Source organism: Arthrobacter sp. TmtSoilC51 (genome assembly GCF_055388015.1).
The window spans coordinates 1140169-1601541 of sequence record NZ_AP035877.1 but is presented as its reverse complement, the minus strand read 5'-3'; the positions used below and the strand labels follow the sequence as shown (position 1 = coordinate 1601541).

At 62.1% G+C, this 461373-nt stretch carries 385 protein-coding genes, 2 tRNA genes, 4 pseudogenes and 1 riboswitch (1 of these 392 only partly in view); of the genes and pseudogenes, 177 read left to right on the top strand and 214 right to left on the bottom strand.

Annotation, left to right across the window (positions count from 1 at the left end):
* Positions 1-170, top strand: the 3' end of a protein-coding gene (locus ACZ5G6_RS07340) for an acetyl/propionyl/methylcrotonyl-CoA carboxylase subunit alpha (RefSeq protein WP_223936414.1). 1702 nt of this gene lie to the left of the window's left edge; 170 of the gene's 1872 nt are visible here — the last part of the coding sequence; the start codon falls outside the window, past its left edge; its stop codon occupies positions 168-170.
* A 78-nt stretch (positions 171-248) separates the two neighbouring features.
* Here the strand turns inward: ACZ5G6_RS07340 and ACZ5G6_RS07335 are convergent, their stop codons facing one another.
* Positions 249-1658, bottom strand: coding sequence for an MFS transporter (locus ACZ5G6_RS07335; protein ID WP_223936413.1), 1410 nt, complete (start codon positions 1656-1658; stop codon positions 249-251).
* Between the two features lie 294 nt (positions 1659-1952).
* Between ACZ5G6_RS07335 and ACZ5G6_RS07330 the strand changes: the two genes are divergently transcribed.
* From ACZ5G6_RS07330 to ACZ5G6_RS07315, 4 genes are all read left to right on the top strand, one after another.
* A complete protein-coding gene (locus ACZ5G6_RS07330; RefSeq protein ID WP_498690467.1) occupies positions 1953-3365 on the top strand; it encodes an MFS transporter in 1413 nt (470 codons plus the stop codon).
* Positions 3366-5591 (top strand): molybdopterin oxidoreductase family protein, encoded by a 2226-nt coding sequence (locus ACZ5G6_RS07325; protein ID WP_498690465.1) that lies wholly within the window; start codon positions 3366-3368, stop codon positions 5589-5591.
* Positions 5588-7150: an FAD-dependent oxidoreductase gene (locus tag ACZ5G6_RS07320; protein WP_498690463.1), complete on the top strand. Its 1563-nt coding sequence runs from the start codon at positions 5588-5590 to the stop codon at positions 7148-7150. Before ACZ5G6_RS07325 ends, ACZ5G6_RS07320 begins: the two co-directional genes overlap by 4 nt.
* Before the next feature lie 101 nt (positions 7151-7251).
* Positions 7252-7983, top strand: a complete 732-nt coding sequence (locus tag ACZ5G6_RS07315; RefSeq protein ID WP_498690461.1) for an MBL fold metallo-hydrolase — start codon at positions 7252-7254, stop codon at positions 7981-7983.
* A gap of 21 nt (positions 7984-8004) precedes the next feature.
* Here ACZ5G6_RS07315 and ACZ5G6_RS07310 read toward each other — a convergent pair whose 3' ends face one another.
* On the bottom strand, positions 8005-9414 hold the full coding sequence (locus ACZ5G6_RS07310; protein ID WP_223936408.1) for an NAD(P)H-quinone dehydrogenase: 1410 nt from the start codon (positions 9412-9414) through the stop codon (positions 8005-8007).
* A 129-nt stretch (positions 9415-9543) separates the two neighbouring features.
* Here ACZ5G6_RS07310 and ACZ5G6_RS07305 point away from each other — a divergent pair, with 129 nt between their 5' ends.
* The gene (locus tag ACZ5G6_RS07305; RefSeq protein ID WP_498691793.1) at positions 9544-10344 is read left to right on the top strand and encodes a purine-nucleoside phosphorylase; all 801 of its coding nucleotides are present in this window, start codon (positions 9544-9546) and stop codon (positions 10342-10344) included.
* Between the two features lie 7 nt (positions 10345-10351).
* Here the strand turns inward: ACZ5G6_RS07305 and ACZ5G6_RS07300 are convergent, their stop codons facing one another.
* Both ACZ5G6_RS07300 and ACZ5G6_RS07295 read right to left on the bottom strand, forming a co-directional pair.
* Positions 10352-11647 (bottom strand): Ig-like domain-containing protein, encoded by a 1296-nt coding sequence (locus ACZ5G6_RS07300; protein WP_223936406.1) that lies wholly within the window; start codon positions 11645-11647, stop codon positions 10352-10354.
* Positions 11644-12315, bottom strand: a complete 672-nt coding sequence (locus ACZ5G6_RS07295; RefSeq protein ID WP_223936405.1) for a hypothetical protein — start codon at positions 12313-12315, stop codon at positions 11644-11646. The genes ACZ5G6_RS07300 and ACZ5G6_RS07295 overlap by 4 nt, the downstream gene beginning before the upstream one ends.
* A 536-nt stretch (positions 12316-12851) precedes the next feature.
* Between ACZ5G6_RS07295 and ACZ5G6_RS07290 the strand changes: the two genes are divergently transcribed.
* The 3 genes from ACZ5G6_RS07290 to ACZ5G6_RS07280 all read left to right on the top strand — a co-directional run bounded on the left by ACZ5G6_RS07290 (position 12852) and on the right by ACZ5G6_RS07280 (position 18036).
* A complete protein-coding gene (locus ACZ5G6_RS07290) occupies positions 12852-14453 on the top strand; it encodes a glycoside hydrolase family 68 protein (protein ID WP_498690456.1) in 1602 nt (533 codons plus the stop codon).
* A 93-nt stretch (positions 14454-14546) separates the two neighbouring features.
* Entirely contained in the window at positions 14547-16190 is a 1644-nt protein-coding gene (locus ACZ5G6_RS07285; RefSeq protein WP_498690454.1) for a glycoside hydrolase family 32 protein, read from the top strand.
* A 100-nt stretch (positions 16191-16290) separates the two neighbouring features.
* Positions 16291-18036, top strand: a complete 1746-nt coding sequence (locus tag ACZ5G6_RS07280) for a phospho-sugar mutase (RefSeq protein WP_498690452.1) — start codon at positions 16291-16293, stop codon at positions 18034-18036.
* A 10-nt stretch (positions 18037-18046) separates the two neighbouring features.
* On the opposite strand, the gene nirD is transcribed toward ACZ5G6_RS07280, so the two are convergent.
* Entirely contained in the window at positions 18047-18415 is a 369-nt protein-coding gene (nirD, locus tag ACZ5G6_RS07275; RefSeq protein WP_223936401.1) for a nitrite reductase small subunit NirD, read from the bottom strand.
* A 282-nt stretch (positions 18416-18697) separates the two neighbouring features.
* On the opposite strand from nirD, the gene nirB reads away from it, so the two are divergent.
* From nirB to ACZ5G6_RS07260, 3 genes are read left to right on the top strand one after another with little or no spacing between them, the layout of a single operon-like run.
* The gene (nirB, locus tag ACZ5G6_RS07270) at positions 18698-21328 is read left to right on the top strand and encodes a nitrite reductase large subunit NirB (RefSeq protein WP_498690450.1); all 2631 of its coding nucleotides are present in this window, start codon (positions 18698-18700) and stop codon (positions 21326-21328) included.
* 8 nt (positions 21329-21336) lie between these two features.
* Positions 21337-22371 carry a uroporphyrinogen-III C-methyltransferase gene (cobA, locus tag ACZ5G6_RS07265; RefSeq protein WP_498690448.1) on the top strand — a complete coding sequence of 345 codons (1035 nt, stop codon included), beginning with the start codon at positions 21337-21339 and terminating at the stop codon, positions 22369-22371.
* Positions 22372-22381: 10 nt separating this feature from the next.
* The gene (locus tag ACZ5G6_RS07260) at positions 22382-23539 is read left to right on the top strand and encodes a uroporphyrinogen-III synthase (RefSeq protein WP_223936398.1); all 1158 of its coding nucleotides are present in this window, start codon (positions 22382-22384) and stop codon (positions 23537-23539) included.
* 64 nt (positions 23540-23603) lie between these two features.
* Here the strand turns inward: ACZ5G6_RS07260 and ACZ5G6_RS07255 are convergent, their stop codons facing one another.
* Together ACZ5G6_RS07255 and ACZ5G6_RS07250 are read right to left on the bottom strand one after the other, a co-directional pair.
* Positions 23604-25580 (bottom strand): APC family permease, encoded by a 1977-nt coding sequence (locus ACZ5G6_RS07255; protein ID WP_498690446.1) that lies wholly within the window; start codon positions 25578-25580, stop codon positions 23604-23606.
* A gap of 118 nt (positions 25581-25698) precedes the next feature.
* Complete coding sequence (locus ACZ5G6_RS07250) at positions 25699-27147, bottom strand: sugar porter family MFS transporter (RefSeq protein WP_498690445.1); 1449 nt, start codon at positions 27145-27147, stop codon at positions 25699-25701.
* Between the two features lie 133 nt (positions 27148-27280).
* Here ACZ5G6_RS07250 and ACZ5G6_RS07245 point away from each other — a divergent pair, with 133 nt between their 5' ends.
* Entirely contained in the window at positions 27281-28297 is a 1017-nt protein-coding gene (locus tag ACZ5G6_RS07245) for a LacI family DNA-binding transcriptional regulator (protein WP_498690443.1), read from the top strand.
* Positions 28298-28420: 123 nt separating this feature from the next.
* Here ACZ5G6_RS07245 and ACZ5G6_RS07240 read toward each other — a convergent pair whose 3' ends face one another.
* A complete protein-coding gene (locus ACZ5G6_RS07240) occupies positions 28421-29017 on the bottom strand; it encodes a dihydrofolate reductase family protein (RefSeq protein WP_498690439.1) in 597 nt (198 codons plus the stop codon).
* A gap of 108 nt (positions 29018-29125) precedes the next feature.
* Between ACZ5G6_RS07240 and ACZ5G6_RS07235 the strand changes: the two genes are divergently transcribed.
* The 11 genes from ACZ5G6_RS07235 (at position 29126) to ACZ5G6_RS07185 (ending at position 40887) form a co-directional block, all read left to right on the top strand.
* Positions 29126-29551, top strand: coding sequence for a hypothetical protein (locus ACZ5G6_RS07235; protein ID WP_498690437.1), 426 nt, complete (start codon positions 29126-29128; stop codon positions 29549-29551).
* Between the two features lie 181 nt (positions 29552-29732).
* The gene (locus tag ACZ5G6_RS07230; protein ID WP_498690435.1) at positions 29733-32360 is read left to right on the top strand and encodes a GMC oxidoreductase; all 2628 of its coding nucleotides are present in this window, start codon (positions 29733-29735) and stop codon (positions 32358-32360) included.
* A 104-nt stretch (positions 32361-32464) separates the two neighbouring features.
* The gene (locus ACZ5G6_RS07225; RefSeq protein ID WP_498690434.1) at positions 32465-34384 is read left to right on the top strand and encodes a hypothetical protein; all 1920 of its coding nucleotides are present in this window, start codon (positions 32465-32467) and stop codon (positions 34382-34384) included.
* Positions 34381-35436 carry an alpha/beta hydrolase family protein gene (locus ACZ5G6_RS07220; protein WP_223936390.1) on the top strand — a complete coding sequence of 352 codons (1056 nt, stop codon included), beginning with the start codon at positions 34381-34383 and terminating at the stop codon, positions 35434-35436. Before ACZ5G6_RS07225 ends, ACZ5G6_RS07220 begins: the two co-directional genes overlap by 4 nt.
* Positions 35433-36416 (top strand): acetoacetate decarboxylase family protein, encoded by a 984-nt coding sequence (locus ACZ5G6_RS07215; protein WP_498690431.1) that lies wholly within the window; start codon positions 35433-35435, stop codon positions 36414-36416. Before ACZ5G6_RS07220 ends, ACZ5G6_RS07215 begins: the two co-directional genes overlap by 4 nt.
* The gene (locus tag ACZ5G6_RS07210) at positions 36413-36895 is read left to right on the top strand and encodes a hypothetical protein (protein WP_498690430.1); all 483 of its coding nucleotides are present in this window, start codon (positions 36413-36415) and stop codon (positions 36893-36895) included. The genes ACZ5G6_RS07215 and ACZ5G6_RS07210 overlap by 4 nt, the downstream gene beginning before the upstream one ends.
* On the top strand, positions 36892-37401 hold the full coding sequence (locus tag ACZ5G6_RS07205; protein ID WP_498690428.1) for a hypothetical protein: 510 nt from the start codon (positions 36892-36894) through the stop codon (positions 37399-37401). Before ACZ5G6_RS07210 ends, ACZ5G6_RS07205 begins: the two co-directional genes overlap by 4 nt.
* A complete protein-coding gene (locus tag ACZ5G6_RS07200; protein WP_498690426.1) occupies positions 37398-38759 on the top strand; it encodes a patatin-like phospholipase family protein in 1362 nt (453 codons plus the stop codon). Before ACZ5G6_RS07205 ends, ACZ5G6_RS07200 begins: the two co-directional genes overlap by 4 nt.
* Before the next feature lie 142 nt (positions 38760-38901).
* Complete coding sequence (locus tag ACZ5G6_RS07195; protein WP_498690425.1) at positions 38902-39786, top strand: FAD-dependent oxidoreductase; 885 nt, start codon at positions 38902-38904, stop codon at positions 39784-39786.
* Positions 39787-39914: 128 nt separating this feature from the next.
* Positions 39915-40607 carry a deoxyribose-phosphate aldolase gene (gene deoC / locus ACZ5G6_RS07190; RefSeq protein ID WP_223936384.1) on the top strand — a complete coding sequence of 231 codons (693 nt, stop codon included), beginning with the start codon at positions 39915-39917 and terminating at the stop codon, positions 40605-40607.
* A gap of 52 nt (positions 40608-40659) precedes the next feature.
* The gene (locus ACZ5G6_RS07185) at positions 40660-40887 is read left to right on the top strand and encodes a hypothetical protein (RefSeq protein WP_223936383.1); all 228 of its coding nucleotides are present in this window, start codon (positions 40660-40662) and stop codon (positions 40885-40887) included.
* Positions 40888-40947: 60 nt separating this feature from the next.
* On the opposite strand, the gene ACZ5G6_RS07180 is transcribed toward ACZ5G6_RS07185, so the two are convergent.
* The 7 genes from ACZ5G6_RS07180 to mfd all read right to left on the bottom strand — a co-directional run bounded on the left by ACZ5G6_RS07180 (position 40948) and on the right by mfd (position 52703).
* Positions 40948-41751, bottom strand: a complete 804-nt coding sequence (locus ACZ5G6_RS07180; protein ID WP_223936382.1) for a PIG-L deacetylase family protein — start codon at positions 41749-41751, stop codon at positions 40948-40950.
* Positions 41741-42883, bottom strand: a complete 1143-nt coding sequence (locus ACZ5G6_RS07175; RefSeq protein ID WP_498690421.1) for a glycosyltransferase family 4 protein — start codon at positions 42881-42883, stop codon at positions 41741-41743. The genes ACZ5G6_RS07180 and ACZ5G6_RS07175 overlap by 11 nt, the downstream gene beginning before the upstream one ends.
* A 5-nt stretch (positions 42884-42888) precedes the next feature.
* On the bottom strand, positions 42889-45948 hold the full coding sequence (locus tag ACZ5G6_RS07170; RefSeq protein WP_498690419.1) for an oligosaccharide flippase family protein: 3060 nt from the start codon (positions 45946-45948) through the stop codon (positions 42889-42891).
* Positions 45938-47368: a glycosyltransferase family 4 protein gene (locus ACZ5G6_RS07165; protein ID WP_223936380.1), complete on the bottom strand. Its 1431-nt coding sequence runs from the start codon at positions 47366-47368 to the stop codon at positions 45938-45940. Before ACZ5G6_RS07165 ends, ACZ5G6_RS07170 begins: the two co-directional genes overlap by 11 nt.
* Positions 47365-48156, bottom strand: coding sequence for a glycosyltransferase (locus tag ACZ5G6_RS07160; protein WP_223936379.1), 792 nt, complete (start codon positions 48154-48156; stop codon positions 47365-47367). The genes ACZ5G6_RS07165 and ACZ5G6_RS07160 overlap by 4 nt, the downstream gene beginning before the upstream one ends.
* 100 nt (positions 48157-48256) lie before the next feature.
* Positions 48257-49066, bottom strand: coding sequence for a metal-dependent hydrolase (locus ACZ5G6_RS07155; RefSeq protein WP_223936378.1), 810 nt, complete (start codon positions 49064-49066; stop codon positions 48257-48259).
* Positions 49067-49070: 4 nt separating this feature from the next.
* On the bottom strand, positions 49071-52703 hold the full coding sequence (gene mfd, locus ACZ5G6_RS07150; RefSeq protein WP_223936377.1) for a transcription-repair coupling factor: 3633 nt from the start codon (positions 52701-52703) through the stop codon (positions 49071-49073).
* On the opposite strand from mfd, the gene ACZ5G6_RS07145 reads away from it, so the two are divergent.
* From ACZ5G6_RS07145 to nhaA, 4 genes are all read left to right on the top strand, one after another.
* The gene (locus ACZ5G6_RS07145) at positions 52702-54333 is read left to right on the top strand and encodes an SDR family oxidoreductase (RefSeq protein WP_498690415.1); all 1632 of its coding nucleotides are present in this window, start codon (positions 52702-52704) and stop codon (positions 54331-54333) included. The two genes, mfd and ACZ5G6_RS07145, sit on opposite strands and share 2 nt — an antisense overlap.
* A 50-nt stretch (positions 54334-54383) precedes the next feature.
* Positions 54384-54881: a DUF2505 domain-containing protein gene (locus ACZ5G6_RS07140; RefSeq protein WP_223936375.1), complete on the top strand. Its 498-nt coding sequence runs from the start codon at positions 54384-54386 to the stop codon at positions 54879-54881.
* A 1-nt stretch (position 54882) separates the two neighbouring features.
* Positions 54883-55104 (top strand): SCO4848 family membrane protein, encoded by a 222-nt coding sequence (locus tag ACZ5G6_RS07135; protein WP_223936374.1) that lies wholly within the window; start codon positions 54883-54885, stop codon positions 55102-55104.
* A 176-nt stretch (positions 55105-55280) separates the two neighbouring features.
* Entirely contained in the window at positions 55281-56564 is a 1284-nt protein-coding gene (gene nhaA / locus ACZ5G6_RS07130) for a Na+/H+ antiporter NhaA (protein WP_498691790.1), read from the top strand.
* 21 nt (positions 56565-56585) lie between these two features.
* Here the strand turns inward: nhaA and sufU are convergent, their stop codons facing one another.
* The 10 genes from sufU to ACZ5G6_RS07080 all read right to left on the bottom strand — a co-directional run bounded on the left by sufU (position 56586) and on the right by ACZ5G6_RS07080 (position 71307).
* A complete protein-coding gene (gene sufU / locus ACZ5G6_RS07125; RefSeq protein ID WP_223936373.1) occupies positions 56586-57038 on the bottom strand; it encodes a Fe-S cluster assembly sulfur transfer protein SufU in 453 nt (150 codons plus the stop codon).
* 60 nt (positions 57039-57098) lie between these two features.
* Positions 57099-58424, bottom strand: a complete 1326-nt coding sequence (locus ACZ5G6_RS07120) for a cysteine desulfurase (protein WP_498690413.1) — start codon at positions 58422-58424, stop codon at positions 57099-57101.
* A gap of 79 nt (positions 58425-58503) precedes the next feature.
* Positions 58504-60942: an ATP-binding protein gene (locus ACZ5G6_RS07115; protein ID WP_498690411.1), complete on the bottom strand. Its 2439-nt coding sequence runs from the start codon at positions 60940-60942 to the stop codon at positions 58504-58506.
* Between the two features lie 470 nt (positions 60943-61412).
* Positions 61413-64073, bottom strand: a complete 2661-nt coding sequence (locus ACZ5G6_RS07110) for an AAA family ATPase (protein WP_498690409.1) — start codon at positions 64071-64073, stop codon at positions 61413-61415.
* A gap of 38 nt (positions 64074-64111) precedes the next feature.
* Positions 64112-66853 carry a helix-turn-helix transcriptional regulator gene (locus tag ACZ5G6_RS07105; RefSeq protein ID WP_498690407.1) on the bottom strand — a complete coding sequence of 914 codons (2742 nt, stop codon included), beginning with the start codon at positions 66851-66853 and terminating at the stop codon, positions 64112-64114.
* A gap of 141 nt (positions 66854-66994) precedes the next feature.
* Positions 66995-67579 carry an aminoacyl-tRNA hydrolase gene (gene pth, locus ACZ5G6_RS07100; protein WP_498690405.1) on the bottom strand — a complete coding sequence of 195 codons (585 nt, stop codon included), beginning with the start codon at positions 67577-67579 and terminating at the stop codon, positions 66995-66997.
* A gap of 170 nt (positions 67580-67749) precedes the next feature.
* Positions 67750-68325, bottom strand: coding sequence for a 50S ribosomal protein L25/general stress protein Ctc (locus ACZ5G6_RS07095; protein WP_498690404.1), 576 nt, complete (start codon positions 68323-68325; stop codon positions 67750-67752).
* A 303-nt stretch (positions 68326-68628) separates the two neighbouring features.
* Positions 68629-69609 (bottom strand): ribose-phosphate diphosphokinase, encoded by a 981-nt coding sequence (locus ACZ5G6_RS07090; protein ID WP_223936366.1) that lies wholly within the window; start codon positions 69607-69609, stop codon positions 68629-68631.
* Between the two features lie 2 nt (positions 69610-69611).
* The gene (gene glmU / locus ACZ5G6_RS07085) at positions 69612-71111 is read right to left on the bottom strand and encodes a bifunctional UDP-N-acetylglucosamine diphosphorylase/glucosamine-1-phosphate N-acetyltransferase GlmU (RefSeq protein ID WP_223936365.1); all 1500 of its coding nucleotides are present in this window, start codon (positions 71109-71111) and stop codon (positions 69612-69614) included.
* Positions 71112-71235: 124 nt separating this feature from the next.
* A tRNA-Gln gene (locus ACZ5G6_RS07080) sits at positions 71236-71307 on the bottom strand.
* Between the two features lie 263 nt (positions 71308-71570).
* Here ACZ5G6_RS07080 and ACZ5G6_RS07075 point away from each other — a divergent pair.
* On the top strand, positions 71571-72170 hold the full coding sequence (locus tag ACZ5G6_RS07075; RefSeq protein ID WP_223937511.1) for a TetR/AcrR family transcriptional regulator: 600 nt from the start codon (positions 71571-71573) through the stop codon (positions 72168-72170).
* A 199-nt stretch (positions 72171-72369) separates the two neighbouring features.
* Here the strand turns inward: ACZ5G6_RS07075 and ACZ5G6_RS07070 are convergent, their stop codons facing one another.
* The 6 genes from ACZ5G6_RS07070 to ACZ5G6_RS07045 all read right to left on the bottom strand — a co-directional run bounded on the left by ACZ5G6_RS07070 (position 72370) and on the right by ACZ5G6_RS07045 (position 79067).
* Positions 72370-72651 carry a hypothetical protein gene (locus ACZ5G6_RS07070; protein ID WP_498690402.1) on the bottom strand — a complete coding sequence of 94 codons (282 nt, stop codon included), beginning with the start codon at positions 72649-72651 and terminating at the stop codon, positions 72370-72372.
* A 313-nt stretch (positions 72652-72964) separates the two neighbouring features.
* Positions 72965-74797, bottom strand: coding sequence for an ABC-F family ATP-binding cassette domain-containing protein (locus ACZ5G6_RS07065; protein ID WP_498690399.1), 1833 nt, complete (start codon positions 74795-74797; stop codon positions 72965-72967).
* 35 nt (positions 74798-74832) lie between these two features.
* The gene (locus ACZ5G6_RS07060) at positions 74833-75825 is read right to left on the bottom strand and encodes a 4-(cytidine 5'-diphospho)-2-C-methyl-D-erythritol kinase (RefSeq protein ID WP_223936363.1); all 993 of its coding nucleotides are present in this window, start codon (positions 75823-75825) and stop codon (positions 74833-74835) included.
* Positions 75822-76703 (bottom strand): 16S rRNA (adenine(1518)-N(6)/adenine(1519)-N(6))-dimethyltransferase RsmA, encoded by an 882-nt coding sequence (gene rsmA / locus ACZ5G6_RS07055; RefSeq protein WP_498690397.1) that lies wholly within the window; start codon positions 76701-76703, stop codon positions 75822-75824. Before rsmA ends, ACZ5G6_RS07060 begins: the two co-directional genes overlap by 4 nt.
* A 26-nt stretch (positions 76704-76729) precedes the next feature.
* Positions 76730-77875 carry a resuscitation-promoting factor gene (locus ACZ5G6_RS07050; protein WP_223936361.1) on the bottom strand — a complete coding sequence of 382 codons (1146 nt, stop codon included), beginning with the start codon at positions 77873-77875 and terminating at the stop codon, positions 76730-76732.
* A 295-nt stretch (positions 77876-78170) separates the two neighbouring features.
* Positions 78171-79067 (bottom strand): TatD family hydrolase, encoded by an 897-nt coding sequence (locus tag ACZ5G6_RS07045; protein ID WP_223936360.1) that lies wholly within the window; start codon positions 79065-79067, stop codon positions 78171-78173.
* Between the two features lie 159 nt (positions 79068-79226).
* Here ACZ5G6_RS07045 and ACZ5G6_RS07040 point away from each other — a divergent pair, with 159 nt between their 5' ends.
* The 3 genes from ACZ5G6_RS07040 to ACZ5G6_RS07030 are packed head-to-tail and all read left to right on the top strand — an operon-like array spanning position 79227 to position 84433.
* Entirely contained in the window at positions 79227-80318 is a 1092-nt protein-coding gene (locus tag ACZ5G6_RS07040) for an AAA family ATPase (protein WP_498690391.1), read from the top strand.
* 12 nt (positions 80319-80330) lie between these two features.
* Positions 80331-81899, top strand: a complete 1569-nt coding sequence (locus ACZ5G6_RS07035) for a DUF58 domain-containing protein (protein ID WP_498690388.1) — start codon at positions 80331-80333, stop codon at positions 81897-81899.
* Positions 81896-84433, top strand: a complete 2538-nt coding sequence (locus tag ACZ5G6_RS07030) for a transglutaminase TgpA family protein (RefSeq protein WP_498690386.1) — start codon at positions 81896-81898, stop codon at positions 84431-84433. The genes ACZ5G6_RS07035 and ACZ5G6_RS07030 overlap by 4 nt, the downstream gene beginning before the upstream one ends.
* A 127-nt stretch (positions 84434-84560) precedes the next feature.
* On the opposite strand, the gene ACZ5G6_RS07025 is transcribed toward ACZ5G6_RS07030, so the two are convergent.
* A complete protein-coding gene (locus tag ACZ5G6_RS07025) occupies positions 84561-86042 on the bottom strand; it encodes an NAD-dependent succinate-semialdehyde dehydrogenase (protein ID WP_223936356.1) in 1482 nt (493 codons plus the stop codon).
* A 160-nt stretch (positions 86043-86202) separates the two neighbouring features.
* The gene (gene rsmI / locus ACZ5G6_RS07020) at positions 86203-87033 is read right to left on the bottom strand and encodes a 16S rRNA (cytidine(1402)-2'-O)-methyltransferase (protein WP_498691788.1); all 831 of its coding nucleotides are present in this window, start codon (positions 87031-87033) and stop codon (positions 86203-86205) included.
* Positions 87034-87196: 163 nt separating this feature from the next.
* On the opposite strand from rsmI, the gene ACZ5G6_RS07015 reads away from it, so the two are divergent.
* Together ACZ5G6_RS07015 and ACZ5G6_RS07010 are read left to right on the top strand one after the other, a co-directional pair.
* Entirely contained in the window at positions 87197-89056 is a 1860-nt protein-coding gene (locus ACZ5G6_RS07015; protein ID WP_498690384.1) for a dolichyl-phosphate-mannose--protein mannosyltransferase, read from the top strand.
* Positions 89057-89066: 10 nt separating this feature from the next.
* On the top strand, positions 89067-90899 hold the full coding sequence (locus tag ACZ5G6_RS07010) for an AMP-dependent synthetase/ligase (RefSeq protein ID WP_498690381.1): 1833 nt from the start codon (positions 89067-89069) through the stop codon (positions 90897-90899).
* A gap of 91 nt (positions 90900-90990) precedes the next feature.
* Here the strand turns inward: ACZ5G6_RS07010 and ACZ5G6_RS07005 are convergent, their stop codons facing one another.
* The gene (locus ACZ5G6_RS07005) at positions 90991-92106 is read right to left on the bottom strand and encodes a TIGR01906 family membrane protein (RefSeq protein WP_498690379.1); all 1116 of its coding nucleotides are present in this window, start codon (positions 92104-92106) and stop codon (positions 90991-90993) included.
* A 154-nt stretch (positions 92107-92260) separates the two neighbouring features.
* Positions 92261-93256 carry a stage II sporulation protein M gene (locus ACZ5G6_RS07000; protein ID WP_223936352.1) on the bottom strand — a complete coding sequence of 332 codons (996 nt, stop codon included), beginning with the start codon at positions 93254-93256 and terminating at the stop codon, positions 92261-92263.
* Positions 93257-93355: 99 nt separating this feature from the next.
* On the opposite strand from ACZ5G6_RS07000, the gene ACZ5G6_RS06995 reads away from it, so the two are divergent.
* Positions 93356-94159, top strand: a complete 804-nt coding sequence (locus ACZ5G6_RS06995; RefSeq protein WP_223936351.1) for an RDD family protein — start codon at positions 93356-93358, stop codon at positions 94157-94159.
* Between the two features lie 32 nt (positions 94160-94191).
* On the opposite strand, the gene ACZ5G6_RS06990 is transcribed toward ACZ5G6_RS06995, so the two are convergent.
* The 5 genes from ACZ5G6_RS06990 to ACZ5G6_RS06970 form a co-directional block, all read right to left on the bottom strand.
* Complete coding sequence (locus tag ACZ5G6_RS06990; RefSeq protein ID WP_223936350.1) at positions 94192-95016, bottom strand: pentapeptide repeat-containing protein; 825 nt, start codon at positions 95014-95016, stop codon at positions 94192-94194.
* 226 nt (positions 95017-95242) lie between these two features.
* Complete coding sequence (locus ACZ5G6_RS06985) at positions 95243-96463, bottom strand: L,D-transpeptidase (protein ID WP_223936349.1); 1221 nt, start codon at positions 96461-96463, stop codon at positions 95243-95245.
* A gap of 132 nt (positions 96464-96595) precedes the next feature.
* Positions 96596-98074, bottom strand: a complete 1479-nt coding sequence (gene ahcY / locus ACZ5G6_RS06980; protein ID WP_223936348.1) for an adenosylhomocysteinase — start codon at positions 98072-98074, stop codon at positions 96596-96598.
* 46 nt (positions 98075-98120) lie between these two features.
* Complete coding sequence (locus ACZ5G6_RS06975) at positions 98121-98339, bottom strand: Trm112 family protein (RefSeq protein ID WP_498690373.1); 219 nt, start codon at positions 98337-98339, stop codon at positions 98121-98123.
* A gap of 133 nt (positions 98340-98472) precedes the next feature.
* Positions 98473-98850: a DUF3499 domain-containing protein gene (locus ACZ5G6_RS06970; RefSeq protein WP_223936346.1), complete on the bottom strand. Its 378-nt coding sequence runs from the start codon at positions 98848-98850 to the stop codon at positions 98473-98475.
* A gap of 142 nt (positions 98851-98992) precedes the next feature.
* Between ACZ5G6_RS06970 and ACZ5G6_RS06965 the strand changes: the two genes are divergently transcribed.
* Positions 98993-99511: a metallopeptidase family protein gene (locus ACZ5G6_RS06965; RefSeq protein WP_223936345.1), complete on the top strand. Its 519-nt coding sequence runs from the start codon at positions 98993-98995 to the stop codon at positions 99509-99511.
* Positions 99512-99571: 60 nt separating this feature from the next.
* Here the strand turns inward: ACZ5G6_RS06965 and ACZ5G6_RS06960 are convergent, their stop codons facing one another.
* The 3 genes from ACZ5G6_RS06960 to ACZ5G6_RS06950 are packed head-to-tail and all read right to left on the bottom strand — an operon-like array spanning position 99572 to position 105136.
* Positions 99572-101209, bottom strand: a complete 1638-nt coding sequence (locus tag ACZ5G6_RS06960) for a DUF5719 family protein (RefSeq protein ID WP_498690371.1) — start codon at positions 101207-101209, stop codon at positions 99572-99574.
* Positions 101202-104561, bottom strand: a complete 3360-nt coding sequence (locus ACZ5G6_RS06955) for a glycosyltransferase (protein ID WP_498690370.1) — start codon at positions 104559-104561, stop codon at positions 101202-101204. The genes ACZ5G6_RS06960 and ACZ5G6_RS06955 overlap by 8 nt, the downstream gene beginning before the upstream one ends.
* Before the next feature lie 29 nt (positions 104562-104590).
* Positions 104591-105136 (bottom strand): WhiB family transcriptional regulator, encoded by a 546-nt coding sequence (locus ACZ5G6_RS06950; RefSeq protein ID WP_263422347.1) that lies wholly within the window; start codon positions 105134-105136, stop codon positions 104591-104593.
* Between the two features lie 366 nt (positions 105137-105502).
* Here ACZ5G6_RS06950 and ACZ5G6_RS06945 point away from each other — a divergent pair, with 366 nt between their 5' ends.
* Positions 105503-106198 (top strand): TIGR03089 family protein, encoded by a 696-nt coding sequence (locus ACZ5G6_RS06945; RefSeq protein ID WP_223936342.1) that lies wholly within the window; start codon positions 105503-105505, stop codon positions 106196-106198.
* Here the strand turns inward: ACZ5G6_RS06945 and ACZ5G6_RS06940 are convergent.
* Positions 106185-106757 carry a GtrA family protein gene (locus ACZ5G6_RS06940; RefSeq protein WP_223936341.1) on the bottom strand — a complete coding sequence of 191 codons (573 nt, stop codon included), beginning with the start codon at positions 106755-106757 and terminating at the stop codon, positions 106185-106187. The genes ACZ5G6_RS06945 and ACZ5G6_RS06940 overlap by 14 nt on opposite strands.
* A 213-nt stretch (positions 106758-106970) precedes the next feature.
* Between ACZ5G6_RS06940 and ACZ5G6_RS06935 the strand changes: the two genes are divergently transcribed.
* From ACZ5G6_RS06935 to ACZ5G6_RS06915, 5 genes are read left to right on the top strand one after another with little or no spacing between them, the layout of a single operon-like run.
* The gene (locus ACZ5G6_RS06935) at positions 106971-108158 is read left to right on the top strand and encodes a 5-(carboxyamino)imidazole ribonucleotide synthase (RefSeq protein WP_223936340.1); all 1188 of its coding nucleotides are present in this window, start codon (positions 106971-106973) and stop codon (positions 108156-108158) included.
* Positions 108155-108718: a 5-(carboxyamino)imidazole ribonucleotide mutase gene (gene purE, locus ACZ5G6_RS06930; RefSeq protein ID WP_223936339.1), complete on the top strand. Its 564-nt coding sequence runs from the start codon at positions 108155-108157 to the stop codon at positions 108716-108718. Before ACZ5G6_RS06935 ends, purE begins: the two co-directional genes overlap by 4 nt.
* Positions 108719-108729: 11 nt before the next feature.
* Positions 108730-110400: an LCP family protein gene (locus tag ACZ5G6_RS06925; protein WP_498690366.1), complete on the top strand. Its 1671-nt coding sequence runs from the start codon at positions 108730-108732 to the stop codon at positions 110398-110400.
* A 53-nt stretch (positions 110401-110453) separates the two neighbouring features.
* The gene (gene manA / locus ACZ5G6_RS06920; RefSeq protein WP_498690364.1) at positions 110454-111704 is read left to right on the top strand and encodes a mannose-6-phosphate isomerase, class I; all 1251 of its coding nucleotides are present in this window, start codon (positions 110454-110456) and stop codon (positions 111702-111704) included.
* A 3-nt stretch (positions 111705-111707) separates the two neighbouring features.
* Entirely contained in the window at positions 111708-112643 is a 936-nt protein-coding gene (locus ACZ5G6_RS06915; protein WP_223936336.1) for a lipid II:glycine glycyltransferase FemX, read from the top strand.
* A 311-nt stretch (positions 112644-112954) separates the two neighbouring features.
* On the opposite strand, the gene glpX is transcribed toward ACZ5G6_RS06915, so the two are convergent.
* Positions 112955-113977, bottom strand: a complete 1023-nt coding sequence (gene glpX, locus ACZ5G6_RS06910; protein WP_223937509.1) for a class II fructose-bisphosphatase — start codon at positions 113975-113977, stop codon at positions 112955-112957.
* Positions 113978-114177: 200 nt separating this feature from the next.
* On the opposite strand from glpX, the gene ACZ5G6_RS06905 reads away from it, so the two are divergent.
* The 3 genes from ACZ5G6_RS06905 to ACZ5G6_RS06895 all read left to right on the top strand — a co-directional run bounded on the left by ACZ5G6_RS06905 (position 114178) and on the right by ACZ5G6_RS06895 (position 117080).
* Positions 114178-114861: a DUF4245 domain-containing protein gene (locus ACZ5G6_RS06905; RefSeq protein ID WP_498690363.1), complete on the top strand. Its 684-nt coding sequence runs from the start codon at positions 114178-114180 to the stop codon at positions 114859-114861.
* A gap of 89 nt (positions 114862-114950) precedes the next feature.
* The gene (locus ACZ5G6_RS06900; RefSeq protein WP_223936334.1) at positions 114951-115565 is read left to right on the top strand and encodes a carbonic anhydrase; all 615 of its coding nucleotides are present in this window, start codon (positions 114951-114953) and stop codon (positions 115563-115565) included.
* An 87-nt stretch (positions 115566-115652) separates the two neighbouring features.
* Entirely contained in the window at positions 115653-117080 is a 1428-nt protein-coding gene (locus ACZ5G6_RS06895; RefSeq protein WP_223936333.1) for a class II fumarate hydratase, read from the top strand.
* 42 nt (positions 117081-117122) lie between these two features.
* On the opposite strand, the gene ACZ5G6_RS06890 is transcribed toward ACZ5G6_RS06895, so the two are convergent.
* Both ACZ5G6_RS06890 and ACZ5G6_RS06885 read right to left on the bottom strand, forming a co-directional pair.
* On the bottom strand, positions 117123-117599 hold the full coding sequence (locus ACZ5G6_RS06890; protein ID WP_498690360.1) for an NUDIX hydrolase: 477 nt from the start codon (positions 117597-117599) through the stop codon (positions 117123-117125).
* A gap of 144 nt (positions 117600-117743) precedes the next feature.
* On the bottom strand, positions 117744-118295 hold the full coding sequence (locus tag ACZ5G6_RS06885; protein ID WP_223936331.1) for a prepilin peptidase: 552 nt from the start codon (positions 118293-118295) through the stop codon (positions 117744-117746).
* 61 nt (positions 118296-118356) lie between these two features.
* Here ACZ5G6_RS06885 and ACZ5G6_RS06880 point away from each other — a divergent pair, with 61 nt between their 5' ends.
* Together ACZ5G6_RS06880 and ACZ5G6_RS06875 are read left to right on the top strand one after the other, a co-directional pair.
* The gene (locus ACZ5G6_RS06880) at positions 118357-119163 is read left to right on the top strand and encodes a hypothetical protein (protein ID WP_498690358.1); all 807 of its coding nucleotides are present in this window, start codon (positions 118357-118359) and stop codon (positions 119161-119163) included.
* Between the two features lie 83 nt (positions 119164-119246).
* Positions 119247-119891 carry a GNAT family N-acetyltransferase gene (locus ACZ5G6_RS06875; RefSeq protein ID WP_498690356.1) on the top strand — a complete coding sequence of 215 codons (645 nt, stop codon included), beginning with the start codon at positions 119247-119249 and terminating at the stop codon, positions 119889-119891.
* 171 nt (positions 119892-120062) lie between these two features.
* Here ACZ5G6_RS06875 and phoH2 read toward each other — a convergent pair whose 3' ends face one another.
* Positions 120063-121457: an RNA 5'-3' helicase PhoH2 gene (gene phoH2 / locus ACZ5G6_RS06870; RefSeq protein WP_223936329.1), complete on the bottom strand. Its 1395-nt coding sequence runs from the start codon at positions 121455-121457 to the stop codon at positions 120063-120065.
* A gap of 237 nt (positions 121458-121694) precedes the next feature.
* Complete coding sequence (locus tag ACZ5G6_RS06865) at positions 121695-122501, bottom strand: isoprenyl transferase (protein ID WP_223936328.1); 807 nt, start codon at positions 122499-122501, stop codon at positions 121695-121697.
* A gap of 107 nt (positions 122502-122608) precedes the next feature.
* Here ACZ5G6_RS06865 and trhA point away from each other — a divergent pair, with 107 nt between their 5' ends.
* Positions 122609-123250 (top strand): PAQR family membrane homeostasis protein TrhA, encoded by a 642-nt coding sequence (gene trhA / locus ACZ5G6_RS06860; protein ID WP_498690354.1) that lies wholly within the window; start codon positions 122609-122611, stop codon positions 123248-123250.
* A 45-nt stretch (positions 123251-123295) separates the two neighbouring features.
* Here trhA and ACZ5G6_RS06855 read toward each other — a convergent pair whose 3' ends face one another.
* From ACZ5G6_RS06855 to mca, 3 genes are all read right to left on the bottom strand, one after another.
* Positions 123296-125452, bottom strand: a complete 2157-nt coding sequence (locus ACZ5G6_RS06855; protein ID WP_498690351.1) for a thioredoxin domain-containing protein — start codon at positions 125450-125452, stop codon at positions 123296-123298.
* The gene (locus ACZ5G6_RS06850; RefSeq protein ID WP_223936325.1) at positions 125430-125714 is read right to left on the bottom strand and encodes a hypothetical protein; all 285 of its coding nucleotides are present in this window, start codon (positions 125712-125714) and stop codon (positions 125430-125432) included. Before ACZ5G6_RS06850 ends, ACZ5G6_RS06855 begins: the two co-directional genes overlap by 23 nt.
* Positions 125715-125822: 108 nt before the next feature.
* Complete coding sequence (mca, locus tag ACZ5G6_RS06845; protein ID WP_498690349.1) at positions 125823-126728, bottom strand: mycothiol conjugate amidase Mca; 906 nt, start codon at positions 126726-126728, stop codon at positions 125823-125825.
* A gap of 77 nt (positions 126729-126805) precedes the next feature.
* Here mca and ACZ5G6_RS06840 point away from each other — a divergent pair, with 77 nt between their 5' ends.
* Entirely contained in the window at positions 126806-127264 is a 459-nt protein-coding gene (locus ACZ5G6_RS06840; protein ID WP_223936323.1) for a DUF4307 domain-containing protein, read from the top strand.
* 151 nt (positions 127265-127415) lie between these two features.
* Complete coding sequence (gene greA, locus ACZ5G6_RS06835; protein WP_223936322.1) at positions 127416-127910, top strand: transcription elongation factor GreA; 495 nt, start codon at positions 127416-127418, stop codon at positions 127908-127910.
* Between the two features lie 135 nt (positions 127911-128045).
* Here greA and ACZ5G6_RS06830 read toward each other — a convergent pair whose 3' ends face one another.
* Genes ACZ5G6_RS06830 through ACZ5G6_RS06815 form a run of 4 tightly spaced genes read right to left on the bottom strand, consistent with a single transcriptional unit; the run spans position 128046 to position 132225 of the window.
* Entirely contained in the window at positions 128046-128660 is a 615-nt protein-coding gene (locus tag ACZ5G6_RS06830) for a rhomboid family intramembrane serine protease (RefSeq protein WP_498690347.1), read from the bottom strand.
* A gap of 14 nt (positions 128661-128674) precedes the next feature.
* Positions 128675-129913 (bottom strand): threonine ammonia-lyase, encoded by a 1239-nt coding sequence (ilvA, locus tag ACZ5G6_RS06825; protein ID WP_223936320.1) that lies wholly within the window; start codon positions 129911-129913, stop codon positions 128675-128677.
* 3 nt (positions 129914-129916) lie between these two features.
* The gene (locus ACZ5G6_RS06820; RefSeq protein ID WP_498690345.1) at positions 129917-131197 is read right to left on the bottom strand and encodes an AI-2E family transporter; all 1281 of its coding nucleotides are present in this window, start codon (positions 131195-131197) and stop codon (positions 129917-129919) included.
* A 59-nt stretch (positions 131198-131256) separates the two neighbouring features.
* Positions 131257-132225, bottom strand: coding sequence for an aldose 1-epimerase family protein (locus tag ACZ5G6_RS06815; RefSeq protein WP_498690343.1), 969 nt, complete (start codon positions 132223-132225; stop codon positions 131257-131259).
* A gap of 80 nt (positions 132226-132305) precedes the next feature.
* Here ACZ5G6_RS06815 and galT point away from each other — a divergent pair, with 80 nt between their 5' ends.
* From galT to ACZ5G6_RS06800, 3 genes are read left to right on the top strand one after another with little or no spacing between them, the layout of a single operon-like run.
* A complete protein-coding gene (galT, locus tag ACZ5G6_RS06810) occupies positions 132306-133466 on the top strand; it encodes a galactose-1-phosphate uridylyltransferase (protein WP_223936317.1) in 1161 nt (386 codons plus the stop codon).
* Positions 133463-134623, top strand: a complete 1161-nt coding sequence (galK, locus tag ACZ5G6_RS06805) for a galactokinase (protein ID WP_498690341.1) — start codon at positions 133463-133465, stop codon at positions 134621-134623. Before galT ends, galK begins: the two co-directional genes overlap by 4 nt.
* A 55-nt stretch (positions 134624-134678) precedes the next feature.
* Positions 134679-135917 (top strand): acetyl-CoA C-acetyltransferase, encoded by a 1239-nt coding sequence (locus tag ACZ5G6_RS06800; RefSeq protein ID WP_498690339.1) that lies wholly within the window; start codon positions 134679-134681, stop codon positions 135915-135917.
* Positions 135918-136016: 99 nt separating this feature from the next.
* Here the strand turns inward: ACZ5G6_RS06800 and ACZ5G6_RS06795 are convergent, their stop codons facing one another.
* Positions 136017-136940 carry a Bax inhibitor-1/YccA family protein gene (locus ACZ5G6_RS06795; protein WP_223936314.1) on the bottom strand — a complete coding sequence of 308 codons (924 nt, stop codon included), beginning with the start codon at positions 136938-136940 and terminating at the stop codon, positions 136017-136019.
* Positions 136941-137219: 279 nt separating this feature from the next.
* On the opposite strand from ACZ5G6_RS06795, the gene ACZ5G6_RS06790 reads away from it, so the two are divergent.
* The 4 genes from ACZ5G6_RS06790 to ACZ5G6_RS06775 all read left to right on the top strand — a co-directional run bounded on the left by ACZ5G6_RS06790 (position 137220) and on the right by ACZ5G6_RS06775 (position 141432).
* Positions 137220-138617 (top strand): branched-chain amino acid ABC transporter permease, encoded by a 1398-nt coding sequence (locus ACZ5G6_RS06790; RefSeq protein WP_498690337.1) that lies wholly within the window; start codon positions 137220-137222, stop codon positions 138615-138617.
* Between the two features lie 9 nt (positions 138618-138626).
* Positions 138627-139595, top strand: a complete 969-nt coding sequence (locus tag ACZ5G6_RS06785; RefSeq protein ID WP_223936312.1) for a branched-chain amino acid ABC transporter permease — start codon at positions 138627-138629, stop codon at positions 139593-139595.
* A gap of 119 nt (positions 139596-139714) precedes the next feature.
* Complete coding sequence (locus tag ACZ5G6_RS06780) at positions 139715-140665, top strand: ABC transporter ATP-binding protein (RefSeq protein ID WP_223937507.1); 951 nt, start codon at positions 139715-139717, stop codon at positions 140663-140665.
* Positions 140662-141432: an ABC transporter ATP-binding protein gene (locus ACZ5G6_RS06775; RefSeq protein WP_498690335.1), complete on the top strand. Its 771-nt coding sequence runs from the start codon at positions 140662-140664 to the stop codon at positions 141430-141432. The genes ACZ5G6_RS06780 and ACZ5G6_RS06775 overlap by 4 nt, the downstream gene beginning before the upstream one ends.
* Before the next feature lie 226 nt (positions 141433-141658).
* Here ACZ5G6_RS06775 and ACZ5G6_RS06770 read toward each other — a convergent pair whose 3' ends face one another.
* From ACZ5G6_RS06770 to ACZ5G6_RS06655, 24 genes are all read right to left on the bottom strand, one after another.
* Entirely contained in the window at positions 141659-143014 is a 1356-nt protein-coding gene (locus tag ACZ5G6_RS06770; RefSeq protein WP_498690332.1) for an ABC transporter substrate-binding protein, read from the bottom strand.
* A 239-nt stretch (positions 143015-143253) separates the two neighbouring features.
* Positions 143254-143327 (bottom strand) — tRNA-Leu (locus tag ACZ5G6_RS06765).
* 21 nt (positions 143328-143348) lie between these two features.
* Positions 143349-144269: an N-acetyltransferase gene (locus tag ACZ5G6_RS06760; RefSeq protein ID WP_498690329.1), complete on the bottom strand. Its 921-nt coding sequence runs from the start codon at positions 144267-144269 to the stop codon at positions 143349-143351.
* A gap of 64 nt (positions 144270-144333) precedes the next feature.
* The gene (locus ACZ5G6_RS06755) at positions 144334-145791 is read right to left on the bottom strand and encodes an NAD(P)/FAD-dependent oxidoreductase (protein WP_498690327.1); all 1458 of its coding nucleotides are present in this window, start codon (positions 145789-145791) and stop codon (positions 144334-144336) included.
* 38 nt (positions 145792-145829) lie between these two features.
* Positions 145830-147203: a S8 family serine peptidase gene (locus tag ACZ5G6_RS06750; protein WP_498690324.1), complete on the bottom strand. Its 1374-nt coding sequence runs from the start codon at positions 147201-147203 to the stop codon at positions 145830-145832.
* On the bottom strand, positions 147200-148156 hold the full coding sequence (locus ACZ5G6_RS06745) for a Ppx/GppA phosphatase family protein (RefSeq protein ID WP_498690322.1): 957 nt from the start codon (positions 148154-148156) through the stop codon (positions 147200-147202). The genes ACZ5G6_RS06750 and ACZ5G6_RS06745 overlap by 4 nt, the downstream gene beginning before the upstream one ends.
* Positions 148153-148836 (bottom strand): DUF501 domain-containing protein, encoded by a 684-nt coding sequence (locus ACZ5G6_RS06740; protein WP_498691786.1) that lies wholly within the window; start codon positions 148834-148836, stop codon positions 148153-148155. The genes ACZ5G6_RS06745 and ACZ5G6_RS06740 overlap by 4 nt, the downstream gene beginning before the upstream one ends.
* Before the next feature lie 68 nt (positions 148837-148904).
* Positions 148905-149714: an FtsB family cell division protein gene (locus tag ACZ5G6_RS06735; RefSeq protein WP_498690319.1), complete on the bottom strand. Its 810-nt coding sequence runs from the start codon at positions 149712-149714 to the stop codon at positions 148905-148907.
* A gap of 180 nt (positions 149715-149894) precedes the next feature.
* Complete coding sequence (gene eno / locus ACZ5G6_RS06730; protein ID WP_223936303.1) at positions 149895-151175, bottom strand: phosphopyruvate hydratase; 1281 nt, start codon at positions 151173-151175, stop codon at positions 149895-149897.
* A gap of 116 nt (positions 151176-151291) precedes the next feature.
* Positions 151292-151990 (bottom strand): MazG nucleotide pyrophosphohydrolase domain-containing protein, encoded by a 699-nt coding sequence (locus ACZ5G6_RS06725; protein WP_498690315.1) that lies wholly within the window; start codon positions 151988-151990, stop codon positions 151292-151294.
* Positions 151968-153110: an adenosine deaminase gene (locus tag ACZ5G6_RS06720; protein ID WP_223936301.1), complete on the bottom strand. Its 1143-nt coding sequence runs from the start codon at positions 153108-153110 to the stop codon at positions 151968-151970. Before ACZ5G6_RS06720 ends, ACZ5G6_RS06725 begins: the two co-directional genes overlap by 23 nt.
* A gap of 82 nt (positions 153111-153192) precedes the next feature.
* Positions 153193-153894 carry a DedA family protein gene (locus tag ACZ5G6_RS06715; protein ID WP_223937506.1) on the bottom strand — a complete coding sequence of 234 codons (702 nt, stop codon included), beginning with the start codon at positions 153892-153894 and terminating at the stop codon, positions 153193-153195.
* A 193-nt stretch (positions 153895-154087) separates the two neighbouring features.
* The gene (locus tag ACZ5G6_RS06710) at positions 154088-154756 is read right to left on the bottom strand and encodes a DedA family protein (RefSeq protein WP_223936300.1); all 669 of its coding nucleotides are present in this window, start codon (positions 154754-154756) and stop codon (positions 154088-154090) included.
* A gap of 11 nt (positions 154757-154767) precedes the next feature.
* Positions 154768-156078, bottom strand: a complete 1311-nt coding sequence (locus ACZ5G6_RS06705; RefSeq protein WP_223936299.1) for a thymidine phosphorylase — start codon at positions 156076-156078, stop codon at positions 154768-154770.
* The gene (locus ACZ5G6_RS06700; protein ID WP_498690313.1) at positions 156075-156488 is read right to left on the bottom strand and encodes a cytidine deaminase; all 414 of its coding nucleotides are present in this window, start codon (positions 156486-156488) and stop codon (positions 156075-156077) included. Before ACZ5G6_RS06700 ends, ACZ5G6_RS06705 begins: the two co-directional genes overlap by 4 nt.
* A gap of 2 nt (positions 156489-156490) precedes the next feature.
* Positions 156491-157780, bottom strand: a complete 1290-nt coding sequence (locus ACZ5G6_RS06695; RefSeq protein WP_498690311.1) for an ABC transporter permease subunit — start codon at positions 157778-157780, stop codon at positions 156491-156493.
* Complete coding sequence (locus ACZ5G6_RS06690) at positions 157777-159120, bottom strand: ABC transporter permease (RefSeq protein ID WP_498690309.1); 1344 nt, start codon at positions 159118-159120, stop codon at positions 157777-157779. The genes ACZ5G6_RS06695 and ACZ5G6_RS06690 overlap by 4 nt, the downstream gene beginning before the upstream one ends.
* Entirely contained in the window at positions 159110-160630 is a 1521-nt protein-coding gene (locus ACZ5G6_RS06685; protein ID WP_498690307.1) for an ABC transporter ATP-binding protein, read from the bottom strand. The genes ACZ5G6_RS06690 and ACZ5G6_RS06685 overlap by 11 nt, the downstream gene beginning before the upstream one ends.
* Positions 160631-160814: 184 nt before the next feature.
* The gene (locus ACZ5G6_RS06680) at positions 160815-161921 is read right to left on the bottom strand and encodes a BMP family lipoprotein (protein WP_498690305.1); all 1107 of its coding nucleotides are present in this window, start codon (positions 161919-161921) and stop codon (positions 160815-160817) included.
* 248 nt (positions 161922-162169) lie between these two features.
* On the bottom strand, positions 162170-163195 hold the full coding sequence (locus ACZ5G6_RS06675; RefSeq protein ID WP_498690303.1) for an NADP-dependent oxidoreductase: 1026 nt from the start codon (positions 163193-163195) through the stop codon (positions 162170-162172).
* Positions 163192-163623 carry an organic hydroperoxide resistance protein gene (locus ACZ5G6_RS06670; protein WP_223936293.1) on the bottom strand — a complete coding sequence of 144 codons (432 nt, stop codon included), beginning with the start codon at positions 163621-163623 and terminating at the stop codon, positions 163192-163194. The genes ACZ5G6_RS06675 and ACZ5G6_RS06670 overlap by 4 nt, the downstream gene beginning before the upstream one ends.
* A 52-nt stretch (positions 163624-163675) precedes the next feature.
* Positions 163676-164110, bottom strand: coding sequence for a MarR family winged helix-turn-helix transcriptional regulator (locus ACZ5G6_RS06665; RefSeq protein ID WP_223936292.1), 435 nt, complete (start codon positions 164108-164110; stop codon positions 163676-163678).
* A gap of 122 nt (positions 164111-164232) precedes the next feature.
* Positions 164233-165438, bottom strand: a complete 1206-nt coding sequence (locus tag ACZ5G6_RS06660; protein ID WP_223936291.1) for an amidohydrolase — start codon at positions 165436-165438, stop codon at positions 164233-164235.
* A gap of 109 nt (positions 165439-165547) precedes the next feature.
* Complete coding sequence (locus tag ACZ5G6_RS06655; protein ID WP_498690301.1) at positions 165548-166681, bottom strand: mannose-1-phosphate guanylyltransferase; 1134 nt, start codon at positions 166679-166681, stop codon at positions 165548-165550.
* A 320-nt stretch (positions 166682-167001) separates the two neighbouring features.
* On the opposite strand from ACZ5G6_RS06655, the gene sdhC reads away from it, so the two are divergent.
* The 5 genes from sdhC (at position 167002) to ACZ5G6_RS06630 (ending at position 171392) form a co-directional block, all read left to right on the top strand.
* Positions 167002-167337, top strand: a complete 336-nt coding sequence (gene sdhC, locus ACZ5G6_RS06650) for a succinate dehydrogenase, cytochrome b556 subunit (protein WP_231343329.1) — start codon at positions 167002-167004, stop codon at positions 167335-167337.
* 3 nt (positions 167338-167340) lie between these two features.
* On the top strand, positions 167341-167802 hold the full coding sequence (locus tag ACZ5G6_RS06645; protein ID WP_223936289.1) for a succinate dehydrogenase hydrophobic membrane anchor subunit: 462 nt from the start codon (positions 167341-167343) through the stop codon (positions 167800-167802).
* Between the two features lie 106 nt (positions 167803-167908).
* Complete coding sequence (sdhA, locus tag ACZ5G6_RS06640) at positions 167909-169708, top strand: succinate dehydrogenase flavoprotein subunit (protein ID WP_223936288.1); 1800 nt, start codon at positions 167909-167911, stop codon at positions 169706-169708.
* Positions 169708-170490 carry a succinate dehydrogenase iron-sulfur subunit gene (locus ACZ5G6_RS06635; protein ID WP_142939921.1) on the top strand — a complete coding sequence of 261 codons (783 nt, stop codon included), beginning with the start codon at positions 169708-169710 and terminating at the stop codon, positions 170488-170490. Before sdhA ends, ACZ5G6_RS06635 begins: the two co-directional genes overlap by 1 nt.
* Before the next feature lie 128 nt (positions 170491-170618).
* A complete protein-coding gene (locus ACZ5G6_RS06630) occupies positions 170619-171392 on the top strand; it encodes an alpha/beta hydrolase family protein (protein ID WP_223936287.1) in 774 nt (257 codons plus the stop codon).
* Between the two features lie 73 nt (positions 171393-171465).
* Here the strand turns inward: ACZ5G6_RS06630 and ACZ5G6_RS06625 are convergent, their stop codons facing one another.
* Entirely contained in the window at positions 171466-172767 is a 1302-nt protein-coding gene (locus ACZ5G6_RS06625) for an ABC transporter substrate-binding protein (protein ID WP_223936286.1), read from the bottom strand.
* 119 nt (positions 172768-172886) lie between these two features.
* On the opposite strand from ACZ5G6_RS06625, the gene ACZ5G6_RS06620 reads away from it, so the two are divergent.
* Positions 172887-175103 carry a hypothetical protein gene (locus ACZ5G6_RS06620; protein WP_498690298.1) on the top strand — a complete coding sequence of 739 codons (2217 nt, stop codon included), beginning with the start codon at positions 172887-172889 and terminating at the stop codon, positions 175101-175103.
* A 23-nt stretch (positions 175104-175126) separates the two neighbouring features.
* Here ACZ5G6_RS06620 and ACZ5G6_RS06615 read toward each other — a convergent pair whose 3' ends face one another.
* A complete protein-coding gene (locus ACZ5G6_RS06615) occupies positions 175127-175279 on the bottom strand; it encodes a hypothetical protein (protein WP_223936285.1) in 153 nt (50 codons plus the stop codon).
* Positions 175280-175438: 159 nt separating this feature from the next.
* Here ACZ5G6_RS06615 and ACZ5G6_RS06610 point away from each other — a divergent pair, with 159 nt between their 5' ends.
* Both ACZ5G6_RS06610 and ACZ5G6_RS06605 read left to right on the top strand, forming a co-directional pair.
* On the top strand, positions 175439-175705 hold the full coding sequence (locus tag ACZ5G6_RS06610; RefSeq protein ID WP_498690296.1) for a hypothetical protein: 267 nt from the start codon (positions 175439-175441) through the stop codon (positions 175703-175705).
* A 103-nt stretch (positions 175706-175808) separates the two neighbouring features.
* Positions 175809-176680 (top strand): annotated as a pseudogene (locus tag ACZ5G6_RS06605) (cation diffusion facilitator family transporter).
* A 3-nt stretch (positions 176681-176683) separates the two neighbouring features.
* Here the strand turns inward: ACZ5G6_RS06605 and ACZ5G6_RS06600 are convergent.
* The 13 genes from ACZ5G6_RS06600 to glyA all read right to left on the bottom strand — a co-directional run bounded on the left by ACZ5G6_RS06600 (position 176684) and on the right by glyA (position 188581).
* Positions 176684-177769, bottom strand: a complete 1086-nt coding sequence (locus ACZ5G6_RS06600; RefSeq protein ID WP_498690294.1) for a YihY/virulence factor BrkB family protein — start codon at positions 177767-177769, stop codon at positions 176684-176686.
* The gene (locus ACZ5G6_RS06595; protein WP_223936283.1) at positions 177696-178373 is read right to left on the bottom strand and encodes a 2'-5' RNA ligase family protein; all 678 of its coding nucleotides are present in this window, start codon (positions 178371-178373) and stop codon (positions 177696-177698) included. Before ACZ5G6_RS06595 ends, ACZ5G6_RS06600 begins: the two co-directional genes overlap by 74 nt.
* Positions 178374-178377: 4 nt before the next feature.
* Entirely contained in the window at positions 178378-179502 is a 1125-nt protein-coding gene (gene trpS / locus ACZ5G6_RS06590) for a tryptophan--tRNA ligase (RefSeq protein WP_223936282.1), read from the bottom strand.
* 21 nt (positions 179503-179523) lie between these two features.
* Positions 179524-180357, bottom strand: coding sequence for an exodeoxyribonuclease III (locus tag ACZ5G6_RS06585; RefSeq protein WP_498690290.1), 834 nt, complete (start codon positions 180355-180357; stop codon positions 179524-179526).
* Between the two features lie 10 nt (positions 180358-180367).
* Positions 180368-180934 carry a hypothetical protein gene (locus ACZ5G6_RS06580; RefSeq protein ID WP_498690288.1) on the bottom strand — a complete coding sequence of 189 codons (567 nt, stop codon included), beginning with the start codon at positions 180932-180934 and terminating at the stop codon, positions 180368-180370.
* 66 nt (positions 180935-181000) lie between these two features.
* The gene (locus ACZ5G6_RS06575) at positions 181001-181834 is read right to left on the bottom strand and encodes an ABC transporter permease (RefSeq protein ID WP_223936279.1); all 834 of its coding nucleotides are present in this window, start codon (positions 181832-181834) and stop codon (positions 181001-181003) included.
* Positions 181831-182670 carry an ABC transporter permease gene (locus tag ACZ5G6_RS06570; protein ID WP_498691781.1) on the bottom strand — a complete coding sequence of 280 codons (840 nt, stop codon included), beginning with the start codon at positions 182668-182670 and terminating at the stop codon, positions 181831-181833. Before ACZ5G6_RS06570 ends, ACZ5G6_RS06575 begins: the two co-directional genes overlap by 4 nt.
* Before the next feature lie 57 nt (positions 182671-182727).
* Positions 182728-183657 (bottom strand): ABC transporter ATP-binding protein, encoded by a 930-nt coding sequence (locus ACZ5G6_RS06565; protein WP_498690285.1) that lies wholly within the window; start codon positions 183655-183657, stop codon positions 182728-182730.
* A 149-nt stretch (positions 183658-183806) separates the two neighbouring features.
* Complete coding sequence (locus tag ACZ5G6_RS06560) at positions 183807-184127, bottom strand: SHOCT domain-containing protein (RefSeq protein WP_223936277.1); 321 nt, start codon at positions 184125-184127, stop codon at positions 183807-183809.
* A gap of 150 nt (positions 184128-184277) precedes the next feature.
* The gene (locus ACZ5G6_RS06555; protein ID WP_498690281.1) at positions 184278-184943 is read right to left on the bottom strand and encodes a response regulator; all 666 of its coding nucleotides are present in this window, start codon (positions 184941-184943) and stop codon (positions 184278-184280) included.
* Entirely contained in the window at positions 184940-186151 is a 1212-nt protein-coding gene (locus ACZ5G6_RS06550; RefSeq protein ID WP_223936275.1) for a sensor histidine kinase, read from the bottom strand. The genes ACZ5G6_RS06555 and ACZ5G6_RS06550 overlap by 4 nt, the downstream gene beginning before the upstream one ends.
* Positions 186152-186257: 106 nt before the next feature.
* Positions 186258-187151 (bottom strand): bifunctional methylenetetrahydrofolate dehydrogenase/methenyltetrahydrofolate cyclohydrolase, encoded by an 894-nt coding sequence (locus tag ACZ5G6_RS06545; RefSeq protein ID WP_223936274.1) that lies wholly within the window; start codon positions 187149-187151, stop codon positions 186258-186260.
* A 137-nt stretch (positions 187152-187288) separates the two neighbouring features.
* Positions 187289-188581 (bottom strand): serine hydroxymethyltransferase, encoded by a 1293-nt coding sequence (gene glyA / locus ACZ5G6_RS06540; protein WP_498690280.1) that lies wholly within the window; start codon positions 188579-188581, stop codon positions 187289-187291.
* A gap of 115 nt (positions 188582-188696) precedes the next feature.
* Positions 188697-188782, bottom strand: a riboswitch (ZMP/ZTP riboswitch).
* A gap of 35 nt (positions 188783-188817) precedes the next feature.
* Between glyA and purU the strand changes: the two genes are divergently transcribed.
* The 3 genes from purU to ACZ5G6_RS06525 all read left to right on the top strand — a co-directional run bounded on the left by purU (position 188818) and on the right by ACZ5G6_RS06525 (position 190961).
* On the top strand, positions 188818-189678 hold the full coding sequence (purU, locus tag ACZ5G6_RS06535) for a formyltetrahydrofolate deformylase (RefSeq protein WP_223936272.1): 861 nt from the start codon (positions 188818-188820) through the stop codon (positions 189676-189678).
* Positions 189679-189699: 21 nt separating this feature from the next.
* Positions 189700-190365, top strand: coding sequence for a class I SAM-dependent methyltransferase (locus tag ACZ5G6_RS06530; protein ID WP_223936271.1), 666 nt, complete (start codon positions 189700-189702; stop codon positions 190363-190365).
* Positions 190366-190439: 74 nt separating this feature from the next.
* Complete coding sequence (locus tag ACZ5G6_RS06525; RefSeq protein ID WP_223936270.1) at positions 190440-190961, top strand: gamma carbonic anhydrase family protein; 522 nt, start codon at positions 190440-190442, stop codon at positions 190959-190961.
* Positions 190962-191016: 55 nt separating this feature from the next.
* On the opposite strand, the gene ACZ5G6_RS06520 is transcribed toward ACZ5G6_RS06525, so the two are convergent.
* Positions 191017-192717, bottom strand: a complete 1701-nt coding sequence (locus ACZ5G6_RS06520) for a flavin monoamine oxidase family protein (RefSeq protein ID WP_498690274.1) — start codon at positions 192715-192717, stop codon at positions 191017-191019.
* Positions 192717-194201 (bottom strand): amino acid permease, encoded by a 1485-nt coding sequence (locus tag ACZ5G6_RS06515; RefSeq protein WP_498691780.1) that lies wholly within the window; start codon positions 194199-194201, stop codon positions 192717-192719. The genes ACZ5G6_RS06520 and ACZ5G6_RS06515 overlap by 1 nt, the downstream gene beginning before the upstream one ends.
* 140 nt (positions 194202-194341) lie before the next feature.
* On the opposite strand from ACZ5G6_RS06515, the gene alr reads away from it, so the two are divergent.
* The 3 genes from alr (at position 194342) to ACZ5G6_RS06500 (ending at position 198263) form a co-directional block, all read left to right on the top strand.
* Positions 194342-195580 (top strand): alanine racemase, encoded by a 1239-nt coding sequence (gene alr / locus ACZ5G6_RS06510; RefSeq protein ID WP_498690272.1) that lies wholly within the window; start codon positions 194342-194344, stop codon positions 195578-195580.
* Positions 195570-197195 carry a PucR family transcriptional regulator gene (locus ACZ5G6_RS06505; protein ID WP_498690271.1) on the top strand — a complete coding sequence of 542 codons (1626 nt, stop codon included), beginning with the start codon at positions 195570-195572 and terminating at the stop codon, positions 197193-197195. The genes alr and ACZ5G6_RS06505 overlap by 11 nt, the downstream gene beginning before the upstream one ends.
* 93 nt (positions 197196-197288) lie before the next feature.
* The gene (locus ACZ5G6_RS06500; RefSeq protein WP_223936064.1) at positions 197289-198263 is read left to right on the top strand and encodes an IS481 family transposase; all 975 of its coding nucleotides are present in this window, start codon (positions 197289-197291) and stop codon (positions 198261-198263) included.
* Between the two features lie 6 nt (positions 198264-198269).
* Here the strand turns inward: ACZ5G6_RS06500 and ACZ5G6_RS06495 are convergent, their stop codons facing one another.
* Positions 198270-199073, bottom strand: coding sequence for a carbon-nitrogen hydrolase family protein (locus ACZ5G6_RS06495; protein WP_498690269.1), 804 nt, complete (start codon positions 199071-199073; stop codon positions 198270-198272).
* Between the two features lie 320 nt (positions 199074-199393).
* Here ACZ5G6_RS06495 and ACZ5G6_RS06490 point away from each other — a divergent pair, with 320 nt between their 5' ends.
* The 4 genes from ACZ5G6_RS06490 (at position 199394) to ACZ5G6_RS06475 (ending at position 204733) form a co-directional block, all read left to right on the top strand.
* Positions 199394-200584, top strand: coding sequence for an ROK family transcriptional regulator (locus tag ACZ5G6_RS06490; RefSeq protein WP_223936265.1), 1191 nt, complete (start codon positions 199394-199396; stop codon positions 200582-200584).
* A 129-nt stretch (positions 200585-200713) separates the two neighbouring features.
* A complete protein-coding gene (mmsA, locus tag ACZ5G6_RS06485; protein ID WP_223936264.1) occupies positions 200714-202270 on the top strand; it encodes a multiple monosaccharide ABC transporter ATP-binding protein in 1557 nt (518 codons plus the stop codon).
* Positions 202271-202314: 44 nt separating this feature from the next.
* Positions 202315-203583 carry a multiple monosaccharide ABC transporter permease gene (mmsB, locus tag ACZ5G6_RS06480; RefSeq protein WP_223936263.1) on the top strand — a complete coding sequence of 423 codons (1269 nt, stop codon included), beginning with the start codon at positions 202315-202317 and terminating at the stop codon, positions 203581-203583.
* A 52-nt stretch (positions 203584-203635) separates the two neighbouring features.
* Positions 203636-204733 (top strand): substrate-binding domain-containing protein, encoded by a 1098-nt coding sequence (locus tag ACZ5G6_RS06475; RefSeq protein WP_223936262.1) that lies wholly within the window; start codon positions 203636-203638, stop codon positions 204731-204733.
* Positions 204734-204859: 126 nt separating this feature from the next.
* Here the strand turns inward: ACZ5G6_RS06475 and ACZ5G6_RS06470 are convergent, their stop codons facing one another.
* On the bottom strand, positions 204860-206344 hold the full coding sequence (locus ACZ5G6_RS06470) for a pectate lyase family protein (RefSeq protein WP_498690266.1): 1485 nt from the start codon (positions 206342-206344) through the stop codon (positions 204860-204862).
* Positions 206345-206653: 309 nt separating this feature from the next.
* Here ACZ5G6_RS06470 and ACZ5G6_RS06465 point away from each other — a divergent pair, with 309 nt between their 5' ends.
* On the top strand, positions 206654-208111 hold the full coding sequence (locus tag ACZ5G6_RS06465; RefSeq protein WP_223936260.1) for an ABC transporter permease: 1458 nt from the start codon (positions 206654-206656) through the stop codon (positions 208109-208111).
* A 2-nt stretch (positions 208112-208113) separates the two neighbouring features.
* Complete coding sequence (locus ACZ5G6_RS06460) at positions 208114-208806, top strand: ABC transporter ATP-binding protein (protein WP_223936259.1); 693 nt, start codon at positions 208114-208116, stop codon at positions 208804-208806.
* On the opposite strand, the gene ACZ5G6_RS06455 is transcribed toward ACZ5G6_RS06460, so the two are convergent.
* Genes ACZ5G6_RS06455 through ACZ5G6_RS06445 form a run of 3 tightly spaced genes read right to left on the bottom strand, consistent with a single transcriptional unit; the run spans position 208784 to position 211808 of the window.
* On the bottom strand, positions 208784-209965 hold the full coding sequence (locus ACZ5G6_RS06455; protein ID WP_498690265.1) for an ABC transporter permease: 1182 nt from the start codon (positions 209963-209965) through the stop codon (positions 208784-208786). The genes ACZ5G6_RS06460 and ACZ5G6_RS06455 overlap by 23 nt on opposite strands.
* On the bottom strand, positions 209962-210708 hold the full coding sequence (locus ACZ5G6_RS06450) for an ABC transporter ATP-binding protein (RefSeq protein ID WP_498690262.1): 747 nt from the start codon (positions 210706-210708) through the stop codon (positions 209962-209964). The genes ACZ5G6_RS06455 and ACZ5G6_RS06450 overlap by 4 nt, the downstream gene beginning before the upstream one ends.
* A gap of 5 nt (positions 210709-210713) precedes the next feature.
* The gene (locus ACZ5G6_RS06445; RefSeq protein ID WP_498690260.1) at positions 210714-211808 is read right to left on the bottom strand and encodes an efflux RND transporter periplasmic adaptor subunit; all 1095 of its coding nucleotides are present in this window, start codon (positions 211806-211808) and stop codon (positions 210714-210716) included.
* 139 nt (positions 211809-211947) lie between these two features.
* Between ACZ5G6_RS06445 and ACZ5G6_RS06440 the strand changes: the two genes are divergently transcribed.
* The gene (locus ACZ5G6_RS06440) at positions 211948-213018 is read left to right on the top strand and encodes a Gfo/Idh/MocA family protein (protein WP_498690257.1); all 1071 of its coding nucleotides are present in this window, start codon (positions 211948-211950) and stop codon (positions 213016-213018) included.
* 48 nt (positions 213019-213066) lie between these two features.
* On the opposite strand, the gene ACZ5G6_RS06435 is transcribed toward ACZ5G6_RS06440, so the two are convergent.
* Positions 213067-213507, bottom strand: a complete 441-nt coding sequence (locus ACZ5G6_RS06435) for a DoxX family protein (RefSeq protein ID WP_498690255.1) — start codon at positions 213505-213507, stop codon at positions 213067-213069.
* A 156-nt stretch (positions 213508-213663) separates the two neighbouring features.
* Here ACZ5G6_RS06435 and ACZ5G6_RS06430 point away from each other — a divergent pair, with 156 nt between their 5' ends.
* Positions 213664-214770, top strand: a complete 1107-nt coding sequence (locus tag ACZ5G6_RS06430) for an FAD-dependent oxidoreductase (RefSeq protein WP_498690253.1) — start codon at positions 213664-213666, stop codon at positions 214768-214770.
* A 70-nt stretch (positions 214771-214840) separates the two neighbouring features.
* Here the strand turns inward: ACZ5G6_RS06430 and ACZ5G6_RS06425 are convergent, their stop codons facing one another.
* Positions 214841-217060, bottom strand: a complete 2220-nt coding sequence (locus ACZ5G6_RS06425; protein ID WP_498690250.1) for an NADP-dependent isocitrate dehydrogenase — start codon at positions 217058-217060, stop codon at positions 214841-214843.
* Between the two features lie 372 nt (positions 217061-217432).
* Between ACZ5G6_RS06425 and ACZ5G6_RS06420 the strand changes: the two genes are divergently transcribed.
* Complete coding sequence (locus ACZ5G6_RS06420; protein ID WP_498691779.1) at positions 217433-218329, top strand: trypsin-like serine peptidase; 897 nt, start codon at positions 217433-217435, stop codon at positions 218327-218329.
* A gap of 115 nt (positions 218330-218444) precedes the next feature.
* Here ACZ5G6_RS06420 and purH read toward each other — a convergent pair whose 3' ends face one another.
* A complete protein-coding gene (purH, locus tag ACZ5G6_RS06415; RefSeq protein WP_223936250.1) occupies positions 218445-220115 on the bottom strand; it encodes a bifunctional phosphoribosylaminoimidazolecarboxamide formyltransferase/IMP cyclohydrolase in 1671 nt (556 codons plus the stop codon).
* A gap of 177 nt (positions 220116-220292) precedes the next feature.
* Here purH and ACZ5G6_RS06410 point away from each other — a divergent pair, with 177 nt between their 5' ends.
* From ACZ5G6_RS06410 to ACZ5G6_RS06400, 3 genes are read left to right on the top strand one after another with little or no spacing between them, the layout of a single operon-like run.
* Positions 220293-221240 (top strand): N-acetylglucosamine kinase, encoded by a 948-nt coding sequence (locus tag ACZ5G6_RS06410; RefSeq protein WP_498690247.1) that lies wholly within the window; start codon positions 220293-220295, stop codon positions 221238-221240.
* On the top strand, positions 221215-222174 hold the full coding sequence (gene murQ, locus ACZ5G6_RS06405; RefSeq protein ID WP_498690244.1) for an N-acetylmuramic acid 6-phosphate etherase: 960 nt from the start codon (positions 221215-221217) through the stop codon (positions 222172-222174). Before ACZ5G6_RS06410 ends, murQ begins: the two co-directional genes overlap by 26 nt.
* 50 nt (positions 222175-222224) lie before the next feature.
* On the top strand, positions 222225-223577 hold the full coding sequence (locus ACZ5G6_RS06400; protein WP_498690242.1) for an MFS transporter: 1353 nt from the start codon (positions 222225-222227) through the stop codon (positions 223575-223577).
* A 70-nt stretch (positions 223578-223647) separates the two neighbouring features.
* Here ACZ5G6_RS06400 and ACZ5G6_RS06395 read toward each other — a convergent pair whose 3' ends face one another.
* Positions 223648-224283 carry a hypothetical protein gene (locus ACZ5G6_RS06395; protein WP_498690240.1) on the bottom strand — a complete coding sequence of 212 codons (636 nt, stop codon included), beginning with the start codon at positions 224281-224283 and terminating at the stop codon, positions 223648-223650.
* Between the two features lie 726 nt (positions 224284-225009).
* On the opposite strand from ACZ5G6_RS06395, the gene ACZ5G6_RS06390 reads away from it, so the two are divergent.
* Complete coding sequence (locus tag ACZ5G6_RS06390; protein ID WP_498685838.1) at positions 225010-226116, top strand: IS110 family RNA-guided transposase; 1107 nt, start codon at positions 225010-225012, stop codon at positions 226114-226116.
* Between the two features lie 303 nt (positions 226117-226419).
* Here ACZ5G6_RS06390 and purN read toward each other — a convergent pair whose 3' ends face one another.
* Positions 226420-226992, bottom strand: coding sequence for a phosphoribosylglycinamide formyltransferase (gene purN, locus ACZ5G6_RS06385; protein ID WP_223936245.1), 573 nt, complete (start codon positions 226990-226992; stop codon positions 226420-226422).
* Positions 226993-227003: 11 nt separating this feature from the next.
* Here purN and ACZ5G6_RS06380 point away from each other — a divergent pair, with 11 nt between their 5' ends.
* Positions 227004-227453 carry a hypothetical protein gene (locus ACZ5G6_RS06380; protein ID WP_223936244.1) on the top strand — a complete coding sequence of 150 codons (450 nt, stop codon included), beginning with the start codon at positions 227004-227006 and terminating at the stop codon, positions 227451-227453.
* A gap of 46 nt (positions 227454-227499) precedes the next feature.
* On the opposite strand, the gene ACZ5G6_RS06375 is transcribed toward ACZ5G6_RS06380, so the two are convergent.
* Positions 227500-228831 carry a cell division protein PerM gene (locus tag ACZ5G6_RS06375; protein ID WP_498690236.1) on the bottom strand — a complete coding sequence of 444 codons (1332 nt, stop codon included), beginning with the start codon at positions 228829-228831 and terminating at the stop codon, positions 227500-227502.
* A 130-nt stretch (positions 228832-228961) separates the two neighbouring features.
* Between ACZ5G6_RS06375 and ACZ5G6_RS06370 the strand changes: the two genes are divergently transcribed.
* From ACZ5G6_RS06370 to ACZ5G6_RS06360, 3 genes are all read left to right on the top strand, one after another.
* Complete coding sequence (locus ACZ5G6_RS06370) at positions 228962-229432, top strand: DUF4383 domain-containing protein (protein WP_223936242.1); 471 nt, start codon at positions 228962-228964, stop codon at positions 229430-229432.
* 314 nt (positions 229433-229746) lie between these two features.
* Positions 229747-231234 (top strand): flotillin family protein, encoded by a 1488-nt coding sequence (locus ACZ5G6_RS06365; RefSeq protein WP_498690234.1) that lies wholly within the window; start codon positions 229747-229749, stop codon positions 231232-231234.
* A 37-nt stretch (positions 231235-231271) separates the two neighbouring features.
* The gene (locus ACZ5G6_RS06360; RefSeq protein ID WP_498690232.1) at positions 231272-231466 is read left to right on the top strand and encodes an NfeD C-terminal domain-containing protein; all 195 of its coding nucleotides are present in this window, start codon (positions 231272-231274) and stop codon (positions 231464-231466) included.
* A gap of 46 nt (positions 231467-231512) precedes the next feature.
* Here the strand turns inward: ACZ5G6_RS06360 and ACZ5G6_RS06355 are convergent, their stop codons facing one another.
* The 3 genes from ACZ5G6_RS06355 to ACZ5G6_RS06345 form a co-directional block, all read right to left on the bottom strand.
* Positions 231513-231890, bottom strand: coding sequence for a hypothetical protein (locus ACZ5G6_RS06355; protein ID WP_498690230.1), 378 nt, complete (start codon positions 231888-231890; stop codon positions 231513-231515).
* A complete protein-coding gene (locus ACZ5G6_RS06350; RefSeq protein ID WP_498690228.1) occupies positions 231887-232330 on the bottom strand; it encodes a J domain-containing protein in 444 nt (147 codons plus the stop codon). Before ACZ5G6_RS06350 ends, ACZ5G6_RS06355 begins: the two co-directional genes overlap by 4 nt.
* A 230-nt stretch (positions 232331-232560) precedes the next feature.
* Positions 232561-232983, bottom strand: coding sequence for an Hsp20/alpha crystallin family protein (locus ACZ5G6_RS06345; protein ID WP_223936237.1), 423 nt, complete (start codon positions 232981-232983; stop codon positions 232561-232563).
* A 142-nt stretch (positions 232984-233125) separates the two neighbouring features.
* Between ACZ5G6_RS06345 and ACZ5G6_RS06340 the strand changes: the two genes are divergently transcribed.
* Positions 233126-233593: a MerR family transcriptional regulator gene (locus tag ACZ5G6_RS06340; RefSeq protein ID WP_223936236.1), complete on the top strand. Its 468-nt coding sequence runs from the start codon at positions 233126-233128 to the stop codon at positions 233591-233593.
* 48 nt (positions 233594-233641) lie between these two features.
* On the opposite strand, the gene ACZ5G6_RS06335 is transcribed toward ACZ5G6_RS06340, so the two are convergent.
* Positions 233642-234013 carry a hypothetical protein gene (locus tag ACZ5G6_RS06335; RefSeq protein ID WP_498690224.1) on the bottom strand — a complete coding sequence of 124 codons (372 nt, stop codon included), beginning with the start codon at positions 234011-234013 and terminating at the stop codon, positions 233642-233644.
* Between the two features lie 146 nt (positions 234014-234159).
* Between ACZ5G6_RS06335 and ACZ5G6_RS06330 the strand changes: the two are divergent.
* Positions 234160-234437, top strand: a pseudogene (locus ACZ5G6_RS06330) (IS110 family transposase); the annotation flags it as partial.
* Between the two features lie 249 nt (positions 234438-234686).
* Here ACZ5G6_RS06330 and ACZ5G6_RS06325 read toward each other — a convergent pair.
* The 7 genes and pseudogenes from ACZ5G6_RS06325 to ACZ5G6_RS06295 all read right to left on the bottom strand — a co-directional run bounded on the left by ACZ5G6_RS06325 (position 234687) and on the right by ACZ5G6_RS06295 (position 249113).
* Positions 234687-235088 carry a hypothetical protein gene (locus ACZ5G6_RS06325; protein WP_498690223.1) on the bottom strand — a complete coding sequence of 134 codons (402 nt, stop codon included), beginning with the start codon at positions 235086-235088 and terminating at the stop codon, positions 234687-234689.
* Positions 235089-235458: 370 nt separating this feature from the next.
* Positions 235459-235779, bottom strand: a pseudogene (locus ACZ5G6_RS06320) (helix-turn-helix domain-containing protein); the annotation flags it as partial.
* 53 nt (positions 235780-235832) lie between these two features.
* Positions 235833-236156: a hypothetical protein gene (locus ACZ5G6_RS06315; RefSeq protein WP_498690220.1), complete on the bottom strand. Its 324-nt coding sequence runs from the start codon at positions 236154-236156 to the stop codon at positions 235833-235835.
* Between the two features lie 573 nt (positions 236157-236729).
* Positions 236730-237011, bottom strand: a complete 282-nt coding sequence (locus tag ACZ5G6_RS06310) for a hypothetical protein (protein ID WP_223936234.1) — start codon at positions 237009-237011, stop codon at positions 236730-236732.
* Complete coding sequence (locus ACZ5G6_RS06305; RefSeq protein ID WP_498690218.1) at positions 237008-243640, bottom strand: toxin C-terminal domain-containing protein; 6633 nt, start codon at positions 243638-243640, stop codon at positions 237008-237010. Before ACZ5G6_RS06305 ends, ACZ5G6_RS06310 begins: the two co-directional genes overlap by 4 nt.
* Positions 243637-246477 carry a hypothetical protein gene (locus ACZ5G6_RS06300; RefSeq protein ID WP_498690217.1) on the bottom strand — a complete coding sequence of 947 codons (2841 nt, stop codon included), beginning with the start codon at positions 246475-246477 and terminating at the stop codon, positions 243637-243639. The genes ACZ5G6_RS06305 and ACZ5G6_RS06300 overlap by 4 nt, the downstream gene beginning before the upstream one ends.
* Positions 246478-247220: 743 nt before the next feature.
* The gene (locus tag ACZ5G6_RS06295) at positions 247221-249113 is read right to left on the bottom strand and encodes an FG-GAP-like repeat-containing protein (protein WP_498690215.1); all 1893 of its coding nucleotides are present in this window, start codon (positions 249111-249113) and stop codon (positions 247221-247223) included.
* A gap of 158 nt (positions 249114-249271) precedes the next feature.
* On the opposite strand from ACZ5G6_RS06295, the gene ACZ5G6_RS06290 reads away from it, so the two are divergent.
* Together ACZ5G6_RS06290 and ACZ5G6_RS06285 are read left to right on the top strand one after the other, a co-directional pair.
* Positions 249272-250438: a glycosyltransferase family 4 protein gene (locus ACZ5G6_RS06290; protein WP_498690213.1), complete on the top strand. Its 1167-nt coding sequence runs from the start codon at positions 249272-249274 to the stop codon at positions 250436-250438.
* Positions 250435-251784 (top strand): UDP-glucose dehydrogenase family protein, encoded by a 1350-nt coding sequence (locus ACZ5G6_RS06285; RefSeq protein ID WP_498690211.1) that lies wholly within the window; start codon positions 250435-250437, stop codon positions 251782-251784. The genes ACZ5G6_RS06290 and ACZ5G6_RS06285 overlap by 4 nt, the downstream gene beginning before the upstream one ends.
* On the opposite strand, the gene ACZ5G6_RS06280 is transcribed toward ACZ5G6_RS06285, so the two are convergent.
* Positions 251781-252770 (bottom strand): IS481 family transposase, encoded by a 990-nt coding sequence (locus tag ACZ5G6_RS06280; protein ID WP_498686341.1) that lies wholly within the window; start codon positions 252768-252770, stop codon positions 251781-251783. The two genes, ACZ5G6_RS06285 and ACZ5G6_RS06280, sit on opposite strands and share 4 nt — an antisense overlap.
* A 217-nt stretch (positions 252771-252987) precedes the next feature.
* On the opposite strand from ACZ5G6_RS06280, the gene ACZ5G6_RS06275 reads away from it, so the two are divergent.
* From ACZ5G6_RS06275 to ACZ5G6_RS06260, 4 genes are all read left to right on the top strand, one after another.
* Positions 252988-253875: an SGNH/GDSL hydrolase family protein gene (locus tag ACZ5G6_RS06275; RefSeq protein ID WP_498690210.1), complete on the top strand. Its 888-nt coding sequence runs from the start codon at positions 252988-252990 to the stop codon at positions 253873-253875.
* Positions 253876-254330: 455 nt separating this feature from the next.
* Positions 254331-254636 (top strand): Rv3202a family protein, encoded by a 306-nt coding sequence (locus tag ACZ5G6_RS06270; RefSeq protein ID WP_223936225.1) that lies wholly within the window; start codon positions 254331-254333, stop codon positions 254634-254636.
* Positions 254637-254912: 276 nt separating this feature from the next.
* The gene (locus ACZ5G6_RS06265; protein ID WP_498690208.1) at positions 254913-255476 is read left to right on the top strand and encodes a hypothetical protein; all 564 of its coding nucleotides are present in this window, start codon (positions 254913-254915) and stop codon (positions 255474-255476) included.
* 38 nt (positions 255477-255514) lie between these two features.
* Positions 255515-255673, top strand: a complete 159-nt coding sequence (locus ACZ5G6_RS06260) for a hypothetical protein (RefSeq protein WP_498690207.1) — start codon at positions 255515-255517, stop codon at positions 255671-255673.
* 222 nt (positions 255674-255895) lie between these two features.
* Here ACZ5G6_RS06260 and ACZ5G6_RS06255 read toward each other — a convergent pair whose 3' ends face one another.
* The 4 genes from ACZ5G6_RS06255 to ACZ5G6_RS06240 form a co-directional block, all read right to left on the bottom strand.
* Positions 255896-257161, bottom strand: a complete 1266-nt coding sequence (locus ACZ5G6_RS06255; RefSeq protein ID WP_498690205.1) for an APC family permease — start codon at positions 257159-257161, stop codon at positions 255896-255898.
* A gap of 84 nt (positions 257162-257245) precedes the next feature.
* Entirely contained in the window at positions 257246-259804 is a 2559-nt protein-coding gene (locus ACZ5G6_RS06250; protein ID WP_498690204.1) for a helix-turn-helix transcriptional regulator, read from the bottom strand.
* Positions 259805-260217: 413 nt separating this feature from the next.
* Positions 260218-260421: a transcription antiterminator/RNA stability regulator CspE gene (gene cspE, locus ACZ5G6_RS06245; RefSeq protein ID WP_011773907.1), complete on the bottom strand. Its 204-nt coding sequence runs from the start codon at positions 260419-260421 to the stop codon at positions 260218-260220.
* 240 nt (positions 260422-260661) lie between these two features.
* On the bottom strand, positions 260662-261294 hold the full coding sequence (locus ACZ5G6_RS06240) for an MBL fold metallo-hydrolase (protein WP_498690202.1): 633 nt from the start codon (positions 261292-261294) through the stop codon (positions 260662-260664).
* A 211-nt stretch (positions 261295-261505) separates the two neighbouring features.
* Here ACZ5G6_RS06240 and ACZ5G6_RS06235 point away from each other — a divergent pair, with 211 nt between their 5' ends.
* From ACZ5G6_RS06235 to ACZ5G6_RS06220, 4 genes are all read left to right on the top strand, one after another.
* Complete coding sequence (locus ACZ5G6_RS06235; RefSeq protein WP_498690201.1) at positions 261506-261871, top strand: TfoX/Sxy family protein; 366 nt, start codon at positions 261506-261508, stop codon at positions 261869-261871.
* Positions 261872-261928: 57 nt separating this feature from the next.
* A complete protein-coding gene (locus tag ACZ5G6_RS06230) occupies positions 261929-262801 on the top strand; it encodes an SDR family NAD(P)-dependent oxidoreductase (protein WP_498690199.1) in 873 nt (290 codons plus the stop codon).
* A 277-nt stretch (positions 262802-263078) separates the two neighbouring features.
* On the top strand, positions 263079-263702 hold the full coding sequence (locus tag ACZ5G6_RS06225) for a cysteine peptidase family C39 domain-containing protein (protein WP_498690198.1): 624 nt from the start codon (positions 263079-263081) through the stop codon (positions 263700-263702).
* A gap of 54 nt (positions 263703-263756) precedes the next feature.
* Positions 263757-265001: a flavin-containing monooxygenase gene (locus tag ACZ5G6_RS06220; protein ID WP_498690195.1), complete on the top strand. Its 1245-nt coding sequence runs from the start codon at positions 263757-263759 to the stop codon at positions 264999-265001.
* Between the two features lie 19 nt (positions 265002-265020).
* On the opposite strand, the gene ACZ5G6_RS06215 is transcribed toward ACZ5G6_RS06220, so the two are convergent.
* Positions 265021-265377: a trypco2 family protein gene (locus ACZ5G6_RS06215; protein ID WP_498690193.1), complete on the bottom strand. Its 357-nt coding sequence runs from the start codon at positions 265375-265377 to the stop codon at positions 265021-265023.
* Between the two features lie 210 nt (positions 265378-265587).
* On the opposite strand from ACZ5G6_RS06215, the gene ACZ5G6_RS06210 reads away from it, so the two are divergent.
* Genes ACZ5G6_RS06210 through ACZ5G6_RS06200 form a run of 3 tightly spaced genes read left to right on the top strand, consistent with a single transcriptional unit; the run spans position 265588 to position 270512 of the window.
* Positions 265588-266208 (top strand): D-Ala-D-Ala carboxypeptidase family metallohydrolase, encoded by a 621-nt coding sequence (locus ACZ5G6_RS06210; protein ID WP_498690191.1) that lies wholly within the window; start codon positions 265588-265590, stop codon positions 266206-266208.
* A 27-nt stretch (positions 266209-266235) separates the two neighbouring features.
* Positions 266236-266784, top strand: coding sequence for a trypsin-like peptidase domain-containing protein (locus tag ACZ5G6_RS06205; RefSeq protein ID WP_498690189.1), 549 nt, complete (start codon positions 266236-266238; stop codon positions 266782-266784).
* A 47-nt stretch (positions 266785-266831) separates the two neighbouring features.
* Entirely contained in the window at positions 266832-270512 is a 3681-nt protein-coding gene (locus ACZ5G6_RS06200) for a beta-propeller domain-containing protein (protein ID WP_498690187.1), read from the top strand.
* Here ACZ5G6_RS06200 and ACZ5G6_RS06195 read toward each other — a convergent pair.
* On the bottom strand, positions 270413-271345 hold the full coding sequence (locus ACZ5G6_RS06195; RefSeq protein WP_498691777.1) for a GrpB family protein: 933 nt from the start codon (positions 271343-271345) through the stop codon (positions 270413-270415). The two genes, ACZ5G6_RS06200 and ACZ5G6_RS06195, sit on opposite strands and share 100 nt — an antisense overlap.
* Here ACZ5G6_RS06195 and ACZ5G6_RS06190 point away from each other — a divergent pair.
* From ACZ5G6_RS06190 to ACZ5G6_RS06150, 9 genes are all read left to right on the top strand, one after another.
* Positions 271256-271465, top strand: coding sequence for a hypothetical protein (locus ACZ5G6_RS06190; protein ID WP_498692023.1), 210 nt, complete (start codon positions 271256-271258; stop codon positions 271463-271465). The two genes, ACZ5G6_RS06195 and ACZ5G6_RS06190, sit on opposite strands and share 90 nt — an antisense overlap.
* 124 nt (positions 271466-271589) lie before the next feature.
* On the top strand, positions 271590-272342 hold the full coding sequence (locus tag ACZ5G6_RS06185) for an alpha/beta fold hydrolase (protein WP_498690184.1): 753 nt from the start codon (positions 271590-271592) through the stop codon (positions 272340-272342).
* Between the two features lie 139 nt (positions 272343-272481).
* Positions 272482-273999 (top strand): purine-cytosine permease family protein, encoded by a 1518-nt coding sequence (locus ACZ5G6_RS06180; protein ID WP_498690182.1) that lies wholly within the window; start codon positions 272482-272484, stop codon positions 273997-273999.
* Positions 273992-274603, top strand: coding sequence for a TetR/AcrR family transcriptional regulator (locus ACZ5G6_RS06175; RefSeq protein WP_498690180.1), 612 nt, complete (start codon positions 273992-273994; stop codon positions 274601-274603). Before ACZ5G6_RS06180 ends, ACZ5G6_RS06175 begins: the two co-directional genes overlap by 8 nt.
* A gap of 99 nt (positions 274604-274702) precedes the next feature.
* Complete coding sequence (locus ACZ5G6_RS06170) at positions 274703-275692, top strand: nitrilase-related carbon-nitrogen hydrolase (RefSeq protein WP_498690178.1); 990 nt, start codon at positions 274703-274705, stop codon at positions 275690-275692.
* A 44-nt stretch (positions 275693-275736) separates the two neighbouring features.
* Positions 275737-276708 (top strand): agmatine deiminase family protein, encoded by a 972-nt coding sequence (locus tag ACZ5G6_RS06165; RefSeq protein ID WP_498690175.1) that lies wholly within the window; start codon positions 275737-275739, stop codon positions 276706-276708.
* Positions 276709-277173: 465 nt separating this feature from the next.
* Positions 277174-278853 carry a TnsB C-terminal domain-containing protein gene (locus tag ACZ5G6_RS06160; protein WP_498690173.1) on the top strand — a complete coding sequence of 560 codons (1680 nt, stop codon included), beginning with the start codon at positions 277174-277176 and terminating at the stop codon, positions 278851-278853.
* Positions 278847-279767 (top strand): TniB family NTP-binding protein, encoded by a 921-nt coding sequence (locus ACZ5G6_RS06155; RefSeq protein WP_498690171.1) that lies wholly within the window; start codon positions 278847-278849, stop codon positions 279765-279767. Before ACZ5G6_RS06160 ends, ACZ5G6_RS06155 begins: the two co-directional genes overlap by 7 nt.
* A 50-nt stretch (positions 279768-279817) precedes the next feature.
* Positions 279818-280849: a TniQ family protein gene (locus tag ACZ5G6_RS06150; protein ID WP_498690169.1), complete on the top strand. Its 1032-nt coding sequence runs from the start codon at positions 279818-279820 to the stop codon at positions 280847-280849.
* A gap of 11 nt (positions 280850-280860) precedes the next feature.
* Here ACZ5G6_RS06150 and ACZ5G6_RS06145 read toward each other — a convergent pair whose 3' ends face one another.
* Entirely contained in the window at positions 280861-280986 is a 126-nt protein-coding gene (locus ACZ5G6_RS06145; protein ID WP_223936201.1) for a recombinase family protein, read from the bottom strand.
* 213 nt (positions 280987-281199) lie between these two features.
* Here ACZ5G6_RS06145 and ACZ5G6_RS06140 point away from each other — a divergent pair, with 213 nt between their 5' ends.
* Positions 281200-283002: an IS30 family transposase gene (locus ACZ5G6_RS06140; RefSeq protein WP_498690166.1), complete on the top strand. Its 1803-nt coding sequence runs from the start codon at positions 281200-281202 to the stop codon at positions 283000-283002.
* 848 nt (positions 283003-283850) lie between these two features.
* Here ACZ5G6_RS06140 and ACZ5G6_RS06135 read toward each other — a convergent pair.
* From ACZ5G6_RS06135 to ACZ5G6_RS06120, 4 genes are all read right to left on the bottom strand, one after another.
* Positions 283851-284123, bottom strand: a complete 273-nt coding sequence (locus tag ACZ5G6_RS06135; RefSeq protein WP_223936199.1) for a hypothetical protein — start codon at positions 284121-284123, stop codon at positions 283851-283853.
* A 1157-nt stretch (positions 284124-285280) separates the two neighbouring features.
* Positions 285281-285604, bottom strand: coding sequence for a hypothetical protein (locus tag ACZ5G6_RS06130; RefSeq protein WP_498690164.1), 324 nt, complete (start codon positions 285602-285604; stop codon positions 285281-285283).
* Between the two features lie 90 nt (positions 285605-285694).
* Positions 285695-291745: an RHS repeat protein gene (locus tag ACZ5G6_RS06125; RefSeq protein ID WP_498690162.1), complete on the bottom strand. Its 6051-nt coding sequence runs from the start codon at positions 291743-291745 to the stop codon at positions 285695-285697.
* The gene (locus ACZ5G6_RS06120; protein WP_498690160.1) at positions 291742-294660 is read right to left on the bottom strand and encodes a LamG-like jellyroll fold domain-containing protein; all 2919 of its coding nucleotides are present in this window, start codon (positions 294658-294660) and stop codon (positions 291742-291744) included. Before ACZ5G6_RS06120 ends, ACZ5G6_RS06125 begins: the two co-directional genes overlap by 4 nt.
* A 442-nt stretch (positions 294661-295102) precedes the next feature.
* Here ACZ5G6_RS06120 and ACZ5G6_RS06115 point away from each other — a divergent pair, with 442 nt between their 5' ends.
* Complete coding sequence (locus tag ACZ5G6_RS06115) at positions 295103-295483, top strand: hypothetical protein (protein ID WP_498690158.1); 381 nt, start codon at positions 295103-295105, stop codon at positions 295481-295483.
* 304 nt (positions 295484-295787) lie between these two features.
* Positions 295788-296279 (top strand): hypothetical protein, encoded by a 492-nt coding sequence (locus ACZ5G6_RS06110; protein ID WP_498690155.1) that lies wholly within the window; start codon positions 295788-295790, stop codon positions 296277-296279.
* A gap of 108 nt (positions 296280-296387) precedes the next feature.
* On the opposite strand, the gene ACZ5G6_RS06105 is transcribed toward ACZ5G6_RS06110, so the two are convergent.
* On the bottom strand, positions 296388-296678 hold the full coding sequence (locus ACZ5G6_RS06105; RefSeq protein WP_498690153.1) for a DUF4190 domain-containing protein: 291 nt from the start codon (positions 296676-296678) through the stop codon (positions 296388-296390).
* 424 nt (positions 296679-297102) lie between these two features.
* On the opposite strand from ACZ5G6_RS06105, the gene ACZ5G6_RS06100 reads away from it, so the two are divergent.
* Positions 297103-297660, top strand: a complete 558-nt coding sequence (locus ACZ5G6_RS06100) for a hypothetical protein (protein ID WP_498690152.1) — start codon at positions 297103-297105, stop codon at positions 297658-297660.
* A 99-nt stretch (positions 297661-297759) separates the two neighbouring features.
* Here ACZ5G6_RS06100 and ACZ5G6_RS06095 read toward each other — a convergent pair whose 3' ends face one another.
* Complete coding sequence (locus ACZ5G6_RS06095; protein WP_498690150.1) at positions 297760-298176, bottom strand: hypothetical protein; 417 nt, start codon at positions 298174-298176, stop codon at positions 297760-297762.
* Positions 298177-298342: 166 nt separating this feature from the next.
* Between ACZ5G6_RS06095 and ACZ5G6_RS06090 the strand changes: the two genes are divergently transcribed.
* The 4 genes from ACZ5G6_RS06090 (at position 298343) to ACZ5G6_RS06075 (ending at position 301317) form a co-directional block, all read left to right on the top strand.
* On the top strand, positions 298343-298801 hold the full coding sequence (locus ACZ5G6_RS06090) for a DUF4262 domain-containing protein (protein ID WP_498690147.1): 459 nt from the start codon (positions 298343-298345) through the stop codon (positions 298799-298801).
* Positions 298802-298967: 166 nt separating this feature from the next.
* Positions 298968-299414 carry a hypothetical protein gene (locus ACZ5G6_RS06085; RefSeq protein ID WP_498690143.1) on the top strand — a complete coding sequence of 149 codons (447 nt, stop codon included), beginning with the start codon at positions 298968-298970 and terminating at the stop codon, positions 299412-299414.
* A gap of 238 nt (positions 299415-299652) precedes the next feature.
* On the top strand, positions 299653-299964 hold the full coding sequence (locus tag ACZ5G6_RS06080; protein WP_223936195.1) for a hypothetical protein: 312 nt from the start codon (positions 299653-299655) through the stop codon (positions 299962-299964).
* Positions 299965-300786: 822 nt separating this feature from the next.
* Positions 300787-301317: an SRPBCC family protein gene (locus ACZ5G6_RS06075; RefSeq protein WP_498690140.1), complete on the top strand. Its 531-nt coding sequence runs from the start codon at positions 300787-300789 to the stop codon at positions 301315-301317.
* 348 nt (positions 301318-301665) lie between these two features.
* On the opposite strand, the gene ACZ5G6_RS06070 is transcribed toward ACZ5G6_RS06075, so the two are convergent.
* From ACZ5G6_RS06070 to ACZ5G6_RS06055, 4 genes are all read right to left on the bottom strand, one after another.
* Positions 301666-301998: a transposase gene (locus ACZ5G6_RS06070; protein WP_498690139.1), complete on the bottom strand. Its 333-nt coding sequence runs from the start codon at positions 301996-301998 to the stop codon at positions 301666-301668.
* Positions 301999-302328: 330 nt separating this feature from the next.
* Positions 302329-303741, bottom strand: coding sequence for an MFS transporter (locus tag ACZ5G6_RS06065; protein ID WP_498690137.1), 1413 nt, complete (start codon positions 303739-303741; stop codon positions 302329-302331).
* 519 nt (positions 303742-304260) lie between these two features.
* The gene (locus ACZ5G6_RS06060) at positions 304261-304869 is read right to left on the bottom strand and encodes a dihydrofolate reductase family protein (protein ID WP_498690134.1); all 609 of its coding nucleotides are present in this window, start codon (positions 304867-304869) and stop codon (positions 304261-304263) included.
* Between the two features lie 159 nt (positions 304870-305028).
* Positions 305029-306420, bottom strand: coding sequence for an APC family permease (locus ACZ5G6_RS06055; protein WP_498690131.1), 1392 nt, complete (start codon positions 306418-306420; stop codon positions 305029-305031).
* A gap of 383 nt (positions 306421-306803) precedes the next feature.
* On the opposite strand from ACZ5G6_RS06055, the gene ACZ5G6_RS06050 reads away from it, so the two are divergent.
* Together ACZ5G6_RS06050 and ACZ5G6_RS06045 are read left to right on the top strand one after the other, a co-directional pair.
* A complete protein-coding gene (locus ACZ5G6_RS06050) occupies positions 306804-307205 on the top strand; it encodes a (deoxy)nucleoside triphosphate pyrophosphohydrolase (protein WP_498690130.1) in 402 nt (133 codons plus the stop codon).
* Between the two features lie 178 nt (positions 307206-307383).
* Positions 307384-310179: a DUF3427 domain-containing protein gene (locus ACZ5G6_RS06045; RefSeq protein ID WP_498690128.1), complete on the top strand. Its 2796-nt coding sequence runs from the start codon at positions 307384-307386 to the stop codon at positions 310177-310179.
* Between the two features lie 861 nt (positions 310180-311040).
* On the opposite strand, the pseudogene ACZ5G6_RS06040 reads toward ACZ5G6_RS06045, so the two are convergent.
* Both ACZ5G6_RS06040 and ACZ5G6_RS06035 read right to left on the bottom strand, forming a co-directional pair.
* Positions 311041-311906: pseudogene (locus ACZ5G6_RS06040) on the bottom strand (DUF8548 family protein).
* Positions 311907-312235: 329 nt separating this feature from the next.
* Positions 312236-313168, bottom strand: a complete 933-nt coding sequence (locus ACZ5G6_RS06035) for a TM2 domain-containing protein (protein ID WP_498690126.1) — start codon at positions 313166-313168, stop codon at positions 312236-312238.
* 633 nt (positions 313169-313801) lie between these two features.
* Here ACZ5G6_RS06035 and ACZ5G6_RS06030 point away from each other — a divergent pair.
* The gene (locus ACZ5G6_RS06030; RefSeq protein ID WP_498690125.1) at positions 313802-314200 is read left to right on the top strand and encodes a hypothetical protein; all 399 of its coding nucleotides are present in this window, start codon (positions 313802-313804) and stop codon (positions 314198-314200) included.
* A 123-nt stretch (positions 314201-314323) separates the two neighbouring features.
* On the opposite strand, the gene ACZ5G6_RS06025 is transcribed toward ACZ5G6_RS06030, so the two are convergent.
* Both ACZ5G6_RS06025 and ACZ5G6_RS06020 read right to left on the bottom strand, forming a co-directional pair.
* Positions 314324-317218, bottom strand: a complete 2895-nt coding sequence (locus tag ACZ5G6_RS06025) for an NPCBM/NEW2 domain-containing protein (RefSeq protein WP_498690123.1) — start codon at positions 317216-317218, stop codon at positions 314324-314326.
* Positions 317219-317318: 100 nt separating this feature from the next.
* On the bottom strand, positions 317319-318668 hold the full coding sequence (locus tag ACZ5G6_RS06020) for a hypothetical protein (protein ID WP_498690121.1): 1350 nt from the start codon (positions 318666-318668) through the stop codon (positions 317319-317321).
* Between the two features lie 246 nt (positions 318669-318914).
* On the opposite strand from ACZ5G6_RS06020, the gene ACZ5G6_RS06015 reads away from it, so the two are divergent.
* Positions 318915-319769, top strand: coding sequence for an FG-GAP repeat domain-containing protein (locus ACZ5G6_RS06015; protein ID WP_498690119.1), 855 nt, complete (start codon positions 318915-318917; stop codon positions 319767-319769).
* Positions 319770-319818: 49 nt separating this feature from the next.
* On the opposite strand, the gene ACZ5G6_RS06010 is transcribed toward ACZ5G6_RS06015, so the two are convergent.
* Positions 319819-320520, bottom strand: coding sequence for a TetR/AcrR family transcriptional regulator (locus ACZ5G6_RS06010; RefSeq protein ID WP_498690116.1), 702 nt, complete (start codon positions 320518-320520; stop codon positions 319819-319821).
* Between the two features lie 117 nt (positions 320521-320637).
* On the opposite strand from ACZ5G6_RS06010, the gene ACZ5G6_RS06005 reads away from it, so the two are divergent.
* From ACZ5G6_RS06005 to ACZ5G6_RS05970, 8 genes are all read left to right on the top strand, one after another.
* Positions 320638-321357, top strand: coding sequence for a DUF2306 domain-containing protein (locus tag ACZ5G6_RS06005; RefSeq protein ID WP_498690113.1), 720 nt, complete (start codon positions 320638-320640; stop codon positions 321355-321357).
* A gap of 77 nt (positions 321358-321434) precedes the next feature.
* Positions 321435-321749, top strand: a complete 315-nt coding sequence (locus tag ACZ5G6_RS06000; protein WP_498690111.1) for an ArsR/SmtB family transcription factor — start codon at positions 321435-321437, stop codon at positions 321747-321749.
* Positions 321746-322153 (top strand): SRPBCC family protein, encoded by a 408-nt coding sequence (locus ACZ5G6_RS05995; RefSeq protein ID WP_498690109.1) that lies wholly within the window; start codon positions 321746-321748, stop codon positions 322151-322153. Before ACZ5G6_RS06000 ends, ACZ5G6_RS05995 begins: the two co-directional genes overlap by 4 nt.
* A gap of 511 nt (positions 322154-322664) precedes the next feature.
* Entirely contained in the window at positions 322665-322907 is a 243-nt protein-coding gene (locus tag ACZ5G6_RS05990) for a hypothetical protein (protein ID WP_498690107.1), read from the top strand.
* Positions 322908-322969: 62 nt separating this feature from the next.
* Positions 322970-323716, top strand: coding sequence for a CPBP family intramembrane glutamic endopeptidase (locus ACZ5G6_RS05985; protein ID WP_498690106.1), 747 nt, complete (start codon positions 322970-322972; stop codon positions 323714-323716).
* Positions 323713-324633: an ABC transporter ATP-binding protein gene (locus ACZ5G6_RS05980; protein WP_498690102.1), complete on the top strand. Its 921-nt coding sequence runs from the start codon at positions 323713-323715 to the stop codon at positions 324631-324633. Before ACZ5G6_RS05985 ends, ACZ5G6_RS05980 begins: the two co-directional genes overlap by 4 nt.
* Positions 324630-325376 carry a hypothetical protein gene (locus ACZ5G6_RS05975; protein ID WP_223936171.1) on the top strand — a complete coding sequence of 249 codons (747 nt, stop codon included), beginning with the start codon at positions 324630-324632 and terminating at the stop codon, positions 325374-325376. Before ACZ5G6_RS05980 ends, ACZ5G6_RS05975 begins: the two co-directional genes overlap by 4 nt.
* A 28-nt stretch (positions 325377-325404) precedes the next feature.
* A complete protein-coding gene (locus tag ACZ5G6_RS05970; RefSeq protein WP_223936170.1) occupies positions 325405-325770 on the top strand; it encodes a hypothetical protein in 366 nt (121 codons plus the stop codon).
* 27 nt (positions 325771-325797) lie between these two features.
* Here ACZ5G6_RS05970 and ACZ5G6_RS05965 read toward each other — a convergent pair whose 3' ends face one another.
* From ACZ5G6_RS05965 to ACZ5G6_RS05950, 4 genes are all read right to left on the bottom strand, one after another.
* Positions 325798-326070, bottom strand: a complete 273-nt coding sequence (locus ACZ5G6_RS05965) for a hypothetical protein (RefSeq protein ID WP_223936169.1) — start codon at positions 326068-326070, stop codon at positions 325798-325800.
* Between the two features lie 144 nt (positions 326071-326214).
* Positions 326215-326823, bottom strand: coding sequence for a TetR/AcrR family transcriptional regulator (locus ACZ5G6_RS05960; RefSeq protein WP_498690100.1), 609 nt, complete (start codon positions 326821-326823; stop codon positions 326215-326217).
* 12 nt (positions 326824-326835) lie between these two features.
* The gene (locus ACZ5G6_RS05955; RefSeq protein WP_498690098.1) at positions 326836-327681 is read right to left on the bottom strand and encodes an alpha/beta fold hydrolase; all 846 of its coding nucleotides are present in this window, start codon (positions 327679-327681) and stop codon (positions 326836-326838) included.
* Positions 327682-327722: 41 nt separating this feature from the next.
* Entirely contained in the window at positions 327723-328715 is a 993-nt protein-coding gene (locus ACZ5G6_RS05950; protein ID WP_498690094.1) for an NADP-dependent oxidoreductase, read from the bottom strand.
* 259 nt (positions 328716-328974) lie between these two features.
* On the opposite strand from ACZ5G6_RS05950, the gene helR reads away from it, so the two are divergent.
* Positions 328975-331173 (top strand): RNA polymerase recycling motor ATPase HelR, encoded by a 2199-nt coding sequence (gene helR / locus ACZ5G6_RS05945; protein ID WP_498690092.1) that lies wholly within the window; start codon positions 328975-328977, stop codon positions 331171-331173.
* Positions 331174-331354: 181 nt separating this feature from the next.
* On the opposite strand, the gene ACZ5G6_RS05940 is transcribed toward helR, so the two are convergent.
* The 3 genes from ACZ5G6_RS05940 to ACZ5G6_RS05930 form a co-directional block, all read right to left on the bottom strand.
* The gene (locus ACZ5G6_RS05940) at positions 331355-331582 is read right to left on the bottom strand and encodes a hypothetical protein (RefSeq protein ID WP_498690091.1); all 228 of its coding nucleotides are present in this window, start codon (positions 331580-331582) and stop codon (positions 331355-331357) included.
* A gap of 97 nt (positions 331583-331679) precedes the next feature.
* Positions 331680-333053 (bottom strand): MFS transporter, encoded by a 1374-nt coding sequence (locus tag ACZ5G6_RS05935; RefSeq protein ID WP_498690089.1) that lies wholly within the window; start codon positions 333051-333053, stop codon positions 331680-331682.
* 121 nt (positions 333054-333174) lie between these two features.
* On the bottom strand, positions 333175-333912 hold the full coding sequence (locus ACZ5G6_RS05930) for an ANTAR domain-containing response regulator (protein WP_498690086.1): 738 nt from the start codon (positions 333910-333912) through the stop codon (positions 333175-333177).
* 269 nt (positions 333913-334181) lie between these two features.
* On the opposite strand from ACZ5G6_RS05930, the gene ACZ5G6_RS05925 reads away from it, so the two are divergent.
* Entirely contained in the window at positions 334182-334610 is a 429-nt protein-coding gene (locus ACZ5G6_RS05925; protein WP_498690084.1) for a hypothetical protein, read from the top strand.
* A gap of 15 nt (positions 334611-334625) precedes the next feature.
* Here ACZ5G6_RS05925 and ACZ5G6_RS05920 read toward each other — a convergent pair whose 3' ends face one another.
* Genes ACZ5G6_RS05920 through ACZ5G6_RS05905 form a run of 4 tightly spaced genes read right to left on the bottom strand, consistent with a single transcriptional unit; the run spans position 334626 to position 338515 of the window.
* Positions 334626-335648 carry a LacI family DNA-binding transcriptional regulator gene (locus ACZ5G6_RS05920; RefSeq protein WP_223936159.1) on the bottom strand — a complete coding sequence of 341 codons (1023 nt, stop codon included), beginning with the start codon at positions 335646-335648 and terminating at the stop codon, positions 334626-334628.
* Between the two features lie 25 nt (positions 335649-335673).
* Positions 335674-336420, bottom strand: coding sequence for a cupin domain-containing protein (locus tag ACZ5G6_RS05915; RefSeq protein ID WP_498690080.1), 747 nt, complete (start codon positions 336418-336420; stop codon positions 335674-335676).
* Positions 336420-337382: a DUF6807 domain-containing protein gene (locus ACZ5G6_RS05910; protein ID WP_498690078.1), complete on the bottom strand. Its 963-nt coding sequence runs from the start codon at positions 337380-337382 to the stop codon at positions 336420-336422. Before ACZ5G6_RS05910 ends, ACZ5G6_RS05915 begins: the two co-directional genes overlap by 1 nt.
* A gap of 26 nt (positions 337383-337408) precedes the next feature.
* Positions 337409-338515 (bottom strand): Gfo/Idh/MocA family protein, encoded by a 1107-nt coding sequence (locus tag ACZ5G6_RS05905; protein WP_498690076.1) that lies wholly within the window; start codon positions 338513-338515, stop codon positions 337409-337411.
* Positions 338516-338713: 198 nt separating this feature from the next.
* On the opposite strand from ACZ5G6_RS05905, the gene ACZ5G6_RS05900 reads away from it, so the two are divergent.
* On the top strand, positions 338714-341059 hold the full coding sequence (locus tag ACZ5G6_RS05900; protein ID WP_498690074.1) for a beta-xylosidase/alpha-l-arabinosidase: 2346 nt from the start codon (positions 338714-338716) through the stop codon (positions 341057-341059).
* Positions 341060-341090: 31 nt separating this feature from the next.
* Here the strand turns inward: ACZ5G6_RS05900 and ACZ5G6_RS05895 are convergent, their stop codons facing one another.
* Entirely contained in the window at positions 341091-341780 is a 690-nt protein-coding gene (locus ACZ5G6_RS05895) for a hypothetical protein (RefSeq protein ID WP_498691776.1), read from the bottom strand.
* A 169-nt stretch (positions 341781-341949) separates the two neighbouring features.
* Between ACZ5G6_RS05895 and ACZ5G6_RS05890 the strand changes: the two genes are divergently transcribed.
* The 3 genes from ACZ5G6_RS05890 to ACZ5G6_RS05880 are packed head-to-tail and all read left to right on the top strand — an operon-like array spanning position 341950 to position 343670.
* A complete protein-coding gene (locus ACZ5G6_RS05890; RefSeq protein WP_223937495.1) occupies positions 341950-342711 on the top strand; it encodes an SDR family oxidoreductase in 762 nt (253 codons plus the stop codon).
* A gap of 36 nt (positions 342712-342747) precedes the next feature.
* Positions 342748-343179, top strand: a complete 432-nt coding sequence (locus ACZ5G6_RS05885) for a VOC family protein (protein WP_223936154.1) — start codon at positions 342748-342750, stop codon at positions 343177-343179.
* Complete coding sequence (locus tag ACZ5G6_RS05880; RefSeq protein WP_498690071.1) at positions 343176-343670, top strand: DinB family protein; 495 nt, start codon at positions 343176-343178, stop codon at positions 343668-343670. Before ACZ5G6_RS05885 ends, ACZ5G6_RS05880 begins: the two co-directional genes overlap by 4 nt.
* A gap of 53 nt (positions 343671-343723) precedes the next feature.
* On the opposite strand, the gene ACZ5G6_RS05875 is transcribed toward ACZ5G6_RS05880, so the two are convergent.
* Entirely contained in the window at positions 343724-344932 is a 1209-nt protein-coding gene (locus tag ACZ5G6_RS05875) for an IS110 family RNA-guided transposase (protein WP_223932928.1), read from the bottom strand.
* A 264-nt stretch (positions 344933-345196) separates the two neighbouring features.
* Here ACZ5G6_RS05875 and ACZ5G6_RS05870 point away from each other — a divergent pair, with 264 nt between their 5' ends.
* Positions 345197-347335, top strand: a complete 2139-nt coding sequence (locus ACZ5G6_RS05870; RefSeq protein WP_498690068.1) for a DUF222 domain-containing protein — start codon at positions 345197-345199, stop codon at positions 347333-347335.
* A gap of 82 nt (positions 347336-347417) precedes the next feature.
* Here ACZ5G6_RS05870 and ACZ5G6_RS05865 read toward each other — a convergent pair whose 3' ends face one another.
* The 5 genes from ACZ5G6_RS05865 to ACZ5G6_RS05845 all read right to left on the bottom strand — a co-directional run bounded on the left by ACZ5G6_RS05865 (position 347418) and on the right by ACZ5G6_RS05845 (position 353849).
* A complete protein-coding gene (locus ACZ5G6_RS05865; RefSeq protein WP_223936151.1) occupies positions 347418-348146 on the bottom strand; it encodes a DUF624 domain-containing protein in 729 nt (242 codons plus the stop codon).
* Between the two features lie 5 nt (positions 348147-348151).
* The gene (locus ACZ5G6_RS05860) at positions 348152-349801 is read right to left on the bottom strand and encodes an ABC transporter substrate-binding protein (protein WP_346347159.1); all 1650 of its coding nucleotides are present in this window, start codon (positions 349799-349801) and stop codon (positions 348152-348154) included.
* 6 nt (positions 349802-349807) lie between these two features.
* The gene (locus tag ACZ5G6_RS05855) at positions 349808-350677 is read right to left on the bottom strand and encodes a carbohydrate ABC transporter permease (protein WP_223937494.1); all 870 of its coding nucleotides are present in this window, start codon (positions 350675-350677) and stop codon (positions 349808-349810) included.
* A 68-nt stretch (positions 350678-350745) separates the two neighbouring features.
* The gene (locus ACZ5G6_RS05850) at positions 350746-351726 is read right to left on the bottom strand and encodes an ABC transporter permease (RefSeq protein ID WP_223936149.1); all 981 of its coding nucleotides are present in this window, start codon (positions 351724-351726) and stop codon (positions 350746-350748) included.
* The gene (locus tag ACZ5G6_RS05845) at positions 351717-353849 is read right to left on the bottom strand and encodes a beta-galactosidase (RefSeq protein WP_498690062.1); all 2133 of its coding nucleotides are present in this window, start codon (positions 353847-353849) and stop codon (positions 351717-351719) included. Before ACZ5G6_RS05845 ends, ACZ5G6_RS05850 begins: the two co-directional genes overlap by 10 nt.
* A gap of 388 nt (positions 353850-354237) precedes the next feature.
* Here ACZ5G6_RS05845 and ACZ5G6_RS05840 point away from each other — a divergent pair, with 388 nt between their 5' ends.
* Positions 354238-354990, top strand: coding sequence for an ArsR/SmtB family transcription factor (locus tag ACZ5G6_RS05840; protein ID WP_498690060.1), 753 nt, complete (start codon positions 354238-354240; stop codon positions 354988-354990).
* Positions 354991-355074: 84 nt separating this feature from the next.
* Here the strand turns inward: ACZ5G6_RS05840 and ACZ5G6_RS05835 are convergent, their stop codons facing one another.
* Positions 355075-356073, bottom strand: a complete 999-nt coding sequence (locus tag ACZ5G6_RS05835; protein WP_223936147.1) for a nucleoside hydrolase — start codon at positions 356071-356073, stop codon at positions 355075-355077.
* A gap of 79 nt (positions 356074-356152) precedes the next feature.
* The gene (locus ACZ5G6_RS05830) at positions 356153-357583 is read right to left on the bottom strand and encodes an MFS transporter (protein WP_498690058.1); all 1431 of its coding nucleotides are present in this window, start codon (positions 357581-357583) and stop codon (positions 356153-356155) included.
* Positions 357584-357717: 134 nt separating this feature from the next.
* Here ACZ5G6_RS05830 and ACZ5G6_RS05825 point away from each other — a divergent pair, with 134 nt between their 5' ends.
* Together ACZ5G6_RS05825 and ACZ5G6_RS05820 are read left to right on the top strand one after the other, a co-directional pair.
* The gene (locus ACZ5G6_RS05825; RefSeq protein WP_223936146.1) at positions 357718-358491 is read left to right on the top strand and encodes a GntR family transcriptional regulator; all 774 of its coding nucleotides are present in this window, start codon (positions 357718-357720) and stop codon (positions 358489-358491) included.
* A gap of 22 nt (positions 358492-358513) precedes the next feature.
* Positions 358514-359407 carry a PfkB family carbohydrate kinase gene (locus ACZ5G6_RS05820; protein ID WP_223936145.1) on the top strand — a complete coding sequence of 298 codons (894 nt, stop codon included), beginning with the start codon at positions 358514-358516 and terminating at the stop codon, positions 359405-359407.
* 5 nt (positions 359408-359412) lie between these two features.
* Here the strand turns inward: ACZ5G6_RS05820 and ACZ5G6_RS05815 are convergent, their stop codons facing one another.
* The 3 genes from ACZ5G6_RS05815 to ACZ5G6_RS05805 form a co-directional block, all read right to left on the bottom strand.
* Positions 359413-359727, bottom strand: coding sequence for an acylphosphatase (locus tag ACZ5G6_RS05815; protein ID WP_223936144.1), 315 nt, complete (start codon positions 359725-359727; stop codon positions 359413-359415).
* A gap of 108 nt (positions 359728-359835) precedes the next feature.
* Positions 359836-360702: a pullulanase X25 domain-containing protein gene (locus ACZ5G6_RS05810; RefSeq protein WP_223936143.1), complete on the bottom strand. Its 867-nt coding sequence runs from the start codon at positions 360700-360702 to the stop codon at positions 359836-359838.
* Positions 360703-360858: 156 nt separating this feature from the next.
* Positions 360859-361887 (bottom strand): adenosine deaminase, encoded by a 1029-nt coding sequence (locus tag ACZ5G6_RS05805; protein WP_223936142.1) that lies wholly within the window; start codon positions 361885-361887, stop codon positions 360859-360861.
* Positions 361888-361969: 82 nt separating this feature from the next.
* On the opposite strand from ACZ5G6_RS05805, the gene ACZ5G6_RS05800 reads away from it, so the two are divergent.
* Both ACZ5G6_RS05800 and ACZ5G6_RS05795 read left to right on the top strand, forming a co-directional pair.
* A complete protein-coding gene (locus ACZ5G6_RS05800) occupies positions 361970-362887 on the top strand; it encodes an MSMEG_6728 family protein (protein ID WP_223936141.1) in 918 nt (305 codons plus the stop codon).
* A 27-nt stretch (positions 362888-362914) separates the two neighbouring features.
* A complete protein-coding gene (locus tag ACZ5G6_RS05795) occupies positions 362915-363319 on the top strand; it encodes a DUF1622 domain-containing protein (protein WP_223936140.1) in 405 nt (134 codons plus the stop codon).
* 12 nt (positions 363320-363331) lie between these two features.
* On the opposite strand, the gene ACZ5G6_RS05790 is transcribed toward ACZ5G6_RS05795, so the two are convergent.
* Positions 363332-365764, bottom strand: a complete 2433-nt coding sequence (locus ACZ5G6_RS05790) for a Tex family protein (RefSeq protein WP_498690055.1) — start codon at positions 365762-365764, stop codon at positions 363332-363334.
* A gap of 90 nt (positions 365765-365854) precedes the next feature.
* On the opposite strand from ACZ5G6_RS05790, the gene ACZ5G6_RS05785 reads away from it, so the two are divergent.
* Positions 365855-366151, top strand: coding sequence for a hypothetical protein (locus ACZ5G6_RS05785; protein ID WP_498690054.1), 297 nt, complete (start codon positions 365855-365857; stop codon positions 366149-366151).
* A gap of 60 nt (positions 366152-366211) precedes the next feature.
* Here the strand turns inward: ACZ5G6_RS05785 and ACZ5G6_RS05780 are convergent, their stop codons facing one another.
* On the bottom strand, positions 366212-366646 hold the full coding sequence (locus ACZ5G6_RS05780) for a CBS domain-containing protein (RefSeq protein WP_223936137.1): 435 nt from the start codon (positions 366644-366646) through the stop codon (positions 366212-366214).
* A gap of 325 nt (positions 366647-366971) precedes the next feature.
* On the opposite strand from ACZ5G6_RS05780, the gene ACZ5G6_RS05775 reads away from it, so the two are divergent.
* Entirely contained in the window at positions 366972-369212 is a 2241-nt protein-coding gene (locus ACZ5G6_RS05775) for a hypothetical protein (protein ID WP_498690052.1), read from the top strand.
* A 106-nt stretch (positions 369213-369318) separates the two neighbouring features.
* Here ACZ5G6_RS05775 and ACZ5G6_RS05770 read toward each other — a convergent pair whose 3' ends face one another.
* Positions 369319-369774: a nucleoside deaminase gene (locus ACZ5G6_RS05770; protein WP_223936135.1), complete on the bottom strand. Its 456-nt coding sequence runs from the start codon at positions 369772-369774 to the stop codon at positions 369319-369321.
* A 90-nt stretch (positions 369775-369864) separates the two neighbouring features.
* On the opposite strand from ACZ5G6_RS05770, the gene ACZ5G6_RS05765 reads away from it, so the two are divergent.
* Complete coding sequence (locus tag ACZ5G6_RS05765) at positions 369865-373434, top strand: TM0106 family RecB-like putative nuclease (RefSeq protein WP_498690048.1); 3570 nt, start codon at positions 369865-369867, stop codon at positions 373432-373434.
* 73 nt (positions 373435-373507) lie between these two features.
* Here ACZ5G6_RS05765 and ACZ5G6_RS05760 read toward each other — a convergent pair whose 3' ends face one another.
* The 12 genes from ACZ5G6_RS05760 to ACZ5G6_RS05705 form a co-directional block, all read right to left on the bottom strand.
* A complete protein-coding gene (locus ACZ5G6_RS05760) occupies positions 373508-374254 on the bottom strand; it encodes a triose-phosphate isomerase family protein (RefSeq protein WP_498691773.1) in 747 nt (248 codons plus the stop codon).
* A 68-nt stretch (positions 374255-374322) separates the two neighbouring features.
* The gene (locus tag ACZ5G6_RS05755) at positions 374323-375672 is read right to left on the bottom strand and encodes an MFS transporter (RefSeq protein WP_498690046.1); all 1350 of its coding nucleotides are present in this window, start codon (positions 375670-375672) and stop codon (positions 374323-374325) included.
* Positions 375673-375847: 175 nt separating this feature from the next.
* The gene (locus ACZ5G6_RS05750) at positions 375848-376612 is read right to left on the bottom strand and encodes an SDR family NAD(P)-dependent oxidoreductase (RefSeq protein WP_223936131.1); all 765 of its coding nucleotides are present in this window, start codon (positions 376610-376612) and stop codon (positions 375848-375850) included.
* Positions 376613-376634: 22 nt separating this feature from the next.
* Positions 376635-377624: a 3-hydroxyacyl-CoA dehydrogenase family protein gene (locus ACZ5G6_RS05745; protein WP_498690043.1), complete on the bottom strand. Its 990-nt coding sequence runs from the start codon at positions 377622-377624 to the stop codon at positions 376635-376637.
* 2 nt (positions 377625-377626) lie between these two features.
* The gene (locus ACZ5G6_RS05740; protein WP_498690041.1) at positions 377627-378109 is read right to left on the bottom strand and encodes a ribose-5-phosphate isomerase; all 483 of its coding nucleotides are present in this window, start codon (positions 378107-378109) and stop codon (positions 377627-377629) included.
* A 2-nt stretch (positions 378110-378111) separates the two neighbouring features.
* Positions 378112-379860 carry a dihydroxyacetone kinase subunit DhaL gene (dhaL, locus tag ACZ5G6_RS05735; protein ID WP_498690040.1) on the bottom strand — a complete coding sequence of 583 codons (1749 nt, stop codon included), beginning with the start codon at positions 379858-379860 and terminating at the stop codon, positions 378112-378114.
* A gap of 3 nt (positions 379861-379863) precedes the next feature.
* Positions 379864-380865: a sugar phosphate isomerase/epimerase family protein gene (locus ACZ5G6_RS05730; protein WP_498690037.1), complete on the bottom strand. Its 1002-nt coding sequence runs from the start codon at positions 380863-380865 to the stop codon at positions 379864-379866.
* A gap of 181 nt (positions 380866-381046) precedes the next feature.
* Entirely contained in the window at positions 381047-381745 is a 699-nt protein-coding gene (locus ACZ5G6_RS05725) for a GntR family transcriptional regulator (protein WP_223936126.1), read from the bottom strand.
* A gap of 82 nt (positions 381746-381827) precedes the next feature.
* Entirely contained in the window at positions 381828-382898 is a 1071-nt protein-coding gene (locus tag ACZ5G6_RS05720; protein WP_498690034.1) for an alkene reductase, read from the bottom strand.
* Positions 382899-382985: 87 nt separating this feature from the next.
* A complete protein-coding gene (locus ACZ5G6_RS05715; protein ID WP_498690032.1) occupies positions 382986-383618 on the bottom strand; it encodes an SIS domain-containing protein in 633 nt (210 codons plus the stop codon).
* 24 nt (positions 383619-383642) lie between these two features.
* Positions 383643-384170 carry a hypothetical protein gene (locus tag ACZ5G6_RS05710; protein ID WP_498690030.1) on the bottom strand — a complete coding sequence of 176 codons (528 nt, stop codon included), beginning with the start codon at positions 384168-384170 and terminating at the stop codon, positions 383643-383645.
* A 241-nt stretch (positions 384171-384411) separates the two neighbouring features.
* Positions 384412-384615 (bottom strand): hypothetical protein, encoded by a 204-nt coding sequence (locus tag ACZ5G6_RS05705; protein WP_498690028.1) that lies wholly within the window; start codon positions 384613-384615, stop codon positions 384412-384414.
* 131 nt (positions 384616-384746) lie between these two features.
* On the opposite strand from ACZ5G6_RS05705, the gene ACZ5G6_RS05700 reads away from it, so the two are divergent.
* Complete coding sequence (locus ACZ5G6_RS05700) at positions 384747-385922, top strand: zinc-dependent alcohol dehydrogenase (RefSeq protein WP_498690026.1); 1176 nt, start codon at positions 384747-384749, stop codon at positions 385920-385922.
* Positions 385923-385948: 26 nt separating this feature from the next.
* Here the strand turns inward: ACZ5G6_RS05700 and ACZ5G6_RS05695 are convergent, their stop codons facing one another.
* Positions 385949-386971, bottom strand: coding sequence for an SDR family oxidoreductase (locus ACZ5G6_RS05695; RefSeq protein ID WP_498690024.1), 1023 nt, complete (start codon positions 386969-386971; stop codon positions 385949-385951).
* A gap of 116 nt (positions 386972-387087) precedes the next feature.
* The gene (locus ACZ5G6_RS05690) at positions 387088-388764 is read right to left on the bottom strand and encodes a purine-cytosine permease family protein (protein ID WP_223936120.1); all 1677 of its coding nucleotides are present in this window, start codon (positions 388762-388764) and stop codon (positions 387088-387090) included.
* Between the two features lie 208 nt (positions 388765-388972).
* Between ACZ5G6_RS05690 and bioB the strand changes: the two genes are divergently transcribed.
* From bioB to ACZ5G6_RS05600, 18 genes are all read left to right on the top strand, one after another.
* Positions 388973-389998, top strand: coding sequence for a biotin synthase BioB (bioB, locus tag ACZ5G6_RS05685; RefSeq protein WP_498690021.1), 1026 nt, complete (start codon positions 388973-388975; stop codon positions 389996-389998).
* Positions 389995-390222 (top strand): biotin synthase auxiliary protein BsaP, encoded by a 228-nt coding sequence (gene bsaP / locus ACZ5G6_RS05680; RefSeq protein ID WP_498690020.1) that lies wholly within the window; start codon positions 389995-389997, stop codon positions 390220-390222. The genes bioB and bsaP overlap by 4 nt, the downstream gene beginning before the upstream one ends.
* On the top strand, positions 390219-391547 hold the full coding sequence (gene bioA, locus ACZ5G6_RS05675) for an adenosylmethionine--8-amino-7-oxononanoate transaminase (RefSeq protein ID WP_498690018.1): 1329 nt from the start codon (positions 390219-390221) through the stop codon (positions 391545-391547). Before bsaP ends, bioA begins: the two co-directional genes overlap by 4 nt.
* Positions 391548-391555: 8 nt before the next feature.
* Positions 391556-392740 (top strand): 8-amino-7-oxononanoate synthase, encoded by a 1185-nt coding sequence (locus ACZ5G6_RS05670; protein WP_498691770.1) that lies wholly within the window; start codon positions 391556-391558, stop codon positions 392738-392740.
* Positions 392737-393420, top strand: a complete 684-nt coding sequence (bioD, locus tag ACZ5G6_RS05665) for a dethiobiotin synthase (protein WP_498690015.1) — start codon at positions 392737-392739, stop codon at positions 393418-393420. The genes ACZ5G6_RS05670 and bioD overlap by 4 nt, the downstream gene beginning before the upstream one ends.
* A complete protein-coding gene (locus ACZ5G6_RS05660) occupies positions 393417-394547 on the top strand; it encodes a cytochrome P450 family protein (protein WP_498690013.1) in 1131 nt (376 codons plus the stop codon). Before bioD ends, ACZ5G6_RS05660 begins: the two co-directional genes overlap by 4 nt.
* Positions 394548-394557: 10 nt before the next feature.
* The gene (locus ACZ5G6_RS05655; RefSeq protein ID WP_498690012.1) at positions 394558-395031 is read left to right on the top strand and encodes a very short patch repair endonuclease; all 474 of its coding nucleotides are present in this window, start codon (positions 394558-394560) and stop codon (positions 395029-395031) included.
* A gap of 333 nt (positions 395032-395364) precedes the next feature.
* Entirely contained in the window at positions 395365-395745 is a 381-nt protein-coding gene (locus ACZ5G6_RS05650; RefSeq protein WP_223936113.1) for an Hpt domain-containing protein, read from the top strand.
* Between the two features lie 89 nt (positions 395746-395834).
* A complete protein-coding gene (locus ACZ5G6_RS05645) occupies positions 395835-396434 on the top strand; it encodes a helix-turn-helix domain-containing protein (protein WP_223936112.1) in 600 nt (199 codons plus the stop codon).
* A gap of 163 nt (positions 396435-396597) precedes the next feature.
* On the top strand, positions 396598-397929 hold the full coding sequence (locus ACZ5G6_RS05640) for an MFS transporter (protein ID WP_223936111.1): 1332 nt from the start codon (positions 396598-396600) through the stop codon (positions 397927-397929).
* Positions 397930-397939: 10 nt separating this feature from the next.
* Positions 397940-399304: an FAD-dependent oxidoreductase gene (locus ACZ5G6_RS05635; protein ID WP_498690005.1), complete on the top strand. Its 1365-nt coding sequence runs from the start codon at positions 397940-397942 to the stop codon at positions 399302-399304.
* Positions 399301-400569 carry a CaiB/BaiF CoA transferase family protein gene (locus tag ACZ5G6_RS05630; protein ID WP_498690003.1) on the top strand — a complete coding sequence of 423 codons (1269 nt, stop codon included), beginning with the start codon at positions 399301-399303 and terminating at the stop codon, positions 400567-400569. The genes ACZ5G6_RS05635 and ACZ5G6_RS05630 overlap by 4 nt, the downstream gene beginning before the upstream one ends.
* Positions 400566-401387 carry an enoyl-CoA hydratase-related protein gene (locus ACZ5G6_RS05625; protein ID WP_498690001.1) on the top strand — a complete coding sequence of 274 codons (822 nt, stop codon included), beginning with the start codon at positions 400566-400568 and terminating at the stop codon, positions 401385-401387. The genes ACZ5G6_RS05630 and ACZ5G6_RS05625 overlap by 4 nt, the downstream gene beginning before the upstream one ends.
* A gap of 38 nt (positions 401388-401425) precedes the next feature.
* Positions 401426-402352 carry a dihydrodipicolinate synthase family protein gene (locus tag ACZ5G6_RS05620; RefSeq protein ID WP_498689999.1) on the top strand — a complete coding sequence of 309 codons (927 nt, stop codon included), beginning with the start codon at positions 401426-401428 and terminating at the stop codon, positions 402350-402352.
* Positions 402352-403203, top strand: coding sequence for an SDR family oxidoreductase (locus ACZ5G6_RS05615; protein WP_223936106.1), 852 nt, complete (start codon positions 402352-402354; stop codon positions 403201-403203). The genes ACZ5G6_RS05620 and ACZ5G6_RS05615 overlap by 1 nt, the downstream gene beginning before the upstream one ends.
* Before the next feature lie 33 nt (positions 403204-403236).
* Positions 403237-404715: an aldehyde dehydrogenase family protein gene (locus ACZ5G6_RS05610; protein WP_498689996.1), complete on the top strand. Its 1479-nt coding sequence runs from the start codon at positions 403237-403239 to the stop codon at positions 404713-404715.
* A 6-nt stretch (positions 404716-404721) separates the two neighbouring features.
* Positions 404722-405021, top strand: a complete 300-nt coding sequence (fdxA, locus tag ACZ5G6_RS05605) for a ferredoxin (protein ID WP_223936104.1) — start codon at positions 404722-404724, stop codon at positions 405019-405021.
* Positions 405022-405286: 265 nt separating this feature from the next.
* Positions 405287-405889: a TMEM175 family protein gene (locus ACZ5G6_RS05600; RefSeq protein WP_223936103.1), complete on the top strand. Its 603-nt coding sequence runs from the start codon at positions 405287-405289 to the stop codon at positions 405887-405889.
* A gap of 155 nt (positions 405890-406044) precedes the next feature.
* Here ACZ5G6_RS05600 and ACZ5G6_RS05595 read toward each other — a convergent pair whose 3' ends face one another.
* The 7 genes from ACZ5G6_RS05595 to ACZ5G6_RS05565 all read right to left on the bottom strand — a co-directional run bounded on the left by ACZ5G6_RS05595 (position 406045) and on the right by ACZ5G6_RS05565 (position 412366).
* On the bottom strand, positions 406045-406536 hold the full coding sequence (locus ACZ5G6_RS05595) for a PaaI family thioesterase (RefSeq protein WP_223936102.1): 492 nt from the start codon (positions 406534-406536) through the stop codon (positions 406045-406047).
* A 20-nt stretch (positions 406537-406556) separates the two neighbouring features.
* The gene (locus ACZ5G6_RS05590) at positions 406557-407438 is read right to left on the bottom strand and encodes a sulfurtransferase (RefSeq protein WP_498689993.1); all 882 of its coding nucleotides are present in this window, start codon (positions 407436-407438) and stop codon (positions 406557-406559) included.
* An 81-nt stretch (positions 407439-407519) separates the two neighbouring features.
* The gene (locus ACZ5G6_RS05585) at positions 407520-408137 is read right to left on the bottom strand and encodes a CGNR zinc finger domain-containing protein (RefSeq protein ID WP_223936100.1); all 618 of its coding nucleotides are present in this window, start codon (positions 408135-408137) and stop codon (positions 407520-407522) included.
* A gap of 58 nt (positions 408138-408195) precedes the next feature.
* Complete coding sequence (locus ACZ5G6_RS05580; protein ID WP_498689990.1) at positions 408196-408984, bottom strand: enoyl-CoA hydratase/isomerase family protein; 789 nt, start codon at positions 408982-408984, stop codon at positions 408196-408198.
* Positions 408985-409038: 54 nt separating this feature from the next.
* On the bottom strand, positions 409039-410256 hold the full coding sequence (locus tag ACZ5G6_RS05575) for an alpha/beta fold hydrolase (protein WP_498689989.1): 1218 nt from the start codon (positions 410254-410256) through the stop codon (positions 409039-409041).
* Positions 410257-410979: a flavin reductase family protein gene (locus ACZ5G6_RS05570; RefSeq protein WP_498689986.1), complete on the bottom strand. Its 723-nt coding sequence runs from the start codon at positions 410977-410979 to the stop codon at positions 410257-410259.
* A 217-nt stretch (positions 410980-411196) separates the two neighbouring features.
* Positions 411197-412366 carry a thiolase family protein gene (locus ACZ5G6_RS05565; protein WP_498689983.1) on the bottom strand — a complete coding sequence of 390 codons (1170 nt, stop codon included), beginning with the start codon at positions 412364-412366 and terminating at the stop codon, positions 411197-411199.
* A 33-nt stretch (positions 412367-412399) separates the two neighbouring features.
* Between ACZ5G6_RS05565 and ACZ5G6_RS05560 the strand changes: the two genes are divergently transcribed.
* Genes ACZ5G6_RS05560 through ACZ5G6_RS05550 form a run of 3 tightly spaced genes read left to right on the top strand, consistent with a single transcriptional unit; the run spans position 412400 to position 415402 of the window.
* On the top strand, positions 412400-413491 hold the full coding sequence (locus ACZ5G6_RS05560; RefSeq protein ID WP_498691769.1) for an alpha/beta hydrolase: 1092 nt from the start codon (positions 412400-412402) through the stop codon (positions 413489-413491).
* A gap of 34 nt (positions 413492-413525) precedes the next feature.
* A complete protein-coding gene (locus ACZ5G6_RS05555) occupies positions 413526-414377 on the top strand; it encodes an MBL fold metallo-hydrolase (RefSeq protein ID WP_498689982.1) in 852 nt (283 codons plus the stop codon).
* On the top strand, positions 414374-415402 hold the full coding sequence (locus tag ACZ5G6_RS05550; protein ID WP_498689980.1) for an SLAC1 family transporter: 1029 nt from the start codon (positions 414374-414376) through the stop codon (positions 415400-415402). The genes ACZ5G6_RS05555 and ACZ5G6_RS05550 overlap by 4 nt, the downstream gene beginning before the upstream one ends.
* 400 nt (positions 415403-415802) lie before the next feature.
* Here ACZ5G6_RS05550 and ACZ5G6_RS05545 read toward each other — a convergent pair whose 3' ends face one another.
* The 3 genes from ACZ5G6_RS05545 to ACZ5G6_RS05535 form a co-directional block, all read right to left on the bottom strand.
* Positions 415803-417188 carry an MFS transporter gene (locus ACZ5G6_RS05545; protein ID WP_498689978.1) on the bottom strand — a complete coding sequence of 462 codons (1386 nt, stop codon included), beginning with the start codon at positions 417186-417188 and terminating at the stop codon, positions 415803-415805.
* A gap of 233 nt (positions 417189-417421) precedes the next feature.
* The gene (locus ACZ5G6_RS05540) at positions 417422-418240 is read right to left on the bottom strand and encodes an alpha/beta hydrolase (protein WP_498691768.1); all 819 of its coding nucleotides are present in this window, start codon (positions 418238-418240) and stop codon (positions 417422-417424) included.
* Between the two features lie 384 nt (positions 418241-418624).
* Positions 418625-419368, bottom strand: coding sequence for a response regulator transcription factor (locus ACZ5G6_RS05535; RefSeq protein WP_223936092.1), 744 nt, complete (start codon positions 419366-419368; stop codon positions 418625-418627).
* Positions 419369-419468: 100 nt separating this feature from the next.
* On the opposite strand from ACZ5G6_RS05535, the gene ACZ5G6_RS05530 reads away from it, so the two are divergent.
* Positions 419469-421139, top strand: a complete 1671-nt coding sequence (locus tag ACZ5G6_RS05530; RefSeq protein WP_498689976.1) for a sensor histidine kinase — start codon at positions 419469-419471, stop codon at positions 421137-421139.
* Between the two features lie 3 nt (positions 421140-421142).
* Here the strand turns inward: ACZ5G6_RS05530 and ACZ5G6_RS05525 are convergent, their stop codons facing one another.
* From ACZ5G6_RS05525 to ACZ5G6_RS05515, 3 genes are all read right to left on the bottom strand, one after another.
* Positions 421143-421397 carry a PLDc N-terminal domain-containing protein gene (locus ACZ5G6_RS05525; RefSeq protein WP_223936090.1) on the bottom strand — a complete coding sequence of 85 codons (255 nt, stop codon included), beginning with the start codon at positions 421395-421397 and terminating at the stop codon, positions 421143-421145.
* Positions 421398-421439: 42 nt separating this feature from the next.
* Positions 421440-422648 (bottom strand): 5-methylcytosine restriction system specificity protein McrC, encoded by a 1209-nt coding sequence (locus tag ACZ5G6_RS05520; protein WP_498689973.1) that lies wholly within the window; start codon positions 422646-422648, stop codon positions 421440-421442.
* A 118-nt stretch (positions 422649-422766) separates the two neighbouring features.
* Positions 422767-425001, bottom strand: a complete 2235-nt coding sequence (locus ACZ5G6_RS05515) for an McrB family protein (protein ID WP_223936088.1) — start codon at positions 424999-425001, stop codon at positions 422767-422769.
* A gap of 212 nt (positions 425002-425213) precedes the next feature.
* Here ACZ5G6_RS05515 and ACZ5G6_RS05510 point away from each other — a divergent pair, with 212 nt between their 5' ends.
* Entirely contained in the window at positions 425214-426866 is a 1653-nt protein-coding gene (locus tag ACZ5G6_RS05510) for a M23 family metallopeptidase (RefSeq protein ID WP_498689971.1), read from the top strand.
* Between the two features lie 179 nt (positions 426867-427045).
* Here ACZ5G6_RS05510 and ACZ5G6_RS05505 read toward each other — a convergent pair whose 3' ends face one another.
* From ACZ5G6_RS05505 to ACZ5G6_RS05470, 8 genes are all read right to left on the bottom strand, one after another.
* Positions 427046-429013 (bottom strand): DUF5107 domain-containing protein, encoded by a 1968-nt coding sequence (locus ACZ5G6_RS05505; protein WP_498689968.1) that lies wholly within the window; start codon positions 429011-429013, stop codon positions 427046-427048.
* Position 429014: 1 nt separating this feature from the next.
* Complete coding sequence (locus ACZ5G6_RS05500) at positions 429015-432125, bottom strand: glycoside hydrolase domain-containing protein (RefSeq protein WP_498689966.1); 3111 nt, start codon at positions 432123-432125, stop codon at positions 429015-429017.
* 147 nt (positions 432126-432272) lie between these two features.
* Positions 432273-433820: a glycoside hydrolase family 32 protein gene (locus ACZ5G6_RS05495; RefSeq protein WP_498689964.1), complete on the bottom strand. Its 1548-nt coding sequence runs from the start codon at positions 433818-433820 to the stop codon at positions 432273-432275.
* A complete protein-coding gene (locus tag ACZ5G6_RS05490; protein WP_498689962.1) occupies positions 433817-434869 on the bottom strand; it encodes a LacI family DNA-binding transcriptional regulator in 1053 nt (350 codons plus the stop codon). The genes ACZ5G6_RS05495 and ACZ5G6_RS05490 overlap by 4 nt, the downstream gene beginning before the upstream one ends.
* 15 nt (positions 434870-434884) lie before the next feature.
* A complete protein-coding gene (locus tag ACZ5G6_RS05485; RefSeq protein WP_498689959.1) occupies positions 434885-436270 on the bottom strand; it encodes a right-handed parallel beta-helix repeat-containing protein in 1386 nt (461 codons plus the stop codon).
* A 44-nt stretch (positions 436271-436314) separates the two neighbouring features.
* Positions 436315-437268: a carbohydrate ABC transporter permease gene (locus ACZ5G6_RS05480; RefSeq protein WP_223936081.1), complete on the bottom strand. Its 954-nt coding sequence runs from the start codon at positions 437266-437268 to the stop codon at positions 436315-436317.
* Entirely contained in the window at positions 437268-438155 is an 888-nt protein-coding gene (locus ACZ5G6_RS05475; protein WP_498689957.1) for a carbohydrate ABC transporter permease, read from the bottom strand. Before ACZ5G6_RS05475 ends, ACZ5G6_RS05480 begins: the two co-directional genes overlap by 1 nt.
* A gap of 69 nt (positions 438156-438224) precedes the next feature.
* Positions 438225-439505, bottom strand: coding sequence for an ABC transporter substrate-binding protein (locus ACZ5G6_RS05470; protein WP_223936079.1), 1281 nt, complete (start codon positions 439503-439505; stop codon positions 438225-438227).
* 386 nt (positions 439506-439891) lie between these two features.
* Between ACZ5G6_RS05470 and ACZ5G6_RS05465 the strand changes: the two genes are divergently transcribed.
* The 3 genes from ACZ5G6_RS05465 to ACZ5G6_RS05455 all read left to right on the top strand — a co-directional run bounded on the left by ACZ5G6_RS05465 (position 439892) and on the right by ACZ5G6_RS05455 (position 444139).
* Entirely contained in the window at positions 439892-440074 is a 183-nt protein-coding gene (locus ACZ5G6_RS05465) for a hypothetical protein (protein ID WP_498689954.1), read from the top strand.
* A gap of 176 nt (positions 440075-440250) precedes the next feature.
* A complete protein-coding gene (locus ACZ5G6_RS05460) occupies positions 440251-441456 on the top strand; it encodes a NosD domain-containing protein (RefSeq protein WP_498689953.1) in 1206 nt (401 codons plus the stop codon).
* Between the two features lie 118 nt (positions 441457-441574).
* On the top strand, positions 441575-444139 hold the full coding sequence (locus ACZ5G6_RS05455) for a GH32 C-terminal domain-containing protein (protein ID WP_498689952.1): 2565 nt from the start codon (positions 441575-441577) through the stop codon (positions 444137-444139).
* A 15-nt stretch (positions 444140-444154) separates the two neighbouring features.
* On the opposite strand, the gene ACZ5G6_RS05450 is transcribed toward ACZ5G6_RS05455, so the two are convergent.
* The 7 genes from ACZ5G6_RS05450 to ACZ5G6_RS05420 all read right to left on the bottom strand — a co-directional run bounded on the left by ACZ5G6_RS05450 (position 444155) and on the right by ACZ5G6_RS05420 (position 452998).
* Complete coding sequence (locus ACZ5G6_RS05450) at positions 444155-444922, bottom strand: copper homeostasis protein CutC (RefSeq protein ID WP_498689950.1); 768 nt, start codon at positions 444920-444922, stop codon at positions 444155-444157.
* Between the two features lie 9 nt (positions 444923-444931).
* Positions 444932-445348 carry an acyl-CoA thioesterase gene (locus ACZ5G6_RS05445; RefSeq protein ID WP_223937488.1) on the bottom strand — a complete coding sequence of 139 codons (417 nt, stop codon included), beginning with the start codon at positions 445346-445348 and terminating at the stop codon, positions 444932-444934.
* Between the two features lie 74 nt (positions 445349-445422).
* Positions 445423-447501 carry an ABC transporter ATP-binding protein gene (locus tag ACZ5G6_RS05440; protein ID WP_498689948.1) on the bottom strand — a complete coding sequence of 693 codons (2079 nt, stop codon included), beginning with the start codon at positions 447499-447501 and terminating at the stop codon, positions 445423-445425.
* Positions 447498-449231, bottom strand: a complete 1734-nt coding sequence (locus ACZ5G6_RS05435) for an ABC transporter ATP-binding protein (RefSeq protein WP_498689947.1) — start codon at positions 449229-449231, stop codon at positions 447498-447500. The genes ACZ5G6_RS05440 and ACZ5G6_RS05435 overlap by 4 nt, the downstream gene beginning before the upstream one ends.
* Before the next feature lie 231 nt (positions 449232-449462).
* Entirely contained in the window at positions 449463-451520 is a 2058-nt protein-coding gene (locus ACZ5G6_RS05430; protein WP_223936073.1) for an MFS transporter, read from the bottom strand.
* Between the two features lie 9 nt (positions 451521-451529).
* Entirely contained in the window at positions 451530-452012 is a 483-nt protein-coding gene (locus ACZ5G6_RS05425; protein WP_223936072.1) for a MarR family winged helix-turn-helix transcriptional regulator, read from the bottom strand.
* Between the two features lie 86 nt (positions 452013-452098).
* Positions 452099-452998: a LysR family transcriptional regulator gene (locus ACZ5G6_RS05420; protein ID WP_223936071.1), complete on the bottom strand. Its 900-nt coding sequence runs from the start codon at positions 452996-452998 to the stop codon at positions 452099-452101.
* Between the two features lie 93 nt (positions 452999-453091).
* Here ACZ5G6_RS05420 and ACZ5G6_RS05415 point away from each other — a divergent pair, with 93 nt between their 5' ends.
* Positions 453092-454120, top strand: a complete 1029-nt coding sequence (locus tag ACZ5G6_RS05415) for an MBL fold metallo-hydrolase (protein ID WP_223936070.1) — start codon at positions 453092-453094, stop codon at positions 454118-454120.
* A gap of 35 nt (positions 454121-454155) precedes the next feature.
* Complete coding sequence (locus ACZ5G6_RS05410) at positions 454156-455490, top strand: MFS transporter (RefSeq protein WP_498689941.1); 1335 nt, start codon at positions 454156-454158, stop codon at positions 455488-455490.
* Positions 455491-455550: 60 nt separating this feature from the next.
* On the opposite strand, the gene ACZ5G6_RS05405 is transcribed toward ACZ5G6_RS05410, so the two are convergent.
* A complete protein-coding gene (locus tag ACZ5G6_RS05405; protein ID WP_223936068.1) occupies positions 455551-457254 on the bottom strand; it encodes a thiamine pyrophosphate-binding protein in 1704 nt (567 codons plus the stop codon).
* On the bottom strand, positions 457251-458321 hold the full coding sequence (gene speB / locus ACZ5G6_RS05400; RefSeq protein WP_223936067.1) for an agmatinase: 1071 nt from the start codon (positions 458319-458321) through the stop codon (positions 457251-457253). The genes ACZ5G6_RS05405 and speB overlap by 4 nt, the downstream gene beginning before the upstream one ends.
* 260 nt (positions 458322-458581) lie before the next feature.
* Here speB and ACZ5G6_RS05395 point away from each other — a divergent pair, with 260 nt between their 5' ends.
* Positions 458582-460555 (top strand): APC family permease, encoded by a 1974-nt coding sequence (locus tag ACZ5G6_RS05395; RefSeq protein WP_223936066.1) that lies wholly within the window; start codon positions 458582-458584, stop codon positions 460553-460555.
* A 15-nt stretch (positions 460556-460570) separates the two neighbouring features.
* On the opposite strand, the gene ACZ5G6_RS05390 is transcribed toward ACZ5G6_RS05395, so the two are convergent.
* Complete coding sequence (locus ACZ5G6_RS05390; protein WP_018777077.1) at positions 460571-461146, bottom strand: helix-turn-helix domain-containing protein; 576 nt, start codon at positions 461144-461146, stop codon at positions 460571-460573.
* Positions 461147-461373: the final 227 nt, after the last annotated feature.

Sequence of the window (461373 nt, the reverse complement as noted above, 5' to 3'; positions counted from 1 at the left end):
CAGCTGCCGATGGCGACGTCGTGGCCGAAGGCGATCTGATCGTTGTCCTGGAAGCCATGAAGATGGAGCAGCCATTGACGGCCCACAAGTCCGGCACGGTCCGTGGCCTCGCAGCCACCTCCGGTGAGACGGTCGCGGCCGGCGCTGTCATCGCTACGATCGAGGACTAAGCCCCAAAGCACCTCTTAACGACGTCGGCCCCGCACCAACCAAACGGTGCGGGGCCGACGTCGTAAATTCACACAAGGTCAGGCGACGTTGTTCTCGTAGTCCATGTCCTTGGTTTCGCGGGTGAGCCAGAGCGCCACAAAAGTGACCACCGCGGCGATGGCCATGTACACGCCAACCAGCCAGGTGCTGCCGTTAGCAGCCGACCAGAGGGCGATGGCGACGAAGGATGCCGGGGCGGCTCCGATCATGGACGACAGGTTGTAGGCCACAGCAGAACCGGTGTAGCGGACGTTGGCCGGGAACAGCTCGGGCAGGATGGCTGCCATGGGGCCGAAGGTCAGGCCCATGAGGGTGAAGCCCACAATGAGGCCAACCATTGCCGCTGCCTGGCCGGGACCGAACATAGTGAACCACAGCGCACCGAACACGAAGATGCCGGCAGTGACGCCCAGCAGGAACTTGCGGCGGCCCCACTTCTCAGCCAGAGGTCCGGAAACCACGGTGAAGATACCGAAGAACACCACGCCGATGATCAGCATCCAGAGGAAGTCGGACCGGGTAATGCCCAGGCCGGGGATAAATGCGGCAACCTGGTCCGCCGTCATGGGCTTACCGGCCTTTTCAGCTGCCGCCTGGGCGCCGGCCAGGGTGGGCTTGGTGCCGTAGGACAGGGTGAACGTGGTCATGATGTAGAAGAGCACGTAGGTGGCGAACATGATGAAAGTGCCGGCCAGGACCGGGCGCCAGTGGCTCTTGAGGGTTGCGGCGAGGGGCAGCTTCTGGACTTTTTCCTGTTCGATCACCTTGGTGAAGGAGACGCTCTCCACCAGCTTCAAGCGGACGTAGAGGCCGACGATGACCAACACAGCGCTGAGGATGAACGGAACGCGCCAACCCCATGCCAGGAATTCTTCGGCACTCAGGGCCACATTCATCCAGATGAAGATCACGTTGGCAATGATGAAGCCAATCGGGGCACCCAACTGCGGGAACGTTCCGTAGATGGCACGCTTGCCCTCTGGCGCATTTTCGGTGGCCAGCAAAGCTGCGCCGGACCATTCCCCACCCAGGGCCAGGCCTTGGAAGAAGCGCAGGACAACCAGCATGATCGGGGCCAGGACCGCCCATCCCTGCATTGAAGCCGTAGGCAGGAGACCGATCAGGAACGTTGCGATTCCCATGGTCAACAACGAGGCGACCAAGGTTCCCTTGCGGCCGATCTTGTCACCAAAGTGGCCAAAGACGACGGCGCCGATGGGACGCGCGAAGAAGGCAACACCGAAGATGGCGAACGCACTGAGCAGCGCATTGATGTCTGTGGCATCGGGGAAGAACAGCTTGGGGAAGACGAGCACTGACGCGGTGGCATAGGCGTAGAAGTCGTAGAACTCGATCGTCGTGCCGATCAGGCTCGCGAAGATCACTTTCCCCCGCGAATTCACCGGCTTGGTGGACTCGCCTTCCTTGGACGTGGCAGTCGAAGACATGTAGTAGCAGCTTTCGTTCACACCGGCCGATGGCCCTGGGAGCCTGCCCGGCGAAGGATTATTCGAGAGTTCAATAATAGTTCCCGCAGTCCATTGACTGGACAACTAAGTCCACAATGCGGACCAATCGAAAAGTCTCATTCTGTGGTCCGGGCCACACTACCTCACCATTGCCTCACGCGCTGGTGACCCCGCCGATAGGGAAATGTCACAGCACGTTTACAAAGGGCGACGGTCCGCGAAACGCGTGAAACCTACCTTGGAAGAACAACGTCCCCACAAAGGAGGCACTCCGTGACTGTTGACCGCACTGCAGAAGAACTGGCCCCCACCCAGTCCACTGCTACCGCCGTTCCCACCCTTGAACACCGCCCCGGCCGCTGGATCGCCAACTGGGATGCCGAGGACAAGGGCCAGTGGGAAGCCGAAGGCCGGTCCATCGCCAAGCGAAACCTGTACTGGTCGATCTTCGCCGAATTCCTCGGATTTGTCGTATGGCAGCTCTGGTCGATCGTTGTCGTCCAGCTCCCCGCAGCAGGTTTCAAGTTCGATACCAACCAGATCTTCTGGCTCATCTCCATCCCCAGCCTTGTAGGCGCCACGCTCCGCATCCCCTACACCTTCATGGTGCCGAAGTTCGGTGGCCGCAACTGGACCATCGTTTCGGCACTGCTCCTTCTGATTCCCGCCAGCGGCCTGGCGATCTGTGTTTCCAACCCGGAGACGCCTTTCGGTGTCATGCTCCTGGTGGCAGCCCTGGCCGGCTTCGGTGGAGGCAACTTCGCCAGCTCGATGGCCAACATCACCTTCTTCTACCCGGCCCGCGAAAAGGGCTGGGCACTGGGGCTGAACGCCGCGGGCGGAAACCTCGGTGCCGCCGTCGCGCAGCTTGTGGTTCCCATCGCCATCACCCTGCTTGCAGCTGGAACCGTCAACCTGCCCATGGCCGGCATCATCTGGATCCCGCTGATCCTGATCGCCGCTTTCGGTGCCTGGAAGTACATGAACAACCTCACCAGCGCCAAGGGTGATGTGGCCGGATCCGTCGCGGCCCTCAAAGAACCCCACCTGTGGATCATGGCATTCCTTTACATCGGTACGTTCGGTTCGTTCATCGGCTTCGCCGGCGTCTTCCCGAAGCTGATCAAGGACTACTTCCCCGATTTCTCCTCCATCCACGTCGGTGCAGTGGCCTTGTCCCTGGCATTCCTCGGCCCGCTGGTCGGTTCCCTGGCCCGTCCCTACGGCGGACGCATGGCAGACCGCATGGGCGGTGCCCGGATGACCATTACGTCGTTCGCTTCGATGGCCGTGATCACGTTGACCATGATCTGGACCCTCCCGCTGAAGAACTTCTGGCTCTTCCTGAGCCTGTTCCTGCTGCTCTTCGTAGCCAGCGGATTCGGTAACGGTGCAACCTACCGCATGATCCCAGTGATCTTCGCGACCTCCAGCCGGGCAGCCCGAGCAGGCGCCCCCAGCGCCACCACGGCTCGGCTGGCGTCCTCCTCACTGGGACTGATCTCGGCGATCGGTGCCTACGGCGGATTCGTGATCCCCCAGGTGCTCAACGCATCGAACACAGCAAGCGGCTCCTACACCCCGGCGTTCTATGGATTCGTTGGAGCCTACGTCCTGATGCTCACCGTCTGCTGGGTCTGCTACATCCGCCCCGCCCAGAAGCGCAACACGATCGGACACATCTAGATGCCCAACGGCGCCGATACCCACTGCCCGTACTGCGCGCTCCAGTGCGCCATGACGCTGACCCCGGCTGCACAGCCGGGGTCGGCGCCCGCGCCTGCCGCAGAACCGGCCAGCCCCGCTTTGCCCCTGGAAGCTGCCGTACCCCTTGAAGTTTCCGGGCGCGACTTTCCCACAAACCGGGGCGGGCTGTGCCGCAAAGGCTGGACATCGGCGTCGTTGTTGCGTCACAACGGCCGCGTCACCGAACCGATGCTCAAAGGATCCGACGGCGTCCACCAGCCGATCTCCTGGGACCAGGCGCTCCTGCTGATCACCGCTGCCGTGAAGGACACACAGAAACAGTACGGAAACGACGCCGTCGGAGTTTTCGGTGGTGGCGGCCTCACCAACGAGAAGGCGTACATGCTGGGCAAGTTCGCCCGGCTGGCACTGCGCACCTCACGCATCGATTACAACGGCCGGTTCTGCATGTCTTCGGCTGCCGCCGCCGGCAACCGCGCCTTCGGCGTCGACCGCGGCCTCCCCTTCCCCGTCACGGACCTGGACTCCGCGTCCGTGATCCTCATGCTCGGCTCCAACGTCGCCGAGACCATGCCTCCGTTTGTCCAGCACCTCCAGGGCGCACGCGACGCCGGCGGGCTGATCGTGGTGGACCCCCGCCGTTCGGCTACTGCAGCCTTTACGGGCGACGGCGGCGGTATCCACCTCCAGCCGACGCCCGGCACAGATTTGGCCCTCCTTTTGGGCATCAGCCACGTTGTTGTCCACGAAGGCCTGGCAGACACCGGCTTTATCGAGGCAAACACCAAGGGCTATGCTTCCGTCGTCCGCAGCCTCAACGCCTTCTGGCCCGAGCGCGTCCAGTCCATCACCGGCGTCCCGGCCACCCTTATCCGCGAAACCGCCCGCCGGCTGGCACAGGGTGCCCGCAATGGCGGCAGCTACATCCTCAGCGGCCGCGGCGTGGAACAGCACGTGGATGGTACGGACACAGCCACCGCGGCCATCAACCTCAGCCTCCTCCTGGGCTTGCCCGGCTCGGCGCGCAGCGGCTACGGCACTCTCACGGGCCAGGGCAACGGCCAGGGCGGCCGCGAGCACGGCCAGAAGGCCGATCAGCTCCCGGGCTACCGCAAGATCACCGACCCCGCTGCACGCGCCCACGTCGCCAAAGTTTGGGGCGTCGACGAGTCGCTGATCCCCGGAGCCGGCCTTCCCGCCGTCGAACTCCTCAAGTCCCTGGGAAAGCCCGACGGCGTCCGTTGCCTCTTCGTGCACGGCGCCAACGTGGTGGTTTCGGCGCCGGACACGAACGCGGTTACACAGGGACTGCGCAGCCTTGATTTCCTGGTGGTCTGCGACTTCTTCATGTCCGAGACCGCGGCCGAAGCCGACCTCGTCCTACCCGTGACGCAGTGGGCGGAGGAAGAAGGGACGCTGACCAACCTCGAGGGCCGCGTCATCCGCCGCCGCCGGGCACTCACCCCTCCCCCGGGTGTTCGCAACGAACTGTGGCTCATGGCCCGGCTCGCCGAGATGCTGGAAGCACCCTCCACGTTCAGTGATGACCCCGAGACAGTGTTCGAAGAGCTCAGGCTTGCCTCTGCAGGCGGCCTGGCTGACTACTCGGGCATCGACTACGCCATGCTGGACCGCGGCGAGGCAGCCTACTGGCCCTACCCGGTGGGCAGCACCGGGACGCCGCGACTCTTTGCCGACGGATTTGCCCATGCCGATGGCCGGGCCGTGATGGTCCCGGTGACGCCCTCCAAGCGGGCCGTTCGTTCGTTCGCGGACGATTCGCTGGCGCTGGCAACCGGCAGGCTTCTGGAGCACTACCAGTCCGGCGCCCAGACGCGCCGCGTGAGCGAGCTGCTGGCTTCCCAGCCGCAGGCCAAGCTCCTGATCCACCCTGGCACGGCAGCGGCACGTGGCATTGCCGACGGCGATTACGCAACCGTGACCAACCAGCGCGGCGAGGTCCTCTGCCGGGCGGAACTGAGCAATTCGGTCCGCCCGGACACCGTCTTCCTGCCGTTCCATTTCCCGGGCCAGGAAAACGCCAACCGTCTCACCGAGGCGGTCACCGATCCCATTTCCGGCATGCCGGAATTCAAGACCAGCCGGGTATGGGTCCGGCGGGCAGCCTCCACGGAGGTTTCAGCGGCCCCGACCGCTGTCCCTGCCGGCACGGGGCTGCCCTTGCACGCCAAGGAGGCATCATGAGCGAGCGCATTGTTGTTGTTGGATTCGGCCCGGTTGCTGCACGGCTGGTGGATGAGCTGCTTCCTGCCGTCCGGAGCGGGCTCGTACAGATGCTCGTTGTCGGACAGGAAGCTGAGGCCGCTTACAACCGCGTGATGGTTGCCGAACTCGGCGTCGGGCGGACCACTCCTGAAGCTTTGGCCATGGCTGACGCCGCTGAACTGGAGGCCGACGGCGTTGACGTCCGGTTGGGTGTCAAGGTCAAGAGGATCGACCGCGCACGCCAACACGTGGTTCTCTCCGATGGCACCAATGAACACTACGACCGCCTGGTGTTTGCCACCGGCTCCCGCCCGGTCATTCCCAACCTCACCGGGTTGAACCCGGATCCCAATGGCCCGGTGCTACCGGCAGGCGTCACTGCCCTGCGCGATCTTCGCGATGCAGCAGTGCTCCGTGAAGCCGTAGCTGGCGGCAAGCGCGTGGTGGTCCTGGGCGGTGGCGTGCTTGGCTTGGAAACTGCCCTCGCCGCCGCGGAGGAAGGCGCCCAGGCAACGGTGGTCCACAACGGACCCTTCCCTTTGGGCAGGAGCATTGACCGTGGCAGCGGATCGGTCCTCACCAGCAGCCTCCGTTCCGGCGGCGTACGGATGGCCGGCAACGCGAGGTCCACAGGTGTGGAAACCGCTGGACCCGGAGGAAGTTTCTCCGCTCTGCTGCTGGAAGACGGCTCGGCGATCGACGGCGACCTGCTGGTCCTCTCCTGCGGCGTCCGCCCCCGGATCGAGCTGGCTGAAGGCTGTGGCCTTCCCACCGGCGCTGGGATCCTGGTGGACCACCATCTCCGGACCTACCACGAGCCCCACATGTTCGCGATCGGCGACTGTGCCGAGGTGCGTTGCCCTGACGCTGCCTGCCTCGATTGCCGGACAGCCACTGGCCCCTCCGGATTGGTAGGCCCCGGCTGGCGACAGGCCGAATGGCTGGCTGAATATTTGGTGGTCCTGGCACGGGACGGCCAGGAAGCCGCGGATGCGCTTGAAGGCCTGCCCACAGAAAAGCCGGGCGTTGTAGTCCTGAAAGCACGGGGCATCAACCTGGCCGTTGCCGGCGATAACCAAGCCGATCCGTGGGACGAAGAGCTGCTCGAGGCCGGGGCCGCTTCTGGTCGGGCGCGCCGACAGATCTCCCAGTGGGCCGATCCTGAGCACGGCCGCTACGTCAAGATGACAACTCGCGGCGGTGTGCTGGAGGGCCTGGTAGCCGTGGGCATGCCCCGTACCGCTGCAGAGCTCGTAGTCCTTTTCGAACGGGCCTCCGAACTTCCCGCAGACCGCTCACTCTTGCTCCGCTTGGACGGCCCGGACCAGTTGGATTCCGGCGCTACCAGCAACGATCCCCAGCGCACCGTGTGCCGTTGTGCTGGCGTCAGCGCGGCAAGCATTGAGGATTCCGTGCTGGAAGGCTGCAGCACTGTTGGGGAGGTCTCCAAGGCCACCCGTGCAGGCACAGGGTGCGGCGGATGCCACGAGGACATCAAGGGGCTCATCGAAAAACATTTCCAAGCGGCTGCCGCCTGAGGCCGCGTGAGCACCCAATTCGCGGGACAGCTGCGAAATCGTCCGGTCCTGATCGGCGGTCTCGCAGCTTTCCGGCGAACTCGCTGGTTTAGAATTCCCGAGTGAAGGTATCCGAACCCGCGACCGGCGTCCATTTTGTTGAGGGGCCCGCGTCCAACTGGGTCATTGTCCGGGATGGCACGGGCTTCCTACTGATCGACGGCGGATACCCCGCCGACCGTGACCTGGTCCTCGGATCGGTCAAGGGGCTCGGTCTGGATCCCGCCGATGCCAAAGCCATGCTCATCACCCATGGCCACGTGGACCACACGGGCTCCGCAGCGTATTTCTCGCGAACGTTTGGCACGCCCATCCTCTGTGCTCCGGAGGAATTGGCACACGTTCAGGGCAAGGAAAAGCATCAGGTCACGTTCGGCCAGGTCATTGTCCGGGCTTGGCGTCCCCGCGTTTTCCGCTGGCTGCTCCACGTCATCAAAGCGAAAGCGCTCCAAGCCGAGCCTGCAACGGGTGCCGAGGCATGGGACGAGGACAGGCTCCGGAGCCTGCCCGGCCAGCCGGAAGCTATCCTCTTGCCCGGGCATACCCCAGGCAACGCTGCTTTACTGCTCCCCGGGGCGCAGGCCATCGCCGTAGGCGACTCGTTCGTCAGCGGCCATCCGATCAGCACAAAGTCCGGGCCCCAGATGCTGCACCGGATGTACCACTCGGATCCGGAGACCGCCCTCGCAGCGGCACGCTCACTGAACACCGTCCAAGCCAACGTGATCCTGCCGGGTCACGGTGCCGCGTTGCTCATGCCCTTGCCCGAAGCCATTGCGGCCCTCCAAACGTAGGAAGCGCCGCAGGAGCAAGAACTACATGTGCACGTGCAAGCGCCGCGCTGCCTCCGAGATGGACCCGGTCAGTGACGGGTACACCGTGAAAGCACTCGCGACGTCGTCAACGTGCAGCTTCTGCGTCACCGCCACGGAGATCGGGAAGATGAGCTCGGAAGCGTTGGGGCCAACCACCACGCCACCGATCACAGTGCCGGAGCCCTTGCGGGCGATGATCTTGACGAAGCCATCCTTGGTGTTACGCATCTTGGCGCGGGCGTTGCTGAGCAGCGAGAGCATCACGACGTCGCCCTGGTACTTCCCGGAGGCCAGGTCTGCCTCGGACACGCCCACGGACGCGATTTCCGGGGAGGTGAAGATGTTGGACGCCACCTGGTTGAGCTTGAGCGGCTTCACGCCGTCGCCCATGAAGTGCGCAATCGCGATGCGGCCCTGCATGGCAGCTACGGATGCGAGAGCGAAGACACCCGTGCAGTCGCCGGCTGCGTAAATGTTGGGAGCAGTGGTGCGGGAAACACCGTCCACTTTGATATGTCCGGACTCCGTCAGCGTCACGCCGGCTTCCTCAAGCCCAATTCCTGCGGTGTTGGGGATGGAACCAACACATACCAGGCAGTGTGAGCCCGTGACTACCGATCCATCACCCAGGGTGACCTTCACGCCGTCGTCGGTCCGCTCAACTGCGTTTGCGCGGGACCGGGACAAGACCCGAACGCCGCGGCGCTCGAACACGCCTTCCAGCAACTTGGCAGCGTCCGTGTCCTCGCCGGGCAGGACCTGGTCACGGCTGGAAATCAGGGTGACCTTGGAGCCGAGGCCGTTGTACGCGGAGGCGAACTCGGCGCCGGTGACACCGGAGCCCACCACGATCAGTTCCTCGGGCAATTCGTCGAGGTTGTAGATCTGGGCCCAGTTGAGGATGCGTTCGCCGTCGGGCTTGGCTGTAGGGAGCTCGCGCGGGTGTGCGCCCACCGCGAGGAGGATGGCATCTGCGTCGATGGTCCGGACGCCTTCAAGGGTCAGGACCTCGATGGTGTTGTTATCCAGCAACTTGCCGGAACCGATCACGATCTCCACGCCGAGGCGCTCCAGCCCCGCACGGATGTCGTGGGACTGTCCACGGGCGAGATCCAGGACGCGATCGTTGATGTGCTTGAGGTCAGCGCGCGGTTTGGACCCTCCACCGTCGCCGTCGAACTTGACGCCCAACTCGTCCGCCTCACCTACGCGGGTCATGAGGTCGGCGGTGGCAATAAGGGTTTTGGAAGGCACGACGTCGGTCAGCACGGCGGAGCCGCCAAGGCCCGCACGCTCGATGATGGTGACTTTTGCGCCGAGGGAAGCGGCCACCATGGCGGCTTCATATCCTCCGGGACCACCTCCCAGAATCGCGATACGGGGGGAACTGAAGTCAACTTGGGTGGTCACAATTCTCAATTCTCGCTCATTGCACGGCAGGCTGCCAGTCAGCCAAGCCTCACCCGCCGGCGTCGAACCGGTCCCTACCGAATTGCTGCACACGCAGGGTAGCTTGTACCAGTGAGTAACACTGAGCTGATGAACACAGACCCCTTCGAAGCTGCCCGGGCAGCCGCGGACCTCATTGCCGTCGAAACTGGCGTTGAGTCCCACGACGTAGCCTTGGTGCTCGGTTCCGGATGGGCCGAGGCTGCCGATCTCATTGGCGAAACCACCGCCACCCTGAATGCCTCGGAAGTTCCTGGTTTCCATCAACCCTCCGTTGTGGGCCATGTTGGAACCATCCGTTCGGTCCTGACCAAGGAAGGCAAGCGCGCTTTGGTCCTTGGAGCCAGGACGCACTACTACGAAGGCAAGGGTGTCCGGTCCGTAGTCCATGGCGTGCGCACTGCCGCAGCCGCGGGCTGCAAGACGCTGGTCCTCACCAATGGCTGCGGTGGCCTCAACGAGGACTGGACTCCCGGCACGCCTGTACTCATCAGCGACCACATCAATCTGACCGCCACGTCCCCGCTTGAGGGCGCCACTTTCGTGGACCTCACGGACCTCTACTCTTCACGCGTCCGGCAGCTGGCCCGCGAGGTGGATCCCTCACTGCAGGAGGGCGTCTACGCCCAGTTCAGTGGTCCTCACTACGAGACGCCTGCCGAGGTCCAGTACGCCAAGCGCATCGGCGCGGACCTCGTGGGAATGTCCACGGCTTTGGAAGCCATCGCCGGACGCCATGCAGGCATGGAGGTCTTCGGCATCTCGCTGGTCACCAACCTTGCCGCGGGCATCAGCCCGGTTCCGCTAAGCCACGCCGAGGTCCTCGAAGCCGGCCAAGCGGCTGGCAAACGTATTTCGACGTTGCTTGCGGAGATCATCGCGAAGCTCTAAAGGCTTGTTAGCCCTTTACCGGCCCTTGGGTGGGAATCGTTGGACCAACGCTGACCACTACCCCGTTGCTGGACACGCCGTCCACTGTGGCTGTGATGGTTGCCTGGCCTTGCACGGGGCCTCCCCGTACCAAGCCATTGCTGACGGAGGCGATGATCGGGCGGCTTGACGCCCAGGTAATGACGGGCTTCCCGGATTTGCCGTCGCTGTACGTGACAGTGGCGGTCAGTTGGACGGTGGCGCCCGGTTCGACTGCGTGCGGGCCAGCAGGACCCACGACGACGGCAATCACCGCATGCTCCACCGTCACCTTCGATTGAGCTTTCCATTCCTTCCCATCAGCGTCCACGTGCTTGGCTTCGATCAGCACTTGCCCCAGGCCCCGCGCGGTCAGGAGCCCGGAGGCCGAGACTGTTGCGACCTTCGGGTTGCTGGTGGACCAGGTCACGTTGGATTCGGGTTTGGTGGACCCATCCGTGTACGAGGCAATTGCAGCCAATTGGTGGGACTGCCCTTGCTTGATGGTCAGTTCGGCGGGCTCGATGGCCAAACCGGAGAGCTTTGCCGGTGGTGGCGTGGTGACAGTGATGCGCGCAGTGGCCTGGAACCCGTCCTGGGAGGCCGAGATGGTGGCTGTGCCCGGCGCTACAGCAGTGACCAGGCCATCACCGTCCACGCTCGCTATGTCAGGATTGCGGGACTCCCAAACAGCAGTGACGTTTAGCTTCCCGAGTGAACCATCGCTGTATGTTCCCTCGGCGACGAGCGGCACTTTGCCTCCAGGGCTGGCCTCGGCATCGCCTGGAGTGATGCGCAGGGCCGTCAGCGAGGCCGTTCCCGGCGTGGTGACCTTGAGCTCGAAGCGTCCGGAGACGCCGTCGACCGTTGCTGTCAGGCCGGCGACGCCGGGCGCGACCGCCGTCGCCTGGCCATCAGCGGTGATTCCGGCCACAGCAAGGTTGTCCGAGGCCCACTCGACGCCGTCCTGCAGCGGACTCCGTGAGCCGTCGCTGTAGGTTGCTTCGGCCGACAGCTGAAGGACGGCCTCGGGGAGGAGCGAGCTGGTGGGTGCGCTCACAGCGATGGACTCCAGCACTACGGGTGGCCTGTCAAGGAGCATGCGGACCGCCACCAACCCGGCTGTCACGAGCACCGCGGCAGCGATCACCACCACCCAGGTCCGGACCAGCCTTCGCCGAACAGTGGACATTCCTTCATTCAGGGCACGCTCCAGGTCGGCGGGATGGGTCCTGGCATGGAGCGCGGCCTCCGACAACAACCGCTCCCGCACGGCGTCCCTCACGGCCGGCCTTCTTCCAACGCCAGGCGGTTGGTTTTCTCTTCGGCGGCCGCCAATGATTTGCCCACTTCCAGGGCCGGACGATCAGTCATCCCGGCAATCTCGCCAACGGTCAGATTTGCGAAGACATGAAGTACGACGGCGACCCTCTCGTCGTACGGCAACCGCGCCAGCGGACTCTGGCTGGCCTTTCGCTTCTTCTTCTGGCCATCACGGCTCTGGAGCCAGTGTTCGTGTTTCTTCAGGAGTTCGACGAAGACGCACAGTGTGTAGACACGCAACTGGGGCGTCACCGGCCCCTTCCAGGCGTTGGTGCACTGGGACCACGCCGCCTCCAGCAGGCGGCGAGCAGTTTCCGGGTTGTCGCAGAGCAAGTGGGCACAATACTCCATGTCCCCCCTTTGCCGTTCGAAGACACTGCGAAGTTCGTCTTCGCGGTCTTTGAGGGCGGGCGCGAGTTTGATGCTGGGCGATGCACCGAGTTCGATTTCCCTGATCGCAGGCATGAGGACGGCAACGGCCAAGGTCAACAGGCCTGCGCCAATGGGGAGGGCGGACAAAAGATCCGGAACCAGCCAGCCCGCCACGATCGCTGCCAAGGCGAGGATCGCGAGGACCAGCCGCACGGGAGTCAGGGAGGACCGCCAACGCCGCTTTGGTAACTCACACATGCTGCACCAGCTCACAACAGGCGGGATCCGGTAAACCCTGGTGGCTCCGGAGTCGCTACCACATTTTACGTCCATCGATTGGACATTTGAAGGCTCGGCCAGCGGCCTTCACTACCCGCCAGTAGGCCTCATCGGCCCCTGGCGCTTGAACCATTTCAAAAGTAAACACACAGCAAATTCTCAGAATAAATCTGCTTTTTCACGAAACATTTGATTCTGCTTCGAACTCGTGGCACGCGCGCGCATTGGGAATGTAAGCGCTTGCATACACATGTCTGACAACCCGTTTTGGCATCCGAAACGCGCTTTGATTTGTCCCGCGAAGCCCGTCTAGCGTGGGAGTCGTTCCGGTAAGTCGACGTGCCGGAGCCACCGCAGCGAGAACCCCACAAGGGACCGCTGCACCTCGAAACGATGGCGTCCTTCGAAGACGCCTTCAAGCGGATCGAGCGGACGCCGTAGTAGCGAGCCCCTTAACGGGGATCAGGGCATGCGCCCCACTCCACGAAGTCCAACACTCCGCGAGAAGAGCAAGCATGAACACGCACTCAACCCTTCAACGGCCGCGCCGCCGGCTGCGACAGGCAGCCGCCCTCGCAGCCGCAGCCAGCGTGGCCGGCAGCATCCTGCTGGTGACGCCGGCTGCGCAGGCCAACCTGCCGGCCGACCCGCCGTCGAGCACCATGCCGGCACCCACGCCCGGCTTCCCACTGCCCAGCGTCCACACGCAAGAGGCCTACGACCCAGCGGCCGACTTCACGTCCAAGTGGACCCGGGCAGACGCCAAGCAGATCATGGCACAGAGCAACACCAACGTTGCTCCCGGCCAGAACTCCATGAGCCCCGACGTCACCATGCCGGAAATCCCCAAGGACTTCCCCGCCATGAACGACGACGTCTGGGTGTGGGACACGTGGTCCCTGACAGACGAGAACGCGAACCAGATCAGCTACAAGGGCTGGGACGTCATCTTCTCCCTGGTTGCGGACCGCCACGCCGGCTACGGCTTCGACCAGCGCCACTGGAACGCCCGGATCGGGTACTTCTTCCGCAAGACCAACGCTGATCCGGCCAAGGACAAGTGGAACTACGGCGGACACCTGTTCCTGGACAACACGTCCATCGGCAACACGGAATGGTCCGGCTCCACGCGCCTCATGCAGGGCAACAAGATCAACGTCTTCTACACGGCCACCACGTTCTACGACGTCGCTGAGCGCAACGCAGGCGGCGGCGGCATCGCTCCGGACGCTGTCATTGCCAAGGCACTGGGCAACATCCACGCCAACCAGGACGGCGTGACCTTCGACGGCTTCCAGCACACCAAGCTGCTGGAACCGGACGGAAAGATGTACCAGAACAAGGCCCAGAACCCGGGCTTCGCTTTCCGTGACCCGTACACCTTCGCGGACCCGGCGCACCCGGGCAAGACCTTCATGGTCTTCGAGGGCAACACCGGTGGCACGCGCGGCGACTACAAGTGCAAGCAGGAAGACCTCGGCTACCGTCCGGGCGATCCTCACGCCGAGACCGTGAACCAGGTCAACACCACCACGGGCGCCTGGTACCAGACCGCAAATGTTGGACTGGCAGTGGCCGACAACAAGGACCTCACCAAGTGGAGCTTCCTGCCCCCGATCCTGTCCGCCAACTGCGTCAACGACCAGACTGAGCGTCCGCAGATCTACATCCAGAACGAAAACGGCAAGAACAAGTACTACCTGTTCACCATCAGCCACCAGTTCACCTACGCGGATGGCATGCGCGGCCCCGACGGCGTCTACGGCTTTGTGGGCAACGGCGTTCGCTCCGACTTCCAGCCGGTGAACAACAGCGGCCTGGCCCTGGGCTCCCCCACGGACCTGAACATGCCGGCCAACGCGCCGGAGGGTCCGGACCCGCGCCAGAACGGTCGTCAGTTCCAGGCTTACTCGCACTACGTACAGCCTGGCGGCCTCGTCCAGTCGTTCATCGACAACGTGGACGGCGTCCGCGGCGGCTCCCTGTCCCCCACCGTGAAGATGAACTTCCAGGGTGGCGTGACGCAGGTTGACCGCAGCTTCGGCAAGTACGGCCTCGGCCCGTTCGGCTACCTGCCCACCAACCTCCGCGTGGGCGGCGAAGGCCTCTACAAGTAGGCCGCAACACCCCCGGCCATAAGGCCACGGCGGGGGTGCGGGCTCCACAAGGGCCTGCACCCCCGCCACTCCCCAACCCCAGGATCTCTCCCCATGACTTACCCCAATCCCCGCCTTTCCCGCCGTCACCTGCTTGCGGCGAGCGCCGCCGTCGTCGTCGCCTTTTCCGCCGCAGCTTGCACTCCTGCACCGGAAAGCCCGACGCGGCCCCTCGCCCCGGGCGGGCACCGGCCGTCCGCTTCCGATCCGTGGCGACCCGCAGCGCACCTGACTGCTGAAAAGAACTGGCTCAACGATCCCAACGGCCTCGTGTACCACGACGGGACCTACCACGCTTTCTACCAGTACAACCCTCGCGGAAACTCGTGGGGCAACATGTCCTGGGGCCACTCCACCAGCAAGGACTTGGTGCACTGGGAACAGCAGCCTGTTGCCATGGAGGCGAGCCCGCAGGAGGAAATCTTCTCGGGTTCGATCGTGATGGACAAGAACAACGCGTCCGGGCTGGGGTCCGCAGAGTACCCGCCCATGGTGGCCCTCTATACCAGCGCATATGGGAAGAACGGCGCCCTCCCCCAAGGTGCCCAGGCACAGTCCGTGGCTTTCAGCCTGGATAAGGGAAGCACCTGGCAGAAGTACAAGGGCAACCCGGTCCTGAACCTGGCGCCCACCAACAACAACTTCCGCGACCCCAAGATCACCTGGTACGAGCCTGGCCGGTACTGGGTGATGACTACCGTGGTAGCGGACGCCCAGGTTGTGAAGATGTTCAAATCCACGGACCTTCTCCATTGGGACTACCTCAGTGATTTCTCGGGGGTCGGCGCCCAGGGCGGGCTCTGGGAGGTGCCAGAACTCGTCCAGATGGATGTAGAGGACTCCACCGCGAAGAAGTGGGTCATGCTGCTGAGCATCAACCCAGGTGGCATCGCCGGAGGCTCAGGCATGCAGTACTTCGTGGGCGAATTCGACGGCACCCGCTTCACGGCCGAAAACGCCGCACGCGCCGATGCCCCGCTCACCGAATCCCAGTGGCTGGACCATGGCGCCGACTACTACGCGGCAAACTCCATCTCGGGAGCACCCGGCGGCAAGCCCGTGCTCCTTGGCTGGATGGGCAATTGGGACTACGCCCAAGACGTTCCCACCACGCCGTGGCGCGGGTCCATGGCCATCCCCCGCGAACTCACATTGGTCCGGGGCCAGAAGCGGCTTGAGTTGCGATCAGCCATTGCCGCCGTGGCAAAGGAGACGCTCGAAGGCTCCGCTGGTGAGATGAAGAGCAAAAACCTCACCATCGGTCCTGATCTGCAGGATCCTAACAGGGATCTTGGCAGTGACTTCGCCGGCCGTACACAGCTGATCGAGCTGGAAATGGACCTTACCTCGGCGCGGGAGGCAGGCGTCCTCCTCCGTCAATCCGCCGATGGCAAGGCTGGACTGCGCATTTCCTATAACAAGGAAAAGCGCACTGTAAGGGTGGACCGTTCCAAGGCAGGGACCAGCAATTTCTCCGAGAAATTCAGCCCTTACCACGAGGTTGCGCTGCCCTCCTCCGGCCGCGATAGCCGGGTCCGCCTGCACATCCTCCTGGATTCCTCGTCGGTGGAGGTCTTCGCCCAGGATGGGGCGGCCGTTATTTCGGACATCTTCTTCCCGGATTGGGACAACACGGGATCTTCGGTGTTCAGCATGGACGGGGACACGGACTTCACCGTCCGCTCCCACTCCCTTTAAGGCAACGAGGGGTCAGATACGGCCCATTGCGACCAGATTTATGGGCCATATCTGACCCCGCGTTGCCTTTGATGTGGGCAATGAGGATAGTTTTGTCCCTATGACATCAAGCGATGCCGACTTTAACCAGCTGATCACCGACGCCCGCGATTGGGCTTCCCACGACCCCGACCCGGCGACGTCGGCTGCCCTTCTTGAGCTCACCGACCTCGCCAGCAGCGGTGATGCGGGAGCAGTCCAGGAACTGGGCGACAGCTTCAACGGCACCCTGCAGTTTGGCACCGCCGGCCTTCGTGCGGCTCTCGGCCCGGGTCCCAACCGGATGAACCGGGTGGTGGTGCGCCGGGCAGCGGCGGGCTTGGCGGACTTCCTGAATGAAACCGTGGCCGCAGTTGCGCCGGGTACCCGGCCACGCGCCGTCGTGGGTTTTGACGCCCGGTACAACTCGGACATTTTCGCGGAAGAGACGGCTGCGATCTTCACCGCCGCCGGGATCGAAACCTTCCTGATGCCCGCCGCACTCCCGACGCCGTTGCTCGCCTATGCGGTCAGGGCTCTGGATTGCGATGGCGGCGTCATGGTCACTGCCAGCCATAATCCGCCGCAGGACAACGGCTACAAGGTTTATCTTGGGCGGCACGCCGTGAACGAGAGTGGCAGGGGTTCGCAGATCGTGGCCCCGTACGATGCGCAGATTGCGGCGAAGATCGAGTCCGTGGGCGCGTTGGAGTCGATCACGCTTGCAGAAGACGGCTGGACTGTACTGCCCACCTCCATCGCCACTGACTACCAAGCCGCCATGGCAGGCCTGGTGGATGCAGAGCACTTCCCCGCCCGGGACCTGAAGATCGTCCTGACACCCATGCACGGCGTGGGCGGTGAGACTGCGGTGGCTGTCCTGAACGCAGCCGGTTTCGCGGACGTCACGCTTGTGGCGGAACAGGCCGAGCCGGACCCGGATTTCCCCACGGTCGCGTTCCCCAACCCGGAAGAGCCCGGCGCACTGGACCTGGCGTTGGAGGCTGCCGGCAGCTTGGGTGCGGACATTGTTTTGGCGAACGACCCCGACGCCGATCGGGCGGCCGTCGCTGCTTTGGACCCCGCTACGGGGGCGTGGCGGATGCTGCGTGGCGACGAAGTGGGTGCGCTGCTGGGCGCTCATATCGTTGCCCGCATGGCCGCAGGCGCAGGCGAAGAACCCAGGGCAGGCGTCTTCGCCAACTCGATCGTTTCCTCACGGCTGTTGTCCCGGATCGCGGCTACTGCGGGGTATGCACACGAGGAAACTCTCACGGGCTTCAAGTGGATTTCGCGGGTACCGGGCCTCACCTACGGGTACGAGGAAGCCTTGGGTTATTGCGTGGCGCCGGACCTGGTCCGGGACAAGGACGGCATCTCAGCGGCAGTGCTGATCGCGGAATTGGCGGCAACCGCAAAGGCCGGGGGCAAGACGATCTTCGACACCCTGGATGAGCTCTACCTGGTGCACGGGCTTCATGCGAGTGACCAGTTGAGCATCCGGGTGGCTGATCTGGGGCTCCTGGATGCCATGATGAACCGCTTGCGGGTCAACCCGCCTGAAGCGTTTGGAGGGTCCGCCGTCGAGGTTTTCACTGACCTCGCCGAGGGCAGCGAAGCGTTGCCGCCTACGGACGGGCTTTTGTATCTCACACGGGACCAGAGCCGCGTGATCATCCGGCCCAGCGGCACGGAACCAAAGCTCAAATGCTACGTGGAGGTCATCCAGGCCGTGGAGTCCGCGGCGGAGCTTCCCGCTGCACGCCAAGCAGCGCGGACATCCCTGGACGAAGTCCTCGGGGATGTCCGCGAGGCATTGGGCTTATAGAGGCAGGCTCTTAGAGTTCAACCTCGATGAAGCCATCCACAAGGCGGGTGGCAAAGGTTGCGAGCTTGAGGTCAGGGTCGGTGAAGCACTCACCGGTTTCGAGGTCGTAGACCTCTTTGTGCAGCGGCGACGCGATGGTCGGCCGGCTCCCGCGGGATCCGATGATGCCGCGGGCCATGACGTTGGCCAATGTCGCCGGGTCCTGCTGTGCGACTGCGAAGACTTCGCCGGGTGCGATGCGGAACAGCGCTACCTGCCGGCCATCGATGAGTGCCGCTTCGCCCCAGGCCACTTCGAGTTCGTCCACCGGGCACACACGGTGCCATTCGCCAACGGCGGCAGTAGTCAGTTCGTCGGCACGGTCCAGAATTACGGTCATTTCAGCCCCTCTCACTGTGTCCGGGCGCTGGCAATTTCCACCTGCACTCCCCCGGACCGGGCCACGCTTGCGGCCACTCTTCAAAGCTAGGGCGCGGGTGTTTCATCGGGGGTCCGCATTTGTGTCCGGTGCGTAAAAGAGACCTCACACATGGCGAAATGCGTTCGTGATGCAGAAGTTAAGATCACGAAACAAAAGGGAAACTGAAGCGAAACTGCCCGTCCGTAGGCTGAAAGCACAAGTTGCGGAGATCCGTCTGCAACATCTGCGAAAGGCCCACCAGTGACCGGACACACTTCAAGTACAGAGAACCCGCGCCGCATCGTTGTCGTCGGAGGCGGCCCTGCGGCCCACCGTTTCGCCGACGCCATGTACAACCGCGGTCTTGAAGGCTGGCAGGTTACGGTGCTGACCGAAGAGGCGCACCTTCCCTACGACCGCGTTGCGTTGAGCAAGGCCCTGACGGAAACCGACGTAGACCTCACCCTGGGCGATGCTGCCATGTGGGAGCACGAGGCTCTGACGCTGAAGACCGGCGAGCGCGCAGTCAAGATCGACTCCGTTGCCAAGAGTGTCCTCACTGCCGCCGGCAACAAGTACGAATACGACCACCTGGTGGTTGCCTCGGGTTCGGATGCAGCCCGGCTCCCGATCCCTGGTTCCGAGCACACCCACGTGTACCGCACGCTCGAGGACGTTTGGGCCATTAACAAGGCCATTGCAGAGCTTCGCGAAAAACTGGGCCGCAAGGTTAACGCTGTCACCATCGGTGGTGGCCTGCTGGGCCTTGAATCCGCCGCAGGCACCGAGCAGCTGGGTGCCACGCCGATCGTCATCAACGGTGCACCGTGGCTCATGAACACTCAGCTGGATGAAGGCGCCGGCCAGGCACTTGGCCGCCTGATCGAGGCGAAGGGCTTCGAGGTCCACGGCGGCGTCTTCCCGTCCGAAGTACTGACGGACGACGACGGCCAGGTCACCGGAGTCCTGATGGCAGACGGCCGCACCATTGATGCGGACCTCGTGATCGTCGCTATCGGTGTGAAGCCACGCGACGACCTCTTCCGCGCAGCTGAGGGCGAAGAGCAGCTGTTCAGCCTGGGCCAGCGCGGCGGCGTGGTGATCAACGATTTCTGTGCCACCGAGGTGGACGGTATCTGGGCCATCGGTGAAGTGGCCAACTTCGAAGGCATGTGCCTGGGCCTCGTTGCACCGGCAAACACCATGGCCGAGATTGTGGCCGACCGCCTGCACGGCGGCGAAGCAACCTTCCCCGGTTTCGATACCGCCACCAAGCTGAAGTTGTCCGGCGTGGATGTGGCGAGCTTCGGTGATGCCTTCGCGCGAACCGAGCACTCCCTCGAAATCGTCTATGCCGACCCCGCCCGCGGCGTTTACCAGAAGATCGTCACCACTGACGATGCAAAGACCCTCCTGGGCGGCATCTTCGTCGGCGATGCTTCCCCGTACATGAGCCTGCGCCCGCTCCTGGGCCGCGAACTGCCCGCCGAGCCCGGCGCCTTCCTGAGCGCTGCCGGTGGAGGCGAGGCTCCGGAAACCGAGCTGCCGGACGATGCAATCCTGTGCTCTTGCAACAACGTATCCGCCGGAACCATTCGCGATACCATCAACGGTTGCGGCGCCTGCGATGGCAACGCTCCAGTGCAGGAGCTCGGCGAGCTCAAGGGTTGCACCCGTGCAGGTACCCAGTGTGGTTCCTGCGTCCCCATGCTGAAGAAGCTCCTTGAAGGCGAACTGAAGAAGTCCGGCATTGAGGTTTCCAAGGCCCTGTGCGAGCACATCAGCCTGTCCCGCCAGGAACTGTTCGACGCTATCCGCGTCCTGGAACTTACCTCCTTCGAGGAGATCATGGCCAAGTACGGCACGGGTGCCGGTTGCGATATCTGCAAGCCGACCATCGCCTCCATCTTGGCCAGCCAGCACTCCGCCTACGTCCTGGATGCCGGCCGAGGGTCCCTGCAGGACACGAATGACCGCGCCCTCGCGAACATGCAGAAGGACGGCACCTACTCGGTAGTTCCGCGCATCGCCGGTGGCGAAATCACCCCCAAGGGTCTCGGCGTCATCGCAGCAGTCGCCGAAAAGTACAACCTGTACACCAAGATCACCGGTGGCCAGCGCATCGATATGTTCGGTGCCCGCCTCGAGCAGCTCCCGGACATCTGGAAGGAACTGGTTGACGCCGGCTTCGAGTCCGGCCAGGCCTACGGCAAGAGCCTGCGCACCGTGAAGTCCTGTGTTGGATCCACGTGGTGCCGTTTCGGTGTCCAGGATTCCGTGGCCATGGCCATTGCCCTGGAACTGCGCTATCGCGGCCTGCGCAGCCCGCACAAGCTGAAGATGGGTGTTTCCGGTTGTGCCCGCGAATGCGCCGAGGCCCGCGGCAAGGACGTCGGCGTCATTGCCACGGCTGATGGCTGGAACCTGTACGTCGGCGGCAACGGTGGAGCTACGCCGGCACACGCCCAGCTGCTCGCCAAGGACTTGGATGACGAAACACTGCTGAAGTACATCGACCGCTACCTCATGTACTACATCCGCACCGCCGACCGCCTGCAGCGCACCGCGCGTTGGCAGGAAGAACTCGACGGCGGCATCAAGCACGTTGAGGAGGTAGTGGTCCACGACTCACTTGGCATTGCCGAGGAGCTTGAAGCGGCCATGGCCAAGCACATCGATACCTACGAGGACGAGTGGGCTGAGACCCTGAAGGACCCGGAGCGCCTCCGCCGTTTCCGTTCCTTCGTCAACGCCCCCAACCAGAAGGACGAGTCCATCTCCTTCGTTCCGGAGCGCGGCCAGATCCGCCCCGCCACGAACGAAGAAAAGGGCGGCGTACTCATCGCCTCCACCATCCCGGTCCGCAGCGCAGCCGTCGGCGCAGAGAATTAGGGGTCCCCATGCAGCTCACCATTGATCTCACAGGCCGCGACGTCCTCGTCACCGGATCCGAAAAAGCCGCGCGCCAAGCGGTGCGCCGCTACCAGGGTGCGGGTGCCAACGTGTTCCGTCTCAGCACACCTGTTGGCGCACCTGGCGACGGACCGCTCCCTGAGCGTCCGTTCCTGGTAGCAGTCGTCGACGACGGCGACGCCGGCTGGGAGCCATTGGTGGAGCGTTGCAGCGGTGCCGGGATCCCGGTTGCCTTTGAGCCTGCGCCCGGCGCTGAAGGCCAGGTAACCCTGGTGGGCGGAGGCCCCGGCGCCTTGGATCTCCTCACGGTTGGTGCCGTGGACGCCCTGCGGGATGCCGACGTCGTGTTTTACGATCGCCTTGCTCCTTACCAGGAGCTCGCAGACCTGACGTCCGGCGAGTTGGTGGACGTTGGAAAGCAGCCCGGGCACCACAAGGTCACGCAGCGGGACATCGAGAAACTGATGGTCGAAGCTGCACTTTTGGGCAAGAACGTGGTCCGGCTCAAGGGCGGCGATCCGTACGTCTTTGGCCGCGGCGGCGAAGAAGTGGCCGCCTGTGTTGCCGCTGGCGTTCCCGTCCGCGTGATCTCCGGCGTCACGAGTGCTATCTCCGTTCCTGCCGCAGCGGGAATTCCGGTAACGCACCGCGAGGTCAGCCACATGTTCACGGTGGTTTCCGGACACGCGCCCCTGACCGAGAAGGAACACACGCACCTTGCAGGACTCGGCGGCACGATCGTGGTTCTCATGGGCATCGGAACCCTCCCGCAGCTTGCCGCCGGCCTGCGCCGCGCTGGCATGCAGGCCGACATGCCGATGGCCGTGGTGGAGCGCGGCTACCGCCCGGGCCAGCGCACCACCATCGCCGATCTGGGTACGATCGAAACGGCAGCCACCGGTTGCAGCAACCCGGCCGTGCTGGTCATAGGCGAGGTGGTCCGGGTGGCTGAAGCCAACCGTAATCATGCCGAAGCATCCGCTGAACTGAGCCGACTCGCGGCTTCGCTCCTTGAAGCCTGAAAGTAAATCAATGACTGTTGCACGTGCCCTTGAAATCCAAGACGTCACAACCGCCACGGACGTTTCAGAAGCTACCGACGCGCCACTGGACGGGTTTCGCATCGGCGTTACTTCGCACCGCCGTTCCAGGGACCTCATCGAGGCCTTGGAACGCCGCGGTGCGAGCGTGCTCCATGCCCCCGCCCTGAAGATCGCCCCCGTGCAGGAGGACATGGTCCTCATCGAGGACACCCGCACCATTATCGCCGCCAAGCCTGATATCTGCATCGCCACAACGGCCTACGGCATGCGCCGCTGGTGCGAGGCCGCGGACTCGTTCGGTATTGGCGAGCAACTCCTCGAAACGCTCTCGGCCTGCCGCATGTTCGTTCGGGGGCCCAAGGCCCGCGGTGCCGTCCGGGCGGCCGGCCTTGCCGACGTCGGAATCAGCAGTGACGAAACCACGGCGACACTCGTGGACATGCTTCTGGCGGAAGGCGTCCGCGGCAAGACCGTGGCCGTGCAGCTGCACGGCTACACCGATGTTCGCCAGCTGGAGCGCCTCCGCATGTCCGGCGCCACCGTGCTGACCGTGACGCCGTACCGCTGGGTTAAGCCCGACGGCGAGGACAAACTGCCGCGCCTGATCGAGGCTGTGTGCAACGGCAATCTTGACGTCCTGACCTTCACCAGCGCCCCCGCAGTGGACGCAATGTGGAGCACCGCGCACGAGATGGGCCTGTACCGTCAGCTCATCGAGGCGCTGAAGGGTCCTGTGACGGTTGCCGCCGTTGGGCCGGTCACCGCACAGCCACTGGTCGACGCCGGGCTGACGCCACTCATTCCCGACCGGTACCGCATGGGCGCACTGATCCGCCTGGTGACGGAGCACCTGTCTTTGAATCACGTGCGCCGCCTGGAAACCAAGAGCGCCACCATTGAACTCCGTGGGCGCTGCCTGCGGATCAATGGCGAAGTGATTGATCTTGCGCCAGCCCCGCTCCTGCTGCTCCGGGCCCTGCTCGGCGCCGGTGGTGCCGTGCTGTCCCGTGAAGCGCTCTCGGATCTCCTGGACCTCCGTGGTTCCGTGCACGCCTTGGACATGACCGTCAGCCGCCTCCGCTCTTCGCTTCCGGACGGCAAGCTCGTGGAAACCGTCGTGAAGCGCGGGTACCGGCTGCGGGCCTAGGTTTTCCGGAATCGGCTGCCCTGCGGGCTACGCAGCCTTGCTGAGCAGCACAGGAAGTCCTTGATTAACCGACGTGGACCCAGGGCCGCCTGGTGACGTCCGGTTCTGCCTGGCGCAGCACTTCACGTGTGACAGGGGCGATCTCGCCTTCACCGAGGAAGAGGAAACGGAGAAGGTTGAGCAGCGGATTGCCTTCGGTCCAACGGAAATAGATGTGTGGCATCAGCCCCGTGATGTCCCGGATGTGAAGGAGGACGGACGCGATCGTGTTCGGCACAGCTGGAGCGTGAACCTCCAGGATCCTGTAACCGTGCCGGACAACGCCCCTGACTTCCAGGGCAGTTTCGAAGTCCGAGGAATCATCCACCACCACTTCCAGGAACAGCGCCTGGTAATCATCCGGCAAGTGGCTCACTGCCATGGCGGAGTCGAGCTTTGCCCGGTAAGCCTTGGCTGTTTGCCGGAGTGGTTCGTGGGAGATGATACCAATGGGTCCGTCCTCTGCGGCTGTGACGAACTCGATGGCCTGCTGGTCGAAACTGACGTGCGTTGCATGCAGTTCGAAGGACCGCATCACGCGCGAGAGCAGCGAGATGACAATGATGCCAAGAATGAAGAATCCCGCGATCCTGATGCCTTCGGGCCGTTCAATGATATTGGCGACTGTGGTGTAGATGAATACGAATGCGATGATCCCGAAGGCGGCCGTGCGTTTTGCCTGTTTCCGCCTATTTGCCGAAAGCGTCACTGCTACGGCAGCGGACGTCATCAGCACCAGCACGCCGGTTGCGTACGCCCCGCCCTGCGCGTCAACGTTGGCATCAAACAGCAACGTGACCAGGAATGCGATGACGGCAAATACCAGCACCAAAGGACGCACGGCCTTGGCCCATTCAGGGGCCATGCCGAACCGGGGCAGGTAGCGGGGAACGAGGTTCAGCAATCCTGCCATGGCCGAGGCACCCGCGAACCACAGGATGGCGATAGTACTTAGGTCGTAGACGGTGCCGAAGGAGGGCCCAAGGTGTTCATGGGCCAGGAGGGCGAGGGCCCGGCCGTTGGCCGCGCCGCCGGGCTGGAATTCCTTCTCGGGGATGAGCACCACGGTGGTGAAACTGCTGGTGATAAGGAACGAACTCATGATCACGGCCGCTGTGGTCAGCAATCGTCGGGCACCCTCTATCCGCCCGGCCGGATGCGCCTCGGTATCCGATTCGTGGCCCTTGATTTGGGGCATCACAGCCACGCCGGTTTCGAAGCCGGACAAACCCAGCGCGAGCTTTGGGAACACCAACAGCGCGATCCCGACAGCCACGAACGGGTTGCCGTGGGATGTTGTCAGCGCTGTCCACCAATCCGCGACCGCAGACGGGTGCGTCAATACCTCGAACATTGTGGTTGCCACCACCACAACATTCAAGGCGAGATAAATCGCAACCAGGACCACGGCAACGCCGATTGCTTCCTTGAATCCCCGCAGGAAAACTGCAGCAAGCAATGCAAGCAGAATGAGTGTGATGGTGACGTTCTGGCCGTGGAACCAGCCAGGCACAAATGGGTTCTCAACGAGGTGGGCGGTGGCGTCAGCGGCTGAGAGCGTCATGGTGATCATGAAGTCCGTGGCGGCAAACCCGAGCAGGACCAGAACGAAGAGCTTGCCACCCCAACGGGGCAACATGCGCTCCAGCATGGCGATCGATCCCTCGCCCCGGTGGCTTTCCGCAGCCACGCGCCGGTACACAGGTAATGCTCCCAACAACGTAACGGCGACCAGGATGAGTGTGGCCAGAGGTGAAATCACGCCGGCAGCCAAGGCCGCGATGGCGGGCTGATACCCCAAGGTGGAGAAGTAATCTACGCCTGTCAGGCACATAACCCGCCACCACGAATGCGTCTTCTCTTGCGCCGAGCGCAGGCCGCCGGGCCCTTGGTGGGACCCTTTGGAGTCCTGGAGACCGAACAGCAGCCAAGTCCTGAACCGGACCCGGACAGACGGGCGGGGCGTGGAGGGATCTGCCGGTGGCCGGCTCATGCTGGTCATAAGCACCTCCCGTGAACCGTTTCGTGATATGGCGACGCTAACACCAGCAACACCGGGCATCGGGGGACACCGGAGAATCTTGACGGAATCCTAACGCCCCGTCGGCCTGTGCAGATGACTAGCTTTTGTGCACCAGGTAGATGGCGCCAGTTGTCACGTCCTCTTCCAGGGCCTCCAGCGTACGTCCACGGGTTTCCGGGACCTGGGTGTAGATGAACACCAGAGCGAGGATGCCCACAACACCAAACAGGAAGAACGTTCCCGTGATCCCCATCCCGGCCACAAGTGTGGGGAAGAAGAGACCCAGAAGCGCGTTTGCGATCCAAAGGCAGAAGACGGACAGGCCAATGGCGAAGCCGCGGACGTGCAGCGGGAAGATCTCGGACAGCATCACCCACACCGCAATGTTCAGGAACGTCTGCATCGATCCCACGAACGCAACCACCAGGACGAGGATCACGAACGGCCTGGCCGCGTTGCCCACCGGAAGGACGATCGACGCGATGCCGATGAGGAAGTGGCAGACCGTGGTCAAGGTGAAGCCGAGGAGCAGTGTTGTGCGGCGGTTGACGCGCTGCATCAACGTCAAAGCTATGACACCACCGACGACGGCGATCACACCGGGCGCGATGTTGGCGATCAGCGCGGCATTGGAGTCGAATCCGGCCTCAACGAGTACGGATTGGCCGTAGTACATGATCGAGTTGATGCCCGTCAGCTGTTGGGCGACGCCCAGCCCAATGCCTACAAGAATGATGCGCAGGATCCACTTGTCCTTCAGTGCGCCCCATGATGTAGCCCTCGATGCCCTTTCTTCGTCCGCGAGGTGCTTCACGTCCGCCATTTCTGCTTCGGCCCGCTCGTCGGAGCGAATGGTCTTGAGCACAGCCAAGGCTTCCGGGTTCCTGCCCTTCGAGATAAGCCAGCGCGGAGACTCCGGCATCCGCAGCATGCCAAAGAACAGCGCGATGGCAGGCAGTGCGGCAACAGCGAGCATAATGCGCCAGACCCCGCCGACCTCGCCCCAGACGTTGCCGATGATGGCGTTGACAACGAACGCAGCCAGCTGGCCGATGACGATCATGAGTTCGTTGCGCCCAGCCAGGGAACCGCGGATTTCGTAAGGCGCCAACTCGGCAAGGAAGACGGGAACCACGGTGGACGCACCACCTACGGCGAGGCCAAGGATGACGCGCCCCATGACCATTACCTCGAAGCTTGGCGCTGAAACACAGGCCAGCGTACCTACGAGGAACAGCACGGCCAGGAGGATGATCGTCTTCCTACGGCCCCAGCTATCTGAGAGGCGGCCACCGCCGACTGCTCCGGCAGCTGCGCCAAACAACAGCGAACTGGTGACGATCCCTTCCGTCAGCGGTGTCAGTGCGAGGTCGGCTGTCATTGGCCTCAGCGCGCCGTTGATGACACCAGTGTCATAGCCGAAGAGCAGGCCCCCGAACGTAGCCACCAGGGCAACAAGACCCAGCCGCTTACGGTGCGGGCCATTTGTTAGCGGAGGGAGGGTGGCATTGCCGGTTCCTTTGCTCTGCGTTTGCGTAGCAGACATCTGGACTCCTTTGTCAGTGTGTTGCGGGCCATACTCGCCCGCGCTGAATACAGACTAACGCGCGAAAGGTCTAAATGTAAGGTCAAACTAACAAATGACGAATTTGTCTCTCTTGCCCGTGGGAGGATGGACTATGGCTCTTGACCCTCAGCCCCGCCCTGCCACGCAAAGCGACGTCGCGCGTGCGGTGGGCGTCTCCCGGACCCTGGTGTCTTTCGCTTTCCGCGGCGCGCCCGGCGTCAGCCATGAGACCAAGGAGGCCATCTTCGAGGCAGCCAAGCGTCTCGGGTACCGGCCCAACGCCGTAGCCGCCGATCTGGCACGCAAGCACCGCTCCGCCGTCGGGCTTTATCTGCTTGATATCCGCAACGAAATCTACGCCGATGTCCTCAGCGGCGTCCGGACCGCACTCCCCCAAGACAGCAACCGGCTGATCTTGAGCGTTTCGCGGTCCGTGGACGGCGTGGACTCCGGTGCGCTGGAATCGCTGATTGAGGCCCGTGTTGGGATTATCATCGCCGCGACGCTGCTGGACTCGGACGAACACGTGCAAGAGATGGCCCGGATCGTCCCGCTGGTCAGTGTGACCCGGCCGGTACCCGGTGTGGACAGTGTGTACTCGGATGATTCCGCGGGGGCGCGGGCGGCAACCAGGCACCTTCTCAGCCTGGGGCATACGCGCATCGCCCATCTGTCCGGGCCGGTGTACGACGGCCACGTCGTCCGCCGCCAGAGTTACGAACAGACAATGCACGACGCCGGACTCTCACCACAGACGGTCGCGGCAGAAGACTTCACACAGGATGCGGGACAGCGGGCGGCCGCACAGATGCTGAACCAGTCCGATCGGCCGACTGCGATCTTCACCCATAACGACCAGTTGGCGTTGGGGGCCCGCGAAGCCGCTTATGCCCGCGGGCTCTCGGTTCCCGAAGATTTATCGCTGGTGGGCTATGACAATTCCAGGACCGCCCGCCTGCACGGCATTGACCTCACGTCCGTGGATTTGCACGCTGTTGAATTGGGGCGGATTGCCGGCGCAGTCGCCCTGGACCGGCTCAATAATCCCGACGCCCCCATCGCCGACGAACGCCTCACGCCGCAATTGGTGGTGCGCAACTCGACGGCGCCACCGCCGATATGCCGGTAAGACATGACGGCTTCCGGAAAATCCTCGCCGAAGCCGGCTTCCCCTCGAGCGACGACGCCGACATTACCATCCTGCGCCTGCATGCGATCGAGCCGCCGCTGTGAGCCAGGAGGACCCCGGCCTTTAACGGGGCAGGCGGTACCGCACATGGGTGACGAGCCTGGTGCCGGCCACTTCCGTCGGTTCAAGCTTGAGATTGCCGACGCCCTCCAACAACCGCTCGCCACCACCTAGAACCATGGGCGAAATGTGGAGCCGCAACTCGTCCATCAACCCCGCGTTGAGGTACTGCCGGGCTGTCTCGGCTCCGCCAGCGATGGCCACGTCTTTGCTTCCTGCGGCCTCCCGTGCCTGGGCAAGCGCAGATTCGATCCCATCGGTCACGAAATGGAACGTGGTGCCGCCCTGCATCTCCAGCGGCTCATGCTGATGGTGTGTCAGGACGAAAACCGGTGCGTGATACGGCGGTTCCTCACCCCACCATCCCCGCCATTCCTTATCCCACATGTCTGGCCCGGGCCCTGCGAACATGTTCCGCCCCATGATGAAGGCACCGGCTGCAAGGATTTCTTCAACCTGGGCCGCGTTGGCTTCGGCCTCTTCAAACATCCACCGGTGCAGGAGTTCTCCGCCGTCCCCCAATGGCTCCGACAGCCGCTGGTTGGGACCGGCCACGAAGCCGTCCAAGGAGATGGTCAGATCACATGTCACTCGGCTCATGCGCCCATCATGCCACCCTGCAACCCTATGCGGCGTTGCTTCAGCGTGCAGCACTCGCCAAATGCCCAGCCGCGGCGGAAACTGGGGCTACACATCTCAGGAGGAGCAATGACATCCGAACTGATGGAGCGGCTCAACATTCTGGTCGGCGAGTGGGAGACCGTGGCTCCTGCCATGGACGCGGTGGGCCGGACAACCTTCGAATGGCTGCAAGGTGGTGGTTTCCTCATCCAGCGGTCCACTGTGGACAGGCCGGAATTCCCTAATGCTCTTTGCACTATCGGCGCTACAGGATCAGACGGCGCACTTCAGCAGCACTACTTCGATTCCCGAGGCGTGGCCCGCATCCTCGACATGACCCTGGAAGATAACGTGTGGACCCTTTTCCGCGATGGACCCGATTGGCCGCAACGCTACATCGGCCGGATCAGCGAGGACGGTAACACCATCACTGGCCGTTGGGAGCGGGGAACTTACCTCGGCGCCCCGCTTCAGCACGACTTCGACCTCAACTTCACGCGCGTCCTCCCATGACATCCGGCGAGCCAGGCCGGATAACGGAATAACTCCACCTCATGGACAGATCCCCGGCCCGGTGGGAACATAAGGGCGATAGTCCGGAGGCACCGCCCGGTCATGCCGGGGCCGCCTTCAGGTCAGCTTTCCTCTGAGAGGAACGGCCATGGGTCGTCTGGGGACCGGGAACAGCGGGGATGTGGGTTTCGAACCCGCACCCGATCCGGCACGCCACAGCGCACACAACATCGAAAAAGTTGACGCCGTGGTGGTCGGTTCCGGATTCGGTGGTTCGGTGGCTGCACTCCGCCTTGCCGAGGCCGGACAATCCGTGGTGCTCATGGAACGTGGCAAGCCCTACCCGCCAGGCAGCTTTGCGCGTTCGCCGGCGGAGATGGGCCGGAATTTCTGGGACCCGGACCGCGGCCTGTATGGGCTTTTTGATGCCTGGACATTCCGGGGCACGGAGGGCCTGGTGTCCAGCGGCCTGGGCGGCGGTTCGCTGATCTACGCCAACGTCCTCCTGCGCAAGGACGAAAAGTGGTTCGTCAACGAGTCCCCCATCCCTGGCGGCGGTTACGAGAATTGGCCCTTCACGCGGGCCGACCTTGATCCGTACTACAAAGCCGCAGAAGACATGCTTCAACCGGTCCGTTATCCGTACAACGACACACCCAAAACCATGGCCATGGAGAAGACCGCCGCAACCCTCGGCCTACCCATCAGCCGACCCCCCATTGCCGTCACTTTTTCCACGGAGCCCACCAAGGAACCCCAAACCAACAGGCCACTCCCCCTCCCGGAGTACGGCAGCATCCACGGACCAAACACCGTCCGGACCACGTGCACGCTCAGCGGTGAGTGCGATATCGGCTGCAACGCCGGTGCCAAGAATACGCTGGACCACAACTACATTTCGGCGGCCGCTCATCAGGGCGCGGATATCCGCACGTTCCACGACGTCCGTGGGATCAGGCCACTTGGAAGGGGAGGATACGAGGTCCGCTACGTGGTGCACGATCCCGAGCGCCAAGGTGAGCTCCTCAAGGAGCGCATCATCCACTGCCGCCGGCTCATCCTTGGCGCAGGCACGTTCGGCACCAACTTCCTGCTTCTGCGCAACCGCAGTTCACTACCCGCCCTCAGCGACGCCTTGGGCACCCGTTTCAGCGGCAACGGCGACCTCCTGACATTCATCATGGGCGCCAAGACTCCCGCCACCAACGGATCGCCACCCGGAGTGCGAACACTCACCGGCAGCCGCGGTCCAGTCATCACCACCGCGATCCGGATTCCCGATTCAAACGACGACGACGGCGACGGTCGCGGCTACTACGTGGAGGACGCCGGGTATCCGGCCTTCATGAACTGGCTCATGGAGACCGCCCAACTCAGCACCGCCGTCAAACGGACAGCCAAGGTTGCCCGTCAACTGCTGAAGGACAGGCTGTTCGACGCCGGGCGCTCCAACGTTTCTGCCGACCTCGCCGCCGCACTGGGTGATGGGCGCCTGTCCTCCAGTTCGGTGCCGCTGCTCGGGATGGGACGGGATATCCCCGACGGCGTCATGACCCTTCGCGACGGAAGGCTCGCCATCGCGTGGACCATGGCGACCTCCAAGGACTACTTCGGACGCGTCCGCGGAACGATGTCCGAGATCGCCAAGGACCTCGACGGGGACTTCATCGACAATCCCCTGTGGTGGGCCAAGCGCGTCATCACGGTCCACCCTATTGGCGGCGCGCCGTCCGGCCGGCATCCGGGCGAGGCGGTGTGTGACTCATACGGCGAGGTATTCGGATATCCCGGCCTGTTCGTGGTGGACGGCGCAGCGATGCCGGGTCCTGTGGGCGCCAACCCGTCGCTGACCATTTCCGCCTTCGCCGAACGCACCTGCGCGCACATCCTTGAGAGCACCCACAGTGCCGCACACAGGGGAATTAGCCCCGCTGATGCTGCTGGTGCCGGCGACCTGACTGATGCCGGCACCCATCCGTCAGTTCCCCGCGAGTTGGCGCCCGACGCTACCAAAGGCAAGGGCGCGCAGGAGGAGCGGCCCGCGAGCGGCGTCGCTGATGTCCCGGCTGAGGGATCCAGGAGCCGTGGTTTGGGGTTGCCGCAACCCCGAGACCAGCAACAGGCGGCAAAAGACACGCGGACGTCTGTGCGGTTCACCGAGCAGATGCACGGCTGGTTCAGTCCCGGATTCAGCGATCCGGAGAAGGGGCGAAGCCTGGGCAGGGACCGGGGCCGGAAGATCATGTTCGAGCTAACGATTACCGCCGAGGACATGGATAGGTTCGTGGAGGACCCGAGCCACCCGGCGAAGGCGGAGGGGTATGTCCTGGCAGATTACTTCGGTGGCCGGATGCCGGTGGAACGAGGCTGGTTCAACCTTTTTGTGGAGGACGTTTCCGATGATGGCAGGCCAGCCAGGCGCATGCTGTACCGATTGTGGCTACGGGACCCGGGCGGGACACCGTTCACGTTTACCGGGTACAAGCTGATTCATAACGAGGCAGGACTGGACGTCTGGCAAGACACCACCACGCTTTACGCGACGATCCTGCGGGGCCACGTTCCGCCGTCGGAAACGCCTGGCGTAGATGAGCAAGGCGGGGAGGACGTCTTCGGTGCTGGCATTCTGTACATCCGCCCGCTCGACTTCGCCAAGCAACTGACCACGTTCCGTGCCGAGGGCCCGGCCCAGGCTGCGGGTTTGGCGTCCTTCATGAAACTGTTCGCCGGTGAGTTGTGGCAGGTGTACGGACGGGCCCTCAAACGGATTCCGTTCCCGCTACGGAGCCCACTGCGGCCACGCAGATGAAGAGCTGGGAGCTTGCGAGGCACCGTGTTGCTCTGGGCTTCACCCCCCAGGCTGCGGTTCGTTGGCTCTCGCCGATGTCGCTGGCAAGGACGGCATTGAAAGTCATGGCAGCGACTGTGTTCGCGGACTTCGGTGACAAAAGGGAACTCGAGGGCAGTTTTCCGGCTGATCCTTTACGCCTGGACAAACTCCCCGTCCCCGGCCAACCGGCCCAGCCGCCGGTCACAAGCCGCGGGCTCCCGTCGCCCGGGGAGCTCGCGGCATCACGCCCTACAAGCGCCGGCGGGCCTCCAGGCCCTACCGAGTTGTGGCTCGATTTCACCGCAGACCTGGGAGACGGATTCGACGCAACCTACTCCGTCGCTTTGCTGCTCGCACAGGACAAACTAACGGTTGACGGCCACGAACTCCCCCGCGGCAGGGTCCTGGTCCTCGGCGGCGATGAAGTCTACCCCGTCGCTTCGCCGGCTGCCTACCAGAATCGGATGGCAGGGCCCTACCGGATGGCGCTACCCACCAAGCACAATCCCACACCCATCATGCTCGCGCTCCCAGGCAACCACGACTGGTACGACGGCCTGACCTCGTTCATCCGGATGTTCACGCGGCAACGGAGCATCGGGGGCTGGCGGACCATCCAGACCCGCAGCTACTTCGCGGTCAGGCTCACAGGTCAATCGCCCACGGAGGTTTCCGGCGAACGGCAGGATGGCACCCCCGGTTGGTGGATCCTGGGCCTGGACAGCCAGTTGGGGCAGTACATCGATGAACCTCAATTGGACTACTTCTATAGGAACGTCACGCTGCAGCTCCAACCCGGAGACGCCATCATCCTGTGCGTCGCCGCCCCTTTTTGGGTCGACGCGGATCAGCCAGGGCCCAATGAGTTCCGTCAGGTGAACTTCTTCGAGCAGGACTACCTGCGCCGCCGGTTCAATCCCGAGACGGGCTTGTTCGAGGCCACAGGCGCAAACGTGCGGCTGTGGCTCACCGGCGATCTCCACCACTATTCCCGCTACGAGGAACGATCATTCCCTGACGGAAAGAACGCCGACATACAGGGCACACAAAACCTCCCACCGGATCCAGCGAGAACGCAGATGATCACCTGCGGCCTGGGCGGTGCGTATCTCTCAGATGCACATTGGCTCCCCGAACACCTCATCCTTCCCGGCCACGCGGATGCACAGGGCTTGTCCTCCAGCATCACCGAGCCCGAAAACTCCCACCGTGGCCAGGATCAAGCACCACCCACAACACGCCACTTCACGCGAATGCCCACCCTCTACCCGGACCAGGCCGACTCCCACTTGCTCGGTCCACGGCTCGCGAACCCCTTCTCGCAGTATTGGCTCCCCATCCGCAACCCTGGCTTCGGCTTGTCCCTGGGCATCGTCCACGTGGTCGCCGCAGTGACGCTCTGGACAGTCTTCAGCGCGTTCCGTGGGGAGTCTTTTGTGGACAGCCTGCGTAGCCTGACCCGTGGGAACACCCTGCTCCTCGTCGTTGTCCTCATCCTTGTGGTGCCGATCGTGCTTGCACTCGTATCGCTCCTGGCACGACTGCTCGGGCTGTCCAAGGCAGGCATCGTGGTCTTCACCCGGGGCACCCTTTACCAACTGTCCGCACTCGCGGTGAGTTCCGCCGTCGTGATCCTGCTTCCCTGGCCAAACGGGTGGCCGGACGTCGTGATCCTGCTCTTGGCGCTGGCGCTGGTGTACCTGGGTGGCTGGGCGCTTGGCAGTGAGGCCTTCGCGCTGTTCATCCTGGCGACGCCCAGCGGGGAGGTGTCCACATGGAAAATGTCCGGCCAATCCATCGAAGACCATAAGGGATTCCTGCGCCTCCACCTCGCCGATGACGGCAACCTGACTGTCTACCCGCTGGTGGTGGACACAGTCTGCCGCGATTGGCAGCTGGCGCAGAACGACGACGGCGCGCGGCTGGTTCCGGAATCCGGCCTGCCAACCGTACGGCTGCTTGAAGAACCCATCACCATCACGCGGAAAGGAACCGCACCATGATCATCACCCGTGCCGAGCACCGGACCGACGTCATCCCGTTCCGTGCCCGGGACAACACCCCTTTGAGCCTGGTCCATGTGACGTCGCCGGTGGAGGTGACCAAAGGGCCGGTCATGCTGGTCCACGGTTCCGGAGTCCGGGCAGAGCTGTTCCGGCCTCCTGTCCGGACCACCATAGTGGACGTCCTGCTGGAGGACGGATGGGACGTGTGGATGCTGAACTGGCGGGCATCCATCGACCTCGATCCCCTCTCCTGGACGCTCGCCGACGCCGCCGTGTACGACCATCCTGCCGCCGTCGAGCATGTCCTCAACGCCACCGGCGCGGAAACGATGAAAGCCGTCATCCACTGCCAGGGATCAACGTCGTTCACCATGTCCGCGGTGGCCGGGCTGCTGCCCCAGGTGGACACGATCGTCTCAAACGCCGTATCCCTGCATCCCGTGGTGCCGGCGTTCTCCCGGCTCAAGATCGACTACCTGACGCCTGTGGTCAAGGTCTTCACTCCCTACTTGTCCCCGGCGTGGGGCTATAAATCGCAGGGCTACTTCACAAGGGCCATCCGGGGCCTGGTCAAAGCCACGCACCGCGAGTGCGACAACATCGTCTGCAAGATGGTCAGCTTCACCTACGGCAGTGGCCGCCCGGCCCTTTGGGCGCACGAAAACCTCGACGACGCCACTCACCAATGGCTCAGCGGTGAGTTCGCCGAGGTTCCCGTGACGTTCTTCGAGGAGATGGGCCGCAGCATCAAAGCCGGCCACATGGTGGCTGCCGGAAACCATCCGGAACTACCGGAGAACTTTGTGGCCGAGGCTCCCCAAACAGATGCACGGTTCGCGTTCATTGCCGGGATGGACAACCTCTGTTTCCTTCCCGAAAGCCAACAACGCACATTCGAATTCTTCCAAAAGCACCGGCCTGGGAAGGACTCCCTCCACCTCATCCCCGGCTATGGGCATCTGGACGTCTTCTTCGGCGATCATGCATGGCAGGACACCTTCCCGGTCATTGTCCAGGAGCTCAACGGAACCAAGGAGCCGAATTCATGAAAACACTCACCGAACTGGTAACCCCACTACTCAAGCTCATGCCGTCCCCGGTTCCCCGACGCCAGGAACGGCTCCGCGGCCAGCACGCACTCGCCGATGGCATCAAGTACGTCATGCCAGTCAATTCCGATGACTCCCCCGTGCTCATGGCGGCCTTCCCCATCAACAAGAAAGCCGCGGCCGCCGCACTCCCCGGCACAGAAATGCGGCCCTTCAGCCTGGGCGGCAAAGGGCTGCTTGTGGTCACAGTGGTCAATTACAAGTCCACAGACATTGGCAAGTACATCGAATACTCGCTGGCCATAGCCATCACCCACGGCAGCAGGCCCGCCCCGCCCATCCTCCCCCTGATCTTCCAGAAAACCTTCAAACTGGGCCAGTTCGTTGTGGACCTGCCCGTTAGTTCAGAGGTTTCGGTCAAGGGTGGCAAGGGAATCTGGGGCATGCCCAAGCATCAGGCCAACCTGGACTTCGTGGTCACCGATTCCACGGTGTCAGCACAGTACGACAAGGACGGCCGGCTGGGTTGCTACATCGAAATAGAACGGCCCGAGCCCCTCGGCCTGCCCCTGAAGCTCGCAGCCTCAAACTACTGCGTCTTCCGGAACATGCTCTGGAAATCCGATATCTACTTCGAAGCCATCGGGGACATCGCCCTCGGAGCACAGGCCAAGGCGCGCCTCATCCTCGGTGACGCGCCCGGCGTCGAGCCTTTGAAGAACCTGCAGATGGAAAGCAAACCAGTCTTCACCGCCTGGCTGCCGCAAGCCCACGGTGTCCTTGACGATCACTACGAAGCCTGGTTCCTCACGGCACCTACGGAATCCGATGCAGCAGCCCTTCGGGGAGGCGACATGCTGGACAGCGTCGTGAACCTGGGCCAGGGCCAGGAATGGCTGGCCCCACCGGACCGGAGCCGGATTGCCGCGACGGAAGGCTCCGGCGCCGTACCCCGCGCTACTCCGGGAAGCATCCAATGAACTGGCTACTCCTCATCAACGCGCTCTACTTCCTGTTCGGTGCAACCATGTACGTGGGCACCATGTGGGTCCTGAAGTTCTTCCTGTACCCCACCTGGCGCTCGCTGGCCCGCGACAACGTGGACATGCACTTCGGCATCCCTACCCGCGCAGCCACCAAGTTCTTCACCATCGTGGTGCCCATCATGTTCATCTCCGGCGGCATCCTGGTGTGGTCAGAGTGGGGCACCGTCCGCGTCATTCCAGCCATCATCTGCTTGGTGGGCATCATCGTCCTGACCTGGGTTGGCCAAGGCATCATCATTCCCATCAACAAGCGCATCCGGGGCGGCGACTTCGCGGACGACTCTGAACTGCGCTCCCTGCTGAAGCGCTGGATGATGCTCAACGACATCCGTTTCTACGTCTCCACGCTGACCTGGGCAGCCATGGTGTGGCTGCTGGTGGATCGCGGCCGCCTGCTGGAGTCGTTCGCATGACCGCCCATCAGCCAGCACAGCCGGCTCCCCACCACCAGCCCAACAACCAGGCCCACCACCAGGCCCGCCGCCCCGGCGTGCTGGCCTGGGCCGCCGCCGATCCCCTCCGCGCCATCCTGGCAGCAATCGCCATCATCACAGTCCTGACCGGGGCCGTGCAGGTTCCCTTTGGCGGCACGGTCCTGCAACTGATCGGCGCCGACCCCACACCCGGAATGCGCCAACTCTTCGGAACCGTAGGCATGTTCATGGTGGTGGTGGGCGGACTGCTCCTCCACACCCTGCTCAACGCCATGCCCTCTCCCGAGGTGGTGCTGTGGTCCGGACTGCAGAAAGCAGGGGCGTTCGGCGCCGTCGGAATCGGGGTACTGAACGGCGTCTTCTCACCCGTAGCGCTCCTGGTGGCCTTCTTTGACCTCGCGACGGCGGTACTCCTGTTCGTCTATTGGCGACGGATCAGTGGGGGTATGGCCGGAGGGGGTATGGCCGGAGGAAACGCGCTGTGAAGCGTTCTTTGGTGCTCGCAGGTGGCGGAATGCGCGTGGCCTGGCAGGCCGGCGTCATGAGGGCGCTCGCCGAGGAAGGACTCGAGTTCCAGCATGTTGACGGCAGCTCCGGCGGGATCCTGACGGCAGGGATGCTGCTGTCCGGGGTTTCGCCGGCAGAAATGTGTACCCGGTGGTCCGGCGTGGACGTCAAGGACTTCGGCTCGGCGCTGCCCGTCGGCGACTACCTCAAAGGCCCATGGTCGCTGCCAGCTATAGGCGACGCCGACGGCATCCTGAACAAGGTTTTTCCCACCCTGGGCATCAACGATGCGACCATCCGCGGCCGCGCCGCGGAACCGGGCGCCGTCGAGGGTTCCTTCAACGTGGTGGAGTTCACCGGGAAGCAATGCCACGCAATCGATGCCACCGCGATTGATGCGGAGCTCATGGCCGCGGGAATGTCACTGCCCATCTTCCTGACACCTCTGCGCCGGGATGGGAAGATCTGGACGGATGCCGTCTGGATGCGTGACGCCAACGTAGCCGAAGCCCTACGTCGGGGAGCGGAGGAAGTGTGGCTGATTTGGTGCATCGGCAACTCGCCATATTGGGGCGACGGTCCCCTGGAGCAGTACGTCCACATGATCGAAATGAGTGCCATGGGAGCCCTCCTTGCAGATTTTGAGGCTGCGAGGGCCGCTGGACGCGAGTTTGTGCTGCATGTGGTGCGCCCCGAGCATCCGCTTCCGCTGGACCCCGAGTTCTACCTGGGCAGGATCGACGCCGATACCCTGATCGGCATGGGATATCGGGATGCCCGCGCGTACCTGGACACTATGACGCCAGCCGGCGTACCGAAAGACGCCAGCTGCACCGCCATGACCGAACCAGCGGCGGGCGTCCGTTTCAACGACACCCTGCGCAGCGAACTGGAGGGCTCACCCCTGACGTTCAAGGGCACTGTCATTCTGCCCACGGCAGGGTCCGGGGCGCCGCCGCAGTTCACGGGATTCCTGGAGCACCCGCTCTTCGGTGGCCGCATCTTCCTCTCCGGCGGCCACGTAGAGACGCAAGGCCACGACGTCACGTACCGTGCACGCATCAGGCTCGACGGCCGGTGGCAGGACGTGGCCTTGACGCGCACCTTGCGGGACGATCCCGGTCCGGACGTGTGGACGGACTCGCGCAGGGCAGTATTGAAAGTGAATGGCTTGCGTATGGGTAGCCTGACAGCCGAGCTAACCATGAGCCTGGCCGACGCCGCAGGACTTTTGGCATCGGTGGAGCCAGTTGGTGCCCACGGCTTCGTTGACCGGGCAGAGGCCGTGGCCGGCTTCGCCGCCAACGGATTAAGAGAGTTGCTGGGACGATACTGAACCCCACTGTGATCCACGTTATTACCGGCTGGTAAACAGCGCACTACGGATCTACAAAAGATGGCAACAACAAGGAAACACCCGCGAAAAACCGGGCCCCTACGCTGAAGATCAACAGGTCACGCCAGCGAAAGGGCCAAACATGTCCTCCACTCCCGTTCACATTGTCATTGCAGGCGCAGGTCCGGCGGCCCAGGCTTTGGTGCGGCGGCTGGCCGGTGCCGCCTCCGGCTCCCGCAAGGAAGTACAGCGCAGGTTCGATGGCACCATCACTGTGCTCAGCAATCGCGACGAATGCCCCGACGCCCTCCTGGAACTGGCAGAACTCCCGCAGGTCTCGGTCCGGTTCGGGCAGGCCGCCAGCTTCATTGACGCCCAGGCAAAGATCGTCACCACCGTGGACGGCATGGAGTTCTCCTACGACCAACTCGTGATCGCGACGGGTTCAGCGCCAACCTTCCCGCCAGTCTCCGGTGCCGAAGCCAGCCTCAGCTACTCCACTATCGACGACGCCGCGAACATCGGCGAAGCGGTCAAGGACGTGGCCCGGATCGTCGGTCGACGCCCGCTGGGAATCCTCGTTGGCAATGGTCCCGCGGCCGGGCAGGCAGAGGCCGTGCTCCGGGCCCGCGGAGTCCGTCCCGTCCGCACCACCCTCCGCCCTGCCGCCGTCGTTTCTTCCAACGTCGATACCCTTGTGCCCGATTCCGCCCTGCCTGCCACCGGGATCCTTTTCGAAGACGGCAGCAGCATGAACGGCGACCTCGTGGTCCTCGCCGAAGAACGTACGGCGCGTACCGAGCTCGCCGAAAGCGCCGGTCTCCAGATAGCTTCCGACGGCGGCATCGCAGTAGGTCGCGACCTCGCTACCTCCGTCCCGGGCATCTGGGCGATCGGCGACGCCGCTTCCTGCGACGGCCTTCGCCTGGGCCTTCTCCTCTCCGCCGAGTCCTCCGCGATGTTGTGCGCGTCGGGGATGCTGTTGGGGGCACGGGGCAGCAGCCAGCAGGCCGCGATGGCAGCCTGACCGCTGCCCCACTTTGCCTATGTGGACAACCCCGACCGGCAATCGGACCATGTGGCAAGATGGTCCTTTGACGGGCAGTGACAACCCTGCGGCCATCGGGCCGGCCACGCCCGGCACGGAAGGATCCCATGAGCAACGAAGCCGTCGCGCCCGCAAGCATCGCCTCGTACATCGACCACACGCTGTTGAAGCCCGAGGCCAGCGAGGCTGAGGTTTTGAAGGTGTGCGCCGAGGCGGTGGAGTACAAATTCAAGTCCGTCTGCGTCAATCCGATCTGGGTCAAGACTGTAACCAAGGCCCTTAAAGGCTCGGGAGTACTGACCTGCTCGGTTATCGGTTTCCCCCTCGGCGCCACGCCCAGCGACGTCAAAGCGTTCGAAGCCCGAGGCGCCGTTTTGGACGGCGCGGATGAGATCGACATGGTGATCAACATGGCGGCCGCCCGCGCGAACGACAAAGGTGCCCTGGTGGATGACATCACCGCCGTCGCCGAAGCTGTCCACGCCGGCGAGGCCATCCTGAAGGTCATCATCGAGACGTCCATGTTGACCGATGAACAGAAGGTCATTGCCTGCGAAGCCGCCGTGGAAGCAGGGGCTGACTTCGTCAAGACCTCCACAGGATTCAATGGCGGCGGAGCAACAGTTGAGGATGTTGCCTTGATGCGCAAGACCGTAGGGCCCGATGTTGGGGTCAAAGCGTCCGGCGGAGTGCGGTCCCTGACCGACGCACAGGCTATGATTGCTGCTGGTGCAACACGTATCGGAGCGAGTTCCGGAATAGCCATTGTCAAAGGTGAACAGGGTTCATCGGATTACTGAGGCATCCGCGACCGCCACAGATTTTGAGCCCTGCGGGGCCGAGGAGGAATGAATGTCCAAGAACGCAACAAGCGCGCCCATTGAAAAAGAGAACAACCTCGGCGTAAGCATTGTCCTGTTCCTGATTGTGATCGTGCTGTTCCTGGGCGCCATCTACTCCCTGTCCTTCCTCAGCCTGGACAACCCGTGGCCCATGGCCGTGTGCTTGGGCCTGTTCGCCCTCGCATTCTGGATTCCGCAAACCATCCTTGGCCGCTCGGACTCAGCTGGCGAAAGCTAAACTTTCACGCAATATGGGATGGCCCGGGCATGCGCCCGGGCCATCGCTGTTGTGAAGGGCTTAACTGTTCAGCCAAGGATGAGGGACAAAGTAGGTTTCCGCCTTGATGGGAATGTCACCGCTGGGGAACAACCCGTCCGCCTGCGTGGAATACTGCCTGATCCGGGTGTGCTTGGATGACAAGCCTTCCTCCCAAATCCAAGGCTGGTACCCCAGCCGCGCCAACTCTGCCGCGTCCGGCTGCGACACCAAATCGTAGGGAAAGTCCGAGTATAGGACCAGGTTTTCGGAGTGGCCCTCCCCAGCCTTGCGAGTGATGAGGTGGTCAACGTGGCTTCCCACCCCTACAGGACAAAAGAGCAACTCCGGCTTGGTCGCAGCCATGAGCTCGGCGACGTCGTCCTGGAGTTGCCGGATGAGCGTTTTGTCTCCCCGCGCAATCCGTCCCAGCGCAATGTCGAACCTATACGTCGAGTAGCGGTGGGTAAGCTCCGGTAGAAGCTTGTTGCCAGCGCCTCTGGCCAGCCGAGGCAACACTCGACGGCGGAACAAGGCATCCACTGCACCGAGATGAACCGGCCGTACCCCCATGGCTTCCAGGACAGCCATGTCCTCTGCCTTACGGGCCTCGAACAGCTGCACGCCATCCTCCAGCATGCACTGGCGCAGGAAAGAGCGGGCGGCCCTGGTGTGAGGCGCAGGGGAAGCTTCCGTGAACACAGTCGCCACTATGATCTCCCGTTCCTGCGCCTGCGCCTCAATAAGCGCGCCACAGGACAAAACGGCGTCATCGAGGTGCGCAGACAGGAACAGCCAGGGGCGTCCCCCTGCCAAGGATCGTTCGATTCTTGACTCAATTGCCATGCGGAGACCTTCCTGGTGGATGGGGTCCGCTTGGAGCGGCTTCAGCAACAGCATCGCGGAAGGACTCAGCCTGCATTTCAGCGAGCCGGTCCCAGTTGAAACCGGAAGCAAACGCCCTGCCTTGGGACCCCATCTCCATCAGCCCGACCTCCGGATATCTTCGAGCGATTTCCGCAGCAAAGGCGTCGACGTCGAACGGCGGAACCAACCAGCCTGCAGAGTCGGGGACAATCTCCCTCAAGCAAGGGATATCGAAGGCAATGACCGGAGTTCCAACAGCCAGTGCCTCGATGGCCACGAGTCCAAAGGTCTCCTGCCTGGATGGAAGCACCACGAGCCGCGCCTCACTCATAGCCTGGAATTTCTGCTCCCCTGAGAGCCACCCCAGGAGTCGTACGCGGTTAGACAGGCCCCTCTCTTCAATGACCGAGCGAAGCTTTGCTTCGTCAGGGCCAGAACCTGCAATCAGGAGCTGCCCATCGACGCGTCCGGCACATTCTTCCCAGGCTGCCAACAGCAGATCGAGACCTTTGCCGCCGAATTCCAGGCGCCCTATGCACAGGACGTCCTGACCTGGTTTGGGTTCGGGTTTCCACGCTGCGGGATCCACGCCGTTACCGATCACGTCCACACGAACGTCCGGGTTCATAGCCTTCAGGCGGTCTGCGATTCCCTGCGAGACTGCAATCATCCTCCGGTAGCGCCGGACAGCCCACCGTTCCACCCAATGCAACGGCAGCCCGTATTGGCGTGCCTTCTCGCGCGCATGCAACCACTGGACCAGGCCAACCGTGGGGCGCGTGGTCCAGAGCGGTGCAGCCATGCTGGAGAAGGGCGCGAAAAAGTCCTCCACCACCAAATCAGCGGCAGCTCGGCGCCGGTGCACTTCAAGAGGCAGCAGAAACACATAGCCCAAAAGCCGGGTCAGCCTGTTCCCGCCGCGGCCTATTCCTATTGGCACGTAGTGAACGCCGTCCTGCGTGCGTTCAGACCACCCGGGGTACCTGGTGGTCAGTACCGTCATCCGGAAGCCTTTGGCAGCCAGTCGACGGTCGATCTCGTGTGTCCTCACGGCTCCCCCACCGGCGCCGGGCATGCCGGGGTCTTCGAACCCAAGATGTAAAACCCTCATGATCTCTACCGTTCTGTCCCATGGTCTTTGGACGGGAACCCGATGTTTGCCGATGCCGCAGCATCCAGGTCAGCTTCATGCACGAACCAGAGCGTCGTATCACCATTGGTAGGCCCCTCGGAAGTGAAAACAGGAGTGGCGTGATCCTTCAGCCAGGCGAGCATAGTGGGGTTCGCATAGCCGTATCCCTGGCTGGTGGGCAGCGACTGGGTAAGGATGTAACCAGCTCCGTGCTCTTTCATCAAGGGAGCCGAAGGCCAGATACCGAACCTGGCATCGTCCATGAATATCAGCTCCGCAGTGCTGTTGGTGACGCTCACCCGAGCATCTGCCGGCAAGTTTGCTTTGACCCACTGCCTTGCGCCGGCAAAGCCATTGTCCACGGTGAGTGCAGTGCGCATCCCGAGAATTACCGTCAAGGCAACGAAGCACATGCTGAACACGGCAAGGACGCTGCGGCCCTTGGGATATCTCTCTTGGAGCTCCACCACCGCCAGCACGGAACACAGTGCGCCAGCCACCATGACGCCGTACCCGTATTGCTCTTCGAACGTGCCGAACACAGCGCTGTAAGCGCCCGCGGCACCCAAAGCCAGCCCTGCCAGTCCAATAAACCGCCGGCCAGCATGAAGGCTGAAGCACAGCAGGAGTCCCGCCACGGGACACAGCGCCAGGAGGACATAACTAGTGCCGAAGTGACCGCTCTGCTCGATCAAACGGGACAGGATGCTCGGCGAGCCTTCTGCCGTGAAGCCCGTGCTCTTCTCAACCCCGGACATCCGCACCAGCCCGTTGCTTTTGGCCCACACCCAGCCCGGCATTTGTTCCCGCACAGCCACTACGGCAAGGTAAGCAGCATAGGGAATGACGGTCGCGGCCACCACAAGCGTTGCCTTGCGCCAGGGCAGGGTTTCCTTCCACAACACAGCAACAAGGACCGGGGCGATGGTGCAGATGATGAAGAAGTCCTTGCACAGAACGCCATACCCCAACAGCAATCCGGCCACCGTCCACCGCAGGAAAGCTGCACGCTTCCTCGCGGGTTCCGGCATTCCTACCAGGACCAAAAACCCTGCGAGCACAGCCGCCATTGCCGAGGTCTCGAGGAAGGCATGGCTGTTGTTGCGCAGAATGAAGGGCTCGAACGCAAGAAGCACAGCACAGAACCACGCGGGGGCAGTACCAGCAAGCCTCCTGACAAGGAGAAACCCCAGCCCCACGGTCAGTGCCCCCAACGTGGCATTCAGCCATCGCAACTGCAGCAGGACGTCCACAATTTCGCCTGAGACGTCAAACAGCTTGATCACGGCGGCTTCGAGGATGAAGTAGCCGGGCGGGTGGAGGAAGAATGGCCCGTCCGGGAGCGTGGGAAATTGACCGGCACTGACGGACTCACCCAAGCGCACGTAGAGCAACTCATCTACCCAGAGCTCAAAGCCCCGTTCCAAACCGAGGGCGCGAACGCAGAAGGCTCCCGCAACCACAGCCAGGAACATCATCAAGGTGCCCGGGAGTCCCTGCATACGCCACGCGCCGATGACGTCCATGAGGCTGGTTTTTTGCTTGGACCGTCGGCCGGTGCTCCTCGCGCTTTCACCAGCCAGCCGCCGTCGGGGAATCCCGGCAACGCTCCTGCCCGGCAATAAGCCGCGCTGATGAGCCAGCACGGCAAGGCCCGCACCGGATGCTAAAAGCAACCACACCAACGGCTGCATCTGGCTGGCCACACCCAGCACCGCAATCAGTCCGGCCGGGTAGGCCAACCACCGCCAGGCCACAGTTCCCGGTCGGGCCGTGGCGGCAAGGACTGGATGAGCGATGTAGGCCAGTACCAAGGATGCCAGCACGGAGCCTGCAGCTGAACCCACAGCCATGCCGGCAACAGCGTTCACATGCCAGCCGGCCCATAGACCGCCCACCACCAGAAGGCAAGCGATGGCAAGGCCCATCTGGCATCGCCGGTAGGCCCTCACCGCGAGAAGGACTGTTGACAGTACCATCAGCACGGCGTAGCCAAGGCCTGCCACCGCCAGCCACGGCAACAGCTCCAGGGAGCCGTGATACTTTTCCGGCACAATCAGCCCGGCCAGCATGTGAGGTGCGGTAGCGATGATGACGAAGGCCACCAACGCCAACTGCCCAAAGGACGTGAAGGCGGCTCCAAGGATCCGGCGTACGTCCGCGCCTGACGTGCGCAGCAAGGGAAAAACCACCAAGGCAGTACCGGCCGCCACGTACACCGGCCCCTTGGCAATCGATGCCAATGCCTGGAACCCTGCTGCCGCGGACGATCCTTCGTCCAGGAACCCAACCACCACAACATCGATGCCAACCAGTATGGAAACCACGCACAGCACCGACGCGATCTCGATTGTCTCCGCCCACCGCCATTTATCCAGCAGGACCCGCGGACGCCAGTGCAGGTCCCGATAGAAGGAAAGCGGGACGGCGAGGGGAGCTACCGAGCCCACAGCAAACCCAAGGACTGCTCCTCCCGCACCCCACGCCAGGACAATCACCAACGCGCTGAACCCGAGCCTGAGGACAACTTCGCCGATGTTTGTCAGGGCAACCCACGTGAAACGCAGCTCGCCCTGCAACCATCCCGAGGGTGCCGTCACGATGAAGATGGCAAAGGAACCCAACGCTACGGCTCCTGCCAGCGCCGGTGTGGCAAAGGCCAATGTCACCATTCCCGTCGCTGCGGCTGCGACTGCCCCGGCTATACATGACACAAAAACCGAGAAGGCCATGCCATCCTTGCGTTCCTCGGAACCTTCAGGACTAACAGCGACTACGTGGGACAAAGGAAGCGGAACCAGTGCTGAAGCGACAATCCCTACGATTCCCATCAGCATCGCGGCCGACGCGAAGTGCGTGTAGTCCGTAGTGGGCAGCATGTTGGCCATGAGCAAACTGCAGGCGTAACTGACCACGCCCACCACCCCGGCCGACATGGCCAGGAAAACGCTGTTTTCCCCTACTTTGCCTCCCCGTCCGGATGTCCGTTCCGGGGAACGCTCCCGCCCCCGGGCAGTCGGCGCCGGATGCGCCCTAGAAGCCATCAACGGCGTGGGCGGGCATAGAGACCCTTCCGGGTCCGGCGAGCAGGTCGCTCCGCCCCGCTGGCTGCAAGTCTGCTGCGTCCACCCCAATCTGCTTCAAGACAGCGAAGGCTTCGAACTCGTCCCGGCCTTTCATCAGTACTGAGACCTGTCCGTCGTCCGCCCACACTTCATCCGTTGGACGCAGGATGACCCGAAGGTCGGCCCCGGGCGGTAATTCGAAACGCACCAGTGTGGACATATCGGAGCGCGGACTGCCGCTACCAAGGGTCTCCAGACGCTGTGACTCTTCAAGGACCACACCAGCCAGAAGGTCCGAACTCCGGTCCCAGGTGAAGCATCGTGCCCACTCCTGGCATCGTGCAGAGAACTCCTGCGATGCCTGATGTGAGGCCAATTTCTCCAGGGCGGCTACTATGGCGCGCCCAAATTCCTTAGGGGTATCCACAAGCCATCCTGTACTGCCGTCCACTACGGAGTCCCGGATGCCTGGAACACGCAGTGCAAGGCATGGAACGCCCCAGGCGGCCGCCTCGATCACTGAACATCCCCAGCCCTCTGACGCCGACGTGGAAGTGGTCATCCATGCCCGGTTCAAGAGGCTGTTGCGGACCTCGTTGGGCTGGTAACCGTGGAAAGTCACGATATGGCTGAGCCCCATGTCCATGGCGAGTTGCTGTAGCCGGGCTCTTTCGGGCCCGTCGCCAACGATTTCCACCCGCAGATCGGGAATACGGCTGGCGACAACAGCAATCTGGCCCAGCAACAAATCAAGTCGTTTGTGCGGCACCAAACGGCTGACCACGGTAATGGTGGGCTCGGGAGCCCTGGGGCCGACCTGTTCCGGAACGTCGATAGTACCGTTGGGTACGACGTGAATTGGTCCGGAGAACCCAAGCTTGCGGAGTTCCAACCGCGTGGACGGTGAGACGGCAACAATGGCCCGCTGGCCATAGACGGCTTTTGCGCCTCTGCTTTCAAGGAAACGGCCAAGGGCAGCCAACGGCGGAGAGAACCGGCTGCGGAATTGCTCTTGGTGAACGTGATGGATCAATTGAATGATGGGTGTCCCGCCTGGCACGAAGAGTGGCGAGAAGAAGGGGATTCCGTTCTGGCAATCCACCACGGCATCAAAATGACGGCCTCTGCGCACGAGCTTGAGCGCTGCATGGGCGTAGATGGCCAGGGGACCACCAGCGCGCAGTATCCGGATATCGTCGATGACGTCCTCCGCGGGCTGGTTCATTTCACGCCCGGTAAACCACGTGACTTTGGCCCCGGCCGCTACCCACCTGCGGGAGATCTCGTGCATATACTGCTCGGCGCCCCCGGCTTGGGAATGCCCGACGTCGCGCCAGTTCAGGATAAGTACGTGCTTCCCAGCAAGGTGTGCTGAGGACAATGGGAAAGCACTGGTCATAGGATCGATTTCTCTAGTTGAAGTACGGACGCAAAACTGGCGATTCCGTCTTGGAAGGGCCGGAACGTTGACGCTTCTCCGTCTGTCCAGGCGACAGGCAATTCGATGATTCTGGCCCCTTGGTGTTGCAACCTCAGAAGAAGCTCCACATCGAAGGCAAACCCCGTAGCGCGGCATTGGACCATAGCGGCGGTGAGCGAGTCCCGTTCGAAAAATTTGAAGCCGCACTGGGTATCGAAGATGCCCTTCACCTTGGACTTGGTCAGTGTGCGGAAAGCTTTACCGCCTATGCGCCTTCCCAGTTGTTGCGGCCGGACAAGGGTGGAACCTGGCGCGTGGCGCGAGGCAATAACTGCTGCAGCACCCTCTTCGAGGTGGGACATGGCAGCAGTCAGCGTTTCCAAGGGGGTGGCCAGATCGGCATCGAAGAACCCGGTGAAACGTGACGTACCGCTCAGGAGGCCCCGGCGAACAGCTGCCCCTTTGCCACGACGGGAACATCCGATCACGGAAATCGGGACGCTGCTTCCTGCCTCGCCCGAAATACGACGTACTACAGCACCGGTTTCGTCAACGCTGCCGTTATCTACCACCACAATCCGGGAAGACCAGGGCTGGCTTGCCAGGAAATCGATGGCCTGCAACAGGGTATTGGGAATCCTTCCGGCCTCGTTATAGGCCGGAATAATGACTTCAAGATCAACCAGGGAACGCCGCAGTGAATCCGCGTGTCGCCGGGCCTGAAAGCCTCCCCTGCCGCCGTTGTTCATACTGCGTGAGTGGAGCACGGCTATCTAAACCTCCGTATACGTGAAAACGTCAAAGTTCGTTTTCTCGTAAAGGAAGTGGGTACAAGTCCTCAGTCATGACGCGAACTTGGCGTCCGGATCACCGGGCTTGGATCACGCCGCCCAACGCCGCCAGGACTCCTGGCCAGTGCTCCTGGGCCAGGGCCCATGCCGCAGCCCCCATGCCCACCATGGCGTAACCGCTGACGGGTATCAGGACCAGCCACTCCCGCCGCGAGCCGGCCCTGCCCAACAGGGGAATCGAGAAAGCGCCGTTGGCCCTCCAGATGCCGCTGATCAGCGATTTGCGCAAGAATTTAGGTGGTTTGATCACGATGGGCCACAACAGCGGAACCCCGCCCACGGTAATCATGTCTCCCACGATGTGAACGGCGACGCCCGCCAGCATTGACAGCGGGAGCCACCCCCACTGATCGGGTGCGAACCAGGTCACGAGTCCAGCCATCACCACGGCGAAGAGCCAGTTGGTGATCCAGCCGGATTTGGGAAACAGATTCAAAGCCTTGGCCGCCAGGTTGATCATGAACATGCACAGCAAACCAGCGCCCACCGAGAGCTTTCCTACCGGCGTAACCATCTGGAATTGAGCTGCCATGGCAGCCAGCACCACAAAGGCAGAGGCTCCCAGAAGTGAGTGTGTCCCTTGCCGGTGCCCTCCGCTGGCTTTCTCAATGCCCACCGCAATGACGTTGGAAAGCGGTGGAAGCGAATTCGCTATGGTGCTGTGCCGGTGGTCCCAGTCGCACACCAAGGCGGTACCCGCCGTCGCCATGGCTCCGATCAGGATGCCGGTGGAATCCAGCGGATACCAGCCCAACGCGTAGGGGCCGGTCGAGGCAATAGCGATCCACGCCGCGGCTCCCGACGCGGCGTGGTGTCCTCCCATCATTCGGTTAGCCTGCCTTTACCGCAACATCCGCGAAAATCGCGGAGATCACGCCGTTGGCCCATTCGAGGATCTCGGCGTCCTGGAGATCACGGCCGCCGATCCTGGCTGTTTTGGGCTTGGGGATCAGGACAGCATCCAGGGCAGGCTTGACCTGGGAACCCGGGTACATGCGGTTCAGGCGCATGGTCTTGGACTCGGGCAATTGCGCTGGCGAGAAGCGGATGAAGTTGCCTTGGAGCGCGACGTCGGACAGGCCGGCTTCGCGGGCCCCCACCCGGAAGCGGGCCACGGCGATGAGGTTCTGCGCCGGCAAGGGCGGCTCACCGTAACGGTCCACGAGTTCAGCGAGGACCTCGTCAATGGCTTCATTGGTCACCGCGGCGGCCAGCTTCCGGTAGGCCTCCAGGCGCAGCCTCTCACCGGGCACGTAATCATGCGGCAGATGGGCGTTGACGGGCAGTTCGATCTTCATCTCGGCGGCCTTCTCCTCGGCCTCCCCGCGGTACTCGGCAACAGCTTCACCAACGAGCCGGATGTAAAGGTCGAAGCCCACGCCCTGGATGTGGCCGGACTGCTCCCCACCCAGCAGGTTGCCCGCACCGCGGATTTCGAGATCCTTCATGGCCAGCTGCATGCCGGCGCCGAGTTCGTTGTGCGCCGCCACAGCCTTGAGCCGTTCCAGCGCCACCTCGCCCAACGGCTTCTCGGACGGGTACAGGAAGTAGGCGTAGGCGCGTTCACGGCCACGACCAACACGGCCACGGAGCTGGTGGAGCTGCGAAAGTCCATACTTGTCGGCACCATCCACAATCAGTGTGTTGGCGTTGGAGATGTCCAGCCCGGTCTCGATGATGGTGGTGCAGACCAGCACGTCGAACCGTTTCTCCCAGAAGTCCACAATGATCTTCTCAAGGCGGCTCTCGGACATCTGGCCGTGCGCCACTTCCACCCTTGCCTCGGGCACCAGCTCGCGGATCTGCGCGGCGATACGTTCGATCGAGGACACGCGGTTGTGCACGAAGAAAACCTGCCCTTCGCGCATGAGCTCACGGCGGATGGCTGCCGACGTCTGCTTGTTCGTGTACGGACCCACGTAGGTCAATACCGGATGGCGTTCCTCCGGCGGGGTTGCCAAGGTGGATGTCTCCCGGATGCCCGTCAAGGACATTTCCAAAGTACGGGGAATCGGTGTGGCACTCATGGCCAGGACGTCCACGTTGGTTCGCATCTTTTTCAGCGCTTCCTTGTGTTCCACACCAAAGCGCTGCTCTTCATCCACGATCACCAATCCCAGGTCCTTGAACTCAAAGTCCTTGGACAGCAACCGGTGCGTACCAATCACAACATCCACCGCGCCGCTCTTGACGCCTTCGGCTGTTTCCTTGGCTTCCTTGCCGCTTTGGAACCGCGAAAGGGGTTTTACCCGCAGCGGGAATCCGGAGAAGCGCTCGGTGAAAGTCTCGTAGTGCTGCTGGGCCAACAGTGTGGTGGGCACCAGGACCGCCACCTGCTTGCCGTCCTGGACGGCTTTGAAAGCAGCGCGAACCGCAATCTCGGTCTTGCCATAGCCGACGTCGCCGGAAACCAGGCGGTCCATGGGGATTTCCCGCTCCATGTCCGCTTTGACCTCGTTGATGGTGGTCAGCTGGTCCGGGGTTTCCACATAGGGGAAGGCTTCCTCGAGTTCGCGCTGCCACGGAGTGTCCGGAGCGAAGGCGTGTCCGCGGGATGCCATCCGGGCGGAGTAGAGCCGGATCAGCTCTCCAGCGATCTCCTTGACGGCCTTGCGTGCCTTGGACTTGGTACTCGCCCAGTCAGCGCCGCCCATCTTGCTAAGCGCTGGTGTGTCCCCGCCGACGTAGCGGGTGACCTGGTCCAGTTGGTCCGTAGGAACAAACAGGCGGTCCCCGGGAGCACCGCGCTTGGAAGCTGCATACTCCAGCACCAGGTACTCACGCAGCCCGGCATCGGACGACGACGTACCTGTCACCTTGCGCTGGATGAGCTCCACGAACCGGCCGATTCCATGCTGCTCATGCACCACAAAGTCACCTGCGTGCAATTGCAGGGGGTCCACGGCATTCCGCCGTTTGGATGGCATTCGCCGCATATCCTTGGTGGAACTTGCGGTGGCGCGGCCCAGCAGGTCCGCTTCGGTCAAAAGGCCCAGTTTGAGGCCGTCCAGGACAAAACCACGTCCGACGGCGGCAGTGGTCACCTCGATGATGCCCGGCTGCGGATCCTTATCCAGCGAGTCCACGCGTGCACAGGGGATGTCGGCATCGTGGAACAGTTCAACCAGGCGCTGGGCTGGTCCCGGACCGTCCGTAACAACTACCAAACGCCACTGCTCGCGGACGCGTGAGCCAATGAACTCCAGCATTTCGGCGACCTCGCCCTGGTAACCGCGCGGTTCGCGGGCATGCAGGTTCAGGACGTCGATGTCCAGCACCAGGTCCTCGTCCGTTGCGAGCGAGGTGATGGACCACCAGGACACGCCGTGTTCCAGGGCGGCAGATCGGGTGTCGGTCAGCGAACGGAAACTCGCGGCGTGCAAGTCAGTGGATGCCTGGGAGGACAGGTCAAGGGGCGCGGAACCGCCGTCGGACGCGGTGGACCAAGCAGCTTCCAGAAACTCTTCGTTGGTAGCAGCGAGGTCGTGCGCGCGGGTGCGCACCTTTTCCGGTTCGATGACCACGCCCAGGGAGCCGGCCGGAAGCTGGTCCACGAACGGCACCATGGCATCCACCAGCACCGGGGCCAAGGACTCCATGCCTTCAACGGCGATGCCCCCGGCGATCTTCTCCAGCATGTCTGCCGCAGCCGGCATATCGGCTTTGAGTTTGGCAGCACGCGACATGACGGAGGGCGTGATCAGGATTTCGCGGCAAGGCGGCGCGTGCAGTTCCGTGGGGTGGTGGATCCCGGGCGCGGACAGCGAGCGCTGGTCGGCCACGGCGAACCAGCGCATCTGGTCAACTTCATCGCCGAAGAACTCCACACGGATGGGGTGGTCCTCGGTGGGTGGGAAAACGTCCAGGATGCCGCCGCGGACTGCGAATTCGCCGCGGTGCGTCACCATGTCAACCCGTGCATAGGCGGCGTCGGAGAGTGCCCGGACTACATCTGTGAAGGAGCGTTCCTGTCCTACCTGCAGCGTGACGGGAACCAGGTCCCCCAAGCCGGCAACAATGGGCTGGACCACGGCGCGAACCGGGGCAACCACCACACGCAACGGTGCCGCCGTCGAGGTTTCAGGGTGGGTCAGGCGGCGCAGGACGGAGAGCCGCCGTCCCACGGTGTCCGAGCGCGGCGAGAGCCGCTCATGCGGGAGGGTTTCCCAACTGGGGAAGGTGGCCACAGACTCCGCGGGCAGGTACGAGGCGAGGGCCGCCGTCAGGTCCTCGGCCTCACGCCCGGTGGCGGTGACCGCGAGGACAACAGGGGAACTGCCGGCCTCTGAACTTTGTGTGGCCAGGGCATCGGCCATTTCTGCCAGCAACACTGCCCGCATCCCTGTAGGGGCACTGATCTGGTAGTCCGTACTCCGGGCCGAAAAGGGCCGCTGAGCCTCAGTTCGGACGCGCGCAAAAGTCTTGTCCTCCGCCAGTGCACGGCGCAGACCGTTGAGGCTCATGGCTGAAACTCCTAGGGTGGGTCCAAGGGCAGGCAACACAAATGCCCGGAAATTCGAACGAATGCCGGGTCATTCCAGCCTACCCCTCCCTCCAGCCGTAGGAGTTCCTTTGCAGTCATCCCCAGGCCAGCCTTCCAAGACCGTCCTCGTCACGGGCGCCACCGGCTACATCGGAGGCCGCTTGGTCCCCCGGCTACTTGAGGCTGGCCACCGGGTGAAGGTGGTGGTCCGCTCGCCACAGAAGATCGCGGACGTTCCGTGGCACCGCGACGTCGAGATCATTAAGGACTCCCTTTCTGACGCTGGAAGCCTGGAACAGGCGCTCAGGGACGTGGATGTGCTGTATTACCTGGTCCATTCCATGGCTTCCGGCAGTGGTTTCGAGGCCAAGGAAGAATCCATGGCGCGGCTCGTGGCAGATGCAGCCACGCGTGCCAACGTCAACAGGATCGTCTACCTCGGCGGCCTGCACCCGGAGAACACGGAGCTCTCCACGCACATGCGTTCCCGCGAGTCGGTGGGACGGGTCTTCCTCGAATCGCCGGTGGACTCCATCGTGTTCCAGGCCGGCGTGGTGATCGGTTCCGGTTCGGCGTCGTTCGAGATGATCCGTCATTTGGCCGATACCCTGCCCGTCATGCCGGCACCCAGCTGGGTTAATAACCGCATCGAAGCCATCGCTGTCCGGGACGTGCTGCACTACCTGGTGGCTGCTGCGACGCTGCCGGATCGCCTCAACCGGACATTCGACATCGGTTCACGTGACGTCCTGAAGTACAAGGACATGATGAACGAGTACGCCGCGGAGCGGGGGCTGCCCCGCCGTTTGGTGATCGCCCTTCCGGTTCCGGCACCCAAGCTCGCGGGCCTGTGGGTCGCGCTGGTCACGCCTATTCCGCTGTCCATGTCCTTGCCGCTGGTGCAGTCACTGCAGCACGACGCAGTGTCGCGGGAGCACGACGTCGACGATTACATTCCACAGCCCGACGGCGGCCTGACGCCGTACCGTCGTGCCGTCGCCTTGGCGCTGGGCAAGGAGAGGGACGGCCAGGTGGAGACCACGTGGGCAAACGCAGGCGTCGACGCCGATCCTCTCCCCAGCGATCCCGACTGGGCGGGTTACAAGGTATTCCTGGACGAGCGGACCTTCCATAGCGACGCGATGCCTGAGCATGTCTGGACGGTCATTGAGGGCATTGGGGGCAAGAACGGCTGGTATTCGCTTCCGCTGGCGTGGCGGGTCCGTGGTTGGCTGGACAAGCTCACCGGCGGCGCGGGCCTGTTGAGGGGGCGCAGGCATCCAAAGAAGCTGGCCAGCGGCGAAGTGGTGGACTGGTGGCGGGTGGAAGCCATAGACCGCGGGCATTTGCTGCGGCTGCGGGCCGAGATGCGGGCTCCCGGGCGCGCCTGGCTTGAGTTGTCAGTGGAGCCCGACGGCGGCGGGAGCCTTTACAAGCAGCGCGCCATTTTCTTTCCACGCGGCTTGGCGGGCAGGCTTTACTGGCTGGGTGTCTACCCGTTCCATGGGATTATTTTCCCGTCGATGGCGCGGAACATTTCCGCGGCGGCAATGACCCTTCAGGAGCAGGAACAGAAGAAGGGTTCTGGCGTGGCCACGGACACCCCGTAGGATGTTGGGAGCTAAAAGAGCTTCACCACCAACATATCCACGGAGGACCCATGGCCCTGAGTGCATCCACCACCCTGCCGCACAGCGTTGACCGCGTTGCGGCCGTATTTGTCGACGAAGACTTCCTGCGTCACACGAGCGAACTGGTGGGCGGCTCCCTGGAATCGTTCACGATCGACGGCGACACTGCCGGCGCTTTCAGCACCACGACGGTTCGTACGCTGCCCACCACCCGTTTGCCGGATATCGCCCGCAAGTTCGTCGGCGAGAGCCTGACCGTCACGCAGACCGAGCAGTGGGAGGCACCGGCAGCCGACGGCTCCCGCGCCAGCAAGATTGCCCTTAAGGTCTCCGGCGCTCCGCTTGATGTCACTGCAGTCCAGCGCCTCGTAGCCGAAGGCGGGAACACCCGGATCGAACTTGAGGGCAATGTTTCCTCGTCGGTTCCATTCCTTGGCGGCAAGATCGCCGATGCTGCAGAGCCGATGGTTGGCAAGGCCCTGAACATCCAGTCGCAGCAGGCGCAGGCCTGGCTCGAAAGCCACTAGCGTGCAGCTCCCTGCCATCCTGGGCTGGGTCCTGATCGTTGCCGGCGTCTGGTCCCTGGTTGTGTGGCCGCAGTTCCTCAAGCGCGTCATGAAGGACCCCCGGGCCCGCGACGCCGCTGGCAAGGCCACCAGGTTCCTCACGGTGCACGTCGTCCTGGTCTCCATTTCCATGGTGCTGGGACTCGCGACGGCGGCGATCGGAATTGCAGGCCTCGTTTCCTAGGTTTGTCTCCCAACTGAGTCGCAGCAGTGCGCGTTTTGAGAGCTCATAACGCGCACTGCTGCGACTCACTTGGGTAGAATGGGCTTTGGTGTGCCGGGAAGTCTGGTCGGCGGTGTCTTTGCGATGTCCGTCTTTCGACCACTCGACCCACAGGAGCTTCCGTGGCCAAACAACCCATGACCACCACTGTTTTCAGCCGCTCCAGCTACCCCGAGTATCGCCGCATCCTCTCGATCCTCCGCACAGAGACCGTGGGCGGCGCCCTCCTTCTGGCCGCCACGGTCATCGCACTGATCTGGGCCAACTCCCCCGCCGCCGATGCTTACTTCGCCCTGCGCGACGTCAAGATCGGCTACGAGCCCTGGCATCTGCAGTTGAGCCTTGGCCATTGGGCCTCCGACGGCCTGCTGGCTGTGTTCTTCTTCCTCGCAGGCCTTGAACTCAAGCGCGAATTCGTCGCCGGAGAACTTCGTAAACCTGCGCGCGCCGTCGTCCCCGTAGCTGCAGCCGTTGGTGGAGTTGTTATCCCCGCCCTGATCTACGTCCTTTTCAACCTCGGCTCCGCCTCGGAGACACTCAAAGGCTGGGCCATCCCCACGGCAACGGACATCGCCTTTGCCTTGGCAGTACTCGCCGTGATCAACACGCACCTTCCGGCGGCACTCCGGACTTTCCTGCTGACTCTCGCCGTGGTGGATGACCTCATCGCCATCGGCATCATTGCTTTCTTCTACTCCTCCGGAATCCAGCCCCTTATGCTCCTGGCCGCCTTGGTTCCGCTGGCGCTCTTCACCTTCCTGGTCCAGAAGCGAATCCGTAACTGGTATCTTCTGCTCCCGTTGGCCCTTGCCACCTGGGGTTTCGTCCATGCCTCGGGAATCCACGCCACCGTTGCGGGGGTCCTCCTGGGCTTCGCCGTCCCAGTGTTCGCCAGCGGCAAGAAGGGCGAACCGGCCGAGGGCCTGGCCGAGCACTTCGAACACCGCTTGCGTCCCTTCTCCGCCGGGTTCGCGGTGCCCGTCTTCGCTTTCTTCTCAGCGGGAGTGGCACTGGGCGGCGTGGAGGGTATGGGGGCCGCGCTCAGCGATCCGGTTGCCGTGGGAATTGTCGCGGCTTTGGTGCTGGGCAAGGCCGTGGGCGTCTTTGGCACCACGTTCCTGGTCACCAAAACCACCCGTGCAAGCCTGGATTCCAGCATTGCGTGGATCGATCTCTTTGGACTGGCGCTGCTGGCCGGGATCGGATTCACCGTCTCGCTGTTGATCGGCGAGCTAAGCTTCGGCACCGGATCTGCGCACAACGACCACGCCAAGGTGGCTATCCTCGCAGGTTCCCTGATCGCGGCGCTGCTGGCCGCCGTCGTGCTCCGGGCCCGGAACCGGCGGTACCGCCTGGTTCAGGCAGAAGAGCAAAGGGACGACGACGGCGACGGCGTACCTGACGTCTTTGACCGCGCCTAGCGCGGGGCTGCTCTGAGAAGGCTAAGCCGTTGCCTGGTTCAGCGCGTCCTCGGCGGCGACCCACGAAATCATGGCGCATTTGACCCGGGCGGCGTAGCGCGCCACGCCTTCGAATGCCGCGGCGTCCCCCAGAATCTCCGGATCTGCTTGCACCTTTCCACGCGAGCGGAGCACCTCACGGAAGTTGTCGATCACCGCGTGAAGTTCTTCAACCGACATTCCCTCGCCCAGGTCAGTCAGCACGGAGGCCGAGGCCATGGAGATGGAACAGCCTGCGCCATCCCAGCTGATCTGCTTGACCGTTCCATCGGCAACTGCCAGGCGAAGGGTGACCTCGTCCCCGCAGACCGGGTTGAGCTGGTGCGATTGTCCGGTTGACGTGCCCGTGGGTGCTTCCGTGTCCGCGAGCCCGCTGCCGTGGCGCTGCTTGGAGTGGTCCAGGATGATCTGCTGGTACAGCTGGTCAAGACTCATGGTGCTGGTTACCGTTCGTGGAAGTTTGTGGGAGCCGCTGCGGTGTAGCAGCAGCAGGGGTCAGGCCTGGAAATAGGCCCGAACGCCAGACACGGCGTCAAGGAATGCATCGACGTCGTCCGTGGTGTTGTAAAGGTACGTACTTGCGCGCGTAGTAGCGGTCAGCCCCAAACGGCGGTGCAGCGGCTGGGCGCAATGGTGGCCAACACGAACGGCGATGCCGCGATCGTCAAGGAACTGCCCGACGTCGTGGGCGTGGACACCGGCGACGTCGAAGGCGGCCAGTCCGATCCGTTCCGCGCCGGAGGCAGGACCCACGACGCGGATACCGTCGATGCCCTCAAGGCCCTTGACCAGGCGCTGGCCAAGCGTGGTTTCCCAGGCATGGATGCGGTCGATCCCCGTTTCGGACAGATAGTTGATGGCGGTGGCCAAAGCAACCGCCTGGGAGATGCGCTGGGTTCCGGCTTCGAAGCGTTGCGGAGCCGGCAAGTATTCGGCCCGTTCCATAGTGACCGTAGTGATCATGGAGCCGCCTGTGAGGAACGGCGGCAGGACGTCCAGGAGTTCCTGCTTGCCGTACAGGACGCCGACGCCAGTGGGGGCCAGCATCTTGTGGCCCGAGAACACCGCGAAGTCCACGTCCAGGTCCTTGACGTCAATGGGCATGTGAGGCACCGACTGGCAGGCATCAAGGACCACCAAGGCACCCACGCGCCGGGCCAGGGCCACAAGTTCGGGTACCGGATTGATGGTGCCCAGGACGTTGGAGGCATGGGTGAAAGCCAGCAGGCGGGTCCGCTCCCCCACAATGTCTGCCGCGGCATCGAGCCGGAGCGAGCCGTCGTCCGTAATGGGAATGTACTTGAGCGTGGCGCCGGTCCGGAAAGCGAGCTCCTGCCATGGGATCAGGTTGGCGTGGTGCTCCATCTCCGTGACCACGATTTCGTCGCCCGGACCAATGGCCAGCTCCTTCAACGCTGAGCTGCCACGGCCCTGCGCAGCCCACAAAGCGGCGTTGGACAGTGCATAGCTGATGAGGTTGAGACCCTCTGTGGCGTTGGAGGTCCACACGGTTTCCTCGTACTGCGCGCCAATGAAGTCCGCGACAGTCTGGCGTGCGTCCTCAAAGACCTCAGTCGCGCTCACCGCGAGTTGGTGGGCGCCACGGTGCACGGCGGCGTTGCGTTGTTCGTAGAACTCCTGCTCGGCCTCGATCACGCTCAAGGGGTTCTGCGAGGTCGCGCCGGAATCTAGATAGATCAGCGGCTTGCCGTTGACCAGTTGGTCCAGGACGGGGAAGTCGTTCCGGATCCGCAACACCTCCGCGTTGTCCATGGCGGGCACGGACTGCTGCAGTGAGGCGGGAGTTGATACGACTGTCAAGGGGCGCTCCTTGGAAATCCTTCAGGGACACTCAATTATCCCACGGTGCGACGTCCCTGGAGATGTGCCGTACAGCACGTCAGTGGCCTGCAGTACCGGGCAGCCATCCCAGCGGCGGAGCAACGTCGCTATCGAAGGCGCTGTGCAACCGCTCCATGAGGGTCGACGCGCGGCGGCTCGCCGCGCTCCGGGTCCGTTCTTCGTAGCCGCTGGCCGCACGGGCGTAACAGAGGGCAGCCTGCGCGAATTGCCGCTCTCCGGAGAGGCTCTTGCCAGCGGACTCAAGCGACTTGGGGTCGTTACCCAGCAAAGCGGATGCGAAGGTTCCCATCGCCGCCGCGCCAGCCCCCTGCATCGAGGCGGCAAGCTCGCCAAGGCGGCGCTGCACCACGAGGTCGTCGACGGCGGAAGTGCTTGCGTTGAGCGTCATGAGTGCCAATGCCTCAGCCTCCATCAAAGGACTTTGCCTGTCATGGAACACCTCAGCCACCGAAAACAAGTGGCCAGGCTTGCCCGAAACCCTGTCCTGCGCCGCCGCCACGAACAGGGCGCTTAGCTGGGGCAAAAGGCCCTCGTCCGTGAGGCCTGCGTGGGCTGCTTGACTCTGCTCCACTCTGGCCATGGCCTGCTCCAAATCACCACACTGCGCCTCTGAGTACGCCAGCAGCGCCGATGCCAGCCGCAGAACCGGCGCCAGGCCGGCGTCGTGCAGTTCAGCTACTACAGGTTCCAGCGTTCGCAACGCAGCCCGCGGGAGCCCCTGGCTGAGCTGCGCATACCCCCGCGCTACATCCAGGCACCAAGCCAGGTGCGCCGGCACTGCGTAGGCCCAGGGGCAATCCAGGAGCGAGTCCACCTGGCTCCACGACAGATTGTGCCGCAGGCAGACCACGTGGCGGAGCAGGACGCCCGGCCGGAACATCTCCAGTGCAGGATCTGAGTTGATGGCGGCCATGGCAGCGCCAGACTTCCCCAGCGCTTTGGGCGCATCTCCGGAAAGAAGGAGTTGTTCGGCTTGGTGGACATTCCACATGACCCGCGCCGCTGGATCCGACGGTTCCTCCGGCTCGTCAGCTCCGCCGTCGGGCCTTACCGGCATGGCGGTCGCCGCACCCAGAAGGCTCAGGGCCATCAAGCGGCGTGCAGCGTCGGCCTGCACCTCGGGCTGTGATCCTGGGCCAACCAGCTCCCGCAGCTCCGGTGTGGCCTCTTTGAGCTTGCCCCCGGCAATGAGCGCCCTGGCACGGAGCATCCTGGCTTGATCCCGGTGGCCGGGACCCTTGACGCCCACCGAAGCCCTGATGGCCAGCTCAGCGGTCGACGGCCTGTCGGCGGCCGGAGCGGCGGCAAGGATGAGTTCGTCCGAGAGGCTGAGCCCGCAATCGAGGGTCCACGTCATCCACCGCAGCATAGCGGGGGCCGAATCCGGGGTGAGTCCGGGCTCCTCCACGCCGAGCCGCAGCGCCGTGCTCCGCACGTGGGGAACGGATAGCCGGATGCCCTCGCCCCAGAGCCACGAACTCGTCCGGACAAGCGGCGGACGGCCCGGAAGCACCCTGATGTGGTGAGAGGCGAGAAGGTGTTCCACGGCCTTTTGGCCGAAACTGTGTTCCACAACGTCCAGTGCCAGAGGCTCGGCGAGCGCGATGACCTCCAACGCCTTAAGTTCCTCGGCAGCGTGGTGTGAGACGTCGGCCCGGACGTGGTCAACCACCCCAGGCCATTGGCAGTGCGCCCGAACATCGATGGTCCAGTAACCGTCGCGCTCTACCAGGAGGTGGGCGTTGCGTGCATCCTGGATTGCAAGGCAAAGGAGTCCCACGTTGAACCCGCACATCGCCGCCAGAAGGCTGCTGGCACGCCGTTGGACCTTTCCGCCCAGTACGTCCTCGCACAAAGCCTGAGCCTCACTGAACGTGAAGGGAGCCAGGAAGTACTGCTCTAGGAAGCCGTCTTCCCACAACTGGTACAGGTCTGGCGGAAGGGGGCGGCGACTGTCGGCCGTAGCTACCAGGGTGGCGCCGAATCCCGGCATCAGCTGGAGCAAGACCGCCAGGGACGCAGGGTCGACGTAGTGGATGTCATCCACGAGGAGGACCAGTGGGGGCCGCTTTGGTTCAGGGTGCCGCTTGCTTCGACGCCGTGCCAGTGGTGGTGTGTACAGGTATTCCGCGGGACCGAGGCTCCGTGTCAGCGCCCGGAGGACGTGAAGTCCCGGGAGCGCAGTTTGTTCGCCGGCAGGCTCCACTGCCGCGCTCAACGCACCATAGACGGTTGTTTGGAGTTCCGGTTTTCCGACGAATGTCCGGACGTCCAGAGAGTCCGGGAGCCCTGCTTTGACGGAGAGCAACAGGTGGCTCTTTCCCGATCCCCTGTCTCCGATCACGACTATGCCGTTGGTGGAAGGAGAGGGTACTGCCGAAAGGATCAGATCCAGGATCTGCTTCCGGTCCGGGAATGTTGATGGTCTCAGCCCGACTGTGACAGTCTCTTCGTCCAGCCAGGGGTCCGGCAACATGCGCACTCCAATAGCAGCAGTCCCTTGGTCCGGGAGGGTTTCGGCTTCCGCGATTTTGCGGGATCCCTGGCCTAGAAGCCGGCGACGGCTGGGGGGAGAGTCTCGGTCTCAGAAGACTCTGTCGCCGCCGGCTTCGTACAGGGCCGGACCGCCTCTCGGCGGCCGGAGCACCGGCTCAAAGAGACCACCGATGCGGTATTTCGATTTGGAATTCCGGGGATGCTTGGGGCTTACCGTCCTTCCAAGATCAGTTAACCGCGTGGCAGAAATCAGAACACCAGTAATCGGTACTCGATTAGTAGGGCGGTTTTTGGGCCCCGATACTCTGTTGTACTCAGTCCCCTGATGGGGCACTACTTGGTCCCGGACGGGATGGGACGCGGGTTACTCCATTGATTGGTGGTAATCGGTGCGCTACCGCACACAAGTGGTGCTTGGGGGCCTCGAGGGCTACTCAAACGGCTCTGCCGTCAATTGCGGACAGCAGCTCCGAGATCTTCGCGCCGGCGGATGCCCAGCTTCGCATAACTGCGATACAAGTGGCCCTCCACAGTTCGGACGGAGACCATAAGTTTCTCGGCGATCTGCCGGTCAGTGAGTCCGGAAACGGCCAGCGCCACAATATCCTGCTCCCGCCGGGTCAAGGGCACGGAACGGTCCACTTCGGTATGGGGATCGTGAAGCTGCGCGTCGCCCAGACTGGCCTCGCTGACGTCCCGCAACACGGCCGCCTGCCGTGCCTCCGGCCGTTTACCCTCGGCATCGAAGGCGATGGCGGCTTTGTCGAAGGCGGCCGCCGCCGGCCCGGGCATGCCCCCGGCCGCCAACAGGTTGCCGGCGTTAACGAACGCATCGCCGGCGCCGCCCATCTGGGCAGTCGCCAGCATGTGCCAGCCGCTGGCCCACGCCCCAGCCATCGAAGACGCAGTTTCCTGGATGGCTTCCATTGCCTGCAGGTCTCCCAGCTCTGCCCTGAGGACCAGGTTCTGGAGCAGGACGCCCGGCAGTTGATGCAGATGGGTGGTATCAGGCAGGCTCCGCAGCTTCTCCAGGCCTGTCCCCCTGTTCAAATGCTCCTTGGCGGCCAGGGTAAAGAGTTCAGCCAGCGCTTCTACATAGGCGCCGCCAGCGGCAGGGACGCCCAGGTCCGCGGACAATCGCTGGGCGAGCTCGTTGTTTCCGGATCTCGCAGCCGCATAAAACGCCAGCGCGTTACCCAGGCGGCGCAGCCTCTGCGGGTCCTTCACACGGAGGGCCTCCACCGCGGGAATCAGCAGCGCACCGGCCTGTTCCAAACGTCCCTGCCTGAGCAAGGACAGTCCTTTGAGGGCCTGCACGTCTCCGCCGAACGTAATGAGCCCCATGGCAGAACTCGCGGCATATCGGTTCAGTGCGGTCTCGGCAGCCGCCCAATCCCCCGATTCCAGCGCGGCCAAGGCATAGCGGACCAGGATGAAATCGGTGAAGTACAGGAGGTCGTCGTTGTGTTCATCCAGCAACACCAGGGCTTCGCGGCCCATCTCCAAGGCCTGCACGGCCTGCCCTTCGACCATCAGGAGTTCGCACTGTATGGCCAATAGGAAGAGCTGGTTCATGACGAAATCAGGCTCGTCCGGGCCAAGACCGGCCTGGAACGCGCCCAGTCCCCCGCGAAGTTCCCCGTAGCGGCCGTCATGGGCCAACGCCGCCAATTCCAAGGCTGCTGCATGGCGTCTGATTTGCTGGACCGCAGGATCCTCGGCCGCGCGGCCAGCCACCAGGGCGTCGGCGGCAGAATGCGCATCAGCCAGGATCTCACCTGAGCTGTCCCCCATCGCTGACCGGGCAGCGCCCCACAACAGTCCTGCACCCAGGGGCCCCGACGGGTCCGCGTCCAGGAACCCGGCATCTTCCTCGAGCAACTGCACGGCACTGCGGTAGTCGCCGTCGTTGTATTTGACCATTGCCATGACGGCACGGGCACGTGGACGCAGCGCTTCCGAACGGACCTTGGCGGCCGCCGCCAAGGCAAGCGGATTCTGGAGCAGTTTTGCGGCGAGGAACGCCGCCCGCAGCAGCTGTTCGTCGTCGACGTCGGCACCACAGTCCAGCGCCCAGCTCACCATTCGGAGCAGGCCCTCCGCTGTGGATGGCTCCGCGGGCAGATGCTGCACCATACGCTGGCGGATCTGGAGGCTGCGGGCGGGCGAAACAATATGGCGAAGGGCCTCGCCGTACATCGGGTGCCACATTTTCAGGGGGCTGCCAGCGCCGTTGCTGGAGATCACGAGCCTGTTGTCCATCAGGGACCGGAGCGTATCCCTGCCAACAAGCGCGTCCAGCACAGCGGCCGGGACGGGTTCGGACAAGGCAATCACGTACATGGCCTCCCGTTCGGCCTCGCTGGTTCGCAGTACCCTGTTCCGTACCACTTCGGAGAGGCCCTCGCCAGTGCCTGAGAGGGCCCTCGTCAGGAACCACACGCCATTTCGACGCACGAGGTTCCCGTCAGCCTTCGAATCCTCCAGGAGGCAACGGAGCAACAGGGGGTTGCCTTCAGAAACAGAATGCAAAACTTCTGCCGTGCTGGCCATGACCGCCCCGCCCAAGGTTTTCGCGGCCAACTCAGTAACTGTTTCTTTTTCGAGGGGATGGAGTTCCAGCCGCTCCGCCAGGCCGTCGTACCACAGCTGAAGGAGGGCAGGGGGTAGCCCGGGCCTTGGCCTGCTGGTGGCCACCAGCCGCGCCCAGCCGGCCGTCACCAACTCGGCCAGAATCTGGGTGCTGGCCTCATCCAGGTCATGGGCGTCGTCCACTACCAGCAGGAGCCGGGCGCCTTCGCTTCCACGCCGTTTTTCGAACTGGGACCAAAATTCGCGGAGGATAGCCACGGGCGAAGTGGCCTGTTCCACGGGCAGGTCCAGGAGATACGGTGCCAGGACACCGAAAGGAACAGTGGACAGCGCGGGACTTCCATGGATCCGCATCACCACCATTTCGTTGGCTAAACGGGCAGCGATCTCCGCTGCCATGGCCGTTTTACCAATGCCGGGATCGGCAAGGAGCAGTACGGCGCCAGCGCCCTCCTGCCTCAATATTTCAGTCGCAAGGTCCAACTCGGCTTCCCTGCCAACAAGGTACTCAGCCTGCATGGGCACGCACCCGGTGGACGGAAACTACACTCCTCGACTCACAGGAGGCCATTGAGCTCGCCTCGCGATGAGACGCCGAGCTTGGTAAATACTTGATATAGGTGTCCCTCAACGGTCCGCACAGACACCCCAATATCCATAGCGATTTCACGATTGCTGACACCCTTTCCAGCCAGTTTGGCAATTTGCCGTTCGCGCTCGGTCAACACCGGCGCGTCGCTCCGTGGTTGGATCGGCAACGCCGAGACCGATTGTTCCAGACGCTCAAGCCTAAGCTGCGCGGTCCTGGCCGCGGTGGTTTCACCGGCATCCCGCGCAAAGTCCAAGGCCATGGCCACACACCTGGCTTCGACAACCAACAAATCCAGTGCAGCCGCGGCATCGGCGGCAGCCAAAAGAGAGCGGGAACTCCTGCTCAATGATCCCCGCGCAAGATCACGGGAAATCCCAGCCAATGGGCCTTGGCGGTTTCCGGCAACTTCTTCCAGCAATTTGTACTCTGCATCCGTGCCCTCCACGGTGGCGCCGAAGAGGCAGATGCCGGCGGTTGTGAAGCGTCGTTTGGCAATGTCCTGATGGACCCTGGCGAGAAGCCGCTGTTTGACTTCCGGGTCCCCCATCCAGCGGCCTGCCATTTCGGCGCAAAACTCGGCAACGGACTCGGAGAAATAGTTTCCAGCACCCCGGCATGTCCGGTACAGGTCAAGGTACCGTCCGGCTTCCAGCGAGTTCCCCAGCTGGGCATAGGCAAAGGCGGTAGCAGCGTAAGCAACCTTGACCATGTTCATGGCCGGGCGGAGCTCAAGCTGGGCGACGGCGGAACGCAACGGCTCGATCGCGCAAGAGGGCTTTCCAGCGTAAGCATAGGACAGGCCCACGCCCAGTTCGGTGATAGCACCCCGGTACTGGAGGCGGGAAGGTGTGGAGGGTGCGCGCCGCATGAGCTCGATGCATTTGCGCCATTGTCCGGACAGCAGCAGCACCTGGAAAGCATGCCGCGCGAAAGACTCCTCCAACTGCGCTGGCCTGTCATTGTTCCCCAGCTGCCGGGACACGGTGCGTGCCAGTTGCTGCGCTTCCAGTTCCCGGCCCATCATGCAGCGGGCTTCAATGAGGCAAAAGGCGGACTTGAGCCAGTGTTCACGGTCCTCGGCCGGGTCCTTGGCCAGTTCATCTTCCAAGTCATCGATCACGTCGGCGTACTCGCCCATGTACGTCTGGTATTCATAGTTGCAAAGGAGGAGCCGGTTCCGGGCCCTCATTATGGTCTCCGGCGGGTATTTCTCCGGGTTCGAAACCATGGCTTCCAGGGTTTCACTCCCGGCGGCGATCACTCCGGGCACCATTGCCGAGCGGCCGTCAATCCACGTCATCGCCTGGCACTTCGCCGCTGTTACTTCAGCAAACTCCACAGGGTCCAAGGCGGCTATGTGCGCCTCGGACACTTCATCCAAAGCCTGGGCCGCGTGCAGGGGCAGGTCCAACATGAGGTAGGCCGCTGACTTCAGGCGCTGCCCCGGCACCCATTCGGCGTCCTTCGGGTCCAGTGAGAGTGTGCACTGGATGGCGAAGTTGGGATCGTAATCATCCAGCGCAGCCCGTCCGGCTGCGAGGGCGTGCGCGGGCGATGGTGGGGGCTCATCCTCGCACGCATGCATCCACGCGGCGTAGCTCAGCAGGTCCTGTGGAGCCAACCCACCCAACTCCGGCTCTTTGGGTCCAAGAAGCATTAACCGCAGCTCTCGCCGGCGCCGGGTACTCAGCCAACCCCGGACAACCTCACCCACGTATGCGTCGCGGAGGGAAACCCAGTGCTCCCCGGCCCGGTCTACGCTAAGCAGCCCGGATTCCTCCATCTCTACAAGCACTTCCGTGCCGAAGATGGCGGCAAGGTCCACGAGTGTTGCGCGCTGCGCGCAAGCGAGGATCTCAACGACGGTCCGGTTGGCCTGCGGTTCGCGCGCGAGCCTGGAACGGACAAAGTCCTCCACAACCGTGGCGCCTTCAAGCTTGATACGGTCCCTGAGCGTCCAAACGGAATCGTTGAGGACGAGATTGCCGGAATGGCGTTGCTCGTCCAATAGCGCATGCAGGAGCATCGGATTCCCGCCGACTGCGGAGTGGAGTGAACCCACGAGCGTCGATGAGACGTAGTGCCCCAGTACTGAACCGAGAACTTGCTTCGTCTGTTCTTCACTGAGCGTGTTGAGGTGGACTTCGCCCAGTTGCTCCTCAAGGACCAGCCGGTGAAAATCGGCCGGGAGGTCGCTGGAACGTTGAACGGTTGCAATGACCTTTGCCGTGCCAGTGGCCATCAGGTTCAGCAGTACGCCAGTGCTCATGGGATCCATGCCGCCGGCATTGTCAACGATGAAAACAGTCTCGCGGCCTGCGGCTTCAGCCCGGATCAGGGAAGTAATCGCGTGCAGAATGCCCGTGGGCGAACTGACGGCCTCGGACGGCAACCTCGCCAAGAGGAATCCGAGGCAACCATAGGGAGTTTGGCCGTTGGCAACCGTGTTGCGCAATTGCAGGCTGTGAATCTTGGGGCCAAGCGAGGAAACTACCGCCCGGGCCAAGCCCGATTTGCCGATGCCCCGTTCGCCAGTGAGCACCACACCGTACGAATCAGGCGACTCAAGGTGCTTGGTAGCACGGGAAAGATCCTGGCTCCTGGCCAGCAAGGACCATGTCTGCCGATCGGATGGACCGCCCACAAGGTCCGGAGCCGCAGCCTTTGCTGCGCCTCCACCGCCTCTGTTTAGCAACTCCGCCGACATTCGCATCCTTCGCTACACATCCGCGACAGTCCCCCACCGCTTACCTGCGTACCATGCACACTACCGCCGGGCGCCGACAGTTTGTAGGGCTAAGGGCGCCTCGAATCCTCAGGCTTTCCTCAGGCTTTCCTCAAGATTTGCTCAAGCTCTTGCGGCATGATGCTTTTGCTGGGCCGCCAACAGCCCCTCATTCATGAGCAGTTCGACGGCGTCGGCCGCCTCGTCCAGCAGAAACGGCAGTTCCTTCTTCTCCGCCGTCGCAAAATCCCGGAGGACAAAGTCCGCGGTATCCATACGGCCAGGAGGCCGGCCCACCCCTACGCGGACGCGCAGATAGTCCTTTGTTGCCAGCGCCTTGGAGATATCGCGGAGGCCGTTATGGCCCCCCTCGCCGCCACCTATCTTGAGTTTGACCGTGTTGAACGGGATATCAATCTCATCGTGGACGGCAATCACGTGATCCGGCGCAATGTCGAAGAATTTACTCAAGCCCGCCACTGGACCACCGGAGACGTTCATGTAAGTCATCGGCTTGGCCAGCACTACGCGTGGGCCGCCAATTCCCAGCCGGCCCTCCACCACCTGCGCCCTCGCTTTATGGGTCTTGAACTTGCCGCCCATGCGCGAGGCCAACTCGTCCAGCACCATCTGGCCCACGTTGTGCCGGTTGTTGCTGTACTCACTGCCGGGGTTGCCGAGGCCAACTATCAGCCAAGTGTCAGTCATGGTCTCATCCTAGGGAATCGGGTCAGGGAATCAGGTCAGGCGAACAGGGTCAGGGAATCTCTGTGGCCCGGGGGTCGACATCGCGGATGCGTGGGACAGAAGAAGAAAGTGGCCGGGACCCAAGGGGTACCCGGCCACTCAAAAGGCGTTTGCCTCACATAGTCAAAAGACTACTCAGCAGCTGCTGCGCTGGTTTCTTCTTCGGCTTCAGCAGCGGTCTCGGAGATGCGGACCACCAGGGTGTCACCTTCGGTGAGCAGGGTGGAACCCTTCGGCAGGACCAGGTCCGATGCGTGGATGTTCTCGCCAGCCTTGCGGCCTTCGATGTCAACCTCGACGGCGGTGGGCACGTGGGTTGCCTCGGCCTCAAGGGAAACCGTGGTGGCTTCGAGGCTGGCTACAGCACCCGGAACAACTTCACCGGAAACGTGGATGGCGATGTCGACGGTAACCTTCTCGCCAGCCTGGACGGTCTGGAGGTCAACGTGCTCGATGATCTGCTTAACCGGGTCGCGCTGGATGTCCTTGACGAGCGTCAGGTGCTGCTCGCCGTCGACGTCGATTGCCAGCAGGGCGTTGGAAACGCGGACAGCCAGCGTGGTGGCGCGGCCGGGCAGGTTGATGTGGATCGGCTCTGCGCCGTGGCCGTAGATGACAGCCGGGATCTGGCCGGCCATGCGTGCACGGCGGGCAAAACCCTTGCCGAATTCGGTGCGCAGTTCTGCGGTGAGCTTCTGCTCAGACATGTGTACTCCTTGATTACTGTGGCGTCCGGGAAACTCCGGACAAGTCGATCAGCAAGGGCGGAGGTCTGTGGACCTTCTACGCCCGGCGATCGTTGCTGCCCAGCAGCAAGCCCGCCTGTGTCGAAGGAGATGCAGACCCAGTCGATAACGGAGACCCGCAATTCCGGTTCAAAACGCGCACCGGATGTGCTCTCCCTCGCCAAGGTATCCCCAAGAGTTTACCAGTGGATACCGCCATAACTGAAAACGGGCCACCCGCACGCCCGGAGGCTGCGGATGGCCCGTCTTGTCAGTAGTCCGGCGTCAGGCCTTGCCGTCGAAGAGGCTGGTGACCGAACCGTCGTCGAACACTTCACGAATGGCGCGCGCGATCAAAGGTGCGATCGACAACACCGTGAGCTGCGGGAAGCGCTTCTCGGCCGGGATGGGCAGGGTGTTGGTGACAACCACTTCGCGTGCGCCGGATTCGGCCAGGCGCTGCGCTGCCGGATCCGAGAAAACGGCGTGGGTGCAGGCGATGATGACGTCCTTGGCACCGGCGTTCTTCAGGACCTGGACGGCGCCGGAGATGGTTCCACCGGTATCGATCATGTCGTCGATGAGCACGCAGGTGCGGCCTTCAACCTGGCCAACAACGGTCTTGGACACCGCCTGGTTGGGAACGGTAAGGTCGCGGCTCTTGTGAACAAATGCCAGCGGGGCACCGCCCAGGCGTTCCGCCCACTGCTCGGCGACGCGGACGCGGCCGGTGTCCGGCGAAACAACAGTGATGTTGTCCGCCTCCACCTTGGTGCGGATGTAGTCCGCAAGCAGCGGGATGGCCATCAGGTGGTCAACCGGGCCGTCAAAGAAGCCCTGGATCTGGGAAGTGTGCAGGTCCACGGACATGATGCGGTCCGCGCCGGCGGTCTTGTACAGGTCCGCTACCAGTCGGGCGGAGATGGGCTCGCGGCCGCGGCCCTTCTTGTCCTGGCGGGAGTAGGGGTAGAACGGCGAAACAACCGTGATCCTCTTGGCAGAGGCGCGCTTGAGGGAGTCGATCATGATCAACTGCTCCATGAGCCAGTTGTTCAGCGGTGCCGGGTGTGCCTGGATGACGAAGGCATCGGTGCCGCGGACACTCTCAGCGGAACGGACGTAGATCTCCCCGTTTGCGAAGTCATAGGCGTCGATGGGCAGGAGCTCGGTCTCCAGCTCCTTCGCGATTTCCTGCGCCAACTCCGGATGTGCCCTTCCGGCGGCGAGAATCAATTTCTTCTCGCCGTGTGCGGTAATTTCGCTCATGCCTATTTGCCCTCTTCTGTGGTTGCTGGAGATTGTGAGGATGTGGAGGCGGGGGTCAGCAGGGATTCCTGCGCGGCTTGGGCCAGCTTCGCTGAGGCGGTGCCGGGGCGGTTGGCCAGCACCCAGCCTTCGGAGTTTCGCTGGGCGGCCAAGCTAACGGCCAGGGCTCCTGGGGGGACATCATTGCGGATGACGGCACCGGCGCCGCTGTAAGCGCCATCACCGACTGTCACGGGAGCTACAAAAACGGTGTTTGAACCAGTCCGCACACCCGAGCCGATCACCGTGCGGTGCTTCTTCTCGCCGTCGTAATTGGCCGTGATGTTGCCACAGCCGATGTTGGTGTCCTCGCCAATTTCAGCGTCACCCGCGTACCCGAGGTGGGACAACTTGGAACCGCGGCCGATGGTCACGTTCTTGGTTTCGTAGAAGGCACCGATCTTGCCGGTTTCCCCCAGCACCGTTCCCGGGCGGAGGTACGTGAACGGTCCAACGCTTGCACCGGCTCCGATGGTGGAACCCGAGCCATGAGTGCGGGTCACCTTGGCGCCTTCGCCCACGTTGACGTCGGTCAGTGTTGTGTCAGGACCCACGACGGCGTCCCTCGCCACAGTGGTGGAACCGTGCAGTTGCGTGTTGGGCAGCAAGCGTACGTCTTCATCGAGCCTCACGGTGGAGTCGACCCATGTGGTGGACGGATCCACTACAGTGACGCCCGCGCGCATCCAGGACTCGACGATGCGGCGATTAAGCTCGGCGCCGAGCGCGGAAAGCTGGATGCGGTCGTTGGCGCCCTCAACCTGCCAGCGGTCTTGGGTCACGACGGCGGCAACCCGGCCACCGGCGTCGCGCGCCAAGCCCAGGACGTCAGTGAGGTACATCTCGCCCTGTGCGTTGTCAGTGGTGACCTTGGCCAGCGCGGTGCGGAGCACGGCGGCGTCGAAGGCGTAGATGCCGGAGTTGACCTCGAGGATGGTGTGCTCAGCTTCGCTTGCGTCCTTGTGCTCGCGAATGCCGGTAACGGTGCCGTCCTCGGCACGCAGGATGCGGCCGTAGCCCGCGGCGTCGTCCAATACCGCGGTTAGCACCGTCACTGCGTTGCGCTGGGCTTCATGCGTGGCCACGAGCTCGCCCAGCAATTCGCCGGTCAGCAAGGGCACGTCCCCGTAGGTGACCACAACAGTTCCGGTGAGTTCCGCTTCGGCGTCAAGTGCCTTGAGGGCAACCTCTACCGCGCGTCCTGTGCCCGGGATCTCGTCCTGGTCGACAATCAGGGCTTCGGGGTCCAGCGCGGACACGTGTTCTGCCACGCGGTCGCGTTCGTGCCGGACAACAAGGGCAAGCTTCAGGGGTTTGATGGAGCGGGCGGCGAGGAGGGCGTGGCCCACCATGGAGAGGCCGCCGATTTCATGGAGAATCTTGGGAGTCCGCGACTTCATTCGCGTTCCGGCACCTGCAGCCAAGACGATGACTGCTGCGGGACCGGTGGTTTCGGGGCTCACGTACTGGCTCTCCTTGCTCGGTTTTATCCCGGGTGACCCGGCTTCGGAATGCTGCCATCCCAACTATGGACCCAGGCACCGTTCGAGCTGTTCCAGGTACAGAGTGGAGCGCATTTTCCGACCGTTCCGCCCATAGGATTCGAACCTATACTCCACGGCTCCAAAGGCCGGGGTGCTGCCATTACACCAGAGCGGACCGTGCATGCTGGCACCCCCAGGCGGCAGGGCCTGACGGTTTCCCGGATCACCGGGATGCACACACAAGAATCTAGTTTGCCATGACCTTTGCATGGTTCGCGACTTGACCCGCTGCGACGGGTCTCCGGATGCCCTGTTACGGCCCTTTCCGACCAGCCGCGGGGCGGCTTAGGGCATGATGGACACGTGAGCAAGCGCACTGAACTTCCCCGGCCCGCAGCCGCCTTCGAGCCTCTGGCAGACCGCCCCGTGCGGCTGAGGATGACGGGACACCAGCGCCGCTCCCAGCTCATCGGCATTGGCCGGGCACTCTTCGCGGCCAAAGGCCTGGACGGCACCACGATCGAGGAAATCGCCGCCTCGGCGGGCGTTTCCAAACCAGTTATCTACGAGCATTTCGGATCCAAGGAAGGCCTCTACCGGCAGGTTGTCGAGACCGAATTCCGGATCCTCCTGGACTCAATCACCGAGGCATTGAGCACCGATGCCAAACCCCGCGTCCTGGTCGAACGTGCGGCATTGGCACTCCTTGGCTACATCGAAGACCGCACTGACGGGTTCCGAATCCTCATGCGCGATGCCCCGCCCTCCCAACCCGAGGGCGCCTTCTCCACGCTGCTATCCCATGTCACTGCCCGCGTGGAACACCTGCTCTCCGATGAATTCGCCCGCCGCGGATTCAGTGCCGCAGACGGTGCCATGTACGCGCAGATGCTCGTTGGAATGGTGGCCATGACAGGCCAATGGTGGCTGGACAGCCGTGAGCCGGACAAGCGCGTAGTAGCCGCGCACCTGGTGAACCTGGCCTGGAACGGACTCACAGGCCTGCAGAAAGAACCAGAGCTGCGATCCGACGCCTGACGCTCTCTCACATCCCGGCCCCTTCTGCCCGACGCTCTCTCACCTCCGAACGCCCTTTGCCCGACGCTCTCTCACATCCGAACGCCTCCTGCCTGACGCTCTCTCACATCCCGGCCCGTCTCAGCCAACCCTCACTCACATCCGAACGCCCTCTGCCCGACGCTCTCTCACATCCCGGCCCGTCTCAGCCAACCCTCACTCACATGACACCCTTAAACATCGCGCGCTTTGCCTCTTCCCCATTCCGGAAATGGCCGTCTTTACGACGAACGTGCAAAAGGAAGCTGAGGAACGTTAGGCCGAGGATCATTGCTGTGAGGGACACGTAGTCCACGGCATCCCACGTACCTCGAAGGACGAGCCTAGTGCCTACGATCACCATCTGCAGGGCAGTCCAGGTCGACCACAGGACAAACTGAAAGCGAAAGCCCCCGCGGGACATCCTGGGCTGCAACCTCTTAGGGGCCTCGACCTCGGTCATTTGCCGAGGCTACAAGCCACGTCTCTGATTGGGAACAGGCTCAACGCACCGCATAACAGCCCTGGCCACGTCGATGGCCCGCTATTCCGTCGCTGGCCAGCAACAAAAAAGCGGTCTGGCGACGTCATACCCCAGTCGCGCCGGGATGTGGCCTGTCAATGAGAGAGCAACGCCTAAAAGCCGGTTTGATGTGAGAGAGCAACCCTTAGAAGCCCGTTGGAAGTGAGAGAGCAACCTGAAACGCGGAGGATGCGCGCCCTTCTTTCGCCGCCGAGCCCGGCGACAGAGCAGTCACCGAGCCGCGACGCAACAACTATTCGCCGAGGATTTCCGCGGCCTCGAGCCATTCAAGCTCCAGGCCCTCTTTCTCGTCCAGCAGTTCCTGCAGCTTGGCGTTGAGTTCGCCCAATGCGTCGAAGTCCCCGGACTCGGATTTCGCGGCCATTTGGGTGTGCAGCTTTTCCTCCTGCTGGGCAAGTTTGTCCAGTTGGCGGTCGATCCTGTTAAGGTCCTTGCGGGCTTCACGCTTTTCGGCCTCGCTGGCGCCGGACGGAGCAGCAGCCGAAGAAGAAGATCCGTTGGCAGAAGTCGGTGCGCCGGATCCCCCACCTACAGCGCCGGAAGCCAGTGCCGCTTCGCGCAGTTCAAGGTACTGGTCCACGCCACCCGGCAAGCCGCGGAGTTTGCCGTCGCCCAGCAGGGCCATCTGGTTGTCCGTAACGCGCTCCAGAAGATAGCGGTCGTGGCTGACCACTACGAGGGTTCCGGGCCAGCCGTCAAGGACGTCTTCGACGGCGGCAAGGGTATCGGTATCGAGGTCGTTGGTGGGCTCGTCGAGCATGAGCACATTGGGCTCCCCCACCAGCAGACGAAGGAGTTGGAGCCGGCGGCGCTCACCACCTGAGAGATCGCTGACGGGTGTCCACTGCTTTTCCTTGGTGAACCCGAGCTGCTCCACCAGCTGTCCAGCCGTGAATTCCTTGCCTCCAACGCTGAAAGACCGCTTTTCACGCTCAATGACCTCGATGACGCGCAGGTCCGAGACGTCGTCGAGCTCTTTGACGTCCTGGGTGAGCACAGCGGTGACCACGGTCTTGCCGCGTTTGACTTTCCCGGACGTGGGCTGGATTTCACCGTTCAGCAGCTTCAGGAGCGTGGACTTGCCGGCTCCGTTGACGCCCACGAGGCCAAGTCTTTCGCCCGGCGCCAGGCGCAGGGTGATGTTGTCGAATAGTTTCTGCCCGTCCTCCCCGTCGAGAAAATCAAGGGTCACGTTCTCGAGGTCCAGCACGTCCTTGCCCAGGCGCGCGGTTGCCATCTTGCTGAGGGCTACGGAGTCGCGGGGATCCGGCACGTCGGCGATGAGGTCGTTGGCAGCTTCGATACGGAACTTCGGCTTGGCAGTACGGGCGGGGGCGCCCCGCCTCAGCCAGGCAAGTTCCTTTTTGACGAGCTGCTGGCGTTTACCTTCGACGACGGCGGCCATGCGGTCGCGCTCGGCGCGCGCCAAAACGTAGGCGGCGTATCCGCCGTCGAACATGTCCACCATGGCGTCGTGGACTTCCCAGGTGTAGTTGCAGACTTCATCAAGGAACCAGCGGTCGTGAGTGACCACCAGGAACGCGCCTTGGTTGGCGCGCCAACGCGTCTTGAGGTGCTTGGCCAGCCAGGCGACGCCTTCGACGTCGAGGTGGTTGGTGGGTTCGTCCAGCATGATGACGTCGTGGTCTTCGATGAGGAGCTTGGCCAGTGCAACACGGCGCTTCTGGCCGCCGGAGAGCGCATGGACGTTGGCGTGCCAATCAACATCGCCAACCAGCCCGCCCATGACTTCGCGGATCTTTGCGTTGGCTGCCCATTCGTGGTCCGCGCGGTCGCCGACAATCGCAGCGCCAACTGTCAGGTCGCCGTCGAGCACGTCGCCTTGGTCGAGGTAGCCGACGTTGACGTCCCCACGTTTGGTGACGCGGCCTGAGTCGGGCGTCGAGCGCAAGGCGAGCAACCGCATGAGGGTTGATTTTCCGTCACCATTGCGGCCGACCATGCCGATGCGGTCACCATCCTCCAAACCGAGGGTGACGCCGTCGAGGACAGTGCGGGTCGCGAACGAAACGGTGAGGTTTTCGCCGCCAAGCAGGTGGGCCAATGGGTACTACTTTCTACTGCTGGAATGCGGAGCTACTAAAGGAGGGTATCGGAGATGATCCGGGCACCGGGCACGGGGCCGTGGACGGCAAGTGCAGTGTGGCCTCGGTGGGTCAGCTCTTCAGCGAGGACACTGGCGGACACCGAGTCCCTGGCGAGTAGTGCGATGGTGGGTCCGGAGCCGGACACCATGCCGGCCAGTGCGCCCCGGGCTTCACCCAAGCCGATGGTATCGCGGAGCTGTGGGGCCAGCGCGATGGATGCACGCTGGAGGTCGTTGATCAACACCCTGCTGAGGGTCTCGGGATCGCCATGCCGGAGCGCTTGGAGGATAGTGGGGTCCACGTCCACGGGTTCCGGGACTTCCACGCCTTCGGAGTCGCGGAGTCCGTCGAGGGTACGGAAAACGTCGGGCGTGGACAGTCCGTAGTCTGCGAATACCAGTACCCAGTCCATTTGGGCCTTCGCCAGCGCGGGCGACAGTTTGTCGCCAACACCGAGCCCGACGGCGGTCCCGCCCAGCAGCGAGAACGGCACGTCAGCGCCCAATTCGGCTGCCAGGTGGGCGAGTTCCTCACGGGAAAGGCCGCTGTTCCAGAGCGCATCGCACGCAAGCAACGTGGCTGCGGCGTCGGCGGAACCCCCACCCATGCCTCCGGCGACGGGCACGCGTTTGGTGATTTCCAGATGGACGCCGGTTGGATTCTCGGATAACTCGGCCATGATGGCTGCTGCCTTGTAGGCGAGGTTCCGTTCGTCCAGGGGAATATCGACGCCGTCCAGGTCCAGCGTGCTGTTGGGGCTGATGCTGACGGTAATTCCCTCAGCCTCGGTGCTGGTGGCCGCCACCTCCTCATACAGGGAAACGGCAAGGTAGACGCTTGCCACGGAGTGATAGCCGTCAGGGCGCAACGGACCCACACTCAGCGAAACGTTGATCTTCCCCGGCGCCTTGACCCGGACAGTCCTGGCATGGAAACGATCACCTACGTATGGCAGGCTGCTGGGTTTGCGGGTGTTCGGACTCATGCGTCCGCTGGGTGGCGGGCTTCGGCAATCCGGACGTAAGCAGAGATGTCCAGGACCTCACCCCGGGCTGTGGGATCGACGCCTGCGGCCACGAGGCACCGCTCGGCCTCGGCCGCGCTGCCCGCCCAGCCGGCCAGTGCTGCGCGGAGTGTCTTGCGGCGCTGCGCGAAGGCGGCGTCAATCACGGCAAACACTTGCTCGCGGGTGGCGTGCGTGACGGGAGGGTCATGGCGCGTAAAGGCAACGAGCCCTGAATGGATTTTCGGAGCCGGCCAAAACACGTTCATGCCGATCACGCCGGCCTTGCGCATGTGCCCGTACCACGCAGCCTTCACCGAGGGCACGCCGTAGATCTTGCTTCCCGGGGTCGCTGCAAGGCGGTCTGCGACCTCGTCCTGCACCATGACCAGGCCATGCTGCAGGCTCGGGAAGTGCTGCAGCAAATGCAGCACCACGGGGACAGCCACGTTGTAGGGAAGGTTGGCCACCAGTGCTGTCGGTTGTACTGGCAGCTCCGTGACCTTCATGGCGTCCGAGAGGACCAGGTGGAAATTGTCTTCAGCTTCGGGACGCCATGCACGAACGGTCTCGGGAAGCTTCCTGGCCAGCACGGGATCAATCTCGACGGCGACCACGGTTCTCGCCGCATCCAGCAGCCCGAGCGTCAGCGAGCCAAGGCCCGGGCCCACCTCAAGTACGGTTTCCTCGGCGTCGATATTGGCTGCCGAGACAATCCTGCGGATGGTATTTCCATCGATGACAAAGTTCTGGCCCAACGTCTTGGTTGGGCGTACACCGATTTCCTCGGCTAACCGTCGGATGTCTGTGGCGCCCATCAAAGGCACGACGGCGGCGGGTTCGGAATTCGGTTCAGTCACCTAGGTATCGTATCGTCTGTGCGGGGTCAGGCTGCGTGTGCGCAGCCCCAGTCGCTGAGGCCGTTCTTGGCGTAGAGGCGGTTAGCGATTTCGATCTGCTGTGCTTTGGTCGCAAGGTTGGCGGTGGGGGCGTAGGCGCCGCCCCCGTTGGCCAACCACGTGGGGCTGGAGAACTGCAGGCCGCCGTAGTAACCGTTGCCGGAGTTAATGGACCAGTTTCCGCCCGACTCACACTGGGCGATCCTGTCCCACATGGCCTCGTTCGGGGCGCCGGTGGGACCACTGGAGGTGGCAGCCTTCGCAGCAGTTACGGGCCGGGCTTTGGTTCCGACGGCGATCTTCTCGGTGACAGGCTGGGTAGTGACATTGCTCGATACAAGGGTGCGGGACGCTTCACGACCATCCACCAGGACAAGCTTGAAGGTCTTCACAACCGAACCTGCAACGCCCTTTTGGGTTACTTTCTCATCGCCCTTGTAGAGCTCGGCACTATCGGTGCTAACGCTTTCGAAGGGCATTTCCTCGGTAGCTTCCGCGGTCTTGCTGGTGTCCACGCGGGAGACCTTGATCACCATGTCCTGGATGACCGGAGCGTTGCCGGGCTGGGAGACGCGGTCGCTGACACCCAAGGTGACTCCGGCATCCTTCAGGACGGTGGCGACGTCCGGCGCGGTGGTGGTGGTGCTGGTGTCCTTGCCGTCAGCCACCAAGCTGATCGTCTTTGGGGTGGAGATCGAAACGAACGAGCCCGTGACAGCCAGGGAGGCGTCCTTCGGCTGGGAGATTTCGGAAGAACTCGCCACTCCCAGTTCACTCACCAGGCCGGCGACGTCCGGGGCGTTGGTGTTGACTGTCTTGCGGGCGCCGTCCAATTCGATGGAGACGGCCTTGGCGAGGTTGATATTGACGACTGAGCCGTTTTCCACCTGGGCATCAAGGTCCGGGGAAACGCGGTCTGCATCCTTCAGCTCGACCTTGGCTGCTTTGACCACTTGGTCAACTGTGCCGCCGAAGGTCTGGATGGAGCTCACCTTGCCATCAACGTTCAGGGTGATTGTCTTGTTGTTGCCGACGAAGGCAACTACACCGACCACCAGTGCTGCAACAACCAGCAACTGGGCACCGACTTTGAGAAAGCTGAACTTGCCATCCGTTGTGAAGAACTTGATCACGATTGCCCATAACTCTCAGACCGTCCGGGCACGGGGAAAAGCGCAAAAAATTAATGCCAGCCGCAAAACTGAGGGGCCAGGCAAAAAAGCCTGGTCCCACCCTCTGCTGCCGGCATCTGCGCCGCCAAATACATTCAACTAAAGAGTCCGGACGGATCCGGACCAGTTGTCCGAAGGCCTTCCCCGACCCCGGCTACTTGTTGTACACAGTAACCGATCCGTTATAAACGGACCAAGAATTCTACATACCGGGTATTCAACGTCACAGCGTCATATGGGGTGCGAAAGCCAGCGCTCAGGCCCACGATCCGTAGGCATTCACGGTATTTTCAGCCAATCTGGCGCAAAGTTCCGAAAGGTCATCTTTTGTCACTTCCGCCATGGACCGGACGGTGTACGGCACCATATAGCTCGCATTTGGCCGGCCACGGTGCGGGTGCGGCGTGAGGAATGGCGAATCCGTTTCCACCAGAATGCGGCTGGGCTCTGCGATCCCCAACGCTGCCCGGAGGTTGCCGGCATTCTTGAACGTCATCGTCCCGGCAAAAGACATGTACCAGCCGTTGTCATTGCAAATGCGGGCCAGCTCCTCATCACCGGAGAAGCAATGGAAAACCACCCGCTCCGGGGCCCCTTCCTCCCTCAATACCTGCACAACGTCATCGTGTGCGTCGCGGTCGTGGATCTGCAGCGTGAGGCCAAGCCGCTTGGCGATGTCGATGTGCCTCCGGAAGGAATACCGCTGATGGGTCAGGCCCTCACCGCGGGTTCGGAAGAAGTCCAAGCCCGTCTCGCCGATGGCACGGATCCGAGGGTGTCCAGCCAGTGCCTCGATCTCTGCGAGCGCCGATTCCAGTTCCCCACGGCCAGCGTAGACAGGTGCGTCGTTGGGATGGATGGCAACGGCGCCCAGTAAACGGGCATCGGCTTCCACTGCCTCTACGGTGAAGCGGGAGGATTCCAGGTCACAGCCCACCTGGATCGCCCCTTGGACACCAACAGCCTCCGCGGAGTCCATAGCGTCCGCTACGCTCACCTCGATCAGTCCGTGCCGGAAATCCAGGTGTGTGTGGTTGTCCATCACCGGGACGGGCAGCGGTTCCGGCGCCGGCGGGTACTCTTTGCGGGAATCCGCTGCTTCTGATGCGCCGGGGGACGCGCGATAGGGAGACGGGGCGAGGGAATTGCACATGTTCCCACCTTAATCGGACTGCAGTCCCCCATGCTCCCGGACAAATTCCAGTTGGCACATAAATTCCCCTGAGCACTATGTCAGGGACGGCCAAAGTCTGGGTAGTCTGGAACGGACAGGCGGCCGACAGCGGCGTTGGCCACGGCTGAAGGGCAATCCATGGAGTCCAAGCGACAAGTCACTGTTGAACCTTCGCGGCTACAGGGCGAGGCGTACTCTGCCCTGCCCCGGGATGCCGCCGCGTTCAACGGACACAAGCCGCAGCAGGTCATGGACGCCGAGCGTTTCCACGATGCCAGCGAGCGCATCCTGGCATCGATCAGCAAGGTCATCGACGGCAAAGCGGACGCAGCGAAGCTGGCCCTGACAGTTCTCCTGGCCCAAGGCCATCTCCTGCTGGAGGATGTGCCCGGCGTTGGCAAGACGCTGTTGGCAAAGACACTGGCGCGAACAGTGGATTGCACCGTGTCGCGGATCCAGTTCACCCCGGACCTCCTGCCCTCTGACGTGACGGGCGTGTCCATCTACAACCAGTCCTCGCGGCAGTTCGAGTTCCGGCCCGGCGCCGTGTTCGCAAACATCGTGATCGGCGACGAAATCAACCGCGCCTCGGCCAAGACCCAATCCGCGCTGCTGGAGTGCATGGAAGAACACCAGGTGACGGTGGACGGGCATTCGTACCAGCTGGGATTGCCGTTCATGGTGGTCGCGACCCAGAATCCCATCGAAATGGAGGGCACCTACCCGCTGCCCGAGGCCCAGCGCGACCGCTTCATGGCAAGGATTTCCATGGGCTACCCGGACCGGGATGCCGAGATCGAGATGCTGGAGACGCATCAGGCCTCCTCGCCACTGATCAACGTAACCCCCGTGGTGACGGCCGCCGATGTGGCAGCCATGATCGCAGCCGTCCAGCAGGTCTACGTATCCACGGCCATCAAGGAATACACGGTGGCCATCGGCCGTGCCACGCGTGAGAGTGCACGCCTTCGACTCGGCGCCAGCCCACGGTCCTTGCTGCAGTTGTTGCGCGCCGCAAAGGCCACGGCGGCGCTGGATGGACGCGACTTTGTCCTTCCGGATGACGTCGTGGACGTGGCCGAATCGGTACTCGCCCACCGCATCATCCTGGACCGCAAGGCCGCGAGTTCCGGAGAAACTCCGCAAACCGTGCTGCGGGGCATTCTCGCTTCCCTCCCGGTTGCCCAGGAACCGCCGGGCGCGTGGCGCAGGGACAAGCAAAGCGCGTAGGAGACAGCCCGAATGGCACTCGTGGATCGGCTCCCCAAGCATTTGTTCACCAGCCGCGGATGGGGATTGCTCGCCGCCGGGGTGGTTTCGCTGGTCTCCGCGCACATCATGGGCAGGCGTGATCTCCTGACGCTGGCCGTTTTCCTGTTGATCCTTCCGTTGGTTGCGCTGGCTGGCGTCCGGGTGCTGAAACCCAAGTTCCAGGTGTATCGGGAGTTCAATCCCTCCACGGTTGAAACGTCCACCGCCACTACTGTTCGGCTGGCAGTTGCCCGCTCCACGTTCTCCACCGGCCACGTGATCATGGAGGAGCAGTTGCCTCCGCGGTTCGGCGATCCGCCGGCTTTCCGGTTCCCGGCGCGCTCAGCAACAGGCGGTACCAGCCGCTACGAATACCATCTGCGGTCCGGCAAGCGGGGCCAATTCCGCATCGGCCCCGTCACCGCCGAGTTCAGCGACCCGTTCGGCTTGTCGCTGCGGCGCCATTCCATCGACGACGGCGACCTCCTCACCGTGACGCCGGCCGCCCTCGAACTTCCCGTAACGGGACTCGCCGGGGCGCGTGGCAACGACGGCGTAACAGCCACCCGTATCAGGGCGAACCCCAGCGACGACGACATCATGACGCGTGAATACCGGCATGGGGATCCCATGCGCCGCGTCCACTGGCCCGCCACGGCGCGGCACGGACAGCTCATGGTGCGCCAGGAGGAATCCGTGACCACACCGGAGGCCACCATCATCCTTGACCAACGCTTCGCAGCCTTCTCGTCCAGCAGCGGCTCTGTTTTCGGACTGCACGACGACGACTCGGACCTGGTGACGAGCCCCAATTTCGAGTGGGCTGTGACAGCGGCGATGTCCATCAGCGCGCACTTGGCCGAACGGAACTACTCGCTGCGCCTTCTGGATGCCTACGGCAGCCCGGCATTCATCCGCTCGCGGTCGGCGCCGGACCCGGGCGTGGAAGAGTTCAATGGCGTCGGCGGCCTTCATGCCATCGCCGAAGGGCTGGCCGCCATTGAGCTGAGCGGTCCAAGACACCACTGGGTTGACCACCACAGGGCTGAACACCAACGCCCTGAACACCAACGGGCCGGACAAAACACTTCAGGGCACGCCCTGCGCTCCCCTGATCCCACCGGTTCCACACCTAACCGGCATAGTGGGGCTTCGGAGATCCCCGGTCAGGAAAATGTTGATTCCGTCTTCGAGGATCGCCTCATGGACAAGCTCGCCGCACATCGTTTGCGCGGCCCACTCCTTGCCTTGCTCGGCCATCTGACTTTGGCCGAGGCCAAGGCGCTTGCCCCAGCGGCCGGCTACGGCGCCAATGCCTTCGCCCTGGTAGTCCTGGACCCGCCCGGAAACAGCGGATCACGCAACAACGAGTCAGGAAACAACGAGCCCCGCAACAATGACGAGATCCTGGAAACGTTGAGGCAAGGCGGCTGGAAGGCTGTCTCCGTCACGTCGAAGACGCCACTGACGGCAGCGTGGTCCAGCTTTGACGAAGGCGGCATAGTGGTTGCTGCGAGCGCGGCCATGGACGTTCGGCGCGGAGCCGCGGTGCCACGATGACCGCCACTTCCCATCGGGGGTCCCCCACAACGTACCCGGGCGACCCATCCGGGCAAGGTGCAGGCGGAGCCGTCAGTCCGCCGCCGCAACGGCCACAGGCACCTGGACTCTACCCGTGGATCATGGCGGGCTCCGTGGCCGTTGCCATTCTGGGTGCAGCCCTATCCCTGAATGGAGTGTTCAGGGGCTGGGCCTGGTTCATGCCGCTGATCACGACGGTTGTGGCTGTTGCCCTGACACTGGCAATCCTGCGGACCCTCCGTATCCAACCGTTGCTTGCCACCTTGGGTGCTTTGGCAGCGTTGGCCGGGATACTCACTTTCACGTTCTGCCGGCAGGACAGCTTCCTGGGCTTCATCCCCACCACCGGCACCTTTGGGGCGGTGGGTCGGCTCATCAAGCGGGCCGCTGAGACTGTTGTGTCCGAGAGCGCTCCGGTTGCCCCCAATGCGGGGATCGTATTTGTCACCTGCGCATGCCTGGGACTACTGGTGATCCTGATCGACGCGTTGGCCGTCCCGCTCTCGATGCCGGCAGCCAGCGGAATCGGTCTCCTTGCCGTCATGGTGGTTCCGGCAACCATCAAACCGCAAAGTGTAGGAGTCGCAGGCTTCGTTGGGGCCACGGTGGGATATCTGCTCATCCTTGGGTGCAGCCAGTGGTTCGCCCCCGACGCGAGGCTGCAGTCCGGAGCCCCGCGAAGTTCGGGCCAAATCAGGCGCTCCCTGGTGACGGGGGCACTGGCTCTGGGACTCGCTTTGGTTGTTCCGCTGGCAATTCCCGGCTTCGAAACCGGTACCTTTCCGCAAGGTTCGCGGTTGAGTCCCTGGGGTACCTCGAACGGCCTCAATCCGATGATCACGCTGGGTAACAGCCTGCGCAGTCCCACGGGGTCCGGACGCATCACGTACTCCACCAGCTCCAGCGCAGCCACTTACCTGAGGTCCGTCACCATTGACCACTTTGACGGCGAAACGTGGGCGCCGGATGACCGCTCTGCCATACGGCGCGCAGGGGTGGACCGGATAGAGCCGGGTTATTCCATTCAAGGTGAAGTCGTGAACGCGGTGACGTCGATCAACGCGGGCTTGTTCACCAGCCCTTACCTACCGGCGCCGTTCGCCCCCGTATCTGTCAATGGCCTCAATGGCCGTTGGACGTGGGATCCTGCAACCCTCAGCATCATGAGCACCGAGACGAGCACGCTGGCCCAACGGTATGTGGTCTTCTCAGCGGCGCCCAGGATCACTGCCCAGGCCTTGTCGCAAGCCACGGGTCAGCCCCGATCCGTTTCGGAAGACTTCCTCCGCGTCCCGGGGAACCTTCCAAGCATTGTGCGCCAGACCGCGGAACAAGTCACGGCTTCGGCAGGCAGCAACTATGCAAAGGCGCTGGCCATCCAGAAATACCTTCGCTCCAGTGAATTCACGTATTCCCTACAGGCTCCGGTGCAAAACGGGTATGACGGCAACGGTTTGTCCGTTCTGGCGGACTTCCTGGCTGTCAAGAGCGGCTACTGCGTCCATTTCTCCTCCGCCATGGCGGTCATGGCACGCGTGGAGGGCATCCCCAGCCGCATCGCTGTGGGCTATGCACCGGGCCGCCTGACAGGCGAAACCGTAGCTTTGGTTGGGCAGGGGTCCTTCCCCGAGTATGAGGTAGACGCCCGCGATGCCCATGCGTGGCCCGAGCTCTACTTTGAAGGACTGGGCTGGGTGCCGTTTGAGCCCACCCCCTCGCGCGGCGTTGTTCCGGAATATGCCACGGAGTCCTCGGTCCCCGGCAGCCTGAGCACCAATGCTGACGAGAAAGACGTGCCGGGCACCTCAGTGACGCCTGCCCCGAGCACCGTTCCGCTGCCAGGAGGCGACACGCCAACCGCTGGCTCTGGTGCAAGCGACCCTCTGCCAACTGTCATTGCCACGATTGCGGCAGTGCTGTTGCTCGCGGCTTTCCTTTGTTCGCCGAGGCTTAGCAGGGTGGTCCTGCGACGCCGCCGGCTCAACCCCAAGAAACCAGCGGACCGCGGATCACCTGATGCCCTGTCACCGGACGCCGCATCACCGCAGGCCGCGTCCCCGGGTCAGCACGACTCCGCCGCCCTCGCTTGGGCGGAGTTGCAGGACCTCGCCACGGACTTTGGTGTACCGTCCACGCCCAGTGAAACGCCGAGGCATTTTTCTGCCCGTCTCCGTTCAAGTTCGGTCCTGGGCGAGGCCGGAGGTCTCGACGACGCCGCACATGCCGCCGTTACGTCACTCACCGCGGACTTCGAACGGCAACGTTATGGCCGCCCCATGGAGGCGGCCTCGCCAGCGGCGGCCAGGGTCGCCGTCGTGCGTGAATCGTTGCGGAACAACGCCAGCTGGCTGGTTCGCTTCCGCGCCAACTGGCTGCCGCCCTCGCTCATGCGCCGGTGGTTCCATGCACTGGGTGCCCCGTTCCGCGCTGTAGGGACGCTTTTCCGGCGGACGGGGCACGGCATCGCCAGATCCTGGCGCGCACTGAGGGGCCTGCTTCCGCAACGCCGTTGACACCGCCAAAGCCCGGCGGGAACAGCAAAGGGCCCGGCTCCGGAACGTGTGGTTCATTCCGGGGCCGGGCCCTTTGCTGGTGTCTACCGTTCTTGTTGCGAGAGCGGTGGACGGGATTCTGGGTAGGTTAGTCGGCGTACGGGTCCGCGATACCTACGTACTGGGTGTAGAGGTACTCTTCGATGCCTTCGGAGCCGCCTTCGCGGCCCAGGCCCGACTGCTTGACGCCACCAAACGGTGCCGCAGCGTTGGAGATGACGCCGGCGTTGAGGCCGAGCATGCCGGTCTCGAGCTTCTCGCTGACCCGGAGGCCACGGTTGAGGTCCTTGGTGAAGACGTAGGCAACCAGGCCGTATTCGGTGTTGTTGGCCAGGCGGATCGCGTCGTCCTCGGTGGAGAACGTGACGATCGGGGCCACCGGTCCGAAGATTTCTTCCTGCAGGATGCGGGAGTCGGCGGCGACGTTCTTCAGCACGGTGGGCTGGTAGAAGTAGCCGGGACCGTCGACGGCGGCACCACCGGTGACTGCTGTGGCACCTCCTGCTACGGCTTCGGTGACGAGGGCGTGCACGCCATCGCGGGCCTTGCCGTCGATCAGCGGACCAACCTTGGACTCCGGCTCAGTACCGCGGGCCGTGGTGAGGGAGCCGATCTTCGCGGCGAACTTCTCAGCGAAGGAATCGGCGATGGACTCGTGCACAATGAAGCGGTTTGCTGCGGTGCAGGCCTCGCCCATGTTGCGCATCTTCGCGGCGATGGCGCCTTCGACGGCCTTGTCCAGATCGGCGTCCTCGAAGACGACGAACGGGGCATTGCCACCGAGTTCCATGGAGGTGCGAAGGACCTTGTCCGCAGCTTCGCGGATGAGTGCCTGGCCAACGGGAGTGGAGCCGGTGAAGGAGATCTTGCGGAGGCGGTCATCCTTGATCAGCGGGCCGGTGACGGCACCGGCCGTGGAGGTCTGGATGACGTTCAGGACACCGGCGGGCAGGCCGGCTTCCTGCATGACCTGGGCGAACAGCAGGCTGGTCAGCGGGGTCAGGTTGGCGGGCTTGAGCACCATGGTGCAACCGGCCGCGACGGCCGGGGCTACCTTGCGGGTGGCCATAGCCAGTGGGAAGTTCCACGGGGTGATGAGCAGGCAGGGTCCAACCGGCTTCTTCTGCACGAGCAGGCGGTTCTTGCCGTCCGGCGCTGCGGAGTAACGGCCGGAAACGCGCACAGCTTCCTCGGAGAACCAGCGCAGGAACTCGGCGCCGTAGGTTACTTCGCCGCGGGCCTCAGCCAGCGGCTTGCCCATTTCCAGGGTCATAAGCAGGGCAAAGTCTTCGGCACGCTCGGTCACCAGTTCGAAGGCACGGCGCAGGATCTCGCCGCGTTCGCGGGGCGCTGTGCGGGCCCAGTCAGCCTGTGCAGCAGCGGCGGCATCCAAGGCCGCGGCACCGTCTTCAGCACCGGCGTCGGAGATGCTGAGCAGGACCTTGCCCGTGGCCGGGTCCTCAACATCAAAAGTCTTTCCGGATCCTGCCGGGCGCCACTGACCGTTGATCAGCAGGCCGGTGGGAACGGAAGCCAGCAGTTCGCTTTCGCGTTCAACCGTGACAGTCATGGCGACTCCTTCGTCTTGGGTGCTTTGGAGGGTTGCACCACTAGGGTTCCTTGCCAGAATTGGCTTGAATTACTGCCACGGTACTGCCACGCGAGAATCAGTGTCTACGCCTTCGCGCACTGCCATACGGGTCCCAATTTGTGCATCTGCACAGGGACGATCAGCGTGCTGCAAGCACCGCCGAGTACAGCTCGCGCTTGCTGACGCGGGCGTCATCTGCCACAGCGGCGACGGCTTCCTTCAAGCGGATGCCTTGGGAGATGAGCTCGTTCACGGCTGCAACGTGGTCTTCCGGCTTGCCGGGAGCTTGCTCGGGCGCCCCACCCACAACAACGGCGATTTCACCGCGAACCTCGTTGTTTTCTGCCCATTCCAGGAGCTCACGCAGCGTTCCGCGGATGACTTCCTCGTAGGTTTTGGTCAGTTCACGGCAAACAGCCACCCGGCGTTCCGCGCCAAAGCGCTCATGCAATGCCCGTAGCATCACTTCAAGCCGGTGCGGGGCCTCGAAGAAGACCATGGTGCGGCGCTCGTCAGCCAACTCCGCGAGGCGGGAATTCCTCTCCCCTGACTTGCGTGGCAGGAACCCTTCAAAGCAGAAGCGGTCTGTTGGCAACCCGGAGAGAGCAAGGGCTGTCAGCACGGCGGAAGGTCCCGGCACGGCCGTAACAGTCAGGCCAGCGGCAACAGCGCCTTCCACCAAGCGGAAGCCAGGGTCCGAGACTGCGGGCATTCCGGCGTCGCTGACCATCAGGATGGTTTTGCCGGCCCGCACATACTCCAGCAGTTCACCGGTCTTGGCTACCTCGTTATGTTCGTGGTAGCTGATGACGCGCCCGGACACCTCCACGCCCAAGGCCTGGACGAGCCGATGCAGGCGGCGGGTGTCCTCCGCGGCCACGATGTCCGAGGTGGCCAAGAGTTCGATCAAGCGGGAGGATGCATCGCCCACGTTGCCGATGGGCGTGGCAGCAAGCACAATCCTGCCGATTGCTGCCGTCGGGCTGGTGTTGGCACCGGCGTCCAGTTCATCGACCGCCGATGCATCGTCAAAGGAGGTCTCATCCGGGGTGCTGCGTTGTTCTTCCACCTGCCAAGCCTAATGCCGCGCGCAGTTCAACGCCGCAGTAAGGATGGAAAGGTAGCATGGGCGGGTGAGCCAGTCCCCCGTTCCCACCACCGATTCCGGAACTCCCGCAGCGTCGGCATTACCAGCCGGAGCCGCGAACGTGGCGGCAACCGATGGCTCCGCTGAGCCCGTCACATCAAACGTGGCCCGGACAACCATGTCCAAAACACCCGGGCCCAAGTCAACCACGTCCTGGCGGCCTCCCTCCGGACAGGGCGCTGCAGCTGGCAGTAACGGGAAGCTGAATTCCGGACGCGGGCTGGAAGGCCACCACTGGATTGCCAGCCCCACCAAGGCCTACACGGTTGGCGCCCTCACGTCGCGCCTGATCGGCGGGATCCAAACCTGGCGGGACTACCCGGCGTCGTTGCGATTATGGTTCTGGCTGATCCCCGCCATCACCGCCGTGATCGGCGGAATCCTGCGTTTCTTCCGCCTTGAGGTCCCGCACAGCCTGGTGTTCGACGAGACGTACTACGTCAAGGACGCGTATTCGTACCTCATCAGCGGATATGAACGCAGCTGGCCTGCCAACGCCAACGATTCCTTCAATGCCGGCAATCCCGGGATCCTGCTCAATACCCCCGAGTACGTGGTTCATCCTCCGGTAGGGAAATGGATGATCACGTTCGGTATGTGGTTGTTCGGTGCGGACAATCCTTTCGGCTGGCGTTTCGGAGCCGCATTGACCGGGACGCTCACGGTCTTCCTTGTCTCGCTCATCGCGCTGAAGCTCTTCCGCTCCCATACCCTTGCCGCAGTGGCCGGGTTGCTGCTCGCGGTGGACGGCCACCACCTGGTTTTGTCGCGAACGTCCCTATTGGATATCTTCCTTGCGTTCTGGATCCTTGCCGCCTTCGGCGCGTTGCTGTTGGACCGCGACGACGGCCGGCGTCGCCTTGCTTCCAGGCTAGCCGCCCAAGCGGCTTCTACGCCCGATGGCCGCCCTACGCGCGCACAACTGTTGGCTGGCCCCTGGCTGGGGATGCGCTGGTGGCGCCTGGTTGCCGGGCTTTGCCTCGGCCTGGCTGTCGGCACCAAATGGTCTGCGCTGTTTTTTGTCGCGGCCTTCGGCTTGTTGACCGTCTTCTGGGACATGAGCGCCCGCCGCATCGCCGGAATCCGCAGCTGGACCAGCGCCGCAATCCTCAAGGACGGCATACCGGCTTTCCTGACCATCGTCCCTGTCGCGGCCGTCACGTACGTGGCCACGTGGACCGGCTGGTTCCTCTCCAAGGACGCCTACTACCGCCAGTGGGCGGCCACCAACCCGGCGCCTGGATGGGATTGGCTGCCCAATTCCGTGCGTTCCCTGGCGCATTACCATTTTGAGGCGTACAAGTTCCACCAGGGCCTCAGTGCCGACCACCCGTACGAGTCCAGCCCCTGGACCTGGCTGCTCATGGGTAGGCCTACCTCGTTCTATTACCAATCACCCAAGCAGGGCACTCCTGGCTGCCTTGCCGAGACCTGTTCCTCGGCCATCCTTCCCGTAGGAAACCCCATCGTGTGGTGGGGTGGCACCATAGCCCTGGTGATCCTGCTCTTCTGGTGGGCGGGCCGCCGGGATTGGCGTGCCGGGGCCATCCTGGCCGGAGTCGCGGCTGGATATCTGCCGTGGTTCATGTACCCGGAACGCACCATGTTCATCTTCTACGCAGTTTCCTTTGAACCGTTCCTCGTGCTTGCCCTGACGTATGTCCTGGGGTTGGTGCTGGGCCGCAGCAGCGATCCTCCTTGGCGGCGGAGGTCTGGACTGTACGTGGTGGGCCTGGTGGTGGTGCTGGCCGTGCTGGCAACTGCGTTCTTCTACCCAGTGCTTACTGCCGAAGTTATCAGCTACCAGGAGTGGCGGATGAGAATGTGGATGCCGTCGTGGATCTAGGAGGAAGAGCGTGAGGGAGGCAAGCACGGAGCTTCTGGTCGAGGCCGACGAGACAACCAACGTGACGGACCTCCTTCTGGAACGATGCGCCAAGGACCCGTTCGGCAACCTTTACGCCCATAAGACGGCAAATGGCTGGCTCAACGTGCCTGCCGCACGCTTCCTCGCCGACGTCCAGGCACTCGCCAAGGGCCTGATCGCAGGCGGCGTCAATCCCGGCGATCCTGTTGCTGTGCTCTCCCATTCAAGCTTCGAATGGACCTTGGTGGATTTCGCCATCTGGATGGCTGGCGGAGTTACCGTGCCCATTTATGAAACCTCGTCGGCAGGCCAGATCGAATGGATCCTTGCCGATTCCGGTGCCCGGCGGATCTTTGTGGAAGATACGTCGAAAGCTGACCTCGTTCACGCCCTGGTTGAGAAGTCGACGGCGTTGGGTGAGGACCCTGTGACGATCATCCGTATGGAGCACGACGGCGAGGCCCCCAACCTGACCAGCCTCGCCGCCGTCGGAATTGGCATCATGGATGCGGAACTGGAGCGTCAGCGCAGCGCCGCAAACCTGTCCGACGTCGCCTCGATCGTCTATACCTCCGGCACAACCGGCAAACCCAAGGGCTGCGAAATCACCCACGGCAACTTCGTGCTCGTTGCCCGGAACGTCATCCCGTTCCTTCCCGAACTGCTGATGCAGCACGGCGCGCGTACGTTGATGTTCCTACCGTTGGCGCACGTCCTGGCGAGGGCAGTTCAGGTGGTCTGCCTCACCGCCGGCATCACGTTGGGCCATAGCTCCGGCGCCAACGGACTCATGGCGGATCTCGGCGCGTTCAAACCCACATTCCTGCTGGCAGTTCCCCGTATCTTCGAAAAGGTCTACGCAGGGGCCGGACACAAAGCAGCCATGTCAGGTAAGTCCGGGCTGTTCGCCGCAGCGTCAGAAACCGCGGTGGAATATTCGACGGCGGTAGACCTCGCCCAGCGCGGGGAGGGACCCGGTCCGGGTTGGTTCCTGGGCCTCAAGCACTCGGCATTCAACAAGCTCCTCTACCCCAAGGTGCGGGAGGTGTTTGGCGGTGCCGTTGGGTACACCGTGTCCGGTGCCAGCCCGCTCAGCCTCCGGGTGAACCATTTCTTCCACGGCGCGGGGATCCCTGTCCTTGAGGGCTACGGCTTGACTGAAACCACTGCGCCTTGCACGGTCAACACGCCAAGCATGTCCCGGATTGGGACCGTTGGCATTCCGTTGCCTGGCACCACCATCCGTGTGGCAACGGATGGCGAGGTGTTGGTCAAGGGAATCGGTGTGTTCAAGGGCTACCACAAGAACGAGGACGCCAATGCTGAGGCTTTCGTGGACGGCTTCTTCCGCACAGGAGACCTCGGCGAGCTCGATCCGGACGGGTTCCTGACCATCACAGGCAGGAAGAAAGACCTGTTGGTCACGGCCGGCGGCAAGAACGTTGCTCCGGGTCCCCTTGAAGAGAAACTTAGGGAGCACCGGCTAGTGGGACAGGCCGTGGTGGTGGGCGACGGCAGGCCGTTCGTCGCAGCGCTGGTGGCCCTGGATCCAGAAGGGCTCGCAGACTGGTGCGCCGAGCACAAGCGTGAGGTCATGTCCCCCAGTGAAGCCGCGAGGGACGAGCACGTGCGTGCGGCCATTCAGTTGGCGGTGGACGAAGCCAACACTCTGGTGTCCTCAGCTGAATCCATCCGTAAATTTGGTTTTATCACCGCAGATCTCAGCGTCGAATCCGGCCACTTGACGCCGTCGCTCAAGCTCAAGCGGGCCGCGGTGGTTAAAGACTTCTCCTCGCTGGTGGAGAAGCTTTACGAAAAGTAGCGGCACCTGCATAGCCGCCAGGACTTGTCCCTGAACGCAGAAACGGACACGAAGCCCGAGTGCAGGGGCCTCGTGTCCGTTCAGCGGTTCGTTATCCGACGGTTTCGGTGGTGTCCTTGCGGAGACCGACTGCATCGCCTTCGTCGTCGGTCTCTGTCGAGGATGACTCGTCGTCATCGGCCGCTGGCTTGGGCTCCAACCCTCGGCGACGGCGCGTGGGCCAGGTGAGGATGAACGTAACCGTCGCAGCCAGGAACACCAGCGCTCCGATCACGATTCCTGCGTCCACCCAGAACTGTCCCGGGAAGAGGCGGATGAGGGTGTCTTCCAGGGAGAACGTCCACGTGCCGTTGGCGAAGAAGATCCGGTGGAATTCCGTGAAGAACTGCTGCCAGCTCAGGGCTGCCAACACGGCAAGGCCAATGATGATGACCAACGTGACGATGGACCCGGCGAAGAGCCCGCGCCGAACGCCGCCTTCACTGCGTTTACGCAAGTAGACAATGGCAATGATGCTCAGGAGGATGAGGAGCAGGCCGGCACCAAACGATGTCAAAATGACGAGCTTCACGTCCGCCATGTGCGAGACTTCGCTGTCTTTGAAAAGCTTGGCCCCGTCCTGGTTGACCAGCCCACCCAAATACCGCGGCCCTGACCAGTTGCTCAAGTAGTCCACGGCATAGGAGCCATAGGTCATGCGATCGTCCGTGCTGAAACCGTAGCCGTCTCCAGGGAAACCAGGACGGTTGTATTCGACCCACAGGAACAGGGGGCTGGTAACTGCCCGGACAGCCAGGACCAGCAGGATCACCGGGAAGAAGACCGCCAGCAGCACCTGGAAAATGCGGGGGCCGATCGGCTTGACCTTCGCCGCCTGTTCGCGTTCGGCATTGCGCCGTGCGACCTCGTCCGCTGGCGGACGAACCTGAAGGGCCGACGTCGGCAACGGTTCCGAATAGTGCGACTGTTGGCGAGCTGCGGGCGCATCGGCCACTGTCTCAGCGAAAAGCGGTGGCTCCGGCTCAGTGTCCGCAGCCTCGGCAGCCTTCCGGTCAGCCCGGCTCTCTGGCTGAACCGGTACGGGGGCTGGGGACGCAGCAGAAGAACCACCCGGTGCCTTGGGCTTCATCCAGTCGAAGGCCGGCTCGTCAGGGTCCTCATGGACGTCCGTCTCCGGATCTTGTGGTTTTGGGCTCTTGTCGCTCACAGCGGTTTCACTTCCGTAGGCATCAACCGGCTCAACCATGCTGCCGGCACTCTTGTCTGCATTCGAGCCTACAGTCCGGGTTTGCGCGGAGACGAGGAGCCACCCCGCCTACAGCAAGATCGAAACGTAACTGTAAGGTGCGGGCGTGTTGCCCCTAGGCAGCAATCCCACGGTATCCGGCGTCGTGGCTATCCAGGTCGCCCGTGGCACCGGAGCGGAATGAACGTCCACCAAGGACCAACGTGTACGTCCAATAGCCAGCCAGGACCAGTGCCCCAATCGCGATCTTCACCCAAACCGGCAGGAGGCTTGGCGTCACGAACGCTTCCACCACGCCCGAGATGAGGAGTACCAGGACCAAGCCGAGTGCAACCGTAATGAGCGAACGTCCTTCGTCGGCGACGGCCTGCATCCGGGTCCTGGGTCCAGGCCTGACCATCGACCAGAAAATCTTCAATCCGGCTGCGCAGGCGATGAACACTGCGGTGAGTTCCATGAGGCCATGCGGAAGGATGTAGCTGAAGAAGACATCCAGCTTTCCCGCCGCGGCAAACACCCCGGCGGCTACCCCGACGCCTTGGGCGTTGAGGAAGAGAATCATGGGCACCCAAAACCCCGTAATTCCGAATGCCACGGCTTGGGCGGAAATCCAGGCGTTGTTGGTCCAGACCGCGCCTGCAAAGGACGCTGCCGGGTTCTCTGAGTAGTAGTCGATGAAATCGTCTTCGATGTACTGACGCACCCTGTCATCGCTGCCAAAAGCGGCCCGCAGCGCCTCAGGCGACGTCCCGATCCAAAGGGCATACGCGCCACCAACCAGCACGAAGAAAACCCCACACCAAACCGTCAGCCATCGGAGCCTGTAAAACGCCGCGGGCAGTGCGATGACAAAGAAGCGCGCGAGGTCTTCCATGAAGTTCGAACGCGCCCCGGTGAATCTGGTCCGTGCCTGGGCAAGTGCGGCAGAGAGCGATGATGACAAGGCCGTCTCGGGAGCCACAGAGCGGATCAAGGACAAATGCGCGGAGACAGTCTGGTACAGGCGCAATAATTCGTCGGCCTCGGCTCCAGTGAGCCGCCGCTTATGCGCCAGGAAAGTGAGCCGCGACCATTTGTCCCCATGCACGGCCGAAAAGGCATCGATGTCCACGCCACCACCCTAGCTCCTGTTCGCCGCGCTGAGCACAGCTTAGACTCGTTGATGCGGGCACGGTGTGCGCCCGCCGCGAGTGCTACGCACGGGGGGACCTTGAGTTCTATCATCACAGGCGAGGCAGTTGTCCTGGAGTTGCGCCCGGCATCCTTCGCTGCCCGCGCGCTGGGGCTCATTCTGGACGTCATTGCCAACGTCCTGCTACTGATCCTCCTGATCATCCTGATCTTCTCGGCGGCCCGCGACCTCGATGAAGCGGCCATACGGGCCATGATCCTGGCTTGCGTCGTTTTCTCCTTCGTCATCGTTCCCGTGGCAGTGGAGACACTCACTCGGGGGCGCTCACTGGGGAAACTCGCGGCCGGGCTGCGTGTGGTCCGGGACGACGGCGGTTCCATCAGATTCCGCCACGCGGTCATTCGTGGGCTGCTCGGGTTCCTTGAGATCTACATGACTTTCGGTGGCCTCGCCATTGCCGTGGCGCTCTTCAACGCCAAGTCCAAGCGCCTCGGCGACGTCGTTGCCGGAACCTACTCGCTCCGGCAGCGCGTCCCTTCCACGCCGAGGATCATTCCTGGTGCTCCGCCGTACCTTCAACCGTGGGTATCCATGGCGGACATTGGCAGGGTTCCCGACGCCACAGCCCGCAGGGCCGGGACCTTCGTCCAGCAGGCATACCTCATGGCACCATCCTCACGCATCAGGATGGCTGCGGCGCTGGCCACCGAGCTTGCCAACTATGTCGCACCTCCGCCGCCCGCCGGAACCATCCCCGAGGACTACATAGGGGCGGTCCTCGGCGAGCGGCGCAACCGCGAGCTTGCCCGCCTTCGCACGGCCGAACAGCGCAACGCCGCCGTCGGCGAAAGGCTGCGCAGGCTGCCCTTCACACAGGGCTGAGACGACGCCCGGCTGCGGCCATCGTTATGTTCCTAGTGCCAGTGGGCTGGCGTGATGAGCCTTTCGGGTAGGCGCGTTTCGAAGTTTCCTTGGGCGGCGTTGATTTGCGGTTGGGTGACGTAGAGGGTCTTGGCGAGATTGGCGCCGTGGAGACGGGTATCCCGCAGGTCGGCACCCAGGAGGTCCGCCGCGGTTAGGTCGCTGTGCTCCAGGTTTGCCCCTATGAGGTAGGCACCGCGAAGATCCGAGCCGCATAATCGTCGCCCGGCCAGGTTGGTGCCCATGAGGTCGGCACCTGGGTGGATGCCGCCGTCGAACCTTTCACGACCCTCAGCCCCATACGAGGCCCGTACCTCCGCGCTGACCTCCATCAGCAGCGCACGCACCCCGGCGTGTAAACGCTCGACGTCGGCGGCCAGGACCGCGGACGCGTCGCCTCCTGCCGTGGTTTCTATGTCAGAGGACAACTGACCGGCCGTGGCCGCCAGCTCGGGATCGAATGCGCGTTGCTGTGCTTCCGATAAGTACCACAGCATTTCATGGAGTTGCTTGACGACCTTGAAGACAGCAAACATCGAAGATTTGGACAGTGGGTCCTGAACCCAACTCGTGCCCCCGAACGTGAGTTGGGAAACCACTTGGCCGGCGCCGAAGCAGTCAAAAACAGTGCACCCACTGAATCCCCTTGGCCGCAAACGTTGATGGATGGTGCAGGAAAAGTCGCTGGCCATGTTCGGGCAGGCCGAGGCAGCAGGCTTATCGATTGCGAAATCAGCCGAGCGGGCAAATCCGAGGGCAGTGCAACAGAGGGCAAAGCAGTTGCCGCAGTCCGGGCGAAGGGTTGGCGAAATAGTCATTAGTGCTCCAGGCGATGAAATGGAATCCGGTGGAAGGAGCCGGGGAACCCGTGGGGTTCCCCTAACGAAGATTCGTCATCACCACTGAGGGCAGCACAAATGAAAGGACCGACAACATGCCAGGACCAGAAAAGAGGATCAAAGAGCGCAGGAAATAATCACTGCCTCGATCTTAACAGCAGTTCTGCCCGGCGCGTGCCGGTGACTTCGACTTTTGAGTGGAGTATTATCGCTGGGCGTAGCTTGCCCAGGGGATGTTCCAGTCGCCGAAGCCCTCAAGGGGTTCAACAGCCGGTGCCCCGGTATTCAGGATCTGCACCACGTCACCGGTTTTCATATTGTTGAAGAACCATGCAGCATCGTCCGGCAGCAGGCCGACGCAGCCGTGTGAGACGTTCACGCGGCCAATAGCCCCCCAAGCGGATTCCAGCGCTTGGTGGACGTAGACGCCGGACCAGGTGAGGCGGTTGGCGTAGTCCACCACCATCGGCGCATAGTAGCCCTTGTCCCCCGGTTTGAGGCCGATGCTTCCAGCGTTGAAGTTGGATTTGCGTTCCTGCTCCAGGATCACGGCGTACCCGGTGGGCGAGAGCCAGTCTTCTCCGCCCAGCGATACGGGTGCGGTGTGCATCAGTTGGCCGTCGAAGTACACGTTCATTGTCTTCGTGTTGTCATCCACTACAGCCACCCGCTGAGGTCCCGTAGTGAAGGTGGAAACGACATCGCCGTTGCCGATCATGTTGTTGCCGAAGTCCACGCCCAGAAGCTTCATTTCCACCGTGACGGTGGTTCCGGACGCCCAGAATGCCTCCGGACGAATGCGGACCTTCTTGTCCGAGTACCAATGCCAGGCCACTGGCTGGCCTGACGAAACCGTGATGGCCACGCGCTTTTCCATGGCAGCCTTGTCAACCACAGGTTCACTGAAGTTGATTTCAATCGGCTGGCCCGAACCGGCCACCGTGCCATTACGCGGATAAATGGAAGCATCGGCTTCGTAGGCAGCGGAAACCGTGGTGAAGGTCTGCGTCTTCTTGGTTTCCTTGCCGGCTGTGTCCACAACGGTGAAGGAGTAGCTGTATTGGGTCTTGAACTTCAGGACCTCAAGGGTGGTCCACGTGCTGCCATCTGCGCTGGTCTTGCCCTGCACAGGTGTACCGCCGTCAACCGGCGCCAGCACTACGTCCTTGACCTTGCCATTGACGGCCTTGATCTGGGGGCCAACAACCGGATTCCACTCCACAGCGCCGTCCAGCGGTGTGATGCCCAGTTCAACAGGTTTGGCTTCTGGCGTCGGAGTGGACTGGGCTACTCCAGGGCCACCCTGGGTGGAACCGGCCAGCAATCCAGGAACGGTGGCGACGCCGATACCCCCCACGACGATGGCAGCGCAGATCCCTGCAATGGCAAGGATCTTGCCCTTTTTGCGTGTGGCGACTTCCGTCATGGTTCCCGTCTTCCTGTCCCCCGGCAAGCAATACTGAACACCCAATTCTAGCCGAAGGGCCGGCCACGCTGGTCACGTGTCCGGCCCTTCACCACGAGTTTGAGGCCGCTGCCCCATCAACGTGAATGCGGCTTAGTAGCGGTAGTGCTCCGGCTTGTAGGGGCCTGCAACGTCCAGGTCCAGGTAGTCTGCCTGGTCCTTGCTCAGTTCCGTCAACTCCACGCCCAGTGCATCCAAGTGCAGGCGTGCCACCTTTTCGTCCAGGATCTTGGGGAGGACGTAAACCTGCTTCTGGTATTCGCGTTCCCCGGCTGGCTGGTCCTTCTTGGTCCAGAGTTCAATCTGCGCGATCGTCTGGTTGGTGAACGAGTTGCTCATCACGAACGATGGGTGGCCCGTTGCATTGCCCAGGTTGAGGAGCCTGCCTTCAGACAGGACGATGATTGAACGCTCGGAGTCGGAGCCGGCATCAAAGACCCATTCGTGAACCTGCGGCTTGATTTCCACCTTCTTGACACCGGGAACCTTCGCCAGGCCGGCGATGTCGATCTCGTTATCGAAGTGGCCGATGTTGCCCACGATCGCCTTGTTCTTCATGCCCAGCATGTGCTCGGCCATGATGACGTCCTTGTTTCCGGTGGTGGTGATGAAGATGTCACCTTGGGCAAGCACGGATTCCAGCTTGGCCACCTGGTAGCCGTCCATTGCGGCTTGCAGCGCACAAATGGGGTCGATCTCGGTAACTACAACGCGCGAACCCTGGCCTCGCAGCGCCTCTGCCGCACCCTTGCCGACGTCGCCATAGCCGCAGACGACGGCGACCTTGCCGCCCATCAGGACGTCAGTGGCCCTGTTGATGCCGTCCGGCAGCGAGTGGCGGATGCCGTACTTGTTGTCGAACTTGCTCTTGGTGACGGAGTCGTTGACGTTGATGGCCGGGAACAGCAGCTTTCCCTGTTCGGCGAGCTGGTACAGACGGTGCACTCCCGTGGTAGTTTCCTCGGTCACGCCTTCCACTCGCGCTGCCAGGCGAGTCCACTTCTGCGGGTCCTCGGCCAAGGTCCGGCGAAGGAGGTCAAGAATGAGGACGTACTCCTCGGCGTCTTCCTCCGTGGCTGCCGGAACTGCACCTGCAGCTTCGAATTCGACGCCCTTGTGCAGCAGCAGGGTGGCGTCGCCGCCGTCGTCCAGAATCATGTTGGGACCCAACTCCGGGTTGGTGTCCGCTCCCGGCCAGGTGAGGATCTGCTCAGCGGTCCACCAGTACTCCTCGAGGGTCTCGCCCTTCCAGGCGAAGACGGGAACGCCCTGCGGATCTTCCGGCGTACCTTTGCCGACCACGACGGCGGCAGCGGCCTCGTCCTGGGTGGAGAAAATGTTGCACGAGGCCCAGCGGACCTCGGCGCCCAGTGCTGTAAGGGTTTCGATCAAGACGGCGGTCTGTACCGTCATGTGCAGCGAACCGGCGATGCGTGCGCCCTTGAGCGGCTGCGAGGCACCGAACTCAGCACGAAGGGACATGAGGCCCGGCATTTCGTGCTCGGCGAGACGGATCTGGTGGCGGCCTGCCTCGGCAAGGGAAATGTCAGCCACTTTGTAGTCGAAAGTCATGGAAGTCCTTTAGGTGTACCGTGCGGGATTGCTGTCTGGAAGTACGTCAGGCTTTGGCGTGGTGCTGGCCGGAGCCTGCGGCGTTGGAAGCAGCAAGCAGTTCCGGCGGCAGAAGCAAGGGAATGCCGTCCTCGATCGCGTAACGGACCTTTTTACCGTTTTCGGCGGGAGCAGTTGAAACAAGTTCCTCGCCCTCCTGGACCAGCGGTGAGCCCGTCACGGGGCAGCGCAGGATGGACAACAGTTCAGGACTGACCTTTGGCATGAATGATGCTCCCTGGATGGCGCGCGTGTGGCGCCGCTGGCGGATTTGTCTGCAGATTCCAGCCTACAGCGCAGGACCACGCCACAAGGATCCGACGACGATTTGAGTCCCGGCAGGGGCTGGTCAAGCAGAACTAGGACGGTTCCCGCAAAATCCGCAAATGGCCGCGGCGCGTACCTTCAACCATTGCCGGCGCCTCGACGTGCGGGCGACTGGTGCGGGCGGGGGTGTCCGTGGCCGCCGACGCAGCTTCCCGCACCGCGTTGGCAAGTGCCAGCAGGTCGTCGGGGCCTGGCTCCGGAGGTGTTGTAGGCATTGCCAGGCGCAAGACTTCCCAGCCTCGCGGAACCGTAAGGGATTCCGCATGCTGGGCGCAGAGATCGTAAGCATGTGGTTCGGCGTACGTGGCGAGCGGGCCGAGGACCGCCGTCGACTCGGCGTACACGTACGTCAAAGTAGCCACCGCGGATTGGCGGCAGGCGGACCTTGAACACTGACGAATAGCACCCACAACATCCCAGATTAGCGCCCTTTGGCCACTACCCTGTGCATTGGCTGCCCGTGGCCCACCCGCAAGCTGCAGTTTGTGTCGCTGGCGGCGCGCTGCACGGCATGATGTCGCGCTGGCGGTTCCTCGGGACTAAAGTCGATATATGCAGTCACAGCCACATGTTCCTGGCTTCACAATCCGGTGGACTGACGCCGATGGCGATCAGGCAAAGGAACACACCGGCGCGGATGTCCGTGGTTTCCGGCGGCGCAGGAGAAACCGCCACGGGAGGGGACTGCGCGGAGAACTCATGCTCCCAAGCCTCCCCGGCTTCCGGACGCGCGCAGAACGTTTTGACGACATGGTGCTGGACTCCGCTGAACGCCTCCAGGATATGTGGGGCAAGCAGTTGGATGGCGTGCTCTTTGCGGTCGACGAAATCCCACCGAACCTTGAGCAATTGGTCGCGGAGGGTACGGCAGCTCCCATGGGCTCCTACACTCCGGGCGGCCGTGGGGAAGCGCCCATGATCACCGTGTACCGGAGGGTCGTCGAACAGACTGCCGGAACTCGGGAAGAGCTCCAGGACCTCGTCCATGACGTCGTGGTGGAGTACACCGCGGAAATGCTCGGTGTCCCACCAGAGACGCTGGATCCTGTATACCGGCGTCGCTACCAGTAGCGCCCAAAGGCGAGCCCGTAACGCCGCTGGTAGCCCACCGTCACTAGTAGCCCACGGTCACTAGTAGCCCATGGTCACTGGGACTTTTTCAAGTCCTGCAGCAGCATCCTGGATGCCCAGCACGGAGACGTCTGGGCGGTCCTGCCTACCCAGCAAAAGTGCTCCGTACACCGGGTCCCCTGATGCCGATACCACATACCCTGCAATCACAGCCTGTCCGGATTTTGCCGGGAGCCCGATCAGCGACGTTGTGCCGCCGGACATGTCCACATCCACGGACTTGCCCACCTTCCCATCGGCGGTCACCGGTGCATAGCTGACTGTCGCACGGCCCTCGGGAACACCGAAGCTGAAGAAGCCCTGACCGTCATGGGGCACCGCCACCACATGCTGGCTGCCGAGGCGGGCCGAAGACGGAGACCAAGCGAAATCCGTGGGCTCCTCCGCTTTGGCACCCCTCGCAATCCTGGTTGAAGCCACGAAAGCGACATCCGAACTCGCGCTCACTGTATAGCTTCCAGCAGGAACGCCGTCGAGATCCAAAGTAGATACTGTGCCGCCCTTGACGGTGACCACTCCCCCGTTGGGAAGCTGCCGCTCACCATTTGCGCCGTACAGCCGGACTTGAACCACTGCGTCGGTGGAGCCAGGCACGGCAATTTCAAGCGCGGGGACGGCATCAGCAAAGCCGGATTTGCTGCCCAGTGCCTTGATGGCGGCTGCATCCTGGATGTCGACGCCCGCCATCACCTGGAGATTGGACGGCCCGGAACCTGGGGACAGGAACTCCACGCCACCCGGCACGAGTCCGCGCAGCACGCTCTGCTGGATGGTCCCGGCTACGGGTCCGCCTGAGCTGCGCACGTGCACTGCCAGTTGGGATTCGCCAGGGGCCAGGCCGGCAAGGTTCACTGAACGGGTGGTTCCGGGAGCGATCAGGAGACCGCGTGCGCCAGGGGCCTGGATCCGTCCTTGAGCGCCAAAAAGGTCCAGGTTGACGGTTGCCGGCGTTTCGGATGCATTGCTCAGGTTCAGGACCGCTGTCCTGCCGAGCGCGGTGTCCGCGCCCAACAACCACGCGTCGTTTCCAGGTTGCTGGCACGGGGCCGCGGCCAGGCCACGGAGGTCGCCGTCCGTGGCTGAGTAACTGAGATTAGCGGCCAAGGAAGCTTGTTCATTTCCGATGGGGTCAGCGCCTACCACCGTGGGGGCAGCAACGGGGCTGATGGAGGCCACCGCGGCCGCCAATACCGGCGGGCCCGGCGAGGGCGACGGGGTGCTTGTGGGTGGCTTTGCAATCTGCGCAACCGCCTCCCCCGCCAAGGACGTCACTTTGCTTCCCGGAATGGTGCCTGCGGGATTGCTCAGGACCACGGCATTGAGCGCACTGGTGGCAGTGGTGGAAACCGGGCTGAATTCAGCATCCGTGCCTACATCGGTTCCAGTGACAAGGCGCGCTGGTTCCGGGCAGACGCCCAGGGAGCGACCTGCCGGAACATCGGCCTGCCGGATGTCCACGGCAGAGCCCCCGGAGGGGGCCGGAACCATTGAGGTGGCGGCAACCGCTCCCCCTCCCGCAGCAAGAATCACCACGGCAGACAAAACCCCTGTGATGATCCCCTTGTTGGAGCCGCGGGTGCCCTTGGTGGAGCTGCGCTTCCCTTGATCGTCGACCTTGTTCTTGGGGTCGTCAGACACTGCTGTACTCCTTACGGAGGGAGACTTCGTCCCTCGACATGCCGGTTCGCGAGCGGCGGGCAGGCATCGGAACGGCCAGCAGCACGGTCAGTCCGAACACCACTGCCTGCAGGATGCCAAACCAAAGACCCCAGGGATTGGTGTAGCGGATTTCAAGGTCGCCTCCGCTGGCGGGAAGTTCGAAAGCTTGGGCCCAGCCGGACGTGGTCGCCTTCAGCTGGCGCCCATCCATCCAAGCACTCCATCCGGGATCGGACCGTTCGGCCAGGACCACGCGGCGCCCCTCGTCACCCGAGGGCACGGACGCGTCCACCGATACCTCTGCTGACGGCAGGGAGCCGATGATTTCACCCTGGGCATTCAGAATTCGAACCCTGTGCGCGGTGTCCGCGGCGGTCGAGGCAGAGGGGCTCTGCGGCGTGACGCGCCACAACCAACCGGCGTCGGTTTGTCCAACAGCAACCAGACCCGGGACGGCGTCGATCCTGCTGGCCGTTAGTTGCGCTGCGTCGTCAGCGGCCTTAAGCACCACAAAACCTGCACCGAGCTGCTCAAGATCGCTGCGGGGGTCCACTCCTGTGCTCGCCACGATTGTGGCCACAGCCCTGCGGAGGGACGCAGTAGCCTCGTCGTCGGTGGCAATCTCTTCACGGCCGGGAGCGCCGATGATGGTCCTGGCCGAGGCGATGGTGGACAGGCTGTCCAGCGTAGTCCCGGCACCGCGCATCAGTGAGGACGTGAAGGCGCCCTGCTCACCGCTGGTAATAACCAGGGTTCGCGTACGTTCCGGTCCCTCGCCACGGTCGACGGCGGTGGCTGGCAAAGTGCCCCTATCCACCGGCCGCACTTGGCGGGCCGAGCCCAAGGATGACTTGTTACTGTCCCCGGTCAGTGCGGCGGCAGCGGTATCGGTGGCCACCGGGGCCTCGGACGAGGGCTGCAGGACGTTCTGTCCTGCCCATGCCGCCATCCCGGCCAGGGGTCCACCCATCAAGAGGGCAAGGGCCACGCCCGAGGCCATGCGACGGAAGGACGCCTTCCAACGGGTGGTATCCGATGCCCTGTTGGAAACTGCGAATATTTTCTCGGCACCCAGCAATGCCGCACCGAGCAGCAGGATACCCGCGGCCGAAACCGCCGGTCCGGTGAATGGGCCAATAATCACATTGTTGTTGACGCCTGTGGCCACGTGGCCCATCAGCCAACTACTGGCCAGCGTTGCCAGTGCGGCCAACCAGAAGACGCGGGCCAGGACGGTGCGCTTACCGGGAAGGAACAACGCTGCGACGGCCAGGAGAAGTACCGGGACGCTGACCAGCAGCGCCAGCAACTGCGCCCAAGGCACAGCGCCTGGTCCGAACATCCCAAGGCCTGTGAGGCCGCCGTCAATCTTGAACGCCAACGGCTGGCCCAGGAACTGCTGCCACAGCGGTGCGGCGTCGAAGCTGAGGGGCAGTCCAGGATCTGCGAGCAAAGAACGGGGGCGGTCGAGTACCGAAATACCGTAGGGAATGAATAAGGCTGCACTGGGCAAAAGGGCCCACCACAGCGTCTTTCCCCGTTGTCCGAGCACCACGGCTGCCAGGACCACAACAACAGTAATCGGCCCCAGGAGCGAAGGTGCCGAGGCGGTGATGGCAGCCATCGCCAAGCCTGCCGCCGCTGCGGCAGTCCAGGACGGCGTGCCGTTAATGCCCGGCTTACCGAGCACGGGCACCGGGCGGCGAGTGAAAGGTGCCCGTACGGCATGGTGTCCCCGGCCTATGGCGGAGCCCGAGGCCCGTATCAGCGCCAGCATGAGCAAGGGCATCAGGACGTGGGCCACCAAGGCGCCCGGCCTGCCCTGGTTTATGGCAATAAGCAGGGCAGGAGCCCCGGACCAGGCAAGGGCGGCAACCATCCGGAACCGGCGCCGCGTGGTTAACGCACCAGCAGCGAACCAGGCGCTGATCGCAGACAGTGGCATGGCCAGGATCAACAGCCACACCATTGCCGAGTTGCCATCGCCGCCGCCAAACAAGGACAGAAGCCACAATACGTAAGCGAAGGGATCGCCGTGCCCCGGCAGCCCCGCTCCGAGGGAAATCCACCAGGTGGAGGCGTTGGACCAGATATCAGCAGGGGACCCGGACAAAGGAAGGAGTCCTCCTCCGGCCACAATTCCCGTGCGCAGGAGGCCAACCAGCCCTACCAAGGAAGCCGCTAGCGCGATGATGGCGGCAGCAACTGCACCGGTACCCACCCACCCGCGTTCGTTGGTTGCCAGTGCCGCGAAATCGTCGGAGGCATCGCCGCTGGGTTCGGGGGCTAGAAGATCGGAGGCGACGGAAGTCTCCTCGCTGGGGCGGATTGCCTCCAGCAGGGAGCGCCTGTTGGCGCGGACCTCGCGGGACGACGTTTGGAGGCCCCGGACCACCGAACGGTGCACGCGACGTGTCCTGGCCGCGGTACGCCGGCCCCTTGCAACAGCGAATGGCCGGAGCAAGCCCGCAATCGTCGCGGTGAACTGGGAGAATCCGTAGCCCGGTTCCTTGACCAGAATGCTCAGCACCAGCCGGACGAGCGCGCCCAAGAGCGCCCCCGCGGCCTGGAACGGTACGTTCCACCACGGCGTGTGCTTGAGGCGCATGTGAATTTGTGCCTTGCGGGCCGCCGAGGACGTGCCTAGACCATGGGGGCGGTGCTCCACGTGGAACATCCGCGCGCTTGGCACCACCACCACACGGTTTCCCGCAAGCCAGTTGCGCCAACAGAAATCGACGTCATCGCCGCTGCCCGGCAAAGCAGGGTCGAAGCCCTGCAGGTGCTCCCAGACGTCCCTCCGGATCAGCATGCCGGCAGAGTTCACGGCAAAGGTGTCAGTGCGGGCGTCGTATTGCCCTTGGTCCACTTCGTCGGCGTCGATCAGCGTGAGGCGTTCAGCCCAGCGGCTAGTGGACAAGCCAACGTCCACCACATGGCGTTCGTGGTCCCATCCAAGTTGCTTGCAGCCGGCAACAGTTACCGAAGTGGTTCTTTCCACTGCGTGGAGAAGCTCGGCCAAGGCATCCGGCGCCGGAGCGGCGTCGTCATGAAGGAGCCAGATCCATTCGACAGCACCGGCGGGTTCTGCGTTGTTGGCAAAGCCCACGGGAGCAAGCTCATCCAGGCCCGCCTGGACAGCAGCACCGAATCCGGACTTTGGCTGGACGTATTCGGTGACGTTTGCTTGCCCCAAGGCCTCACGGAGCAGCTCGAGGGAATTGTCCGTGGATCCTGTATCAATGCCAATGGCGGCATCTGCCGAACGCGTCTGGTCCGACAGTGCCGCCAAGGTCCTGGGGAGATAGTTCCCGCCGTCGTGGGCAACCACGACGGCGGTAACGTGTACTTCCTTAAGAATTAGACTGCCCGCTTCCTCAACCGACGACGTTCGCGCTCAGAGAGCCCGCCCCAGATGCCGAATCGCTCGTCGTTTGCCAGGGCGTACTCGAGGCACTGCGAACGGACGTTGCACGCTCCGCAGACCTTCTTGGCGTCCCTCGTTGATCCGCCCTTTTCGGGAAAGAATGCTTCAGGATCTGTCTGGGCGCACAAGGCGTCAGTCTGCCATCCGAGTTCGCCCTCGTCATCGAAGTCGCCTTGGCCCGGCAGTCCAATCCATACCGGCTGTCCTGGGATTTCCTGGGGACGACGCAACTCCATGGGAGGATCGTCCACGTCTTCGTCCGGCCCAGCGGGCAGGTCACCAATCAACGCCTCGTGTGCAGCGAGGAGGGCAGTTGCTTGGTCCTCCAAAGACTGCTGTACGTTCTGGTTGTATCGGTCTGCCGCTTCCGGATCCGCCGGGTCCACATACCAGTCCCCTGGCACTTCCCGCGAACGGTATTTCACCGACGCATGTTCTGCGACGACTGCATCTTCCTGGATACGCAACGCTTGCCCCATGGCGTCCCTCCTGATTTTGCAGCTGCTGCTTGGATGTGTTTCCGATTCCCGGCGTTGTTCCGGGAATCTGTGCAGCGGCGTTGATTACTAATTACACGCGTGTAACTACCCGCCAGTCAAGCCGCGCCGGGATAATAATCAAGAATCTGTAGAAACGTGGGATGCGCCACGCCCAACATTTTCCGTCGTGGCGCGCGAGGCTCCGGGCCAAAACGGAAGCCTGGCATCAGTTTCCATGAACAACTCCTGACATTCCGGGGAATTCCCAACCCCACCCCGGGATGTCCATCGTATGGACTTAACGGACCTGTGTTGCATTTCACATTCTTCGGCGACCCCGGCTTGCCATCGTGGCAGGATTGACCCATGAGCATCCCGGCAGCGAACCTGATGACCGCCCTGCGATCCGGCCACTCCACGTCACCCAGGCTGACGTGGTACGGACCCGATTCCGAGCGCGTAGAGCTATCCGGGCGGGTATTGGACAACTGGGTAGCCAAGACCAGCAACCTCCTGCAGGACGAACTCGACGCCGAGCCGGGCATGGCCATCCGCCTGGACCTCCCGGCTCACTGGAAGTCCTTTGTGTGGGCGCTGGCCGCTTGGCAACTGGGCATGGAGGTGGTGTTCAATGACACCGCTGCCGACCTGCTCGTTACAGACACTCCCGACGACGGCGCCCGGGGCGGCTTTGACGCGGTCGTCGCCGTGCCGCTCGCGGCACTTGCGATGCGTTGGCCCGGCGAGCTGCCATCCGGCGTCGTGGATTATGCCGCGGAGGTCCGCTCGCACGGTGATGTCTTCATGGCGCACAACGAGCCTGAGGCAGGCCTCCCGGCCGTCCGTGGCACAGCTGGCCACACCCACGACAGCCTTCTGGACGGATTCGCCGCAACCCAGGACACCGGCGTCCGGCTATTGGTTCGGGCAGCCGAGGGTTTGGAGCCGGGCCTGGCAGCGGCGTTGGGCGCGTGGAAAGAGGACGGCTCAGTGGTGCTCGTGCATCCCGATCTGGAAGTGACGGAGCACCTGCTTGAGAATGAGCGCGTCAGCCGTTCTTGACCGAGGGGAATTCGCCGGTGGGCGGCGCAGGAGCGGCAGCCTCCGCGGCGTCCACCTTGGGCTTGTGGTGCAGTTCGATGATCTCGTGGTCGTGGGAGTAAGCAGGCTCGGCGTCCAGCTCTTCGTTGAAGACCCAGAAGCGGTACGCGAAGAACCGGAAAATGGTGCCCAGGATGAGTCCCACGACGCTGCCTGCGATGAACAGCGACGGCTTGTCATTCAAGTCCAGGATGTACTTGGCGAACCATACACAACCGGAGGCGATCAGCAGTCCGACGAAATTCATCACGGCAAACAGCACGGCTTCACGGACCACGTTCGCCTGTTTGCGGTGGCGGAAAGTCCAGAAGCGGTTGGCTACCCAGGAGAACACGCTTGCAACGATCGTCGCGATGGCCTTGGCCCAGACTTCGCTTCCGTGCATCGGGCCCGAAAAGAGCCAGATGTAAACTGCTGAGTCAATGACAAAAGCAACACCGCCTACGGCGCCGAACTTTGCTACCTCACGCCAAAAAAGTGAGGCAAGTCCGCGGATGCGATCTGCAAGTGTGGTGATCATGACCCTCCATGGCCGTTGAAAAGTGGGCCGATGGGCCAGATCCATTTTAGCGCCCATTTCCAAGCGCTGCCTTTGAGTCCCCTGTGAGAACGCCGATACCGGGGCCCTGTCCGCCGCCAGCCCACGGCCAAGCCCGGTTTAAATCGTGACCATAGAGTGGCTGAATAGTGGCTGAATCAGCGTTCCGGCCGCTGGTTCGGTAGGCTGAACCTTGTGACTTTTCCAGTAATTGGTGTTGTTGGCGGCGGCCAGCTCGCACGCATGATGGCCCCGCCCGCTACCGCTTTAGGCTTCGAACTACGTGTTTTGGCTGAGGGCGAGGACGTTTCGGCTGTCCCCGCTGTGGCCAACGCCCCTATTGGCGACTACAAAGACCTTGACGCTCTCCTCGAGTTCTCCAAGGGAGTGGACGTCCTCACGTTCGATCACGAACACGTTCCGACGCAACACCTGCGTGCCTTGCTCGACGCCGGTGTGAACGTCCAGCCGGGACCGGATGCCTTGGTAAATGCCCAGGACAAACTCGTCATGCGCGCGGCCATCGATCGCCTCGGCCTGCCGAATCCGGAATGGGCCGCTGTTGACTCCGTGGAAGATTTGGTGGCTTTCGGCGACAAGATCGGCTGGCCTGTGGTGCTGAAGACGCCGCGGGGCGGCTACGACGGCAAGGGCGTCCGGATTGTCGACTCCGCTGATGATGCCGCTGGCACTTCTGACTGGTTCCAGTCAATGAGCCCACTGCTTGCAGAAGCCAAAGTGGACTTCAGCCGCGAACTCTCCGCGCTTGTTGCGCGCACGCCCAGTGGCGAATCACGTGCGTGGCCCGTTGTTCACACCATCCAGGTGGACGGTGTGTGCGACGAAGTTATCGCCCCCGCCCCGAACATCCCACTCGAAGTTGCGGCGGCAGCCGAGGAGGCTGCGCTACGTATTGCCAACGAGCTCGGGGTCACGGGCGTCATGGCTGCTGAGCTGTTTGAAACCCCAGGCGTTGGCGCCGGATTCCTCATCAACGAACTCGCAATGCGCCCCCACAACACGGGGCACTGGACGCAGGACGGGTCCATCACCAGCCAGTTCGAACAGCATCTCCGGGCGGTCCTGGACCTTCCACTGGGCGCCACGGATGCCATAGCGCCGGTATTTGTCATGAAGAACTTCCTGGGTGGAGACAACCAGGACCTCTTTGAAGCCTTCCCCATGGCCTTGGCTTATGAACCGGCGGCGAAGGTGCACTGCTATGGCAAGTCCGTGCGGCCAGGCCGAAAGATCGGGCATGTCAACCTGGCCGGCACCTCAATCTCGGACGTAGATTCCGTCCGCCAACGCGCCACGGCGGTGGCCAACATCATCCGTGACGGCCGCATGCCTGCACAGACCACCTCCGAGGAGACCGAATGACGTCAGAATCAACAGCCCCACTCGTAGGGCTCGTCATGGGCTCCGACTCCGACTGGCCGGTCATGGAAGCCGCTGCGGACGCCTTGGCTGAGTTCGGCATCCCGTTCGAGGCAGATGTCGTCTCCGCGCACCGCATGCCCACCGAGATGATCCGCTACGGACAGACCGCACACGAGCGCGGCCTGCGCGTCATCATCGCCGGAGCAGGCGGCGCTGCGCACTTGCCTGGAATGTTGGCTTCGGTCACTCCCCTGCCCGTGATCGGCGTCCCCGTTCCCTTGAAGACCTTGGACGGCATGGACTCACTGTTGTCCATCGTGCAAATGCCTGCCGGCGTCCCGGTTGCCACTGTCTCCATCGCCGGTGCGCGCAATGCTGGACTCCTGGCTGTACGGATGCTGGCCTCCGGCACCGACGACCTTGCCGTCCGTCTTCGTGAAGACCTGCTGCGCTTCGCCCAGGAGTTGAACGACGTCGCCACGAAGAAGGGCGAAAACCTGCGCCACAAGGTGGAAGAGGTCTTCTCCCCTGCCAATGCTTCCGCCCGGAGCAGCCGCTAGGAAGGCAGCGGATGACCACCATGCACAAGAACACGAATGAGTCAGGTGCCGCCCTGACTGATCCAGTCCGCTATCCATCCGGGGCCAGTGCCCCGGTGCGGACCAAACGCGCCTTCGTGCTGGTCCTCCTCACTCTCTTCATCCCCGGCAGCGCACAGATCGTCGCGGGCGACCGAAAGCTGGGCCGCATGGCCCTGCGCGTCACACTCACAGTGTGGGCCCTGGCTGTGCTGACGCTTTTGATTGCGCTGGTGAACCGGAGCCTGCTGCTCAGCATCGTGACGCATCCCGTGGGATCACTGTTCATCATCGTTGTCCTTATCGCCCTGGCTTTGGGCTGGGCCTATCTGTTCCTGAACACGCTTCGGATCATCCGGCCCAACCTGCTGGCGCCCGGGATGCGTCCCATCATTGCCGTCGTCCTTGCGGTGACAACTGTCCTCGCCAGCGGGTCATTGGGCTACCTTGCGTACGTGCTGAACGTCAGCCGCAACGCGATCGGCAGCATTTTCGACGCCGGCCCTGCCATCGATCCCGTAGATGGTCGCTACAACTTCCTGATGATGGGCGGCGACGCCGGTGATGACCGGACGGGTCGGCGTCCAGACAGCCTTTCAGTCATCAGCGTGGACGCCAAAACCGGTGAAAGTGCCATCATTTCCGTGCCCCGGAACTTGCAGAACGCACAGTTCAGCGAGGGCTCGCCCATGCGGAAGATCTATCCCGACGGCTACAACTGCGGCGATGAATGCCTCATCAATGCCGTCAACACCGAGGTCACCAACAACCACAAGGACCTGTACCCGGGGGTTGCCGATCCCGGAGCCCAGGCAACCCTTGAAGCTGTGTCCGGGACCTTGGGGATCACTGTGCAGGCGTATGTGCTGGTGGACATGGACGGGTTCGCCAAGCTCATCGATGCCATGGGCGGCATCCGCATCAAGGCTGGCGGCTGGGTACCCATCAGTGGTCCCGTGACTGACGAGGCCAACGGAATCCACGGCATGCCTGATGGCTGGATCCCGGCCGGCGACCAACACCTGGATGGCTTCCACGCATTGTGGTACGGCCGTTCCCGCGAATTCGTTGACGACTACGCCCGCATCGCCCGCCAGCAATGCGTACAGCAGGCCATGCTCAAGCAGCTGGACCCCGGCACGTTGCTCACCAAGTTCGAGGACATCGCCAACGCAGGCACCAAGGTGGTGGAGTCCAACATCTCCTCTGCGCAGCTCGGCAGCTTTGTGGACCTTGCCTTGAAGTCCAAGAGCCAACCAGTCAAGCGCCTCACTATTGGCCCGCCCGATTTTGATGCCTCGTTCTCCACAGTGCCCGACTTCGACCTGATTCACTCGAAGGTCAAGGAACTGCTGACCTCCGAGGGCAGCCCCAAAGCCGATGACTCCATGGTGTCCAACAACGGCGCTGTGGGTTCTAATACTGCGGGTTCTAGTACTGTGGGCTCTCATGTCGCGGCGGCTGGCCCGGTCCGCGGCGGCTTGCCGGCCAGGACGCCAGCAGGTCAGCAGCCGTCTCCGTCGTCGTCGGATTTCACACCGGTGACCACCACCCCGGACGGCACACCCATCACGGAAGAACTACTCAACGGCCTCAAAGCCCAGGGCGACGAGCAAGGCATACGGGATCTCGTGGCGACCAATGGGCAGTGCGCCCCGCTGTAGCCCCCTGCAGCACCACCACCTCACGTTCAGCGCGACGATAAGGACTTTCCTTCGTGTATCAGATTGAGAATGTTTTGCGACCCTACGCGTGGGGTTCGACGACGGCGATCGCCGGCTTGCTGGGGCGGCCGGCCTCAGGTGGTCCGGAGGCAGAAATGTGGATCGGCGCCCACCCTGACTCCCCTTCCACGGCCATTCACCCGAATGGAGTTACGCAACCCCTCGATGCCCTGATCGCAACGGATCCTACGCATTTCCTGGGAACCGCCAGCCTTGCCGAGTTCGGGCCCCGGCTTCCCTTCCTTACCAAGCTCCTGGCCGCGGAACAGCCCCTTTCCTTGCAAGTGCACCCCAGTTTGGAACAAGCACGCGAAGGCTTCGCCCGGGAGAATGCGGCTGGGATTCCTGCTGATTCCCCCGAACGCAACTACCGGGACGATAACCACAAACCCGAGATGATCTTTGCGCTTACCCCGTTCCGGGCGTTGTGTGGCTTCCGCACCCCTGCAGCAGCCAAGGGCGTGTTTGAGCACCTTGCCAAAGTGCTGGATTCCGCTGCGGTGGAGGTCCCTGCGGTCATCAGCGGTGTCATCTCCGATCTCAGCCTGCCCGACGAGTCCCAAGCCCTCAAGGCTGCCTTCACCCGCCTGATTCAGGGCGGCACCGACGCCTCCGATGCGATTCACGAGATAGAGGCCGTCCTGCGTGCCGGCGCTCCCCAAGAGCCCCACCAGGATGCGCTGGCGGCGATGCTGGGAATCAATGAGGCCTTCCCTGGCGATGCTGGCGTGCTCATTTCCCTGCTCCTCAACCACCTGTCCTTGCAGCCGGGCGAGGCCGTGTACTTGCCGGCTGGCAACGTCCACGCCTACCTTCACGGCCTGGGCGTAGAAGTCATGGCTTCCTCGGACAATGTGCTGCGCGGCGGCCTCACGCCAAAGCACGTTGACGTCCCGGAACTCGTCAAGACCATCCGTTTTGAATCGATGGGCGTGCCCCGCGTTGAAGCCAGCGGCACGGAGTTTGGCCAGGAACTGTATCGCCCGCCCTTCAAGGAGTTCCAGCTCCAGCGGATCGAACTCGGCCCGGGTGCCGAACCGGTGCCGCTGGCACAGTCCGGTCCAGCCGTCGTCGTGGTTGTTGCCGGATCCGTGGTGCTCGACTCTCCCAAGAGCGACCTTCCGCTGCAGCGCGGCGGTGCCGCTTTCATCCCTGAGGTGGAGAACCCGGTGAACGTGCACCCTGTGCAAGGCGCGACCGATACAAGCATTGCCTTCGCCGTGACCACAGGACTGGGTAACTGAGCCGTGGACTTTTTTCTGCAGTCGCCCGCTTGGGCTGACGTCCAGCGCTCGCTCGGCCGCCGGGTCCATGAGCAGTCCGGCCCCGGGTGGAGCTTTCTCGCCATCGAGGAAAAGAACCCGGCCGGCAAGGTCATCTACGCCCCTTACGGGCCCGTGGCAAAGTCCGTGGACGCCTTCGACGCCGCGACGGCAGCTTTGGTGGCATTGGCGAAAAAGGAGCGTGCGGTGTTCGTGCGCATGGAACCCGCATCGGCAGGGTTCACGGCATCAGAGGCCGACGAGCTGCTCCGTGCACGCGGCCTGCAGCCCGCGCCCGTCAACCAGCAGCCCGAGTTGAGCTGGATCGTGGACCTCGAGGGCGACTTCAAGGACGTCCTTGCCGGAATGAAGCCAACCAACCGGAACCTGTACCGGAACATCCACAAGAAGGGCGTGACGTTCCGGGCATCCCAGGATCCCGCGGACATCAAGATCCTCCTGCATTTCCTCCACTTGACGGCAGCACGCAACGGGTTCAAGCCCCAAAGCGACGAGTACCTCACGCAGGTGGCCGAATCATTGCTCCCCGCCGGTGCAGGGACGCTCTTCATAGCGGAACTTGAAGGCGAGCCGATCGCTGCGGCTTTCACCTACGATTCCGCGGACACCCGCACCTATGCCCACGCCGCCTTGGATGACACCCACCGCAAGCTCAGTGCCGGCATTCCCCTGCTGGTCAATCTCATGGCAGATGCCAAGGAGAAGGGCCTCAAGCACGTGGACCTCTGGGGCGTGGCCCCCGAGGACCAGCCCGACCATAAATGGGCCGGCTTCACGTCCTTCAAGAAGTCCTTCGGAGGCCGCGAAGTAGCCTACCCCGGCACCTGGGACCTCCCAGTGAACAAACTCCGCTACCGCGCCTACCAACTGGCAAGGCAACTCCGGGACAAACTCCGCTAAATACTCCGGGGGCCGGGCCAACTCAGAAGGTCCGGCCCGTACCGCCACGACCCACTTTGAGGCGGGCTACCCCGCGCCACGCCGCAGATCACGGCGTGTCGGCAGGGTTCCCAAGTCAAAGTAGGTGGTGACGGCACACCCCGCGGCCCGGCCACTCCAAAACAGCGCGAAACCGGAACCCGCGGCACCATCGCATCCAGACAAGCGAAAAGCGCCCTATCGCGTCAGCGGCATCAAATCGACGAGGTACGAGGAGATAGCCGCAGAGCGATGGGGCGCTTTTCGCGTCAAGGACGCGACATCAGCGGAGGCTACGGCTTGCGCGCGTACGTCTCCCACTTGGATGCGAGGTGCTCAGCATCAACGAAGCGCACGGTGCCGGACTTGGAACGCATCACGATGGACTGCGTCAGTACGCGGTCCTTCTGGTAACGAACGCCGCGGAGGAGGTCGCCGTCGGTGATACCGGTGGCTGCGAAGTAGCAGTTGTCCGAGGTGACGAGGTCGTTGGTGGAAAGGACGCGGTCGAGGTCGTGTCCGGCGTCGATTGCCTTCTGCTTCTCGTCGTCCGAGGTGGGCCACAGACGGCCCTGGATAACACCGCCCAGTGACTTGATGGCACAGGCCGCAACGATGCCTTCCGGGGTGCCGCCGATGCCCATGAGGGCGTCCACGCCGGTTCCGGACCGGGCTGCTGCGATGGCACCTGCGACGTCGCCGTCCATGATGAACTTGGTGCGTGCACCGGCTTCGCGGATTTCCTCCACGAGCGGGCGGTGCCGGTCGCGGTCCAGGATCATGACGTTGAGCTGGTTGACCTTGACGCCCTTGGCCTTGGCGATCAGGTGCAGGTTCTGCTTGACGGGCAGGCGCAGGTCCACCATGTCTGCGGCCTCAGGACCAGTGACCAGCTTTTCCATGTAGAAAACAGCGGAGGGATCGAACATGGAGCCGCGTTCCGCCACTGCCAGGACGGCGAGGGCGTTGTTGATGCCGAGGGCGGTCAAGCGGGTTCCGTCGATGGGGTCCACGGCGACGTCGCACTCAGGACCGGTGCCGTCACCAACCTGCTCGCCGTTGAACAGCATGGGGGCTTCGTCTTTTTCGCCTTCACCGATGACCACGACGCCATTGAAGTGGACGGTGTGAAGGAACGAACGCATGGCATCGACGGCGGCGCCGTCTGCCTTGTTCTTGTCGCCGAAACCTACCCAGTGGCCACCGGCAATAGCCGCGGCCTCGGTGACACGGACGAGTTCCAGCGCCAGGTTGCGGTCGGGTTCGTCGGTGCCGACGGCGAGCGACGGCGAAATCGTGGAATACTGCTGGGTCATTGGTGCAGGAGACACTTGAACCTCTTCTTCGAGTGACGATTCACGGGACCGGACACGGTTGCACGAGGCAACCTGGGGTCCCTCTATGAACGATCATAGTCGCCGCATGCCCTTGGAGTCGCTGGATGACCACGGCCGGCAATTCCAGCGGTGAGGTTCCCGGTTGTGTGTTCACAGCTGGGATAAGGGACTATGGAGGTGTGAGTGAAACGCAGGACAAGCCCACTGCCGGCAATGAGCCCGAGGCAGCAGCGGCAAACCGCAACAGCGCCCCGGATGCCTCGGATGTCCCTTATAAACCCGTCATTCCGGCAAAAGCCGCCAAGCGGGCCAACGCATCCGTCATTGGCATGATCATTGCCTTGGTGCTGTGCGTCCTCGCGTTCCTTCCTGTGGTGCTGATGAACCCTGCCCCCAAGGGCGAAGGGTTTCGGCCAACCGTCGATGTCGCTTCCATAGCCCGCAACGCTGCGGATGTGGCGGGATTCACACCCGTCACGCCGGAAACGGGCGACACATTCAGGCCGAACTACGCCCGCTGGGAATCCGGCTCGGGGACGGGCGTGCCTACCTGGGAGGTTGGCTACCTGACTCCCAAGGAAGCCTTCATCGGCCTGACCCAGACCACCAAGTCGAATCCCACGTGGGTGCTGCAGCAGACCGGCAACCTTCCTGTCACCGGCGTCCGCAACGCTGGCGGCCAGGATTGGGAACTGCGTGATTCCGGCAAAGACAAGCGGAGCATGGTGCTCCAGTACCGAGGCACTACCATCATCCTCAGCGGCACGGCCAACCTCGAAGAGTTCGCCACGCTCGCGGCGGCAGTGGTTAAATCTGCGGATCAGGCTGCTGCGCCCTCTGGAACCCCCACGCCCTCCTCTTAAGCACACGCAGCTTAAGCACACGCAGCGAAACAGGTTCACGGGCCGAAACAGTTTCACGGGCCGCCACCTCTGGGCCGTAAAGTAATCAGGTGCCTACCTATCTGACTCCCGCCCTTGCTTGGCGCCGCCTCCAAGAGGGCAATGAACGTTTCGTTTCCGGCGAATCCCTGCACCCCAACCAGGATGCTTCGCGACGCTCCTCCCTGGTGGAGAACCAGAATCCCTTTGCCGTCATCTTCGGCTGCTCGGATTCCAGGCTTGCCGCAGAGATCATCTTCGATCTCGGCTTGGGCGACGCCTTCGTGGTTCGCACAGCCGGGCAAGTCATTGATGACGCCGTCCTTGGCTCGCTTGAATACAGCATCGCCGAACTCCGCGTTCCACTGATCGTCATTCTTGGACACGACAGCTGCGGAGCCGTGAAGGCCACCAAGGCCGCGGTGGAAACGGGTGAGATGCCCGTCGGATTCATTCGTGACCTGGTGGAACGCATCACGCCATCGGTATTGACTGCCAAGCGCAATGACCAAGAGGACGTCAACGACATGGTGGTGGAGCACGTCAAGCAAACGGCGGCCCGGTTGGCCGACAGCTCGCGTGTGATTTCCGACGCCATCGACGACGGCCGCGTCGCCGTCGTGGGCCTGTCCTACAAGCTCGATGAGGGCCGCGCGGCCCTCGTTTCCGGGATCGGCAAGCTCTAGCCGGCCGTGCTCCGGCGTTCGCGCCGGAGCACGTAGCACTCCCATCCGGGTTTTCGATGCGGCGCCCAATCGCCCTAAGCTAGCCCCATGACTTCCACCACTGAGTTCCGTATTGAACATGACACGATGGGCGAAGTTCGCGTCCCCGTGAACGCCCTGTACCGCGCCCAGACGCAGCGTGCTGTGGAGAACTTCCCCATCTCCGGCAAGACGCTTGAGCGCACCCACATCGAAGCCCTTGCACGCGTCAAGAAGGCCGCTGCACTGGCGAACGCCGAACTGGGGGTGCTCGATGGTGAGCTCGCCGAGGCTATCGCCGCAGCTGCCGATGAGGTGGCAACGGGCAAGTACGACGGCGACTTCCCGATTGACGTCTTCCAGACCGGCTCGGGTACTTCCTCCAACATGAACACCAACGAGGTCATCGCTGAGCTCGCCTCGCGTGCCCTCGCAGCCGCGGGCAGCGATAAGGTGGTCCACCCGAACGACCACGTGAATGCGTCGCAGTCCTCCAACGATGTGTTCCCGACGTCCGTGCACGTTGCCGCAACCTCGGCCCTGATCAATGACCTGATCCCGGCCCTGGAATACCTGGCAGCATCCCTGGACCGCAAGGCCGTTGAGTTCAAGGACGTCGTCAAGTCCGGCCGCACGCACCTTATGGACGCCACACCGGTTATGCTCGGCCAGGAGTTCGGCGGCTACGCTGCACAGGTCCGTTACGGCATTGAGCGCATCAACGCCGCACTCCCCCGCGTTGCCGAGGTTCCGCTGGGCGGCACCGCAGTCGGTACAGGCATCAACACCCCCGCCGGCTTCCCGGAACGCGTCATCGAACTGCTCGCAGCCGATACCGGCCTGCCGCTGACCGAAGCCCGCGACCACTTCGAAGCCCAAGCGAACCGCGATGGACTCATCGAAGGTTCCAGCCAGCTGCGCAACATCGCGATCTCCTTCATGAAGATCAACAACGACCTCCGCTGGATGGGTTCCGGTCCCAACACGGGCCTCGGCGAAATCGCCATCCCCGACCTGCAGCCGGGTTCCTCGATCATGCCGGGCAAGGTCAACCCCGTCATCTGCGAAGCGTCCATCATGGTTTGTGCCCAGGTCATCGGCAACGACACCGCCATCGCATGGTCCGGCACCAACGGCGCCTTCGAACTCAACGTAGGCATCCCCGTCATGGCCGCCAACCTGCTTGAGTCCATCCGCTTGCTGGCCAACACCAGCCGCGTCATGGCCGACAAGATGATCGACGGCATCACAGCCAACGTGGAGCGTGCCCGCTTCCTGGCCGAGGCTTCCCCGTCCATCGTGACCCCGCTGAACAAGTTCATTGGTTACGAGAACGCCGCCAAGATTGCCAAGATCGCCGTCAAGGAGGGCCTGACCATCCGCCAGGCAACCGAGAAGCTTGGCTTCGTGGGTGAAGGCGAGGGCAAGGTCTCCGAGGCAGAACTCGACAAGGCCCTGGACGTCACCACCATGACGTCCCCGGCGCACAAGGCCTAACTCTGGCCTGAAACTTTAGGCTGACGCCGGCATGAAATAGCGTTAGTCCTCCACCTGGTACGCCACGGGGCCTTCGGGTTCCGTGGCAAGCCTGATGGCCTGAAGGTTTCCCTCGCTCATGTCAGGCAGTTCATCCAAGCCAAACCACCCAACGGCGATCGATTCGTCATCGTTTACCTGAGCGTTGCCGGAAACATATCTGCAGCGGAAAGTGATGTCCAGGAAGTCGCAGACGTCGCCATTTGGGAAGGTCACCGGCCCCACAACCCCGACACCGATGATCCGCTCAGTTTCAGCAACTACTGCCGTTTCCTCAAAGATTTCCCTGACCAGTCCGGGCGCGGGATGCTCTCCTGGCTCAAGCATTCCGGTGATCACCGTCCAGTGGCCGTTGTCAGCCCGTTGGCAGAGCAACACCCGGCCACGGTCGTCGAAAACAACTCCCCTGACCGCCGGCAACCACAGAGGGTCATTCCCGATCTTCTCCCGCAGTTTTAGTACGAATTCCGGTGCGCCCATAGAGTCTAAAATCCCTCACATCAATCGTGGTGTCGAGGCCAGTGCGTCAAGCGTGCACAGGGCTAAGCATGCCCCAGCGATAGGAACCCGGGTATCCGTGCAGCGTTGCAGTTCGGCCGCAGTTGCAGCCGATCTTGGGCACTATCACGCAGGCAAAAGCACCATGCTTGCCACGGCTCCGGCCAGCATGAAGGGCCCGAACGGGATGGCCGACCCCAGGGTGCCTCGCCTGGACACGAGGATCACCAGGCTCCACAGTCCGCCCAGCAGGAATGCCGCGAAGGTTCCCGCGAAAACATGGGTCCACCCAAGGTAGCCCAGGTAGAGTCCAAGCACTCCGGCCAGCTTTACGTCCCCGAATCCCATACCGGGTGGATAGACCAGCCGCAGCAGGAAGTAGAAAAGCCAGAGCACGGCGCCACCGGCCACCACCCCCAATCCGGGGACACCGAACACTGATGCATCGGGTCCTTCCCTGGCGCCAGGTTCGCCAACGAAAACCAGAATCGCGGCGGCAAGCAGCAGAACCCCGCCCACGGCGTAGGACGGAAAGACGATTCGGTTCGGAAGTAAATGGCTCCGGATATCGATGACGGTCAAGCGCACCGCCATCACCAGGAAGTACGCGCACGCAATAACCACCAGCCAGAAGCCCAGCGGGCTGGCATCCCAGAGGTCGGCGAGTCGTCGGATCACCCTGCAGATGCTATCCGATTTGATCCAGAAGCCGGCTTGAACGCGTAGGTAAACTGTGGATATGGGGCGCTACAGTGCAGGTGGATCCGGTTTCGGAACAGGTTTTGGCCCGGCCAACGGCAACAACGGCCAGCCGCAGGACTTGTCCTCCACATTCCGCAACCTTTGCCGTTCGTCGCCGTGGAAGTGGACGAGTCTCCGCTTCGAATACCTGGAGCGGCCAGGGACCGGCGCAAATCTCGTACGTGCATGGCTGAGGCGGCCCGGAGCGCTCCGCCTGGAGACGCCTGACGGGACGTTGCTGCACAGCACTACAGGTATCAACGATTCCCGGGACGAGTTCTACGTCAGTGCGACGCGTCGCTCCTGGCTGCTTCCGGCACACCTCGTCACTCCGGTCTACGACGACGCCGGCTTGGTCCGCAGACGCCCTGAGGCAGCGTACGGTGAACCCTCCTTTGGCAATGGCCGGCTCGCTGCAGCACTGGACCCAGTGGAACTTGCGGGCAACGCACCTGTCCCGTTGGAGTTCCCGGATTCCAACCCCGTGTCACTGGAAGAGCCCCGGGAAGTTGACCATGAAGGACGTTTGGCCTTGGAAACAGTGGTTACCCGTGGCCGGACCTACGTGCCCTCCGATCCCAGCGAACCCTTGGCTCATCCGGGCCGAACGCTCATCAGGGTGGACGCGGGGACGGGCGTCTGCGTCGCCAGCCAAAGCCTGGACGGCGATACCGCCGGCAAGGGTCATTGGCTGAAGATCCTGGCCGTTGACGAATACATGCTGGATGATCTCTTCCTTGCCGAATCGATGAACCTGACTGACGTTCGGCGCCATATCTCCTGGGACATCGGTCCAGCCGCTTGACAGCCCTCCCACTGTTCAATCCAGCGAGGCAGTCGCCAGCCCTATGACTCGCGTGCTCCCAGCAGCCGGGCTAAGCTACGGCGATGACATTGCTGGCAGACATCTGGCCCCCGTTCGGACTGACCCTCACCACCCCGAGGCTCACCATCCGCCCCGTCCTGGATGAAGATATCCCTGCTGCGGTTGCCGCCGCCCGGTCCGGGGTCCACGAACCCGGCAAGAGCCCCTTCAGCACACCGTGGGCCGAGCTTCCGGATGACGAGCTGGGCCCCAACATGGCCCAGTGGTACTGGCGCTGCCGCGCCAATTTCACGCCAGACTCCTGGACCCTCCTCCTCGCCGTATGGCATGAAGACGAGTTCCTGGGAGTGCAAGACCTCGGCGCCAAGAACTTCAAGACGCTAAAGACCGTGGGCACGGGCTCCTGGCTCAAGCAGTCCGCACAAGGCCAGGGCTTCGGCAAAGAGATGCGCGCCGCCGTCGTAAGCTATGCCTTCGACAACTTGAAAGCGGAAGTTGCCGAGTCCGAGGCCGCCGTCTGGAACAAACAGTCTCTGGGCGTCTCCACAAGCCTGGGCTACGAACTCAACGGAATCTCCCGCGACGGCTGGGGCGACAGGGTGGAAACCGTCCAAAGAGTCCGCCTTACCCCGGAAAACTTCAACCGCCCCAACTGGACCCTCAAAGTCCAAGGCCACGAAGAGCTGAAGAAGTACCTGAAGCTCTAGCCGCAGGACGCACCAGCCGGGCTGCGGTCCTTCGCGGAGGAGCGCATCGCGGGCCATCGGATGGTCATAGGTCGCCCAGCGACCGCAGGCCATCCCTTTGGCCCGTGTCTAAGCGACGGCGAAGGGCCGTGGCCCGGCGAACCGGACCACGGCCCCAGGCCTAGGGAACCCTTAGATTTCAGCCCCTTCGAGCAACTCCGTCACCAGGGCCGCAATCGGCGACCGCTCAGACCGGGTCAGTGTGATGTGGCCGAACAGCGGATGTCCCTTGAGGGTCTCGACGACGGCGGCGACGCCATCGTGCCGCCCGACCCGAAGGTTGTCGCGCTGGGCGACGTCGTGGGTGAGGACGATCTTGGAGTTTTGGCCGATGCGGCTCATCACGGTCAGCAGGACGTTCTTCTCCAATGACTGTGCCTCGTCCACGATCACGAAGGCGTCGTGCAGTGAGCGTCCGCGGATGTGGGTGAGGGGCAGGACTTCGAGCATGCCCCGGTCCATGACTTCTTCCACAACTTCTTGGCTGACCAACGCTCCCAGTGTGTCGAACACGGCCTGCGCCCAGGGGTTCATCTTTTCCGATTCGGATCCGGGTAGGTATCCCAGTTCCTGGCCGCCTACGGCATACAGCGGCCGGAATACGACCACCTTTCGGTGTTCACGCCGTTCCAGGACGGCCTCGAGGCCCGCACAGAGTGCCAGGGCCGATTTGCCGGTGCCGGCACGTCCGCCGATGGAGACGATGCCCACTGCGGGGTCCATGAGCAGGTCTATGGCGAGCCGCTGCTCCGCTGAGCGGCCGTGCAGGCCGAACACGTCGCGGTCGCCTTTGACGAGGCGGACTTGCTTGTCGGCACCAACGCGGCCCAGGGCCGAGCCACGGTTGGACAGCAGCACGAGGCCGGTATTGACGGGAAGTTCCGCAGCGGAGGGAATGAAGACGGGCTCATGGCCGTAAAGGGTGGTTATTTCGTCTTCGCTGGCTTCCACTTCGGCTATGCCGGTCCAGCCGGAGTCTTTGACCAGTTCGTTGCGGTATTCGTCTGCGTGCAGTCCCATGGCGGAGGCTTTGACGCGCATGGGGAGGTCCTTGGACACCACGGTGACGTTGTGGCCCTCGTTGGCCAGGTTCTTGGCTACTGCCAGGATTCGGCTGTCGTTGTCGCCTCCACGGAAGCCCGCGGGAAGGACCTCCGTGGAAATGTGGTTCATCTCTACCCTGAGCATGCCGCCGTCTACACCGATGGGTATCGCGTGGTCCAGTCCACCATGTTCGATTCGGAGGTCGTCCAGGAGCCGCAAAGCTTTGCGGGCAAAGTACCCAAGTTCGGGATCGTGGCGCTTGCCTTCCAGTTCGCTGATGACCACGATCGGGACGATCACTTCGTGCTCTGCAAAGCGCAGTAGCGCGTGCGGGTCGGAGAGCAGGACGGATGTATCGATCACGTAGCTGCGGCCTGTCGCGGACGTTGCGGTCCGCGCTTTTTGTGAGACCCTCTTGGCGCGAGAGGTAGCTGCACTTTCCCCGTCGGAAACCATTGCGGGCAGTTGCTCAGAAATAGCCACATCGACTCCAGCCCCGGGCGGTCGCCCGGCCTAATGGTGAAGCGGCTCGGCCGGAAGGCCGGGCGTGGCCTCCCATGTAACTGGTGCGATAGTTCGCTCCATCTACTGGCCTCCCCGATCAGCGGGCGGTTTTGCCTGCTGATGGGATTAACGTAATCCTCGGCACATTCATTTCCGTAATCCGTCGTCGGCAAGTCGCATGTCCGGATCGTAAAATTTTGGTGAACCGACGCGCACCTAGGTTCCGAAGCGACGCTGGCGCCCGGCATAATCCCTGAGCGCCCGCAGGAAATCGACCTTGCGGAATGCCGGCCAGAGGGCCTCGCAGAAGTAGAACTCGCTGTAGGCGCTTTGCCACATCAGGAACCCGGAAAGCCGTTGTTCACCGGAGGTGCGGATGACGAGGTCCGGATCGGGTTGGCCACGCGTGTAAAGGAACCGTGAGATGTCGTCCACCGAGAGTTCATCTGCGACGTCGGACATAGTGCGTCCCTTGGCGACGGCGTCGCGGAGGAGTTCCTTCACGGCGTCGACGATTTCACGCCTGCCTCCGTAGCCGACTGCCACGTTCACGTGGATTTTTTCGTGGACCGGCGTGCGGGCCGTTAGCTTATTCAGACGTTCGGCCAAGTAGTCCGGCAGAAGCTCCGGGGCGCCCATGGCGTGCACGGAGACGTCCTCGTTTTCGTCCAGGCGGTCCATGGTGTTGGCTATGATGCCCATGAGCAGGTCAAGCTCTTCGCCTGAGCGGTTCATGTTGTCTGTGGACAGCATGTACAGCGTCACGACTTTGACGCCTAGCTCCTGGCACCAGCCAAGGAACTCGTGGATTTTGTCCGCCCCAGCCTGGTGTCCCTGGCTGGTTGGCGCGTTGAATTGGCGGGCCCACCGTCGGTTGCCGTCCACCATGACACCGATATGCCGCGGGATACGGTCTTGCTTCAGGGAGCGAAGGAGTCGACGTTCGTAGAAGCCATAGAGGAAACCGGGCAGTTCCACCGGACTCTCACCTGACTTCCTTGCTCTTACGACGACGGCGCACATCCAAGGCTACCTTCCCTAGCTGCCAGGCTGGTGCAGGGTGGGCCAGATTCACATCGAGCAAAGGCTACCGAAGAGTAACTTACCAAAGCGTAGGTTACCCTTAAACGATGGCCGAGCTCCTCACAATCAAGCCCGCATGGCGCGGTGGGATCCATGCCATTGCCGCCCCTTTCGCCCTCGCGGCCGGAATCGCCCTGGTGGCCCTTGCCCCCACTGCCGACCGAAAAATTACTTCCGCCATCTATGCTGTGACGGGTGTCTTACTCTTTGGCGTGAGTGCGGTTTACCACCGCGGAAACTGGTCTCCAAAAACCCGCCTGGTGCTGAAGCGGCTTGATCACACAAACATCATGATGGTGATCGCCGGAAGCTATACGCCGCTGGCTTGGTCGCTTCTGGAACGTCCCCAGGCCATCACGTTGTTGTGGATTATCTGGTCCGCAGCCATTGTCGGCGTCCTATTCCGGGTTCTATGGACAGACGCTCCGCGGTGGCTCTACGTGCCCATCTATATTGCGCTGGGTTGTGGGGCGCTCTTCTATCTCCCACAATTCTTTGCAGCGAATACCGACTCTGCCGTCCTCATCTGCGTAGGCGGCGCCCTCTACATCGCCGGAGCGGTCTTCTACGCCATCAGGAAGCCCAATTTCAGCGTCCAGCACTTTGGCTTCCACGAACTCTTCCACGCCTTCACGGTCCTGGCGTTCGCAGCACACTTCGTCGCCATCATGTTGGCCGTCCTCAGCTAGGCACCCAGGCAGCAGCCCGCCAGCCGGCAGCAGTCCACCATTCCCTCAGGCGCCGGAGGTCATCCGTGCCAGCATGGAGTGCACCTCCGCGACCGTCCCCACCGGTCTTTCGCACACCATATCCCGGCACAAATACACCTGGGGAGAGCCGTCGGGCCCACCCGCGCGATGAACCAGCAAGGGGACCTCGCCATCACCAGCCGGGGACGCGGCGTCGTCCTCTTGCACTGCGACCACCAGTCCCGGGCTGGCCGATTTGAGAAGCGCTTCGTGCAGTTCCTGCCGCAAACGCGACCCCGGGCCAGCGACGGCGGCCTCCACTGGCCCGGCCAGCGCCGCTTGCGCCGTGGCCAGGAGCCAACCGGCAACGCGAGGTGCCCGTGTTGCCAGCGGCGGAAGCAAGCCCAGGATATTCCCCGCCATGAGGCGGTGGGCATGTGAGCCTGAGTAGGCAGAATACGTCAGGAGCGCTCCAGCAAACCCGGCTGCCCCGCTGGGCGTGGCATTGTCGAACGGATCAAGGGCAGCGCGCTGCCCCTGGGCGTTGAACACCTGGGCCGATTCCCCGGCCGAATCAGCAAGGTGTCCGTCCTCTACAAAATGCGCTTCAGCGGCCTGGATGAGTTGCTCCGCGAGACGGTACCAGCGCTTTGTCCCCGTCACCGCGTACAGGGAAAACAGGCCCTCTGCGCAGAACGCGTAGTCTTCCAGGAGTCCCCCAATGCCGCGGGCCTTGGAATCGTGCGAGACCCGGACCAGCAGCCCGTCCTCAGCATTCCAATGCACATTCTCGAGATAAGCAGCAACCTTCCCAGCGGCAGCCACGAGATCCGGGCGGCCCAGCACGGCTCCGGCCTCGGCCAGCCCCGCTATCGCGAGCCCGTTCCAACCAGCCACCACTTTCTCGTCCCTCGCGGGCTGGTTCCGGAGATCCCGCGCGGCAAGGACGGAAGGCCTGACCCGGTGCCAGAGCCTGGATTCGGAGGCGGACAAGGGCCGGCCGGGATGCAGCGGCGAACCCAATTCCGAGACGGTCCCGTGGGCGCCCACATTCATCATGCGGGCCACGGCCGCGGCGTCATCAGGGCCGAGGACCTCACGCAAGGCCCCTGGCGTCCATAGGTACGCTGCGCCCTCGTGGTGCACACCGTCCACCACGGTATCGGCGTCCAGCGACGAAGCCAGGCCACCCCCTGGCAGCCCCAGCGAGGCCAGCATCCAGTCCGCGCACATGGATGCTGTCTCCGCCGCTTCCTCAGGCGGGAACACTTCATTGCCCCCTAGCCGCACCCAGTGGGCGTAGACACGCAGGAGCTGGGCATTGTCGTAGAGCATTTTCTCGAAGTGGGGCACGGACCAATCCGCCGTGACAGAGTACCGGGCGAAACCGCCGTCGAGCTGGTCACAGAGCGCCGAACGCGCCATCCCGGCCAGTGCGCGTGCGGCCATGTCACGCGCAGCGTCCGCCGTCTCCGGCGCAGCCGCAGCGTTGCGGATGAGGAACTCAAGAACCGCCGACGGCGGAAACTTTGGGGCGCCGCCAAACCCGCCGGCGTCGGGGTCTTCAGACCGGGCCAAAATCTTCACGGCATCCGAAAGAAGCCGGGCATCAAGTTCTTCGGGCGGGCCATCAAGCCGTACGGCGGATGACAGCTGGGCATTGGCCATGTTGGCGGCCAGTCCCCTGGCGTTCTGTTCAACAGCTTCGCGGCGTTCAATCCATGCCTCGTGGACCGCCTCCAGCACGTTCCGGAAGGACGGCCGGCCGGGCATGGGAGCTGGCGGGAAGTACGTGCCTGCGTGGAAGGCGAGGCCGTCCGGAGTCAGGAAAACGGACATTGGCCAGCCGCCTTCGCCGCTGATGGCCTGCGTGGCAGCCATGTAGACAGAATCGACATCCGGCCGTTCTTCGCGGTCCACCTTGATGGGCACAAAGTGGGCGTTCAGGTAGTCCGCGGTTTCCTGGTCCTCGAAGGACTCATGTGCCATGACGTGGCACCAGTGGCATGCGGCATACCCGATGGAGAGAAACACGGGGACATCCCGGACAGCCGCGAAAGCAAATGCCTCGTCTCCAAAGGGGCGCCAGAAGACAGGATTATCGGCGTGTTGGCGCAAATAGGCAGACGGTTCTGCGCCCAGGACGTTGGCAGCCCCGGGCCAGTTGTTTCTGCGCGGGTCAGCGGGTCCCTGGACCGGCATCGCCGTTCTCGTCCGTGGTGCCGGCGTCAGCAGTCCCAGCCTCGGCCGCCAAGCGTGCTTCCTCCACCTGCGCACGGTACCGAACCCTGCGGATACGGCGAACCATATCCACGATGAGGAACGTCGTGAGGATCACGATGAAGGCCGTGAGGACGAAACCCCAGGTGCCTGGGGTCACCTGGTCCTCGGACAGGCCAGGCCGCAGCGTCCCCGTGGGGTCCGGCGACGGGCTGACGGTCAGGGCGAGGATCAAGTGGTGCACGTTCAAACCTTCTATGGGAGCTGATGCATGCCGGCTGGCTTCAGCGTGAGCGGGGCAGTTCTATGGCCGCCGGCGACTTCTACAAACGATAGAAACTAGTGGCGATACTTATCTTATCCCCGCAAAGAGATCCTTTTCGGGTAACTCCGTAGGGACCCGGGACGTGATCAGCGTGTAGTCCTCCCATGGCCACGCCGTTCGCTGCAGTTCAGGTGAGACGGCAAAGAAGAAACCCACGGGATCAATCTGCGTTCGATGCGCCCGGAGGGCGTCATCACGGGCCTCGAAGAAGTCACCGCAGTCCACCTGCGTGGTGGTCTGGTGTGCGGGAGCGGGAGGAGTGTGGCCCTCTGCATCGGCTTCAAGCCAGGCGGCCAGCCGCTCAGCATAGGGCGACTGCAGCCCGGCTTCTTCCAGCGCAAAGTGCAGTGCACGGAAGCGCTCGGGGCTGAAGGCGCGATCGTAATAGAGTTTGCTGGGTGCCCACGGCTCCCCTGTTCCGGGGTAGCGCGTGGCGTCGCCCGCTGCCTCAAACGCCTCCACCGCGACCTTGTGGGCCATAATGTGGTCCGGGTGCGGGTACCCACCATTTTCGTCGTAGCTGATGATGACGTGCGGCTTGAAGTCGCGGACCAAGCGGACCAGCGGAGCCGTGGCGCGTTCCAACGGTTGCAGGGCAAAGCATCCCGGCGGTAGCGGCGGAAGGGGATCACCCTCGGGCAGGCCCGAGTCCACGAACCCAAGCCAGCGCTGCCGGATACCAAGCACGGCCGCCGCGTTGGCCATTTCCAGCCGGCGCGCGCCTGCCATGTCCCGCTTGGGGTGCGGAGCTTCCACCATTCCAGGGTTCTGGATGTCGCCCCGGGAACCATCGGTGCAGGTGGCGACCATGACCTCTACTCCTGCAGCGGCATACATCGCCATGGTCGCTGCACCCTTGCTGGACTCATCGTCCGGATGAGCGTGGACGGCGAGCAGCCGCAGCTGCTGCTCGGAACTGCTGGACGCTGTCACTCGACGGCTCCTCTTTCATGGACGGTGCTAAATCAGGACTGTGCAGGAGGTGCCGGGATCCGCACTAAACTGGATGGGTGACTTCAGAGGACCTATCGGCCACCGAACTACCGGCAAGCAACAGCCTAGCCAATCGCTACGGTGGTCAAAAGCGCGGCTTGAGCCGTACATCGAGGCGGAACATCGTCATCGTGGCCCTGGTGCTCGGAATTGTGTTCGCAGCATGGGTGGCAACATCCTCCGCGCAAGCCCCTGTCACCTTCAAGGACATCGGATACAGCACCGTGGATGGCACTGAAGCCGAGGTCGACTACCAAGTCACGAAGTACCCCGGAGCCACAGCGAAATGCGCCGTGAAGGCCATGGATTCCAAGTTCGCGGTGGTGGGCTGGAAAGTGGTTGAGATCGGCCCTAATGAGCCAAAGGACGGCGCCGACGGCGGGAGTACGACATCCCAGCGCACGGTGTTGAGAACCGAGTCTCCAGCCGTGTCCGGCGTAGTGGATAATTGCTGGATCGTGGACAGCGGGAAATAACAATCGTGTGACCCACGACTCAACCAGTTTGGGTTCGTCCAGAGGATTTACTACAATGGATGAAACCTTCACCCCGTTAAGTTGGTTACTGAGTTCCACGAGTGGCCACCTCGGCGGGGTCTTTGCTTTGTCAGATCAAGAGGAGAAATCCGTGTCTACCACCAATAGCGCCACAGCAGCTTGGCTTACCCAGGAAGCTTTCGACCGCTTGAAGGCTGAGCTGGACCACCTTTCCGGCGCTGGCCGGGCGGAAATCGTCCAGAAGATCGAAGCCGCCCGCCAAGAAGGCGACCTCAAGGAAAACGGCGGATACCACGCAGCCAAGGAAGAGCAGGGCAAGATTGAAGCCCGCATCCGTCAGCTCACAGCACTCCTGCGCGACGCCCAGGTGGGCGAGGCCCCTGCCGATGACGGAATCGTGGAGCCCGGCATGCTGGTTGTTGCCCGCATCGCCGGGGACGAGGAGACCTTCCTGCTCGGCTCCCGCGAGATCGCCGGAGACTCCGACCTCGATGTCTTCAGCGAGAAATCTCCGCTCGGTGCCGCCATCATCGGCCACAAGGAGGGCGAAAAGCTGAGCTACACCGCCCCCAACGGCAAGGAAATTCCGGTGGAGATCGTTTCCGCCAAACCGTACGTCGCCTAGGCAGCGCGAAAAGCCCGACGCCGGTCCACCCCTTTCCGGGGTGGGCCGGCGTTTTTCGTGCCCGGGTAACCCAACTGGGTCGCAGCAGTGCGCGTTTTGAGAGCTCATAACGCGCACAAATGCGACTTACTTGGGTCAGATGGTGGACTGGGGCTTGGGACGCAGCAGGATGGCCGCGATGACCCCTCCAATGGCCCCGCCCAGATGGGCCTGCCACGAAATAAAGCCCATGACGGTGGGCAGCACACCAAAGAGAATGCTGCCGTACGCCATGAAGAGCACCACGGACAGAAGAATCTGCCACCAGTTCCTGTTGAAGAAGCCCCTGACCAGAAGGAATGCGAAGAACCCGAACACCAGCCCGGACGCCCCCACTGTCACTCCTCCCCCGCCAATAAGCCACACCGTCAAGCCAGAACCCAGCCAGCTAAAGGCCAAAGCTGTGAGGAACACTCTGATGCCAGCCAGGAAAACCAGGAAACCGAAAATGATGAGTGGCAGGGTGTTGGAGAGCAAATGGTTGAGGTTCGCATGCAGCAGTGGGAACGTCAGGATGTCCAGCACGCCGTCCAGGCTGCGCGACCGCAACCCAAAAGTCCCGTTGAGTCCATGCCTCATCAACGTATTGAGGAACTCGATGACGTAAAGCAGGATCACGAAGCTGCCCATGAACAGCAGGCCGCCCTTGGCTCGGCCCGCGAGTGTCTCCTTGGCCTCGGCCTTGGATCCGTCAGGCGTTTCGAGCACCATGTCCGCGACTCCTGTCAGTGCACCACGATCGGCTGGAAGCCTTCGGCCCTCAAGGCGCCGAGGACCTGTTCGCCGTGTTCGTGGCCCTTCGTTTCCAGGTTGATGGTGATGGAAACATCGCCCATGCTGATGGAGCCGCCCAGGCGCGTGTGGTCCAGGCCCGTGACGTTGGCGTCGTTTTCGGCAATGATGCGGGCGATCGTAGCCAGTGAGCCCGGGCGGTCGTCCAGCATCATTCGCACCGTCATGAACCGGCCCGCGGCAGAGAGACCGCGTTGGATAACTTTGAGCATCAGCATCGGATCGATGTTGCCACCGGAAAGCACGACGGCGGTGTTCCCGGGGTTTTCGATCTTGCCGTCCATCAGCGCGGCTACTCCCACCGCGCCTGCCGGCTCCACGACCATCTTGGCCCGTTCCAGGAGGAAGATCAGGGCCCGTGCGAGGGAATCCTCGCTCACGGTCACGACGTCGTCCACGAGTTCGCGGATGATGCTAAAAGGAAGCTGCCCTGGCCGCCCCACAGCGATGCCATCGGCCATGGTGGAAACCTTTTTGAGGGGCACCAGGGCGTCGGCAGCGAGGGACGGAGGGTAAGCTGCTGCGTTTTCCGCCTGCACTCCGATGACGCGGATCTCGCGGCCGAGCTCTTTGGCCCTTGCCTTGATGGCCACCGCGACGCCTGCAAGCAGTCCGCCGCCGCCAACACCCATGAGGATGGTGTCCACGTTGGGGATCTGGTCCAGGATCTCCAGCCCAATGGTGCCCTGGCCCGCGACGACGTCCACGTTGTCAAAGGGGTGCACAAAAACGGCGCCCGTTTCATTGGCATAGCGCTGGGCTTCGGCCAGTGCCTCATCCACGTTGTGGCCGTGCAGGATAACTTCGGCACCGTGGCTGCGCGTTGCTGCAAGCTTGGGAAGCGCGACGCCCAGCGGCATGTAGATCCGGGCGTTGATGCCCAGGCTCTTTGCGGCTACGGCTACGCCCTGGGCGTGGTTGCCTGCAGAGGCAGCCACCACCCCGCGCTTCTTTTCGGCATCAGTCAGGCGCGCCATCCGCACATAGGCGCCGCGGACCTTGAAGGATCCGGCACGCTGCAGGTTCTCGCATTTGAAAAAAACATTGCCGCCCACGAGGCTGCCCAGCGCACGGGAGGACTCCACCGGAGTCTTCGTAATAATGCCCTCGAGCAGCTCCTGCGCCTTGAGGACATCGTCCAGTGTGACGGGCAGGGTTTCGAGGGTATTCACTGACTATTCTCCTTTATTGGTGTCAACTGCAGGCTCCTGGACGGAGGTGTTATCTGCGGTCCTGGTCTTGCTGGCAGCGCTGCTGGCGCTGTGGGATCCGACTCTCGGAAGGTGGACTTCCTTGAAGTTGGAGTCGCCATCCGTTTCCGTGGATGCGGCCCCAGGCTGCAGCTCGGCCGCACCCAATCCTTCATCATGTTCCCACGTCCGGCCGGCAATGTAGCGAACCGCCGTGTTTACTACGGCGAGCAGTGGTACTGCAAAGAGCGCTCCAGGAATGCCCGCGAGATAGGATCCCGCAGCCACGGAAAGGATCACTGCCACGGGATGAAGTGCCACAGCCTTGCCCATGACCAACGGCTGCAGGATATGGCTTTCCAGTTGCTGGACAAGCAAGACGATGGCCAGCATGATCAGGGCATTCACGGGTCCATTGGCGACCAGTGCCAGCAGGACGGCGATCGCACCAGTGACCAACGCACCCACCACGGGAATGAACGAACCAATGAACACCAGGACACCGAGCGGAAGTGCCAAGGGTACCTGGATGATGGCGGCGCCGACACCGATGCCCACCGCATCCACGAACGCGACGAACATCTGGATCCGGGCGTAGCTGACCATCGAAGTCCAGCCGCGCCGTCCGGCACCATCAGCTGCCCTTCGGGCTGCCCTGGGCAGGAGCCGGACCAGGAACGCCCAGATCCTGGTGCCTTCGAGCAGGAAGAAGATCAGGATAAAGAGTGCCAGGACCAAGCCGGCGGCGAAGTGTCCGGCGGTGCTGCCAAAGGACAAAGCACCGCTGAGGATGCTGCTGCTGTTGTCCTGCAGGGCAGTGGCGCCGTCGGAAATGTACTGGTCAATCTGGGCAGCCGTCAGGTGCAGGGGCCCGGATGCAAGCCAGTCCTGGATCTGCTGGATTCCCGTGAGGGCCTCAGTCCAAAGCTCCTCAAATCCCGAGACAAGCTGCCTTCCTACCAGCGCAAGCGCGCCTCCGATGACCCCAATGAAACCCAGCACCGTGATGGCCACGGCCGCACCGTTGGGCAGGTTCCGCTTGCGCAACCAGACCACCACTGGGTAGAGGAGTCCGGCCAGGAGGGCAGCGACCATCACCGGAATAATGAGGAAGCTGACCTTGCCAAGCAGCCACACCAAGGCGCCGATCATCAACAGGATCAGGCCCATCCGCCACGACCATGCGGCTGCAATGCGCACTCCGTAGGGAAGGTCTTGGGCGATTTGTAGGTCAGAACGTGATTTGGCGTCCGGTGTTGGCGTCATAAACCCATACTTCCGCAGGCCGCCCCGTAAGGGAAACCGGCCCGCCGCGCGTGCATGGTCTAGAGGGAGGCGGTAATCCCCCACGTCATGGTGAAGGACTCCCCCGGCGCAAGCCAACGCAAACCGTCCCCACTGTTAAAGGCGTTGGCTGGACCGGTCATGGGCTCAATAGCGACCACTTTGGAACGGCCAGGGAAGGTGTCGGTGACGAACACATGGACATACTGGCAGTTTTGGTCCTGTTCGAGGGAGACACTGCGTCCATCCGGCGCCGTGAGCGTGTGGCGGGCCACGCCGCCGTCGAACGTCAGGTCCGTCAAGGCGACGTCGATGTCCAGGCTGCCCACCGTACGACCCCCGGAAAGGTCCCATTCGCCTTCCACAGAGGCGGTGCTGCGGGGAATCAGTCGATCATCCGCTACGAGGCGCGTGGCTGCGTTGACCGTCAGGATCAAATCCTCAGGGGTTACGTCGCCAAGACGCAGGTATGGATGGGAGCCAAGGACGAACGGAGCACTGGCCTCGGAATCGTTGGCCAGCGTTTGTGAGACACGAAGGTCCAGGTTTCCGTCGAGCTCATACCGGACAAGGTGCCGGACAAGGAAAGGGTAGCCATGCTGTGGGAAGACGGTTGCTTCAAGCGTCACCGAGAATTCGGATTCATCCACCAACGTATAGCCGGAGTTCCGAAGGAGTCCGTGGCTGGCGTTGTTGCGTGAGACCTCGGTGATGTCGAGTTGCTGCTTTTTGCCGTTGAGATACCAGATGCCATCCTCCACCCGGTTGGCCCACGGGGCGAGCGCGATTCCTGTGGCTCCCGGCGGAATCTCGGCGTCGCCGTAACTTTCGGTTAATTGGACACCGTCGCGGGAATACAACCGCAGACCCGCCGCGAGCTCGGTGACTATGGCGAGCGCGTCGTCGCGGCGAAGCTCGAATTGGCGGCCGGTGGCGAAGCGCCGCGGTGCGGAATCGGCCCCGTTTTGGGCGGATGGGGAAGAGGCAGGCATGGCAATACCGTACTGCATTCACGTCCTTTCACCACGAGCGACATGTTAGCTTTTGTTTGAAACTATGCGTTTTTGGTTGCTTGTGGGATGATGGACCCATGAGTCGCATTACCAGCACCCGCCTCGCTGACAACCGTGAGCTGATCTACTTCGATGACCCCGGAACTCCCGAGCGCACACCGGACTCGCTGGTGGACCACCGCGAGTTGCCGGCCCGCGGCGAGCCCGGCGAGGTCAGGTATGACGCCCTATCCGGTGAGTGGGTAGCAGTGGCTGCCCACCGCCAGAGCCGCACGCATCTTCCCCCTGCCCACCAGTGCCCCATTTGCCCCACTACTGCCGATAATCCTTCGGAGATCCCCGCCCCGGATTACGACGTCGTGGTCTTCGAGAACCGTTTCCCCTCGCTGGGACCGGCACTGGGCGACATTCCGGAGATCCCGGGGAACGGATTCGCCGGCCACGCCGTCACCGGGCCCGCCTTCGGTCGTTGTGAAGTTGTGGCTTTCACCCCGCAGCACACGGGGTCCTTTGCTGAGTTGGGACAAACCCGCGCCCGCACGGTCATCGAGGCCTGGGCACAACGCACTGAGGCGCTAAGCGCCCTGCCCGGCATCAAACAGGTCTTTCCCTTCGAGAACCGCGGCGCGGATATCGGGGTTACCCTGCACCACCCGCACGGCCAGATATATGCGTACCCCTACGTCACGCCCCGGGCGGCCACCCTTGGCGCGGTAGCCCGCAAGTACTACGACGACGTCGACGCCAAAGAAACGCTCGCCGCCTCGCTCCTCAAGGCAGAACGCGAGGATGGCAGCCGCATGGTTCTCGAAGCCAATCACTTCAGCGCCTACGTGCCCTTCGCTGCTCGCTGGCCCCTGGAAATCCATCTTGTCCCCCACCGCAGCGTCCCCGACCTGGCAGCCCTGACGGGCGAAGAACGCGACGAACTCTCCCACGTCTACCTGGACCTGCTGAAGCGCCTTGATGCCCTGTACCCGACCCCGATGCCGTACATCTCCGCCTGGCACCAAGCCCCGTTGGATCCGATCCTGCGCCCAGCCGGCCAGTTGCACTTGCAGCTGACGTCACCGCGCCGCGCTGCCGATAAGCTCAAGTACCTGGCGGGTTCCGAAGCAGCGATGGGCGCCTTCATCAATGACACCACCCCGGAAGCCGTGGCGGAGCGACTGCGCAACGTCGCTGCTGCCACAGACGCCACACAGTTGGCCGAGACCCTGGAAGGCACCCGAGCATGACCACCACCACTGACGCCAGCGTGCTTTCCGCGCGCTTCCAGGAGACCTTTGGTTCAGTTCCCGACGGCGTGTGGCAGGCACCGGGGCGCGTCAACCTGATCGGTGAACACACGGACTACAACGAGGGCTTCGTCCTGCCCTTCGCTATTGATAAGACAGCCAAGGTGGCTGTTCGGCTTCGCGGGGATTCCACCGTGCGGCTGTTGTCCATGTTCGGTGGTCACGGCCTGGTGGAGGCTGACCTCTCCGGCTTGGAACCGGGATCCGGGCAGGGCTGGTCACGCTACCCGCTCGGAGTCGCCTGGGCCTTGAAGGAACGTGGCATCGATGTTCCCGGTTTTGACCTCCTGCTCGATTCCGACGTTCCGCTGGGTGCTGGACTCTCTTCCTCCCACGCAATCGAATGTGCGGTCATTTCTGCCCTCAACGACCTCACCGGGGCAGGTTTAGGCGCCGAGGATCTGGTGCTGGCGACGCAGGGCGCTGAGAACGTGTTCGTCGGAGCACCCACCGGCATCATGGACCAGTCAGCTTCCCTCCGTGGAGCCAAGGGGCACGCTGTGTTCCTGGATTGCCGGGACCAGCACGTTGACCTGGTCCCCTTTGATGCGGAGGCCTCGGGCCTGGTCCTGCTGGTCATCGACACCAAGGTGTCCCATTCACATTCCGACGGCGGTTACGCCTCCAGGCGCGCGTCCTGCGAGTTGGGTGCCGAGATCCTCGGAGTCAAAGCACTGCGCGACGTCGGCGTGGAAACTTTGGAGGAAGCCTCCGGCTTGCTGGACGAAACAACCCTACGCAGGGTTCGGCACGTCGTCACCGAAAACGACCGCGTGCTCCAGACGGTGGAAATCCTCAAGAGCGAAGGGCCCGCCAGCATTGGCGCGTTGCTGGACGCCAGCCATGTGTCCATGCGAGACGACTTCGAGATCTCCTGCCCTGAGCTGGACCTCGCTGTGGAGACGTCCCGGGCCAACGGCGCGATCGGCGCCCGCATGACGGGTGGGGGTTTCGGCGGTTCTGCCATCGCCCTGACTCCGGTGGGCCAGGAGCAGCAGGTTCGCGACGCCGTCGTGCGTTCCTTCGCTGAGAGGGGCTTCACCGCCCCGGACATCTTCACCGTGACTCCAGCGGCAGGCGCCCTTCGCCTGGCCTGACCGTCCCACGGCTTACGCCCGCCGTCCTTCCAGATGCCGGGCGTAAGCTGGGGCCATGACTGAGGCTGTCATCGTTTCCACTGCCAGAAGTCCAATTGGCCGGGCCTTCAAAGGCTCCCTTAAGGACGAACGTCCCGACGACCTTGCTACTGCCATGGTGCAGGCCGCTCTCGCGAAAGTTCCAAGTTTCAATCCTGCTGCCGAAGACGGCGGCGGGCTTGATGACATCCTGCTGGGCTGCGCCGAACCCAGCGGGGAAGCGGGCTCCAACATGGCCCGTGTGGTCGCCGTCCTCGCAGGCCTGGACCGCGTACCGGCGGCTACCGTCAACCGATTCTGCGCGTCCAGCCTGCAGACCCTCCGGATGGCGTTCCACGCCATCAAAGCCGGGGAAGCGAATGCGATCGTCTCGGCCGGGGTGGAAAGTGTTTCGAGATACCAGAATTGGGCAGGGGCCGGGCAAACCGACGCCGGCAACCACAACCCGCTCTTCGAGTCGGCAGCGCAGCGAACGGCAGCCCGGGCGGCGTCGAACATTCCCTGGACGGACCCGCGGCTTGGCGGGAGGCTTCCCGATATCTATATCGCCATGGGACAGACAGCGGAGAATGTGGCCACCACTTACGGAATCAGCCGGGCCGAGCAGGACCAGTGGGGCGTGCTGAGCCAAAATCGCGCCGAGGCTGCCATTGCCTCGGGTTTCTATGCCCGGGAAATCACGCCGTACACGCGAAAGGATGGCACGGTGGTTGATCGGGACGATTCCCCGCGGGCAGGAGTGACCCTGGAAGCTGTATCCACTCTCCAGCCCGTATTTCGTCCCGAAGGCACAGTGACCGCGGGGAATGCGTGCCCACTCAACGATGGCGCCGCCGCCGTCCTGGTCATGAGCGACGCCCGTGCACGCGACCTCGGACTTCAGCCGTTGGCGCGCATTGTGTCCACCGGTGTGTCTGCCCTCTCGCCCGAGCTGATGGGCATGGGACCCGTTGAATCAACGCAACGGGCGTTGGCACGGGCGGGACTGACGATTCACGATATCGACCTCGTGGAGCTCAATGAAGCTTTTGCCGTCCAGGTGGTAGCGAGCGCCCGGGAGCTGGGCATCGACGCAGAGAAGCTCAATGTCCACGGTGGCGCCATTGCCTTGGGCCACCCGTTTGGCATGACCGGAGCGCGCATGACCACCACGCTCCTGAACGGACTGAAGGAACGCGACGGCACGCTTGGCTTGGCCACGTTGTGCGTGGGAGGCGGTCAGGGAATGGCTGTTGTTTTCGAACGCCTCAGCTGAGGCGTCCTTTGAGCCGGGCGTCCTTTGAGCCGGGCCGGCAGAGTAAAGAAAAATGCCCCCGAAGAATTTTCGGGGGCATTTTCGTGAACTCAAGCGGAGTTAGTCGTCGCCGCGCAAAATTGCCAGAAGCCGAATGATTTCGACGTACAGCCAAACCAGCGTGACCGTCAGCCCGAAGGCGGCAATCCAGGAGTAGCGCTCAGGGGCGCCGGCGCGGACACCTTCCTCGATGCTGGTGAAGTCCATAATGAGCGAGAAGGCTGCCAGGCCAATTGCAAGGATGCCAATGAAGACGCCAAGCGGGATGCCGGCAATCGTGATACTCGTGCGAAGGCCAAACGGCTCCTGGACTGCACCGGTCCACATCATCACGAGGTTGATCAGTGCGAAGACCGCGTAGCCGATGGTGGCAATCATGAAGAATCGCACCATCTTGGGTGTGGCACGGACCTTGCCGCTCTTGAAGAGCAGTAGCGTGACGCCGAAGACGGCCAGCGTCCCGATGACCGCTTGGAGGCCGACGCCCGGGAACATTCCGTCAAGAATCCGTGTCAGGCCACCGAGGAACAAGCCCTCAAGGCCGGCGTACGCAAGAATCAGTGCCGGTGACGGCTGCTTCTTGAAGGTATTGACGAGGGCCAGGACGAATCCGCCCAGCGCACCGACGATCATGAGCATGGTGGACAGGCCGGGAGCCACAAAGAGCGTAATACCCGCGCCGATGACCAGGGCAACAAGGCAGGCGACGGTCTTCATGATGACGTCGTCGTAGGTCATCCGGCCGGTATCGGCGGGGCCCGCTGCCGGCTGGTTGTACATCTGCTGCAGTTGTTCGTTGGTCATGTTCTGCTGCGGAGCCGACCAAGCGGACTGGGCGTCGAGGACCTGTCCAGGCGCGCGGCCAGGTGCCTGGTTAAACTGCTGGCCGTACGGGTTGGAATACGGATTTTGCGGAACAGGCGGTGCCTGTTTGGCTCCACGGAAATTCTTTCCGTTGAAGATAGGGTTTCCGCCAAGTGCCATTGCGGGTGTCCTCCTGAAAAAGGGCTAAGTGATAATTCACGGTACCAATTACCACGCGCGCACGGCAGGGAAAGTTCCCTTGTTCACCCAGACGAAACTCAACCGTGACACGAATGTGGAAGATTGCTTGTTGCCCAGGACTTCACAGTTGTTATCCGATCGCTATCTTCTGACCTCTATGCAGGGCATTTTTTATCCGCACCGAGCGGTAACATAGGCCACACATGGGTGACTTAGATCACAATCGAGGCAGCTAGGCAGGAACTGTTCGCAAGCCCCATGACCGTTCGCACCGGCTGCAATGGCGCAGCCGGGACCACCCCCACTGTGGAGGTTTCCATTTTGAGAAGCACACTTCGCGACCCGTCCATGAGACGGTCCAAGGGACCGCAGAGAGCCGTGGGGGCGTTTTTCGCAGCCCTCATTGCCGCTCTGTTGATCGCCGCCCCCGCGGCGGAGGCAACCACCCCCTCGCCTTCGCCATCCCCAACGAATTTCCAGAACAATATCAGCGGCTTCCTCCGCGACGACGCCCGCGCGCCCATACCGGGCGTGAAGATCAAGGCCTCGGGCAACGGGTTTGAAGGCGAAGCAACCTCCGGAGCCAACGGCGCCTGGAACATTGGCGTCCCCGTGCAGGGCACGTACAGAGTTGAGCTGGATACCTCCACCTTGCCGGAGGGCATCAAGCTTGCCGATGGCCAGGAGAATCCCCGCGACGTCACGTTCAACCAAACGTCCAACCTGTCGGTGATCTTCGCCTTCGGCAAAGGCATCGTCGTCCAGCAACAGGACTTCGGCCAGAACCTCCTCAACCGCCTCGTTGCAGGATTGAGTTTCGGCCTTCTGCTGGCACTTGCCTCCGTGGGTTTGTCCCTCATCTTCGGCACCACCGGCCTCACCAACTTCGCCCACGGCGAGATGGTGACCATGGGTGCTGTGCTCGTCTTTATGTTCAACGGTTTCGGTTTGCCGTTCTGGCTGGCCATCCTGCTTTCGCTGATCGGTGGCGGGCTCTTCGGGTACGTTCAGGACGCCGGGCTATGGCGTCCCCTGCGGCGGCGGGGTTCAGGCCTGGTCCCCATGATGATCGTCAGCATCGGCCTGGCATTGGCTATCCGCTATGTCATCCAATTTTTCTTCGGTGGCGCTACCCAACAGCTGCCCGGAGCCCAGAGCGCTGAGATCCAGATCGGACCCATCTCCATCTCTCCGAACAACCTGTGGTCCCTGTTGATCAGCGCCGTGGTGATCGCCCTGATCGGCATCATCCTGCTGAAGACCCGTCTCGGTAAAGCAACCCGTGCGGTGGCAGACAACCCTGCGTTGGCGGCTGCTTCCGGCATCGACGTCGACTCGGTCATCCGGCTTGTATGGATCGTCGGCGGCGTTCTCGCTTCCCTCGGTGGCATCCTATGGGCCTACTACCGGCCCGGCGTGACGTTCGACATGGGCTCGCAAATCCTGCTGCTCATCTTCGCCGGCGTGACGCTCGGTGGCCTGGGAACCGTCTTCGGTGCCCTGATCGGCTCCATCGTCGTCGGTATCTTCGTGGAGCTGACCACAGTCTTTGGCCTCCCGGCCGACCTCAAGTACGTGGGGGCTTTGTTCATCATGATCGTTGTTCTTCTGTTCCGACCGCAGGGTATCCTCGGCCGGCGTGAGCGTGTGGGTTAGGAGCGGGCCATGGACTTCGGATTTATTCTTTCCAGCGCCCTTGGCGAACTGTTCAGTCCAACGACGGCGGCCTACGCACTTGCTGCTCTGGGCCTCGCCGTACACTTCGGCTACTCAGGCCTGTTGAACTTCGGCCAGGCCGGCTTCATGGCCGTGGGCGCCTACGGCTTCGCCATTTCCACGTTGACCTTCAAGACCCCCTTCTTCATCGGATTGCTTATCGCGGTCCTGTGTTCGGTCATCTTCGCCTTCATCCTGGGTATTCCAACACTGCGTTTGAGGGCGGACTACCTTGCCATCGTCACCATCGCGGCGGCTGAAATTGTCCGCTACGTGGTCACCACCAACCAGCTCACCAGCGTCACGGGTTCAGCCAACGGCCTGGCAGCGTTCGAGGGCGGCTTCTATTCCATGAATCCCTTCCCCGAGGGGTCCTACATGGGAATGAACAACCGCGACTTCTTCATCCGGGTTGTGGGTTGGGGCCTGGTCATTATCTGCTGCCTGCTGGTGTGGCTGCTGATGCGCAGCCCATGGGGCCGCGTCCTGAAAGGTATCCGCGAGGACGAGAATGCCGTGCGTTCGCTCGGCAAGAACGTCTACTCCTACAAGATGCAGGCCCTGATTATCGGTGGCATCCTGGGCGCTCTGGCAGGCATGATCTTCACCCTCCCCCGCGGAGCCGTCCAGCCGTCCAACTACGGCACCGAGCTCACGTTCTTCCTCTGGACCTGTCTCCTGCTCGGTGGCATGGCTACCGTCCTAGGCCCAGTGATCGGAGCCATGATCTTCTGGGTGGTGCTCTCGCTGACGCAGAGCCTGCTGTATGGGCTCATCGAATCCGGAGCCATCACATGGCTGACCACTGTCCAGGCCGGCCAGCTGCGCTACATCCTTGTTGGTGTGGCCCTGATGCTCCTGATGATCTTCCGCCCGCAAGGCGTCTTCGGCAATAAGAAGGAGCTTGCTTTCGCATGAGTGAGACCAACGAACAAAACAGCAACAACCCAATCAACCCAGTTACGCCATCCAGCACTGGTAACACTGGTAGCCCTGCCCACCGCGCCACTACAGGGGACGAGGCAAACATTGATTACATGACCGATTCGCGTCCCATCGCGGTCGGAGAAAACACTCCCGGCTGCAAGAAGCGGGATCCGATCGTCGTCGCCGAAAACGTTACGCGGTCCTTCGGCGGCATCAACGCCGTGGACGTCGAATACCTTGAGATCCCCCGCCACAAGATCACGGCCTTGATTGGGCCCAACGGTGCCGGCAAGACCACACTGTTCAACTTGCTCACGGGCTTTGACACTCCAAACAGCGGCAAGTGGCAGTTTGAAGGAAACAGCATTGCCGGCGTCTCGTCCTACAAAGTGGCACGCATGGGCATGGTGCGGACATTCCAGCTGACCAAGGTCATGGGCAAGCTGACAGTCATGGAAAACATGCGGCTGGGTGCAGCAAACCAGCCGGGCGAGCGCCTCTCCAAGGCTCTGTTCAAGGGCATCTGGGGTGGCCGCGAGAAGGAGATCACGGCACAAGCAGACGTGCTCCTTGAGAAGTTCAAGCTGGACACCAAGAAGGACGACTACGCGGCTTCCCTCTCAGGCGGTCAGCGTAAGCTCCTCGAGATGGCCCGCTCCCTCATGGTGCGGCCCAAGCTCGTCATGCTGGATGAGCCCATGGCTGGCGTGAACCCGGCACTGACCCAGTCCCTGCTGGACCACATTAAGAACCTCAAGGCTGAGGGCATGACGGTCCTCTTCGTGGAGCACGACATGAACATGGTGCGCCACATCGCAGACTGGGTAGTAGTCATGGCAGAAGGAAAAATCGTGGCCGAGGGTCCTCCCGGCGAAGTCATGAAGAACCCCGCCGTGATCGACGCCTACCTTGGCGCACATCACGACGTTGACCTCGGCGACGCAGAAGGCATCAAGGTGCTGGAGGCAGAACTTGAAGCCGACGAAGAATCGGTAGTGGGAACAGAAGACGCAGGCATACTGTCCGACATCGTAGAAACCAAGAAGGAGGACGGGAAATGAGCAGCACCAGTGCAATGCCCGCCTCGGCAGATGCTCCGGCAAGTGAATCCGTCGTCAAAGTCACCAACCTGGTGGCGGGCTACATTCCTGGCGTCAACATCCTCAACGGCTGCTCCATCGAGGCCCGCAAGGGCGAGCTGATCGGCATTATCGGCCCCAATGGTGCTGGTAAGTCCACCCTGCTGAAGGCCATGTTCGGCCTGGTGAAAGTCCATTCCGGCACAGTGGTGGTCCGGGGCCAGGATCTCACCGGTTTGAAGGCCAACAAGCTGGTTACGCAGGGCGTCGGCTTTGTCCCCCAGACCAACAATGTCTTCGCAACCCTCACCATCGAAGAGAACCTCCAGATGGGCATGTTCCAGCGGCCCAAGGCGTTCGCTGAACGCTTCGACTTCGTCGCCAGCCTCTTCCCGGAACTGGCCAAGCGACGTGCCCAGCGAGCCGGTTCCCTCTCCGGCGGTGAACGCCAGATGGTAGCCATGGGACGGGCCCTCATGATGGACCCTGCAGTGCTCCTGCTCGATGAGCCGTCGGCAGGCCTCTCCCCCGTCAAGCAGGACGAGACCTTCCTTCGAGTCCATGAGATCAACCGCGCCGGCGTCTCAGTCATCATGGTGGAACAGAACGCCCGCCGCTGCCTGCAGATCTGCGACCGTGGCTACGTCCTGGACCAAGGAAAGGATGCCTACACGGGCACGGGTCGCGAGCTCATGAAGGACCCCAAGGTCATCCAGTTGTACTTGGGAACCCTGGCAGACGAGGTCTAGCAGCCGCATTTCGCGTTCAAGGAGGGCCTTGGGTTTACCCAAGGCCCTCCTTCGTGCCCCGTTGCGAGGCCCGCTCTGCGCCCCAAAACCACCCCCACCCACGCACACCAGGCCCCACAACACAGCCCACCCGAGCCGTGGACGAGGGGGCACATGAAGCAGAACAGGTCCCCTTCCTGTGCGGAAGGGGACCTGTTGCTTTGTTGCGGTCTAACCAGGGCTTGGCTTAGAGCTTGCCGAACTCCGATTTCACGGGCATTAACTTATTCTCGTTGGTGTATTGATAGATGCCGATATAAGCTTCTGTCGGGTCACCCGCATCCGAGAACGTGATCGGACCCGACTGGCCGTCGTAGTCGATGTCCTTGCCGTTACGAAGCAACGTGACGCAGCTGGCGAAGTTGTTGCACTTCTCGCCACCCTGCGATACATCCTTGAGCTTGGCTGCGATATCGGCGCCCTTGGTGCTCTTGGCTTCCTCAGCGGCAAGAGCAATCAGGTTTACTGCGTCGTAGGACTCACCGCCGTATGTGAAGTCCTTCAAAGCGGGATCCACACCGAGGAGTGACTTGGTAAAGGATTCGGCCGCGAAAGTGCCAGGGAATGTTCCGTGAGCGCCGGTGAGCGTGCCCGGTTTGAAGTCCTTGCTGTAGTCGGTGGTGTTGCCATCAACCAGGAACAGCTGTTCGGGCTTTGCCCCCTTGCCTGTGACAAGGGGAATAATGCTCTTGGCTTCGTCAAACGTGATCAGGACAATCGCGTCCGGCTTTGCCGCGATGACCTTGTCCACCTGGCTGCTGAATTGTGTGTCGCCTGTATTGAACAGTTCCTCGGCTACGACCTTGCCGCCGGCAGCTTCAAAGGCCGCCTTAACGTTCTTCTGCAAGCCCGTTCCGTACGCGTCGTTGAGGACGATCATGCCGATCGTCTGAGCGCCGCAGGTGGCCATGTAATTGCCGAGAACCTTGCCCTGCAGGACGTCCGAGGGAGCAGTACGCCAGTAGAGGCCCTTGTCGTCCCAGGTGGTGAAGTCGGGCGAAGTATTGGCCGGGGAGAACTGGAGCACACCTGCGCCTGTGATCTGGTTGATCACGGTCTTGGAAACACCGGACGAAGCTGCACCGATGATTGCGCTCACGCCCTGGCCCAAGAGGGCGGTGGTGGACTGTGTTGCGATGTCGGTCTTGGTGTCACCGGAGTCGCGGTGCACCACCGAAACCGGAGCACCCAGAACGCCGCCGGCATCATTGACTTCCTTGATACCGAGGTTGACGCCAGCAACTTCCGGTGGGCCGAGGAATGCGAGCGACCCCGTTGTCGGCAGAAGCGATCCAAGTTTCAGAGGAGTAGCGGTAGTGGTGGTCGAGGGAGGTACGGGTCCCGTGTTGGTAGCAGCCTGGCTGTTGCCGGCTCCCGCCCCTGCGCTCGGAGCCGGGCAGGAGATGCCTGCAGCGGCGGCAGAACTGGACCCGGTCTGGCTCGGCGTGGAGGACCCACCACAAGCTGTGGCCAGGAGGGCAACCCCAATGCCAAGCGCTGTAAGCTTGGCGGCTCGGGGCGCCGCTTGGGAAAGATCAAACATTCGTTGTCTCCTCGATCGAAAGGTGCGAACTGCCTTTGATGCGATAACTCAGGTGTGTTCCTGATTAAGACTCAAACTAGTGCAATTGATCCGGGAAGATAAGTGATTCAGGTCACATCCCTATAACACTCGTTGCCTGTGGGGAATCTACGAGCCGGCTGGGAAATATCTCAGAAGAATGCGGCCAATAAATGGCGGCAGGAAATGGAAGGAGAGGAAACCTCCTCCCCTTCCATTTGTGCCCCAGGTGGGACTCGAACCCACAACACGCGGATTTTAAGTCCGCTGCCTCTGCCAATTGGGCTACTGGGGCGCCCGCACCATGGTATCCCAGCTACACGCGTTCGAATGGCGCCGCGTAGCGAAAGGTTCCCCGAACGCCGTCGGGCCATGCCGGAAGCGGCAGCAACTGGAAGTGATCACCCCAGGCAGCCTCGGGTGGTTCCACGCCCAAAGACGTGGCCGGTACATAACCGAAGCGCGGATAGTAAAAGGGGCTGCCCAGCAGGGCAATCGCGGGCTCGCCGGCCGCCATGGCGCGCACGGCGGACTCACGCATCAGGGCCGAACCGACCCCGCGCCGCTGAAATTGCGGGAGGACCCCGATGGGACCCAACCCCACGAGTTCCAGGTCTCCGATCCAGCCGCGGGTGCTGATGACGTGCCCAACAATGTCTCCGCCAATCTCGGCTACTATGCTCAGCTCGGGAATGTACTCGTCGCACTCGAAGAGCTCCCGCAGCAAACCAACTTCCGAGGGCGTCCCCTGGACCGGCTGACCGGTCACCGGAGACACCGAAAAGGCCCTCGCCGTGAGTTCCAGGATTTCAGGGCGGTCTTCCGGCCGCTCCGTCCGAAGCACCACCCCACGGGCCAGCAAACGCAACACGTCCAAAGCGCGGCCAGCGTCTGCCACAGGAACCAGCAGGTGGTCATGGTGAAAGCCAGCCAGGACGTTGCAACTGATGCCTGCGTGCGTCAGCGCCGCGCTCACTGCGGCCGTCAGTCCCACCGCTTCCAATGCTGAATGGATCTGGAGCGTGATCCAGGAGGCCACGAAATCGTAAGTGAGGCCCATCCTGTCCGCCTCATCCCGCCGCAGGACCACGGTCAGCCCTTCAGCCTCACGGACGGCGGCCTCGATGTCGCCTTCCAACGGCCTGCCGTGCGGCCAGAGCGCGTACACATAGTCGCCATCCCTAATGACAGGATGCAGGGACTCCAGAAGGCTCTTCAGATCGGTTTCGCCAGGCATGGGAACAGCTTAAACGACGACGACGGCCACTCCCTTAAGGGGAGCAGCCGTCGTCGGACGTGTACTACTTGGCGTCAACCGGTACCGGAGTCTTGTCCTCGGCGGGCTTTTCCGCCGCAGCAGGCGCGGGGGCAGGTGCAGCAGCCGGCTTGGGGGCCGGGGTTGCAGCCGCAACGAAAGCGCCGCGCGGGTTGTCGAGGTCCATCAGCTGCGTGGTGTCGCGGCCTGCGAAGAAGGCCAGGATCCAGCCGAAGATCACGCGGAACTTGCGCTCAACCGTGGGCATGGCCATGCCGTGGTAGCCACGGTGTGCCAGCCAGGCGAGGCCGCCCTTGAGTCCGATGCGGCCCAGCAGGTTGATGTTGGCGACACCCTTCCATTCGCCGAAGCCGGCAACAGCACCAAGGTTCTTGTGCTTGTAGTCGTGCAGCGGCTTGTCCCAGCGGGAAGCCCAGAGGTTCTTGGCGAGCTTCTTTGCCTGGCGGAGGGCGTGCTGGGCGTTCGGGACACAGGTACCGTCCGGCAGTCCCTTGCCCGTGAGGTCCGGGACAGCGGCGATATCGCCGGCTGCCCAAGCATTCTCGACGATGCCTTCGTCGCCGGCAATACGCAGGTCCGGGAGGACACGGACACGGCCGCGCGGTTCCAGCGGGAAATCGGTGGAGCGGATCATCGGGTTGGCCTGCACGCCGGCAGCCCACACCAGGGTATCGGCTTCAACTTCACCGGCGGACGTCTTGTCCGGGAGGTTGATCAGCTTGAGGTTGCCCTCTGCACTGTCCAGGGAGGTATTGAGGAGGACCTCGATATCGCGGCTGCGCAGGTGCTCTACAACCCACTCAGCCTGGGATGCGGTGACCTCGGGCATGATGCGGCCCATGGCCTCAACAAGGATGAAGCGGACTTCTTCCTGGCGGACACGCGGGTTGTTCTTGACCGCTGCGCGGGCGAGGTCTTCCATCTCGGTGAGGCATTCGATGCCGGCAAAACCGCCACCGACAACCACGAAGGTGAGGGCCTTGGCGCGCTCCGCGGGGTCCGTCATGGTGGAAGCGGCCTCAATGCGCTCCAGCACCTTGTTGCGCAGTGCTACGGCTTCCTCGATGGTCTTCAGGCCAATGCCCTTGTCAGCGAGGCCCTTGATGGGGAAGGTGCGGGTAATGGCACCGGCTGCGATGACGACGTCGAAGTACGGAATCTCGAAGGGAGCTTCACCATTGGCAGGAGCCACAACCGCGGTGCGGTTGGCGTGGTCGATGCTGGTGACGCGGCCCTGGATGAGCTCCGTCTGCTTGAGGTGCTGGCGGTGGGAGACGACGGCGTGGCGTGCCTCGATGTTGCCACCAGCGACCTCGGGGAGGAACGGCTGGTAAGTCATGTAGGGCAGGGGATCAACGACGGTGACGATGCCACCGGCATTCGCGATCTTCTTCTGCAATTTAAGGGCTACGTACAGGCCGACGTAGCCGCCGCCGACGACGAGAACCCGGGGACGGTCAATGAGCTCTGGGGTGGTTGCCATGAAACCAGAGTACAGCACTTTGTGAAAATCTTCACTAGCTACCTCCTGGTGGGCGGATCCACCGCTTCCAGTGCTCCCGTTTCGGCCTCCTCCGCGGCAGCAGAAGGGTTCTTGGCGACCCTGCGCAATTGGATGGACGCACCCACGACGATCACCGCGAAAATGCCGCCGAATCCGAGCACGACGGCGGCCGGAAGGGCGTCATCCACATGCGCAGGAGTGGCCGCAGCAGGAACGGTGGGATCGGGCAGTGTGGGTGCCGCACTGGTAGGACTGGCCACCGGGGCCTGGGTCGGCGTGCTGAAGTCACCTCGCCGGTGGACACGGATCCAGTCCGCGATGGAACCGAGCGGATTGGTGGTTGTGGTCTCTACGTCATCCTTCAGCGCTGCCTCCGCATTGAGCACACCGTAGCCGTAGAGCGGGTCCTTGCCGGGAGCGCCGGCGTCCTTGGCCGTGCTCACAATCCTGTTGATGACCTGCTTTGCGCTCATGTCAGGCCACTTGGACCGGATGAGTGCGGCCACGCCGGAAACGATGGGCGCGGACCCGGAAGTTCCAGCCCATTGCGCGTATCCGCCCCCGGGAAGGCCACCCAACAGATTTTCGGCAGGTGCTGCAACGCCAATACTGATCCCCTGGGAGGAGGAGTCAACACTGGCCTGGCCGTCGGCGTCGAGTCCGGCCACGGTAAGCACGCCGGGAATGGTGGCAGGAGCTCCAACCTGGACGTTGCCACCCACGCGGTTGCCGGCGGCAGCGACGATCACCACATCTTTTTGTTCGGCATAAAGGAACGCTGCATCCCAGCTTTGGGGCCACACCGGCGAGGTGCTGCCCAAGGAAATATTGATGACCTTTGCGCCATTGTCCACGGCCCAACGCACGGCGTCGGGAATCTGCTCCTGGTCCGTTTTGCCTCCCGGGTTGGGTGAACCAAGCCAAGTGGACACTGCCAGGATCTCCGCTTCAGGCGCGACGCCAACGATCCCCTCCGGTCCCCCGGCAGGAGGAACCGTCGTCGCGGCTGAGGGCGACGGGGAAGCTGCGGGCGTTGTGTGTCCGCGACCGGCAAGCATGGTGGCCACAAGGGTTCCGTGCTCGGTCTTCGCGCCGATGCTCTTCTGGCCGTTGGGGGCTCCGGCACCGGATACGTCCGTACCGCCCACCACGACGCCCTTCAGGTCAGGATGGCCTCCGTCAACGCCGCTATCGATGATGGCGACCTTGACCCCTGCTCCCTTGGAGACCTGCCAGGCATTCGTGATTCCCGATTCCTTGAGCCAGTACTCCTTGTCCCGCCAGGAATCGGCCATGGCCGCCGGCGCAGTCAAGAGCGCGCCCGCAAGCGCTCCCCCGGCCAGCATTGCGGCAAAGGCAGCAGAAAGTGGGCGGTGGCATCGCAAGGTCATGCGGAGTCCCGGATACTCAGGGCAATTCCATCCAGGATGTCGTGTTCGCTGGAGATGGCACCGGTGATGGCACCGTTGCCCACGGCGGCAACCCGTTCCAGGATGCGCCGCCACACCAGGGCTCCAGCACCAATGACGTCCACGCGGCCTGGATGCATGTAGGGAAGAACGGCCCGTTCGTCGCGGGTCATCTCCAGCAGGCTGGTGCAGGCGTCGCTGATGGTTTCAATATCCAGGTAGGCGCCGTGGATCCTGTCCGGCTGGTACGCGCTCAGGCCCAAGGCATGGGCGGTAATAGTGGTGATTGAACCCGCTACGCCAACCACAGCTGTGGCACGGTCCAGCGGAACTGTTTGGCCGGCAAGGTCAAGTGCGGCATCGACGTCGGCCTCCGCTGCTGCAATCTGCCCAGCCGTAGGCGGGTCGCTGCGAAGGTGGCGTTCCGTCAACCGCACGCAGCCGATGTCCACCGAACGAGCGGCAATCACACCGCTGGAATCGCCGAGGACGAATTCGGTGCTGCCACCACCGAGGTCAACCACCAGAACGGCGTCATCCCCTGCAACCGGCAAAACGCTGCTGGCACCTGCGAAGGACAGCGCAGCTTCCTCATCACCGGAGATAACTTCAGGCTCCACACCCAGAAGCTCTCGAATTCCGTCAACGAAAACCTGGCGGTTCCGGGCGTCACGGGTGGCCGAGGTCGCCGCAAAGCGCACGCGGGTGGCACCGTGTTCACGGATAAGCGCTGCATAGTCCGCTGTGGCGGAGAAGGTGCGTTCCAAGGCCTCGGGAGCAAGTTCTCCGGTCGCATCCACGCCCTGTCCCAGCCGCACCACGCGCATTTCACGCACGACGTCGGTCAGCGGCCCGGGTGCCCCGTTCACCGAGGCGTCGGCAATGAGGAGGCGGATGGAGTTGGTTCCGCAGTCAATGGCGGCGACGCGGCTCATGCGCCCTCCGTCAATTCGCTGCTGGAGTCTGCCTTGGGCTTACGGACTGGCGCCGGGCGTCCCACGATGTCAGGCAAACCTTGAGGACCGTGACGGCTCAAATCCCTCGACGGGGCCTCGCCCGCAGTGTCCCAGGCGCCATCGCAGTAGCAACGGTCCTTGGTCCACCACTCTGAGATTGCCGCCAGGGCCTCGTCGCCCAGCGGGTTGACCCCGGGACCGGCAGCCAGCGAGTGGCCAACCAGCACGTGCAAGCACTTGACGCGGGTGGGCATGCCGCCAGCGGAGATCCCATCGATTTCCGGCACGGACCCGGTCCCGGAACGTCCGGCAATCTCGTTGCGAGCCTGCAGGTAGGCCTCGTGGGCGCCATGGTAAGCATCGGCGAGTTCCTGATCCGCAGTGAGCCGGTCATTCATTTCATTCATGAGCCCGCCCGCTTCCAGCCGCGACACCGCGGAAGTGATGACCGGGTGGGTCAGGTAGAACGTGGTGGGAAACGGAGTCCCGTTGCTGAGCCGGGGCGCAGTGGCCGCAACGAGCGGATTCCCACATACGCAGCGCGCGGGAATCTCCACCACGTCCCGCACCGGCCTGCCGAGCTGGCGGCTGAGGACATCGAGGTCGTGTGCTGATGGCTGGCGGGATTCCTGCGGCACGGCTGCCGTGTTCTCTTCCACTTGCGCTGCCAACCTTCCTGCCCTTTTGGCCATGTCCCTGAAGGACACGACGGCGGCGGGCACCGCGTCTAGTCTGTTGCCGATCGTCTGATTGACTCCCAGAGCGCATCCACCCAGGGCAGGTTTGCCGGGTTTGCGGATGAGCCGGAGCCGGTGCGGCCCCCAGGGGTACCGGCGGCTTCTTCCCCGCCAAATACCCAGTAACCCGTTTCACCCGGCATAACCATGTTAATGCGGTCGCGGGCCTGTTGTTTCACGTAGTTGGGATCCTGCCACCGGGAAAGCTGCTTGTTCAGCTCCGCCTGCTCTGCCTGCTTGCTGGCGATCTCGGCCTCCAGTGCGGAGATTTCGGCTCGTTTCTCCAGGAAAATCCTAACGGTGGGCGCCAGCATGATAGTGATGGCAATCATGACGACGGCCAGCGCCAGCATCCTGCCCGAGAACGCCTTGGCCGGTACGGGATCGAGGTCCTGGGCTTCGCGTGCACTGTTCCCGGAGGCTTTGTCAGCAGATTTCATGGACGTGGGGCGGCTGGTCTTGGCGGCTGAGGTCCTGGCGCTGCCCGGGGCCTTGCTGCTGCCGGAGGTCTTCGTACTGCCCGGGGCTTTGCTGCTGCCTGGGGTTTTCGGAGCCGAGGGCTTTCTGGTGGCCGTTGCCGGCGTCGAAGATTCCGCAGAGCTGCGGGAGGCGCCGAACTCGGCCTCGATGACGTCCCCGCCCGCAGAGCCTGCGCTGTTGGGCCGACCTGCGCTGTTCGGTCTGCCTGCGCTGTTCGGCCTACCTGCGCTATTCGGCCTACCTGCGCTGTTCGGCCTACCTGCGCTGTTCGGCCGACCAAGGGCATCGGCCCTGGGAACCTTTGGACGACGGGTGGCCATGACACTCCTGTAATGCCCGGTGCTTGCCTGGCGGGTTGCTGCGCTTGCCCTGCGCGAAACGTGCGTGTGCGGAACCTTCGTAGGTCCTGCTGTGCCCGCGGTTCCGCAGGCAAGCGTTAAACAGAACCGGTGGCTATGGTCTTTCCACCATAGCCACCGGTCAGCCGTTTTCGCGGAATGCTAGCCCTTGAAACGCGGGAACGCGCTGCGTCCGGCGTAACGTGCGGCGTCGTCGAGTTCTTCTTCGATGCGCAGGAGCTGGTTGTACTTGGCGACGCGCTCGGAGCGGGCCGGGGCACCGGTCTTGATCTGGCCCGCGTTGGTGGCAACGGCGATGTCAGCAATCGTGGTGTCCTCGGTTTCGCCGGAGCGGTGCGAGGTGATGGTGGTGTAGCCGGAGCGCTGGGCCAGCGAAACGGCGTCGAGCGTTTCGGTCAGGGAACCGATCTGGTTGACCTTGACCAGCAGGGAGTTGGCCGTAGCGGCGTCGATGCCCTGCTGCAGGCGGACCGGGTTGGTGACGAAGAGGTCATCGCCCACCAGCTGGACCTTGTCACCGATGGTGTCGGTGAGGGTCTTCCAGCCTTCCCAGTCGTTCTCGTCCAGCGGGTCTTCGATGGAAACCAGCGGGTAGTCGGCAACGAGCTCAGCGTAGTAGGCGCTCATCTCGGAGGCGGTCAGTGCCTTGCCTTCGAACTGGTAGGCACCGTCCTTGTAGAACTCGGAAGATGCAACATCCAGGGCAAGGGCGATGTCCGTGCCCGGGGTGTAGCCGGCGTTCTTGATGGCTTCCTGGATCAGGTCCAGGGCAGCGCGGTTGGACGGCAGGTTGGGGGCAAAGCCACCTTCGTCGCCGAGGCCCGTGGACAGGCCCTTTTCCTGGAGGACGGACTTGAGGTTGTGGTAGACCTCAACGCCCCAGCGCAGGCCCTCGGAGAAGGTCTCGGCGCCGATGGGGGCGATCATGAATTCCTGGATGTCGACGTCGGAGTCAGCGTGCGAGCCACCGTTGAGGATGTTCATCAGCGGAACCGGGAGGACGTGTGCGTTCGGGCCGCCGAGGTACTTGTACAGCGGCAGGTCCGAGGAAGCTGCGGCAGCGTTGGCAACGGCCAGGGAAACACCCAGGATGGCGTTGGCGCCGAGCTTGCTCTTGTTGGGGGTGCCGTCGAGGTCGATCATGGCTTGGTCGATGCTGCGCTGGTCCGTTGCGTCGAAACCAATGAGTGCCGGCGAGATCTCGTCGATGACCGCGTCAACGGCCTTCTGGACACCCTTGCCGAGGTAACGGCCCTTGTCGCCGTCGCGGAGTTCAACAGCTTCGTGCTCGCCGGTGGAGGCGCCGGAGGGAACTGCTGCGCGGCCGATCTGGCCGTCGGAAAGCAGGACCTCAACTTCTACGGTCGGGTTTCCGCGGGAATCAAGGATTTCGCGGGCGTGGATGGCATCGATAAGCGCCATGGATGTGCTCCTTATGGGCAAATTACAGGAATGTGGAGGGAAATTCTCAACGTCCTCGTCGCTACTAGCGTAGTCGAGAGTGGCTTAGGTTACGGAACGGGTTCCAACTGCTCACGTCATGAAGGCTGGGCCTGGCCGTTCTGAAACGATCGAACCGCCGCACGGAGTGCACGCTCGGCGTCCAGTCCTTGCTCCCGGGCACCAGCCACGACAGCGAGCAACAGCTCACCGAGCTCCTCCTCGGAAGCCGGAATAGCAGGAAGCCCGACGGCGGTGGCCCGGTTTTGGGCGTCAATGGGCAGACCCGCACGCGCGGCCCGGTCCAGGGACTTTTGCGCCCCTGCCAAGGCAGGCAGGTGCGGTGGAATTCCCTCGAACGGATCCGCACGCCCCGGTTTCTCGGCACGCTTCACGGCATCCCACTTCAGGATGATTTCCTCGACCGTCGCCGGGAACGTGGCCTGCAGCGAACCATCGGGCTTGAAAACGTGCGGGTTACGGCGGACCATCTTGGCGTTGATGCCGCGGGCTACGGCATCAAAGTCGAAGCTGCCGCGTTCCTCGGCAAGCCGGGCGTGAAGCACTACTTGAAGCAGTACGTCGCCCAGCTCGCCGCGAAGTTCCTCGTCCCTGGCGGGCGAATCGCCGGCCTCGATCGAATCCACAACCTCATAGGCTTCCTCGATCAGGTACTCCACCAAGGATTCATGGGTGAGCGCCCCCATCCAAGGGCAGTGATCCCGCAAGGAGGCGATGGTCCGGATCAACTCCGAAATGCCGTTGCCGGACTCGTTAGCCGAGGTTGGCGTAGGCATCGTTGATGTACTCGACCAAAGCTTCACGCTCGTCCAGGGGCAGGAAGGCGGCCTCTGCGGCGTTGAGCGTCAGCTCAAGCAAATCATCGAGATCGTAGTCGAACGTCTCCACCAGGAGCTCGAACTCATCCGTCAGGGTGACACCGCTCATGAGCCTGTTGTCCGTATTGATGGTGACATTGAAACCGAGCTGGAAAAGCATGTCCAACGGGTGGCTCTCGATGCCTTCGCCAAAGCTGGAGATGGCCCCGGTCTGCAGGTTGGATGACGGGCAGATTTCCAGGGCAATTCCGCGGTCGCGCACCCAGGCGGCCACGCCGCCGAGCGTCACCATGCCAATGGTGTCCTCGCCGTCGTCGTCGGAGTTGTCCTCAAACTCCACCGTGATGTCCTCGGCGATCCGCACCCCGTGCCCAAGCCGCAAAGCGCGTCCGTCCACGAGCGCCGACTGGATGCTGTCCAGCCCCGCGGCCTCACCGGCGTGGACCGTTGCCGGGAAGTTGTTCTCTGCAAGGTACGTGAAGGCATCCTTGAAGCGGGAGGGCAGGAAGCCGTCCTCGGCGCCAGCGATGTCGAAGCCGACAGCGCCCTTGGCGCGGTGCCGAACAGCGAGTTCCGCAATTTCCTGGCCACGGTCCGCGTGACGCATGGCAGTGATGAGTTGCCCCACCTGAATCTGCTGGCCGCGTTCTTCCGCTGCATCAACACCGGCTTCAAGGCCCTCCTGGACCGCTTCCACCACTTCATCCAGAGTCAGGCCCTTCTGCAGGTGCTGCTCGGGTGCCCAGCGGACTTCACCGTAGATCACACCGTCCTCGGCAAGGTCTTCCACGAATTCCTTGGCAACGCGGAACAGGCCCTCCTTGGTCTGCATGACGGCGATCGTGTGGTCAAAGGTTTCCAGGTAACGGACCAACGAACCGGAGTCAGCCGATTCGCGGAACCATTCGCCCAAGGCAACAGGATCAGTGGAGGGCAGCGTGTGGCCGACGGCCTGCGCCAGTTCGATGATGGTGGCGGGCCGCAGTCCTCCGTCCAGATGGTCGTGGAGGGAAACCTTGGGAAGGCTCTTCAAATCGAAGTCGAGGGCAGGGGCGGCGTCAACAATGGGCTCAGTCACGTACCAAGACTATCGTGCAGGGATCTCCGGGCGAGCTTGCGGTTTTAGGGGCACGCTGGGTGGCCTGGGCGACGGCTGGAGGCTAGCCAGCAGGCTTGGAGAGGTCGACCCCGGCGACTGCCTTGGGCGTCAACTCCTGCGGGACATCCTTTGCTGTGTCCTTCTCCAAGTTCTGCTTCGCTGTGTCCTTCTCCAGGTCCTTCTTCTCCAGGTACTTGTGCCACCAGCGCAGGACGTGGTCCACCACGATGCCCAGGATCACCGCGAACGCCACGGCAATGCCCACGCCAAGCAGCGGGTTGTTGTGCACCCATTGCCCGGCGAGCAGTCCGATGCCGATGGAGTAGCAAACCCAGGTGACGCACGCAAAGGCATCCAGCAGGAAGAACGTCCGGTGGCGGAACCCGGTTTGGCCGGCGACGTAGTTCACAGCCACACGGCCCCAGGGAATGTAGCGGGCCGTGAAGATCAGGACAGCCCCACGTTTCTCGAGCTCATACTGGGCCCAGGCAAACATCTTCCGGACCTTGGGACGCCGCATCCATTTCCAACGGTTCAAGCCAATTTTGCGGCCCAGCATATAGGCCATGTTGTCGCCGGCCATGGCACCCACCAGTGCGGTGCCACCTAGGATCCACAAGTTGGGCTGTCCGTTGTGGAGGGACAGCGCCGAGAGGCCCACAATGGCTGTTTCGCTGGGGAGGATGGTGGCGAATCCGTCAATGAAGAAGAAGACCAGAAGGACCGGGTAAATCCAAGGCTGCCCGGCTGCATGCTCGAGCATTTGGTTCAAAAACTCCACGCGGCGGTAGCTCCTAGGCGAATATGACTTGACACTGTGACGGAAGTCGCTCTTAGTGTCCCATGGCGGGGACGTCGTTCGCTACGCCCCAGCCTCGGGATCACGGACTTAACGCTACGCCTGGACCACGCGTTCCGTACTCAACCGCCGGACTGATCTTCCGGCGTCGTCCGTGTCATACCGTGGGTGGAGGCGGCCCATCTTCCTCAGCGATATTCGTACCCGCCGCGATGTTCTTACCGTCCAGCGGAACCGATCCCCGGACCTTGCTGATGATGCGGTCGATGATGATCCCCAGGATCACCGCCACCACAATCGCAATCACTGCACCCAACAGGTGGTTGTGCTCGAACCAGACCCCAAAGAAGTAGCCGAGGACCACAGAATAGCTGGCCCACAGGACGGCCGACATTGCAGTGAGCCCAATAAAGCGGCGATGGTTGAAATGCGTGGCACCAGCCGTCAAGTTCACTGCCACCCGGCCGATGGGAATGAAGCGCGCCACCATGATGAGCGAGGCAGACCGCCGTCGAAGTTCCTTGCCGGCCCAGCGGAAGGCTCCTTGCATGCGCTGTGTACGCATCCAACGCCAACGCTGGATCCCGATGCGGTGACCGATCAGATAGGCAATGTTGTCGCCTGAGAAAGCCCCGATCGCTGCCACCACACCGAGCAGCCACACGTTGGGTGAGCCTCCGCCGCCGGAGACAGCACTTAAACCGACCACCACGGACTCGCTGGGAATGGGTGGGAAGAAACCGTCGATCAGGCAGCAGGCCAAAACAAGGAACAACACCCACGGCTGCCCGGCCGCGGCGAGGATGAAATCGTTGATGGCCTGCACGGGATATAAGCCTAGGCGATCCTGTCGATGATCAGCTGATGGGCCGGTCTCGAGCCCTCAGGCGCAATCATCACGGCGTCCTGCAGCGCTTCCCTTGCCCGGTCAAACTTTTCAGGAGTGTCCGTCAACAGCGTCATCAACGGCTCGCCTGCCCTTACCAGCGCGCCTGGTTTGGCGTGCAGCCGCACCCCGGCTCCGGCCTGGACTTTGTCCTCCTTGCGGGCCCGGCCAGCTCCGAGACGCCACGCCGCGACGCCCACGGACAGGGCATCGAGCTCCACCAGGACGCCGTCAGCCGGGGCGTAGACCACCTCGGATTCCTTCGCTACCGGCAACGCAGCGCGCGGATCGCCCCCTTGCGCTTCGATCATCCGGTTCCAGACATCCATGGCCCGTCCATCCTTGAGGGCGGCGGCGGGATCGGCATCGTGAATGCCGGCCCCGGCCAGCATCTCCTCAGCCAATCGGACAGTGAGCTCGACGACGTCTTCCGGACCGCCACCGGCAAGGACCTCCACGGACTCCTCCACCTCGATCGCGTTGCCGGCGGTCAAGCCCAGGGGCGTGGACATATCGGTCAGCAGGGCCACCGTGTGAACGCCTGCGTCCTTGCCCAAAGCCACCATGGTCTCCGCGAGCTCACGTGCCCGCGCCTCATCCTTCATGAACGCGCCGGAGCCCACCTTCACGTCAAGCACCAGCGAGCCCGTACCTTCCGCGATCTTCTTGCTCATGATCGAAGATGCGATCAGCGGGATTGCCTCGACGGTTCCCGTGACATCGCGCAGGGCGTAGAGCTTCTTGTCGGCCGGTGCGAGACCGGATCCGGCAGCACAAATGACCGCCCCAACGTCCTGGAGCTGCGCCATGATCTCGTCATTGCTCAAATTCGCGCGCCATCCCGGGATCGCTTCGAGCTTGTCCAAGGTGCCGCCGGTGTGGCCGAGTCCGCGGCCGGACAGCTGCGGAACGGCGACGCCGAAAACTGCCACCAGCGGAGCCAGCGGGAGGGTGATCTTGTCCCCTACCCCACCGGTGGAGTGCTTATCGCTGGTTGGCTTCCGGCCGCCGTCGGGCGTTGTCAGCGACGAGAAGTCCATCCGCTCCCCCGAGGCGATCATCGCTGACGTCCAGCGCGAGATTTCCTGGCGGTTCATGCCGTTGAGCAGGATGGCCATGTTGAGCGCGGCCATCTGTTCCTCGGCAATCACGCCGCGGGTGTAGGCATCGATGGTCCAGTCAATCTGCTCGGGTGTGAGCGTGCCTTTATCGCGTTTGATGGAGATGATCTGAACGGCGTCGAAGGCTTCGGTGGTGGTCACGTGGTTTCCTCCAGGTTTTCGGGACCAAAGGCGTCAGGCAGCACCTGGTCCATGGACTTGATTCCCTGCGTTGTCATGAGCTGCATGCCCGGCGCCCGGAATTCGTAGAGCAACTGCCGGCAACGCCCGCACGGCATCAGGACGTTCCCTTGGCCATCGACGCAATAGAAAGCCGCGATCCTGCCTCCGCCGGTCATGTGCAGCTGGCCCACCAACGCGCATTCAGCACAGAGGGTCAGCCCGTAACTGGCGTTCTCCACGTTGCAGCCGCTGACAATCCGGCCGTCCTCGGTGAGGGCCGCAGCCCCCACCGGGAACTTGGAATACGGGGCATAGGCCCGCTCCATGGCCTTGATCGCAGCTTCTTCCAGCGCATGCCAATCGACGCGCCTTTCGTCAAGAGCCGGCATCGTCAACCCTTCACGTACGGTATGCCGCTTGCGGCCGGTGGCCGCGACCTACCCACCAAACCGGCGACGGCGAAAATGGTCACCAGGTACGGCAGCATGGCCATGAACTGGCTCGGCACCGGGGTTCCGATGATGCCCAGAATCGATTGCAGGTTGTACGCAAAGCCGAACAGCAAAGAGGCCAGGAAGGCTCCAATCGGATTCCATCGTCCGAAGATCAAGGCTGCGAGGGCGATGAAGCCGCGGCCTCCGGAGATTTCCTTGGTGAAGGAGTCGATGGTGACAAGGGTGAACACGGCACCACCGATACCGGCGATCGCACCGCCAAGCGTCACGTTCCAGAAGCGGGTGGCGTTGACGTTGATGCCGAGGGTGTCCGCAGCCTGTGGGTGCTCGCCGACAGCACGGACGCGCAGGCCCCAGCGGGTCTTGAACAAGCCGAACCACACTACGGCCACGGCCACATACATGAGGTATCCAGCAATGGATTGCTTGAACAGGATGGGTCCGACGATGGGAATGTCCGAAAGGAACGGAATCGGCAGGATATCCAGGCGGCCGGGGGTGTTGAACTGCTCCTTGTTTGGAGCCATGACGGTGCCGAACAGGAAGCCGGTGAGGCCCGAGACCAAGACATTCAGGACAACGCCCACAATGATCTGGTTGACGAGGTATTTGATGCTGAAGACCGCCAGGATCATTGACACTGTGGCACCAGCGGCTGCTGCCGCAATCAGCCCGACGTAAGGGCTGCCGGTCACCGTTGCCACCAAGGCGGCTGTGAAAGCTCCACCGAGCAACTGGCCTTCAATGGCAATGTTGACCACGCCCACCCGCTCACACAGGACACCGGAGAGGGAGCCAAACACCAAGGGAACAGCCAGCGTCACCGAACCCGCAACCAGGCCGGCAAGGGAGATTGAAGGCTGGCGTGCGCCGGCAACAATCCATACCAGCAAGGCGAAGACGAAGACCACCGCGAAGGCGATGGGCAACCACTTTGGTGAGCGCTCCCCCCGTGTCCACAGGTAGATCGAGTAAGCGGCCATGGCCAGGAGCACGATGGCCAGGACGATGCCACCTACCTGGCCTGGAATCGCCAGCGCCGGGACGGCAAAGGCGTCACCGGGATCGCTGATTTTCATCTCCGCCGTCTGGTCCGGGCCCATGAGGCCGAAGAACACGAGCGCAATGAGTGCCAGGACGCCGAGCGAAACGGGGACCTTCAAAGACGGGCGGAGCCCAGGCGCTGCTGTTGCGCCCGGTAGTGGAGCGGTGGATGTTGCGCTCACTTGGCACCTCCGGTGGCGTTGGCAAGGGCCGCTTTCCGGGCAGCCCTAGGCGTCTTGGTCTTCTTTTTGGGCTCAAGCCTGAAGATCGACCTGATCAAGGGGGGTGCTGCGATGAACAGCACGATCAGGGACTGGACCACCAGCACGATGTCGATGGGCGTGCCCGTTTGGATCTGCATCTGGACTGCGCCGGCCCGGAAAGCACCAAAGAGAAGGCCCGCGAAGAACGTTCCCCATGGAGTGCTTCGGCCAAGCAGTGCAACGGTGATGGAGTCGAAGCCGATCTGGCCCGCTACGCCGCCAGTCAGCACCTTTTCCGTACCGGCCACCTGGGCAACTCCGCCGAAGGCTGCGAGCGCGCCGGCAAAGGCCATGACCAGTATGGTGGCACGCGGTACCTTGATCCCTGCCGTCCGTGCGGCCACGGGGTTGGCACCCACAGCGCGGAACTCAAAGCCAATGGTGGAGCGGTTCAGCATCCACCACACGCCGTACGTCAGCAGCACCGCTACCAGGAAGCCCAGGTGGAGCCGGGAATCTGGAATGAGCACGGGGTAGGTGGCAGTGTCATCCAGCCGGGGTGAGATGGGGCTGTTGTCCCCCGGTCGCCGGAAAGCCGCGGTGTTCAGGAGGAAGTCCAGGAGGAACAGCGCGACGTAGTTCAGCATGATGGTCACGATGACCTCGTGCGCCCCGGTCCTGGCTTTGAGGATGCCAACTATCGCACCCCAGGCAGCGCCTCCGAGGACGCCCACGATGATGACGAGCAGCAGGTGGAGCCCGAAGGGCAAGTGCCACGTGAAGCCGACATAGGCAGCCAACGTGGCGCTGATGATGATCTGGCCTTGGGCGCCGATGTTGAACAAGCCTGCGCGGAAGGCCAGGGCAACGCCGAGGCCTGCACAGATCAGCGGCGTGGCCACCGTCATGGTTTCAAGCAGGGGCATGAAACCTTGGCGGGGGTTGAAGACCGAGCCCTGGAACAACGCGACGTAGCTCTTTGTCATGGCATTCCACAGCGCCAGCAGGAAGTCCGTTGGCCGCGCGAAGAAGTAACCCGCGCTCTCGGCAACCTTCTTGTCCGTGCCGGCAATGAGCAAACCGCCCAGGAACAGCGCCACGATAACCGCCAGGACGGAGACAAAGCCGCTGCCCGTGACGATCTTGCGCATCGTGCTGCCTTGCTGGTGACTGGTGCCCCCGCTCTGCGAGGACACGGGAACGATGGACGGTTCCAGCGTGCCACCAGCGGTATCGAGTGCGACGTCCGCCGCGCGTACTTCCGAGGCAGATTCCTCGGGAGTCTGGTCCTTACCCGGGGTCTGGTCCTTACTCGTCATGGGAGCCTCCTTCCGGGCCGACGCCGGCCATCATCAGGCCGAGGGTGTCACGGGGAGTTCCAGCTGGGACAATGCCCACGAGCTTCCCCTTGTAAAGCACGGCGATCCTGTCCGCGAGTTCGATCACTTCATCGAGTTCCGTGGAAATGATCATCACCGGTGTTCCCACATCCCGCTCGGCAACTATGCGTTTATGCAGGAATTCGATGGAGCCAACATCTACGCCGCGCGTGGGCTGGCTTGCGATGAAAAGCCGCAACGGCCTGGACAACTCGCGCGCCATGACTACCTTTTGCTGGTTGCCACCGGAGAGCGTTCCGGCCGCGGCTCCCGCCGACGGCGTCCTGATATCGAACTCCTGGATCTTGGCTTCGGCATTTTCTGCCACTTTGGCGGGCTTCATGCTGATGCCGCTGGCAAACGGTGCTTGGTCGTAAAGGTCCAGCACCAGGTTCTCGGCGACAGAAAAGGGGCCCACGAGCCCGTCCACCGTGCGGTCTTCCGGGACAAAGCCGACGCCGGAGCGCAGCACGTCCTTGACCGGCAGGCCCAGGAGCTGCTTGCCATCCAGCGTCACGGATCCCGTGACGTGCGGTTGGATACCGAGGATGGCTTCCGTAAGTTCCGTCTGGCCGTTGCCCTGGACACCCGCGACGGCGAGGATCTCGCCTTGGGCGATGTCGAAGCTGATGCCGTCCACCACGTTGGTGCCATTAGAGGCGCGGACTGTCAGGTCCTTCACCACGAACGTGGTTTCCTTGGGCTGGGCAGGGGCTTTGTCCAAGGTCAGGCTGACCGGGCGGCCCACCATCATGGAGGCAAGTTCCGTGGCCGAGGCCGTAGGTGGGGCATCTCCTACTACCTTGCCGCGGCGGATTACCGTGATGACGTCGGAGACAGCCTTCACTTCGCGAAGCTTGTGCGAAATGAACACGATGGATGTGCCGCCTGCTTTCAGCTGCCGCATGATGTCCAGGAGCTCATCCGTTTCCTGGGGCGTCAGCACTGCCGTGGGCTCATCCAGGATGAGCACCTTGGCCTCCCGGACCAGGGCCTTGATGATCTCGACGCGCTGCTGGACGCCCACGGGCAGGTCCTCCACCAAGGCGTCCGGATCGACGTCGAAGCCGTATTTCTTTGAAATGTCCCGGATTTTCTTCCGGGTTTCATCAATGCTGAGGACGCCACCGAAGGACGTCGGCTCTGCCCCGAGTGCCACGTTTTCGGCGACAGTGAAGACAGGAACCAACATGAAATGCTGGTGCACCATGCCAATACCGGCAGCCATGGCATCGCCCGGGCCGCGGAAGTTGACCGTCTTATCGTCAACGAGGATCTGTCCGGCCGTCGGTTCATAGAGTCCGTACAGCACATTCATGAGGGTTGATTTTCCGGCGCCATTTTCGCCGAGGAGGCAATGGATCTGGCCGGATTCGACCACGAGGTCGATGTCTTGGTTGGCGTAGAAGGTCCCGAAGGCTTTCGAGATCCCCTTCAATTCGAGTTTCACAACTCCCACCGTTCTTTGAGTCCGAGGGACGGCTGTACTGCTCCAAAGCCATTGGCTTTGAGCAGAAGCCTATTCTTGCGAGGGCCAGCAAGATAGGCGCTGGGGTCCGCAAAATAGGCGCTGGTCAGGGCAAAAACGCGCCGCCAGTACCGGCACTCGGTACTGGCGGCGCGTCCAGGAATTGTTACTTCTTGGGGCTTGCCCCTGATTCAACAACCAGCTTGCCGGACACGATGTCCGCCTTCAGGGCCTCGAGCTCGGACTTGGTCTCGGCGGAGACCGCGGAATCGAGGTCGTGGAACGGTGCAATGGCAACACCCTTGTTGGCAAGCGTGCCAACATAGGCTTCGTTGCTGAACTTGCCTTCCTTGTCGTCCTTCACCACGGTTTCTACCGCCTCACCCATCTGCTTGACCACGGAGGTCAGCATGAGGTCCTTGTACTCAGGAGCAGTGAGGTAGCCATCGGAGTCAACCCAGATGAGCTTGACGTCCTTGCCGGCAGCCTTGGCTTCCTTGAGGGCTGCACCTGCACCCTTGCCCACCGGGCCTGCTACGGGCATGACGATGTCCGCGCCCTGGTCCAGCAGGTTCTTGGTGATCTGCTTGCCGGTGTCCTGCTTCTCGAAGTCACCCGTGAACGAGCCATCCTGGCTGGCCTTGTCCCAGCCGACAACCTGTACAGACTTGCCCTTGGCCTTGTTGTAGGCCTGGACGCCGTCATAGAAACCGTCCATGAAAATGGTGACTGTAGGGAGCTTGATGCCGCCGAAGGTTCCCACCTTGCCAGTCTTGCTCGCTGAGGCTGCGGCGTAGCCTGCGAGGTAGGCAGCCTGGGCGGTGTCATAAACCACCGACTTCACGTTGGGGATGGGGGTCGGATACGAGAAGTCGATGATCGCGAAGTGCTTGTCGGGGTTCTTCTGCGCTGCTGCCTTGGTGGCGCCGTCCAGGAGGAAGCCCACCGTGACGGTCAGGTTGCACCCAGCGGAAACCATACCGTTGAGGTTGGCCTCGTAGTCGCTGTTGGCCTTGGACTCAGCCGACTTCATGGTGATGCCGAGGTCCTTTTCGGCCTTCTGCAAACCCTCGAATGAGGACTGGTTGAAGGACTGGTCATCGAATCCGCCGGAGTCGGACACAATGCAGCCGATGTAGTCGCTCTTGGTGGCGGCGCCCGAACCGGCGTCCGGAGCTTGTCCGCAACCGCTGAGCATGAGCGCTGCCGCTCCCGCAGTTGCAATACCGGCCATTGAACCGCGCTTAAGGGTGGCACGCAGTGGGTTCTTCAATTTTCCTCCAGGAAGAAAGTGAGTCGCGCTACGACGGATGGTCAATGAGTGTCCGTTTCGAATACCCGAGGCAGAAATTCTGTTTTCACTGAAGTTCGCAGCACTGCGCCGAAGCGCCTTGATACCCCCAACACTAGTGGCGTGGACCACACGCAGGTAGCACAATCCAGCCCTCATGGGCAGATTGTTGACCTTTTGTTACCAAGCAGTAGCCGGGTGCGCAAGTCACACCCGGTCCACCCCCAACATCACAGCCGGACGAGCATCTTTCCGGTGTTTGCGCCGTCCAGCAAATCAATGAATGCCTGCGGTGCGTTCTCCAGGCCGTCCACGATCGTCTCGTCGTAGCGAACCGTCCCGCCCGCGAGCCAACCGGCCATCTTTTCGGCGAACTCCGCCGCGTGCTGGCGCTGCCCACCCACCAGGAAGCCCCGCAGGGTCAACTGCTTGCCGATCGCCAGCGCCAGGTTCCTTGGTGCAACCGGCGGCTCGGTGGAGTTGTATTGCGCAATGGCGCCGCACATCGCGACGCGCCCGCCCACAGTGAGCGTAGCGAGAGCGGCTTCGAGGTGCTCGCCGCCGACATTGTCGAAGTACACATCGATGCCGCGCTCCCCTGCCGCCTCACGCAGCTGCTCAAGAACCGGAGCATCGTTGTAGTTGAAGGCAGCGTCGAAACCGAGCTCCAGCAGCCTGGCAACCTTCTCCGCGGAACCGGCGCTCCCAATCACCTTGCCGGCTCCCGACGCCTTGGCAATCTGGCCCACCATGGATCCCACAGCACCGGCCGCGCCGGACACGAAGACAACATCACCTTCCTTGAACTCCGCCACTTTGAGCAGGCCCGCATAAGCCGTAAGACCAGTCATGCCCAAGGCGCCAAGGAATGCCGATGTTGGGGCGAGGCCGCTCGGAACGGTGGTTGTGGCAGCCGCGTCCACTACTGCGTGCTCGCGCCACCCCAGTTGATGCACGACGACGTCACCCACCTTGTGCGCGTCGGACCTGGACGCAATTACCTCACCCACTGCACCGCCGTCGAGCGCTGCATCCAGGCGGAAGGGCGCGGAGTAGGACTTGACGTCATTCATGCGTCCGCGCATGTAGGGGTCCACGGACATGAACTGGTTCCGCACCAGGAGCTGGCCGTCCTGAAGCTCCGGCAGCCCGGAGGCGGCCAGCCGGAAGTTCTCCGGCGTCGGGCGGCCGACAGGGCGTGAGGTGAGCTGGATTTCGCGTGTTTCCACGGGCAGGGCTGTTGTTGTGGTGCTCATGCTGCAAACTCCACGAGCTTGAGGTCCACTGCCATGTTGCCGCGGGTGGCGTTGGAGTAAGGGCAGATCTGGTGGGCCTTGGCCATCAGTTCCTCGGCGGTGTCCCGATCCAAGGCGGGCAGGGCGATTTCAAGCTCGGCGGCCAACCCGTAGCCCTCGCGGTCAGTAAGGGCACCAAAGTGGACCTTGGCGGCAACGGCAGAATCGCTGAGGTCAACGCGCTCCTTGCGGCCAACCAAGCGCAGGGCGGAGTGGAAGCATGCGGCGTATCCGGCGGCGAACAACTGCTCGGGGTTGGTGCCTTGGCCGTTGCCTCCGAGCTCAACCGGGCTGGCGAGGGCGACGTCGAGCTTGCCGTCGTTGGTGCGGGCGTTGCCATCGCGGCCTTCGCCGGAGGCCAAAGCCTGGGCAGTGTAGAGAGTCTTCACGAATCTTCCATTTCTCTTGGATATCAAAGGGCTTGTGGTGGCTTTAGAAGTGTCAGAGTGACTTCTGTAGTGCAGCCGTGAGTTTGCCGAGCGTCGCGTGCAGCTGCTCAATCTCGTCCGGGGAGAGGCCTGCGGCATCAGCGAGGCGTTTGGGGACGGCCTTGGCGCGGGCACTCAGTTCCCTGCCGGCGTCGGTTAGGACGACATCCACCCGGCGTTCATCATCAACTGAACGGTGGCGCTCAACGAGCCCAAGGGCTTCAAGGCGCTTCAGGAGAGGCGACAACGTACCGGAGTCGAGCCCGAGTTCGGCGCCAAGTTCCCGCACGCTGCGTGGTTCCTGCTCCCACAGGACCAGCATCACCAGATACTGCGGATAGGTAAGGCCCAGCTCGTCCAGCACGGGGCGGTAGACCGCCGTCGCCGCCTTGGACGCTGAATACAGGGCAAAACAAACCTGGTGGCGGAGGCGGGGTGCATCACTCATGAATAAAACGATAGTGCACAATTCAGTTGTGCACAACTTATCTATGGGAAAAGCAACCAACTAGGTAGCAGATAAGGCCGTTATGAGCGTCCAAAACGGCCTTAACTGCTACTTAGTTGGGTTTAGTCCTGGAGGTCGCGGACCGTGCGGAGCGCGGCCGCAGTGAGGACGCGGATGGCGTAGCCGAGGGCGCGCTCGTCCACGATGAAGTCGCCACGGTGGAGGTCGTATTCCTCTCCGCCAGGCGTGTGGGTGCCCAGGCGCATCATGGCACCCGGAAGATCGGCCAGGAACCACGCAAAGTCTTCGCCACCCATGGACTGGGGCGTCAGGACCACGGCGTGCTCGCCGAGTTCGGCACGGGCCGCAGCTTCAATCAGGGCCGTTTCATGCTCGGAGTTGACCACGGGAGGAACGCCACGGGTGTGCTCCAGGTGCACGTCCACGCCATAAGGAGCGGCCACCTGCCGCACGACGTCGTCCAGCAACTCCCCCGCACTGTGCCAGGCATCGCGGTCCAGGCAGCGCATGGTGCCTGCCATGTAGCCGGTGCCGGGAATGGCGTTGGGTGCAGAACCCGCCGAGATCTGGCCCCACACCACGGACACTCCACTGCGGACATCCACGCGACGGGAGAGCACGGCGGGTACGTTGACCGCAATCTGCGCCAACGCGAAGACCAGGTCTTCCGTCAGGTGCGGCCTGGACGTGTGCCCGCCGCGACCCGTGAGCTCGATCTTGATGGTGTCCGATGCCGAGGTGATGGCCCCGATGCGGGTGCCGATCTGGCCAACGTTGATCCGGGGATCGCAATGCAACGCAAGGATCCGGGGCACGCCCTCCAGCACGCCCTGTTCAATGCAGGACAAAGCGCCGCCGGGCATGGTCTCCTCGGCAGGCTGGAAGATGATGCGGACAGTCCCGCCCAGCGGAGTGTTCTTGTGCATCCGCTGCAGCACCAAGGCAATACCGAGCATGGTGGTGGTGTGGATGTCATGTCCGCAGGCATGCGTGACGCCGTGGTTCTTCGAAGCGAACGGCAGGCCGGTTTCCTCGATGATGGGCAAAGCGTCGATGTCGCCCCGCAAAGCAGTTGCGATGGGGCCTTCCCCGACGTCCACGGTGAGTCCGGTACCTTCAAGGCGCCGCGGCTGGAGTCCGGCAGCTTCGAGCCGCTCCACGAGTTTGTCAGTGGTGCGGAATTCCTTGAAGGAGAGCTCAGGGTGCGCGTGCAAGTCCCGCCTGAAATCGATGAGTCCGGGCAGCAGCTCATCCACCCACGGACTTACAACGGGGGTCGGCTCAGTTTCAGTGGTGTAATTGCGCACGTCACAACTCTAGCCATCCACGGCCTCCGAAGAACGAAAGCCACCTCTTGGTTACGCCGCGTTCAGGCGCAGGACAACCAAAGAGGTGGCTCACGGTATAAGGGGCTTGCTACAGAACGTCCGTATCGCCGCTGGCTTTCAGGGCGTCAACAGTGCCCTTGACCAACTGGGCGTGTTCCTTGGTGGTGACCAGGAGTGCGTCCGGCGTGTCCACTATGACCACGTCCTTGATCCCGATGAGGGCAATCACGCGCTTGGTGTCGGAAACCACTACGCCGCTCGCATTCTCGGCGAATACACGGGCGCCTTCGCCAAGCACAGTCACTTCATCAACGTCGCCTGCGTTGTTCAGGCGCCCGATTGCGGCAAAGTCGCCGACGTCGTCCCACCGGAAAGTACCGGGCACGACGGCGACATCGCCGGCTGCCGCTGCGGGCTCGGCCACCGCGTAGTCGATTGCAATCTTGGGCAGTGAGGGCCAGACGCGAGCCGTGACTTCAGCGCGCTGGGGAGTGTCCCAGGCTTCGGCAATTTCCTGGAGGCCCTTGAACAGCTCCGGCTGGTTGGCTTCGAGATGCTTGAGCATGAGCGCTACGGGAGCGACGAACATGCCTGCGTTCCAGACGTAGTCCCCCGCTTCTACGTACTTGTTGGCAACTTCCTGGCTGGGCTTCTCAACGAACTCCGCTACGGCAAGCGCATTCGGAGCACCTTCCACGTGCAGTGCTGCGCCCGAGCGAATGTAGCCGAATCCAGTGGAGGGGTGGGTGGGCTTGATACCGATCGTGACGATCTTGCCTGTGGCAGCAGTGTAAATTGCCTCGCGCACGGTGTCCTGGAACAGATCGTCCGGGCTGATGACCTGGTCTGCTGCGAATGAACCCATGATGGTGTCCGGGTCGCGGCGGTGAAGAATGGCAGCGGCCAATCCGATAGCAGCGCCGGAGTCCTTGGGCTCGCTTTCGAGCACCAACTCGTCATCGCCCACTTCGGGGAGTTGCCGGCAGACTGCGGCACGGTGTGCCTCGCCCGTCACAACGAGCACACGCTCGCCGGCCAGCGGCTCAAGGCGGTCGTAGGTGGCCCTCAACAACGTGCTGCCAGAGCCGGTCAGGTCGTGGAGGAACTTGGGCGCAGCGGCACGCGAGAGTGGCCACAGCCGGGTCCCCACACCGCCCGCCGGAATAACCGCATGAAAGCGGTTCAATGGCGATTCCGGGAATGTCGCGTCTTCTGTACTCACCGCAACACTTTATCCGACGCGGCTGCGAAGCCCCGCAGTGCGCCTCGGATGTGGCCTTCGTCTCACGAAGCGCGGCAAATTGCCCAAATATCGCCTAAATATCGCGTAAATGCGGGCAGGAAACATGGAATTAACAAGCAGAGAAGCCCGTCCTAAATTGAATAAGCTGGTAGCGAAGCCTAGATTTAGGCGTGAGCTACGAGTGCTCTCGCAGCAGGCGTTCCCCCCGCGTGGATCCCATGCCAGCGCCGCTGTGTTGCAGGAAGGTTTAATCAGTGCCGACAAAACCAGCTGGCACCTTGTACCGCGGCCGTGAAGGCATGTGGTCCTGGGTTGGACACCGTATTACCGGTGTAGTGATCTTTTTCTTCTTGTTGGTCCATGTGTTGGACACCTCATTGGTGCGCGTGTCCCCTGAGGCCTACACGGCCGTCATTGGTGCTTACAAGAACCCCCTCATGGCCCTGGGTGAAACGGGCCTGGTCGCCGCGATCATCTTCCACGCCTTCAATGGCCTGCGTGTGATCGCCATCGACTTCTGGAAGAAGGGCGCGAAGTACCAGCGCCAAATGCTGTGGATCGTGCTTGCGCTGTGGCTGGTCACGTTCGCCGGCTTCGCTATCCGCCACCTTTCCCTCGCGCTGGGAGGCCACTAAGCCATGACAACGATTGAATCCCCACGCAGTGGAAAAATCGCTCCGAAGTACAACCGCACGGGCTCCAGCCGCGGCAACTTCGAGATGATCGCCTGGCTCTTCATGCGCCTCTCCGGCATTGTCCTGGTGGTGCTGATCTTTGGCCACCTCTTCGTGAACCTTCTGGTGGGCGAAGGTATCCACGCCATCGACTTCGGCTTCGTCGCCGGTAAGTGGGCGGATCCCTTCTGGCAGTTCTGGGACCTCGCCATGCTCTGGCTTGCCATGCTGCACGGAACCAACGGTGTCCGGACCATCATCAACGACTACGCGGAAAAGGACTCAACGCGCTTCTGGCTCAAGGTAGTCCTCTATGCCGCCACGGCTGTCATCATCATTCTCGGCACCCTGGTGATCTTCACGTTCAACCCGTGCCCCGTCGTCGACGGCGTCCAGCTGCCTGGCGGCTTCTGCCCGGCCCCGTAGCGGCTTCCTGGCGCAGCCGGCCGGCCCTATAGGGAACCGGTTGCGCCTGACTTAGCGGAACAGCCTCCGCCGACCATCTGAATTTTTGAAAGAGAGAGCATCTGGTATGCAGGTCCATAAGTACGACGTCGTCATTGTCGGTGCAGGTGGCGCCGGCATGCGCGCCGCGATCGAATCCGGTCAGCGCGCACGCACAGCGGTACTGACCAAGCTCTACCCCACCCGCTCGCACACTGGTGCAGCCCAGGGTGGCATGTGTGCAGCACTGGCCAACGTCGAAGAAGACAACTGGGAATGGCACACCTTTGACACCATCAAGGGTGGCGACTACCTGGTTGACCAGGACGCAGCCGAGGTCATGGCGAAGGAAGCCATCGACGCCGTGCTGGACCTGGAGAAGATGGGTCTGCCGTTCAACCGCACGCCCGAAGGCCGGATCGACCAGCGTCGCTTCGGTGGCCACACGCGTGACCACGGCAAGGCTCCCGTCCGCCGTGCTTGCTACGCTGCCGACCGTACGGGCCACATGATCCTGCAGACGCTGTACCAAAACTGCGTCAAGCACAACGTTGAGTTCTACAACGAGTACTACGTCCTTGACCTCCTGATCGTCGAAGAAGACGCAGTACGCGAGGACGGTACCCCGTACAAGCAGAAGCGCGTAGCAGGCGTGGTCTCCTACGATCTCGCCTCCGGTGAACTGCACGTTTTCCAGGCCAAGTCGGTTGTGTTCGCTTCCGGTGGTGCCGGCAAGGTCTTCAAGACCACGTCCAACGCCCACACCCTCACGGGCGACGGCATGGGCATCGCGTTCCGCCGTGGCATCCCCCTGGAAGACATGGAGTTCTTCCAGTTCCACCCGACAGGCCTCGCAGGCCTGGGCATCCTCCTCACCGAGGGTGCACGTGGTGAAGGTGCCATCCTGCGTAACTCCGAGGGTGAGCGCTTCATGGAGCGTTACGCCCCCACCATCAAGGATCTTGCACCCCGTGACATCGTGGCCCGCGCCATGGCGAACGAAGTACGTGAAGGCCGTGGTTGTGGTCCGAACAAGGATTACGTCCTCTTGGACCTGACCCACCTTGAGCCTGCCCACATCGAGGCCAAGCTTCCGGACATCACCGAGTTCGCCCGCACCTACCTTGGTGTGGAACCGTTCACGGACCCGGTTCCGGTGTTCCCCACCGCCCACTACGCCATGGGCGGCATCCCGACGAACATCACCACCGAAGTCCTCCAGGACAACGACACGATCGTGCCGGGCCTCTACGCAGCCGGTGAAGTTGCTTGTGTATCCGTCCACGGCTCCAACCGTCTGGGCACCAACTCACTCCTGGACATCAACGTCTTCGGTAAGCGCGCCGGTATCGCCGCCGCCGAGTACTCCAAGACGGCCGACTTTGTCGAGCTGCCCGAGGACCCGGAGGCCATGACGCGAGGCATCCTTGACGGCCTGCTCAACGGCAGCGGCACCGAGCGCGTTGCCCAGATCCGCAAGGAACTGCAGGACACCATGGACGCCAACATGCAGGTGTTCCGCACCAAGGAATCCCTGGAACAGGTCCTCAGCGACATCGCCTCCTTCGAAGAGCGGTACAAGAACGTCACCGTCCAGGACAAGGGCAAGCGCTTCAACCTGGACCTGCTGGAAGCCGTGGAACTGGGCTTCCTCCTGGACATGGCCAAGGTCATGACCGTCGGTGCACTGCACCGTGAAGAGTCGCGCGGCGGCCACTACCGCGAGGACTTCCCGGACCGCGACGACGATAAGTTCATGAAGCACTCCATGGCTTACCTGGACTCCTCCGTTACCGTCGACTCGTCGGCCGAATCCGTTGCGGGCATCCGTCTCGAGACCAAGCCCGTTGTCTTCACCCGTTACGAGCCGATGGAGCGTAAGTACTAATGACTACCGAAATGGCAGAGCCCGCTTCCAAGATCGAGCTTCCGGCGAGTGTCGCTGGCGACGGTGAAATCCCCACTTTCCACATCACCTTGCGCGTCCGCCGGTACGATCCCGAAATCTCGGAAGAAGCCCGCTGGGACGACTACAAGCTGACCATGTACGGCACGGACCGCGTGCTGGATGCCCTGCACAAGGTCAAGTGGGAGATCGACGGCAGCGTTTCCTTCCGCCGCTCCTGCGCCCACGGTGTTTGTGGTTCAGATGCAATGCGCATCAACGGCCGCAACCGCCTCGCGTGCAAGACGCTCCTGAAGGACCTGGACACGTCCAAGCCCATCACCGTCGAGCCGATCAAGGGCCTCCCCGTGGAGAAGGACCTGATCGTGGACATGGAACCCTTCTTCCAGTCCTTCCGCGAAGTCATGCCGTTCCTGATCAACAAGGGCCACGAGCCCACCAAGGAACGCCTGCAGTCCGTTGAGGACCGTGAGCGCTTTGACGACACCACCAAGTGCATCCTCTGCGCTGCCTGCACCTCGTCCTGCCCGGTGTTCTGGACCGATGGCCAGTACTTCGGTCCGGCCGCAATCGTCAACGCTCATCGCTTCATCTTCGATTCCCGCGATGACGCCGGCGACATGCGCTTGGAGATCCTGAACGACAAAGAAGGCGTGTGGCGCTGCCGCACCACCTTCAACTGCTCGGAAGCATGCCCCCGCGGCATCCAGGTGACCCAGGCAATCGCCGAGGTCAAGCAGGCCATCCTGGCCCGCAAGATCTAGCCGGCCGTTCACTCAAAGAACAACACGACGACGGCGCCGCTCACCACTGCTGGTGAACGGCGCCGTCGTCGTTAATGACCTGGCTGACCCGGGCCCCGGCCGGTAGCCGTAAAAGCAAGGAGACCAGCGTGTCACGCTCTGAGAAGATCAGCTTCACTGGAAGCACGGGCGATGCCCTGGCCGGCATCGTGGACGTACCTGAGGGCCCTGTCCGTGGCTGGGGCGTGTACTCGCACGGCCTGACCCTGGGCAAGGACAGCCCTGCTGCTTCCCGGATCTGCAAAGGGCTCGCCGAGCAGGGCGTGGGCATGCTCCGGTTCGACAACCTTGGCCTGGGCGGCTCCGCCGGAGAATGGTCCGCAGGCTCGTTCAGCGTCAAAGTGGCGGACACCATTCTCGCTGCCGACTTCATGCGGGAGCAGGGCAGAGGAATCTCCTTGTTGGTGGGCCACTCCTTCGGTGGCGCCGCGGTGCTGGCTGCTGCGCGCGATATCCCTGGACTCAACGCCGTGGTGACCGTGGGCGCGCCTTACGAGCCAAAGCACGTTGAGCATATGTTCGACGCCGAAATCGACTCCATCCTGCGCGACGGCAGCGCCGTGGTCGACCTGGGCGGCAGGCCCATGGAAATCCGCCGCCACTTTGTTGAAGACGTGGAACGCGCTGACCTGCGCGACTGCATCCGCACCCTCCACAAGCCTTTGATGGTGATGCACTCCCCCACGGACAACACCGTGGGCATCGACAACGCCAGTGAGATCTTCCGTACTGCGAGGCATCCACGGAGCTTCATTTCGCTGGAGGGCAGTGAGCACCTCCTGACGGGCAAGGGACAGGCGGCACGTGTTGCGCGGATTATCGGCGCGTGGGCGGATCCGTATCTGGAAGTCCGCGACGCCTAATACAACCCGGGGTCACTTATGGCCCATGTTTCCTTCTGGAAGGGGCCGTAAGTGACCCCGCGTTGGCGTTCACCTACTTGCCGATGGCGGCTTTGCTTTCGCTGAGCCATTGCTCGGCGGCCTTTTCCGGTGTCAGCCGCTTGAACAGGACCTCTGTGTTGATGCGGGCGGTGATCTCGGAGACCGCGGTTGAACCGGTGGGACCGATAAAGGTGGGGGCAAAATCCATCTTGCCGATCTGGTCGATATAAGCGGCCTCGACCTTGCCCTGGGGTGTCAGCAGGTCCTGGATGGCAGTGCGCATGCTGGAGTTGCTGGGCACGCCGCGGTCACTCTGGATGATCTTGGCTGCGGCCTCGTTGTTCACAAGGAAGTTCACCAGCTTGGCGGCGGCATCCGTGTGCTTGCTGCGTGCAGAGATGGTGTAGAACTGTGAGGACTGGAGCCAGATGCCGGGCGTGGGTGTTTCGCCGGGCAGCTTGAGCAGCTTCAACCCAGCGCCCGATGCTTTGCTCAGTGCGGACAGGGAATTGGACCAGGTGAGCATCATGCCAGCCTGCCCCATGCCCATCAGTGTCTGCTCGGTGCTGACGTTCAGCTTCTCCACGGTCTCTGATGCGCTGGGGGCTGCGCCCGATTCACTGAGCTTCACAGAAAAGTCGAAGTAGTCCTGCACGGTGTCCTTGTCCAGTCCCAGCTGGCCGTCCTGGGTGTAGAGCGATTTTCCGCGCTGACGGGCGAAGGCGTCCAGCGAGTCATGCGTAAGCACGGTTGCTGTGCCGTAGGTTCCTTTGGGGCTCTTTGCCGTCACCTCTGCGGCCACCTTGGCGAAGTCATCCCAGGACCAAGTGCTGTCATCGGGAACTGCAACGCCGGCAGCCTGGAATACCGCCGGGTTCACCACGATGGCGAGTGCATTGGCACCGGTGGAAACGCCGTACTGCTTGCCTTGGACCTGCCCGTTTTCCAAGGCACCTTGGTCCATTGCGGACAGATCCAGTGGGCCGCTGACCTTGGCGAGGTCCAGGAGGGCACCGCGGTTGGCGTATTCGGCCGGGTAGGCGCCGCCCATGGTGATGACGTCGGGGGCATCATTGGCAGCCACTTGCGTGGCCAACTTGTCGAAGTAGCCACCGATGTCGCCATATTCCGGCTTCACTTTGATGTTCGGGTTGGCTGCTTCGAATTCCTTGATGGCTTTGTTGGTCAGCTCTGCCCTTCCGGCGTTGCCCCACCAAGAGAACCGGATTTCCACAGGGCCGTCTTGGGGCTGATTGGACGAGGGACTCGAGCACGCCACGGTGAGGCCCAGCATGCCGACGGCAGCCATGAATGCTACTGACTTTCGCATGCGACGGAGAGATTTACGCGTCATTGGGTAACTTCCTTCAAGTCTGAGAAAACGGTTCCTGAAACGTATCAAGAGGGTTTATGCTCGTCAATAGTTATGAGCATTAACTATTTCAATCACCACGAAACCTGGAGGGCGTGCGAGTGCACACAATTACCGGAAAAATCGACCGGAAGGCTCTCGTACAGCGGCACAATGTGCATCAGAGACGTCTCGATCCCAGAAGCCCGCTTTCCGTGGGCAATGGCGAGTTCGCCTTCACCGTTGATGTCACTGGACTCCAGTCCCTGCCAGGGGCCTACCCGGTTTGGGACCGTGACGACCTGCCACCGGGAACACTCCTCGGCACACAGTCCCAGTGGGGATGGCACTCCGTGCCACCGGCCCAGCCCTACGAACTCGCGGGCTCCACAGTCCTTTACGACTCGCCCCGGGGCCCCGTGCCCTACGTGGACATGGTGGGCGACATCGTCAACGATCGCGAAACGGATACATCCCTTGCCGAGACATGGTTGAGGGCAAACCCCCATCGCTTGGATCTGGCGCGGATAGGCTTCAGGTTGGTGCAGGACGGGACGGAACGCGGCCTGACCGAAGCTGACGTGGCGAACCCCGAGCAAACAATTGACCTGTGGACGGGCATTGTCACCAGCGCCTTCACGCTGGCGGGCCACCGAATAAAGGTCACGACGGCGTGCCACCCCGACCGCGACGAACTCGGCTTCCGCGTGGAGTCGACAGCACTGGGCGCCGGCCTGCTTATAGGCATCAGCTTCCCTTACGGCTCCGAGGCCTGGCACGACGCCGCGGACTGGGACAATCCCGATGCCCACACCACCTCGCTCGACGGCCCGGTGACGTCCGAAGAGCACGATGGCTGCGCAACATGGACAGTCCGCCGGGAACTCGATGCGGCCCGCTATGAGGTGGTGATCACCGGCCAGAACCTGACAGTGGAGCAGGCCGAACAGCACCAACTCCGAGTAGCCCCTGCTACGGCCGGAGGTACGGACGCCACCGATGCGCTGGACTTCTCCGTCACTTTCCTTTCCGCCGGAGATGGCGACTGCATCCCAAGAGGCAACAACAGGCCAACAGCCATGACACCAGCGGTGAGTCCTGACGCCACTGGCCGGACCGGCGTCGAGCTTTCACCTGCCAGTAGCGTCACCGCAGCATCCGAGGCCTATTGGCAGCGATTCTGGTCCTCAGGCGGGGCGATCGAACTTGATGCGACCGACGATCCCAGGGCAAAGGAACTTGAGCGCCGGATTGTTCTATCGCAGTACCTGACTGCGGTCAATTGCTCGGGCTCGCTGCCGCCCCAGGAAACGGGACTTGTCTGCAATTCGTGGCGAGGCCGCTTCCATCTGGAAATGCACTGGTGGCACGCCGCGCACTTTGCACACTGGAACCGGACAGAACTCTTGCTGCCATCGTTGCGGTGGTACTCCACGGTGCTTGAAAACTCCCGCCAGACTGCCAGGATGCAGGGATTCGACGGCGTCCGCTGGCCCAAGCAGACCGGACCGGACGGCAGGGAAAGCCCAAGTCCGATCGGGACATTCCTGATCTGGCAGCAGCCGCATCCCATTCATTTGGCCGAGCTCGTATATCGGGCAAACCCCAGCCGTGAAGTGTTGGAAGAATTCGCGGACATTGTGTTCGAGTCAGCTGCCTTCATGGCCAGCTTCGCCCACCCAACGCAGCGCGGATTCGAGCTAGGGCCACCCTTGATTCCTGCACAGGAAAGCTACGGCTCCATCCGGGCAACGGTCACCAATCCCACGTTTGAGTTGGCCTACTGGCAGTGGGGCCTGCGAACAGCCATTGCCTGGCGCGATCGGCTGGGTTTGGAACCTGTGCCGGAATGGTCGGACGTGGCAGATGGCATGGTGCCGCCCCGCGTGATCGATGGCGTGTACGCTGCGATCGACGTGGAGCCCTTCACCATCCGCACGGACCACCCGTCGATGCTGTGCGCGCTTGGTGTCCTGCCCCTGACGGACCTGATCGACCCTGGGATCATGCGGGCAACGCTCACCGATGTGCTTGCCGACTGGGACTGGGGAAGCACTTGGGGGTGGGACTACCCAGTGATGGCCATGACAGCCGCCCGCTTGGAGGACCCCGAGGCCGCCGTCGATGCCCTTCTGCTGGACGCCGGAAAAAACACCGTGCTGGCCAATGGGCATAACCGCCAAACGGATTCGCTGCCGCTGTATCTGCCCGGGAACGGCGGACTCCTCGCTGCCGTCGCGTTGATGGCCGCTGGATGGGACAACGGACCCAACAGGCATGCCCCGGGGTTTCCGGCCGACTGGACGGTCGCGTGGGAGGGCCTGGTTCAAGCGCCCTAGCCTGAGCCAGGACGCCCGCAGCATTATTCCCGGCGGGGTCCGACCGCCGCGCCAACCAGGGCACCCAGCCCGAGGCCTACGAGGATTCCCACGAAGGGAGAGTTGAAGATGAGCTGTCCGACTACGAGTCCGGCCGCGGCCCCGAGGAGGCATGCGATCCAAAGCTGGCTATTCATAGCACCTCCTGTGAGGAACGGGACGGCCGTTTCCCACCGACGTCGCAACAGGTTTGTGTTTGAAGCTATCAGTCGGGATGTTCATACGAAAACAGGTTCCACCGCGGGTGCTTGGAGTGCCCTTGGGGTCGGTTGTCGGCCGGAAGGCATGTATGTTCCTTGGCTGAGAAAGCCGGGAAGAGCTCAGCCGCCGTTTCCCAGCACCTGGCCAAGATGCGGCTCGCTCGGATGGTCTCCACACGCCAAGAGGGGACCAAGGTCTACTACCGCCTTGCCGACGGGCATGCCTGGCAACTCGTTGCCGATGCCATTCACCAAGCGGAACACGCGATTGGCACCGCACCACACCACGGCATCGACGCCCACCAGGCAGAGGGCCGGGAACGGCGAAAGCGAACACCACAGGGGTCACGAGCACACTCATGATGATGACCACTCTCACCATCACGACCACCGCACGTTCAAGGCTTGGTTGAAGGAGGTTTTCCTTCCCCACTCCCACGATTCGGCGGACTCTGTCGACGAGGCGATGGAATCGAGCTCCGAAGGAATCCGCGCGGTCAAGCTCTCACTGCTCGGACTCGGCGCCACGTCACTTTTCCAGTTGGCCATAGTCTTGGTTAGCGGTTCGGTGGCACTGCTGGCCGACACGGTGCACAACTTTTCAGATGCCCTCACGGCAGTGCCGCTGTGGGTTGCGTTTCTGCTTGGTCGGCGTCCGGCCACCCGCACCTATACCCATGGCTTCGGCCGAGCCGAAGATCTGGCCGGATTGTTTATCGTGGCCATGATCGCCCTCTCCGCGGTCATCGCTGCCGTCGAGTCCATCCACCGTTTCTTCGCACCACAACCAGTTCAGAACCTGGGGTGGGTTATGGCTGCAGGGCTGGTCGGGTTCGCCGGTAATGAACTCGTGGCGATCTACCGGATCCGAGTCGGCCGAAGGATAGGATCAGCAGCCTTGGTCGCCGACGGAATCCATGCCCGCACGGACGGCTTCACGTCCTTGGCGGTGATCGCCGGCGTCATCGGTATCTGGCTGGGATTCCCGCTGGCCGACCCCATCGTGGGTCTGTTGATCTCCGCTGTCATCAGCGTGCTGCTTTGGGAACAATCCGTGACATCGGCCGCAGGCTCATGGACGGCGTCGATCCGGCCCTTACTGACAAACTTGGAGCAGTGGTACATAAGCACGCCCCTGCCGAATCCACCTCCCGGCTCAGATGGTCCGGCCATAAACTGCACGCCGAAATCAGAGTCCCCGCATCGGCCCTCACTGACCTTGCTGAGCTGTCCAAACTGTCCGGCGAACTCAAACACGCAGCGACGCATTCCCTGCCCAACGTGGGCTCAGTCACCGTCATTCCAGTGTTTGTGAAGCGAACCCAAGAGGACCGCTGACCCCTATGTCCGGGGCGTTGTTCGGCGTGAACCCAGGACCTTCTTGCGAGGCGTCTCCCCGCCTGCAGTGTCCGCCTCGCGGATAGCGGCCCACGAAGCGGAAACGAGATACACCTGGCTTACCAGGTTGAACCAGATGAGCAGGCCGATGATGATGGCGAACGAGGCGAGGACGGGGTTGTGTCCTGCCCTGGCGAGGAGTTCCGTGCTGAATAACTGAAGCACCGTGGTACCTATGCCAGCCAGCGCAACTCCTTCGATGAACGCTTGGCGCCCCAACTTGAGGCCACCTGCAATATGGAACAACACGGCCGCCGTCGCGCAGTTCAGCAGGAGGGGGACCACCACCTTGACGACGGCTGCCACGGGCGCGGCGACCGCTTCATCCAACCTGAGAAGGTCGAAGATCCAGGCAGCGGCCGTGCCAAAGACCAAGGAAGCGCCGGCACTGACCACGAGGATCACCCCAAGGAGCAGGAGCGTACCGGCGTCGATCAATTTCTGCAGGACGGGGCTGCGTTGCAGGGGGTTTGCGTCCGTCACACCCCGCAGGCCTTCCCTGACGCTGGCAATCCAGCCAAGCGACGTGAAGATGGTGACCGCTGCCGCAATGACGGCTGTCCATCCAAGACCGGACGGATTGAGCAACGATTGCGGGTCGACGAGTCCTTCGCCGCCATTCACTTGGAGGAGCCCCGGAGCTGCAGAGGCGACACTGCGAATGACTGCGTCTTCCAGCACCGGGTTGCCGCCCAGGACGATCCCGGCGATGGCAAAACCAGTAGTGAGGAGACCTGTGACGGAGAAGAACATGTTGAAGCCGATCCCGGCACTCAGAAGTGGCCCGTGCTGCCGGGTGTAGTTCTGGAAGGATCGCACGGCCCGGTTGGTGTTCAGCCTTGCGAGCAGGAGGGCAAAAAGGGCACCGGCCCTCTTCGGCAGGCCTTCACCGGCGCGCTTGGCGTGGCCCCAGTCCTGCCGCTTATGAAGGAGTTGAAGTTTTAGCTTGGCCAGCTCAGTTGGCAGCGGAGGATTGTCCGCCTGTGGATGTTGATTCCGCCTGCTGCGTTTTGTCAGTGTCGCCGCCAAAGTCGAGCTCTTCCCGTAGCTGCCAAATTCCATTGGTGTCGTGCTCGTAGAGTCCCATGCTAACCACTGGGAAGGTTGCCCGGTAATCTCTCAGGACCGTTTCGGCCTCGTCGAGGTTTTCCTTGGAAACATCATGGGCCACGGTGACATGCGGGTGGTAAGGGAAGGGAAGCAACCGCTCAAGCGGACCTGTCTGGAGTTTTTCGTGCAGTTGTACACACTCTTCAAAACCCTCTTCGACGTTAACGAACACCACGGGCGAAACGGGCCGGAAAGAACCAGTGCCGGAAATGGTGATGGTGAACGGTTCCTGCGAGCGGGCGACATCGCGCACGTGGTCCCGGGTGGCGGCCCAGTCCTGGGTGGGCGTGGTGGTGATAAGCGTGATGTGGGCGGGGATGACGTCAGCCATGGGATCGCCAAAGGATGCCCTCCAGGCCTGCAGTTCCCGCGCGATCTCCGGTGGGAAACCGAGGATCACGCCAACGCACATGGTGTCACCGGCACCGCAATCGGTGCCGGTAACCGCGGGCTGGCGGGATTCGTCCGGACCGACGCCTTGAGGGGTACCGGTCTGGACGTTGAGCTGGCCAGCTGCGCACATGGGCTTAGCGGACTCCTTGCTCGCCGCGGTAAGCATCCCCGCGGTAGGGCAGGAAGCCCACCTTGGAGTAGACGTCCGCGAGCGTTGCCGAAGCGATCTCACGGGCTTTGTCCGCACCGTGAGCCAGGAGACGGTCAAGTTCAGCCGGATCCGCCAGGAGCTCGTTGGCACGCTCACGGATGGGTGAAAGGTGACCGGAGACGAGTTCGGCGAGGTCTACCTTGAGGTGGCCATACATCTTGCCCTGGTAATCGGCGACGATTTTCTCCACCGGAGTGCCGCTGATAGCCGAGTAAATGGTGAGCAAGTTGGAGACGCCCGGCTTGTTTTCACGGTCGTAGCGGATCTCGGTCTCAGTATCAGTGACAGCGGATTTGATGCGCTTGGCCACGGTCTTGGGGTCATCGAGCAGGTTGATGAGGCCCGCGGGTGACTCGGCAGACTTGGACATCTTGGCCGTGGGGTTCTGGAGATCGTAAATCTTTGCCGATTCCTTCTGGATGAAGGGCTCGGGCACCTGGAACGTCTCGCCGAAACGGCTGTTGAAGCGGTTGGCGAGATCCCGGCTGAGCTCCACGTGCTGGCGCTGGTCTTCGCCCACGGGTACGCCGTGCGGCTGGTAGAGCAGGATGTCTGCGGCCTGCAGGATGGGATAGGTAAAGAGGCCGACGCTGGCGTGGTCCGATCCCTGCTTCTGCGCCTTGTCCTTGAACTGGGTCATGCGGCCGGCTTCACCCATGCCCGTGATGCAGTTCAGTACCCAGGCGAGCTGGGCGTGCTCCGGAACCTGCGATTGCACGAACAGGGTGCACTTCTCCACGTCCACTCCGCCAGCGATGTACTGGGCGGCAGTGACCCTGGTGCGGCGGGCGAGTTCGGCAGGATCCTGCGGAACGGTAATGGCATGCAGATCCGGAATGAAGAATACGGCGTCGTACTCGTCCTGCATGCGGACCCAGTTGACCAGGGCGCCAAGGTAGTTGCCAAGGTGCAGGGAGTCAGCAGAGGGCTGCATACCTGAAAGGACGCGCTGCTTGGCGCCAACGGCAAGCTTGGTGGAGGTCACGGTACTCCCGCTGGGCAGTGTGGCGGCTGGGGTGCCGGTTTCAGTCGTGATGGAGCTAGTCATTGAGCAATACTTTCGTGAAGCTTAGAGCCGGTAGTCCACTACCAGCGGTGCGTGGTCTGAGAAGCGGGTGTCCCACGAAGGCGCCCGGTCCACCACAGCCGAGAACGCGGCTGCTGCAAGTCCGGGAGTAGCCAGGTGGTAGTCGATGCGCCAGCCTGTGTCAGTGTCAAAGGCCTTCCCGCGCTGGGACCACCAAGTGTAGGGGCCGGCGACATTTCCTGCCAGGCCCCTGTGGACATCCCTCCATCCGATTTCATCACCCAGGAAGCGGTCGAAATACGCGCGCTCCTCCGGCAGGAAACCGGCACGCTTAACGTTGCCTTTCCAGTTCTTGATATCGAGTTCAGTGTGTCCGACGTTGAGGTCGCCAACTACCAGCGCGTGATCGCTGTGCTTGGCGAGCTCGGGGAGGCGTGTGGTCATGGCGTCAAGGAAGCGGTACTTGTCCTCCTGCTTGGGCGTACCTGCCTCACCGGAGTGAACGTATGCGCTGACCACGGACAACGTGGAGGATTCGCCTTGGGTGTTCCTGACGGAGAAATCCGCTTCAACCCAGCGGCCCGCGGTGGCGAAGTAGTCATCGCCGATTCCCACCCGGGTGGCAGTGGGTTCCTCGCGGGAAGCAATGGCAACCCCTGCGCGACCCTTTGCCTCAGCCTCGGCGTGGAGGATGTACCAACCTTCGCCGAGCAGGGTGTTGACGATTGCATCAGGAGCGCGGACTTCCTGCAGGCAGAGGATGTCTACCTCGCGTGGCTCCAGCCATTCCGCCATACCATTCTTGTAGGCAGCCCGAAGGCCATTGACGTTGACCGATGCGATGCGAAGGAAGTCCTTCTTCAATGCCGTACTCACCCGGTCTACTCTAGTCGATGATGGTGCCGGCCACGGGCTCGTCCGAGCCACCTGCGGGCTTGATCATGTCACGGGCGTTGGTGGCCGTGATGGCGATGGTTTCCAGGGCGCGGTTGATGGTGTCCTGGTTGGCCCCTGCCCCTTTGGCGCGTTCCTCGTCCACGACGCGGACCTGCACCTGCACGATCTTGAAGGAGTGGTCCAGCTTGAGGTCACGGACGTCGTCGGCTTGGCTGCGCTCGGCAACAACGCGCGTACCGCCGCTGTCAGCCGAGGACGACGACGGCGCGCGGCCGGTTGCCGAGTTGAAAGCGGCCTGCGCTTCGCTCAACTTCGCCCCCGCCCGCCGCGCGGCCCTGCGGATGCTGAACACCACGAATGTTGCAAGGGCGAGCCAGCCGAAAGCCACCACCGCCACGACCCAACCCACAACATCGTTCTGGTTGGCGGCAAAAATGACGGCCACCAGGAAGGCGATGATGACCACAGTCATCCCGAGGCCGCCGATGCGGAAGCCTTTGAAGAGGCCTTTGCCTGAGGAGGAAGTGGACGGGTGCGGGTCACCGAGAGATTGCATGAGTCAATTGTCGCAAACCCCGAAAGGTGCCTACGCCGCTTCCACGGATGGCGAACACAAACTCCCTCACTTGAGGAACAGTTGGCGCAGCCGTCCAGTGGTCAGCATGATCCCCAGCGCAATCATCACGAGGTAGTAGCCAACGTGAATGGCAGTCGCAGGACTGAACGAGCCCACGCTGATCTGTCGTAGCAACTCAACTCCGTGCCACAGGGGCATGGCCTGGATAAACCACTGGATGTACTGCGGGTAGACGCTGAGCGGGTAGAACGTGGCGCTGAACAGGAACATGGGCAGCAGGAAGAAGTTGATCCAGTCCATCTGTTGGAACGTCTTCATGAAGCTGGTGATGCCCATGCCGAAGCTCGCGAAACCAAAAGCAATCAGCACTGACGCAGGGATGACCAGGATGGCCCACCAGGTAGTGATCAGGCCCATGACCCCCATCACCGCGGTGAACCCCGTGGCGTAGAGAAGGCCCCGCAACAGTGCCAGGAAGATCTCGCCCATTGCCACGTCCAGCGGGCCGAGGGATGTGTAGAGCATCCCTTGGTACAGCTTGGCGAAGTTCATCTTGAAGAAGACGTTCCACGTGGAATCGTAGATGGCGCCGTTCATGGCTGAGACCGCCAGGAGTGCCGGCGCTATGTAGGCCGCGTAGCTGATGTCCTCACCACCAGGTCCTTGCACTTCGCCCACGATTGAGCCCATACCCACGCCCATGGCCAACAGGAAGAGCACGGGCTCGAAGAACCCGGACAACAGCACCAGCCACGTACTGGATTTGGCTGCCATGAGCCCACGCGCCACCACCGCTTTGGCATTACGGGAGTAAAGGGGACCGAATTTCCGCTCGCGTGCCACATCCGTGGCGCTGTGGCCGCCGGTCAGGATACTCATGAGCCCATCCTCTTCACGAATTGGCGCCTCACCAGCAGCCAGCCAATGGTGGCGGTTCCCAGCAGGAAAACCACATGGGCAATGGTCAGCAAGGGGTTCTCGTCCATGCCATAAGTGAAGACGCGTCCCAGCTCTGTTCCGTGCCACACGGGCGAAATCCAGCCGATCCAGCGGACAGCCCACGGCAACGTGTCCAGCGGGAAGAACGTCCCGGAGAACAGGAACAGGGGCATGACCACGAACCGCTGCACCAAAGCGAACTGCCCCTTGTCCTCGGTGATGCTTGCGGCGTAGGCCATCAATGGCAAGCCGAAGGACAGGGCTGCCGTGGTAGCAACCAGCGCGGCTACCCATCCCCAGGGACTTGGGGATGCCCCAAACATGGCCACCACCGCGAAGTAGATCAACGACTGAAGCAGGAACCTGAGCGTGCTGGCCATGATGTGGCCGCTCGCGATTTGCTGCGGAACCAACGGTGAAGCGTGCGGACCGTAGAAAACCCGCCGCCATTTGAAGCCGTCCGTAACCGGGTAGGAGAACTCCCCTGACGCCGTCATCACCGCCGCGGAAACCAGTAGCGCCGGTGCGACGAACTCCAAGTAGCGGACGCCGCCGAACGCCGATTCGCTGTTCGCGTCTACCAGGCTTGCCAAGCCCACGCCCATGGCGAAGAGGTACGCCACCGGCTGGCCCACGCTGTACAGGAACACGGACCAGCCGTAATTGCGCATGACGCGAAGCACCTGTTCGGCGTAGAAAAAGGAACCCCAACGCCGCGCCCTGGCCGCCGAGACGGCAGGCGAGTGTGCCCGCAACGGCTGGTCCGCCGTCGTGATTGGCCTGGCAGTACCTTCACCGAAAGGTCCCAACGGTTCCCTGGTCAATGGGGCTCCCTAGTCAATGAGGCTCCTACCAGTGAGCCGGAGGAACACGTCCTCCAGCGAAGAACGGCGCACCAAGGAAGTCATCGGGTGCAGCCCCCGTGCCGAGACCTGCTCCAGCGCCGCCTCGCCGTCATGCGTATAAATGAGTACGCGGTCAGGCAGGGTCTCGAGTCGCTCGCCAATGCCCTGGAGTTCGACGCCGATGCGCGAGTTCCGATCGGACCCGAACCTGAGTTCAAGTACTTCCCGGGAGGAGTGCTCGCGGATCAGGCTGGCCGGCGATCCCTCGGCCATGATCTTGCCCTTGTCCACCACGATCAGGCGGTCGCAGAGCTGCTCTGCCTCATCCATGTAGTGGGTGGTCAGGATCAGTGTTACGCCGTTTTCCTTGAGCCTGAACAGGCGGTCCCAGAGAATGTGCCGGGCTTGCGGGTCAAGGCCCGTGGTGGGCTCGTCCAGCAGCAGGATGCGGGGTTCGTTGATGAGCGAACGGGCGATCGTCAAGCGCCGCTTCATGCCGCCGGAGAGGGCATCTACCTTGGCGTTGGCCTTGTCCGTCAGCTGCGCGAACTCCAGCAGTTCGTCGGCTTTGGGGCGCAGGTAGCTCAGGGGCAGGCCGAAGTAGCGGCCGTAGACGATGAGGTTTTCGCGGACTTTGAGTTCCTGGTCGAGGTTGTCCTGCTGTGGCACCACGCCCAGATGCGCCCGGACCTCGGGCCCATGGTTTTCCGGATCCAGGCCCATGATGTTCAGCGTTCCCGACGTGCGCTGGGAGACGCCACCGATCATCTTCATGGTGGTGGATTTGCCGGCACCGTTGGGGCCGAGCAGCCCAAAGGACTCTCCCGCCGCAACGTCGAAGGAGATGTTGTCCACGGCTGTGAGCTCGCCATAGGTCTTGGTGAGGTTCCGCGCGCTGATGACGGTGGGTGGGTTCATGTCGAAGCTGGTTTGCGACGATTTCGAGTATGTTGCAGAGCCGATTGCTTCATTGTGCACCCTCAGCAGACTAGTAGCGCAAACGAATATGTGAAAGGGCTCTTGCAGATATTTTTGCAAGAGCCCTCTCGGTTGTTGGTGGCGCCATGTCAGGACGGTGGCTGCGAACGCAGGACCTCCAGGCGCTGCCGGAACTCGGTCTCGTCAATCTCGCCCCGCGCATACCGCTCGCGCAGCACACCCTCAGCGCCTTGGGTTGCCGCCCAGTGATGGTTGCGCCGCCAGGCCCGCCGGCCCACGAAAATGAACAGGAAGATCACGAGGATCCAGAACAGCGGGAACAGCAGGAAGAACGGCCAGTACGTGCCGTCTCCCCATGGACCATGCGCGACGACGGTGGCCGGCAGTTGTGCCAGCGCTCCCCCGAGCGTGGTGGTCTCCCCGACGATTGAAGTCAATGCGGTGAACATGTCAGTGATCCAAACTCTCTCCGCCGGTGCCCGGCGTGAACCGTCTTTCGGCTCTGGTTTGAGTCTGCTCGCGGGCGGTTGCTGCCGCGTCCGCCGTCGGGAGTCACTTGGTAGCAGACCCCTACTCCGTGTGGAGTGGCCGGGCGGCGGTTAGCTGCTCCAACCGGGCCGGACCAAGCCCGATTCGTAGGCGAGAACCACCAGCTGCGAGCGGTCCCTCACCATGAGCTTGGTCATGATGCGCGAAACATGGGTCTTGGCGGTCAAGGGCGTGATGAAAAGGCGCTCCGCGATCTCGGCGTTGTTCAGGCCCTCGCCCACCAGCTTCAGGACCTCGCGTTCACGATCCGTGACCTGATCCAGTGGAACCACTTTTCCCGCGGCCCGGCTCTGCGCCGCCAACTGGGCCATGATGCGGCGGGTCACCGACGGCGAGAGGAGGGCATCGCCATCGTGGACCACCCGGACAGCGCGGATGAGTTCCTCGGGCTCGGTGTCTTTGACCAGGAATCCCGCCGCACCAGCACGGACGGCCTCGGCGATGTATTCATCGAGCTCGAACGTGGTCAGGATGATGATGCGCGTCCCGATCAGCGCCGGATCCGCGAGGATCCTACGGGTGGCGGTAAGGCCGTCGTCGTCAGGCATGCGGATGTCCATGAGGATGACGTCCGGTTTCTCGTGTGCAGCCATTCGCACGGCATCGCGGCCGGTCCCGGCTTCGGCCACCACTTCCATATCCGGCTCGGCATCCAGGAGCGCACGGAAGCCTGCCCGGATGAGGGTTTGGTCGTCGGCGAGGAGGATGCGGATCACGGGAGGTTTCCTTCAGGATTTTGGGTTATGGGCAGCACAGCTTCGACGCTCAGTCCGGGATGCAGTTCGCGCAACGTAAGCGTCCCGCCCAAGGCAGCCGCCCTCTCCCGCATCCCCATGAGTCCGTTGCCCGGAAGCGCCCCACCCATGCCCGCGCCGTCGTCGTTGACCCGTACGGTCAGCACCCCCTCACCGCTGGTGAGGCTCACGACGGCGGTTTGGGCGCCCGAGTGCCTACCGACGTTGGTCAAGGCCTCCTGGATGATCCGATAGGCAGCCTCCTGCTGGGCTGGACCGATCTGGGCTGGACCGATCTGGGCTGGACCAACCAGCGCAGGGTCCGTCCTGTCCTCAAGGCGCACCTGCAGGCCTCCCAGCTCCGCGTTCTTCACCAGTTCGGGGATCCTTGCCAGCGTTGGCCGCGCTGCCGGGCTCAGCGGGACGTCATCGCGCAGCACGCCCAGGAGTTGGCGGACCTCCATCAGGGATTCCTTGCTGGCCGCCTTGATGGCTTCCAGTGCGGGCCGGAGCTTCTCGGGATCGTCGGCGCCCACGTGGAGCGCCACCGACGCCTGGACGTTGATCATGGACAGTGAATGCGCCACGACATCGTGGATATCGCGGGCAAGGGTCAGCCGGTACTCGTCGCGCTCAGCCTGCTGGGCAGCCTCACGCCGCCGCCGGTATTCCGCGAACCGTTCACGCCGGCGTCGGAATCCCTCCCCCAGCAACACGAGGATGGCCGCCCACGCCACGCCGGCGGACGCGCGAAGCGGCCAGTTGTTGTCCCCTGCCAAGGCTGCAGCCAGCACAACCGAAGCCGCGGCGATTCCGGCACCCATCCATGCCTGCCACCGGAGCCCGGCCGACGCCGTCAGGATGATGGACAGCGCCAAGGACAAGGCGATCGGCCCCCACGCATAGCCGAGCCACAGGTAGGTGCCCGTTGCCACCAGCGCCACGGGAAGCATGATGGCCGGCCTGCGTTTCCGGAACGCTAAAGCGGCCGGACCCGCCAGCAGCAGCAGGAAGGCGAGCGCGTCCAAAAGCCGCGGAGCATCCTGATGGCTCGCAGCAGCCAACGTCCCCACCACCTGGATCACGGCCACCGTGATGACGATGAAGCTCGTAGGTGGACCCGCAAAACGGCGTGGACCCGGTGCTCGCTGGGACCCAGGGAAACGGGGCTGCGGGAAACGGGGCTGCATACACCGAGCCTAGCTTTGGTCCGGTTGTTCGTCGTCGGGTTAACGGAGCAGGGCGCCTACTCCTGGCGGAGTAGGCGCCCTTGGCTCTGTTCTGTTCACGCAGGCGTCAGGCGATTCCTGCTGCGCGCTCGGCGCTCTCCACAACGTTGGCGAGCAGCATGGCACGGGTCATCGGACCCACGCCGCCCGGGTTCGGGGACAGCCAGGCGGCGACGTCGGCAGCTGCGGGGTCCACGTCTCCGGTGACCACAGCCTTGCCGTTACCGTCCTCCACGCGGCTGACGCCGACGTCGAGCACGATAGCGCCCGGCTTGAGGTCTTCAGCCTTGATCATGTGCGGTACGCCCGCAGCGGCAATTACGACGTCGGCCTGCTTGAGTTCCGCAGGCAGGTCAACGGTTCCTGTGTGGGCCAGGATGACGGTGGCGTTGACTTCCTTGCGAGTGAGCAGGAGGCCAATGGGGCGGCCGATGGTGACCCCGCGGCCTACTACCAGGACGCGCTTGCCCTTGAGCTCGATGCCGTGCCGGCGCATCAGTTCCACGCAGCCCTTGGGCGTGCAGGGAAGCGGAGACTTCATTTCGCCACTGACGTTGGCCACCAGGCGGCCGAGGTTCATGGGGTGCAGGCCGTCGGCGTCCTTGTTTGGATCCATGGCTTCCAGGATGACGTCCTGGTCAATGTGCTTGGGCAGCGGCAACTGAACGATGTAGCCCGTGCATTCCGGGTTCTCGTTGAGCTCGCGGACAACCTTCAGGAGGTCTTCCTGGGAGATGTCCTCGGGCAGGTCGCGGCGGATGGACTGAATGCCCACCTCTGCGCAGTCCTTGTGCTTGCCGGCGACGTACCAGGTGCTGCCGGGATCTGAACCCACCAGGATGGTACCCAGGCCGGGGACGATGCCCTTGGCTGCGAGGACGGAAACGCGTTCGGTCAGTTCTGCCTTGATGGCTGCGGCGGTGGCCTTGCCGTCAAGGATCTGTGCGGTGGACTGTGTCATTCCATCTGCTCTTTCTGGTGGGTGACCTATTTCGAAAGCCTCTTGGCAGGCTCATGCCAACGGGATCCGCCGCCGATGGGTGTGGCGGCGGATCCCGTTGGCTCCGGTTCAGTGCCCGGCAGTGCTTTATGCGTGGGTTACCACTGCTCGTGCTGCGGGTACAGCGGGAAGTCGGCGGCGAGCTTGTCCACGCGGGCCTGGAGGGCCTCGACCTCGGTAGCGGAGCCAGCCTTCAGGGCAGTAGCGATGATCTCGGCAACCTCGGTGAATTCTGCAGCACCGAATCCGCGGGTAGCCAGTGCAGGCGTACCGATGCGGAGGCCGGAGGTGACCATCGGCGGACGGGGATCGAACGGAACGGCGTTGCGGTTCACGGTGATGCCCACGGAGTGCAGGAGGTCTTCAGCCTGCTGGCCGTCCAGCTGCGAGTTACGCAGGTCAACAAGGACCAAGTGGACGTCCGTGCCGCCGGTGAGGACCGAGACGCCGGCGTCGGCGACGTCGGACTGGTTCAGGCGGTCAGCGATGATCTTGGCACCCTCGAGGACACGCTCCTGGCGCTCCTTGAATTCTTCGCTGCCTGCGATCTTGAAGGCAACGGCCTTGGCGGCGATGACGTGCATGAGCGGGCCACCCTGCTGGCCCGGGAAGACGTTGGAGTTGAGCTTCTTGGCCCACTCTTCCTTGGCCAGGATCACACCGGAACGCGGACCTGCAAGGGTCTTGTGCACGGTGGAGGTGACGACGTCGGAGTGCGGGACCGGGCTCGGGTGCAGGCCTGCTGCAACCAGTCCGGCGAAGTGTGCCATGTCCGTCCACAGGAGCGCGCCAACCTCGTCGGCGATGGAGCGGAAGGCAGCGAAGTCGAGGTGGCGCGGGTAAGCGGACCAGCCAGCGATGATGACCTGCGGCTTCTCGGCGATGGCCTGCTCGCGGAGCTTGTCCATGTCGATGCGGAAGTTGTCTTCTTCAACCTGGTAGGCAGCTACGTTGTAGAGCTTGCCGGAGAAGTTCAGTTTCATGCCGTGGGTCAGGTGGCCGCCGTGTGCCAGGGAGAGGCCCAGGATCTTGTCGCCAGGGGTGATCATGGCGGACAGTGCAGCAGCGTTGGCCTGCGCACCGGAGTGCGGCTGGACGTTGGCGTACTCGGCGCCGAAAAGGGCCTTGACGCGGTCGATGGCGAGCTGCTCGGCGACGTCTACGTACTCACAACCGCCGTAGTAACGCTTGCCCGGGTAACCCTCGGCGTACTTGTTGGTCAGGACGGAGCCCTGTGCTTCCATGACGGCGCGCGGGGCGAAGTTTTCGGAGGCGATCATTTCCAGGGTGCCGCGCTGGCGGCCGAGTTCCTGGTCGAGGACTGCTGCGATCTCGGGATCGAGCTCAGCGAGCGACTGGTTGCTGACAGACGCGGAAGTGGTGGTAGGCACGGAGATCTCCTGGCTAGGCAACGGGTGGTGCTACAGGTCAGGCTACCGGCAGCAGCATTCCCGCGTCCCCTTGATTACGGAGGCATCGGTCACGTGCAAGCAGCGGTAAGACATGACCCTCGGCCCAGGCGTACGATCCGTGGTCTTCGTGATTGCCGCTCCCTGGTGGTAGCCCACCCAACGCCAGTTGCGACCCGTTAACAGTACAACAACACAGCACGGGTAGGCTTATCCGCGTGACTGACTCCGCCTCGCCTGCTGCTTTTGTTGTAACACTCTCCTGCCCCGACCGCCCCGGCATCGTCCACGCGGTAGCCGGAGCCTTGCTTGAGGCGGGCTGCAACATCGCCGATTCCCAGCAGTACGGAAGCCCCAGCACCGGCAACTTCTTCATGCGCGTGGAGGCTACGACGTCGTCTTCCCAGGACGAGCTGGCCGCCGCACTGCGGCCGGTCGCAGAGTCCTTTGGCATGACGTGGCAGATCAACCCGGTGGGCCGGAAGGTCCGTACCATCATCCTGTGTTCCAAGGATGCGCACTGCCTCAACGACCTCCTGTTCCAGCAGCGCACGGGAACCCTGCCAATCGAGGTCCCGGCGATCGTTTCGAACCACCGCGACCTTGAGGAGCTGGCGCAGTTCTACGGGATCCCGTTCCACCACATTCCCGTGACGCCGGAGACCAAGCCCCAGGCCGAGGCCGCACTCTTGAAACTGATTGCAGAGCACGACATCGAACTGACCGTCCTGGCGCGTTACATGCAGGTCCTTTCCAATGAGCTCTGCACGGAATTGAACGGCAAGGCCATTAACATCCACCACTCGTTCCTGCCTTCCTTCAAGGGTGCCAAGCCGTACCACCAGGCCCACGCGCGCGGTGTGAAGATCATCGGCGCTACGGCCCACTATGTGACGGCCGACCTCGATGAGGGCCCGATCATCGAGCAGGAAGTCATCCGCGTGGACCACGCCCGCACTGCTGCGCAGTTCGTTCAGATGGGCCGCGACGTTGAGGGCCGCACGCTTGCCCAGGCAGTCCAGTGGCACGCAGAACACCGCGTGCTTTTGGATGGCACCCGGACCGTGGTGTTCAACTAAGGCCACCCCTAAGCTGGGGGTATGCAGGGCATCCCCGAAGCCGACCATGAGGCTGACCTCGCAGTTTTCTACGACCGCCAAGCTCCCATCCCCAGCACCCGCGCACTGACGCCGCACCGCATCGAGTGCCGGGAATGGTTCATCCGGCTGCTCAAGGATGAGCACCGGCACTCGGTGTTCGAGCTCGGCTGTGGCACCGGGGTGGAAGGCCTGGAGTTCGTCCGTTCCGGCCTCCACTACACCGGCGTGGACCTCTCGTCAGAGAGCGTTCACGTGGCGCGCTCGGCAGGGCTCGAAGCTACCGTCGCCAGTGGTCGCCAGTTGCCGTTCCCCGATTCGGTGTTCTCGGCCGTTTGGACCATGAGCACGCTGCTGCATGTCCCCAACAGCAGAATCCACGACGTCGTCAGCGAACTCGTGCGGGTCAGCGCGGCTGGTGCGCCAATCGCCGTCGGGCTTTGGTCTGGTGAGGACGTGGAGGTTTACAACCCCGAGGACCTGGATGAACCTCGCCGTTTCTTCAGCCGCCGCAGTGACGAGACCGTGCGGCGGATCTTCGGCGAGCACGGCTCGATTGAGCATTTCCGGACCTGGCCCGAGGGCACCGCCCTGGAGTCCGGTCCGGGAGCGGGCAACTGGACGCAGCACTACCAATTCCTGGTCCTGCGAACCCCCTCACCCAACTAAGTCGCATTTGTGCGCGTTTTGAGCACTCATAACGCGCTCAACTGCTACGTAGTTGGGGAACTATGCTGGGGCTCATGGCTCCCTCTTACACATTTGCCGGGGACACCCCGGCCATCCATGAATCTGCCTTCGTGGCACCAACCGCATCGATCATCGGCAAGGCCACGTTGGCCGAGGACTCCAGCGCCTTCTACGGAGTATCGGTCCGCGCCGATACGGCCGCCATCAGTGTCGGCGCCGGATCGAACCTGCAAGACAACGTGGTCCTGCATGCCGACCCTGGCTTCCCCTGCACCGTAGGCGAGCGCGTGAGTGTAGGCCACAGCGCCGTGGTCCACGGCTGCACTGTGGAGGACGACTGCCTCATCGGCATGAGCGCCACCATCCTCAACGGCGCAGTGATCGGCACGGGCTCGCTCATTGCAGCCGGCGCCGTTGTCCTGGAAGGCACGGTTATTCCCCCGCGCTCACTCGTGGCCGGAGTCCCCGCCAAGGTTCGCCGCGAACTGACCGACGAAGAATTCGACGGCGTCAAGCACAACGCCGCCCACTACAAGGAGCTCGCCGCGGCGCACCGGGAAATGCACGCGTCCTAACGACAATGCGGGGCCTGCGATTGGTTTGGGACGCAGGGCAGGCCCCGCAACGCATCTAGTCCAGGCTGATCGGGCCGAACTCGTCCAGCAGGTCGCCCGGACCCGGGTTGCTTGCAACAGAGGATCCACCCAAGTGGTTCACCACACCCCACACGGCGTTCAGGCCCGTGGTCACGGCGCCCTCGGCCCAGCCAGCGGTGAAGGAAACGTCGTCGCCGGCGAGGAAGATGCCACGCTGGCTCTCCGGCAGCTCATCTTGCTTGAAATGTGTGAAGAGCCGCTGCTGGTACCGGTAATGCCCCGGCAGGTTGGCTTTGAAGGCACCCATGAAGTTGGGGTCTGCTTCCCAGGACACGGTGATCGGCTGCCCCACGATGTGGCTGGCGATGTCCAGGCCCGGGTAAATCTGCTCCAACGAATGCAACATGAGCTTGACGCGCTCTTCGGCAGTGAGGGCAAGCCATTTCAGCGCGTCATCGTTCCATGTGTAGGACAGGAGGATGACGGCGGGCTTGTCAGGGCCGTCGTCGAGCAAGTATGTGGCCCGGTTGAGGCGGTCGGTGAGCGTCATGGACAGGACTTCGCGTCCGGTTTCCGGATCGATGTCCTTCCAGAAGGGCCTGTCCACCATCACGAACGTCTTGGACGACTGCATGTAGTGCGAGCGCTCGATCGCCGTCCACAGCTCGGCCGGGAACAGCGCCTCCTCGGTGTGGATCCGCGTGGACAGCAGCCACGACTGGCACGTGGTCACCACCGCTTGGTAGGTGGCCTCTCGTCCCCAATTTTCGCGGACTACCAAGTCCCCGTTATCCGCCCGGCGAATATTGTCCACGGCTCCGCGCGGCGAGCCAGAGTGCAGCGACGCCAGCGAGGTGCCTTGCGGCCAGTACTTAAGGTCCGACGGCGCGTGGTTCCACAATGCCTCGGGTAGCCTTTGCGCTCCTCCCGCTATGAGCCGGTGCTGGTCGTCTGCGTCGGTGTAGACAACCCGGAGGATCTCCAGGATGGAGTTGGGGAAGTCGGTGTCCCAGCCACCGGTGCCGAAGCCCACCTGGCCGAAGGCTTCGCGGTGGGCGAAGCCGGCCTCCTTGAAGGACTTGCTGGCTGCGATGAATCCGTAGAACGTCTGCTCGTCCAGTTCGGGCAGGACGGCGTTCCAGAGTTCCTTGATCCGCTTGGTATCACGGGCCTTGATGGCTTCCTGCATTTGCGCGAAAGCAGCGCCATCGTTGATGGCAGCCTTCCAGGCGTCGGCCACTTCGCGGAAGAATTCCGGTAGCTCGTCCGCCGTGGTGGCGTAGTGCTTCTTGCCGGCGAGTTCGATCACCGTGCTGGACGTCGCCGGGGCCATCGGGTTGGGGAAGTCATGCGTTTCCAGCCCAAGCAGGTCCACGTAGTGGTAGAAGGCCTTGCCGGAAACCGGGAAGCGCATGCCACCAAGGTCTGCCACTACACCGGGAGCGGATGGGAAGCCGGCGGTCCTCAGCCGGCCACCGATCTGGTCGGCCTCGTAGATGACAGGCTTGAGGCCGAGCTTCATCAGCTCATAGGCCGTGACGAGCCCGGAAAGGCCCGCACCGATGACGGCGACTTCCGTGCCGTAGCGGTCTTCCGGGAGGACGCCGAGCCCGTCCGGGTGTGCGAGGTAATGGTCGTAGCTGAACGGGAAGTCCGGGTTCAGCATGGTGATGGGGGCTTCAGCGGCCTCGCCGGCAGGGGCTTCAACGAGGGGTAGTTCGGTGGCGATGGTCATCAGTTTGCGGCCTTCACGGGTTCCGGGCTCACGGCCCTGGTGGTGGTCAGTTCACGGTAGTCCTGTTCGCTGAGCGCGGCTACCTTGGAATTCCGGCGTCCATAGCCGAAGTAGATGGCGATGCCCACGAGCATCCAGACCCCGAAGGTGATCCAGGTATCGGCGCCGAGGTTGAGCATCAGGAAAGCACACATGAGTGTGCCCAGGATCGGAGTGATCGGGTACAGGGGGACCTTGAAGCTGCGGTCAAGGTCAGGGCGGTTCCGCCGGAGATAGATCACGGCGACGTTGACCAGCGCGAAGGCAAAGAGCGTGCCGATGCTGGTGGCGTCTGCCAACGCACCCAGCGGGACCAAGCCGGCGGTGAGTGCGACGGCGGTACCTACTATCAGGGTTCCGGCAACTGGCGTGCCGGTGCGGCGGGAGACGCGGCCAAAGACCTTGGGCACCATGCCGTCGCGGGACATCGATAGCAGGATGCGGGTCTGGCCGTAAAGCACCGTCAGCACGATGCTGGCGATGGCAAGCACTGCACCGGCAGAGAAGACCAGCGCGATCCAGGGCTGGCCGGTGATCTCGTGCAGAATCTGGACCAGGGCAGCTTCCGTGCCATCGAACCAGCCCCAGGGACGGGCACCGATAGCGGCAACGGAAACCAGGACATAGATGCTGGTGACAATCACCATGGAGAGCATGATGGCGCGGGGCAGGTCCCGCTTGGGGTTCCTGGCTTCCTCGCCAGCGGTGGAGGCGGCATCGAATCCGATGTAGGAGAAGAACACGCTTGACGCTGCAGCAGAGACACCGGCTGCGCCCATGGGCATGAGGGGCTCGAAGTTGCCGGCGTTGAATGCTGTGAAAGCCACTGCGCAGAAGAAGATCAGGATGCCCACCTTGATGATGACGATCGCGGTGTTGATCCATGCACTTTCACGGGCGCCCCGTACCAGCAGGATCATGGCGAGAACCACGATCACCATGGCGGGAATATTCACCACCCCACCATCGCCCGGGGGCTGGCTCATGGCCTCGGGCAGGACCTGTCCAAACGCAGCCAAGGTCTCGTTGACGTACTGGCCCGCGCCTACAGCTACAGCTGCCACGGAGACCGCGTATTCCAGCACCAGGCACCAGCCGCAGATCCAGGCCATGCCCTCGCCCATGGTGGCGTAAGAGTAGGAGTAGCTGGAACCTGCCACCGGGACCAGCCCGGCCATTTCCGCGTAGGACACGGCCGAGAAAAGCGCAGCCAAACCAGCGATCACGAAGGAGATCCAGATGGCCGGACCTGCCAGCGGCACGGACTCCCCAAGGATCACCAGGATGCCGGTGCCCAGTGTTGCTCCGACGCTGATCATGGTCAACTGCAGGACGCCGAAGCTGCGTACCAGCGGGGTGCCGCCTTCGCCGGTTCCGGCCTCGCTGGCCATCTGCCCGATCGGCTTGCGGCGCAGGAGTTGGGCACCGAGGCTTGGCCTGGCCATGCTCGTCGCCGTTGAGTTTTGAGTGTTCACAGGCACAGTCACCCTTGACGTCCCTTCAAAGTAGTTTCGATTTCCCCTCCACAAGACTGGCATGTGAGCCACCTCTCACAATGGTGCAAAATGACCTATAGTGTTCAACCATGAGACGTATTGCACAGTACCAAGAGGGCGGTTCGCTGGCCCTCTCCGGCCAGGTCAGAGTGGACCTGTCCGCCATTTCAGACAACATCAAGGCCCTGAAGAACCGGACCAAGGCACCCTTCTTCATGGCCGTGGTGAAGGGCAACGCCTACGGTCATGGCCTCGTGGAAGTCGCCCGCACGGCCGTCGCTTCAGGAGCCGACTGGCTCGGAACCGCGCAGCTCACCGAAGCCATCGCACTGCGCAAAGCCGGCATCACTGAGCCGATCCTTTCGTGGCTGTATCTGGCATCCCAGACGAGCGACACCATCCTGGAAGCCCTGGAAAACGACATCGATGTGTCCCTCGGCAGCGTCCACCAGCTGCAGGTGCTGGCAGGTATCGCCGAACGCCTGGGCCGTCCCGCCGTCGTGCATCTTGAGCTTGACAGCGGACTCAGCCGCGGCGGGGCGCGACAGGAGGATTGGGCTGAGCTCGTAGCGCATGCCCGCCAGGCAGAAGTGGACGGCACCGTCCTGGTACGCGGCATCTGGACCCATTTGGCGTGGGCAGACGTACCCGCGCATCCTGGCAACGCCAGCGCCGTCGCCGAGTTCGAGGACGCCGTCCGCGAGGCGCGCGAGGCCGGACTGAACCCTCAACTCCGGCACGTTTCCAGCTCGGCCAACATCCTGGACCGGCCGGAATTCCACTTCGACATGGTCCGGGCGGGACTGGCAATCTACGGCCTCGCGCCAGCAGACCACCTCAATCCGACCGACTTCGGATTGAGGCCCGCCCTCAGCGTCACGGCGCCGCTGGTAATGGTCAAGAAAGTCCCCGCGGGTACGGGCGTCAGCTACGAGCACCAAGCCATCACCTATGAACCCCGCTACCTGGGGCTCATTCCCCTCGGCTATGCGGACGGCATCCCGAAAGGCATCAGTGGCCGCTCGGTGGTGAACATCGGAGGGCGAAGCGTCCCGGTCATCGGCAAGGTCTGCATGGACCAATTCATGGTGGACCTGGGACCGGACGCCACCGGGATCGATGTCGGCGATACTGCCGTGTTGTTCGGCGACCCCGCCACCGGTGCGGCGAGCGCCGACGATTGGGGCGCCGCGATCGGCAGCCATGGGGATGAGATCATCAACAGGATCGCGCCGCGGCTGTCACGCGTCTATGCCGCTGGGGACGCCGCCTACGAGTGCCCTGACTACCAGGAGCCGGCAACTGCCGGGCAGGACAATGTTGCCTGAGCCCGCCACCGCCCGCCTGAGTTTTGTTACGCTGGAGCAGTTCCTGGAGCAGCTGCCGCCCGAGCTGAAAATGCTTCACGACGGCGGCAGCGGCGCCTCGCTGCTCCGGTGGGTGGAACCCAGCGAGTTGGAAGACCCCACGCCGTATCTTCCCGAGGGCGAGTTCCTGCTCACCGCCGGGCTGCCTTTCCTTGGGGAAGGCGGCTCGGCGGCCAACGTGGACGCCTACGTGCGTCGGTTGGTGGATGCGAAGGTGGCGGCGCTCGGATTTGGCATCAGGCCCTATTTCGACGCCGTCCCCGACGTACTCCTCGACGCTTGCCGGAGGCACAACCTCACCCTTTTCGAGGTACCTGAGTCCCTTCCCTTCGCCGCGATTGGCCTGGAATTCTCCCAGCTCCTGGAATCGGACAACGCCCGGGTGTTCCGACAGCTGGCCGAAACCAACCGCCAACTCATGCGGGCAGTCCTCTCCCCCAGGCCGGAACACGAATTGCTGGCAGCCCTGGTCCAGCGGGTGCCCGTGTGGGCGCTGCTGGTAGGGGCGGACGGACGGGTGCGGGCGCGCGGGCACAATGCCGGCGGCAGCACCGGCGTCGAGCATTCCCTGCTGGCGCCGCTGCTGGAGCGGCTGCTGACAGGCAGCGGACCGCGCGTGGAGATGGATGGTTTCGAGCAGCCTGGTTCCGCCCTGGTGTTCGGTCATCCACTGCGCAGCACCAAGGATGCCAACCTCGGGGCGCTGATTCTTGGCTCGGACGCCCCGCTGACGCCAGCCCAGAACAACGTGGTGCAGTCGGCGGTGGGTTTGCTCGAGCTGCTGGTGCGGCAACGGACCAGCGGATCCCTGGCTCCGAGCCAGCTGGCTACGGCCCTGCTCCTCCATCCGGACACACTGACCACAGGCCCCACCAAGCACATCAACGGGCTCAAGGACCTGCTGGCGCAAAGCCTCTCCTCCACCCGCTCCGGCCAAATGCGGGTTGTGCAGGGCATCAAGGCGGACTCCCCGGACTGGCCTGCCGGCGACGGCCCGGTCCGCGAGCTGTTGCAGTGGCGGAGGTTGTTCGATACCAAGCTTGTGGAAATAACCGACTACGGCTTCGCGGCCATCACCCGTTTGAAGGTGGACGACGCGCTGCTTGCCGACGTCGAAAAGCTTGGATGGAGGCTGGCGATCGGCGAGCCCACCGAACTCACCGGGCTTGCCGCGGCCTATCAGCGGGTAAGTTCGCTGCGCGGGCGGGTGTTGTCGAGCGGAAAGAGTGTCCGCGTGGACGAAGTGCAGTGGTCTGTGACTGGTCTTCTGGGACGCGAGGCAGGGACCATGCTGGCTGAGCGCCTCCTTGCCCCGGTGTTGTCCTTGGAATCTGACCGCCGCGACTCCCTCCTGTCGGTGCTGCGCGGGTGGCTCAACGAAAACGGCAGCTGGGACGGTTCCGCCAAGCTGCTGGGCCTGCACCGCAACAGCGTCCGCCGGCAAATAGGCGTCCTCGGTGAGCTGCTCGACAAGGACCTCAACCAGGCACAGGTCCGTGCAGAACTATGGATCGCGCTGCAGTACGCGGATGAGTTGGTTCCCGGATTGTCCGGGCCCGACGGAAGCGGCTCCTAGGTGTACTGAGTCAGGACGTTGGTTACATCGTGAATAGGTGAAGACCTCTTAGGTTGGTGGTTACCACACACAGCCAACGACTAAGAGGTCTTCATGTCCCACCGTAATGCCCGCTTGACCCCGACCGGTAGGCGGATCCTTATCGAGCGCGTCCTCGCCGGCCGTCCCGTGGCCCATGTGGCCAAAGAAATGGGCATCTCAAGGACCTGCGCGCACCGCTGGATCAGCCGGTACCGCACCCATGGCTGGGCCGGCCTCGAGGACCGCAGCTCCCGCCCAAGGTCGTGCCCACACGCGACTTCTGCTGCGCTGGTTGCCGATGTCCTGACCCAGCGCGTGAAGCACCGCGAAGGGCCAGCGGGCCTGGCAGCCCGGTGCGGGACGAGCGCCCGGACGGTCTCCCGCATTCTGACCCGCGCGGGCATGCCCCGGCTGTGGGACCTGGACCCGGTGACCGGGGAACGGATCCGGGCATCCCGTGCCACGGACCGCCGGTACGAGCGCGACGCTCCCGGAGACATGATCCACATCGACGTCAAGAAACTAGGCCGGATTCCCGACGGCGGAGGCTGGCGGGCAGACCCGAACCAATCCGCCCGCAACCACTCAACAGGCCATACAAGGGTCGGTTTCGACTACGTCCACGTGGCCGTCGATGACCACACTCGTCTGGCCTACGCCGAGGTCCTGCCCGACGAGAAAGGCCCGACCTGCGCAGGGTTCCTCACCCGGGCCGCAGCGGCCATGGCAGCCAACGGCGCGCCAGTCAGACGGGTCATGACCGACAACGCCTTTGCCTACCGGTTATCGAAAGATTTCCAGGACGCACTCGCTGCACTGGGCGCCAAGCACGTCCTGATCAAACCCCGCCATCCCTGGCAGAACGGCAAAGCAGAACGCTTCAACCGCACCCTTCAAGAAGGCTGGGCCTACCGGCAACCATTCACTTCCAACCAGGCCCGGACAGACGCCCTGCAGCCATGGCTAGACTTCTACAACAACCACCGGCCGCACGGCAGCCTCGGAGGCAAACCACCCATCAGCAGGTGCAAACAACCTACTGACTGAGTACACCTAGGCGCCGGCCTCCCATTCCCGGTAAAGCTCCGGGCGTCGCTCGCGCAGATAAGGGACTTCGTCGCGTGCCGCTTTCACTGTTTCCGTGCCTACTTCCGCGAACAGGAGCGCCGCCGACTCCCCTGCCGCTGCGAGCAACGAGCCATCGGGGCCTGCGACAACGCTGCCGCCCAGGAAGTTGTAGATGTCCTCGTGCCCGCTGTGGTTGGCGTAGGCCACATTGAGCTGGCTCTCCACGGCGCGGGCACGGATGAGCACCTGTGGCACGTTGTCGAAGCCCATGGACAGAGCAGTTGGGACCAGTAGGAGTTCGGCCCCGCGCGTAGCTGCGGCCCGGACTGCCTCCGGGAACTCAACGTCGTAGCAAATCAGCAGCGATGTGCGGATCCCGTTGAAATCCACGACGGCGGGAGGTTCTTGAGCGCCGACGAACGCCTTGCGCTCCTCCGCGCCAAAGAGGTGGACCTTGGCATAGTTGAGGAGTTCCTTGCCGTTGGCGTCCACGAGGGTAGCAGTGATGTGCCAGCCGCCGTGCTCGGCAGCCTGCGCCGGAAGACTGTAAACGAGTCCAATATTGTGCCGGCGTGCAATGCCAGCGAGGCGTTCGCGGATGCCGGGAAGTGTTGCCGGGTCCAATTCGGCGTGAAGCCGCAGCGGTGCGTATCCCACCGGGAAGAGCTCCGGCGTTAGGAGCAGCCCGGCCCCCGCCTGTGCGGCGCGCCGGGCGGCGTCGTCGATTGTGCGCAGGTTGGCCTCAACGTCCAGGACGGAAGCGTTGGCCTGCAGGACGGATAGCAGCATCTTTACCACCTTGGTTTCAGCCGATCCTGGCTTTGATGGCGCAGGATTATTTCTTGATTCCAGCGTAGGCACGGGGTGCGGCACGTGCATCGGGGCATTTGGACCCGCGAATGCAACAAGCAGGACGCATTGCACGGAACGCGGGATCCCACCTTCCCTTGCGAGGCCCGCTCTGCGCCCCATTCCCGGCATTTGCCACGCAAACCAGGCCCCGCAACCACTAGGAGCGGCCCCCCATTGCGTTGGAGAATGTCGGGAATGCTTGACACCTTGTGTTCACTTCTTGACTACAAGGTTGCTTTTGGGGCAATCTTCTTGTCATGCCCGCTATGCAGCGCTCAACGAAGAGCCAACCACGAAAACCCGGCTCGCAGTCCGCGCTCCGGCACCTGAACCAGCAACGGATTATCGAGTGCTTGTTGAGCGGGCCGTCAACGCAAGCCGAGCTGTCCAGGCAGACCGGACTCTCCACCGCCACGGTGTCCAACATCGTTAAAATCATGCAGGACGCAGGCCTCGTGTCCACGGAGCCGACCACCAGCTCCGGCCGCCGCGCAACCAACGTGAGGTTGAACAGCAACGGTGCGGTCGCCGTCGGAATCGACTTCGGACGACGCCATCTGAGGGTGGTCCTGGCGTCGCTGGGATACCACGTTATTGCCGAGGATTTCATTGAGCTTCCACTGGGCCACCATGCAGAAGAAGGCATCGCCGCAGCCGTCCGGCTACTTGGGCGATTGCTCGCCGAAAACGGCATCGATCCCAGCGCGGTTGTGGGAGCAGGAGCGGGCATCCCAGGCCCCATTGACCGCAGGACAGGCACCGTTGCGCAAGGTGCCATCCTGCCCGAATGGGTGGGAATCGACATTCTCCATAGGCTTGAGGAAGCCCTGAATTGTCCCGTCTTTGTTGATAACGACGCCAATCTCGGGGCCTTGTCAGAGGTGACCTGGGGACCCCATAGCGGCGTGTCCAACCTGATGTTCCTCAAGATCGGATCAGGCATTGGTTCCGGCCTGATCCTGAACGGAGTGCCCTACTACGGGAACGTGGGGATCACAGGCGAAATCGGCCACGCGACCATTCACGAGCACGGGTTGGTGTGCCGCTGTGGCAACCGTGGCTGCCTCGAAACCATCGCCTCCACCACCACCATGATTGAGCTGTTGGGTCGCGGTAAAGAGACATCGCTGACACCACAGGACATTGTCCGGAATTGCCTCGCAGGCGACTCCGCAACCCAGCGCGTAGTGGATGATGCCGGCCTTGCCGTTGGGCGCGCGCTGGGCAACGTCGCCAACTTGATCAACCCTGAGGTAATCGTGGTGGGCGGTCCGCTGGCGGGCCTCGGAGACCTCCTCTTGGACCCCATTCGAAGGGGGCTTGTGCGGCACGCCGTACCCGTTGTGGGCGAAACAACGCACCTCGCAATGTCGTCTTTGGGAGCGCGAGCAGAAGCACTTGGAGCAGCCGCTTTGGTGTTCCAACACGCAGGAATCACGGGTAGGTAACGAAATCGTTAGCTGGTTCTTGCGTTCAAGTCTTGACGACAAGATAGGTGATCCAGTTTACTTTTTCATCAGACAGCTCCGCCGTTTGGGGAGCGACAACGAAGTCATGCATTGGAGGCGTAAGGGCTGATGACAACCCTCGACACGCAAGGCGAGCCGATCCTCTTGGAGATGCGCTCGATCACGAAGGAATTCCCCGGCGTGAAGGCCTTGTCGAATGTGAGCCTGCGCGTAAAGGCCGGCGAGATCCACGCAATCTGTGGCGAAAACGGTGCTGGAAAATCCACCCTGATGAAGGTCCTTTCCGGTGTGTATCCGTACGGCAGCTACACCGGCGACATCGTGTACATGGCCGAAACGCAGCAATTCAAGGACATCCGCGCAAGCGAAGCTGCGGGCATCGTCATCATCCACCAGGAGCTGGCGTTGATCCCGGAGCTTTCCATCACAGAGAACATCTTCCTTGGCAACGAGCCCTCCAAATGGGGGATCATCGACTGGACCGAGGCCCGCAAGCGTTCCATTGAACTGCTGGCCAGAGTTGGCCTCCGCGAGGACCCGGACACCCCCATCAAGGAACTCGGCGTCGGCAAGCAGCAACTGGTGGAAATCGCCAAGGCGCTGAACAAGTCCGTCCGCCTGCTGATCCTGGACGAGCCCACAGCAGCCCTGAACGAATCGGACTCCCAGCACCTGCTGGACCTGATCCTGGGCCTGAAGGGCAAGGGCATCACCTCGATTATCATTTCCCACAAGCTCAACGAGATCGAACAGATTGCCGACGAGATCACCATCATCCGCGATGGCAAGTCGATCGAAACGCTGAACGTCAAGAGGGATGGCGTTGACGAAGACCGCATCATCAAGGGCATGGTGGGCCGGACGCTCGAGTCCCGTTTCCCGGACCATGAGCCGAAGATCGGCGAGGTCTTCTTCGAGGTCAAGGATTGGACCGTCGGTCACCCACAGATCCAGGACCGCCTGATCTGCAAGGGCTCCAACTTCTACGTACGCCGCGGTGAAATCGTGGGCTTCGCAGGACTCATGGGGGCCGGGCGCACGGAACTTGCCCGATCCCTGTTCGGACATTCCTACGGCCGCTACATCAAGGGACAGGTCTACAAGGACGGCAAGCCGGTCAACCTTCGCAGCGTTCGTGCGGCAATCGACGCCGGCTTGGGCTACGTGACGGAAGACCGGAAGTCCCTCGGTTTGAACTTGCTGGATGACATCAAGACCACCACGGTTGCGGCAAACCTCCGCGCGATCAGCAAGTACACAGTGGTGGACGAGCGCAAGGAATTCTCCGTGGCAGAGGAGTACCGAAAATCCCTGCGCACCAAAACCCCGTCGGTGGAGGAAGGCGTAGCCAAGCTCTCCGGCGGAAACCAGCAGAAGGTCGTGCTGGCCAAATGGATGTTCACCGATCCAGACCTCCTGATCCTGGACGAGCCCACCCGGGGAATCGACGTAGGCGCCAAGTACGAGATCTACGGCATCATCCAGAGGCTGGCAAACCAAGGCAAGGGAGTGATTGTCATTTCCTCGGAGCTTCCCGAACTCCTGGGCCTGTCCGACCGCATTTACACGATTTTTGAAGGCGCCATCACCGGCGTCCTGGACAAGAACGAAGCCAGCCAGGAAAGCCTGATGAAACTCATGACCTCCGCCCGCAAGACGGCCTGACCGTTGGCCCAGACTCACCCCTTCCTGACACAAGGACCAAAACAATGAACGCGCTCAAGAAGTTATTTGGTGGCAATACCCGCCAGTTCGGCATGATCTTCGCCCTGGTGGCACTTATCGTCTTCTTCCAGATCTTCACCGAGGGCCGGACGCTGACCCCGGGCAACGTGATCAACCTGTTCAACGGCAACTCCTACATCCTGATCCTGGCCATCGGCATGGTCCTGGTCATCATTGCCGGCCACATCGACCTCTCCGTGGGCTCCGTGGCCGCATTTGTGGGTGTTTCGGTGGCCCTCGCCATCCGGGACTGGGGTCTTCCCTGGTATATGGGAGTGCTCTTCGGGCTGGTCCTCGGCGCCGTGATCGGGGCCTGGCAAGGATTCTGGACAGCGTACGTGGGCATCCCTGCCTTCATCGTGACGCTGGCAGGCATGCTCCTGTTCCGTGGTTTCAACCAGTTCGTGGGCAAATCCAACACCATCCCCGTCCCCAGCGACTTCCAGTACCTGGGCTCGGGCTACCTGCCTGAAATCGGACCGAACACCGGCTTCAACAACCTCACCTTGTTGCTGGGAATCCTGGCTGCGGCATTCGTTGTCATCATGTCCTTGCGGGCCCGGGCTACCAACAAAGCCCTCGGCGCCGACGTTCCCGAGCTCTGGGTTGAGGTCACCAAGCTGGTCCTCATCTGCGGTGCAATCCTCTACGCCACATACCTCTTCGCCACCGGCCGCCCGGGAACTTCCTTCCCTATCCCCGGTTTGATTCTGGCCGTGCTGGTCCTGATCTACGGTTTCATCGCTGACAAGACCATCCTGGGCCGCCATGTCTACGCCGTGGGTGGTAACCGGCACGCAGCAGAACTGTCCGGCGTGCAGTCCAAGAAGGTCAACTTCATGGTCATGCTCAACATGTCCGTCCTGGCAGGCCTCGCCGGCATGATCTTCGTTGGCCGCTCCACCGCATCCGGGCCCTTTGACGGCGTCGGTTGGGAACTCGACGCGATCGCAGCCGTGTTCATCGGTGGCGCCGCAGTTACCGGCGGCGTTGGTACAGTGATCGGCTCGATCGTGGGTGGCTTGGTGATGGCTGTGTTGAACAACGGCCTCCAGCTGCTCGGCGTTGGTGCCGACCTCACCCAGATCATCAAGGGCCTGGTGCTCCTGGCAGCCGTGGCCTTCGACGTCTACAACAAGATCCAAGGCAAGCGGTCCATCACCGGCCTGTTGATGAGGAATTTCCAGCGCAACAACGACATCAAGCCTGATGAAACCACATCCACCAAAGAGGTCATCTCCAAGGAAGCCTGACCGGTTTCCATCTGATTCGCTCCACCCCACCACACAGAAAGTGAACCAAGATATGCGAATGTTTGGTAAAGCAGGAAAGGCAGCAGCAGTCGCTGCCATCGCGGCACTGGCGCTGACGGCCTGCGGCCGCTCTGACAGCGGCTCAAGCAGCAGCACAGCTGGCGGGGAAGCGTTCCCCAAGGACTCGCTGATCGGCGTCGCACTTCCGCAGAAGACCAGTGAAAACTGGGTCCTCGCGGAGAAGCTGTTCAACGACGGCCTCAAGGGCGCCGGCTTCAAGGCGGACGTCCAGTTCGCCAACGGCGGCGTCTCCGACCAACAGAACCAGATCAGCGCCATGGTCACCAAGGGTGTCAAGGTCATCATCGTTGGAGCCATCGACGGCGCCCAGCTGGGTACCCAGCTCAAGCAGGCCAAGGACTCCGGCGCGACGGTCATCGCTTACGACCGTCTGCTCCTCAACACCGAGAACGTGGACTACTACGTGGCGTACGACAACTTCAAGGTCGGTGTGCTGCAGGGCCAGGCCCTGCTGGACGGATTGAAGGCCAAGAAGCCTTCCGGTCCTTACAACATCGAACTCTTCGCGGGTTCCCCGGATGATGCCAACGCCAAGGTCTTCTTCGATGGCGCCATGAGCGTCCTGAAGCCGAAGATCGACGACGGAACGCTCAAGGTCCTCTCCGGCCAGACTGCCTTCGAGCAGGCTGTCACCCAGGGTTGGAAGGGCGAAAACGCGCAGAAACGTGCCGACACCCTCTTGGCGGGCAGCTACACCTCGGCCTCGCTGGACGGCGTACTTTCCCCGAATGACCTCTTGGCACGCTACATCCTGAACTCCGTCAAGGCCGCCGGAAAGCCGATACCGGTCATCACAGGCCAGGACTCCGAGGTTGAGTCCGTCAAGTCGATCATGGCTGGCGAGCAGTACTCCACCATCAACAAGGACACCCGCAAGCTGGTTGAGCACGCCATCACCATGGTGAAGGACCTGCAGGCCGGCAAGCAGCTGGAAATCAATGACAAGGATTCCTACAAGAACGGTGTCAAGACTGTTCCGGCCTACCTGCTCCCGCCGCAGATCGTGACGGCAGCAAACGTCAAGACGGCTTACGTCGATGATCCGGTACTCGGCCCGATCACCAAGTAACACCGTTTAGCAGCAACTAACAGCTAGCCCCGGTCCGCCAGCATTCAGCAGGCGGGCCGGGGCTTCGCTGTGCCACCGGGGCTTCGCTGTGTCACCGGGGGCTTCGCTGTGTCACCTGACTGGAGGCTACTTTCCCGGGATGACCTTGATGACGCCTGGCCCCGAGAAGTTCAGTACCGCGTTGCGAACTGCCGCCGGTGATGTGAGCGTGCGGTACGTGTACGTATCCGAAGGTTCCCATCCGACGTCGGACGTAAAGTCCCGCTGGGCCCATTCAGGTACCGCAGTGCCGGAGTTAACCGCGGCAGCTACCGCCGCGGCCTTGCGGTCCTCGAAGGAAGCCTGGGCCACGGCCTCAAGATCGACCGGCTCGCCGTTGAACCACGAACCGGTGTCGCTGAACATGTTGCCGTTGTAGCTCGTGACTGTAATGGACTGATCCGCGCCGGCACCTGTGTAGTCGAAGGCGTTGTATTCGGAGAAGATCCTGGACTCATACCCCGCACCCAGGAAGTAGCTGGTGCCGCCCTGGGCTGCGCTGATCATGGGGTAGTCCGGATCCTCGGTGCTGGCCACGAAGTAGTTGTTCAGGACATGGACCTGTCCGAACCGGACCCGGGGACCGCGCTGTTGCGTGTTTTCGAACAGGTTGGAGATGAAGCTGACCCGTAGCTTCCCGCCGTCCTTATCTACATGCTCATCGCCGGATCCGAGGAGGCTTGTCTTGTCGTGGTCCCGGAGCTGGCTGTTGGAGACCGTGACGAAGTCCGTGCCGTCCTTCAGGTCCAGCAGGCCATCATGCCTGATCACGGGCTCGTTCTTGAAGTCCTTTGGAGCTTCGCTGTCCGGGAATCGGCCGTCCGTCAGGAGTACATGGTCGATCCAGATGTGGTCCGAGGTCACTGCGGACAAGCAGTCGAAACGGGCGTTCCAAGCACCATCACCGTCGTCCGGGGACCAGGAAGTGAACCAGTCCACGGGTGATTCAATGCTTAGGTTCCGGATCACCACATTGCTGGCCACGTTCATGATGATGTTGGCACCCACCAGTCCTGAATCCTCGTCCAGGCCGAGAAGTGTGGTGTTGCTGGGAAGGTTCACCTCGATCTGCCGCTTCATGGCGTTGCTCCCCTGTTGGCGAAGCTGCCTCATCTGCTTGCAATACGGGAACGTTTGGTCACTCCAGATCTTGCCGTTGTCCTGGAAACAGCTCATGTACTTCTGGATGTCGTATCCGGGGGCGTAGTCCTGCTCCCCCAGGATCTTCCCGTCTGCGGACTCGTTGCCGTTGATGGTCCCGCGAATGTAGATGATCTTGGGCGCCTTGGGGTCGCCATTGTTCAAGGTGGCGGCCTTGAGCTCGGCCAAGGTGCTGACCACGTGGATGTTCTCCGGCGCGGCACCGGCGCCACCGTTGGTCCCCGGGCCAACGGACGCCCAGCCTGTTGGGGCGGAGTCATTGACTGAAACGGTGGGTGCCCCATGCAGGTCAGTTGAACCTGCGCTGCCTGCCGGAGCGGATGCCAGGCAAGCGGCCAGGGCGATGCAGGCGGCGGCAGCTATTCCTGCCGAACGCCGCGCGGTGGGATTGGAGCGTGATGTGGACGTCATTGGCCTGTTTTCCGGCATGCCAAATAGAGCACATGCCTTGTAGGGAATGGGCAATTGGACTAACTAGGGAAACCTTGCCCGGAGTTTGAGAAAACGCTTTCTCGGGGCAATCCAATTATGCCTGCCTGACGTGACGGCGTGTCAAGGGGCTTCCAGAATTCCCAGGCAATGGAGATTCTGCTGGATCATTAGCCTTTCACAGCCCACGCATAGCTTCGGCAGGCTTCCCGCACAGCAGCGCTCAGCAGTGTTGGACCTGCAGCCCGCGACCCCGCGGCCTGCAGCATTCAGCAGGTCCAAAGGAGAAACGTGAGCGTCCTTGCCCGAAGCGTAGGCAATGCCTTCCGCAACAAAATCAGAACGGCCGCGGTGGTCGCTGTGCTGGCCGTAGCTATCGGCCTGGCATTGGCCATGCTTGTTGCCAACCAGGCCGTGGGTGCCAAGGTCCAGGAGCTCAATGCTTCCGTGGGCACTACCCTCACCGTTAATCCTGCCGGTGGGCAGGGCTTTGAGGGCGGCGGCGAACCGCTCACGACCACTCAAGCGCAGACGGCAGCTTCGGTCAGCAACGTCACGTCCGTGGTGGGCACCAAGGCGCTCCGCCTTCAGACTGCAACCACAGAAACAAACACCACACAGCAGGCCGCTCCAGGCGGTTTTGGTCCCGGCGGGCAGCAGGCCACTGTCACCACCAACCTGACGGCGGCCATCGACGCCGGTACGCTGGGCAACCGTAACGGCTCCACCGGGAACACTGGAAGCACGGGCAGCACCACCCAGCGGGTACGCGCCCTGCCGATTACCGCAACTGGCATCGGCGCCGAGGTTGACAGCACCGGCAAGGCCTTGAACATCACTAGCGGCACCGGCCTGGGCGACTACACCACGGCAACGGCGAACGCGCTGGTTGGAACATCGCTGGCGGAGAAGAACAGCCTGACCGTGGGCTCCACCTTCACCATCCAGGACAAGACGTTCACCGTGGCTGGCATCTTCGACGCCGGAACCGCCTTCGGAAACAACGCCGTCTATCTCACCCTTCCAGAAGCCCAAGCGCTGGCTGGAACTCCTGACGAACTCTCCACCATGATCGTCACGGTCAACAGCATGCAGAACGTCGATAGCACCAAGACGGCAGTTCAGTCGGCGTTGGGAACTGACAAGGCGGACGTCACCCAAGGCCAACGCAACCTCGAAACCGCGGTCAGCTCCCTGGACAGCGTCAAGAACATCTCCCTGGTCGCGTTCATTGCCGCACTCGCTACCGCAGGACTCATCATCCTTCTGATCATGGTGATGCTGGTCCGCGAGCGCCGCCGCGAAATTGGCGTCCTGAAGGCTATCGGTGCCCGCAACCGCACTATTGGCCTGCAGTTCGTCCTTGAATCGCTGGTCCTGGTGGCCTTGGGCAGCGTGGTGGGTGCAGCTATTGCATCGTTTGCCAGCGGCGGTATCGCGTCCGCACTGATCAGTTCGAACACCAGCACGACGGCGGCAACCACCACCCAGCGAGGCGCCGGGCTGGCGGGGGCCGTACCAAATGGCACCATCCCGGGCGGCGGCTTCCCCGGGGGCGGCTTCCCCGGGGGCCAAGGCGGTCCGTTCGGCGGGGCCTCCCAATTGCTCACGTCCGTCACGGCGAGCGCCTCCCCCGGCGTCATCGCTGCAGGCATCGCCGCGGTCTTCGCGGTAGCCATCATCGGCGCGTTGGTCCCTGCCTTGCTGACCGCCCGTATCCGTCCCATCGAAGTACTCCGAGGAGAATAGCCGTGATTGAAGTCAAGGACCTGGTCCGTCAGTTCAAGTCCGGCGACAGGACCATCAAGCCTGTCAACGGTGTCAGCTTCCAGCTGGAGAAGGGATCTCTGGCGTCGATCGTCGGCAAGAGCGGCAGCGGCAAAAGCACGCTGTTGTCCCTTCTGGGCGCGCTGGACAAACCGACCAGCGGAGACGTCGTCGTGGATGGCGTCAGCCTGGCGGGATTGCCGGACAGCAAACTGACCGAGTACCGCCGTCGTGATATCGGTTTCGTGTTCCAACAGTTCAACTTGATCCCGAACCTCAGCGCCGTGGACAACGTCATGCTGCCCATGGAGTTCGCAGGCGTCCGCAAATCAGCACGGCTTAAGCGGGCCAAGGAACTGCTGGAGCAGGTGCAGTTGGATCCGGAGAAGCAGTCCCGCCGGACCAACCGTTTGTCAGGTGGCGAGCAGCAACGCGTCGCGATCGCACGGGCACTGGCCAACGAGCCCAAGCTGATCCTTGCCGATGAGCCCACGGGAAACCTGGATGAGCAGACCGGCGAGCACATCATCGAACTTTTGAGCTCACTGAGCCGGGACCACAACACCACCATCCTGGTTGTCACCCACGACCGCAGCCTGGCGCAGAAAACGGGACGCTGCTTCCGCCTTCAGCAGGGCCGGCTCACAGAGGAGATCAAAAGCGGATCGCATCGATAACCTTGACGCGCACCGCCACGAGCGCAGGGATGGCTCCGGCGAGTGCGCCCACCAAGACAGCCGCGCCAAAGCCCAGCAGTGCGGCGTCGATGGGAAAGGACGGGTATTCGATGAGTCCGGGCGCTACCTTTGACTCGATCCAGGGGTTCTTCACCACGGCAACGGCCAGCATGACGCCTGCGATTCCAGCAACCGCCGTGGCTACTACGGATTCCATCATGACGCCGAAGAAGATCCTGCCCGAGGTGGCGCCGAAACTGCGGCGGATGCCGATCTCCCTTACCCTGTAGCGAACGGTGACCATGGAGATGTTGAGCATTCCCACCGCACCGAGCAGGAGCACCAGCCCGGCTACGCCGCCCACAATCCACTGGGCCGGTCCCAGCGGATCACCGTAGGCGGCGAAGTCGACACGCTGGGCTTGGGCGTAGTATCCCGGGAACTGGCCCTGCAGGTCCGCAGAGATAGCGGCGGTCAGTGCAGCGGCCTGTTCCTCCCCCACCCAGAGTTTGAACTCGGACATGTCAGGTTTCATCCCCGTCATTGCGGCGGCTTTGGTGAGGATGAACGCGGCCGGAGGAGCGTCCGGCCAGGTATCGGGAACGACGCCGATAATCACCGCCGTTGCCGGCTGGTCACCTGGGATGCTGACGGTGGGATCGGTGGCCAGATTGGGCCTGCCCGCCTGGTTGTAGAAGGCTTCGGAGACCACGACGGCGGGTGCGAACCTTTGGTCGTCGTCGGCAGCGAACCACGTTCCTTGCGAGAGGGGCACGCGGTGGATGGTGCCGTACCCGATGTCCACTATGGTCATGTTCACGGCGGTCACTCCGCGGGGAAACTGGAAGCCTGCCTGGGTGCGGCCCACATGGGCGGAAGTGGTGATGCCGTAACGCTGCTGGATTCCTGCGTAGGCCTTCTCCAGTTTTTCGGCGTCGGGGGCGGACGGGCCGTTGACGCTCAACGTCAACGTTGCTACGCGGCCTCCATCGCGTTCGGACTGCACTTTAATCCCCTCGCGTACCAGGCTGCCGAGGCCCACCACGGATGTCAGCGCAGCAACGGACAAGGCGACTCCAAGGAGGGCCAGTAGGATACGCACCTTGTTGATGCGGAGTTCCTGCCACGCTTCCACCAGGGTGGACATGAAGCCGGTCATACGCTTACTCCTGCTGTCTCGGCAACTGCCAGCGGGGTGAGCACGCCCGAGTCCAGTCGATAGCACGCACGTGCCAATGCCGCCACGTTGGTATCGTGCGTGATGGTCACCAGTGCGGCCGCGGTTTCAGTGGCCACAGAGTCCAGCAAGGCCATGACGGCCTGCCCGGTTTCGACGTCCAGTGCGCCCGTTGGTTCATCGGCAAGGATGAGCCTCGGCCTACGGATCAGCGCACGGGCGATCGCCACTCGCTGTTGCTCACCGCCGGACAACATGTTTGGCATGGTGTTGGCGCGGGCGGCCAATCCAACGCGGTCCAGCATGTCCATCGCCAGTTCGCGGCGGCGCCAAAATTCCCTGCCCTTGGCATAGAAAAGCGGTGTGATGACGTTGTCCAGGGCACTACGGCCCGGGAGCAGGTTGAACTGCTGGAACACGAAGCCAACTGTGGAACCGCGCAGGCGGGCGCGGGCGTTGCTGCTCAACCGGTCCGCAGATTGTCCGAGGAATTCCAGCTCACCGGACGTGGGCACATCCAGGAGTCCCAAGAGGTTGAGCAACGTTGATTTTCCGCACCCTGAACGGCCCACGATGGCCGTGTGGTCACCGCTTTGAACCTCAAGATCGACGCCTCGGAGGATGTGCAGTTGCTGCTCGTCCGGCAGCGTCACGGAACGGGTTACCGAACGGAGGCTGACGAGGGTTTCCCTGGTGCCTTCTACTACTTCTGCTGTCCCTGTCACGCGCTTCAGCCCGCCGGAGCGTAGGCGATTTGTCCAGGCCCCATCATGGGGTCCGGGGCAGCCGGAGCACCGGGTACGAACTCCAACACCTGCTCGCCTTCGGCCAGTCCTGAGACCACTTCAACCACGGAGCCATCGTTCAGCCCCAACTGGACCTTGCGCTCCTCCGGCGCCCCTCCGGTTGCGCCAGCGAGCCAGACGATCCCGTCCTTCACGCTGCCTTTCACCGACGTCAATGGCACGGTCACAACATCGGCGGCGACGCCGGCACTAACGGTCATGGTCGCGCCAAGTCCGGCAAAGACCTCGTGCCCAGCCGGGATTGCGCAGCTAAGCGTTCCCGTGGGTGTGCCACCCGCGTCCGGTGGCGTGGCAGAACCGCCCCCGGGTCCAGCGATCGCGCCGCCCACACCCATGCCAGCACCTCCGCCAGTGGAAGCCAAACCGCCCGAGGCACTGCCGCCGTCGTCGGACGCGTTGTTCTTGAGTGTCACTTCGGTGCACTGGAACGGCGCCGGTCCACCCACCAATGAGATCTCCGCTGGGCCGGGCTTTCCGAGCAGGCGGTACTGCTGGGCAGCGGTCACCGAACCCGCCACCGTGTAGGTGCCGGGGTCGATCTTGCCCACGCTTTCCCCGACGCCCACTTGCTGGTCGATCAGCGTGGTCAAGGACTGCAGGGTACCGCCGCTGGGGGCAAGGATGTCGAAGTAGTCATAAACCGGCTTGGGCGCCGAGGACATTCCGTCCTTGGATGGCTGCGCTGATGTCACTGCGCGCTCGGCCTTGACCTGGAAGAGGGCATCGCCCTTGGCCACCGTGGCACCCTGTTCGACAAATACCTTGATGACCTTGCCCGCAGACGTGGACCGTATCACCTCAGCTGTGTCGCTTTGGACGGTTCCCTTGATTTCCACAGTATTGGTGACCGTAGCGCGCGTGGCCGGGACCACCGGAATGTCCACTTGCGCCAAGGGCGCCGGCTGGGAAGCAGATGGTTTGAGGCCGTCCACGAAAGCGATCTTGACCAAAGCCACCGCAATTATTGCGAAAACCAATAACCAGGCAACCGGCAAAATGACGCGCCGAAAAATACCCATCCCTGCTCCATTTCGGTAACTCCCCACAGAACCTCTGCGAGGGATGATGGCCTAAGCCTAAGCGAGGAATTCAGCGGCCCCGGACATTCGTGTGACTCGACAGAGTGCTTACTGTGTTGGAAATGAGAGGATTGCTGCCATGACGCTCCCTATCGCCAAGCCGTGGCTGTCCACCCAGACCAATCAGGATCCCCGCGCGGCCACCGGCCGGCGTTTGCGATGGGGAGTCGTGTCCACGGGCAACATCGCCAACAGTGTTTCCCTGGACCTTTCCTTGCTGGAGGACGCAGAACTCTACGCCGTGAGTTCAAGGACCCAAGCTGCCGCAGACGCTTTTGCGCAGACGCTTGGTTTCGCCCAGGCCTACGGGAACGACGGCGGTGTCCCTGGCTACCAGCGGCTGTTCGACGATCCCGCGGTCGACGTGGTTTACGTGGCGACACCCCATGCCCAGCACTTCCAGATCGCCGCGGCGGCCCTGCGCGCCGGCAAACATGTCCTGTGCGAGAAAGCAGTCACCATAAACGCCCGCGAAGCAACCGAGCTGGTCAAACTGGCCCGCGAGCACAAGGTGTTCTTCATGGAGGCGGTCTGGAGCCGCTTCCTGCCCAGCATGCAGCGCGCCTTTTCCATTGCGGCGTCAGGGGAAATCGGGCACATCCAGTGGGTCAGCGCGGACCTGGGCTTCCCCGCGCCCTACGATCCGTCCGCCCGCATCTGGGCGCTCAATGACGGAGGCGGGGCCCTGCTGGACATCACCGTCTACCCCTTGCTCTGGGCCTTGGGAACACTGGGCTTCCCCCAGTCAGTTACCGCGATCGGCACGTTGAACGAAGACGGCGTGGACACCCAGAATGCACTGACGCTCGGTTACGCCAGCGGTGCCCAAGCGCAATTGACGTCATCCCTGACTGCCCATGGACCACGGACTGCCACAGTGGCTGGCGGGCTCGGGTATCTGCAGACGGTGGGCTCGGTCAACAATCCGCGGGAACTGCTGATCCGTGTTGGCTGGGACGAGCCGCGGCATGAACGGTTCGACGTGGTGGGCGTCGGCTACACGTACGAACTCCGCGAGGTGACACGGTGCATTCAACAGGGCCTGATGGAAAGCCCGGTCATGCCCCTGGATGACTCCGTCAACGTCATGCGCTTGTTCGACGGCGTACGTTCCCAGTTGGGCATCCGGTACCCGAACGACGCGCGGTGAGGTTACGGCGCCCGGCACGTGCCGCCGTCGGGAGTTAACCCAACCGTATTAACGCCGCTGGCCGACGGGCTGCCTTGCCAGCTTCCGGTCCACTGACCAAGCGCCAGGACCCAGGAACACGAATGCCACGGAAATGGCGACGTAGACGATCAGGAGCTCGGCATTGACACCCGCCTTGTCCGTGAGCAGGGGCTTGCCGGCTTCCGTCACGAACCAGATTCCGGCGAACAGGATCGCGGCGAGGAACCCGGCCACTCTGGTCAGCGCCCCGAGCACCAGAAGCAGCCCTAACCCAAGTTCACCGGCGATGACGAGCCAGGCCACGATTTCGGGCTTCTGCACGCCCATGGCGGCGACTGACGCAGCGAAGGCGGCATGCCCTGCCACGAACTTTTGGATGCCGTGCACCATGATCAGCGCGCCAAACACCACGCGCAGGATCGTGACACCGCGGGCAGAGGACTTGGGAGACGGGTGAAGGAATTTCACCCGTCCCAATCTTCCATGCCTTTGCGTTGAGCGCCAACCCAACTAGGTCGCAGAAGAGCGCGTTTTGACGCCTCAAAACGCGCTCTACTGCGACCTAGTTGGGTGAGTAGGGGCAGAATGGAACGTGATAGTGGGCCGAGGATGAATGGAGCTGGCATGGTTGACGTCGTAGTTGTTGGTGGAGGGGCGATGGGGTCCGCCGCAGCGTGGCAGTTGGCCCGGAGCGGTAAGTCCGTGGTCCTGCTGGAGCAGTTCGAGGCCGGTCACCACATCGGCGCCTCACACGGCGCCACCCGCAACTTCAACACCGCCTACGCCGAGGCCGACTACCTGGACCTTCTTGCCGAAGCGAAGACCCTGTGGGACGAGCTCGCTGCGGAAACGGGCGCGCCGCTGCTGGACCTCGTGGGGTTGGCAAACCACGGCAACGTCGAACGGCTCCGGACCGTCCAGGCTGCCCATCAGGAACGCGGGATCGAGAGCTACTTCATCTCAGCGGACGAGGCCATGGACCGGTGGCAAGGCATGAACTTCGCCACCGATGTGCTCTTCGTTCCCGGATCTGGGCGGGTCCGTTCAGCCAACGCGCTGGTGGCACTCCGAACGGCCGCCGAGTCCCATGGCGCCATTTTCAAGTACTCGACTCCGGTCCTCGACATCCGCATCGATGGCGCCGAAACCGTGGTGGTGGTGACGGACGAGACCGAGTACACGGCCAACCGCGTTGTAGTCACCGCCGGCGCCTGGACGAACAAGGTCCTCGGCGAACATGCCAAGCTACCGCCCCTGGTTGTTACCCAGGAGCAGCCCGCCCATTTCACCCCCGTGGACAACACGCTGGTGTGGCCGAGCTTCAACCACAACCCGGACCCCGATCCGAACAACGAACTCTACGAATACTGGTACAGCCCTGTGTACGGCATGCTCACCCCCGGCGAGGGCGTCAAGGCCGGCTGGCACGGCGTCGGCCCCGTGATGGATCCGGACGAGCGCACGTTCCAGCCCATACCCGAGCAGCTCGACGCATTGGTACGTTACGCGCAAGAGTGGCTTCCCGGCGTCGACCCTTCAACCGCGGTTCCCATCAGCTGCACGTACACCACCACGCCTACTGAGGACTTTGTGCTGGACCGCTTCGGACCGTTGGTGGTGGGCGCCGGGTTCTCAGGGCACGGTTTCAAGTTCACGCCAGCTATCGGCCGGGTGCTGAAGGACATCGTCGACGGCGGGGTGGCACCTCAGCGCTTCCTGGCCGACCGTTAGGAATTCATCAACAGATAATGCCCCCAAGACCGCGTCTCAGGGGCATTATCTGTATGCAAACCAGGAGTGACTAACTCAGGGTCGCGAGGACCTTGTTGAACGTGGCCGACGGGCGCATGATCTCAGCAGCCTTGGCAGCGTCCGGACGGTAGTAACCACCCAGATCGACGCCGGGACCCTGGACTGCGTTCAGCTCGCCGACGATGACTTCCTCGTTGGAGGTCAGGGCTTCAGCGATGGCAGCGAAATCCTTGGCCAGCTCGGCATCCTCAGTCTGCTTGGCCAGTTCCTGTGCCCAGTACGTGGCCAGGTAGAAGTGGCTTCCACGGTTGTCCAGCTCGCCAACGCTGCGGCGCGGGGACTTGTTTTCCAGCAGGAACGTACCCGTGGCGCGGTCCAACGTGTCGGCAAGGACCTGTGCGCGGGCGTTGCCCGTGGTGGTGGCCAGGTGCTCGAAGCTGACGGCCAAAGCAAGGAATTCACCCAGGCTGTCCCAGCGGAGGTGGTTTTCCTTGATCAGCTGCTGGACGTGCTTGGGAGCGGAACCACCGGCACCGGTCTCGAACAGGCCACCGCCGTTGATCAGCGGAACGATGGAGAGCATCTTGGCGCTGGTGCCGAGCTCAAGGATCGGGAACAGGTCCGTGAGGTAGTCGCGGAGGACGTTACCGGTGACGGAGATGGTGTCCTCGCCCTTGCGGATGCGTTCCAGCGTGAAGGCTGTTGCCTCCTCCGGGGACATAATCTCGATCTGCAGGCCCTCGGTGTCGTGGTCCTTGAGGTACTCGTTGACCTTGGCGATGAGGTTGGCGTCGTGCGCACGGCCCTTGTCCAGCCAGAAAACGGCCGGGGTCTGGGAAGCGCGGGCCCGGGTAACGGCAAGCTTGACCCAGTCGCGGATCGGGACATCCTTGGTCTGGCAGGCGCGCCAGATGTCACCCGGGGATACCTGGTGCTCGGTGAGGACGTTGCCCTTGCTGTCCACGAGCTGGATGGTTCCGGCTGCCTGGACTTCGAAGGTTTTGTCGTGGCTGCCGTATTCCTCGGCCGCCTGCGCCATGAGGCCCACGTTGGGAACGGTGCCCATGGTGGTGGGATCGAACGCGCCATTGGCACGGCAATCGTCCAGGACTACCTGGTAGACGCCGGCGTAGGAGCTGTCCGGGATGACGGCGAGCGTGTCCGCTTCCTTGCCATCCGGGCCCCACATGTGGCCGGAGGAACGAATCATGGCCGGCATGGAAGCGTCAACGATGATGTCAGACGGAACATGCAGGCTCGTGATGCCCTTGTCCGAGTCCACCATTGCCAGGGCGGGACCGTCTTCAAGGCCCTTGGTGATGGCTGCCTTGACGCCCTCGCGGACGTCTTCCGGCAGGTCTTCCAGGCCGCTGAGGATGGCTGCGAGACCGTTGTTGGGGCTGATGCCTGCGGCTGCGAGCTGCTTGCCATAGGTGTCGAACAGTTCCGAGAAGTAAGCCTTGACCACGTGGCCGAAGATGATGGGGTCCGAGACCTTCATCATGGTGGCCTTCAGGTGTGCGGAGAAGAGGATGCCCTCTTCCTTGGCACGGGCAACCTGTGCCTTGAGGAACTCGTCCAGGGCGTCAGCGCGCAGGACCGTAGCGTCCACAACTTCACCGGCCAGTACGGGGAAGTCCTTCTTGAGGACCTTGGTGGTGCCGTCTTCGCGGACCAGCTGGATGCTGAGGGAATCGTCAGCCTTGAGCACAACGGATTTCTCGTTGGAGCGGAAATCGTTCTGGCCCATGGTGGCAACGTTGGTCTTGGAATCGGCAGACCAAGCGCCCATGGAGTGCGGGTTCTGACGGGCGTAGTTCTTCACCGACAGCGGTGCGCGGCGGTCAGAGTTGCCTTCACGCAGCACCGGGTTCACAGCGGAGCCCTTGATTTTGTCGTAGCGCGAGCGGATGTCCGTCTCTGTGTCCGAGGAGGGGTTGTCCGGGTAGTCCGGAAGGGCGTAGCCCTGAGCCTGGAGCTCGGCGATGGCGGCCTTGAGCTGCGGCACGGAGGCGCTGATGTTGGGCAGCTTGATGATGTTGGCTTCCGGCTGCTTTGCCAGTTCGCCAAGTTCAGCCAGGGCGTTGCCCGTGCGCTGCTCTTCAGTCAGGAAATCGCCGAAAACGGCGATGATGCGGCCTGCCAGCGAAATGTCGCGGGTCTCGACCTCCACACCTGCGGTCGAGGCATACGCTTCCACAATCGGCAGGAATGAGTAGGTAGCCAGCATCGGCGCTTCGTCTGTGTGGGTATAGATAATCTTGGCCATTGGCGGGGTTCTCCCTGAAAGTCTGCAGATTTCAACATCTCTAAACTTACCCGAGTAGGCCCGATTGGCGGCCCTTCGTGTCCGGGATCACTCCTTCGTTACCCCTCGCCTGATGTGGCTCCTCGTCGTGTGACAAGAAGTGAAAGCAAAATATCACAAACTGTGAAACAACTCTTTACAAACTTGTCATACGTTGGGTAGCTTCGATTCCGTCAGTCGGCGGTCGCCATCACTGGCCGCCTTACTCCCTCGATAGGTTGGAACAACGTGACAAAAACCAAGACCCTGGCCACAAGCCTGCTGAGTCTGTCCGCTGCCGCAATCCTCGCCCTGGTTGGAACCACCAGCGCAAACGCGGCCCCCGCCAAGGACATCGACTCCAGCGGCGCTGCGGTCAGCAGCCATGTAGCGTCGGACAACGGCGCCGCAGACTACTGGACCCCGGAACGCATGAAGAACGCCATATCAGGCGACATTCTTGCCAGCAAGGCATTGGATCGCGGCCGGCTCCTCAACCTCGGAAAAGCCCCGGTCACCGAAGCTCCGGGCGCCCTTAACAGCATCGAGGGTCAGCAGGCGTCCACCGACTCCAAGGCCATCAACCTCAAGACCAACCAGAGCGAAACACCCGTCAAGCACATCGGCAAGATCTTCTTCACCCTGGGCGGCTCAAACTACGTTTGCTCCGGCAACTCCGTGACGGCAGCCAACAAGAGCACCGTCTCCACCGCAGGCCACTGCGTCAACGAGGGACCGGGCGCCTACGCCACCAACTTCGTCTTCGTACCCGCCTACCTCAACGGCTCCGCACCCTATGGCAAGTGGACAGCAAGGGCGCTGTACTCCCCCACCCAGTGGGCGTCCAACGGCAACATGCAGTACGACACCGCCTTCGCCGTGGTCAACACCCTCAACGGTCAGCGGCTCGCCGATGTCGTAGGCTCCTCCGGTGTCCAGTTCAACGCCGCCCGCGGCCTGAGCTACAAGTCCTTCGGCTACCCGGCAGCTGCTCCGTTCAACGGTGAATCGCTCAAGAGCTGCTCCGGCACCGCCACCAACGATCCCTACAACCCGCAGTTCGCTACCCAGGGCATCCCGTGCAACATGACCGGTGGATCCTCAGGTGGTCCGTGGTTCATCGGCAACAGCTCCGGCGGCTACCAGAACTCGGTGAACAGCTACGGTTACGGCAGCAATTCCAACACGATGTACGGCCCGTACTGGGGCTCCGTCATCCAGTCGACGTACAACACGGCGGCGGCTTCGTAACCGTTTTGGCAAGTCCCTGCTAGGTAGGCGCGTGTTAACGACGACGGCGGCCGTCCCCAACCGGGGGCGGACGCCGTCGCTTTTCTACTGGCTTTTGGGCTGTTGCCCGTCCACGTTAGTGGAAGAAGTGGCGTGCGCCGGTGAAGTACATCGTGATGCCAGCAGCGTTGGCTGCGGCGATGACTTCCTCATCGCGGACCGAACCGCCAGGCTGGACCACGGCGCGGACGCCGGCGTCGATCAGGATCTGCAGGCCGTCAGCGAACGGGAAGAACGCATCCGACGCAGCCACGGCACCGCGTGCGCGCTCAGGTGCGTCGCCGCCGCTGGCGTTGGACGCGCCGCCAGCACCTTCGACGTCGGACTCCACCGTGACGCCCAGCGTGTTGGCGCGCTCGACGGCAAGGCGGCAGGAGTCCAGGCGGTTGACCTGGCCCATGCCGATGCCCACCGCGGCGCCGTGATCTGCGATCAGGATGGCGTTGGACTTGGCAGCACGGCAAGCGGTCCAGGCGAAAGCGAGGTCCGCGAGGGTCTTTTCGTCGGCAGCTTCGCCTGCGGCGAGAGTCCAGTTGGCGGGGTTGTCGCCGTCGGCGTCCACCTTGTCGCTCATCTGCACCAGCACGCCACCGGAGACCTGGCGCATTTCGGAGGGGTAGCGGCCGTAGCCCTCAGGGAGGGCAAGCAGTCGGATGTTCTTCTTCTTGGAAAGGATCTCCACAGCTTCCGGCTCGAAGTCCGGAGCGATGACAACCTCGGTGAAGATATCAGCCACGGTTCGCGCCATGCCGGCAGTGACGGTGCGGTTCGCGGCGATCACGCCACCGAAAGCGGAGACAGGATCGCAGGCGTGGGCCTTGGCGTGGGCGTCAGCGATCGGATCTGCTGCGTCGGCTGAACCAACGGCCACACCACACGGGTTGGCGTGCTTGATGATCGCAACGGCGGGCTCGGCGAAGTCGAAGGCAGCGCGGAGGGCGGCATCGGCGTCGACGAAGTTGTTGTAGCTCATGGCCTTGCCGTGCAGCTGGTCAGCCTGGGCGATGCCGGCCGGAGCAGCCTTGTCCACGTAGAGCGCAGCCTGCTGGTGCGGGTTTTCGCCGTAGCGGAGGACCTCGGAGCGTTCCAAGGACAGACCGGCGTAGGCGGGCCAGTCGATGATGCCGTCGCCGTCTTCGTCCAGGAATTGGCTGGCGGTCCAGGTGGCAACAGCGTTGTCGTAGCTGGCCGTGTGGGCGAAGGCCTTGGCAGCCAGGCGGCGACGCGTGTTCAGGTCAAAACCGCCGTGTGCTGCGGCGTCGACTACTGCGCCGTAGAAGTTCGGGTCCGTAACGATGGCGACGGCGGCGTGGTTCTTCGCGGCCGAACGCACCATGGCGGGGCCTCCGATGTCGATCTGCTCAACCACCTCGTCCTGCGCTGCGCCGGACTTCACAGTCTCGACGAACGGGTACAGGTTCACCACCACGAGGTCGAACGTCTCGATCTCCATACCGGCAAGGGTTTCCATGTGGGCCGGGACGCGGCGGTCGGCCAGGATGCCTCCGTGCACACGCGGGTGCAGGGTCTTGACGCGGCCGTCAAGCATTTCCGGGGAGCCGGTGACTTCTTCGACTTCCTTGACCGGGATGCCAGCAGCGGCGATCTTCTTGGCGGTGGAGCCGGTGGAAACGATTGCGACGCCGGCTGCGTGCAGGCCCTTCGCGAGCTCCTCCAGTCCCGTCTTGTCGTAAACCGAGATCAGTGCACGGCGGATGGGAACACGGTCAAGCTGCGTCAAGCTCACAAAAGTCTCCGTCTTAGTTCGCGTAGATGTCGCGGGTGGTGGGGATACGGAGAGTTTATCGTGTTTCGCTGGCGCGCTGGTTTCGGGTCCTGGTTGCCCTTTCGTTGCGGGGCCCGCTCTGCGCCCCAACCCTCGGGTTTCCCACGCACAACAGGCCCCACAACATAGGGTTGACCCATGGAAGCCACCGATGTCGTTCTCGCCGCCGATGTAGGGAAGAGCCGCTGCCGCGTGGAGTTGCGCAGTGGCACCGAATTACTCGGTGCGGCGGACCAGCACGGGTTCCCCGGAGTCCACATGGACAACGGCCCCACCATCGCTTTCGACCTCCTGCTTGAGACGGTCTCGATGCTCCCGCCAGGCCTCCCTGTCAGCACGTTGACGGGGATCGGCGCGGCAGTGGCGGGCGTCGAGGCTTCTGCGGAGAAGTCCCGTGAGCTGGCCTCCATGTTGTCCCAACGCTTCGGGGTCCCGGCAGCTGTTCTTTCGGACGCCACCGCAGCCCAACTCGGAGCCCTCCAAGGCGCGCCCGGCACTACCCTGATCGTAGGCACGGGTGCGGTGGCCTTCCGTTTCGATGAAGCCGGCGTCCTTCATCGCGCCGACGGCTGGGGACCCTACCTGGGCGATCGTGGCAGCGGCCGTTGGATCGGCCAGCGGGGGCTTCAGGCAGTTTTGGAAGCGCACGACGGCGGCCCGGCCACTTCCCTTTCGGCTGCGGCAGGGGCTCTGGTCGACTCCCCGGAAATGCTCCCCGGCTGGCTCGCATCCGTCGAAAACCCATACCGGGCAATGGCCCGGTTCGCACCGCTGGTTCTGCACGCAGCGGAGGCGGGTGACGCCGTCGCGAATGTCATTGTGGACGAGGCCTGCCGGGTCCTGACCAAGACCGTGCAGCTGGCCGCGGCGGGCGATACAGGGAGCTCACGCCGTGTTGCCCTGCTGGGCGGAGTGGTCAGCTCCGGGTTCTTCGCGGCGCTCTTGCGGAACTCCCTTGCTTCGGCTGGGATTGAGGTGGTGGCCCCGCTGGGCGATGGCTTGGATGGTGCTGCCCTCGCTGCGACGCGCCGCGGGCTCATCCAGGAAAGGTACATCCACCGTGACGGAACAAACTGGCCGGACTAGCCCCACTGACGCGGACAGGCTGGCGGGCCTGCGGACGGAACTCGCCGGGCTGGAGACCGAAGCCGCTGCCGAGAACCTGAGCGAACTGGACATCCTGGGCACGGAGGAACTCGTCGCTGCCATGCTTGCCCACAGTGCAGGAGTACACTCCGCGGTTGAAGCAGCGAGCCCTGCGATTGTGCAAACCGTCGACGCCGTGGCGGAGCGGCTCCAGCGCGGGGGTCGCCTTCTTTATGTGGGGGCTGGAACGGCCGGGCGCCTGGGGGTCCTCGATGCAAGTGAGTGCCCGCCGACGTTCGGCACCCCGCCGGGACTCGTCGTCGGAATCATCGCAGGTGGCGTCCAGGCGATCCAGAAGCCGGTGGAGTACGCCGAGGACAACGCGACCGCAGGCGCGCGCGACCTGCACGACATCAACGTAACGGAAGCGGACGCCGTCGTGGGTATTACGGCGTCCGGCCGAACGCCTTACGTGATCGGCGCGCTGGAAGAGGCCCGGAAAAAGGGGGCGTTCACGGCGTCGCTGGCGTGCAACAAGGGTTCAGCTGTCAGCCATTTGACGGACGTGGCGATTGAGGTTGTGGTGGGTCCGGAGTTCATTGCGGGCTCCACACGGCTGAACTCGGGCACGGCCCAGAAACTTGTCCTCAACATGATCAGCACACTGGTGATGGTGAAGCTCGGCAAGACCTACGGGAACCTGATGGTTGACCTGAGAGCTACGAATGAGAAACTCCTGGCCCGTTCGCAAAGGACAGTGCAGCACGCCACCGGAGTGGACGCGCATGAAGCCGCGGCAGTGTTGGACTCGGTCAACGGCTCGGTAAAAGCGGCCATCCTTGTGCTGCTGACTGGCATCGACGCAGCTCAGGCCAAAAGCGCTCTGGAAGAAGCCGGTGGTTTCCTGCGAAGGGCGATTGAAAACCAGAAGTAGCGCGAACAGCGGTTTGGCCCAAGCGCATAAAGTTGCATGCAGGAGGGCAGATGAATACATACACAGCCGTGCCCAGCGGCGAACAAGTTGTGCAGGAACTGCCGTGGCGGTGGAAGGTCCAAGGCAAGATCTTCGTGATCGGTGGGCTCGGATTCATGTTCGACGCCTGGGATGTGACGCTCAACGGCATTCTCATCCCGCTGCTGTCCAAGCATTGGTCCCTTCAGCCGGCTGACGCTGCGTGGATCGGCACGGCCAACCTGGTGGGCATGGCCGTCGGCGCGTTCGCCTGGGGAACCATCGCAGATACCATCGGGCGCAAGAAGGCCTTCACTGCCACCCTCCTGATCTTCAGCATCTTCACCGTGCTCGGCGCCTTCGCCCCGGACATTGTGTGGTTCTGCATCTTCCGCTTCATGGCCGGGTTTGGGCTGGGCGGCTGCATCCCGGTGGACTACGCGCTGGTGGGTGAGTTCACGCCGCGGAAGCAGCGAGGCAAAGTCCTTACTGCGATGGATGGCTGGTGGCCCGTGGGCGCGGCGCTCTGTGGCTTCATCTCCGCTGGCCTCGTTGCTGCCTTCGGCGACTGGCGGCTCACGATGCTGATCATGGTTCTGCCGGCGTTGCTCGTTTTCTGGGTGCGGCGCAGTGTTCCCGAGTCCCCGTTGTTCCTGATTCGTGCCGGCCGTCGGGCTGAGGCAGCGGCGGTGATTGATGGTTTGGTGGAGGCCACGGGCGCTTCACCCCGCGCGTATAGCCTGCCCGAACCCCAAGCCGCTCCCCGGCTCTCCCCCGGCAGCGCATGGGAACAGTTGCGCAAGATCTGGACGTTCAACTGGAAAATCACGACGGCCGCCTGGGCCCTGTTCTTCAGCATCTTGTTGGTCTATTACCTGTCGCTGACGTGGATGCCCCGGATCCTCATTGGCGCCGGATTCGAGGAGTACAAAGCCTTCGTCACCACAGCCGGGATGGCCGCCGTCGGGCTTTTGGGCGTGGTGGTCGCCGCGCTGTTGGTGGAGCGCGTGGGCCGCAGGTGGATCCTCGCCATCACCGGTCCGCTATCCGCGCTGACGCTGGTGATCGTGGCGTTCGTGGTGGACGTGCCAACTGCTGCAGTGTTCTGGCTGTTGGTGTTCGGCTTCGTGGTCCAGGTGGCAATCCCGGTCCTCTATGCTTACGTGTCCGAGCTGTATCCCACAGAACTCCGGGGATCAGGCTTCGGCTGGGCCTCGACGTTCTCCCGCATCGGCGCAGGCTTCGGGCCTTTGGTGTTCGCTTCCTTCTTCTGGCCCGAGTTCGGACTGGCACAGTCGTTCGCGATGGCCGGCGGGCTGGTACTGCTCTCCGTGCTGTGGATGGCGTTTTTCGCCCCCGAGACAAAACAGCGGGTGCTCGAGTAAGCGCCCCCTTGTACCCAACTGAGTCGCAGTAGAGCGCGTTTTGAGTCGTCAAAACGCGCTCTACTGCGACCTACTTGGGCGACCAGCCGCGGGCTTCGAGCGCCCTCCGGACCTTGGCCACAGCGGACCTCGCGTCATTGGCCATGTGGCGCTTTGAGATCCGGACCAATCTCCACCCTGCCCGGCTGAAGTCTTCCTCGCGGGCAATGTCCCTCACGATCTGCTCCGGATCCGAATGGCCCACGCCCTCGTACTCGACGGCAACGCGCTGCTCGCGATATGCCAAATCCGGTTGACGCACGACGCCGGCACTCAACTCAGTGGGCACGTTGACCTCCGCTTTGGGCAAGCCAGCCCACTCAAGCGCCAGCCTCAGTCGGGTTTCAGGTGCGGAATCCGAACCGACGCAAGCCTGTTCCAATGCAAGACGCGCTTTCCGGATCCCCGGTGTCCCCCAATGGCGATCGAGCATCTCCTCCAAGTCATCCATGGTGCAGTACGGCGAACTGCGTCCCTCGAATTCCGGCCTCGGTATACGCAGCAAGTGGTCAGCCACGACAGTGATCTCGTCGATGTCCATTTTCCGGGCACAGTCCAGCCACGTGCGAGCCCGGCTGGTGATAAGGAGGCCATTGAACGTCGTGATTTCATCCTCGAAGAACTGTCCCCGATGTCCCACCACACCGCGCCGTCGAGGGATGGCCATGGTGTGGGGCCGCGAGATGTGGATGTCTGGTCTGTGACTACCCGGTAAAAACCCTGGGAACTCCCACAGCAAAAAAGCAGTGGCATGCGAGGCCGCCGAAAATGGCGTGACCAGGGTGACCGGACGAACCAGGTCCGCGAGGGCATGTTCTGTTTTCAGACGAGGGACTCGAATCGCCCGGCTCGGCGCGTCTAGACCGTGGTGACTCAACCGCCGTCGAGATATCCCGACTGCAACAGCTTCCTGCCAGGTGAATGGTATCGACGAAAGTGGTTCAGGCATCGGCCGAGGAGTCTTCATGCCCCATGCTGACAAACATCACCATGCCCATGCGGCGTTATCCACAGGCGCAAGATGCTCTACGGAAACTAGGTAGCAGCAAAGCGCGTTTTGAGGGGTCTAAACGCGCTTAAGTGCGACCTAGACGATATGTATGGGCTGGCTGCGGTTTGGCTGGTTGGTTTCCTTCTGAGGGGGCGATTGTCGCCGGGCAAGGTTTCGGAGCGCCAGCTTTGGGCGGGCCTTCGGGGGGTTTGTTTGTTGATGGCGCTCCGGAGCCTTGCCCGGCCGGGTCTGGCCCGTATCAGAAGGACGTGTGGGGTGGGGGTTCCGGCGGGCCAGGGCTATGGGTGTGGGGCTGGAACCTTCTCTTCAAAGCATCCCGTGGGTTGCCCCAGACTCGTTTTAGGGGGGTAGAGCCACATTTGAAGTTTGGAGGTTCCAGCTATGTTTGAGCGTACTCATGTGGGCTTGGATGTCCACGCTTTGACTGTCGTCGCGTGCGCGATTGATGGTCAGACCGGCGAGATTTCCCGGGCACGGCTGACGCCGGACCATCAGGAGATTCTGGGATGGATCAAGACACTGCCGGGCCCGTGCCAGGTGGTGTATGAGGCCGGTCCTACCGGTTTTCCGCTGGCAAGGGCTTTGCTGGCTGCTGGGATCGAGTGTCTGGTCGCGGCTCCCTCGAAACTCCAACGCCCGCCCGGGGACAGGGTCAAAACAGACCGCAACGATGCCTTGCATCTGGCCCGGTTGTTGAAACTGGACCAGATCACCGAGGTCACGGTCCCGAGCCCCTCTCAGGAAGCTGCCCGGGACTTGGTCCGTGCCCGCGAGGATATCCGTGGTGATCTGATGCGCGCCCGGCACCGGGTTTCCAAACTCCTGCTGCGCCAAGGCATCCACTACACCGGCGGCAGAACCTGGACCCATGAGCACTTGTCCTGGCTCTACTCCCAGAACTTTGACTCACCGGCACTGCAACTGGCCTACGACCTCGCCGTGGAGTCCGTCATTGAAACACTTGTCCGCCGTGACAGGGCCGATCAAGCCATCCGGACCATGGCCTATGACAGCGAATACACTCCCGTGGTGCGCTCTTTGGAGTGCTTGCGGGGTGTCTCCACGCTGACAGCGTTCGGTCTGGCCGTCGAAATCGGCGACTGGACCCGCTTTACCGGCTCGACGATAGGCGCGTATCTCGGACTCGTTCCCAGCGAGAGTTCATCTGGCGGGCACCGCTCCCAGGGATCCATCACGAAAACAGGCAACACCCACGCCCGCAGGCTCCTGGTCGAAGCGGCCTGGCACCACCGCCGCGCCTACACCCACCCCTCCAAAGAGCTGCTGTCCCGTTGGGAAGCGGCAACCCCCTGGGCAAGAGCCCGTGGCAAAGCCGGCAACAAACGCCTCCACGAACGCTGGCTCGTTTACCAGGAACACCGGAAACGTCCCGTGATCGCCGATGTCGCGATCGCCCGCGAACTTGCCGGGTGGTGCTGGTCACTGGCCAGTGAAGCCCAACGGACAACGCAACACCAAAACCTCTAAACGTCCGGGGGAGCACCCGCACAAAAGGAGGGGACCACCGGTTACACCGGCAGCGCTTGGAGCAACCCGCGACCCAACTATGGGCAACCATCAAGGCCACGCCCGATCCCTAGAGAAGCGATAATCTCCAGGCCGGACACCTCGTCCTGCGGTAATCAACCCGCGCATATTAGTCTGACCACGCCGTCGCCAACGACACGCTGGACCCCCCGAACACAAGCACACCCCCGGACCAAAAAGGAAGCGACCCCGGAACCAACCCGGGATCGCTTCCCCACGCCCATTGACAAACGAAACTACATATTAGTTGGGAGGAGCGGCGGCGAGGTCAGCCAGCGTCTGAACCAGCAGGCGGCGCTCAACTACCTTGATGCGCTCGTGCAGGGTTTCCTCGGTGTCATTCGGCTCAACCACAACGGCTTCCTGGGCGATGATGGGGCCCGTGTCCACGCCGGCGTCGGCCCAGTGAACCGTGCAGCCCGTGACCTTCACCCCGTAAGCCATGGCGTCGCGGACACCGTGGGCGCCAGGGAAGGATGGGAGCAGCGCCGGGTGGGTGTTGACGTACTTGCCGTTGAAGGCGTCGATGAAGTCGGCGCTCACGATCCGCATGAAACCGGAAGACACCACCACATCCGGGGCATAAGAGAGGACCTTGTCGCGCAAGGCAGCGTCCCATTCGGCGCGGGTTTCAAACGAGTTGAAGTTCACCACGAAGGTCTCAATGCCGGCCTCGTCCGAGCGCTCCACACCGTAGGTATCGGGCCGGTCCGCCCCCACAGCGGCGATCTCGACATCCAGTTCACCCGACTTCACGGCGTCGATGACAGCCTGAAGGTTGGAACCAGTACCGGACACGAGGACAACAATGCGCATTGCACTAGCTTATGGGCGGCTCGCGTAGGCTGGAAAACATGAATCCCGACGTCGGTCCCAGGCCGAGCCAGCAACCCCGCACTGCGGCGGAAAAGTCCGCCTTCGGCGTGACGCAGATCCTGTTCCGCGCTTTCCTTTTGTCGGCTTTGGGATCGTTTTTCGTGTTCTCCCTGAACGTGAACTACGTGTGGTTGAGCGCCATCCTGACGATTGCGGGTTTGGTGCTGGGCATCGTTGTGCTGGTCCGCTCGGTGAAGTACAAGCACCCTCGACTGGTGTTGTTCGGCACCATTTCAGGACTCGTGGTCTCGGCGGTCATGTGCCTGCTGATTCTGACGTCCGTGCTCTTCTTCAAGCAGGTCACCACCTATCAGGATTGCAGTCGCTCGGCGCTGACGGAATCCGCCAAGACACAGTGCCTCACGCAGCTTGAGGACTCGATGCCGGGCCCGGTCCGCTAGCCGAGCCAGCGAAAGCCCAGCCCAGCAAAAAGCCGGGCCCACAACCTCAGGCGTGTTCGTCGTCGAACGCTACTTCGTCCAGGTTCGCCTCGCGCAGCTTCTGGCGGCGCTCCAGCCACGGACCCACTGCGTATCCGATCACGACGCCGATGCCCACTTCGGCGGCCAGCCAGACTGCCGTCCATAGTGGGTGGGGTCCGATTTCCGTGAGCCGGCCGATACCGGCTGAGCCCCGGGCAACCCATGCGAGCGCACCGCTCAACACCCCAGCGACGGCTCCAATGAAGGCGCCCAGGAACAGGGTGGACGCCGCGGCTGTGAACCAGCGTGCCTTGATCTTGATGGAGAGCCACTCGTCGAAGTGGTTTTCGCCTTCGCGCAGGAACCACCAGCCGGCCATGATCCCCGCAACCACGGGGAGGGCAAGAGCCATGGGCCCGGCGTCCAGTTGTCCGGAGGGAAGCCCACCGAAAACCGGGACGGCAGGCAGGGGCCCGACGGCGGTGCCCAGCGGCCCGGCGTGCGAGCCGACGCCAAGCGAGAAGCCAGCCCCGGAGGACCATGCCAAGGCGAAGACCACGAGGTTGGGAAGGAAGCCGAGCTGCGCGATCGTGAGGACGGCCCCGCCCAACGCGCCCGCTTGGAGTCCTTCGTAAACAGCGATGATGTCCGTCCAGTGCCAGACGATGTCCACGGCCAACAGCACTGCGGCGAGGCACACGGCGGCCATCGTTGCAACGAATCCGGCCTTCAACGCTGAGCCGACGTATGAGCCCGCCCACCGTGAGTGTTGGCTGGTCTTCGCGATCCAGGCCACGGCGTCCACACCGATGAGCCTGCTCCAGGAGCCGGCCTCGCGCCGAGCGCCGACCACCAGCCCCAGTGCGAAGGCGATCAGCGGGATGGTCATGGCGAACCAGAGGTTGATGACCACCTCGGGGGTGCGGCACACGAATCCTGTCGCTGCGCCGAACGCGGCATAGACAACACAGGCTCCCATGAAGGCCTGCCACAGCTGGTCCGTGTAGGAAGCGCGGGCAAGTCGTCGCCCCGCCCGCCAGGCAAGCAGGAACGGAATGAGCGTCAGGCCAAGTGGAATCAGCGAAAGAAGACCCGTTCCCGGCTGGCCGGCCGTGCCCATATTGACCTGCGCCAAGGTCAACGGAACACCGTGGATCAGCAGCCAGGCCTGCCCGGCCAGGCGCGCCAGGAAGTCAACGTTCCGGTTCTGGAATCCGTCGGTGGCCCACACTCCCACCAACGGAAGCACAACAACAATGGCGGAAATGAAGGCTGCCTGCGCCGCTTCCAAACCACCCTGTAGCCAAAGGGGCATCGGGAGGCCACGGTTTCCGGTCTGATCAGCGCGCAGTTTCATCGTGTTCTATCGTGCCACGGTAGGCAGCACTCCCCCGGCAGGCGCCCTGTAATACCGCCAATCCCAGCGCTTTTTGCATGAACCGGCCGTAAAATGGGAGATGTTCGCAAAGGGGTGACTGGAGGGCGACATGAGTACGTCTGCTTCACATGCACGCGGCGTCCATTTCGGACGGCAAGACATCCAGGTAGTAGGCCTGGGTGTGGGTGGCGTCGTTGCGCTGGTGGGCATCCTGGGCTTCATTCCAGGCATCACCATGCAGTACTCGGAGCTGCAATTCTTCGGCCCGGACTCGCATGCGATGCTCTTTGGCGCGTTCCAGGTATCCGTGCTGCTCAACCTCGTACAACTGGCCATCGGCGCCACGGGATGGGCGATGTCCCGTACGGCACACGGCGCGCGGAACTTCCTGATGGGCTTTGGCGCCCTGTACATCGTGCTGAGCATCTACGGACTGAGCGTCGGCGTCGATTCCGCAGCCAACTTCCTGTCCCTAAACTCTGTGGACAACTGGTCTCACATGGTGCTGGGCATCCTGATGATCGCCGCTGGTTGGATGTTCGCCCAGTACTTCACAGACGATAAAAAGGCCCGGAAATAATAGAAGCCGGGAACTAGGAGCGGCCAATGAACAGGTGTCACAACTAATAAACAGAAAGTCGTACTAGCAGCTGGTGCAGCCACCTACGGATTCTCTCCAAAGGTTGCACCAGCCTTCTTTGTTAAAGCTCGACGGCGGGTGGCTGGCTTAGGTGGCCGAAGCGGCCGTCCTGGCCCGGCGTCGTGGCACAAATGACGCACAAAATTGCTGGACTTCCCTGCTCTGCCCCAACGAGACTGTGTACACGAACAGGCGCATGGCCTATGGGGGTCAACGGATGAGGCCGGTTCACATCGTCTGAAGGGACAAGGTCAATGGACGACCTCTCGGCATTTTTCCCCTTGATCGCCGGCATTCTTGGCGTGATTGTTGTCATCGGCTTCATTTGGTTGGCAACCAAGGCAATGTGGAAGGTGGCGGAACCGAACGAGGCCCTGATCATTTCGGGGCTGACCCGCGGCACGCTCGAGAATACCGACGGCATGGATTTCAAGATCGTCACGGGCAAGGGCGCTTTGGTGGTTCCGGGGCTGCAGACGGTGCGAACCCTTGCATTGACGCTGAATGAAACGGAACTCAAGGTCTCGTGCGTCACGTCCCAGGGTATCCAGGTGATTGTGGACGGCGTGGTGATCTACAAGATTGGCGACGCTCCCCCATTCATCGCGAACGCCGCCCGGCGGTTCCTGGGGCAACAGCCGAAAATGGAGAGCCAGGTGTACAACGTCTTTGAAGGGCATCTCCGCTCCATCATCGGCAGCATGACTGTTGAGGAGATCATCCGCGAGCGCGACAAGCTCGCCTCACTCGTCCGTAGTGCCAGTGGCGTGGAGATGGAGAAGCTTGGCCTCGTGGTGGATTCCCTGCAGATCAAGGACCTTCAGGACCCCACGGGCTACATCCAGAACCTGGCCAAGCCTCACATTGCCCAGGTCAAGATGGAGGCCCGGATCGCCGAGGCCACCCGCAACCGTGAGGCGGCTGAGAAGGAAGCGGAAGCTGCTGCACTGATTGCGGATGCCCAAAGCTTGTCCGCCATCAAGCAATCTGCCGCGCAGGCGAATGCTGAGCAGGCCCGTGCCAACGCTGCGCAGGCCGGACCGCTGGCCGATGCTACGGCCCGGCAGCAGGTGGTGGTCCAGGAGACCGAAGTGGCAAAGCTTGAGGCCGATCGCGAAGAACAAAAGCTGCAAACCACCATCCGCAAGCCAGCGGATGCCAAGGCCTACGCGCAAAGGACTGAGGCCGAAGCGAAGAAGGCTGCTGACATCAGTGCCGCCGAGGCCCTGGCGAAACGCATCGAACTCGACGCTCAGGCAAACGCCCGGCGCGTTGAACTCGAGGCCCAAGCCAATGCGGGGGCTGCGGCAGCCATGGCCGGGGCCACCAGGGTGACAGGTGAAGCCGAGGCAGCGGCGACCACTGCGCGCGGCAACGCTGCGGCATCCGCGGTCAAGGCCAAGGCACTGGCTGAGGCGGAAGGTATTAAAGCCCGGGGTGAAGCGTTGGAGACGAACCAGGAAGCTGTCATCAACCAGCAAATCGCGGAGAACATGCCCGCCATCGTTTCGGCAGCTGCGGAGCCTTTCTCACGCATCGGCCAGCTGACGGTTCTCAACGGCGGCGATGGACTGAACAGCATGGTGGGTGGGATTCTGTCCCAGGTTGGCAGCTTCTTGCCGTCACTGGCTTCCGCTTTGAGGGGGAAGGATGGCGCTAGCCGACCGGCAGCACCGCCCACCCGACCCACGGCTGTGAAGTCTCCGCCGGCTAAGGCGTCAGATGCGGCGTCAGATGCATAGAGAAGTCAATCGGAGCCTCACCGGCAAGATCGGAAGGGTGACCGGGACCATCGCCCCGGGCACCATCGGCGAAGTCATGCTCCCCTTCCATGGCGGTACCAGCGCGTTTTTTGCCTATCCGTTCGACAAGGCGAGCATCTTTCCTGTGGGCGAAAAGGTGCTGGTGATCTACTTCGAGCCACCCCAGACCGTGTACGTGGATGAGCTACCGGATGTGCTGCGGGAATCCTGACCGCGGACTGGCCCGACGGCGCAAAAACACCCGCAACGCAAGAACACTAAGGCTGCGGCCCGTAAATGAATTCCTTGGCGTGATTGACGGCCTTCTTGAAGGCATCGTTACGTAGCGAGACCTGCTCTTTGCTCCCGCCCTTGCCGGGTTCGACAAACATTGTGGGCCCTGGGCGAAGTATCCAAATGTCGCCGGCGGGCGGGAGGTAGAAGACGCCAAAGGACCGATGTTCGGGATCGTCCGTCCAAATAGGGACCACTGCCACAGCCGCCCCGGTATCTACATTGATCCACTGAGCGCGCGGCATGGGTTGCTCGTGGACTTCCGGATCCAGGAACGGCGCGGTTCCCTTTCCCCAGCGTTTCTCGAATCGCTCGTAGAACGCGGGCATCAGATGGCTGTCGTACGAGCGCCAGGCACTCATAAGTATCTCCTTCGGACTTTGGGCGAGGGGAAGCCCGGGGTAGTCCTGGGCAGCGGTTCCCAGTGGACCGGGCCGAAGACGAGGGGCTGTTGTTCCCTTTGGCTGGCAGCTGGAGCGGCTGGCGCTTTATGGATGCGGACCTTGACCGGCTTCCCTGAGGAACCGCTCGATCCTGACGATCCGCTGGACGTCGTACCGGTTCGCCGACTGCGATCGTAAGCACTCCGCTTCGCCGGATCCGAGAGGACCACGTATGCCTGCATGATAGCGTGGAGTTCCTGGAGGTCGGCCGCCTTGGTGGCGTCGCCGTCGTCGGGCTTTTTGCGCGTATCCGGGTGGTGGGTGCGGAGCAGCGAGCGGTAGGCGTGGGTGATTTCACGGGCTGTCGCGCTGGGAGCCACGTTCAGGATCGAGTAGTGGTCGGGTTGGCTGTTGCTCACTGCTGGTTCCGGATACGTACTGCGGATTTGGCGATGGCCCCCGGCATGGGCCGGGAGCCATCAATCGGGAGACAACGTCAGGGGCCGCGTTTTCCTCTGCGCAATAAGCGCTGTGGCGTGGCACGAAGCCTGCGCCCTCTTTTCCGATGCTGCGGCCGATCGGAAGCTCCCGGTCTGACGCTCCGCTGGGTTGGCCACCCCCGGGTGGAGCTCCAGCGGAGCAGCTGTGGCTAGGCGTTGATCTCCTGCCGTTGGCTGTTGGACGAGATCTCGATGCGCCGCGGCTTTGCCTTTTCGGCGACGGGGATGCGGAGTGTCAGCACACCTGCGTCGTAGCTGGCTTGGATTCCATCGGTATCCAGGGTGTCACCCAGAATGAGCTGCCGGCTGAAGACGCCTTGCGGGCGTTCGGCGGCAAGCATCTCGGTGTTCTCGCCCGCAGGCGACTTACGTTCTGCCTTGACCGTCAAGACGTTGCTTTCGACGTCCAGCTCCACCGAATCAGGCGTGACGCCCGGCAGATCGAGGGCAACGATGAATTGGCCGTCCTCCTGCCAAGCATCCATCGGCATGCCGGCAGGCCTTGCTGTTGTGCCAAAAACCTGTTGGGCGAGCCTGTCGAATTCGCGGAACGGGTCTGTGCGCATCAGCATTTGGTTCTCACTCCTTCAGATCATGATGCGGTTTTGTTGTTGTGCCAGCCTTCCGGATCTGTGTTGGCTGGTATAGATTTTTTATAGCACCGGTGAGAGAGTGGTGCAAGAGGTTTTTTCAAAGATTTTTTGAGAGGTTTGCATGGCTGGCGATCACGACACCGAGCGGCCGGATTACGACGGCGGCACGCCCGCGGAGGCGGACGGCGCTGGCACCCGTGACGCTGCCGACCGGGACGGACTTGGCGTCTACGCCATCTCCGTTGCGGCTGAACTGGTGGGTACAGGCCAGCAGAATCTGCGCCTGTATGAGCGCAAAGGGCTACTCACCCCGAAAAGGACCGACGGCGGCACCCGCCGCTACAGCGAAACGGACCTTGCGACACTGCGGAGGATTGGCGCGCTCCTTGACGAGGGGCTGAACCTGGCCGGCGTGAAGCTGGTGCTCGAGTTGGAGGCCGCCAACCGCGGGCTCACGGAAGACAACCGGGAGCTTACCGAGGACAATCGTGGGCTGGCCGACGACAACCGGGAGTTGAGGGCCGATAACAGAGGGCTGCGGAAGGATCTGAAGCGGGCTCGGGGTGGGGAGCAAGGCTCCAGCAAGTGAACCGGGCAGATGCCAGGCAGGCCAGCGTGATAACTCGGCGCTCGTGGCCTATCGGCGCCGGAAGTTCCGGATGTGCAGGTAGGCCATGGCCATCAGTAGTGGAACGTGGATGGCCGGCATGTTGTGAGCGAACCATTTCGGAAGGTAAATGTCCGTCACCGCGCCGCTTTCGGCCCCATAGTGTTCGGCGAGCTGCGTGAGCGGACACCGGAATCCATTGCCTGCGAAGACCAAGGATTCGCCAGCTATCACCGCCGCTGCCATGCCAACTCGTCTGTCAGTGCGTCCAGCCACACCCTGGTAGAGCACGTAGACAACGCATGACTCAATCGAAAGCCACGCCACGGTGTGGAATGTCTTGATGGCAGTGACGGCGGCAGGGTGAGGCTTGGACGCTGCGTGAACTCGGCCGATCTGCATATGAATGCACCTCCTGATTCGGAGCACGGCGTGCCTCGGTACGTGGCTCCGTCCTTCAATCCCAATTGTGGAACCTGCCGGCCCCCGGCAACAGAGGCTAATCGTCAGGGGCGGCGCGCTGCCGAAGCGCTTCCCGATCATCCCAAAACGCACTGGTGCGCAGCAACAACCTGGGGGTCGATGCGCGCAGATCCCTCACCGCCTCCCAGATCTTGGAGATCTCTCGGCGGCGCCCCGCGAGGAAGAACTATCCCTCTGCGTCGCCCGGACTGAAGCCATTCGCCTCGCTAAACACATCCTCGAACTAGACGAACAGCTCATGAACAATGAGAAGCAGCTGGACGAGCTGGTGAGAGTCAGCGAGGCAGCACCCTTGCTGAAAGAGAAGGGCTTCAAGGCAATCAGCGCAGCGAGGTGCCTCAGCGCTTCAGAGATCTTCAACCACACCCATGCTCACTACCTCGTGAAAACGAAGACGCCCAGGACGATCGCACCGGTCATGAATCCTACGACTCCAAGCACTTTTCCGGCGGAGGCTTTTACACCACAGGATTCTGCTTTTCGTGCATTTATAAAAGCCATAACACCCAGCGGAAGACCAAGAACAAACAAACTGATAACACCCAAAATAATTGAATTTTTTCGGTATCGAGAGAGACTCCACGCGGGATACCTAACCATGGACTGCATGGTTAGGTATCGATACCCACACCCGACGACAAAGGATCTCAATTTTCCGATCCCAGCCCTCCCAGATGACACTGAGGCGGAAGCGGTCACCCTCCGGCTCTAAGGCGACGAGAGACACTTCAGTGAAACCCCAGTTGACCTCTTCAGGATGCTCCACGGAATAATCCATCAGGGCTCTTACCAGATTCAGGGAGTCCACTGCTTCCAGATGAATCTCGACATCATATGGAGCACTGAGCACGTTGCCGCCATTATCGATGAAGCGTCTGAAAACCGCCTGTACAGAATAGCCATATTTTTCGAGAGACAAATTATGGAGCAGCGACTCTGAGAGTGAATCGTTGGCCCTCAACCAGCCACCGAAGGTTTCTGAATCAAAGTTCATTTTTCATCCATCTCTATGGTCCAGCTGGGAAGTCATCCGAAGGACCGGCTGTTTGAAGCCCGCCAAGTCGCCAGCCCAGGGGTCGCCTGGCCTGTGGGTCACGAAGCGGAAGGCAGCTGAGGGATACGCTTCGTCGCGCCCGTAATCGACGGACAACCATACATCGACTTGGACGCCTGGCCTCTCAGCGGCCGCGCGGATGAACTCAGTCATCTTCCGGAAGGACCGAGATGAACCTGGCGGGAACGCTGTCCGCCAGCCATACTTTTTCGCCACCTTGGTAAAAGCTGACGTGCTCTCCGTGAGCGGCCGCGCTGTCAATGACAAGGACAACCGGATCAGTATCCTTTCGTTTGTCCTACCTGCCTACCGAATTGCGCCGCAACTCCCTCGAAATCGTGGAGGCCGCTCTACCGACCACCGTTCCGATCTGCCGCAGAGATTGACCCTGGGCGCGCAGTATGGCGATCTCTTCACGCTGGGCGAAGGTCAGGCACCGACCCTTCAGATCACGGCCCCGCCGAGGCCTGACACCACCGGCCTCAAGCAGGACCCTGCGCCCGGTACGCCGGCTCGTATCGATCCGAGCAACGGCATCAGTGATGAAATCACCAGCCTGCATCCCGGCCCAAAAAACCTGCAAAAGATCAGGCCTCACATGAACTGAATACCCTGCCATGACAACACCCATCCGCTAAGTGTTGCAATCACCGCAAGAACCCAAGGATCCTCTAACGGGCAGCACTAATCACCAGCGTCAGACAACCGTTTCTGCTGAGTTGAGGCATAGATGTGGGTGAAGTAAACGCCATACTCGCTATCATCCGCGAACTCCGATAGGTCCAGATCGCCGGTTGCCTCGAACTCTGACCACAGCTTTTCACCCACAGCCTCCCAGGGCGATGGACCGCATCCGCAACACCAAGGGAACGACTTCGAAATCCAACCCAGGACAAACCGAACCGTGGTGTCAATCTCGGCATCAGACGTCAGGAAGGCAGCCAGCTCGGGAAACAGAGACACGTCGAGGTCGTAGTCAGGTAGGCCGGTCAGAGGCCGAGGACTCACAAACTGTTGCGCAGTGCCGCCAGAACAGCGCCATGAAGATGCATCACGGCAGAACATTCACCACGAACCGTGGAGAGCCCCGTAACCTCAACCTGGCTCATGGCTCCTTTCCCTGCAAGGTATTTCTGTCGTACTAGGACCACAGTGCCGAGCCTGAGTAATTTCCCTGCCAACAAACTGCGTGGTCATAAGTCCGACATGCCAAGGTCGACCGGACATCACGTAGCCCTGCTTCTGATTTTCGGGTATTGAACTGATTCCTGAAACCATGGAGGTGCTCCTCAAGAGTGAAAGAGGCATCGACCAACAGTCGATGCCTCTTTTATTTGGAGCTAGAGTTTCGTCGCAGAGGAGCAGACGAGAAAGTTGGTGCTCGCTTGCGCTCCTTTGTACTCGCCAAAGATCGGAAACGTACGCACCTCGCTCAGAATGCCATTAAGGAACGAGCCGATCCTTCCATTAGCCCATTAACGGCTTCCACCCCGTGGCGCGGCTTGTACAACAGTTCGGATTCATGCAAGGGGATAGCCTTAATAGCTGAGTGGTTCCTCGGACCATCCCGACTCCCCTGAATCACTCGACGCTGGAACAGTGATCCAGCCAGTCACGATAGTCGTCGAGAAGACTCTCAACACCGCTCTTTTCGTCTGAATCTAAGGCCCCGGCCGCCAGTCCGGCTTCCATACACTTGATCAACACCTCAACGGTAGAACGATCGAATCCCTCGATCAAGAACTTCTGGGGATCAAGCAGGACGACACCAAAGCGAGATTCTGGTAACAGTAATTCGCGAATCTCTTCAGCGCGTTCATGGGTGAGCCCGGGAATAGATATCCCCCATGGATCATTTCTCATTTTTTATACCATTGCAGGAGCGCATCATAAGTTCCCAATCGAGTCTTGGCGCCAAATCCGTCAACCTTTGATGCCATTTTCCAAACCCCTAACGAATGCGTATCGGCATCGGGGCTAATGAAATTCTTACCGTTAGTATAGATGGCCTGACCGTGGCTTTGACGACCGCTAACCTTGGCATATCCTAGCCACTCCGCCAAGCCGGACGCCTGCCCTGTCGTGAGTTTTGACCCTTGATTCTTGGACAGCATCAGTCCGTTGAGGTCACAGGTATTGTGGACGAGGATCTCAGCACGGCCAACGTGGTAAGTGTGGATGCCCTCGATTGACAGGTTGTAGGCAAGGGCTGTCCGAGAAGTTCCGTCACTCAAACCGGCAACGGTGACTTGGGTGCCGTCGGATGCCAGGACCTTTTCTCCCTTTGCGAGCTGGTCGGCGCGTTCGAAGCGTTGATCTGTTACTGACCAGAAGGGGTGATCTTCGGTAGTCGTGATGCTGTCCCTGTCTAGGATGAGCTCAGCAACTGTGTCCTCGTGTACGAAGACGTGTTCGACTGCTTTGGGTTCCTGTTCGCCAGTTTCTGGGTCGGTGGCTAGGACCTTGTCTCCGATTTTGACTTCGTCGATCGGCTTCTTAGATCCGTCTCCCATGAGAACCACGGTGAAGCCTGCAAAGGAACACGCTTTCGCTGCACTACTCATGCTTCCCGAGTAAGTACTGGGGGACGAGGTCGCTGCCTTGGCTGCGGCTTGGTTGCCGAGGTTCTGTGTTTGTTGTTGGGCTGCTTGGTAGGACTGTTTGGCAAGGTTCTGGGAGGCTACTCGGCCGGAGGCAGCGCTTGCTGCACCTCCAGATCCGTTGCCAGCGAGTCCTCTGACGAACGAACCGACATACGGGGCGGCTTTACTGAGTACTTGCCCGACGCCGGACCCTACCGCGCCTCCGGCTAGTCCCCATCCGATGTTGTTGGCCATGCCGCCGTAGTATTGCTCGGCTGAGGGAGCTGGTTTTCCTTGTGCCATGTCGGCCATGGCCGTAGCACCGGACGCAGCAATCCCGCCGGCGACAGCACCCGCAACGATAACCGCGGCCCCAGCGACGGCACAGACGACCGTGGCGATGCATCCTGCGACCAGGGAAGCAACACCGACGGCGACTACGGCACCGACGACGGCACCCGTGACGGCTCCGACAATTTCTGAGCCGTGGTCCTTGAAGAAGTTGCCGACGTCCCCCCACCAGTCCAGACCTGACGGGTCCGAGCGGTTGATCGGGTCTCCCCATGAGTAGGAGTAGGGGGTGAATCCTTCGCCTTTGTCGGTGTGGAGGACCGGGTCGGGGCTGGTGAAGGCACCGGTGACGGGGTCAAGTTCGCGTGCTCCGAGGTGGGTCAGGGAGCTGACGGTGTCATCGAGCCCGCCGATGTATCCGTTGACGGCGCCGAAGCCTGCTGGGTTGGCGGCGTTGGAGCCGACACCAGCGGTTGTTGCGCCGGCGGCGGTGTAGGTGTTGTTGCCTTGGCCGGTGAGGTTGTTGCCTCGTGCGAGGCCGAACGGGTCGGTGTAGCGCTGGATTGCGGTGATTGGCCCGGTCCCGACTGTGGGTTGTGTCATGGTTTGGGCCGTGTTCACGGAGTCGCCGACGATCAGGGACAGTTTCGCGGATCCGTTTGCGGCGGTACGCTGCGCGACGGTCTTTCCTGCGAACGTGTACGTGCAGGTGGCTGTTTTTATCGGTGTGGTGGCTTTGGTGGCGTGCGCGGTGATCCGGCCGAGGGTGACCGTAGTGCCGGTTCCGTCGACGACACCGACGAGGTCCCCGTCGGCGTCGTAGTACCTGGTACCGAGGCTGCCGGCGCCGGTGCTGGGTCCGGGTGGTGTTCCGTTGGTCGCGCCCGGATTCGGGTTCGCCGGGACGGTGCTGGCCCCTGTTGTGGTTGCCAGCAGGCCGTCGGCTGTGTAGGTCATGGTCTGACCTGCCCGGTTGGTCATCCGCCCGGCCGCGTCCCAGGTGAAGTTCCGGGTCGTTGCCGTGCCGGAGACGGTAGACACGATCGAGTCGACCTGGTGCGGTCCTGCGGTTCCCGGGACTGCATAGTTGTACTGTTCGGTCACTGCCAGTGCACCATTGGAGCCGAAGCGTTTGACCTGTGAGCGGTCACCGGCTGCTGTGTATGCGTACGTTTGGGCGTATGCTGCCGGGCCACCAAGGCCGCTGACGCTGGTTGAGGCAGGTGTGGGTGCTGTGGTGCACGACTTGGACGCCGGGGTCCAGACGGCTTCCAGCCGGGAGGCGTAGTCGTAGTCGTAGCACTGGTAGTCAGTGGCAACGCTTGGGCGGCTGCTGAACGCGAGTTCGCGTGCGGTCAGTTTTCCGGCCTCGTTGTACGTGTATTTGGTTTTACCCAGGTCCGAGATGGTGCCACGGGTGTTGTTCGTGGTCCACTGCTCCAGCAAACGGCCCGTGGAGCCGCTCCAGCTGAAGTACGTGTTGTTCGTCCCGGTCATGTTCCCGGTCCCGGTCGACGAGGTGGCCTCGTCCCACTGCGCATACGTAGTCAGGAACCCGAGGTTGTCGTACTGGGCGGCGCCGGCGAACTGGTCACCGGCGACGTTCCAGGACGCTGACGGGTTCTCGAACTGGTCATACCCGTAACGGACTGTCTCTGCCGGCAGCCCGGCGATAGCGGGGGTATCTTCGCCGGTGAGCTTTCCGCTGCTGGAGTAGGTCCGGGTCATGGTGTACGAGCCGTTGAAGCCAGCGAGGCCGGACGGCAGCGTAACGACGGTTGTGCCGGGTTGGTAGGCGTTGTTGTAGCCGCTGTACGAGGTCACAACAGGCTGGTCAAACGCTGCACCGTTGTTCCTGGTCGTGTTGGTTGGCAGCCCCTTCAGTTCCCCATCGTAAGTCCTGGTTTCCAGGGTCTTGGCCGCGCCACCGCCGACCGAGACGGTCTTCGCAGTGGTGCGGTCGAGCTTGTCGTACGCGTACGTGGTGACCGTGCCCATCGCGTCGGTTGTGGTGGCCGTGCGACCTGCTGCGTCGTAGGTAGTGCTGCGGGTGCCGGCGTCCGGGTCCACGGCGCCGGTTTCACGTCCGGCTGCGTCGTAGGTCCAGGTCCACAGGTTCGCCCCGTCGCCCATCCGTGTCAGTTGTCCGAGGGCGTCGTAGATGTAGGAGGAGATATCGGCGGCACCGGCGGGTGTGGTGCCGTGGTACAGGGCCCTGGCTTCGATATTGCCATCGAGGTTGACGAGGGTCTTGACCGCTGATTCCGTTCCAGGTCCCGTGACGGTGGTGGTGTCCAGGCCCGAGTAGCTGATCTGGGTGGCCCAGAGTTCCTGGTTTTCGTTGGTCATCGTCCGGATTTTGGTCGGACGACGGAAGGCGTCGTATTCGTAGATCGTCGAGGACGGGACCGCGAGTGTCGGGATCCTCAGCACCCCGTCGGGAGCGTTGGAGATGTAGTACTTGTTGTTCACGGTGCTCTTGGCACCGCGGGAGTCGTACCAGGTGTCCGTGGCGATCGTTCCGCCGCCGGGTGAGTCAACCTGGGTTTGCCGTTCACGGCCAAGACCGTCATACACGGTGAAGGACGTGACGTATCCGTTGCCGGTCTTGGTCCGGGTTTTGACCCATGAGGGGTTGGTCGAGGAGATCGAGTAACTGGTCTCCACGGTGGGGTCGGTGTTGGACGCCGCCGGGCGCATGGGGTCCCACTCGCCGGTGACACGCCCTGATGGGTCGTAGCGGTAAGAGGTGATCTTGCCGTTGGGATCCGTCTTGGTCAGCGTTTGCCCACGCATGGAATCGAGCGTGGTCGTCGAGACCCAGCCCATGGGGTTTGTCTGCGTCACCGTGGTGGGCAACCCGGTCGCAGGGGTGTACGCGGTGATGGTTTCCCGCAGCACACCTGTGTTGCTTTCGGCTGACTTTGTCTCACGTCCGAGCGCGTCGTAGGTCACGGTGGGGCCTTGTGCCCACGTGGTCACGGCGGTTCCGGTAACGGCGGTTGCCGTGTCGGTGCGGGTGGTGTTGCCCTTGGTCGGTGCGACGTAGCCGCCGGAGCCGGGGACCGCAGACGTCGAGGCGTCGTACAGGGTCCGGGTTGCCTTGAGGAGGTTCCCGGCCGGACCGGAGGCACCGCATTCGGCGGCGTAGGTATCGACGGTGGCAGGCAGGGAGAGGATGTTCGCCGCGACGGAATCCGCGTACACGGTTATCTCACAGCTCTCGTCGCCTGCCACGCTGATTTCACCGGTGGATGAGGTGCGGATCGGGCGACCGTAGGCGTCGTAAGCCATGCTGGTCTGTGAGACGCGCATGGAGGCGGACTTGCTGGTCGTGGTCTTCTTGGTCACCGATGTCGTGGCGATGTGGCGTGCCTGGGCTGAGCCTGTGGCGACGGTGCTGGTCGCGGTCGGTGCCGAAGCCCAGGGGACGGTGATCGTGGTCCCCATCAGGGTCCCGCCGTCACCGGCGTAGCTTTGTTTCTCGACTTCCTGCCCGGCGAACCAGACCGAGTCAGTGAGGACGGTGCTGTCCGAAAGCGTGACCGTGTCGGTGCGCAGCCCGCCGGTTTTGTTCGATGGGGTGCCGTTGAGGCCGCGCAAGTAGGTGGTGACGGTGGTCGGGTTGGACGCGGCCGTTCCGACCATGGTCTTCACCTTCGACCAGCCCGCGAGCACGGACCAGGTGATGTTCTCCCCTGCCGTGCCGGAGACATACTTCGGGGCCGCGTACCTCCACGCCGGCGTCCCCACGTAGCCGTAGGTGGTGGTCAGGTCCAGGCCACCGGCACTTCCGGGGCCGGCCTTGCTGACGACACGGTCAACCGGGTAGATGTGGAAGTAGTCAGTCCGTGCCGGCTGGGCGATCGGAACAGTCGGCGTCCAGCGCTGCGGGAAACACCTCATGGTATTGGTTTCAGCCGATGCCGGAAGGTTGGTCGCGGAGCATTCCGCAGCCTTGTAAGTGACCTGGATGCTCGCTCCGGTCGCCGTGGTGATCGTTTTGAGCCGGAACCGGTCAAACGGTGCCAGCCCGTCGGTGGCCCACACCCGGTTATCCAGTGGCTGCCCGGCGAACACAACAGCCGGGTCGGTGATCCAGCCACCGGTGGCGGAGGTGAGATTGGTGCCCTGATGGATCACAGATCCCAGCCACAGGGCGGGCTTCATTCCATCGCCCGGGGTTGGCATGGCGTGGAAGAACGTCCAGAAGTCGGTGTTGCCGTAACTCGAACCGGTCAACGATTGGCTGATTACCGTTTGCAAGCGGTAGTAGGTGAAGAACGTCGGCGAGTAGGTCGAACACGGGCCCGTGGAGGCGCAGACGTATTCGACGGGCACGTCGCCGTTGGAGGTGGGGCAGTCAGGAACGCCTTCACAGCGCCCGGTGTAGCCGAAGTTCACGTGCAGGGGCGCCTGGGTGGACAGTTCGGTCCCGGCGCGCATGCCGTAATCCACCCGGGCGAGACGGCTGGCACGGTGGTAGGCCTTCAATGCACCGGCGCCGGCCTGGGATTTGTAGTAGTTCGTATCCTGCGTGTAAAAGAAGCCCTGGGAGTTCCCGTTCGGGTCCACAACATAGTCAAGGTTCCACGCATACGCCTGCATGCAGGACGAACTGCCGAACCCGGCGCTGTTGTAGCACGGCTGGCCCGGAAGGCCATACACAGGGACGATGTCAGCCGAGTTGTTTTCCTTCCCCGGTGACCAGCCCGGGATGCGATTCACACCGAACCAGTACTGCACACCACTGGTGTCGGTGATTTTCCAGTACCCGCCATCGAAGGTGCCATTGGCCGCACCCTTGAGGTACTCAAGCTTGGTGTTGTCATCATTCTGCAGCTTGTACACCCCGCTATTGGCGTCCAGGATGATAATGCCCGAACGGCCGCCAAAGGAAATGGTGAACTGCTGCCCACCGGGGTTCCCGCACAGGTCATAAGAGTTCGCCACACCCTGGTCCATGCAAGAGGCGAACTTCTGCTGGATCTGCCCGCCCCCGGTCAACGCCCACCCATCACCCACCGGGGTGGCCTGAGTGTTGGTGGCACTGGTCAACCCGTCAACACGGGAAGAGTCATAGGAAATACCCAAAGCCGGGGTCGGGCCGGCCGGGGCATCACGCAGGGCAAACGGGTAGCTCCAGGTGAACGAACCGGTTTGACCCGCAACACCCCACGAACCGGACGCCGCGCCAGGAACCTTGGAGAAATCGCCCGAGCCCTTGTCGTCGCCCAGGGCCGGTGCCATCGGCGCCGCCACCGGGGCCAGACTGATCGGCCCCAAGGGTACTGACCGGGTACCGGCCGGTCCTGAGACCGATGCCGGGTCCACCGGCGGACCCGGGTCAACAGTCGGTACGACGCCGGTTCCGATGCCCTCGATCGTTTTGCCATTGTTGGCGGCCGGGTCATCAACAATCTGGTGATCGGCTGAGGTGTCCTTTTCGGGAACGTACTCCTGGACCGGGACGGGTTTGACCGGATCCACGTGGTCCGGTGAGTCCCAGGGTGCTGTGATGTAGATGAATCCGGTGCCGGAGGCGATAACGGCGGCGGAGAGGACACCGGTTATTGCTGCCCGTGGTTTCGAGCGCATCAGCGAGGAGAAGATTTTCATTTCAGCAGTCCCTGCGTGGTGTCGGTGAAGGTCTTCATCGCATCGGTGAAGGTGGTGGGTTTCAGGACGCCTTGCGTCATGACCGGCTTGTAGATATTTCCAATGAATCCATAGCCGAGCTTGACCGGGTCCGAGGCAGCCGCCGTCCGGTGCGCAACCGGAGAGGCAGCCACGACCCACGTACCCGTGGTGCTGGTATCGGTCTTGGTGATACGCAGCTGGGCGTTGTACTTGTCATAGATCGCCGAAATGAATGCCCACTTCCCGGCCTCAAGGGTCGGTCCGGTGACCACTTCGGTAGCACCGGAACCGGTCCAGGCCACCAACTCAGGCTTCGCATCCGTTCGGATGCGGAGGGCAGCCGCCGGAGAGTTGTTCGCGGCCCACTGGACGATCAGGTCCTGCAAGGAGGTGTTTACGGAGGTCGGGCAGAACCAGCCCGCGACACTGAAGCTCTTGCTGGGATCAACGGCACTGCCCACCGTCTGCGCCCACGAAGAAGCATTCGTGACCTTCAGCATCTGCGGCTTCTTGCCTTGGTCCCCTACCGGCCTTTCATTGCACGTGTTTTGGTCGATAACGCTTCCAACAGCTGCCCACTGCACCTGCCCGTTCAGGGTCAACGGCGCGAAAGTGCTGGGCGTGGCGGAACCGGCGTTAACCGTGAAGGTGTAGTGGCTGGCAGTCGCGTTATGCAAAGGCACGGTGACATTTCCTGCCGTGTCGAACGCCCAGACCGTCAGGGATGTCGTTTCGTCGAGGGCAGAGATCACGACGTCAGCACTCATTCCGCCTGCCGGGCAGACAGCCACGTATTGCTGAATCCTCGGCGTGCTGCAGGTAACGCTCTCGGGATACGCAGTGGCAGCTGTTCCCGAGCCGATGGAGAACACGAAGCCCTCGACAGGTTCGGAACCGGGCGGGAGCTCCAGGTGGAAGTCATACAGTGTCTCACCAATGATCCCGTCGATGTCCGTGTGGGCCTCGTTGGACTGGCCCGCGTTGGTCGTCACGAACTTGCCAGAAGGTTGAGTGATGATGGGCGCGGCTGGGGGTGTTGTATCGACTTCGAAGTCGAACCGCATGACCCCGGACAACAGACCCCACTGATCGGCAGATTGCGCTTGCAGATAATATCTGCCATCGCCGAGGTCGATGCCGCTCTGCCAGTCGAACTGGTCCCCTGCGGCACTCCCCAACGTGCCATCGCTGGCAGTCATGACGACGTTGTCGGATACCCGGCGGACTGTCATGTAGACCTTGATGTCGCCACCGTTGGTCCCGTCGGGGTCGCTGGCGGAAACCCTGAACGTCGGTTTCTTGTTCCTGGTCACGTAATAGGCCCCATGCGCGTAGTCCCACGGTGTGCCAGCCCATTTACCGCCACTGATGGTGGTGATAACCGGCGTGTTCGGAGCCACGTTATGCCGGACCGTGATCGTTGCGCTGTTCTGGAACTTCTTCCATCCCAACGGATCAGACTCATTACCGGCGGCCAACATGATCGTCCACACAGACTTGTTCAACAGCAACGACTTGCCAGCCATCAAGTCAAACCCAACAGTCCCCGCGGGGCAGGACGCGTTGTAGCCCTTGGCCACCGCGCCCATGTCCGTGCGCATCCGCAAGACAGGCTGCGCATTCCACCGGGTCGTTGAATACACCGGATCAGTGATCCAGGAAGCAACATTCGCCGGCGTGCACGACGACGACCACGTCTCAACCGTGTTCAGCTTCGCCTGCAGGATGTCCTTACCCACAAAGTACGACGAATCGAACTGGTAGTAAGAGCGCGCCAGGTGGTTTACCCCGTCCGGTGCCCAGTAATTCGGCAAGAAACCCACATGGACCTGGCCGTCGGTGAGGTTACCGTTCCAGTACGACGTCTCAGGATAGGCGTTGTCGACAAAAATGTAATTGGCGCGTGTGATCGTCCAGTCCGGATCCACGTACACCGGGAACGTCAGGTTCGCGGTATCAAGGATCTGGTCCATGCCGAAGATCTGGGACTGCTTACCGTCCTCGGTTCCCAGCGTGAGGCTGAACGGCCGGGCAACGCCCTGACCGCCCGGATCAGTGGCTGTCGCTCCCTCGACTGAGGAATCCCACCACAAACCACCAGTGTTCCGCAACGCAACCTCACCGGAGTCCGAGCCCTTGGCTGTCAGGCTGCCATCGGCTTGCTGCTCCACCACGGCATTCCGGGAATCCAGGAAGATCCGCATCTCGGACACGCGGGGATCCCTTGCGGCCTCCGCGGTTTCAATCTTCAACACCTGCGAGATGCCCGTCTTGTGGGCCAGCTGGATCAAATCCACCCCCGGCAACACCTGCCGGAACGTCGCCGAGTTGCCCTCAACAAAAGGTTCAGGAAGAGTTCCGAAAGGCCAGGACTGCGTCAGCGAGTGGCCCTTCCTGTCGTCCAGGCTCGCGATCTTGTCACTGCCGCCGGTCCCGACGGTGATGTCCACCGGCACGTTCTCCGGCTTCAAGACACTGACACCGTTCACGGTGGTCCGGATCAGATCCGTGGAAATGTCCGTCCAGCCAGCTTCGGTCTTCATCCGCACCGGGTCCGTGTCCACGGTGGACGTGAGCGTCCCATCCGGGTGAGCCACGGTCAGCAACGTGGGTGTCGTGGCGTCCTCCACCACGACATCGGTCGACGTCGCCTCGGCCTGGGCAACAGCCGCAGCCTCCGAACCTGTGTTTTCGGCCGGGGCTGCGGGCGGTTCAGTATCGGCTTCGGCTGCCGATATGGATAAACCAGCAGCCAGCAGACTCAAACCCACGACCGGTACGCAGGCACGGCGAAGCAGGGCGAATGACTTACGCACTAAAGGGACTCCTTCTGGAGCAACAAAGACTCGACAGAGGGAAAGTAGACGCAGTCTCGAAACCCCCATAACGACTAACTGAGAGCAGGCTATCCCCCTGATAAGGGTTTTTTACAATGAAAATCCAGTCAACACAGTTGTAAGATGCCTTATTGTCCTTGGTTTGTCCCTCTGCGGTAGCGGGAAAACAGCTCAAAAGACCATCCCCAAAGGCCGATCTTTGGGCATGGGCATGTTCGGAATGCTCGTCATATTCGCGTAACAAACGCTGGAACTTGGAGCTGGAACACCTTAATGAGGCAGTCCCAGCGGATCCAGATACTCATTCTCAAAGCCGTCTGAACAGGCAACAGGCTGGCGATTCTCGCAGCGACATTTTGGTCAATTCACTGAGGTTTTACCGTGGTTCAAAGACACCGCACGTTGCAATCCTCGGAGTAGCAGAACCGAACAAGAGTCAATAATTTGTTAAATGTCCCTGGGGTGATTTGCTTCTCTGAACCATATTCGTGACTCTCCGAAATATTTCGTAAGTAGCGTCGCCTCTCATCCGTTGGTTCTTCCGGCCCACTCGACGATCCCAAAGGAACCCGTCAAGACAGCCGAATCGAACGCAGCGGAGGGGCACCGCGAAATGCAACAGCGCACACTGACTTCGGCAGCCGAAAACCGACGGGGTTGTCCGCAATGGACAAACCCTGAACGCGTGCAGAAGTCCGCGTCTCTGCACTCCCAACGGACTTCTAAAGAATGGCCGTCATCCCATTCCACCCCGTGCCAACGCGGGAAGCCGAAGGCCACGCGGACCCGCCAGCACCGGAGTACAGCCACAGCTCGCCGGCAGCGTTGCGGGCGAGGATATCCGCACGTCCGTCACCGTCGAAGTCGCCGGGTCCTACCAGGGAATTCATGACGTTCCAGCCCTGCCCGATGGCCTGTCGTGGCAGCCAGCTGCCGTATCCGTTGGGCGGGTAGAGCCAGAGCGCACCGGCGCCGTCGCGGGCAGCAATATCGGACAGGCCGTCACCGTTGAAGTCGCCCACGCCCGTGATCTCGGACATGTCGGACCAGCCGGAGCCCACCCAGGTACGGGGCAGCCAGCCGCCGTTGCCATCGCCGTGATAAACCCACAATGCGCCACCGCGGTCCCGGGCAACCAGGTCTGCGAACCCATCACCGCGGAAGTCGATTCCCTCGATCGCGCTCATGCCCTCCCAGCCACTGCCGATTTGCGCACGAGGCATCCAGCCACCCGAACCGTTGCCCGGGTAGAGCCACAGCACGCCACCGCCGTCGCGGGCCATAACATCAGCCTTGCCGTCCCCATTGAAGTCCCCGGGAGCAACCATGGCCGTCATGACGTTCCAGCCTTGGCCCACCTGCGCACGAGGCAGCCAGCCACCCGAACCGTTGCCCGGATATAACCACAGAACACCGGCGCCGTCCCGAGCCAGAACATCTGCCCGACCGTCGCCGTTGAAGTCGTTCTTGGCGGGTACCGATACGGACCCGTCAATCACGGCTACGGAATCGCTTTCTATGTTGACCACATAAGCCTTGTTTGTGGCGGGGTTCACGGCAGCGGCAAACGGCTCCTGCCCCGTATAGACAGCGGAACTGCTGTTGTCTTGCCCATCGATGATCGTGGTTCCCCGGCCAGAGGTGGGAACGTAAATCTTGTTGCTTGCCTCGTTCACCGCAATGTCCCTAACGGACGAAGAGGTGGGTACTTGGGCTATTTCAGAAAGGGCGGCGGCGTCGATGACTTTGACCGCCCCGTCCATGGAAGAACCGTCCACAGCGACGTAGAGCCTGTTGGTGGCTTGGTTCACCGCCAACTGTCCAAGCTTGCTGGTGCTGCTGAACTTTCCTGTGACAGTGTCTGTTGCTCCATCAATGACACTGACGCCCGCCCCGTATCGGCCGAGCGTTGTGTAGTAGATCTTGTTGGTTGCTTTGTTGATCGCGAGGTCCAGGATGCCGCCGGCACCGATGTTGATCGAAGCGGTGACTTTGGCGCTTGCATCAAGGACCTTGATGGCCCCGCCGGACAGGACATAGGCCTTGCCTGTAGAAGGGTTCACCTGAATGTTCTGGGCGCCACCGGTCAGCGGAACGGTAGTGGTGGCGTTGGTTGCACCATCGATAACGGTGACGCCGCCGCTGATGCCGACATAGATCTTGTTGCTGCTTTCATTCACAGCCAGGACAGACGGTTCCGCGGTCATTGGCACGCGCACAGCGGGACCATACGTGGCCCCGTCCACCACGGAAACATAGCCGCCTGCTGTGGTGATGTAGATCTTGTTGGTCACCGTATTCACGGCAACATCGAAGGCCCTGTCTCCGGCGTCCACGGCAGGCGCCCCGGCTGGTCCCCCAATACGGGTCACGCCTTCGATCGACGTCACGAACACCGTGTTCGTCACAGGGTTAACAGCAATCCTTGCCGGCTGCTCACCTGTCGAGAAAATATCCGTCACCGCGTCGGCCATCGCGGGAGACGTCGGCGAACCGACGGTTCCCAGCAACAAAGTCAGGCCCAGCCCGACGGCGGCTGACCGCGCCGCCGCCCGGCGCCGTCGTCGTACGTTTACTCCCCCAAGCGCGCGCGAACCATCCCCAGCAGCAAACATGGCAAGACCCCCCAAAAGTCGAGACGCGGCAGCGCGTCATAGAACGGGAGTCTACCGGGCGGCTCCGACAACAGAAGCCCCTCCTGTTAACCAACTCTTCCTCCACAGGCCACCCGTTCGAACCCACAAGGCCAACCGTCCCGACCACCGTTGAAAGCGTGAGGATCGCAATCATCGCCGAATCATTCCTGCCACTGATGAATGGGGTAACCCACTCGATACTGCGGGTGCTGGAGCATCTGCAGGAGCGCGGGGATGAGGTGATGGTGATCGCGCCGTCGACGTCGGACACTGATGTTTCGAGCGTCGTCAAGGGTGCGTATGTGCACCGGCTTCCCTCAGTGCCGTTGGCCGGTTACACGAATGTGCGGGTTGCGTTGGGTGGTGTGAATCGGGTCAAGCGAATCCTTGCCGATTTCGCGCCCGACGTCGTTCATCTCGCCTCCCCGTTCGTCCTCGGCTGGCGCGCAGTGCAGGCCGCCGATCAACTCGGCATACCGACGGTTGCGATCTACCAAACCGAAGTTCCCAGTTACGCCGCCCGCTATGGCGTGCCGTTCCTGGAGAACTGGGCGTGGAACCGCGTGGACAACATCCACCTTCTGGCCACCCGAACCCTTGTGCCGTCTACGTTCGCGCTGAACCAGTTGCGCGGACGCGGCATTCTGCGCGTTGATATGTGGCGCCGCGGCGTGGACACCGCGCGCTTCAACCCAGCGAAACGTTCGACGGCGTGGCGCAGCTCGGTAGCGCCTGAAGGTCATCGGATCATCGGCTACGTCGGCCGCCTCGCCGTGGAGAAACAGGTGGAAGACCTTGCCGTGCTCGCGGACCTGCCGGATACGAAGCTAGTGATTGTTGGTGATGGTCCGCAACGGGAAGCACTCCAAACGGCGCTGCCGGACGCGGTTTTCACCGGCTTCCTCGGCGGGGATTCATTGGCGCAGGCCGTTGCTTCCTTCGATCTCTTCGTCCATCCCGGCGAGTTCGAGACGTTCTGCCAGACCATTCAGGAAGCCATGGCATCGGGCGTTCCTGTGGTCGCGACCGGCCGCGGCGGCCCCTTGGACCTCGTAGAAAACTCCCGAACGGGTTGGCTGTACGAGCCGGGAAACCTCACCCAACTTCGGGACTATGTGCAGGACCTGATGGGCGACGACGCCAAGCGGCGCGCGTTCGCAGCGGCAGCAACCGCTTCGGTCCAAGGCCGGACGTGGCCCGTGCTCACCGCGGACTTGGTGCGGCATTACAACGAAGTCGTCGCCGGCATTCCCAGCGAAGCCGGCCCCACTGAACTGACCTCAAGCAAAGGACCCTCCTCATGAAGATCTCCGTGATCGGCTGCGGCTACCTCGGCGCAGTCCACGCCGCAACGCTCGCGTCCATGGGCCACACCGTGGTGGGCATCGACGTAGATTCCCACAAGGTTGAGCAGCTCAACAAAGCGCTGGCCCCCTTCCACGAGCCCGGCCTGGACGAACTGCTCAGCGACGGCCGCACCACGGGCCGTCTGAAGTTCACCACTGACTTCTCAGCGGCAGCCGACGCCAAAGTCCATTTCCTCTGCGTGGGCACACCGCAGTCCAAGACCTCTGACACGGCCGATCTTTCCCATCTGATGAGCGCCACGAAGAGCCTCCTCCCCCACTTGGCCAAGAGTGCCGCCGTCGTGGGTAAGTCCACCGTGCCGGTAGGCACCGTGGAGACGCTGCACGCGGTCCTGGCCCGCCGCTCGGACGTCCTGCTCGGCTGGAACCCTGAGTTCCTGCGCCAGGGCACGGCCGTCAAGGATTCGTTGGTCCCCGATCGTCTGGTTTACGGCGTCCCCGGCGGGAAGGGCGCCGCAGCCGGCGCTCCCGTGACTGCCGTTCTGGATGCCGTGTACGAGCCCCTGATCAGCGCCGGCATCCCCCGTTTGGTTTGCAACTTTGCCACCGCGGAGCTGATCAAGTCGGCGTCGAACGCTTTCCTGGCCACGAAGGTCAGCTTCATCAACGCAATGGCAGAGCTCTGTGACGCCTCGAGTGCCGACGTAAGCGAACTCAGTGAAGCCATGGGCCTGGACCCGCGTATCGGGAACCGTTACCTGCATGCGGGACTCGGGTTCGGCGGCGGCTGCCTGCCCAAGGACATCCGCTCCTTCCGAGCCCAGGCACGCGAACTCGACGTCCCGTCCGTGGACCGATGGATGGAATTGGTGGACACCATCAACCTGGACCAGCGCACCCGCGCCGTGGATGTGGCACGGGAAATGTGCCGAGGTTTCCTGTCCGGCAGAACGGTGACGATCCTCGGTGCTGCGTTCAAGCCAGACACTGACGACATCCGCGACTCACCCGCCCTTGATGTTGCCCAGCAGCTCGCTTCTGCCGGTGCGCACGTGACCGTCACCGACCCCAAAGCCATCAACAACGCTTGGATCCGCTACCCCCAGATCCGTTTCGAGGCATCCACCAAGCGCGCCCTTGAGGGCGCTGAGCTGGTGCTTCTGCTCACTGAATGGGACGAATACGTCTCCCTTTCGCCGTCGTTTGCGGGCTCGCTCGTACGACGGCGGATGGTGCTGGACGCTCGGAACGTGCTGGACGCTGAGGCTTGGCGAAGCGCGGGATGGACCGTCCGCGGGTTAGGGACCGGAGCGGCGGTGGTGGCGGAGGAAATGTTCCTCTAGCTGTACTGCCCAGACAGGTTGGTTAAGCGGCTGATGGGCGGGTGGCCTCCGATTGCGGTGTGGGGCCTGTGGTGATTGTAGTGGTGCAGCCATGCCGGGAGGGCGTTTCTGCGGGCTGATTCGGTGGCGTAGAAGCGTTTGAAGGCCCATCCGTCGGCGAGGGTTCGGTGGAAGCGTTCGATCTTTCCGTTGGTCTGCGGGCGGTAGGGCCGGGTCTTCTTTGCCTTGATGTTCAGCTCCCGGCAGGTATCTCGCCAGAGGTGGGACTTGTAGGCCGAGCCGTTGTCTGACAGGACCCGCTCGACGGTGACGCCGCGGGCAGCGAACCAGGACACGGCACGCCTGAGCACTCCAACTGCGGTGGCCGCTGTTTCGTCGCCATGGATTTCGGCGTAGGCGATCCGGGAATGGTCGTCGATGACCGTGTGCACATAGGCAGTGCCTATGACCGGGTGGCTGCGGCTGCCGGACCTGACCGGTGTCGCTGCACGGTTCCGGTCGCCCTGATTTCGGCCTACGTAGCGCCATCCGCCGCCGTCGGGGATATTGCCGAGCTTCTTCACATCGACGTGGATCATCGCCCCGGGCCTGTCGTGCTCGTAGCGGCGGATGATCTCGCCGGTGCGTTTATCCACGTGATGGAGGCGGTTCAGCCGGCACCGGACCAGAACCGCGTGCACGGTCGAGGCCGGCATGGCCAGCTTCGCGCCGATCGCGACCGGCCCCAGCCGTTGCTTCCAGCGCAGATGCACGACTTTGCGCACCAGCTGCTGCGGCGTCCGGTTCGCCACCCTGTGCGGGCGGGAGGATCTGTCGGCCATGCCTGCCTCGCCCATCGCGGCATAGCGCTCAGCCCAGCGCTTCGCCGTCGGCCAGGAGCAATTGAACTGTTCGGCGGCCCGCGACACCGGCCAACCGTGTTCTACGACCAGACGCGCGACGCGTAAACGTTGGCGTGGCGTCAAAGCGGCATTAGCGTGGGACATGAGGACCTCCTGGTCGCCTCAGCGGTTGTCTAAGCAACTCCACTGTGCAACCGGAGGTCCTCACCTTTGGGTCAACGACTCCAGCGAGTCATCACATTCACCCAACCAACGTCCCTGGGCAGTACATCTAGCCGGCTCGAACTCCCGGGAACATCACGACAAGTACCGCCGTTATCCACAATGTAAGAAACCTTTTTCCTTACAAGGAGGTAGGGCAATGAGGTGGCGTGGCCGGGTTATCACCAGAGGCCTTGTTGATCTCAAAGCGGGTGCCGAGCAGAATACCAAGGACCGCTCGCACCCTTGGAGCAGATATGTGGCGCTTGGGGATTCCTTTACCGAAGGGATTGGGGATCCGGAACCAGGAAGCGTCGGAGGGCTGCGCGGCTGGGCTGACCGCGTTGCCGAAGAACTCGCAGCCGACCACCCGGATCTTGCCTATGCCAACCTTGCCGTGCGTGGGTTGCTGCTGCAGCAGATCCTCGACCAGCAGATCGGTCAGGCACTGACCCTGAAGCCTGACCTGATCACGTTGTCTGCCGGCGGGAACGATATGGTGTTCCACGGCAGCGATCCGGACAAGCTTGCCAGCAAACTTGAGACCGGAGTGAGCCTTTTGGCTGAGACGGGCGCGAAGATTGTTTTGTTTACGGGACCCGATTGGGGATCCACCCCGATACTGGGACGCAACCGCGGCAAAGTGGCCATCTTTAACGAGAACGTTCACGCTATTGCTGCCCGTCACGGCACATTCATCACAGATCTCTGGGCCCTGAGGCAACTCAAGGACCCAAGTATGTGGGACCCTGACCGGCTGCACCTCTCCCCGCTGGGTCATCACACGGTTGCCATGGCAGTACTGGATACCCTCAATGTCCCGCATACGCTGCGGCCGTTTGAACCCAAAGAGCTGCCTGAAAGCAGCTGGCGCCAAGCCAGGGCCGGTGACCTCGCGTGGGCAAGGGCATACTTTTTCCCTTGGGTGTTCAAGCAGCTGCGACCCCACGGTTCCGTAGAGGAACGCCGGGCGAAGCGGCCGTCTGCTGGCCCTGTCTTCGAAAGCGAGAACCCTTCGGAAGCGTCCAAGGCACTGGTGGAGCGATGACTTTTCGTTCCTCAGCAGAGGCCGTGCAAGGAGGTTCCATCAAGGCCAAGGGCGTCTTAACAAGGATGCGTGTTGGGCGTATTTTATTTGTGTAGATCCGCCCCACCGAAACCCGTTAAACCGTAGCCCGGTGCCGACACCGGGCAAGACCCTCTATTGGTAATTCAATCTTCGGGAGCTCACCGTGGACACGGGAGTGATAACGGCTTATATCGTCGGTTATCTCATAACTGCAATCACGGTGTTTGTGTTTTGTCTGCCAGCCATAGTGCTCTTTGTGATTCTGTTGCTGGTGGCAGGGGCACTTCGGGTGTTGGTGTGGCCACTGGAGTTGCTGATCCGGAAACTGCGCCGGCACCCGAAGGAAACGCAAACGGACCAATCGTGGTTGTTGGGCTCAGGTTAGGAGCCGTGCAGGTCTATTAGCGAGTCCGTTAGCGAGAAGGAGGAAAACGATGAACATCGGACAAAAGCCAGAAGCGCCGCGTGAAGTACCTGAAGCAGACGCTGTTGAGCAGCAGACGCCCGTCCTACCCGAGGGCTCTGAAGAGTCTGAGCTCATGAAACCGCTACCTGATGACGCCCCTGAGGCCGATGTTCTGGAGCAGCGGACAGACGTGCTTCCCGGCGGTTCAGCGTTTACACGACTCGCTGGCATGTCTGAAGCAGAGGCCGCGGAAGGAGACTATATCGAGCAGGCACTCGCGCCCTCCTTCGACGAGGAAGACGACTACCGCGAAAACAACGAGGAGGTCGGCTAGAAGCAGCCCCCAATCCGTGCGCTAAGTCATAGAAGACTTCTCCTGTTGGGGCCCGTGTGACCGGTGTTACTGTCGCACCACGCGCCTTTTCGCATGGGCGCACTCTAAGGGGGCAACACATTGCACACACAACTTTCGCGCGCCGGAAAACACTCGCTTTTCGGCGGCAAGTCGGCACGGGGTTTTCGCGGTAAAGCTCTGGGAATCACAGCCATCGGATCACTGATGATTTTGCTGACCGGTTGCGGTTCGGGGTCAATGGGAGCTGCTGGATCGGTGAGCAGCACCACGGAATCGACGTCCGCATCTGCGTCGCCTACGCCTACTCCAACGCCAAGCAAGATAGCCGGGAAAGCCTGCACCACAGAGAAGAACACCCAAGTCGCGGCGGGCGAAACATACATTTGCACAGTCGATCAATCGGGAAAACTCGCCTGGCTGGACTCTGCAACAGCAGTAAAGCTTTCTGATCAACGCGCTGCAGACGCCGCGGCAAAAGCCGCGGCGGAGAAGGCGGCAGCGGACGCAGCCGCGAAAGTGGCAGCGGACAAGGCAGCGGCTGACAAGGCTGCCGCAGACAAACTTGCCGCCGACCAAGCGGCCGCTGCCAAAGCCGCCGCAGATCAGGCCGCTGCTGCCGCTGCGGCTGCGAAGCCTGCCCCCGCCGCTCAAAGTGGGTGCGACCCGAACTACGCCGGTGCCTGCGTACCTGTTGCGTCCGACGTCGACTGTGCCGGAGGTAAAGGCAACGGACCGGCCTACGTGAGAGGCCCAGTGACGGTGGTTGGTTCTGACATCTACGGCTTGGACAACGACCACGACGGAATCGGTTGTGAGTAGTAGCCACTGAACCAGTAGAGATCAATGGCCCATTCGCGGTGGGCTCGCAGACCCTCATGACGCCACCCGGGGATGAACCCATCCAGTTGCGCATCGCGGAGGTAGTGGACGGCGAGGTGTTCGTCGACGAAGCACGCGTCGATGAGCTGGGCGGCTCACCACCTAGTCCGTCCCAGCAAACACTCATTTTTGCGTGAAGCGAACCCAAAAAGCCATGATTTGCTCGCCTTTGGATACCTAGAGCGAACGAAAGAACACCTAGTCCCGATTTCCGGCCATAGTCTGCTTTTGTGCCTTCGGGACGAGAAACCCGGTGTCCGGCGGGAACCCCACTCGTCCTAGGCGAAGGAGGCACGACGGCACGGCTCCACCTAAGAACCCCCAGGTGGAGTCGTGCCCAGCCGGCTTGCCGAGTGGGCTTATCTAAGGCTTGAGGGACTTCGGCGCAAACGGACCAACCGGAACACGATGCCCACCACAAACATCAGCACACCCAGCCCGACGGACAGCGGCGGCAGCGTCGCAACCAATGCCACACAAGCAACAGCTCCAGCGACCTGGAGTGCCTTTGGGTACCGGCGGTCCTCGGCGGGCTGAGTGAAGGCCGCGATATTTGCGACCAAGTAATAAAGCAGCACGCCGAACGACGAGAAGCCGATTGCACCACGAAGGTCAGCCACGGCAATGATCAGGGAAATCACTACGGCCAGCGTTGTTTCGGCCCGGTGTGGAACCTTGTACCGCGGATGGACGGCGGCGAGCCAGTGCGGGAGGTCGTGCTCGCGTGCCATCGCCAAACTGGTCCGGCCCAGCCCTGCAATCAGCGCGAGGAGGGCACCCAGCGAGGCCACTGCCGCTCCGATCCGAACGAGGGGAGCAGCCCAGGACATCGCACCGGCGTCGACGGCGTCTGCGAGGGGTGTCGGCGTTCCGGAAACGCCGTCGGGTCCCAGGGTCGCTAACAGCGTGACAGCGATCATGGCATAGATAACGATCGTAATTCCCAGGGCGATGCTGATGGCCCGGGGTATGGTGCGGCGGGGCTCTCGAACTTCCTCCCCCATCGTGGCGATCCTCGCGTATCCGGCGAAGGCAAAGAAAAGCAGCCCAGCCGACTGCAGTATGCCGTACCAGCCGTGCGCCAGCAGCCCCTCCCCCACAAAATTGCTGAAGTCAGGTCCGGAACCACCCCAAACGGCCGCCACTGCTATCGCCAGAGCGGTCAGGACGGCGATCACCAGGATTCGCGTAAGTCCCGCGGTGCGGGTTACTCCGTGATAGTTCACAGCGGTCAAAATTACGACGGCGGCAATCGCCACCGGGCGTTCCCAGCCCGCCGGCGCGGCATAGGCTGCGAAGGTCATGGCCATGGCTGCAGCGCTGGCCGTCTTGCCGATCACGAATCCCCACCCAGCCAGGAAGCCGTACCAGGGCCCAAGCCGCTCACGTCCGTAGACGTATGTTCCGCCGGAGGTGGGGTACCTGGCAGCGAGTTGTGCGGAAGACGTCGCATTGCAGAAGGCCACGAAGGCCGCGACAATCAAACCAATCAGCAGTCCGGATCCTGCTGCCGCAGCGGCTGGTGTGAACGCCGCGAAGACGCCGGCACCGATCATGGAGCCTAAGCCGATGAGGGAAGCATCGAAGGTGCCGAGGCGGCGGGCCAAGGCCGGGGAATTGCTCACGAGAACCCTTCACGCATTAAGGTCTGAGCTCTGCCGGTGTCACCGGCGGACTCGTACTGGAAGATACGTTCAGCCTAACGTGAGTCAGCGCGCCGCCATTGAATTGCCCACGAGGATGAAGAGGCCGTTACGCGAGGTTGCGCCGGTCTTTCGCAGTGCGTTGGAAATATGGTTTTCCACTGTTCTCGCGCTGATCCCCAGATGTTCAGCAATCTCAACGTTCGAGCGATGTCCCGCCAACGCGGCAACCTCAATTTCGCGTTCCGTGAGGGGCGTAGTCCTGAAAGTGTTGAAGGATAGCTGCTCGTTGGTTGACGGGAACCTTGCCGCGAACAAAGACGAAGCTTCGGCCATGGCCTCGGCCGCTGCCGTGTTCCCCTCCAGAACGTGACGCTTGAGGGCACCTCGAAGCAGCATGCCGATCTGATAGTTGTCGGCGTCCAGTTCGTAGTGCTTCAGGAGGAGACCGAGCAGCTTGTGATCGCCTTCCACAACCGCGCTGGCAACGGCCATCATCTGGTCATGAGCCGTTACCCCACTGTCCCGCAGGATCTTGCGGAGGATATCAAGAACTGGTCCTCCGGGACACAGGCATGTGCAGAGCAGCGCCGTCATTGTTGCTTCCAGGATGTAGCCGCTCTTCATCTGGCGTTTGATGAGCTTTACTGCCCGCCGATCAAAAACTGAGGGTTGGGTAGTCTCTGCGGCAACGAGCTCATGTACACCCTTGCCGATGCCGGGCAATGGGCCAACATCAGGCACCTCACTCCGCGCCTGCGAGGCGATGGACAACGCCGGTGAGATGGCCGTCGTCGCGTGCCGTAGGCCGGCGAGCCGCAGCATCGCGTCATAAAGGACATCGACGACGAAGCCGGGCCGGCCCATGGCAAAGACACTACTCATGAGGTATTCGGCTTCTTCGAAGTACCCGCGGTACAGCAGGCCGTGCGCTGCAACATAGCTACTGGCCACCACACCGAATTGATCGAGGTTTCGGCGGGCCTCGGCACGCCAATCCAGCGCGAAGACCAAGGAGTCCTCGATCCTGCCTGCTGCAAAGAGCGCGAACCCGTGAAGGAACGGACGGAGGTGGGGGAAGGCGTCGTCATCCTCAGCCTTCTCGGTCACGCTGAGAACCGTACCCGGCCGAAAGCGATACAGGTCAAGCAAGCTTTGGACGAGTCCCTCCAAACCGGGCGGATCGTGCTCAGAGCCCCCGGCAGAAGGCTCCGTTCTCGGCGGGATCCGGCCGTGCGAGGCGTTGATAAAGAGGATCGCGGCCTCGGCAGTAGAGGCCTGTTCGGGGTTGTGCTCAGCGAATCCTTTCAGGATGTCCACTGCCGTACTCACGCCTTGCCCTGAGTAGATTGCAAGGAAAGCCTTGGTGATCGTGAGAAAGAGAACGTCAGTCGGGTCGCCGTTGAGAGTGGACGTCTCCCGGCAGACGCGAGTGGCACGCATGACGTCCACGGGCGCTCCCCAGTAGACCCTGAGCAGAGCTGCGGCGTTGGTTGCCGATTTGTTCGCTTGCCATCGTTCATAGCGCGTGCGTTCGCGAGCGGCACTGTGATCGTCAAAATGCCGGGCCGTTACGGCGTCGTCGTTTCCTTTCTCGAGCCGCAAGGATGCGAGCACCCGGGATAAGCAGTCGGCAGTGGTTGAATTGCCCTGCGCACTTTGAGGCACAGTCTCAAGTGCTCCAGCGATCTTGTTCCGGAGGAGATGCCGGTCCCTGAGCGTCTTCTGGCCCCTGAAATAATCGGCGATGACGGGCGGACTTATAGCGGCGATCGGCCCATTGTGGTGATCGTCCATAACCGACAGGAATCCCCGCCGTTCAAGGCCTTCCAACACGTCGGGCTGCACCACCTTTTGCAGAACGTCTACGCGGGCTGTGCCAAGGATTGCCATGGTGTGCAGGGCAGTGATTTCTTCCGTGGCCAGGTCCGCAAGGAGTGCCTCCAGAGTTCCTCTCAGATGGTCGTTCCAGAGGGTGTCACCCGTCATCTGCCACTGCCGGCCACGCATGACCAGCAGCTCGCTTAAGGCAGCAGTCTCCGTGATCCGGACAATGAGTCGAGGGTTTCCGCCGGACTTTGTCAGGATTCGCGCGGTTGTGTCCGCGTCTGCAGGAGCCCCCAAGACCTGAGCCACCAAGGTGTGTACCTGCTCATAGTGGAGTGGGTCCAGTTGCATCAAGGCTTCACGGCCACTGTTCATGACGGCCAGTTGCCCCCGTGAGAACGAGCCGTTGTCCGGAGCCGTAACGATCAGCGGACAGTCGGACCTTCGCCGAACCGACTCCAGGACTGCCAGCGATTCGTTGTCCACCAGATGGATGTCGTCAACTACCAGCACGTGCTTTCCGGCCTTGGACAACTGGCTTGAGAGCGCATCCGCGATGTCCATGACTCCACTGCGGCCGGGCCGAAGCTCCAACCCCAGGCTCTTAATGGCGGAGTAAGGAATGGAGCGATGCGTGCGCAGGCCGCTGATGAAGTGGATAGCCATCCCGGTTTTTTCCAAGTTGGCCACCACGTTTTGCACCACCGTGGTCCTGCCGCTTCCGGGTGCCCCAATAATCCGCACGCCTATGCCGCGGCCAACGAAATCGAGGATGCGCTGAACCTCAGAATCGAACACTCGATCCAACCTTCTGTTTCTGTGGATGACCGACATGCGGCTCACTTCGCAGGTTAGATCTCGGAAACGGGACTAGGTGGCAAAACAGCCTTGCACAGGCCGTTTAACGCCCTTCTAGGTGGTGATTTGGGCAAAAATAGGTGCTCGCGGTGGTGGTCTAGGTGGTGCGCGTGCCGTGCCAGAGCGTGTGGAAAGGAGTCGTCTGCAGTCTGTTCGTCCATGAGAGGCCCTCGGTTTCGTAGTGGATTACCAACCACGCTACGGACGTTCGAAGGTGAGTTACAGGGGTGTAATTCGCTATGTGGATATGTGTTCTAAGGAACCAACAACAACTCGTATATATGTTCGACTACAACGACAAAGAAAAAACAGGGCCGGTCCATGACCGGCCCTGTTTTTCGTTTATCCGAAGACTAGATAGCCTGGATGTTTACTGCCTGGGGACCCTTGGGGCCCTGCTCGACGTCGAAGGAAACCTTCTGGTTCTCTTCGAGGGAGCGGTAGCCCGAGGAGTTGATCGCAGAGTAGTGAGCGAAAACGTCCTGGCTGCCATCCTCAGGAGAGATGAAGCCGAAGCCCTTTTCGGAGTTGAACCATTTCACGGTACCTGTAGCCATTTTTTTCAGTCCTTACTGAAGGTGGAGATTCTCCCGACTTTCGGGTCTCCGGTGTGGGGTGTTCTCCACCGTTACTTCAGAAGGTCGCGATCCAGATGGATCGCGGGGACTGCCTGAACTACCAAATGCCAAACACAACAACACCGTCAAGTTTACATAGATCTGAGCAGATAGCTAGTGCGACGTCAGATTAATCAATCCGATGGCGGGATTACCCCCTTTAAAGAGGGCCCTCGGTGGTCATGGCGAGACTGAAACTCCCGGTTTCCATGGCGTGTGCGCGTGCGCGAGCCAAACCATTGCAGGATTCAAAGAGCGAATGAGCTGCTGCCCCTCGGTGCGGGGGTTATCAAGTTCGTCGAAAAAAACCGCTGTGTCACCGGCGATGATGGTCGGCGGTCCGTCTCCGTCAATGACGACGACCTGTGAGCCCCGAGTGTGACCTGGTGTCCGAAGGAGCCGAATCCCGGGAAGAAGTTCCAGTTCGCTGTCGACGGTGACGTAGTGCATCCCTGGTGGGTCGACCCATTCCGGGATGGTGTAGTGGTCCTGGTTGCGGGCGTCGTCAAGTTCCTGACGTTGAACGTAGACGGGCTTGCCCGCGAAGAGGTGGTTACCTCCGCAATGGTCAAAATGCAGGTGGGTGTTGACGACGATGTCGACGCTGCCGATGTCGAAGTCCTGCTCGTTCAGTGGATAAATGCGTGGCTCCATGTCGGCGACCGCCGGATGAAGCTGAGTCATGCCGGTGTCGACCAGCACGCGCCCCTCGGGGTGGTCGATGACATGCACATACACCGGCATTGCCTCGCCTTCGGCAAGCAGCTCGGCGACACGAATGGCAGTAACACGGATTGCATCGGGAGAATTCAATTCTTCACCTCAGTCCCACATCAAGGCCGTGATGTGTCCCGGCAGCAACAGATCGTTCCGCCCAGCGCGCACGCTGGGATCTGTGGCCATGATCCACAATCCCATCGGTCCGCGCGTCCGTCGAGGAGGTAAGCCCCCTTGCTGGTTTCCGGGCTGCTTGTCATGCTCTGCGTACAGTTGCCATGGAGGTACAACCTAGGAGGAAAAGCAAATGCAGATGCCCAAGCCCTCGGACGCCGACAAGGAACGCTTCCGCTCTGTGCTGCCCGATCATCCGGACGTCATCGTCAAGCCGATGTTCGGCAATCTTGGCGCTTTCGTGAATGGCAACATGTTTGCGGGACTGTTCGGTCCCACCATCGGCGTCCGCCTTTCCGAGGCTGATAAGGCCGCGCTCGAGGCTGACCATAAAACTCAACCCTTCGGCCCTGAAGAGCGTCCTATGGGCGGATACACCGGTCTTCCGGAAGCCTGGAACGAGGACGCCGGGAAGGCCGAACCATGGGTGGCCAAGGCCTTTGACTTCGTGGCCGGGCTCCCAGCGAAGAAGCCCAAAGCACGGCCTTCCAAAAACTAGATACCTCACCGTCGTTGGACCCTCGCCAAACCTGCCGTTTCATGCTGAGATCAAGCCATGCCTTCGATGAATGGACGAACAGCGCTGGTAACCGGTGCCACGGGTGGCCTGGGTAAGGCCATCGCTACTGCGCTGGCACGCGAAGGTGCCACCGTCGTCGTGGCCGGACGGACAGAAGCTCGAGCAGAAGACGCTATGCGCGACATCCGGGCCACCGTGCCGGAGGCGACCCTGGAGCCGCTTGCCTGCGATCTCTCGAGCCAAGAGTCGATCCGCTCGGCCGCTGAGCAGTTCCTTTCCCGCCACGCCGAGCTACACGTGCTTGTCAACGCGGCCGGCGTTTTCCGCAAGGAACGCCACGTGACCACAGATGGACTTGAGGTCACGTTCGCTACTAACGTGATGGGCTACTTCCTTCTCACGAATCTGCTCCTTGAAGCGCTAAAGCGCGGCGCAAGCAAGGATGAGGGGCGGCCTTCGCGGGTGGTTAACATCGCGTCGAAGTATTCGGGAGGTCCGTCGGTCACCAAGATCGATTTCGACGACCTTCAAACGGCACAGGGCACGTACAGCTACCTGCGCTCCACCCCGCCGACAATGCTGGGCCGGGTTCTCTTGACGCAAGAGTTCGCGGAGCGCCTGCGCGGATCCAACGTGATGGTGAACGCAGTTCATCCGGGCCTCGTCAAGCACACCAGTCTTCTGCAGGACGTCGGCGGACCGTTCCGCTGGATGACAAACACCTTCGGCAAGCCGGCAGAGAAGGCAGCCGACACAGCCGTTTGGCTGGCCACCGCTCCAGAAACTGCGGCGGTGTCCGGCAAGCTTTGGGCCAAGCGCAAGGAGCTGCCAACACCGGGCATGGGCTCTGACCCCGCCGCGCGGAAGCGGCTATGGGAAGAATGCACGCGACTGTCGAAAATCCTGTGATCTGACAGCGAAACCTAGCGCCTACTGACCTCCCGCAGTCGAAGTCCAGCAGGATGAGATGAGACCGGAACGGGGTTCGTTTGTGAAACGAAGGTGGTCCCTAGGCCGGGAATAGAAGCCCCCAAACAATGTGTCGGGACCCAGGGAATAGTGATGCCAAATCTCGATATTTCTTCAACTGACGCATAAGGGCGGCATTTCGATACTCAATATCGGGTAAATGGTCGATTCATTGACAATAATCCAATTGTTGTAGTTTCCTGAATCTTGGGAGCGGATGGCCTCCAGGCCTACGAATGATTGGGGACTCCGTGTTAACTACGATTCTTCTATGTCGGCTTGCATTAAGTCAGAATGGCTTGGCTGGATGAGGAAAAGCACGCCGTTCTTCAGTTCCATGGTCAGCCATGATTGGCGGCAGCTTGGCTACCCCAGCTTCGAGACTGCGGCGTTCTGGGACACAAGATCTTGCGGGGTGGCTTGTCTGCGAATGGTGTATGCCCATCTCGTGCCAGGTCTTCAAATCTCTCCTGCTGTCATCACCGAAGAATTACTTCAAGACAGCTCGTACACCGAGCAATCCGGTTGGAACCACTCTGGGCTCGCCCGCCACGCCAAAAGGCATGGTCTGGAGGCCGACCTCGTTCAGCTATCCTCTCAAGAAGACTTCATCCAGGCCGTGATTGGGCCCGGGATGCTGGTTGTCTCTATCAGCCCATCCTTCGAATCTGGCGGTCAGTCAGGCCACCTCGCTGTAATCGCGGGGATAAGCAGTTCCGGCCGCATCCGAGTCCATCGACCATCCAGCCGGCACCCGACAGATGGTTGCGATTTGCGCGTGGACCTGCAGACTTTTTGGGCCCATTTCTCGGGACGCGCGATTCACATTCGAAGTGCCTAACTGCCATGGGCAAATAAGTACCAGAGAGGACCTGCCAAGCGTAAAATCCACCCCATGGGACGCACCCCGGAAGCGGTCATCATCGGCGGAGGCCAAGCGGGACTCGCCACGAGCTACTGGCTGACCCAGGCCGGCGTCGAGCATCAAATCCTGGAAAGGCGCGACTCGCTGGGAGGTGCGTTCCAGGACCGGTGGGACGGGTTCTACATGAACACGCCGAACCTCGCACTGGGCCTGCCTGGGATGCCTTATTCCGGTGACGAACCGGACGAGTTCATACCGCGGATCGCTGCCGTGAACCTCTTCAGACGGTACGCGGAAGTGATCAATGCTCCGGTCCGCACCGGCGTGGACGTGACTCGGCTGGCGGCGTCGGCGGATGGGTTCACCATCGAGTCGTCGCTCGGGCACATGCAGGCACGCAACGTCGTCCTGGCGACCGGCGCCTATCAAGTCCCCAAGGTTCCCGCCGTTGCGGGCAATCTCCCGGAGAACATTTTCCAGCTCCACACCCACGAGTACCGCAATCCCGAGCAGCTACCTGATGGCGCTGTGCTGATTGTCGGGACCGGGCAGTCGGGCGGGCAGATCGCCGAGGAACTGCACGCGGCGGGCCGCGAAGTGCACCTGGCTGTCTCCACGTGCCCCGAAGCGCCGCGCCGGTACCGGGGCCACGACCTCATCTACTGGCTGCTGGAAGTCGGCAAACATGGGCCGGACTACGGCATCAATGCCCTTACCCGTGAGGCGCTCCCCTCCCCCGCGGCCCGTTTCGCCTGCAACCCGCTGCTCTCCGGCACGGACGGCGGCCACAACATCCACCTCCGCGAGCTCGGACGCCGCGGCATGCATCTACATGGCCACCTGGAAAACATCGACGACGGCGTCATCACCTTCAGCGACGACCTCCCCGAACGCCTGGCAACAGTCGAGTCCACCTTCGCCCAGCGCTCCGGACGCGCGATCGAGGCGTACATCGCGGCCGCGGGCATCGACGCACCCGAGCAACCGCCGGAGCCCGAGGACGATTGGCTGCCAGCAGAACCTGCCAAACTGAACCTTGCCGACGAAAACATCACATCCATCCTGTGGGCAACGGGCTACAAGCTCGATCTGAGCTTCATCGACATGCCCGTGCTGGACGAATGGGGCTACCCGCGGCACTCGCGCGGAGTCATGGAACGCCCTGGCCTGTACACAGTGGGCCTGCCCTGGCTCACGCGGCACTACTCGTCGATCGTTGGAGGGGTGGGCCTGGATGCGGAGTATGTGGCCCATAAATTAGTCGACCAGCAATAACCGCCGCCTTCGTCAGCGCTTATCCGGCGTCCCCGTCAGCCGTACTATCGTCAAAGCTATTCTCGTCGGCCTCCGCATTGTCATCGATGAGAAGCTCGTTTGGGCCATTGAGCGGACTCAGCGACAGCTTAAGTGTCTGCGTGGCTGCGGACTCCCTGGAGGCTTCTCCTCCCGCCTCCACAAGCCACCACTTAATGCCGGCCTTGCCTCCGACCGTCTTTGTCACAGCTGTTTCTACTGTCAGCTCGATGCTGTCCACACGGAACCGCACGTCACTACCAGTGCCTGCAACCATCGCCTCCCAAAGTTCCAGTCGCAGCGACTGGATTGCCTCCGCCAAGCCGACCCCGGCTGGTGCACTTTCCGATTTATCCATGTCCGCCCCTCCAGAAAACACCCGGAAGCTCATAATCAATGGCGGAGGATTATCAGTCAAGAGCTGGACGGATCTTGACCTGGAGAATGATTCGTTGGAGAAACAAGGCCCTTATTGGGAGATACCAAACGTAGAGACCTTGGACTAGACTCACACCACCGCGGCTTGTCTCGGTGTTGGACTTTCCGGACTTGGATGACGAGGAGTGCAGTGGAGGATCAGACCGGATTCACATCCGCAACTAATGAAATCCCAGGAAAACTCGCAAACCATACGGATGTCATCATTTATCCCTCCGGCGCGTCATTTGCCACTGCCACTGAAGAAGAAGCAGGAATGACCTATGCCGACCCCGTGGACAATGCAAAGGTTCCGCTCATCAAGCTTGCGGACAAACTTCACGTCCGTCTGTCTCCAAACTTTACGGTCGGAAACTTTGTTGGAAAGGTGGGTCGCGACTATCAGTATGCCAGGATTTCCGTCGACCTCGTACGCAGGGTTCAGGCTATTCAAGAGCGCGCCCAAGCTCCATTGATTATCGTTTCGGGCTATCGGCCGCCGGCAGTTAACGAACTCATCAAAGGAGCCGACCAGAGCCCACATATCGCCGGGAGAGCCGCTGACTTCAAGATTAGCGGAATCGAACCCCTTGAAGTCGCTGCCTTGGCACTCGACGAGATGGGCCCGCACGTCGGCATCGGTCTCGGCGCGGGAACCATCCACATAGAACTGCGCGAGGACCTGAAATCGTGGGTTTACACAGGGGCGAGGCTCAGCGACTCCGAATTTGCCGCGTGGGTCCATGAGAGAACCCAAAGAGCTTCTATATAGGCCTGGATCGGGAAGCAAGATACGTCAATGGCACTTCTTGAAACCGGGCGCATAGTCAATATCGGGTACGTCTACCGCGGGCAACCACGTGTTGGCTCCGGCCTGCTTGTTGGAGGGCGAATCGTACTTACCGCTGATCATGTGGCAAAAGGTTCAGGGCACGAAGTTATGCAGGCGGACGGGTCGCTCCCCGCAGACGTCTTGGTACGTTCCGGGTCAGCCACCGTCGACATTGCGCTTCTGGCCTTGCGAGAGGATACAGATCTGCCCTTTCTGTCCTACGGCCGCCTCGACCGGGACCACCTCGATGTTCTCCGCGACTGCGTCGCCGTTGGGTTTCCACGCTTTAAAGCGGTTAGTGAAGGCCGAATTGCCGTCCACACTTACGGAAGCATCCCAACGGCAGAGGGACTCCGCGCAGTTCCCGGCAGGGGTCTGGTCCGAGGCTACCTTGCATTGAAGCTCGACCCTCCGCAGCCGAGGGACTGGCCGGCTGTCTCCCCGGCGATCTCGAAACTTCGCCCTGGGCCGGCATGTCTGGAGCGGCGGTGCTGTCCAGCACCAACGACGTCATAGGCGTGATCCGCCATCACAACCCCAGCGAAGGAGCAGGCGCTCTGGCATTGACCCCCATCGAGGCCATCGACTCATTGCCTAAAGAAAGAAAAGCAGTTTTCTGGAAACATCTGAACTTGGCAGGACCCGAGGACATCAATCTGCTGCCCCGCCAGGAGAACAAGGTCGATCTCAGCAAGGCCTTCACCCCGCTCTTCAGAAGCCGACAAAATGACGGATTCGTTGGGCGGCGGGACGAAATGGAGAAGTTGTCCGCATTCATCGATGGACCCGGCGGCTTGTTGGCCATTACAGGCAGACCAGGATTCGGAAAGACATCGCTACTGGTCGAATTTTCCCAACGGTTGGGTTCTCGCGCGGCCTTTCATTTCTTCACAAGCCGGTACGATCCATACTGGCTGGACGAAGTATTTTTTCTGAGGAATATCTTGCAGCAGCTCTCCCTGAGTTCCGCCTACGATGACTTCTCGCAGCTGGACCGACTGTCTCTGCAGGCCACCCTCCACCAGCGTCTGTACGAGGCAGCCGCATCAAGTAGAACGCCAAATGTACTCATCTTTGACGGTATTGATGAGATCCAAGGATGGTCAATTGCCAACTATATCGGTGGAGCCCTACCAAAGAATTTTCACATCATTGTTTCGATACGGGATACGGGACAGGACTGGCGGGGAACATATCGCTTGCATGGGCCCGACATCATTGAGTTAAGGCTCGGCGGCTTGGGTGCGAAGTCTGTTGTTGATCTGTTCTCTACCACGGGGCTTCACACCAAATTGCTTATACAGAAACCTGGGGCCCTTGATGCTGTGATGAGAGTAGCTGCCATCAGCAGCCTGGATTTTCCGAACATCACGAAGAATACGGATACCAGTGCCGATCCGTTGTACGTCGGCCTTCTTGCCAAGGAGGCGCTGGAAAAGGAGTTTGATGTGGCAGAGCTTGAGCAGCAGCCCGAGGGCCTGAGGGCGTACCTCGATGGCTGGTGGGAGGATCTCTTCAAAGTGGCTGGAGAGAGGCCAGCGCTACTGCTTTTCGCCACATTGGCCGCCGCCCACGGGCCCCTATCGCGGACGGATCTGGAATCATTGGTACCGGAGGCGTTTGCCGATCCCACAGGAATGTTGCGCGACCATTTTGACCGGAACGTCCTTCCAAAAATCCGTCGTGTCATCCTGGGAAACGATGCGGCGGGATACACGCTTGCCCATCCCAGATTCGGGCAGCACCTATCCACGAAGTTCACCGAAGACGTACTCCAATCCGTCCGGCAAAGGCTGTTGGAGTACTGCCAAAGCTGGACCGACAACGGAAGCGGCTATGCGCTGACCCATCTCCCCATCCACACGGCGGAAATCGAACCAAATAAGCTCGTGCACCTCTATCAGGATGCCAATTACTTAACCAAAGCCATTCATACCCTTGGGATCGACAGGGTCATAGGAACACTCCTCAGGGTGCAAACTGAAGCCCACCTGAACAAAGAGGGAGAGGACGGACTGCACCAATCTCAGACGATCCTTGAACACGAAGCCCACAACCTACGCACCCATGAGGGAGCCGTTGAAGCCTATACAGCCGGGCAATTAGCCCTACAAGCCATGGTGATGGATGGCAAGAAACTCTATGATTCCGCACGCGAATATCTTGCACTCAACGTCCCGCGAGGGATTTATCCATCGTGGACAACTAACACCAGCAGTGACGCTCTCTTGCGGACGTTATCCGGGCATACTTCAGTCGTGGAAAAAGCCTCGATAACTGGCGGCGGTTCACGTGTCTTCACGTTGAGCCTGGACGGCTCGGCCAACCTTTGGGACTTGCAGACTGGCGTGCTCATCCACACCCTCCGCGCCTCGGACAGCCCTATCTCTGCCGGTACTATCACCCCCGATGGCACCACTGCCATAACTGCCAACTCCCAGGAAGAGGTTGCAAGAGTATGGGACGCTCCAAGCGGCAGCCTCCTGCATGTCTTGGAAGGACACACCGAAGAAGTCACCGCCGTCGACATTGCACCAAACAATGCACGCGCCGTCACCACAAGCAGAGATGGAGCATACGTGTGGGACATTTCCACCGGGAAACCAGTCCATTTCCTGGAGGGTCATCAAAATTGGGTGACATCCGTGGCTATCAGTCCTGACGGACGAACTGTGCTTACCACGAGTTGGGATACGACGGCGTGCTTGTGGAATCTCGCTGAAGGAAATCTGTTGTTCCGACTGGAAGGTCACAATGCCGGCGTGTCCAAGGGCCTGTTCTCCGCTGACTCCAAAACGGCCCTCACCATAAGTAATGACTCGACCGCGAGATTATGGGATGTGGAGTCCGGGACCTCCGTTCATGTGCTGGTCGGCCACGAGTCAGCCCTCACTTCCGCAATCTTCAGCCCGGGCGGCGATCAAGCTATTACAACTGCCCAGGACGGAACCGCCCGCGTCTGGGACTTGTCTACAGGGCAAACCACAGTCGTATTTCACCATCATCGTGACTGGGTGACTGACGTCGCTCATCTGGGCACGGACAATACTGTCGCGACCACAAGCCGGGACGGAACAATTGCCGTCTGGGACGTTGCCAATGGTCAGACTATTAAGTCCTGGAAAGGGCATTCTGGGCCGGTAAAAAACGTCGTTATATCCGCGTCCGGTGACGTAGCTGTCACGGCAGGAGACGACGGTACTGCGCGCATCTGGGACTTGGATGTCACCTTGAAAGCACCCAACCCTGAAGGTCACAGCGAAGCGATTACATCCCTCGGCTATGACTCGCAAAGAGCCCTGTTGATATCTGCCAGCCGTGATTCCACAGCGCGGGTTTGGGACTCGGGCAATGGTAAGTGCCAACACACACTTAAAGACCATTCCGGCCCGGTAACGGCCTTGGCGTTGGCACCAGACACTGCGGTTCTCGTTACCGGGAGCAGCGACCACATCGTACGTATTTGGGATGTGTCTACGGGCGATTTGCTGCGACAGCTAGCGGGACACGAATCCGGCGTCACTGCCGTAGCCGTCAGCGAGGCGGTCGCACGGGTCATCACGGGCGATCAGGACGGAACAATATGTCTGTGGGACCTCACAGGGGGCGGACGGGTCATGGAGCTTCCCGGCCATACAAGCCGGATAGCGAGTATTCGAGTCACCGACGATGGTCTTCGAGCGATCTCAACCAGTTGGGATGACACTGCCCGGATCTGGGATATCAAGTCAGGAAACTGTGTTCACGTCCTTAGGGCGCACTCCGGCCCTGTCACCGATGCCGCCCTCGCCCTGAACAACGAGTTGCTCATGACCATCGGCCACGATGACAAACCCCGGTTGTGGAACGTGTCGACCGGTGCCGTTGAGGCTAGCCTGGAAAGTCACTCCGGCCCGCTATCCGCACTTGCAGTTTCCACGGACGGTGCCTCGGCCCTGACGGGAGGTTGGGATGGCACCATCCGCCTTTGGGACATGAACACGAAGACCAGCAAACTCGTCATACCCCCGCTGGACGCTGGACGGGTTCTCGCGCTTGCCTTTCTGACAGATGGCACGCACTGCGCCTCGGTCCATGCAAGTGGCTCCGTAGCTTTGTGGAATCTCCCAACTGGGCATCTGGTTCAGCAGATCCGTTTGCCCTCTCAACCCACATCCGCGATAGTCTGCGGCCAGGATGGCAGCCTTATGGCTGTGGGTGAAAGTTCAGGGGCCCTGACGGTATTCAGGTCATTCAACGGATGAGACTTGACGCCGGCCGGGCAGTGGGAATCTCGATGTAGATCCACCTGTGAGTCTGGTCGCCAACGGTTCCGATCCACCCATGCATAAAGCTGCGGCTCGACATATTCGCGGAACCATAGTTTCTTCTCAGCCGCATAATTCAATGCATTCATGTCGCTTGAGTACTTCGCAGCGATACGAAGTTTTTCGGCAGCGTAGCGGCGCATGTGTTCCTTGTCAGCCCGCAACCAGTCGCGGAAACTCAATGTGAATAACCAACCCGCCGTCTCCATGACTCGCACATGGATGTTGACGTGCTGCCCAGGGTCGGAATGCGTGTGGAGGAGTTTCAACCACTGCATGGGATCTGGTTGGTAGCTCGTAGGAGTGTCCCACCATTTCCCCGGCACTGCCGGGTAGCCGGCCTCGGACAGTGTTTGCGATACGTGGTCCAGGTCGTGGAAATCAGACACGCCAACCTGGAGATCGATAACATTCTTGGCATGCAGCCCGGGGATTGCGGTAGAGCCTATGTGGTCCACTCGAACGATACTTGAAGTCGTCCCCATGACTCGTTCGGCTATCCTCGCGGCGCTTGTCCGCCACGATGGATCGGGACTAACGAGCACCGCTGGACCCTTGCGGTGTATTGGCCTTAGCGCAACGAGATTGCGGTTGAACGGAACAATGCGGTTCTCCCACAAATCATCGACCTTACTGAGGAGTATCTTAGGGTCTTTGTCCGTAAGCAAAAGATCAGGGCTATGACGCACACAGCAATGCTGCATTTCGTCGCTGACGGCAAGAACGAGATCAAACTCGGTTGTTGGACGCGTTCTCGCGACCCTGTGCAAAAGAATCCGGTCACCTTTTGGTTCAACCACGACGGGGTCGAACGAAGACGAACGTGCCACATCGACTGCGCCGCGCTCTACGAGCCTCTCAAGGACCAACGACGCATTCTCGGTCCCTGACACTATTGCTACGTTCAGCACGACTAAAGCATACGTCCCGCTTTGCTTTGCCCGCTGACCAAATGCGGCGTGTACTGAGCCAGTTGCCCTCCCCCTCACCCCTCCCCAAGCGTATGGTTCACCCATGGGAGCAATCCGCGCGTTCTTTCTTCCAGGAAGCGTCCTTCCTGCTGCGCCCGCCTACACCGACCTCATCAAAGCGCTGGGCCCCGACGTAGATGCGTTTGCGAAGGACCTGGACCTCTACGAGGCAGACGAGCCGTCACCCAATTGGTCCCTTGATACCGAGGTCGATGGAGTCCTACGCGAAGCAGACGCCAAGCAGTGGGACACGTTCCACCTTGTCGGCTACTCCGGTGGAGGAGCTGCTGCCCTCGCCTTCGCTGCCAAGCACCCTGATCGCCTGCTCAGCTTGACCCTCTTGGAGCCTGCCTGGGCCGGAGATTGGGACTGGAGCAAGGCACACTCCCGGTTGTGGAAGCGTTTTGAGGACCTCGAGTCGCTTCCGCCTGAGCAGTACATGGAGGCGTTCGCGAGGCTGGGAGTAAGGCCCGACGTCGTCCTTCCGCCTCCGCCGGCGGGTGACCCGCCGCCGTGGATGGCCAAGCGACCGGCAGGAATCAAAGCGTTCCTGCGCGATTTTGAGAAATACCATCTGGACCGCGAGCAACTCAGCGCGTTCGCAAAACCAGTCCTGTTCGTGCTCGGAGGGCTAAGCAACCCGGACCAGTACGGGGATATCGCGGACCGGCTGTCCACGGTATTCAGGGATTATCGGGTGGAAGTGTTTGAGGACCGTCACCACTTCGATCCTCCACACCGGATCGAACCCGAGCGGCTTGCTGCCGTGTTGAGGGAACACTGGAGCAGGGCTTAACACATTTACTTAGCAGCGGACATGTCATATGGGCCAAGGTCATGCTCAAGTCGTTCCCGAATCAGTCTTGACTGAAAATTCAGTCAGGATTATGGTTGAGGCACTGCATCACCGTGATGCAGCTCACGAAAGGCTTGCCATGATCAGCACGCGCTTCCGCAAAGACGCGGATTCCGCCGGTGCCGCGTCAGCGCACAAGGACCGCTTTGGCCGCATTGAGTCGGCCGGCATTGAATTCATTCCCGACGAACAACGCACCTCCCGCCCCCGGAATCTGTTCACCGTGTTCTTCGGCGGTAACTTCGCCTTCTCGGTCATCGTTTTTGGCTGGCTTCCCATCACCTTCGGCTTGGACTTCGTCGGCGCCGCCACGGCCAGCCTCACCGGACTCCTCCTTGGGACGGCCATGATCGCCCCGATGGCTCTCCTGGGGCCACGAACCGGCACCAACAACACCGTTTCCAGCGCAGCACACTTCGGCATCCGCGGGCGGTTGATCGGTTCCGCCCTGACTCTGTTGTTCGCCCTTGCGTACGCGGCCATCGCGGTCTGGACTTCGGGCGACGCACTGGTTGCAGCTGCCGAGCGGCTGCTGGGCGTGCCCGTTGACGGCACCACGCTGGCAATCGGCTACGCCGTGATCTCCGTGGAAATCGTATTGGTCGCTCTTTTTGGCCACGGCACGGTGGTGGCAATGCAGAAATTTGTCGCCCCGGTGGTCGGCATTCTGCTGCTCATGGGCGTCATTGCTTTCGCTCCCACGTTCAGCCCCTCCTCCGTGCACGCCGACTACCTTCTGGGCGATTTCTGGCCCACCTGGATTTTGTCCGCTGTCATTTCCGTCGGAGGTCCGCTTTCCTACGCACCCACGCTGGGCGACTACAGCCGGCGCGTCTCCCGAAAGCACCACTCGGATCGTTCCGTGATCGGCGCCACCTGCCTCGGCGTGTTTCTGGGCCTGTTTGTCACGGCCCTCTTCGGCGCCTTCACAGCCTCTGCCATACCGGAACTCGGCGGCTCCTACGTCGCAGATCTGGTACGTTCCGCACCAGCCTGGTATCTGCTGCCGATCCTCATCATCGCGCTGGCGGGCGGGCTGGGCCAGGGCGTGCTCAACCTCTACGCCAGCGGGCTGGACCTCGAAGCCCTCTTCCCGCGTCTGCGTCGCATCCACACCACTCTCATTACGTCGGTGATCGCCGTCGGACTCCTCTACCTCGGCGTCTTCGTGTTCAACGCGGTGGACTCCATTACCGCTATGACGCTGGTGCTCAACGGATTCGCCGGCCCTTGGGTGGCCATCAACGTCCTGGGCTTCCTGGTTGCCCGCCGCGGCGAATACCACGCCGCAGACCTCCAACTGTTTCGCGCCAACGGACCGCGCGGACGGTACTGGTTCAGCAACGGCTGGAACCTCAGGGCGGTGATCCCCTGGGCCATCGGATCAGTCTTCGGCCTGCTGGCCACGGACACATCCCTCTACACCGGCCCGCTCTCGCAGCTCGCGGGGGGAATTGACCTTAGCTTCATTGGCGCCACAGTCATCGGAGCCGTCGGCTACCTGGCGGCGCTCCGGCTTTGGCCCGAACCGCACGCCTCCCTGGCCGAGGACGCACCGGAGCGGGGTGAGCACATATTACTGTCGAACCATGACTGACAAACTATCCAGGATCCTGACCGCCGCCACCACCTGCATCGCCAGGAACGGCGTCCGGGGAATGCGGGTCAACGATGTGGCAGCAGAAGCCGGAGTTTCCCCGGGCCTCCTGTATTACCACTTCACCGACCGGGCCGGCTTGCTTGCCGCAACGCTCGAACACATCAACAAGCAGGTCAGCAAGGACGACGCCGTTCCCTCCTCCCTTGACGCCGAGGACCGCGCCCGATACTTCAGGCACCTGCTCCTTGACGAAATCAAGGACGATGCCGATGTCCGCCGGAATTCGGTGGCCTGGAACGAGCTCCGGGCCTGCTCCATCTTCGAACAGGAGCTGGCGGAACCGCTGTCCCGGACCACGGCGGAATGGAACCGTGAGATTGCCCAGGCCATCGAGGCAGCCAGCGAAGGCACCACCGAGGACGAGGCCGCAGTCACGGCCGAGATCCTCACCAGTTTGGTGGAAGGGATCTCCGGCCGCTGGCTGAACGGCTTCATCACCACAGACCACGCGCGATCCCTGCTGACGACGGCCATCAACTCACTCACTGCAGCACGTCCGACCGCACCGGAGGAACCTTCCGGACAGGGTCTGAGCAAATGAACCACCGACCCAACTCTCAAGCACTTATCAAACGAAGCGGTTCCAACCGAATCCCGCGATCATGCAAGGACCCCTAGGGTCCCGTTAGGAAGCACCACCATGGACATCATCGTCAACACCGAACCGCCCGCCTCCTTCGCCCGGAGCCAGGACAGCCCCCGCCGGCCCCTCCGCGTGGCTCTGGTCCAGCACCGCTGGCGGGAAAACGCCGCAGAGCTGACGTCGGTACTGACCGGGGCCATCGGCCAGGGCGCCGACGCCGGAGCCAAGGCTGTGTTCCTGCCGGAACTTACGCTGTCTAAGTACCCAGCCAACGTCCGGGCCGACAACGACCCCGCACGGAATGCCGAGGACCTGCACAACGGCCCCACCTTCGAGTTCGCAGCCAACGCTGCCAGGAAACATGGCGTCACCGTGCACGCCTCGCTCTACGAGCGCTCAGACGGAAACGACGGACTCGGCTTCAACACCGCCATCCTCGTCTCGCCCCAGGGCGAGCTGTTGGCACGCACCCGCAAGACCCACATTCCGGTCAGCGCCGGCTACTACGAAGACACGTACTTCCGCGCCGGACCGGCCGTCGACGCCTACCCGGTGTACCGCCCTGCGGAACTGGACGGGGCCGCCGTCGGACTCCCCACCTGCTGGGACGAATGGTTCCCGGAGGTCGCCCGGCTGTATTCGCTGGCCGGCGCGGAAATCCTGGTCTACCCCACGGCCATCGGCTCGGAGCCGACCTTCCCGGAGTTCGACCACCAGCCGCTGTGGCAGCACGTGATCACAAGCCACGGCATCACGAACGGCACGTTCATGGTGGTCCCCAACCGGACGGGCGACGAAGGCGATATCAACTTCTACGGTTCCTCGTTCATTTCCGATCCCTACGGCCGAGTCCTGGTCCAGGCGTCGCGGGACCGGGAAGCCGTCTTGGTGGCCGACCTCGATCTGGACCAGCGCAAGGACTGGCTGGATCTGTTTCCGTTCCTGACCACGCGCCGCCCCGACACCTACGCCGAGCTCACCCGGGACGTCGATATCGACCGCCCCTATGGCGCTGTATCCGCCAAGCAGACCGCGGGCCAGCCATGAGCTGGATAATGCCCAGCGAAACGGCCCCCCAGGAAAGGATCTGGATGGCATTTCCGCCAGAGCGATCCTCAATAGGCCACACCACGGAGGAAACCCATGAGGCCCGCACTGCGTGGGCAGCCGTGGCGCACGCAGTGGCGGAATTCGAGCCGGTCACAATGGTCGTGGACCCGCCGGACCTTGCTGCCGCCCGGACCTATCTTTCGGCTGCCATCGATTTGGTGGAGGTGCCCCTCGATGATGCCTGGATGCGGGACATCGGGCCCACATTCGTCACCGACGACGGCGGCCGGTTGGGTGGGGTGGACTGGGTCTTCAACGGCTGGGGGCAGCAGGACTGGGCCACTTGGGACAAAGACTCCGGGGTCGGTGCGGAAGTAGTGAGGCTGGCAGGGGCCGAACTGCTGGACAGTCCTCTGGTCAATGAAGGCGGCGGGATCCAGGTGGACGGTCTGGGCACCGTGCTGGTCACCGAGACGGTGCAGCTGGATAAGTTCCGGAATCCGCACCTGACCAAGGCGGACGTCGAAGCCGAGCTGGCCCGCACCATCGGAGCGACGCATGTCATCTGGCTGCCGCGCGGGCTGACCCGTGATTCGCAGGAACTCGGAACCCGCGGACATGTGGACATCGTGGCCGCTATCCCCTCGCCCGGTGTGCTGCTGGTCCACTCCCAACGCAACCCATCGCACCCGGACTTCCCTATCACCGCCGACATCATTACGATGCTCGCCGGGACCCGGGACGCCCAGGGCCGCGCCTGGGACATCGTCGAGGTACCGGCCCCGGACACACTGCGCGACGAGCTCGACTGGGTCGACTACAGCTACATCAACCACTTGGTGGTGAACGGTGGCGTCATCGCCTGCAGTTTCGATGACCCCGCGGACGCTGGGGCCCGCCGGATCCTGGAGCAGGCGTACCCGGGCCGCAAAGTAGTGATGGTAGATGCCCGTCCCATCTTCGCCCGGGGCGGCGGCATCCACTGCATCACCCAGCATCAGCCGGCCGTCTGACCTCAGCAGTCCTTAGCCCCCGCAGTGGGGGGCGTCATCCGCCGCCCACTTCGATGGTCCAGTCGATGACTAAACCCTTGGTGGGTAGCCTCAGTTACGGAAAGCCCATCGGTCCCCCACCGGTGGGCTTTCTTCGTCTCACGGTTCAGATCTGACGCGGCAGGCGGCGACCTGATTACCAGCGAGCCCGACCTGCTCTGATCCTCACTCCCTACAGGCATCCCGGTGCGCCGTCTCAGTTCCTCACAACCGGGACACATCGGGGCGGGACACTCCCCCAGAGACGCTGTCATTGTTCGCAGTCGCTTGCACTGATGTCCTCTCTATTCCGCGGTGTGCGCAACCGCCTATGACCACGTATTGATCGAAGTCGGCTGCACAAACGAGTCATTTCGCGTCCCACGGCTCTGGACTAGGTTTTTCGCATGGGTGTTCTGTTCTCGGCCCTGTTCCCGCGGTGACGAAATGACGGACAACGATGTTCCGCTCTTCAGTCATGGCCTATTGGCCATGACCGAAGAGGACTGGGATACCGCGGTCCGAACCGCCGCCGTGATCACTCCCCTGTCGCAGCGGGACGTAATAGGGCTCAGCGCTGCGGCCGAAGCTGCAGCGCAGCTGGGTGTGTCCCTGCGGCAGGTCTATGTTCTGGTTGATCGGTGCAGGCGCGGTTCCGGCAACGCAACCGACCTGTTGCCAGGGCAGTCAGATGGCGGACGCGGGACCTGGCGGTTGGCCGGGCCCGTCGAAGACGTACTGCAGGACTTGATTCGGGCCCGTTATCTGAAGCGGCAAAAGCTATCCTTGGCGGCCCTTCACCGCGATGTCGTCCAAGCTTGTTCCGTCAAAGGTCTGGCCGCACCCTCCCGGAGCACAGTTGCCCGCCGGATAGCAGCCCTGCATCCTGTCGACGTCACCCGTCGGAGGGAAGGCGCAGACGCAGCGCGTCCTTTGCAGGCAGCCGGCGGCTCGCCTCCAACCGTTAATCGCCCGCTGGACCAAGTGCAGATCGACCACACCGTGATTGACCTGATCGTGGTGGACGAGCACGACCGGCAACCCGTGGGACGGCCATACCTGACAGTGGCCATAGATGCGTTCAGTCGATGCGTGGTCGGGATGGTCCTCACATTGGAGCTACCTTCAGCGGTTTCGGTAGGACTTTGCCTGGCGCACGCCTGCTGCGACAAGCGACCCTGGCTGGAGCGTCTTGGGATCGAGGCGAACTGGCCGATGAGCGGCAAGCCCGAACAGCTATACGTCGACAACGCGGCGGAGTTCAAGAGCGAGGCTCTAAAGCGAGGCTGTGAGCAGCATGCCATCAGACTCGCATACCGCCCGCCGGGAAGGCCGCACTACGGCGGAATTGTGGAACGAGTCATCGGCACGGCCATGACCATGGTCCATGAACTACCTGGAACGACCTTTTCCAACACAGCTCAGCGCGGTACCTACAACGCCGAGAAGATGGCGTCATTGACGCTGCGGGAAGTGGAACGCTGGCTGATCCTTGCAGTAGCCGGCTATCACGGCAGCGTCCACAGCAGTCTGCACCAAACACCCGCGGCCCGATGGGCCGAAGGGATCGCTGCATCTCCTACCAGCCCATCGGTGGCAGCGAACCCCACCGCGTTCCTCGTGGACTTTCTTCCCGTCATCCGAAGGACGCTGAGTCGGACAGGATTCGTCATCGACCACGTCCACTACTTCGCCAACGCACTCAAGCCATGGATCGCCCGGCGCAAAAAGCTGGGAAAGTTCGTCATCCGCCGAGACCCACGCGATATCAGTCGAGTCTGGGTTCTCGACCCGGAAGGACATCACTACATCGAAGTGCCTTACCGCATTTTGTCCCACCCTGCGGTCACGCTCTGGGAACATCGTCAGGCCCTGGAGCGGCTCCGACGTGACGGAAGGGCCGGCGTCGACGAGCTGGACCTTTTCCGCATGATTTCCCTGAGGCGCGAGATCGCCCAATCCGCGCGGAAGACTACCAGGAAGACGCGCAGAGAGAACGAACATCGCGGACACCTAGCTGCGGCAGAGACTCTCCCGACAGTACCTGAGCCGCCAGAATCGCCCGGGGCCAACACTGACGCGAGCAGACCGGACGTTGTGCCGTTTGAAGAAATCGAGGAATGGTAGGCGTGGACGAAGAACTTACGGCGCAGGATCTTGACCATCTTGGGGCCACTGCGCAGGCAGCAGCCCGATTGCCGGATGCTGAGCGGATCAAAAGGATCCGCTCTGACCGGTGGATTGGCTATCCTCGAGCCCAGACCACCTTGGCCAGGCTGGAGACTTTCTACGATTGGCCGACGAAGCAGCGGATGCCGAATCTGCTGCTGGTCGGGCCGACCAACAACGGCAAATCCATGATCATCGAGAAGTTCCGACGCCGGCACCCGTCTATCTCCGAACCTGATCGCGAGCACATTCCAGTTCTAAGCATCCAGATGCCCTCGGACCCATCAGTCAGCCGCTTCTACGCTGCCCTCCTGGACGCGACAGGAGCCCCACCACGGCCCAGGCAGCGGCTGGCCGACCAGGAACGGCTCGCTCTATCCGTCCTGCGGAGCGTGGGGGTTCGGATGCTTGTCATTGACGAGCTTCATAACGTGCTCTCAGGAAGGGACAGCAGCAGGCGAGAATTTCTTAACCTCTTGCGCTTCCTCGGCAACGAACTCCGGATCCCCCTTGTCGGCGTCGGAACCCGCGACGCGTACTTGGCGATCCGTTCCGATGACCAGCTGGAGAACCGCTTCGAGCCCATCACACTCCCGCGCTGGAAGGAAGACGCCGACACCCTGTCGCTGCTCGCCAGCTTTGCTTCCTCGTTCCCGCTCCGCAAACGTTCAACGATCGCCACCACCGAGATGGCAAACTACCTGCTGGCACGCAGCGAAGCAACCATCGGGGAACTGACGCTGCTGCTGACAGAAGCAGCAGTCGCCGCCGTGGACAGCGGCAACGAAGCAATCAACCACAGCAGCCTGAGCCTGGCTGCCTACGCTGGCCCGAGCGAACGTCGCCGCCTTCTTGAACGCGAGCTGGCATGACGGTGCCGACGCGGTGGCCACAACACCCCCGGCCGCGAGAGGGTGAGGCTTTGTCGTCCTGGCTGGCGCGCCTCTCGGGTTGCTACTCCATGAGCCTCCGGCGTCTTCTCGATTCGGTAATGGAGGGCGTCGAAGTCCCTGAAGATGATCTTGACCTCTCCCCTTCGCCAGCATTGCTGCGGACACTAACTCAGCGAACGGGAGTCTCTCCGGAAACGCTCAACCGCATGAGCCTGATCGGCTGGACCCCTTGGCTAACAGACTCCCTCGAAGCCGAGCCTGCCGCGTTCAATACTTACGTCGGCCAATTCTCCGTCCTGCTTGCCCGGGGAGGACGGCCCCCTCGGACCGTGGCGGACTGGCGGGCCTGGATCCCTAGCAATCCGTTGAGCAGGGCATGTCCACAGTGCCTCGACGACCCTTCCCTGCAAGGACTGCTCCTCGCTTGGAAGCTGCCGTTGATGCTCAGCTGCCCTGAACACGGGTGCTTTCTGGAACCGTGTATCGGCGTCCGCGGTAACTTCGTCATTCTGGCTCCCACGGATTCGCGACATGGAAACTCCGGCGCGCTTGTCCGCGCCATGGACAGACTCACCTGGCAGGCTCTCACCACCGGTTATGTGGAGCTGCCCCGCCGGGCTGTACATGCGGGAGTCTGGTTCCGGTTGCTGCGGACCATCATTGATGAGCTGAGTGGACCGTTGTCCGAGTGGGGTGTCCAGGCTGCTGGCCTTGAGCGACTGTGGGGCGAGTGCGATCTGCCCTTGCGTGGAGGGCTCACCCGGTGGCAACCCTTCGAAGACGCGCCTTGGGAGCAACAGGCAAACCTGCTCATGGGGGTAGCCCAAGCAGTCGACGCCCTGATGTCAGGCCACATGGCCGGCCGGGGCACATCTGCGCACCTCTTCCTTCCAGAACCGGAACACCCTATCGGTGACGGCACCCCGCCCAGGCCAACGGTCCTGCGGGACGCCGTGGCGAAACTGGACAGGATCACCGCGGCTGCGCTCGGCAACCCCAAAACCGCACAGGCACTCTTCGATCTCGCCGCCAGCGCCGTGCTCCGGAACAGATCCTTATAGACCTTCGGCTGTCAGGCTTTCCGGTGGTCGGGGTGGGAGGTGATGTATTTATCCGGAATGCCTTCGGACCTCAGCGCCTCGATCTGACGATCAAGATCCTGCTTCGCGGTGGAGACCCTGGCGTACCCAATATCCATGCCTCAAATGTACCGAAAATTGCTTTGTACGGATCCGATGGGACATTCCGGTGAGCATAGTTCTGGGACGAAATCCCAAGGCGTGTTGCATCCTTTGAGAATGCCCGGCCAAGCCGTCCCACTCCCAAGGGAGTGGGACACTTAAGCGTGTAGCGTTTAGGGCACCCCGGATTCTGTCGGTCGAAGCAACGCCTGTATTAGGGGCTTGCGGCTATGTATCGACGTTTGGATTCGCCTGAGGGCGCGCGGTTTCTTGCTCTGATTCGTGAAGGAAAGGGTCTCAAACCGTCATCCCGCGCAGCGGGTGTCGGAAAGGAAACAGGATACCGATGGCTGTGCGAAGCGTTCCTGGAATTGCGTGGCTCGGGTCTTGGCGCCGAAGCCGCGGAGACGAGGCTTGGATTCTCCTCTTCTCGAGTGAACGAGTGGGAGCGCAAATTCCAGCAGGACGACGGACGCCATCATTTCCAGGTCGACCCGGACGTGGAAGTCACGTTCTGGGCCTCATACCAGGAAGGCGCCAGCCTCGCGAAAGCAACGCAGGATGCGGGAGTCAGCAGGGCCAGCGGATACCGCTGGCTCTACAATCGCTTCGCCCTGTTGCGGGCATCGAACGGACCGGCGAGGGTCCGGAACGAGCTGCGGCTGCTGCCGGGCACGGCCGCAACATGGGACAAGAGATGGAAGACGGAACTTGCCGCTGCAAAGGAGCGCCTCGACCGGGCTCATCAGGCCGGAATCCGGGACGCCCGGATGTTCGCCGGACGGGCGGCCCAGAAGGCCTCCCCGGCGAAGGCTCGACGTGATCTGACACGGACACGCTACTGGGACCTGGTGAGTGCCGGATCCAGCAACGCGGAGGCCTGCAGGATGTTGGGTATGAGCAGACGCGCCGGCACAAAACTTAGGAACCAACGAGCTGAGCAGAGCCATATGCGGGTTCCCGTCCAAGGCTCCGGACGCTACCTGTCCCTACTGGAGCGCATTCAGATCGCTGACCTGCTCCGGCTGGGCTGCTCACTGCGGCGCATCGGGCATGAACTCGGACGCTGCCCCTCAACAATCAAAAGGGAACTGGACCGTCACCGCGACGGCCACGGCCGGTATTCTCCGCACGCTGCCGATCACAAGGCCAGCCAGCAGCGGCGCCGGCCACGGCGTCGGAAGCTTAGACGGAACCGGCGACTTCGCGCGATCGTGCAGCGCAAGCTCAATCGCCACTGGTCCCCCGAGCAGATCTGCGGCTGGCTTGCACTGCAATTCCCCTTCGAACCGCGCCTTCAACTGAGTCCCGAGACCATCTACCGGGCATTGCTCTTCAACGATGACGGCGGTCTGGATAAGAAATACTGCCCCCGACTGCGCACCGGACGGAAAATCCGCAAACACCGCTGGCGGACCGGTTCGGGTCACGGCGCCGTGGTCCGGAACATGACCATGATCAGCCAGCGACCGCCCGTCGTTGAGACCAGGACCGAAGCTGGCCATTGGGAAGGCGACCTCATCGTCGGGCCCGGCTCGACCTCAGCCATGGTGACGCTGCGGGAACGCAAGACCCAATACGGCATCATCATCAACCTGCCAATCGACCACACCGCGGCCCGGACCAACGCTGCCATCACCGCCGCGTTCGCTTCACTCCCACCGCACCTGAAGCAGACTCTCACCTGGGACCAGGGCGTAGAGATGGCCCGCCACCAAGAGCTCGCCGCAGCGACAGGCATCCAAATCTACTTCGCAGAACGCTCCAGCCCCTGGCAACGGGGAGCCAATGAGAACTTCAACGGGCTGGCACGCCAGTATTTCCGCAAGGGCACCGACCTCTCCAAGCACACCCATGAATACGTCAAGAGCGTCTGCAACGAGCTGAACACCAGGCCCCGTAAGACCCTCGGTTACCTCACGCCCAAGGCACTGTTCCAAACCGAAAAACGCACCCCGCCTGCCACCTCCGGATACACTCGAAAGCAGCCGGCTGAACTGCCGGACTCACTCGAACGTTGCGTCGATCACTAGAATCCGCCGCACCTTCACCGGGCATTTTTGCGGGCGGGTCTTACGGGAATCTACTAGCCCTAACGGCACGGACGCCGATGCGCGGTAGATCCGACCGCGAAGGGACCGGCTTACGGGCCACTGGTGCGTTGTCTTTCCGGGGCATCGTTGGTCATGCTCCACGGCGATGTGGCTAAGGGATGAGGTGATTGCCCGAGCGCCCGGAACAGGCTGAGGCTTGGAGCCATAAAGTCGGCTTCCGGCCAGCTCACCTCAGACGTGCCCTCCCTAACGGGGTCTTTCGTTTTCGGCGTCGTTGCGTTCGCTTACACGGTTCGAGCGAAGGAAGTACACCCCCAAGGCTGCAGCAAAGATCGCAAACGCGATCTTTAAACCGCCCAGGACGAAATTGGATTGTGAGATGTCAAAAATTCCATATATGAGACTTGCCAAGGCCATGATTAGACTTGCGACTGCAAAAAACCTGTTCGTGGGTAGCATCTAAGACTCCTTGCAGCCGCGCAGCCGATCGCTATTTGAACTTAACCGCTGCTTCCTATTGAAAGCACCAGTCGTCGTTGGCCCGAGCATACGTTGGAGAGGGCCCAACCGTCGACGGTCAAATAGGGACGAATGTAATCGAGCAGGCGCGCCCATTAAATAGTGGCGCACCCGTCCTTCACGGCGTCGGGACTGCCCCCCGGTTTTGTTGACTCCATCACCTAACGCGCTGGGTGACCGCAGCGTCCGTTGAGGGATCCTTCACCGGACGCTTCAGACTGGACTTAGACGTGCGGCGGGGCGCCGCCGGTCCCCTCGGGCTGGAGCAACCATCAACGCTGGAAAAGCCGCGAGAATCCTGCGCGTCGTCATCCCGGAGACGCTGGCGGCCAGATTCGGGTGTCAAAGCGGGCCGGGTAGCCGAGCTCTTTCGCGGCTCCAAGGACGCCCTCAGGCCATTCGGCCAGGAACATCCACGGCATGTTGTCGTCAGCGAGGAAGTTGATCCGGGTCCAGGAATATAAGACGTGAGGTCGGCCTGGATAAATGTCGCGGACGGCGGAACGCTGTAGCCGCCAGGGGCCGAAGTAGCGTGCGAGCCACCGGGACCTCAACCGGAACTCAAGCTGCGAGGGGCTCATGCTGAGTATGACCCAGGGTCCGATGATCCTGAATCTTCCGGGGATTGCGAGCCCGCCTCTAAAAACATATTCCATCGGTGCCTCTTCGGATTGCGGTCGGTATGTCCCAGAGGTAGCAGAGACCGCCAGTTGGAAACCAGATCGAGGTCGGACCATCAATTGGCTGATGTAGTCGCAGACGGGCACGGCTTCACGATGTGCGCGCTAATTCAAGGAGCACGGAAACGGCGACAAAAACAATTCCGCCTATCACAGAGACCACGCCGTACACCCGAATATAAGCACGCAGCCAACGTCTGGCCTCATCTACCGACCATAGCTCCGCATATGCAGCAGCGTAACCACGATAGTTTGTCGCCAGGACCATGCCCCCAACGAGCCCATCAAGCCCAAGTATTCCTATTGAAAATGCGACGACAGGCCTTTGGCCGTGGGATGTGGCCAGGGTTGCGAATGCGATCAGGAACACTGCAAGGGATGCCAGCGCTCCTAAGCGGAGCGGCATCGGAAGCTTCCGGAGACGCTCGATGTATCTTGTCACCGCTCGTTCCTCCAAGAGATGGACCCGCGCACCGAGACCGGCGAGCCAGCCTGCTCCGCTACCTCGGGCGTTTCACGCCCACTTTGATCCATGAAACAAATCTCCCACATCGTTGTCTGGAATTTGAAGGGAGCGGAACAAGAGACCAGGGAGATTTCTGTTTGTAGATTCTGTCGCTTAGCGGATGTCCTTTCGGGGATCCTCAAACGGTCGTACTCGCTCGGGCGACAAACAGGCCAAGCTTGCGGGTGACTCTGGGTGGAGTTTCGTGCACTCTTGCTAGCCTGACCCCAGCGGGAAGAACAGCCGCACCAACAGGGGAGTCCATCGATGGCGGTTAGACCAGTACGAATTCGGGGCCTCCGAGCAGCAGCAATACGTGCTTCAGTGCTACTCCCCTCAGGCTGCAGTCAGCGGCCTGAAGTGGGCCGGGAGGAATTGATCGGGACTTTTCTTCTTCTTCACAAAGGTTCGGGACAATCGTGATGATTATCGTGGTGCTGCGGCAAGCACCTCCGGCACCACCCTGTTTCAAAAGGCGTAGGTGTCGGGGTGAAGGTTCACTGGTCTTCGGTGTTCAGGATCAGGTCGGGGAGGTGAAAGCGCCCGGAACTCGTCAAGTTCTTCGTAACTTTCGCTTCAAGGACCTCAGGATCGGAGCCATCGCCCAACCCACCTGAAGCGCGATGCGGAGAATCGTCCAGACGAAGACAAAACACCACAGGGCATTAAGAATGAGGAATATTGCAGCTGAGACGGGGTTCCCGACCGGATCTTCCACGTTGATGCGTCCGACGGTGGCGAAAACATAGCCAAGTAGGGGTACAGCAGTCAATGCGGCAAAGAGGCTGAATGATTCGTCGCGGACCAGCGGCGTCATGAGCAGGATCAAGGCTGAGATGCCTGCATAACTCCAAGCAACCCAGCGGATTCGTCTCATTGCCCGCGCCTTAGTGGAATTGTTGTCGTTTGCTTTTTCCTGCACGGCAGTGTCGCCTCTCAATCCGTCGCGTCAACCGTACTGGCGAGTCTATCGGCCAACATAGCGTGGGTAGTCTTCCGGGACGATGTCTCTTGTTATGTTCAACGGATACGTTCCCCAATAGAACTGACTCACGAAGTCATAGGATTGTATGTCCCCGGTGGGAACCGGAGCCGATGAGGAGCCCATAACGGTCAGTCTCTTTATCTTGTCCACTTCGTCGAATTCAAAACTAACGGATCCGGGGTAGGCGGGATGCCCATCTAGGGGTTCGAGGGTGTAACCGGTGGAGTGAATTTCTTTGACCACAACGTCACCTCCGAGATCGCCGAGTAGGGGAATGCCGTCCATGCCCCACCATCGAGTGGTCAAGCGCTGGCCCGCGCGCTCCAGCTTCGCGGATCCCTGTTCGCCGAACGGAGTCCAGATGGGTGGGAAGATATCGCCAAAATGATTTCGGACCTGTGAAAAAAATTCTTCGTTCGTGAGGTTAGAGGATCCGATCAGGTAGGAGTGTTTGTAAGACCACTGAGCCGATGGCGCCTTGCTGACGCCCGGCGAAGCTGCGGGCTTAGCCCCCACGACACCCGACGAGGGCGGTGTAGCCAAACGCACGGTTTCTTCAGGTCCGTAGAACTTTGGTCCCGATGCGTACTCAGCTGTGGAGTATGTCCCCTTACGGTCGTCTTCGCAGTCGCAGGTTGGTTTGAGCCCTGTGGAGTCTGAGGCGTTTATGACGTTGCCGAAGGCGTAGGTGTAGGGGGTGAACCCTCGTTGGTCTTCGGTGTTAAGGATCGGGTCGGGGGCGGTGAAAACACCGAGGACTGGGTCCATGTCGCGGGCTCCGAGGTGGGTGAGGGAGCTTATGGTGTCGTCGAGTCCGGCGATGTATCCGTTGGCTGCGCTGAACCCTGACGCGCTGGCTGCGTTGGTACCTGTGCCGGAGGTGGCGGCCGCGGCGTTGGTGAACGCGGCGGTGCCGGTTCCGGTGCTGTTGGCTCCGCGGGCGAGGCCGAGGGGGTCGGTACGCCGGACGAGGGTGACCGCCCCGGTGCCGACGGTGGTGTTGGGCAGTGCCATGGTTTGGGCGGTGTTGATGTTGTCGCCGATGATGAACGCGACCTTCGTGCCCGCACTGGTTGCGGTGCGTTGGGCCACGACTTTACCAGCAAAGGTGTAGGTCTTGGTCGCCGTTTTCACGCCGGCGGGGGTGGAGTGGGCCGTGATGCTGCCCAGGGTGATGGTGGTTCCGGTTCCGTCGGTGATGCCGACCAGGTTCCCGGCGGCGTCGTAGTACCGGGCACCGGTGCTCCCGGCACCCGTGGTGGGTGCTGGTGGTGTTCCGGCTGTCGCGTTGGGGTTCGGGTTGGCCGGGACGGTGCTGGTACCGGTAGTGGTATCTACCTTCCCGTCAAGGGTATAGGTGATGGTTTGTCCTGCACGGCCCGTCATCCGCCCTGCCGTGTCCCAGGTGAAGGGCTGTGGCGTGGTGGTGGACCCGGCGACGGAGGTGACGGACTGGACCCGGTGGGGTCCTACGGTCCCGGGTGTGGGGTAGGCGTAGGTTTCGGTGACGGCGAGGGCGCCGTTGGATCCGAAGCGTTTGACCTGGGACCGGTCACCGGCACCGGTGTAGGTGTAGGTCTGGGCGTAGGGTGCGGGCCCGCCGAGACCAGCAACGCTCGTGGCACTGGTGGACGGTGCTGTACCGCAGGCGGTGGTGGCGGGTGTCCAGACGGCTTTGATCCGGTCGGCGTGGTCGTAGGCGTAGCACTGGTTGTCGGTCGGTGATGATGGGCGTGCGGTGTAGGCCTGCTGGCGTGAGGTGATCCGCCCTGCCGGGTCGTAGGCGTAGCTGGTGGTTCCCAGGTCCTGGGGGGTGATGCCGAGGTAGTTGGTTGCCTGGGAATTGTCCAAACGCCCGGTCGTTGCATCCCAGGTGAAGGTCACATCGATGCTGCCGGCAGTGTTGGCGCCGGAGGAGAAGTTGTTGTCCTTTTGGGTGTATTTGGTCAGCTGGTTCAGGTGGTTGTACATGCCGCTGCCGGCGTACATATTCCCGGACCCGATGACTTCTCCGGGGTTGTCGAACTCGTCCCAGCCGTAACCGACAGTTTCGGCCGGCAGGCCGGCGATGGCAGGGGTTCCTGCGACGTCGGTTTTGCCGGTGTACGTGGTGGTGTTCGTGAACGTGTAGGTGCCGTTGAAGTTGGTCAGCCCGGCCGGGAGCGTGGTGGTGGTGGTTCCCGGGGTGTAGGCCAGGTCGAACCCGGTGAACGTGGTCGTGACGGGCTGGTCGAAGGCGGCGCCGTTGTTCCTGGTGGAACTGGAGAGCACACCCAAGGTGCCGGACCCGTCGTAAGTGTTGGTGATCAGGGTCTTCTCGGTGCCGCCAGCGGCGGTGACAGTCTGCTTGGTGACACGGTCAAGGACGTCGTAGGTGTACTTCGTGACCGTGTTCAACTCATCGGTCCGGGACGCGACCCGGCCCGCAGCATCGTAGACGATGGTGCCTGTACCGGTGTCGGGGTCTTCGCTGCCGATCTGCCGCCCTGCGGGGTCGTAAGCCCAGGTCCACAGGTTGTAGCCGTCGCCCATGCGGGTGAGCTGCCCGAGGGCGTCGTAGATGTAGGAGCTGACATCGGCTGAACCGGTCGCGGTGGTGCCGTAATACAACTTCCGGCTTTGGATTTTGCCGTCGGTGTTCACGAGCGTGGTGACCGGGGACTTGGTGAAGCCCGTGTCGTCGGTGACGGTCACGGTGGTGGTGTCCACCCCGGTGTAGGCGTAGGTGGTTTTGGAGATTTCGTCGTTGTCCCAGGCCATGGCCCGGACAGCCGAGACCCGGCCTCCGGCCTCGTATTCATACAGGGTCGATGAGGGCACCGCGATAGTCGGCGTGACCAGAACACCGTCCGGGTCGGAGAAGACGTAGTAGGCGTTGCGTTCGAGGTCTTTTTGCCCGGCGGAGTTGTAGGTTGTGTCGGTGACGATCGTCCCGCCGCCAGGTGACTGCGCCTGGGTTTGCCGGACACGGCCCATGCCGTCATAGATGGTGTAGCTGGTGGTCTGGTCCTGGTGGCCGCTCAGGACCGTTTTCTTCACCCAGGACGGGCTCGTCGCTGAGACGTTGTAGCTCGTGGCCACCGTCGGGATCGGATAGCTCGCCTGTGGGCGGCGGATATCCCAGGACCCGGTTTCGCGTCCGGACGGGTCGTATTTGGCGCTGGTTTCGTGACCGTTCTGGTCCACGGTTTTCAGGGTGTTCCCGCGGATCGAATCCAGGGTCGTGACTGTGGTCCACAGCGCAGCGTTCTTGCTCGTCACCGTCGTAACTGCGCCGGTGGCCGGGGCATAGGTGGTGGTGGTGACCCGGGCGGTGCCGGTGCTGTTATCCGTGGACTGCGTGGGACGGCCCAAAGCGTCGTAGACGGTCGTCGGGCCGACCTGCCATGCTGTGGCGGTCCCACCGGAGGTGGCAGTGGCCGCGTCAACCCGGGTTTTGTCGGCCTTGGTGGGTGTGACGTACCCGGTGCTGCCGGGGACAGCGGAGGTGGACCCGTCGTACAGGACACGGGTGGACTTCAACAAGGTCACCCCGGGGGTGTTGCAGACCGCGGAGTAGGTCGAGGTGACAGCGGGCAGGGACAGGATGTTCAAGCCGGTGTTGTCGGCGTAGCTGGTCGTGGTGCACGTGTCGTCGGTGAGGGTGCCGAGTTCACCGTCATCACTGACGGCCACGACCCTGCCCAGGGTGTCGTAGGTGTTGGTGGTCTTGGTTGTGCGCCAGCCGTTGCCTTGGCTGGAGGCGATCTGTGTTTGGGTGAACTCGGTCCCGGTGAAGTAGGCCTTCACCGACCCCAGCGCCGCGGTGGAGGTCGCGGTCGGGTTCCCCGCCATCCAGGGTTTGGTGACGGTACCGGTCAGGTACGTGCCGCCGCCGCCCTTGTAGCTGCGCTTTTCCAGAACGCGGCCGGCAAACCAGGGCCAGTCAGGAACCGAGGCCGTCACGCCATCGGAGGAGGTGACAGTTATGGAGCGCATACCGCCGGAGGTGTTGGCCGGGGTGCCGTGACCGCCACGTAAGTACGTGGTGATCGTGTAGGGGTTGTTGGTCTTCACGGGGTCGTTGCCCGTGAAGACCTGAACCTGGGACCAGCCACCGAGCACTGACCAGGTCTTGTGGGACCCGCCGGTGGAGGTGTCGTACGTGGGGCCAGCGTACTTCCACAACGGCGTGCCGATGTAGTCGTAGGTCGTTTGCATCGGGGTGCTGCCGTCGTTGCCGGAGCTGGAATACGTCGTGACCTTGGCCACCGGGTAGATGTTGAAGTACGACAGGTGTTCTTCCTCAACGATCGGGTCCGTGGGGACCCAATATTGCGGGAAGCACCGTCGTGTGTTCGATTCCGGGACGATATCGGGGAAACCGTCGGCGCTGCCGCCGGTAATGTCTTCTTTCTTGCAGTCAGCCGGCATGTAGGCCACGTCGGTGTGGCCGCCTGTGCTGTTGCCGATGTAGTCCAGGCGGATGCGGTTCATCGAGGACTGGCCAGAGCGGATGTCCTGGACCCGGTTGTACTTGCCGTGCCCATCAAAGACGGTCGGCGGGTCGGTCACCCACTGCGTTGTCCCTGTTGTCGTGGTGTCCGCGCCTTGGTGGATCACTGAGAGCAGCCACAACGCGGGCCGGGTCCCATCCCCGGGGTTGGGCATGCTGTGCCCGAGGGTCCAGGCGTCGGCGTTGCCGTAGCTGGAGCCGACCAGGGTCTGGGAGACGACCGTCCAGAGCCGGTAATGGGTGTAGAAGGTCGGTGCCTGGACGGGGCAGTTCGAGGCGGTGGGGCAGTTGAACTGCTCATACGGGACATCGTTGCCCGCGGCGCAGCTGACGCCTTGTTCGCAGCGGCCGGTGTAGCCCAGGTTCACGATCATGGGTGCTTTGGCGCTCAGTTCACTGCCGGCGCGCATGCCGTAGTCAACGCGGGCCAGGCGGCTGGCCCGGACGTAGGAGTACGTGGGTCCGGTGCCTGCCTTGGTGTGGTAGTAGTTCGTGTCCTGGGTGTAGTAGAACGCCTGGGAGTTCCCGTGCACGTCCACAACGTAGTCCAGGTTCCAGGCGTAGGCCTGCTGGCAGAAGTCCGGGATGGAGAGGAGTTCTTTGCAGGGTTGGGTGCTGGTGGCGGCCCGGACCGGGACGTAATCGGTGGAGTTGGTGTTCTGTGTGGCGCTGGTCCATCCCGGGAGATGGTTCACGCCGAAGAAGTACTGGGTACCTTCGGGATCGGTGATCTTCCAGTAATCCCCCGCAAAGGTGCCATTGGATGCGCCGGTGAGGTACTCGAGGCGGCTGCCGTCATCGTTCTGGAGCCGGTATTTCAGTTTCGGGTCGGTCTGGTTGGCGTCTTCGACGATGAGCCCGGAGCGGCTGCCGAAGGAAATGCTGAATTGCTGCCCGCCGGGGTTTCCGCACAGGTCCCAGGTCGGTGTCCCTGCCGGGAGCTGGTCCTTGCAGGAGCCGAACTTCTGCCGGATCGTGCCCGCGCCGGCGAGGGTCCAGCCGTCGCCGACGACGGAGGCCTGGGTGTTCGTTGAGCTGGTCAGCCCGTCCAGGATGGTCGAGTCATACGCCAACCCCAGGGCAGGGGTTTTCCCTGCCGGTGCGTTGCGGATCGGGAACGGGTAGTTCCAGGTGAACCCGCCGGTCTGGCCGGTGGTCCCCCACGTGCCTGCGCCGACGCTGGGCAGACCGGTGAAGTTTGAGGTGCCGTTCGAGCTCGTCGGCACCGAATCCGTCATCGGCATCCTGCCGGTCTTTTGTCCCACGGTGGTCGCGGTGGGCGCGTCACCGATCACGGTGTCAGGGGCCGGGGCGGCCGCGGTGGCCTCAACCCCGGCAGCGGTGGCGGGTTGTGGTTCGGTCCAGCGTTGGACCGGGACCGGGGTTCCCATGTCCGGTGTGGTGGGCGTGAACGCCGCCGGCGCTGGTGCAACCTCGGGGACGGTGGTGAACCCGGAGCCGGAGACGATCAGCGCCGCCGACAGCGCCGCGGTCAAAAGAACTTTGGCAGGAGCTGCCCAGATGTCGGTTCTTCTCATTTGAGCAGTCCTGTCTTTTCCGTGCCGTTGGTGTTCATGAAGGCGTCCTGGACGCTGTCGAACTGGGCCGTGGTCAACATGCCCTGGGTCAGCACAGGCCGGTAAATCTTGCCGTTGAACTGCTGCCCCCCGGTCATGCTCTGCCCGATCACGACCTTCTGGGTCGACCCGGCACTGACGATGTTGTTCTGGGACGCGGCAATGACCCACGTCTTGACCGTGGTTTGGCTGGTGGAGCTGAGCCGGAGCTGACGGTTGATCTTGTCGTACACGGCCGTGACGTACCGCCATTCCCCCGCCACCAAGGGAGCGTCGGCCTTGACGATGTGGCTCGAACTTGCCCCGGTCCAGGCCTGCAAGCGTGCCGCACCGTTCAGTTCATCGATCTCCAGTGCAGCGCCCGGGGTCGAGCCGGCGAGCTGGGTGATCAGCGACTGGATTTGGCTGCCGATCGTGGTCGGGCAGACCCAGGCGGCCATGCTGAAGTTCTCGGCCGTGTCCACGGCCCGGGCCGCGTACTCGGCCTTATCCCCCGCACCGAGCTGCAGCGCGCTGGCGTTCGTCGTGCCCGTCGCGTCGGCAGTCCCGCAGACGCCGGTTGGTTTGCGCTGCTCACCGGAAGTCTGGGTGGTCACGATGGGTTTCCACACAGCGCTGCCGGACAAGGTCAGTGGTTGCACGGTGCGGACCGGTTCCGGTTCCGGTACGGTGATGGTCGCCGTGGTCGGGAGCCCCTTGCGGTAGTCTTCGCCGCTGACGTTCCCGGCAGCATCAAAAGCCCACACCGACAGATACGTCTTCTTACTGACCGTGCCAATGTTGATCACCACCCCGTCCTGCTCGGGACAAAGCACGATGTATTCCTTGGTCGGCGGGGTTTGGCAGGTCACCGAGGCTGGCAGTGTGACTTGTGCTGCCTCGCTGACGGCGTAGATGAAGCCGCTGGCCCGCATCTCGCGGGTTGCTGTGAATGAGTTCTTGATTTCGAACTGGTACGTGAACTTCCCGGGCTCGTTCACGGAGTCCGTGTAAGCAGCCACGGCAGGGTCCGGCTGGGTCAGGGCTGTGCTCTTGGAGGTCAGCACCGGCGGTTGCGGTGCCGTGGTGTCCACGGTGAAGGGGAAACTCATCAACGGTGAGATCCCGCCCCAAATGTCGTAAGTTCTCGCCTCAAGGACGTAGTCCCCTTCGGCCAGCGAGGGCCCGCCCCAGTCGATGGGCACCTGTTTCCATGTCGGGGAGGTGTTGTAGACCGAACCGCTGAAGACGTTCGCTCCGCCCGCGGCCGGGCGGACGCTGAAGTCAACCTGGATGTTGCCGCCGTCAGCGTCCGGGTCGCCAGCGAAAACCGAGAGTTTGGGCCTGTCGATTCGGGTGACGTACTTGGACTGCCAGGGAACGTCCGTCCACCGGCCGGACTGGACTGAATCGATCGCCGGGCCGTACGGGTTGCGGTTGTAATCCACATCAAGGGTGGCGCCGTTGGAGAAGCGCTTCCAGCCCAGGCCGCTGCTGTCGAGCTCGTTGTCAGCCGCGAGCATGATCGTCCACTTGGTCGAGTTCAACAAGACGTTCTTGCCCGCCATCAGATCGAAACCGACGGTGCCTGCCGGGCACGCAGAACTGTAACCCTTTGCCACCGACGCGATATCCGTACGCATCGTTAACGACGGCTGGTTGTTCCACGTCGTGCTCGGGCTAACGTTCCCGGTAATCCAGGACGCCACACCCGTCGCCGTGCAGGACGCCGACCAGGTCTCCAACGCACTCAACCGTGCCGTGATAATCGCCGCACTAGTGTCGAACGGTTTGCCCTCAAACTGGTAGTACGTCCTCGCCAGGTGCTGGACCCCGTCCGGGGCCCAGTACGCCGGCAGGTAGCCCACGTTGACCGTTGAATCAGTGAACTGGCCGTTCCAGTACGACGTGTTGGGAAACGCCGTATCGACAAACACGTACGAGGTGCGGGCCTGGTTCCAGAGAGGGTCAATGTAGAGCGGGTACTGCAGGCCAGGAGTGTCAAGGATTTCCGACATCCCAAAGACCTGCGTCTGCTGGTCCCCGTCCTGCCCCAGGCTCAACGTAAAGGGTCTCGTCAGGCCTGTCGTTCCCGGGTCGGTCGCCGATGCACCGTTCTGGGAGGAATCCCACCACTGGCCACCCGTCGTGCGGAGTTCAATCTGGCCCGTGTCATCACCCGTTGCTGTCAACGTTCCCTCGGGAGACTGGCCCAGCTCTGCGTTGTCGGCATCCAGGAAAAGCCGCATTTGGGTGACGCGCGGATCAGTGGCAGCCTGTGCCGACTCGATCTTCAACACCTGGGAAACACCGGTCTGGTGCGCGATCTGCACCAGATCGACACCCGGCAGGACCTGCCGGTACGTGGCCGTGTCCCCGTCGAGCACGGGCTCAGGCAGGGTTCCGAACGGCCACGACTGCGTGATCGAATGGCCCTTCTGGTCATCGATTGTCGCCATGTCGCTGGAGCCGCCAGCACCGATCGTCAGGTCAACCGGGACCTGTTCAGGTTTGATGACGGTCTTGCCATCCTCAACGGTCTTGACCAGGTCAGTGGAAATATCCGCCCACCCGCCGCTGGTTTCCATCCGTACCGGCAACGTCGAGATCGAACGGGTAAAGGTCCCGTTCGGATTTGCGACGGTCAGATCCGTAGGAGTCGTCGCCGAGTCCACCACGACCTTCTCCCCCGACGCTTTCGCCTCAGCCTGGGCCGCTGCTTCAGACCCCGGCTCGATGTCGGCACTGCCGGGACTCGGTTCAACTGCCGGGGCCATCTCCGCCAGCTGAACACCCGAGCTGGCAACCGCGGCAGGCACGACAAGGCCAGTGTGGAACAACGAGACCGTCAGCGCCGGTACGCAGGCACGACGAAGGAACGCAGCACAAGAAGCCACAGCATCACTTTCCGGAGCAAAAGTCACTCGACAGAGGGATGCATCAGTTGCCGTCAGGAGCCCCCAAATTCGACTAGCGGGAGGAGACTATCCCCCATTAAGGGTTTTGCCAAACAAAATCCAGTCAATATACAGAAAGGCGCCTTATCATACGATCCTCAATTCCCTCGGAACGCACGAATACAACCTGCAAAGGTTTCCAAAAAACAAAACGGCCATCTCGCAGAAAACATTCGCGCGTCATCATCACGTAACAAGCCAGCGGACGGCTTTCCAAGGGAGAGGCGCTCGACGCAAACTTTCGGATCTGTCATCCCGTCACTCAGAGGGTGAAGAACGCCCGCGATAGGGGTAAATCGGGTGACACACTCGCGCACGGTAGTGGATCCTTCACCGGACATTGACCGGTGTCTTCATCCTGCCGATGTGACAACATGTGTTCGTGTCCTTCGATGTGTACTTCCAGCGCTTCAAAGACGGCGATAAGGCCTCCGGTGGAGGGGAGATAGTGCGCCAGATCCTTCAGCCATTCATCGTGCGTGAGAATCCTGAGCAGAATTTTGCACTCGTGGAGTACGGAGACGGTTCGGTCGACGTCTACCTCGATGGTGACAGTATGTTGGCTAATCACGTCGGAGGTGAGAAGCCTTGGGACCTACTCGTTGAAGGAGCTCGGGCGGCCGGCTGGGTCATCCTTCCAGTTGGATACCAAACGTGCATCACGGAAGAGGCACAGCGCTTTCACTTGCCAGAAGGTCTCGACCAGGACGTGTCATTTGTTCGCTCGGGAGAAGAGTTGCTTCAAGTCATCCGATCCCTGTAACCAGGGAGAGACGCTGCTTCGCCGCACTACCTGCCAGGATTACGCCGAAGGCACGCTAGGTGGCCCTTGTACTGGGTGAAAGCAACGCCCTGTCGAGGATCCTCAAACGGTCATATTCGCGCCCGCGACAAGCAGCCGAGGCTTACGAGCTGACGCCGCGTGGATTCGCGGAATCCCAACAACTGCATTTGCATAAAACGCTGCACGAAACCGGAAGGCAAACAATGCTGGGTTGAGTTTCGGGCACTCTTGCTAACCTGAGCCCAGCGGGAAGAACAGCCGCACCAAACAGGAGAGACCATTGATGACCGTTAGACCAGTAGGCGTTCGGGGTCTTCAGGCAGCAGCGATAGTCGCTTCAGCGTTACTCCTCTCAGACTGCGGTCACAGGCCTGAAGTGGGTCGGGAGGAATTGATCGGGACATGGGTCTACTCCGCCGGCGAAAGCTCTGTTGGCAAAGATGTCCCGGCCGCGACTCTGGAACTGAACGCCGATAACACACTGGTCGTCAAGGATTTTCCTCTGGACAGCCTCTCTGAGGAATATTTGAGGACTTCGGCCATATCGTCCTCCGGGATCTGGGAGTTCGCTCCTCGGCTGGATAAATCAGAGGCCCGATACGAGAATCAATCCGGCGTAATAGTGCGAGTCACCGACCCAGGGAAAACTGATCTGACAAAGGTGCGTCGAGATCTGTTGGTTGAGAAAGACAACGATGGGGCCGTTCGTATCACTATCTATCCAGGAGGTGTGGACAACTTGGACCGGAAATACGTCCTTTCCAAGCAGTCCTGATCCCAGCCCGACGAGCCCTTTCCTCAGTAGATTTTCTTCGCCGGGCTTGTGGCGGATTCCTGAGCACCCGTTGAGGGATCCTTCAGCGGGCCGTAATGAGGAGTAGGTCTAGCCAGGCATCTGTTGTAGTGCAACAGGGATGTAGGTCAGCACATTGAGTAGGGCCCAGGTGGCTAGTCCGTAGCCGAGTACGAGGGCCGCTATCGCCATAGAGCGACCCCTCTCATTTTTTCGCTTGATCTGATTCAACGAGACGTGTCCAGCCCCCACAGCAAAAGTCGCAAGAATCCCGAGGCCAAAGAACCAAATACCGGCAAAGGCGAGACCGGCCAGGGCAACGGCCACAATGGCCAGCACGTTAGTCCGGCCAGTGGTCACCGGTGCCTTCGTAGATGACATACTCACAGTTTCCCCATTTCGTAAGCGTCAATTGAGTCTAGCCACGTAGCAGAGGCTCCCGCATGACCGCCCGGTAGAGGATCCTTCACCGGGCGCAGCTTGAGTCCGATAGGTCTTGATCGGATCATTCACCCCATATGGTGGTGCCATGACCGAGATGATCGCTTGGAACCTGGCCTTTCGTTGTGGCACTGGCCTTGGCAAAGCACCAGGACGAACTGCCGAAGCTGCCCTGCCAAGCCAGCCGCCCTCAGGGTGGACAGGAAGTCATGGGCCGGGCGTTCGTTGGGAACACTGGCCACGAAGCCTCAACACTGGTTTGCCCATGATGCATGTGCTGACTCTCTGGCTACCCACAGACTTCCAAAGGCGCGGTCCCCAGTTTCCGGGGATTGCCATATTTGCTGGTGAGGGCCACTTCGCAGTGGAAGACAAATTTCCCATCCCGAGCGCTGAGTCAACCGACCCGTTCCTACGCGACCTTGCAGCAGCCGAGAACCATCCCGGCCTGCTTAGGCGCAGACACCTGATCGACGGAGAATTTGCCATCCTCTGGCTCATGCATGATGAGTTGGCTGCCGGCCCGACGGCAGCTCGTCCCGATCTTCGTGCCAAGGGTGAGCATGTCGACGAATCACAAGGTACTAATGCTTGGGACAACGTCGAACCAATCAGCGACATTTGGTTGATTCCGCGAGTCGATCCGAATGCTGGCAAGATACCCGTCGAACTCTGGGGAGATGAGGTCGGCCCCGATGGGTATGTCCATCCTGCAACAGGTGCGGGCAGTCTCGCGGACTGGGCAGAACCCCTATTCGCCAGAAGCCACTTGGGCGGAACTGCCTTCCCCGTCCAAGCAATGCCTGACGGGCTTACTCCTTGGTACCTCGAACTGGAAGAGATCTCGGGGCTCAACTTCGGCGGTGGCGGCAACGCTCAATTCGATCTGGAATCCGATACGTTCGACTGGGCCTGCGGATAGCGCAATCAGGGTATCTGGCCGTAGCTTTCTAAGCGCCTAGACAAGGCCAAGACCAGTCAACGACATGTCGCGTAAGCCGATCCCTTCACCGGACGCGTGCTAGAGGTTAGCAGCGGCGCCGGGCGAAGTGAGAATCGTGCCGTCCGAGACCAGTGCCACGCGGATGGATGCAGCGTGGAGGTCGATTGTGCCGAGACCCCCTTCAACGGTGTAGTGGTCTCCCTCGATGATGAGTGAGTCGATATTGCCGTAGTCGACTGACCCGTCAGGGTCACGCGAAGGCCGGGAACTGAGCTGACCCGTCCAGGTCAAATCTTTTACACCATCGAACACCAGCACCCCCTTGCGGTAGCAGTATTGCTCTCCAGGGCGTGCCGGGGCATAAGAGGGGTGTTCCTCGGTCAGTACGAACTCCGCAGTGATGACAAGCTGTCCTCGGCTTGCATTGATGTCCAATACCCAGCTGTCTTCCAGGTAGAAGCCCCTAAGAACTTCATGCTCAAAGTACTTTCCCAACGTCGGTCTCCCTACCTGCCATGTCCGATGAATCGCGCGGTCCGGTCAACAGTAGCGCTGGGTGCAAAGCAGAGCACATGGAGGGCGATCTCCATCCGGGCGTGCAGGCGATGGACACCGCTGGCGACTGGCGGCAGAGCTTTCACAAGGTTGCTAGATTGAGTCCGTGAAACTTAAGGCCAGCCATAACCCCGTCTTCAATCAACTGCTGTCGTTGATTCAAGAGCACGGGTGGGCGGTACGTCATGTCGGCGCGGGTGATGAGGCTGCCTTTTCCTACACCGTTGGCCTCACAGCCCTTGGGCATCCAGAGATTGTCATGGAGGGCCTGCCGTTCGAGGTGGCTCAAGCCTTCCTGAACCTCATGGGTGAAGAAGTAAAAGCAGGTAAACGCTTCGTCCCGGGAAGCATTACCACCGACCTCACCGAACCTCCAGCTCCCATCGCTTTCATCTCGGTGGAGAACATCGCTGGACTGACGGCGGTGGCAGAAGTTTACGGCCAAGTAAAGGCCCTACAAGCAATTTGGAGTGACTCCACCGGACGATTGCCCTGGGAGTCGTCCTACCGCAATCCTGCGGATGCGCAACCTCTCTTGGGTCCAGTACCCGACTCCTTCAAGTAAATTTCTGGGTTCTTGCTTGATCGCAACATCGCCCGTTGCGGGATCCCTTAACGGGCAGTCGTGCGGGAGCTCCTGCTACCGCAGGTAGTCCGATAGCATTGCTCCCAATTAGCCGGCGATGGCGTTGGACTGATTATCAAGAATCTCCGGAAGGCAGCGCTCGACGATGGTTGGAAAACCTGCACGCCCTGGGTGGTGGCGCCGCGGTGAGTTGAAACCCCGTTTGCTTTTGCTAGGCGTCATCCTGGGGGTGGCTGGATCGGCCGTCTATTTCTTCAGTTTGGGGTGGGGTAGGCCAATAAAGCTTGGGGAGCTCCTATGGGCTCTGTTCGCCTTGTTCTTCATCACGCTAGCCACAGCAGCTCTCGGACTTCTCGTTGCCGGAATCGTCGATGTCTTTGAGCGCGTAGTGCCAGAATCGTCATCCCGATCGAGGCGTGCGATGTTCACAGGTGGTGTAGCACTGGTATCTACATCCGTCGCGACCTTTGCCTTCTTCAGTGTTCTTCCCTTGGTACTGCATGCGGATCGCTGGGTGACGGCTGCTGCCACCGGAATTCTCGGAGGCGCCGCATTTGCCGCGCTTTCCTACTGGCACTCCGAAGAGGTATGACCGCTGAAACAGCGCCCGGTGAAGGATCCTTCACCGTGCGTCTCCTTGGCGATTGACGGTTCTGACCCCGCCTGACACCTCAGTAGCCTCTGCGCAACGCCATATCTTGCACCTCATCACGGAAAATGGGAAAAGCTCGTCGAGCTGTGTTGGGGACTTGAAGAGTCCTTGTTTCAATGGCTTCCACTCGGAGCCTTGCTCTGAGTATTTTTGCAGCATTTCATCTTGGTAGGAAGTTATGAATTACATCCTCGTTTTGCAATGGCCAGGTCGCTCTGAGGTTGACTACGACGAACTTATCGCGATGGAAGACCTGCTTCTGGAGGAACTCCCGGAATCGCACGGAGTGGTGGACGGGCACGATTTTGGATCAGGCGAGATGAACATCTTCGTTCACACAGAACGGCCGGTGGAGGCGTTTGCGGATGTGATGACGGCGTTGAGTTCTCAGCCACGGTGGACAGATGCCCGGGCAGCGTACAGGCCCATCGAGGCCGACGAATTTGTAATTTTGTGGCCAAAGACCCTCAAGCACTTTTCGGTGTCGTGACGATGCAATTGACCGCTCTTGGTTGCGACGTAATGGCTGACTCTTGAGGAGAGCCGGCGCAAAACTGCACCCCAGACGGCGACAGTTTATGCCGCTACATGCGTCTTCCCGGGGGGGGGGGAGAAGCGAGGTGCAACCTGGGTGCCGGCAACGGCTGACGATATGCTATGCATCCACCTCGAGGAAGTCGAGGTCGCTGGTGCGTCAAATGAGCGCCTTTACAAAGTCGGGTTCCTCGTCCCGGACCTCGCAAGGCCCTTCGCGCGCCCCGGTGCACAGCTCGTCATTCTGGAGGGCCCGAAAATTGTAGCTAAGGACAGCTCAAGACGTCTTCGATGCTTGGTAGCTGTGGACGGCCTCGTCCAAGGGTCAAGCGTCGCAGAATCCGGATCGCATCCGACCCGTCTCAACCGCGTCGCTCGAATTGGCGAAGCCGAGACTCGGCTTACAGGGGATGCTTGGTCGTACGCGACATTTCCCCGCAGAGCTTCAAAGTGTTTCACCATGAGCGAGTACCTGGACGGGGATGAGCGGCGCACCTAGCAGTGAGCCTTGGGCTGGCTTATTCCGTCGCGGCAACTAAGGGAAGCCTTGATGACCGGGCCGGTCGCTGCGTCACGGAACGTACCACATACGTTACATTTCGCACGCCCCTGCGAAACGCTCGCCAAAGATGACCAAGGGGACGACGCGCCCGCAGTTCTGGTTATGCCAACGCGTCCCACTTCCTTAGAAGTGGAACACCCAAAAAGACGTAGTCCGGGAGGGACCACTGCGGAACTGCGGCTTGCCGGTCAGCACCGGCGATGAAACACTCTGGCCATGAGTCCTTGGTTCGAACGCCAGAAGGTCACGCCGCCAGCGGCTGAAGCTACCGTGCACTATGTATCTGCTTCTGCCATTATCAATGCGTCAAGACAGCGGGTCTGGGACTTCATCAAGCCAGCGGAGAACAGCGTCCTGGTTTCCCCGGATGTTGTGCGAGGCTTCCGAGCTCCTGGCGAGGAGGGAGCCGGTGAGATCCAGGTGTTCATCTCGATGCGCGATGGACTAGAGCATGTTTCGGCCATAGAAGTCGTGGAAGAGATTCCGCTGGAACTGGCTATTACCCGGACCCTGGGTGACAAGGATCCACGTGCGCGTGGGCGGACTTTCTTGCGAGGCGAAGCGGACGGGGTAACGGTTCTTGAACACGGGCAGTACTTCAGCCTGCCAACTGAAGCCGCAGGCCACTTCCATCACTATGAAAAGCACTACAGGCTCCACTGCCGACAGTATGTCGAACGGGTGAAAGCATTTGTTGAACAACCTCAAGCGGCTGTCGCAGATGCTCCTCCTAATGCCGAGCAGTGAAATCCATCACCTAAAAGAGGATGCACTCGACATCGCCCACACACCAGGCGTGGGTACGTCTTTTGGCCAGATTAAGCGGGGATACCCGCCGGGAAGACATGGAGGGGGACGGCACAATATCTCTCGGAACTACCAGAACGCCTGGGCGTGGAATGCAGACTCCCCCAGCCAATTTGACCATCGGCAGCCAATTGAGCACTGCGAGATCACGACACACGTGGAATTCTGTATGAGATTCTGTTGGCTCGCGCGGGATTTTGGGCCCCTGGCAGCTCGAGCGTTCAGCGATCCGCGATCTCTACCCAGGCCGTCCGAACGCCCTTTCACCTTGGGGGCGGGTGAACTTTCTCAGTAAGGAGAACCTGCCGTGGTCGTTTCTGACCCAGTGGCCACTGGACGTGCTTGAAGCCGCGGAAGAGCCCGGCTACCCGGTTCGATAAGACGTCGGAATCCCATGAGGGTTAAGGGTGGATATGCACCGGCTGGCGTGAGGCTGACTTCGTAGCCGAGGGTCTTGAGCTGGCGGACGGCTCGGTTTCTGGCCTTGTTCAGGATCAGCGCTGTCGTGCCCAGGGCAGCCTTCAGGTAGCTATTGCCCGGTCTGGTTCTGGTGGATTTGATGTCTCCGGCGGACTCATTCGAGCCGGGGCAGACACTGCCCCATGAGGCCAGATGCGCCAACGTGGGGAAGATGTTGACCGCATGCTTTTCTGCGCGTATTGCGCTAACACTTCTGGGTCGCGCTCACTGCCAACCAGTGCCTCCAGCATTGCCCGCGAAGAGACGCCGGTGAGGTTGCTTAGGCTGTCGCCAATCAATGCCCGGAGCTCGACGACGTCACGATCGACCTCGCCCAGCAAGTCGGTGACACCGTCATGGACGTTGCCGTCAATGAGCTTCTCGGCTCCGGAGTGGAGCACGGACCGGATCGACTGGCGGGCCTCCAACCGCTGACGCCCCTTTTCCGCCCGAGCGCCTTAGCTCTGACTCGAAGTCACCGTAGTCCCGGTGTCAGTGGCAGAAGTCTGCTGAGATCTCGGCGAGGGTGCGCCCCTTCGTCTCAGGCGCGAGCCATTGCGAGAGGACCGCACCGAGTAATGCGACGACGGCGGCCACCACCATGCTTGGGCCCATGCCAATATTGGCGATCGCCCAGGGCAGGGCGAAGGTGCCGAGTGCAGCGCCGATGCGGCTGAAGGCCGCGGCGAAGCCCATACCGATGCCGCGCAGGTGGCCGGGGAAAACCTCGGCCGGATAGACCTGGGTCATCGTTGTGTAGCCGGCATTGAAGAAGGAGAAGGCCAGGAACAGGGCCAGAACCAGGATGGCCGGTGCGTCCGCCCAGACCCCAATGACCAACAGGATTCCGGCGCAAAGCCACTGCCCCGGGACGGTGAGGATCCGCCGGCCGAGCCTGTCAATCAGCAGCACGGTGGTGACAACACCAGCGGCCGCCAGTGCGGACAGGCCGACGCCCCCAGCCCAGCCGCCGCCGAACCCGAATTGGTTGAGCACCTCGTCAGCGAAGGTCGCAATCGCGAAGTACGGGGTGACCGCGCAGAACCAGAAGCCTGCGGTAAAGAGGGTGGTTCGCCAGTATTGCTTCGAGAACAGCATTGAGAAGGAAGCGTTCTTGATGGTGCTTCTGTCCTTTGCGGCTTGCGCCTCCTGTACCATCCTCAGGTTGATCTCTTCGGTGATGCTGTCATGCATTTGCGGTGATTCGACGTACTTGCGTGCGATCGCCAGTGCTTCATCGCGCCGCCCCTTTGTGATGAGCCAGCTCGGCGATTCGGGGAGGCCGATGCGGGCGACGAACAGGACGGCGGCGAGTATAGTGCTCGTGCCGATGACGAGGCGCCATGGAGTGCCGGCGTCGTGCAGTAGCGTGCCAATGATGAATGCCATCATGAAGCCGACGTACCAGGCGATCAGGGTCAGCCCGAGCAATCGCCCGCGGAGCTTTGGAGGGGAGAACTCTGATAGCAATGGCCCACCGATTGAGTATTCGCCGCCGATCGCGACGCCCATGAAGAACCGGATGGTGGCCAGCTGGATCACGGCGCCGTCCCCGGAGGTTACGAAGAACTGGGCCGCTGAGGCGGCCAGGAACAGGCCCATGTCCACGAGGAACATGGGCTTGCGTCCGAACTTGTCAGTGGCCCAGCCGGCCAGTGGGGAGCCGACGAAGATGCCAACCAGCGGGCCTGCCGCGATCATGCCCAGAGATAGTGCGTCGAGCTGGAGATCTGACCGCATGGGTCCGGTGACGGGGCCGATGATTCCGAGGATGTAACCGTCGAGGAACATCCCGCCGATGAAGACTGCGACAAGCCGCACCATGAAGCGGCGTTTGAACTTGGAGCTGGTCTCTTTTGATATGGAGGTGTCGACGGAGGCCGTCGTGCTGGTCGGATGGATCATTGAGATTTGTTCCCTTCTGGCTTCAGCGCAAACCGCTGACGGCACCAGAGCGCCGTTTCCTAGACGCACGGACAGCCGCAGCCCTTAGCGACCGGTGGACGATGCCGACTGGCTCGATGCCAGCCGATATGGCCGCGCAGGACTCGCGAGACGATTTCGGCGTCGTCATGTATCACTGCTGTTCGAGACGGATATGGCAAGGCCTTGCTTTCCGGCTCCCTCGCGCCGACCCATCGAGATCAAAACCTCGAGTCGGGGTCGGCAACATGTGACATATGACTCATATATCAGAACTCTAAGGGTGGGATCCGCCCCGGTCAAGAGCTTGACAAGCTAATTGGTTGTATCCGTCGACTCTCACCACGGTCTGACTGAACCGGCGCAGGGTCCGTGCCGCAGTCATACGAGTTCCGGGGGCGCGTAGTGGACCGCCTCGAATTCGGCCGGCGTCGCCATTTGCGATGGCTGCCGTGGAGCCTGCGGATCAGAGGACAGCAGCGCTACCGGTGAACACGTTCCTTACGCCGACATATCCCCCACCCCAGGCGTCCCCTCAACCAGGGCGTAACGCTGCATCACGGCACCCTTCGGCGAGGCGACCACCGGCTCGATGAGTTGCAGGTTCGTCGGAACCACCCCATCGGCGAAGACCTTCTTCCCGCCACCGAGGAGGATCGGATACACCCAAAGCGTGAGCCGATCGAAGAGCCGCTCGGCGAACAGCGTCTGCACGAAGTCGAGACTGCCAATGACGTGGATATGTTCGTGCCTGCCACGCAGTTCGTTCAAGGCAGCCACCACATCAGGACCGATCAGAGTGGATCCGGCCCACTCCAGGGTTGGCGTCTGGCGCGAGGCCACGTATTTCGGGATGCGGTTGAACAGCTGCGCTATGCCGCCGTCCTGATGCGGCCAGTACCCGGCAAAGATGTCATAGGTCCGGCGCCCAAGAAGCAGCGCGTCCATCCCCACCATCCCGGATTCGACCTGTTCGCCGACCACGTCGTCGAACAGAGGCGCCTGCCAGCCGCCAAACCTGAAACCACCGGCCGGGTCCTCTTCAGGTCCGCCCGGCGCTTGCGCGACGCCGTCCAGCGTGGTGAACAGGTCGATATGGATGAGTCCCATGCCGGGCTCCTTCTCGTCCGCCCGTCGTCACCCCGGCGACGGGATCACTCCGAGGCTTCCACAGGACGCCTTGCGAAGCAACGGCCACCGGAGAACATCGACGACGGCGAACGCACGTGCCGCTGCGGCCTCACCAAACGTCGGCGCTAGCAGCGGTCTCTAGACTTCCTCGAGCTCCAACTGCGGCGCCGGTTTCCGGAACCCGCGGGTCAGGAAGGCCAGGTACGCCAAGCCCACGCCGGCCCAAGCGAGCCCAAAGCCGATCGACAATCCGCTCAGGCTCGTCCACAACCAAATGGTCAGCACAAAGCCAACGCCAGGCAGCACAAGGTTGTGGACCACGCCCCGCGCACCACGTGCCTTCTCATCGAAGAAGTAGTGCTTGATGACGGCCAGGTTGACCACGGAGAACGCGACCAGCGCGCCGAAGCTGATCAGTGACGAAATGGTGAGCAGGTCCAGTACAAAGGCCAGCAGCGAAACGGCTGTCGTCAAGAGAATCGGAAGCACGGGTGTGCGGAATCGAGCATGCAGTTTGCCCAGCGCAGCGGGGAACACCCCACTACGACCCATCGAGTGAATGATCCGCGACACGGACGCCTGGGAGGTCAGCGCCGATCCAAGGCTTCCTGCAATGTATGCGGCGGTGAAGAAGGCGACGAGCAGGTTTCCGCCGGCTGCGCCAATGACCTCGATGGCCGCTGCGTCCACGTCATTGAACGTGCTGACCGGGAGTACCAGGTGGCTGATGTACGCGAGCCCAAGGAAGATCACGCCAGCCAGGACTGTGGTGAGCATGATGGCCTTGGGCAGGTTGCGCTTCGGGTCCTTTGTTTCCTCGGCGAAGGTCGAAACGGCGTCGAATCCTAGGTACGAGAGGCACAGAATCGCTGAGCCTGCCAGAATCGGTGAGACGCCTTCGGCCCCATCGGCGCCGGTGAACGGGGCCATCAAGTCGAGGTTGCCGGCGCCGGTGATGGATGAAAGTCCCAGCGCAACGAACAGGACGATGAAGAGCCCCTGCAGTCCCACCACCAGGAAGTTGGCCTTGGCGATCGCGGTGATGCCCAAGATGTTCAGTACCGTCACGGCCAGGATGGAGACGATCATGAACACCCACGCAGGGATCGCGGGGAATGCGGCTTCCATGTAGATGCCGATGAGCAGGTAGTTGATCATCGGCAGAAGCAGATAGTCCAGCAGGAGCGACCATCCAGCCATGAAACCAAGGCCGGCTCCAAATGACCGTGTCGCATACGTGTAAGCGGATCCCCCAAACGGAAACGCTTGCGACATCCGGCCGTACGAGCGGGCCGTGAACAGCATGACCACAAGAGTCACGGCGTACGCGGCCGAGAGGCGCCCGCCCGTCAGCTCCACGACGATACCGTAAGTGCTGAAGATCGTCAGCGGCACCATGTAAACCAAGCCCAGCAACACCAGCGACGGAACACCGAGAACGCGGCGCCATCCCTGGTTTGCATTCTGCGCGGAAGTTGGCCCCACAGGCTTCTCGCCTGCCGGTGTATCTGTTTCAAACGTGGGGGTCATGGGGATCCTAATGTCTACTGACGGGGTTGGGAACTGCGGCGGAGCTGGGGTCGGGCTCGCGCAGATGGCTATGGGATTGTTAGCCCTTCGGCTAACCGTGGAGGAGAACCTCGGCAACGGTCATAAATGAATGACGTTCGTTTATTAAAGCGGTGAGCCGCATCACAGTCAATATGTGACGCAGAACCCCGCTCCGCTGCATCCTGGCACCCGGGACGGACTCTTATGAGCCCGACATCCGAATATTGACTCCTATTAGCTGAAATCCGACGGCAATCTCGGGGCTCATCGACGACCGTCGAACGACTGCACTGACCCCAGGAATCGACAAGACCGCCATGTCGGCTCCCCTAGACTGGGAACGACGAAACGAGGTACTTACTGTGAAGCAGATCAACGTTGTTGGTGCGGTAATTCTAAGAGACGGTCAAGTTCTCTGTGCCCAGCGTGGCCATGGCAGTGCGCTAGGAGGCTTGTGGGAGTTCCCGGGCGGAAAAATAGAATCCGGCGAATCTCCCAGAGAGGCCCTTGAGCGAGAAATCGTGGAAGAACTCCAATGTCAGGTGGAAGTGGGCGCGGAAATCACGACCACTGCTCACAAGTACGACTTCGGAATCGTGAGACTCACAACTTTCTACTGCGAACTCGTGATGGGAGAGCCGAGGCTTACTGAGCACGCAGATGTTTTGTGGCTCGCGCCGGAAAAACTCGAAATCTTGACGTGGGCCCCTGCTGACATTCCTGCGGTAGAAATCATTAAGTCTTCCCTCACAAAAAATGGTTGATTTTCACTGGGCTCCGGCTTCAGCTGTCCTAGAACAAGATATACGGTTCGGATACCTGAATCGAAAACTTCCGACAACTAGACACTTTAGCCCGGAGATTGTTTTTAATACCCCGGACAATACTATGCTTAGGGTTCTGAGACAGAATCTAAAGAATTGTACATCGTTCACCTTTTCGGTGGCCTTTGTATCACCTCGCGCCATTGCTCTCCTCAAACAGGAACTCGCCGAATTTAGCGGCACTGGACGAATAATTACGTCAGACTATCTGGGGTTCAACTCGCCAGACGCATTCTCAGAGCTTCTCAATTTGGCCAGGCCGAACAAGCTGTCACATGGCTCCATTGACGTCCGCTTGCACCATCGCAGTGACTTCCACCCCAAAGGGTATGTTTTCCAACATGCGGACAATGTCACCGCGATCCTGGGAAGTTCTAACCTGACCGAGAACGCTCTTGTCAGGAACCACGAGTGGAATCTCAAAGTCGCCGCCTCCCATAACAGCGACCTCGCAGCACAAATCCAAGAGCTGCTGGAATGTGAGATAAAGGATTCAGACGCTCTTACATCCGACTGGATCGAACAGTACAGAACGTCTTATCGCCCGCCACGCGAAGTTTCCCATTCAGGAAATCGAACAGGCACAAGTCGAACTGAGTTTGCGAGCGAATCCACCGAAGCAGGCACGTCACCGTTCTCGTCTGCTGAGGACCAGGCAACCCTCACGACGATAGTTCCCAACGCTATGCAGCTGACCGCTTTGAGGGCTATTCAAGCAATGCGGTCAGCGGGGGCCTCCAAAGCACTGGTAATCTCCGCGACAGGAACCGGTAAGACGATTCTATCCGCCCTAGATGTCCGTCAGGTGAATCCTGCGCGCATGCTTTTTGTTGTGCACAGAGAGCAAATTATCGACAAAGCCATCAATGAGTTCCAACGAGTGTTAGGCTCGGCAGGGACCGACTTTGGCAAACTTTCAGGCAGTTCGAAGAATCTCCATACTAAGTATGTGTTCGCGACGATACAGACTCTTTCGCGTCCCGATGTCTTGGAGCATTTCGAACGGGACACTTTTGATTACATTCTCATCGACGAAGTTCACCGTGCTGGAGCCGGCAGCTATCGCCGGATACTCGAACATTTCAGTCCCAAATTTCTTCTGGGCGTTACAGCCACGCCAGAGCGATCTGACGGGACAAACATATACGAGCTCTTCGATTTCAACGTCCCCTACGAGATTCGGCTGAACCATGCCCTAGAAGAAGGAATGTTGAGCCCATTCCATTACTACGGTATTGCCGACTTTGAGTTAGACAATGGGACTGTATCGGAGGATCTTCCCTCGCTCGCTGGGCTTGCTAGTGGAGACCGCGTCAGTCACCTTATTGACGCGATCTCGTTGTATGGGCAGGCCGGAGTTCCTCCGCGGGGACTCATCTTCTGCAGCACAAAAGACGAAGCCGCCAGCCTTGCCGGACAGCTCAACCAGCGAAGACTCCGTGGACGACCTCTCAGGACCGTTGCTTTGACAGGCGAGGATTCCATTTCACGTCGCGAGGAACAGGTGGAGCGTCTCGAACGTGGCGAATTGGACTACATCCTTACTGTTGACATCTTCAATGAAGGAGTCGACATTCCGTCCATCAACCAGGTAATCATGCTTCGGCAGACCCAGTCTGCAATTGTCTTCGTTCAACAGCTTGGCAGGGGATTAAGAAAGCACCCAGGCAAGGAATATGTTGTTGTCATAGATTTTATCGGTAACTACGCAAAAAATTATCTTATTCCAGTGGCCTTATTTGGCGACGAATCACTCAACAGAGAGTCGCTCCGACAAAATCTCATCGCTGCTGAGGAGAGTGGCGTACTTCCAGGGCTTTCTAGTGTGCGCTTCGATCGCATATCGCAGCATCGAGTACTTCAGTCTATCGTAGACACCAGACTCGATAGCATGCAGAACATTAAGCTCGCCTTTGACGGGCTAAAGAATCGGCTCGGCGGAATCCCACGGCTCAAGGACTTCTACCGTTTCGAATCCGTGGATCCCGTGCTCTTGGCAACGAAGACAGACAACTATCCTGCTCTTGTGTCACGACTCACGAAAACCTCTGGCGGCCTCACTCCGGCCCAACACCGTCTACTGACACTCTTGTCCCATGAGGTCCTACCCGCAAAGAGGCTCCATGAGACGGCTCTTTTGACAGCACTGCTCAAAACTAATCGACTCACAACGGAAGAGATCCAGGGCATATTCGAAGCAGAAGGGATTGCGGCCGATCTTCTGCATGTGCATAGCGCGGTTGGGTCACTGGCGGCTAGCTTCAGTACTGATAGTGAACGTAGCAAGTACACCGCAGCCGTCAAATGGGTTGACGATGAATCCGTCTGTTTAGGCTCAGAATTTTTCTATAACTACAAGACCTCCCGACTGTTTTCTGACAGCGTAGATGACCTCCTTGAGACGGCATACTCCCTCATCTTGGACAGGTACTCGGGTGGGGATCCGTTTGTGGTAGGAAAGCAGTATTCCCGCAAGGATGCCAGCCGACTGCTTTGTTGGCCTAAGAATTTCATGTCCACTATTTATGGTTATAAAGTCGACCGTTCGACGATGAGCTGCCCAATATTTGTCACTTATCATAAGGCGGAGGAAGTCACCGCGAGTACCGACTACGGTGACGAACTCCTCGATCATTCCACCATGAGATGGTTTACTCGGAGTAGACGGCGGCTAACTAGCGGTGAGGTTATACCGATTGTTAGCAACAGCGTTGCCATCCATGTTTTCGTCAAGAAAAATGACAACGACGGTGCCGACTTCTTTTATCTGGGTCGTGCGCATTCGGAGGATGCAATTGACACGACAATGCCAAGTGATGAGAGTCTGAGCGTCGTCCAGATGAACCTAAAATTTGAAAAACCAGTCTTGCCGGAAATTTACGACTACTTTGAACGCTCAATTACGGTGGAATGAGACACCAGGCAGCTCGTTCCCACGGTTTCGTCCTACGCCGCCGACGTTTGGCATTAGTCTGCCCACAAACGAGTTACAGACGAGCCTGTTGTCGTATGCCGCCTGACTACCCAAGGAATCACTTAGTTCAACCATGGCCACTCGATTGCCGGGGGAGCGTGTCCAGACGGGCGGTCATGTCCTCGGGAAGCTGCGCGACGGGCAGTAGAAGGTTGTGGTTGTAGAATCCGTGTTTATCGGTGCCACTGCTGCTGCCCTTTCCAAAGAAACTCTGCATTCAACCTTGGAGTGGCGACGAAACATCTGCGGCTCAACATAGGGATCCGACAAGCCGCACCCCCGCTTGACCCCAACGAACGCTGCTGAGTTACAGCACCAAAGCAGTGTGGCACTCGCATGTTGGCGGGTCCCACTCCTGCTTCAATCCAACGGCGTGCTAAATCACCCCAACCCACCGGCAGACTCCCGACCGCCATATCCATGATGTTCAACCCCTCATTCACCAGCGCACTCCCCTGCGGCAGCGTCACACTCGCCAGCTCGAACGCCGGAGGAATGTTGATCTTCGTGGCAAACGAGCCGGGTCATCAACGCGCACAACCGTCGAAGGCCCACGGTTGTAGGCCTGCGTGTGCCGCTGGTGGTAGACCGACGAGGCCACCACAACACTCGTATCCGTAGCAACCCCAGAGCGCCCATTCGGCAGCTTAGTAATGACCTGCCGGCTCTGGCCGTTTGTGAATTTGCAGGGTCGCGATTCCGGACGAGACACTACCAGTGGGGAGCCCGGTCGCCATCAAAATCCGCCCGCGCCCAGAAGGCGCCACTTCCTGCCCCCAGCCTTCAAAGTATCCGGCATCCCTACAGCCGTACGATGCCAAACCGACTGCACACCAAACGCCGAATACCGCTCGCCCGAGACAAGCCCAGCCGCAGCCAAGGCCGCCTCCGAAAACGTCCGCCGATCCGCAGTAACAGCCCCATTCCGAAGATTCGCCGCACTAGCCAGGCTCTCTCCAGCAGTGGAGTAGTTTCAAACTTCTCGTGTCTACGCCTTCGGGTTAAACACGCCGCGGCCAGACCATGCCGCCAGATCACGTGGTCAAGCTTTCGCGCTTCTGTTGGATAGAGCTTAGCGACGTGGGCTATCAAGCCGGCCGCTTCCTTCGGCGTAATCTGCCTTCCGTCCAGGTCAGCGTGTTCCTCGATGAAGCGAATCACCATTCGATCGGGCTTTACAGACCGCAGACCCACAAGGATAAGCAGGTAGTTGTACGTCACTCCAGAGGACTGACTCGGAAGGCGTAACCATGCCTTCTTGATCCTTCTCAGCTCCGGATCTTCAAGGAACTCCGTCCGCACATCCGCAGCGGTTTCAACAGCACCACCTTCAAGAGAAGCCAACGCCAAAGCTGCGCGGTAGACAACCTCGGCCTTGAGAAGTGCACAGGCATGTGTGTGTGCTGGCTTGCGATTGTTGACAGCTTCCGCCCATCCGCTGCTTCCACCAACAGCCTCAAACGACGTCAGCAGTTCCGGGCTCCATCAGTATTTGGCTCACCGCCTTGGGCCTGTCTCATCGCCCGGTAGGCCGTGACAACATTGACGACGCTTGAGTAGTGCGCTCCAGTCGAGAAGATGGAGTCGATGATGCAGAGAGCAAGACTGTCGGGATACCCGTCCGCTTCAATCCACGTAGATTCGTCTTCGAAAATGGTCCGGCACACGTCCCAGTTTTACCGCTGCTGAGCGGAGTTCAGTGGTCATGGATGGACTCTAACAACTGCCGTGACGTTCCGCCTTTACGACATTTCGGCCCGTCCGAAATGTCGTCAGAACACCGAACGCGGACATGACGGAGCGGATTGAAAGCCCATTCGATCCACCAATATCTGGGAGTTTGGACGCGCAGGTCACAAAGCACTCGCTGCTCTGAGTGAAATGTCATGACATGGATGTTGGATATTTAGCAGGTCGGGCGGCCGGTGGTTTCCCCCAAATGGGAACCACCAGCCACCCATCTCCACGTTGTCCGGGACTCTAACTAACGGGAGCTTTAGCTGGGCGCAATCGTCCAGTCGCCGCTCGACGTGACCTGCACGAAGCCCGGCCCGGTCAACTTGACGGTACCGGTATACGAGCCAATGGTGTTCACGGCAAGCTCTGACCGGCTTCCGCCATAGCCCTGAACAACAAAATTCCGCTCACCGACATACGTGATTGCCGCCTTCGTTGACTTTCCAGCGAGAAGAATCACTTGGTCGCCGTGACCACTGACGGGCCCTGTCGTCGAGGGAATCGTAGTGATATCTGCCACAGTCAGCGACCAACTACCTTGAGCATTAATCGTGAACTCTGAAGTGGTCGAACCGCTGGAAGTATCAACAATGTGAGTTCCCGTATAGGAACCGATTGTGTTGACCAAAAGACTATCTCGCCCATTTGTTTTCAACACGGTATTGCGGCTGCACGGATCACATGTGAATGTCACAATTGCAGGTGCCCCAGAGAGGGAAGCTGCTACGACATCATCTCCAACACCGCTGAATGTTTGGGTTGCAACCTTTGGTGCCGCAGGGGCAGGCGGCGCTGTCGTCTTTGCGGCAGACGGTGTCGATGAGGGCTTGGGCACAGAAGTAGCAGTCGCCGAGGGCTGCTTCGCCGGTTCCGAGTTCGCAGACGGCGAGGTGGCTGGAACTGGTACTGCTGCTGGCAACGTGGCGGCCCCGCGTGTTGCGTTCAAGGCAATACTGACTACTATGAACGCCGCCGTGACGATGAGAGCGACAACTTTGTGTTTGTCATAGCCTTCGAGAGGCCGGCGGTATTTGTCCGTCTGTTTGTTGGCAAGTACGAGTATGAGATCTACGAGCGCCCATACTCCCAAGCCTCCGAAAGTCAGAAGTTTTGCGATACCGGTTCCGACTTTGCCCAAGTAGAACCTGTCCACCCCAAAAACACCAACCAGCAGGGAAAGAATCCAAGTCACGAGGAACGACTTCTGCGGTGGGTGGGGCTGGAATTGCTGATATGGCACTTGAGGAGCATGGTAGGCCTGGTTCGCAGGGGAAGGGACATGCCCTTGCGACTGCGGAGCCTGATAACTGCCTGGTCCGGCTGGGGTAGACCCCTCGGATGGGTTTGGAGGCCTATAACCTTCTGGATTCTGACTCATGAGGGTTCCTTTCGGCGCCTTTTTTTGGGCACAGAAAACAATGCGAATGGGTTTGATGCGCGCGAAATGCCTTAGATCTTTGGCAGTAAACCTGCCGAATGGTCACGACGATGCGTCGATTTAGTACCCCCGTAACGCTCCCCAAGGCGCCGAGCCGTGCGCTCGGTAATCGGATATTACATGGCTTTGGAATATTGGCAAGCAAGATGTGGGTTTGTGTCTTCGAGTCGGAGTAAGTGAACTTACTGCCTCACTTGTGTCGCTCTGAAAACGACTGCGGCAACATAGCCCGGAACATAAATCAAGCCCTTCCTGAGGACCTTCTCGACCGAGTAGCGTAACAAATGTGCGGCGTGTTTGTTGAACCTTACACTTTCACTGGTGCTCGCACTCCGCGAGCGAAATGGGGGCGACGGCATTAGTTCGTCGGAATTGAAATGGGGAATCTTGAAAAAATCCATCCTTGTCTTGGCTTTGTCGTGCCTTGCGCTTGCTGGCTGTGCAGGAGCACCTGCGGCTACTCCGGCTGTCACGCAGACTGTGACCGAAATTGCCACGGCAACAGCCACGGTAACGGCTACGTCAACGCCTGCTCCGGTCGTGACGCCTGCCGCAGCCATCCCAACGCCCGCAGCAACGACAGCGGTCATTCCTGCAAATGTGGCTGGAATGAACGCGGAGGCGCTCGACGATGAACTGCAGGCTCTCGGATTCAAGAAAGTCGTCTACAACGCCGACACCGGCAAGACCGTCATTTTGCTCAGCAACTGGACTGTCACCGGCATCGATAACGCCGGCATGGAACAGGCGACCAGCAAAGCTGTCGTCGTGCACGTGACTAAGTAATAGGCCTACTCCAGCAACTCATGGCTGATGGTGCCATGGACTAAGTTGCAGATCCGAGAACAGAGCAGAGGGGGCCCCGCACGTTGGCGGGTCCCCCTCCTGCCTCAATTCAACGGCGCTAAATCACCCCAGCCCCACCGGCAGATTCCCCACGGAGATATCCATGATGTTCAGCCCCTCATTCACCAGCGCACTCCCCTGCGGCAGCGTCACACTCGACAACTCGAACGCCGGAGGAATGTCGATCTTCGTGGCAAACACGCGCGCCGGCTCATCCACGCGCACAACGGTCGAGGGCCCACCGTTGTAAGCCTGCGTGTGCCGCTGATGATAGGCCGACGAGGCCACCACAACACTCGTATCTGAAGCCACACCAGTGAGCCAGTTCGGCAGGTTCAGGGTGATCTGCCTGCTCTGGCCATTCGTGAAATGCACCGTCGCGATTCCGGATGACACACCACCGGTGGAGAACCCGGTCACCAGCAAAGTCCGCCCGCGGCCGGAGAGAGCCACTTCCTGCCCCGCAGCCTTCAAAGTGTCCGGCGTCCCAACAGCGGTCGGATGCCAAATGGACGAGACACCAAACGCCGAATACTTCGCACCAGAGACAAGCCCAGCCGCAGCCAACGCCTCCTCCGAGAACGTCCGCCGATCCGAAGTAACAGCCCCATTCCGAGGATTCGCTGCACTCGCCACCGACGTCTGGTTCACCAGCGCCCCCAAAGGCAAAGCAGAAGCAGCAACACCCGGCCCCTGGTAGGCGCCAACATTCGGAACAGAAGAGGCACCCGAGGTGGGGTTCCCGAAGAAGTCCCTGCCGCCGTCGTCGGCTACAACCACGCCAGCCCCAAGCAAAGGCGACCCCGACAACAGCCGGTACCCCGGCACATCCAGGGAAGTCTGCCCACTGCCGCCAGCCACCAACCGAGGGTCACCCAACACCGAACCCGTTTCGCCGGCGGGCGGCACAATGCCCCCGAAGTATGCGTTGTTCGCATACACAGCCGACGCGGTTTTCAAACCACTGCCCGGTGCCACGAAGAGGTTGTTGCGGACCTCGCGCGGGCCGGTCATGTCGTCCAGGAACGTGCGCGACGGGCAGTAGAAGGTGTTGTTGTAGATGTAGTGCTTGCCGGTGCCGCTGCTGCTGCCGCCCATTCGGCAGTCGTCCTGGGCGATGTTGTAGCGGAGGATGACGTTGGCCGAGGTGGCGCCGCCCGCGCAGTTGGAGATGCAGTTGAGGTAGAAGCCGCCCGCGTTCCCGTACGAGTAGTTGTACTGGAAGGTGCAGGTGCCCACCACGTTGATGTCGCAATCCCAGGCGGTGGAGTCGTACGTGGACGTGACGCTGTTGCCCACCACGTTGTGCTGGAACAGGGTGTTGCGGGAGTTGTACGGCCACATTCCGGCGAAGTTGCCCGCGATGAACGGGTACTTGCCCATCCCCAGGTTCAGCCCGCTGTTGTGCTCCACCAGCGGCGCGTCCGAGTTGTGCACCACGATCGCGTCGCCGCCAACCTCGTGAATCGAGTTGTGCCCGATGTACACGTTGCGGTGATACAGCGAGGTATCGCCAGCCAGCTTGATGCCGCCAGCACCGGCGTCGTTGACCTCGTTACCCGTGATCGTGATGCCGTTGTAGGCCCCCGAACCGCCCTGCACCTGGACCATGATCCCGGCGGACAGCGGGAACTCGGCACTGCGGGGCCCGGTCTTGTTCGACCAGCCAGCCACGTCCTCCACGTGGTTATCCGTGATCACCACCCCTGCTTGCGCGAACGTCGTGGTGGTGTTGAACAGGATGCCCACGCGGCGTCCCAGCTCCGCCGACGGGTTGATCACGTGCAGCCGGCTCACGGTCCAGTGGCTGGCATTGGTGATCTGCACGGCAGCTACAGCGCCGCCGCCGTTGATGGTGGGCTTGTCGCCGTCGCCATAGCTCGCGACCGTAATCGGGTGGTCCGCGACGCCAGTACCGCCCGGCGTCAGCGCGCCGTCGCACGCGGTTCCGGCGCGGAACAGGATGGACTCACCCGCGGCGAACGCGCCATGGGCATTGACTTGGGCAGTCGAGTTGAACGGACTTTGCTCAGTGCCGTCTCCCGGCGCACTGGCCGAGCAGTCCACGAAGAATTTGGTGCTGCTGATCGTCACAATACTTGCCGGGGTCCTGCCGACGGATGGCGTCCCGAACGGCCCCGGTCCGCTGACGCCCAGCTCCGTGGCACCGCCTTTGGTATTCACCGGCACCACGAACGTCAGCGTTGCTACACCGCTCTGGTCAGCGGCACCACTGGTCACCTTCGCGCCACCCAGCGTCAGGGCCACTGCGCCCAGCGGCTGCAAATCACGCACGACGACGGTCGCCGGGGTCCCCGGAACAAGCGCACCGAGGTTGGTCTCACCTGAGGCCTCGAGACGCAGTGGTGCAGCGAGGAACTCGTCCGAGCAGTTGATCCTGGCATCGGCCCAGTCGGCGTGATCGTTGCCGTTCCCTTCCGGCCCGGCGTCCACCTTGAGCTGCAGCGTGGTCCCGCCCCTGAGATCCACGTTGACGGGCAGGGCCCCGTCGGTCCCCTTCCGCTCCCCCGCGAAGCGCTCCACGCCATCCACCAGGACCTTGAAGTCCACACGGCCGCGATCCCCCTGCGTATCGTCCACACCCACCTGGGAGAGGAACTGCCGGCACTGCCCGCCAAGGTTGTATGTGATGGACGACGCCGCATGGGTCCCGAGCCCCTTCGCGTACACCGTGCCGCCGATAGTCAGCGGCCTGCGGTTCACATCCCCCAAAGCCTGGCCGCCGTTGCTCATGTCCAGTTCAGCCGGTCCCCAACCGTTGGTCATGCTGGCCCAGGGAACGTCGCTGGCATATACGACGCCGGTGGGCGGCGGTGGTAGTTCAGCTGCGGTTGCTGCCGGGCTGGCTGCGACTCCGGCAGCTACCAGCGTCGCCCCTATGAGCGCTGCGGATGCGGCGGTTGCGGCCAGACGCCTGGCCAAGGTTTGTGGATGCAAGTGAGGCTCCTCATTGAGTGGGTTTCCTCAAGGAGTTTCTTGCGGTTGCACTGCGGAGGGCAACGAAATGCACAGGACTGAACACGCGAGCGCAGCGCCCTTACAGCCTCACCTTGTAAACGTGGTGGGTGGATTCAACGGGGAAGTCATCCGTGAACTTCCCGTCCTTGACGGCGATGGTGCGGTTCTCGTTCACCACTTCAATCGTCTTGGCAGTGACTCCCGCAGGCAGGGTGAAGGTCCGCTGCCCAGTCTGTGCATCCTGCGTCATAGCGAAAATGTACGCGGCCCCGTTGTAGGCCTTCAGCATCGTGTCCAGCCCCTCACCGAAGTTCCACACATAGCTTTGCGTGTTCAGAACCGTCGCCAGAGCCTTCACTTCCGCGTTGACCTCACCCATGGCCTGCACCTGATCCCGGGAGCAGGCGCTGTTGTGGATGCGGACATCAGCCAGCGCATTCCCAGACATGCAGGGGTTATCGTCGCCACCCCCAGGTGACTGCGTGAACCACACAATCCCGCGCGACTCGTGAATGAGCATCGCCCACACTTGGGCCTTCACCCTGTCCGGTGTCATCTGGTCGGATAAATCATGCTCACCTTCGGGGCTCAGCACGGTCGGGACCATCCAGATGGGCGAGTACACACCTCTCGCGGCGTTGACCTCCTGCATCACCTGCATGGCCTTCGCGTACGCGGACGACGTCTGGCAGGTAGCCGTCGTCGTCGGGTTGTATCCCTGGGGTGTGCGGAGCCGCCAATCGCGGCAGGCACCGGCGTAGTAATAGTTGGACGTCGAGGACACGTCCACGGTCTCCCAATAGCGCGTAGTGATGTCCATTGGCGCGTCGTAGCTGATGAGCGATGGAGTCCAGTTGGCGTAGGTAAAGCGGCCCTCCTCTTTAGCCTTCAGCTCTTCGACCGTACGCTTCATGTGGGCTACGCCCTCATCCCAGCCAAACCTGCCATCCACCTCATCGTCGATGAAGTTGCCCGGGAGCTGCCCCCAGTCATCCGGTGCGTTCTTCACTTTCATTAGCGAGAACATGCCGTGCTGGTCGAAGAGCGCATAATCGGTGTCCGGATTCAATTGGACGTAGAAGTTGATGCCATGCGCTTTGTCGAACTGCATCTGCTCGCCATTCGCTGATGCGTACCAAACTCCGATGGGGAAGAATCCCGGGTCGTCCCACCCTGCGGCGTCGGCTTTGCTGAACTTCTTATAGAAATCGGGACCACCATCCCAGGGAATCCTGGGGAGTTTGGCCAAGGCCGCCGGAGGCGTTGCGGCTGGCGAGCCGGTGGATGAGGCAGACGCCGATCCCGTAGGGGCTCCGGAGGTAGCGGACGAGTTCGACGGCGGGGCGTTTGGGTCCGCTGTTGCCGTGCAGCCGGAGAGCAACAGGACGGCAACCGCTGCTGCCGCTGTGAAGTAGCGAACCCGCCTCATGGCTCCTCGATTCCGTCCCGACCGGTGAAACCTGAATGTCTATAGGATGACAGGGCTTTCCCCCAGCCCCTAACAAAACTTTGGCGATCCAGCTAAGCTCCGATCCATCGTGTGATGGCTATGTTGCTAATGGGGGTAACAGTGATGTTCCGATCAAGGTCGACTACTCATGGACGGCGCACTTCTCATGCACTGCGGAGGGTTCGAAGCCGGAGACGCCCGCATTTCCTTGGCGCAGCTGCGGCCATGGTTGCAGTCTTTTTCTTAGGCATCGCGGTGGTTCCGGCACAAGCAGACCAACCCACCACCCGCGCTTCCAGCGTCCCCAGCAACAACTGGGATTACGTCAGCATCAATACCAGCTACTTTCACGACGTTCTTGCCCGTGACACAGCAGGTGATCTCTGGGTGTATCCAGGTGACGGCCTTGGCGGCTGGAAGAAGCCCCGTTTCAAGATGGGCGAGGGCTGGAACGTCATGACCGCAATCGTTGGTCCGGGCAAGTTCCAAAGCGAGTTCACGGACGACCTCCTCGCCAGGGACACAAACGGCGATTTGTGGCTCTACCCTGGCACGGGAGGCGGAAGTCTCAAGCCCCGCATGCACGTAGGTGTGGGCTGGAACGTTATGACTGCTTTGGTGGGGCCTGGGGACTTCAACGGCGACTACATGGCAGATCTCATGGCCCGTGACGCGGAGGGCCGCCTCTGGTTGTATCCAGGAGACCATCGAGGCGGTTGGCTCCCCCGGTTCCAAATCGGTGAAGGCTGGAACGTGATGACGGCCCTTATTGGTCGCGGTGATTTCAACGAGGACCGGAAAATGGACCTCCTCGCACGGGACACCAGCGGCCGACTTTGGCTCTACCCCGGAAACGGCACTGGTGGGTGGCTGCCGCGGATGCAAGTCGGCGAAGGCTGGAACACCATGACGGCGATCATCGCCACCGGCAATTTCGACAACAACTACGAGGGGTATGCGCAGATCATCGCCCGGGATACCAACGGCGTACTGTGGCTCTACCCCGGCATCGGAAGCCGCCATCTGGAGCCGCGCAAACAGATCGGAGAGGGCTGGAACGTCATAACGGCGCTGGTCTGATCTATCCAACCAAGTACTGAATCTGAGGAAGACTCGCTCGGCAGCCGTTTTATCCGCCGGACCTCCAGCTGCGCTCATGAAGCCGTTCAACGCCGTCGAGAAGGAGATCCAGGGCGAACTCAAACTCAAACTGGTCGTCGCAACCGTGGCCTACTACTGACGCGTCGTCGTGGGCTGCGGCCAGGGCGATCTTCAGTAAGTGGGGATGGCTCTCGGCCATGTGCTGAATCATCGCTATCTGCGCATCAGGGGTGATTACGGCTGGCTCCCGTCCTTCTGAGTCGTCAAACACTTCCTGGGTGAATCCCCACATGCGGCTGCCCAAAGCGTGCATGACGTGATGGGTGAGGTCGGGGGTAAGCCCGCCAGCCAGAAACAGCCCGGCAAGGGTGTCCATGTACTCCAGCACAGCCGATGTTGTGTTTGTTCTGGTCTCGATCACAGAACGAGCCCACGGATGCACCATGAGTGCCCGTCGCGCAGAGAGCACTCTCAGCCGGACAGCACTCTTCCAATCTGCATCGCGGACCGGGGGGTCGATCTCCCGCACAATGGTGTCCACCATCTGGTCGAGGAGTTCCTCCTTGTTGGCCACGTGTTTGTAAAGCGCCATTGGTACGACGCCAAGGTCCTGAGCGAGTCGTCGCATGCTGAGCGCGTCAATGCCAGCCTCGTCTGCAAGTTCGACGGCGGCACGAAGCACGCGCTCCCGGTTCAGGGGTGAGCGCCGCGTGTCTGTTTGTTGGGTCATGAGTACGGCCCTCCATCCTGGATCGGTTCCGCCAAGTATTGACAGTGTGTACAGCGTACACCTAGGCTTCCTTTCATTGAGGTGTACGCCGTACACCTACGAGCCAAAGGCCAGGCCATGAGATCAGAAAGCTCCATCGCGGTGTTCCGAAGCCGCTTCCGCCGGGCGCAATGGCCGGTTCCCGCCGCATTGCTGTTCCTCAGTCTCATCCCGGTGATCGCCGGGGCGGCACGCCTTTCCGAACTGGCGGGCGGCGGGGCCGTAACAGCACAAAACGAGCGATTTTTCGATTCACCCATACCAGTGGTCACCCACATTGTTAGCGTTACCGTCTACTGCCTGCTCGGGGCCCTCCAGTTTGTCCCCTCGCTCCGCAACGCTCGGCGCAAGTGGCACCGGATGGCGGGCCGCATTCTCGTTCCAGTCGGCCTCCTTGCCGCACTCTCCGGCCTATGGATGTCCGTGTTCTACGCACTACCGGAGGGCGACGGCGAGGCCCTCCTGATTCTTCGCCTCATCTTCGGATCGGCCATGGCGGTAAGCATCATCCTCGGATTTCTAGCGGTTCGCCGTAGGGACTACGTGGCGCACAGTGCGTGGATGACCCGAGGCTACGCAATCGGTCTCGGCGCAGGAACACAGGCCCTCGTTTTCTTGCCTTGGATGCTTCTTGTCGGCCCTACGGACGAGGCGACCCGGGCGGTACTCATGGGGGCCTCCTGGGTTATCAACCTCGCGGTAGCCGAAATAGTCATTCGCCGACGGGCCGGCAAGTCCACGCCAGCGTCCCATCCTGAGAGCCGATCCCGCCAGACCTCCATGCGCCCCTCACGATAGCGGGCCGGCCCATCCCAGGCTGGCGACAAGGACCGCCCGGGTTGTCATTTCGGAAATTTCCGACATATCATCATCGAGTGCTTCCCGACGTCTTCGGCGCCCTCGCGAACCCTTCGCGGCGTACCATCCTCGATAGCCTCCGTGAGGGTCCATTGACGGCGGGCGATCTCACGGGCCGCCTGGACCTCAGCCGTTCTACAGCGTCCGAGCATTTGGCGGTCCTGCGGGAAGCCGGCTTGGTCCGGGAGGAACGGCAGGGCCGAAACAGGATCTATCACCTTGAGGCCGAGGGCCTGCGGGAAGCCAGCAACTGGCTGAAGCACTACGAGCAATATTGGAACCAGCGGCTCGACGCCCTGGCCGAACTATTGGATGAGGAAAACACTCCATGACCGAAAACGCCATCAGACTCGAGCGCACTTTCCCGCACCCCAAAGAGGCAGTGTGGGCTGCCCTGACAACCCCGGAACTACTCGCCCGCTGGTGGGCTCCCGGCGACATCGCACCCGTAGTGGGCCACCGCTTCACCCTGGACATGGGCGGTTGGGGCCAGCAGCAATGCGAAGTCCTCACCGTCGAGCCCGGTTCCGCGATCACCTTCATGTTCGCCGAAGGAGTTCTGGACACGACCATCACGTGGCAGCTCGAAGCCACCGAGGACGGCACCATCCTGCACTTTGAGCAAGCAGGCTTCCGCCTGGACACCCCGATGGGGCGGCAAGCCATGGAAGGCATGGGCAACGGATGGCCGGGCCTTCTTGCGCGCATCAACCAAGTCCTGATCAGCGTTAGTTAGGCACAACCACCCGAAATTCATGAAGTTGGAAAAGACCCAAGGCGGCATTTGAGATGCAAGACTCGAATTTGACAACAACTGAATGCCGGAGGTAAAGCGAACGCGGGCCGTAACCATTCGTTGTTGACAAGCTGATTGCCTTTATTTGTGCTATTGAAACCTTTCTTCAATCCCAGATATCAACGACATGTTGCCTATGGACACTAAAACTAAATTGATTTGACTAACTACAAATCGACCCCCTAAGTTAGCAATGCACTCACAGTGGGTGTATTGAAAGGGGGACTTCATGAATTCACGGGATACGCGCGGTATCGTGCTCAATTGGAGTAAAAGAGGGGTAGCTGCGACTCTCGCAGGAGTAATACTCCTATCGGCACCCGGCGCCGTCCGGAGTATGTCCACAACCACAGCAGCCTCATCTCCAGTTAGCATCTCGGCCGCATCCGCTGCACCGTCCAGCACCCAGGGACTTCTGTCAGCAACGCTCTCGGCGCCGACGGAAGCTACGGTGAGCACCGCTGCCACAGATGCGCAAAAACGGATCAATATCAGGCCGGTCCTGGACTGGATCCGGTGGGCAGCCCCATGGGTCTGGAACGCGATGGTCAACGCAGTAAAGTGGGGCTGGGGTGCTTTCCTGAACTGGTGGAACGGCCTGGCAGGATGGATTCGCAATACCATCAACTGGTTCATCGGTGGAGCCCTCTGGGACTTCTTCATTGAACTGCGCCGGTACTTCTTCGGCTGGTAAGAGCACGATCGGGTGGCTGGGTGCCGGTACGTCACCCAGCCACTAGGCAACCAGATCTTAGAATGGGGAAAGAGATCAAGCGCCTTCTCGCTCACGGAATCACTTTGGCGGTTCTGCTCAATGTCGCTGTTGTTCTGGCTTTAGGACTCTCTTATGAAGCGCTCGCTGCCGCTAACGTTGATCCGCGACTCATCACCACGCTTTCGCTGATCATCTGCGGCTGTGCCGCTATCGCACTCTCTGCCGCACGCTTCAAGGTCAATTTGCTCGACGTAGGCCAGCCAATGATCATCGATGGCCTATTGCATGCCAAGCGGTGCGCCGCACTGGTTGCCGGCTCCACGATCGCGATCGTTTGGATAGGTATTCAGGGGGTCAGTGACTTCCTGACGGCGGCCGCTGGTCCGACTGCGGTCCTGATGGAGGAAGTAATATTCCGCGGCCTCCCATTGGTCCTTATCTACGGAATGACAGCCTCCCGCACTACGCAAATCGGCATCACCATAGTGTTTTCACTCACGTTTGCATCGCTTCATCTATCACCGCTTGCAGTCATGTACGTGGATCGCTTTCTCTTCGCAGTTCTGGCCGTCTTACTGGCAGTTCACTTCCGATCAATATGGCCAGCATTCCTTTATCACCTGCTGTCCAATATCACGGCGGCTTCCGTCGCCGCCCCCTTGCACAATGACCTCCAAGCCTGGATGTATATTCCGATTGACTTGGCACTATTTTTACTGGTGTTTATAATGTGTTCACGAACAATAACCAAGAGAATTGTCTCAGAACGGACTAGCGTGAAATTATGACCCTGAGACTGGATAACATCTCGAAGTCTTTCGGAAACATAAAGGCCGTCCACGATTTGAGCTTTAGCTGCGCTCCAGGGACAATCACGGGGTTCATCGGGCCAAACGGGTCCGGGAAATCCACCACGCTCAGAATGATCGCGGGGCTGACCCGGCCGGACACCGGCTCCATTACGATTGCTGGCTCGCCCTTCCACGAACTGCTCAACCCGGGGGAACAGATAGGCTTCCTGCTTGATCCTTCGGCGCACCATCCCGGCAGGTCGGCCCGCGAAACAGTCATTTTGACCGCCGCAATGATGGGGCTTCCCATGCAGAGGGTGGATACCGTTCTTGAGTCGGTCGGCCTGGCCAGCGCGGGTCGTCGAAAAGTTCGGTCCCTGTCCCTGGGCATGCGCCAACGCCTTAGTTTGGCCATCGCACTTCTGGGAGATCCCAAGTACCTCGTCCTGGACGAACCAGCCAACGGGTTGGACGTCGAGGGAATGAGCTGGCTTAAGGCATCCATCCGGCGATTTGCCGCAGACGGTGGTGCAGTTCTCATCTCAAGCCACTTGCTGAATGAGCTTGAGTCCTACGTAGATCGCGTAGTCATCATTGACCGCGGCCGCGTGATCTCCAACTCCTCCATAGGAGACCTGGGAGGGACGGAAGTCACTGAAGTCGATGGCCCTCACAGGTCTGAAATCAGGCGCGTCCTGCAGGCCGAGGGAATCGCAATGGCCGACGCCCCTCATTCCGTCAATGAGCGAATTTCAGTCATGTCGTCACCGGAGCACGTCGGTGAAATTCTTTGGAGGAATGGCATCCAAGTGAGCCTACTGCACAGAAAGCCGGTGGAATCATTGGAAAGTTACTACAGTGAACTGACTTCCCCGGAGTTTGCAGCGGTCTCCAGGACGGAGGAAGGGAAATGAGCGGCATCAGCAGTCCGGTATCGAACCCCATCGGCGTTGCCGTCTACGTCGAAATGCGGAAACTCATCAATACCCGCAGCTCACGATGGCTTCTCTTTAGCATGACGCTTCTCGGCATCCTGATGATCGTCGCGTTCGTGGCCGTCTCAGCAAGCCGCAATGAGCCGATAGACATGTCCATGATGCTTGCGGCGTTGGCGTTGCCCGCTGGCATAGGCGCGCCAATTATTTCCATTCTCGCGATTACGTCCGACTGGCAGCACCGGGACAACGTGAAGTTCTTCGTGTTACAGCCAAGGCGGGGAGTGCTGCTTCTCGCAAAGTACATCGCTGTGGCAATCTTTGGCCTCGCCACCATGCTGGTGATTTGTGCTGTGGCATTCGCCGTGTCGGCAGGATTCTCCGTTTTCACGAGCTCGGACATCATGTTTGGAAGCCTGAGCAGGAGCGTCTGGCTACTGGTTTGTGCCACTCTGGTTGGCGTCATGTCAGGCGCTGCGGTCGCGTCCGCGCTCCTCTCGACGCCACTCGCGATTGTCTTTGTGCTGTTTCAGTCTTTTGTGTTCGACTCGTTGATTGGCCTGGTCGCTGGCGATGCCACGCCATTTCTTCAATCAGCCACGTTCACCAACGTTCTGACTGAAGGCGGCAACGCTGCAGCTGCCGCGTCTTCAGCTGTCATATGGATTCTTATTCCTTGTGTCATCGGGATCTGGAGAAACCGAACCAAGGATGTTGTCTAACCGCATTACGCGGGGATGGAGTAAGTCGATGGAAACCAGCACACAACAAGATCTTGTGTATGCATTGAGGCGGCGTGGAGTCGCTGAAAACATGATTCCCGGGCTCCTCAAAGAAGCCAATGAAAAGAGTTCGAGCCTCGGCAATCAATTCAGTGTGCCCGACTTCGTGGCGGGCATTCCCCGCGGCACCGGCCTGTCCAAAGGCACGAAGATTGGACGCGTGGCCGCCATTTTCCTTCTGGTCGGTATCGCCGCTCAGCTGTTTCTCAGCGGAGTCCTAGGCGTGCACCTTGGGTTTCCCGGCGTCCTGTACTACTACGGTGCGGTACTCGTTGGATTGAGCGTCCTTGTCTTTTCGGCGTACCGCGTTGACCGCAAATTGCCTCGGCTCTAACCATAAGGAAGTCTGACGCTAAGGGCTTCATTCCGGGCCGTATTCTTCTTCCAGTTCGGCGAGAACCTCGGCTGCTGTCCGGCTTCCGCCGTCCGCGAGTCGTCGAAGTTCCTCCACGTCGCCACGTTCTGAGGCAAGCTCAATGAGGAGGTCCACGGCGTCGGTACTCCCCTGCGCGGCAAAACGACGCAGTTCCTCAAGGTCGCCCCGCCCAGCGGCCAATTCCACAAGCTGGTCTATGGCGTCCTGGCTGCCTTGGTCTGCCTGCGCCCGAAGTTCGGTCAAATAATCGTCGGTCATGGTGTGAACATTTCACATTTATGGTGGATGAACCAGAGGAGCACGGCAGCAAGGGGCTGTCGGCCCTGTTCGGGCCGACAGCCGGGGCCGTGTCTAGAAGGTGGTCAGCACGGGCCCTCACACTAAAGGCCGCGTCTGTAGCGGCTAGCTCCCCGTGGCCAAAACCACACTGATCTGATCGCGGATCTCGTCTCCAACTTGCTCGTCGGTGAGACCGCTATTGGCAGACGAGGTCATGCTGATGAACATAATCGCGGAAATGACATGGGAAAGTTTCGCTGGGTCCCGGGCACCCAGCTGCTTATCACGGGCCAGGACCTCTGCGATGGCGGCCTCCGTGCGGATGGTCAGCGCAAGGGCCTCCGCGTGGTGGGGTTCGGCGAGGTCACCGAAGACGATCTCTTTGAGGTACGTCCGGCCGTTCTCGATCTGTACACGATTGCACTTCACGATGGGGCGGATGATCGCCATGATCCCATCAAGGACGGTTTCTTCCCGCTCTGCGGCGGCGACGCCCGAGCTAAGCGCTTCGGCGTATTTGACGTTGTGGACCAGGAGAAGCAGCTCCGCCTTGGTCTTGGCGTACAAGAACAAGGTTCCCGATCCGACGTCGGCCTTCTCAGCCACCTGCTGGGTGGTGACCTCGTCTACGCCGTACTGAGTGAAGAGCTCTCGGGCGGCAGCGGTGATGCGGTCAAGCTTCTCCTGCTTATTCCGTTCACGTCGGCCAAGGGTCGGGGGCACAGCCTGCATTCAGCTACCGTATCAGCGGCCCAGGAATTCGAGGGCGACGGGGACGAACTCCTGGTGGTACTGGAAGATGCCGCCGTGTCCTGAATCGGGGTAGATGATCAGTTCGCTGCCCGGAATCCGGCGGTGCATGTCGCTGGAAAGCCTGGACGGCACCATGCGGTCGTTGTCGCCGTTGGCGATGAGTGTCGGCTGGGTGATTGCGCCCAGGTTGGCCGGTTCCGTGCGACCCCACTTCTTGATGGCCTTCAGCTGCGTCTGGAAAGCCTTGGTCTTAATGGGCGCGTCCAGGTTGGTGGTTCGCTCCTTGAGCCGCTGGATAAATGCCCTCGCGGCAGGCTTGCCTGCGGCATCGCGGTTGAAGAACAGGAATTCTTTAGGGTCCTGCCGGGTCAAAGTGGCCCGCAGGATGTCGAAGTAGGTGACGCGGGCCACCTTATCAATGTCCTTCCCGCCCGCAGGACCTGTGCCCGCGAGGACGAGCTTCCGCACGAGCTCCGGGTATTTGACCACCAAAGCCTGGGCAATCATGCCTCCAAGCGAGAATCCAAAGAGGTCTACTTTCTGGTACCCGAGCGCCTTGATGAAGGTCGCGGCGTCCTCAGCCATCTCCTCGATCGTGCCCGGAACGTCGCCGGTTGTGGCACCGACACCACGGTTGCTAAAGGTGATCACGTGGTGCTTCTCGGCGATGGGGTCGATGATGCGCGGGTCCCAGTTGTCCATTGTCGCGGCGAGGTGGACCAGGAAAATGACGGGGATCCCGCCCTTGGGGCCCAACTCGCGGTAGCTGTAGGAGAGGCCGCCAGCGGTAACGGTGCTGACTGGTGCGTCCTTGTAGGCGGTGATGACATTGCTCATGATGTTTGTTCCTGAGGGTGTGATTGGTAGTAGTTGATTGCTTAGTGGCTGACGACTGTCTTGCCACGAACGCCGCCCTTTTCCATTTCGGCAAGGACGTCCGGAGTCTGGTCGAACGGGACTACTCGGCCCACCACGGGGCGGATCTCCCCGGCGTCGATGAGCGCGGCAATCTCGCGGAGCTGGCTGCCGTTGGCGCGCATGAAGAGAAACTCATAAGTGACGCCGAGACGACGCGCTTTACGCCGGATGCCACCACTAATCAGCGCCACAGCGCCCTTCATCACGGCGTTTGCTCCGAGCTCTTGGGCAAAGGCAGGATCCGGCGGGCCTGAAATGCCGATGGCCTTACCGCCCGGCTTGAGGACCTTCAGGGATCGCTCCAGATTCTCGCCGCCAAGGCTGTCGAGAACCAGATCGTAGCCATGGAGGATCTCCGCAAAGTCCTCCGTCCGGTAATCAATGACCACGTCCGCCCCGAGCTCGCGGACAAAGTCTTTGTTTCCGGCGCTGACCGTGGTGGCAACTGTGGCCCCCAGATACTTCGCGAGCTGGATCGCGATTGAGCCCACTCCTCCAGCACCCGCGTGAATCAGGACCGTCTGGCCCGGCCCAACCTTGCCGCGTTCCACGAGTGCCTGCCAGGCGGTCAACGCCACCAACGGCAGGGATCCAGCTTCGTCCATACTGATCGACGCCGGCTTGATGGCCAGATCTCCCTCGGCCACAGCGATGCGCTCGGCAAACGTGCCGATGCGATCCTGGTGCGGACGGGCGAACACCTCATCCCCTGGCTTGAAGGACTGTACTTTCGCACCGACGCTCACCACGACTCCGGCGAGGTCATTGCCTAGGATCAGCGGCAGCCTGTACGGGAGGACCTGCTTGAGCTCTCCCAACCGGATCTTCTCATCCAACTGGTTCAAGCCGGATGCCTTCACCTGCACCAACACGTCATGCGCGCCGACCACGGGCTCGGGAACGTCAACCTCTTGCAGGCGTTCTTTGTACTTGTTGAGGACGAAGGCTTTCACGGTTGCTCTCCTGACGAAATAACTGAGTAAGCTCAATTTTGAGTGCACTCAGTTCTTAAGTCAAGAGCAGGCCGTGGCTTCCCAGCAAAACGGCACGAAAAAGGAGACACGTTGTGCCTCCTCACTTTCAATCTATACGGCACAGGGGGCCTTGCCGCAAGGCCCAGGGGTTGCTGCAAAATTGAGAGCCGACGCCGGAAGTACGCGCTGTTTCAGACGCGCGGTTCCGGCGTCATCAGCCCAGAAAGGAGCTGACAGCGTGCCTCTCACAACCAGCGCGTTCAACCTTCCCGAGCACCTCGCACCCAAAGCAGATCCAGCCCTGACCGCTGCCGACGAGCAGCACTTCGCAGCCATCGCTGAAAGCCTTCAGCAGACCATCTCCGAGCTGTCCGATCAGCTCGATGCCCTTCGCAAGGCCCCAAGCCGCTTTGGCCAGGAGGCCGTGGAGAAGGACGTCGAAACCCGCCGGCTGACCGGTCGGCTGCGTGCCCTGCGTCGCTTCGGGCTGGACCTTTGCCTCGGTCGCGTCGTCCCCGCCGGCGACACGGAACCGCTCTACATTGGGCGACTCGGCCTCACGGACAGCGACGGCCGGAGGCTGCTTGTCGACTGGCGCTCCCCCGCGGCCGAGCCGTTCTTCGGAGCCACCCATGCCAACCCCATGGGCTTGGCGGCCCGCCGTCGTTATCGCTGGACCCGGGGCCGGATCACTGACTACTGGGATGAAGCTTTTACTGTGGATCCGGCCTCCGCAGATCCGGCTGGCGGCACCGCGGCGCTTGAGGATCTTTCGGCCTTCATCGCCAGCTTGGGCAGCAGCCGCTCCACCCGCATGCGGGACGTGCTGGGCACCATCCAAGCGGACCAGGACGCCATCATCCGCGCGTCTTCCCGGGGTGCTTTAGTGGTCGACGGCGGCCCAGGTACAGGCAAGACTGTGGTCGCCTTGCACCGCGCCGCGTATCTCCTTTACTCGGACCCGCGGCTCGGTCACCGCAGGGGCGGCGTCTTGTTCGTCGGCCCGCACCGGCCGTTTCTGGCCTACGTTGCAGATGTGCTCCCCAGCCTCGGCGAAGAGGGTGTGCAGACCTGCACACTGCGGGATCTCGTGCCTGAGGGAGCCGACGCCGCCCTTGAGGCCGACCCCGAGGTTGCCCGGCTCAAATCCTCGGCAGACCTGGTGAAAGCAATCGAGCCGGCTGTCAGGTTCTACGAGGCACCGCCCAGGGAGGGCTTGGAAGTCGAAACGCCCTGGGCGGATGTCTGGCTCAGTGCCGACGAGTGGGCCGAGGCCTTCGATGCACCAACGCCCGGCACTCCACACAATGAGGCGCGGGACGAAGTCTGGGAGGAACTGCTCACCATCCTGGTGGACAAGTTCGATACAGACGAGGTTCCGGAGGACTTGCTTCGCCGGTCCTTCGCGCAGAATCCGGACTTAGTGGAAGCATTCAGCCGGGCATGGCCGCTGCTTCATTACACGGACCTCGTGGCCGATCTATGGCGGGTGCCAGCCTACCTGCGTTTGTGCGCCCCTGGGCTCAGCGCTGATGAAGTGGCGAAACTTCAGCGGGCCACGCCGAACGCCCGGACCGAATCGGATTTGCCCCTTCTGGACGCAGCCCGGCAACGGCTCGGCGATCCTGAAGCGTCCAAGCGCAGGCGTCGGCAGAAGGCTGAAGCCGCTGCGGAGCGTGAGCTCATGGACCGGGTGGTGGAAGACCTCGTTGCCGCGGATGATTCCGAAATGCTGGTCATGTCCATGCTGCGAGGAGAGGACATGCAGGAGAAGCTCATGGACGAATCCGTGCTCAGCGCGGACCCGGATCAGCTCGCCGGCCCCTTCGCACACGTAGTGGTGGACGAGGCGCAGGAACTGACCGACGCCCAGTGGCAGATGCTCCTGCAACGCTGCCCGTCCCGGAGCTTGACCATCGTCGGCGACCGCGCGCAAGCCAGGCACGGATTCACCGAGTCCTGGCAGGAACGACTGGAGCGCATAGGGCTGAGCCACGTGAACCTGACCCATCTCAGCATCAACTACCGCACACCGGAGGAGGTCATGACGGAAGCCGAACCGGTCATCAAGGCAGCCCTCCCCGACGCCAACGTACCCACATCCATCCGTAGCAGCGGCCTCCCGGTCATCCACGGATCCGTTTCGGACCTGGACTCGATCCTCACCACGTGGCTTGAGGCGCACGCCGAAGGTATCGCTTGCGTTATCAGCAAGAACGACGGCGGACGCGGCTCGCTCCCAGCGTCGCCCCGCCTCCGTTGGCTGGCCCCGGAACTATCCAAGGGCCTCGAGTTCGATCTTGTGGTCCTGGTTGATCCGGAGGAATTCGGGACGGGCATCGAAGGAGCCGTGGACCGCTACGTCGCGATGACCAGGGCCACCCAGCAGCTAGTCATCCTCACCACTGCCGCCGCCGCCGTCGTCGAGAGTTTCTAGCTGGATGCCTCGGCAGCCGCTTTCAGGTCGGCCGCGAACTGGTGGGTTCGAACTCCTTGATCTTGAGTTTGAACGTTCGGCTGGGATCCAGTGTTGACACCAGCTGGATGGTTGACCCTGGTTTGATCTCGCCCTTCAACGAAACGATGGTTGAGTTCCATCGGGGGAAGTCGGCGGCGGACTAGTGCCTCCCTTGGGACAACTCCTTTTGGTTGGAGCGACGATGCCGCGGTCCCCTTCCCCGGCGTCGTCGGTGCAACAGGGCAGAAAGCGGCAACACCGAGCGGGAAACCAGCACAGCGGCGAGAACCACGACAGTCACAAGAACGGCGATGGAAACCAGCACCAGCCACAGTTCCGGCACGGGCGAGCCAGTAAGGATTTCCGGGGTTTTTTCGAGTCCAAGCATCTACTTCTCCTGCAATTTGGGGCCTATCTATTGCAGTGGTGAGTAGGAGTGAAGGCCGGAACGTGTCGCGGAAGTCAGGATTTTAGTTGTCTGGCCTTCAGCGCGTGTCCACGGAGGGCCGCCGCCACATCACGGCGAGCACCAACACCAGCACGTTCAGGCCGAGCATCACCAGCACCATGAGTCCCCAGTTGGCTTGGTTCACACCGGAGCCATACAGCACGCCAATCAGCACAGTTGCAGTGATCGCGCCCAGGTAGCGGCAGGTCTGGAAAATTCCCGCAGCTACTCCTCGTTCCTCCGGGCGTGCAGAAACGTAGAGCCCCTGGTTCGAAGCCGTGCTCACCATTCCGTAAGGGATGCCCATCAATGCAGTCAGCAGGAACACCAAGGGCGCCCACAGAGACAATGTCAGGGCGCCAAGGCCCACTGCGGCAGCAGTCAGAATCAGCACGCCGGTGATCAGGACGGAACGCACGCCGAACCGCTCAATCAGCCGAACGGTCAGTGGCGTCACCACAACCGACAACGCCGCAAGGGGCAGCATCAGCAGGCCCACCACACCGGCGTCGTAATGACCTGCCTCCTGCAGCAACTGCGGCAGTCCGAAGAATGCAAAGTAGTAGACGCCGCTGAAGACGACGAAGAGCAAATAGACCAGCAGCAGCGGCCGGTTCGTGCCCAGCAGCCGGAGATCCAGGAACGGCGGCCGGAAGCGCAGCTCACGCCAGGCGAAAAGCGCGCCGATCACTGTCGCGGCACCCAGGAGCCACCAGCGGTAACCCGGCAACACGTTGAGCAGCGCCATCATCGCGAGCATGAGCGAAGTGACGAAAGAGAGGATGCCGGGGATGTCGGAGTCGCGGATCAGCGCCGAGAGCTTGCCCGTTTCGCGGCCGGAATCAGCTGGCGCGGCCTTGTGCACCACAATGAGCGCCAGCAGCGCTATCGGCACGTTGATCGCGAACAACGCCTGCCAACCGACCAAGCTCACCAACAAGCCGCCGACCACGGGACCCACGGCAGCAGCCGACGTGTTTGCCATCTGGATCCGGCCCAGTGGCCGCGTGGACGGCATATTAGCGAGCTTGCTCAGTTCAGTGACCATCACGACGGCCGAGGGGTAGGCCGTGGCGGTCCCTACAGCCATCAGCGCGCGGGCCACGCACACCAACGCGAAGCTGGGTAGGAACGGTGCGATGGCGCAGGTGACCGCCACCAAGGCCATGCCGAAGGTGAACAAGCGGCGGGGGCCGAAGCGGTCGGCGAGCCTACCCATGAGCGGCTGGCCGGCAGCGGATGCGAGGTAAAACGACGTGATCACCCAGGTAACGGTGGCGACGTCGAGTGCGAAATCCTCGCGCAGCACCACTAATGCTACGGCGATCATGGACGAGTTCAGCGGATTCAGCGCCGTCCCGAGGCTCAGCGCAGCGATCGCGAGTCCGGGCCGGGATCTATTGGTCGTCACCCACCCAAGTCTGCTGCATGGTTGCTTCGGGTTACGAAACGAGTTCGCGGGGCGGACGGTCGAAGGCCCGCAGTTTGTCCATTCCTGTTGGTCGAGGGAACGATCCTGCAGAATCCCAGCCCTACTCCTCGAAGTGGGTCGTAACCTTCCCCGAGGACACTGCGGCGATGATCGACTGGGCCAAATGCCGCAGTTTGATGTTTCGATTGCTGGACGCCGTACGCAGGATGGTGAATGCTTCCTCCTGGCTGCAGTGGTTCTGCGCCATGATGGCGCCCACGGCCAGGTCGATCACCGTGCGCGACTGCATCGCAGCCGCGAGATCGTTCCGTGCATCGCTGAGTTGGGCGATCTTCAACGCGAGCCGCAGCGACTTGGAAGCATGCGAAGCGAACACCTCGGCACGTTCTACGTCATCGTCGCTGAACGCGTGGGTCCGCTCGGAGTATAGATTGAGAGCAGCACGGGTATCCCCCTCGACCAGCAGCGGCACGCTCAGGATGGACCGAAGCCCCTGATGGGAAGCGGCCTCGACATATTCCGGCCAACGGTGTTCGCGAAGAAGGTCCGGGACCAAAACAGACGTCAGCTTGTCCATGGCCGTAAGACACGGTCCCTCAAAGGTGTTTTGGAGTTCGTCCATGACGCGGGCACGGTCATCGCTGCTGGCGGCCGTGGCTGACCTCTTGCGCCGAAGGACTGTGATGCCGCAATAAACAGGGGACTTGCGGTGTGAGAGGCTCTCTGCCGAGAAAGAAGCGAGATCGCCGAGAAAAGCCTCGACGTCTTCGCTGCCCAGGACGAGATCCAGAAAATATCCATTCTGGAGAGCTTCCTGCTCGGGGCGGGGGTTGACCATGTGGCACGTTCCTACTGACTGAAAAGCGTCCCCAGCAGACAGCAAAGGAGCGAATATCGCCGCCCTCTGCAAAACGGTCTGAAGACACCATATCCTCCAACGATCAACGGTACAAAGTGCGGCACTCCATGCGTTGACCTGCAGATTGATGACCTAATGGGGGTCACTTTGTCAATCCGGGCAGGGTGTTACATCGAACGGAAAGTAAGTAGGCTTACTATATTATCCGAGTCCGAGCACCGGACCCATTCGTGCAAAGGAGACATCTGATGGGCGTTGAAGACAGCATCCGCAAAGCCGCCGAAAACGCGATGGAAGACCTGGCCGGCACCTCGGATCCAGTGGACGATCAACATGTGCCCGAGCCCGGCGCGAAGGATGACGACATCCAAGTCCACTCCTCCATCAGCGAAGGTTCAAACGCGATGGACTCCGAGTCGCCTGACCAGGGCAACCCGACAACCCCGGGTCACAATGCAGCTACGAGCGACACAGCTGCGAGTGACTCCGGCGAACGCCAGAACGAGCCAGGACCCGACGCCGCTACTGGCCAAGGCATGGAAACGGACGACGACGTTCAGGCCCCTTCGGGCGACGTCCCCGGACCGGCAGGCCTGCCGGATGGAACCCCGGACGAACTCCGGGCAGACCCCTCCGAAGGCGACCAAGACCCGTCGACGAGCATGGGTCGGGGCTAAGCTCCAGCCGCACCCTTAAGGGCGTGGCGCCGCCGTCGAGCCCCGCACCACAAGCTCCGTTCCGAGCTCGATCCGCTGCGGCAACTCCTCGTCGCCTTCGAGATGCCGGAGTAGCGCGCGCATTGCCGTCTCAGCCATCTGGACCACGGGCTGGCGGACCGTAGTGAGGCCTGGTTCGATCCATTCAGCGGCCGGGATATCGTCGAAGCCGATGATTGAGAGGTCCTCCGGGATCCGCAGCCCCGCAGAACGAGCAGCACGGTAGGCACCGAGGGCTTGTGCATCATTGCCCGTGAAGATGGCGGTGGGCCTGTCATCCAAGGCCAGGAGAGCCTCGGTCCCACGGGCGCCGGATTCCGTGGAGAAATCACCCGGCACCATCAACGAAGAATCAGCTTCAACACCACCCCGGCGCAGGGCAGCCAGGTAGCCGTCTTCACGGGCGCCACTGCACTGCAGGTCCTCGCGGCCGCCGATCATGCCAATGCGCTTATGACCGAGTTTCAAAAGATGCTCGGTAGCTGAGAAGGCGCCATCCCAGTTCGCAGCGCCCACGGTCATGAGGTCCGGCCCCGGCTGGCCTACGGGGTCGATCAGGATCACCGGGATTCCGAGGGCCTTTATGCGTTGGATCTGCTTGGAGTCCAGTTCGTACACGGCGAGCAACACGCCGTCGGACTTCCGCTCGGCGAGGTTCGCCAGCCACGGGCGAATCCGCGATCCGTCCAGGGACAGGCTGCTGACCACGGTGCCATACCCGGCTTCCTGGGCCACACGCTCAACGCCTTCAATGATTTCGCATGCCCATTCCGAGGCCAGGCCCGGGAACACGAGGTCAACGAGCCCAGCCTTCTTGCTGCGCTTTGCCGGCCTGCGGGCGTAGTCGCGCTTGGCGATGATTTCTTCTACCCGGGCGCGCGTAGCCGCTGCCACATGGGCGTGGCCATTAAGGACCTTGGAAACCGTGGGCACGGACACTCCGGCTTCGCGGGCGATCTCGCTGATCGTCGCCCGCCCAGAGTCCTGCTTGGTCACCATGGAACGCACCCCTTTCGGCCGGGGATCACCCCCCAGCGGCAATAGTTTCGGAAAGTTCCCATGTCTGGATTCGGCCGCACATGCCATAAATCCTGCGGGTTTTCCGTTCGCCCATCGTAGTCCTCGAGTCCTGCAAGTAGAAACTTTCCATCGACTCGAGAGAGTCCAAATTGCCCTGGGTGAGCTCGGCCTGCCGCGCCGCCCCTTCGGCCAAATAGCCGCGCCACGTTCCGGCCCGGCCACTCACCAATCGGACAGCGGCGGCATGAAACTCGGCCAACGCCGAAACGCCGGACTTCATCACGGCCTCCTTCAGCTCCAGATACCCCTCCAAAGCCAGGTCCCGACGACGCCGCGCAGCCGCCTCCGCAGCCGGGTCACCGCCGTCGGCGTCCTTGGACGGAAGCACAGCGGCGCGCGAGTAGGTCTCGACGTCCACCAGGTGCTCCAGCGGGAAGGTCATCACTGCGTCGCCGTTCTCGGGAAGACCGGCGTTCTGCATGACGATCAGCACCTTGAGGTCCCCGGAATCGTTGATCGCGCGGTGGACGGTTCCAGGCGTGAACCAGACCACCGTGCCTGGTGCCAGATCCGTAGTAGTGAAGCCGCGTGAGTCCAGCGTCTCCAGCCGGCCGGTTCCTTCCAGGACGACGTACGCCTCCGTCGATGCCGTGTGCAGGTGCGGTGACCCGCCGGCCTCACCGTCCTCACTTGGCCAGTTGTAGATGCTGACTTCGGACACGGCAGTTGCGCCCGGGAATGAAGTGCACATTAGGCCCAACCATCCAATGCGGCCTTGGCAGCGTCCGCGAGCGCAGCGGCTTGGTCATCCCCAAGGGAACCGTCGGCAATCACGACGGCGTACCGGTACTTGAGCGGTTCCCCGACCTTTAGCGGGACTACTTCGCTGAAGAACGGCGCGGACCCCAGGCAGGCGAACATCGACGAGCGGGCAAACCATTGGTTGGGTGCACCCACGTTTGCCTGGTCCTCCACGAACATGATGCTCGACTTCCGGCAAGTGACGTCGTGCTGGCCGGTGAAAGCAATCCATGGTGACCGCGTGCCCATGAACTCGTCCGCACCAGTCCCCGCTGAGGAGCGGAACTCGCCGCCGGTGAAGGACCGGGGACCGCGCCAGAACAGGCCGCCATACCCTGCGTTGTCCCGGCCTTCCGTAGTAGGGCTTCCGATGCCGATCTCAGCGCCGGAGACGTTGCTCATCCCGGTTTCGAAAAGGAGTGCCCACGAGTTTCCAGCTGGCAGCAGTTGGATGGCAAAGCGGCGCTGCTCCCTGACGAGGGGCAAACCCTGTTGACCGGGCCCGGTTGGCTGCGCCGTCCAGAGCAGGGACTCAGCGGCGGAAATCGTAGACGCAGATTCCTCGATGTAACTGAAGGCCTCATGGTTCATGGCGCCGTTGTTGTCCAGGTTCGCGTAGCCGGTCTCGCGTGTGTACGTCGCGCCACCCCAGAAGTTGTGCTCCCCCATATTTGGCAGCGCCCAGGAAAGTCCTTTATGCCAGACGTGGTCCCACGGGCGGGAGATAGTAACTTCGTCGCCGCCCAAGGTGGTGAGCGGGTGGAAGAAGGGGCGGGGGCTTTCATACTGTTCGTCGGTGGGGCAGTACGTATATGTTGCAATGTTCTGGCCATCGGCCTTGAAAGTCAGGGAACGGCCGTCGTCGAAATAGCTGAGGGCGGTGGTCTGGGCGGTTTGGGCTGACGTGGTCATTGATTCTCCGTTGAGTCTGTGGTGGTTCAGGAGCGGGCAGTGGAAGCCAGGACGCGCGTCCCGCGGCCCTCCCCATCCATGCCTGCGTAGAAAGCGTGGCCAGGAACGATTTCCCCGCGGCGAACCGGCTTCCCTGTGAAGGCGGAGGCGTAGATTGCGGCAGCGAACTCAAGTGTTTGCCTCGCTGACTCCGCTCCGGCTGGGAGCGGGAGTCCGGCGTCGAGCGCGTCATACATCGCCAGGAACTGTGCCGAGTGGCCGCTCCCCCGCTCCAAAGGTTCAGCAGACCAAGCACCCGCCACGTGGTCCTCATGGCCAGGTGCCGCCGTGATGGTCCAGTCCTTGGTGCCGTAGCCATAAAGGTGGCTGAGCTCGATGGTGGCGAACTCGCAGTCGACGCGGATCTCCGAGGTTTCGCGGGGCGAGAGCAGGGAATTGATGACTGTGGCCGCGGCACCATTTTCGAAGCGCACCAAGGCGGCCGAGAAATCCTCGGTGGACGTGGCCCGGGCTTGCCGGGAGGCGATGGCCGTGACTTCTTCCCAAGGGCCGAGCAGGTGAAGGAGGAGATCGAACTGGTGGATGCCGTGGCCCATGGTTGGACCACCGCCTTCCGCCTTCCAGGTGCCCCGCCATGGGAGATCGAAATACTCATCCGGCCTGTACCAGAGGGTGTCGCAGCGGGCAACGAGGGCACGTCCGAAGTCGCTTCCGCCGATCAAGGAACGTGCTGCCGCCGATGCATCGCCAAAGCGGTGCTGGAAGACGCAGGAGAACTGCGCGCCGCCCTTGGTTTGGGCGTCGTTGAGGCGGTCGAAGTCCGCGAGGCTGAGCGCTGGTGGTTTCTCGGACAGGACATGCACACCCGCTTCGAGGCACTCGATGGCTTGATCGATGTGCATCATCGGCGGAGTGCAAAGGTGCACGATGTCCGGCTTGGCTTCGGCGAGCAACGTGGTGAGGCTTTGGTATCGGCCAGCGATTGCGTGTTCATCGGCAAAAGCCTGCAGCCGTGCGTCGTCGACGTCGCACGCAGCCACCAACTCTGCCCTGTTGTCGGTGCGGGCCAGGTTGGACGCGTGCACGGCCGCGATCCCGCCCGTTCCAACGATGGCCACTCTGTACGTCTGCATATGGGGTTTCTCCAACGTTCTGGCTTGGATAATGTCCGAAAGTTTCTGATCTTTAGCGGTGCAAACTGGCGCTCTTTGCACCTTGTTGCGTCAACGCTATGAAGATTCTTCTCGTAAATCAACACATTTTGGCCCTAGAAACTAATTGTAAGTTTCTGATAGTTTCTAAAAATCAGTAACCAACCCAAGGAGAAGCCTGTGAGCAGCGGCGCCGCTGAACAGCAAGCACTTGCCCGCGTCCCCATCCCGGCCGCGGTAGAACACCTCATCCGGGAAATGACCTTGGAAGAAAAGCTCGCCCAACTGGTGGGCGTGTGGGTCAACGCCTCCAGCGACGGCGATTCCGTGGCACCCCTCCAGAGCCAGATGGCGGGCGATACGCGCTCCTGGGACGAGGTCATCTCCCATGGGTTGGGCCAGATAACGCGCATGTACGGCACCGTCCCGGTGGAGCCATCCGAGGGCGCCCGGCGCCTTGCGGCCGCGCAGGAGCAGATCATGGCAGCGTCCCGGTTCGGAATTCCGGCGCAGGTGCATGAGGAATGCCTGGCCGGTTTGGCGGCGTGGAAGGCAACGGCTTTCCCGGTCCCTCTGGCTTGGGGTGCCACGTTCAACCCCGCTTTGGTACGGGAGATGGCGGTCAGGATCGGCTCGTCGATGCGTAACCTGGGCGTCCATCAGGGCCTGGCTCCCGTGCTCGACGTCGTCCGGGATTTCCGATGGGGCCGGGTGGAGGAAACCATCGGTGAGGACCCCTACCTGGTGGGCACGGTAGCCACCGCCTACGTCCAGGGGCTCGAATCCACCGGAATTGTCGCCACCCTCAAGCACTTCGTCGGCTACTCCGCCTCCCAGGCAGGCCGCAACCACGCCCCCGTTTCCATGGGCCCCCGCGAACTCGCCGACGTCATGCTGCCGCCGTTTGAAATGGCGATCCGGCACGGCGGCGCGCGTTCCGTGATGCACGCCTATACCGACGTCGACGGCGTACCAGCCGCCGCGAACCGCGACCTACTCACCGGGCTGCTCCGTGAGGAGTGGGGCTTCGCCGGCACGGTGGTGGCCGACTACTTTGGTGTTGCGTTCCTGGACGTCACGCACGGTGTGGCCGCCGATTCCGGTGACGCCGCGGTGCTGGCGCTGCGGGCCGGCGTCGACGTTGAGCTTCCCACCGTCAACTGCTTCGGTGAGCCGCTGGCGGAGCGGGTCCGTGAGGGTGCCGTGGACGAATCCGTGGTTGACTCGGCACTGAGACGGGTTCTTACCCAGAAGGCCGAGCTTGGTCTTTTGTCGCCTGATTTCTCTGTAGCGCCAGCTGCCCTTTCCGGCCCTCTTGAACTGGATCCTGCCGAGGACCGGGCGTTGGCCCGTCAGCTCGCAGCACAGTCGTTGGTGTTGCTGAGCAATCGACCGTTTTCAGGGGCGCCGGCTTTGCCACTTTCGGGCTCCGGAACCATCGGCGTTGTTGGACCGCTGGCTGACGACCCCTTCGCGATGCTCGGCTGCTACTCCTTTGATGCGCATGTGGGTGCATCCCACCCGGATGTGCCGATGGGAATTTACGTGCCTACAGTTGCGGGTGTGGCTTCCTCCCGTTTCCAGTCCGTGACGAGGTCCGTGACGGGGAATTGCGAATCAGCCTCGGAGGCCGAGATTTCCGCAGCGTGCGACGTCGCTGCCTCCAGTGATACCTGCGTTGTGGTTGTTGGCGACAACGCTGGACTGTTCGGCCGGGGCACCTCAGGCGAAGGAAACGACGCCGCCGATCTCCGCCTTCCCGGGGACCAGCACCACATGCTGGACCGGATCCTCACAGCTTCTTCCGAGGCCGGGACGCGCGTTGTCGTAGTGGTACTGAGCGGGCGACCCTATGCATTGGGTGACTTCGTAGACCGGGCCGATGCGATCGTTCAAGGTTTCTTCCCGGGCGAAGAGGGCGGCGAGGCACTTTGGGACGTGCTGACCGGCGTCGTCAATCCCTCCGGAAAGCTGCCGGCCTCCGTGCCGCGCTCCCCCGGCGGCCAACCAGGAACCTACCTTCACTCACGGTTGGCAGGACCTACTGAAGTGAGCGCACTGGACCCGTCGCCGCTTTTCGGGTTCGGACACGGCCTGTCCTATACCAGCTTTGAGCTCTCGGACCACCAGTGCAGCTCTCCCGCAATGTCGACGTCGGACTCGGTCACCGTCAGTTGTACGGTGCGCAATGTCGGCGGCGTGGGCGGCGCCGAAGTAGTGCAGCTGTACCTGGAGGACCCTGTCGGCGAGGTGGTTCGTCCCATGCGCGAGCTCATCGGCTACGCCCGCGTGGAGCTGGAAGCCGGCGCGTCCGCCGTCGTGGATTTTGTGGTCCACGCGGACCGCACGTCCTTCACGGGGCTGGACCTCCAGCGCGTGGTGACACCTGGCTTGGTGAAACTGCATGTTTCTACGTCGAGTACCTGTGATGTGCAGACCCATGAGGTGATCCTGCACGGGCCGCGGCGCGTGGTGGGGTTTGAGCGCGAGATGCTGACGCCGTTTCAGGTGCGGGCATTGGCGTAGCCCTATGGCTTCCGGACCCTGGCCCTGGGCGTCAAGCGATGCGCGCGTCGGTGTCAGGGTCTTGTCGCACGCCGAGCATTCCAGCGATTCTGCCTTCGAGCGCGGCAACGGTCGCTTCCGGAAGGACGATCAGGCCGTCGAGTTCCTTGCGCGCACGCTTGTACGCCGTCTGCCGTTCGGCCGGGGTAGCTGCGGAGTCTTCTGCAATACGCAGCAGCTTCCTCGCCGTTGCCAGTCGTTGACGTTCGGGCCCGGTGAAGTTGGAGTCCTTGATGCGTCTCGCTTCGCGTTCGGCCACATCGAAAGCGAGTTCGAAGCTGTGGACAGCGGCACGATACTCAGCCAGCCGGGCCGGCGTCGTCATGTCCTGCGGAGCGGCTGGCCGAAGTCCATCCGCTTCCTTTTTGGCTCGGAGGAATGCGACAGTCAGAGGTTCGCGGACGTCAGTCATCAGCGGATAGTCAATGAGCTTTCCAACGTCCAGTTCGTAGTCCAGCCACTTGTGGTTCACTGCATCATGCGTAGCCATCAGCGAGACCACCTCGGCCTGGTTGGCTTGCTCGTGCACCGCAAGCTGGTTCTTCAGCTTGTACAACTCAACTTTGCGGCGATGGCGCTCTTCGCTGGCTTTGGACCACGACCTTGCCCACCCGCCAGCCATCCCGCCGATAGGGAAAATGAGCCACCAGTAACTGCCAAGGAAGTCGAAGAGGGGTTCCACAGATTCATCCTCCCACTTCCAGGCCCATCCCGTCCGTGGGCTCAGGCTGAGCCAGACCTGCGTGAGCATGAGAGATTCTTATCCTACGCCCATTTATTGATAAGCCAGTCTGGATCCTCGGTAGGCTCCTTCTGACCAACTTTTCCCTTCGGAAGGACACACATTGCCAATCACGAATGACCACAACGACGTGGCATCCGGCGCCCCATCCACTCAGCCCCTCAACGTCGTCGTTGCGGGTTCCACCAGCGCCGCGGGTCAAGCTGTTGTCGGCTCGCTGGTTGCGCTGGGGGCGCGCGTCGCCGCCGTCGATCTGGACGCCGCCCGCCTCGAAGCACTCGCAGCCTCCCACGACGGCGTGGTGCCCTACACCTGCAACCTTGCGGATCCCGAATCGGTGGAGGCCCTGGCAGGTTCAATCCGGAGCGAGTTCGGAGCCGTGGATGGGCTGGTTCACCTCGTCGGCGGCTGGCGTGGCGGCGAGGGAATCGTCGGCCAGAAGGACGAGGACTGGGATGTCCTGCACACCAGCATCATGACGACTCTTCGCAACACCTCTCGTGCGTTCTACTCCGATCTGGAGGCATCACCGCGTGGGCGCCTGGCCATCGTTTCGGCTGTCGCCGCAGCCAAGCCCACAGCATCCGGTGCCAGCTACGCTGCAATCAAGGCCGCCTCGGAAGCCTGGGTTCTCGGCGTCGCAGATGGCTTCGAGGCTGCCCAATCCGGCCACAAGACTGAGCCCAAGGAACAGACGTCGGCTGCTGTGGTGTTCGTGGTCAAGGCTCTGCTGGACGACGCCATGCGGGAAGCTGCTCCGCACCGAAAGTTCCCGGGCTACACCCACGTCAACGAGCTTGGGGACCACGTCTCTGCCCTGTTCGCTGCCCCGGCTTCCCACCTCAATGGCGCCCGTCAGCACTTGAGCTAAGTTCCGCCGTCGTACCCTGTGGCTACGATGTCCCGTATGGACCAGCGACTGCACTTCATCACGTTTGCCACGGCGGATCTCGACCATGCCCGTTCGTTCTATAAGGACGGACTCGGTTGGGATCCGCTCATGGACGTGCCCGGGGAGATTATCTTCTTCCAGGTCGGGCCGGGTTTGATGCTCGGACTCTTCGATGCTGAAAAGTTCGACCAAGACCTGGCCAGCGGCGTTCCTACGAGCAGCGTCAGCGGCGTGACCCTTTCGCATAATGTCGATAGCGCTGCCGAGGTATCCAGCACCATCGAGCAACTGGTATCTGCAGGCGCAACCGTGCTGAAGCCCGCCCAGTCCAGCGCTTTTGGGGGCATTTTCCACGGCCACGTCAAGGATCCGAACGGCATTGTCTGGGAGATCGCGCACAACCCAGGTTGGAGGATCGACGACGACGGCACGGTGGTTTTCGGATGAGCGACTTCCCGCCGACCTTCGCTGACGACGTCATCAACCACGATGCCCGGGCCCAGTTCGATGCATTCCTTGATGAGCATCGGCGAGCACTCTCCGAGTCTCTGGACGGGCTGACTGAAGAGCAAGCGCGCCGCTCGTTGGTCCCTTCGCGAACAACGCTGCTGGGGTTGGTAAAACACGCCACATTCGTGGAAAAGGTTTGGTTCGATGAAGCCATCTCATGCCGGTCCCGGAGCGAGATCGGCATCCCAGCCACGCCTGACGAGTCTTTTATTCTCGAGGACACTGACTCCATCGCAGGCATTCAGCAGGCACATCGCCAAGCGTGCGAGGCCTCGCGGCGGGCCGCCTCGAATTTGGGGCTGGACGACCTCGTGCTCGGAAATCGACGAGGCCCGCTCCCCCTCCGCTGGGTGTATCTGCACATGCTGCGGGAGCTCGCGCAGCACTGCGGCCATGCGGACATCCTCCGTGAGCAAGTGACCAGATAGTAGCAATTTTTCGGTTTTACGCGGGGACGCTAAAAATGATGCTCCTATTGCTGTCAATGGTCGTTGAGCCAGCTTTCGTAGCGTTTGTGGAAGTTGTCGTCGCGGGTGAGTCCGCGTTCGAGACGGGATAGTGCGGTAGGCCAGACGCGGAGGTCATCAGCGGCGGCCTGGAGGGTGATGTTCTTGGCTTTCCGCAGGGCCCGGAGCTGCCCGGCGAAGGGTGCTGGGTGGGGGTGCATGATCTGGTCATAGATTTCACGTGCAACGTAGCGTTTGAGGCAGCGCATGATTTCCTTGGTGGTTTTGCCTTCTTGTCGGCGCCTGGCCACGTAGGTTTTGGTCCGGCTATCACTCATCATCCGTACGAGCACTACGCGATGGATGGCTTTATTGGCTTGCCGGTCTCCGCCACGGCTAAGTCGATGCCGGGTGGTTTTCCCTGAGGCGGCCGGGATGGGGGCAACGCCGACCAGGGCTGCGAACCTTGCCTCCGAGGTGACCCTTTCGGAGTTGTCGCCTACGGTTACCAGCAACTGACTTGCAACGTCAGTGCCAACACCCTGAATGTCCCTGAGCGTAGGGGCGTGAATGGTGAGGATTGCGTCGAGTTCAGTATCGATCAGGGCCACTTCCGTGTTCAGGTGCCGGTAGCGGACAGCCAAGCGCTTGAGAACGATGGCGGTGGCGTTTGGAGGCTCGGCAGGGTCACCGATCGGTCGGCTTTTCTCCAGTGCGCTCATCATTGCAACGCGGCTTAAGCCGCGGTACTTCGCCCGGATGGGCTCAGGAGCAGAGACCAGGATGCTCTTGATCTGAGCCATGACCGCGACCCTTGCCCGCATGGCAGAGTTTCGTTCAGCGCGCAGAACACGTAGTGATTCCACAGCCCCGTCCCTGGCTTTTGGCGTCGCAACCCTGCTGCCGGCAAGTGCAGCTTCCGCAGCCTGATAGGCATCCAACGGATCAGACTTGCCCCGTAGCCGGCGTTCTTGCCGGTTTGGACGCATCACTTCCAGGACCCAGAAGTGCTCCCGACTCAGGACGCGTGCGAGCTCCGCTCCGTAACTGCCTGTGCCCTCCACGCCGATGGACGAGACCGGGCCAAATCCGGTGATGAACTCCACGATCTGCCGGTAGCCGGAACCGACGGCAAGGAACTCCTTGTCCCCTAGATGCCGCCCTGTTTCACTGATGACGGCGACGTGGTGGGTATCGGCATGCGTGTCGATCCCAGCGATGACTTTCGGATGTTGTTTTGCCATGATGAAACTGCCCTGACCTTCTGTTGCGTGCAATGGAACATGAAGGGCACGCCGGCCGGGTGGTCAGACAAGACAGTAATGGGATTCTTTGAGCAGGCTCCTATGAGGTCATGTCCACCTGGCCGCCGCGCTTATTACAGCCTGCGTCACGGCGGACAGATCATTTTGAAGACAAACCACAAGGGCGTCAGTCGGAGGCAGAGTCACACCGCAACACAAGCCAATTCCATCATTACTGTCAGACCCTGGTGGGAGGGTTGATTCATGGAAAGGGTTGGGCAGTTCGCGGCACGTGGGGCGGTAGCCTCCGGTGACGGTGCTGCCCTCTCCCGGGCCAGGATGCGGAGCATGGGAGCACCTACCCGGCTCGCCATGGCATCCAAGAGTTCGACGTCGATGCTGACACGTGCGGATAATCCCAGACGCGCTGAGCTGCTTCGCGGGCTCGATTCGATAAGGAGTGCACCGCATTCCCCTCCCGGCCCGGATGAAACCCTGGATGCCACCGCCAGTCCGGCCCAACCAGGCACCGGCCATGAACACGTGCACTCAGAGCCCACCCCGCCTTCACTAGCCGGCGCCATGGAAACCCTGGTCTCTGCTTTGGAAGGTCCACGCGGGATGGCCGCCACTGAAGCCCGGCTGTTCGGGTTTGTTGAGGCATCACACTTCGCCGGGCGGGTGGAGGAGATCGCCCGGACCGTGGAGTACCTTCAGGTGGTCGCGGCCCAGGCGGTGGAACGGACCCGGCAGGAAGCCCAGCAGGCACACTCCTCCGCCGCGGGCACCAGATGGCGGACAGGCTGGACCGAAACCACAACCGAACCCGGGACCGCACACGAAGCCGGGACCGAAACCACAACCGAACTTGAACGCGAACCCGGGGCCGGGACCGCAACCTCGGGCCCGGACTCCGCCGCCGTTGGGCCCGCCGTTGTTGGGCCTGCTGCTGTTGGGTCGGCGGATGCTGCCGCGGTGGTGGATGATGGGTACCGCAACGCCGCGGAATTCCTGCGCGCCCGCCTGAGGATCGGCATCGGCGAAGCCAGGCGCCGGCTCGCCCTCGCAGCCCAGGCGCTCCCCCGCGTCGGCATCGCCGGACAACACATCCCGCCCCGCCGCGAAATCCTTGCCAAGGCCCTCGAGACCACGCAGATACCCACCCGCTCAGCGACCATCATCAGCGCCGCCCTGGACAAAGTACAGCTCCTCACCGACGAGGACACCCTCGCCGGAATGGAACAAGCCCTGACCACCACCGCCCGTGAATCCGACCCCGACTTCGTCCTCAAAATAGCCAAACGCTGGACCGACTCGATCGACCAGGACGGGCCCGAACCCAGCGAAGAAACCCTCCGCCAACTCCAAGGCACCTTCATCCGCAAACCCCGCCACGGACTGCACCACCTGGAAATCTTCGCCACCACCGAACAATACGAAACACTCACCACCGCCATGAACACCGCCACCAACCCCCGCCTCACCACCGGCAACGGCGACACCGGCAACGGCGACACCCCCGGGGACAACCACACGACGGGCGGGCCGGACACGGGCGGGCCGGACACGGGCGGGCCGGACACGGGCGGGCCGGACACGAACGAAGCGGACACGGGCGGGCCGGGCACGGGCGGGCCGGGCACGGGCGGGCCGGGTACGAACAGTGGCGGCCAAGCTGGTGAGCCTGCCGGTCAGCGTCGTGGCCGGAACGGATCAGCCAGCCCGGACCTGGACCGCCGCTCCCGCGCGCAGAAACTCCTCGACGGCCTCGTCGGAGCCTGCGGTGTCGCCCTGACCACCGGCAAGCTGCCAGCCAACGGCGGACTCCGGCCCCAGGTCATGGTCACCATCAACCACCACGACCTCCTCCAGGAACTCACGAACACGGCCAACACCCCCAACCGCGCAACCAACACCCGAACCCGCCCGGCCAACACCCCCACGAATCAACCCGGCCCGCAACGAACCCGGCCCAGCTCCGGCGCCGCCACATTCACCGGCCCGATCCACCCCAACACCATCCGCAAAATCGCCTGCGACGCCGACATCATCCCGGTCCTGCTCGGCACCGAATCGAGGGTCCTGGACATCGGCCGAACCACCCGGATCTTCCCACCCCACATCCGCAAAGCCATCACCGCCCGGGACCAAGGCTGCGCCTTCCCCGACTGCACCATGCCAGCACCCTGGTGCGAAGCCCACCACATCACCTACTGGTCACACGGCGGCACCACAGGAACCGAAAACGGCACCCTGCTCTGCAGCCACCACCACCACCTCATCCACAAAGAACACTGGACCATCACCACCAACACCGGCGTGCCCTGGTTCACCCCACCACCACACATCGACCCCCACCAAACACCACGCCGCAACCACCACCACACACCCCTCAGAACATAAAGGCGCCACAAAGAAGAGCACGTCAAAGAAGGGCAACGTCAAAGAAAGGGATAGTGGATAGTGGTTGGATATTGAATGCTGCCTAAACAGCTGACGTGAACTTGCCCTCCACAAACTTCAGCAGTGGTCGGGAGTTCAGACAGATCAGATACACCAACGCTCCCGCCACGAACAGGATCAGCCAGGTTGTGGTAGCCATCAGCACGAAGCCTGCAACGAAAATTATCCCTGCGTTCCCCAGCGATATGCGCCTCTGCGCGCCCATGGTGTATACAGACAACCGGTAAATGTCCTGCGTCCGGAACGTGAAGCGGGAGAGGAGGAGCATAGCGTTGACGGCTGCGGCGGAGACCATGAGCCCGAGCCCCACCAGTCCAATTCGTGCTGCGATTTGGACAGGATCGATTCCTCCGCCTGAACCCAACAACGCGGCGTTCAAAGAACCTGGCAGGACACTCAGGTTGAAAGCAATGGCCACAAGAACCACGAGGTACGGCAGCAAAACCACCACGGCCTGGCCAAAATTGCTGCGGTACGACTTCATGAAGTCATGAAAAACTCCGGTGTCCTCGCCTGCCAACAGCCGGTTGAACGCGTAGCAGGCAGCCACGAATGAGGGCCCCACAAGGACCAGCGGAATCAATGCCAACGGAATCAATGCCAACGGCCCAACGACGCCAACCAGCACCGGTATGAGCACAAGCAGTGCGTTGGCGAGCACCAGCAATGCATCGCCAACCATGATGCCGTACACCGTTCCAGCTGCCTTGAACAACGTCCCGGATCCAAACTCTGCTTTCGTGGCTGCCATCAGAACTACTTCTTATCCGCGTAGGCCTTGTATGCCTTGTTCGCGAGCTCGACGTACTTGCTCTGCCCCTTGCTGTCCAGCTCCTTGACGTAGGCGCCAAACTCGCTGACACCACGCTGCCCGGTGATGAACTTGAGGGTGTTCTGCTTGACGTGGTCTTTCAATGGGGTGAGTGCCAGGGTAGCTTGCTCGCGATCGACGTCGTTGAAGGGTACCGGTGGAGCAACCGGGCGGGGCTTCTTGGACTTCATGGCCTCCTGGAACGCCAGCTCCTCGTCGTTGAACGTGGATTGCAGGAGTTCCGTAGCGCCGCCGTAAGCGAAGTTTCCGCCTGAGAATCCGTAGTCCACCCGCAGGTCCTTGGTGCCGGAGGGATTGAGACCTTGAAAGTTGATGTCGGCCGCCAGCTTCCGCTTGCCGCCCTCCTTGGTAAAGGTTGTGCCCTCTACGCCCCATTTGCTGAATTCCTGGCCCGCGTCGCTGTAGAACAACCAGTCGATGTACTGGATAAGTGCCACAAAGCTGTCCTTGTCCTTGACGGACGAATTCAACATGATGCCATTCTCCAGCCGGGTGCCACCGATGACGTCGCCTGCGGGTCCACCGGGAACCGTGATCTTGCCGATCTCGAAGTTGCCCTTGCCCAGGGATTGTTCCATGGATGTGCGGTACGTGATGACGTTCTGCGAATTGGCGCTGATCACGAACGACTTGCCGGAGACAAACTTCTGGATGGCGGAGTCGTCGGTTTGGGTAAAGCTCTCAGGATCCATCAGACCTTCGGAGACCAGCGAGTTGAAGTAGGTCACCAGGTCCTTGAACTTCTCTGAGCCTGCCGCAAAGCCGAACTCCTTCTTGTCCTGATCGAACAGGAGCCCGTCCACCAGGCCCCAGCCTGCCACAGTGCCAAACGTTGGTGCCGCGATGTTCAGCACGCTGTCGCCCTTGAACCTGTCAGAGAAAGGTACGACGTCGGGATACGCCTTTTTGAGCGACCGCAGCACTTCACGGAACTCGTCCCATGTTGTGGGCTCGGCCAGGCCTTCCTTCTTCAGGACGTCCTTGCGGAAGCACAGCGAGTAATCGGGCCACAGTTCCTCGTGCAGACCCGGAAGAACGTAGTACTTGCCGTCTTCCTGCGTGAGTGCTTCGATCTCTGGCTCGAGCTTCCATTTCTTGACCTTCTCCTGGAAGTGAGGCATGAGTTCCACGTAGTCGCTGACTGGCAGCACCGCCCCGGCGGATACAAACGCGGCTTCCTGTCCCGGATAGGTTTTGGCGATGATCTCCGGGGCGCTGCCGGAACTGATGAGAAGGCTCCGTTTCTGCTCGTAATCGCTGTTTGGAACGATGGTTGGTTCCAAGGTGACGTTATTGTCCCTGGCCATCTTGGTAAAGAGCAGCCAGTCCTTCTTGTACGGATAAGTAGGCTGGTCGGAGAACAGGAAGGTGAACGTCAAGGGCGTCGTCGCCTTGAACGTGTCACCTACCTTGAAGCTGTCCATCGCACCATTGCGGGATTTCGAGGTGTCCACCTTCTCAGTGGCCTCAGAGTCGCAACTTGTCATCATCAGCCCGATGGTGACAACGGACGCGAGGCCTAGGAAGTCTCTTCTACGGAACTCTCGTTTGGCGATCATTGGGTGTCCTTTCATAAGGGGTTATTCCTTGACGGAACCGAGCATCACGCCCGAGAAGAAGTACTTCTGGACGAAGGGGTAGACACAGAGGATGGGGATGACTGTCAGGACGATGGTGACCGACTGGATGTTGGCGGCGATTTGGCCAACGTTTTCCGCGGTGCCGCCGGCGGAGCCCGCAGTAGTGACTCCGGCGATCATGTTGCGCAGGTAGATAGTGACCGGAAACAGGTCTGGGTTATCCAGGTACAGGAAGGCCTGGAACCACGAGTTCCAGTTTGCTACCGCGTAAAACAGCACCATGGTGGCTACGATTGCCTTGCTCAGCGGGAGCACCACCCTGAAGAGGATGCCGTATTGCGTGAGACCGTCGATCGATGCGGCTTCCTCCAGTTCACGCGGCATGTTTTCGAAGAAGGACTTCATGATGAGCAGGTTGAACACGCTAATGGCATTGGGCAAGACCACGGCCCAGATGGAATCCCGCATCCCCAGGGAACTGATGAGCACGTAGTTGGGGATCAACCCGCCGTTGAAGAACATGGTGAATACGGCGAGTCCAATGAAGACGCTGCGGCCCTTGAGGTCTTTCTTGGCAATGGCGTAGGCGAACGAGGTGGTCAGCACCATCGAAATCGCCGTAGCCACCACTGTGTACAGCAACGTATTTCCGTAGTTGGTCCAGAACGTGGAGTCGGCCAGGATCAGCTTGTACGTTTCTGTGTTGAAGCCCATCGGGAACAGGTTGACCTGCCCTGCGTTGATGAACCCCTCGCTGGAGAACGACTGAGCAATGATGTTCAAGAATGGATAAACCGTCAGGAATACTACGAACAGCAGGAACACCAGGTTGAACGCCCTGAAGACCCGCATTCCGGTGGACACTCTCATGTCCTTAAGGAGAACGCCGTTCCCCGTAGCGGCGCGCAGAGCAGGAGCACTTCTAATCACTGTCTTGTTCACCACAGGCTCGTTCCTGCGAGGCGCTTGGATATCGCGTTCGCTGAGAGGATCAGCGTGAGGCCGATGACGGATTCAAACATTCCGATCGCCGCCGCATAGCTGAAGTTGCTGGATTCCAGGCCTACCCGGTACAGGTAGGTGGAGATGACATCTGAACTTGCGTAGTTGAGCGGGTTATAGATGAGCAGGATCTTCTCGAAGCCCACTGCCATGAACGTGCCAATGTTGAGGATCAACAGCGTGATGATGGTCGGACGGATGGCGGGAAGCGTCACGTGCCAGGTCTGTTGCCACCTATTGGCTCCATCGATCCTTGCGGCTTCGTACAGTGATTCATCCACCCTGGTGAGCGCCGCCAAATAGAGGATCGCTCCCCAGCCCATGGTCTGCCACACCTCTGAGCTGATGTACATCGGCCGGAACCAGCCTGGATCCTGCGTGAAGTTCACGGTGTTGCCGAACAACGATTCCGCGATCTGGTTCACCGTGCCGTTCATGGAGAAGTTTTGCAGGATCATGCCGGCGATGATCACCACGGACATGAAGTGGGGCAGGTATGCCACGGTCTGCACAAACTTTTTGAACTTCTGGGACCGGAGCTCGTTGAGCATCAAAGCGAAGATGATGGGCATCGGGAAGCAGAACAGCAGCGTCAGTACACCCAGAATGATGGTGTTCTGGAAGGCCTGCCAGAAGCTGGGGTCATTGATGAAGAGGGTGATGTATTTGAAGCCCACCCACTTCTCACCGAAGATGCTGCCGCCCGGCTGAAATTGGCGGAAGGCAATCACGTTCCCGGCCATCGGCAGGTACCTGAAGATGAGGAGGTATGCCATTGGTAGCGCTAACAGTGTGTACAGGCGCCAGTCCCGTTTGAGCGCCAGCTTCCAGCTTCCGGGCTTGACGCGCCGCTTTTTCTGTTTGCTTGGCTCAGTGCCCGGGACAACCTCGGGCGGAGCGTCGAGCCTCAGTGCCATGGTGTTCCCGCCTTAGCTGCAGAGTCTTCAGGGACCAAGACTTCTTCAAGGACAAGTACGCCGTTTGCTGGAAGTTCCACTTCCCCGTGAATCGTTTGTCCGCTGATGCGGTCTATTCCCCCGTCGAGGACGTTTACGCCGGCAGGCGCGTCATTGTGGTTGAGAACCAGCAGGAAGCTTTTGACGGCGTCGCCGGAACCGCCGGCGTCAGGACTGCCGCCGCCAGGACCCAAGCCAGCACGACGCCGGACCTGGACTCCCGTAGGTGCCTTCAGTATCGGTTCCACGCCTGCGTGTTGAAGTTCGTCGTCGAGCAATTGCTTGAGCAATCCGTCCTCGACCCGGGCCGAAAGGTAAACCGCACTGCCTTCACCGAAACTGTTGCGGGTAATGGCGGGGACTCCCGCGAGGCGCCCTGAAGAGTAGCCGGCCAGGACCTCTGCTGTCTCGGTGTGCAAGTGCTCTGTCCAGTAACTGGCCGAGGAGGTACCGCCGTCGGCCGTGGAGAGCTTAACTTGCTCGCCCACGCCAGCAAGCGGGTGCACCTCTTCACTCCAGGCACCCAGCACGTTGCGGAGGGCGCCCGGGTAGCCACCCAGGCGGATGGTGTTGTTCTGGTCCACGATGCCGGAGAGATACGAGACCATCAGACGGCCGCCGTCGGACACGTAGTTTTCGAACCTTTGGGCCGCGGCGTCGGTGAGCAAGTACGAGGCTGGCATGATCACCAGGCTGTACGCGGACAGGTCGCTGTCGGCATTAACGAAGTCCACCGTGATGTTGGCCTCGAACAGCGGGCGGTAGAAGCGCAACACTTCCTGGGTGTAGTTCAGGTCAGAGCGCGGCGAGTTGCCCAACTCCAGTGCCCACCAGCAGTCCCAATCGAAAACGATGGCAACCTTGGCTGTGGATCGGGTGCCTGTGAGATCGGCCAGAGATTTCAGTTCCTGGCCGAGCTCGCAGACCTCGCGGAAGATCCGGGTGTTCGGGCCTGCGTGGTTCACCATGGCGGAGTGGTAGCGCTCGGTGCCACCCTTCGCCTGCCGCCATTGGAAGAAAAGGATGGAATCCGCTCCCTGCGCTATGGCTTGGTACGAGCCCAACCTCATCTTGCCCGGCAGTTTGGAGACATTGACGGACCATTGGCTGACTGCACCTGTTGCCTGCTCCATCACCATCCAGGGCTGGCCGTGGCGGAGTGAGCGCATGAGGTCGAAATTCAGCGCCGCAGCCACGTGGGCGTCGTCTTCGCGGGGATCGGGATAGATGTCCAGCGCTGCCGCATCTTCTTCTGCAGCCCATGCCCAGTAGTCGTTGGTCTTGTAGAAACGCATGAAGTTGGTGACGATCGGCAGGTCCGGTGAGTGGCGGCGCAGGATGTCGCGCTCTGCCTTGAAGTGCTCCAGCATGCTGTCGGAAGTGAACCGGTGGAAGTCCAGGCGCCGTGACGGGTTTGACCACGTGCGTGGCTGCGCGGGAACCCTGACCTGGCTCCAGTCCGAGTAGATCTGGCCCCACACGGTGGTGCTCCATGCCTCGTTGAGTTCATCGAGCGAGGAGTACTTTCCCTGCAGCCACTCGCGGAACCCTTTCTCAGCCCACGACCCGTACGAGGTTGGCCCGTATTCGTTTCCTACATGCCACATCCGCAGCGCGGGATGCTTTGCGTAGTGCTCCCCCATCTTGTCAGCGAGTGCCAGTGACTTGGCTCGATACACCGGATGGGAGACGTCAAAGTGTTGGCGGGACCCGAAGCCGAACGTACTTCCGTCGGGGCGTTCCGGCATGATGTCCGGGTGCTGCTCCACGAGCCACGCCGGGGGCACGGCGTCCGGTGTCGCGAGGTCCACGCCGATGCCATGGGCGTGCATCAGGTCCATGACGTCATCCAGCCACCCGAAGTCGAAGACGCCGTCGCTGGTTTCCAAGCGGCTCCACGAGAAAACAGCCAGCGTCACCAAATTCACCCCGGCCTGCTGCATGAGCTTTGCATCCTCAAGCCAGACCTCGCGCGGCCATTGCTCCGGGTTGTAATCACCGCCATAGGCGATGCCGCCAAGTTGTCGATGCAGTTGGTCCATCCGCTTTTCAGCAGCCCGTATGTCCTCAGGATCGATGGTCATCTTTGTCCTTCGCTCGGCCTAGGTCGCTCTGGGAACTACAGTGCGACACACATCACAGGGAGAAACTATCGTAAAGTTTACGCAATAACAACAGCTCGCTCAGGGAAACTGGAAAGTAACTTTGACGCTGCTATTGCGGGCCCTAGGCGAACAATGCTGAACTTTCCGAGCCTATTCAACCGGTAAAGGCGCGCGAAATTGAACTGGCGCAATGATTTGTTTCCGGCCAAATTCAGAAACTATCGGATTTGGAACAAACTCTTTACCCAGGCTCAGCGCCCCAGCACAGGATGGAGATGCTCGCACCCCGACCGCCTGCCAAGCGCGCCGAGCGAACTGCATGTGTGGGACGTTGACACGTGACCAAATGGTCACCTATTCTGAACACATGGACGCCGTGTTTAAGGCACTGGCAGACCCCACCCGGCGGGAACTGCTCGACGAACTCTTCCGCGAGGACGGGCAATCCGCCTCCGCACTCGGAGCCCGGTTCGAGATGACCCGCTTCGGCATAGCCAAGCACCTCAAACTGTTGGAGGATGCCGGACTGGTGGTCACGCGCCGTCGGGGACGTGAAAAGTTGCATTTCCTGAACCCCGTCCCCATCCGGCTCATCCACGATCGCTGGGTGAGCAAATACGCAGAACCATGGGCCGCTGCACTCAGCGACCTCAAATCCAGATTGGAAAGCCCCATGGAAAAGATCTTTGAGATTTACATCAAAACCACTCCGGAACGGCTCTGGGAAGCCATCACCAACAGCGAAATCCGCAGCAAGTACCAGTTCGGGAATACGTTCACGGCGGACTGGACTCCTGGCGGCCGCTTTGAAATGCACAACGTCAAGGCAGATGAGCCATTGGGCGAGGGCGAGAACATCGAAGTCGATCCGCCGCGCCGGCTCGTCCAGACCATGCGGGCGTTGTGGGGCGAGGACGTCAAAGCGGAAGGAACATCGCGGATCACCTGGGAAATCGAGCCCGTGGGCGATTCGTGCCATCTCACCGTCACGCACGATCAGCTCCGCGAAGGCGCCAACGAGCAGCTGTACGGCGGCTGGCCCATGATCCTCTCAGGCCTCAAGACGTGGCTCGAAACGGGCGAAACGCTGACAACGCCCGGCTCACTCATGTACGCCTAGGCGCCCTAACCCAAGGCGACGGTTAACCCACGACGACGGCGGGCCGCTGCCGCCGTCGTCGTCGCTGCTTCAGTCTTCTGTTAGTCAGGCGACGGGAGTAGCCAGCTGTTCTTCGGAGAGCCATGCTGCCTGCATGGTTCCCAGTAGGTGCGGAGCGAAATCTTCGCCAATTTCCAGCACCACCCGGCAACGCGCACCGCGCTGGTCGGGGAAACCCAGGTACTGTCCACGGAGATCGCACACGGTCTGGCCACGGCTGGGACCGTTGGTTGTATCTACCTCCACGCGAACGGTCGGCGCCACGGCCAGCTCCACTCCCCTGACGGCAATGGCTGCGGCGAGAGGATCGTGCATCGCGGAGCAGGCCCGTCCGAAAATGTCGACGTAGAAGCCGAAGTAGTAGCCAAGCATGTCGCCGAGCGCCCGCGAAACAGGGTGCTCGGATGCCAGTAGCTCCTGGCGGTGGGTTTCTTCCAGGACGTTGGTCATGGTGACGTCCAGCGGTACCAGCGTCACGTTCCAATCGGCCGCGAGTACTTCCGCCGCAGCCTCGGGGTCGTTGGCGATGTTGGCCTCTGCCACCGGCGTGATATTTCCCGGGGCCAGGGCTGCGCCGCCCATGATGGTGATTTCGGCTATGAGTTCCGGCAACTTGGGCTCCAGCCGGAGGGCTTGGGCGATATTGGTCAGCGGACCGATAGCCACAACGCGCAGTTCCCCAGCATGCTGGTGAGCCAGCTGGACCAGGAGTTCCGCAGCCGAGGCCTGGATCGGCTCGCGATCCGACGGAACCAGGTCCACCCCGCCGATTCCATTGTCGCCATGCACATGAGGCGCCCCGCCGTGGAATGTCCCGACCTGCGGATCGTGCGCGCCGATCGCCACGGGGATGTCCGGATGCCCGGCCAGCTTCAGCAGGTCAAGGGTGTTCCGGGCGCCACCTGCGGCACTGATGTTGCCGCTCACGGTGCCGATGCCAACGAGTTCTGCTCTCGGCGTTGCGAGCAGGTAGGCGAGGGCGAGGGCATCATCGATTCCCGTATCGCAGTCGAGGTAGAAGGGGGCTGCTGTGCGCTGATTCATGGTCTCTCGTTTCAGGATCTGGCGGAGTGTTGTGAAGAGGAGTGGGGCGGGCGCGCGCGCCGCGTGCCGCCGTCGGGCTTTAGATTTTTTCGCCCTTTGGAGCTGTGATGAACAGGCTGACAATGAAGGCGAGGACGGTGATGGACACCGAAATCCAGAGCGCCGCCGAGTACCCGGCTGCGGTGCCCTGACCGGCGAACGGGGCAACAACGACGACGCCGAGGCTCGCCCCGATGCCGAACGAGGCACCGTTGATTCCCGGCAGTGCGGCGGGTGCTTCCTTGGGCGAGAGCAGGACGGACAGGCCGTTGATGGCGGTGAGGAAGAAGCCGTTGTAGAAGATGCCCAGGGCTGCGATGGCGATGAGGACTGCTACTTGGTTGTCGGCGAACAAGGCAGCGGCAATGGCGCAGGCCAGGCTCGTGGCCGTGCCGACGCGGACGGTCTTGATCCAGCCACGGCGGTCGGCAATCCAACCTGCGAGAGGGGCCGCGAACACGCCGATCAGTGCTGCCGGGGTCAGGAACAGCAGCGCCGCGAGCGAGGCCGACAAGCCGAAGCCGTTCACCTTGTCCTGGCTGAGCAGCACCACGGTGAAGTTGATGATGGCGAAGATTCCCGCGAGCGTCAGCACAGTGGTGGCGATGACCGGCCATACCTGGCGCGAACGGAGGTGGTGGACCGCAACCAGGGGCGTGGCGCGCTTCTTCTCGATGAGCCAGAAAGCCGTGAAGGACGCGATGCTTCCAACCAGCAGGGCAAGTGCGGAGGGTGAGGTCCAGCCTGCGGAGGACCCCGTGGATACGAAGTACGTAATGAATACGAGGAACACGGACAGCGAGCCGGCTCCCCACCAGTCCATGCGTCCCGGAGCCACAGCGGATTTCCCGCCCGGGACAACTTTGATGACGCAGACGACGGCGATCGCGGCCAAAGCGAGGACGGCAACGAAGATCGACTGGAAGCCGAGCGTCTCAGCCATGAGTCCACCGAAGTAGCCGTCAACACCACCCACACCGCCGTTGATGGCAGCGATGATGCCGATGGACGTGCCGAAGAGCCGGGCCGGCAGGTATTCGTTGAGCACGATGTAGGAGAGGGCGAAGATGGCACTGGAAACACCCTGCATGAAGCGACCAGTGACCAACAGCGGCAGGTTCGGAGCGAAAATGCACAGCACGGTTCCTGCACCCATAATGGCCAGGACCAAGAGCAGTGCCGTCCGGCGCCCGATGAAGTCGCTCCAGCGTCCGATCACCGGGCCCGAGATAGCGCCCGCCAAGAAAAACATGGACTGCACCTGTGCCACAGCCTCGGGCGTCTCGCCGAAGAACGAGCCGATGTGCGGGAGGGCCGGGGTGATCATGCTGGCATTGAGCTGGAAAGACAGCACGGCCAGGACCAGCGTGGTGATCAGCAGGACAGCAGCACGGCCTCCGGGCCGCGTATCCGGCGTCGCTTCTGCGGCTACTGAAGACTGCGCTTCCACCGCGGTGTTGGGGATATTCACATCAAACTCCTTTGTCCGAGGGCGCAGGCGGCGCCACGAGATGTGAGTTGTTATACAAGCATGTATTACGAGCTTGTGCAACCTATCACATTTTTCGGGTACAGTGGCCGTAACCAATCTCAAGTGAGGCACCCTTGACCGACAACGCCGTCCAGTTCCTGTCCCGACCCATTGCGCCCCAACCCGGCCAGCCTTTGCGCGTTGCGGCTTACTCACGCATCGCCGAGGCAATCAGGACCAAGCTCCTCCCTCCCGGCTCGCTACTGCCTACCGAGACCGAGTTGGGCGTCATGATGGACGTCAGCCGCACCGTGATCCGGGAAGCGCTGATGCTGCTGGAGGAAGACGGACTCACCCGGGCCCGCCGCGGTGTGGGCCGTTTCGTTGCCGATTCCCTGCCCCGGATCGGCATCGAACACATCCGCCCGTTCGATCAACTCCTCGGTGGCCCGGACCAGGACATCCAGGTCAAGCGCGTTGCTGCCATCAAGCAGCCGGCCTCGGAATTCGTGGCACCCGGAATTGGTGTCCAGCCCGACGAAGACTGTTGGTTTTGGGAAAGCGTGCTGATCCGCAATGGCGAGCCCGTGGCCCACCTGCAGGAAAACGTCGCACAAGGAATCCCCGAGGCCGAGGCCCTCGCCGAAGCAGCGGAAGCGCCCACCCTTTCAGCTGCAACCCTTTTGGAGGTCCTCAGCGGGCTTCCGGGGGCGTCACTTGGACCTGGTGAATGCGAAATCAGCCTAAGCACCGCGGGTCCCAGCCGCGCTAAGTTGCTGGATCTTCGACCATCCGAGCCGGTTCTGGTCCTCACCCAATACGTCCGCCGCAAGGGCTCCCCGTTCTACCTTGCAAAATGCCTCGTGGCTGCCAAAGCCGGTCACCTCTCCGTTATCCAGTCCTCCTGAATCCTCCCGAAAAGGTCCTTCCATGAGCTCCTCCCCTCAGTCTTCTGCGCCCATTTTGCCGGCCGCGAGCACCGCGCTCACCGTTGTAGGCAGCATCAACCTCGACATCACGGCAACCGCCAGCCGCCTCCCGACGCCCGGCGAAACCGTTGGCGGCGCCGTCCTCCGCCAACAGCCCGGCGGCAAGGGCGCCAACCAGGCCGTGGCTGCAGCCCGGCTCGCAGGAGCCTCTCGCATGGTGGGGGCAGTAGGCCGGGACCAAGCTGGCCGAAGCCTCCTCGACGCAATGGCGGGTGCCGGCGTCGACGTCGATGACATCGCGCAGGTGGATGCTGCGACGGGCACGGCACTGGTCCTGGTGGACAGCGATGGCGAGAACCAGATAGTTGTGTGCCCGGGCGCCAACAGTGAAGTGTCCGTGGTTGGCGTGCCCTTTGCCGAGGAAGAAGCCGTCTTGTGCCAGCTCGAAGTGGACCAGGAAGTGGTGCTGGAAACGGCTCGTCGCACCAAGGGATTCTTCGCCCTCAACGCTGCACCGGCCGCCCCCATCCTTCCGGAGCTCCTGAAGCGTTGCGACCTGGTGATCGTCAATGAAACCGAGTACGCACTCATCCCCGAACTCAAGAACGCACCACTGGTTGCCGTGACGTATGGCGGCGAGGGCTCGGCGATCTTCGAGCACGGCGAACGCGTGGCCGAAGCTCCTGCCGTTCGGGTCACGGATATCGCCAACACCATCGGAGCTGGAGATGCATTCTGCGCCGCGTTGGTTCTAGCCCTGAGGGCCGGACTTGAACACAGCCATGCCCTGGCTGCAGCAAACGCCGTAGGTGCGGACGCTGTCCGGGATGCTTCGTCACAGCCTGCGTTGAAGCCGTTGGCGCACTACATCGAGGCGACGCGGCAGGCCCGCTGAACCAACTAACCCACGATCCGGAACTCCTTGAACTCCCCCGTCGCCGAGGAAACGTCTGATTCCACATTCTCCACCCTGCCTGGAGCCCGTGGTGAGTTCAGCCAGTCCAGGAAACGGCCAACGTGCGCCGTGGACCCTTCGGCCACGAGTTCCACAGAACCGTCGTAACGGTTGCGGACCGTGCCGGTTAGAAGGAGTTCGTCCGCTTTTCGCGCCGTCCAGTACCGGAATCCGACGCCTTGAACCACGCCGCTCACGCGAGCCGTGAGCCTGACAGCCTCGTTGGCAGGACCAGCGTGCGTTTCTGGGGACTCAGCCATGGACCTAATGTAACCCCCGGAATCTCCCTGCGTCAGGACGTCCGTTTGCTCCAAGTCCCAACTCCAACTTGGAGCAAATTTGGAGTTGGGACTTGGAGGAACCTGGAACTAGGCCGTCACGATATCGTGCGTCGCGTGGCTGTACGTGAAGGTGACAGTGCCGCCGTCGTGGTTTAGCTCGTGGTTGGCGCCATCCCGGACCCCGAACGCACCATAGTTCTCGTCCCAAGCGCGGTTCAGCGCGATCTTGTAGGTATAGAAACCAGCCGGCAGGTCGGCGGTCAGCGTCCATACCTGGACCAGGGGGTTGAACTCCATCTGGGCTTCGTCGTACTGGGGAGCCCAGTCTTCCGGAGCGCCAAGGATCTTGTTGAAGTCACCGGCAATAGCGACGGCGTCCGGCTGCGGCAGGGTCTCGACGGCGGGAGCCGCCGCTGCCTTGGCAGGTGCCTTACGCGTGGGAGCCTTCTTCGCGGCAGGCGCAGCCTTGGAGGTAGCGGCAGCCTTGGTGGTGGCAGCTTTGGCCGTGGCAGCTTTACTGGCGGCAGCCTTCGGAGCAGCAGCCTTCTTTGACGTAGCCGCACGCTTCGTCTTGGCCTTGGCGGGAGGGGCCGTAGGCACGGGAACGTCGGCTGGTACCGGCGTTCCGGCGTCGAGGGCCTCCGCGAAAGCCGAAACGTCAGGGAAGGCGACAGTCGCACGCAAGCCGTCTTCCGGGATGGTCCAGCCCGAACGCCCCTTGACCAGCCAGCCGGCCTTGACCAGCTTGGCCGAAGCCGACGTCAGGGTTTTGTGGCCGCGGGGAATGCCCCCACTGAGAAGTTCAGCCTCATGGTCGTTGAAAGGAACGCGTCCAATGGCCTCTGCCAGGACTTCCCCTGCGTTCAGCGTGGCTCCAGACCATACGCCCTCAGCAAGGATGTCCAGTACGGCCTTCAGACGAAGGTTGGTGTTCTCGGCGGTGTTCGCGCCCATGCTTCTCCTTCTACGGTGGATAATCCCTTGCAGTTTGCCAATGAATTGTTAATTCGCGCGACTGATATTGGTAAACACCGTGTGTCGTGACCGAGTGTGACATCCCGGCGGCCGGAAGTGATCGACGGGTCTCGGCTGGACCACCAAATTTAGGGTTTAGTGCCCTGGAACGGACGCCTTGACCCACTCCGTGACTTCGTCCAGTAATACTGCTTTCCGGGCGTCGCTCGCGAACGAGGACCGGATCGAGTTTGCCGCCAACGTGGCCTGCTCCGGCACCGAGAATTCAAGGACCTTGGCCAACTGCTCGAAGTTGTCGTCCACATAGCCGCCAAAGTAGGCGGGGTCGTCCGAGTTCACGCAAACGTTCAAGCCGATCGCGAGCATGTCCGGCAGCGGGTGATCTGCGAGCTTGTCCACCGCGCGCAAGCGAACGTTGGACAGTGGGCAAACCGTCAAGGGCACTTGCTCGGCGACGAGCCGCTGCACAACGTCCGTGTCCTCCATGCAGCGGATTCCGTGATCGATCCTCTCCACATGCAGCACGTCCAGGGCCTCGGTGATGTAGGACGCCGGTCCTTCCTCGCCCGCGTGCGCGATTCTCCGCAACCCGGCGTCGGCGGCGCGCTGGTACAGTCGCTCAAACTTCGACGGCGGATTGCCCACCTCTGCCGAGTCCAGCCCGATGCCGACGATGGGGGCGTGCATCGCCAGGAGCTGGTCCAGTACCTCGAGTGCGGAGTCCTCGGACATGTCCCTGAGGAACGCGGCAATCAGGAGTGTCGAAACACCGAAGTCCTCCTCCGACGTCGCCAAGGCGTTGGCCATGCCGTTGACTACAGTCTCAAGCGCTACTCCCCTGGATACGTGCGCCTGCGGATCCATCATGATTTCCGCGTGGCGCACTCCCCCGGCAGCTGCGCGCTGAAGATAAGCGCGGGTCATGTCAGTGAAATCCTGCTCGGTCTGCAGGACGGCCATGTTGGCGTAGTAAAGGTCAAGGAAGGACTGCAGGTCCGAGAATTCGTACTTCTCACGCAGTTCTTCGATGTCTTCATACGGTAGTTCGATACCGTTGCGTTCGGCCAGGGCAAAGATCAGCTCTGGCTGGAGAGTCCCTTCGATGTGCAGGTGCAGTTCGGCAACCGGGGGCGCCGTCGTCGTTTTCTCGCCAAAAGTTTCCACTCGACAACTCTAGGCCCCATCCGTGTACGTGTCCCGGAGCACTCAACTTGGTTCTTCGCCGCGGGACCCCCAAACTGAAAGGATGCAGACTTTCCTCCCTTTCGCCGATTTCCGTGAGAGCGCCGCGGCGCTCGACACCTCAAGGCTCGGCAAACAGCGCGTCGAAGCCCTCCAGGTCCTCCGCGCACTGGTCATTCCGGAGTACGGTTGGCAGCAGCACCCGGCCGTCCGTATGTGGATGGGCCACGTCCCGGCGCTCACCATGTACGGCCTGGCAATGGCCGACGAATGGATCCAGCGCGGCCACCCGGACAACACCCGTGGCAACATCGCGGAGTTCGCGCCGCAGGCTGCACACCCTGATTACGCCTCCCGGATCATCATGCCGCCGTGGCTGGGCTACGAGGACCTGCACCTCAGCCATCGCTCCAAGCTCATCGGTAAAGACCCCAAGTTCTACGGGCGGATCTTCCCGGGCGTCGAAGAAAAGCTCGAATACGTGTGGCCCGAGCCCATGCACGAATTCCACCCTGAAGACCCGGAAGACGACCGTCTCTGGATCCTGCGCGCCAATGTGGAGGACATCCGGCCGGAACAGCTCACCACGGTGAGCATGCCCCCGCACGGCAAGGCCAAGCAGGGGGCTGCTGTTTCCGATACCGATGAGTACCAATTTGTGTACGCGGAAGAGAAGTCCCGCCGCCAGCTTAAGGGCCCCAAAAAGCGCCCGGCCAAGGTGCTCGAGAAGAAGCCCACCCGGAAACGCCAGGCCCAGGAAGCTGCCTTCAACACGCTTCCCGGCAAGACCGAGATCGCCGTCCCGTTCGACGGTGGCCAGACCTTCGCTGTCGGATTGATTCATGGACGGCCCATCACGGTTGAGGGCAAGTTCGCCCGCAACTTCGAAGTAACTGACGTGGTCAAGCGCTCCGATTTCGATTACCCGGCGCTCCTCCAGGATCCCCGGGTGTTCTTCCCGATCCCCGCGCCCGTCAAGTAGCCGGGCAAGTAAGGGCGAGGGAGGGCAATGGATTTCCAGCACATCATCGAAGTGGTGGGCCGGTACATGGACTTCGCCGGCGTGGCAGTCATGGTGATCGGGGCCTTGGTCTCGATCCCACTCGCTTTGCGCGGCTACCAACCGAACCGCGCCCGCGGCCTAGCCCCGTTTTCGCCGTACCGTGCCTACCGGCAACTACTGGGACGCTCCATCCTCCTGGGTCTTGAGCTCCTTGTGGCCGCCGACATCATCCGGACCGTTGCCGTGACGCCCACGTTTGAGAGCGTGGGCGTCCTGGCGATCATCGTGCTGATCCGCACATTCCTGAGCTTCTCGCTTGAGCTGGAGATCACCGGCCGCTGGCCGTGGCAAAAGGAGAAGGAGCCCGACGGCGGCACGTCCGTTCCGGATGGCTCGTCCGTGCCGTCGTAGCGCGGGGTTTGCCTACTTCCCGAGCCCTGCCCGACGAAGAGCCTCCGCCATGGCTGTATTGGCGGGAGCCTGGGTCTGCTGTGGCTTGCCCTGACGGCGGTCACCCTGCCGCCCCGCCTGGCCACCGCCGCGCTGGCCCGGCTGGCCACCTGATCGCTGCCCTCCAGCATCGCGTGCGCCCGAGTTACCGCTGCCTGAGTTACGTCCACCGGAACTGCGGCCGCCCGGCGTACCGGGTTCGTCGTCGAGCCTCAACGTCAGCGAGATGCGCTTTCGCTCGGGATCGGCTTCGAGCACCTTCACCTTGACCACCTGGCCTGACTTCACAATCTCACGGGGGTCGGAGACGAACTTGTTGGACAGGGCTGACACATGGACCAATCCATCCTGGTGCACTCCGACGTCCACGAAAGCACCGAACGCGGCTACGTTGGTGACGGTGCCTTCCAGGATCATTCCGGGCTTGAGGTCGGAGATCTTTTCAATGCCCTCGGAGAACGATGCCGCTTGGAACGCCGGGCGGGGGTCGCGGCCCGGCTTCTCAAGCTCGGACATGATGTCCTTGACGGTCGGCAAGCCGAAAGTGCCATCCACAAATGCCTGCGGATCCAACGCTGTAGCTGGTCCGCCGCCTGCCGCCACCAGGATCTTACGGGCCACCGAGTACGCCTCGGGGTGAACGCTGGAAGCATCCAACGGCTCCGCTCCCCCAGTGATCCGGAGGAAGCCAGCGCACTGTTCGAAGGCTTTCGCTCCCAGCCGGGGTACCTTCTTGAGATCGCTGCGCTTGGCGAACGGGCCATTCTCATTGCGGTACGCAACAATGTTTTCGCTCAGCAAAGGTCCCACGCCAGCCACCCGGCTCAACAGGGCAGGCGAAGCCGTGTTGACGTCCACGCCCACGGCGTTCACACAGTCTTCAACCACGGCATCCAGGGAGCGGTCCAGCTTGGCAGCCGTGACATCGTGCTGGTACTGGCCCACGCCGATCGATTTGGGTTCGATCTTCACAAGTTCGGCCAGGGGATCCTGCAGGCGCCGGGCAATGGAGACAGCACCGCGGAGCGATACGTCCATGCCCGGGAGCTCGGACGCTGCCAGGGCCGACGCCGAATACACGGAAGCCCCGGCCTCGGAAACCACGAGCTTCTGGACCCCCTTGGAACCTGCGGCTTCGAGGGACTTGATGAGCTCGGTGGCCAGCTTGTCCGTCTCGCGGGACGCTGTGCCGTTGCCAATAGCAACGAGTTCCACGTTGTACTGCTTGGCGAGGCGACCCAGCGTGGCCAAGGCTTCATCCCACTTCTTCACAGGCGCATGCGGATAGATGGTGTCCGTGGCGACAACCTTGCCGGTGCCGTCCACCACCGCAACCTTTACGCCGGTGCGGAGTCCCGGGTCCAGGCCGAGCGTGGACCGATTTCCGGCCGGTGCAGCCAGCAGTACGTCGCGGAGGTTTGCAGCGAAAACGCGCACCGCTTCATCCTCAGCATCAGCAAACATACGCGCGCGAAGGTCCGTGGTAAGGCGGTCCAGGATGCGCCCACGCCAGGCGAGCTGGGCCGTCTGGGTGAGCCACAGATCGGCGGGACGGCCGTGGTTGGCGACCCCCAGGCGCTTGGCCACAGCGTTCTCATAGCGGCTGCGTGCGGCGGCCAGGGCGTCGTCGTCGGCGGGGTCTGCTTCGGCGGGGTCTGCTTCGGCGAGGTCCAACTCAAGTACGCCGTCCTTCTCACCGCGCAGAAGCGCGAGCACCCGGTGCGACGGCATGCCGGAGGGCACCTGCGTGAATTCGAAGTAGTCCTTGAATTTCTGGCCTTCGGCCTCCATACCCTTCTTGACGCGTGAGACCATGCGACCCTGCTTCCAGAGCCGCTCGCGCAGGTCCTCCGCGAGGTCAGGGTCCTGGGCAACGCGCTCCACCAAAATCGCGCGGGCGCCTGCGAGCGCGGCGGCTGGGTCCTCAATGGAGTGCTCGGAGTTGAGGTACTTGGCGGCCTCGGTTTCCGGATCCAGTTGTGGGTTCGCGAGCAGGGCATCGGCCAGGGGCTCCAACCCGGCTTCGCGGGCAATCTGGGCCTTGGTGCGGCGCTTCGATTTGAAGGGTAGGTAGATGTCCTCCAGCCGCGCCTTGGTATCGGCACCGACGACGGCGGCCTCCAGTTCCGGCGTCAGCTTTCCCTGCGCTGCAATCGCCTCAAGAACGGTCTTCCGCCGCTCTTCCAACTCACGCAGGTACCGAAGGCGTTCCTCGAGATCGCGCAATTGAGTGTCATCGAGCGTCCCGGTGACTTCCTTACGGTAGCGGGCGATGAAGGGCACGGTGGATCCGGCGTCGAGCAGTTCCACCGCGGCTTTGACTTGCCAGGCCTTGACCCCGAGTTCTTTGGCGATGAGGTCATGGATGGCGGAGTCGGCAGAATGGTGTTGGAGAGATTGAGTCACCCTGACAGTTTGCCTCACATGACCGACAGTTTTCAGGTCCGGGTTCCGGAAGGCCTATGCCCGGAGCGCTGTTAGTGCTGTAGTTGGACCATGCAGGAACTGCTCATCATCCTTCAGGACGGGTTTGTTTCCGATGACGTGAGCGTGACCGTCGACGGCAAGGAAGCTGTGTCCGAACGGGATGTGTCCACCAAGATGCTGTTGGGAATGGCCGACGAAATCACGGTGGAACTGCCGGCGAAAGGCGCCACGGTGGGTGTTGAAGTCCGCAGCAGGAAGCTCAGCGCAACGAAAAAGCTCGCGGGTAAACCCCGGAGCCTGATCGTCTCGATAGAAAATGACGAACTCGTCCTGCGCGAAGGAACGGGCCGCGAGGCGTTCCTCTAACGGGGAGCGCTTCGCGGCGGCTGGATACTTCCTGCAGGATCAGTAAGAGCCGGTTTGCTGCTAGTGGGACATATGCTCCTTGGCGGAGATGTGCTCCACCATTTCGCCGACGCGCTGTTCTGCGTAGTGGTTGCGGGCAATATCTCCCTGGCTGATGATGCCTACCAGCTTGTGATCCTTGATGACGGGAAGACGGCGAACCTGATGCTCTTCCATCATGGCGATGGCTTCGTCAACGTTGGCATCCGCGTCAACCCAGTACGGCTTACCGGTAGCGAGGTCGCTTGCCCGGACTTCACGGGCGTCCTTTCCCTCGGCCAGACACTTGACCACGATGTCGCGGTCGGTGATGAAGCCGGTGAGCTTGCCGTCATTGCCGCAGATGGGAAGTGAACCGCAGTCCAGATCCCTCATGAGCCTGGCGGCATCTTCGAGAGTTTTGTCCTCGGCGATGCATTGGGCATCCGTCGTCATGAATTCACGTACGACACTCATGGGTCCTCCTTCATCGAATGGGGTTCACCGACGCGGGGTCCTTCGGCTCCGACGCCGATGATGCCAGCCTACGCTTGGCTACTCCGGCTGACTAGGCGATCCGGCAGGTTGCCGAACGGAAAATTAAGGCAGCACCCTAGATATAGTCCATTCGGTGGAGTATTCTCTTTCTGGGTTACACACGGCTTCTGGGCTTGGCCACTCTCACCCCCTTTGGGACTCCCCGCATGCATCGCCCCGCCCTGAACCGTCATGCCGTCCAGCTGGTTCATCCAGTGATGGGCGAACGCATATTGACTGCTTGCAGAGCGAGAAAGATCCTCACATGGACACCCCCAACGTCCCCAGCACCCACTACAACCCTGTCCCCGGCAATCCCAGTGAAATCCCGTTCCCGCCCTCTCCCGGGCCTCAACCCAATCCGTTGTCGTGGCCGTCGGAAGATTGGTGGAGATGCTGGCGCTCCGCTCCCGTCAGTGGCCGCTATGAGGGCAACCAGGCAGGCAATGGCCCTGTGGGCAGCGCACTGGACCTCCGTTTGGACGTCGATCCGCGGAAGGCCGTGGAATCCCCGGTGCTGAACAAAGTCAGCGGCGATCTCTACAGCACCCGTTGGGTCAAAACTGGTGGCGTAAACCAACTCGTGAAGACCTATGTGGAGTCGTGGATCGTGGACGCGCCCGTAGTCACCATGACCCACGCGGACGCACGCATTACTGGAACGGTCCGCTATTGGAAAGGCACCCATCCCGTCACCACGGTGGAAATCGTCGTGTCATGGGCCCATGGAGCGATAACCGGCGCGGTTGCCACGTTCACGGCAGGCGGCGTTGCCGGGCAGCCATACGCGTGCGCCTACCGCTCAGACTGTTTCCGCGATATAAACCTCGAACTCGACTACTGCACTTCGGTGGACATCGAGCCCAAAGCTCCCGTATACAACAGCCACTCACACAACAACCGCCCTGCGGACCTCGCCAACCGGACCATCACCATAGAGTCCTCGTACCGCGACGCGGGCGTCGCCGTCACCGTCGATCCCATCCACACCGTGATCGATGACAGTGCTGCCGGCTTCGCTTCCTGGAACGTCGGCGAACTTCACGATGCCATGGAGACCTCGTTCGGCAAGTTCAACGCCGGATGGCCTGCCTGGAACTTGTGGGGCGTGCAGGCCGGCCTCTTCGACACCGCCGGAGTTGGTGGCATTATGTTCGACGCCGCTGCAGGCTTTGGCGGCGCCGGTCGCGGTCCGGACCGCCAGGGTTTTGCGGTGTTCCGCAACCACTCCTGGTTCACCAACCTCGTATCCAACCCCACCACCCAGGATCAGGCCTGGGCGATGCGCCACTTCCTGTACACATGGGTCCACGAGGCAGGGCACGCTTTCAACTTCCTGCATGCGTGGGATAAGGCCAGGCCGGATTCCCTGTCCTGGATGAACTACGACTGGAAATACGATCAGCGCAACGGCACCGATACCTTCTGGGGCAACTTCCGGTTCCGGTTCGACGACGACGAACTGCTCCACATGCGCCATGGCGACCGTGCATCCGTAATTATGGGTGGAGATCCGTGGGCTTCCGGTGGGCATCTGGAATCCCCTGCCGGCGCCATGACCGTCTCCGGACCGGGCAGCGATATTGAACTGACGCTCTCAGCCAAGAGCCACTTCGACTACATGGAGCCTGTGTCCATTGAATTCCGCTTGCGGAACACCAGCGATGTGCCAGTGGTGGTGGATGGCCGCCTGGATCCCAGGTTCGGAAACACCACCGTCTACGTGCAGAAGCCCAACGGAACCGTGGTTCTGCACGAATCCGTGGTCTGCTTCTATGGCCTTCCTGAACCGGTGACCCTGGAACCTGCCGCAGCGGCCACGAGTGATGGCAGCGACCGCTACAGCCAACTGGTCCAGCTGGCATATGGAGTGCAAGGCTTCGCTTTTGACGAGCCCGGGCAGTACTTGGTCCGCGCCATCTATTCGACAGACGGCATAGTCCAGGCGTCCAATACCTTGCCCTTGCGGGTCGGCTTCCCGGTCACACGGGAGGAAGATCGGTTCGCACCCGAGTTCTTTACCCGGGAAGTCGGTCTCACCCTGGCGTTTGAAGGTTCGATGTCGCCCCATCTGAGCAAGGGCCTGGACGCCCTTACGGAGGCAGCCGAGCGGTTCGGCGGCGAGCCTTTAGGCGTCAAGGCGGCTACCGCCGTCGCGCAATCCGTGGGAGATGACTTCTATCGCCGCAAGGAAGACAAAATGGTGAAGCACCACAGCGCCGACCCTGAGCGGGCACTGGCGCTGACCGATGCCGGGCTCGCCAGCTACCAGAAGGCCAGTGGTGCGGCGAACAACCTGGCGTACCGGAAGCTCGTGGAACTGCGGACGGAACTGCATGTGAAGGCGAACGACACAGCAGCCGCGAAGTCAGAGGTGGAGACCCTCGCCAAGGACCTGGGCTCCCGCGGCGTCAACCCCACAGTCCTGGCCCAGGTCAAGGAACTGATTCCATCAACTCCGGCGGCCCGTTCCCGCCGGTCGGCTCCGAGGAAGCCTGCCAAATAGTCGTCGGATGACCGTTTGGCATGTGGCTCCTCCGCAGCCGGCGACGGCGGCACGCTCCATCGCTCGAAAAGGTGGGTGCCGCCGTCGCTCCTTTAAGTCGTTGCAGCTATTCGGCGATGTCCTCGGCCCACAGTTCAGGGTGTTCCTCCTGGAAGGCGCGCATCATGTCCACGCAGCGGGGGTCATCGAGGACAACCACGTCAACGCCACGCGAACGCAGGAGGTCGAATTCGCCCGGAAACGTCTCCGCTTCGCCCACCACGACGCGCGGAATCTTGAATTGGATGATGGTTCCCGTGCACATCGCACACGGCGCCAGCGTGGTGTAGAGGGTGGTGTCCCGGTAGCTCTTTTGGCGTCCGGCAGCCCGAAGCGCAGACATCTCGCCGTGGGCTATGGGGTCTCCGTGCTGGACCCGTTCATTGTGCCCACTCGCGATGACCTTCCCACCTCGGGCCAACGCGGCGCCAATAGGAATGCCGCCCTCGCTGAGACTCTTTTGCGCGGCCTCGTAGGCGGCTTCGAAAGCGGGATCGGCGGTGGTACGTGCTGATTCAGTCATGGGTGCAGTCTAAATTGTCGGGGGCCGCTGATAGCTTGGCTTCATGGTCCACTTCGCAGTGGTTCATCCGGCAACAGGGAGTAGGTCACGGTGTTCTTTCTCGATTCGGAGATAGCTGGCGCGCCGCAGGATTTGGTGTTCTCGGCCAGCGATCTTGTCATCGCTGCCACCTGCGAGTACCAGTTGCTCCGGAAACTCGACGAAAAGCTGGGCCGCTCCCCCAAGCCCGACTTCGCGGCCGATGCCATGCTGGAGCGCACCGCCAAGCTTGGCGATGTCCACGAGCACCGGGTCCTGGATGAGTTCGTGGATGAGTTCGGGCTGTGGGACCCTGCCACGGGAAAGGGCGTTTACGACGTCGTCCCCGCCTCCGACATGGACCGCTCCACCCTTTTGGCCAAGCACGCAGAATCCATCCACGCCTTGCGCTCCGGAGCGGATATCGTGTTCCAGGCCGCGTTCTTCGATGGCCAATTCCACGGCCGCTCCGACTTCCTGGTGAAGCGTTCCGCGGGCCAGTACGCAGTCTTCGACACCAAGCTGGCACGCCACGCCAAAGTCACAGCGCTTTTGCAGCTGGCAGCCTACGGCGATCAGCTCCTTCAGGCCGGGATAACACCGGATCCCACAGTCACGTTGGTCCTGGGCAACCGGGTGCACAGCGATCACCCGCTCGCGGAAATTCTGCCGGTCTTTAAGGAACGCCGGGAACGTTTCCTCCGCATGACCGCCGCCCATATGGCTGCTTCAGGACCCATCGAGTGGGGCGACTCCCGTTTCTCCGCGTGCGGCCGCTGCGACTATTGCGCCGAGCAAGTACAACTGCACCGGGACCTCCTGATGGTTGCCGGTATGCGGATCAGCAAGCGTAAGAAGCTGATGGACGCTGGAATCACCACCATCGACCAACTGGCTGCATTGCCTGCGGTCGGAGACCCAACGCTGCTGCGCCTTCGCGAGCAAGCCCAGCTCCAGACGGGGACGGGAACCCCCGACGGCACGGTCAAGTACACCGACAAAGCCGGGGAAACCAAAGCAGTGAGCTACAAGGTGCTGCCGGAGAACACCCTCGGCAGGCTCCCCACGCCGGACCCTGGGGACATCTTCTTCGACTTCGAGGGCGATCCCCTGTGGCAGGACCCAGCCACCGGCAAATGGGGTCTCGAGTACCTTTTCGGAGTCATCGAAAACCCATTGGAGCCTGGCGCTGAGCCCGTCTTCCGCCCGTTCTGGGCGCATTCGAGGGCTGAAGAAGGGCAGGCATTCGTGGACTTCCTGGAGTACGTCGCCAAACGCCGCGCCAGCTACCCCGGCATGCACATCTACCACTACGCGGCTTACGAGAAGACGGCGCTCCGCAACCTGTCGCTGACGCACGTGATGGGCGAGACCGCCGTCGATGACCTCCTGCGCCAAGGTGTCCTGGTGGACCTCTACGACACCGTCCGGCACAGCATCCGCGTATCCGAGAACTCGTACAGCATCAAGAAACTCGAGCCCCTCTACATGGGCCAGCACCTGCGTTCCGGCGATGTCACCGACGCCGGAGCCTCCGTTGTTGCCTACGCGGACTACTGCACTGCGCGGGACACGGGCAACGCCGGCCAAGCCGCCGCCATCCTGGAGAGCATCAGGGACTACAACGAATACGACTGCCTCTCGACGTTGGAACTGCGCAACTGGCTCCTGGCCCGCGCCGCCGAGCGATCCATCGTGCCGGGGGGCTTGGTTGATTCGGGGGATGCCGCCGACGCCTCACAGCGCGCCGAACCGCCCAAATACGAGGCTGCTCCGGAAGAAAGCGCCCTGCTGGACTACGTCGCTGCGCTGCCGGAGGAGCAACGGCTGTCCCCCGATTCCCGGGCAATAGCGATGGTGGCAGCAGGCGTTGGATATCACCGGCGTGAGGACAAGCAATATTGGTGGGGGCATTTCGACCGCTTGGAGAAGCCAGTGTCCCAGTGGGAGGACGGGCGTGATATTTTCACGGTGGAGCGGGCTGTGGTGCAGCAGGAGTGGGCGAAACCAACCCCTCGCAGTAACCCTGTCCGGATCGTGAAACTGCTCGGCCGTTCCGGGGACGGAGCAGGATTGGAACCGGGCAGGACCTATTTCCGGATGTACGAATCTCCGCTGCCGGAGGCTTTGGCTGCCAACGAATCGGTGCTCGGCCGGGCGGGTTGGAGCAACACTAAGATCATCGAAGTCGGCGAAGATGGAGATTTCGAGTCGGTCACCATGGCCGAGAGTCTTCGCAAAGACTCAACCGAGTTCAGCCAGGTACCGATGGCACTGACTCCAGACGCCCCCATTGCCACCAAAGGGCAGAGGGCAGCGCTTGCAGAGTTGGCCAACAGGCTCAGGGATTCGCTGCCGGAATGGCCTCAGGATCCCGCATTGGACCTGTTGCGCAGGAAGCCCCCAAAACTGCGTAGCCTGGAAGCTCTGCCCGCCGTCGGCCGGGGTCCTGATGGCTACATCGACGCCATCACTGCTGCGGTGAAGGATCTGGACAACTCCTATTTGGCGGTCCAGGGACCTCCTGGCAGCGGAAAAACTTTCGTTGGTGCCCACGTCCTGGCCCGTCTGGTGGAGCAGGGATGGAAGGTCGGGGTTGTGGCGCAGTCCCACGCTGTAGTGGAACACATGCTCTGTGCTGCCGTGGAGAAGGCGGGCGTCGATCCTCAACGGGTGGCCAAGGAGGTCAAGCACGGCGACCATGTGCCGTGGTCGCAATGCGCCAAAGCTGACGTGGAGTACGCATTGTCCAAGCCCGGCGGAGCCCTGATTGGCGGGACAGCCTGGACCATGGTGGGAAGTTCGATTCCGCCAGGTTCGCTGGACTTGTTGGTCATCGACGAAGCCGGCCAGTTCTCCTTGGCCAACGCTATGGCCGTCAGCCGGGCCGCTAAGCGGCTCCTGCTTCTGGGAGACCCGCAGCAACTGCCTCAGGTCACGCAGGGCAAGCACCCGGAGCCGGTAGATGAGTCAGCACTCGGTTGGCTGTCCGATGGATACAACACCTTGCCACCGGAACTTGGATACTTCCTGGCCCTGTCCTGGCGCATGCACCCTGCCCTGTGCGATGCGGTTTCGGAGCTCTCTTATGACGGCCGCTTGGAAGCAGCACCCGCGGCCTCCGTGCGCCATCTAGGCCATGCGGAGCCCGGGATTGCTTGCGTATACGTCCCCCACACCGGCAACTCCACAAGCTCGCCCGAGGAAGCCGCCGAGGTTGTCCGCCAGGTACAGGCGCACGTGGGCCTGCCGTGGACTGACCCGTCTGAATCGCCAGGCAGCCGGCCACTTGAAGAAGCCGACATCCTCGTGGTCGCGGCCTACAACGCCCAAGTGCAACTCATCAAGCACGAGCTCCGGGCAGCGGGGTTGGCAAAAGTGCGGGTAGGTACCGTAGACAAGTTCCAAGGTCAGGAATCGCCTGTGGTCATCGTGTCCATGGCTGCGTCCGCAGCGGGCGAAGTGCCGCGTGGCATGGAGTTCCTGCTGTTGCGGAACCGAATCAACGTGGCGGTGTCGCGCGGGCAGTGGCGCGCCGTCGTCGTGCGTTCGCCCGAACTGACCAACTACCTGCCTACGCATCCGGAGGGCCTGGAAAACCTTGGCGGCTTTATTGCCCTCTGCCAGCGCGCGGGTGCCTAGCCGCGTCCTGAACCACCCGCCTCCCCGCCCAACTGGGGGACAGATAACGCTCCAGTGAGGGCTCAGAGGAGCGCTATCTGTCCCTTAGTTGGGAAGGAACAGTAGTTGCGACGGCTAGGGCCTCGTCCAACACGCGGCCGAAGTTGGTGGCGTCGTGCGCGAAGCGGCCCAGGAAGAGTCCGGAGACACCGTCCAGCTGCGGCAGCAGGCCCGGTTTTGCCGAGCCGCCATAGATGATCGGCATCTCGCCCAGCCCTTGCTCGCCGAGCAAAGCGCGCAGCTCACGCACCACCTCGGAGACATACACAGCCGCTGCTGGTTCCGCAGCACCGATTGCCCACACGGGTTCGTACGCGATCACCATGCGGGAAGCCACCGACCAGTCCCCGGACAGCGCTGCCTTAACCTGCCCGAACACGGCATCGGCGGCAGTTCCAGGTTCACCCTCCACAGCCTCCCCCACACACAACAGCGGCGTGAGTCCGACGTCGACGGCGGCACGCACCTTCAGTGCGACGACAGCGTCGTCCTCACCGAAGTGCCGCCGGCGTTCGGCGTGGCCGATCTCCACCAGGCCAACGCCCAGCTCCGCAAGCATCGATGGTGAGACTTCGCCCGTCCATGCGCCGTCCGACCAGCCGCAGTTCTGAGCTCCGAGAACCAATGGCGAGCCCTCAATAATTCCCGAAGCCGCGGGCAGAACGGGGAACGACGGGATCACGAACGGGACCACCCGCCCGGCCTCCAAGGCCGGACGGGCGTCCACTTCTGCAACCAACTGCTCCAACCACGCCAGGCTCTGTGAATAGCCCATGTACATCTTGGTACTGACGCCGATGTACAGGATGTCGGCGTACAAGGTCTCGGCAGTGACAGCAGCGCTCACGCCTACTTGCCCAGCAACTCGTCGGCTTTGTTGCTGAAGGCCCGGGTGCCGAACATCATCAAGGCAGCCAGGAACGGCAGGACACCCAGGGCGTAAACCCCCATCGTTCCCGTGTCCGAGGCTGTCACTTGGTTGACAGTGGTGCGCAGGATCGGCGCCACAAAACCGCCAAGGTTGCCCAGCGAGTTGATCAACCCGATACCCGCAGCTGCGGCTGTACCCGTGAGAAACGCCGTCGGATATGACCAGCAGATGGGACCTGTGGACAGGAAGCTGCACACCGCCAGGGTGATGAAGATGATGCCGAGCGCCGGCAGGTGGTTGGCGCCGGCCCAAGCTGAACCAAAGATGCACAGGCCGGTTGAGATGAACAGGGCGGTGCCCCAACGGCGGCGACGTTCCACCGTGTTTGCCGCTTTGCCAACGAAATAGCAGGCAAAGATCCCGAAGAACCACGGAATAGCAGCAAGGAGTCCGACGGCGAGCCCCACTTTTTGGCCGGTGAGCTGAGATACCTGCTGGGGAAGATAGAACGTGACACCGTAGACGGCAACCTGCAGGCAGAAGTAGATGGCCGTGAAGTACCAGACACGGCCGTTGCGCATGGACGCAAGGACGCCGCGCGGACCTGATTCTTCCTTGACGGTGTCCTCCAGCGCCATGACGTCGATGAGTGAGGCTTTCTCTTCCTTGCTCAGGAATTTCGCGTCCTGCGGGCTGTTGATGAGGAAGAAGTACGCTGCGATGCCCGCCAGGACTGCCAACATGCCTTCGACGAAGAACATGACCTGCCAACCAGCGACGCCCGGTACTTGGTCGCCAATGTTGATGAGCCAGCCGGAAAGCGGCGCGCCCATCATCTGAGAGAAAGGCTGGGCCAAGTAGAAGATGGCAAACATCTTGACGCGGACTTTGTTGGGGAACCAGGCGGCGAGGAACATGATGACGCCCGGGAATAGCCCTGCCTCGGTAACGCCCAGCAGGAAACGGAGGATGATGAACGACGTTTCGCCCTGTACAAAGGCGAAGCACGCGGACACTATGCCCCACGTGATGGCGATCCGGGCGAGCCAGACCTTGGCTCCGAACTTGGTGAGCAGCAGGTTGCTGGGAATCTCGAACAGTGCGTAGCCGATGAAGAAGATACCGGCACCCAGCGCGTAAGCGCCCGCTGTGATGCCTTTGTCCACCCCAAGGGCAGCTTCGGCAAAACCCACGTTGGTGCGGTCAAGGAATGCCACCACATACAGGATGACGAGCATGGGCATGAGCCGCAGCGAAGCCTTGGATATGGCCGACTTCAGAATCGGCGAATCCAGCAACTCCTTGGTGGAAGTCGAGGCAACAGACATTGAAACTCCTCTTTGAGCAATCAGTTGGGGTTGTGATGGCTAAGTCAGCGCGCCATCAGCGCGGGAAGAAAATGAGCACCATGCCCACGGCGCAGGCAAGGATGCCCAGGGCAAGGTAGATTTTTCGTTCTCTGGTCCAGGCCTTCATCTCGTCAAAGTCTTCATTGCCGGCGACCTAGTGCATGTACAGTCCGCCATCCACATTCAGCGTCTGGCCGGAGATGTATCCGGCGTCCTCGCTGATGAGGAAGGCGATGGCGGCGGCGATGTCACGGGTGGAGCCCACCCGGTTCACCACGAGGTCCTTGGTCAGCTCGTCCTTGCGCTCCTGGCTCAGGGTGCCGCCCATGATGTCGGTGTCGATAGGGCCGGGCGAGATCGCGTTGACCGTGATGTCGTATTCGCCAAGTTCGCGGGCCGTGGCGCGGGTCAGACCGATCACGCCTGCCTTGGCCACGGAGTACGGCGTTTTGGAGAACGTGCCGCCGCCGCGCTGGGCCGAGACTGAGGAGATGTTGACGATCCGGCCGATCCGGTTCTTGACCATTGACTCCGCCACGCGCCGGGTGGCGTAGTGGACCCCGTTCAGGTTGATGTTCAGGACGCGGTCCCACTCGGCCGGCTCGAGTTCGAGGTAGCCGATAGGCGAGCTCACACCGGCAACGTTCGCCAGGGCGACGATCTGGGGCAGCTCGGCTTCGAGCTCGTCGATGGCCGCCCGGACCTCGGCTTCGCTTGCCACGTTGGCGCCGACACCGTGTGCCTTGACGCCATATTCCGCGGCGATTTCCTTGGCTGCGAGCTTGCAGGCGGCGTCGTCGAGGTCGATGATACCGATGTTCCAGCCTTGGGCGGCCAGGTAGTTGACGGTGGCACGGCCGATGCCGCGCTCGGAAACGGCGCCTGTGACGATTGCGGTGCGTTCAGCGGGGAAAGTCATGTGTTTTCTCCTGAAAAGAGGGTTAGTTGATGGGGGCCGGGCCGAGCTCTTCAATGAGCTTCTGCATGGCGACGTAGGCCTTGTTGCGGTAGGCGATGAGTTCCGGAGTACGTTCCGTGGGCACGTTGAGGAAACCTGCGCCGGTCTTGGTGCCGAGCTTGCCTGCTTCTACGAGGTCCGAGAGGATCTTCGGCGTCGCGAAGCGTTCCGGGAAACCGGTCTGCAGCGACTTGTAGCAGAAGTTGTAGACGTCCAAACCGGCCATATCGGCGATGGCGAACGGGCCAAAGAACGGCAAGCGGAAGCCGAACGTCGTACGGACCAGGGTGTCGACGTCGTCCGCTGTTGCGATGCCCTGCTCCACGAGCTGTGCCGCCTCGTGGAACAGCGCGTACTGCAGGCGGTTGAGTACGAAACCGGTGACGTCCTTCACGACGGCGGTCTGCTTGCCCGCCGCGTGGACGAGGTCACGCGATGCGGACACCGTTGCTGCAGCAGTACCCGCGTGGGGAATGACCTCGACACCCGGGATGAAAGGCGACGGGTTGGAGAAGTGGACGCCCAGGAACCGTTCCGGATTGGTCACGGCTTCAGCAAGTGAAGCAATGGAAATCGTGGACGTGTTGGAGCCGATCAGGGCATCCGGACGGGCCGCAGCGCTGATCCGTGCGAGCGTCTGATGTTTGATTTCCAGAACCTCGGGGACGCATTCCTCAATGAAATCGGCGTCGGCAACAGCTTCCTCGATGTCCTTGGCAGCCCACAGGTTCTGCTTGAGGGTCTCCGTGGAACCTTCAGGGAACAGGCCATCGGCAATGAACTGGTCAGACTCAACCAGGAGGCGGTCGTAGTTCTTCTGCGCGACCTCAGCGGAGACGTCGGCCAAAGCCACGCGCGCCCCGCCGAGCGCCAGGACCTGGGCGATCCCACCGCCCATGTAACCGGAACCGACGACGGCGATCTTCCGGGCTGCGTTGTTGGCGGAACCTTCGGCTGCTTCAGAAATGGTCATGATCAAACTGCCTTCGTGTAGTCGGGCTCGTACGAGCAGATGGCGTCCACCTTGGCGGCGGAGGATGAGGTTTCGTCGAAGCGGTGGTTGAGCCACTCCCCTACGAGCTTTTTGGCCAGTTCCAAGCCAATCACCCGTTGGCCGAGTGTGAGGACCTGGGCATTGTTGCTCAGCACGGAGCGTTCCACGGAGTAACTGTCGTGGGCCGTGACGGCTCGGATGCCGGGGACCTTGTTGGCCGCGATGGCCACGCCAAGGCCGGTGCCGCAGATCAGGAGCGCACGGTCAAACTCACCATCGGCCACTTTGCGGGCGGCCTCGACGGCGACGTGCGGATAGGCAGTGGAGTCGTTGGGACCTACGCCGACGTCGGTCACGGAAGCGACACGCGGGTCGGCATCCAGCAGTGCCACAAGGGCCTGCTTGTATTCGACTCCGGCTTCATCATTGCCGACGACGATGCGCCAGCCTTGGGTGTTGCTCATGCTCAGGCTCCGTTTCCGGCCGTTGCCGCTGACGTAGCGGTGGCCAGTTGTGAATCGATGAATTGCGAAATCCTGGCGGTGATCAGGCCAAAGGACACTGCTCCGGGATCCGGGTGTCCAAGGCTCTTCTCCGCAAGGGGTCGGGCCCGGCCCTTGAGCGGACGCAGGTCTGCGGTCCTTGCGGCAGCGGACTCAGCGGCCGCAGCGGCAACTGCCAGCGCCCGGTCAACCGGAGCACCTCCGTCGAGCTCTGTCAGGAACGCGTCCCGGAATGGGAGGAGCGCGTCCACCATGGTCTTGTCCCCGGGGTCGGCTTTGCCGAGTTCGGTGATGGCGTCCGCGAAGGCTTTGACGGCTGCGGCCGCATCCCTGGACGAATACGATTCGCGGTTGCCGAGCGCCTGCCCTGCCGCGATCACGGCCGAGCCCCACAGTGCTCCGGATGTTCCGCCGGCGCGTTCGCTCCAGGCCTCGCCCGCCGCTGCAAGGACCCGCGATACCGAGGAACCGGACGCTGCCCCTCCCGCGGCGGCTGCGGCGTCCACGCCACGACGCATGCCGATGCCGTGGTCGCCATCGCCGGCGATCGCATCCAGCTTGCCGAGCTCCTCTTCATGCTCGACGACGACCTCCCGCACCTGGACGAGGATGGCAGCGGCCTGCCGCCCGAGTTCAGCGGCAGCCACGGTGGACTGTTCGACGGCAGCCGTTTCGGCGTCGTCGACTGTTGCCTCGGCGCGAGGTGTGCGCGGTGCCATGCTGCCTTTACGGAAAGCGGGAGTGTCCGCGGGCGCAGCCCAATACTGTTCCAGTTCCTCATCCAGCCACAGCAGCGTCAGCGAGAGTCCGGACATGTCCAGGCTGGTCACCAGCTCGCCGCACTCGGGTTCCACAACCGTGAGGCCGGCGGCGGTGAGCAGCTTCTCCACCTTGCCGAACAGCAGGAAGAGTTCGTCGTACTTCACGGTGCCCAAGCCGTTGACGATGGCCACCACGCGGTCCCCGGCGTCGTCGGGCTTGTCCGCCAGGAGCTTGGAAACGAGGAGTTCTGCCAGCTCAGAAGCAGTGGGCATCGGGTGCTCGGAGATACCAGGCTCGCCGTGAATCCCCAGGCCAAGCGACATCTGGCCGGCCGGGACATGGAACAGCGGATCCTTGGCGCCGGGAAGCGTGCAGCCGTCGAAGGCCACACCGAGGGAACGCGTGCGGTAGTTGGTCTTGATGGCCAAACGCTCGACGTCGTCAAGGTTCAGTCCCGCTTCTGCGGCGGCGCCCGCAATCTTGAAAACGGTGAGGTCCCCGGCAATTCCACGTCGCTTTTCGAGTTGGTCGATCGGGGCGCTGGCGATGTCATCGGTGACAGTGACTGTTCGGGTTTCGATGCCCTCGGCATTGAGCCGGAGCTGGGCCTGCCCGAAATGCAGGACGTCGCCGGCATAGTTGCCGTAGCTCAGCAGCACGCCGCCACCGGCGTTGGCCGCCTTCGCTACGCGATACACCTGACCGGCCGCCGGGGAGGCGAACATGTTCCCGCAAGCGGAGCCTGTTGCCAGTCCGGGGCCCACCAGTCCAGCGAATGCCGGGTAGTGTCCCGAGCCGCCGCCCACCACCAGTGCCACCTGGCCTGACGGGACCTCCGTGGAGCGGACGACGCCCCCGTCCACACGGGCAACGTAGCCGCGGTTGGCAGCCACGAAACCGTCCAGGGCTTCATCGGCAAAGTCTGCCGGGTTGTCGAAAATCTGGGTCATTTCCTAGACTCCTGCGAATTCGGCTGCGGGCTGCTGGCGCCCCTGCGCAACTTGGCTCTGGCCGAGCGCGTAGCCGTCCGTCTTCGGGAGGACATGGCGGCGCAGGTAGTCCTGGTTGCTGGCCGTGACGCTGAGACCGTCGCCGCCGTAGTGCTCGGTGCAGAGGATGCCTTGGAAGCCGACGGACAGTGCCACTTTGAAGGCTTCGCGGTAATTGATGAGCCCGCTTTCCATCGGAGCCGGCATGGTGATGTAGCTGTCGCGGGCAACGTCTTCATCGCGGATGTAGTTCTTCATGTGCCAGTAGTTGGAGTAGGGCAGCGTCTTGGCCACCATCTCGCGCCAGTCCTCGATGGGCCGATGCAGGCGGATGAGGTTGCCCAGGTCCGGGTTGAGGCCGACGTTGTCCAGGCCGATCTCCTGTACGAGCCGAACGGACGAGTCTGCGGTGCCGAGGTAGGTGTCCTCGTACATTTCCAGGGAGAGGAGGATGCCGGCGTCCGCTGCGTGCTTGCCGAGTTCACGGATGCGGGACACTGCGTTGCCCCACGCTTCCTTGTCCCCCACGGGGTCCTTGTAGCCCTCGACGGTCCAGAACCACAGCTGCTTCTGCTGCTCCGGGGTGATGGCCTGGTGGAGGCCGAACGAGACAACTTCGCAGTCGAGTTCGGCCGCGGCGTCGATGGTTCGGTGGCTGTACGCGAGGTTGTCTGCCCAGTCCTGGGTGTGGATGACGCTGCGGCGGATGGCCGAGATGACCGGCACGCCGATGCCCACGTCGTCAGCGGTCTGCTTGAACTCGGCCAGGCGCTCCTTGCTGAGGTCGCCGGGACGGACCCAACTGTCGGTCAAGTCCGCGTTGGCGAAACCCGCGTCCTTGACTTCCTGGAGGACCGAAGCCCAAACGGAAGCATCGGCGTCGTTGATGTGCTGTCCCGCAGCGTCGGTGCCGGGGAACTGCAGGAGGGCCGCGGTGATGGGCCAATTCTCGGCGGTATACGCCATGATGATCACTCCTTCGTGGAATCCTGTTTCCTATAGGATTTACGAACCGGATGAAGCTGTCAACCCTTTGAGTGAAACTTCCTAGATCCTATATGTCTTACATATGACTGTGAAGGGGCTCACTGCGGGCAGGAAAAAGGCCCGCCGCATCAGCGACGAGCCTTCGTTTAAGCAGCGGTTGTCAGTCTTCCGGCGCGTCAGCCATAGCGCGACCCCGCACCTTTTCCACGTGATCGACCATTGCCTCCGCGGCTTTCTCGGGATCTCCACTGGTCATCGCGTCCAGCACGGCCTGGTGCTCAGCGATAGCCTGCTCCGCATCCGTGATGCCCACTCCCCCAAACAACCGGAAGCGCTGGATCTGCCCGCCCAGCGTGTTGTATGCCGTGAGCAGGAACTGGTTCTTGGCTTGGGCTGCGATCAGTTGGTGAAAACGCTCGTCAGCCTCAAGGTAGCTGCGGTACTCAGCGAACGTGCCACCGCGCGGGGCAGTCTTGAGGTCCTCGACCGCTTGCCTCAGCGCGTCCAAGCCTTCCGAAGTCATGCGCGAGCAGGCGAGGCGGGCATTCACGGGCTCGATGGACAGCCGCGCCTCCATGAGTTCAGCGAAATCCTCGCGCGTAAACACGGGGGCCACGCGGTAGCCCTTCAACGCCACGCGCCGCACCATGCCCGTGTGCTCCAGGCGCGCCAACGCTTCACGCACCGGAGTGGGAGAAACGTCCAATTCCCGTGCCATACCGTCGATGCTCACTGCGGCCCCGGGTTCGAGTCGACCATCCATGAGCCACTCGAGGAGGGCTTCATACACGTGGTCGGCCAGCACTTGGCGGCTGACGGGAAAGCCGGGGCGGGCAAGAGCCGGCGAAGGTTCAGACATGCCACAAATCCTATAGGAAGCAGCACGACGTCGGCACTCAGGTGAGTGCCGACGTCGCGCGCCTTGCTTGAGGTGCTGCTCTTTAGTTCGCGTAGAACGGGTAGTCCGTGTAACCCTCGGCGCCGTCCGCGTAGAACGTCGAAGCGTCCGGTTCGTTCAGCGGCAGGCTCTCGCGCCAGCGGCGGGCAAGGTCCGGGTTGGCGATGGCGGGGCGGCCAACCACAACGGCGTCGGCGAGACCTTCTTCGATGATGGCGAAAGCTTCATCGCGCGTGGTGATCTCACTGAAGCCGGTGTTCACCAGGAAAGTGCCGTTGAAACGCTCGCGAAGATCCTGGACCAGCGCACCCTTGGGCTCGTGGTGCAGGATGCTCAGGTACGCGAGGTTGAGCGGGGCGATGGTGTCCACCAGCACTTCGTAGGTGGCCCGGACATCGGCGGCATCCGTCTCCGCGATGCCCTGCACATTGTGTTCGGGTGAGATCCGGATGCCCACGCGGTTGGCGCCGAGCGCCTCCACCACGGCATTGACCGTCTCGATCACGAAGCGGGCGCGGTTCTCCGGGGAGCCACCGTAGCTGTCCGTGCGAACGTTCGAGTTGGGCGCCAGGAATTCGTGCAGCAGGTAACCGTTGGCCGAGTGCAGTTCGACGCCATCGAATCCTGCCTCGATCGCGTTCTTGGAGGCAGTGACGATCTCCTGAATGACGGACGGCAGCTCGTCAGTGCGGAGTTCGCGGGGCACCGGGTAAGGCTGCTTGCCATGGGGCGTGCGGACGTCCCCTTCAATGGCCACGGCGCTGGGGCCGACGATCTCATGACCACCGGTGATGTCGGCGTGTGAAACACGCCCACCGTGCATGATCTGCGCGAAGATACGTCCGCCTTCCGCGTGAACGGCGTCCGTCACCTTCCTCCAACCCGCAATCTGCGCCTCTGTGACCAGCCCGGGTTGTCCGGGGTAGGACTGGCCTGCAGGCGTCGGGTATGTACCCTCGCTGACAATCAGCCCGAGGGAAGCGCGCTGACGGTAGTGCTCCGCGATCAAAGAACCCGGCACGCCCTGGACGCCGGCGCGAAGACGGGTCAGCGGCGCCATCACCAGTCGGTTGGGAAGTTCGAGCTCGCCGAGGGCCAGAGGGGAAAACAGCATGCGCAGTTCCTTTCAGAATGAATCAGGTTCACTCCTTGGCAACTGCGCAGCGTCTGCAACTATTCCGATTGAGGGTCAGATCACACCTCACCGTGCCCTGATCTCCCGCATTGCCTCGTCGAAGCACTCGCACAGGGTAAGCACCGCAACAAGATGGGCTTCTTCGGCATGAGGTGGATCCGTGTCAATGCAGATGGCTTCATTGACAGCCTGGGCGAGGTCCTTGGATTCCTTGCCGGTCAGGGCCCACACCCGCGCTCCCGCGAATTTTGCGGCGGCAGCCGCATCCCGGAGATCGTCCGTGATCCCCTTGGCGGCCAGCAACACCACAATGTCTCCGCGTCGCACCAACTGCGGAATCTGGCCGCTGATGCTTCCATCGGCCCCGCTGCCGGCCTCCTTGTTGACCGATATGGCCTTGAAGACCGCGCCATCGCCGGGCGAGCCATCGTTGGCATCGTGGGCGGCAAGCTCGGTAGCGAACCTCTGTGCTTCGTGAGCAGAGCCATCGCTCCCGGCAGCGAACACACTGCCGCCCCGCAGCCGGACACGGGCCAACTCCTCGCCCCATTCAGCGAGCCGCGACGATTCGCGGCGCAAGGCCGCAACGGCCGGACCGATCTCACCCAAATGGCCCAAGACAACGTCCACTGCATGCCGGTTGTGCTTCGAATCCGCTGCACGCAGCGCCTGGCCGGTCCGTCTCACCACGATGCTCACTTCCTGCCTCCCTATCCCCTGTACTTACACGTTCCTGTCGCCTTCCCGCGGAGAGCCATCGCGAGGACGTACGTCCCGTGTCGCAGATTCCCGCAAGGGCTCTTCCCTTACTACCCCGTCGCGCGCGGAGCGATCCCGGGTCATGCGTTCCCCACCCGCGTCCTGCGCACGGACGTCATCCGAACGATTCCGGTCTGCGTCGTTTTCCCGATCGCGGTCCGTCTTGACGTCCGGGTCGACTTTGTCGGCATGTCGCAGATTCTCCTCGACGCGTCCGCTCGCTTCATTTGCCTTCTCCGCGTGGCGCTGTGCTTCGCGCCGGAGCCGATTGGCCTCGACTTCCGCCTGAACCGCAGCGGCCTCGGCCTGAGCAGACTGTGCTTTGGCTTGGTGCGCACCCACAGCTTCCTGGTCGGCCTTTTCCCGCAGTTCCCCCGCCCGGCGGCGGTTGAGTTCGGTCTTCTTCTTGCGTCCTACGACTACCGCGATGATCACAGCAGCGACTACGACCACGGCCAACACGATGATCAATACCAATTGCCCTGTGTCCATGTGAATTGCCTCCCTCGTGGACGGCTTGTTATTGGGCGCCGTCCGTAGCCCATGCCCTGCCCGGTACTGAAGCTGTACCCATTTCCTCGTTCGTTCAATCCCCTTATTCCCCGGGCACCCTTGCCCGGGAAAACCTTGTACCTCAGCTTAACACTGGTAATCAGGCTACTTACTATGTGATGGCAACAGGTGGCTGTCGGCATCGTCCGCAGGGCCGCCGCCGTCGTCGTTGCTTGGAAAGCTAGCTTCCAGTGGCCTCAGGGTGTTCCCTGGCGCGCTTCTCATCCGGCGTCTCGCCGCTCTCATCCGGGATGAACGTTGGGTCTACTTCCGTGCTGAAATCCCCCGTACCGGGGCTGCTGCCGGAATGTCCGACGTCGGCACTCACCGGAGGTTGTTCGGCGTCAGCGGGTGCTTTGTCCGGTGCTCTTGGTTCTTCACTCATAGCTCAATGTAGGCCTGGCGCCCGGGCCTGTCGAGGCCACCGGAGACCTTGTGTGCTGGTGCCAACTCTGCTTCGCTGGAAGGGTCTCATGCAGCGCGGGACACCTCCAGCCAAGAGCAAGGAGTGCGATTGTGAAAGCAGTGACATGGCAGGGCAGGCGCTCGTTGGCCGTCATAGACGTCCCCGATCCCGTCATCCAGGAACCAACGGACATAATTGTCCGAATAACATCCTCGGCTATATGCGGCTCGGACCTGCACCTCTACGAAATCCTGGGCCCCTACATGCACAAGGGTGACGTCATAGGCCACGAGCCCATGGGAATCGTTGAAGAAGTAGGTTCGGAGGTCCACAGGCTCCAAAAGGGCGACCGCGTTGTGGTGCCCTTCAACATCTCGTGCGGCCGGTGCTACATGTGCAACCAAGGCCTGCAGTCGCAGTGCGAAACAACGCAGGTCAAAGCCAAGGGCTCAGGGGCTGCACTCTTTGGATACTCCGAACTCTACGGCTCCGTCCCGGGCGGCCAGGCAGAGTACCTGCGTGTGCCTTTCGGTGACTACGGCCCCATCAAGGTGGATTCAGACCTGCCTGATGAACGCTACCTGTTCCTCTCCGACATCCTGCCCACTGCGTGGCAGGCCGTGGAATACGCCAACGTCCCCGAGGGCGGCACGTTGGCGGTGCTCGGACTTGGTCCTGTGGGCCAGTTCGCCTCCCGAATTGGCATCCACAAAGGTTTCCGCGTCATTGGCGTGGACCCTGTTCCAGAACGCCGGGCCATGGCGGAAGAACATGGAGTGGAGACCATGGACTACAGCTCGGACGTCGCCGCCCAGATCCGCGAGGAGACCCTGGGTCGCGGTCCGGACGGAGTGGTGGATGCCGTAGGCATGGAAGCCCACGGGTCACCGGTGGCATCATTCCTGCACCGGGCGGTCTCCCTCCTCCCCGACAAGCCGGCGCAGGTGGCCATGGAGACCATGAGCGTGGACCGCCTTGCCGCCCTCCACACGGCGGTGGACCTGGTGCGGCGTGGTGGGACTGTTTCACTCAGCGGCGTTTACGGCGGCCAAGCCGATCCGATGCCGCTCATGACAATGTTCGACAAGCAGATCCAGCTCCGCATGGGGCAATGCAACGTACGCAGCTGGACTGACCAACTGCTCCCCTTGGTAGAGGACGACGCCGATCCGCTGGGAGTCATGCACCTGGTCACCCACACAGGTGGCCTGGATGAGGCGCCTGCCCTCTACGAGAAATTCCAGAAGAAGCAGGACGGCTGCATCAAGGTGGTCCTCAAGCCCTGATCGGTGGATGAACTGGCCGCAGCGGCTTAGGCGAGGTGCTTTCCGCCGGTCACCCCGATGACTGATCCGGAGATGTAGCTGGACTCCTCCGTAGCAAGGAGAACGTACGTGGCTGCAAGTTCAGCAGGCTGGCCTGCCCGTCCCAGAGGCGTGTCCTGGCCGAACTTCACGATCTTCTCCTCGGGCTGGGTTGGTGGTTGCAAAGGGGTCCACACCGGACCGGGAGCTACGGCATTGACCCGGATCCCCTTGGATCCCAGGGATTCTGCCAACGAGAACGTCATGCTGTTGATGGCCGCCTTGGTGGCGGCATAGTCGATGAGCGAGGGACTCGGATGGTAGCCCTGGATCGATGAGGTGTTGATGATCGAGGCCCCGGCGTGCAAGTGGGGCAAGGCCGCTTTGGTAAGCCAGAAGAGGGCGTAGACGTTGCTCTTGAAAGTCCGGTCGAACTGATCGCTGCTGAGGTCTTCGATCCCCTGGCTGGTGGTCATTTGGAACCCCGCGTTATTCACCAGGACGTTCAGGCCACCGAACTCTTCCAGGGTTTGGGCGATGACTTCCTGGCAGAATTCCTCGTCCCGCAGATCCCCCGGAAGCGCCAGTGCACGGCTGCCCGCGGCTTCGATCAACTGGACCGTCAATTCGGCGTCCTGCTCCTCTTCGGGCAAATACGTAAACGCCACATCAGCACCTTCACGGGCGAACGCAATGGCTACGGCTCTTCCAATTCCGCTGTCTCCGCCTGTAATCAGGGTCCGGAAACCCATCATGCGGTGATGGCCCACGTAGCTTTGCTCTCCATGGTCCGGGCGCGGGTTCATTGCCTCGGTCCAGCCCGGGTAGTCCTGGGTTTGCGGTTCGAACTCCCCGGACGGATACATCGTCCGTGGATCTGACGCGTCTTCAGGATCCTCCGCCGGGTTAAGGACGTGGTTCTCCAAAGCCATCGCGATGTCTTCGTCGAGATCCGTTGTTGACTCGGCCTGCTCGGATTCCTCTTTTTGCTTGGGCTGCCCGGTTTCTTCGTCCCGCTCATCCTGTGCCATGCCTCATTCTAAGCATCCTGACTATTCGCGCCCAGCGTCAGCCCAAGTAGGTCGCACTTAAGCGCGTTTTGAGAGCTCAGAACGCGCTTAAGTGCGACCTAGTTGGGTGGGCGCGCCTACTTCTGGGCGGGCAGCACCAGTGCTCCTGACTTATCCGTGGACAAGGCAAGGGAGGAGATGAAGCGGGGTTCGCCGTCGGGACCGTCCTGGCCTGACCGGAGCATGTCCGGGCGTTCGAACTCAAGGCCAGTGACGTGGCAGAGAAGCTTCTCATCGCTGGGGTTTCCATCGGCGTCGAACATGGGCAGGTCAATCCCGTCGTCGGTGCGGCGGAGGTAGTAGCGGCCACGCGTCGCCAAAGCCAGAACCGGGGGAAGCACCAAAGCAAGGACGACGGCGAAAATTGGCGAATACGGCTGAACTCCGGCACCGAAAGCCCCAAAAAAGACCGCGATGGACATCCCTGCGGACACCAGCATGGAAACGAAACCGACCGGGTTGACGGCGTAGAGCATGCCCCGGCGGAACTCAGGAACCTTGGGCGAGATCTTCAACAGGTACTTGTTGATCGCAATATCGGAGGCAACGGTGACCACCCAGGCCATGGCGCAGTTGGCGTAGAAGCCAAGGATGGTGTTGAGGAACTCGAACATGTTCGACTCCATGAGGACCAATGCGATCACCAGGTTGACCACCACGAACACCATGCGGCCCGGGTAGGTCTTGGTGATGCGGGTAAACGAATTGGTCCAGGCAAGCGAGCCGGAATAGGCGTTGGTGACGTTGATCTTGATCTGCGAAATAACCACCAACACAACAGCCAGGGACATCGCGAGCCAGGCCGGCATCATCTCCTGGTACACGCCCAGGAACTGGTGGACGGGTTCGTTGGCGTGCACGGACGCGGCGGGATCGAGCCTGGCGATCAAGTAAATGGCAATGAACATGCCCACAACCTGCTTGATGGCACCAAAAATAACCCAGCCTGGTCCTGCAAGAATTACAGCACGCCACCAAGCACCCTTGTTCTCCGCGGTCTTGGGTGGCATGAAGCGCAGGTAATCGATCTGCTCTGCGATCTGGGCCATCAGCGAGAGGCAGACTCCGGCAGCCAGCATCACGGAGGCGAGATTGGTGCCGCCCTCGCCCGAAGCACCGGTGTAAGCAAAGAAGGCGTCGATGCTTTCCGGGTGTGACAGCAGCAGATAACCAACCGGAACCACCATGAGCAGCAACCACAACGGCGTGGTCCACACTTGCAAAGTAGCCAGCGTCTTCATCCCATAAATCACCAGCGGAATGATGATGATGGTGGACACGGCATACCCAATCCACTGCGGGACGCCGAGCCCCAATTGAAGGCCCTGGGCCATGATGGAACCTTCAAGGGCAAAGAAGATGAAAGTGAAGGTCGCGAAAATGATGTTCGTGACCACTGACCCGTAGTAGCCAAAGCCGGACCCGCGGGTGATGAGGTCGAGGTCGATGTTGTACCGGGCAGCGTAGTAAGCGAGCGGAAAGCCCGTGGCGAAGATGATCACTGCGGCCACGATGATGCCGAAGATGGCATTCACCGTGCCGTAGGCGATGCCGATGTTCGCGCCGATGGAGAAGTCAGCCAGGTAGGCGATCCCGCCAAGGGCACTGGTCGCCACCACACCGGCGCTCCATTTCCGGTAGGAGCGGGGCGCGAACCGAAGTGTGTAATCTTCCAGACTCTCCTTCGCTGCGCTCATCGCATCGGCGTTCCCCGCCGTCGTAGTTCTTTGGGTGTCTGTCAGAACGTCGCTCATCCGTGCTCACTCTCGCAATTCGTGGTCGGTGCTTCGCCAACGACGCTAGTCACGCAGCGGGTCAAATCAGTCACAACGATGTTTCACAGCTGTAACTTCTGCACCAGCCGTCTCCGTCGCAACCCATAAGGGCGTTCCAAAATCCGTGACGCCACTTTGTGCGGACCCCACAAAATCGCGATGCGCACCCCCGGATACCGTCAAGTCCATGACGACCCAAGCAACCCAAGAAGCCACTGGCTACGCCATCCTGGACACCGCACGCGAGCAGGTCCTTGAGCGAGGTGAAGGCCTCAATGAAGCCCAGCTTGTGGAGATCCTCCAACTTCCGGACGAGGCCATCCCCGCTGCCCTCCAGCTCGCCCACGAGGTCCGCCTCAAGCACTGCGGCGAGGACGTCGAAGTGGAGGGCATCATCTCCATCAAGACCGGTGGCTGCCCCGAAGATTGCCATTTCTGCAGCCAATCAGGCCTGTTCGATTCCCCGGTCCGCGGCGTGTGGCTGGACATCCCGGAACTCGTGAAGGCCGCCAAGGAAACGGCCGCCACCGGTGCCACCGAGTTCTGCATCGTCGCAGCTGTCCGTGCCCCCGACATCAAGCTCATGAACCAGATCAAGTTCGCGATCGACCGTATCAACGAGGAAGTTGAGATCAATATCGCGTGTTCCCTGGGCATGCTCACGCAGCGCCAGGTTGACCAGCTGGCCGAATGGGGCGTCCACCGCTACAACCACAACCTCGAAACCGCCCGCAGCTACTTCCCCGAAGTAGTGACCACGCATAGCTACGAGGAACGGCTGGACACGTGCAACATGGTCAAGGCCGCCGGCATGGAATTGTGCTGCGGCGCCCTGATCGGCATGGGCGAAACCGTGGAGCAGCGTGCTGAACTCGCCGCGCAGCTCGCGGCGCTGGAACCGCACGAGGTCCCGCTGAACTTCCTCAACCCCCGCCCCGGCACGCCGCTGGAAAACCAGGGAATCATGGACGGCAAAGACGCCCTCCGTGCCATCGCCGCGTTCCGCTTGGCCATGCCGCGCACGGTGCTCCGTTACGCTGGCGGCCGCGAACTGACCCTCGGCGATCTCGGCACCCGCGAAGGCCTGCTCGGCGGCATCAACGCCGTGATCGTCGGCAACTACCTCACCACCCTGGGCCGACCCGCCACCGCCGACCTCAACCTCCTGGTGGAGCTCAACATGCCCATCAAGGAACTCCAGAAGTCGCTATGACCGCTGTAGGCGCCACGACGGCGGAATACTGCGGGCACTGCGGGGGCGCGCTTGCCGGCACCCAAGGCGAGCGCCCGACGTCGGACGCTCACCAGGGCTGCCAGCAACGGTTGGCGATGGAGCCGCCCCGCTATTGCGCGCAGTGCCGGCGCCGCATGAAAGTACAGGTGACGCCGTTGGGATGGTCGGCCGAGTGCTCGCGCCACGGACTGGTGTCCCGATGAGTTCCCTGATCGAACGGGACCGGGCGAGCCTGTGGCATCCTTACGCTCCGGCTTCCGGGACACTCCCGCTTTGGGAAGTTGAGGCGGCCGACGGCGTGGCGCTGCGCTTGCGGGACGAGGACGGCCGCATTCATGAGGTGCTGGATGCGATGTCGTCGTGGTGGTCGGTGATCCATGGATACCGCCATCCTGTGCTGGATGCTTCGGTTCAGCGCCAGCTGGGCTCCTTCAGCCATGTGATGTTCGGCGGATTGACGCATCAGCCCGCTGTGGATCTTGCTGAGAACCTGCTGGCTATGGCACCAGGGGAGTCCGGCCGCCAGCTGGAGCGCGTGTTCCTGGCAGATTCGGGTTCCATCTCGGTGGAGGTGGCCCTGAAGCTGGCTGTGCAGTTCCAGACGGCGTCGGGGCGCCCGCAGCGGCAACGTTTCCTGACGGTCCGCGGCGGGTATCACGGCGACACCTTCGCGGCGATGGGCGTTTGTGATCCCGTTGACGGAATGCACTCAGCCTTCCCTGGCCTGTTGGCGGGCAATGTGTTCGCGCCGCGTCCTCCAGCCGCGGCGACGGCCACGCCAACAAGCATCAGTGAGTGGCGGACGTCAGTGGAGGCGCTGGCCCGCGAGCATTCCAATGAGCTGGCGGCGATCATCGTGGAGCCTGTCCTGCAGGGTGCCGGAGGCATGTTCATCTACCCCGCCGAGTGTGTGCGGATCCTCCGTGAGGTGGCTGATGAGTATGGGCTGCTGCTCATTCTGGACGAGATCGCCACGGGCTTTGGCCGAACGGGCGCGTTGTTCGCGGCGACTCATTCCAGCACAGTCCCGGACATCCTGTGTGTGGGCAAGGCCCTCACCGGTGGGTACATGACGCTGGCGGCAACTTTGTGCACGGGTGAGGTTGCCCGGGTGGTCTCCGGCGGTGCTGCCGGTGCGCTGCTCCATGGGCCAACCTTCATGGGAAATCCGCTCGCCTGCGCCGTTGCCAATGCGAGCCTGGGGCTGCTGCGGGACGGAGATTGGCGTGCGGACGTTGAGCGCCTGGGCGCAGGACTCGGGGAGGGACTGGCCCCGGCGTTGGTGCTCGACGGCGTGAGGGACGTCCGCACTATCGGCGCCGTGGGCGTCATTGAGTTGGCGGACGCGGTGGACGTCGCCGCAGTGACCCGGGCTGCCGTGGAGCACGGCGTGTGGGTCCGCCCGTTCCGCAACCTTGTCTATACGATGCCGCCGTACATCAGCTCAGCCTCCCAGATCAGGACCATCACCGCGGGCATGGTGGCTGCAGTTTCCGCCGCCGCAGACAGGCTGGAGGCCAGAGCATGAGCGTCTCCATGACCGCCTGGCTGGAACAACAGGCCGGGGTCCGCGAGCGCCGGGGGCTGGTTAGGAAGCCGTCAGTGCGTGGTCCGCAGGGCGCCCACGGCAGTGACAGCGGCGGACAGCGCCGGATGATCGACCTCGCCAGCAACGACTACCTTGGCCTGTCCACGGACCCGCGCCTGGCGGAAGCTGCCACTGACGCGATCAGGCGGTGGGGCACTGGAGCTGCATCGTCCCGGCTGGTGACAGGCACCACGGAACTGCATCTCGAGTTGGAGGACCAGCTGGCTGCGCTGACCGGAGCAGAGGCTGCGTTGGTGTTCTCCTCCGGCTACCTGGCTAATGTGGGTGTCACCACGGCCCTGGGTGGTCCCGGAACACTGATTGTGGCGGACGAGTACTGCCATGCCTCGTTGATCGATGGTTTTAGGCTGAGCCGCTCTGAAGTGCGGGAATTCAAGCACAATGATGCAGCGGACACGGCACGGCTCCTGTATGGGCGGACACAACCACGGGCCTTGGTGGTGGTGGAGTCGATCTACAGCGTGGGCGGGGACGCTGCTCCCTTGGCGGAGTTGTTCAGCCTGGCCGAAGAAAACGATGCCGTGCTGCTGATCGACGAGGCCCACAGCCTGGGTGTTGCCGGCCTTGGCGCCTTTCAAGGGCGCGGCGCTGTGGCGGGCACCAGCCTGGCGGAGCATCCAGCGGTTGTCCGCACGGCCACCTTGTCCAAAGCATTGGGCAGTCAGGGCGGTGCGGTGCTCGGTTCCAAGCTGCTGCGCGAGCACCTCGTGAACCGTTCGCGAAGCTTCATTTTCGACACCGCGTTGGCCCCGCCCGCCGCGGCTGCTGCGATGGCCGCCGTCGGAATCATCCGGCAGGAACCTTGGCGCGCCGCGGCTGTCCACCACAACGCAGCCGCCCTCGCCGCCCAACTGCCACCCGCGCTGGAACGCCCAGCCGCCGTCGAGCGCTCTGCCGGAGCAGTGCAATCCATCCCCATGGCCTCGGCGGAAGCGGCCTTGGCTGCGAGCCAAGCCGCCTTGGCTGCCGGCGTCCAGGTGGGGTGTTTCCGTCCACCTTCAGTGCCCGACGGCATCTCCCGCCTGCGCCTGACGGCCCGGGCAAACCTCACCCCCAATGACCTCGACCACGCCTGCGCAGTGCTGCGCGACATCCTGGAGCGAACCTCATGAAACTTCCACGCATCATCCTGGTGACCGGTACTGATACCGGCGTCGGGAAGACCATCACGACGGCGGCACTCGCCGCGGCGCTAACGCAACGCGGCTGCTTGGTGGCCGTCTACAAGCCCTGCCAAAGCGGCAACGTCGACGGCGATTCGGACTGCGCGGAAGTGGTGCGGCTTGCCGGCCCACTCACGGCAGAGGCCGGCGTCGTCTTGGAACAGCCGCTTGCTCCGGTGCCGGCAGCTGCCTGTGACGAGGTGGTGCTGCCGCAGCTCGCCTCGCATGCCGAGCGAATCCGCGCACTGGCCAACACCCATGACCATGTCCTCGTGGAAGGTGCAGGCGGGGTGCTGGTTGAGTTGGACCACGACGGCGGGACGCTGGCTGACCTGGGCACACTCCTGGGCGATTCGGCTGGGTTCACCGTGGTGGCGCGGCCATCGCTGGGCACCTTGAACCACACGGCGCTGACGCTGGAGGCCCTGGACCGACGGGGCTTGCCGGTAGTGGGAGTGGTGCTTGGGAGTTGGCCCGCCGTCCCCGGGGCTGTGGAGCGCAGCAACCGCGCCACCATCTCGGACTGGCCGGTGCCGCTGCTGGGTGCCATCCGGCACGAAGCCGCAGGGTTGGCCCCCGAGGTGTTTCGCGAACAGGCGGCCTCGTGGCTTGTGGGGGTGCCGGCATGAGCACCGTGACCACATGCCCGTACAAGGTGTTACGCGATCCGGACACCGTCCGCGAGGTCCTTCACCGCCCTGGCGACTTCAGCCCAGCCAACGCGCTGCTGGCCGTGACACCGCTGAGCGGCCAGGCCCTCCGCATCCTGCAGAAGGCACGGTTCGCCCTTCCACCGGTCCTGGCCAGCAACCACTCCCCATCACACGCCGCTATCCGCAAAGTGGTGGCGGGCTTCTTCACTCCCGCCAAAGTTGCTGCCATGGAACCGCGCATCCGGCAGCTCGCCCGGGAGTCAGCCGCAGCCGCAGCCCGGCTCCTGGACTCTGCAGGAAACGTTGATTTGGTGCAGGCAGTGGCCGCCTATCCCCCGGCAGTCGTCATGCTCGAAATGCTGGGCCTACCCGTCCGGGACCTTCCCCAGTTGAAGGCATGGAGCCTGGACTCGCTTGAGCTTTTCTGGGGCTGGCCGGATCCTGAACGTCAGCTGGAACTGGCCCACACGGCGGCGGACTTCTACACCTGGCTGCGCGAGCTGGTCCTGGAAGCCGTGGCCGCGCCTGCACTCGAGGGTACATCCAACCTCTTCAGGGCACTCGCAGACCACGGCCTCAGCACGCCGGAGATCTGTTCACTGGGCTACTTCCTGCTCATCGCAGGCCAGGAGACCACCACGCAGCTCATCAGCACCACGCTCTTCCGGCTGGCCGAAGGCTCCCGGGGAATCACCTGGGACGAGGCATCCTCCAGTGCCAAGTCCCGGGACATTGTCCGGCATGTGCTGGCCACTGAGTCTTCCGTGCCCACGTGGCGCAGGGTGGCCGCCCGCGATACGGAGCTCAACGGCGAGCCAGTGCTTGCCGGGGAAGAAATCCTGGTGGAGTTGACGGGGAACCACGGCTTTCCGTGGGCAGCCGGGGAAAGCGCCGAACACCAAGGACCCACGCCCTACGGCCTGGCGTTTGGCTCAGGAATCCACCGCTGCCTTGGTGCGAAACTCGCCGAACTGGAGGCCGCCGTCGTGGTTCAGGAAACTACTGCGGCACTCAAGGGCGCCCGACTCCGCGACCCAAACCCCGAATGGCTCCGTTTGCTATCGTTCCAGGCTCCCCGGACAGTGACAGTGATGCCTGGGTAGGCTGGACTTTATGGGCGAGAGCCGGGACTTGCTGACGCCGGAGCAGCGCAGCCGAAACATGTCCAGGATCCGGGGCAAGAACACCAAGCCCGAGTTACTGGTGCGCAAACTCCTGCATGCCAAGGGGTACCGTTATCGGCTGCACGGGCAGGCTGGCGGGACCAAGCTGCCGGGTCGCCCTGATTTGGTGTTCTCCAGCCGCCATAAGGTCATTTTCGTCAACGGCTGCTTCTGGCACTTCCATGACTGCAAGGTAGGACTGCACTCTCCCACTGCCAATGCGGAGTTCTGGGAGGCCAAACGCACCCGGACCCGTGAACGCGATCTGGCCCAGAGGGAACAACTGCGCGCCGATGGTTGGGACGTGCTGACCGTGTGGGAGTGCGAGCTGCGGAACAGCTCAGTCCTCGAAGAACGGCTGACAGTGTTTTTGGAGGGCGGAACGCCCTATGGCGCCTTGAATCCCGAAGATTCCGCCGACTGATCAGTGGCGGTACGGGAGCCCTGCTCCCACAACGCATATGCTGACGATCCGCCAATACCAAGCAGCACCGTCAGGCAAAACACGATGATGACCATGAGACCCACCGAGGGCCGAACACCACCGTTCATGCTGATTCCCGTTTCTGTGCCCACGCCCTGATCCCCCGCTCTCGGCGATTACTCCATTTCCTTTACTTACTTTCGGGGCCTCTGATCAAGACTCCCTCTGAGTCCGCTCAAGATTGGATCAAGCTTTCGATTCCGGGCGTTCCAATTGTTCCCCGAGACCTACTGTTGAATCGTGAATCTATTGCTCGGAGGCGGGAGGGGTTTGGTGTCTGAGTATGACGAGTGCACAGACTCACTGGTTGATCCCACGGTCCTCACCGAACTCCAGGCAGAACTTGGCGGAGACCAGTCCATCGTCAACAGGTTCGTCCGCAGCTACATAGACCTCCTGCCGTGGCGGGTTGGCCGCCTGCATCACGCGCTGAACAACCTGGACATGGAAGATGCCATGGACGCGGTGCTAAGCCTGAAGACATCCAGCGAGATGGTGGGCGCCATCTGCATGCGCCGCTTGGCCACTGAATTGGAGATCAGCATCAGGCTCCTCCCCAACGCCAGCCACCTTCAGGAACTTAGGCCCCAAGTGAACTTGATCGAGGCATTCGTCTTCGGAACGATCTGCGAACTCCAAACACCACTTTCGTGAAGATCTTCACGAAAATAAAGAAAACCGTTGACTCGCTAAAAATCTTCACTATAGTTGTGTGAGTTAGCTCACCAACGAAGGATGCGGCAATGACTACCGAGACTCCTGCACCGCCAGCCACCAGCGAACTGCTGGCAACTGTGGGGAACAAGGTGCGCACCATGCGCAAGGCAAAGGGCATGACCCTCGCCCAACTCTCGGACATCACCGGCCTCAGCCAGGCGATCGTCAGCCAAATCGAACGCGGAATGGCCAACCCTTCCTTTACCACCCTCGCCCAACTGGCCCACGGCCTGGATATCCCCGTAGGGAGATTCTTCATTGGCCAGGACCAATCCACCTCACCCGTGGTCCGCAGATCCGAACGACGCAACCTGAAGAACGTCACCCGTGAATCCGTGGGCGAAGCCGTACACGAACTGCTGACTCCCAACCGCGACGGAAGCATCGAAGCGCAGTGGATCAGCACGCCCCCAGGGCACGACACCAGCGCAACCCCTTTTACCCACAGCGGTGAAGAGTTCTGCTACATCATTTCCGGCCGTAAGGACGTCTATCTCGACGGCGTCTGCTACAGCCTGGAAGAGGGCGACTCGATCACCTACTCCTCAGAAATCCCCCACTGGTACAAGAACAGCTACGAAGAGGTATGCGTAGCCATCTGGGTCAACGCACCACACGCGTGGTAACACTGCTGCCCCTCAACGGCGCCAGCGTTTTCCCTTAACTGTCCGGACACGAACCGTGGCCGCAGACAATCCTTGCCACTTTCGCACAACACGCCTCCTCCAACAGGCGTTCCTGCGTCATACCCTCCCACGCCCTCCGTGGCGTCAGCGTAAGGACACTTCCATGCTCAACACCCAAACGACGGACAACGCCGTCCCGTCACCAAGCACCAGCCACTCCTCCCCCACAAAGAACCCAAAGTTCACTCCCCAGGTCCGCAAAGGACTGTTGGGCCTTGGCCTCGGCAACGCCCTTGAATGGTACGACTGGATGGTCTTCGGCCTCCTGTCAGCCTTCATCGGACCGAACTTCTTCCCCAACACAGAGCCACTCTCCGCCACCCTGAACGCGCTGGCCGTGTTCGCCGTCGGGTTCGCCTTCCGCCCCTTGGGCGGCATACTGCTGGGGACGCTCGCAGACCGGATCGGCCGGCGTCGGGTCATGCTCTTGTCCATCATGCTCATGGCCGGCACCACGCTGATCATTGCCATCACGCCCAACTACGCCACCATCGGCGCCTGGGCCGGCGTCATCCTGCTGGTGTGCCGCGTCCTGCAAGGTATCTCCACAGGAATCGAAGCCCCGCTCTCCACCTCCCACGCTGTGGAGCTTGCCCCGGAAGGCCGCGAAGGCTACGTCGCCGGCATCATGTCCTTCTACGTGAACATCGGCATCCTGCTGGCCTCGCTGGTGAGCTTCCTTTGCAGCCTTGTCCTCGGCGGCGCAGCCATGGCCGATTGGGGCTGGCGCGTACCGTTCATCATCGGCGCAGCCTTCGGTTTCGTGGTGCTCTACCTGCGCCGTTCCCTGCCGGAAACCCTCAAGGCCGAGGAAATGGCCACGAACACGCCGCGTGCCGTGTGGTCCGGAGTCCGTAGGCACTGGCTCTCCGTCCTTGCCATCATCTTCGTGGTGGGTGCAGCACAGGCCTACAACTACGCCTGGAACGTTGGCCTTCCCAGCGCAGCCCGCAGCGGTTTCAAGGAAGACCCCACCGCGGTGTTTGCCCTCACCACCATCCTGGGCGCCATCCTGGTGGTTGGCAGCTGGATCATCGGCAAGTTGGCCGACGGCAAGGCGATGTCCAAGTGGTTCCTGGTGACCCGCATCCTCGCCATCCCGTCCGTGTTCCTCATGCTGATGTACGTTCAGCCCGGAATTGGCGGATTCGCCGCAGTCCTCCTGGGCGGCTCAATCGTCCTGGTCCTGAACATGACCCTTTACAACGTGGTCAGCTCATCCCTGATGCCCAAGAACATCCGCGGCACCGGCGTCGCCTTGGGCTATGGCATCGGCGTGGCACTCTTCGGTGGCACCGCCTCCTACCTTCTGGTCTGGTTCCAGTCCCTGAACCTGACCTGGATCTTCCCGGTCTACGTGGCCGTCCTCTCCATCCTCAGCATCGTTTTCTACCTCGCCGCACGCCGCTCCAACGGCATCTTCGTCGGAAAGTAAGGAACCTCCCATGAACACCCTTGAACTCAGCACTACGACGCCGGACCTCACCGCCCCGGTCATCTCACGATCCGACGTCCTGGTAGTCGGCGGTGGTCCCGCAGGCGTCGCCGCAGCGGTTACCGCCGCCCGCTCAGGAGCCAAAGTCACGCTCCTGGAACGCTACTCGTCCTTGGGCGGACTCGCTTCCGGCGGTATGGTCCTGGTTCTCGATGACATGATCAATGGCCAGGAAATCACCGTCACCGGCATCGTCTCCGAGTACGTGGAGCGCTTGCAAAAGCTTGGCCTGGCAATCGTCCCGCCCGCCGATGACCGCAAGACTTCCGAGGAACTCTGGAACAAGTGGGGCCGCTACGGCACCTTCGATTTCCACTCGCACACCCACCCCAAGCCCATCTGCTATGCCGCGGCTTTCGATCCCGACGGTTGGAAGCGCGTCTCCAACGACCTCGTCCGAGAGGCCGGCGTGGACCTCCGCCTGCACTCCTGGTTCTCCCGTCCCATTGTGGACAACGGCGTGATCAAGGGCGTCATCTGCGAAACGAAACTCGGCCCGCAGGCGTTCATGGCCGACGTCGTGATCGACACCACCGGCGACATCGACGTCGCCTCCCGCGCCGGCGCCAGCTACGCCAAGGACAACTACCTCACCACGCTCGTTTTCCGATTGGGCAATGTGAACACCAAGGCAGCCGAAGCCTTCGAACAAGCCAACCCCAAGGAAGCGCGCGCCATCAACCGCAAGATCAAGCGCCTCCTCGGCGGCGCCTGGGAACTCTGGTGGCTCAAGACCCCCATCGACGGCGTGGTCTGGTGCAACGCCCCGCACATGAGCGGATTCGACGGCGTTGACCCGGCGGACATGACTGCTGCTGAGTTCGCCGCCCGTGACCGCATCTCCGAGGCCGTAGAATACGTCCGCGCCAACCTGCCTGGCTTCGAAAACTGCTACATGCTGGACGTAGCCTCCCAGATGGGAGTCCGCCAGACCCGGCTCCTGCAAGGCGAGTACGTCATGACCAAGGACGACGTCACCCAGCGGCGCCACTTCGCGGACACCGTTGCCCGCGGCCGTGACTACTACTACCCGTACCGCTCGCTGCTCCCCAAGGAAGTGGACCAGCTCCTTGTCGCCGGCCGCCACTACTCCGCCACCCCCGAGGCACAGAAAATGTCGCGCGAAATCCCGCCCTGCATGGCAATGGGACAGGCCGTCGGCGTTGCGGCCGCCCTCGCCGTGGAGAACAACGTGTTGGTCCGCGACGTCTCCGCGCTGGATATCCAGCAGGGCATGCGCCGGCATGGTGCTGACCCAGGCGACGTCCCGTCGTCGAACGCTACCGTGGACTCCAACGAGGCGGTGCCGGCATGAGCACCGTTCTCCTCGACCAGACTGAAAGCACGACGACGGCCCCTGCCGCCGCTGCCGCCGGCGCCTCAGCTGCTGCGGCAGTTACCCCGCTGCCGCTTGACGGCATCAAAATCGTGGACTTCACCCAGGTGTTCATGGGTCCGTCCTGCACCCAGCTGCTGGGCGATTATGGGGCAGACATCATCAAGGTGGAACGTCCTGGCGCAGGCGATATTTCGCGCAATTCCTTCCCGGATCAAGATGGCCAGGACAACCCGATCTTCCTGTCCATCAACCGGAACAAGCGCAGCGTCTCCGTGGACACCCGCACCGACGAAGGGCGTGAGGTGCTGCACCGGCTCATCGCTGATGCGGACGTAGTGGTCAGCAACTTCCGCTCCGGAGTCATGGAACGGATGGGCTTCGGCTACGAGGAACTGAAAGCTGCGAACCCGGGAATCATCTGGGCCTCGGGCACGGGTTTCGGCCCCGAGGGGCCCTACGCCCATAAAGGTGGCCAGGACGCGATCGCGCAAGCGTATTCGGGAGTGATGTGGCGCCGCGAATCCGATGATGCCAAGCCCTCCATCTACCCCACCACCCTGTGCGACTACATCACCGGCATGCACCTCATGCAGGGCATCCTTCTGGCACTGCGCACGCGCGAAGCGTCAGGAGTGGGCCAGAAGGTGGAAGTGACTATGTACGACTCCATGCTGCACCTGCAGATGCAGGAAGCGTGCATGCAGCTCAACCGCGGCTACGAGGTCAACTGGGGCGCCATGCCGCTGAGCGGTGTCTTCGAAACCACCGACGGCGCCGTATGCATGGTGGGTGGTTTCACGCCCGATCCCCTGGCCAGGATTTCTGAAGCCCTTGGCTTGGACGAGGACCTCACCCGGCGGCCCGAATTCTCCAACCTTGAGCAGCAATTCAAGAACAAGCCCGCACTGCAGGCCATCTTCCGCGAGCGCATCGCCACCAATACCACTGAGTATTGGACACAGCAGCTTGAGGAGCAGGGGCTGCTGAATGCCCCCGTGCACACCCTCGAACAGGCCTTGGCGGACGCGCAAACAGAGGCCAACGGGATGATCGTGGAAGCAGAGCACCCCGGCGTCGGCACTGTCCGTATGCTGAACGCTCCCATCCGGCTCTCCGCCACTCCGCCCACCATCCGCCGCGCCGCACCGCGCCTCGGGGAGCACAATGTGGAGGTCCTGCTGGAGAACGGCTTCGACCACGAGACGATCGAGCGCCTGCAGCAGCTGGGGGTCTTGCGGTGACGGCCACAGCTGTCCAAGCCTCGGTAGAGGCGCCGGTGGATGTTGTGACGCTGACCATCGAGAACCACGTGGCAACTGTGGTCATCGATCGTCAACACGTCCTCAACGCCGTGGATGGCACCACCCATGCACGGCTAAACGAGATCTGGGCCCAGCTTGAGCAGGATCCGTCCGTACGTGCGGTTGTCATCACCGGTGCCGGGTCCCGTGCCTTCTGCGTTGGTGCTGACATGTCGGCCTCCGCCGTGGACAAGACCGGTTTGGAATATTGGGCCGGCCTGGACCCCAACGGCTTCGGCGGCCTGAGCCTGCGCACCAGTTTGGACATCCCTGTCATCGCCCAGGTCAACGGCTACGCCCTGGGCGGCGGCATGGAAATGGTGCTGGGTGCCGACATTGTGGTGGCAGCCGACACCGCGAAGTTCGGCTTGACGGAACCTCGCGTTGGGCGATTGGCGCTCGACGGCGGCATCCACCAGTTGGTGCGGCGGATCCCCTATACGCAGGCCATGGGGATGCTCCTGACAGGCCGCAAGGCAGACGCTGCCGAGATGCAGTCCATGGGGCTGGTCAACGAAGTTGTTCCTGCCGAAGAGCTCGACGCCGCTGTGCAGCGCTGGGTGGACCAGATCCTTGCCTGCGCCCCCACCTCAGTCCGCGCGGTGAAGCAGATGGTGACGCAGACCTCCCACCTGACGGCCAGGGAAGCCCGCGGCCTGCGGCTTCCGGCTCTTATGGGGGCGCTGGACAGTGAAGACTCCGCAGAGGGAGTGCGTGCTTTCCAGGAAAAGCGCCCCCCAGTCTGGCCGGGACGTTGATGCAGGACACCATTCAGAATGACGAGAAGGAGACCCCGATGCAGGCGCGTGAATCCCTAGCTCCAGGAGTGTGGGGCGTTGTCGCCACGCCATTCCAAGGCAGCACGCTGGACGTGGACCTGGACAGTTTGTCCGAGCTCGTGGAGCATTACGAGGCCATCGGCGCCACGGGACTCACCGTACTGGGAGTCTTCGGCGAAGCAGCCGCACTGACGGCTGAGGAACGCCGGCAAGTGCTGGAAACCGCCGTCGAATGCACCGCGCTGCCATTGGTGGTGGGCGTGACCGCCCTGGCCACCCGGCCCGCCATCGAGGAAGTCCGGGCAGCTCAGGACGTTGCCGGAGAACGCCTGGCAGCTGTGATGGTGCAGGCTAACTCTGCCAAGCCCGAGACGGTGACTGCGCACTTGGATGCCATCCACCGGGCTACCGGCGCCAAGGTGGTCCTGCAGGACTATCCGTTGGCGAGTGGCGTTAGTATCCCCACATCCGCACTGATCAAGGTGGTGGCTTCTTGTGATTTCGTCATTGCGGTCAAGGCCGAAGCACCGCCCACCAGCGTCGCGATCGCGGAGCTGCGTGCCGGCGTCTGGATTTCAGTCTTTGGTGGCCTCGGCGGGCAGGGACTCCTGGACGAACTGATGGCTGGCGCAGCAGGCGCAATGACGGGTTTCTCCTACCCTGAAGTCCTCATAGCGTGTGTGCGGGCATGGCAGCAGGATGGCTATGAAGCAGCCCAGCGCGAACTGCTCCCCTATCTGCCGCTGATCAACTTTGAGCAGCAGGCGAAAGTGGCGCTGGCTATTCGCAAGGAGTGCCTGCGCGAACGGGGACTCATCAAGGACTCTGGCGTTCGTGCCCCTGCAGCGGGCTTCCCCGAAGTCCTGCGCGGGAGCATGGGCACACATCTTCGTGAGGCAGCTGCTGCACTTGAAAATGCCACATTGCCGGTAAGGAGCTTCTGATGGATCTACGAATTGCGGGCAAGACAGCCTTGGTCGCCGCTTCCACCGGTGGGCTTGGCCTGGCCGTGGCCCGTGCCCTCGCTGCTGAAGGCGTGCGCGTGGCGATCGTGGGCCGTCGTCGGGACCGCGCAAAGGAGATCGTCGCTGAACTGCAGGCCGCGTACGGAACTGGTACTGCCGGCGCCTCCGGGAACCGTGTTTCCGGTGCTTCCGGCATCGTGACCAAGGGCTTTGACGCCGTGGCGATCGAGGCGGACCTGACCACGCCCGAGGGCATCGAATCGGCAGTCGAACAGACGGTCGCGGACTTGGGACCCATCGATATCCTGGTCCTCAACGGCCCAGGCCCCAAACCCGGTGCCGCAGCCACGCTGAGCTCCGATGACATGGCAGCGGCGTTTGATCTCCTGGTCAAACCGCAGCACGCCTTGGTTTCCCAGGTACTTCCGGGTATGCGGGAACGGCGATGGGGCCGGATCCTGGCTATCGGATCCAGCGGCGTGACAGCCCCGCTTCCCAACCTCGCCGTCTCCAACACCGGACGGGCTGCCCTGGCCGGATACCTCAAGACCCTCGCTGCCGAAGTTGCCTTGGACGAGGTCACCGTTAACCTTCTTCTGCCAGGCCGCATCGCCACCGACCGGGTCACCCAACTTGACCACGCCGCCGCCAAGCGACGCGGTACCACGCTGGAAGACATCCAGCTCGAATCCCGCAAGACCATCCCCGCCCGACGCTATGGAGAACCTGCTGAGTTCGGTGCGGCTGCCGCCTTCCTGTGCAGCGCGCCGGCGTCGTACATCACCGGCGTCGCGCTGAGGTGCGACGGCGGCCTCATCCGTAGCCTCTAGCCACCCCTCCCTCCCGAAATCCTAAGGAACATCATGACTTCCACAGCAGTTGACCCGCAGGCGATCACCGACCCGCAGACGATGACCGCCCAGCACCTCATCAATGGCCAATGGCTCGGAGACGCGGACACACAGCGAATGAATCCGGCCCGGCCAGGCGAACTCGCAGCCCTCTCACCCAGCGGCAGCGCCCAGGACGTGGACGCCGCCATCACCGCGGCCGTCGCAGCCCAACCGTCATGGGCGGCCCTGCCAGCACCAGCCCGGGGCGCCATCGTCATCGCGGCCGGAAACCTGCTCAACGAGCGCCAACACGCCATCGCCGAAGACCTGGTCCGTGAGGAAGGAAAGACGCTGGCGGAGGCAAAGGGTGAGGTCAAGCGTGCCTCTGACGTGCTGCGCTTCTTCGGCTCGCTGGGCTGGGCAGCAACCGGCGAAGTGTTGCCAAGCGGCCTGCCAGACACCACCATCACGACGCGTCGCGAACCGTTGGGCGTGGTGGGACTCATTACCCCGTGGAACTTTCCCATCGCCATTCCGGCATGGAAAACCGCGCCTGCCCTGATCAGCGGCAACGCCGTGGTGATCAAACCCGCCGAGCTCACTCCGTTGTCCACCACCCATCTGGCACGTGCCCTGCAGGACGCCGGACTGCCCTCCGGCGTGTTCAACGTGGTGCACGGGAAGGGCCGCGTGGTGGGTGACGCGCTGGCCCGGGACCCCCGCATTGCCGGCTTGTCGTTCACGGGTTCCACCAATGTTGGCCTTGGGCTGCAGGAGATCCTCAATGCCCGGCGCGCCCGGGTACAGCTCGAAATGGGCGGCAAAAACGGTGTGCTGGTGCTGGATGACGCCGATCCCCGCGAAGCTGCAAAGGTAGTAGCGGCAGGCGCATTCGGCCTGACGGGACAGGCGTGCACAGCAACGTCCCGCGTCTACGTGACGCCCGGCATCCGCTCCGCCTTCCTCGAGGCCTTGGTGCAGGAGGCCGCCGACTACACGAGCGGTGACGGACTTGATGGCGACGCCCGGATGGGCGCTGTAGTGAGCAGGCAGCAATTCGAGCAGGACCAGGCAGCGGTGCGTACCGCCGTCGAACGCGGGGCCACACTTCTGCACGGACAGTACGACGGCGACCCCAGCGGTGCGCTGTTCTTCCCGGCGGCGATTCTCGCCGGGCTGCCGTTCGACGACGCCGCCGTAACGGAAGAGATCTTCGGTCCAGTAGTGGCCGTTCTCGAAGTGGCCGACTATGAAACCGGCCTCGCCGCCATCAATGACTCCCGCTACGGGCTCACGGCCGGCATCTGCACGGACTCGCTGGCCCTCGCCACGGACTTCGCTGCCAGGGCGCAAGCTGGCGTGGTGAAGATCAACCGGCCCACTGCCGGGCTGGACCTGAACGTCCCCTTCGGCGGCGTGAAGGATTCCTCCACCAACACCTTCCGCGAGCAAGGCAGGTCCGCCCTGGACTTCTACACCTGGGGCAAGACCGTCTACACCGGTGTTTAGTACGCCATGAGCTACGTGATCGCACAGCCCTGCGTGGATGTGAAGGACAAGGCGTGCATTGACGAATGCCCGGTGGATTGCATCTACGAGGGCGAACGCTCGCTCTACATCCATCCGTCCGAGTGCGTTGACTGCGGGGCATGCGATCCCGTGTGCCCCGTAGAGGCGATCTACTACGCGGAGGACGTGCCTGACGAGTGGGCAGACTACGTCAGGGCGAACGCGGAGTTCTTCGAGGCGGATATCTTCGAGGACGTGGGCCGCGATCATCCTGTGGTGACCGCGGCCCCGGTGCGGGTCTTGTAGTCGGTCTGGCCAACGCCGAGTCCAACTAGCCAACATCGCGGGTTTGGAAGCCGTACCGATCAACGACGTGAAGCGGCGTCTTCAATGTCCACGTACGCTGTCACGCCCCCTCGACGGCGTTACCTTCGCATCCCGCCAAAGAGACGGGTGTACTCTATCCACCGGGTGCGTGTCGCCCCCTACAGTGCAGACCTTCAGAGGAGCCGACTATGGCTGATGACAGGGTGACCCGAAAGCAGTGCCACGTGCGACGGGACCGGGGGCGGTGAACAAGAACCGGCTCGAGGCGTTCAGTGACGGCGTACTGGCCATCATCATCACCATCATGGTCCTGGAGCTGCACACCCCGGAAGCGCCAACGTGGGAGGGTGTTGCCGCAGTTCTGCCGACCCTTTTCAGCTACCTTCTGAGCTTCGTGTATGTCGGGATCTACTGGAACAACCACCACCACATGATCCACCTGGCCGGGCGAGTGAACGGCGGGATCCTCTGGGCCAATTTGCACCTGCTGTTCTGGCTGTCGCTCTTCCCCTTCACGACACGGTGGATGGATGAGTCCGGCTTCGTGCAGGTCCCCGTCCTGTTGTATGGAATCAACCTGCTGTGTGCTGCGATCGCATACTACATCCTGGAACGTCGGCTGATCGCCGCCCAAGGCAGGGATGGGGCCCTGGCCCGGGCTCTCGGCCGTGACTGGAAAGGCAAAGCGTCCCCCGTGATCTATGCTGTCGGCATCGCAGTCACACCGATCCAGCCCCTTTTCGGGATCGCCATCTTCACCGTCGTGGCGCTGATCTGGCTGGTGCCGGACCGCCGGGTTGAGCACTTTGTCGCCAGGACTCATCAAGGCGACAACGGCGCCGGCTAATCGGTAAAGCGGTCTAGTGCACGTTCCCGGACTACGAGTCCTTTCGGCAACGGACGTCTACTCTTCGCGGTCGATCTCCGACCGGCTCACTCAGAGGGCAGAAGCCAGCGAACGGGCATGGAGAGCCCCGCCGGGTTGGACATGTTCATCAAACATCAGTCGATCGTGAAGACGAGTAAGGAGCCTGTGGCGGTAGCTACGAGCTTGCCTCTGGCGTCCGTGACAGTCGCGTCCGCGAAGGCAACGCGATTGCCGGGCTTCGATACAACACCTACACAGGTCAGTGGGCCGCTGTCAGCAAGCACTGAGCGAAGGTAGTTCACCTTAATCTCTATGGAGGTGTAACCCTGGCCTTTGGGAAGGGTCGTCTGCACGGCGCAACCAAGGGCGGAATCGAGCAGGGTGCATAGGAGCCCGCCGTGAACCGAGCCGATTGGGTTGTAATGGGACTCGTCGGGATCACAGGTAAAGGTGGCAGTGCCCGGTGCCGCATCCACCAGGGTCATGTTCAGTAATTCGCCCATCGGTGGGGGTGGCAGTTTTTTGCCCATCATTGCGTGCAGGTATTCCAAGCCGCTCATGCCGGGCATGGCAGCCGCGCCAATGGCCGGATCGTCCCAGGCTACGACTCGTTTACGCTCACTCACTAAAGCTCCTCTTGTTCGCTTCAATTACCTACCGCTATGGGAGCCCGGACTGCATTGCCCCATTCTGTCCAGGAACCGTCGTAGTTCCTCACCCGGTCCATACCCAACAGGAAAGTCAGGGCAAACCAGGAATGGCTTGAACGCTCACCAATCCGGCAGTAGGTAATAACTTCATCGTCCACCTTGAGGCCAATTTCATGGAAGTAGATCTCCTCCAGTTCCCTTCGCGGCCTGAACGTTCCATTATCCGAAACAGCCCGCGCCCACGGGACATTGCGCGCCCCAGGGATATGCCCTCCACGGAGGACCCCCTCCTGCGGGTAGTCGGGAATTGAAGTCCGCTCACCCGTGTACTCCTCAGGGCTGCGGATGTCGATGAGGGATAGGCCGAGGTGTTCCTGGACGTCATCCTTGAACGCCCGGATGGACGAGTCATCGCGCGTGACTACCGGATAGGACGTTGCGGTCTTGGCGGGCGGCAGCGACGTCTCGAGGGGACGCCCTTCAGAGATCCACGTTTCCCGCCCGCCGTCGAGCAAGCGGACGTCAGGATGGCCAAAGAGCCGGAACACCCAGAGGGTATAGGCAGCCCACCAGTTGTGCTTGTCACCATAAATGACAACGGTGCTGTCCCGAGAAATACCCCTGGACGTCATAAGATTGGCAAATTCCCGCCCTGTCAAATAGTCGCGGATAACAGGATCGTTCAGATCTGTATGCCAATCAATTTTGACGGCCGACGGAATGTGGCCCAGTTCATAAAGAAGCGGATCCTCGTCAGACTCCACGATGACCAGTCTGTCATCAGCTATGTGCCGTACAAGCCATTCGGCTGTAACCAGTCTGTCAGAATGCGCGTACTCAGTGATTCGGGCGGAATTGTCAGGAGGTAAAGCTTGCATTGAGGTCCTTAGTGGGGTTAATAGCCCGGTGAGCGAAAAGACCCCTTCTGCCCACTGTTCACGAACGAACAGAAATGGGAGTCAATTCACGAGCCTTGATTCAAGTTTTCGGGCCCGGTGCGCCCGGAGATTCGCCGGGTTTCCGCAGATTTTTACGTCATGCCACACGCCGCTGTTGTTGCGTGAGCGATCAAAGAACGCAACCCTGCATTTTTCGCTGCGGCACAGTTTGAGCCGATGCCAGGTCCCTGCCAGTTGCGCCTGGAAAATCTCCGTCATGGCCAGGGATTCAATATGCCCGGCTCCGGCTCCCTGCGGTTCAGCCTGGATCTCGCCATTCGATTTGAGCCTCAAGGATGTGGCGGTCGTCCAGACTGTGGGCAAAGCGTCGATGTCGGAACCAACGACGGCGTCCGGGTCGCCTCCGGCGTTTAGGGTGCCTGCAAGTTCATCACGAAAGTACCGCAGGTGTTCCAGGTCGCGTTCCGTAAGTTTGACTTCGACATAACGCCGGCCGGTGGCCAGTGCCCACTGTTTCAGTCCAGCATCCAGCCAATCCTGGGCAAGCCCGAGATCAAGCAACAAATCGGTCCTTCGCGGCTTTCCAGCGGATTTCGTGTTGAGCAGGTCATGCACAAAACCGAGCCCTCCAGGAGCACATTCCATGTCATAGCGTTGCGTCGCGTTCCAGTCGCTCACTGCATCCCCTCTCGCCAACTTTCAGGGCACCCTTGGCCATCCACCATGTTAAGTGCGATTAGCGCCCTTGAAATTCCAACACAGGGCGCGGCCTTCCCGCTTCCAGTGCCTCCACGGCCGATTTCAGCCCGGTTTGGGTGTCTTCGCGTTCAAACAACGGCATGGCGATATCGAACATCGCTTGGTCTGCCGCAGCGACGCCGCCCAACGACCAGGTTCTCAGGAGTGCCTTATGCGCAGCGTATGCCTGTGTGGCTCCGGTGGCGATGCGCCGGGCAAACGCCAAGACTTCTTCCGTGAGCTTGTCCTCGGAAACGACGCGGTTCACGACTCCTGCACGGTCCATTTCAGAAGCGGATACTTTCTCCGAAGTCATAGCCCATTCTGCCGCCCGGCTCTTGCCTGCCCTTTCGGCAACCCGGTAGATGCCACCCAAGAGGGTAACGATGCCAAGAGTTTGTTCGGGATGCCCGAACTCGGCTGATTCTGCTGCGAAAATGAGGTCAGCCCGCAGGGCGAGTTCAAACCCTCCTCCAAAGCAAAGACCCTGGACTTCGGCAATCACCGGCATCGGCAGCAGCTCCAACTGGTTGAAGACTGACATGTACCGCTCAAACAAGGCACGCAACTCCCGCGTTTCCGCGCCCGGCCACGTCATGATGTCGCCTCCGAAGCTGAAGTCCGCACCTTCAGCCCGAATGATGACCACACGGGCGTCGCTCCTGCCTATCGCGGTTATGGCTTCGGAAAGCTCGTCCGCCATCTGGAGGTCGATTCGGTTCTGGGGTGGATTGTCCAGGATGATGGTGGCAATCTGGTCGTGGACCGTGAACGTAAGGTGGGTCATTGGCATAAGCCCTTTCGCTAGGAAGTAGTTGCGAACCAGCTGAATCCGAAGGAATCAGTCGGCGGAGTAGAAACGGGATTCATCGCCCACGGACTTTCCGAGGCGTTTCCCCAGTTCAGCCGAAAACCGGAGCGCTGCGTCAAGCGGGCGATGGTGGATGGCGGCCGAGACGATCTGGCCGGCTTCGTCCTTGGTGAGGATAGTGACTCCATAGATTTTGAGACCGCTGAACGCGGTGGCCTGCCATTCAAGGTAGGTGCGCGGCCCATTGACGGTTTGATGGGTGAACTCAAGCGATTCGTAAATAGAGCTGGCTGCGCTCATTACCGCTTTCACGTTCTCCCGGCCGGTGATCGGCGACCGGATGACGGAGGCCTCAAGGACAACGTCGCGGTGGAAGGCCTCGCCGAAGTCGTCCGCGGATTTGCTGGCAAAGGCATTTATCCATCCCTGGGCGTCTGCTCCGCCAGACGTAGTGGCAGAGGCTTCAGAAACTTCTTTGAGGAATCGCCCGATGAGTCCTGCCACGTTCCGAGGCTGCTCGACGTGAGGCCAGTGGCCCGCCCCACTGAGCACTTCCTCCTTGACGTGTCGGAATCGCGGGGCGACAGCTGAAGAGACCAGCTCGGCGGTGGCGAACGGGTCTGCGTCACCGCGGATTATTAACACTGGTGCGCTAAATTCACTCTCCGCAGGGGCGTTCGGAATCCCTTCGTTCCAGCAGTCGACGAGATGGGTAACGACTTCTGGACGGATGCGGCCCCCTATATAGGTGAGCTTGTCCAACCCGAACTCGTTCAACCCGCCGCCAAGGTACTTCCGGATCCCTCGTTGGGCTTCTGCATCCCCGCCCACATGCCGGAAAGGGCCAACAGCTTCCTCAGGAAGGTGGGTCCCCGCCAAAGGCACCGGGGTAACAAATACAGCACCCACCACCTTGCCTGGATGGCGGACAGCAACAAGTTCAGCCACCAACGTTCCCATGCTTTGCGCCACGACCACGACGGGCCTGTCCAGACCCGCCACGACCCGAGCGACGTCGTCGGCGTATCGCTCCAGGCTGTACGGGCCTTCGTCCCCGCTCCGGTCCCCCATCCCTGCCAGGTCCAGCCTCAGAAACTGGGCGTTTGCGGTGGCGAGTTCCGAGACGACGTCGTCCCAGACACTCTGATCATCCAGGAATCCGTGGATGAAAAGCACGGCCACGTCGCCGCTGCCAGTGGTTGTCAACGAGGGGTCCTGCTTCTGCAACTGCTCCATTACAGTGCTCATCTACTGCTCCTTGGTGAGGGTCGAGCCTGATGGGGACCAGGCTGCTGTATTGATGGGTGACCAGTCATTCGGCTGACCGTCCAGCCGTGCCATGCGTTGATTGTGCTTGGACTTCAGGAGTTCATCCTCGAGGGGCGTGGTGAACACGTTTTCAACCAGGGTGTACTCAGCCGCCAACCGCCCGACGGCAGTAACTGCTGCCGTATCAATCCGGCCTCGTTCCAGGTAAAGCTCGTCCTTGACATGGAAACGGACAACTTCGCCCCAGACCACGTGATCGTTCATCTCGCCGACAGGGATGATGCGGTTAACGACGCATTCCATTGCGATGGGGGCGTCTTTGATCCTGGGCGCAGACACGGCTTGTGAAGCCTCTTTTTCAAGACCCACGGCCTCAAACTCGTCGATACCCGAGGGAAATTCGAAGGCCGAGGAGTGCAGGGCGTGTGCCTGTGGAAGCGTCGCCACGTTGACCACAAAGTTTCCCGTTTCGCGAATGTTGACGAACGTGTCCTTGAGGGTCTTCCCGTCTGAGCGCGGCTGCAGCGAGATCGACACCATGGGCGGCTTTCGCCCCACCGCCGTGAAGAAGGAAATGGGCGCCAGATTGGCCACTCCGTCGGGCGAGACGGTGCTCACCCACGCGATAGCCCTGGGAATGATGCTTCCGATGAGGAGTTTATAGGAGTCGACGGCGTTGAGATCCGCACTATTGATGATCATGGAGAGCCTGTATCTTTCCTTGTCAGTGTGGGGGCGTTCCTTGGAAGAAACGCGACCTGAGGCTGCATCGGCGCGGCCTGCGGTGGAGGGAAGTTTTGGAGCTTAGTGAAAGTCAGCTGAAGTAAGCGTATCCGTTTTACCTATTTCGGACAAGAGTGTTGATTCAGAATTTCAAAACGCCTTAAGTGGTGCAACCGCGCGGGAGCGGGGACGGCAGCTATCTCTCCAGAACGACAGCAAGCCCCTGCCCTACACCGATGCAGATGGCAGCAACGCCAACACCGCCTCCACGGCGCTTCAGCTCGCGCGCCAGGTGGATAAGAATGCGGGAGCCGGACGCCCCCAGCGGGTGGCCCAGCGCCAACGCTCCACCATGGATATTCACTTTCTCCGGGTCCAGGTCGGGCCAAAGCCGCAGGCACGCCAGGCTTTGGGCGGCGAACGCTTCGTTGAGCTCCACGACGTCCACGTCTGCCCAGGTTTTCCCTGCCCGCGCCAACGCCTGATTGGCAGCCCCTACAGGCGCAATGCCGAAAATGTTTGGATCGTTGCCAGCCACTCCGCGTGAAACGATGCGAGCCAGAGGTTCTGTTTCCAGGGCACCCTCACGGCCGATGAGCATAGCCGCTGCCCCATCATTGAGCGGAGAGGAATTACCCGCCGTTACCGAGCCACCGTCACGGAATGCCGGCTCCAGGCCAGCCAAGGCCACCTCGGAGGTGCCGGGTCGCACGCCCTCATCGGTGTGGAGCGCCGAATCCGGATGGGGCACGACTTCGTCGTCGTAGATGCCCTCGGACCAGGCCTTGGCAGCCAAGCTGTGGCTTCTCACGGCAAACTGGTCTTGCTCGGTCCTTGATATGCCAAACTTGTCGGCCAGGATTTCAGCCGTCTCGCCATTGGAGATGGTCCAGGCCTCGTTCATCCGGGGGTTGACCATTCGCCAGCCCAGCGTCGAACTGTGCAGGGTTTCAGGGCCGGCCGGATACGCCCGCTCGGGTTTTGCCAGGATCCAGGGCGCCCTGCTCATCGATTCAACGCCCCCGGCAACAATCAGCTCCGCATCCCCGATTTCCACGGCACGGCTTGCGTGGATCGCAGCCTCAAGTCCGGAGCCGCACAGTCGATTGACCGTGACGCCAGGCACCGAGGTCGGAAGCCCGGCGAGCAGCGCGGCCATGCGTGCCACATTGCGGTTGTCCTCTCCGGCACCATTGGCGTTACCCAAGATCACCTCGTCAATCCTGTCCGCTTCCAGCCCGGGCTGCCTGTCCACCACTTCGCGGACGACATGGGAGGCCAAATCGTCAGGACGAACGCCGGCCAATGATTTGCCGAATTTTCCAAAGGGGGTACGGATCCCGTCGTAGATGAAGCTGCTTGCCATGCTTCTGCCTTTCGTCGTGCATCGGGGAAGGAAATCTGGAATGGGCGGCCGGCTCGCGGCCGTGAAAGGAGCATACGCCAAAAAGTCTTTGCGGGACAGAGTCTAAAGCTGTACGCTTATTTCACATCTTTACCCCCTTACCCACACCTCACAAATTCCCCGCGGCGCGCGGCGTCGCTCCCGCGGCTTCACACTGCCCGTCCAGGGGCGCTGGAAAGAAAAGAGAGACTCATGGCAGAACGACTGGATGTTGAATTCGCGGCCGACGGGGGCATCACGCTCCGCGCTTGGCTCTACATCCCGGATGGGCCAGGACCTCATCCGGCCATCACCATGGCACACGGCTATGCGGGAACCCGCGCTCACGGCCTCGCCGCTTACGCCTCCCGCTTTGCCGCCAACGGATTCGTGGTCCTGGTCCACGACCACCGCAATTTCGGCGCGAGCGAGGGAGAACTCCGCCATGACATCAATCCCTGGCAGCAGATCAAGGACTGGCGCCGGGCTGTGACCTACCTCGAAGGCAGGCCTGAAGTGGACCCCTCGCGGATAGGCCTGTGGGGGTCCAGCTACTCCGGCGGGCACGCCTTGGTTTTGGGAGCTACGGAAGAGCGGCTCAAAGCTGTGGTGTCCCAGGTGCCCGCCATCAACGGCCATGTGGCCGGTTCCCGCCGCGCCGTGGGTGACGCGAGGATTGCCCTGGAACAGTCCTTCGTCGACGACGAACGAGGCCAGGCCGCCGGCGAGGCGCCAAAGATGATCGCAGTGGTAAGCAGTGATCCAAACCAGCCTGCCGCATACCGGCTTCCCTCAGCTCTGCGCTTTTACACGCAACCCGGCCCGGAAGAGTACGGCTGGGACAACACCGTCACCTTGCAATCCACCCGGGCAGCGCGCCTCTACGAACCGGGAGTCTGGGCCTCAAGGGTGTCCCCCAAGCCGCTGCTCTTCATCGTGGCCGCTGACGATGAACTGACCGGCACGGACCTGGCCCTCGAGGCCTACGAACAGGCCCAGGAGCCCAAATCGCTCGTGATGCTTCCAGGGGGCCACTTCGAGCCGTATGTAGAAAACTTCGAAGAATCAAGCTCTGCCGCTCTCGACTGGTTTTTGCTGCACCTCTAAACCACCACAAACTTCAGGGAAAGTGACGCATATTATGGCACCTACAACCGAGCTGGTTTACGACGTATTTGTCTCCGGCACCCTGCCTCAAACAGGACGAGGGACACTTCCCAACGGTGACCCCCGCATCTGGTCCCCGCTGTCCTCCACGCTGATCTCCGGACAGGAAAACGCGGTGCTGGTTGACCCGCCCATGACGGTTGACCAGACAACGAGGGTCGGGGACTGGATTGAAGCATCAGGGAAGACACTTAGCCACATCTACATCACCCACGGCCACGGCGACCACTGGTTCGGCGCAGGTCCCCTGGCCGAGCGGTTTCCGGGGGTTACAGTACTGGCAACCCCGGGCACGCTCCAGGAAATGGCCATGCACGGCTCTCCGGAGTTCCGTTCCTCCTTCTGGGACTCGATCTTCCCGGACCAGATTCCGCCCACCACAACAGTGACCCAGCCAGTGGACAATGGGTCGTTTGAACTTGAGGGTCATGAACTGCAGATCATTGAAGTGGGCCATACCGACACTGACAACACCACCATGCTGTTCGTTCCCTCCATCGGTCTCCTGGTAGCCGGGGACGCCGTCTATAACGGGGTCCACCCCTACCTGACTGAGTCCCAGGACGGGGGTCTTGAAGCCTGGCTGCGGGCGATTGACATCGCGGAGAACCTTGAGCCGAAGTTCGTTGTGGCCGGGCACAAGAATCCCGCATTGCCGGATCTGCCCGGTCAGATCCAAGAGACCCGCAAGTACCTTTTGGACGCATCAAAGCTCCTGGCCGAGGAACCAACGCCGGAGGAGTTCTTCTCCGCAATGCTTGCGCTTCATCCTGACCGCATAAACCCGGGTGCGTTGTGGGGTGCGGCCATGAAATTGCTCAGTTGACCAGCACCGGTGCCCGCGATGGGGCGTTTGCGACGGCTTCGGAAGCGCGGTCGCCCGATCTCGTCACTGAATCACCGCCAAAGCCTCCGTCGCACCCCTTCAACCTGTTTGCCATTCCCCTGGGCATCACGGGGCTGGGAGGCACCTGGCAGGCAGCCCGCCTGCCACTTCATGCCCCCGCGTGGCCAGCGGAGGTCTTTTACGGGATCAGTGCCGCTATCTGGTCCGTCCTGCTTATCCGGTACCTGGCAAAAAGTTTCCGATACGGGTCCGAGGGACACTTCGACAAAGAACTGAGGCACCCCGGAAACGGTCCGTCAGCGTCCTTCATTCCCTTGGTGGGCATCCTCCTGAGCAGTCACTACATCGAATACAACAAGGTGTTCTGGTCCGTGCTGTGCCTGTTCTTCGTCATCGCTCTCACGCTCCTCGGAGCAAGGCTTCTGGTCCACTGGGTGACCGGAGGAGTGACCCTGGAATGGGTCCACCCTGGTTACCTGCTTCCCGTTGCCGCAGGTCCCTTCATCGCCAGCATCGGCTTCTCCACCATGGGTTGGCCCCAAGCGGCGATCGCCGCGTGGGGAACCGGTGCTTTTTTCTGGCTGGTGATCGGAACGGTGGTGACGGTGCGCTTCATGGCGGGGATTGAGATGCCGGACGATTTGAAGCCCGTCTTGGCCGGGTATGTGGCCGCCCCCGCAACGGCCTGCGTTGCCTGGATAGTCATCCGCCCGGAGGGTTCCGGAATCATCCAGGCAGGACTCACGGGAATCCTCTTCATGATGATTCTGATGCAGGTGCTTCTGATCCCCCAGTACGCCAGTCTGCCGTTTTCACTGACGTTCTGGATCTTCACCTTCCCGGTGTCAACGTCGGCGAACTACGGCATCCGGTGGCTCAGGACCGTCGACGTCGCCGGAGCGGAACTCATCTCCTGGACCCTCTTGGGCCTTGCCACGGCTTTTGTCCTTGGTACCGGAATACGGACGCTCATTTACGGTTCGCCAGCCAAGAAGCCGCGCTGACGCTTCCGCGCGGCCGTGACCACAGCAAGTCCGCGCGGAGGCGCCCAAGTGGATGTTCGACGTCGGACGCTTGAGTTGCGGCAAACGGTTGCGGCGTGCAGGGGCGACAAGGAAGGACCTTCGGGTGGAGCGGGACTTGTAGAGAGTCCAGCTCCACTCGGAGGTCCTTTCCGCGTTAAGTGCACTCGTCAGTAGGGCATGACGGCCGCACGGGTAATCGAGCCCCGCCGGGAAATGCAACTGCACCCCGTGCTGCAGTCACCGAACCTTCCCTCCGGCTGACACTGCAAACAGCGGAGCCACCTTGCTCCGGAGCAGGAGCAAGGTGGCTCGAATTGGGACTCTTTATCGCTGGCGTCCGGTGACCCTGTGGCGATCAGGGCCGTAGATGAGGGCCGCCTTATGAATCGGAACGTGAACGGCGTGTGGTCATCGCCCTGACTGCACCCACGGCCGCAGCTCCCGCCAGGAGCGGAATGGCCAGGGCGAAGAAGATCTGGTCCACGCCCCATCCTGCGCCCAGCATCACGCCACCCAGCAGACCGCTGACGATGGAGCCGGCCTTGCCGAAGCTGTCCATCCATGACACGCCGGTTGCGCGGGCTTCAGTGGGGAAAACCGACGTGCTCAGTGCGTTCATACCGCTGTTGGCACCCACCAGCACAACGCCGATGGTGAAGCCCAGAACCAGCAGCAGGGGCAAGGTCAGGTTGACTGATGCCAGGATCCAGGCCGCTCCGGCGGCCAGCATGAAGGCGGCACCGAGGGATAGGTATTTGCCCAGCTTTTCCATGGCAAAACCGATAGCCAAGGCTCCGATCACACCGCCGATGCCGAACATCGACACCACATTGCCTGTGCCCGCAGCATCGATATTAAGTTGCTTGACGATCAGCGGCAGGTAGTTCAGGAACATATAAACCACTGCGGCGCAGATGAAGTAGCAAAGCCAGATGAGCAGCGATACCACCACAAGTTTCTTGGACAGTACCGCCCTGACACCTCCAACCGGCTTGGCGGCGCCAGCCTGCGGTGCGCCCGTCAGATCCACTGTGTTCATGTCAAAACCCGGGATGATGGCACTCAGTACCTTCGTCACGTTTTCTCTCCGGCCTCCCCTTCGAATCATAAACACCGTTGATTCCGGAAGGCCCCACACCAGTGCGGGCAGGAGAATCAATGCCAGGACTGTTCCGGTTCCGAGCAGCCACTGCCAGCCCAGGGTGGGAAGAATGGTGGATGCCAGGAAGCCGGTGATGACTGTCCCCAGCGGGAAACCGGTGAACGTGATGGCCACAATGGCGGCCTTCCGCTTTTCAGGCGCGAACTCGGCTACGAGCGTGATGACCAGGGGCATGACAGCTCCGAGGAACAGGCATGCCACCACCCGGAAGATTCCCAACATCAGGTCGTTTTGTGCCAGCGCGCCGCCTAAGGTGGCCAGCCCGAATCCTGCCGTGCCTACGATAATCGGGAGCCTTCGGCCGATCTGGTCCGATAGCGGGCCGGCAACCATGGAACCGACAGTAAGCCCCACAACTCCCAGCGTCACCATGGTGGTAACAGTGGCCAGCGAGGTACCCCACTGGGTGACTATTTGTGGGTAAATGAATCCCCACAGGCCGATTTCAACTCCTTCCAGGGTCATGGTCAGGAACCCGAGAAGGATGATTACGCGCCTCCTGTTGCCAAGCGGCGCTTCATTGAGTATTTCCTGAACGGTCAAGCGGGAGGATCCCGGGGTCCGGAGGCCGGTCGTCTTTGACGCCTCGTTGGCAATTGCCATGTTGTTCGCCTTTCTAATGCACGCCGTCGTTGGCGTGCGTGAGCTGATGCGAAGCTCGTAGTGCTCGTGGATCGGGGCACGCAGTCTTCCATGGGCGATTGCCGTCTAGGTTGTTCACTTGCGCCTTGCTCATGGCAACCGAACCCTCAAGTGTGATCGGGGACACAAGGTGAACTCTGCGATTGAAAGAAGCTTAAGCTATACAGCTCTTTCAAGCAATGGCTCTTCGGCACTCAATCTGCTGGCCTTGCCGTCCGGGAGATCGCCTCGACCCGCAGCGCCTTCAGCCAGTCACTAATCACGCTCCAGGACTCTTCCCAGCCGCCGTCGAGCATCATGTCATGTCCGATCCCGGCGAGTTCCCGCACATCGGCGCCGTAGCGCCGTGCGGTTGCGCGCGCTGACCGCACTGGCACCATTCGGTCGTGCTTGCTGTAGACGGACAGAAGTGGATATTCAGACTTCATCCTCGCCGGAAGGTGGAAAAGCAGCTGGTACTGGACCCAAGGCGACTCGCCGCAAAGGGATCGGGAAATCTCCCCCGCCTCTTCAGTGCCCATTCGCTCGAACAACATGTCCGACGGCAGCCGAATGCTTCGACCCGCGAGAAACCGCATCGCTTGCCAGGGATGGCTTCTCAGCACCGACAAGACCGTTCCGAAGGCCGGGCCGGAAGTGATGGAGCCAACAAGCACGCCCGCAGTCACCTTCGCCGGCTGCAGCGCCAACACCCGCTGCACCACCAGGCCACCGAGCGAGTGACCAACCAAGACGAGCTCATCAGCATCGACAGTCTCGACCGCTCGAAGGACGTCTTCAACATAATCCTTCAGCCGCGCCGAGCGGAGCCTTCCTCCGCTGCCGCCGTGACCCCGGAGCGAGACCGCGTACGCCGCATAGCCATCCTCGGAAGCTGCGTGCATCCAGTTGCGCCAGCAGGTGGCGTCATGGCCGAGGCCATGCACAAAGAGAAAAGCAAAACGGGGTCGGACCCCGCCCGGAGGGCCGGACGCGAGAATCTCGAGTTGAACATTGCTACCGGGGTTAAACATCATCGTTTCCACAGCAGCTGAACCTATCAGAGAGTGACAGAAGTAACAATGGTTTGCATATTTCGACGGCGTGCTGCTGGGGGCTATGGCATGATCAGCACCGCTCCATGAGCGACGTCGGCATATCGCACCTCTCGGGCGCTTCCCTGCCAGCAAGCAAAAATGCTCGACCGGAATACCCGGCCGAGCATTTTGCCCCAATTGTTAGTGATTCCCGAGCCGCCGGCGATATCGCCCTCGCGCGGGTCAGCGGGTCATGAGTCAATGCTCTCTACATGAGCCGCGGAGCGGACGCGTGGTGGGCTGATCCAACTGAGTCGCAGTTGATGCCGTTCTGAGCCCTCAAAACGGCATCAAGTGCTACTTAGATGGGCCAGCGCAGCGTTAGTTGCCCTGGGCCAGTGGCGCGAGCCGGTACCCAACGCCGCGCACAGTCTCGAGCCAGCGCGGGTTCTGGATGCTGTCGCCAAGTTTCTTGCGCAGGTTGCCCATATGCACCTCAACGGCGCGTTCATCGGCGTCGCTGACGTAGCTGCCGACATCGTAGGGTTCATTGCGGAGACGCCGCGCCAGATCGGCCTTGGTCCGCACAATCCTGCCGGTCTCCAGGAGCGCAAGCAGGAGGTCGAACTCGGTGCGTGTTAGCCTCAGCTCCTTGCCGTTCAAGACTGCTGTGCGGGAACCGACCGAAACGGCGAGGCCGTTGTGGGTCATTTCCGGATCTGTTTCTTCCACGGCGGCCTTGGACTCCGACGACGCGCGGGGCCTCCTCATCATGGCCTCGACGCGGGCCCGGAGTTCGCGGGGCCGGAACGGCTTGGTGAGGTAATCATCGCCCCCGGCCTCCAGGCCCATGAGGGTATCCAGCTCCTCAGCACGGGCCGTGAGCATGATGATGTAAGCGTCCGAGGATTTCCGGATCTGGCGGGCCACCTCGAAACCATCGATGTCCGGGAGGCCCAGGTCCAGGGTAATAACGTCTGGATTCAGTTCGCGGGCTGACGTGACGCCGGCGGATCCAGTGGACGCAACGTGGACGTCAAACCCCGCTTGGGAAAGGACCACGCGCACCAATTCGCGAATATCCTGGTCATCTTCAATGACCAGCCCCACACGTACTTCACTCATCGCTGCCCCTCAGCCCCTTCGATAACCCTTCGAAGTATAACCATTATGGTTAGGCTGATCTCATGAACCGAACTTCTTCTGCATTCCCGGTGGTTGTGTCATGACCCACCCAACCACCTGGGATCTTGGCCAGAAGAAGAAACTCCTTGTTTTTCAGCGCTCTTTCCACGAACACACGCTGCGCATGAGGGTGGTACTAAGCCAATTGCCGCTGTCCGTCTGCGTGTGCATTTCGGCGATTCTGGTGTGGCTGTTTTTCCCGGCCACTCTCGAGAATCCCTTATTCCTCGTCTTCCTGCTGAGCCAGGCATTCCTGTTGGCGGTGTGCATCATTGTGCCCTGGCACCGGCTGCCTTTTCCCAGCTTCCTGGTGATACCCATCCTGGACATGGTCTCGATTTCCTTCGGAAGGGAGGGAGGGCAGGAAGCGCTCACGGGGCTCAGTGTGCTGGTGGTCCTTCCCGTCATTTGGCTGTGCGCGTCCGGCCTGTACCCAAGACTGGCCATTGCTTTGTCATTCGTGGGTCCGCTCTGCATCGTTTGGACACCTTTGTTCGTCAAGGGGACTTTGACAGAGCAGGACCTCACAAAGCCCCTGCTGTTCCCGATCCTGATCCTTGGCATCGGAGTTTCGGTGAGCGTGCTGACCCTGAGCATGGTGCGCCAGCAGCGGGCGTTGGAGCAAAAAGATGAGGAGCTAAAGAAAGCCCTGGACGTCACCACCAGGCAGGAGCGGCTCCTCAACACGGTCATGGAAGCCTTGCCGCTGGGTGTGGTGGCAGTGGACGGCGAAGGTCATGACATCCTCATGAACCGCCGCCAGCGCCAGACCCACTCCCTGGCAACACCTCCAGGCAATGACGATCCCAACGAATCCGAACTGCTCGTCTTCGATAAGGACAAGGCAACCCCGCTGCCCGCTGACCGCCGTCCAGTCAGGCGTGCGGTCCTGGGGGAAAGATTCACGGACCAGCTGGTGTGGCTTGGCTCCGGCGCAGACCAGCGCGCCTTCACCACAAGCGCCCGCCCCATGGTGGACGACGCCGGTAACTTCGCCGGCTCAGTTGTTGTTTTCAGCGACGTCACGGACTTGGTGAACGCCCTGGCCGCCAAGGACGACTTCGTCGCCAACGTCTCCCACGAATTCCGGACGCCGCTGACGTCCATACTTGGCTACGTGGAGCTTCTGCTGGATGATCCCCGCGCCCTGGACGCCTCCTCCCGGAGGCAACTCGATATCGTTCGGCGGAACGCCGAAAGGCTGCTTACCCTGGTGTCCGACTTGTTGGCCGTACGTTCAGGGCACATGATCATTCAGCCCCACACCGTGGACGTGGCGGAGCTGGTTCGGGGAAGCGTCAGCTCCGCCGGTCCCCGGGCTGCGAAAGCTGGCATCCGGTTGTCCATGGACGTCCCGGACTCCTTGGAAGCCCACGTGGACTCCTCGCGTATAGCCCAGGTCCTGGACAACCTGGTGTCAAACGCCATCAAGTACTCCCCCGAAGGCGCAGACGTGGAAGTGGCCGCGTGGGAAGACCAGGATTTTGTGTTCTGCCGTGTATCCGACACCGGCATGGGCATGACTGAAGAAGAGCAGGCAGAGGCCTTTACCAAGTTCTTCCGAGCTGGCGGCGTACGCAACAGCACCATTCCCGGCGTCGGGCTTGGACTGCCCATCAGCAAGGCGATCGTCGAAGCGCATGGCGGAACCATCACGCTGGAAAGCGAACCCGGCCGGGGCACAACCTTCCTGGTGAAGATGCCCGCCTGAGCGCTACCGCTTGGTTGCCGGCATTCCCGCCACTGCGGCATCACGACGGCGGCCAAAGAGGAAGTAGCTCACCGGCCCGAAGAAGTTGATGAACGAGACAGCGCGCCAGACAGCCTTCTTGCCCCTGATCCTGGAATCGGGGGTCTTGCCGATGCTCCGTTGCGCCGCACCGAGCAGGGCCATATTTACGGCTCCGCTGATGATGAGCATGATGCGTTGGCCTTTGCTCATATCGCGCCACGATTTCCTGCGAGCCATGATGCCTCCCTCGAAAATTTCCAAACGGACGTAGCTCTCAGGCTAGTCCGACGCCGACCGTCCCGCCACAGCCTGACGCACCACCTCGCCCCACGATTGTTCGGCGAGGTCGGCCACCGCTGCGAGGATTTCCGACGGCGGCAGGGACAGGTCCAACGGATACTCCACTATGTCGATGTCCGTGTTGAGGATCCTGCGCAGCTTCATCTCCCCTGGACCGGCGTAAACAAGCCATGCCGTGGGGACCCGCAGTGCTGTGCAGTACGCCAGCAACTGATAATGGTCAGCGTTCAATGAAGCGCCGGCGTCGCCTGCCGCGGTGTACTTGGAGTCGTATACCACCACGGGCCTCCCGCCCAGGAAGTGGACGGCATCGGGGCGAACCGTCAGCCGGTCCGTGTCCCGGACAGCCTCATTGAGCAGCGCTCCATATTGAAGCCGCATCTCCCCCGGGTACGCACCCATCGCATGGCGCAAAGCCGAGCCCACGAACTCCTCGAAGACCTGTGCCATGTCCACCACAAAGGAAGCCGTCTGCTGCTTCCCTTCCCCGGCCTCAGCCGAGGCATTGCGCAGGATAACCTCCGAGAGCCGCAGCACGGAGTGGTACCTGAGATTCATTCGGTTGGCCCGCCACGGCGGCAGCGGGGCTCCGGACTGAAGGCGCGTGACGGCGTCGAGCTTTCCCTTGAGCTGGCGCAAGCGGCTCAAGACGTCGGCCCGGACGCCGGGCACCTTCCCCATGCGTTCCAAGGCAGCGCGGAGGATGCGGTTCTCAGCGATGTCCTCGGTGAATTCGTCGTAGGACACTTCCAACGGCACCATCATCCCGGGCCTGCGGGAGATCTGGTCCGAGATGCGGATGCGGCCTTTCACGGTCCGGAGCGATTCATCGATGGTGAGGTAGCCCTGAAGGACGCCTCGGCTCAGCGCACGGTCAGCCAGCTGGGCCAGCGATTCGGCCAGGGCACTCCAGAGATCAGGGTGCTCAACTGCTTCCACGGAGTGGTCGCGGAAGCCTTGATCGCCCGCGTAGCTGAGGAGGAAAAGCAAGCGACTCAGGCCAAGCCGTTCCTTGGGGCGAACCTCGAGCTGGACTGTGGAAGTCCTTACCGAGCCGACTTTGCCGACGGGTTCGATCCTGTAGAGGCCCATGCCCATCGGTGACGCCTTGGCCAGTCCGCTGGCGTTGATGAACGCAGCAGTTGGGGGGTCCAGCTTGTCCACTACTCCGCGTGAGAGTTCGTCCATGACGATGTGCCGCGGACCTGTGTTGGCCGGACCTGTGTTGGCCGGGCTTGTGTTGGCTTGGCCCGTCTTTGCTGGGCCCGCGCTGGCTGGTGGCCGTCGCGGCCGCGGCGGGACGGCCTTAGCGGGCAGCAAGTCGTCCCAGCAATTGGTCCAGGCCGAAGCGTTCCTCAAGCTGCGCGCGGTTCAGTTGCCCGTGGTAGTGCTCCTCCAACAACGGCATGAGCTCGTACTTCCAGATCCTGCGAAGCCCTGTGGGGTTCTGGGCAGCGTTCTTCATGAAGTACGACGGCCCAATCATCAAGTCCCGGTCCCAATCATCGATGGCGTCATTGAGGGCGTCCAGGAGATCGGCATTGAGCGTGTCCAAGCCCCGGGCTTCAAGGAAGCGCCGCAGCGAGCCCCTGACCGGTTCCACCTTGGGATGCAGCTCGATGAACGCGAAACGACGCCGGATGGCGGCGTCCATCATGGCGATGGAACGGTCAGCTGTGTTCATGGTGCCGATGATGTAGAGGTTGTCCGGCAAGCTGAAAGGCTCGTTCGGGCTGTACTGCAGGTAGATGCGATCGTCACGATATTCGAGCAGGAAGTACAGCTCGCCGAACACCTTGGCCAGGTTGGCACGGTTCATTTCGTCGATGATCAGGAAGTACGGCTTGTGTGCGTTCTCCGGTTTGGCAGCTTCCTCAGCGAGCCGACGCAGGGGCCCGGCGACGAGCTTAAAGGAGACCTGGCCGTCGTCGGTCTTGTCCGGCCGGTAACCTTCAAAGAAATCCTCGTACGCGTACGACGGGTGGAACTGCACCAGCTTCACGCGTTCATCAGTGCTGTCGCCTGCGAGCTCGGCAGCGAGGTGCTTGGCAAGGTACGTTTTGCCGGTACCCGGCGGGCCATAAAGAACCAGTTGGCGGTTCTCTTCCAGCAGTTCTGCGATCTCCTTCAAGGGCTCGAGGTCCATGTGAAGGGACGCCGCGAACCCTTCCGTCAGGGGCCGGAAACCTTGCTGGACAACCTCGACGACGGCGGTGGGCGGCGCTTCATCCTCGCCATCGGTTTCGGCTTCTACCGGGAGGAGTTCCTGCAGGGCCTGAATAACCCTGGTGACATCCACGATGATGCCGGGCGTTGACAGTTGCCGCTGCGCGTGGCGTGGGAGTTCCGTGATGGCGTAACTGTCATCGAACCACCGGACCTTGCGGCGGATGCGCCGGTTGTCCTCATGGTGCTCGGGCTCGCCGAGGACCACGCCAACCCGGACGCGTCCGGCGTGCTGGTAGAGGGTGAGGTCCCCCGGCTTCATCACCGTCAGGAAGGCGAAGACCGCCGTCTTGGTGTCCTCGCGCTCCACATAGCCCAGGTGCTTGTAATCCTCGTCCACGGCATGCTGGACCACGCCTGCGGTTACTCCCGCAGAAAGCGAGCGGAGGTGCTCAACATCCAGTGTGGCCGTCTCTTCAGCCACCCAAGCGGCCAGCAGATCAGCGTTGTCGTGATGCGTCCGCAACAGCCAGGACCGGCGGCCGGGGTCTCCCACCTTCCGCCATTGGCTGACCAACTGCCGGGCGTACCAGTCGATGCGCTGGCCCGCTTGTTCGTCCAGGTGCAGCCGGATCCGGTGGACGTCCGCGGTGATGTCTTCCTCGGTATCGCCCTCGGCACCCCCAACGAGCGAGGCGAAAGCGTCACGAATCTCCCGGCGCTCCACGTCAGCCACCACGGGCTCGAAGTAGCTGGGCCACACCAAATACTCAATGCTGCGGCGCAGGGCTGGCTGGTCCTCCGGTGTTCCAACAGCAAGTTCGTGGAACTTTAAGGGGTCGGCCAGCGCCTGGTTGATGGTTTCCGTGCTTTGGCTGTCCACATGGGCCACGAAACGGCACAGCCACTTCAGGTGGTCCCAAATGGTCCAGTTGAACTCCGCGGTCCGGTCGCGGATCACCCCGTGGTCCGTCATGCCCTCGTAGAGCTGTTCCGGCAACTCGATGGGAGGTTCCACCCACGATGCCGCCTCGGCGACACGTGCTCGCTTGACCCTGAGGGACTTGACCTCATGGGCCAATGGCAGCGACTGCAGGAAGAGTAGTTCAACGGCCAGCAGCTTGGCTTCCCGGGACGCGCCGTCAAGGTTTTGCCGGAGGTTGGTCATCATGGGCGCTTTGGAATCTTCCACCCCGCGCTCCAGACGTTCGAGCAGCTCCCCGGCGGCGTCTGCCGTCCATGTCAGCGTGCGTCCATCCAGGGCTGAAGGTTTCCCTTGAAGTGCCGGGCCCAGCACATACCAAGCTGCGTCCTCGATCTCCTTGGAGATCCCGGGGGCGCGGTCAATGGCAGGCTTCACGGAGGGGGTCACCATGCCAACTTACCTTGTTTGACTTAGCCAAGCATCTGGATTTGGACACGCCTGACTCTGATTGAGTTGCGATGTTTGCGCACACATGGCTTGACGTGAGCCTGTCATTCCCATAGACCTGCAGTACCCGTAATATGCAGTGATCGGATCCAGACAATGGTGTGGACCTCCAACGCTTTACACCGGGCCCCGGCCCGCGTCCGGGGCCGGGACTTGTGAACAACAAACCTTCTGACAAAGGCCCAACGCGGCTCCGTAGGCACGCCCGGTTTCCACTGGCGGTGGTTGCGGCGGCGGTCCTGCTCGGCTGCTTCCAGTCTGGAGCAGCCACCACGGCGCCCTCAGCCATCCAGCAGATCCCCGCAAGCTCATCGACGGACGAGCCTTCTGGAGCCAACCGTTCCACGAATGACCCTACGATTCAGGCAACCCCCTCTTCAGCGGCGCCTCAATCTGCTCCCACGAACCCCTTGGGTGCGGCGCTGTGTCAACAAACTGTTCCGGGCTTCGGAGTAGTATCCACGGGCGGCGTCCCGTCAGACCTCCAACTCCGCAACGCTTCGACCATCATGGTGGCGGCGGACAAACTGGGGCTGCCACTTGATGCCCAAATCCTTGGCGTCCAAGCCGCGCTTGGAGAATCGTCTCTTGAGAGCAAGGACTTCGGCGACGCCGCCGGGCCGGACTCCCGCGGGCTGTTCCAGCAGCGCGCCAACGGGGCATGGGGCTCCTATGCCGACCGCATGGATCCGTTCGTTAGCGCAACCAGTTTCTTTCTCGCCCTGAAGGGCATCAAGGACTGGCAGCTTCTGCCCTCCAGTTTGGCAATCCACCAAGTACAGCGGAATCAAGATCCAGACCACTACACCAAGTACCGGGGATTGGCCCAGGAGATCGTGGGTTTCCTGAGCTCCCAGGTTCTTCCGGCAGCCAGCACTTGTTACAGCGGCGGCGGTTGGTGGCAACCATCAGTTGGTAGCGCTGCCCCTGGTCATGCACGGCCAGGAACGGGCACTTTGATGTCCCCGCTCCTGAACCTGCATCCAAGTTCACCTTTCGGGCCGCGCACCAGTCCGATCACTGGATCCCCCGGTGAATTTCATACAGGGCAGGACTTCGCCGCGGCCTGTGGCACACCGGTTCATGCTGCCGATGACGGCTACGTGCGCGAGGTGGGCTGGCATGCCTGGGGCGGAGGCAACCGGATTGAAATCGATCACGGCAACGGGCTGATCACTACGTACAACCACCTCCAGGCCAGTGCCGTGCGCAAAGGGCAGGTAGTGGAGGCCGGAGAAGTCATCGGATTGGTCGGCTCCACAGGTTGGTCGACGGGGTGCCACCTTCACTTTGAAACGATTGCGAATGGCGTCCTGGCGAACCCGTCCTCGTGGAGCCTGATTCCCCTGGATCATGAATCGTCGGTTGCTTTCCTCCAACTAACGAGCTTCTCGCCAACAGGAACGACGCCGATTGGCGAGGTACCGCAGTGGTCGCTCGGCCAATCGCTTGGCGAGCCGGCGACCCGGACCGCTGAGCCGGTTGCCACTCCAACTGCTACGCCCGCTCCAACTCCAACGGCTTCGCCCACGCCAACGCCAACACCAACCGCCACCGCCACCGCCACCGCCACCGCCACCGCAACGCCAACGCCAACCGCCACCCCAACACCAACCGCCACCCCCACGCCGACCCCAACACCAACCGCCACCCCAACACCAACCCCAACACCAACCGCTACCCCCACGCCCACATCGGAATCCACGCCGACGTTCAGTCCAACAACCACCGCTGCCCCCACCACAACCATCACGGCCACGCCGACCCCAACCATCACGGCCACGCCCACGCCGACCCCAACTCCATGAGCGTGGCCAACCTAGCCCGCAAGCAGAGGGAGAAGGGATGCGTCCTCCTGGGGTCCTGCTAGCTGGCCGCCGCGATGGGCTTTGCCACAAGTCATGCGGATGGGCCGGTCGTCCTGCCCGAGGGGTGAGGTCCGAAAACCTGCTCCAACAAATCGCCGGCCCCAGCGCCGTCCAAATGCCTAGTGCATTCCGAATTGGTAGTTGAAGGGCACAGCTTCGCCCGGACAGACTTCTTCCCAGAGCGCCGCTATCGCATCTTCCCCTTCGCGGAGATCCGGTATCTCCACCCCTGCCCGCAGGATGGCAGCAGCCTCGCCCGCCTTGCCGAGCCGGGCAAGTGCCAATGCCCTGAGGAACCTCAAACGCCCGACGGCGGCACCCTCCTTGGGTGCCCACTCCACCAGTTCCAGTGCTTGGGATGGGTCCTCGTGGCGGATGCTGAGTGTCACAGCCTCGGTAAGCAATGCGGTGTTGGACGGGTCCGCTTGAACTCCGTTCCGCAGTTGCTCAAGCCCCTCATGAACCGTTGCCTCATGATCCGTGCCCTCATCATCCGCACCCTCGGCCAGGAGTGCCAGCCCCAGTCCCCGATGCGCGAGCGCCATGGTCTCCGGCCGGACGCCCCCTGCAGCAAGCACCTCGCGATATGCTTCCTTGGCTCCTTCCAGTTCTTGCCGGGCATGCCTCATCGTGGCCACATGGAAGCGGGCCTCAGGACTCTCCTGTCCCTCAAGCAGCTCCTCCCAGTCAGTTCCGGCAACAAAGCTGGGCGCGCCGTCGAACGCTTTTCCCTTCAACAGTTCCAGCCACGGCTCCTGCTCCGCCGTCACGCTTTCCGCCACGAACGGCGTGCCGCTCTCATCGATCCAACGCTTGCCTGTCCTACGGCGCCGCGCCCGTTCCACCACACCCCAACCGCTGCCGTGGAGCAGCATTGTGGACGGCGGGACGTCGGCATCGCTGATGGCGGCGGGCAGCATGGCCTCCAGTTCTTCGTGGGGCAGCAGCTCTTCCAGGCGCTGGCCGGCATGGATCACGGCGGCATCCCAGTCCGCTTCGTGGGCAGTGCCCGGGTCCAGACGCCCGTTGCCATAGGCCTCCACCCAGGACCACTGCGCACCCGCCGGCATGATCAGGTGCTCGAACTGGGTTTGCGCCAACCCGGCCTGGATCTCGGCGTAGGGACCTGCGCCCGGGCTCAACCACTCCTGCCACCGCTTGCCTCCCTGGCCCTGTCCCCAGACAAAAAGCTTCTTTCCCCGAAGCCGACTGGTGGACAACATCGCCAGCCCGTCGCCGTCGTCGTCCGCAGCCACAACCCAGCGCCGTTCGGAAGGATCGATGTCAAAGAAGAAATCGGCGGCATGCGGGCTGTTGACCAACCACGTGCCGTCGTAGCCGTTGTGGTCCGTGGGCCGGACACGGGTGATGTCCGTGGCGTAGTCGCTGCCAAAAGCTTCGTCGGCGGGGGCGATCACGCGCGTGCGGTCGGTCTCCGGAATAGCCGCGTTGCTCCACCAATACATCGGAACGTCGTGGTCGTTGGGGTTGCGGATGCGCACTGCTGCGAAGAGCACCTCCGATTCTGCAGGCAACCATATGTCCACCTGGAAGACCACTTCCCGCAGCCGCTCGAACTCCCACACCCTCAGGATGTGCTTACCGTCCACGGTATGGACGATTGCAGTGTGCAGTGGATCGCAACTGGTGGGTGAGTGCCCTCGCGTGCCGATGTTCCACTCCAGGCCGCCCGCGAACCAGGCCTTTCGCAGCGCGATGTTGGCCAGCTGGGGCGCGCTGTGGGTGTGAAGGAGCTGCTTGCCCGCCACTTTGTCGAACAACTCCCAGATACGGCCGCCCAAGGACGGTATGACGGTCGCCCTGAGTTTGCTGTTCTCAAGCACGACGGCGGGCAGCTCCTTGGGTGCGGCCTCCCGGCTATAACCGTCCTGCATGAGATAGGGGTATACGTTGGGCACCACTCCGTACCTGGCCGCCGCTTGGAGTTCTTCCGGCACTCCCTCACCCACGGTATACGGCTGATCGAGTTCCGCAGCCACTACCGGCAAGGGGTTGAGGGGACCGATATCCGCCATGGTCAGGGAAATGGTGGTGACGGCGAGGTTGGACGTTGAAATGGCAGGCATGTCAGTATCCGATCGTGAGGAGCGCGCCACGTTGCGGCGCAACGGTGATGTGGTCGCCTGGCTTGTAGCTCATGGCGGATTGGAAGCCTTGGATAGCGGGCGCTTCCATGTTGCTATCGGCGGGGTAGGTTTCTCCAGCACGGAAATTCAAGGTCACAGCCACAGTCTCCTCGGCCCAGGAGGCCAGCGCTATGACTATGCCCCTCTCCGTGAACCACGTAGTAGCCAGGATGCCGGGGTGGCTGGTGTGCACCGGAGCATCTGGATCCCAATGCCCCACCATCCGTCCACGGTCCAGCCCGTTCTCCGCCCAGAATTTCCAGAGCGGTCCATTGTCCACGGCCGGTGCCCTGCCCGTCATGCCGAACACCATGCCGCGCCACGGATTTCCGCCGTCCTGGAGCATCTCGCCCATGAGGCCAAACGGAATGCCGGACAATTCCACCAGCCAGTAGTAGGGATCGGTGGTGTTGTAGTCGAAGTACTCCCCCAGCCAGAGCCGATCCACATACGGCAACTGCTCCATGTACAGATTGGCCGAGGATGCGTATCCGTCATGTGCGGTGAACTGGTTGGCAGAGTGGAGGTCGATTTCAGGGCCTTCCAGCCCCCTGGATCGGCACGCCCGTTCAAGGACCTTCCGGACACGCAGCATCGCATGGCGGTCAAAGGCGATATCGTCCAGGTAGATTCCGTCGATTCCGTCGTCGCCCTTGGATAGTTCCGCCAGGCTGCGCACGTAGAAGTTTTCCCACCTTGAGCCGCCCGTGGTCACCACGGCGATGTCATCCACATTCGGAGCGAACCACGCCGAGACATATCCGTCCCCGGCATGTTCCTGCAGCCACATGTGTCCTGCGCCTGGACCGTCGCTGAAGACTTCGTGATCCAGCTGCAACAGCGGCAGGAGTTCGGGGCTATGGAACGTGAGTTCACGGACCGTGTTGTAGACCTTGGCTTTCAAGCCGTTCCGATGACAGGCGGCCACGTAATCCCGCAGGGCGTTCGCGGTGAGCAGGGGGTCGTTGATGTACGGTGCCGGGGAGGTGGCATGGTGCACATTGACCACTGTGGCTCCGGACTCTTTGATGGCTTCCGGCTCGGCCGGCGCGTGAAAGTATCGTTTGGCCAGATGTTTCCCGGGTTCGATCGGCTTGAAAGGGGTCAGCAACAGCCGGAAGTTGAAGTCGAGGTCTTCCCCTGGACTTAACATCCGGGCGCCACTCGAGGCACGAAGGCAGACTTTGTGCCCCACAGTACGCAGTGTGACTCTGCCCCGAACCTCGCTTCCGTTCCCGCTCCCCCCTTGCCCGTTGGCCCAGTCCCGGTTGGCCCAGTGTCGGTTGGCCCAGGACACCGGCTCCACGAGAGGCTTTTCCCGGTAGAAGTTCGTGTTGAGGGGCCGTTGGTAGTTGGCGTCCCTCAGCGCCAGCTGGATTCCAGCGTTCACGCCTCCGAGCCAGAGTGCGTCCTGGTTCTTCGTCGCCACCTCCCACGCCCAGTCCAGGGACTCCGGTCGGCGCCCACCCGGAACGCCCAAACCCATGGCGAACGGAACCGCGGCCTCATGGAACATAAGCTGCAACCCGACGTCGGACACGTCAAAGGCCTCCTTTGGCGCCAGCCGCAGGGAGTACGAAACCGCCCCATCGGCGTCGAGAACGCCGTAAAGCTCCAGCGATACTGCAGCCCTCCCGCGATTCAGGCCCCGGTAACCGTTCCACGTGCACCGCCACGAAATGCGTGCCGGACCTTCCACCAAGAATTCCAGCAGCGAATACTCCCAGTCGATTCCATCCACTTCCAGGGTTGTTGGGGTCACGAGAACCTCGACGCCGGGACCATCAGTTGCGGTGACGTCCGCCGTGAACGTGGACGTCACCTGCGCCGGAAGCCCTGAAGGCGCCAGTTGCAGCTCCCTGCCGAGGATGCCCAAGGTGCGGGTGGATTCATCCAGGGTCACCTCGGTGAAGGGCGACACGAGTTCCGTATCCTGGGCCATCGCCGAATCGAGCCAAGCGAGTCGCCTCAGGTACCGTGGATCGCCAAAGCCGCCAGTGTGGATGTCTGGATCCGCCGATTCGTTGGGCTCGACGTCCAGTACCACGTCCACTGTCTGGGCCTGCGCACCAGTCGCTGTGACGGTGATGGTGGCGGCGAAGGTGCTGCCTGCGGCTTCCGCCGGAATGGGCAGGATCACGAACAGCGCCTGCACTTTGCCTGCGGGAACTTGCAGGGCCTTTCGCAGCGGTTGGCCGAGGCGATCCAGGCCGCTGGTGTTGATGCAGTGGCCGCCCGCCGGCGCTTCCACGCCCACAGTGATGCCACCCAGGTCATCCAGGGCGTACATGCCAAGCTGCACCACATAGTCCTCGCCCGGTTGTGCGCTGCCGCGGAAAGTAGGGGACGGACCATCGATGGACCAGTGCGCCGGGATTGCCTCCCGCATGGAAATTGGGTTCAGCCGGTCTTCAGGAAAGAGAAGGAAGGCCGTCCCGGCATGCCTGGCGTGCAGCGCCTCCAGCTCATCCTTACGGGCAGTGAAGTTCATTGGTGCGAACGAGTCCCGCTCACTGGCGGCTTCATAGCGAAGCACCCTGGCTGCAGGCAGCGCGTCTCCCTTGTTCCCTGTTTGGACGGTTGCCGCCCCCAACGAGCCCACGACGCCGGCGGCCCACCCGGGTTCCGCGGCGGGCCGATGCGGGAGGTACTCCGCCTGTGGATAGTGGGCTTTGCCCAGCATCGCGTACGGCAAGTAATAGACGTAGTAGATTCCTTGGCCGTCGATTGCTTCGAAGACGATGCTGCCAAACTCCTTGGTGGCCTCTTCGACTATGACGTTCCGGACCCTGTTTCCGGATGAAGCGGAGACCACGATGACCTCCACGGCTGCCGGATCCGCGTCCTGGCGCCGCCAAGGTATGAACACGCGCTGTGCATTGCGCGCACTTCCATGGAGAACTTCCACGACGAACCGGTGGTTCCCATAGAGCAGTTTGTCCCAGGTGCCGATGCCACAGTCCACCTCCGGGTGGCCTGGAGTGGATGGGCTGCTGAGAGGGGTGGTTGGAGGTGAGGTGATAGCCGGAGAAACCGGCTGGGGCAGCGGCATCGCTGGGGCTCCTGAAGGTAGCTTGGGGGCTTTTCACCGATGTGGTGAATCCTTCAATCATTGGCTGCTGGGCTGCCCCTGTAAAGGGTCATTGCGATGCGCGATCACTGCCATTCGAAAAGAGCACATGCCCCGGGGACAGCGTCGTTAGTGCACGTCGGTGACCTCCAGTTTCCGCACAACCAGTTTCCGCAGCATGGCCGTGCCGCCTTCCGCGCGCAGTTCGGTGCCCAGGCTTCCGGACAAGGGAAAGACAAGATCGCTTAGGACAACGCTGCCGCCTTGGGCGAAGGCCTCCACCGATTGGTCCACGATGACGCGAAGCCTCAGCACCCCGTCGTCGAGCTTCACCGGTGCCGACTCTGCCGACGCGAACTTTTCGTGGAAGCTTGTGTTTCCCGAGTTGCGACGATCCAAGGTGAGCTGGCTCGTGACGGCATCAAAGCTGAGAACCGTCGCGGCGCTCCCGTCCGAGGCGGCGAGAAGCCTGAACGCAACCGTCCGAGCCGTGCCTGGCAGGATCTCTGCCTCTATCAGCTGGGCTGATCCGTCCATGGCGTCGGGCAGCTGCACCCCGGAATCGTGAAGTTCCACATCCTGAAGAACCCTGGCCGGTTCCCCGGAGTCCAGCGGCAGCACCGGGCGCTGCACCAGGCGCGGTAAACCGTCCACAGTCGCGAGTTCCACCTCGCGGGCAAGCGACATTCCCGAGCGCCACGGAGACGTGGGCAAGGAGTTGGCATAGTCCCAGTTGTTCATCCAGCCAATCATGATGCGGCGGTTCTCCGGGGCGTTGCTGAAGGAGACTGCGGCATAGTAGTCGCGTCCCCAATCGAGCCACAGGCACTGCCTGAGATCCGTGGTCCCGTCGGCGGCCGGTGAAACGAGCGAATCACGATCGGCAGTGAACTGCGCCCCATCGAAGTGACCGACGAAGTATTGCCCGCCCGAGCCACCGGCCACGGAGCCAGGATTGACATTAACCACCATGACCCACTTCACGTTGTCCGGATCCCCGTCGACGGGGAGCGGGAACAGATCAGGGCATTCCCATTCGCCTTCGGACGAGTTTGCAGGGCCAAAAGTACTTAGGTATTCCCAATCCTTGAGGTTGTCCGAGCGGTATAGGACAACCTGCTGATGCTGGGCCTCAACGGCAACCATGATCCAGTAGGAACCGGCCGATCCCTCGTAGCGGAACACCTTTGGATCACGGAAATGGGCCGAACCGCGGGCAAGCACGGGGTTGCCCGCATATTTGCTCCATGTCATGCCGGCATCCGTGGAGAACGCGAGGGACTGGGCCTGTGTCCCCTGGTATGCCGTGCCTTCCTTGAAGGCGCTCGTGTAGATGGCCACCAAAGCCGGATCTTCCGTTGTGCCGAATCCCGATGTATTTCCGTGGTCCACCACGATGCTCCCGGAAAACACGTCTTCTTGCTCGTCGCAGGCGATGGCAACCGGCTGCTCGGTCCAGTGCAGGAGGTCAGATGAGGTGGCATGCCCCCAGGACATGTTGCCCCAGACGTTGTCGAAGGGGTTGTTTTGGTAGAAGAGATGGTACAGGCCTTGGTACCACACGAGTCCGTTGGGGTCGTTCAGCCAGGTGTCCTTGGCCGTGTAGTGAAGTATCGGGCGCATCGCGGAGGCGGCCTCTTCGTCGGGGCCGGAACGGTGCGTTGTTGTTTCAGTCATCGGAGGTCTTTCGGGAGGGAGGCGACGGAATCGCGAAGAACCATGGGGCAAGGAAGAACGGTGGGGTGGGTGGCGAACAACTGCAGGTCGGTTTTCCCTTCGATGGCATCAATCAGGTTTTCCGTTGCCCAGGCGCCCATTTCGTAATGCGGCAACGCGACGGTTGTCAGTGCGGGGTAAAGGTTTTCAGCGATGAGCTCCTGGTTGTCGAAACCGACCAAGGAAATGTCGTCCGGAATCCTCAGGCCAAGTTCCGCAGCGGCCCGGTACGCACCCATGGCCATGCGGTCGTTGTAGCAGAACACAGCCGTGGGCCGGCTCTCGGGTTTCAGCAGGCGCAGTGCCGCCTGGTAGCCACCGGGCATTTCCGAATGCTCGGATTGGACCAGTTCTTCGTGGAACGTCAGCCCGGCATCTGCCAGCGTTTCCTTGAAAGCCCTCAGCCGGGAGTGGGTCGCGGGAACGTCGTCGGTGTTGTTGAGCATGCCGATCCGCGTGTGCCCGGCATCGATCAGGGTCTGCACGGCCGACCTTGCGCCGCCCACTTCGTCGGGGATGACCGAGGAAACAGTGTGGCTGATGTCTTCGGAGTCCACCAGGACGGCCGGCAGTCCGGCAAGGTTCTTGGGGACAACAAGCTTCCGGTGGTACATCGTGGCGTACAGGATGCCGTCCACCTGCCGGTCCAGCAGGTCCGCCACTTGGCTTTCCTTGGAATCCTGGGAGCTGGTGCTGGTGGAGTTGATGATCATGATGTTGTAGCCCCGACGCTTGGCAGTTTCCTCGGAACCCAGGATGATCCTGCCTGCGTGCGGCGTAGTAGCGATTTCCTCGCTGATGAACCCGATCATCCCCGAACGTTGGGTCCTCAAGGCCTGGGCAAGCCGGTTCGGGCCGTATCCCAGGCGATGGGCGGCCTCCTGGACCCGTTCCCTCGTTCTTGCGCCCACCCGGGCGTAGGCGACGTCGTTGAGGACATGGGATACGGTGGTGACCGAAACCCCGGCCGCGGCCGCCACATCCTTGATACCCACTGATCTATTGGTCATTGGTCCCCCACGTCCTCATGATGTTGGTGCTGATCCTGCGCTCGAACTAACATGTGCCGCCTGGAAACCGACCGTGGGCGTGGCCCTCAAGGCGTTAACAGCCCTATCAGCGGTGACTTGGGCCTCGCTTCCGGAATCGAGGATCGTATTCCGGGCTGATTCGGGCTCGACCAGGACGGCGGTAACTGCGAGTCCATCAGAAGCCCCCGTGGTCAGCAGCGCGTCCACCTGCGCCGAGAAGCAGGAGTCACTGGACGTGGCGTGGACGTCCAACGCCACCACGTGGTTGTTGGAAACGAAGTTCCCAACCCCCTCCAGCAACCGGATGATGACCGGCGTCGCTCCTGCGGGACGGACGCTCTGTGCGTCGATGACCTCGGAGAAGTGGTTGCCCACCACAGAGTTGTTGCTCCCGCTCACACAGAGAAGCCCGTAAAGATCGTCCAGCCCGTTATCGACTCCCAGGAAGGGTGTCCAGGGCTCATGGTCACGCAAGAAGTGATTGGTGGCCACGAGGTTCTCGGAACTGTTTGCTGCGAGAACCACCATCCCGGGGTAGAACGAATGCAAACGGTTGTTGGTGACGCTTGAACGGGTGACGCCTTTGAGGTGGATGCTGCTGGCACCACGGGGAAAGACGTTGTTCGCGGTGATCAGGAGCCCGCCATGGTTCTCGGCGTAGATCGAGTGACCCTTGAAGCCTGCTCCGATCAAGTTGTCAGTGATCTTTGATGCCTGTCCCCAGCCGCGCAGCCCAATGCAGCTTCCGCATTCAGCGATGAAGTTATCGTGAATGGAGAGGGCATCCGCGTTGTGGATGGTGAGGGCGTTCTCAAGGTAGATGAACCCCATGCCGGTTACGCGGAATGAGTCATTCGCGCTCGCCACATAGATACCGGTCTTGCCGTTGACGTAGCTGTTTTCCGCTGGCAGCCCCGAGCCGTCCGGGGTGAAGTGCAATCCGTCGATGCAGAAGTTGGAGAACTCCACCGAACTGATCCGCGGGCTCCCGCTTCGCTCGATGTAGAAGGCGGCTCCCTTGGATTCCTCCCCGTCCCCGCCGACGGGAAGGTCGACGATAATGCGGCTCCCTCCCGGCCACAGCTCATGCAAGTCGGGCCATTCGTCTTCGGGAACGTTGAAACGGATGCTTGAGGACGTAAAGCCATGGCCAGAGCCTTGGATCCTGAGGAAACTGACGTCGATCACCACCTGCGTCCGGAGGTGGTAGTCCCCCGGCGGAATGTAGATCACCGCTCCCGGCTTTCCGCCATCGTTCGCATCCGTGGCCGTCTGCCGCTCCTTGACGTCAGCGATGATGCTGTTAATGACTTCACCGACGTCCTCGGTCGGATTGCCGACCGGCCACGTGGTCACGTCGTAGTAGTTGTTGCTTGACATAGCTTCTGCCCTTTTGTGTTGTGGTTTCCCAGCCCTTGACGGCCTCAGCCTTTGACGGCGCCGAGCGTCATGCCTGCGACGATCTTGCGCTGCAAGAGAAGGGTGAGAAGGATGACCGGGATCGAGTACACGGCGGCAAGCGCCGTCATGGATCCCCAGTCCAGGCCGAATTGGGTCTGGAAGTTCGCGATCACCACCGGAGTGGTCTGGGAGCGGATGGCGGTCATGAGGAGCGCAAAGAGGAACTCGTTCCAGGACGCCAGGAAAGCAAAGATCGCGGTCACGGCGATGCCTCCGGAAACCACCGGGATGACCACCCGCCAGAGCGCACCCAGCCTGCTGCAGCCATCCACGGTTGCCGCCTCTTCCAAGTCGCGGGGAACAGCCTCAAAGAAGCTGGACATCAACCAGATGGACAACGGCAGCGAAATGGTGGTGTGGGCAATGGACAGTGCGATCGGCGTGTCCGCCAAACCTGCCGAAGCCATCATGGATGCCAGCGGAATGCCGATAGCTACCGGAGGCACCATGCGGGTGACCAGAGCGGCCATGATGAACACCCGGCCGCTCGGAGTCTTGTAGCGTGTGATGCCATACGCCGCCGGGACAGCCAGCACCAAGGACAGCAGGGTGCTGATGATGGCGGTCTGGATGCTGTTGATGAATGAAGCCAGCACACCGCTGCGGCCCAAGGCGTTCACGTAATTCTCAAGCGTCCATTCCTTGGGGAGGATGGTGGGTGGAACCGCGATGGTATCGATGGGGGTCTTGAAGGAGGTAAACAGCAGGTACAGGAACGGGAAGCCGTACAGCACCATGGCTGCGGCCAGCAGGATCCACAGGATGGTCCTTGTGCTGCGGCGACCGGCCTCCAGGCCTTCGCGGTTGACGCCGCGGCGCTTGCGCGGGGCACCATGCGTGGGGGTTGAAGCGGAACTCCTGGCAGTCATGGCAGGCGCCTTCCCGCCGTCGGGCTTTGTTCGTTCGGCGACGCGCATCAGTTGTCCTTTCCTGGCCGCCAGATGGTGGCCACCGCGAAGAATGCGACGGCGAGCATCGCCAGCAGGTAGATGGTGCCCATGGCGCTGGCCAGGCCGGGATCGCCGAAGCGGATCATGGTCCGGTAGATCAGCAGGCTCATGGTTTCGGATGCCGACTGGGGGCCGCCGTTGGTTTGGATGAGGATGGTGTCAAAGGCCCTGGCGGCATCGATTCCGCGGACCACCAGTGCCACAGCAATCACCGGGCGAAGGAGCGGAAGGATGATCTGGAACAGGAGCGCCGGTGCCCTGGCGCCGTCCAGGCGTGCTGCCTCGATGAGGTCGCCGGGAATGTTTTGGAGACCGGCGAACAAGACCAGGCACATGAAGGACGTCGTGAGCCAGATATCCGGGACAGCCACCGAGAACAGCACGATGTTCGGGTCCGAGAGCCAGCCGATCTGGTTGGGGTTGGAGAGGATGCCCGCTTGGTGCAGGATGGTCCCGATGAGCCCGAAGTTATCGATCATCAGGAACTTCCAGAGCAGGCCGGCCACGATCGGCGCAATCATCAGCGGGTAAAGGAAGACCGTTCGCCAAATCTGGGACTTGCGTCCCAGCGTGGTGAACAGGAGGGCCATCCCAAGTCCGAGCGCGAACTCGAGCGTTACCACCACCACGGTGTAAGCGAGGGTCCGCCAGCCGGCACCCATGAAGGCTTCGGAGGCGAACGCGGCCGCATAGTTTTGGAAACCGACGAAGTCACGGGGACCGCCCGCGATGGGCGAGATCTTGAAGAAGCTGTCTGCGACGAGGCGGAACAGCGGGTAAGCCACAAACACGGCCAGGAACAGCGCCGCTGGGGTCATCAGGTATAGGGCGAAGCGGCGATCGGAGATACGCACGATTTTCTCTTCTGTTTGTTGGGGCCGCGGCCGGCACCGGCTGAGTGGCTGGTGCCGGCCGCGGAGTCTTTACTTGAGGAGGTCCTGGATCTGCTTCTTGGCGTCAGCCAGGAGGGTGGCAGAATCGCCGCCTGCCACTGCCTTCTGCAGGAGAGGCACCAGCACGGTGTCCACAATCTGCTGCCACTTGGCTGTTGCCGGACGTGTTGCGGTTGCCTTGCCGTTCAGCGTTTCGATCAGCGGCTTGAAGCTCTCGTAGCCTGGCTGGTTTTGGTACTTCTCAAACGCTGAGATGCGCGAGGCGAGGCCGAGGCTGGATTCCACACCCATGCTGTTGTGGTCGTACGCGCACTTGATGAACTTCTTGGCGGCATCAGCGTTCTTGGTCGCCTTGGGCACGGACAGGTACCACGGCCCCGGAACACCCGCGACGCCGGCGCTGCCGCCAATCATTGCTGCAGCTCCCACCTTGCCTGCCACGGGAGAGTCCTTGGGGATCTGCCGGTAAGCGTGGGCCCAGAAGCGGGTCATGGCGGTCTTGCCCTGGTTGAACAGGTTCTGAGCCGCTGCCCAGTCAACCTGTGCAGCGCCCGGAGGGGCGGACTTGGTGAGGCTGACGTAGAAGTCGAGTGCTTCCTTGTGCGCAGCGTTGTCGATCACCACGTTGTTGTTCGCGTCAAGGACCATCGGCGAGCCGGCCTGCAGGACGTGGGCAAGCCATTCTGTTTCTACGGCGCCCTTCACGTCCGTGCCGTACATGCCGTCCTTGGTGAAGAACTCGGAGATGTCCTGGTACTGCTTCCACGTAGTGGGAGCTGCCAGTTCATAGCCGTACTTTGCCTTGAAATCTGCCTTGTTCTTGGCGTCCTCGAAGAGGTCCTTGCGGTACAGGATGATCTCTGCGTTGGTCCAGGCAGGCATACCGATGAAGTGGCCGTCAACGTTGGCTTCCTTGACGAGGGCGGGGAAAATGTCTTTCTTGGCCTCATCGGTGAACAGTTCATCGATTGGCTGGACTGCATCCTTGAAGCTGGGGAGCCACACGGAGTCCAATGCCGCGACGTCGAAGGAAACGTTGCCGGAGGAGAACTCGCTGGAGAGCCGGTTGAACATGCCGTCATAGGGCAATTCGACGAAGTTGACGTCGAGGCCGGTGTCTTTCTTGCACTGCTGGGCAACGCCTGTGAGCTCGGCGTGGCCGCCGGCTTCCACCAGGACGTTGACTGTGCTGGAACCGCTACCGGATGTCGGTGCGGGGCCCCCGGCACCGCAACCGGTAGCTGCGAGTGCGACGGCAGTGCAGAGGCCGCCGAGTGTGACGAGCCTGGAGATGGTCTTTCGAGTGGACATCGCTGTCGACTTTCTCTTGGAACGGGATTGAAAGATTGTGTGCGGGGTGAAGAATCGTTTTGCCAAAACGACTTGGCAACACCATAGGCCCGATTTCCCGAGTATGTCAAGCGTCACATTGTGGATGGTTTTGGGCCTTGACGTACCGGGTGGCCCAGCCCTAAAGTCATCGTCGCAGGCAGATAAACCGTTTTGGCATATTTTGGCTGATGTCGCAGCTTTTGGCACCCCGCCGTGCCTGTTCTGGCTCACGGCTGATTTTGCGGCTGAGGCCTGCCCTTCCGGCTGACAGTGCATCCCGTCCGCCGATTTCCACCCTTAGTCAGGCCCTTTCCCATCTGCCACCATTGCGGCCCGGTTGGGGACCCCCATTCAAAGGAGAACGTATGAAACCCATCCCGGACATCAGCCGCCGGAGTGTGCTCCGCGCCCTCACGGCGTCGGCGGCGGTCGCCTTCACTGTGGCGGCAGCCGGTGGCAGTGCCACTGCAGCACCTGGACAGGTGGCCGCAACGCCCGACGCCGATCCCCACCCGCAGGGGCACCGGCACTTGATCGGCGTCCTGTAAAGCACCCGTCCATAGAGCACCCGTCTGTAGAACCACCCGGAACCGCCGGAGGCGTGCGGCAGCATGCGTCTAAGCGAGGCACGAGCGAGCATGCAGAGCACGGCGCCGGCGGTTCCGGACGCACTTGAAGAGAAGCAACACAGTTCAGTCCCCCAACGATGTGAGGAGAACCAGCTTTGACCACCGTCTATGACGTCACCACCTGGAGCGTGCCAGGGAATCCGTCCGCTACGCCGTACAACGACATCGGGCTCATCATCAACAGCATCATCGCCGACATCAAGAGCCAGCAGACCAGCCAGGCGTCCAAGCCAGGTGCCGTTATCTATATACCCCCGGGAGACTACTCCCTCAAGACCCGCGTCAATGTGGACATCAGCTTCCTGACCATCCGTGGATCGGGCCATGGCTTCACCTCGTTGAGCATCCGCTACAACGCCGGCAACACCTCGGGCTGGCACGAGATCAACCCCGGCGCCAGCCGCGTCAGGGTGGAAAACACAGACGGGAACACGGACGCCTTCCGGGTCTACCGCACCGGCGATCCACGGCTCAGTTCAGTGGTGTTCGAGAACTTCTGCCTTGACGGCGTCTCGTTCGACTCCAACGAGAACGATTACACCAACGGCAAAACAGGCATCCGCTTCGATTCTGCCAACGATTCCTGCCGTGTGGAACGCATGGGAATGGTCTACCTCGAGCATGCGCTTGTGGTGAGGGATACGGACGCCTTAAGCGTCAGCAGCAACTTCCTTGCTGAATGTGGATCATGCGTGGAACTGACAGGATCGGGCCAGGCCTCAAAAGTGACCGACAACCTCATTGGCGCCGGCTACGTGGGATTCTCGATTTTCGCCGAGGGACACATGGGCTTGCTGGTCACGGGCAACAACGTGTTCCCTCGGGGCAAGAGCAGTGTCCACTTCAAGGACTGCACGCGGTCCTCCATAACGTCCAACCGTTTCCATGCCTTCTACCCCGGCATGGTGAATTTTGAAGGAAGCTGCACGGAAAATCTCGTTGGGGCCAATCACTTCCTGCGCCAGATGGAACCATTCGATCCCCTCAAGCCGTACAACAACGGTTTGGACGATCTCTTCGGACTGGTGCACATAGCGGGCAGCAACAACACCGTTGTTGGAAACCATTTCAGCTACGACGTCGCATCGGGATCGGTCACGCCGTCCGGGCAGACGCCCACCATCATCCTGGTGGCTTCCGGAAACAACAACTACATCGCCACCAACAACACCGTCTCAGCCATCGCAGTGCACACCGTAGTCCTGGATGCTTCAACCTCGGGCTCCAAGGTGCTCGATAGCGGCGATAGCAACCAGGTGGTGAGGTACGCGTCCAACTACGCGTTCAGGGCCACGCCGTAACGGCACAACATGAATTACGACGGCGGACGTCGCCCCAGGGCGGGTCCGCCGTCGTCATCCGCAACGCAAGTCCTTGACGAAAGGTCTGTCAACGATGACAAGACGCAGCAAAGCCTTAATGTCGATTGGGGTAGCCGTGGCACTCACCGCTGCCTCATCCGCAGTTGCCACCACCGCCCAGGCCACCGACCCGGACCCGGCCACCCAGCAATACCGGCCGTACCTGCACTACACGCCCGAAGCGAACTGGATGAACGATCCCAACGGGCTGGTCTTCCACAACGGGAAATACCACATGTATTACCAGTACAACCCCAACGGAACACGATGGGGGGACATGAGCTGGGGCCACGCTTCCTCCACCGACCTGATCCATTGGGAGGAACAGCCACTCGCCATTCCGCGGGGATTCAACGGATCCGGCCAGGTCATCGAGGAAATCTTCTCCGGCTCAGTAGTGGTGGACACCCAGAACACCAGCGGACTCGGGACTCTCCAAAATCCGCCGTTGGTGGCCATCTACACGAGCAATTACACAGCGGCCCACCCCACCCAGGCCGGCAAACAGGCACAGTCGCTGGCGTTCAGTACCGACGACGGGCAGACCTGGACCAAGTACGGGAACAACCCGGTCCTCAGCAGGAACACCTCCAGCTTCCGCGACCCCAAGGTCTTTTGGTACGACGCCCCGACCGGTCCGGACTACTGGGTGATGGCGGCTGTTGAAGCTGACGAGCACCGCGTCCTCTTCTATAAGAGCAACGACTTGAAGCAATGGAATTACTTGGACGACTTCGGTCCGGCAAATGCGACCGGAGGGCAGTGGGAATGCCCTGACCTTTTCCCCCTCGCCGTCGACGGAGACCCAAATAACGTCAAGTGGGTCCTCAGCGTGAACATCAACCCTGGAGCGGTGGCAGGGGGCAGCGGCGGACAGTATTTCGTTGGAACCTTCAACGGCACTTCATTCACCGCCGAAAATATCGATCCCGCCAGCCAACTTCCGCCCGGAAACGTCCTTGCGGGATTCAACGGCGGCAACTACGGCGGCTGGAACGTCCAGAACGATCCGTCAAACAGTTCCGGGCCTTGGGGAAGCGTTCCCGCATCCGGGACTCTCCCAGGACAAATGGCGGTTACCGGCAACATCGGAGCCGGGCTGGTTAACGGCTTCAACGGCGGAGATGCTCCCGTTGGCACCATGGAATCAGCACCTTTCACGCTGGACAAGGACTACCTCAACTTCCTCGCAGGCGGCGGAAAGCACCCGCAGGAATCCGGCCAGCAATCGGGAAACCAGCCCCCTCCGGGCTATCTGCTGTTCGACGGCTTCGACTATTCCGGAACGCTGACCCAAGCCGGCTGGCAACTCACCGGGGACTTCCAGGCGGCCCTGAACCCCTCGACGTCGGGCGGTGAATTCGCCATCGGGAAACGGATCAACACCTTCGAAGGCGGCCCGTACCAGGACAACAACGTTGGTACCATCACGTCTCCCGAGTTTTACCTGACCAACACCAACATCGGATTCCTATTGGGCGGCGGCAGCCGCACTGGCGGGGAACTCCAGGTTGAGCTGCTGGTTGGCGGCGTGCCGGTGCGCACGGCAACCGGCACGAATTCAGGGGACCTGAACTGGCAGAATTGGGACGTTTCCCCTTGGTACGGCCAGATCGCCCGCATCCGAGTTGTTGATAACGCAACGGGGCCCTGGGGCCATCTGACACTTGACCACATGGTGCTGGGCTCGGAGCAGGCGAAGCCCAGGAGCGCTGAAACCACAGTGAACCTTGTGGTCAATGGGCAGACAGTCCGCACCGCCACCGGCAACGACTCCGAACATCTGGACTGGAAAGCCTGGGACGTCAGCGCCTACAAGGGCAGCCAGGCCACCATCAAAATCGTGGACAACAACCGCGGCGGCTGGGGACACATCCTGGCCGACGAGTTCGTTTCCTCGGATGCCTCCCATCTGGAACAGCACGATTGGCTGGACTGGGGCAGGGACTACTACGCGACGGTGTCCTTCAACAATGCCCCCGACGGCAAGCGCATCATGCTGGGATGGATGAACAATTGGGACTACGGCCAGGACACTCCCTCCACGACATGGCGCGGGACCATGGCATTACCCCGCGAAGTCGTTCTTACCCAGACGTCCATGGGCCCGCGGCTGCGGCAGCAGGTGGTGTCCCAAGCCGATGCATTGAAGAACACCGCAGCGGCGTACACGGCGTCGGCCCAGGACATCGCGCCAGGAACAACCACGCTTCCCATCACAGGTGACGTGGTGCAGGTTGACGCCGAGTTCTCACCCGGGACAGCGGCGGCGTTTGGCCTGAAAGTCCTTGGCAACGGAACCGAAGCCACCCGGATCGGCTATGCTCCGGCCACTAAACGGCTCTCCATCGACAGGACCAACTCCGGCAACGAGGGATTCCATCCAGCCTTCAGTTCAGTGGAGGATCCGCGGGTCGAGTTGATGAATGGCCGGCTCCGCCTGCGCCTTTACGTGGACCGTGCATCCGTGGAGCTCTTCGCCCAGGACGGCCTGACGACCATCACAGACCAGGTCTTTCCAGCCGCTGGTGCCACCAACATCTCGGTTTTCTCCGAAGGAGGAACCGCACGGCTGGAAAGCCTGACGGTAACTCCGTTGAACCAGGCCATGTGGGGAGGCTGACCTCGGCAGTGGAAGCTATTCCGGAGGAGCACCGAGTTCCAGCGCATTGATCTCCGCCCTGAGCATCCGGACCGTGTCCCTGTCGGTGACGGTATACGCCGTGGGGTCGGCATCATCCTGCGCGCCAAGGGATATGGTCCCCTCCCCCAGCGTTGAGACGGTTCTCTTGGCGGACAAATGAACGGCAGACAGGCCGGCAGCGTGCATCGCCGGGATGTCGCCAAGCGTAAGTCCGCCTCCGGCCATGATTTCGATGGCTCCCCCGGCCCGCTCCACCATCTCGGAAAGTGTGGCAAGGCCTTCACCTGCGGTGGGCTCATGGCCTGACGTGAGTACCCGGGTGAAGCCGAGTTCCAGCAATTCGTCAAGGGTGGCCATGGGGTCCCGTGATTGATCGATCGCGCGATGGAAGGTCAACTGCGCTTCCGGGCTGGCCTGCCGGGCAGAATCCAGCAGGCGTCGTATCGCGTGAACATCGACGTCGCCCTCTGCGGTCAGGGCGCCCACCACTACGCCGTGGGCGCCCTGAGCCAGCAGATGGCGTACTTCGTGCACCATGGTGTCCACATCCGAGGCGGAGTAGTGGAAATCGCCGGGGCGGCATCGTATCAATGGGTGGATCTGCAGGCGTCCCGCGACGTGTTCAACGCTGGCTTCCATCAGTCCCTGGCTTGGCGTGATGCCCCCAAGTTCCAGGCTGCTGCAGAGCTCAATCCGGTCGGCACCTTCGGATGCTGCGGTACCGGCACCCGCCGCGCTCACCACGGCGATTTCAAGTTTCATGGTGAAACTCTACGCGCGGTAACGCTCCAACTTTTCCTTCTGGTCCGGTGTGAGCCTGAGGACCCTGCCGGTAGCTTCTGCCACGAATGCCAGGTGCGTAGTTGCCTTGACACAGTCTTCTTTTGTGACGGGGTCCTTGATGACGTAGTGAAGATCAAAGCTGGCCCCCTTGATGGCGCCGACCCAAATCTGCACAACCGCCGGAATATTGCGGTATTCCAAAGTCCGGACGTACCGGACTTTGTGCTCCACAACCAAGGTCATGGTGCCCTCTTCGACATCATTGAACAGGGCTGCCGGCGGTTCCACGCCCGGAAGGCCGGCACCCCGTGGGGGTCCGAAAGCCGCGATTCGGGCTTCCTCCAGCATGCGCACGATCTGCACATTGTTGATATGCCCATATGCATCCATGTCACCCCAGCGCATAGGTACAAGTACCTCGATGCGCTGGGGTGCCACGGAATCCTGGGCTTGAACCGCAGTCTTCAGGGAATCCACGCTCAGCTGTGCACCGCCGTCGAATCATCCACGGCCGTCTCTTCCTCACCGGCAAACTGGGACATGTAGAGACGGTAGTAAGCGCCTTGCAGCACCAGCAACTGGTTGTGGTTGCCCTGCTCAACGATCTGCCCGTTCTCCATCACCAGGATGGTATCGGCGTCGCGGATGGTCGACAGACGGTGGGCGATCACAAAGCTGGTCCGGTCCGTGCGGAGGGCGGCCATGGCCTTCTGCAGCAACAATTCCGTACGGGTGTCCACCGAGCTGGTGGCTTCATCAAGGATCAACAGCGAAGGATCGGAGACAAACGCACGTGCGATGGTGATGAGCTGCTTCTCACCGGCACTGACGTTGTTGCCTTCTTCGTCGATGATCGTTTGGTAGCCATCCGGCAGTGCCCGCACGAAGCGGTCCACGTAGGTCGCCTTGGCCGCTTCCATGATTTGTGCCTCGGTGGCGTCCAGGTTGCCGTACTTGATGTTGTCGTAGATGGTCCCGCCGAACAGCCACGCATCCTGCAACACCATGCCCACTTTGGACCGCAACTCGGAGCGGCTGAGATCCTTGATGTCCACGCCGTCCAAAGTGATTCGACCGGCATTGAGCTCGTAGAAGCGCATTACCAGGTTCACCAAGGTGGTCTTTCCAGCACCGGTGGGCCCCACGATGGCCACTGTGTGGCCAGGCTCCGCGCTGAAGGACAGGTCTTCGATGAGGGGCTTGTCCTCCACATAGCTGAACGAGACATGCTCGAATTCCACGTGGCCATCTGTCTTGGCCGGCAGGTGGCGGGTGCTGGTCTCTTCAACTTCTTCGTCTGCGTCAAGGAATTCGAAGACTCGCTCGGCCGAGGCGACACCGGACTGCAACATGTTGGCCATGCCCGCGATCTGTCCGAGCGGCTGGGTGAATTCACGCGAGTACTGGATGAAGGCCGTGGCGTCGCCAAGGCTCATGGAACCTGAGGCAACCCGCAGGCCGCCCACCACCGCAATGCCGACGTAGGACAGGTAGGACACGAAGTTCATTGCCGGGAAAATTACACCCGAAACAAACTGGGCACCGAACGAAGCCTTGTACAGGGCCTCGTTGCGCTCATCGAAACGCACCAGCATGTCGGCGTCGCGGCCGAACACCTTGACCAGGTCATGCCCCGAGAACGATTCCTCGATCTGGCCGTTCAGCGAGCCGGTGTTCTTCCACTGTGCAGCAAAGAGCTTCTGGCTCCTTGCACCAATGACGCCGGCCATGACACCGGAAAGTGGCAGTGCTATCAGTGCGATAAGTGCCAGCTCCCAGGACACGATGAACATCATCACCGTGATGCCCAGCACGGTAAGCACCGAGCTGACCAACTGTGCGAACGCCTGCTGCAATCCCTGCTGGACATTGTCGACGTCGTTGGTCACACGGGAGAGGATGTCGCCGCGCTGGCGCGTGTCGAAGTAGTTGAGCGGGAGCCTGTTGAGCTTTGCCTGGACGTCATTGCGGAGCTGCTTGATGACGCGCATGACGATCCTGTTGAGCAGCCAGCCTTGCGCCCACAGGAAGATGTTGGCCACAAAGTACATCAGGAGCACGATCGAAATGAGGAACGTCAGCTTGGGGAAATTGATCCCGTTGGTGAGTTCCATCTTGGAGACCATGTCCGCAAAGTTCTCTTGGCCTTGCTGGCGCATGAGCTCGACGAACTGTTCCTGGGAGACGCCGGGAGGGAGCTGCTTGCCCATGACGCCGCCGAATATCACGTCCATTGCGCTGCCCAGAACCTTGGGCGCAATCACATTCAGGACTACCGAGACCACCACAAGGCCGATTACGACGTAGACGCCAACACTCTCGGGCTTCAGCAAGCCCATGAGCCGCTTGGCCGACGGCCAGAACTCCTTCGCTTTCTTTGCCGGAACATCGCCGAACATGCCGCCATCGGCTTCCGAAGGGACGTACTCCTCCTCTACGAAGTCGTCGTCGTCAAGCGCCTCGGTTGCCACTTCATCTTCGGCCGTGGCCTTGGCATTCTTCGCGGCCTCTGCCTTGGCAGCCCAGCCACGCTTCTTCTGCTGGTTCTGCTCGCTCATGCGACTTCCTCTACGCTCAGCTGGGATTCAACAATTTCCTGGTACGTAGGCGAGGTTTCCAGCAGTTCGTCGTGCGTTCCGCGATCCACGATCCGGCCGTTATCCAAAACCAGGATCTCGTCCGCATCGGCAATGGTCGAGACCCGCTGCGCGACGATGATCACTGTGGCGTCCTGCGTCTTGGCCTTCAAGGCCTTACGGAGCCTGGCGTCGGTAGCGACGTCCAGTGCGGAGAAGGAATCGTCAAACAGGTAGACATTCGGCTTGGTCACCAGGGCCCTTGCAATGGAAAGGCGCTGACGCTGGCCACCGGACACATTGGTGCCACCCTGGGCGATCCGCCGGTTCAGGCCTGACGACTTCTCCTCAACGAAACCCTTGGCCTGCGCGGTCTCCAGCGCCTCCCATAGTTCCTCGTCAGTGGCCTCCGGCTTGCCAAAGCGGAGGTTGTGCTCGATGGTTCCGGAGAAAAGATACGGTTTCTGCGGCACGGCTGAGACTCGGCTGGTGATCTCCGATGCGTCCAGTTCGGTGACAGGAACGCCGTCGAGGAGGACGTCACCTGAGGCGACATCGTAAAGCCGCGGCAGCAGGGAAACGAGAGTGGTCTTTCCTGCGCCTGTGGACCCGATGATCGCGAGGGTCTTGCCGGGCTCAGCTGTGAAGGAAATATTGCTCAGCACCGGCGCCTCGGCCCCGGGGTACTTGAAGGTGACATCGCGGAACTCCACGTGTCCCTTCTTCTGGGCCGGGACCACGGGGGAAGCCGGATTGTGGATGGAAGGCTCCACGTCCAGTACCTCGCCAATACGGTCTGCACAGACGGAAGCGCGGGGAATCATCATGGCCATGAAGGTACCCATCATGACTGCCATCAGGATCTGCAGGAGGTACTGAAGGAAAGCCGTGAGGGACCCCACCTGCATGTCGCCGGAATCCACGCGCTGACCGCCGAACCACAGCACCGCCGCGGTAGAGAGGTGCAGGATCATGCCGATGGCGGGGAACATCAGGACAAAGAGATTGCCGATCTTCACGGAGACCGCAGTGAGCTCCTGGTTGGCATCACCGAAACGCTTGGCTTCGTAAGGCTCCCGCACAAAAGCGCGAACAACCCGGATACCAATGATTTGCTCGCGCAGCACGCCATTGATGGCATCGATCTTGGCCTGCATTGAACGAAACAGCGGCATCAAGCGAACCACGAGGTAGCCAACGACTGCCACGAGGATGGGCACGGAAACCCAGACCAGCCAGGACAAGCTGAGGTCCTCGCGTAGTGCCATGATGATGCCGCCCACGCACATGATGGGGGTGGAGACCATGAAGTTCAGGCCCATCAGAACCAGCATCTGAACCTGCTGGACATCATTGGTGCCGCGCGTGATCAGCGTAGGAGCACCAAAACGGTTCACGTCCTGGGCGGAAAAGCTGCTCACTTGGCGGTAGACGCTGCGCCGGATGTCCCGGCCGATCGCCATTGCTGTCCGCGCACCGAAGTACACAGCCGTGACGGCGGTAAGCACCTGGCCGAGTGCGACGGCGAGCATGAGCGCGCCGGTCCGCCAAATGAAGTCGGTATCGCCGCGGGAGACTCCCTCGTCAATGATTTTGGCGTTGAGGCTTGGGAGGTAGAGCGTGGCAATGGTGGACGCCAACTGGAATATGAGGACGGCCACTATCTGCGGCAAATACGGCTTGGAGTAGCGCCGTATAAGGGTGACAAGCATGCCCACGGGTCCTTAGAAAGAGTGCGTGAATGAAGTAAAAGAAGTCTTGCAGCAGGGGCTGACAGTATTAGCCTCCCTACTCTACGAAATCCGTTGCCTTGGCGAAACAACCTTGGGAAAAGATCATCCCAGCGGAGTATTTCCCGTGCCGGATATGCTCCCGCTGGGGCAAGAACAGAGCACAGCAAAGCGCCGGCTGGATTCCCAGCCGGCGCTTTGCTGTTCCTTGACCTACCCCGCGTGCTTGCCGTGGTCCGGACGGGCTTCAACGCCTTGGAGAAGCAGCAGCGCCATCCGCTCCTGCTGCCTGCGTTCGCGCTTGAGTTCCTTGCGGATCGCGGCGAGTTCCTCTGCGGTGTTGGCCTGCTGCGCCGCGATGGTTTGCTGCTCCCGCAATCGTGCCTGCAGTTCCACATTGGCGCGGCTGAGCTGCAATTGCTGTTCGGCCAGGACGTATTGGGTACGGGACAATTGCTCCTGGACTTCCTTAATGTCAACCGTGGCGTGCGGGCGTTCCTGGGTAAGAATCCGTGCGAATTCAAGGTCGAGATCGGAGCCGGAGTCCGAGGGCGGAACCTGGCGGCTGGCCCCGGGGACGGAGCGATCGGCACCCAAGCGGCTGCCGCCGTCGTCCGTTTTTCCTGCATCCAACGACGCCGCATCCAGGGAGGCCGCATCCAAGGACATGGCAGCATCTGCGGACGCCGTCGCCACGAGTTCGGTCTCCGGCGCTGCGTCAACGGTGCGCCGTAGCGGGCGTTCCTTGATGAACAGCACAGCCAGGAGCGCCACCACGCTGATGATGGCGGAGATCAGGAAGATCTGGGCCGTGGCGTCGCCATAGGCAGCGCGCATGATTTCAGCGATGGGGGCGGGCATGTCGGCCAGGTCCATGCTGGCTCCGGATGAGCCGCCCTGGACCGGGATTCCCGCGGCAGCCATTCCCTGAACAGCGAGGTCCTTCACATGGTTGGACATGATGGCACCGAGGACGGAGACACCGATTGCGCCACCCACCGAGCGGAAGAACGCGACGGAAGCACTCGCGGTTCCGATGTCCTTGGCCTGAACCGTGTTCTGCACCGCCAGCACCAGGTTCTGCATGAGCATGCCCAAGCCAAGCCCGAACACCCCGGTGTAGATCGCCACGATCCACAGTTCAGTGGTGTGGTCCATGGTCCCGGCGAAAGCGAGGCCACCGATCAGGAGCACAGAACCTGCGATCAGGAACCGCTTCCATTTGCCAAAGCGGCTGATCAGGATGCCCGATGCCACAGAACCAATGAGGTTGCCAGCGATCATCGGCAGTGTCAGCAGACCGGCCTCGGTGGGCGTGGCTCCACGGGCCACCTGGAAGTATTGGCCAAGAAACGTGGACGAGCCGAACATTGCGATGCCAACCGCGATCGAGGCGATGATGGCCAATGCCGTGGTGCGCTCGGAGATGATCTTGAGCGGAATGATGGGCTGGGCGACCTTGGTTTCCACCAGCACCAGGAGGGCCAGCAGCGCTACGCCACCACCCACCATGAGGGCTGACTGCCAGGAGAACCAGTCGTAGTAGTTCGGGTTGCCGGCAAAGGAAACCCAGATCAGGAGCAGGCTTACGCCGGAGGTCAGCAGGATGGAGCCGAGCCAATCGATCTTGGCAGGGCGCTTGATGTGCTGGATCTTCAGGGTCACCTGAAGCAGGATGAGCGCGATCACGGCGAGCGGCACGCAGACGAAGAACGTCCAGCGCCAGCCGAGTGGGCTGTCAACGATGAAGCCACCCAGCAGCGGCCCGCCGGCGGTTCCAACGGCCATGACGGCGCCCATGTAGCCGGAGTATTTGCCACGGTCGCGGGGCGGGATCATGGAGCCGATGATTGCCTGCGCCAGGGCGGTGAGGCCACCCATGGCAACACCCTGGATAACGCGCGCGGTGAGCAGCAGCGGGATCGTCTCGGACAGGCCCGCCATGACGGAGCCCGCCACGAAGATGATGATGCTCAGCTGGACCAGGAGCTTCTTGTCGAAGAGGTCCGCGAGCTTGCCCCAGATGGGCGTGGTGGCAGCGTTCGCCAGCAACGCGGCGGTGATGACCCAGGCGAAATCGGTTTGCGTGCCTTTGAGTTCGGACATGATGGTTGGCAGCGCGTTGGCGACAATGGTGCTGCTGAGGATCGCCGTAAAGAAAGCAGCGAGGAGGCCTGTGAGGGCTTCCATGATTTGCCGGTGGGTCATCGGGGCTGGGTTTCCGGATGCGGTCCTGTCCACTGCTGCGGCGTTCTGAACTGGTGTGGCCATGCGTGGCTCCTAAGCTGTGTGGGTGGTTGAAGTGGAGCCGGCCGCCGTTGCCCGGATGGAGTCCTTGAGGGACGCCGTGAGTTTGTTGATGACCTGGGAGGCCTCGAGGGCGTCGGCCTCGCTCCAATCGGCCAGGTAATCGCGCAGCCTCACGCTGCGTTGTTCTTCGAAGTCGCGCAGCTTCGCCGCGCCTTCCTCCGTCAAAGCGAGGAGCTGGGCCCGGCCGTCCGCCGGATCGGGCCGTCTGGCGACGAAGCCAACTTCCTCGAGCTCGGCGATGTGCCGGCTGAGGACCGGCGCACTGACGCCCAGGCGGGCAGCCAGGGCGGTGGCCCGGGTCTCCCCCTCGCCGATAAAGCGCATGACGCCTTGGACCGCCATCCCGACGTCGGGAACGCGGGCCATATGGGCGGTCACCACACAGCGCAGCGTGCGCTGGAGATCGAAGATTTGATGCACAAGATCGGTTGCTGTGGCAGAACCGACGGACATGGAAAACACCCCTTTTTTGCTTGCCTAAAGCAACTATAACTCAGATTGATTGCTTTGGGAAACTAAAGAAGAGGCAAGGGGTGAACCTATCGAGCCAGCTGAGTCGCCGCCGCTATCACCTCGTCCACCCGGCGGGGGCGCTTGATGCCCGGCGGAACAGCGGCAACAAGCCAACTTTCCGGAAGATCGTCCGCGATGGGCACCAAGGCGACTTTGGCATCTGCATAAACCGGAGCCACCCCCGGCCACGCGTGCGTCACGGAGATGGCCCTGCCACTGGCCACCACTCCGCGAATGGTTTGCGCTACCACGCTTTTCCAGCGAACCTTAGGTTCGATCCCGGCCGCCAGGAACATGGCCGTGACGCGTTCAGCGCTGGGCGGCACGTTGAAGAGTATGACATCCTCACTGGCAAGGTCGGCGAAGCGTAACGACGCCCTTGCCGCCAAGGGATGGCTTGCAGCCACCATGAACTGCGGCCGTGACTCCACGATCTTGACGACGTCGACGCCCGGCACCACCTGCAGGGAGTAAACAAAGGCGAGGTCCAGTTCCCCCTCCCCGACCGCCTTTTGTAGGTCCTCGGCGGCGCCCTCCACAAAGTCGAGCTCCACCTCCGGCCACTTCTCCGCGAAATAGCCGATGAGCTCCGGTATCACTCGTGGAGAGATGGCCACCATGCAGCCGATGGACACCCGGCCACGCATCTCTTCGTGGGACCCCATGAGCGCACCGGCCCGCAGATCCGCCGTTTCCCTCAGGATTCGCCGGGCACGGACGCCAAGTTCAAGTCCCGCCAGCGTGGGCTCCACCCTTTTCGCCCGGGTCCGAATGAGCAGGTCCAGGCCGAGGCTTTTCTCCAACTGAGCTATCGCCATGGAGGCAGCAGCCTGCGAGATATTGCTTTCGCTCGCAGCCTTAGTCAGGGAGCCGTGATCGAGCACCGCCACAAAATACTCGAGTTGGCGCAGCGTGAACTCGGTCATCAATTCTCCTTATGAACTTCTTTGAATTGATTGATTATACAAGTGAAGTGAGCCGGGCCACACTTGAGAAAAGCCAAAGTCAAAGGAGACCCCATGACACTGACGTCATCCCTGAAACCACACGTGATCACATTGGGCACCGCGGGCGGGCCCAGATGGTGGGCGGCTGCGGACTCCGGTGAGCGAACCGGAATCGCCACCGCGGTGGTGGTTGGCAAGGCCTTCTACCTGGTGGACTTCGGGCAAGGCGCCGGACGCCGGCTCAGCCAGTCAGGTTTGGAGCTCAAGGATTTGAGGGCGCTCTTCATCACCCATCTGCACTCGGACCACGTCTATGATCTGGCCGGACTCGGCATCTTTGGCCTGTACGCCCTCGCGGACCGCGCTGACAACCCGGTGAAGATCATTGGACCCGGCAATCGTGGTGAGCTACCCCCGGTGTCGCCACGCGCCGTCGTCAATCCTCTTCCCTTGGCGCCGGAGAACCCGACGCCGGGCACCCGGCAGATGTTCGAGCAACTAATGGCTGCCCACGCCACGGACCTCAATGACCGCATCCTGGACAGCCTGCGGCCCAGCCCCCTGGATATCTTCAAAGCCGAAGACATCCGGATCCCCGCACAAGCCGGCTACCACCCCAACAACAACCCGACGCCGGACATGGCACCGTTCGAGATCTACCGTGACGAGCTGGTGACAGTGACGGCCATCCTCGTGGAACACCCTCCAGTTGCTCCCGCCTTTGCCTTCCGCTTCGATACCGCTGAAGGTTCCGTGACCATCTCCGGCGACACTGCGTACACGGAAAACATGATCACCCTGGCCCAAGGAACGGACTTGTTGCTGCACGAGGCCATCGACTTCGACTGGGTGGAATCGCTGTACGCAGATAAGACCGACGACGGCAGCCGCGCCGCCCGCGACCACCACTACAAGTCCCACACCAGTGTCCGGGAGGCAGCGAAGCTGGCTGATGCCGCCGGCGCCGGGCACCTTGCCCTGCATCACCTTGTGCCCGGGCACGCATCCACATCCGTGTGGCTCGAAGCAGAAGAGCACTTCAACGGAAAATTCACCGTTCCCAACGATCTCGACGTCATTCCGTTCGCGCGCCAGCGCTGATGCGCGAAACCCCATCCCCGGAACTGAGGAACCACATGAGCTCAGCACCATCCCAGGACACCCTGCAAGAAGCATCCCGCAGCGTGCCTGAACACTCCATGAAGTCCAAGGACATGCGCCGCATCCTGGCATCCAGCTTCATCGGCAGTGCCATCGAATACTACGACTTCATGCTCTACGCCACTGCCGCCAGCCTCGTTTTCAACAAGGTCTTCTTCGCAAATCTTGGCCCCGGATTCGCCCTTTTCGCTTCTTTCGTAACACTCGCCGTCGGCTATGTTGCGCGCCCCCTTGGCGGCCTGATCTTCGGACACTTCGGGGACAGGCTGGGCCGCAAGAAAATGCTGGTCCTGTCCATGCTCATCATGGGTTTCGGAACCACGATGATCGGCTTGTTGCCCACCACGGCCCAGATCGGGATCGCCGCCCCTATTGCATTGGTGGTCCTCCGACTGGTCCAAGGCGTGGCGGTCGGTGGCGAATGGGGAGGCGCTGCCCTGATGGCCATAGAGCACGCACCCAAGAAACACCGTGGCTTCGCGGCGGCTTTCGCCAACGCCGGCGGACCGGCCGGAGCCATCCTGGGCACCCTCGCGCTGTCATTGTTCGCAGCCCGGTCCGGTAACGATTTCCTGGCCTGGGGTTGGCGTGTTCCGTTCCTGCTCAGTGCTGCTCTGATCGCGGTGGGGATGGTCATTCGCCTCAAAGTTTCCGAAACGCCCGCTTTCCAGAAACTTGAAGCAGAAGGAGCCAAACGGCGGGTGCCCCTGTTGGACGTCCTCAAAAACAACCGCCGCGCTGTGTTGCTCGGCCTGCTCGCCACCACAGCTTTCTACGTATGCCAATCCATGACCACCGTATGGGGCGTATCGGTTGCCGTGGAAAACGGTGCGGACAAGAACGGTGTGCTGAACATCAAGGCGTTCGCGGCATTGCTGACGTTGATCATCTGCTTCTACTCGGCCCGCCTCAGCGACAGGATCGGCCGACGTCGGGTCCTCATCGGCGCATCCCTCCTGGGTGCCGTCCTTGCTTACCCCATCCTTCTGCTCATCAACAACGGCGAACTGTGGGCATTTGCCCTGGCGATCGTGCTGGGCAACGGCCTGGTGCAAGGCTTCCTTTACGGTCCGATCGCCGCCTACGTGGCCGAACAATTTCCCACCCGCAACCGCTACACCGGCGCTTCGCTGGCATATCAAGGGGCATCCATGGTTGGTGCCGGCTTTACCCCCATGATCGTTGCGGGCCTGAGCCTCGCGGCCGGTGGTGGTCTGTGGCTCATCGCGGTGTTCTGGATCGCCGCGATGCTGGCCGCAGTAGTAGCGGTGAAACTGACCCCCGAGGGCACCCAACGCGAACTCGACTAATTGCATAAAGCAGCCAGCCCCCGCACGGTGTTCCGTGCGGGGGCTGACTGTTTGGGCTGTTTAGTCGTCCAGGTGGGTGGGGCCGAACATCTTCAGCAGCGTCTCAACCACGACGACGTTGGGGCCATCCGCTTCGAAGGACGCCTTGAGCGCGTCCCCCACTTCCTCCGGGGCAACCCGGCGGGCCGGGACGCCGAAGGATTCAGCGAGCTTGACGAAGTCCGGGCGGGCAAGTTCCGTAGCCGTAGCCTTGCCGAAGGCTCCCACCATGTATTCGCGCAGGATGCCGTAGCCTCCGTCGTCCACAATCAGCCACGTGACCGGGATGTTGTGCTGCCTTGCCGTGGCCAACTCCGAGATGGAGTACATGGACGAGCCGTCCCCTGACACTGCCAGGACACGTCCGGGCTTGCCGGTGGTTTCCAGGCCCACAGCACCGCCAATGGCTGCCGGGAAGCCGTAGCCGAGGCCGCCGGCACCTTGGGCTGAGTGGAATTGACCCTCGCGGGCGTCCCAGCAACTCCATCCCCAGTACGCGGCGATGGTCATGTCCCAGAAGGTCTGCATGTCAGCGGGAACCGCTTCGCGGATATCCGACATGAACTTCAGTTCCTTGGCCAAATCCTGGGACTCAAGGCGTGCCTTGACCTTGGCCAGGGACTCCTTGACCAGGTCTTCCGGGCTGGTGCCGTGCCAGGATCGCGTGGCCGAGTCAGAGGCGCCGGCTGCTGCCAGAGCTTCGTCCAAAGCTGCGAGTGCCTGGCCGGCGTCGGCACGGATGCCCAAGCCGGGCCGGTTCGACTCAAGGACGCGGGGTTCGGCGTCGATCTGGATAATCCGGCCCCGGGGCTCGAACGTGAAGTAATTGGAGGTCACTTCACCAAGGGAGGAACCGATGACGATGAGCACATCGGCGTCCTCCAGGAGATCCGTCATGTACCGGTCTTCGATCCAGGACTGCAGGGACAACTCATGGTTCCACGGGAACGCGCCGTTGCCGCCAGGAGTGCAGATGACCGGAGCGCGCAGCTGCTCGGCAATCGAAAGCAGCGACTTCTCGGCCCGGCCACGACGCGTACCGCCACCTGCGATGATCGCCGGACGTTCCGCCGTCGAAAGCCATTTCACGGCCTCCCGGATCAGCTCCACGCGCGGCGGGTTGTCCGCTGCCTCGGCCAGGGCGTCCTCCACCGGCGGGACCATGATGGGATCCAGCAGGACGTTCTGAGGGATTTCGATCCAGACCGGGCCCTGCGGGGAGGAAATCGCCTCCGTCCAAGCGTCCTGGATGGCCGACGGGATACCTGATGCGTGCTGGATCAGGCGCTGGCTCTTGGTGACGTTCGCGGCTGAGGCCTTCTGGTCATCGAGCTGGTGCAGCATGCCCTTGCGGCGAGCGCCCAAGCCTTCGAGCGGAATCTGGCTGGCCACAACCACCATCGGAACGCCGGTGGCATAGGCCTCCTGCAAGCCGGCCAGGGACGTCAGTGCGCCCGGACCGGTGGACAGGAACAGCACCCCGACCTCACCGGTGGCCCGGGAGTAGCCGTCAGCTGCGAAGGCGGAGTTGTTCTCCACACGGGAGGAGACGAAGTGCAGGTTGCCGCGACCCATGGCATCAAACAAGCCAAGGGCGTGCTGGCCAGGGATACCAAAGACGGTCTTGGCGCCGAGAGCTTCAAGGGTCTCGACGACGAGGTCCCCGCCGTTGCGCTGGTTGGTCCCCTTGGTTGGGGCTGCCGTGCCGGGATCGAAGTCGATCATCGCGCCTCTCCCGCGGCGCCGGTTGCCTGGGCGAGTTCTGCAATGCGGGCACCGAGGGCCTGCTGTGCGTAGCCGTTCGGTGCACCGAGACGGTCGCCCTCCACGGCGTTGTCCGCCATGAGGGTCACCAGTTCATAGGCAACGTGGCTGCCGGCGACGCCCGTGATCTCAGCGTGGTCATATGCCGGGGCAACTTCGACGATGTCCGCACCCACGAGGTTCATACCGCGGAAGCCACGGATGATTTCGAGGAGTTCGCGACTGGTGATGCCGCCGGCCTCAGGCGTGCCGGTGCCGGGAGCGTGTGCCGGATCCAGGACGTCAATGTCTACGGAAATGTACAGCGGACGTTTTCCGATGCGGTCGCGGATCTTGGCCACTGTCTCAAGGACGCCCTGGTAGTAGACGTCGGCGGAGGTGACGATTCCGAACCCGAAGCGGTGGTCGTCGTCGAGGTCCTTCTTGCCGTACAGCGGACCGCGGGTACCCACGTGGCTGATGGCCTCCGTGTCCAGGATGCCTTCCTCGACCGCGCGGCGGAATGGCGTTCCGTGTGTGTATTCAGCGCCGAAGTAGGTGTCCCAGGTGTCCAGGTGGGCGTCGAAGTGCAGCATGGCTACGGGTTCCCCCGCGCGCTCTGCGGCTGCCCTGAGCAAGGGCAGTGCGATGGTGTGGTCGCCACCGAGTGTGACGAGCTTGCTGCCGTTGGCCGTGAGGTCCAGCGCGTTCTGCTGGATGGTCTCGATGGCCTCGTTGATGTTGAACGGGTTTACCGCCATATCACCGGCATCGGCCACCTGGATGTTCTCGAACGGGCTGACGTCCCAGGCAGGATTGTACGGGCGCAGGAGGCGGCTGGCCTCACGGACATGGTTCGCGCCGAAGCGGGCGCCGGGACGGTAGGAAACGCCGGAGTCGAAAGGTACGCCGACCACCGTGACGTCAGCTTTGGACACCTGGTCCAAGCGGGGCAGGCGGGCGTAGGTGGCGGCACCGGCGTAGCGCGGGATGCGGGACGAATCGATGGGACCGAGGTTCCCGTTGGCCTCAATGCGGAGCTCTTCCAAAATGCGCCACTCCTTAGTGGATAGGTCGAGATGAATCAGTAACTGTGACACCCATCATACACTCAAAGTTTCCTAATAAGCATCACTTGTTTACAACCTTTCGTTTTCTGCGGTGGCAGACAAAAGCACAGTGCGGCGGCAGGCGGAGGTGAGATGCCTGTCACATCGGGCGTAAAGATTCCATAAAAACGGGGGTCGGGGCGTGGAAGGCGGCCATACGCTCCTTGCGTGGGCAGCACCCTGCTGCACGAAAGGAAACCGTGACCACCCTGACGAGGCCGCCGGCCGACCCTACCGACCGGCCCAAAAAGGCATTCCACCTCAAATCGTGGCTGCTGGAAGGAATGCCGGACACCTCGGGCAAACGGCAAGGTCCCCACGGACGGCCAGCGGAAGCCCACAAACCCCAGGCGTGGTGGAAGGTCATGTGCCTGACGGGCCTGGACTACTTCTCAACACTGGGCTACCAGCCTGCAATCGCGGCGCTGGCTGCCGGATTACTGTCGCCGTTGGCCACGCTGCTCCTGGTCTTCGTCACCTTGGCAGGCGCATTACCCGTGTATCGGCGCGTTGCCAGGGAAAGTCCTCGTGGCGAAGGTTCCATTGCCATGCTGGAGCGCCTCCTTCCCCGATGGGGCGGCAAGTTGTTCGTCCTGGCGCTCCTCGGGTTTGCAGCCACGGACTTCATGATCACCATCACCCTCTCCGCCGCGGATGCCACGGCCCACCTGATCGAGAACCCCTTCGCTCCGCACTTCCTGGAAGGCCAGCATGTGATCATCACGCTGGCCCTGATTGCAGGACTCGGCATCGTCTTCCTGCGCGGATTCAAGGAAGCCATCAACGTGGCCGTCGTGCTGGTTGCCGCATTCCTCGTGCTCAATCTCGTGGTGGTCGTCGTCTCTATCGGCCATGTGTTCACGGAGTCCCGGGTCATTTCTGATTGGTGGACTGCGCTGAACACATCCCACGGCGATCCCATCCTGATGATTGCCCTTGCACTTCTGGTGTTCCCGAGGTTGGCCCTTGGCCTTTCGGGATTCGAGACCGGCGTCGCAGTCATGCCCCAGATCAAGGGATATGCATCGGACACCGAGGCCAATCCAGCGGGGCGGATCAAGGGAGCCCACAAGCTCCTGACCACCGCGGCCATCATCATGAGCTCATTCCTCATCACGTCCAGCTTCACCACCGTCATGCTGATCCCAGCCTCGGAATTCCAACCAGGCGGCAAGGCTGATGGACGCGCCCTCGCTTTCCTCGCCCACAAGTTCCTGGGAGACGGATTTGGCACGGTGTACGACGTCAGCACCATCGCTATCCTGTGGTTCGCCGGAGCCTCGGCCATGGCGGGGCTGCTGAACCTGGTCCCAAGGTACCTACCGCGCTATGGCATGGCTCCTGCCTGGGTCCGTGCACTGCGGCCGCTCGTCCTGGTGTTCACCGTCATCGCCTTCATCGTCACGATTATTTTCCAAGCCGACGTCAACGCCCAGGGTGGCGCCTATGCCACGGGCGTACTCGTCTTGATCACGTCCGCCTCCATCGCTGTGACACTCTCTGCCCGGCGAAAGAAGCAGCGGGCACAGTTCATCGGCTTCGGAGTGGTTTCCCTGGTTTTCATCTACACCACCGTGGTCAACTCGATCGAGCGCCCTGACGGCCTGAAGATCGCCGCACTGTTCATCCTGGGAATCATGGCGGTGAGCTTCATTTCCCGCATCCGACGTGCCTTCGAACTCCGTGCCACGCATATCAAGATGGACCAGGCTGCACTCGAATTCACGGCAAATCACGCCGAAGGACCTGTCCGGATCATCGCGCATGAGCCCAAGCACCTCAGCGCCGGACGCTACCGGGAGAAGCTCCAGCACGCGCAGCAGGCCAACCACCTGCCGGTGGATTGCGATGCGGTGTTCATCGAGATCATCGTGGACGACAGCTCGGACTTCGAGCAGGAGCTTCAGGTAGTGGGCAAGAAACGGCATGGCTTCAAGATCCTGGAAGTCCACAGCAACAACGTGCCCAACACCTTGGCCGCCGTCCTGCTGCACATCCGCGACGTGACCGGTTTCATGCCGCACATCTACTTCCGCTGGACCGAGGGCAACCCGATTTCCAACCTCAGCAAGTTCCTGTTCTTCGGCGAGGGCGAGATCGCGCCCGTGACCCGCGAGGTACTGCGTGAGGCTGAGCCGGACATCACCCGGCGCCCCTGGGTCCACGTGGGCTGACCCCTCTCGCGGGGGCTACCGACTCGCTGCGGGCACCAGAACCCAGAGCACCTCGACGGTTTCGTCCGTGGGATTGATCCACGTGTGGGGTTCGCGGCCCGGGAAGGAGAGGGTGTCCCCTTCTTCGAGGTCGTACTCCTCGTTGGTCAGGATGAGCTTGATGCGCCCCTTGACCACATGGAGAACGTCAACATCGCAGTCCACCGCGTAGAGCTCGTTCTCACCACGGCCCCGAGGCTCGATGGTGGCCTGGAGGATCTGCAGGCGACGTTCTGACCGGGCAGTCAATAGGCGCTCCACGATGCCCTGGCCACCAAGGGAAATCCGCGGACCGTCGTCACGCCTGGTCAGGTGGGTTTCCGGGGCGGCAAACAAGTCACCCACCGAGACGGACAGGACCTGGCAAAGGGTAACGAGCGAAGCGACCGACGGTGATGTCAGGTCCCTCTCGACGCGGCTGAGGAAACCCTTGGTCAGCCCAGTGGCGTCCGCCACTTGCTCGATGGTGAGGCGCTGCGCCTGGCGGGCTGCGCGGATTCTGGAACCGATAGCAACGGGAACGTTGCTTGGTTCAACGGGGAGAGCCTTCATTCACGAACCTTTCAGGCCTGTCATTGGGCCCCTGTCATTGCAGCAATAGTAGCGGCAGCACGGGCTGTGGGAGCCACCAACAGCCCCACGATGACCAAAGCCCCTTGACTGTTACTCCGATCACAACATATCCTCATAGGCAACAAGTGTTGTCTGTGAGGCACACAACACCAAAACCAATCTCCAATCATCAGCACGGAGACTTCGACGCTTCCCAGGCGTATCGT

Excerpts from the sequence above, each read along its gene's own strand:
- ACZ5G6_RS06550 (WP_223936275.1), bottom strand. The coding sequence starts at position 186,151 with ATGCAGCCCCGTTTCCCGCAGCCCCGTTTCCCTGGGTCCCAGCGAGCA.
- ACZ5G6_RS05425 (WP_223936072.1), bottom strand. The coding sequence starts at position 452,012 with ATGTCCGTCGGTTCTGCCACAGCAACCGATCTTGTGCATCAAATCTTC.
- ACZ5G6_RS06425 (WP_498690250.1), bottom strand. The coding sequence starts at position 217,060 with ATGGCCAAGATTATCTATACCCACACAGACGAAGCGCCGATGCTGGCT.
- ACZ5G6_RS06365 (WP_498690234.1), top strand. The coding sequence starts at position 229,747 with ATGGACGACCTCTCGGCATTTTTCCCCTTGATCGCCGGCATTCTTGGC.
- ACZ5G6_RS05875 (WP_223932928.1), bottom strand. The coding sequence starts at position 344,932 with ATGGCAAAACAACATCCGAAAGTCATCGCTGGGATCGACACGCATGCC.
- ACZ5G6_RS05590 (WP_498689993.1), bottom strand. The coding sequence starts at position 407,438 with ATGCAAGCTTTACCTCCTGACAATTCCGCCCGAATCACTGAGTACGCG.
- ACZ5G6_RS06635 (WP_142939921.1), top strand. The coding sequence starts at position 169,708 with ATGACTACCGAAATGGCAGAGCCCGCTTCCAAGATCGAGCTTCCGGCG.
- ACZ5G6_RS07335 (WP_223936413.1), bottom strand. The coding sequence starts at position 1,658 with ATGTCTTCGACTGCCACGTCCAAGGAAGGCGAGTCCACCAAGCCGGTG.
- ACZ5G6_RS05775 (WP_498690052.1), top strand. The coding sequence starts at position 366,972 with ATGGACACCCCCAACGTCCCCAGCACCCACTACAACCCTGTCCCCGGC.
- ACZ5G6_RS07285 (WP_498690454.1), top strand. The coding sequence starts at position 14,547 with ATGACTTACCCCAATCCCCGCCTTTCCCGCCGTCACCTGCTTGCGGCG.
- deoC (WP_223936384.1), top strand. The coding sequence starts at position 39,915 with ATGAGCAACGAAGCCGTCGCGCCCGCAAGCATCGCCTCGTACATCGAC.
- ACZ5G6_RS06335 (WP_498690224.1), bottom strand. The coding sequence starts at position 234,013 with ATGCAGATCGGCCGAGTTCACGCAGCGTCCAAGCCTCACCCTGCCGCC.
- ACZ5G6_RS06180 (WP_498690182.1), top strand. The coding sequence starts at position 272,482 with ATGATCAGCACGCGCTTCCGCAAAGACGCGGATTCCGCCGGTGCCGCG.
- ACZ5G6_RS06700 (WP_498690313.1), bottom strand. The coding sequence starts at position 156,488 with ATGCCGGCTCTTGACGAAAGGCGCGTCGATTGGCATGCGCTGGAAGAA.
- ACZ5G6_RS07045 (WP_223936360.1), bottom strand. The coding sequence starts at position 79,067 with ATGTGCAATTCCCTCGCCCCGTCTCCCTATCGCGCGTCCCCCGGCGCA.
- trhA (WP_498690354.1), top strand. The coding sequence starts at position 122,609 with ATGGCCGAGCTCCTCACAATCAAGCCCGCATGGCGCGGTGGGATCCAT.
- ACZ5G6_RS05750 (WP_223936131.1), bottom strand. The coding sequence starts at position 376,612 with ATGACTTTCCCCGCTGAACGCACCGCAATCGTCACAGGCGCCGTTTCC.
- ACZ5G6_RS05555 (WP_498689982.1), top strand. The coding sequence starts at position 413,526 with ATGGCACCTACAACCGAGCTGGTTTACGACGTATTTGTCTCCGGCACC.
- ACZ5G6_RS06775 (WP_498690335.1), top strand. The coding sequence starts at position 140,662 with ATGAGCAGCACCAGTGCAATGCCCGCCTCGGCAGATGCTCCGGCAAGT.
- ACZ5G6_RS06190 (WP_498692023.1), top strand. The coding sequence starts at position 271,256 with ATGACGCACACAGCAATGCTGCATTTCGTCGCTGACGGCAAGAACGAG.
- ACZ5G6_RS06445 (WP_498690260.1), bottom strand. The coding sequence starts at position 211,808 with ATGGGTATTTTTCGGCGCGTCATTTTGCCGGTTGCCTGGTTATTGGTT.
- ACZ5G6_RS05730 (WP_498690037.1), bottom strand. The coding sequence starts at position 380,865 with ATGGCGTATACCGCCGAGAATTGGCCCATCACCGCGGCCCTCCTGCAG.
- ACZ5G6_RS05505 (WP_498689968.1), bottom strand. The coding sequence starts at position 429,013 with ATGCCTGCCATTTCAACGTCCAACCTCGCCGTCACCACCATTTCCCTG.
- ACZ5G6_RS05725 (WP_223936126.1), bottom strand. The coding sequence starts at position 381,745 with ATGTCTGAACCTTCGCCGGCTCTTGCCCGCCCCGGCTTTCCCGTCAGC.
- ACZ5G6_RS06015 (WP_498690119.1), top strand. The coding sequence starts at position 318,915 with ATGGTTGCAGTCTTTTTCTTAGGCATCGCGGTGGTTCCGGCACAAGCA.
- ACZ5G6_RS06745 (WP_498690322.1), bottom strand. The coding sequence starts at position 148,156 with ATGAGCCGCGTCGCCGCCATTGACTGCGGAACCAACTCCATCCGCCTC.
- mfd (WP_223936377.1), bottom strand. The coding sequence starts at position 52,703 with ATGAGCCTCAACGGTCTGCGCCGTGCACTGGCGGAGGACAAGACTTTT.
- ACZ5G6_RS05905 (WP_498690076.1), bottom strand. The coding sequence starts at position 338,515 with ATGCAGACGTACAGAGTGGCCATCGTTGGAACGGGCGGGATCGCGGCC.
- ACZ5G6_RS06990 (WP_223936350.1), bottom strand. The coding sequence starts at position 95,016 with ATGACTATTTCGCCAACCCTTCGCCCGGACTGCGGCAACTGCTTTGCC.
- ACZ5G6_RS06750 (WP_498690324.1), bottom strand. The coding sequence starts at position 147,203 with ATGACCTTGCGATGCCACCGCCCACTTTCTGCTGCCTTTGCCGCAATG.
- ACZ5G6_RS06830 (WP_498690347.1), bottom strand. The coding sequence starts at position 128,660 with ATGGTGCTCGAAACGCCTGACGGATCCAAGGCCGAGGCCAAGGAGACA.
- ACZ5G6_RS06280 (WP_498686341.1), bottom strand. The coding sequence starts at position 252,770 with ATGTCCCACGCTAATGCCGCTTTGACGCCACGCCAACGTTTACGCGTC.
- ACZ5G6_RS05490 (WP_498689962.1), bottom strand. The coding sequence starts at position 434,869 with ATGACCAATAGATCAGTGGGTATCAAGGATGTGGCGGCCGCGGCCGGG.
- ACZ5G6_RS07095 (WP_498690404.1), bottom strand. The coding sequence starts at position 68,325 with ATGTCTGAGCAGAAGCTCACCGCAGAACTGCGCACCGAATTCGGCAAG.
- eno (WP_223936303.1), bottom strand. The coding sequence starts at position 151,175 with ATGGCGCTTATCGATGCCATCCACGCCCGCGAAATCCTTGATTCCCGC.
- ACZ5G6_RS05610 (WP_498689996.1), top strand. The coding sequence starts at position 403,237 with ATGACTTCCACAGCAGTTGACCCGCAGGCGATCACCGACCCGCAGACG.
- ACZ5G6_RS07320 (WP_498690463.1), top strand. The coding sequence starts at position 5,588 with ATGAGCGAGCGCATTGTTGTTGTTGGATTCGGCCCGGTTGCTGCACGG.
- ACZ5G6_RS05435 (WP_498689947.1), bottom strand. The coding sequence starts at position 449,231 with ATGCTTGTCACCCTTATACGGCGCTACTCCAAGCCGTATTTGCCGCAG.
- glpX (WP_223937509.1), bottom strand. The coding sequence starts at position 113,977 with ATGACCCAGCAGTATTCCACGATTTCGCCGTCGCTCGCCGTCGGCACC.
- ACZ5G6_RS07205 (WP_498690428.1), top strand. The coding sequence starts at position 36,892 with ATGACCGCCCATCAGCCAGCACAGCCGGCTCCCCACCACCAGCCCAAC.
- ACZ5G6_RS06160 (WP_498690173.1), top strand. The coding sequence starts at position 277,174 with ATGACGGACAACGATGTTCCGCTCTTCAGTCATGGCCTATTGGCCATG.
- ACZ5G6_RS05495 (WP_498689964.1), bottom strand. The coding sequence starts at position 433,820 with ATGACTGAAACAACAACGCACCGTTCCGGCCCCGACGAAGAGGCCGCC.
- ACZ5G6_RS07220 (WP_223936390.1), top strand. The coding sequence starts at position 34,381 with ATGATCATCACCCGTGCCGAGCACCGGACCGACGTCATCCCGTTCCGT.
- ACZ5G6_RS05410 (WP_498689941.1), top strand. The coding sequence starts at position 454,156 with ATGAGCTCAGCACCATCCCAGGACACCCTGCAAGAAGCATCCCGCAGC.
- ACZ5G6_RS06715 (WP_223937506.1), bottom strand. The coding sequence starts at position 153,894 with ATGCTCGAGCATGCAGCCGGGCAGCCTTGGATTTACCCGGTCCTTCTG.
- ACZ5G6_RS05430 (WP_223936073.1), bottom strand. The coding sequence starts at position 451,520 with ATGGCCACACCAGTTCAGAACGCCGCAGCAGTGGACAGGACCGCATCC.
- ACZ5G6_RS05760 (WP_498691773.1), bottom strand. The coding sequence starts at position 374,254 with ATGTACATGGGCTATTCACAGAGCCTGGCGTGGTTGGAGCAGTTGGTT.
- ACZ5G6_RS06145 (WP_223936201.1), bottom strand. The coding sequence starts at position 280,986 with ATGGATATTGGGTACGCCAGGGTCTCCACCGCGAAGCAGGATCTTGAT.
- ACZ5G6_RS06065 (WP_498690137.1), bottom strand. The coding sequence starts at position 303,741 with ATGATCCATCCGACCAGCACGACGGCCTCCGTCGACACCTCCATATCA.
- mmsB (WP_223936263.1), top strand. The coding sequence starts at position 202,315 with ATGAACGCGCTCAAGAAGTTATTTGGTGGCAATACCCGCCAGTTCGGC.
- ACZ5G6_RS06430 (WP_498690253.1), top strand. The coding sequence starts at position 213,664 with ATGGTTGACGTCGTAGTTGTTGGTGGAGGGGCGATGGGGTCCGCCGCA.
- ACZ5G6_RS07165 (WP_223936380.1), bottom strand. The coding sequence starts at position 47,368 with ATGACCAGTGCTTTCCCATTGTCCTCAGCACACCTTGCTGGGAAGCAC.
- sdhC (WP_231343329.1), top strand. The coding sequence starts at position 167,002 with ATGTGGTCCTGGGTTGGACACCGTATTACCGGTGTAGTGATCTTTTTC.
- ACZ5G6_RS06125 (WP_498690162.1), bottom strand. The coding sequence starts at position 291,745 with ATGAGAAGAACCGACATCTGGGCAGCTCCTGCCAAAGTTCTTTTGACC.
- ACZ5G6_RS05815 (WP_223936144.1), bottom strand. The coding sequence starts at position 359,727 with ATGGCTGAGTCCCCAGAAACGCACGCTGGTCCTGCCAACGAGGCTGTC.
- pth (WP_498690405.1), bottom strand. The coding sequence starts at position 67,579 with ATGACTGACACTTGGCTGATAGTTGGCCTCGGCAACCCCGGCAGTGAG.
- ACZ5G6_RS05480 (WP_223936081.1), bottom strand. The coding sequence starts at position 437,268 with ATGCGCGTCGCCGAACGAACAAAGCCCGACGGCGGGAAGGCGCCTGCC.
- ACZ5G6_RS06310 (WP_223936234.1), bottom strand. The coding sequence starts at position 237,011 with ATGAGAAATGATCCATGGGGGATATCTATTCCCGGGCTCACCCATGAA.
- ACZ5G6_RS06950 (WP_263422347.1), bottom strand. The coding sequence starts at position 105,136 with ATGGGGCAAGCGTTGCGTATCCAGGAAGATGCAGTCGTCGCAGAACAT.
- ACZ5G6_RS05525 (WP_223936090.1), bottom strand. The coding sequence starts at position 421,397 with ATGGCTCGCAGGAAATCGTGGCGCGATATGAGCAAAGGCCAACGCATC.
- ACZ5G6_RS05565 (WP_498689983.1), bottom strand. The coding sequence starts at position 412,366 with ATGGCAAGCAGCTTCATCTACGACGGGATCCGTACCCCCTTTGGAAAA.
- ACZ5G6_RS05440 (WP_498689948.1), bottom strand. The coding sequence starts at position 447,501 with ATGAGCGAGCAGAACCAGCAGAAGAAGCGTGGCTGGGCTGCCAAGGCA.
- ACZ5G6_RS06875 (WP_498690356.1), top strand. The coding sequence starts at position 119,247 with ATGACATTGCTGGCAGACATCTGGCCCCCGTTCGGACTGACCCTCACC.
- ACZ5G6_RS06880 (WP_498690358.1), top strand. The coding sequence starts at position 118,357 with ATGGGGCGCTACAGTGCAGGTGGATCCGGTTTCGGAACAGGTTTTGGC.
- ACZ5G6_RS06625 (WP_223936286.1), bottom strand. The coding sequence starts at position 172,767 with ATGACGCGTAAATCTCTCCGTCGCATGCGAAAGTCAGTAGCATTCATG.
- ACZ5G6_RS05660 (WP_498690013.1), top strand. The coding sequence starts at position 393,417 with ATGAGCACCGTGACCACATGCCCGTACAAGGTGTTACGCGATCCGGAC.
- ACZ5G6_RS06895 (WP_223936333.1), top strand. The coding sequence starts at position 115,653 with ATGACTTCCACCACTGAGTTCCGTATTGAACATGACACGATGGGCGAA.
- ahcY (WP_223936348.1), bottom strand. The coding sequence starts at position 98,074 with ATGACTTTCGACTACAAAGTGGCTGACATTTCCCTTGCCGAGGCAGGC.
- ACZ5G6_RS06205 (WP_498690189.1), top strand. The coding sequence starts at position 266,236 with ATGGCACTTCTTGAAACCGGGCGCATAGTCAATATCGGGTACGTCTAC.
- ACZ5G6_RS05755 (WP_498690046.1), bottom strand. The coding sequence starts at position 375,672 with ATGTCTGTTGCCTCGACTTCCACCAAGGAGTTGCTGGATTCGCCGATT.
- ACZ5G6_RS06595 (WP_223936283.1), bottom strand. The coding sequence starts at position 178,373 with ATGTGCGCAGCTGGCCAGCTCAACGTCCAGACCGGTACCCCTCAAGGC.
- ACZ5G6_RS05520 (WP_498689973.1), bottom strand. The coding sequence starts at position 422,648 with ATGGACGAACTCTCACGCGGAGTAGTGGACAAGCTGGACCCCCCAACT.
- ACZ5G6_RS06580 (WP_498690288.1), bottom strand. The coding sequence starts at position 180,934 with ATGCAATCTCTCGGTGACCCGCACCCGTCCACTTCCTCCTCAGGCAAA.
- ACZ5G6_RS05795 (WP_223936140.1), top strand. The coding sequence starts at position 362,915 with ATGGATTTCCAGCACATCATCGAAGTGGTGGGCCGGTACATGGACTTC.
- ACZ5G6_RS06220 (WP_498690195.1), top strand. The coding sequence starts at position 263,757 with ATGGGACGCACCCCGGAAGCGGTCATCATCGGCGGAGGCCAAGCGGGA.
- ACZ5G6_RS05780 (WP_223936137.1), bottom strand. The coding sequence starts at position 366,646 with ATGAGTGTCGTACGTGAATTCATGACGACGGATGCCCAATGCATCGCC.
- ACZ5G6_RS05965 (WP_223936169.1), bottom strand. The coding sequence starts at position 326,070 with ATGACCGACGATTATTTGACCGAACTTCGGGCGCAGGCAGACCAAGGC.
- ACZ5G6_RS07155 (WP_223936378.1), bottom strand. The coding sequence starts at position 49,066 with ATGATGGGAGGACACCACGCCGCGTCGGGAGCCGCGGCGTGGATCGCT.
- ACZ5G6_RS06395 (WP_498690240.1), bottom strand. The coding sequence starts at position 224,283 with ATGGCCATCCCTCGACGGCGCGGTGTGGTGGGACATCGGGGACAGTTC.
- ACZ5G6_RS05445 (WP_223937488.1), bottom strand. The coding sequence starts at position 445,348 with ATGCGCTGGGGTGACATGGATGCATATGGGCATATCAACAATGTGCAG.
- ACZ5G6_RS07180 (WP_223936382.1), bottom strand. The coding sequence starts at position 41,751 with ATGGCAATTGAGTCAAGAATCGAACGATCCTTGGCAGGGGGACGCCCC.
- ACZ5G6_RS05485 (WP_498689959.1), bottom strand. The coding sequence starts at position 436,270 with ATGTCAAGCAACAACTACTACGACGTGACCACGTGGCCGGTCGGCAAT.
- ACZ5G6_RS06755 (WP_498690327.1), bottom strand. The coding sequence starts at position 145,791 with ATGGCAACCACCCCAGAGCTCATTGACCGTCCCCGGGTTCTCGTCGTC.
- ACZ5G6_RS06515 (WP_498691780.1), bottom strand. The coding sequence starts at position 194,201 with ATGGCCAGGCCAAGCCTCGGTGCCCAACTCCTGCGCCGCAAGCCGATC.
- ACZ5G6_RS05640 (WP_223936111.1), top strand. The coding sequence starts at position 396,598 with ATGCTCAACACCCAAACGACGGACAACGCCGTCCCGTCACCAAGCACC.
- ACZ5G6_RS06690 (WP_498690309.1), bottom strand. The coding sequence starts at position 159,120 with ATGACGAGTAAGGACCAGACCCCGGGTAAGGACCAGACTCCCGAGGAA.
- ACZ5G6_RS05770 (WP_223936135.1), bottom strand. The coding sequence starts at position 369,774 with ATGACTGAATCAGCACGTACCACCGCCGATCCCGCTTTCGAAGCCGCC.
- ACZ5G6_RS05810 (WP_223936143.1), bottom strand. The coding sequence starts at position 360,702 with ATGGGCGCGAACACCGCCGAGAACACCAACCTTCGTCTGAAGGCCGTA.
- ACZ5G6_RS07035 (WP_498690388.1), top strand. The coding sequence starts at position 80,331 with ATGGCACTCGTGGATCGGCTCCCCAAGCATTTGTTCACCAGCCGCGGA.
- alr (WP_498690272.1), top strand. The coding sequence starts at position 194,342 with ATGAGACGTATTGCACAGTACCAAGAGGGCGGTTCGCTGGCCCTCTCC.
- ACZ5G6_RS06565 (WP_498690285.1), bottom strand. The coding sequence starts at position 183,657 with ATGAACCCACCCACCGTCATCAGCGCGCGGAACCTCACCAAGACCTAT.
- ACZ5G6_RS07070 (WP_498690402.1), bottom strand. The coding sequence starts at position 72,651 with ATGACCGAGGTCGAGGCCCCTAAGAGGTTGCAGCCCAGGATGTCCCGC.
- ACZ5G6_RS06130 (WP_498690164.1), bottom strand. The coding sequence starts at position 285,604 with ATGAGACGAATCCGCTGGGTTGCTTGGAGTTATGCAGGCATCTCAGCC.
- ACZ5G6_RS05975 (WP_223936171.1), top strand. The coding sequence starts at position 324,630 with ATGAGCGGCATCAGCAGTCCGGTATCGAACCCCATCGGCGTTGCCGTC.
- ACZ5G6_RS05970 (WP_223936170.1), top strand. The coding sequence starts at position 325,405 with ATGGAAACCAGCACACAACAAGATCTTGTGTATGCATTGAGGCGGCGT.
- ACZ5G6_RS05575 (WP_498689989.1), bottom strand. The coding sequence starts at position 410,256 with ATGAGCACTGTAATGGAGCAGTTGCAGAAGCAGGACCCCTCGTTGACA.
- ACZ5G6_RS06475 (WP_223936262.1), top strand. The coding sequence starts at position 203,636 with ATGCGAATGTTTGGTAAAGCAGGAAAGGCAGCAGCAGTCGCTGCCATC.
- ACZ5G6_RS06375 (WP_498690236.1), bottom strand. The coding sequence starts at position 228,831 with ATGAAACTGCGCGCTGATCAGACCGGAAACCGTGGCCTCCCGATGCCC.
- ACZ5G6_RS05870 (WP_498690068.1), top strand. The coding sequence starts at position 345,197 with ATGGAAAGGGTTGGGCAGTTCGCGGCACGTGGGGCGGTAGCCTCCGGT.
- ACZ5G6_RS06165 (WP_498690175.1), top strand. The coding sequence starts at position 275,737 with ATGGCATTTCCGCCAGAGCGATCCTCAATAGGCCACACCACGGAGGAA.
- ACZ5G6_RS06225 (WP_498690198.1), top strand. The coding sequence starts at position 263,079 with ATGGCCTCCAGGCCTACGAATGATTGGGGACTCCGTGTTAACTACGAT.
- dhaL (WP_498690040.1), bottom strand. The coding sequence starts at position 379,860 with ATGACCCAGATTTTCGACAACCCGGCAGACTTTGCCGATGAAGCCCTG.
- ACZ5G6_RS06390 (WP_498685838.1), top strand. The coding sequence starts at position 225,010 with ATGTTTGAGCGTACTCATGTGGGCTTGGATGTCCACGCTTTGACTGTC.
- cspE (WP_011773907.1), bottom strand. The coding sequence starts at position 260,421 with ATGGCTACAGGTACCGTGAAATGGTTCAACTCCGAAAAGGGCTTCGGC.
- ACZ5G6_RS05580 (WP_498689990.1), bottom strand. The coding sequence starts at position 408,984 with ATGACCCACCTTACGTTCACGGTCCACGACCAGATTGCCACCATCATC.
- ACZ5G6_RS07235 (WP_498690437.1), top strand. The coding sequence starts at position 29,126 with ATGACATCCGAACTGATGGAGCGGCTCAACATTCTGGTCGGCGAGTGG.
- ACZ5G6_RS07175 (WP_498690421.1), bottom strand. The coding sequence starts at position 42,883 with ATGAGGGTTTTACATCTTGGGTTCGAAGACCCCGGCATGCCCGGCGCC.
- ACZ5G6_RS06520 (WP_498690274.1), bottom strand. The coding sequence starts at position 192,717 with ATGACCATCGCCACCGAACTACCCCTCGTTGAAGCCCCTGCCGGCGAG.
- ACZ5G6_RS05980 (WP_498690102.1), top strand. The coding sequence starts at position 323,713 with ATGACCCTGAGACTGGATAACATCTCGAAGTCTTTCGGAAACATAAAG.
- ACZ5G6_RS07295 (WP_223936405.1), bottom strand. The coding sequence starts at position 12,315 with ATGTGTGAGTTACCAAAGCGGCGTTGGCGGTCCTCCCTGACTCCCGTG.
- ACZ5G6_RS06820 (WP_498690345.1), bottom strand. The coding sequence starts at position 131,197 with ATGACGCCAACACCGGACGCCAAATCACGTTCTGACCTACAAATCGCC.
- ACZ5G6_RS06055 (WP_498690131.1), bottom strand. The coding sequence starts at position 306,420 with ATGACCCCCACGTTTGAAACAGATACACCGGCAGGCGAGAAGCCTGTG.
- ACZ5G6_RS06075 (WP_498690140.1), top strand. The coding sequence starts at position 300,787 with ATGAGTCCTTGGTTCGAACGCCAGAAGGTCACGCCGCCAGCGGCTGAA.
- ACZ5G6_RS06665 (WP_223936292.1), bottom strand. The coding sequence starts at position 164,110 with ATGAGTGATGCACCCCGCCTCCGCCACCAGGTTTGTTTTGCCCTGTAT.
- ACZ5G6_RS06060 (WP_498690134.1), bottom strand. The coding sequence starts at position 304,869 with ATGGGACTCATCCATATCGACCTGTTCACCACGCTGGACGGCGTCGCG.
- ACZ5G6_RS05910 (WP_498690078.1), bottom strand. The coding sequence starts at position 337,382 with ATGACCACGTCAGCCCAAACCGCCCAGACCACCGCCCTCAGCTATTTC.
- ACZ5G6_RS06110 (WP_498690155.1), top strand. The coding sequence starts at position 295,788 with ATGACCGTTAGACCAGTAGGCGTTCGGGGTCTTCAGGCAGCAGCGATA.
- ACZ5G6_RS05545 (WP_498689978.1), bottom strand. The coding sequence starts at position 417,188 with ATGGCAATTGCCAACGAGGCGTCAAAGACGACCGGCCTCCGGACCCCG.
- ACZ5G6_RS05850 (WP_223936149.1), bottom strand. The coding sequence starts at position 351,726 with ATGGCACTGAGGCTCGACGCTCCGCCCGAGGTTGTCCCGGGCACTGAG.
- ACZ5G6_RS06525 (WP_223936270.1), top strand. The coding sequence starts at position 190,440 with ATGGCTCCCTCTTACACATTTGCCGGGGACACCCCGGCCATCCATGAA.
- ACZ5G6_RS05710 (WP_498690030.1), bottom strand. The coding sequence starts at position 384,170 with ATGGACACAGGGCAATTGGTATTGATCATCGTGTTGGCCGTGGTCGTA.
- ACZ5G6_RS07040 (WP_498690391.1), top strand. The coding sequence starts at position 79,227 with ATGGAGTCCAAGCGACAAGTCACTGTTGAACCTTCGCGGCTACAGGGC.
- ACZ5G6_RS05620 (WP_498689999.1), top strand. The coding sequence starts at position 401,426 with ATGCAGGCGCGTGAATCCCTAGCTCCAGGAGTGTGGGGCGTTGTCGCC.
- ACZ5G6_RS06355 (WP_498690230.1), bottom strand. The coding sequence starts at position 231,890 with ATGAGTGCCTGGCGCTCGTACGACAGCCATCTGATGCCCGCGTTCTAC.
- ACZ5G6_RS05995 (WP_498690109.1), top strand. The coding sequence starts at position 321,746 with ATGACCGAAAACGCCATCAGACTCGAGCGCACTTTCCCGCACCCCAAA.
- ACZ5G6_RS05885 (WP_223936154.1), top strand. The coding sequence starts at position 342,748 with ATGGACCAGCGACTGCACTTCATCACGTTTGCCACGGCGGATCTCGAC.
- ACZ5G6_RS06155 (WP_498690171.1), top strand. The coding sequence starts at position 278,847 with ATGGTAGGCGTGGACGAAGAACTTACGGCGCAGGATCTTGACCATCTT.
- ACZ5G6_RS06325 (WP_498690223.1), bottom strand. The coding sequence starts at position 235,088 with ATGAACTTTGATTCAGAAACCTTCGGTGGCTGGTTGAGGGCCAACGAT.
- ACZ5G6_RS05800 (WP_223936141.1), top strand. The coding sequence starts at position 361,970 with ATGCAGACTTTCCTCCCTTTCGCCGATTTCCGTGAGAGCGCCGCGGCG.
- ACZ5G6_RS06945 (WP_223936342.1), top strand. The coding sequence starts at position 105,503 with ATGAGCATCCCGGCAGCGAACCTGATGACCGCCCTGCGATCCGGCCAC.
- ACZ5G6_RS05630 (WP_498690003.1), top strand. The coding sequence starts at position 399,301 with ATGAGCACCGTTCTCCTCGACCAGACTGAAAGCACGACGACGGCCCCT.
- ACZ5G6_RS07075 (WP_223937511.1), top strand. The coding sequence starts at position 71,571 with ATGACGGGACACCAGCGCCGCTCCCAGCTCATCGGCATTGGCCGGGCA.
- ACZ5G6_RS06275 (WP_498690210.1), top strand. The coding sequence starts at position 252,988 with ATGAGGTGGCGTGGCCGGGTTATCACCAGAGGCCTTGTTGATCTCAAA.
- ACZ5G6_RS06295 (WP_498690215.1), bottom strand. The coding sequence starts at position 249,113 with ATGTTTGCTGCTGGGGATGGTTCGCGCGCGCTTGGGGGAGTAAACGTA.
- ACZ5G6_RS07115 (WP_498690411.1), bottom strand. The coding sequence starts at position 60,942 with ATGTTGCCGGACCCCTGGCTGGACGAAGAGACTGTCACAGTCGGGCTG.
- ACZ5G6_RS06500 (WP_223936064.1), top strand. The coding sequence starts at position 197,289 with ATGTCCCACCGTAATGCCCGCTTGACCCCGACCGGTAGGCGGATCCTT.
- ACZ5G6_RS05860 (WP_346347159.1), bottom strand. The coding sequence starts at position 349,801 with ATGAAAGGACACCCAATGATCGCCAAACGAGAGTTCCGTAGAAGAGAC.
- ACZ5G6_RS05695 (WP_498690024.1), bottom strand. The coding sequence starts at position 386,971 with ATGGCACAGGATGAGCGGGACGAAGAAACCGGGCAGCCCAAGCAAAAA.
- sufU (WP_223936373.1), bottom strand. The coding sequence starts at position 57,038 with ATGAGTCTTGACCAGCTGTACCAGCAGATCATCCTGGACCACTCCAAG.
- ACZ5G6_RS07260 (WP_223936398.1), top strand. The coding sequence starts at position 22,382 with ATGACTGTTGCACGTGCCCTTGAAATCCAAGACGTCACAACCGCCACG.
- ACZ5G6_RS07290 (WP_498690456.1), top strand. The coding sequence starts at position 12,852 with ATGAACACGCACTCAACCCTTCAACGGCCGCGCCGCCGGCTGCGACAG.
- galK (WP_498690341.1), top strand. The coding sequence starts at position 133,463 with ATGACCACCACCACTGACGCCAGCGTGCTTTCCGCGCGCTTCCAGGAG.
- ACZ5G6_RS05540 (WP_498691768.1), bottom strand. The coding sequence starts at position 418,240 with ATGTTTAACCCCGGTAGCAATGTTCAACTCGAGATTCTCGCGTCCGGC.
- ACZ5G6_RS06940 (WP_223936341.1), bottom strand. The coding sequence starts at position 106,757 with ATGATCACCACACTTGCAGATCGCATCCGCGGACTTGCCTCACTTTTT.
- bioD (WP_498690015.1), top strand. The coding sequence starts at position 392,737 with ATGAAACTTCCACGCATCATCCTGGTGACCGGTACTGATACCGGCGTC.
- ACZ5G6_RS05955 (WP_498690098.1), bottom strand. The coding sequence starts at position 327,681 with ATGAGCAATGTCATCACCGCCTACAAGGACGCACCAGTCAGCACCGTT.
- ACZ5G6_RS07210 (WP_498690430.1), top strand. The coding sequence starts at position 36,413 with ATGAACTGGCTACTCCTCATCAACGCGCTCTACTTCCTGTTCGGTGCA.
- ACZ5G6_RS05835 (WP_223936147.1), bottom strand. The coding sequence starts at position 356,073 with ATGAATCAGCGCACAGCAGCCCCCTTCTACCTCGACTGCGATACGGGA.
- sdhA (WP_223936288.1), top strand. The coding sequence starts at position 167,909 with ATGCAGGTCCATAAGTACGACGTCGTCATTGTCGGTGCAGGTGGCGCC.
- ACZ5G6_RS07245 (WP_498690443.1), top strand. The coding sequence starts at position 27,281 with ATGGCTCTTGACCCTCAGCCCCGCCCTGCCACGCAAAGCGACGTCGCG.
- ACZ5G6_RS06345 (WP_223936237.1), bottom strand. The coding sequence starts at position 232,983 with ATGCTGATGCGCACAGACCCGTTCCGCGAATTCGACAGGCTCGCCCAA.
- ACZ5G6_RS06010 (WP_498690116.1), bottom strand. The coding sequence starts at position 320,520 with ATGACCCAACAAACAGACACGCGGCGCTCACCCCTGAACCGGGAGCGC.
- ACZ5G6_RS05865 (WP_223936151.1), bottom strand. The coding sequence starts at position 348,146 with ATGGCAGCCACGAAAGCAGAGTTTGGATCCGGGACGTTGTTCAAGGCA.
- ACZ5G6_RS07225 (WP_498690434.1), top strand. The coding sequence starts at position 32,465 with ATGGCAGCGACTGTGTTCGCGGACTTCGGTGACAAAAGGGAACTCGAG.
- ACZ5G6_RS05635 (WP_498690005.1), top strand. The coding sequence starts at position 397,940 with ATGAACACCCTTGAACTCAGCACTACGACGCCGGACCTCACCGCCCCG.
- ACZ5G6_RS06490 (WP_223936265.1), top strand. The coding sequence starts at position 199,394 with ATGCCCGCTATGCAGCGCTCAACGAAGAGCCAACCACGAAAACCCGGC.
- ACZ5G6_RS06370 (WP_223936242.1), top strand. The coding sequence starts at position 228,962 with ATGAGTACGTCTGCTTCACATGCACGCGGCGTCCATTTCGGACGGCAA.
- ACZ5G6_RS07280 (WP_498690452.1), top strand. The coding sequence starts at position 16,291 with ATGACATCAAGCGATGCCGACTTTAACCAGCTGATCACCGACGCCCGC.
- ACZ5G6_RS06455 (WP_498690265.1), bottom strand. The coding sequence starts at position 209,965 with ATGACCGGCTTCATGTCCACCCTGGTGGAAGCGTGGCAGGAACTCCGC.
- ACZ5G6_RS06440 (WP_498690257.1), top strand. The coding sequence starts at position 211,948 with ATGACGCTCCCTATCGCCAAGCCGTGGCTGTCCACCCAGACCAATCAG.
- bioB (WP_498690021.1), top strand. The coding sequence starts at position 388,973 with ATGACGACCCAAGCAACCCAAGAAGCCACTGGCTACGCCATCCTGGAC.
- ACZ5G6_RS06815 (WP_498690343.1), bottom strand. The coding sequence starts at position 132,225 with ATGCAGTACGGTATTGCCATGCCTGCCTCTTCCCCATCCGCCCAAAAC.
- bsaP (WP_498690020.1), top strand. The coding sequence starts at position 389,995 with ATGACCGCTGTAGGCGCCACGACGGCGGAATACTGCGGGCACTGCGGG.
- nhaA (WP_498691790.1), top strand. The coding sequence starts at position 55,281 with ATGACCACCACTGTTTTCAGCCGCTCCAGCTACCCCGAGTATCGCCGC.
- ACZ5G6_RS07170 (WP_498690419.1), bottom strand. The coding sequence starts at position 45,948 with ATGGCTTCTAGGGCGCATCCGGCGCCGACTGCCCGGGGGCGGGAGCGT.
- ACZ5G6_RS07240 (WP_498690439.1), bottom strand. The coding sequence starts at position 29,017 with ATGAGCCGAGTGACATGTGATCTGACCATCTCCTTGGACGGCTTCGTG.
- ACZ5G6_RS06545 (WP_223936274.1), bottom strand. The coding sequence starts at position 187,151 with ATGACACAGTCCACCGCACAGATCCTTGACGGCAAGGCCACCGCCGCA.
- ACZ5G6_RS05985 (WP_498690106.1), top strand. The coding sequence starts at position 322,970 with ATGGGGAAAGAGATCAAGCGCCTTCTCGCTCACGGAATCACTTTGGCG.
- ACZ5G6_RS05915 (WP_498690080.1), bottom strand. The coding sequence starts at position 336,420 with ATGTGCACTTCATTCCCGGGCGCAACTGCCGTGTCCGAAGTCAGCATC.
- ACZ5G6_RS07030 (WP_498690386.1), top strand. The coding sequence starts at position 81,896 with ATGACCGCCACTTCCCATCGGGGGTCCCCCACAACGTACCCGGGCGAC.
- ACZ5G6_RS05855 (WP_223937494.1), bottom strand. The coding sequence starts at position 350,677 with ATGAGAGTGTCCACCGGAATGCGGGTCTTCAGGGCGTTCAACCTGGTG.
- bioA (WP_498690018.1), top strand. The coding sequence starts at position 390,219 with ATGAGTTCCCTGATCGAACGGGACCGGGCGAGCCTGTGGCATCCTTAC.
- ACZ5G6_RS06185 (WP_498690184.1), top strand. The coding sequence starts at position 271,590 with ATGGGAGCAATCCGCGCGTTCTTTCTTCCAGGAAGCGTCCTTCCTGCT.
- ACZ5G6_RS07255 (WP_498690446.1), bottom strand. The coding sequence starts at position 25,580 with ATGACCAGCATGAGCCGGCCACCGGCAGATCCCTCCACGCCCCGCCCG.
- ACZ5G6_RS05645 (WP_223936112.1), top strand. The coding sequence starts at position 395,835 with ATGACTACCGAGACTCCTGCACCGCCAGCCACCAGCGAACTGCTGGCA.
- ACZ5G6_RS06470 (WP_498690266.1), bottom strand. The coding sequence starts at position 206,344 with ATGACGTCCACATCACGCTCCAATCCCACCGCGCGGCGTTCGGCAGGA.
- ACZ5G6_RS06170 (WP_498690178.1), top strand. The coding sequence starts at position 274,703 with ATGGACATCATCGTCAACACCGAACCGCCCGCCTCCTTCGCCCGGAGC.
- ACZ5G6_RS05880 (WP_498690071.1), top strand. The coding sequence starts at position 343,176 with ATGAGCGACTTCCCGCCGACCTTCGCTGACGACGTCATCAACCACGAT.
- ACZ5G6_RS06305 (WP_498690218.1), bottom strand. The coding sequence starts at position 243,640 with ATGAAAATCTTCTCCTCGCTGATGCGCTCGAAACCACGGGCAGCAATA.
- ACZ5G6_RS07025 (WP_223936356.1), bottom strand. The coding sequence starts at position 86,042 with ATGACTGTCACGGTTGAACGCGAAAGCGAACTGCTGGCTTCCGTTCCC.
- ACZ5G6_RS05690 (WP_223936120.1), bottom strand. The coding sequence starts at position 388,764 with ATGAGCGACGTTCTGACAGACACCCAAAGAACTACGACGGCGGGGAAC.
- ACZ5G6_RS05820 (WP_223936145.1), top strand. The coding sequence starts at position 358,514 with ATGAGCTCCTCCCCTCAGTCTTCTGCGCCCATTTTGCCGGCCGCGAGC.
- ACZ5G6_RS06790 (WP_498690337.1), top strand. The coding sequence starts at position 137,220 with ATGACCGTTCGCACCGGCTGCAATGGCGCAGCCGGGACCACCCCCACT.
- ACZ5G6_RS06495 (WP_498690269.1), bottom strand. The coding sequence starts at position 199,073 with ATGCTGCTATCCGTCCTGCAGGCCAACGCTTCCGTCCTGGACGTTGAG.
- ACZ5G6_RS06080 (WP_223936195.1), top strand. The coding sequence starts at position 299,653 with ATGAATTACATCCTCGTTTTGCAATGGCCAGGTCGCTCTGAGGTTGAC.
- ACZ5G6_RS05785 (WP_498690054.1), top strand. The coding sequence starts at position 365,855 with ATGCAGGAACTGCTCATCATCCTTCAGGACGGGTTTGTTTCCGATGAC.
- ACZ5G6_RS06780 (WP_223937507.1), top strand. The coding sequence starts at position 139,715 with ATGACCGATTCGCGTCCCATCGCGGTCGGAGAAAACACTCCCGGCTGC.
- ACZ5G6_RS06965 (WP_223936345.1), top strand. The coding sequence starts at position 98,993 with ATGCAGTCACAGCCACATGTTCCTGGCTTCACAATCCGGTGGACTGAC.
- ACZ5G6_RS05745 (WP_498690043.1), bottom strand. The coding sequence starts at position 377,624 with ATGACCATTTCTGAAGCAGCCGAAGGTTCCGCCAACAACGCAGCCCGG.
- ACZ5G6_RS07185 (WP_223936383.1), top strand. The coding sequence starts at position 40,660 with ATGTCCAAGAACGCAACAAGCGCGCCCATTGAAAAAGAGAACAACCTC.
- ACZ5G6_RS05390 (WP_018777077.1), bottom strand. The coding sequence starts at position 461,146 with ATGAAGGCTCTCCCCGTTGAACCAAGCAACGTTCCCGTTGCTATCGGT.
- ACZ5G6_RS05960 (WP_498690100.1), bottom strand. The coding sequence starts at position 326,823 with ATGCAGGCTGTGCCCCCGACCCTTGGCCGACGTGAACGGAATAAGCAG.
- ACZ5G6_RS06615 (WP_223936285.1), bottom strand. The coding sequence starts at position 175,279 with ATGAATAGCCAGCTTTGGATCGCATGCCTCCTCGGGGCCGCGGCCGGA.
- ACZ5G6_RS07140 (WP_223936375.1), top strand. The coding sequence starts at position 54,384 with ATGGCCCTGAGTGCATCCACCACCCTGCCGCACAGCGTTGACCGCGTT.
- ACZ5G6_RS07060 (WP_223936363.1), bottom strand. The coding sequence starts at position 75,825 with ATGAGTCCGAACACCCGCAAACCCAGCAGCCTGCCATACGTAGGTGAT.
- ACZ5G6_RS06770 (WP_498690332.1), bottom strand. The coding sequence starts at position 143,014 with ATGTTTGATCTTTCCCAAGCGGCGCCCCGAGCCGCCAAGCTTACAGCG.
- ACZ5G6_RS06135 (WP_223936199.1), bottom strand. The coding sequence starts at position 284,123 with ATGAGCCCCTCGCAGCTTGAGTTCCGGTTGAGGTCCCGGTGGCTCGCA.
- ACZ5G6_RS05670 (WP_498691770.1), top strand. The coding sequence starts at position 391,556 with ATGACCGCCTGGCTGGAACAACAGGCCGGGGTCCGCGAGCGCCGGGGG.
- ACZ5G6_RS06800 (WP_498690339.1), top strand. The coding sequence starts at position 134,679 with ATGACTGAGGCTGTCATCGTTTCCACTGCCAGAAGTCCAATTGGCCGG.
- ACZ5G6_RS06785 (WP_223936312.1), top strand. The coding sequence starts at position 138,627 with ATGGACTTCGGATTTATTCTTTCCAGCGCCCTTGGCGAACTGTTCAGT.
- ACZ5G6_RS05930 (WP_498690086.1), bottom strand. The coding sequence starts at position 333,912 with ATGGTCAACCCCCGCCCCGAGCAGGAAGCTCTCCAGAATGGATATTTT.
- ACZ5G6_RS05405 (WP_223936068.1), bottom strand. The coding sequence starts at position 457,254 with ATGATCGACTTCGATCCCGGCACGGCAGCCCCAACCAAGGGGACCAAC.
- ACZ5G6_RS07090 (WP_223936366.1), bottom strand. The coding sequence starts at position 69,609 with ATGAGCGAAATTACCGCACACGGCGAGAAGAAATTGATTCTCGCCGCC.
- ACZ5G6_RS07145 (WP_498690415.1), top strand. The coding sequence starts at position 52,702 with ATGGCTGAAACTCCTAGGGTGGGTCCAAGGGCAGGCAACACAAATGCC.
- ACZ5G6_RS05450 (WP_498689950.1), bottom strand. The coding sequence starts at position 444,922 with ATGAAACTTGAAATCGCCGTGGTGAGCGCGGCGGGTGCCGGTACCGCA.
- ACZ5G6_RS05415 (WP_223936070.1), top strand. The coding sequence starts at position 453,092 with ATGACACTGACGTCATCCCTGAAACCACACGTGATCACATTGGGCACC.
- ACZ5G6_RS05720 (WP_498690034.1), bottom strand. The coding sequence starts at position 382,898 with ATGCTGTTTTCCCCTCTGGCCCTCGGCGAGCTCGAACTTCCCAACCGA.
- ACZ5G6_RS06530 (WP_223936271.1), top strand. The coding sequence starts at position 189,700 with ATGCAGGGCATCCCCGAAGCCGACCATGAGGCTGACCTCGCAGTTTTC.
- ACZ5G6_RS07250 (WP_498690445.1), bottom strand. The coding sequence starts at position 27,147 with ATGTCTGCTACGCAAACGCAGAGCAAAGGAACCGGCAATGCCACCCTC.
- galT (WP_223936317.1), top strand. The coding sequence starts at position 132,306 with ATGAGTCGCATTACCAGCACCCGCCTCGCTGACAACCGTGAGCTGATC.
- ACZ5G6_RS05655 (WP_498690012.1), top strand. The coding sequence starts at position 394,558 with ATGGGCGAGAGCCGGGACTTGCTGACGCCGGAGCAGCGCAGCCGAAAC.
- ACZ5G6_RS06560 (WP_223936277.1), bottom strand. The coding sequence starts at position 184,127 with ATGTTCACCGCATTGACTTCAATCGTCGGGGAGACCACCACGCTCGGG.
- ACZ5G6_RS06505 (WP_498690271.1), top strand. The coding sequence starts at position 195,570 with ATGTTGCCTGAGCCCGCCACCGCCCGCCTGAGTTTTGTTACGCTGGAG.
- ACZ5G6_RS05845 (WP_498690062.1), bottom strand. The coding sequence starts at position 353,849 with ATGACCATCGATCCTGAGGACATACGGGCTGCTGAAAAGCGGATGGAC.
- purN (WP_223936245.1), bottom strand. The coding sequence starts at position 226,992 with ATGCGCATTGTTGTCCTCGTGTCCGGTACTGGTTCCAACCTTCAGGCT.
- ACZ5G6_RS06085 (WP_498690143.1), top strand. The coding sequence starts at position 298,968 with ATGGTTGGAAAACCTGCACGCCCTGGGTGGTGGCGCCGCGGTGAGTTG.
- ACZ5G6_RS06215 (WP_498690193.1), bottom strand. The coding sequence starts at position 265,377 with ATGGATAAATCGGAAAGTGCACCAGCCGGGGTCGGCTTGGCGGAGGCA.
- ACZ5G6_RS06285 (WP_498690211.1), top strand. The coding sequence starts at position 250,435 with ATGAAGATCTCCGTGATCGGCTGCGGCTACCTCGGCGCAGTCCACGCC.
- ACZ5G6_RS06105 (WP_498690153.1), bottom strand. The coding sequence starts at position 296,678 with ATGTCATCTACGAAGGCACCGGTGACCACTGGCCGGACTAACGTGCTG.
- ACZ5G6_RS07215 (WP_498690431.1), top strand. The coding sequence starts at position 35,433 with ATGAAAACACTCACCGAACTGGTAACCCCACTACTCAAGCTCATGCCG.
- ACZ5G6_RS05840 (WP_498690060.1), top strand. The coding sequence starts at position 354,238 with ATGGACGCCGTGTTTAAGGCACTGGCAGACCCCACCCGGCGGGAACTG.
- mmsA (WP_223936264.1), top strand. The coding sequence starts at position 200,714 with ATGACAACCCTCGACACGCAAGGCGAGCCGATCCTCTTGGAGATGCGC.
- ACZ5G6_RS06140 (WP_498690166.1), top strand. The coding sequence starts at position 281,200 with ATGTATCGACGTTTGGATTCGCCTGAGGGCGCGCGGTTTCTTGCTCTG.
- ACZ5G6_RS06020 (WP_498690121.1), bottom strand. The coding sequence starts at position 318,668 with ATGAGGCGGGTTCGCTACTTCACAGCGGCAGCAGCGGTTGCCGTCCTG.
- ACZ5G6_RS06985 (WP_223936349.1), bottom strand. The coding sequence starts at position 96,463 with ATGACGGAAGTCGCCACACGCAAAAAGGGCAAGATCCTTGCCATTGCA.
- ACZ5G6_RS05465 (WP_498689954.1), top strand. The coding sequence starts at position 439,892 with ATGAAACCCATCCCGGACATCAGCCGCCGGAGTGTGCTCCGCGCCCTC.
- trpS (WP_223936282.1), bottom strand. The coding sequence starts at position 179,502 with ATGACTAGCTCCATCACGACTGAAACCGGCACCCCAGCCGCCACACTG.
- ACZ5G6_RS05570 (WP_498689986.1), bottom strand. The coding sequence starts at position 410,979 with ATGATCATCAATAGTGCGGATCTCAACGCCGTCGACTCCTATAAACTC.
- ACZ5G6_RS06735 (WP_498690319.1), bottom strand. The coding sequence starts at position 149,714 with ATGGCCACCCGTCGTCCAAAGGTTCCCAGGGCCGATGCCCTTGGTCGG.
- ACZ5G6_RS07110 (WP_498690409.1), bottom strand. The coding sequence starts at position 64,073 with ATGCAGGCTGAGTACCTTGTTGGCAGGGAAGCCGAGTTGGACCTTGCG.
- ACZ5G6_RS05705 (WP_498690028.1), bottom strand. The coding sequence starts at position 384,615 with ATGAGTGAAGAACCAAGAGCACCGGACAAAGCACCCGCTGACGCCGAA.
- ACZ5G6_RS05515 (WP_223936088.1), bottom strand. The coding sequence starts at position 425,001 with ATGGTGACCCCCTCCGTGAAGCCTGCCATTGACCGCGCCCCCGGGATC.
- ACZ5G6_RS06380 (WP_223936244.1), top strand. The coding sequence starts at position 227,004 with ATGGGCGGCTCGCGTAGGCTGGAAAACATGAATCCCGACGTCGGTCCC.
- ACZ5G6_RS06890 (WP_498690360.1), bottom strand. The coding sequence starts at position 117,599 with ATGGGCGCACCGGAATTCGTACTAAAACTGCGGGAGAAGATCGGGAAT.
- ACZ5G6_RS06925 (WP_498690366.1), top strand. The coding sequence starts at position 108,730 with ATGACCACCATGCACAAGAACACGAATGAGTCAGGTGCCGCCCTGACT.
- ACZ5G6_RS06400 (WP_498690242.1), top strand. The coding sequence starts at position 222,225 with ATGAATACATACACAGCCGTGCCCAGCGGCGAACAAGTTGTGCAGGAA.
- ACZ5G6_RS06795 (WP_223936314.1), bottom strand. The coding sequence starts at position 136,940 with ATGGCACTTGGCGGAAACCCTATCTTCAACGGAAAGAATTTCCGTGGA.
- ACZ5G6_RS05740 (WP_498690041.1), bottom strand. The coding sequence starts at position 378,109 with ATGAGCAACACCCAAGGCTGGCGCATCGTCGTCGGCAATGATGAAGCC.
- ACZ5G6_RS05940 (WP_498690091.1), bottom strand. The coding sequence starts at position 331,582 with ATGCTTGGACTCGAAAAAACCCCGGAAATCCTTACTGGCTCGCCCGTG.
- ACZ5G6_RS05535 (WP_223936092.1), bottom strand. The coding sequence starts at position 419,368 with ATGAGTGAAGTACGTGTGGGGCTGGTCATTGAAGATGACCAGGATATT.
- ACZ5G6_RS07325 (WP_498690465.1), top strand. The coding sequence starts at position 3,366 with ATGCCCAACGGCGCCGATACCCACTGCCCGTACTGCGCGCTCCAGTGC.
- ACZ5G6_RS05530 (WP_498689976.1), top strand. The coding sequence starts at position 419,469 with ATGACCCACCCAACCACCTGGGATCTTGGCCAGAAGAAGAAACTCCTT.
- ACZ5G6_RS05925 (WP_498690084.1), top strand. The coding sequence starts at position 334,182 with ATGGGCGTTGAAGACAGCATCCGCAAAGCCGCCGAAAACGCGATGGAA.
- ACZ5G6_RS05500 (WP_498689966.1), bottom strand. The coding sequence starts at position 432,125 with ATGCCGCTGCCCCAGCCGGTTTCTCCGGCTATCACCTCACCTCCAACC.
- ACZ5G6_RS06575 (WP_223936279.1), bottom strand. The coding sequence starts at position 181,834 with ATGAGTATCCTGACCGGCGGCCACAGCGCCACGGATGTGGCACGCGAG.
- ACZ5G6_RS06230 (WP_498690199.1), top strand. The coding sequence starts at position 261,929 with ATGCCTTCGATGAATGGACGAACAGCGCTGGTAACCGGTGCCACGGGT.
- fdxA (WP_223936104.1), top strand. The coding sequence starts at position 404,722 with ATGAGCTACGTGATCGCACAGCCCTGCGTGGATGTGAAGGACAAGGCG.
- ACZ5G6_RS07105 (WP_498690407.1), bottom strand. The coding sequence starts at position 66,853 with ATGTCGGCGGAGTTGCTAAACAGAGGCGGTGGAGGCGCAGCAAAGGCT.
- ACZ5G6_RS05920 (WP_223936159.1), bottom strand. The coding sequence starts at position 335,648 with ATGGTGACCAAGCAGGACTCTGGGCGGGCGACGATCAGCGAGATCGCC.
- ACZ5G6_RS06645 (WP_223936289.1), top strand. The coding sequence starts at position 167,341 with ATGACAACGATTGAATCCCCACGCAGTGGAAAAATCGCTCCGAAGTAC.
- ACZ5G6_RS06270 (WP_223936225.1), top strand. The coding sequence starts at position 254,331 with ATGAACATCGGACAAAAGCCAGAAGCGCCGCGTGAAGTACCTGAAGCA.
- ACZ5G6_RS06340 (WP_223936236.1), top strand. The coding sequence starts at position 233,126 with ATGGCTGGCGATCACGACACCGAGCGGCCGGATTACGACGGCGGCACG.
- ACZ5G6_RS06865 (WP_223936328.1), bottom strand. The coding sequence starts at position 122,501 with ATGTGCGCCGTCGTCGTAAGAGCAAGGAAGTCAGGTGAGAGTCCGGTG.
- ACZ5G6_RS06175 (WP_498690180.1), top strand. The coding sequence starts at position 273,992 with ATGACTGACAAACTATCCAGGATCCTGACCGCCGCCACCACCTGCATC.
- purE (WP_223936339.1), top strand. The coding sequence starts at position 108,155 with ATGACGTCAGAATCAACAGCCCCACTCGTAGGGCTCGTCATGGGCTCC.
- ACZ5G6_RS06005 (WP_498690113.1), top strand. The coding sequence starts at position 320,638 with ATGAGATCAGAAAGCTCCATCGCGGTGTTCCGAAGCCGCTTCCGCCGG.
- cobA (WP_498690448.1), top strand. The coding sequence starts at position 21,337 with ATGCAGCTCACCATTGATCTCACAGGCCGCGACGTCCTCGTCACCGGA.
- ACZ5G6_RS05455 (WP_498689952.1), top strand. The coding sequence starts at position 441,575 with ATGTCGATTGGGGTAGCCGTGGCACTCACCGCTGCCTCATCCGCAGTT.
- ACZ5G6_RS06410 (WP_498690247.1), top strand. The coding sequence starts at position 220,293 with ATGGAAGCCACCGATGTCGTTCTCGCCGCCGATGTAGGGAAGAGCCGC.
- ACZ5G6_RS05470 (WP_223936079.1), bottom strand. The coding sequence starts at position 439,505 with ATGTCCACTCGAAAGACCATCTCCAGGCTCGTCACACTCGGCGGCCTC.
- ACZ5G6_RS06975 (WP_498690373.1), bottom strand. The coding sequence starts at position 98,339 with ATGCCAAAGGTCAGTCCTGAACTGTTGTCCATCCTGCGCTGCCCCGTG.
- nirD (WP_223936401.1), bottom strand. The coding sequence starts at position 18,415 with ATGACCGTAATTCTGGACCGTGCCGACGAACTGACTACTGCCGCCGTT.
- ACZ5G6_RS06725 (WP_498690315.1), bottom strand. The coding sequence starts at position 151,990 with ATGCCTACGCCAACCTCGGCTAACGAGTCCGGCAACGGCATTTCGGAG.
- ACZ5G6_RS06760 (WP_498690329.1), bottom strand. The coding sequence starts at position 144,269 with ATGCCTGGCGAAACCGATCTGAAGAGCCTTCTGGAGTCCCTGCATCCT.
- ACZ5G6_RS05420 (WP_223936071.1), bottom strand. The coding sequence starts at position 452,998 with ATGACCGAGTTCACGCTGCGCCAACTCGAGTATTTTGTGGCGGTGCTC.
- ACZ5G6_RS06855 (WP_498690351.1), bottom strand. The coding sequence starts at position 125,452 with ATGCCGGTCCAGGGACCCGCTGACCCGCGCAGAAACAACTGGCCCGGG.
- ACZ5G6_RS06675 (WP_498690303.1), bottom strand. The coding sequence starts at position 163,195 with ATGAGCACCACAACAACAGCCCTGCCCGTGGAAACACGCGAAATCCAG.
- ACZ5G6_RS05615 (WP_223936106.1), top strand. The coding sequence starts at position 402,352 with ATGGATCTACGAATTGCGGGCAAGACAGCCTTGGTCGCCGCTTCCACC.
- ACZ5G6_RS06235 (WP_498690201.1), top strand. The coding sequence starts at position 261,506 with ATGCAGATGCCCAAGCCCTCGGACGCCGACAAGGAACGCTTCCGCTCT.
- ACZ5G6_RS07305 (WP_498691793.1), top strand. The coding sequence starts at position 9,544 with ATGAACACAGACCCCTTCGAAGCTGCCCGGGCAGCCGCGGACCTCATT.
- ACZ5G6_RS07195 (WP_498690425.1), top strand. The coding sequence starts at position 38,902 with ATGTCCTCCACTCCCGTTCACATTGTCATTGCAGGCGCAGGTCCGGCG.